The following is a 461,373-nucleotide window of genomic DNA, read 5'->3' on the forward strand; positions in this document are numbered from 1 at the left end:
TAGTATATGGGTAATTAATTCTACTGGCATAATCCATGAACTTCGCTGGATACGATGCAAATAGTGACCTAAATTAATGAGGGAAATAACATAAGCTTGAAATCCAGCTAGGATGACTAATAAATATGTGGGAATCAAGATTAGTGTAATTACCCAAATTGATGGAATATTGCGAATGTCATCAATCAGATGAATGACATCCGTTAATAGGTAAGGAGCATTGGGTAGAAAAGCATAGAACACTAAAAATACTGGCCACCAAACTAAGGATGGTTTTTGTCTCCCACGAAATAACCAAATACTTAGAACTAAGGGGATAAATGCTAAAAATAAGTTCCATGTCATCCATCTGATATTTATTTGTAATACCTGGATAACTTTCACTATTAATTCTATTACTTCTGCTTTCATGATTACAGGTTCACTCGCTTTATTTGTTTGGGTTGCAGTACTTGTTTAATTTGTTTCCCAAAGTGTCTAATTGCTTACCAGCTGCTTCTGCTGTAGTTAAGGATGACTCTATTCCCCTTTTAGCGTACCTAATTTTTTCTTGTCCAGATGGGGAGTTTAATGTTTTCTTTGCTTCACTAAGAGATTTAGCAGCTTTACCAATGTAATGGCTAAGACCAGCAAAATTTTGGCCCAGGTCACTCTGGAATTTTTGCAGTTGTGGATCGGTTAGGTGCAATTTTTTAATTGCTTTACTCGTGTTTCCCAAGTCTTGCGCTAGTTTTAAACTGGTTGCAATTTGAGAACCCTTACTTTGATCAATCATCATACTACCCTCACTCACAGCTTCTAATAATTGTTGACACTGGGAGACTTTACTCTGAGTACAACCGGTGACGAGAAAACCTATATATAGACAAAGGCATGCCATACTCTTACGCATAATTTATAGGGATAAAATAGTTTTTATCTGTTTCTTCTTCTGCTTCTCTCACCAACCTACCGGTAAACCCAAGTCATCTAGAGTTTTACCATCTGCTAACAGGGGTTGAATTGGACGGTCTATTTGAATTTTACCATCTGTTAGCACTAACGCACGTTGGGTGACTTTACCCAACCAGTTTAAGTCATGGGAAGCAATTAACAGAACCTGTATGGGCAATTTTAATAGGACTTGGGCTAAATGTCTTCTCCATGCAGGATCTAGTCCGGTGGTTGGTTCGTCTAAAATCAAGATTTCTGGCTCTAAAGCTAATACTGATGCAATTGCAGCTAAACGTCTTTGACCTCCAGATAGTTCATGATGGGAACGATGGGCATATTTTTCTAAACCAAAATCAGCTAGTAGTTGTCTGGCCTTTTCTTTAGCTACCACTGGTGCAACACCATAGTTTAGCGGTCCAAAGGTAATATCTTCTAATACTGTTGGCATAAACAGTTGATCATTGGCATCCTGAAAGACAAATCCAATTTGTTTACGTATTTTTGCTACAGTATTTGGCTCCACAGGAATCCCATTGATGGTAATTGTGCCACTCTGAGGATACTTTAACCCAATTAGGTTTTCTAAAAGAGTGCTTTTCCCTGAACCAGTAGCACCAATTAAAGCCACGCGATCGCCTGTTTTTAATTTAAATGAAATATTTTTTAAGATTGTACACTTATTTGTATAAGCATACACTAGACTTTTCACTTCCAGGACAAGGGTCTCAGGAAACAAGTGGGTTATGGAAGAATAGGAGGTTAAGGATGTCAAAACTTATTACTTTAATATGAACTAACAGTGATATAACTAGCAATAACAATTACTAAAATAATTGTCAAAAGTTCTTGTGGTTTAGGTTGGGAATCCATGGGAAGTTGACCGTTGTAACCACGGGTAATCATAGCAGCATAAACTCGCTCTGCTCTTTCTAAAGTCCTTAAATACAAAGCACCAATCATAGCCGCACTAGCATAACGTAACCATCCCCTAGTACCACTTAAACCACGCAGTTGGGCACCGCGCTGCATCCGGTGAATTTCGGCCAGCAGAATTTCTAGGTATTGTCCTGCTAGGAGTAAATTTTCTTTTAATACTAGAGGAATGGGTAATCCTTTGAGCGCAATGCCAAAACTGTGGGGTGGTAGGGTAAGTAAAAAGCTGTTCATCACTATTAAACAAATCAGAGAACGAACTAATAAAAAACTGGCCTTTTCCCACCCTAGGGGTAATGCTACCAAACACAGGAAAATTAATTCCCCACCCAGTAAACTACCCAGTTTGACTATCTCTACCCCTAATATCACCAACCATACTAGGGCGATCGCTCCATAAATGTATAATTGCAGCCAACTGTGATACTTTAAAAAAGCAGTTCCGATCACTACAATTAGGGACAGTTGTAAACGTAATGGCAAGGATATTTTAAGCATTCTTAGGTCTAATCACCTTAGCAATCCCAAAGGCTACGGCAAAGCAAGCTGTCGCACCTAATAAACCAGTAATACTTGTACCAATTTGCCCTAACCCGTCAATTTCATAGTCAGCAAAGGGGGTGGGTACAACAATTCTTACTTCTTGGGCTAAGTTAATAAATCCTAAATTCTCCGCCGCTTTTTCTAGGCCATCTGGCCATGCAGAAGCAAACAAGGATATAACTCCAGCAATCAACAAAATGCTCACCACCGGTACCAACCAACCCCCGAATTTCTCTTCCTCTCCCGGTAGTAAATCTGGACGGGATCTGGCTAAATACGCTAGTACACCCCCGGTAATTAATCCTTCCCCTATACCAATTAGAATATGTATACCCGTCATTGTAGGTAAGACTAAATTCACCGGTGCTGTCCCAGAAATCGCTAACTCAATAGCACAGGCGATCGCTGATACTACTACACTAATTCCTGCTGCTATACCTGCTGCTAGGGGTAAACGTTGTACAGAACCACCCAGCAAACGCTGTAAAGTCTGGGTCAATATCCATGATACCCAAACCCCAATTACTCCTAAGTTTAAAATGTTAGCTCCTAAAGCAGTAATTCCACCATCAGCAAATAACACAGCTTGAATAATCAAAACCGTTGCTAAACACAAAATTCCCGCCCAAGGACTGCCTAAAATTATTGCTCCTAATGCAGCACCTGAAAGGTGTCCACTCGTACCTCCAGCTACGGGAAAATTTACCATCTGCGCAGCAAATATAAAGGCTGTGGTTAGTCCTAATAAGGGAGCTCGACGTACTCCAAAGGCAGTTTGCGATCGCCTGAATGATATAAATAATGCAGCTACACTGGCTAAACTAGTAGTTGTTGCTACCGGTACTGAAATAAATCCATCTGGTATATGCATAAAAAACCCCGGATTTTTGTTTTTTGATACTAAGTTAAGCAATACTGGGCAATACAATTACAAACTCAATAGATATCAAAAGAGACATCAAATTTACAGGAAACTATATTTTGCTTATTTTCACAATGCCATATAGGAGGATATTTTGACAGAATTTTAGGATATTTTTAGAATGTTTCCAAACAGGAACAATTGCCACCTGAAACTTTCACATCAAACCATAAATATTTGTAAATATTTATAATAAGTTTTATCCTGAGTTAGGGGTAATTCTTGATATCCCGTGGGTTTGGTATTAAACTCAACCTACGAGTCCACTCGCGATCTCCCATAGGGAGTGCTTCAAACAATAACAAAAAATTATATTTCGCGGTAAGAAAGATAAGTTTTTTTATGGTTAAAGGGGTGGAAATGTGGTAGTATAGAGATTGAATAATGGGGTGTGGGAATTTTTAAAAAATTTGCACATATTTCCATTATCACTGTATCACGTCCAAAGGTAAATAGTCAACCCCCATGGGGAAAAAAATCGGTGCGCCGGTGTAATGTAGGTTGGGTCGAGAAAACCTAACCTAGGAAAATCTCGTGGGTCTAACCATGAGTTAGACTACTTGTGCTATAATTTCGGAGGAAGAGGCCTTCAGCCACCTATGCAACCAATGATTTACCAAGTATGTAATGTCTGAAAAACCTGACTGGAGTAAGAGTACAATTTGGAACCGGCGCAGGCTATTACAAATGGGTCTGGCTGGTGGAGGGCTTATTAGTGCCTCTGTTATTTTACGGATGGTCAATAGCCATAATAACACTGTTAAAATTCCTCCTATGGAAATGACAGAATCCCAAGAGGCCACCAAACCAATACAGGTGTTGCGAAACTTTGATTATGGAACTCTCAAGCGAGAAAATGGCAGAAATATTCGGGAATTTGAGTTAATAGCAGGTACTTCCACAATTCACTTGAACAGTTTGGTATCCTACAACATTTGGGATTTAAATGGTAGGATTCCCGGACCAACCCTCAGAGCTAAAGCAGGGGAGAGAATCCGAGTCTTATTTCTCAATCAAGCTGGCCATTCCCATTCTTTGCATTTTCACGGGATACATCCAGCACAGATGGATGGTGTACTCCCTATTAGCAATGGTAAAGCAACCATATATGAATTTGATGCTGAACCCTATGGAGTTCATTTATATCACTGTCATGTTGAACCAGTTACTCGTCACATTGCCAAAGGATTATATGGGATGTTAATTGTTGATCCACCCAACTCACGTCCTAATGCAGATGAGATTGTTTTAATAATGTCTGGATATGACATCAATGATGACAATAAAAATGAATATTATTCATTCAATGGACTGCCCCATTATTACATGCACCATCCTATTCAGATTTATCAAAATCAATTAATTAGAGCCTACGTTTTAAACATTATAGAATTTGAGCCTGCTGTCACCTTTCATCTACATGCCAACTTTTTTGATGTTTATCCCTTGGGGATGACCATGACTCCCACTTACAAAACAGATGTTGTGACCATGGGTGTTGCAGAAAGGCATATTTTAGAATTTAGGTTTCGTTATCCAGGTAAGTATATGTTCCATCCCCACCAGGACATCATTGCTGAAAACGGCTGTATGGGTCAATTGGAAGTGATTCCTGAATCAAACTAGGTTTATCACTCCTAAAACTTCTTATTTCAGTGTTGTCCCATAACTAACTATTGACAAATATTATCATTTGATCTCAAAATATCATCAACAATACTAGGAATAGTTTTCAACTGTATCAATCAAGAACATCAGTAAATTTTTTATCTGGGATGAAAATGATCAAACATCGGTATCTAATCTTATCCATAGTAGCTTGTCTAGTTGTGTGTCTAAGTTCCTGCGGTAGTCAACCACCTGCGGGGACCAGTGTTACACCAGCAACACAGACAACCAGTGATATGAGTCACACTGGTAAAGGCAAAATTAATATTAATAATGCCATTTTATCGGAATTGGACAAATTGGAAGGGAAATTAGGAGTTCCCGCTTTATCCAACAAAATTCAAGCTAGTCGTCCCTATGGTTCAACAGCGGATTTGGTAAGTAAAAAAGTAATTACACAGGAACAGTTTGAGCAAATTAAAGATCTGGTCACCGTGGAGGAAGTGGTGCTTACCGGAGAAGCCAAAGATATAGACTACATGACAAAATTGGCATTAATGAAAGGACATCTTTTGGTAGCAGAGGAACTGTTGAAAGAGAACCAACCAAAACAGGCCCAACCCCATATCGGACATCCAGTAGAAGAGATTTATGTTGACATAGAAGAACAACTTAACGAGCGGAAGGTCAAACAGTTTAAAGAGGATTTAGTGAAGTTGACCGAACTAGTTAAATTCCGTCCTCAAGATGACAAGGTGGCAACCAATCTAACCGTAGCTATGTCAGACATAGACACTGCAATTACAGCTTTACCCAATGAACAACGCTTACAACCCAAGTTCATATTACAAGTGATTAGGGGACTGCTAGATGCAGCAACAGCAGAATATCAAGCAGCGGTAGCTAAAAACAAAATCACCGCCCCCATAGAGTATCAAGATTCCCGTGGTTTCGTCATCTACTCCCATGAACTATATCAGGGTGTTTCCCCACAAATGGCAACAGTGAATCCGGAAGCACAAAAAGCCATAGATACAGCTCTAACTGAACTGCTACAAGTTTGGCCTTCTGCTATCCCACCTAATCAGATAGTGAAAACTCCCGAGCAAGTGAGCTCACTGGTTAAAACCATAGAAGAAAATGCCAAATTTTTCACTATGATGTAATCTGTAAGCTAGTTTAGCCAGGAAAAACCATCTAGAATAAGGAATTAAGTGAAAAAAAGAGGGAAAAAGTTAGCAACTTCATCCAGATAGTTCAGTTAAAAACCGTATAACTGCTCACTCAAGTCCTGACAAATTTTCATTTTTCTTATCTCTACAACCAATGCGCGAACTAGATCACCCAAAGACAATTGACATTCTCAACACCATCATGGAATTTGAACTAGCTGGAGTAGTGCGCTACACCCATTATTCCTTGATGGTCACTGGACCAAATCGCTTGCCAATAGTTGCTTTTTTTAAAGCTCAAGCCAGCGAATCTCTAGTGCATGCACAACAAGTAGGAGAAATTTTAACCGGTTTAGATGGACATCCGACTCTCAGAATTGCTCCCATGGAAGAAACCTTCAAGCATAGCGTCAAGGATATCTTGCAAGAAAGTTTAATCCATGAAGGAAAAGCACTGGATATGTACAAATCACTTCTAAAGAATGTTACTGATGCTAGTATTTATTTAGAAGAGTTTGCCCGGAACATGATTGGACAGGAAGAGATGCATAATCTCGAACTCAAAAAGATGCTCCGAGACTTCAGTTAATAGAATAAAGATACCCAATAAGTTGGGTATCTTTAATATCCATGAAAACCTTATTAATTAAATTAATTGACAATGAATTTTAGTGTTGCTCTACCTACATTTGTGATTACCCTACGGGAAGGCGTAGAAGCTGCTTTAGTAGTTGGTATTGTCCTAGCCTTATTAAATAAGTCCAAACAATCTCAATTGAATATTTGGGTTTATGCGGGCGTGGTAGTTGGTATTATTGTGAGTGGTTTAATCGGTATTTTATTTACCGGACTAATTAAATTTTTAGGATCTGTTAATCCGGAATACACCAGTATAGTTGAACCGATTTTGGAGGGAATATTTAGCATACTAGCTATCATCATGCTCAGTTGGATGCTAATTTGGATGACCCAACAGGCTAAATTTCTCAAATCACAAGTTGAGGTAGCGGTCAAACAGGCTTTAACTAAAAACAACAATGCTGGTTTAGGAATTTTCAGTTTAGTACTAATTGCCGTAGTCCGTGAAGGTTTTGAGACAGTTTTATTTATAGCTGCTAATTTTCAACAAGGGTTGTTGCCAACCATGGGAGCAATTGGCGGTTTAGCAACAGCAGCAGGAATTGGGGTTTTGTTGTTTAAACTGGGTGTAAGAATTAACATTGGGAGATTTTTCCAAGTCATGGGAATTTTATTAGTTTTAATAGTTGGGGGACTATTAGTTTCTGGACTGGGACATTTTGATGATGCAATTGCTAGTTTAGCTCTTAGTAGTCGTGCATCAGAAAATCTTTGTTTTTACTATGAACACTTTACCAAAATCCATTCTTGCATTTTGGGTCCATTAGTTTGGAACTCCAGTTCAATATTACCCGATGAAAAATTTCCGGGAATTATTTTCAAATCCTTATTTGGTTATACGGATAAGCTCTACTTAGTACAAGGAATGGGATACTTACTGTTGTTAACTACTGTTGGTGGTTTATATTTTCGTAGTTTGAACACCAGAAATAATCGACCTAGAAAAAATACCCTAACCACTCAAGAATAGGTATTATTCCAGTTCATCTTCTTTAGTTACCATCCTTAAATCATCAGGAGTATTGCAGTTAAACAATATATGTGGTGTTGATAGGGGTAGAGTAGCAACTGGATATAGTTTGAGCCACCCTTGAAAAGAACGCCCTCCTTGATTAATAAAATCCAAAAGTAGGGGTAAACAACTAGTGCGATAGAAACCGCAAAGAGGTTCCCAACCATAATCGTTTTTCGCTAACCAGGCAATATTTTGCGGTTGTATGTTGTCTAATTCCCGCACCCAGTCATGGAACACTGGAATTTGCAAATTTGGCAAATCACAAGCTAATAACAAAACCCATTCTGTGACTATTTTTTCCATTCCCCTAGCCAAACCCACTAGGGGACCTTGGGTATGATTTGGGTCTTCTGGAATAAATTCACATCCTGGTAAATATAGATCTTCATATCTTTCCACCCAGGGTGTGACCACATATATCTTGTTAGTACAACTTTTAGCCACATGATAGACCTTTTCTAACAAAGGGACTCCCCCAATGGGAATTAGAGCTTTGTCTTTGCCCATTCTAGAACTTTTACCACCCGCCAAAATTATGCCACTCAATTCTGTCATAGGTCATAGTGTAGTAAATCTAGTTTTTAAAAACTGGATTCGTCTGAGTTTATAGCTTGAGCTAAAAATTCCATTGCTTGGGTCTTAGTCTTAATTTTACCATCCAGAGTAGCAATCAATAAATGATCTAAAATATGCTTGAAAATTGGACCTGGTTTGTAACCCATTTTTTTTAAGTCATCTCCCTTTAATAAAGGTTGAACATGCACTAAATCCCTCCAATAATACCAGATTTTTCTTCTAATCTCTCGGGAACTTTTTACAGCTATCAACATTAAAGTTCCGGAGTCATATTTTTGTAGTAGGTTAAATATTGCACTGGCTAATTCACAATTTGGCAACTCTCTATTTATTTCTACCTGTGCTGCTCCCAGCTTCTTGAGTCTATTTACACTGCTGTCTGATAATTGTAAGTTTTCTGCCACCTTACTTCCATACTCTGGTTCTAAGCTGCTAATTAATATCTCTAACCGTATTAACCAAGTAGGTGGTAATTGTTGAGTTGGTTGTTGAGCAGGTGGCCAAAATCTGTATTGAATTGTCAACAGTTTTTCCAATAAAACCAATTCTCGCAAGATGCCATGATTTAACCTACAGGTATAATGAATACATTGTAAAGCTCCTAACTGATCTAATAACTTTAAAGCTGATTGCCAATAGGGCGCTTGTAAAATAAGTTTTAATTCCGCTTTTAATCGAGTATGCAAAGCTGGTGTTTTGATATTTTCTTGCACTGTTCTATCATAAACACCACTATTAATGGCATACTGAATGTACTCAGCAGTTCGCTGTTCAATGGCAAAACCAAACCTGATGGCAAACCGCACTCCTCGATAAATCCGGGTGGGATCTTCAATAAAACTATTGGGGTGCAAAACTCTAATTCTTCGGGATTTTACATCTATTAATCCACCAAAAAAATCTAGTAATTCACCACTGTGGGGAGATGTTAATCTTAGTGCCATGGCATTAATTGTAAAGTCTCTTCTATATAGATCTTGCCGAATGGAACTGGCTTCTACTTCTGGGTTTGCTGCAGGATAAGGATAAAATTCTGTTCTAGCTGTGGCAATATCTACCCATAAACAATCTAATTCTGGATCTTTATGCCACAATAACGCCGCAGTTTGAAATGCTCCATGAATTTCTAAACGGCTATTTTGATAAATTTGCTGTAGTTCTCTGGCTAATTCTACTCCAGCTCCCACGTCTGCACTTTGATGAAACCCATCTACCACTAGGTCAATATCATGGAGCATTAATTGGTTACTTTGATCATTCGCTAATAGCAAATCCCTAACCGCCCCACCAACTAGATAAAGATGCCAACCTCTTGCTTGTGCTGCTTGGGATGCTCTAGTTAATAATTGCCAAAGTTGGGGAGCAAGTCGATGTTCTAATTCCAGGTTTAACTGGATTGAATGTAATTGTAAATCTAATGGCAAATTTTTAACTTCTAGTCGGTGCAGTTGTCTGATAACGTCCGTTCTAGTTACAATACCCACTAAATTACCATTTTCTAAAACTGGCAATCTGCCAATGTCATAAGTTACCATCAAGGACTCGATTTGTGGTAATTCGGTATGGGGTGTAATGGTTTTTAAATCCGTGGTCATATACCCTTTAACTGGTGCATGACCAAAACCATGATGTAGGGCAATATCCAGGTCTCTTCGCGAAATAATACCTACTAATTTATCTTGGCTATTGACCACAGATAACCCAGAATGTCCATAACGTAATAATATTCTTTGAGCTTGGGCAATTGTGGTTTCTGGTCTGATAGTCCTCACAGGAGAAGACATTAAATCTCTGGCTATGGGTGGTTGGGGAATTTGCGATTTTAGCCCAGCTAATAGGTTTTCTAAAACTATGGCTGAACTGGTGTTTTTAACATTCAAGCATGCTGCTTGAGAGTGCCCACCACCATCAAATGGGGTAAATAATATATTTAGGTTAGTATGGGGAATTTGGGTTCTACCAATTACTATTAGTCTGAATTCGACATCATTATATGTATATTCATGGGCTAAAAGTAAGGCATCAATTTCTGTCAACTGCATCAGTTGCGCTGCTAAACCTGATAGCCCAGGAACAAAATTATCTGTTTTCAGGGTCATCCAACCAATGGTGTACCCCCTCCAGCACAAATATTCTAGTCTTTGTAAACATTCGCCTAATAATCTTTGAATTTCCGGTGATAATCCAGGATCTCTATAGGTGGCAATTACTCCTAGATTTGCTCCCCTGTCCATTAACCAAGCTAACGCTACTGCGTCTCTCGCTGTGGACTGACCATAGGTTAGGGAACCTGTATCTACATGAATGCCTAAAGCCATTACTGTAGCTTGAGCAGCATTAATAAGTGTATTCTCTTTAATTAATTCTTCTACTATTAGGGTGGTTGTTGCACCTACTTCGCTAATATATAAACTAGTGGCAATAATGTCACTTTCTTGATTGATATGATGATCGTAAACTGTAATTTCTACCAGATTGGCTAGGTCTAACCATGCTTGGGCTTTACCCAGACGATTGCGCTGTTGGGTATCTACTATAATTAAGGAACGAATATGCTCAGAGTTGACAGAACGTTTTTCAATTAGGGAATACTCATCTCGATATAGAGACAGAAAGTCTCTTACCGGTGGATGGGCTCCTCCAGTTAATACTATTTTACTACCTGGTTTAAGACAAGTTAATCCCACTGCCGCCCCTAAAGCGTCAAAATCAGCAGTTGTGTGACAAAGAATTATTTCCATAACGGGGGGAACTGTCTTCCCAATATAAGGGATTTATTTGATGATAAAATTATGTAACTCTGTCTATGATAACGCGACAGTCCGTTTACAAGTCATGATTTCGGTGTATTGGGAAAAGTAAAATGACCATAGTATTCCAATTTGCTTTAGTATCTTTGGTTTTGTTCTCTTTCGTCCTGGTGGTAGGTGTTCCTGTTGCTTACGCAACCCCTCAAAACTGGGTTGATTCCAAAAAGCTCCTTTGGCTCGGTTCCGGAATTTGGATTGCTTTAGTCCTTTTGGTTGGTGTATTAAACTTCTTTGTGGTTTAAATAACAATTACCAATGGGCAAAAAACCATAATCTAAAGATTAGAGGAGCAGATAGTTATTAACTTAACTGTTTATACTTATCCACTCTTCTATCTTTTTACCATAAGTCACAGTTAAACAAATTTAATCCTTTATATTTACTTAAAGAGGCAATAATGGCAGTTTTTGAGGGAACATTTACTCAAGCGGAAGCTTTAAAGTTTGCTCTGGTTATTGGTCGCTTCAATGACCTCGTGACTGTAAAGCTGTTGGAAGGATGTCAAGACTGTCTAAAGCGTCATGGGATAAATCCTGACCCCCAAGGGAATCAAGTAGATTACGTTTGGGTTCCCGGTAGTTTTGAAATTCCCACAGTGGCGCGTCAGTTAGCACTTTCTCAACGTTATGATGCAATAATATGTCTAGGTGCTGTAATCAAGGGACAAACACCTCATTTTGACTATGTATCTGCTGAAGTATCTAAGGGAATTGCTGCAGCCAGTTTTCAAACTGGTGTGCCAGTGATTTTTGGGATTTTGACTACAGATACCATGCAACAAGCGTTGGAAAGAGCAGGGATTAAAAGTAATCACGGTTGGAATTATGCCATGGATGCCATAGAAATGGCTAGTTTGATGCGCCAATTGCGCCCCAATCTGGCAAAATCAGTCCAATCCTAAATTCCTTTCACCAGAGACAAAAAAATTATTGGATTATTATTTAAGAATTTTTTAAACATAGGGGTTGACAATCTACCAAAAATCTGAGATATTAGTATTGTGCTGGACATGCGGGTATAGCTCAGTGGTAGAGCGCAACCTTGCCAAGGTTGATGTCGCGCGTTCGAATCGCGTTACCCGCTCTTAAAAAAACATCATCAAAAAATCTCACCAACTCAATCTTGGTAAAATATGGCGGTTTTGATTTTAGTGAGAATATATTAGAGGAGGGGTGAATCTCAGAATTTTGGAGTTTAATAACGGTCTCCTAAAATTATGTTGTTTTTAACCCAAAATGAATTCACCCCCTCAACCTCGCTACAGATATTTACACTCGTCGTGCCACCTCAGAAACTAGAAAAAATAGACCTAGATGCGGATCATGTTTGTCCCTGTAGGCATCGGGGCCGCCTAGTCCCCATTACTCTAACGGATGCTTTCGGATGCGATCGCTGTCAACAAATATTTGTTGTAGAAGGTAATGGTTATGTACTAGAGCAGCTCTGTACTAATTACCCCTATAAGCGAACTTGGTCTTGGACCGGGAGAAAATGGAACCCAATGCAACCCAAGTTAGGGAAAAATCAGTTCCCCATGGTTTTAGCCATGATCTTGTTATTCGCGATTATTGGGCTACCATTAGTATTTCGATTTACCAATGGTTCAGGTATGATTATTTGGGCAACTATTGTGGTATTGTTAGCCACTCTACCTGCAATTATTGCCTGGTTCAATTATAGACCTTGATTTTATTGTTAATACATGAACATTGCCAAACGTGCTTATCATGCTGCCATCAAATTAGGTACAACTAAAGGTGCGGAACGGAGTCGCGCTGTTTTGGCAATGGCCAGGGCACTAAAATGCTCCTTTGATGATATTCTGGAAGCCAATACCCTTGATTTGGAAACAAGTAGGGAAATGGCAGTCCCAGAAATAATCCTGGACTGGCTTAAACTTACCCCTAGTCGCTTGCAAGCAACCGTGGATCTTCTTGAGCGACTGGGGGAACTATCCGATCCCCTGCGACGGGTGAGAACCGCTGATTATCAACAGGAAGATTCTCAAAGTTATACCCAGCTTATGCCCTTGGGTGTAATTGGTTTTATTTATGAGGCTTTACCGGAATTGGGGGCCATCGCCGCCGGTTTTTGTCTGAAAACTGGTAATAGCCTCATTCTCAAGGGAAGCACGGAAGCTAGTCATTCCAATAGAGCGATCGCAGAAATTCTCCAAACGGCGATTTTAGACACGGGTCTACCTAGTGGTTGTGTAGAATTGATTACGGCAGAGCATGGTACTTCTATCAGGGATTTAGTGACGCAAGAAGACTATTTAAGTTTGGTTATTCCCTATGGACGTTCCAGCTTGATTCAACAAGTAGTTAGACAAGCAACCTGTCCCGTATTAAAATCAGCTATGGGGAATTGTTACCTTTACTGGTCTTTAAATGGGAGTTTAGAAATGGTACGATGGATGGTTTTAGACAGTCATGAAAGCGAACCGGACCCAGTAAATGCTATTGAAAAGGTTTTAATCCACCGTCAGTCCTTACCATCCTCCCTATCTGCACTGTGGAACAGTCTAAAAGACAGGGGTTTTCAACTCAAGGGAGATGCGGAACTAGTACAAGCTTTTCCCCAACTCCAGTTGGTGCAAGATGAGGAATGGGGAACTCCATATTTAAATAAGACCATCGCTTTCAAATTGGTAGATACCTTAGATAGTGCGATCGCCTGGATTAATCAATATAGTAGTAGTCACGCGGATGCCATAGCCACAGAGTCTTACCAAGAAAGTAGACAATTTGCCTTAGGTGTTAACAGTGCATCTACATATATCAATGCTTCTCCTAGATTTGCTCGTAATTCTTCCAGAGGAGATGCGGTGTTTTTGGGAATGTCAAATCAAAGAGGTCACAGGAGAGGTTTCATTAGTTTAGAAACCTTGACCACTGTGAAACATATTATTCAGGGGAACGGGAGATTTTAGAGTCAGGAGGGTTATCCCCTCCTTCTGTTTTAGACGTATGAATCTAAAGGTAAACAAGAACAGACAAAATTGCGATCGCCAAAAGCAGCATCTATCCTACCTACGCTCGGCCAAAACTTAAATTGACGAGTCCAATCTGTAGGGTAAGCAGCTTGTTCGCGGGAGTAACAGTGGTTCCAATCACCAACAATCAAACTTTGTATAGTGTGGGGGGCGTTTTTCAAGGGATTATCTTCCAGATCCATAATACCAGACTCAAGGTGCAAAATTTCCTGACGAATGGCAATTAATGCATCACAAAAACGGTCCAACTCAGCTTTCGACTCACTTTCCGTAGGTTCAACCATGATGGTTCCTGCTACTGGCCAAGAGACGGTAGGAGCGTGAAAACCATAGTCCATCAGGCGTTTAGCAATATCATCCACCTCAATGTTTGCTGATTTTTTTACTCCTCGCAGGTCTAAAATACATTCATGGGCGACAAAACCATGTTTACCCTTATATAAAACAGGGTAAAAGGATTCCAATCGCTTGGCAATGTAGTTAGCATTCAAAATAGCGATTTTGGTTGCTTGAGTTAGGCCATCTGCACCCATCATAGCTATATACATCCAGGAAATAACCAAGATACTGGCACTTCCCCAGGGTGCAGCAGAAACCGCACCGTGGTCACTATCTAATTTAACCACAGAATGGCCTGGTAGAAACTCCACCAGATGGGGAGCAACACCAATGGGACCCATTCCTGGACCACCACCCCCATGGGGAATACAAAAGGTTTTGTGTAGGTTCAAATGACAAACATCTGCACCCAAATCACCGGGACGACAAATACCCACCTGGGCATTCATATTAGCTCCATCCATATACACCTGTCCACCATGTTGGTGAATTAGGGCACAGATTTCCTGTATAGTTTCTTCAAACACCCCATGGGTTGATGGATAGGTAATCATTAAAGCGGCGATTTCACGACTATATTTTTGTACCTTGGTGTTTAAATCTGCCAAATCGATATTACCACATTCATCACAAGCGACAGCTACCACCTTCATACCACACATAACTGCACTTGCGGGATTTGTGCCATGAGCAGATTGGGGAATTAAACAGATATTGCGATGTCCTTCTTGTCTACTTTGATGATATTCACGAATGACTAATAGTCCCGCGTATTCTCCTTGGGAACCAGCATTAGGTTGTAAAGATATAGCCGCGAAACCGGTGATTTCTGCTAACCATGTTGCTAATTGTTGAAAGAGGATTTGATAACCTCTGGTTTGGGTAATTGGTGCAAAGGGGTGAATTTTACTGAATTCCGCCCAACTAACAGGAATCATCTCCGAAGTAGCATTTAACTTCATAGTACAGGAACCTAGGGCAATCATAGAAGTTGTCAATGATAAATCCTTGGCTTCCAACTGATGTAAATAGCGCAGTAATTCAGTTTCAGAATGGTAACTATTAAAGATGGGATGGGTAAGATAGGGACTAGTGCGAATTTGACCCAGATAGGAATTAGTCTCCCTAATTTCTTCAATTTTGAAGGGGAAACCATACCCATCACTTATTCCCTTGGCAAAGGCGAAAATCTGCCACAAATCTATCACATCTGTAAAGGTTGTAGTTTCATCCAAGGAAATTCCTATATTCCCATCATCAAAAACTCGCAAATTGATGTTTCTCTCATCTGCAGCTATGAGGAGTGTTTGCAAACTGCTATTTCCTAACCCCACACGCAGGGTGTCAAAGAAGTTCCTATTCAGGACTTCATAACCTAACTTTTCCAGTCCTGCGGCTAAATCCTTAGTCAGTTGATGAATATTTTCCGCAATCTTTCTCAGTCCGCTTGGTCCATGATAAACTGCGTACATACTCGCCATTACAGCCAAGAGCACCTGAGCCGTACAAATATTGCTAGTAGCCTTATCGCGACGAATATGTTGTTCACGGGTTTGTAAAGCCAAACGATAGGCCAGCTTACCGTGAACATCTTTGGACACACCCACAATTCGCCCTGGAACTGACCGTTTATACTCCTCCTTAGTAGCAAAATAAGCCGCATGAGGTCCACCAAAACCCAAAGGAATACCGAATCTCTGGGTGCTACCGATGGCAATATCTGCTCCCAATTCTCCCGGTGATGTCAATAAAGTCAAACTCAATGGATCTGCTGCTATGGTCACCAATGCACCCTGAGCATGGGACTGGGCTATAAACTGACGATAGTCATGGATTTTACCATCTGTTGCTGGATATTGGAGAATGGCCCCAAAAATTGGTTGGGTAAAATCAAAGGTTTGATGATCTCCAATAATGATTTTAATTCCCAAAGGTTTAGCTCGGGTTTGGATCACATCAATGGTTTGAGGGTGACAGGTGCTGGAAACAAAATAGATAGAGGATTTGTTTTTGCACACACCATAACTCATGCTCATGGCTTCTGCTGCTGCTGTTGCTTCATCTAATAGAGAAGCATTAGCAATTTCCAATCCAGTTAAATCAATGATCATGGTTTGGAAGTTTAATAGTGCTTCCAAACGTCCCTGGGCAATTTCTGGTTGGTAAGGAGTGTATGCTGTATACCAACCGGGATTTTCTAAGATGTTCCTTTGAATCACTGGGGGAGTAATACAGTCATAATACCCCATACCAATGTAAGAGCGGTAGATTTGATTTTTATTGGCTATTTGTTTGAGTTTAGCCAGTGCTGTATGTTCAGTTTGTGCAGCTGGTAGGTTCAACTCCTGAAAAAAGCGAATTGAGCTGGGTACTGTTTGCTCAATTAATTCCTCTAAGCTAGATAGACCCAAGGAGTTTAGCATCTCCTGGATATCACCTGCTTTCGGTCCAATGTGTCTACTGACAAACTCTCCCAGTGGAGGGGTAGTTTCAGTCAAAATCTGACGATAAGTGGGATTGGCTACCACAAATTATGCTCCCAATGCTATGGTTTAATATATTCTAATGATTTTGAAATATTAGGGAAGAGGGAGGTTCATTTTCTTCTGAGCATGTCAATTGATTTTCTACTAATAAATCATCATGAGCGAACTGGAGCGTTATTACACACTATTAGATTTAGAGCCTGGTGCAACCATAGAAGAGATTAACCAAGCTTACAAAGATTTAGTTTTTGTTTGGCATCCCGATCGCCTACCTAAGGATAATCACCGCTTACAGAAAAAAGCCCATGATAAGATCAAGGCCTTAAATCAAGCACGGGAAAAATTACGCTCCTTTCAAGACCAGTCTCAACCTGGACATAATTCTGAGCCACCTACATCCAAAAAGTCCCCTTACCCACCACCACAGACTAACTATTACCGACCAAATCAACCCCCTCCCCAAAATCCGGATCTAAGTGGTAGAGATTTTAGCCATGCTAACCTCAGCAATAAGGACCTATCAGGTAGAAATCTTAGCTATGCCAATTTAAGTGGATCTAATCTTAGTGATACTTTTATGCACAAGGTTAATCTTAGAGGTGCAAATCTATCAGGAGCTAATTTATTCCGAGCCAACTTACTATTGGCAGATTTAAGAGAGGCAAACTTACGTGCAGCCAATTTAATAGGTGCAGATCTCAGCGGTGCAGATCTGCGAGGTGCTGACCTAACTGGTGCTAGAATGCGCTCAGGGGAGCGTCTCCTGGTCAAGCTAGTGGGTGCAAACCTTACAGGAGCCATTATGCCTGATGGTGCAATTTATGGTTAAATAGAAAAGAGTATCCTGTATAACGGAAATTGTGCTTTTCATTTACATATCATGCTAAATCCTATTCCTAAAAAGTATCAGCCACGGGTAGTAAAAATAAGCACGCTGCCAGTAACCGCAAGGTTGGCATGAGCAAGGTAAGGTTAAGTATTTTTTGGTGTGTAAATGGTTATGAATGTAGCAATTATTGGTTGTGGGTATGTTGGTTATGCGGTTGCTAAGTTTTGGCGGCAAAATCCGAATTTTAGGATTACTGTAACTACTACCAGTGAGCATAAAGTCTCAACCCTACAAGAAGTAGCAGATGCAGTTGAAGTGACTATGGGTGATGACCAAGTCGTTTTAAATAGGGTTTTAAAAAATCAAGACATGGTTCTACTAACTGTGGGTGCTAAAAGTAGTAGCAGTTATGAAAAAACCTATTTGGAAACTGCCAAAACAGTAACCTCTTTAATAAAATACCATCCTAAAATTAAACAATTAATTTACACAAGTAGTTATGCGATTTATGGTGATAGAAATGGTGTGTGGGTAGATGAGGAGACACCACCAGCTCCACCCAATTTGAACGGTCAGATTCTTGGCAAAACCGAAGAAATTTTACTAGGAGCAACAACGGAGAATCTGCGCGTTTGTATTTTGCGATTGGGGGGAATTTATGGGCCAGGAAGAGAACTGGTTAAAATATTTGGCAGAACAGCTGGCACAACCCGTGAGGGAAATGGCGAGGAAATAACCAACTGGGTACATTTGGATGATATTGTGGGAGTTGTAGAATTTGCCCGTTGGCAACGGTTACAAGGGATTTATAATTTAGTAGACGACAGTCATTTTACCAGTCGAGAACTCATTGATGGTGTTTTAAAAACTCATAATTTGCCAAATGTAATATGGGATCCTAGCCACAAAAGTACTCGTCATTATAATACCTGGGTTTCTAACCAAAAACTCAAGGATACGGGTTATCAATTTATTCACCCCCACATTGTTTTCTAAAAGACGAATATGATATTAGAACCAATACAGGTCATAGGTGGTGGACTTGCGGGCACAGAAGCAGCATGGCAAATAGCTCAAGCAGGAGTACCCGTGATTCTACACGAGATGCGTCCCCTACGCTTTAGTCCCGCCCACCATACGGAAAACTTAGCTGAACTAGTGTGTAGTAATTCCTTTGGAGCTATGGCAAGCGATCGCGCAGCTGGATTACTGCATGAAGAACTGCGAAAACTTGATTCTATAGTTATTAGCAAAGCGGACGAACATGCAGTGCCAGCGGGTGGTGCTTTAGCGGTAGACAGGGGAAAATTTGGAGAGGATCTGACCCAAACCCTAGCCAATCATCCTTTGATTGATTTACGACGAGGGGAGGTAAAGGAAGTTCCTGGGGGGATAGTGGTTTTAGCCTCAGGACCACTAACCAGTCCCCAATTGTCCGCTGATATTCAACAATTCACAGGATTAGAATATCTCAACTTCTTCGATGCTGCTAGTCCCATAATAGTAGGGGATTCAATTAATAGAGATATTGCCTTTATGGCTTCCCGTTATGACAAAGGTGAGGCGGCCTATTTAAATTGTCCCATGAGTAAACAGCAGTATTTAGAATTTCGGGAAGCACTTTGCCAAGCGGAACAAACAGAATTAAAGGACTTTGAAAGAGAAACGGCGAAGTTTTTTGAAGCCTGTTTACCCATAGAAGAAATGGCACAAAGAGGGGAGGACACCATGCGATATGGTCCCCTGAAACCGGTGGGTTTAACAGATGGAAGAACAGGAGAGCGTAACTACGCAGTAGTGCAGTTACGACAAGAAGATAAAGCTGGGCAACTATGGAATATGGTAGGGTTTCAAACCAATTTACGTTGGGGGGAGCAAAAACGGGTGTTTAGAATGATTCCCGGTTTGGAAAACGCTGAGTTTGTTAGATTGGGAGTAATGCACCGGAACACTTTTTTAAACGCGCCCCAGTTGATTTTGCCCACCCTACAATTTAAACAACGACATACCCTACTAGCAGCAGGACAATTAATTGGTACGGAGGGTTATACCGCTGCATCTGCTGGTGGTTGGTTAGCAGGGACTAATGCGGCAAGAATTGCCCTGGGGAAGGAACCTCTCACTCTACCGAACACCACAATGATGGGATCTTTATTTGAGTTTATTAGTGGTGCAGCACCCAAGCATTTTCAACCCATGCCACCCAATTTTGGCATAGTTCCAGATTTGGGGGTTAAAATCAAGAGCAAACCAGAAAAATACGGGCGTTATCGAGATAGATCATTGGCGAATTTAGACCAGTGGAAGTCCCAATATTTTTCTTCTTTGAGTAGGAATCTTAACAATTCTTAATAAATTATTGGTGAAATAATTCCAGCTAACCAGCAAAACCGTGTTATAATGGTGTCATACTCTTGGGAGTATGAGGGCGCGTGGCTCAGTGGATAGAGCAACAGATTCCGGTTCTGTGGGTCGGGGGTTCAAATCCCTCCGCGCTCGTTCAATTCATGCTTCATGTAAATTCCCAGGTTATTTGAATCTACAAACTTTTAAAATTTGAACACCGTGCGATCTCCCGCAGGGAGTACTTAGCAATCACCTGTTCTAATCTTGATAAAGACATTTGAGCCCCCTTTGTAGGTTGAGTTTAATACGAAACCCACAGGATATAGCCAACCTAGGAAAATCTATTGCTACGTCTAGAAATTCGTAATTTTGGTTAAGCTTATTCAAAGCAAGCCACATTTTCAGCTAGGGATACCCGGTCTAGGTTTCTAGTTAACCAGGACCAGTTGAAGCGGAAAAGCGAAGCATATTGATGGTGATACAGAGGAATCTATGATAGCATCTACATCCATAGGTTCAACTCTAACTAAAAGAATCACTGTGGTAAATAATATCAAAATTCCCCAACTTCCCCTATTATCAGCAACCGGACTTTGTAAGAGTTTTGGAGGGATCCAAGCTGTAAAAAATGCCAATATCGAAGTCAATCAGGGTAGTATTACCGGACTCATTGGCCCTAATGGTGCTGGTAAAACAACACTCTTTAATTTACTGTCCAACTTCATCCATCCAGATCAAGGGAGAGTAATTTTTAACGGGGAACCAATTCATAACTTACAACCCTTTCAAATCGCTCAACAAGGTTTAACTCGCACCTTTCAAGTCGCTAAAACCCTCTCCCGTTTATCAGTCCTAGAAAATATGTTGTTAGCAGCACAAAAACAAACAGGTGAGAATTTTTGGCAGGTGCAATTCCAACATCATATGGTCCTCAAACAAGAAAAACAAATCACTCAAAGAGCAATGTCTTTATTGACATCCGTCGGTTTAGCACACAAGGCCCATGATTATGCGGGTAGTTTATCCGGTGGACAGCGAAAATTATTAGAAATGGGAAGAGCATTAATGACAAACCCTAAACTAATACTATTAGATGAACCTGCAGCTGGAGTAAATCCTAAACTAATAGATGATATATGCGATCGCATTATTAAGTGGAATAGGGAAGAAGAATTAACTTTTTTAATTATTGAACATAATATGGATGTAATCATGTCCCTATGTGACCGTGTGTGGGTATTAGCAGAGGGTCGGAATTTGGCAGTTGGTACTCCTGCAGAAATTCAGACCAACCCCCAGGTTTTGGAAGCATACTTGGGCTAGAAGCTGAAAGAAAATTTCTACCCAGATATTAACAAATCTACTAGAATGTCCATATAGTAAAATGTAGTGTACATTATTGTTGAGTTCAATGAAGAAATCAATTTTGAACAAGAACTTGTGCAAGACATGATAGACTTGATTCAAGTGTTTTACAGTCGCCTTTATGGCGCTGGAAGTCACAAAAACAAAAAGTTGATTGAGGAGCAGTTAATGAGGTGAAATAATGCTACTCAGTTTTAAAACGGAATTAAAACCCAATAACAAACAGGTGACTCTATTCCGTCAACATTGCGGAGTAGCTAGACATGCTTACAACTTTGGTAACGCTGTGATTATGGAAGCCTGGAAGGCTAGACAAACAGATAAATCAATCAAAATCCCTACTGCGATAGATCTCCATAAGCGTTTAGTGGCAGAAGTAAAACCTAATAATCCTTGGTACTATGAATCCTCTAAAGCAACTCCTCAACAGGCCTTAGCTGAGGTTCGTACAGCTTGGGAGCGATATTTCAAAAAAGTCTCTATGGAACCTCACTTTAAGAAAAAAGGCAAGTCTCACGACTCTTTTTACTTAGAGCAAGGAACTAAAGCAAAACCAGGTATCCGTAATGATGGCAAGAGGGTCAAACTGCCTAAAATAGGCTGGGTGCGATTACATGAAGCGTTACCTGTTAGAGCGTTTCACAATTGTGTGATTAGTCGTCAAGCCGACCGCTGGTTTATTGCTTTTAAGTGCGAAATCGAAAAACCAGCAGTACCTTTAGATCATCCATTAGTGGGTGTTGATATTGGCATTAAAGAATTAGCAGTAACCAGCGATGGGAAGGTTTATTCTAATCCCAAGGCACACCGAAAAATGAACAAGAAACTGAAGCGTCAACAGCGATCTGTTAGTCGCAAAGTCAAAGGTTCTAAGAATCGAGCTAAGGCTATTTCTAAACTGGCTAAAACTCACGCTAAAGTGTCAAATATTCGCAAAGATGCCATTCATAAACTCACTTATGATCTCGCTAAAAACCACAGCGTTATCAAAATTGAAGAATTGAGTATCAAAGCATTTTTGAAGAATCACAAACTAGCTGGTGCAATTGCGGATTGTGGAATGTACGAATTCAAGCGCCAATTAGAGTATAAAACTGAGAAGTTTTCTAGTCAATTAGTGTTAGTTGACCGCATGTTTCCCAGTTCTCAAATTTGCTCAAACTGTGGTAAGCACCGCCACAAAATGCCGCTAAAAGAACGAGTTTACGTTTGTCCTGAATGTGGACACACCCAAGACAGAGATCGCGGCAAAAAATCTAGAGCGATGGTTTGAAGGAATTCAGATTCCGATTCGTTCGGATCAAACGGTAAGCTCTACCGAGATAGCTTGTGGAGTAGACAAACCTCTCAAGAATAATCTTGAGACTACGATGAAACAGGAAGTAGGTTCTAAGGTCCAGATCTGTAAAGGTCTGGGTAGCTTTGGGTAGATCCTATAGAGCGGTAATTAGGACTTGCGAAGAAAAAACTAAATCTGTATTCTTTGATTCCTAATCGGGTGGAATTGAAAGTTAAAATAACAAAAACCTGTCAAATTGTTATTTAACCCTGGAAAGTTGACAACACATATAACCGAAAACAAAACCCTGTTCCCAGCTTCGATTTTTCGACTGGACAACGGTTTGACATTTATTCATCAGGAGATAGCAGCTACCCCCGTGGTCGTAGCGGACGTGTGGGTGCGTGCAGGATCAACTTCAGAATCAGAGCCCTTGTTTGGCATGGCACACTTTTTAGAACACATGATTTTTAAGGGCACAGCTAGTTTGGGTCCGGGGGAGTTTGACTATAACATCGAGCGTATGGGTGGAGTCAGCAATGCAGCTACTAGCCACGACTATACCCATTACTATCTTGCCATAGCTAACCACTATTTAGCAGATACTCTTCCTCACTTGGGAGAACTGTTACTAAATGCAGCTATTTTTGAAGATGAATTTATGCGTGAAAGGGATGTGGTTTTGGAGGAAATTCGTAGTTGTGCGGATGATCCTGATGCTATAGGATTTGAAGCACTACTAAAAACTGTCTACGAAAACCACCCTTACGGAAGACCCATTTTGGGAACAAAAAAGGAATTAATGGAAAATTCACCGGAAGCGATGCGGTGTTTTCATCGTCGTCATTACCAACCGGAAAATATGACTGTGGTCATAGTGGGAGGGATAGAAAGGGATACCGCATGGGAAATTGTCAATAAAACATTTAAAAATTTTAAAAACCAGGATGATTTTCCCACATCTAATCAACTAGCACCACCCCAAATTAGGGATGTTAAAAGGCAAGAATTAATATTACCTAGAATAGAGCAAGCGCGTTTAATTATGGCTTGGAATTTACCCGGAATGGACGAACTGGCCATAGCAAATGCTTTAGAAATACTATCAGTCATTTTGGGACAGGGAAGAACTTCTCGTTTAGTCAATGATTTAAGGGAAGAGAAACAACTAGTACAGGGGATCTGCACTAATTTTTCAGTGCAAAAAGACTCTAGTTTGCTCACAATTACCGCTTACTTAGAACCTGAATATCTGGATAGAGTAGAGAATCTGATTTTGGAACATTTACATAGGTTGCAAATTCATGGTGTCACCGAGCAAGAACTTAAACGAACCCAAAGATCTCTTTGCAATGACTATGCGTTTAACACGGAAACGCCAAATCAATTAGCATCCCTTTATGGCTACTATAACACAGTTGCCAAGGCCCAATTGTCTGTTGCTTATCCGGAGCAGATTCAGTCCTTCAATACCAAAAAACTGCAAAAAGTGGCTCAAAATTATCTTTCGCTACAAGACTATGCAGTTACTATCATGAAACCGTATTAACGAGTAAGAATGCAAAACAGAAACAATATAGATGATTGTAAATTTTCCATCCATCGTACAACACTAGCAAATGGTATAGTGTTATTGATAGCTGAAAACCCCACAGCAGATATTATAGCAGCCAAAATTTTTGTTCGTGCTGGTAGCTGTTATGAAAATCCAGAAAAAGCAGGGTTGGCAAATTTATTATCAGCAGTGATGACCAAAGGTTGTGATGGTTTTTCCAGTCTAGAAATCGCTGAAAAAGTTGAATCCGTAGGTGCAAACTTAAGCATAGATGCAAGTACAGATTACTTTTTGCTCTCTTTAAAAACAGTGAGTGCTGATTTTGCAGAAATTTTAGCTCTGTCGGGTTTATTGTTGAAATCGCCCACATTTCCCGAAAAACAAATAGAACTGGAAAAGCGATTAGCAATACAGGATGTTCGTTCTCAAAAAGAACAACCTTTTAACCTAGCTTTTCAAGAGATCCGCGAAGCAATGTACCAAAATCATCCCTATGCTAGGTCAGTTCTAGGTACAGAAGCAAGCATCCATAGCATTAACTATAAAGACTTGGTTGAATTCCATCAAAACCATTTTCGTCCAGACAATATAGTTATCAGTATTGCTGGGAGGGTGACAGCCAAAACTGCCATAGAAATGGTCACAGAGGTTTTTGGCGATTGGCCACTACCAAACACAGCAAGACATGTACTTGATTTACCCAAAATTTCTATTGCTCCCAAATCTTGTGTTCAACCCTTAAATACGCAGCAGTCAATAATTATGCTGGGTTATATGGGGAGTTCTATAAATTCTCCCGCATACCCCGTCCTCAAATTGTTATCCACATACCTGGGAAATGGACTTTCTAGCCGTCTGTTTGTAGAATTGCGAGAAAAAAGAGGTTTAGCCTACGAAATCTCAGCTATTTATTCTACTAGACCATATCCAGCATCATTTATAGTGTATATGGGTACTGCACCAGAGAATACTAGCAGAGCAATTAAAGAGTTGGGTCAGGAAGTAGAAAGACTTTCTCAGACTGAACTTTCCCCAGAAGAATTACAAACCGCGAAAAATAAAATTTTAGGACACTACGCCCTGGGGAAACAAACCAATGGACAAATTGCCCACATATATGGGTGGTATGAAATTTTGGGATTAGGCATTGAATTCGACCATGAGTTTCCTCAGCTAATTAATCAGGTCAGTCCTGAATTAGCTATGACCGTAGCCAATAGTTATTTAAAAACACCCTACCTATCTTTGGTTGGCCCTGGGGAAGCGATTACATTAATTGACTAACTACCGCATGAGATAAAATGGTGATGTCAAATTCTTGAGCTAAATCCTTTAGTAAGTTTTACTGGATCAGTTTCTAACCCAATCAATTGTATGCGACATAACTTGAGCAACTCGACTAATTGGATCGCCCACATCAGCAAGGTTCACCACTGGCCATTACTGATTTTAACCCCTTTGGTTGCGATGGGTAGCAACATGTTGTCTATGGCATACAGGCCAATTCCCCAGGTTACTCGTCACCAAGGTATGGAAATTGCCCAGGTAACTGGAGTTGGTAGTATCAACCGTCCCATGCTAAAAATTGGTAGTCAGGGTGAATCAGTATCAGAATTGCAAGCAACACTGGCACTTTTGGGTTTCTATTCAGGACCTGTGGATGGGGTTTATCGAGACTCCACAGCCAAAGCAGTTTCTCAGTTCAAGCAAGTAGTTGGTCTTGCTCCTGATGGTATTGTGGATACCATAACCTGGCAGAAACTTTTCCCCAGTGTGTCAAATATTGGCACCACTACCCCCCGTAATAACCCTGAGAATAGACAACCTACCACAAGAAATGGTGGAGAAGGTAACAGTAACAACAATATAACAGGGAAAACTACTCAGCCTCGACAAGTTGTTACTAAGCCACCCACCCGACCAATCATGGTTTTTAAACCCACTCCTGTTAGTCAGCGAAATCCTAAAATTCAGTATACCCCAGCTGGGTGGCCCATTTTGCGTTTGGGCAATACTGGTGCGGAAGTGACAAAATTACAAAGACTGCTCCGAGCTTTAGGATTTTTCCCTTCCCCTATAGATGGTAAGTTTAGTGTCGCTCTTGAGAGAGCAGTTAAAGCAGCTCAACTCCGTTATGGTTTGACTGCAGATGGTGTAGCAGGTCAACAGACTTGGGAGGTTTTTATCCAACGATTACCTAGACTACCTTGATTTTTGGTGTAGAATTTGGGAAGTTGCGATCGCTCATCATCCTATAACTAGCATGAAACACCTTTTACTAACTTGGATCGGCACAGCATTAGCACTGTTAGTTACATCTAAATTTGTTCCTGGCTTTACGATTACTAGTCCGGTAGCTGCGCTAATCGCGGCGGTCATTATCGCACTTGTCAATGCTATTGTTCGTCCAATTTTGAATATTCTGGCATTCCCAGTTACTTTTCTCACTTTTGGATTATTCAGTTTTGTTATTAATGCTTTATGTCTTTTGTTAGCTAGTAAGATAGCTGCTACTTCTGGTTTTCGGATTGATGGTTTTGTGCCTGCTCTTGTAGGGTCTATTGTTTTGTCAATTGCTTCCACACTAATTAACTACTTTATGCGATTAATCGTTTAGTCTTGGGGAGCAGGAGAGAATTTCAAGCTCTTGTAGCAACAGCTATGGTAATAGCTCCTTGGTCTGGTAAACGGAAAATTTCTTTGGGAACTAACAACTTGGCTCTGGAATTGTTTTGAGCAGCACAAAGAAGAGCTGCTGCTTCTGCTATGCTTGGTGTTCCCATAATTTTGGTAATTATTTCACTGGGATTGGGAACACTGATACTTGATAGGGTGGTTGAGCTAAAGGTTTGTAATCTGAAATTGTTTTTTAAGCAAAATTCGACTAGTCCCAGCTCTGACGCTTTACTTTCAATAGTGGCTATCCGGTCTATAGTCCGAGGATCTATCCTGTACTTTTGGCACACTTTGTTGAGTCCCAGCTCAATCAACAGACAGGAAACCCCCTTTTGACAACCAATACCTACCCAGACCTGCTGCAATATAAAACCTTAATTATTTTTACATAATCGCCCAAATACCTTATGAAATAAGGAAATATCAAACTTGGTGAGGATAAAATTCAGCACAATGTCTGTTTTGTGACATCAAAACTGATAAAACCAATACGGTCACTCCAGCACAAGACTTGTATAGTAAATATATATAGCACAGTAGGGAACATCAGGGCGAAAACACTACAAAGGTAAATTAAGTCTTCAGGTTTACCAGTAAATGGGTTTGGAACTCTTTCCTTGCTGGGGGTGCTGTGGTTAGCAAGAGTGAAGCGGTGTAACTATGACTTGTTTTAAAAACTAGAATCTCCGCTCCTCCAGTTTAGAGAGTGTTTACTATTTTTCTACCCTTGTGGGCTTTTTCGTCTTGATGTTTCATCTTCCTATATTCCCACCGTAACCAGTTCTCAACACTTGCGGTGGGATTTTATTATTTAGGGGTTTGGTCAAAAAGTTTTTCTGTGGACTGAATATTGCTCCTATGTTCTGTTGGGGGATGCACATTTCGTTCCATAAATTTGTCCTATAGAATAGTCTTTTTGTCAAGTGTTTGGAGGCGATATATGAGATAGTAATATGAGATATGAGTAATTGATAAGCTGAGGTAATACCATTTTTATAACTTCTTTGTTATTTTGTATTTAGCGGGACAGTTATTCGACATAAGGTGAGTTTGAATGGCAATTAGTTAGGGGGTTTTACTGCTAAGCTGTTATCCGGGATATTGTGGCTAAATTAAAATTTTAACCATCTTATCTAGAATGACCAGAGCAGCATTACATAACAATATTCCCTAAGGATTTCCATGGTAATAAACCAAATAAATCTTGTTAGTTCCAGGAGAAGAGGATATAAAACTATGACCACGACAGATACCCAATCTATAATTTTTGCCACCTTGGTTGACCATAGACTAAATGGTAAAAAATCAAGACATAAATTGGATTTACTTAAGCCCATACGTCAATGGCTAGATGACATAGAAATTAAAAATTCTCAAGTTGCACGTTTGATAGCTAAATTGATTCCTGCCCAATGTCCTTTTGAGCGAGACATTACATTGTTTAATCGCAAAATCGGTCACATTCCACCTCTGTGTAAACTCAATCCGCTGTATGATCAATTTGTGGGGTTGCGGTTTCGCGCTTTGTGTTACTTGGCTGATGAATGTGGGGAAGATATTGGGTTTTACTGCTAAACTAAATATGAGGAAGGGAAATAGGTAAATCAATTAATGCTGTTACATCTAAGCACATGGCTAGAAGTTGAAAAATATCTAGAAAGTTCCTCGGGGATTATTATTCCTATTGGTTCTACAGAGCAACATGGACCAACGGGTTTAATTGGCACTGACGCAGTATGCGCCGAGTTCATATCCCATGGTGTGGGGGAAGCAACACAAGCTATGGTGGGACCTACCATTAATATTGGTATGGCATTACATCATACTGCTTTTCCCGGTACTATCAGTTTACGACCTAGCACACTAATTTTAGTAGTCAAGGATTATCTAACTAGTTTAGCAAAAGCAGGTTTTAGCAAGTTTTATTTTATTAATGGACATGGCGGCAATATTGCCACTTTAAAAGCAGCTTTTTCCGAAACCTATGCTTATTTGGAAGATATGCAAACAAAAAACTTCCAGAAAGTGCAGTGTCAACTGGGTAATTGGTTTATGTGTAGTTCCGTATGCAAGTTGGCAAAAGAGTTGTATGGAGATAAAGAGGGTTCCCATGCTACTCCCAGTGAGGTAGCACTAACCCAATATATTTATCCCCAAGCAATTAAACAGTCTTTTCTTGCACCGGATGTTGCAGGTGGTCACAGAATTTACGGACCTAGGGATTTTCGTTTACGTTATCCCGATGGCCGTATGGGTTCCCATCCCCACTTAGCTACTCCTGAACATGGCAAGCAGTTTTATCATTTGGCCGTGGAGGAGTTAAGTGCATCATATTCCAAGTTCCTTGACCAAGATTAATTCACCTCATTAAGTCTTGATTAGGCCTGGGCATTGCCCTCTGCTCGTGCAGCTTGTTTGACAGCAGCAGCAACAGCACTAGCAACCCGGTTATCAAACACAGAGGGAATAATATATTCTCGGTTTAAATCTGAGGTATTCACTAAAGAGGCGATCGCCTTAGCAGCTTCTAAGCACATGTTACTAGTAATAACTCTAGAACGACAGTCTAAAGCCCCGCGAAATACTCCAGGAAAGGCGAGAACATTATTAATTTGATTGGGATAATCACTGCGTCCTGTGGCCATGACCGCAACGTTTTTAGGCGCTAATTCCGGTTGAATTTCCGGTATAGGATTAGCCATAGCGAAAACGATAGCATCTTTGGTCATAGACTTGACCATTTCCGGTGTTAAAACGCCAGGTTTACTCAAACCAATAAACACGTCTGCACCCTGGGTAGCGCCAACTAGGGTTCCTTGAGCTTTAACTGCGAATTCCAGTTTTTCTGGGTTTAAGTCCGTACGATTAGTAGATATGATTCCCTGAGAGTCACACATCCAGATTTGTTCTGCACCAGCTTTGCGCAGTAAGCGGGCCACGGCTATTCCTGCAGCGCCAGCACCATTAATCACGATTCGAATTTGATTAATAGACTTATTAACTAATTTTAGAGCATTTAGTAAAGCAGCTAAAGTTACAATAGCAGTACCGTTTTGGTCATCATGAAAAATAGGAATGTCTAATTCCGATTGCAGTCTCCGTTCAATTTCAAAACATCGAGGTGCGGCGATATCCTCCAAATTAACACCGCCAAATACGGGAGCAATATTTTTAACCGCTCTAATAATTTCCTCAGTATCTTGGGTGTCTAAACAAATAGGAAAAGCATCTATACTAGCAAACTCCTTGAATAACATTGCTTTACCCTCCATTACTGGTAAAGCAGCTTGAGGACCGAGATTACCCAACCCTAGGACTGCACTACCATCGGTGACAATAGCAACAGTATTTTGTTTAATAGTCAAACGGTAAACTTCCTCAGGTTTTTGAGCGATCGCCTGACAAATTCTCCCCACCCCTGGAGTGTAGGCCATAGCCAAGTCAGAAACAGTTTTGAGGGGGATTCTACTAGCAATACTGATTTTTCCACCTTCATGTAAATTAAAAGTTCGGTCATAGACATTAATTATCTGGATATCTGCCAGTTCTTTGATCGAATTGACAATCGTTTCACCATGTTCACCACTTGCTGCATCTACAGTAATATCACGTATGGAGTCATGTCTAGTTTGTTCAATTAAATCTATTTGTCCAATATTACCGCCAGTCAGGGCGATCGCCTGGGTAACAGATGCTAACATTCCCACCCGGTTGGGAATTTTGAGACGTAGGGTTACACTGAAACTGGAATTAGGGGTCAGGTTTGTCATGGTATTGCCAGAGGTTTCCAAGTTGAGACTTTAGATTTGATTTTGACATATATTTAGCTGTGTATTCTGGGATTTGGGTGCAAGGTCTGTAGAATTTCGCTTTCTATTGTCCCCAACTCGTCTAGTCTTTTTATCACCTCCTCTCTGTTAAAATATGTATCTGCTAGTATCCAATAAGTACCAAAGTGCCTGGCTTCTGAATCCATTAAGTCCCGATAGAATTTAGCCAGTTCTGGTTCTGGACAGTTAGCTGCTAATAAACCCAATCTCTCATGACTGCGAGCTTCTATTAAACCTGTTACTAGTAAATTGTCTAAAAAATGCTCTGGCTCTTTTCTTCTCACTTCCGCTTTTAATCTTGCTCCGTATGGTGGTGGTGACAGGGGAGCTAGAGGAATATTCTTCCGTTCTAACCATTGGTTAACTAGTTCAAAATGTTCTATTTCTTCTTTTGCTATCCGCGTTAGTTCCTTTACTAGCTTAGCTAGGGAAGGATAACGAAACATAAAATTCAAGGCTACTCCTGCTGCTTTACGTTCACAGTGGGAATGATCAAGTAGAATCACGTCTAAATTAGAGATGGACTGTTCTACCCAAGCACTAGTAGTAGGTTGTTTGAGTGCATTAATAACTGGCAATGGTGAACTTAACACTGTTGTTAATTAGTATTATAGTGTGTATGTGATTAGAACAGGGATAACGGTTTTAGTAGCCTCTAATTTTGTCGATTTACCAGAGTTGCACTGGCCTGATCTACTGGCATTAATATCACCTGGTTAATATTAACATGAGCAGGTCTAGTGGCACAGAAAAATATTACATCTGCTACATCTTGAGCAGTTAGTGGTTTTATTCCTTCATAAACTTTCTTGGCTCTTTCCCGATCTCCATGAAATCGCACCTGACTAAATTCCGTTTCCACCATCCCAGGATCAATTGAGGTTACCTTTATAGGAGTTCCTAATAAATCCAATTTTAGACCCTCAGAAATAGCTTTTACTGCTGCTTTACTTCCACAATAAACATTCCCTCCAGGATAGGTTTGATGACCAGCGATAGAACCAATATTTATAATATGACCACTACCCCGGTCTACCATACCCGGTAAGACATAACGGGTTAAGTATAGTAACCCCTTGATATTAGTATCAATCATTTCTTCCCAATCTTCAATATCACCTAAATGTAACTTATCCAATCCCCTACTTAACCCAGCATTATTAATCAAAATATCAACTTCTGACCATGGTGAAGGTAAGCTACCAATTGCCAGTTTCACCGCTGCTCTGTCTCTCACATCTAATTGCAGCAAATGGGTTTCTGTTTTATATAATTCATATAGCTGCTGTGCTTGACATTCTAGATTTTCCAGTCTTCTTGCAGCTAAAATTAGTCTGTAATTTTCTCGCCCAAACACTGTAGCACAAGCAGCACCTATACCACTACTTGCACCTGTAATTAATATGGTTTTGTCCCTAATTTTGGTCATATTTAGTCATATTGTAGAATTTAAATTACAGTTTCAAACCTTAAATGTATCATAGTCAAATCCACCAGTCAACCCCCAACTTACTTTCTAGGAAGTAGGTATCAGCTTCCTCAAACCCCGTTAACCAGTCTCGTAACTGTGAAATAAATTTCACGGCATTTATTGTGGGAAATGCTCAGATTTTGGGCAGTCGAGCGATCGCATGTAATGGATACAAACTCCCTTGCGATCGCTTTTTTGAGGTAATTTAATTTTATTCATCATCTCAATTTTCGGTATGTTATAAAACACAACAGTGATAATCTTCATACTGATATAAAAAATGACATATTTTGTACTATTGATAATCTAGTAATTCTGAAAGTAATATGAGTTTAGATAGTTAATGTCAAAGTATGCAAATCTAGATTAGCAGTATCAAAAAGAACATTCAGCAGGGCAATTCTTCAGAATTTTATTAATGTTTTTAATAAAGATAAATAGATATAAATGTTAATTAAACCCCATAAACCCCAAATTCAAACTCCAGAAAAATTACCGTTTTTAAAAAAATTATGTTGGCAAAGAGAAGATATAAAAAATCTTACTCCTTTAGAAATGCTAAGAATATATGAGCGAGGGTGGCATTACCGGGGAGTTTTAGGCAACTTGAGCCATACAGAAGCCTTATTTGTGGAACAGTTAGCTCAATATTATCATTCATGGTTAGGAACGAAAATGTTTGAGAGGGAATTTCATCAAAAAATTTTAAATGTTCTTCACCAATTAAACACTAATTTTTTATTAGAGTGTGGTGCATATTTTGGCGGTGGAACTCTAGTTAGTTTAAATCATGGCCAATATAGATTAAGCAAGGACATAGATTTTCTCTGTTCCACTGGTACTGGCTACCGATTACTGCGACAAAAAATAGCTGAAAATCAATATAATGCACTTTTTAAAAATCAAAATAATCTCAACTTACCCGGGGAAATTACAGCTGACCAGTACGGAATAAGATTTGCCATTATTGTTGATGAAACCCTGATTAAATTTGAAATAATTATGGAAGGACGTATGGAATTAGGAGAAGCAGACTATCCTAGTTGGTCACCCGTACCATGCTTAAATCAAATTGACAGTTTTGCAGAAAAACTTTTAGCCAATTCTGACAGGTGGAATGACTCCTCAGTAGAGTCGAGAGATTTAATTGATTTGGCTATTCAAAGGCTCAGTTCTCCCATTCCTCAAGCAGCTATTGAGAAAGCTCAATCAGCTTATCCTGTAATTGAACCTTTAAAAAAAGCGATATCTTTTTTCCAAAATCACCCCAATTATCGAGACAAATGTTTTACGGCTTTGGGAATTTCTGAACCCAGTAAAATTATTGATGGTATTGATTTAATGGCGGCTGATTTCAATTTAAAAAACACACCTAGAACGTTTAGGGAGTCTCAAGAAGACTGGGAATGACAATTAACCCTTTTGTTCGAATTCAGACATGACCGCAGTATTCCAGACCATCCCAGCCAAAGCAAATAATGATTTATGTTGTTTTAATGTGTGTATACTATCTAGATAGGGAGAAACGAACTCTTACAAAATTTCCGACATTTTGGGATGTCCCTTGGGTTTTATCAGCTATTTCATATAAATAATTCCTGTTGTTGAAAATTAGATTCTGCCATACGACTATTAGCTAGATTAACATAATCAGGATTGATTTCAATTCCTAAATAATGACGATTTAAATTTTTAGCTGCTAAACAAGTTGTACCACTACCACAAAAAGGATCAAGGACAAAATCTCCTTCTTTGCTTAATAACTTAATAAGTTCCTGAATAATATATAGAGGATAAACTGCTGGATGATGATTATTTTTAGTTACTTCTACCGAACTTTCTATAATATCCTTTTTCATGGCATTTCCTAAAATTCTAATAATCGTAAATCCATTATTTTTGATTTGGTTATTTCTACCTCCATCTTGACCACCATAAGCCAACTTATGCACGCCATTTATTTTCATCCTAAATCCTTCAATGTCGCCATTATGCACTGCTGAAATTGCCTCATTTAATGCTTTAATGGCATTTGCTTTTTGTTCTGCACTCAAGTCAGAATTTTTAATTAATTCCAGGTATTTTTTACCTAATTTATCTGATGGTTTAGTTTTGGCTGTTTTATTGAATGTATGTAAATGTTGTAAATAATTGTCTAGATTAAAATAGTAATCTTTAGATTTAGCAAATATGAAAAAAGGTTCTGTAGCTTGTAGTAACTTTTTTTTATCCTGACGTGGTGTAGGGTTAAGTTTTGACCAAGTAATCTGATTAATCAAAAAAATATTATTATTTTCAGTAGCTTGAATAGCAAATTTATAAGGTATGAGGGATAAACTTCCATTAATATATTTATCTCCCAAATTAAAAACTATTGCTCCTGTGCTTTTCAAAACTCTTACACATTCTTGAAAAACAGTTAGTATATTGTTTAAATATTCTGCTTCTGTGGGTTCATTACCGATTTCTAAATCACCATTTCCATAATTACGCTGCTGAAAATATGGAGGTGAGGTAATAATTAAATCAAAAGTATCATTTTCTATTTGTTTAAGAACAGATAAGTTATCACCAAAGATAATTTTATTTTTAAAGGGTGATATTTCTTGTAATGGCATATTTATGAGCAAACGACGTTCATTGAATTTGTAATTTGTACAGTATACAATATTCGGGTCTTTTGGATCACATAATACCAAAAATTATTTTTATTTTAATAATCTATTAGTTCAACCGTTAGAAGTGCTGAAAGCTTCTAACATTGCTTACCGTCACTTCTGAAGTCTCCATATTGAACTCAACAATATAGACTACATTTTATTATGTGGATATTACGAGAGATTTGTTAATATCTGGGTAGAAATTTCCTTTCAGCTTTTAGCCCTCAATAACACGCACATAAATAGCCCGTACATTTTGCCTATCTAAAGTCATTGACAGATTACCAACTTGAATCACAAGTCGCAATACCTGTTCCTTCTTATGAAGGTCAAGACATCCTCCTTCATAGTGGTCAAAGAGACTATACTCACTCTGTCGCAATACCTGTTCCTTCTTATGAAGGTCAAGACTGTCTGACTTGGGTCTCTTTGTTAACCCAGACACACACGTCGCAATACCTGTTCCTTCTTATGAAGGTCAAGACTTGAGATATAGTGTGTTCTAGAATTTTCCCCACATTTTCGTCGCAATACCTGTTCCTTCTTATGAAGGTCAAGACTGCTATCACAGCCGCTTTCGAAGCTTGGTTGGAAGCGTCGCAATACCTGTTCCTTCTTATGAAGGTCAAGACCCCTCCATTTTAACCCCTTACCCTGACTGGTGTCTAGACCCACTTTGCGAAGGTCAGCAAAATTTCTCTGTTTTTCACCCCCACTACCCTCAAAATAATGGCTGAAACCTTTACGCCACAAGGCTGCGAGGTTCCCAACGAAATAATAGGCATTCCAGCGTTTTTTTCTGACCTTCGCACTTTCTTCGCTAATTACTGATTTTTCTGTCTTTATTTTTATCATTATTCTTTCTTATTACTTAAATATTTATATCAATTTTTTCTCTAAATATCCCAATAATATAACACATTTATGGGTAAATAATTCCCTAAAAATTATGTATATTTTATTTTTATCGTAAATCCGATACCGTAGATTAGCGTTTGTAAAGCGTTTATAATGTATTTCATCACTTGCATAAAAACTTGTACTTCAGATTAAATTTTATAAAGCATAATACCAAATCTCATAACTCCACCTAATTATTAATTAGAATCATCCCCACGAAAAGCGATCGCATTTATATGGATAGAAAATTTCGTGCGATCGCTCTGTTGAAGTAATTTAATTTTATTCATCATTCCAATTTTAGGTATGTCGTAAAATACAACAACGAAGCGCATAACTCCACCCAATGAATTAGAATCATCAGCTGGAACTACCAAAATCTAAATTGTTACAAAAATCGGATAAGAGAGTCAGTTTCCCTCACGGGAAAATCTGAACTTGTTGATGGTGGATTGGGAGTGCTTCGCAATCGCGAGATCGCTATTTTTAAAAACGGAAATTTATCTCCAGATCGCCCAATTGGTTTGGAACCTTTTACCCATAAATTAGGTGTTGGGTTTTCTCAACCTAACCTAGGAAAAGCGGTATCACAAAGCAGTTTAAAATTGCCAACGAATTTGACCATTAATGTAATTATCGCTGACATTTTGTTTACCCAGTAGGGTTTCATAACCTAAACCAACAGATAAATTATTCACAATGAGTAAATGGCTCCTGCAGAAGTTAATTTATTAATAGCAGTGGTCAAATTGGTTACAGAAATAATAGGATTTGGTGGAGCATTTAAGTAATCATTTCCACCAGCCCAAATCACATATAATCTGTTACTATCAAGACGGGGAGTTTTTGCCAAAACTTGATCAATTTCTGTTTGTAATCCAGGTAAAGGAAAGGGTAAGAATCCAGGGGGAAATTTCAAATTTTCTGCATTTTCTGTACCGGTTTGTGCACCCCCAAAAGCAAAATTACTAATATTATTGGTAAAACGAGGATCATCATTAAAATATTCTACCCAGACCTGACCATTAGAAAACCTTCCTTGAGAAGGATATAAATTATTAGGAGGGAAGAATCCATTAGTGGCTTTAAAAGCATTACCATTGTCTGACAAACTATCGCCAAAGACCGTTAAACCTTTGATTTCTTCAGCGGAAACTTGTCCAGTAATCAAAGTAGAAATAGATAAAATACTCAGAACTAAAATTTGTTTTTTCATGGTGTGTTAATTTGAAGACTATCAAAACAACAATTTTTTAGGTATATGTTACTTTTGCAGTAATTTCAAATTGAAATTGTAGCTTATAGTACAGTTTAAAATAGAAAATGGGTATACGTCCAGCACTTCACCTCTAAACAAGCGATCGCACTTATATAAGGAGTCGGTTATTAAACTCAACCTGCGTTATAAAATTGCTGCAATGCACTGAAAAAACAAAGTGGATTAACATGACTTATGAAGCTCACTCAAGACCATGACTGGGAACCTACCCTGCTACAAGAAGTCCACAGTCGCAATACCTATTCCTTCTAGCAAAATTTCTCTGTTTTTCACCTCCACTACCCTCAAAATAATGGCTGAAACCTTTACGCCACAAGGCTGCAGCGATCGCTATTCCTTGTAGGGAGGCACAATTATTTGTAGGATGGGTCGAGTAACCAGACCCGGTGTTGGGTTTCATGCTTCAACCCAACCTACGTTCATCTTATATTTAATTCTACTGACCCACTTAAATTAGTGTAAACCACTATCAAGTTTATCTAAAACAAAATGATTTCCACTCTCAAAGTGACCAAAGATTCTTTTGGCATCCTGGTCTGACCAAGCGTCTATTTCATGGGTGGAGGGAGGACGGGGATTTCCTTTGAGTGCTTTTAAGTCAAGGGATGATACATTATATTTACCTCCTGATTCTAAATTCTTTGCTAACTGGTCTATTCTCTCGTTAATTAATATTAATCTATCCGCTGATATTCCCCTCAGACTATCCTCAAACTTAGGTCCATAACTTACCTTTTCGCTGGGTGAAGGATGCAATTTCTCCCCATAAATCTCTTTCTTTGTCCTTCCCCACACCAAATCTCCCCAGGGAGATAAATAAACTTCACCTCCTACCCTCATTAATAGGGTTTCTGGTACTCCAATAACGTCAGTAGTTTTCATTTCATTTGCTAGTCTACGAAAAACTTTAAGATGGTCACGTACGCTGTCTTCTACTACCATTTTCACTGGTAATCTTGGTATGCGCAACAGGTCTTTGGCTGTTTCAAAGATATAAATTGTCTCATCTGCATAAAATGTGGCTAGGGTTTGTAAAAATCCCTGCACACTCTTGAATCCCCCAGTTAAGTTAAATATAATCTTATATTGAGATTTTCTATAACCAGGTATGGTTTTTTCAAAAAACTTTACTATATCTGATAAGGCAATTTGAAAGGAATCAATATCTTTTGTTTGCAGATCCGTCTGTCGGTTTTTATCAACTATAAAACCTTTTTCTCTTAACCATTGTTCTACTAAGGTTGCTGTCTGTTCCCCTAACCAGGTGTCAGTACAAAGCAAATAGTGAGTGTCTGCTTTCTTCTCTAACTTACCATTATAAAGTTTAATAATGCCATTTAGCTCCGCTGACATCTTACCTGCTAACTCAAGATCAGCAAATGCTAGTTTTTCTTCTACTCTCTTGGCAAGCGATCGCAGTTTCAGGCTATCTTCTAGAGGTATGTCTTCAATGTGTTTTGCGTTAGCATGTTTACTGACTAAACCTCTTTCTTCTTGAGCTGCTTGATTGGTCAATAAACTTGTGCCACAGGGTGAGAAAACAAATAAAGGATTTTCCATGATCAAGGTTTCTGGTTACAAGGGATAATTTTATAGTTTGAGGGATAGGGGAGGTAAGTAGGGAGGTACAATTTGTAGGATGGGTTAGCTGTAGGGTAACCCATGGGGGTGTTGGGTTTCATACTTCAACCCAACCTACGTTTATCTTATATTTAATTCGACTCACTCACTTAAACAAGTTTGTTAAGAAAGGGTATCAGCAATGGTCTTTAACTCAAGTATAATCTGAGCTGCTGTTGTTTCTAAACTTTCTGCTTTTTGAGGACTCTTGTTCATACCCACATGGGCAATATCATTGCGAATTTGGGTTAACTTACCCCATTCTAGGGAAAACAAATTAAAATCAGGTAGTTTTTCAAATTCATCATCCCAAGGGGAAATTAATGTTATTTCTTTGCCACGAAGTTTAATTTGTCCATTATTGAGCGCATTCTCTACCTGTTTTCGCTGGTCTTTATTTAGTGGATCCTGTTCACCCAATCGATATGCTAAAACGGAAACTAGCCATTCCCTTGCTAAAGTCATAGCTTGCACAACTTGATGTCTTTTTATATACCAATCTATTAGTTGAAATTGTAATCTCAGTCCTTGAGCTAAATTTCCACTATTAGTGGGATTTTCTAGGGCAAATTGTCCATATTCCTGGGTTAATTTTTGGGAAATCAGTCCAAAAGGTTTAGCTCTTTTATCAAAACTACTCTCTGCTTTTTTGATAATTTCCTCTAATTTTGTGGTTTCTTCTAAAATTTCTACAGGACGCACAAGAGCTATAGCCAGAGAAATTTGATTAATGATGTCAGCAGTCTTTTTAAATTCTCCAGCTAGAGGTCGTAGGGTTGGATCATCTCTTTTTTCATTGTTAGAAATGGCATTTTTTAACAGCTCTGCTAAGGGGGAACCATCACCCACTTTGACAAATCTATCTGCGGCGGCAAGCCAGTCTAATAAGCTGAGCATGGGCAGTAAATCATAGGTGGGGGTGTCTGCACCTTGGGCATTAGGGTCAAAGGCTCCATATAACACACCTTCAATTTGTACTTGTTTTACTGTACGTAGGTAGCTAATAGCTAATAAGGCAATAACTGGAATGGAACGGAAACTATGGGTAAGGTCAAAAATAACGCGATCGCCCTCGTTTAAACAATTAGTAATTTTATCAAAAATTAACCAACTATCATCCAAAGAATTACTCTCGGGAATATCAAAAACAGGCTCTAATTTAACGGATTTATTAGCTAGTTGTTCTTGTAATCCTTGCCAATTAGATATGGTTCCGTTTCTGGGAATTTTAGTGGCTACGGTGGGTGTTAATAATACATACAATGTATCAGGTTGATAAAATTCAACCAGGGCTTCTTGAAAAAATTTAGTCCTTACTGCTTGACTAGTGGTGGGATGGATATAATTGGTCTCAATGTAATTATTAAAACCAAGAAAGGAAATAATTTTCATGTGTTTGCAAGATTATTTACTAGTGTTGTGAAATGTTGTTTGATTTACATGTTAAGTAGGGAGGCACAATTTGTAGGATGGGTCGAGTAACCAGACCCATGGGGGTGTTGGGTTTCATGCTTCAACCCAACCTACGTTGACTTATATTTAATTCCATTTACCCACCTAATACTGAGGATATTAACGTACTAATAAACTATACAGGCCAAATGCGGGTAAAGCCTTGGCTCCCTAAAGTACCATTCACTGTTGGGTCAAAACTAGTGATGACACAACTGTTTTCCTTTTCCCTCACCGCATAGAGAGAAGGTCTGTTAGTGGAACCACACCATTGAGGTTTATTTCTATTACTTGTGGCACACACCCCATGGACTATCTGCTTCCACGTCTCGGTGTCTTTACTCTCCCACACACTGTCAATACAACCTGGTTCTCCCTTTCTATTTATCGTTATGCTCAGTTGTGTGCCTAAATCCCTAATATCTTCCTGCAATCTACGTAACAGCTGGGATAACTCCATTTCTCCACTTTCTGTTTGGGTAACAAATTCACTGCCACGAAAAACGTTATTGCGCATTTCATGGGGTGGTCTTCTCCATCCTGGTCCTATCCCCCCTAATCTCTGGGCCAGTTCTAACAATCTATCTACTAATCCCCTACACTCTTGGTTACATTTAACTCCTATTTGCCAATCCTGATTTACCACCGCGCTCAGTATATTACTGTAGTCACTATTATTTCCCCGGTTCCCTGCGCCTATTTCCCTACCCGCAAACATTCTATAACTCACTAGATTCAGTTGCGCTGGTGACCCAAATCCACCAAATATATAGGTGGTTAAGTTCTCTGCATCCGGTCTGGAAAATTCCCTTAACGCTAATCGCAAAAACCAACCCCGCAGGGTGGCTCTTAATACCTGGGGAGACCACCTATACTTCCCTGTTATGTTCATTCTCCGGTTGTGTGCTTGTATCCCCGGTTTTGCCCCCCGCACCCTTAATTGCCAATCACCTTGGCTTATTCTCTCCACTAATCTCCCAAATCCAGAGTTTTTCCCTCTCCCTATTCCTTCCTCCTCTAAAGTCTCTTTTAATCTATTTTTTAACCATCCCCTTTCGTCTTGTCTTATTTCCTGTCGGGTATTCACTACTATGCTTAAAAGAGTTGGTTGCAATGAAGGAGGTTCCTTGGGTGAGGCTTGCCATTGCACGCTTAAAGCCCTTACGTTCTCCCCATATACTTGCCATGATTGCTGGCCATTCAGGGGATAGGGTTCCACATTGTCCAGAGGTACACTCTCAAATCTAATCTCCCTATAGCGCCATCCACTTCTATCCTCTTGCACAAGTCTTTGCCAAAATTGCTGTTCCTCACCCCCCATTTGAGACCACACCTTTCTAATTCTGCTCAGTAATGACCCCCGCAGGCTAGATCCAGGTATACAAGGATATCCCCCTATTTGTGCAGGCAAAATCATTCCCTCGCTTAGACTTCCTCCCCCTACTTGTATGGGAGTTAAAATTTGCACCCTGAGAATGGGGTTAGATTTTTGTGGCGTGTATGAATTATTCACATACCAGGCTTGGCGCACCTCCCTATTTTCCGGTGGTCCTTCTATTATGTCCGTGGTTTGGGGTGTCCAGCCTTTTTCTTCTTCTGTATCTACTCTGTACCATTTGGGTAATTCTGTTGGTAAGGACATAGTTTTATCTCAGTGTTTTTTATAGTTAGTTGAATTGATTATTACTTTGCATTACTTTGCAGTGTTTCTTTTAGACGCATTGTCCAAAATTGGATTGTATCTGCTATTTCTAGCAGCATTTCTGTAACTAATATTTGTTGGTTGAAATTCAGCTGGGCATATCTAGCTTGAAAATCTTCTGTCTTCATATTAGCCCTTATTCCCAATTCAGAACCCACCACTTGACATAAAGTTACCCTGGCTACCCCCCAGGCAAAATAGCGCCGTTGCTCATCTGTTCCCCCCACACCATCCGGTAATTCACCACCAATTAGTTTGGGTGACCGAGAAAGGGCCCAAAACCTCTCAACACCCCAACTGGAAACATATTCACCTATACCACTGGCTTTTCCTTGCCATTTTTCTATGGCGCTCAAATCAGTAGCCCCTTTCCTTAATTCTGCTAACACTTTTTGGTCTAGGTCATAGAATGATGTTGTCATCTGTACTCCCACCTACGCTGATTAGTTAATATTGTCGATAATTATGCGCCCGTAGCCAACTCCCCATAGTCCTCCCAGGTGATGTTCTCTATGGAGGAAACTTTCCCATCTTTCTGTTTGTTGTTGGCGACTGTGCCATGAAACCACAAAACTCGCTCCCGGTGGTATGCCTTCTACGGAAAACAGGTTGTCTACCAAACTACCGTCTTTATCCGCATTTTCCTTCAAGCTAACTCGCGGTTGGCGTACCATGCCCATATCTACTAAGGTATTAATAGATTCATTTTTCAGGATTAGTAGTCGCTTCCTATGGGCTTGTAGTTCGGGGGGTAAGGGCAATTTACTTGGATCTAAGTAAGCGATATTAGATAGCTTTAACCATCGTAAATACACTGTTTTTTTATCTAATTCTGGTTCGGTGACAAGTAAATTGTCTGGTAAAGGAGGAATTTCTGTCCCCGTGAGATCCGCAAATCTGTTTAACCAGTCAGGAAAGCTTACCCACCAGTTACCATATCCCAATACATGAACAGGCCACCAAACCGGCCATCCCCATCCCAAGGAAATATTACCTGGTGATACAGCACTTGTATCTCCCCCAAACCATTCTCCTACAAAAGGCTGAAACTCCTTTTCCTTTTCCGCGTGTTCCCTGAGCGCACCTCGCAAAGAACTACCTGGTATAACTGGTGTTCTATCCGGTAGGCGAAAAATAGGATTGTTATTACCCCGGTTTTCACTGTCTGCTCCTCCTATGTGGACGGGCTCTCTACATACTATCCAAATGTTTCCTGCTTTCATATTAGATTCTCTTTAAATAACCACAAATGTCCATATCCCCACACATGACGATTAAATGGATCCAGGAGGGGACCACTTTTGGTGATGGGGGCTTTATGCCACCGGTAAATGGCTCCTGCTGGTGTGAGCCACTCACCGGGGGTTAATTTTCTTTCTGGTGTGAGCTTGTGGGAAACTGTTTTCCAGGTCTGCCAGGGTTCCCCTTGTTGGGCTAGGTAAGCTACGGGTGGATGCTGGTCTGGGTAAGGATGGGAGGTTTTAGTTGTTCCATTACTCCACAAAGCACTTGTTAATAATACAGCACCGTCCGCATCTGGTATTTCTGCTCCTAAAAATTCCCAGCTTTCGGTTTCTAGGTTCTCTAAGGGTACGGTCACAATAGGAGTAGCTCCTGCTCCTAGGGTTCCGTATTTTTGCGGTTCCCCTTTCCCTATGACTTTTATCACTATTGACCACTTGCTGGCCATTAAGATAGTTTTTTCAGCGTATAATCCTCCCTCTTCTACTACCTGAAAGTCTTCCCGTCGGTTATGACTCAGGGTTAGAGTTTGCCAAGGAAGCGGTTGAACTTCTACCTGGTTTAAAAATCCCTGTTCCCACAACTGACGAAAATCCTGACTTTTGATGAGATATTTTCCTCCTAGTTGTTCAATTTCTATGTCTGGGGTTGTCTGGTGATGTAGTTGCCACTTTTCTTGCCAATACATACGATATAAATCTAATACCTTTGTGTTCTGTCTTGATGGTAGTCTATGGGTATAAACACCTTGTGGAACTGGCAAGTAGAGATTTTTTTCGTGTAACCAAAAAGGTCCCCACATTTGGGTGGTTTTGGGTAGATTAAGAGCTGCAGCTAGTTGGTTACCATTGGGTGGCCAACGACACCCTACCAGCCCACTGTTTTGCCCTACTGGGGTCAAATTTCCTAGGGTTATGGTGCCTGTGGGTGTGATACTATACCAAGTCATAAGCCATCCTCCCTAAATCTTCTCATCCAAAGGTCGCGGTTTTGTTCCTGTCTGGCTAAAAACACTCGCAGGGCTACCCAATTAGTCCACCATTCCCATTCGCTTAAAAAAGTATCATGTTCAGATTGTGGGCGTACTTGGTTCCAAGAGAGGTTTAAACCTACACTTTGCCATAGGGTTTCTAGGGCGGTTTCTGCCAGGGCTAGATTGGGTTGTTTCATGCGGACAGGTTCCATATATTGCAATAGTTTCTCCCATCTATTTAGTTGGTTATCTGACTGCACCAAGTTGTTTCCCATCAGTATATCCCACAGGAACCAAGGGCAGATCCACTCTATAATCTGATTACTATTGAACAACACCCTTACACAAACCCGGTTTCTGCCCTGGGATTTAGCTTTTTTATAGGCTTCATTGAGATGACTATGCCATAATGCCTGGGGTATACGTCTTTGGGCAATGACTACTCCTAAACTAAAGGTCATTATTTCACTAGGAACGGGATAAACAGACTCCTGATACTTGACCCAACCCGGTACTGGTGGCTCCAACATAGAAGTGAGGGCAGTGGTTCTACCAGACCATAAGCGATATAAATCACTGGTCATCTCCACAGCTTGGGGTAAAGGGCCCAAGAGGAGGAAGTCATCTCCTCCAGCGAATATAACCTTACCAGGGTACTGTTCTTCTACCAGGGGATACAACAGCTTGTTCCAGTGACTAAAGAGAACAGATAGATCCAGAACATGGGGTAGGTCTAATTGGCGATGGGTATGATTAGGAATTTGGGCGGGGACTAGGTTGAGATGGTAATCTTCAATTTGCTGGGGTGTGGGATGCCACTTTTGCCAGAGTAAATTTTCCCGTTCATACTGACTACCAGAGAGCCACTTACCAATGTGGTCTCCGTCACCCCGCCATCCCACGTGCCATTGAATTGGCGTAGTCCATTGGTCTAGGTTGAAATCTTTCCAGTCTTGTTCGACCCCTTCTAGGTCTTGATCCAGACTCCAGTTTTCTAGATTGCGTCGTTCCAACACCTCGGGATGAATATATCCGGGGTGAGATCTATCTATTAAGGGTAAACCCCAGCGTCTAGGTTCTAACCCAAAGTATTCCGCTGCATCTTGTAGCCTATTATTCCAAGGAATAGATTGGCCTAGTAGGGGAACCCAAGCAGCTGCAACTGCGGTTTGTTCAGGAAAATTGCCCCAGGGACACGCGGGAGGAATATGACCCCACCGCATCTCCAGAGCTTTTTGAATATAGTCGGGTAGGGATGCCAAGCGTTTAATCAGCTCTATGCTATTTAGTTTTTCCCGAGAGCTGAAAAGAGCAGAATGGTGTCGAAGGAGACCTGCCCACCAGTGATCGAGTTCGGAGGGGGGTATACCCCAGGTGCCATTTCTGTCGATGGGTAACAACCCGGGATGCCAGACGGAAAGGGAGCCAGCGGTAGGACTAGTTACTCCACTCCACCAGGTTCCTTGCCATTGGCGACTGAGTTTTTGCTTTTCTAGCTCATCGTGAATTTGTTTATTCACCTGAGTAATACTCAGGGGTGGGTCTTGGGTAATGGGTGCGCAGGTATAATAAACAGACCATAAAAACCCATGGTCACGGTGAATCACTTGCCATCCGACACCATCTAATAGTCTTTTTTTTTCGGTGCGCTCTTGCTCAACAACAACTCTTTCAATATTTTTAATGAGTAAAGACCATTCTTGGAGTAAAAGGTGTTTGATATTTTCTAACCAGTTTTGGGCTCCTTCATCAGTAGTACAGGGAACCACACCAGTCATAACATTCGGTAACTCAGGGCGCCAAAAAGATTGGGGGTCTGGAGAAACACCAGTATTCATCCATCGTAGGAGGGGAGAACTTCTGTAGAGAGGTAAAAGAACAGAACCCCCCTGTTTTTCCCAATGATAGATAGTAGCCGTTGCCAGGTAATGACACAACCAAGATGCCACAGCCCAATCTCTTAACCGTTGACCCGCACCGAGGAAGGACTGGACTGGTCCAAAGACCAGAGTGCCCAGGAAATGATGGGGAGAGATTTCTGGAGGTAGCTGTTCAAAGGCATAGTTACTAGCGCCACCCCCCCAGGGGTATTTACTTCTGAGGCGGTCTGTATCTTGCCATTCTCCGGTAACTGGATGGATGGCGAAACCAGGATTTTCAGTGGTTAGGTTAGGGTCTGGGTATAGTTGCTGCTGTAGTGGCAGGAATTGGATGGGTTGTGGTTCGATGAATACCAATTGTTTTAGATCCCCCTTTGGTTATTTGTAATGATAGGTTGGGGTTGGCTGCTGTTCGACAATTTCTGGATATAGCTAGACATTCCTTTCTGTTTGGGTACTTTTTTAGGCATAACTGTAACCGTCTTTGCGATGAATAGGCTTTTCGATGTTTAATTTGGTCGGTTTGACCAGTCCTTAGTAATGTGTTCCTCGACAATGAAAAACAGGCTTGTCATGGTAGTTCAGAGGGCTTTCTAAGATGTCTCGCCTTTTGTTGAAGTTACCGACAGAGCTACAAACTGGAGTTAATTTGTAGGTGTCGTGACCTGTCTTTCGTAGCCAACCTTACCTGATGGTAGGTAACTCTTTTTTATGGCGGAGTCATGCACGCTCACCCCACCTACCCAGATTGTTAAGATCTGGGCAGGTTTGAGTAGACATTAATGAGCGGTTGTCGTTATCTATAATATTAACCTGGTAATAAAAACTTTGTCCCCTATCTATGGGAATAGTTACATCTATCTTTAGATAGATATTTGGGTAAGATAGGGATTTGGGTAGGTATTTTACGACATTTTATCTAACCTAAAAACTTTTATGCGAGTAATGAAATATCCCAGTCAATGTAGTACCTAATAGGGGGTGAGAATGAAGTGGTCTCAAAAAAATAAAATATACATAAGTTTTAGGGAATTATTTTCCTGTAAATGTGTTATAATAGTGGCACAAATGGGGAAAAATCGGTATAAATATTTCAGTAATAGCAAAGGATAATGATAAAAATAAAGACAGAAAAATCAGTAATTAACGAAGAAAGTGCGAAGGTCAAGAAAAAACGCTGGAATGCCTATTATTTCGTTGGGAACCTCGCAGCCTTGTGGTGTAAGGGTTTCAGCCATTATTTTGAGGGTAGTGGGGGTGAAAAACAGAGAAATTTTGCTGACCTTCGCAAAGTGGGTCTAGACACCAGTCAGGGTAAGGTGTTAAAATGGAGGGGTCTTGACCTTCATAAGAAGGAATAGGTATTGCGACTTCTTTCTCTCGAATCATAGGTTATACTTCTATGATGTCTTGACCTTCATAAGAAGGAATAGGTATTGCGACTAACTCTCTCTATCTAACGCAGACATCCCACGTTTCGTGTCTTGACCTTCATAAGAAGGAATAGGTATTGCGACCTATAGAGGTATTCGGACAAGAATACCAAGCCAAAACCTGTCTTGACCTTCATAAGAAGGAATAGGTATTGCGACAATCAAGATGACGCTATGTGTGTGTAATTCTTGTGGTCTTGACCTTCATAAGAAGGAATAGGTATTGCGACCAGTATTGCCTCCCATGTGTAGTATTTACAGTCGTGGCAGTCTTGACCTTCATAAGAAGGAATAGGTATTGCGACTATTAGTACCAGAGATCTGGTAGACTAACTACAGATAGGTCTTGACCTTCATAAGAAGGAATAGGTATTGCGACAATTTCTAATTCGGTTTGAGTTAGGATTGCTTCTTTAGTCTTGACCTTCATAAGAAGGAATAGGTATTGCGACTCCACCTCTTTCCTAAGAAGGCTTGAGAAAACGAGGTCGTCTTGACCTTCATAAGAAGGAATAGGTATTGCGACATAGTAGAAGATAAGTTTTCTCTAAAAGGTTTAACTTGTCTTGACCTTCATAAGAAGGAATAGGTATTGCGACGTCCCCGTCCTCAAGTTGAGGAAATGCCTGATCCAGCAGTCTTGACCTTCATAAGAAGGAATAGGTATTGCGACAAGCTCTTCTGCGCTCCATCCTAGAACCAGTAGTTCGTGTCTTGACCTTCATAAGAAGGAATAGGTATTGCGACTACAACCTGCTATAACAGCAGACTACCTAGTAACCGAAGTCTTGACCTTCATAAGAAGGAATAGGTATTGCGACTCCTGGTAGGTGGTAAACGTTCCGATGAACTTGTCATGTCTTGACCTTCATAAGAAGGAATAGGTATTGCGACGACATCAAAGTCAGCCTTAAGGCTGACCTCAATATTAGTCTTGACCTTCATAAGAAGGAATAGGTATTGCGACCCAAAAATAGTTTAAAGCTTGATAGTTGCCAGTAAGTCTTGACCTTCATAAGAAGGAATAGGTATTGCGACCAAATCAATGCTGCATATGAACTGCTAACCAAGTAGGAAGTCTTGACCTTCATAAGAAGGAATAGGTATTGCGACAACTGGAACGGTTTTAAATATGGTGTCGCATTAAGATTAAGTCTTGACCTTCATAAGAAGGAATAGGTATTGCGACTTTATTTTAAAACCCGCCACTAGAGCGGGTTCTTAGTCTTGACCTTCATAAGAAGGAATAGGTATTGCGACTACTGAGGGATACAGAATTGAAAGTGAGTTTGAAACCCAAAATCCCAACATTGACTTAGTATTAAAACCTCTCAACCCAGAAGAAGAAGGATTTTATGACATAGACACTTTAAAACAATGGTTAACCAACCCTAGCAAACAAGATGGTTATGATCTCGTTGAAGTAGATACATTATTATTAGGTGATTTAGTCAAAGCAAATGTAGTCAAAACATGGAATAAACCTGAAAATATCAAAGATTGGTATCCTGCAGGTTTACAAGGAGTCACAGTCAATGGTGATATATATGGTGTTCCCCATTTATTATGTGGACATTTTATTATTTCTCGGAATGACAAAGTAGCTAAAACCAAATCCGTAGAAAAATTGTTGAATATCTTAACAGCAATAACTCCGGATACACCTAATTTAACAGGAGATTTAATAGGTAGTTGGAACTTACCAGCTCTGTATTTAGATGGGTGGGCGGATACCTATGGAACAAAACAAATTAATGCTGCTTTATCCACCACTTTAAATCCAAAGGTGATCACATCTTTCAGAAAATTTGCTCAAAATTGTCAAGTGGGAGATGTTAACCCCTGCTTTGATAAATATAGCGATTTAGATAGTGGTGCAGCAGCATTTGTTAATAATGAAGTTGATGCTTTTTTTGGTTATTCAGAAAGACTCAATTATATTCTGAAAAATAGCAGCAATTCTGATGTACAATTAAGTTCTCTACCCTTATCTGAAGGCAGTAATCCTTTATTATTTGCTGATGCTTTGGTGTTGCGAAAAGACTGTGATCAGACTTGTGAAAATGCTGATGCTTATCCTAATTCTGGGTTTGCTGAAATTCGTAAAACTTTGAAAAAGGCAATTCTTCAAGAGTTGCAATCATCGTCATAATATAGCAGGAGTAAGTGGGTCAGTATACTTGGGACCAAGTTGTCAATAAAAATACTATGACTGCGCTGATGGCTAGGACACCTTGAATCAAGTTTCCCACGAGCGTTCCCACAGTGATTCCAATACCAGCTTTCACCGCAGGCCATAATCTTCTTTGGTAAAGAAACTCACCCACAATTGCTCCTAATAGAGGTCCAAATAGAATACCTAGTAATGGTCCACCAAAAGGTAAAGCAGGTAATAATCCGAAAAATCCCATTAATAAACCCACAAATGCGCCAATTTGTCCCCACTTACTAGCACCCGCTTGTTTCGCACCAATATAACCAGCAAGGAAATCAACTCCTGTACTTAGAAGTAAAACAATGATTGTCACAATCAGAGGAATTTTAATAGCAGCAAAGGAGTTACTCACAATTCCCCAGATGATAATAGATATTAAAATCAAACTACTTCCAGGGATAGCTGGAACTACAGCACCAATAATTCCCAGGAACATTACAGCAACTAAGAGTAGATAGATAACTTGCATAATTATTGCTAGTGGGGACTGCGCCCAGTTTCATTAAAAAACGATGGTAACATAAGTGTAACCCATGGGGGTGTTGGGTTTCATGCTTCAACCCAACCTACTTTTATCTTATATTTGATTCCACTGACCTACTTATTGCTAGTGGGGACTGCGCCCAGTTTCATTAAAAAATGATGATAACATAAGTGTAATCCATGGGGGTGTTGGGTTTCATGCTTCAACCCAACCTACTTTTATCTTATATTTGATTCCACTGACCTACTTATTGCTAGTGGGGACTGCGCCCAGTTTCATTAAAAAATGATGATAACATAAGTGCAATCCATGGGGGTGTTGGGTTTCATGCTTCAACCCAACCTACTTTTATCTTATATTTGATTCCACTGACCTACTTATTGCTAGTGGGGACTGCGCCCAGTTTCATTAAAAAACGATGGTAACATAAGTGCAATCCATGGGGGTGTTGGGTTTCATGCTTCAACCCAACCTACTTTTATCTTATATTTGATTCCACTGACCTACTTATTGCTAGTGGGGACTGCGCCCAGTTTCATTAAAAAATGATGATAACATAAGTGTAATCCATGGGGGTGTTGGGTTTCATGCTTCAACCCAACCTACTTTTATCTTATATTTGATTCCACTGACCTACTTATTGCTAGTGGGGACTGCGCCCAGTTTCATTAAAAAACGATGGTAACATAAGTGTAACCCATGGGGGTGTTGGGTTTCATGCTTCAACCCAACCTACTTTTATCTTATATTTGATTCCACTGACCTACTTATTGCTAGTGGGGACTGCGCCCAGTTTCATTAAAAAATGATGATAACATAAGTGTAATCCATGGGGATGTTGGGTTTCATGCTTCAACCCAACCTACTTTTATCTTATATTTGATTCCACTGACCTACTTATTGCTAGTGGGGACTGCGCCCAGTTTCATTAAAAAATGATGATAACATAAGTGTAATCCATGGGGGTGTTGGGTTTCATGCTTCAACCCAACCTACTTTTATCTTATATTTGATTCCACTGACCTACTTATTGCTAGTGGGGACTGCGCCCAGTTTCATTAAAAAATGATGATAACATAAGTGTAATCCATGGGGGTGTTGGGTTTCATGCTTCAACCCAACCTACTTTTATCTTATATTTGATTCCACTGACCTACTTATTGCTAGTGGGGACTGCGCCCAGTTTCATTAAAAAATGATGATAACATAAGTGTAATCCATGGGGATGTTGGGTTTCATGCTTCAACCCAACCTACTTTTATCTTATATTTGATTCCACTGACCTACTTATTGCTAGTGGGGACTGCGCCCAGTTTCATTAAAAAATGATGATAACATAAGTGTAATCCATGGGGGTGTTGGGTTTCATGCTTCAACCCAACCTACTTTTATCTTATATTTGATTCCACTGACCTACTTATTGCTAGTGGGGACTGCGCCCAGTTTCATTAAAAAATGATGATAACATAAGTGTAATCCATGGGGGTGTTGGGTTTCATGCTTCAACCCAACCTACTTTTATCTTATATTTGATTCCACTGACCTACTTATTGCTAGTGGGGACTGCGCCCAGTTTCATTAAAAAATGATGATAACATAAGTGTAATCCATGGGGGTGTTGGGTTTCATGCTTCAACCCAACCTACTTTTATCTTATATTTGATTCCACTGACCTACTTATTGCTAGTGGGGACTGCGCCCAGTTTCATTAAAAAACGATGGTAACATAAGTGCAATCCATGGGGGTGTTGGGTTTCATGCTTCAACCCAACCTACTTTTATCTTATATTTGATTCCACTGACCTACTTATTGCTAGTGGGGACTGCGCCCAGTTTCATTAAAAAACGATGGTAACATAAGTGCAATCCATGGGGGTGTTGGGTTTCATGCTTCAACCCAACCTACTTTTATCTTATATTTGATTCCACTGACCTACTTATTGCTAGTGGGGACTGCGCCCAGTTTCATTAAAAAATGATGATAACATAAGTGTAATCCATGGGGATGTTGGGTTTCATGCTTCAACCCAACCTACTTTTATCTTATATTTGATTCCACTGACCTACTTATTGCTAGTGGGGACTGCGCCCAGTTTCATTAAAAAATGATGATAACATAAGTGTAATCCATGGAGGTGTTGGGTTTCATGCTTCAACTCAACCTACCTTCTACCCTTTTTAAAAACCAACACAAAACCAAAAACAAGTGCTAAAATTGGGTTAATTTATATTTTATAGGAGTAATTTTCATGGTAGCTACTACTGCTAAAAAGATGACTTTTGAAGAATTTCTTAATTATGATGATGGGACAGATTATTTATATGAATTGGAAAATGGGGAAATAATTCTTATGCCTTTTGAAAGTGAAATCAATCGGCGCATAGCGGTGTTTTTATTAATCTATTTTTCTCAATTAGGTATTCCCTATTACCGCTTGAGTATGAAAACGGAAATAGCGGTAAATAGTCGCATGGTGGGGGTGCGTGTTCCTGATTTGGTGGTATTTTCTGAAGAGTTGGCACAGGTGATGCAAAATGCTACACGCTCTCTAATTTTAATGGATATGCCACCCCCTTTATTGGTAGTTGAAGTGGTAAGTCCTAATCAAGAAAAGCGAGATTATCGTTACAAGCGTTCTGAGTATGCAGCGCGAGGTATTAATGAATATTGGATTGTTGATCCAATGGGGCAAAAAGTGACTGTTTTGGAGTGGGTGGAAGGTTTGTATGAGGAGCGGGTTTTTATGGATGATGAAGTGATTTGTTCCCCCTTATTTGCCGAGGTCAAGTTAACTGTAAATGAGATTTTAAGATGAGCCAGGATAACTTGATTTAAGATGATAATGTTGGGTTGAGAAAACCCAACCTACGTTAGACTTGACGTATAAGGTGAAATAATTGCAGATGATTATAAATATAATCCCAGCACTATTCCCAAAGTTATTGACGTTCAATTTCTATAAACTTAAACTTAAAACCATTTTCTTCTAATTTTTCTTCTTTGGTTAATTTGCCAAAATTGCTAAATTCAGGAAAATGTATATCACCTTCAAAATTCCCTTCCACAATGGTCAAATATAGCTTGTTCGCAAATTCCATAGCCTGGGTATAAATTTGTTCTCCACCAGCAATAAATATCTCTTCTGTTTCACTCATTTTGGTCCATTTAATTGCTTCCCCCAAAGAATGAAAAACTACACATCCTGGCGCTTGATAGTCAGTGTTTTTAGTTACAATAATATTAGTACGATTTGGTAATGGATGATTGAAGGTGGCATAGGTTTTACGACCCATAATTACAGGATGTCGCCAGGTAGTTTCTTTAAAATAACGTCCATCACTAGGAATATCCCAGGGAATACCCCCGCGAATGTGTTCGTTTTTGGAATCAGATAAAATACGATCTTGGGAAATGGCAGCTATGAGACTAATAAGAGTCATAACGGATGATATTCCTTGCTAAAGGTTAACTGTTTATTCGCTCTACATACCGTTTGAACAAAAGTTCCAGAAGGTGATTTTTGAATTCTCGATCATCACTAAACTGCTTATAGAAATTAAAATTAGTTTCTATCATATCCTGCATCAGGTCATTGGTGAGGTTATCGAAAACAAGTCTTATGTTTTCAGGAGTGTTCACTTTGAAGCTTAATTTCAAGGGATTACTTTCGTCTAGTTTATCTTCTAATTGCTTAATAAATACCCGTTCATTGTCAGTGAAATCAGTGCCAAATTGCTGATTGATTTCTTGAATGATTTTTGAAAGAGGTTCTATGTTCTCTGTGGATGGTTTACTTGCTCCTATGGAATAATTACCTCTTGTTTCTCTCACTCCTCTTTCTAGTTCAATTTTGCCTTTATGGGTCTTTTGGATGCGGTAAGATTTTAATTCGATGTTTGTCTGCACTTCCAGGGGAAGGGTATGGGTTTTAATAGGTAGCTTACGGATTAGGTGGCGAAAAAATTCATAGAATTTTTCTAGCTCCCCGTCTGGAATAGGTAATAGTTGGGATATAAAAGCATATAATCGGATGAAATCTTGAAGCTGACCCCGAAAGTTAAATTGCTCTTCTACTGTAGCTTCTTTATATTGCTCTACTACGGGTGCTAAAACAGTGTATAATTTATCCTGTGTCCCCTGTTTTCCATAATAAATCTCGGCAAAAGAATCTACCTCCTTTTGTCCATAAAAACCGTAGTCACCAAGTTGGGACTGAAGGTCATAAAGCTGGTTGGGATCAGTAGACTCACTTAGAATTGTGCGATCGTAATACTCTTCAAAAGCCTTCTTTATCTCCGATGCTTCGTTGGCAAAGTCTAGTACGATTGTTCCCAATTTATTGGGATGTGTTCGGTTCAGGCGCGAAAGGGTCTGCACCGCGTTTACTCCACTCAATTTCTTATCCACATACATTGCTACTAGTAGTGGCTGATCAAAACCAGTCTGGAATTTATTAGCCACTACCAAAAAGTGATAGGAAGGTTGGTTAAAGGTTTCTGCGGTTGCATTGTCGGCAATATGTATACCCGAAGACCTGGAGTTCATATTGGTCTCAGTAAATTCTCCACCATCCTTGACTGTTCCCGTAAAAGCGACTAGGGACTGATAGGGATAGCCATTTTGGCGAATATACTCATCTAATTCTTGCTTGTAACGTACTGCATGTAGCCTGGAACGGGTAACAATCATGGCTTTGGCTTTGCCATCAATTTGGTGGGCAACTTTCTCATGAAAATGCTCCATAATAATCGCCACCTTCTGATTAATTGTGTGTGGGTGCAATTCGACAAAGTTTCGCAGTAGGGATACGGCTTTTTTCCGATCATAATTTGGATCGGTTTCAATAGTTTTGAGAAGATTAAAATATGTGTTATAGGTAGTATAGTTTTCCAGTACATCTAAAATAAAACCCTCCTCAATGGCTTGGCGCATAGAGTAGAGGCTAAAGGGAGCAAAGCTACCATCGGGTTGTTTTGTGCCAAATAACTCCAGGGTTTTGGCCTTGGGGGTCGCAGTGAAAGCAAAGTAGCTCAGGTTAGGAATTCTCCCGCGTTTTTTCGCCTCAGCAACAATACGATCTTCTAAATCCTCTTCTTCCTTACTTTCTTCCGCTTCTGCTGCTTCTAGGCTTGTGGCACTTAATACAGATTTGAGCTTTTTGGTACTTTCCCCAGTTTGGGAGGAGTGGGCCTCATCTACAATTACTGCAAATCGCTTCCCCGTGAGGGACTGGATCTGGTCAACGATAACTGGGAATTTTTGCAAGGTGGTGACAATGATTTTTTTTCCTAATTCCAGGGCCTCTTTGAGTTGGTGGGAGGTCTTGTCAATATTCTCAACCAATCCGGGAGTGTCTTCAAACTGACGGATGGTTCGTTGTAATTGGCGATCCAAGACCCGGCGATCGGTAATGACGATGATGGAATCAAACACCAGCTGATCTTGGGAGTTATGAAGGCTAGAAAGTCCGTGAGCAAGCCAGGCAATGGAATTACTTTTACCACTCCCGGCGCTGTGTTGGATGAGGTAGGATTTTCCCGGGCCTTGGGACTTGGCATCCTCTAACAAACGACGTACTGTATCAAGTTGGTGATAGCGGGGGAAGATGAGTTTCTTTTTCCCTGTTTTCCTCCCCTTGTCGTCTTCTCCTTCAACCAGAGTGATAAAGTTCTGGATGAGATCTAGGACACTATTTTTTTGCCAGGTTTTTTCCCATAGGTAAGCGGTGCTGAAACTAAGGGTGGAGGGTGGGTTTCCCGCTCCTCCACAGTTCCCCTGGTTGAAGGGTAGGAAATGGGTTTTATCACCCTGAAGGTGGGTGGTCATATAGACCAGATCTGGGTCTATGGCAAAGTGGGAGAGACAAACGCCAAGGGTAAAGAGTGGTTCTTTGGGATCCCGGTCGGTGCGGTACTGTTTGATAGCATGTTCCACGTTTTGACCTTTAAAGGGGTTTTTTAGCTCAGCGGTGAAGAGGGGTAGTCCATTGAGGAAGAGGACCAGATCCAGGCTTTTGGTGGGCGTTTTCTGGCTATAGTGGAGTTGTCTGGCAACAGTAAATAAATTAGCCTGATAGAGTTTTTGGGTTTCTTGATTGAGTCTGGTATTGGGTTGGAAGTAGGCAAGTTGAAAACGGCAGCCATTGGCTTTGATACCTTTGCGGAGGACTTCTAAGGTGCCTCGGTTTTTGATGACTTCGGCCAGGCGTTTTAGGAGTTTGTTATCCGCGTCATCACCATATTGGGTTGTAAATTTCTGCCACTCTTTTGGTTGGGTGACTTGGATGAAGTTAAGCACATCCTGGGGGATGAGGGAGAGGGCGGGGTGGTAATCGCTGGAGGTGCGGCGCTGGTAACCGTTTTGCAGGAGGCTTGTTTCGATGGTGTTTTCAAGGTTTTTTTCTGAGGTGTCGATCATTTGGGATTTAATTTTTTGATATTTTTTCAGGTGTATTGGGGTTGTATTAATTGGGTGATGGAGTTAGATTCTCTCTTATATCAATTTTACCTGTGACAGCAGCTGAGATGAGTGCTGTTCGGTATTCTTTGAGTTTGTCAATACTGATGCGGGTCTTGGTGACTAGGGTGTCGATTTTGGCAGTTTCTCTATCTAGGAATTGGGCGATCGCTTGTTGTTCAGTGAGGGGGGGACTAGCAACGGGGATTTCTCTGACTTTTTCAACCGTAAAATGGGCGATAGTAGCCTTATTGCATAGCAAATCAATGTATCCAATCGATTTAATGAAAAACAGCCAATAATATAGGAATGGATTTGAATATCGTTCCCTGTTTCTAATTCGATGAACAGCATTTTGAATGTAGCAATTGTCTATTTCTCCCCTCCAAATAGCGGTTCGACCAACATCACCTCCTTCACTTACAACCAGATCTCCTGCTTTTAACTCGTACAAACTTTTCTCATAAGGAGAGAAGTACATTTCCTTTAAGTCTGCTAAATTAACACCTTCCCAGGAAATATTAGCAGCACGTAGATAAGGTTCTAAGCTATCTTCTGAAGACGATGGCGAGGATTGCAGCATTTTTCCTAAACAAGTTTTGTATCCGTACTTTAACCGTATAAGATTCCAACCCTCCGGAATTTTCCCCAACCACTCAATCCCAGAATCCTTCATCGGAGCATCAGGATTTAGTCCCTTAGTGACCGCATGGCTAATCAGTGCGGTGCGCTTCTCCTTGAGAAGTTCGATTAATCGCTCCTTCTTGGCAATCAAGGTGTCTATTTTGACAGTTTCTCTATCTAAAAATCGGGCGATCGCTTGTTGTTGAATAAGTCCTGTCCAAGGGAGTAGTTGATTATGTGCAAACTCTCGACTTAATCCTGGAACACCAGTATCCTGAGAACTCTTATCAAGCTCTAGTAGTGACAAAACATAAAACAACCATTTTAAGCATATACTTGAATTGACAGTTCTTGCATCGATAAAATATGTCGTATCTATAGCAAATACACAGCTTTCAGAATATGTAATTTTGCCACATGAACCTTTTCTTCCTATAATAATACAGGGCGCAAATGTATTAGGAGCCAGAGCCCTCTGAATTCCAACTAATCCATTTGATCCATAGACCGGAATATCACCAAGTCCCTTGGTATCACCTGATAATGAATCACCATACGTAAGACGTGATATATACTTAAGTCTCTTCACCTCCCAATGTTCTGGAATTTTCCCCAACCACTCAACCCCAGAATCCTTATACGCTGGATACCGCTTCCATCCCCTCTCCTGCTTAATCTCTACCTCACTCATCCTGCTACCTCCCGCAACATTTCCAGTATATCCCCTTCAATTGCCTTAATTTCCGCTTCAATCTCCTCTAACGCCCGTGGGGGCTCATACTTATAAAAATACCGGTTGAAATTAATTTCATAGCCCACCTTGCCAATCTCTCCATCCTTAACATCCCGCACGCTCTCGCTAATCCACGCATCAGATACATGGGGGGCCACTTCCCGCTGAAAATACTCCCTAATATCCTCCTTGAGTGGCACATTCTCAGTATCTCTTAACTCAGAATCAGCTTCAGGATGTCCCTGCTTATCCTCACAAACCTTCCCGGTGTCGTCTCGCTCAGAAAGTGCAGCAAGAATTGCCTTGTAAACCGGCGCTCCTATCGTTAATCCTTGGGACTTTATCGCTTTCTTTAACACCTTCTCAAATTGGTCACGATCTTTATACAATGTATCTGGTAAGTTATAAAGCATGTCCAAAATTAGCCTCTGCTGCTCCCTGCCAGCCTGTTCCTCAGTTGCCTTTACCTCGGCGCTCTTTTTCTTGCTTACCGCCAAACTAATAAATCCAGGTTGCTCCTTAATCTTTACTATGCGCTCCGGTGATGCCTGAAAGTTTAATCGCAGGGGACGCTCAACAGTAATTTTACGATAACCAAAATCTTGAGTGTCAAAAATCTTGCTGACTTCTGAAGACTCAAAACTCTGGAAAATTCTGGTTATCTCCTCAATATACTGGGAACTGACCTCCCGTCGCTTACTCCCTAAACTCTTCCGCATCGGTATCCAAAACTCAGAGGCGTTAATGAGTTGCACCTTCCCTTTTCTCTCAGGAGACTTGTGGTTGGTTAGAACCCAGATGTATGTGGCAATACCCGTGTTATAAAAAAGCTGCTCGGGCAAAGCTGCGATCGCTTCTAACCAGTCATTCTCCAAAATCCACCGCCGAATCTCGCTCTCGCCACTTCCCGCATCTCCGGTAAACAATGGCGAACCATTCATCACTATGGCCACGCGACTTCCACCCTGCTCAACCGGTTTCATACGTGAGAGCATGTGCTGCAAAAATAGGAGTTGACCATCACTTATGCGTGGTGTTCCTGCTGAAAAACGACCACCTGGTTTTTGCGCTTCCGCTTCCACTGCATCTTTGTCCCGCTTCCAATCTTTTCCGTAGGGTGGATTGGCCAGGAGATAGTCAAAGGTTCTGTCGCTGTGCTGATCATGGGAAAGAGTACTGCCAAATTTAATATTTTCAGCATCTTTGCCATCTATGCTCTTCATATACAGATCGGATTTGCACACCGCAAAGGTTTCCGGATTCACTTCCTGTCCAAAAAGAAATACTTGAGCTTTGGAATTGAGTTCGAGGATGCGATCTTTGGCAATAGTCAGCATTCCTCCTGAACCGCAGCAAGGATCGCAAACTGTGCGGTTAATGTATTCCTGGCTCAATTGGGCTTTATCCTGAGCGAAGATGAGGTTGACCATCAACTGGATAACCTCCCTCGGTGTGAAGTGTTCTCCCGGATTTTCATCCAGGGCCTCATTGAATTTACGGATTAGCTCCTCAAATATATATCCCATCTCCAGATTAGAAACTTTGTCCGGATGTAGGTCTATATTCTTAAACCGCTCAGTAACCAAAAATAGCAGCTCCGACTGTTCTAGCTTATCAATGGTGTTGGGAAAGTCAAATTTCTCCAACACTTCGCGCATATTGGCACTAAAGCTGTTAATGTATAGTTTCAAATTAGCAGCAAGGTGCTTGGGATCATCTAGCAGCTTCTGAAAGTCGTAGGGGGCGCTGTTGTAGAAAGCAAAGCCCGATTTCTTGCACAGGAAGGAGTCCAGGTTATCTAGTTTGTTTTTGTAATGGTTGTAGGCTTCTAAGACCTCCACTTTGGTTGGTTGAAGTACGCAGTCGAGGCGACGTAACACGGTAAAAGGCAGAATAACATCTTGATACTTGCCACGCTTAAAGGTATCCCGGATAAGATCGGCGATACTCCAAATGAAATTGACCTTTTCTCCAAAATTTTGCATAATAATACTTGTATTTATAGATCAGGATTTTATATTTTCTCTGGGTCAATCCCAAGGGAACGTAGATAAGCAGCTAGTTTTTCTTTTTGTTGGCGCTCCTGTTCTTTAGCTTCTCGTTCCTGTTCTTTAGCCATGCGTTCCTGAGATGCGATCGCTTCCGCTAGCTCTTTAGCTTCTCGTTCCTGTTCTTTAGCCATGCGTTCCTGAGATGCGATCGCTTCTGCTCGCTCTTTAGCTTCTCGTTCCTGTTCTTTAGCGAGACGCTCTTGAGATGCGATAGTTTCTGCTTGCTCTTTAGCCAGACGCTCACGAATAGCGATAACTTCCGCTTGTTCCGCAAGCTCATTTCCTGTCAATAAGAGATTCCCCTTATTATCCCACCATCTTAACCACGGTGTGGGTGGTTTCTGGTTGTCATACAGTATTCCCAACTCTATACCCATCTCCGGTATGGCATAGTGTCCTCGCATATTCGCCTTTATTTCTTTGTATCTTTTTCTCTCTAAATGATATACCTCTAGTGTACCCTTAAAACCATTAAATATGGCATAATATGGTATCTTTACCGCTTGTTCATACACCCAAAACTTCCCCGCTTTTTTTAGTTTCCCGGTTTCTGGATCTATTTCATCCCCTTCTGGTGGAGGGGAACTGTCTTTTTCTTCCTTTCCATTTTTAGACGCGAATTCTATCACTATGAAGGGAGGTACTTTTTCCTTCCATAGCACATATGACCTTCTCAATTGCCCATTTAGTCTGGATGGCACTCCGGGAACATAGAACCAGTCTGGTGCTTCTACCCCTTTTTCTGGAGGTTCTGTGAATCGCCAATATATGCCACTATCCTGTCCTATACAGTAGTCTCCGTTGGGATGGATTTTTTTCAGTAATGGTTCAATTGATGTGGTTAATATTATGCTTTGTGGGTGTTCTTGGAAATTTTTCACAAAATCGTCATCGGAGTCCGGTAACTGGGTATGGTCTGGTAGGTCCAGGGGTTCCTCAGGGAGGGTTACATTTTGGGTGGTGGTTGAAGATTGGGGCACGGTAAGAGGGGGTACGGGGTTCATTTTTGCCCTCAGCTAGGGGGATTTAACCTAATTTTAGCAACTGTTTTTGGTTTCGTGTTGTTTTTTTTGACCGGGGAAATATCTGATAGTTTGGAACCCAACCCGCATTATATTTAGCATAAGGATTTTATATTTTCTCTGGGTCAATCCCAAGAGAACGTAGATAAGCAGCTAGTTTTTCTTTTTGTTGGCGCTCCTGAGATGCGATCGCTTCTGCTCGCTCTTTAGCTTCTCGTTCCTGTTCTTTAGCGAGACGCTCTTGAGATGCGATATTTTCTGCTTGCTCTCTAGCCAGACGCTCTTGAGATGCGATCGCTTCCGCTTGTTCCGCAAGCTCATTTCCTGTCAATAAGAGATTCCCCTTATTATCCCACCATCTTAACCACGGTGTGGGTGGTTTCTGGTTGTCATACAGTATTCCCAACTCTATACCCATCTCCGGTATGGCATAGTGTCCTCGCCTATTCGCCTTTATTTCTTTGTATCTTTTTCTCTCTAAATGATATACCTCTAGTGTACCCTTAAAACCATTAAATATGGCATAATATGGTATCTTTACCGCTTGTTCATACACCCAAAACTTCCCCGCTTTTTTTGGTTTCCCGGTTTCTGGATCTATTTCATCCCCTTCTGGTGGAGGGGAACTGTCTTTTTCCTCCTTTCCATTTTTAGACGCGAATTCTATCACTATGAAGGGAGGTACTTTTTCCTTCCATAGCACATATGACCTTCTCAATTGCCCATTTAGCCTGGATGGCACTCCGGGAACATAGAACCAGTCTGGTGCTTCTACCCCTTTTTCTGGAGGTTCTGTGAATCGCCAATATATGCCACTATCCTGTCCTATACAATAATCTCCGTTGGGATGGATTTTTTTCAGTAATAGTTCAATTGATGTGGTTAATATTATGCTTTGTGGGTGTTCTTGGAAATTTTTCACAAAATCGTCATTGGAGTCCGGTAACTGGGTATGGTCTGGTAGGTCGAGGGGTTCCTCAGGGAGGGTTACATTTTGGGTGGTAGTTGAAGATTGGGACACACGGGGTACGGGGTTCATTTTTGCCCTTCAGCTAGGGGGATTTAACCTAATTTTAGCAACTTTTTTTGGTTTCGTGTTGTTTTTTTTGACCGGGGAAATATCTGATAGTTTAGAACCCAACCCGCATTATATTTAGCATAAGGATTTTATATTTTCTCTGGGTCAATCCCAAGAGAACGTAGATAAGCAGCTAGTTTTTCTTTTTGTTGGCGCTCCTGAGATGCGATAGTTTCTGCTTGCTCTCTAGCTTCTCGTTCCTGTTCTTTAGCCATGCGTTCTTGAGATGCGATATTTTCTGCTTGCTCTCTAGCCAGACGCTCTTGAGATGCGATATTTTCTGCTTGCTCTTTAGCCAGACGCTCACGAATAGCGATAACTTCCGCTTGTTCCGCAAGCTCATTTCCTGTCAATAAGAGATTCCCCTTATTATCCCACCATCTTAACCACGGTGTGGGTGGTTTCTGGTTGTCATACAGTATTCCCAACTCTATACCCATCTCCGGTATGGCATAGTGTCCTCGCCTATTCGCCTTTATTTCTTTGTATCTTTTTCTCTCTAAATGATATACCTCTAGTGTACCCTTAAAACCATTAAATATGGCATAATATGGTATCTTCACCGCTTGTTCGTACACCCAAAACTTCCCCGCTTTTTTTGGTTTCCCGGTTTCTGGATCTATTTCATCCCCTTCTGGTGGAGGGGAACTGTCTTTTTCCTCCTTTCCATTTTTAGACGCGAATTCTATCACTATGAAGGGAGGTACTTTTTCCTTCCATAGCACATATGACCTTCTCAATTGCCCATTTAGTCTGGATGGCACTCCGGGAACATAGAACCAGTCTGGTGCTTCTACCCCTTTTTCTGGAGGATCTGTGAATCGCCAATATATGCCACTATCCTGTCCTATACAATAATCTCCGTTGGGATGGATTTTTTTCAGTAATGGTTCAATTGATGTGGTTAATATTATGCTTTGTGGGTGTTCTTGGAAATTTTTCACAAAATCGTCATCGGAGTCCGGTAACTGGGTATGGTCTGGTAGGTCGAGGGGTTCCTCAGGGAGGGTTACATTTTGGGTGGTAGTTGAAGATTGGGACACACGGGGTACGGGGTTCATTTTTGCCCTTCAGCTAGGGGGATTTAACCTAATTTTAGCAACTGTTTTTGGTTTCGTGTTGTTTTTTTTGACCGGGGAAATATCTGATAGTTTAGAACCCAACCCGCATTATATTTAGCATAAGGATTTTATATTTTCTCTGGGTCAATCCCAAGAGAACGTAGATAAGCAGCTAGTTTTTCTTTTTGTTGGCGCTCCTGTTCTTTAGCCAGACGCTCTTGAGATGCGATCGCTTCTGCTCGCTCTTTAGCTTCTCGTTCCTTTTCTTTAGCCATGCGTTCTTGAGATGCGATCGCTTCTGCTCGCTCTTTAGCTTCTCGTTCCTTTTCTTTAGCCAGACGCTCACGAATAGCGATCGCTTCCGCTTGTTCCGCAAGCTCATTTCCTGTCAATAAGAGATTCCCCTTATTATCCCACCATCTTAACCACGGTGTGGGTGGTTTCTGGTTGTCATACAGTATTCCCAATTCTATACCCATCTCCGGTATGGCATAGTGTCCTCGCCTATTCGCCTTTATTTCTTTGTATCTTTTTCTCTCTAAATGATATACCTCTAGTGTACCCTTAAAACCATTAAATATGGCATAATATGGTATCTTTACCGCTTGTTCATACACCCAAAACTTCCCCGCTTTTTTTAGTTTCCCGGTTTCTGGATCTATTTCATCCCCTTCTGGTGGAGGGGAACTGTCTTTTTCCTCCTTTCCATTTTTAGACGCGAATTCTATCACTATGAAGGGAGGTACTTTTTCCTTCCATAGCACATATGACCTTCTCAATTGCCCATTTAGCCTGGATGGCACTCCGGGAACATAGAACCAGTCTGGTGCTTCTACCCCTTTTTCTGGAGGATCTGTGAATCGCCAATATATGCCACTATCCTGTCCTATACAATAGTCTCCGTTGGGATGGATTTTTTTCAGTAATGGTTCAATTGATGTGGTTAATATTATGCTTTGTGGGTGTTCTTGGAAATTTTTCACAAAATCGTCATCGGAGTCCGGTAACTGGGTATGGTCTGGTAGGTCGAAAGTTTCCCTAGGGGGGGTTACATTTTGGGTGGTAGTTGAAGATTGGGACACACGGGGTACGGGGTTCATTTTTGCCCTTCAGCTAGGGGGATTTAACCTAATTTTAGCAACTTTTTTTGGTTTCGTGTTGTTTTTTTTGACCGGGGAAATATCTGATAGTTTAGAACCCAACCCGCATTATATTTAGCATAAGGATTTTATATTTTCTCTGGGTCAATCCCAAGAGAACGTAGATAAGCAGCTAGTTTTTCTTTTTGTTGGCGCTCCTGAGATGCGATAGTTTCTGCTTGCTCTCTAGCCAGACGCTCTTGAGATGCGATCGCTTCTGCTCGCTCTTTAGCCAGACGCTCACGAATAGCGATAACTTCCGCTTGTTCCGCAAGCTCATTTCCTGTCAATAAGAGATTCCCCTTATTATCCCACCATCTTAACCACGGTGTGGGTGGTTTCTGGTTGTCATACAGTATTCCCAACTCTATACCCATCTCCGGTATGGCATAGTGTCCTCGCCTATTCGCCTTTATTTCTTTGTATCTTTTTCTCTCTAAATGATATACCTCTAGTGTACCCTTAAAACCATTAAATATGGCATAATATGGTATCTTCACCGCTTGTTCGTACACCCAAAACTTCCCCGCTTTTTTTGGTTTCCCGGTTTCTGGATCTATTTCATCCCCTTCTGGTGGAGGGGAACTGTCTTTTTCCTCCTTTCCATTTTTAGACGCGAATTCTATCACTATGAAGGGAGGTACTTTTTCCTTCCATAGCACATATGACCTTCTCAATTGCCCATTTAGTCTGGATGGCACTCCGGGAACATAGAACCAGTCTGGTGCTTCTACCCCTTTTTCTGGAGGTTCTGTGAATCGCCAATATATGCCACTATCCTGTCCTATACAATAGTCTCCGTTGGGATGGATTTTTTTCAGTAATGGTTCAATTGATGTGGTTAATATTATGCTTTGTGGGTGTTCTTGGAAATTTTTCACAAAATCGTCATCGGAGTCCGGTAACTGGGTATGGTCTGGTAGGTCGAGGGGTTCCTCAGGGAGGGTTACATTTTGGGTGGTAGTTGAAGATTGGGACACACGGGGTACGGGGTTCATTTTTGCCCTTCAGCTAGGGGGATTTAACCTAATTTTAGCAACTGTTTTTGGTTTCGTGTTGTTTTTTTTGACCGGGGAAATATCTGATAGTTTAGAACCCAACCCGCATTATATTTAGCATAAGGATTTTATATTTTCTCTGGGTCAATCCCAAGAGAACGTAGATAAGCAGCTAGTTTTTCTTTTTGTTGGCGCTCCTGTTCTTTAGCCAGACGCTCTTGAGATGCGATCGCTTCTGCTCGCTCTTTAGCTTCTCGTTCCTTTTCTTTAGCCATGCGTTCTTGAGATGCGATAGTTTCTGCTCGCTCTTTAGCCATGCGTTCTTGAGATGCGATCGCTTCCGCTTGTTCCGCAAGCTCATTTCCTGTCAATAAGAGATTCCCCTTATTATCCCACCATCTTAACCACGGTGTGGGTGGTTTCTGGTTGTCATACAGTATTCCCAATTCTATGCCCATCTCCGGTATGGCATAGTGTCCTCGCCTATTCGCCTTTATTTCTTTGTATCTTTTTCTCTCTAAATGATATACCTCTAGTGTACCCTTAAACCCAACCGACGGAAAGCTGGTGGTGTTAAGAGCTTCAGGATTTTATATTTTCTCTGGGTCAATGCCAAGGGAGCGTAGATAAGCAGCTAGTTTTTCTTTTTGTTGGCGTTCCTGTTCTTTAGCTTCTCGTTCCTGTTCTTTAGCCAGACGCTCACGAATAGCGATCGCTTCCGCTTGTTCTGCACGCTCATTTCCTGTCAATAACAAGTCCCCCTTATTATCCCACCATCTTAACCACGGTGTGGGTGGTTTCTGGTTGTCATACAGTATTCCCAACTCTATACCCATCTCCGGTATGGCATAGTGTCCTCGCCTATTCGCCTTTATTTCTTTGTATCTTTTTCTCTCTAAATGATATACCTCTAGTGTACCCTTAAAACCATTAAATATGGCATAATATGGTATCTTTACCGCTTGTTCATACACCCAAAACTTCCCCGCTTTTTTTAGTTTCCCAGTTTCTGGATCTATTTCATCCCCTTCTGGTGGAGGGGAACTGTCTTTTTCCTCCTTTCCATTTTTAGACGCAAATTCTATCACTATGAAGGGAGGTACTTTTTCCTTCCATAGCACATATGACCTTCTCAATTGCCCATTTAGCCTGGATGGTACTCCGGGAACATAGAACCAGTCTGGTGCTTCTACCCCTTTTTCTGGAGGTTCTGTGAATCGCCAATATATGCCACTATCCTGTCCTATACAATAGTCTCCGTTGGGATGGATTTTTTTCAGTAATAGTTCAATTGATGTGGTTAATATTATGCTTTGTGGGTGTTCTTGGAAATTTTTCACAAAATCGTCATTGGAGTCCGGTAACTGGGTATGGTCTGGTAGGTCGAGGGGTTCCTCAGGGAGGGTTACATTTTGGGTGGTAGTTGAAGGTTGGGACACGGTTGGTAAGAGGGGGTTTTCCCCTCAGCTCAGGGGGATTTAACCTAATTTTAGCAACTTTTTTTGGTTTCCTAATCAGGCGATCTCATTGATCTTCGGGGGTTGGGTTGAGAAAACCCAGCCTACAAAGGGCGCTCAAATGTCTTTATCAAGATTAGAACGGGCGATTGCGAAGCACTCCCTACGGGAGATTGCACGGTGTTCAGATTTTAAAAGCTATATATTAATTTTTCTAATCTTTCTGAATCGCATAGCATAAGCTACCAATAAACCATGCTGAATGCTGAGGACTTTTGGCAATTTCCGATTGCATAGTTTCCGTTCTAACTTTTAGGGCGGTAAAAAATTCTTGTAAATTATAGGTTTTGGAACCGTCTTCCTCTCCGGTTCTGGTTTGCCAATCCCATTCTTTCCACCAATTGGGAACCGCTAAGGAAGGAGTATTTAGATCAAACTGTAAGTTATAAATACCCGGTTCAGATAATTTATCAGGTTGGATAACTGCTGCAAGTTTGGCTTGATTTTCTTTGGGCAGAATTTGCCAATCTTTTAATTCTATGGCTGAAATTATTTCTGAATTGCTATCTACCTCTACAAACTTACGATTAAACCTATCTAACTTTTTACCTTTTATCTGGGCTTGAATCATACTTAGATCTACCAGTAAACTATATTCTGAATGGAGTAAATTCACTGTATAGTTAATAGTTGAACTCTGCTTTAAGGAAGAATTCAATTTTAGCATTTCCTGGTTGCTCTTGCTAACCGTAACCCCCTCCTTGGCTAGGGCAAAAACTTCAGTAATCCCCTGTGGTAAAGATATGGGTGTCCCATCTAAAACGGAGATTTTATCCAATACATGATCAGGATGAAAGATCATTAAGTTACTGTTATCACTATTTAATAAATCTTGGTTTGTATTGTATTTTTTGAGCTGACTAAAGTAGTGCTTAATATCCCCATAGGGTCCGATAAATAATACATAAAATGGACGAAACTTTGCTGGTTCTTGACCTGTACTATAGTTAAAACTTCTTGGATTGTTACCTTCTAAATAAATCTTACCATCAAATTCACTTTTAATAGCCCAAATTCCTACCGCATAATCCCGATTATCAATATTATAATAAGTGTCATTAATTACTTTATTTAGCTTGGTTACGTCTCCACTATTTTGCTGCAAATCAGTAATAATCACAGTCATTTTTTTCTGCTCCTTTTCTGGGGGAACAATGGCAGCATCTATGGGACTGGAAACTTCTGGAAACTGGTTACTACTGCCATCGTAAAATACGGAACTAATTCCAGAATTGTAGTATTCACTACTAGTAATCTTTTGCATGGGACTACCAATTCGATAATATTCAACTGGTAATTTATCACTTAACTCAAATACATTTCTGATAGATCTAAGAGTCTTAACATAATTGGTTTCTCCGCCCTTCACATATCCTAACATGGAACCACTACCATCTAGGTAAATGCTCACACTGAGATTATTTGATTTACTAGTATTAGTATTTTCCACAGGAGTATGGGCAAGTTCGCATTTTAACTTTTCTTCTTTGTTACAAGCCACTATAAAAAGACTAAGTAACAACATAATTAAGCCTTTACGGAAATATACTTTATGTATCATTTCTAACTCCTATTTGTCAAAACTATTTTATTACTAATTCCGTCAGCAATATTATTACTGATTATAAAATAATATTAAGTAACTTTACCACCAGTTGTATTGCAAATCTTAGAGTAGTATGTTAGCATAAGGAAAAATAACCATACTGAGTTTCAACCAAACGAGAACGGGAATATTACAAAAAATAGGGGGGGTTAATGAAGCCGAGGGAGGTGATCAGAATTATTGTACTCACCACAATTGGTGGCATGGCAATGTTTTTAGGGCAAAAGCTAGTTTATGAGAATCAAATTGTACCTATTCAACAAATACCAGTAGACGCTTGGCTGACTAGTAACTATAATACTGCCGCTATGGTCATGTTTCTTGCTTCTATTATTCCAACATTAATTTGGTATATATCAGCAGCTAGGAGTCGATTTAATGATGGATCTGCTACACGTCGATGGAGATTACTGTGGTGGTTATTGGGAATAATACCAATGGTGACCATTGTAGTCGCGGTTTTTTACATTAATCGGAGTAGCGAAGCCCAACTTTCACTGATTTTCTTTTTTCTGCTGGATGCCATCTGGCTATACTGGTTACCAACAGCAACCAGCTCCCCAGAAGGGGTAAAATATATTCCACCATTGGCCTTTTTGTTACGTTATAAACTACTGGGAGACTTCATAGACTAATGGAGGACCTCATAAACTAATGGGAGACTGAGGATAGATGTCAAATTATATAATTGGAATTGGTGGTACTGGGGCTAAATCCATTGAAGCAATAATTCAATTAACCTCCATTGGGCTTTTTGGGGAACAATCCCTAAGGTTATTGTTTGTGGATACTGATGAAACCAATGGAAATGTTAACAGGGCTTTAAAGAGTTTAGACATATATAATAAATGTTATAAACTCGGTTTACAAGGTAAACACCCGTGGATGAAAACAGCGATTGAATCCTTTTCACGTCCATGGTCACCATTTGATGATATTGACAATGTTGCCAACAAAAACTTGGCAGTTATTTTTAAATACAATCTGATTAAACAAAATGAACCAGCCCTGGGTAACTTGTTTGATGTACTTTATACATCAAAAGAGCGAGAAGCCAGCTTGGATGTGGGTTTTAGGGGAAGACCCAATATTGGGGCGGCGGTGATGAGCCAGGTGATAAGCCAGGTAAAAATGGATACTAATGATAATGATTTTTGGGGAAATCTGATGCGGCAAATTCAACAGGATGCTGGAGGAGGAAAGCGACCAAAAATCTTTTTATGTGGTTCAATTTTTGGGGGAACAGGAGCTTCAGGACTGCCAACCATTGGCAGATTAATTCATAGTGAATTAGAAACACTAGGAATTAGGGAGAAAGTGGATTTAGGTTGTCTATTTGTCTTGCCTTATTTCAGCTTTACGCCTGAAGAGAATGGGGAGGAAGTTTACGCCCGTTCCGAACAGTTTCTTTTAAACACAGAAGCAGCACTCCGTTATTATGGCAGTCGACCTCAAGAATTTGATGTAGTCTATTTATTGGGTAATCAACAATTATCCCCAGTTAAGAACTTTAGCATAGGTAGAAACACTCAATGTAATGATCCTCATTTTATTGAACTTTATGCTGCACTAGCTGGGAGAGAATTTTTATTAACCCCCCCAGCGGCGGAAAAAAAAGTGGTGTTAATGAACCGAGAAAATCAAGGAACCCTAACCTGGGAAGATATTCCAGACATGCAAAAAGTAAAAGCAGAAATGGTGAAAGCCACCCGTTTTGCCTTTGCTTGGTTATCTAATATTGCCCCAGAATTAAAAAAAGCTAGGGACTTAGGCGAAAAGAAATTCAGAATTCGTGTTGGTACGAGTTGGTTTGTGAAATTCTTCCCAGCTCCTAAAGGTATTTCTGGGGGAGGTAACAGTTTAAGCGTTGATTTTAATGATGCCGAACAACAAGAAGCAATGGAAAAAATTACCGATTGGTGTGAGGACTATTTGCGCTGGTTAGGGGATATTCATGAATCATCAGGGGAGAAGATCCAATTATTTCACAAGGAGTATATTAGAAGTCTGAAAGATGATAACTTGGCAAATCTAATATTTGAACAAGGTGACAGTCGGGGTCAAGATAAAAAATCTCAGGACACAATTCAGAAACTTAAAGAAAGTTTAAAACCCAAGGATATAGATCCTCCGAAATTGGGAACTATTGGTCTAGCTAAGTCCTTGTATCATGTTTGTAGATTAACAGACTGAAAATACTTGATTTAATATAATTCACAAGGTAGGTACTTTAGATATGGCACATTTGTTGTTACCCAAACTCAAAGATGATTGCGATGTGATCTCTGGAAATGCTGGTGTGTGGGATGCCCAAGCACCAACTACCTTTGATAAAGTTGCCACAAGTTTAGATTACAAGGCTCCAGGGGAAATCAAAAATATAAGTTCTGTGCCTACTATTTGGGCCCGTCCTTTATCAGTAGAAATGGCATTACATAATGATAGATATCCTATTAGGGAACAAATTATTGTCCAGTGGCAAGGAATGTTAACAGTTTTAGCTCTAGCTGAAGTGCGGGCATTTCCTATTAAGGCTCAACTTTTAGAATTGGGAGTTAAAAAAGATACAAATCCTTTCGCTCGTTCTCTATATAAGTTGTTACCAGACGACACAAATAGTATTTACCGGTTCAATAATGATAAAAATCCCTGGGAAGATTTATATATTTTCACCTGGAATAATCGCCCTGTAGGTATGACTTCTCCTAGCACTTTAGTTGTCCCATCAGAAGAAGGTATTTGGGATGGTTTACCTTGGTGGAATCAAATTAAAATGGGATTTGAACCTGTACATGGGTATTTGAATAGGACTGAAAAAGACCAGTTAGTCTTTTGGTTAAACAAGCTCATAGAGAAAATTAATGCCGATCATCATAATGGGAGACCGGGAGCAGTAAATATAATAATTGGACTGATAGATGGATTTATTAGAAGTTTGCCAGCACCATTAAGATTGGACTTTCAATTAACCGAAAAGGAAACATTTTTTGATGTTTCCTTGAACAGGGGAGCTTTAGGAGTACTAAATTTTCCGGTAAAAGTTCAACCAAGAGATTCTAATGTTCGTGTTGTTCCCAACATCCCGAAACCCAATATTAATCCCTTGTTAATCATCGATAGAGATATAGCTAACAGTTGGAATGAGCTACCCCAAAATATTTGGGTTCATGAAGGTAAAACCTTAGCCGCTCTGCACCCTGAGGATGTATCAATATGGAATAACGGTAGAAGAGTAGTTTGTCGAAAGTCAGAAGAGCTATTTTTACCCGAATTAAAATTTATCAAACAGGAGGAAATTTTGCCCGGTGCCCTACTTCCCGAAGGTGCCCAATCCCTAAAATTCAGAGGTCAGTCTATTACACCTTTAATTCCCATACATCCAATTTTATTTGATTACTTCACCCCAGAATATTTAGCCACCAAAATTGTTAGGTTTCAGCTCACTAAAAATGGCAGTGGCACAGCCCTGGTCAAAGTTACCTTAACCATACCCTTGAGTGGAATGGGGGAAGGCGGAATACCTCAAAATTTCTATGTTTCCAAAGAATATCCCCTTCTGGAGGAAAACGTCATTCCTGATGTTCCCATGTTAGAAATATGGCCTGATTTTCAGGTGCAGGGATGGAAAGAATACTACGGATTTTACTATGATGCGGGTGCATTACAAGGGGAACAGACCTTTCAAGTCAGTTTTCCCGGTGCCCAAAAAACCCATGGTTTTCAAGACACAAACGAGACTTATCAAGTAGTTAAATTAGACGAATTTCCATCTTTCATTGAGTGTAAAGACAAGTCTAGGAACATCATTGGTCTGATTTTCTTACCAACACCAAGAGCCATCAATCTAGTAGATAGATGGGTAATTGGTGTTGATTTTGGCACATCTTTCACTAATGTCTATGTCAATAAAAATGATGAAAATCATCCTGAACCTTTAGGTCTAGAAAATCTTCACCGTCAAGTTACAGATGTTACTAATGATACTAGATTACCAGTCCTATTTGAATTTTTCATTCCCGAAAGGTTTATCCCCGAGGATAAACCTTTCCCCCTTTCCACTGTATTGACAACCAGAGGTAAAACTAATGCTGGGGAAGACAGGAAAATTCCGATTTTTGACGGTCGTATCTATATCCCTAATTTCGCCAAAAGGTTTGCTCCCCAAGAACCATGGATAAAAACTAACCTGAAATGGACAACTACTAATCTTAGCGATAATCAGCTTTTTCTGAAACATTTAGCCTTGCACATTACAGCTTTAGCGATAAAGAATGGTGTAGGGGAGATTCAATGGTCTTTATCATTCCCCTCCGCCTTCTCTTCAAGAGAACAGGATCAATATTTTAGACAGTGGGGTTCATTAATTAGAGAATTAGCACAAGTCACGGGAATTGTCCATCATTATCCAAAAGAAGATGATCCTAATGCTCCTAATTATTTTAAGACCGAAAGTCTAGCAGTTGGACAATACTTTGCTGGCAAAGAAGAATATCATTTAGTTAGCAGTACCTGTATTGATATGGGTGGTGGGACTTCAGATATTTCTATTTGGCAAGATGATAAACTGCTACATCAGTGTTCTATTTTGTTAGCGGGTAGGGAGTTATTTTCCCAGTTTATAGCAATGAACCCCAACTTTTTGCAAAGATTAGATACAAATATCCAAGACATTAATGAGTGGGGTAAGCTCAAAGGTGCTGCTTTCTATGCTAAACTAGATGTTTGGATGCGGTTAGAAGCAGCCAATTGGCTAGAAAATAGAAGAGACAAATTTGAGGAAGATAGGGAATTTCAAGGACTTATCCGTCTGATGGCAATTGGCATTTCTGGGTTGTACTTCTACATAGGTCAAATTCTCTCTGTTTTGTCTCAAGAGCAAAAATATTCTGGAAATGAAATTACTTCAGTTTATATTGGTGGTAATGGCTCTCGTTTATTACATTGGTTAGCAGCAGGTGGTAAATTTAAGCCCCGTTCAGAAATCAATGGTTTGTTTAATAAAATGATGAGTATTGCCGCCAAATTGCCAGATGCAAAGCAACCCTTACGTCTGAGTCAAAATCCCAAGGATGAAGCTGCTTGTGGTTTGGTTTTACAGGAGAGAAGATTACAAGGGTTGGGTAAAAATGATAGAGATCTTATTGCTGGCGAGAAGTGTACTATTAATGGTCAGACTTTTGATTATCAAGACCGTTTGAATTTCAGGAGTTTCAGAAATGATATTAGTGAATATGAAATTACTTTTGATCAATTGAAGTTGTTTTTAGATGCTTTTCATACCAGTTTATATGAACTAGATATTGAGGGTATAAAACCATTGGAAAAATACCAGATTAAGGAAAATTCACATGACCCAGATCCGGACTACAATGCACAATTATGGCGTGAAACAAAAACAGAATTGAGGAACGATATTAATACTATCCGAGGTAGTATTGAAGATATTAGGCAAGAACCACCTTTTATAATCGCATTAAAAGCTCTTTTGAGGGTTCTCGGCAAAGAGTGGGCTGGAAAATTAATACTGTAGCTAGAAACCTAAAACCCTATTGATAAGGTCCTGATTTTATTGAGTTTCAGACGTATTTGGGAAAATTGGCAATAGTATTGAAATAAAACCAGGTATCATAAGTGGGCAATTTAGTTTGCCCACTCCTTTACCCAAAGGTTATCATTTATGTAATTTGGAGGTTTAAAGATGGAAGATTGTCCCCTATGTGGATATGAATATAATAGAAATACAGAAACAAGTGAGTTTTGTCCAAAATGTGGTTGGCATTTGTTTCTAGATCCATTACCCCATGATGTTGATTGCATGGAACCAGCACCAGTTGCAGCGCAAATACTAAACTGGGCTAGAACTACCTGGAAAAAATTAGAGTTGTTGGAAAAAAATTCACTTTTAGAACCAACAAATTATTCATTACTGGCCAAAAAAGTAGAGGAGATTCAGAATAATACTAGTAACTTACCAGAAATCTTGAGTATTTTACGGGAAATAAACGAAAAAATCCAAGGAAACTACTCTCTCAGTGATCAAACACAAATAGTATCAAATACACCTGGAGATTATAAGCAGGATGAACAAGTAAGTAACTATTCTCTCGGTGATCAAACACAAATAGTATCAAATACACCTGGAGATTATAAGCAAGATGAACAAGTAAGTAACTATGAAATTGATGACCCAGAAATAAATAGTTTGGTGGAGAATTATAATAATCACGGGGAATTTCCGGATAAGATAGATGTTTCCGAAACGGAAGAAAGCAGATCTCGTCGTTGTTCTGGTGGCAAAGATCCAACGGTTTTTGAGGCGAATTACAGGGGTAGGGGAGACTATTGGATTATTGCTGGTCAATATCTCGTGCTAAAACACAAGTACAAAATTAATCAGCATAGTTATAAAACTATATCAGTGTTATTTGATTGTCGGAATTATGATGGCAATGCTCATGCAAGTTTAGATGATATGATCTTAATTAAACCTGCTAAGGTTATCCCTATTCCTAATCAAGAAAAATGGCAATTACAAGACACTGGAATCTTACAGTTTAAAACCCAAACATAAAAATGACAAAACTTTATAAAAAAACTATGAATAAACTTATGAAGCAGCACTTTTACCTGACCCTCACATTATCTAGTATATTGCTCTTGGTTTCTCCCGTTCGTGCTGTAGATGATCTGGTGAAAGATCCACCACCAGGTAATGTAACTAATATTGCCATAGGTGTCAATCAGCAACAGAATATCCTAGAAAAATTTACAGGTCTAAAAAATGCGGTAAGATCCTTCAATCGGAATTTAAAGAATTTTGTTCAAGATAAAAAAGATACTGGAAATTTGAACTCTCGTGCGGTTATTGCCCAAATTAATGACCTGAAGCAAGAGATTCCTACCTTACCTCAAACTCCCCTCTTATCTCCCCCGGTTGCTAGGAGTAATGCTATCCTTAAAGAACTTGAGCGTGCTACCAAATACTTGGAAAAGGGATTAGAACCGAAAGGAGTAACTGGAATACAAAAATATTTGGGGTTTTTTGCCAAAAAAAAAGTAAACAAAAAATATTATGGAAACTTTGGCAAAACAACACAGGAAGAAATAGAGAAATTTACTAATGCAAAAATCCAACAGTTAGAAAAGGAGATTACAACCATTCAATCTTTGACTGGTAAAACTGGGATAAAATCAGTAGCAGTATTAAGTACTAACAGTATTAGTAATATCCCAAGTTCCTCCACTAAAGTGGATCCTAAGTTAAATAATAATGAACCCAATAATAATGCGAAAGAACTCGCAGCACTCAAAAGTAGATTAGATGGAATGGAGAAAACAGCAATAATCATAGGTTTGATATTTTTCATCGGTATTTTTGTTTGTATATATGTATTGTCTCAAATCATAGGAAATCCAGAAATGATCAAACGACTTAACAGACTTGATCAATCTAACAATAATAGTATGAAAAAGTTCAAAGATTTAGAAACCCAGTTAGGGGTGATAGGAGATAAGCAAAAAACTTTAATTGAGAAAATCAATAACTTAAGTAACTTAGATAGGTTTAATGGTGAGCAAGTTTCAATTCCCGAACCTCCTAAACTACCAGTAGATAAACGTTATCAATCACAGAAATTACCATTCACACCCAATAATTTGGAAAACCCTATTATTGTACTCTATAACAACAAGGCTAATGTGCTAATTGATAGAGCAATTCCAGTGTCGGAGGCTAAACTTACAGCTTATGAGCGTCGTCTGGGTCATTATACTCAACCTGTTTTAGAAGAAACTAAACGGGGTAATTATTGGGTTATCATCGAAGGTACTGTGAACTATCTTGTTCCTAAATTTGACATCAGAATTAATAGTCATAATTATAGTACTATATCTGTATTTTTTGAGTGTTTTAAATATGATCCCAAGAGCATAAATGATTTTAAGGATTTTAGACTGATTAGTCCAGCAATAGTTTCCTCAACCGGTGACAAATGGGAGTTAGTTGAACGGGGAGAGTTGGAATTTTAACCCATATTTCATACTTCAACCCAACCTACGTTCATATTATATTTAATTCCACCCACCCACTTATATATAAACCCAAACATAAAAATGACCAATATGGAACTAACTTATGAAGTACCGTTTGAAGTACCATTTTTACCTCACCCTCACATTATCTAGCATATTACTGTTGTTTCCCCATGTTCGTGCTGTGGATGATTGGGTGGAATATTTTGACCTAAAGCAGCGGATTTCTACTTTAAGTAGTAAGATTATTAATAGTAATACTCCAGCACCTGAATCCTTACCCACCAAGGTAGATCCTAAGCCAAATAATAATGCGAAGGAACTTGCGGAAATTAAAAGTAGATTAGATGAAATGGAAAAAGTCATAATAATGGTGGCTGTGCTATGTTGTGCTGGTATGTTTATTTGTTTATTTGTATTATTTCAAGTCACAGAAAATCCAAATTTGATTAAAGACTTTAACATAATTTATCGCTACCATAAGAGTAGTGTGATAAGACTCGATGCTTTGGAAAATCAATTACAGGTGGTGCTAGTTAGACAAAAAACCTTAACGGACACAATCAATAACTTAACTAACTCGGATAAGTCTGATGGTGAGCAAGTCTCCCCAATTCCTCAGCAAATCCCACAAGAAATTCCTCAACCTAAACCACCAACAGATCAACCATATCAAACACCAAAATTAGGACCCAATATTTTTGATAATCCTATAATAGCACTGTATAATGGCAAAGTTAAGTTGCTAGCTGATATGGTAATTAGAGTATCAGAGGTTAAACTTACAGCTCGTGACCGTCGTTCTGGTCGTTACACTAGGCCTGTTTTAGAAGAAAACAGACAGGGTAATTATTGGATTATCAATCAACGAAATATGATCTATCTTGTTCCTAAATTTAACATGAGAGTTACTAGTCGTAATTATGATGCTATATCTGTGTTTTTTGAATGTATTAAATATGATCCCAATAGTAGGAAAAGTTTTAAGTTGATTAATCCAGCAATCGTTTTCTTAAAGGGTAGTAAATGGGAGCTATTTCAACGGGGAGAGTTAGAATTTTAACCTATAATAATTTTAGCTGGTCTAATTAGTTTTAGTTACGTGGTAATTTAAATAACTGGAGTTGGAAAATGGTTAATTCAGATGATATCCTCGCTAGAATTCAAAAGATAGAAAGCTACCTATCTACAGCTGATGCAAGAAACAATGGCCCGGTCATGGTTACTGGTGCTTGTAATATGGAAAAAATTATTCCCGTAAATATCTCGGAAGAGGAAATAATAGAAGTTTATAATGAAGTACCCGGGGTTTTACTCAGAAACTCAATTGTTACACAGTTAACTGATGCAAGTTATCGGGATGGAGACCAGCCCATTATTTTACAACCCGATGACTATGGTAAGTATTGGTTAATTGTCTCGGATGAAGATAACATTTTTGTTATACCCTCTATTGAGGTTAAGTCTTATATTTATAGACTAAAAAGCATGGCTAAAGTATTTGATTTTCAGGGTGGTAGTCCTTCTACAGATAATCATTATTTATTAATTAAACCCGCAAGATTCCAGACTTTACCCAGTGGAAGGGAATGGAAAATGGAGGAAAAGGGGATTTTAGAGTTTACTAATCATGGTGGAAAAGATTCACTGGCTAAATCTTTGCACAAGTCTATACAGAATAATCAGACAAATACCAATTCGGAAATCTCGAAAATTCATCAGGAGTTAAATAAGATAAAATCTCAATTAGAACATATTTCTTCCCAGGGAGACTGGCAAGCTTCTATATCCGAAATAAGAGACAATCAAGCAAATACCAATTTGGAACTCATGAGAGCTAATCAACAATTAGACCGACAGTTAAATGAGATAAAATCTCAATTAGAACAAGTTACCCCCCAGGAAGATTGGCAATCTCTTATTTGGGAAATAAGAGATAATCAAGCAAATACCAATTTGGAACTCAGGAGAGCTAATCGACAGTTAGACCGTCAATTAAATGATATTAGCTCCCAACTGGAGCAGTTGAGATCCCAAGATATTAGACTCCAAATAGATTTACTCAGGGTACGCTTAGAATCTTTAGAGAGCAGGTCAAGTAGAGATTAACTAGAGTATTAAGTCTTCACGGATTAAAATGCCTATTGTATACTACTATGAAGACTTTTGATCCTGTCCACTCAACAATTTCTTCCATGAAACCACAACTCCTTGTTTATGTCCCACCCCATCCCTTAATTAAACACTGGTTGTCTGTAGCTCGTGAAGCAGCTACCCCTTCAGTGCTATTCCGCTCTGCTATTACCGAATTAGGAAGGTGGTTAACCTATGAAGCCACTAGAGAATGGCTACCTACTCAAGAAAGCGTAGTTCAAACACCTTTAGCTCCATGCCCAGCTACTTTTATCAATTCACAAGTACCCTTAGCAGTTGTCCCCGTTCTCCGTGGGGGATTGGGTTTATGGGAAGGAGCACAAACTGTGTTACCCTTAGCTAGTGTTTACCATTTGGGATTAACCCGAGATGAAAAAACCCTGGAGCCATCCTGTTATCTCAATAAGTTACCGGAAAAATTTGCCCCCGACACTAGGGTCTTAATTGTCGATCCTATATTGGCCACAGGAGGATCTATAATGGCAACAATGGCAGAATTGACACAAAGAGGTGTGGAACCAGCATTAACTCGAATTGTTTGTGTAATCGCGGCAAAACCTGCTTTGCAAAGACTAAATGCTACTTATCCTCAATTGGTCGTATACAGTGCCACTATTGATGAAAACCTAGATAACCAAGGATTCATTGTGCCGGGACTAGGAGATGCAGGCGATCGCATTTTTGGTACTTAAAAGCTACCATATTAGCTACTACTTATTGAAGGCGGTGAAAGTATGAGTCAGAAAGATGGGTTTGGCAGTGGTTTTCTACTGGGGACAATTGTTGGAGGTGTGGTGGGTGGCATTTTGGGTACTGTATTAGCATCGAGAAGGGAAACAGTAGAGACGGAGGATGGAGGTAACACGGATGATTTAGAAGTAGGTAAAAGTGGGACGAGAAGAAAACAGATGAAATCAGCAATTAGTCAAGATCTAGCCATGGAAACAGCAAGGCGGTCTCTAGAAGACAAAATTGCCCAGCTCAATGCTACAATTGATGATGTGCGAGAACAATTAAACAGTGTTAATAGTAGTTCCCCTACTTCTTCTCAATCCTCGTTCATTCAGGAATAATCACTTAAGGTAGAAAACTCCGCTAACTATGTATTTACTTTTCCAAACTTTAGCCTCCTTTGTGGAAATTTATAGCTACGTGCTAATTGTCAGGGTTCTGCTAACCTGGTTCCCACAAATTAACTGGTACAATCAGCCATTTGCTGCACTAAGTCAGGTTAGTGACCCCTATCTCAACCTATTCCGGAACATCATTCCTTCCCTGGGAGGTATTGATATTTCACCTATTTTGGCCTTCTTGGTACTCAATATAGTGTCTAGTTTATTGGAGAACCTTAGTCGTGCAACTTCTTTAGGGGGATTTTAGCCCAATATTGTCTGTAGTAGGTAATGCCAAACTTACACAGGCATAGATCTATTTTCGGATCATAGTGCTAAATCCTGATGCTTTAAACTGTTTCAACTTGAGTGGAGTTGGTTGATTAGCTGGTACGGAAATTCTTAACTCAAAATTACTGATACCGGGTGGTACTTGGGCAATTGACCCCAAGCGGGAGCGGTTTTGTAAGATGGGATCATTGTTCGCATCGTAGATTCTACCATATACGTCAGCATCATAAACAGTTTTGTAAGTGCCATTTTGTGCCTTACCTGTGATGATAAAACAGTTAGCGAATCTGGAACTACCACTAACCACAGCACCTTGAGCTAGGTCTGAAGGACAATCTTGATAGGATAAATCGAACAGTTTAATACTAGTTAATGCTAAAGCTGATGGAGTAATTATCAATCCAAGAAAACTAGTTAAACAAACAAAAAAGACTAGGATAACTGATCTTAAACGCATAAACACACCTTGTGTAAATCACCATTAAGTAGGGAGGCACAATTATTTGTACGTTCATCTTAGTACTTAATTCCACCCACCCACTTACTCACTCTTTAACTTTAGTGCTTCCGTGGTTGACACTCCCTCACCTTGAGAACCAAAATAGGATATGGTCAGAGCAGCTTCACCTCTGGTCACAGCTTTTTTAGGCTGAAATAGGGTTGTATATCCAAAAACCCTTCTAATATTTGATTGTTCCCCATTTTGAAAGTCAGCTAGGACTGCTCTAAGAGCTTTTGGGTCAATCTTTGCTGTATCCTGAAAGCCCCAGGTTTGCTTGACCGCTTCCGTACTAGCATTGGGGAGAGATTGACGAGTGTCTAAGGGAACTTTCCACATTAGGAGGTTTTCCCTGGTTAGAGGTGCATCGGGACGAAACAAGAGTTCCGTTGCATCTCCTGAGAGAGGACTGGCAATTAGTCCAGCTTCTGCTAAACCCTGAATAAAGGGAAAATCAACATCAGTGGGTGGAACATCTTTAAAGATGGGTTGGGAACCTGGGGATGGTAAACGGATTTTTTTAGCCTGCTTATTAGCATAGATCACATTGTTACCAGTTAGTAACCATCTAGCAAACTCTCGACGTGTAATTATTTTGTTGGGTTCCAGTTTTTGTGGTTGCCCAGAATAGTTTTTAGTCTGTTGATTATTCCCCAGCACTTTATTATCTATGGACAAAACTCCCAACTTGCCTAAATCCTCAATTGGTTTTCTCCATTCTAATGGTACTTGTGGTAAATCGGTAAATTCCAGAGGATGGAAATTTTGATTGTAGTCAATTTGCGCTGTAGATTGTTGAGTGGTGTTGGTTGAATCAGTTATGGTCGGGGATGGCTCAGGTTGAGACGTTATAGTGGCTCCTAAATCACTGTTGTTTAAGTTGTTATTCAACTGATATTCAATTGTTAATTCAGTGGAGCTTCCAGGTTGATTTGCACTGGTACTAGTGACCGTTGTAGGTTTAACAGTCACCTTTAATAATAGATCGGTTTTCCGAGCTTCAAAAATACCATCTCCATCACTTCCTGGCTTTTGTAAAATTTGCCAGTTCTCTGTTTGCAGTTTGCTAGCATAGAAACTGGCAATCATATTACTGGGATCAGAGCTTTCCCAGCGAGTTATAGTCAATTTTTGAGTTTGATCTGGCAAGTTAGCTAAATTTGTTGAGTCTTGTGACTTATTTTGTGCCAGTTCAACTTCTATTAACTTAGCATTAGAATATAAGGGAATTACTTTAGGAAAATCACTAGGTAAACCAACTACAGGTGTCGGGGATGTTTGTTGCTGCTGAGGAACACCAAAAAGTCCCGATCTCTCCTGTAGTCGGGAGTCCCCAGCCAAATTACGTTCCCAGTTTTTAGCACCGGGTGCGTTAGCACAGGCTGTTAAGGTAAACAGCGAAACAGCTATACTAATAAAAGTAGTAGAAAGTTTATAAATAACCACAGAAAATCACAAGTATGTTTAATATCAACTACTAGACTAGCATTCCTTAACCTCTCAAGTGGGTGGGTGGAATTAAATATAAGATGAACGTAGGTTGGGTTCAAGTATGAAACCCAACGCCCGCATGGGTTTAGTTCCTCAACCCATCCTACAAATAATTGTGCCTCCCTACTTACTCACACTGGGAAATTCCTAACTCTTTACAACCTGTCCCCAACCATAAGTTTTAACTTATGGAATTTATGGACATCTAGAGTGCTAAACTAGAGATGAACAAACTAGTCGAACTTAAACAATTCTGCCCAAGTAACTCAGTATTTTACTATTTCTCAGGCGTTGCCAGGTTGTTGCCAGTGCTGAAACAAGATTACATGGAAGTTTCCCAGGATCAGCCTATTCATTTTGAGGCTCCACTCCAACTGTTGCTCTTTGTTGATGGAAGACCCAAGTCTCGCCAACAAGTGCAACGAATATGCGCATACCTACAAGATCTCGAAGTAGACTATAGTTTTGATCTGCAAATCATTGATGTCGGACAGGAACCCTATTTAGCAGAACATTTCAGACTGGTTGCAACACCAGCTTTAGTCAAAATCCATCCAGAACCGCAACAAACTTTGGCTGGAAGTAATATCATTGCCCAATTACAAAATTGGTGGCCACGGTGGCAAACTGCCATAGATACATCCCTAGCTTTACAGAAAGACCTACACGAACTTCCAGAACCAGATATTTCTATGATTCATCCCCCATCTACTATACATTCTGTGGCCCTTTCTGCTGAGCTAATTAAGTTGTCAGACCAGATTTTTTACCTCAACCAGGAAAAAGCAAAACTTCAAGAACAGTTACAATTTAAGGAGCGTATCATAGCCATGCTAGCTCATGACCTTCGTAACCCTTTGACTGCTGCTGCCATAGCTATAGATACTCTTCAATCTAACTATAATCCAGATTTGGGTCAGTTTCAACGCCTAAAACCAAACATGACGGAAAATTTACTCAAACAGGCCCGTCATCAAACCCGGATTATTGATAGGATGATAGCCGATCTGTTGGAAATTGGACGCGAAAACGATAACGATTTTAACATAGCACCACAAAGGTTGGAATTGGGCAAACTCAGTTTTGAGGTACTAGAAGAATTACGAGATCGTTATGTTGGTAAGTCTCAAACAGTAGAGACCGATCTTCCGTGTGATCTGCCTTGTGTGTATGCAGACCCAGAAAGAATTCGTCAAGTTTTGATTAATCTCTTAGACAATGCCATTAAGTATACACCCAAAGAAGGGAAAATTAGTTTAGCAGGACTGCATCGGACAACACAAAAGGTACAATTTAGTATTGGTGATACGGGTCCTGGTATTCCCCATGAAAACCGAGATCACATTTTTGAAAATCATTTCCGTCTGGAACGAGATCAAGCAGCGGATGGTTATGGCATTGGTTTATCCCTATGTCAACGTATTATCCGCGCCCACTATGGTCAGATTTGGGTAGATTCTACCCCTAATGGTGGTGCTTGGTTTCATTTCACTTTACCAGTATATCCATCTTAATTCAGCTATTCTCAATCTTTCTAATCATTTCTTAACTATGCCACACCCATTAATGTATGAAGAGGAAAATTTTGTTGTTCTGGAAACTAACCAAGAAGAACAGTTTTTGACCAAGCTAGAATTGTTAGAAAAGTTGCAAAATACTTTAAGTCAAATGCCTATAGAACATATACCTTTAGATGTGAGAAAAATTGGATCCTTGGTAGAACAGGTGAACCATTTGATTGATACCACCTGCGAATTAGATTTGGGACCAGGGCGATATTTACAATGGTATGCTGTCAGATTAGAAAAGTAAAAGCGTCTTGATATCAGATTAATTAGAATGGTTTATAGTAATTAATTCCAATTCAATTTTATCTTCATTGGGCTGAGTGATTTTTACATGAACATTAGGTGCAAAATACTTAGTCATTTTCTCTTGTTTTTCCAACCATGTATCCAGAGGGATCAGGGGAGAGTCAAACTCTAGAATTAGACAATAAGCACCGTCAAGGGAAGTTTCTCGCAGACCAGTGACTACAGGGCGTTCTTCGTCCGTGGGATTTAAGCCTAGATAGTCAAGGGCCCTATCTAAATGGGCTTGTTGTCCGTAGCAAAATCTTGTAATATCTTTACGGATTTTATTTTGGGTAATAGTAGCTTGCTGCTTCCTGAGTTCCAATACCGACTCTGTGGTAGGTTCACTAAAGGGTATTGGTTGGAGTTCATTAGCTTTGAGTGCCAAACCACCTAATAACAGGGGAAATCCATAAAAAAACCCTACCAAATTCAAGGTCGCGTTATCCAACCCATAAGCTATAAAGCCCATAATGGTTAATATACTACCTACAGTTAAACCGAGTGTTCCCAAAGAGATTTTGCCGAACATGACTTTAGATGCTGACCATTTATTGATATTGGCAAGTATTCTACACTATCTGGGCACTATCTGGGATTTACCATATCTAGCTTTTTCAGGAAATCTGTAATAAGCTATAAATTTAACTAGTAGTATTTAAAAATAGGAGGAAAACTTATGGATCTGGAAACAATAAAGCAAAGAATCTCCCTAGTGCAAACCAAGCGCGAATACCTACTAGGTTTACTCGAACAGCCTAACTTGGGCACTCTTAGGGTTGATGTTAATCAAGCTTTAGAAGAGTTAGATGATCTCCTGGATGAGTTTAACCGTACCTTTTTGGATGAAAATACGAATTAAATTACCTACATAACGTAGAAATGGGGATACTATTTTTAGTTTATTTTAGCTTACTTGAACTTACTCTCAATTCTGTATAAGCGGCTTTGGGTAATTGTTTTGGCTCATGGACACAAGAATGGTTTGGGAGTTAGCTTCTGAACTGTTATCTTTGGGTGTTCTTTGAATGTAATTGCCATCGGGTTGTAAATCCCAAGCTTGACGATTATCTGCTAACATAATCCCGAGGATTTCTTGTAGATCTTTGGCAATTTCTTGGTCTCTAATTGGTGTAATAACCTCCACTCTCCGATCTAAATTGCGACGCATCCAGTCCGCACTCCCGATATATATTTCTTCCTGACCATTGTTGTGGAAGTAAAAAATGCGAGAATGTTCTAGAAATCGGCCAATAATGCTCATGATGCGAATATTATCACTAATGTCTTTCATTCCAGGTCTTAAACAGCATATACCTCTAACTATTAAGTCGATTTGCACCCCTGCACGGGAGGCGGTATATAGGGTGGCAATGATTTCAGGATCAACTAGCGCATTCATTTTGGCGACGATCCTTCCAGAGAATCCATTTTGTACGTTGGTAATTTCCCTGTGAATTAGTTCTAAAAAGCGGTTGCGCATATTCACCGGAGCAACTAATATCTCTCGATAGTTTTTTTGCAGAGAATAACCGGTTAAGAAGTTAAATACATCGGTCAGATCTGCACCCAGTTCTTCCCGACAACTAAACAATCCTAGGTCTGTGTATAGTCTGGCTGTTTTTGGGTTATAATTACCCGTGCCAATATGGACGTAACGACAGATTTTCTCTTTTTCTCTCCTGACTACTAGCACTATTTTACTATGGGTTTTCAAACCCGCTAATCCATAAACTACATGAACTCCAACTTTTTCTAATCGTCTGGCCCAGTAGATATTATTTTCTTCATCAAAACGGGCTTTTAACTCCACTAGAACTGACACTTGTTTACCATTTTCAGCCGCAGCAATTAAGGCATTTACTATGGGTGAATCCCCAGAAGTACGATACAATGTCATCTTAATCGCTAACACTTGAGGATCCCATGCTGCATGGGTAATAAATTGCTCTACTGTACCGGAAAATGATTGATAGGGATGATGGACTAATAAATCTTTTTCTCTAATTACAGAAAAGAAATCTTTTCCATCTTCTGTTTCTAAAACATCGGGATCTAAACAGGGTTCTTTTAACCGCTGTAACCGAGAAGGAATGACTGATTGACGTGGAGGATCTTTCAGTTCTGGCAATGGTAATCCCATAAAATACATTAGATCCCTCAAACCTAGTAAACCATTTACTTGGTAAACATCATTACCAGTCAATTCTAGGTCTTCTAATAACCGAGAACGTAAATTTTCCGGTGTTTGTGATTGAATTTCTAATCGAACCGGTGTCCCACCCATACGCCTTTTACGTAGTTCTTGTTCAATGGCTAGTAATAGGTCATCTGCTTCATCTTCTTCTAGTTCTAAGTCCGCATCTCGAGTTATCCGAAAAGGATGGCATTCTTGAATGTTCATCCCCGGAAATAATTGATCTAAATTATGGGCGATCGCCTGTTCTAAAGGTACACCAATCCAATGAATTGGTCTACCATTATGACTTGCTAGTTCGGAAGGTAAAGGGATAAATCTTGGTAGAACTTTCGGTACTTTCACCCGGGCAAAATATTCTTCTTCTGTCTCTGGATTTTTGACCACCACAGCCAAATTCAGGCTGAGATTAGAAATGTAAGGAAAGGGATGACTGGGATCCACTGCTAAGGGGGTGAGAACGGGAAATATTTGTTCTTTAAAATATTCATCCAGATACAACTTCTGTTGCTGATTCATATCTATATATTTGATAATATGAATACCTTGATTGGCTAACAAAGGTTGTAGTATTTCTTCAAACTGTTGGTTCTGTTTTGCCACTAATGGGTTTAATTGTAACCTGATATCATCTAGCTGTTGTTGTGGTGTGCGTCCATCAGGAGTGAGAAGGTCTACCTTTGCTTCTACTTGCTGTTTTAGTGCTGCAACACGCACCATAAAAAACTCATCCAGGTTAGAGCTGAAAATAGCTAGAAATTTGAGTCTCTCTAATAGTGGTGTGCGTTCATCGCATCCTTCATGTAGTACCCTGCTATTAAACTGTAACCAACTTAACTCTCTATTAATATAATATTCTGGGTCACTTAAATTAATTGGTTCGTCTAAACTGACAACTGGAAGATTGTTTTTTTTCAGCTTGGCCATAATTATTTATCACCTAGTAGATGTTGCTATTTCCTTGGTAGTTAATTAATCCAATTATAATGTTAAGCTTTGGTTAAGAAAAATTTAAGAACCCCTAATTATTTGTCTAAGTAGATGGGTGGAATTAAATATAAATTGTGCCTCCCTACTTAGTTAAGAGTCATTGTTAACTGCTTGTCATTATCCACTGTATATGTTTCAAGCTACTCGTCGTCGTCTTGCTCTTTGGTACACCGCTGTCACCGCTATTTTACTACTCTTGTTTGCCACTGGAGTGTATTGGTATGTCCGCAGCACATTAATCGAGAGAATTGATGATACTTTAAATCATGTGGTAGAGGTAGTAGAGCGTTCTTTAGTAATTCAAGACGTTAACTTGGAACCAAGTCAACTAAAATTAAGGCATCAAGGAGTTATAACACCTCAACAAGACACAATTAGTGTCAATATAGAAGCGAGCTTTCGCAATAATACGAGTACAAATGAAGACGATCATATTGATTTAGAATGGTTTACCCCTACCGGTGAGTTAAGGTGGTCGACCTTTTCCGAACCCTTACAAATTCCCATTCGTGGGAACACCAGTGAAACTGTGCGGGTGATGGGAGGATGGGGTAACTCAGAGCTATTACTGCGACAGGTGACCCATCGAGTGGAAATAGGAAGACATGTTTTAGGCTATTTGAGGGTCAGTCACCCCTGGTTTGAAGTCACTAAACCAAGTCGAAAGTTGGTTGTAGATCTAGGTTTGGGTATAGGATTAATGGTGATTTCTGTGGGCGCTAGTGGTTGGTTTTTGTCTGGAAAAGCGATGGAACCTGTGGGTGATTCCTATCAACGGTTGAAACAGTTTACTGCTGATGCTTCCCATGAGTTAAGAAGTCCTATAGCTCTGATTCAAACCAATGTCCAAGTTGCATTAGCTGATTTGGAATCGGAAAATTCTTACACTGCTCATGACTGTGAACATAATTATTCCCATTATCGTCAACAACTGCAGTTAGTTGAAAGATTAACTCAGCGTTTAGGCAGGTTGGTCAACGATTTGTTGTTTCTTGCTAGACAAGATAGTGGTATGAGTCATAACTTATTTTCACCCTGTCCCATGGATGCTCTGTTAATGGAAGTGGTGGAAGAACAAGAACTTGTAGCTACAGAAAAACAAGTTTCCCTTAGTTTAATCCTTGTGGATCCTCCGTTGGAAACTGACCCCATATTACGGGAAAACTGGTTCACTCTCATGGGAAACTGGGATCAACTAGGTAGGTTGTGCACTAATTTGATTAGTAACGCCCTACAATATACTCCCAGGGAAGGAAAAGTGCAAGTAGAATTGGCACGAGTTTTGACAATGCCTGGTCCTTGCTTACAAATTAAAGTGATTGATACGGGAGTAGGTATTCCTAGGGAATCCTTACCAAAACTATTCGATAGATTTTATCGCGTGGATCCAGCTCGCTCCCAACGAGACGCTACCACCGGATCGGGTTTAGGTTTAGCTATTGTCCATACCATTGTAGAACAACATCAAGGGGAAATTAAGGTTCACAGTATTCCTGGTCAGGGGACCACTTTTGTTGTTCATTTACCTCTGGGTAGTTAATTTTACTAATTTTTTTATTAATTTCTCCCATTTTCTAAGTAAATATCTCGAATATCAGGGTCCAATTTTTCTTCTAACATCTGGTAGCTCTGTTGTAATAAATCACTTACCTGTACTATGGAAATATTTTCTCCCTCTGCTTGTAAATAAGCAGCAATTCGGGTCTCACTCCAATGGAAGGTTTGCGCCATTAGCAAAACCACCCGTAGAACAGGTGGTAGTTTATCTAGTGCTTGCTGTAAATAGCACCAAAGCGGAGGTGAGGTTTCTTTTATAGAGTAGTGAATTGCTTCTGCTGGTGGTACACTGATTCGATTAATACAAAAGGCTGTCATGTTAATTAACCAGTTTTGCAAGCTTAATGTTTCTTTCTCGGTTATTGGTTGCTCCAGAGAAAGTTCTCTCATTTCATAGTATATCTGTTGCCAGGTCAGGGCAAATAAATAGTCTGCTTGAACGGGAGATTTCGCTGAGTGTTGAATCAGGGTGTAAACTATGGGATGATAACGAGCAAATATGGCTGTGAAATATCGACCACTATCCGGATAGCGCTGAAACAGATCCAGCAGTTCTTGATCGGTTTGCTCAAATAGGGATTTCACCAAGGGGTGATTGGTTTCGGGAAAGGAGGGAATTTGCACGGGGGTTTAAATGTCAGCTAAAGTTGGTTAGAGTATAAACTAGTAAGGAGATAGCGATATGCTAGTCTTTAGCAACAATACTAAAAACCTATTCACTATACAATCTAGATTTATTCATGGTTATAGTAGCTAATGTGATACCTTTTTTGCATATTCCAGTGACAATTGCCTCTTTTTTCCCCTCCCTACCCTTGGATAGTCTGTTTTCCACCCAGGGGATTATGATTATGCTATTGGCAGCTTATGCTGGTGCCATGTGGATGTTTCTCACCAGCGCCCCCAAGGTCTATACTGTAATGGTATCGGATTTAGAAATTGCCCGACAACTCTATGAAGGTTTGTTGGATTTGCCCGCTGCGGAAGTACCTCTACACTATTACTACAATTATGAACAAACTATAGGCGCTACAGCCATAGACCCGCTTTATATGTCTTCTGGCCCTAATTTCTCCCATAGGACTATTAGTAATGGCAATGATGGACTATGGTACCAGTTAAAGAAAAATACTCAACTACACGTTATTACTGGTGCAAGTTTAGGTAGTAAAAGTCAACAACGTCACGTTTGTTTTGACCGGGACTGTTTAGATTTAATTTTAATGCGGGTGGAAACTAGAGGGTTAAAGTTTAAGATTCGTAATCAAAGACCTTTGAACTTTTTGGTGAAAGATTACGAAGGAAGAATTATTGAAATGGCTGAGGTGACCAGTTAGATACAACATTTCAAATATTTAAAAAAAGTTGTTATGGGGTAAAAGACCTGTGATTGAGGCTGAGGTTCATTTGTCATTACATAATTTCCTGCGCTCCCAGGTGGGTTTTCCAACTTGGCCTCATCACTTAACGATGGCCAGGTTGGTAGCTAGGGCTTTTCGTTTGGGACGCAGTGCTTTAATTCAAGTTGGAGCTCTTTGTGGTTATCAAGGAAGATACCGAACAAGTTTTATTGCCTCAGCTTTAATGTGGCCTGGTCCAGTAATTATCGTAGCATTACCAGAAATTCAGCAAAGATTGGTCAAGATAGAAATACCTCTTCTTCAACAGTGGTTAGGAACAACGAAATCTATTAGAATAGGTGATGTTTGGCCCAATCCTTATTTTCAAGGGTTACTATTAACATCTCCTGAATCGTGGCTAAAAGAGCAGTTGAGTAATCAACACGTTGGTTTCCCCACCCATATTCCTACTATTATTGATGGTGTGGACGATTTAGAAGATTGGGTACGTAATCAGTTGACCCAAAACCTTGAACCCCAGGACTGGGATCAGCTCATGTGGGCTTGTCCCCAACAAGCGGATTTAATCCGGGAAGTGAGGGTAAAATTAACTCATGAATTGTTTCAGCATCCAGAAAATCCATACCACTGTTATCTAATTTGCCAACGGGAAATTGAAATTTTACAAACTCTGTTTTCCTCTTTAAATCCTGACCATCTCCCAGCTATATGGCGTAGTTTTCAGGCATGTTTCTACAACGCTATTAACAATTCCGTGGCACCTGTCGGTCTTACTTCTTCCCTTTTTTGGGCCACTGTTGCTCGTCGTCAAGGTCTATTTTATTTACATTGTGCACCCGTAGAATTAGCGACAAAATTGGCACCTATTTGGGAACGACAACCGGTGGTGTTAATTGGTAGTGCTTTGGAACCAGAAACGGAAGCACCCCTATTTCGTCAACGATTGGGTTTAGTAGATATAACTTGTTTGAAGTTTTCCAGTGAAAATCATGGTGAAGCTATTCAAATTTATGTACCTCATAAGTTACCTTTGCCCAATACACCGGAATTTCAAGCTTCATTTATTCATCAGGTCCGCACCCTGATATGTTTGAGTGCCACGGCTTTGGGTCTAACTGTAGTGTTAGTCGGTGACGTACCTCTCAAAAGTAGAGTAGCAGCCATTTTAGCTGCTGACTTCGGTTCACGAGTTCAAGTGGAAAAAACTTGTTTGGATGATAATGGCATTCTGGTCAGTGGTTGGGAATTTTGGCGATCGCACCAGAGTGTTTTGCCCGCACCCCAGTTATTGATTATTGCCACTCTACCCCTACCATCCCTAGAGAACCCTTTAGTAGCTGGTAGGGTAGCTTATTACAAGCGATCGCACCAGGACTGGTTTAGACTGTACCTGCTACCTACTGCGCTGAGTGAGTTACAACGGGCCCTGGCTCCCGTGAGAGAAAGCCAGGGGATAGTAGCCTTATTGGATAGTCGTGTGGTCAATCGCAGTTATGGATCCCAGATTCTTGCTTGTCTTAGCCCCCGAGCACGCTTAGACTATCTTGATCCCAGTCTTTTTTCTTCCCATACTCCAGAAAACTATTGATGAATTTGAGAGAAAATAAGTACCCTAATAGCAAACCTTAAATATACTAGTAAGTGAAACGAAATCAAACCTGAGATTACCTGAAATCAATTATTTGTTATGGGTGAAGCAAAACGTCGGAAGAACAGCATGGGGGAGAACTATGGACAAGAAACCCCCATATTGCCATGGGTTCCCATTACTAAGTCTCAAGCGGAACTTTTTGTGAAAATAACCACTCGGGGAGCATGGATTGGTATTGGAACTATGGTAGCTATATGGGTGACTATCCGTTTTATCGGACCCGCTTTTGGCTGGTGGCAAGTAGTAGCTTAGGTTAATGAATATAATTTAGTTTAAGCTGGCTGGAAATATCCTAAGTAGGAGCTGTAGTTAATCCAGGGAAAAAAAGAGAAATTAGGATATGGTTAAGAAATAATGCTAAATCCTATCAAAATTGCCTATGAAGGTGTAATATCCAACTATTGCCAATTTGACTAACGGGAGATTTAGGTTAGGCTAAAGCTAATTCCCTAGCAGTCCAACCAGGAAGGAATAAGGCTAAATATTAAACATCTACTCAAAACTGTTAAAAACAGACTACAATACCAAGGGATAGGAAAATCTAAAGAAAATATAAAACATTCTCAAATGACCGTGGTGTCTGGAGGAAAAAATGTTTCTGAGACTAGCATACGAACATAGACAATTTGTGCAAGAGTTGGTGATGAACTTACAAGCTCTGGCCATGGTTCTAGAACGCAAAGGTTATCCAGCTTCTTGCTACACTTGTGGGGATCAAATGAACAGTGCTTCATTTATGGTGGGTTTAGGGAATAATCACCTGATCCGTTTTCTGGTGTCTGACTATGGGATTACCTGGACCGAAATGAGAGATGACCGGGAATTGATGAAGTTAGAAGGAGCGGAAGCAATCCAGCAATTACAAGAACTAGCTAATCTGGTTAAACACTCTATAGAACCTTGTACAAATCAGAAAGCTCTAATTAGGAAGTAAGGAAGTTATTTTGTATAGATGAGCAACACAACATCAGGTCAAGGAACTTTACCACCAGCAAGTGCAATTGACAAGTTAAAAAAGGATGAAGTTGATACCTGGTTTGACTATCCCATCAGAGTACAACCTCATCATACGGATTATGCAGGATTAGTTTGGCATGGTACCTACTTAACTTGGATGGAGGAGGCACGAGTGGAGTGTTTACGCTCCTTTGGTGTTGACTATGCTGATTTAGTAGCTTTGGGGTGTGATCTACCAGTTGTAGAACTGTGTATACGCTATCATAAGTCACTACAATTAGGGAATATGGCCTTGGTCAAAACCCGCATGTTAGAAGTAACTGGTGTGCGAATCAACTGGGACTATAAAATTGTCTCCCTTGATAATCAGGAGTTGTGTGTAACTGCTCAAGTAAGTTTAGTAGCGTTAGATCGAGAAAGGGGTAAAATTATGCGTCAGCTACCCGCCACATTCCAGGAGGTGATCGCTAAAATTGCGGCATCTTATAAGTAGTTATAAGTTTAAGAAGGTTAAGACATTTGCCTACACCATTCGGGTAGAACTGGTGTAGGGGTATGGAACACAGTTAGCGGAAAGAAATAAATTGTGGTTGTATACTAAAATTTTCAGTGGCTTTAATTACTTCTTGTCTAGCCCAGCTATCTGCTGCCAGGATATCCTCTAAAGAGGGATGAGACTGGTTCTGATTTTGATGGCGATCGCACACCAATTCAATAGAGCGAGCAATATCCAAATAGGCAATTTTTTCTTCTAAAAATAGTGCTACAGCTTGTTCATTAGCTGCATTTAAAACAGCGGGCATGGATCCACCTGCTCTACCAGCGGAATAAGCCAAACCCATACAAGGGTACTTGTGATGGTCAGGTTCACGAAAAGTCAGAGTTCCGCATTTGACTAAATCTAATCTTTGCCAATCGGTGTAAATTCTTTCTGGCCAAGACAAAGCATAAAGTAAAGGTAGGCGCATATCTGGCCAACCCAACTGAGCTAAAACAGAAGTATCTTGTAACTCAATTAAAGAATGAATAATACTTTGGGGATGAATAACAATTTCGATGTCATTGTAGTCCATGCCAAATAAATAATGGGCCTCAATAACTTCCAACCCCTTATTCATCAAAGTTGCTGAATCCACAGTAATTTTTTTACCCATAGACCAGTTAGGATGTTTAAGAGCATCTGCAACCTTAACTGTGGGTAATTGTTCCACCGGCCAATCTCTAAAAGCTCCCCCAGAAGCGGTCAACAAAATCTTTTTTAAACCAGCTGGGGGTACACCTTGTAAGCATTGAAAAATAGCGGAATGTTCCGAATCAGCAGGTAATAACTTGACCCCGTGTTTTTGTACTAGGGGTAAAACCACTGGGCCACCAGCAATTAAAGTTTCTTTATTTGCTAGAGCAATATCTTTACCTGCTTCAATAGCAGCGATAGTGGGGAGTAAACCCGCACAACCGACGATTCCAGTAACTACCGTTTGGGAATCACCATAACGAGCGACTTCCACCACACCTGCTTCCCCGGATAGTAAAATAGGTTGGGGGTAGATATCTTTGATAGCTTCCTCCAGCTCCTGTAACTTATCAGCACAGGAGATAGCAGCTATTTGGGGACGAAACTGGCGGATTTGCGCTGCAAATAACTCTACATTACGTCCAGCAGCAAGACCAACTATGCGAAACTTGTCTGGATGCTCAGAAACGATATCTAAGGTCTGAGTACCAATAGAACCAGTAGAACCTAGAAGAGTTATGGCTTTCACAATGATTGAACAATTTACGGATACTCCTAATTGTGACACCACTGGGGATCAAGATGGGGGGATTCTTAGTGATTTTGGGTAAATTCTATAGCTGTTTCGTCCCCATCCATGAATGCGGAGGCTTTCATCCTTTGGTTTTCGGTAATAAATTCTTTAGTATTTGGTAATATCTAATATGTTTTGTTTAATTCTCTTGTTTAAATATGACCAAGGGGCAATTTGCGGGCTACAAACTAATCAATCACAAGCTGTTTAGTTACAAATTAGTTAGTAATTATCTCGTTAGGGATAATATATATTTTGCTGGAATTATATGGCTATTTACTCGGCTCCTGATTTGGGTAGGAATGTTGCTATTAGCCCCTAATTTACCAATGACGGATGAGAGCGTTTTTAATGCTTGGGACAGTGTACATTATCGGGCGATCGCCACTGAAGGTTACGAATTTTACCCTGATGGCAAACAACATAATTTAGCTTTTTTTCCCATGTTTCCCATAACCATTTGGGTTTTCATGAAGATAGGGTTACCTTTTGAAATAGCTGGGTTACTAATCAACAATTTGTCTTTTTTAGGAGCGGTTTACCTATTATATTTTTGGGTTAAAAAACATTGTGGTTTGAGGATAGCACAATGGACAACCATAGTCATTTGTTGTTGTCCCATGTCCATGTTTACGGGGGTAATTTACACAGAAGGATTATATTTATTGTTCAGCATTGGTTGTTTAAGAGCTTTTGATGAAGAAAAATATAGCTTAACTGCCTTTTGGGGAGCTATGGCAACTGCTACACGTCCTACAGGAATGGCTTTAATTCCTGCTTTATTGCTGACTGCTTGGAGACAAAGGCGGGGTAAAATAGCCTATTTTACCAGTTTGTTAACTGCTACTGGGTTAATATTATTTAGCATATATTGTGCGATTAATTTTCATGATCCCTTAGCCTTTATTGCTGCTCAAAAAGGATGGCGACCATCTCTTGGTTTTGATTGGCAAGGTTGGTTAAATATGTTGATGCAAATTATTTTGGGGAGAAATTGGAATTTTGGGTGGGTATGGAACGATGATGGAGGAATTAGGGATCCTTGGTATCCCGTATTTTTTGGTTTTATGGTTTATGGCACAGTCACTTTGTGGTGGCGGCAAAAATATTGGCATCCCTTCATGACATATTTGGTTTATACCACATTAGCAGTGTTATTGATTTTAGTGGATCAGAGGGTGATTAACAATTTGCTCAATGTTTTAATGGTGGTAGGTGGTAGTTATTTAGTGTGGCATTTTCGTCGCAAACTCACACCTGTCATGGTCATTTATAGTTTGTGTGGAGTCGGTTTATTATTAGCTTCTGGAGGAACCATATCTTTAAGTCGTCTAGCTTATGGTATTGTTCCTTTAAGCATTGCTATTGGTGCTTGGTTGTCCCGATTTCCCCGTCAAGCTTATTTGGTTGTGGGTTTGTTTGTGGTTTTACTCTTTAGGTTAGCTATAGGATTCGCTCAACATCATTGGGTGGGTTAAAGGAAATTAATTATGGATTCGAGCGAATATAAATCAAACATGAAATTTTTTTGGAATCTGCTGACCCAGAATAATACTGTATTTGCCAAAATTCTAACAGGGTTATTTTTTATAGTTGGACTACCTGCTATACTTCATCATGCTATGTGGCGTGATGAACTGAATGTTTGGTTGATTGTTAGGGAAAGTCAGTCCTTATTGGAATTATTTCGTCACATTCATTATGAGGGACATCCTTTTGTTTGGTATGTTTGTTTAGCGACTTTAAGACAATTTACAACTAATCCCGTAATCATGCAAGTATTTCACTTGTGTTTAGCCACATTGTCAGTCTATGTGTTTACCAGATATTCACCATTTAGTTATTTTCAAAAATTGTTATTTTGCTTAGGCTATATTCCTTTCTATGAATATTTACTAATCAGCAGAAATTATGCTATAGGACTATTACTAGTTTTTATATTTTGTAGTCTTTATTCTAGTCGTCAAGAGAGTTACCTTAAATTGGCAGTGGTTTTATTTTTTATGGCTAATGTTAACGCTTATTGTTTATTATTGGCAATAGCATTTAGTCTAACCTTGGTAATAGAATATATTTTTAGGCAATCTTTACATCTAAATCTTGTATCTAAAAAATATGATATAGTTGTAAGTGTTTTAATAATTTGCCTAGGTATTATTATCTCATTCCTGCAGCTGATTCCACCCCAAGATAGTAACTTAGCTGGAGGGTTATCCGGGTTTGTATTAAACTTTGACTTTAACCATTTAACTAAGACTTTAGTTAGATTATGGAATAGTTATATTATTGTTGTTTTAGCTAATGAATCTGAACAATTCAGTCTCGTTTTACTTTCTTTTTTGTCCATAATATTTTTTCTGGTTTTCAGCATTTCCTTCATAGTCAGACCAATTATTTTATTTCTTTACATAGTGGGAACAATGGAGATACTTATATTTACTTATGTTAAATTTTTAGGTAGCCCACGTCATTATGGACATTTATATATTTTATTAATTGCCTGTATGTGGCTTAGTAGTTATTATAATTCATTATTTTCCTTATCAAGCGTAACTGTTTTACCAAAAACAGTAGCTCAAGCAGCAAAACTGAAAAGGTCATATTATAACATAGCAATTATGGTAATTTTATATTGCCAAATGGTAGGGGGAATATTTGCTTTTAGTCGAGATATTATTATTCCTTTCTCATCTAGTAAGGAAGCATCTGCTTATATCAAAGACCAATATCAAGATAAATTAAATGATTTGTTTATTGTTGGTAGTAGAGATTATGCCATATCCCCAATTTCTGCATATATTAATCGTCAGATTTATTATCCGGAAATCTCGAACATGGGCAGTTTTGTTTTATTTACCACTCAAAGGAAAGAGATTAATCACATAGAAGTTTTGAGCCAAGTAAATCAAATATGCCAAAAACGATTAAATCCAGTACTTTTGATTTTAAATAGACCTTTGGAAATCAACCATGCTAAACTGAAGATTGATTTGATTCAGCAATTCACTAAAGGGTTTATTTATGATGAACGATATTATTTGTACTCTGTTACAAAACGGATTGTTGAGTAATATTTTTATTAAGCTACCCATAAACCTTGGGCAAATCTAATTGATGAAGTAATTAACATAATTGTGAACCAGAATATAATGAAGTAGTTTAGTTTAACATGACCGGATAAAAATATTCCCCAACATATTGCCAAAGAAACACAACCATAAGCGAATCTGTTAATGGACATTGTTCTCCCGGTAGCAAAAATAATAAATAAACTAAATATTCCATAAAATAGGATAGTCGGGGAAATTATTTGACGATAATGCCATAATAAATAAGCACCACCAAAAACTAGTAAAGAATTGAAAAATTCATCACCGGATAAAAGCCATAAAACTATAATTCCAGCAATCATACCATAGCTGAACTTGTAATTACCTGTCCGCTTAACTTTCCACCAACAATAATAAATTAAACCCACACCGAGAGCAAATATAAGAGGATAGATAATATCAACCAACCTACCTGATTTATAATTTGCCCAACCGAAAAACATTGGTAAAACTATTTTTAACCATAGGTAACCCAACTTTTCCTGTCCTTCTTGATTCCAGGCTTTTTGTACTAATAGAAATGCCAAGGGTTGATCAAACTTAATTTTTAAATAACCCATATAAAAAATTAAACCTAATCCAGTTAATAGGGCGGCGATATAAGCGGTTAATTTTCTTTTTTCTTGCCAACAAACAATTAAATATGTGGGAATTATAGCCAAAGAATTTAGTCTCGTTGCTGTTAATAACATTCCAAAAATAGACGACTTTAAAACATCTGGTTTCGTCCAGTAGGTTAGGGTCAAGGTGCTCAAGCATAAAAATAAACCTTCTGTATAGACTACACTACAATATAATGAAATCGGACAGAAAGATAAAAAGGCTATAGTCCATTTAGCTATATTTATGTCATGTTCTTTTGCTAAGTAGTGAAATAAAATAATTAGGGCAATTAGAAAAGCTGTATTACTAATTATAATTCCTGCTATTTTAGGGTCAAAACCCATAAGTTTACTGAGATATATCAGAGTGGGATATAAGGGAAAAAATGCCACATTGTAACCTTTTTGATCATTAGCAAATTGGTAACCATGTTCAACTATATTCAAATAAAATTTACAATCAAATCTAATAAAAACATCCCAGGAAAAAGTCGCCCTAATGTCTTTAACTGGTTGAGGTAATAATGGTGCTATTCCCAGCATTGATACCCAAATAATTATGCGACTTGATAACCAAATAAAGAGGGGAAAATAGGACTCATTCGCTTTGTTGACTAAATACTTCATCATAGTTTATTGGTAGGTGCACTTGGACTCGTTGGTGCAACTAATCTAAATCCTTGGGAGTCTCCTAGGACTTGACTATTTTTTAAGTTGATTTTATCTAAATCCTCTTCATTCACTAACAAATAAGAGTGAGGAGAAAACTTATCTACTAAATCCCCAAGAGAGGCGGGTATAATCTGACAATCACTATAGAAATCCAAACTGGGACGAGTATCAGGAAAAGAAGTATATATTTTTTGCCCTGCTGGAATATGTTGGCGAATTAAAGCTGCTACCGGTTGGACGGGGAATTTTTCATTCAATTCCCACACCCAAGATTGGGAAATCATCAGCAGTGTTAAAACCAAATACATTCCCCCAAATAAAACCAGGATAAATTGACGACTATGCTGAGAAATAAACCATGATGTGATAATCATACTGATTGTCAACACCACACTCATAATAATCAGTGGAACCTGGCGGTCAAATAAACTAAAATAAATACAACCCCCCACACCAGCAACTGATAAAAATATAAAAAATCCTATTAAAAATTTAATTGTTAATGGGGTTTTTAAAAACTTACTAATATTATCTTCCTCCCAGATATAACCTAAATTAACACCAACTGCCAAAGCTAAAAATGGATATATGGGCATGATATACCAAGGTAATTTGGTATTCATTAAGGAAACTACAGTGAAATAAATGACCGTACCAATAAATACTAAAGATCCCCAGGGGGTTTGACGGTTTTTCCAACTTAAATATAATCCTCCGGGGAAAAATAACAGCCAGGGAAAACCATATTTAATTATCTCCAGTAAATAATACCAAAGAGGGCCAGTATTACCCTCCACTGCTGTTCCTAGTCTATCAAAAGCCTGATCTTCAAAATGCACCTTGAGAAAGGTATCACCATAATGTTGCCATTGGGCTATATACCAACCTAAAGCAGGAAAATTCCCTAAAAATATCCCTATCCAAAAGTATGGGTTTCTCAAAAGATATAGTTGTTTGTTAGCAATGACAAATGTTCCACTAATTACCATAAATACCATTACCAACATACCCTTTGTCAGAGTAACTAACCCTAGACAAAATCCTATGCCAATGGCATATCTTTTATCATCTCTTGCTTTTAAAACACAGAATAAAAGCATTAGAAAAAAGGAAATCGCCATTCCGTCTAACATTGCCAGTCTACCATGACGTACCACTGGTAATAATGTTAAATAAACTAAGCTGGAAAATAAAGCTGGCGGGGTTTTTAAAAACACTAATCTCCCAATCAAGTAGATTAGGGGAACTCCTAAAGCAGTTAAAAATGATCCGGGAAATCTGGTTGTAAATTCTCCCACTCCCCCCAGGTGATAACAGATGGCTATTAACCATTGCATTAAAGGGGGTTTGAGCAAAAAAGGAGACCCCTGTAAGGTGGGATAAAACCAGTTACCAGTACGGTAAATTTCCCTGGCAACTATACCGTATGTTCCCTCATCCCAGTCTCTTAATGGTAGGTTCCCTAAACCTACTAGCCATAAGGTCAGTGAGAGGAATAATAATCCTAGCACTATCCATTTGTCACCCATTTCTATTTGAGATTGTTTTGGAAATTTTAACATGTAATTTAAGTAGATTATTCCATTGGATTAGTTGAAACTAGAAATTTCCGACAATTGGTAGAAACTTCATGATATTTGTAATTGTTTTTAAAGTTTTTAACTCTGGTATATCTGGTTGAAGTTTTTCCGCTGTGACTAGATTTTTTTCCGCTTGTCTTGGTTGAAAGTTATAGAGATGCACAAATCCCAAGTAAATCCAAGCATAGGGATTTTGGGAATCGTATTGAGTTATCTGAGTTAAGTTCTGCATTAACTCTGGTACTTGACGCTGGAGAAGTTGTGATAGGGCCAGGGTATACCGCCAATTTAGATTATTTGGTTCAGTTTGTAAATAATAATTGGCAGCAATTTTGATTTGCTTGAGGTAATCTTGGGTTGGATCATACTGGTTGAAGTTGTCTATCTGGATAAATAGGTTCTCTAACTTACCCTGCTGAAATTCCATTGCTAATTGGGACATGCGAGAAACTAAATCCAAAGGTGGGATTCTGTTTATTTTTTTGGGAGACCTGATATCCTTTTGAATGTTCACGGTATAATTGATATTATTTAAGGGTGTAATTTTTCCACTTTTTCTATCTACATAAAGTCCTGAAAGTTGATATTTTCCGGTTGGTAATGTTTGGGGAACAAAGGTGGATAGATTCTCCGTAACACGGAAAGTTCCCCCAGGATGACATTTTATCCCACAATATAAATTTCCCAGGGCAATTCCGTGATCATGATACCATGCTGATTTTCCATTTTGCCATTTTAGCAGTAACACGCCATTTTGTAACTTATCCCACGAACCGGTTATTTTATAGGTTATGGGGTTATTTTGATTGATAGCAAACTCATCGTTGAAAATGACTGTTTCTAGGTTAACTGGGTTCTGATCAGCTTGATCATAGCCCAGTTTCTCAACTACTATATGGGGATTTACTCGATGGTACAGTCGTAGTTTGTTTCCCTGGGGTAATAGCCAATCATTCTGCAGTTTTAAGTCGGGAGAAGACTCTACCAAAAATTTGAGTTGGCGTTTAGTTTCTCCCCTTTCTCCTGGTTCATCTGGTTCGTTGTCCTTAGTTACATACCAGGATAAATACTGTAAATCCTGATCCATTTGAGATAATTTCATCGTTAGTTTTCTTCCATATACCTGAAAGTCAGCTAAGGTCCCAAAATAATCCAGGGTAAATTCATTAACTTCTGCTGTTGAAACTGGTATTACTCCTAAGGTGGTTCTTAAATATGGTGTGGTTTGGTTGATTGTTGTAATTAGATCGCCCAGGGGATACTTTTTACTCTGGTCGCTGGGCAAATGTCTTCCACCCCAACTCTGAATCAGGGGGAGCGGAAACAAATTATTGATTAAAACAATACCCCCTAATCCTATAGTTAATAATCTCAATCTATCAAACCATATATTTTGAACTAAATTAAAGAAATAAGCAAGAATTATACTAATTACTGGAAAGCAAGGAAGAATAAATCTAATATCTTTATTTGTACCCAGAGAAGAAATTATATAGCTACTAATTATAAAAATAAGTAACCAATTTACGGATGCTTGATTAAAGGTTAACTTAGATAAGTTAGATAGGTTATTTATAGGATTTTTACCAACATGGTTAATATGGTTAAGGTCATGTTCATCAGTCTGTTTGGCGATTTGTTGAATAATAAACACCAAGAAAATACCAATGCTAATAAATAATATGGGATATCCCACACTTTCAGGGATGGTTTGGGGGTAATACATCCATCCAGCAATGGTGTTAACAGTGGGATCTCCTTCGTTTTTACCCACATTGTTAGCATTTAATGCGGAAGTGATAATGGTTAACCAATTTAATCTGTACCAAAATCCACAAATCAACCAAGCAACTAGCAAAGACAACCCTGCTTGAATCAATTTGGTGATTTTTTCAGCGATTTTTAATTTAGGAGCTTTCTCATTCCAAAGAAAACTAGTTAATGTCCAAACACCCGGAACAAAAAGAAAGATAAATCCTGTTGGTTTTGATAACATGATTAATCCTATTCCTATTCCCAAAATAACTGTTAAGATCCATGATACGAATCCAGTATGACGATCTTTCCACAATGTTAAAATCGTAAATGTAAAGATCACAACTGCTGTTAAACCATAATCTAGTAAATAATCTGTCCGCATGATTCCCAAAATGGGAAATAACAAGCAAAATATACTAGCTGTAATCCCAACTTTCCCATGGGGAAATAAATAATTCCCCAAATAATATACAGAAAATATAATTATAGCTGTATACAATAAATTTACTAAACTAGCTTGGTCATATCCCCTACCAAACAGTAAAAAAAATGGCACTGTACAAATATATATAAATGGAGCTCGGTAACTGGGCGTTAACTCCCACAAGGATAACCACCAATCACCTGAGAAAATATTTACATCCTGAAAGACTCGATAATGATGTAGTGCTGCTGTTAGGTGGGCACTTTGATCATAAGCAGGAATAGACTCGTCTAGTAAAAACCATGTTCTGTCTATAATCAATCCTATGAACCAAATTGAGAAAAGGATGATATAGTCCTTGTTAGCATTCAGATGCACCCGTCTCATTACTTACTTCCCAGTCAATAAATCAGCAACAATATTGTAGTAATCATCATTTTAATCTCACCGTGAATCATCCCATCTACTCCTTGGTTATCCCCATTTACAATGAAGAGGAAAATATTGAAGAAATGTACCGCCGTCTGAGCAATGTAATGGCCCAGTTGCAAGGCGAAGTTGAACTGATTTTAATAGATGATGGTAGTCGAGATCAGTCTTTGACCATGATTCGAAAACTACATCATCATGATAGTCGAGTTCGCTACTTGAGTCTAGCTAGAAATTTTGGTCATCAGATCGCGGTTACCGCAGGATTGAACTTTGTTCGGGGTCAAGCCATTATTGTTATGGATGCTGACCTGCAAGACCCACCTGAATTAATCCTTTCTATGATTGATAAATGGCATGAAGGATATCAGGTGGTTTATGCTCAACGCATATCCCGTCATCAAGAAACCTGGTTCAAACGTCTCACAGCATATCTATTTTATCGTCTTCTACAACGCCTAGCTAAAGTAAAAATTCCTGTAGATACAGGAGACTTTTGCTTAATGGATAAACAAGTCGTAGATATTCTTAATGGGATGCCAGAACGTAACCGCTATATTCGTGGTTTACGTGCTTGGGTAGGATTTAATCAAACATGTGTACTATTTGAGAGAAGTCCCCGCTATGCGGGAAAAGTTAAATATACCTTTAGCAAGTCCTTCTCCCTAGCAATTGATGGTATTATCTCATTTTCTACAGTTCCATTAAGAATCGCAACTTATCTGGGCATTATTTCAGCCATTGTTGCCTTAATTATGATATTCCTGGTTCTATATTGGCGAATCTTTGCTCCAGTTTCCCAACTAATCGGTTACAGTCTTATTACAATTGCTATATTTTTCCTGGGATCGGTACAGCTAATTTGTATCGGGATTCTGGGGGAATATATTGGTAGGATTTATGAGGAAGTTAAATCTCGTCCTTTGTATACCTTAAAAGAAACTGGTGGTTTTGACCCCCTAAATATCTAATTCAGTTTATATTAGCCCATAAACAATATTTGAGGATAATTCCTGTGTCACCTCAAGAATTTACTTTACTCCTGTTCTCTGTTCTCATTAGTGTTACCGGACAACTCCTCCTGAAAACAGGAGCCCTAAAACTGGGTAAGGTTCATGCGGGGAACTTTATTACTCATATTCTCAACATGATTACTGTCCCTGAACTATTGTTGGGACTTGCATGTTATGGTGTGGGAGCAATAGCATATATTTTACTGCTTACCCGCGTTAATCTCAGTATCGCTGGTCCTGCTGTCTCCGTGGGTTATATTTTTTCAGTACTGATAGGTCTTATGGTCTTTAAAGAATCTATGCCTCTTATCCGTATTTTAGGATTGGGTTTTATTGTCACGGGGGTCATATTATTGGTTAGACCTAATTGATATTGTTATTGGTAATTTTACGGATGGATAGATCAATTTCGTGAAGAAGAACAATAAGACGTAATCATCAAAGAAGGTAATGAAGGGTACAACTTCATAACCAGTTGTTATTACAAAATATAATTATCTAATTATCAACATTATGAATTTTATTTTAAACACTAAGGAGCTATGGAGTGGAAAATAAAAGGATATTTTTTTGTCCACAGGGAGTATTCGTTATATTACTGTGCTTAATTGGTGCTTTGGGAACTGGGTTAATGTTGTTTTTAAAAACCACTGCTTCTCCACCTCAAGATGATAATAATAATCCTCCCATAATTTCTTCTAAGTTTACCAATGGAAAATCTCTGGATAAGTTTAAGACTACCATGCTCACTACTTGGCACAAAGAAGCACAATCTAAGGGGATGATTCCCGACGTACCTTCCCAGTTCCAAGGAAAAGTTATTAAGTCAGCTACCCTACCTCCTAATAAAAAGGTTATAGCGCTTACCTTTGATGATGGTCCCTGGCCCAAAAGTACGGCCCAGGTCCTAGATATTCTCAACAAAAATGATATCAAGGGCACTTTCTTCGTAGTTGGAAAAAATGTCCAGCGTTATCCCGATTTAACTAGACGTATAGTTAATGAGGGTCATTCTATAGCTAACCACACTTGGCATCATTGGTATCACGCCATGAATCCTCAAGTCGCTGCATACGAGGTTGCAAGCACTACAGATATTATATTCAAAACTACAGGAGTGAAAACAGGACTGTTTCGTCCCCCCGGTGGTGCTATGACTAATGGGGTCGCTTCCTATGCTAAAAATAATCAATATGCTGTTATTATGTGGTCTTCCGATTCCATAGACTACTCTCGTCCCAATCCCAATAAAATTATTAGTAATATTTTTAAAACAGCAAAACCTGGAGGAGTTGTGCTAATGCATGATGGAGGAGGAGATCGCTCTCATACTGTTAAAGCCTTACCACAGATCATTAATAGTTTTCGCAAGCAGGGCTACAGTTTTGTCACTGTTCCACAATTGTTAGAAATGCAGGAGAAACCAAAACAGGTAGTTGCTAAGAAGAAATGAAGAGGGGGAATTTACCCTCTCCCATGACTTCTAACTAACTGCGGAACTCATTTCTTTGTTGGCCTTCTCCCCTTCTGCATTAGCTTCTAAGCTATCTGCTTCCGATGGCGGTACTACTTGCCAGAATTTAGGTAGGTATTCTTCCCATTTATTGAGAATTAATTGCGCTTTTTGAGATTCCGTGCGATCGCAGTGGGCTTTAATTAGGTCATACAACTGTTTTTTGCCTGCTTCGGTTACTAGGGGCTGAATTTTGACTATTGTCTTATTCACTAGATCAGGAAAGCTACCATCTTCGTCTAAGAAGTAGGCCAATCCTCCAGTCATTCCCGCACCAACGTTACGTCCTACTTTGCCCAAAACTACCACTACCCCACCTGTCATATACTCACAACAGTGGTCTCCCGCTCCTTCAATTACTGCTGTACCTTTGGAATTCCGTACTGCAAACCTTTCACCAGCTAAACCACTGGCAAATAAAGCTCCTCCAGTCGCACCATAAAGACAGGTGTTACCAACTATCACGTTTTTATCCGCATCATAGTTAGCTCCCGCTGGGGGTCTAATAATAATTTCCCCACCGTGCATCCCTTTACCTACATAATCATTAGCTTCCCCCTCCAGGGTTAGGGTTATCCCAGGTAAAATAAACGCTCCAAAACTCTGTCCCACACTACCTTGGAAATTTAAGTTTATCTGCCCTTCAAAACCAGAATCACCGTATTTAGATGCGATCGCACCTGCTAATCTTGAGCCTACGGTTCTATCGGTGTTTACGACTTTGTAGGTTTTGGTGACTGTAGCTTGATTTCTGATGGTTGTTTGAATATCCTCATCAGCCAAAATTCTGTTGTCTAGAACTTCTCCATTACTGTGAACTTCTTCGTGGGTTAACCAGGTACGATTGGATTTAGTATCTGGTAACTTAATTAAACAATCTAGATTCACAGATTGGGTTTTGGTTAACTGGACATGGGAACGTTTAGTTAATAGGTCTGCTCTACCAGTCAATTCGTTTAGGGAACGATATCCCAGTTTGGCCAGCAAGCTGCGCACCTCTTCCGCTATAAAATAGAAGAAATTTACCACATGTTCGGGAATACCCGTAAACCTTTGACGTAGTTCTTCTTTTTGGGTGGCTACACCCTTGGGACAGGTGTTTAAATGACACACCCGGGCCATAATACAACCCTCGGCAATCATTGCTATAGACCCAAAACCAAATTCTTCTGCACCCATTAAAGCAGCAACTACAACATCCCAACCACTTTTGATGCCACCATCAACCCTTAAAACTACGCGATCGCGCAGCCCATTATCCATCAGTACCCGATGCACTTCAGTTAATCCCAATTCCCACGGACTACCGGCGTGTTTAATAGAACTCAAGGGAGAAGCTCCAGTACCCCCATCATGACCAGAAATTTGAATAATATCAGCATTAGCTTTAGCCACACCTGCTGCAATTGTTCCAATACCAATTTCCGCCACTAATTTTACAGAAACCTGTGCTTTGGGATTAATTTGATGCAGGTCGAAAATCAACTGTGCTAAATCCTCAATGGAATAAATATCATGATGGGGGGGTGGAGAAATCAAGGTTACACCCGGTTTAGAACGTCGCAACATAGCAATGTAAGGACTGACTTTGGGACCGGGTAGCTGTCCACCTTCACCAGGTTTTGCACCCTGGGCAATTTTGATTTCTAACTGTTTAGCACTGGCTAAATATCCCGGTGTTACACCAAAACGACCAGAAGCTATCTGTTTAATGGCACTGGAAGCCGTGTCACCATTCCTCAAGCCATTTAAATGAGGCAAGGTTGGTGAATGCCCATTTTCATCCACATCCCTTAACACCCCATAACGCACTGGATCTTCCCCACCTTCCCCAGAATTCGACTTACCACCAATACGATTCATGGCAATGGCTAGATTTTCATGGGCTTCCCGTGATAATGCTCCTAAAGACATCCCACCAGTACAGAAACGTTTAGCAATATCACTGACACTTTCCACCTCTTCTAAATCTATCTTTGAGCGATCGCTATTAAAGTCCAATAAATCTCTCAAAGCGGTAGTTGGTCTGGTTTGTAAGTGCTGTTTATAAAGCTCATAATGGTTATACTGTTTACCATCCACAGCTTTATGTAAAGCTTTCACCAATTCTGGATTGTTACTATGATATTCTCCACCGGGGCGAAACTGAACAAATCCTAGGTTCTCCAACTTCTTCGTTGATAACTCGGGGAAGGCCTTACTGTGGAAAGAAAGCACCTCCTGAGCTAATTCCCCACAACTGATACCACCAATACGCGATGTAGTGCCTTTGAAACCTAACTTAATTAGATCCTCACCAATACCAATAGCTTCAAAAATTTGTGCTGCTTGATAACTAGAAAGCAGGGAAATTCCCATTTTAGAAAGGATCTTCAACAAACCGGACTCCACCGCTTGACGATAATTGGCAACTGCTTGCTCCAGGGAAATATCATTTAACTTACCCCGCTCTCGCAACTGCTGGGTTCTAGGATCAAGCCACCAATCACGCACCGTGTCCAAGGCCATATATGGACAAACCGCACCCGCACCGTAGCCCAACAAACAGGCAAAATGATGGGTACTCCAACACTGGGCGGTGTGCACCACCAAGGAGGTTTTCATTCTGATTCCCTGGCTAATTAAATAATGATGTACCGCACCCACAGCTAATAATGGTGGAATATAACTTAAATTGGCATTAATTCCTTTTTGACCATCCGGAGCAATCTTATCACTCAGGATTAGGATCTTTGCTCCTGCTCGCACAGACTCTGCTGCTTGTTTTTGCAAAGACTCCACAGCTACCTTTAATCCTTCCGGACCTCCATCAATAGCAAATAGGGTAGATATTTCAGCTGTACCAAATCCACACAACTTAATTGCTTCTAACTCCCCATCGGTCAAAACGGGTGAGTCTAATCTTAATCTTTGATCTCCCCCCGATTGAGGATCTAATAAATTTCCCCTTTCCCCTAGTTCCACTGTCAAAGACATCACCAATTTTTCCCGTAGGGGGTCAATGGGGGGGTTAGTCACCTGGGCAAAACGCTGCTTAAAATAATCGTAGAGCAAATGGGGTTTGGCGGATAAAACTGCTAGGGGAATATCGTCACCCATACTAAAAGTCGGTTCACCTCCAGTATTACCCATGACGTGAATAATCATTTCCACATCCTCACTTGTATAGCCAAATGCAATTTGGTTTTGCAACAGAGTTTCCCTATCTGGCACTTCCCAACTGACATGTCCATTACCTGTATGGTGACCATTCCCATTTGCACTGGATGGTAATAAATCCTTTAAGTCTTGACGATGTTTTTGCAACCAGTCTTTATATGGATGTAACTTAGCAATCCGCTGTTTAATTTCCCAGTTCTTTAACACCTCATTGCTAATCAAGTCCACCGCAATCATTTGTCCTGGACCCAGTCTACCCTTCTCCACAATACTTGCTTCGGGAAAATCCACCACACCCGCTTCTGAAGCGACCACAATATAATCATCATTGGTAATTACATAACGCGCTGGTCTCAGTCCATTCCTGTCTAAAGTCGCTCCTACACTTTTACCATCACTAAATACTATGAGAGCAGGTCCATCCCATGCTTCTTGCAGTCCACTGTAATATTCGTAGAAATCCACAATTTCTGGGTGGTCTTTTAAGGAAGGTTGATTTTTATATGCTTCTGGCACCATTATCATCAACGCCTCTAAAGGACTACGCCCAGAGCGTACTAATAACTCTAGGACGTTATCCAAATTTGCCGAATCACTACTATCTGAATTAACTAAGGGTTTATATTCTTCATCCCTACCCTGCCAAAGGGGATGGACTAGGGTAGATTCCCTCGCCCTCATCCAGTTAATATTGCCTAGTAGTGTATTAATTTCCCCATTGTGACCCAGCAACCGCATTGGTTGAGCTAAGGGCCATTTTGGCATAGTATTGGTACTAAAACGACGATGATATACAGCAAAGGCACATTTAAAGGCTGGATTTTTTAAGTCTTGATAAAAACTGCCCAAAACAGCTGAGCGTACCATACCCTTATAAACTATGGTGCGACTGGAAAGGGAGCAAACATAAAATTCCTCTTCCAGTTCTTTCAGCTTTTTTGCAGCTTTCATTATCCGACGGCGAACTATATACATTTCTCTCTCTAGTTCATCACCGGTTTTGTCTGAAGAACGGACAAGCACCTGTTCTATACGGGGCTGATTTTCCCGCGATTGTTTGCCTAAAACTTCGGGAGATACGGGCACCGTTCGCCAACCCAAAAGTTCTAAATTTTCTTCATTAATCACTTGGACAAATAGTTCTTTGGCCTTTTTGGCGGATTCTTCCCCTTGGGGTAAGAATATCATTCCCACAGCTATATTACCACCCTGGTCAACTTCCCATCCTTCCTCCGCTAATAATTGCCAGGGAATAGCTGTTAAAATCCCCGCTCCATCTCCTGAGTCTTGATCCGCACTACACCCTCCCCGATGCTCTAAACAGGTCAGTGCGTCTAACGCCTTGGTTAAAATTTCATGGTTGGCATAATTTTTCCTATGGGCAATAAACCCCACTCCACAAGCGTCTCGCTCTTCTACTAACCATCTTTGTCCCTGATAAATTTCCCTATTTTCTCTATCCAACATTGTCATATTTTGACCTTGATTTAATGATTGATCATTCATAATTCGGTTCTCGTTCTGTTAGTGGGTGGTGTTACCGGAGGTAATGGTAAATTCGTTGACAAAACATATCAATATTTATATTGATACAACTCTAACCCTATTTTGGCCATTTATGTGGTTATATTTATTCACCTATATTAATTCATACCTGATTTTCGTTAGTGCTTTGGGACAACAAGTTTCTTCCCTGCTGGTTGAAACCTGAGCCGGAATATTGTTTATCTAACATGAGGTTATGGTTCTTATAGGTTTATTCTGATGTTGAAAGCGAATCCTTTTTCCGTTTGACGGACCAGATGTAAGGATCTCAGTCGTCTGGGAAGACTATAGGGAACTGCCATATTACTATCGCACTCTCCTATATACTATACCCCCACATCCCCAACTATAACACCATAAAACACTTGAGCGTTACTATTGAGTATTCTTAAACCGCGTTTGGGATTCACTTTTGTTGCATTTCTGCTCGTTGCCAAATTAACCTCACACACTTATTTACGCAGGTGATATTGTAGTTGGCTCATTGAGATAACAATAAATATGTAACCCGAAAAGCCACACCTACAAGTTTGTACTTTGCTAGCTTAGTGAAGCCTAGTAGTTTACCGTATTTTTATTGCCTGTGGTCAAAAACTACAAGTAGCCATAATATATAATATCATCCTTTAGAGAAAAAATTTTTTCTCAACAATTTTTCCAAAAAATTTAGAGCTTATGGTATCAGTCACAGCCAATAAACAAATATCTTTATGCTTAGGTGCAATCTCAGTTTTGGCTACAACTATTTTTACCAGCCATGCTCAAGTTCCTCCGCCCAGGGGTTCTTCGGGTAATCAAATTACTCTCAATGGTAGTAAGTTGCCAGCATCTTGGATCCAATTACGGCAAGGTGACCAAATAATCACATATTTGAGTGATGCGGCTTTGAGCCAATTTGTAGGGGTGGATTTACTAAACACCACCAATCCGGAATTACAACCGGTTGATTGGTATTCCAACGTACCTGTAAGATCTCTAAAAGCCACAATTTTAGGGGGATATCGCTATTTGGAAATTTCCCCCCTGGCGGAAAAAAATAAGTGGCAAATTCAAACCAACGGTGCTAATTTGATGATTTCTACCCCTTCGGTAACAATCAATGATATCCGTCAGGGTAAGGGGTCTTGGGGAGACCGTTTGGTCATAGATATGGATTATGCTGCACCCTGGAAGGTAAGACCTGGTCAACCTATTAACTCAGGACCCATCGTTACCAATTCAGCACCGGGCCAAGCCCCTGTACAACCTAATCGGGAATGGATTATTAGTATAGATGGTAAAGCGACTGACGCACTGGTCAAAAAGTATCTGGCTACATCTAGTCCAAATCCCCTCATACGAAAAATTCAGATGACTAACCGGGTGAAAAATACACAGCAGACCAATATACATTTAAGTTTACCTCTTGCTTTATCTCCCCGCGTTACTACCCTTTCTAACCCTAACCGCTTGGTTATTGATGCGCGTCAGGATGCTTTGGTTCCTAGAGATATTACTTGGAGTAAAGGACTCCGTTGGCAACAAGGATTTATTAATCTCGGCAAAGACAGCTTTCCTGTAGTTTGGTTGGAAATTAATCGGAAAACATCAGGGTTAAATTTACAACCCATATTACCCAATCCTCAGACACAAACAGGCACAGCACCACTAACATTAACTGCACAACGCTACTCAGCTATGGCGGCAATTAATGGTGGTTACTTTAATCGTAATAATCAGCTACCATTAGGTGCAGTACGCCAAAATGACCAGTGGATTTCAGGACCTATACTCAATCGAGGTGCGATCGCATGGAATGATCAAGGGGAGTTTTATTTTGGTAGGTTGAGTTTAAACGAAACCCTAATTGTCAATCAGGATAATAAACAAACATCTCTCCCAGTTTTGTTTTTGAATAGTGGCTATGTACAAAATGGCATAGCTCGTTATACATTTGCTTGGGGACCTGACTATGTACCACTAACCAATAATGAAACTATCCTAACAGTTCAAAATGGTCAGATTACTAAACAATCCCCACCCAAGGGGGCCATTTCCATACCTCAGGATGGCTATTTACTGATCTTGCGGGGAACTGCTGTCAGCAAAGCTTCCCTTTTGAGTGTTGGCACAAAAGTAAATTTGGAAAGTTCCACCACACCTGGTGAGTTTAACACCTATCCCCACATTATTGGAGCAGGTCCCTTATTAATTCAAAATCAGCGAATTGTTGTTGATGCCAAAGCTGAAAAATTTAGTCAGGCTTTCATTAAGGAACGAGCAGTTCGTAGTGCTATATGCACTACGAACACTGACAATTTAATTCTTGCTGCAGTTAATAACCGTGTTGGTGGATGGGGACCAACATTAGAAGAACATGCCCAGATCATGCAAAAGATAGGTTGTACAAATGCCCTTAATCTAGATGGGGGTAGTTCTACAAGCTTATATCTAGGTGGACAATTACTGGACCGGTTCCCCAACACTGCTGCTCGTGTTCATAATGGCATTGGTGTTTTCTTAAAGTAAATGAATTGTGAAGAGTTAATGTGGAGCAGGGATTTTTTAGCTCCAGTAGACCACCATTAGGTAGGTTTTAATTTAATATTGTGATGTGAGATTAGTTTGGAGATTAATATGGCTCAATTGACAGAAAAACTTTCCCACAATGCACTTAGTCTGAGCACCACTGCTGACCATAAGGGAATCCTTGCTGGTGAATTACGTCCTTGGGGATCATTCACTGTTTTAGAGGAAGGAAGGGGCTATAAAATTAAACGTATTGAGGTTAAACCCGGACATCGTCTTAGTTTGCAAATGCACCACCACCGCAGCGAACACTGGATAGTCGTCTCTGGTACGGCTAAAGTTGTGTGTGGAGATCGGGAAATCCTCCTGAGTAATAATCAGTCCACATACGTGCCTCAATGCACAGTGCACCGCCTAGAAAATCCCGGTGTCATCCCCTTAATTTTAATAGAAGTCCAAAATGGAGAATATTTGGGGGAAGATGATATCATTCGTTACCAAGATGATTATGCTCGTGATCATCATTAAGAATGGTATGAATAAACCATTAACCACTTAAACCCTAATTAGCCATTTCCCTGCCATGATTAGCTTGAGTTCAGCAGCTACCAATGAAATTGGACGCTTAAAATCCAAACAGCAGCTCCATAGTTTATTCCGGGTGCGGGTCCAACCAGGTGGTTGTTCCGGGTGGTTATACCATATCTCCTTTGACCAGTTGATTAACCCAGAAGATCAAGTGTTTGACATTGACAACCTCCAACTGGTCATGGATCAGGAAACCATGAAGTACATCAACGGTTTAACCATTGATTATTCCGAAGACCTTATGGGTGGGGGTTTTCGTTTCCACAATCCCCTGGCCACCTCCACCTGTAGCTGCGGTAATTCCTTCTCCATGACATCTTAACCCACCGTTAATTACAAAAAAATAATTGACGGAAAAACCAAAAAAAAGTTATAATCAGGATTTGTTAAAATAAAAAATAGGCAGCTTAATGCGCTGTAACTCATGCCAACAATACAGCAGCTAATACGTAGTGAGCGCGAACTAGCGCGTCAGAAAACCAAGTCCCCTGCTCTGAAGCAATGTCCTCAACGTAGAGGAGTGTGTACCAGGGTATATACAACCACCCCCAAAAAGCCCAACTCAGCTCTGCGGAAAGTGGCAAGGGTGAGACTGACCTCCGGATTTGAGGTGACGGCTTATATTCCGGGAATTGGTCACAACTTGCAGGAACACTCGGTGGTGATGATTCGTGGTGGTCGGGTAAAAGATTTGCCTGGGGTCAGATACCACATTATCCGTGGCACCCTAGATACAGCTGGAGTGAAAGACCGGAAGCAAGGACGTTCCAAATATGGAACTAAACGCCCGAAAGAGACCAAAAAATAGGTTTTAGGCGATTAATTGTCTTTAGGATTAATCGCCCTAACTAACACCCTGTGTTGTGGAAGAAAGCCTTCTGTGTTTGATAGAGAGTGAAGATGTTCTGATAACATATAATCTCGTAGTTTCGTTACTAAAATTTCCAGTTTAAGGATGAAGTATGTCTCGTCGTGGTGTTAGTCAAAAGCGGCCAGTTCCGCCAGACTCAGTGTACAATAGCCGCCTTGTCAGTATGATAATGCGGCGGGTAATGCGTCATGGGAAAAAGTCTCTGGCCGCTAGGATAGTTTATGATGCCTTCAAAACAATTGAAGATAGAACAGGTGGTAGCCCCCTAGAGGTATTTGAGAGGGCAGTGCGTAATGCCACCCCTCTAGTAGAAGTAAAAGCTAGAAGGGTAGGTGGTGCAACCTATCAAGTACCCATGGAAGTCCGGGCGGACCGGGGAACAGCTTTAGCTCTAAGATGGTTGGTGCAATTTTCTAGATCGCGCCCAGGTCGCACCATGGCCAGTAGACTGGCCAATGAGCTAATGGACGCAGCCAACGAAACAGGAAGTGCCATTCGTAAGCGGGAAGAAACTCACCGCATGGCGGAAGCAAACAAAGCATTTGCACACTACCGTTATTAAGTGAGATATGCACCGATATATCCTCAGTTTGTGAGGAGTATATCGCTAGATTTCTGCCTAAGACGGTTTTCCGTAAAAGTATAGAATCTTAACAAAGAGTAATATACAAGATATCATGGCACTATAATTATAGGAGGTAAATGTGGCACGCACAAACCCGCTAGAGAAAGTACGCAACATCGGTATTGCGGCGCACATAGATGCGGGAAAAACTACAACAACAGAGAGAATACTATTTTACTCTGGGATAATTCATAAAATCGGCGAAGTTCATGAAGGAACAGCCGTAACCGACTGGATGGAGCAGGAAAGGGAAAGGGGAATTACCATTACCGCTGCTGCTATTAGTACCAGCTGGAAAGATCATCAAATTAACATTATTGACACTCCTGGTCACGTAGACTTCACCATAGAAGTGGAACGTTCCATGCGGGTGTTGGATGGGGTGATAGCCGTGTTCTGTTCTGTGGGTGGAGTTCAACCCCAGTCCGAGACCGTATGGCGTCAGGCGGATCGCTATAAAGTGCCTCGTATAGCTTTCATTAACAAGATGGATCGCACAGGAGCGAACTTCTACAAAGTGCATGAGCAAATGTGCGATCGCCTACGTGCTAATGCCATAGCCATCCAACTTCCCATAGGTAGCGAGAGCGAGTTCCAAGGTATTGTAGATTTGGTGCGGATGCGTGCATATATTTACACTAATGACCAAGGGACAGATATTCAAGAAACAGAAATTCCGGCTGAATTAGCAGAACAAGCGGCAGAGTATCGAGTAAAGCTGATTGAAGCAGTAGCGGAAACAGAAGATGCTCTGATGGAGAAGTATTTTGCGGGTGAAGATCTCACCGAAGCGGAAATTCGTAGTGCCCTGAGAAAGGGAACAGTGGCTGGAACAATTGTACCAGTGCTTTGTGGTTCAGCCTTCAAGAACAAAGGCGTACAGTTAATGTTGGATGCAGTGGTAGATTACCTACCAGCTCCAATAGACGTACCAGCGATTCAAGGTACACTACCCAACGGGGATACAGTAGAGCGGAGAGCTGAGGATAGCCAACCGCTATCAGCTTTAGCCTTCAAAATTATGGCAGATCCCTATGGAAGACTTACCTTTGTCCGGGTTTACTCTGGCGTGCTGAAGAAGGGTAGTTACGTACTTAATGCTACCAAAGGTAAGAAAGAACGTATTTCCAGACTGGTGGTACTAAAAGCGGATGAGCGTCAGGACGTAGAAGAACTGCGTGCTGGTGACCTAGGAGCAGCAGTAGGGTTAAAAGACACCTTGACGGGTGACACCCTATGTGATGAGGGATCCCCAGTAATTCTGGAATCCCTATTTATTCCCGAGCCGGTTATTTCCGTCGCAGTAGAGCCTAAGACCAAAAATGACATGGATAAGCTTTCCAAAGCTTTACAGGCTCTTTCAGAAGAGGATCCCACCTTCCGGGTTAGTGTGGACCCAGAAACCAATCAGACGGTAATTGCTGGCATGGGGGAACTACACCTAGAAATTCTGGTAGACCGGATGTTGAGGGAATTTAAGGTGGAAGCCAACGTGGGTGCACCCCAGGTAGCCTACCGAGAAACCATCCGCAAAGCTGTCAACAGAATTGAGGGCAAATTTATCCGTCAAAGTGGCGGTAAAGGTCAATATGGTCACGTAGTCATTGACTTGGAACCGGGTGAACCTGGGACTGGTTTTGAATTCGTCTCCAAAATAGTTGGTGGTGTGGTTCCCAAAGAATACATTGGACCATCGGAGCAGGGTATGAAAGAATGCTGCGAATCCGGTGTATTAGCTGGATATCCACTCATTGATGTGAAGGCTACCCTAATAGATGGTTCTTACCATGATGTAGACTCTTCAGAAATGGCCTTCAAAATTGCTGGGTCCATGGCTATGAAAGAAGCTGTGGCAAAGGCCTCACCTGTGCTCTTAGAACCCATGATGAAAGTTGAGGTAGAAGTACCTGAGAACTTCCTGGGTGATGTGATGGGGGATTTAAACTCTCGTCGCGGACAAATTGAGGGCATGGGTTCGGAGCAGGGACTGGCTAAGGTAACTGCTAAAGTACCCCTAGCGGAAATGTTTGGCTATGCTACAGATATCCGGTCTAAAACTCAAGGACGGGGTATTTTTTCCATGGAATTTAGCCATTACGATGAAGTACCTCGCAACGTGGCTGAGGCAATTATCGCAAAAAGCAAAGGGAACGCATAATTAAAAAAGGAGATATACATGGCACGCGCAAAGTTTGAAAGGAACAAACCTCACGTTAATATTGGTACTGTTGGCCACGTTGACCACGGTAAAACAACTTTAACAGCAGCTATTACCATGACCTTGGCTGCTTTGGGTCAAGCAGTGGCTAAAGGCTATGACCAAATTGATAATGCGCCCGAAGAAAAAGCTCGGGGTATTACCATCAATACTGCCCACGTTGAGTATGAAACAGAAAAACGTCACTACGCCCACGTAGATTGTCCAGGACACGCTGACTATGTGAAGAATATGATCACTGGTGCTGCACAAATGGATGGTGGTATTCTAGTAGTAGCTGCTACTGATGGACCTATGCCTCAAACCCGTGAACACATTCTTCTAGCAAAACAAGTGGGTGTTCCTAGCTTGGTTGTCTTCTTAAACAAAGAGGATATGATGGATGACCCCGAATTGTTGGAACTGGTAGAATTAGAACTGCGGGAATTATTGACCAGTTATGAATTTGATGGCGATAATATTCCCATTGTCAAGGGTTCTGGCTTGCAAGCTCTCCAAGCAATGACCGCTAATCCTAAGACTCAACGAGGCGAAAATCCTTGGGTAGATAAAATCTACGAACTGATGGATGCTGTAGATTCCTATATCCCCACCCCTGAGCGCGATATAGACAAACCCTTCTTGATGGCAGTAGAGGATGTGTTCTCTATTACTGGTCGTGGTACGGTCGCTACCGGTCGGATTGAACGTGGTAAGGTGAAGGTTGGTGATAACGTTGAATTAGTGGGTATTAGAGACACTCGAGCTACCACGGTGACCGGGATTGAAATGTTCAAGAAGAGTCTTGACGAAGGGATGGCTGGTGACAATGCGGGTGTGCTACTACGCGGTATTCAAAAAACCGACATTGAACGGGGTATGGTAATTGCTAAACCCGGTTCTATTACCCCCCACACCCAATTTGAAGGTGAGGTTTATGTTCTCACCGAAAAGGAAGGTGGTCGGAAAACCCCCTTCTTCCCTGGTTATCGTCCCCAGTTTTATGTACGGACAACCGATGTAACGGGCACTATTAAAACTTTTACTGCTGATGATGGCGGTGCGGCAGAAATGGTAATGCCTGGAGACCGGATTAAAATGACTGTGGAACTGATTAACCCTGTGGCCATTGAACAAGGTATGCGTTTTGCTATTCGTGAGGGTGGTCGGACTATCGGTGCGGGTGTGGTGTCGAAAATTCTAAAATAGAACTCACCTTTTTGCTCTGAAGAAAATGGAGCGGAGATGGTTACAATTCATCTCTGCTCTTTTTTCTTCCCTCAAGCTCTAAATCTAAAATTCACAGAACCAGGAAAACTAAAGATGGCAACTTTACAGCAGCAAAAGATCAGAATCCGCTTACAAGCTTTTGACCGACGTTTATTAGATACATCTTGCGAGAAGATTGTAGATACGGCCAACCGGACTAACGCCACAGCTATTGGACCTATTCCTTTACCCACAAAACGCAAAATATATTGCGTGCTGCGTTCTCCTCACGTAGACAAGGATTCCCGTGAACACTTTGAAACCCGTACCCATCGTCGCATTATTGATATTCATCAACCATCTTCTAAAACTATTGATGCCCTGATGAAGTTGGATTTACCATCCGGTGTGGACATTGAAGTTAAACTATAGCCAAAACGCTAAATAAAGCTTTGATGGGTCAAGAGTTGGCTTGACTCAAAAGGTGGAAAGGAGGGAAAGCAAAACCCCTTTTTTCCACTTTTATTTTTCCTGTTTCTGATACAATATTCTCAAATAATCTCAAGTACAAACTTTCACCCAGACTTGGGTGTAAAATATTAGTAACATACATAGCCTTTATAGTCTTAACAATATACTTTATCCCCTAACCCAAAATGACATCTTCCCCCAAAATTGCCGTCCGCGAACTACCCCTTTTCCCCCTACCAGAAGTGGTGCTTTTTCCCACTAGACCTTTGCCCCTGCATGTGTTCGAGTTTCGCTACCGAATTATGATGAATACTATTTTAGAGAGCGATCGCCGGTTTGGGGTGTTAATGGTAAATCCAATTAATGGTGCTATAGCCAATGTTGGGTGTTGTGCAGAAATAATTCATTATCAACGATTGGAAGATGGCAGAATGGAAATCCTAACTTTAGGACAACAAAGATTTCGGGTGCTCGAATATGTGAGAGAAAAACCCTATCGTGTAGGTTTAGTGGAGTGGATGGAAGAAAATCCACCAGCCTTGGATTTAAGACCTTTAGCTACGGAAGTGGAGCAGCTATTGCGGGATGTAGTTCGTCTCTCTTCCAAATTGACGGACAGGGATATTGAATTGCCAGAAGATTTGCCAGATTTACCACGGGAGCTATCTTATTGGATAGCTAGTAACCTATACGGTGTAGCCGATGAACAACAAGCATTGTTGGAATTACAGGATACCCAAGCCCGATTAAACAGGGAGGCGGAAATCTTGACATCTACTCGTAATCATCTGGCCGCACGTTCAGTCTTGAAAGATACCTTTGATGATATAAAGTAGTATGTCATGCAGGTGACGGTGGGCAATTTTTTGCATGTACCGTGGGAGGGATTTTTAGACCATCTTAGGGACTAAAAAGCCAAAACATATTATTTATGACCAAAAACCTCAATATATCAAAACTTTAATCGTTCTAACTCCAATTATTTAGGGTATAACATGAGAATATGTTTATCAAAAACTTTGGTTTTTGCCTTGGACACCTATTTTTATGGACATTCAGTTAATCAACATTGGTTTTGGCAACATAGTTTCTGCTAATCGGGTAATTGCCATTGTTAGTCCCGAATCAGCACCTATTAAGCGAATTATTGGCGATGCCAAAGATAGAGGACAATTAGTTGACGCCACCTATGGTCGTCGCACTAGGGCGGTAATTATCACTGATTCTAGCCATGTTATTCTCTCAGCAATTCAGCCAGAAACAGTGGCCAATCGTTTTGTTCTTTCCCGTGACCATCACACAGCTGACAATTGATAATAAGTCCCAAATTAGACAATGCAATTTTTACCTCTTATTTCCAGTGCTACTACCCGCCCCGGTAAGCTAATTGTTTTAACAGGTCCTAGTGGAGTTGGTAAGGGAACTTTAATGCAAAAACTTTTGGCACAACATCCTCAATTGTATTATTCAGTTTCTGCTACTACTCGCTCTCCTCGTCCGGGAGAAATTGATGGCAAAAGTTATTACTTTATCACCCCCAACAGCTTTCAAGAGTTAGTTGCTCAGGGGGAATTTTTGGAGTGGGCGGAATTTGCTGGTAATTATTATGGAACTCCTCGTGCTGCTGTTCTCCAGCAAATTAAGTTGGGAAGATCGGTGATTTTAGAAATTGAATTGGCCGGGGCCAGACAAATCAAAGCTTCTTACCCTGACGCCTTAAGCATTTTTATTTTGCCTCCTTCATTTCTAGAATTAGAAAACCGCATCCGAGCAAGAGGACAAGATTCGGATGAAGCCATCACTCGTCGTCTTAACCGGGCTAAGGAAGAAATTAAAGCCGCTTCAGAATTTGATATTCAAATTGTCAATGATGACTTCGCTACAACGTTAAATGAACTGGAAACTATTTTAAAAGCTATTTCAAGTTTTTCAGAGCTTTGAAACTAAGATATTCACTTTGTCTTTCACCACCACACCAGATTATGTATGATTATGGTGTGGGGGCGCAGAAATTATGGAAATTAACCAATTAAACCTTGGATAATTCCAGAGTTCAGGGTCAAGAAGAAAGCAACTACAGCACCACCAATACCACCAATTAAGAAAGCACTGGTGAAGTTATTCCAACTTTCTTTGGAATTAAATGCGTCTCCTGGAACTTTAGTCACTGTTACACTCGCTAGTGCTGGAGCAGGATTGCTATTAGCATACAGAGACAGACATGCGGTAAGAATGATAACTAAACCCACACTGCCCAATAATCCAGCTAAATTGGCATTGGCAGAATCACGTAGGGGACCTAACTTATCAAAAGGACCAAAAAGTAAGTAGCCATGTGCCATGCCCACTTCCAGTCCCCGTCTAAAAGGAGTTAATCCGGGTCTATAAGCAGGTAAGTTGCCAATAAACCACTTAACCAAAGGGGATGAGTTAATTGGGGTTTCCAAGTTTCCATCCTGGGGATTACCACCAGCTGCTCTTACGGTTTGCTGATTTCTGGGGTCACTGGGGAGATTTTTAGATTTATTTGCTGCTTGTGCCATGTTTTGTATTGCCTCAATATTGCTTCAACATTATGGTCGGTAAACAGTTGTCAAGGATAGGTTGAGATATGGTTAACTCTCCTAAATAGTACTGTTTACCGATCAAGACTATATTTCGGTCTAGCTGGCCTAGGGTAGGGGGTGGAACAGTAGGTCAGGGAAAAAGCGGTTAAATTCGATGAGAATACCCGCTGTGATAGTCAGCCAAATTGTGGCTGCTACGGGAGCTGTGGAAATAAACTTGATTAGGTAGGATGATTGATCGCTTTTATCAGCCATGGATTTAGTCTCCGAAAACAAGTGGATGGGAGCAGATGAACTAGCGAGGAGAAACGGTAATTTCCGAGTCCTTAGCAGTTAATTCACCAGAGAGAAATTCTTTAATCGCTGCTGCTGGCCAAGCAAACCCACTGGTGATAATGGGTAGTGCTAAACCCAGATCAATTTGGATCTCTTTTTGCTCGCTATCAGCTTCTTTTTTGATTGCTTGTAAGTAAGCACGGCCTACCCAACCAATCCAACCAGCAATGTAAAGGAAGAGAATACTAGGAATTAAAAAGTCCCCTGCACGATCTAAACGACCGTCAACAATTAGGTGGGGATAGCCCTCAGGACCACATAAAGCCTGTGAATATCGTTCAAACCGCTTTTTCCCAGATTCGGGATCAGCAGTGGTATTACGGGCATTTAGAGCCAGATCTTGAAAAGCGGGAGAGTCTTTACAAGGAACAAGGTTGGCGCCCAGGGCATGGGCCTGAGGGGCAAAATTGAACCAGAGACCAATCGCTAAAATCAAAGCAAACAATCGTCGCATGGAGTTGTTTCCCTTTGTTACAAAAAAGTAAGTTTTTTGACTTCTCCCCGCTTTAAATATACGGAGATTCATTAGAACCGTTTTTGTTCCACAAGCGTACTCTAATTGGCGCAGTCAAAAACGCCTTACTGACTCCATCTGGATCAACTCCAAATATTGTCGATACTTTTTTTCATGTTACCATGGTGTACAAAACGAAGCGGCCTGTACAGTGTGGGATTTGGATAACTAGCAAGTCATCATACTCTTGGCAGGGAATCGAGTAAAGTTGAAGTAAATAAAAGTTAAAGCTTCGCAACCAAAAGTTAAGATTTGACGACTTGGGGGTTTGGACCTCCATTCCCATTTTCTCGCACCTAGAACAATTTATGACAACTATATTAGCTATCGAAACCAGTTGTGATGAGACTGCTGTGGCTATCGTTAAAAATCGTTACGTGAAAAGCAGTGTCATAGCTTCCCAGATTCCTCTCCATCAGCGATATGGTGGAGTGGTTCCAGAGGTGGCTTCTAGACAACATTTAGAAACAATTAATCAGGTAATAGCACAGGCCCTAGATGACAGTTTGATGAGCTGGGGAGAAATTGACGGTGTGGCTGCTACTTGTGCCCCTGGACTGGTGGGAGCTTTATTAGTGGGTCTCACTGCTGGAAAAACTTTGGCTATGGTCCATGAAAAGCCTTTTTTGGGAGTTCACCACCTAGAAGGTCATATTTATGCTACCTATTTGGCTGAACCTGATTTGAATCCCCCCTTTCTTAGCTTACTTGTTTCCGGTGGACATACAAGCTTGATTTATGTTCAAGATTGTGGTATGTACGAAACTTTGGGACAAACTGTTGATGATGCTGCAGGTGAGGCCTTTGATAAGGTGGCTCGCTTATTGGGCTTAGCTTATCCCGGAGGCCCAATTATTGACCAGTTGGCACAAATGGGCAATCCCCATGCTTTCTCTTTGCCAGAAGGCAAAATTTCTTTGCCCCAAGGTGGTTATCACCCCTATAATTCTAGTTTTAGTGGTCTAAAAACAGCTGTGTTAAGGCTTGTACAACATTTTCAAAAAGATGATGAGAAAATACCTGTAGCAGACATTGCCGCCAGCTTTCAAGCAACTCTGGCTAAAGCTTTGACTAAAAGAGCGATCGCCTGTGCCTGTGACCATGGTATAAAAACAATTGCCATAGGTGGTGGTGTAGCAGCTAACAGCGGACTTAGACAACACTTACAAGCAGCTGCCAGAGAGCATAATCTGCGGGTTCTTTTCCCCCCCTTAAAATTTTGTACTGATAATGCTGCTATGATTGGTTGTGCTGCATCTGACCATCTGTCACGTGGTCACCAGTCTAATTGGACTTTAGGGGTTCACTCCCGACTACCTGTGACTCAGGTAATGGATTTATATAAAGTTTAACCAGTAATAATTGAAATAATATGTTTACTAACTCCATCCGGTTGCTCTAGCATGGCCAGATGGCCACAATTGGGAATTTCAATCACATTATCGCCAACATATTGAAAGAGCCAATGAAAGCTGGCCAAATGACGTACATACTTAGGTTCTATCACTTTATCATCAGCACCTGTTAAAAAGTAAACTGGCTGTTTTATCTGTGAAACTAACTGAGGCAAACTATTCACTTCCTCTTCAGTTGTGGAACTCATAAGTGTTCCTATAGCTGATTGAGGATCAGCGATGATAAAATCCATAATTCTTTGACGGGCCCAGTGCCGATCCAAAGGACGTGCCACATTAGTTCTAGTAAAAAACAAATCAATTAAGGGGAGTTGGTAAAGCCAACGAGGTCGGATTTGTAGAAACTTTTGACCCGTGGCACGGAACCGCTCAAAGGCCTCTTTCAAGTAAATTCCACCACCAGCATTAATACAAATTACACCTTGAACTAAGTTTGGCAATTGGAGTGCGGTTCTTAAAGCAATTGTACCTCCCCAGGAATGACCAATTAGCCAGACTCTAGAAATACTCAGTAATTCCAGGAGAGCAATTAAGTCCTGAGAATAGGCCCCAGTGGAATAGGGAGAATGGTCATGGGAGTTATGGGGTTGACCACAGGATTGGCATTGAGATTCCCCAAAACCCCGCAAATCGTACGACAGGCACTGAAAATCAAGGGAAAGACGAGAAATTAGCGGTTGCCAATAGCTACGACTATTTAGCCAACCGTGGATAAACACCAGAGTGTCAGGGTGGGAGGTAGGGACTGTTAATTCGTAGGCGTGTGGAACGCCAAGTATTTCTATTTTTGCCATACCTGGGGTTTCATAGAGGAAGTTAAATCAATTACACAATTACAGTCAACTGTCCTAGACTATTTTAACCTGTTCTAGAACCCAACTATAAAATCTGGAACTGGAAGGAACAGGAAGTGCTAAAGTTAAAAGTGTGTGGAAAATCTGATCCAGAATCACGATTACCCTTTCTAACCTCCTTATTATTCAACTTACCCCCTGTGGTTCTTGAACAGAGATTAAATGGTGCAAGCGTTTTTCTAGGTTAGTACGCACTGTCAAATATAAACAACTTATTCGTGTTACCCGAACCGCATTGGCATGGGTTTTTGGAAAACTTGGTTTACTAATTCCAACTCTGTAGCGACAACTAAAACCGGCACATTTGATGAGTATGCACGGGGAGATAAGCGTAATTCTAGCGTCAGTGGCGATAGTATTGTTTTCAGCACTGAACGAGATATTGATCTATACGAACTGGAAGAACTCTGTGATGCGGTTGGTTGGTCGCGTCGTCCCCTAAGAAAAGTGAAAAGAGCCATTGACCATAGTTTCCTCGTGGCCTCCATGTGGCAAATACGAGGGAGCAAAAAGCGGTTAATTGGTTTTGCTCGTGCTACGTCAGATCATGCTTTTAATGCCACTATTTGGGATGTGGTAGTTCATCCAGACTTCCAAAATCAAGGTTTGGGTAAGGCATTGATGAAATTTGTTCTCAAAAAACTCAGAAACGAGGAAATCAGTAATGTGACCCTTTTTGCTGATGCCCATGTGGTGGACTTCTACCGCACTATGGGGTTTATCCCAGACCCGGAGGGGATTAAGGGGATGTTCTGGTATCCTGAATGAGCCTAGGAAAGGGAAATGGAGGGCATGTAAAAGGTCGGGATGACAGGATTTGAACCTGCGGCATCCTGCTCCCAAAGCAGGCGCGCTACCAAGCTGCGCTACATCCCGATAAGTGGACTTTTATGTGGAGCGGAAGTTTTACGCACCATATAAAAACTAACTTATTTTTTTTGTTTTGTCAACAGCAACTGTACTTTTTTTGAAAGTTACTGGAAGTTGGGCATGGTGACCTCCACAATTTGTTAAACTTTCAATGGCATCGTTCCCAGATGTTTCAAACAAGATACGCTAATTCAAAACAAGGAGAATCACAGCAAATGGGCGGGGAAATTTTAAATGCAGGTATTTTGTCCTTCGGACTGATTTTCGCTGGTTGGGCTATAGGCGCCCTACTGCTGAAAATTCAGGGAGCAGGAGAATAGATTCAAAAAAATGGGTAACTCCTCACCTTAAGGTGGGGGATCCCCAACCACAAAAATGTGAAAAATGTAAAGTTTTATTTCCATACCTGAACTCTGTTAAAATTTTTATCACAAAACATAAAAATTTATAACGACCATAATGACATTACTAGTTGTTGGTGCTACTGGCACTCTTGGCAGACAAGTTGTTCGTCGTGCTGTAGATGAGGGTTACAAAGTCCGCTGTTTAGTAAGAAGTCTGAAAAAAGCAGCATTTCTGAAAGAGTGGGGCGCCGAACTGGTGAAAGGAGACCTGTGTTATCCAGAAACCTTATTGGGTGCTTTAGATGGTGTAACGCAGGTAATAGACGCTTCCACTTCTCGTGCTACAGATTCATTAACTATTAAACAAGTGGACTGGGAAGGTAAAGTAGCATTAGTTCAAGCTGCTAAGTCTGCTGGTATAGAGCGGTTTATTTTCTTCTCAATTTTGGATGCTGACAAATATCCTAAGGTTCCCCTAATGGAAATTAAGCGTTGTACAGAATTGTTCATAGTTGAGTCTGGTTTAAACTATACAATTTTAAGACTAGCTGGTTTTATGCAAGGGCTGATTGGTCAATATGGCATTCCTATTTTGGAAAATCAGCCAGTATGGGTCACTGGTGAGTCTTCACCAGTAGCTTATATGGATACTCAAGATATTGCTAAGTTTGCAATTCGCGCCCTGACTGTACCAGAAACTGAAAAACAAACCTTTCCTCTGGTGGGGACTCGTGCTTGGAGTGCAGAAGAAATAATTGATATTTGTGAGCGCCTGTCAGGAAAAGATGCCAAAATCACACGAATGCCCTTAGGTCTACTACGGGGCGTTCAGGGCCTGCTAAGATTTTTTCAGTGGGGGTGGAATGTGGCTGATAGACTGGCTTTTTCGGAAGTTCTAGCTAGTGGTAAACCTCTAAATGCTTCTATGGACGAAGTATACACAGTATTTGGACTAGATAAACAACAAACTACTACTGTAGAAATTTACTTACAAGAGTATTTTAGCAGGATTATGAAAAAGCTAAAAGAGTTAGACTACCAAAAAGCAAAAGAGAAGAAAAAAGACAAAAAAACCCCTTTCAAGCAGTCTACAAAAGTTAATAGTCAATAAAATTCCCAACCGGTGACTATATTATTCCAAAATGTGTCAGGATAACTAAATATCAAGCAGCGCCCAAACCTGGATGTTTTAATGTGCCAAAAGCAGGCATTATCTACAACGACGTAAAACCGATAGCGGGTCGAGTCGCTATCGAACTCCAAGACCAGCTGACCGCAGCTGGTTGGGATGTATGTATGACAGCAAGTATTGGTGGTATATTGGGCTACTCCAACCCCGATAGTCCCGTATGCCACACTCCCATATCAGGTCTTACACCTCCCGGATTTGACTCAGATATGAGGTTTGCAGTGGTATTAGGTGGAGATGGGACAGTTTTAGCAGCTTCCCGTCAAGTTGCTCCCTCTGGTGTACCATTGTTAACTGTCAATACAGGTCACATGGGGTTTTTGACGGAGACCTATCTGAATCAGCTGCCCACAGCTATGGAGCAGGTGATGGAGGGTCACTATGAAATCGAAGACCGGGCCATGCTGAATGTTCAAGTCTGGAGGGGGGACTCAGTTTTGTGGGAAGCGCTTTGTTTAAATGAAATGGTATTGCATCGAGAACCACTAACCTCGATGTGCCATTTTGAAATTGAAATAGGTCGTCATGCAGCTGTGGATATTGCCGCAGATGGTGTGATTGTTTCTACTCCCACAGGTTCAACAGCCTACTCCTTAAGTGCTGGCGGCCCGGTGATTGCCCCGGGTGTGCCCGTAATGCAGTTGGTTCCCATTTGTCCCCATTCTCTGGCTTCGAGAGCGTTAGTGTTTCCCGATCATGAACCAGTAAATATTTACCCGGTTAACATCCCTCGATTGGTAATGGTCGTTGATGGTAATGGTGGGTGTTTTGTTTTGTCCGAGGATCGGGTATATTTACGCCGCTCGGAATACAAGGCTAGGTTTATACGCTTACAACCACCGGAGTTTTTCCGAATTTTACGGGAGAAATTGGGTTGGGGACTACCCCATATTGCTAAACCCAGTTCGGTGGAGTTGCCATAACTTTTGATCATTATCCAGCAGTAAACCCTATCGGAAAAATCAATATGATGCCTTCTCATGGCTCCCGTGTTCTGGTGATTGAACCTGATGAAACTCTAGCTAGTCAATTGGGCTTTGATCTTCATCTTCAAGAGGCTGGATATGAGGCTATTATAGCTACTGATGCTAATAGCGGTTTGCATAAATGTCGAGATTTACAACCGGCTTTAATAGTTGTTGATAGAATGTTGCCAGGAGAGTCTGGATTATCTTTTTGTAAAAACCTCCGAGCCACTGGCAATACTAAGCCGGTTCTGATATTAATGGCCAGAGACGCCATGGATGACCGTGTGGCTTGCCTAGAGGCGGGTGCAGATGATTATATTCTTAAGCCTTACCGTTCCGAGGAATTTTCCAAGCTCATTCGTTTATATCTCAAACCAGATGTTGACAGTAGTGAACAGTTACGCTTTGGAGATTTAGTCCTAGATATTGGTACTCGTCGCGCTATCCATAACAATAAAGCCATTGATTTAACAATGAAGGAATTTGAACTATTAAAGTTCTTTATGGAACATCCCCGGGAAGTTTTAACCCGGGAACAAATTTTGGAAAATGTTTGGGGTTATGACTTTGTTGGTGAGTCCAATGTAATTGAAGTATACATTCGCTACTTACGATTGAAAATCGAAGAAAATGGACAAAAGCGTTTGATTCAAACAGTGCGAGGTGTGGGATATGTATTAAGAGAGTCCTAGGTAGAAAAAAATTTTGTTTAGCCTATTGCCAAAACAAAAAACTAGGTTATAATAGGAAAGTTGCCGAAGAAGGGCGGATGGCGAAACTGGTAGACGCACCACACTCAAAATGTGGCGACCTTGCGGTCATAGGAGTTCGATTCTCCTTCTGCCCATTAAAGAAAATAAAATATAGTCCCATCAAGGACAAGGTGCGCCGGAACAAACCAGCGTACCTTATCTAAAGAGTTTGGAGTGGTTTTATAGGGCAATAGCTGCTAGAACATCGCTAGCATGGGTGGAAGTGTTAACTGTGGTGTCAACATGAGCAATCTTGCCATTTGGATCTATGATATAAGTAACACGTTTAGCATAACCGCCGCCATCCACATCGTAAGCTTTTATTAAAGATTTATCAGTATCAGCTAACAGGGGAAAATTGAGCTTATATTTTGTGGTGAATGCTTGATGGGAAGTCACATCATCAGCACTTACTCCTAAAACTACTATATCTTTCCCTTGGTAGTCACTTTGGGCATCCCGAAAACTGCAAGCTTGTTTGGTGCATCCAGGAGTGTCATCTTTGGGATAAAAATATAGAACTACAGTTTTACCGGCAAAATCAGATAGTGACACTGTGTTGCCGTTTGTATCCTTGGTGGTAAATGCAGGTGCTGTTGTACCAACTGATAATGCCATACTTGATCTTTCCTGTGTGAGAATATGTTGATAGCAAGATTCAACCCCATTATATATCTTTTAAACACTATTATCAATCTTTAGGAAGGATTCTGGGACGTGAAACTTGTAAATCCGAGGCCCTTTGAAAGTCAAAACCAGCTCCATTTTCATCTCCCAATTCACGGCGAGCAAATCCTCGCTCATAGTATGCTGAGGCAAATTCAGGGGAGATCTCAATAGCTTGAGTGTAATCATCTATTGCTCCTTTGTAATCTCCCAATTCACGGCGAGCACCTCCCCGCTCATAGTAAGCTAAAAAAGCAGACTCAGGCTCAATCTTAATAGTTTGAGTGTAATCATCTATTGCTCCTTTGTAATCTCTCAATTTACGGCGAACACCTCCCCGATCGTAGTATGCTGAGGCGAATTCAGGAGAAATCTCAATAGCTTGAGTGTAATCATCTATTGCTCCTTTGTAATCTCCCAATTCACGGCGAGCACCTCCCCGCTCATAGTAAGCTAAAAAAGCAGACTCAGGCTCAATCTTAATAGCTTGAGTGTAATCATCTATTGCTCCTTTGTAATCTCCCAATTCACGGCGAGCACCTCCCCGCTCATAGTAGACTGAAGCAAGTTCAGGGGAAATCTCGATAGCTTGAGTGTAATCATCTATTGCTCCTTTGTAATCTCCCAATTCGCGGCGAGCAGCTCCCCGATTAATATAAAAACCATGATGGGGGTTGAGCAATATAGCTTGATCCATTACTTGTATTGCTTCTTGATACATTGTTAGACTAAGCAGGATATAAAACTTTTGACTATATAAACTAGTGTCCATTGATTGCAGTTTAATGGCTTGATTAATAGCTGCTAGGGCCATGCTGAGTCTTCCAAATTTTATGTTGAGTGCAGCTAACCTATTCCATGCTACAGAAAAATCAAATTTAGCTTTGACAGCTTGTTCAAATGCTCCTGTTGCTTCAGTATCGTTACCATTAGACTCCAGAGACAAACCCTTGCCATAATAGGCCAAATGAATAAATGCTGGCTTCCGTTCAATTGCGTTTTCAAAGGCTGTTACCGCCTCTTGATAGCGACCTAATAGCCACAATTGATTTCCCCTTTCTATCCACTCAATAGCACTAGCCTTTCCCATGGAAGCATTAACTAATACTATTGTTTTTCGAATAGACTCTATTTCCCATGATTTTAACTGTGGTGCTGGCGTATTTTCCACCCGCTCTGGTCGGGTATTCAATTGGGGCGCAATCCTTAAAAAGGTACTAATGGGAATGCCCAAATTATAACCCAATTGTACCCTATCATCTACACCTCCATCCTCTGTTGTCTCCTCCATCACAACTTGTCCTTCCGCTTTCCCATGAATACAAATGACCCTGCCCTGGCTATCCACCACTGGTCCCCCACTCATGCCTCTCTGACTAACACTTGTATATACTAGTTCGTACTCTTTTCCTAAATTGGCATCTTCTATTGTTGTATAGTCAATATCCTTTAATTCCTGCCCAGCACTTTTTAGTGCTAATAATCCGTTTTCCTTACTAAAAATTTGTCCAACTGTCAACCGGGGTGTTTGTCCCAGTTTTGGCTCTCCAACTGTGAATACATATTGGTGATTTTCTACAGCATAATTTGCTAGCGTTGCGACTGGATAGTTTTCCCCACTATTAAATTTTACTGTAGCTATATCTACCCCTTGTACCAATTTTATACCGCTATTGTCTAAGGGATATTTCTGTCCACTGGCAGTAACTAATGTATGATTTTTAGTTACGCAATGGTTATTGCTAGTCTTGTGAGGTATTTTGCAAAGCACGTGAGCGCTGGTTAGAACAGTGTAAGTATTTCCCTCCCGGGCAATTATCACTCCTGACCCATTATTGCCATCACCATCAATTCTGACTGTAAACTCCCTAACTTTACTTTCAATATTACTTAGCCATTCTGGTAATATTGGCATTTCTGGTACTGATCTATTTCTCCTGGGTACGGGTAGTCCATATCTTGCGAGAATTTCCGGTTTCAGCTGAGCCAATATTGAGCCAACAGGTATACCCCAACTGAGTTTCCTAAATTCTTTAATTTCCGACACTAGGGGTTTTTTCCCATCTGCATACACATAACCATTATTTAATATAGGAAAAGCAGACTTACCATGGATTCCTATCAGATCTCCCGTTGAGTTGATGATTGGACCCCCACTCATACCCTGTTGTGTAGCGCTGTCATACCCTATTTCATATCCTTGAACAAATGTCGGTTGAGAAACAATTTGTTTAATTGTTCCTGGAGAGAAGATTATTTTACTACTGTTGACAGAGTATCCCGATGCCATTACCGCCGTGTCTTGCTTAATTGCCGTATTCAGAATTTGTTTTGTTAAGCAGTATTTCCTATTAGGTGTAAATTCTAGAATAACCAAGTTTATCTTATCCAGTTGTTGCTGATCAGCAAGCTTATAATTGTATAGCGCACGCCCTTGGTGGACCCTGCCATCGTGAGTTTGAATACGAAGCGCAGCAGGTGTAATACCACTAATGACATCACCACTTGTCAGCACCAAATAGGAGCCACCTTCCTGGGCAATTAGAGTTCCTGAACCACCAGTGTTGTCTCCCATAACTCTGACTGTAATTCTTTGAGCTATGGTTTTTAATTGTTCTGGAGAGTAAAATTCCCCTTCCCGTTGCAATTCACAAGAAGATTCCCGTCCAGGAGTAGTTTTGGCAAGGGACTGGGGGGAACTGCTTAACACTAATGTCGGCAACAACAATAGTACCGGTAAACAACATGTCAAGTTTGTTTTCATCATACTTCCACTTCCTTATTCCTATCTATTGACTACATCTTGCCCACTAGGCATTTCCGGTTTGTTGCACTTATTTTATGAACAAGGCGTATTGAGTGATGTTGTTATGATGCACTTGACCTGATAATAATAACTCTACACCATTTGTGTAATGGATCTATTTTCCATTTCTTATGTCCCAGATTACCACCCCATCAGAATTTAGCCTAAGAGCCTGGGTGTAATCATCTATTGCTCCCTTGCTGTCTCCCAACTCTTTGCGAACAGATCCCCTGGCAGTGTAGGTATAGGCAACATTGGGATTCAGATCAAGGGCTTGAGTATAATCATCCATTGCCTCCCGCTTATCTCCTAAATTATTATGTATATCCCCCCTTATAACATAAAAAATAGCACGGGGATCAACTAGGATAGCCTGATCTATTGCCTGTATAGCTTCTTTGTACCTTTTCAAATTAGATAATAAATTACCCTTCAATCCGTAAAGATTAGGACTAATGGTCTGAGACTTAACTGAATTTTGATGAAATATAGCCTGACCAACATCCAACAATGCCTGATCTAAGTTTCCTAACTTCTGATTTGCTAAACTTAAAAAGTACCACCCAGGAACAAAATCGGGTTTAGCTTGAACAACTTGTTTGAAAACTTCCACTGCTTCAGTGTCGTTACCATTCCACCATAGGGACAATGCTTTACCATAATAGGCTAAATGAATAAAGGCTGGCCTCCGTTCAATTGCGTTTTCAAAAGCTGTTGCCGCTTCTTGATAGCGACCTAATAGCCACAATTGATTCCCCCTTTCTACCCACTCAATAGCACTAGCATTTCCCCTAGAGACATTTACTGATAGTATTGCCTTCCTAATAGACTCTACCTCCCATGATTTTAATTGTGGTGCTGGCGTATTTTCTACCCGGTCTACTCGGGTATTCAATTCGGGTGCAATCCTTAAAAAAGTGCTAATGGGAATACCCAGGCTATAACCTAATTGCACCCTGTTGCCTATACTAACACCTCCATCCTCTGTTGTCTCCTCCATCACAACTTGTCCCTCCGCTTTCCCGTGAATACCAATCACTCTACCCTGGCTATCTACCACTGCTCCCCCACTCATTCCCCCTAGAGTAATACTTGTATAAACAAGTTCGTATTCTTTACCTAAATTAGCGTCTTGTATTGTATAGTCAATACTTTTTAAGTTTTGACCAGTACTTGTTAGTGCTAATAATCCCTTCTCCCTGCTGAAAATTTGTCCAATTGTAAATCGCCAAGAGGGTGTTCGTCCCAGTTTTGGATATCCAACCGTGAATATGTATTGGTGATTTGCCACAGGATAATCTGCTAATGTTGCGACTGGATAGTTTTCCTCACTATTAAATTTTACTGTGGCTAAATCTACCCCTTTCCCTAATTTTATACTGCCATTGTCCAAGGGATATTCCCGTCCACTAGCAGCAATAACTGTATAATTTTCTTCTACACATTTATTCTTGTCCTCCTTGCTACGACTAATCTTTTGGGGTATTTTGCAAACCACGTGAGCACTGGTTAGAACAGTGTAAGTATTTCCCTCTCGGGCAATTATTACTCCTGATCCATTATTACCACCACCATCAATTCTAACTGTAAACTGCCTAACCTTACTTTCAATATTCCCCAGCCATTCTGGTAATATTGGTATCTCTGGTACTGATCTATTTCTACGTGGTATGGGTAGTCCATATCTTGAAAGAACTTCCGGTTTGAGCTGAGCCAATATTGAGCTAACAGGTATACCCCAACTGAGTTTCCTAAATTCTTCAATTTCTGACAGTGGGGGGGTTTTTCCGTCTGCATACACATAACCATTATTTAATATGGGAAAAGCAGACTTACCATGGATTCCTATTAGGTCTCCCGTTGAGTTGATGATTGGACCCCCGCCCATCCCCTGTTGTATAGTGCTGTCATACCCTATTTCATATCCTTGGGCAAATGTCGGTTGAGAAACAATTTGTTTAATTGTTCCTGGGGAGAAGATTATCTTACTACTGTTGACAGAATATCCCGATGCCAGTACCGCTGTGTCTTGTCTAATTTCCGTATTCACAATTTGTTTTGTTAAGCAGTATTTCCTATTGGATGTGAATTCTAGAATAACTAAGTTTATTTTATCTAGTTGCTGCTGTTCAGCGTTCTTATAATTGTATAACATACGCCCTTGGTGGATCCTACCATCGTGAGTTTGAATACGAAGTGCACTAGGTGTAGTACCACTAATGACATCATTACTTGTCAGCACCAAGTAGGAGTTACCCTCCTGAGCAATGAGCGTTCCTGAACCACCACTGTTGTCTGCTATAACTCTGACCGTAATTCTTTGAGCTATAGTTTTTAATTGTTCTGGAGAGTAAAATTCGCCTTCCCGTTCTAATTCACAAGAAGATTCCTGTTTAGGAGTAGTTTTGGCAAGGGACTGCGGGGAACTACTCAACACTAGTGTGGGCACCAAAAATAATATCGGTAAACAAGATGTCAAGTTCATTTCTAAGCTCTTCCTCTTATCTTAAATCATCCACAGTGATAATTGGTGCATTTTTTATATAATTGGTTACACTTAAATAAGTACTCGTTTCCGCTGATTGCATAATAGTGCCAGAGGTACTTCCTGTCATTATAGATATAAGAGATCCCAATACTTCCCAAGGGTTGCGTGTATACTCCATAGTGAATAGTTGATTCTCGCTATTACAACTACCCCCAAGGGTTGTCGCACAAACTATTGGATAGCCATTGGTGGTTCCCGCAGTTAAATACTGTAGACTCCCCATTTGGTAAGATTGCTCGAATCTGCTAGATACTACCCTGCAACGACTACTAGGATTCCATTGCTGACCAAATAATTTGGATTTCCAAGTAATAAATCTCACATAACCTTTACGTTCTGGAACCCAGGCTACAGTCATTGGTAATTTCGCCTTCATGACGGGATCAAACATTTCTTGGCACGAAAATGTGACTTCATCGGGAAAATTGACCTCATATCCTGACTGGCTGAATGCCGGATAAACATTTATATTTAATGTAGTTAAAGTCACCGCTAACCCGGAGAAAAACAATGATAGTTTCATAGACCACTCCAAAAAACACACAATTTTTACTCTTAACAACATAGCATATTACCGGATTCCTTACCACCCCATAGCTGCTACAACTAGGATAGATAATCCACATAAATAACATTTAACAGTGAGGAAGGAAAATGCACCATAGGAATTGTTTGGAAGTTCGCAATTTGCGAGTGGAATTTTCCGGGGATGGTGCCCAGGTACAAGCTATCGATGGCATTAGTTTTGATGTACCCCAAGGTCAAACCCTGGGAATAGTTGGTGAGTCCGGTAGTGGTAAATCAGTCACAGCTCTGGCAATTATGGGTTTATTGCCATACCCCGGTCGGGTAACTGGAGGACAAATTTTATTCCGCAATCAAAAAAATGCCCAACCGCTGGATTTATTAGCTCTACCGTCACGGGAAATCCAGCTTTACCGTGGTGGGGATATGGCAATGATTTTTCAAGAACCAATGACTTCCCTCAACCCGGTTTATAACATTGGTTTTCAATTAACAGAAGCAATTGAGCGCCATCAAAATGTCACCCTAGCTGAAGCTAAAAGAATTGCGATCGCCCGATTACAGGAAGTAAAGCTATTACCCAAGGATGAAAACATTAAACAGCAGTATTTAGAAAACTGGCATCAAACCCATCCCAAAACCCCACTACCCAATGATTATCAATTAGCACAGTTGGTGAAAGAGTATAAGATGGCAATGCTAGAACGCTACCCCCATGAGTTGTCAGGAGGTCAGTTGCAAAGAGTCATGATTGCCATGGGGATTTGTTGTAATCCATCTTTGTTAATTGCTGATGAACCAACAACCGCTTTGGATGTAACAGTGCAAGCGACAATTATGGAACTGATGAGAGAACTCCAAAAAAGTCGTAACATGGCTATGATTTTCATCAGTCATGATTTAGGACTAGTTGCTGAAATTGCCGATCAAGTAGCAGTGATGTATAAAGGTAAAATTGTCGAATGTGGTTTGGCATCACAAATTTTCACCCATCCCCAGCACCCATATACTAAAGGTTTAGTAGCTTGTCGTCCCACTCTTAACCAGCGACCACAAAAATTGCTGACGGTTTCTGACTACATGATAGTACAAAGATATCCCAATGGAGAGCTGATTATTAAGTCAAAAGAACCGAATATCCCTCGACAAATTACCCCAGCAGAAATTGAAACGCGAATAGATGATTTAACCAGAAAATCCCCACTTTTACAAATTCATAACCTCAAGGTGGGCTTTCCTGTTCGCGGTTTGTTGGGAGGTAACAAACGATATCATATAGCTGTGAATGGTGTTTCCTTTGATGTCTATCCAGGAGAAACTTTAGGTTTAGTGGGAGAATCGGGTTGCGGTAAAACTACTTTGGGTAGAACCCTGATCAGATTAATTCAACCCATGGCGGGAAAAATTATATTTGAAGGACAAAACATCACTAATTTTTCAGGAACTCAATTACAGACCCTGAGAAAACAGATGCAAATAATTTTTCAAAACCCTTTTAGTTCCCTCGACCCAAGAATGAAAATTGGTGAAGCAATTATGGAACCCTTGTTAATTCATTCCGTAGGGAAAACCAAACAACAGCGCCAGGAGATTGTTGTCCAACTTTTAGAACGAGTGGGATTAAGTGCAAATGATATGAATCGCTATCCCCATCAATTTTCTGGTGGTCAACGTCAGCGTATTTGTATAGCCCGTTCCTTGGCACTAAATCCTAAATTTATTATTTGCGATGAGTCGGTTTCCGCTCTCGATGTCTCCGTTCAAGCTCAGGTCTTAAATCTCTTGAAGGAATTACAACAGGAATTTCAATTAACTTATATTTTCATTTCCCATGATTTAAGTGTGGTTAAATTTATGAGCGATCGCATTTTGGTCATGAATGAAGGTAAAATTGTGGAGGTTGGTACGTCTGAGAGTATTTATCATCAACCTAGGGAAGAATACACAAAAAAACTAATAGCCGCCATTCCCCAAGGAAATATTAACTACTAGCAATTGAATTAAACTACTAACTTCCAACTAACCATCACCAAAATGCTGTAGATAATCAACTTAAGTGGACGTTGTGGAGTAATTTGGCAAAGTTTTGAACCCAGTACCACCCCTGGGACTGAACCTATCCATATTGGTAATACTAAACTCCAATCCACCGTTCCCAAGGTCAAGTGACCCAAGGATGTAAATATTAATAGGATTGCTGCTTGGGTAATATCTGTACCTACTAACTTTTGTGCATCTAAGCTAAACAAAGTAACCAATACCAATGCGAACATAGAACCAGATGAAACACTAGTCATACCGACACAGAATCCTAAAAAGACCCCGATTAACAAGGTTAAAAAACGACCTTGATCGGTTTTAACATTTAATTTAGGGGGTTCGGGAAAATTGACCTGGGGGAACAGTGTGATTATTACCATTTGTGCTAATGCTGTTAGTGTCACTATCAAAATCATTATTCCTAATAACTTCAATAAGAGACTATCCATCTCATACCCATTAGTTCTAAGTTGATGTAAAAGACCTACACCTACCAGCGATCCAGAAACACTACCCATGGCTAACCATTTAACCACTTCCATGTCTAGGGTTTTTTGTTGCCAATGTTTAACCCCACCCACTACCTTCATTAGCGTAGCAGCTACAACATCTGAACTGATAGCAATAGAAGGTGGAACTTGAAAAACGAAAATCAACATAGGAGTAACCAGGGATGCGCCTCCTACTCCCGTTAAACCCACAATGGTGCCAATAAAAAAGCTGAAAACTGGTAGCAGTAAGTAGTCCATCCTTCCCCTCATCTACATCAAAATAATAGTATATGGTGCATTAGTATCCTAACATACATCTTTCAAGTCCCAGTAAATAACTAAAACTCGATTGGATTACCGTATTTAATCACGATTAAACCTCGGATGTCAAGAGGTGAGAGGGATTATTTTCTTGTTTTTCCAAGTCTGGGTTGTGTGGATATTTCAGTGATGATTTTCCCCAGAAATGAAAATATAAACTACTCTTTTGGGTGATTAAAGTAATCAAGCAAAAACTATCAAAATAGTTAATTCCCCCCCAATCCCACCTTATTGAGTGTCTTAACAATCATCAAGAAATTGTTAAAAATATTGAAAAAGACTTGCACAATCAAAAAAAATAATATAGGATACCCTACAATACAGTGTAATTCATATATCCTAATAACAAGTTTTATTGTGATCAGGAAAAACAGTCTTGGTTTGTTGAATTTATCCAATTACTTTCCAACATAAACATATTCACCACTAATCAACAAGTATTAATAAACCGTGGAGGGGAATTTGAGTATATTGGCATTTTCTGTATTAGTTTGGGTGGGATCCTTTAGTGCTGGTTTAGTAGGTTCTTTAACCGGGTTGGGAGGGGGTGTTGTCATAGTTCCGCTATTAACTTCCGTTTTTGGGGTTGATATTCGTTACGCTATTGGTGCTTCCTTGGTTTCAGTTATTGCTACATCCTTAGGTTCAGCATCGACATATATTAGAAAGGGATTTACTAATATTCGACTAGGAATGTTTTTAGAGGTTGCTAGTACTATTGGTGCGGTTGTTGGTGCATCCATAGCTACCATTGTTTCAGTTAAATTCCTCACTATCGTTTTAGCATTTGTGCTAATTTATTCAGCATATTTATCCCAAAGACCAAAAACGGAATGTGTTGAGGTTGTCAAATCAGATCCCCTAGCTGAATACCTCCAATTAAATGGTACTTACCCCATAAATGATGGTGTAATGTCTTATCAAGTAAACTCCCTACCTGCTGGTTTTAGCATTATGTTACTAGCAGGAATTCTTTCTGGTTTACTAGGTATTGGGTCTGGAGCATTTAAAGTTTTAGCGATGGATCAAGCAATGGGTTTACCCTTTAAAGTTTCCACTACCACTAGCAATTTTATGATTGGTGTAACAGCAGCAGCTTCTGCTGGCATATATCTAAGTAGAGGATATATTGAGCCAGGCTTGTCTATGCCCGTACTGTTGGGAGTTTTACCGGGTGCTTTTTTAGGGGCCAGAATTTTAATTGGTGCCAAAACTCAAACCCTCAGAATTATCTTCAGTATCATCTTAGTATTGATGGCACTAAAAATGGTCTATAACGGTTTAACAGGGGGAGTATAATAACATGTATAAATTAAATTCTGGTTTTAGATGGACTTCATCAGCGGAAATAGAAATCGAATTAATGGGACTGGTTCTGATTCCAGAAGAAACTGATTCTGATATTGAACAATTAGAGCAACAGCAGCTGGATCAAAATAACAGTATAAATAATACTAACTTTTCTAGTGAAATTACTAGTTTTTGCCATCCAAATAAGTCGCAATCTGAACAACAACTAGAAAATATCCTGAGTAATTTACTCGGACATGGTGTATTAATTGCTAGCACTGTTGTGTTTGCGGGCGGGATGTTATATTTAATCCGTCATGGTTTTGAACCTGCTGAGTATCACAGATTCAGAGGTACACCGTCGCAGTTTTGTTCACCCATGGGTGTGATAAATGCTATTTTTTCCGGTAGTGGAAGGGGGATAATTCAACTAGGACTTCTAATCTTGATTTCTGTCCCTATTTTGCGCGTGGTTATTTCCTTTTTGGTTTTTATGTTCCAGAGAAAATTTACTTACGTGGTGATGACCTTACTGGTACTTGCTACTATTAGTTATAGTTTGGTAAGTGCTTCTTTGTAATATGGAGAAATACCTGCACTTTTCACCAGACCAGTGGCAGTTTTTTTACCTGTAGCAGCAGTCTGATTTTGAAACAGTACAAAAGCAGCAACAGCTATTAAAAAATAACCAAAATACTTCTGTAATTTTCTTCCATCAATGAACCCAGACAGATAACCACCAAAAAAGCTACCTAAACTAGCAGCAAGAATAAAACTACCTATTAAATTCCAATCCAAATTCACACGTCCCAAATAACCCAAAAAACCTGCCATTGCATTAGCTACTAAAATTAACAAAGAAGTACCAATGGCTTCTTTCATGGGTGTTTTACCTAAAATTACTAAAGCAGGAACAATGGCAAAACCGCCTCCAACCCCTATCAACCCAGTTAATGTTCCCACTCCCAACCCCTCGGTTAACAACCATAACCAGCAATACTTGCAAACTGGGGGTTGGTAAATATGCTCGTAAACATCATCTTGACAAATATCTTCATCCTGTGGTGGATAACCCCGATCTAAATCGAAAGATCTATCCTTTCTTGCTTGTAAATCCTTTTGGTATTTTACGGATGATTTATCTGGATTTTGCCTACTTCTTCTGATCATAAGGAATGCTGCTATCAACATCACAATTGCAAAAAGCAGCATTTGTAAATTGTCAGTAATAAATGGTAAACCTGCAATTTTAGCACCTAAAAAAGCACCTAACATGGTAGCGGAGCCAAAAATAAACGCCTTACGAAAATTGATATTTCGATTTTTCCAGTGAGGAATTAATCCAATCAAGCTGACCGTACCAACAATGATTAAGGTCATGGCAATTGCTGACTTGGTTGGCACCCCCATCACATACACTAAAACCGGTAGGGCTAAAACTGAACCACCACCACCTATTAACCCTAAGCTAATACCTATTCCAGTCGCCAAAATATGTCCTAAGATCCACATCATAGTTTCTTATACCCCACTTGCAATCCACCAATTTTTAAAAACAGACCCCCTGTAGGGAGTCTTAGTATTTTCAACCTCTTTGGTTATAGGGCAATTTCTTCAATAGCATAGCCATGGCACAAGTATTAGTTAACCCAGCAAATACCAAACCACTCCCTACAAAACCACTTAAAATTAAAAACCAAGGAGAAACCAAAACTCCTAAAACTGTCCCAGTAACTACCAAAGTTCCTGCCACTATTTGCACCTGTCTCATTATACTTATAGGAGCATTTTTATTCCTATTAGTTACATACCCTGACTTTTTCCAAGCACTAATTCCTCCCTCCAATTGACTGAAATCCCTAAATCCAAATTCTATTAATCTATGAGCAGCTTGTTGGGATCTATTTCCTGAATGGCAATAAATAACTATCTTTTTGCCAGTTAATAAGGATATTTTTTCTGGCTCCAATTTTGATAGAGGTAAAAGTTGAGAACCGGGAATATGCTCACCCATAAATTCTTCCTGCTCTCTCACATCTATCAAATGTACTCTTTGGCTTTCTAACAATTCTTTCACCTGTGAAGCATCTAATGCTTGTAATTCTTCTTTACCTGAAATCTCCATTTGCCTACTCCTGTTGCCATATTTACCAATTTATCCGGTCCACACCCTTAAACCGCCTTACCGCAAAGTTGATTCGCAGGAACTGCTGCCATCATTTTCTGAGGATTTGGCAACTTCAATTCATTCATTAGTTTGACAAATGTCTCCCGATTATATCCCTTAAACCGAGGGTTATATTTTCTTTCTTCACCGATAGTAGAAACTGTAAAACCTCTATAATCATGTCCTGGATAAACTTCTATTTCGTCCGGAAGTGTAAACAATTTTTCGGTGACAATGTCAAATAGAGTTTCCGCACTTCCACTTTGAAAATCAGTTCTCCCGCAACCTCTAATTAATAATGAATCCCCAGTAAACAACTTCTCTTGATTGACTAAAAAAGCTAAATGACTGTCCGTATGTCCCGGTGTCCCAATCGCTAAAACATTAATCTCCCCCAGGGTTAATATTTCCCCATCTTCCATCTGTTTGTCCGCACAACTGACGAAAGAATTAGCAGGTACAATCCCCAAACACCCTGTTCGCTCCCGCAGTTTGCCTGTACCTGTGATATGATCAGCATGAATATGAGTTTCTAAGCAATACTGTAATGTTAAACCTAGTTCCTCAATTACCTGTAAGTCCCTTTCTACTTGCTCCACCACAGGATCCACTAGCACGGCCGCTTTTGTCTGCTCGTCAGCAATTAAGTATGTATATGTGCTAGATTCTCTGTCAAAAAGTTGTCTAAATAACATATTCACCCTCGACTTTTACCCTCTGCCTACTTGATAATATAATCATATTACTATACAGTAGAATAGTCAAGTACAAATTTCAGAAATTCTCTAAAATTTTCCGAATTTTTTATGTCAGATATGTATCCAGAAGCTCTAATCCATGTTGCAGAATATTTCAAAGTGTTGTCGGAGGTAAGTCGATTACAGGTTTTGTGCTGTTTGAAGACAGGAGGAAAAAATGTCACCCAGGTAATAGCAGAAACCGGTCTAGGTCAAGCGAATGTGTCTAAACACCTGAAGATTCTGACCCAAGCAGGTATTGTAAAAAGAAGACCTGAAGGGGTGATGGTGATTTATGAGATTGTGGATCCCATATTGTTTCAACTGTGCGATTTAGTGTGCGATCGCTTGCAGGTTAGATTAGAAGAGCAGACCAGGGAGTTACAGGATCTTAGATTGTAAGAAACTCCCAGATACTTCGAGTTTTACTAGCTGAATTGCTCCTCCGTATCCAAATTAAATAACATTTGTAAAGTTCGCATACAGTTACGTCGGGCTTCTATGTCCTGTTGTGATCGTAATTGTACCATAGGGTCATGTAATATTTTATTAACTATTCCCCTAGTCAGGGCTTCAATTACTTCCTGATGTTTTTCGCCAAATTCCGAACCCAATCGGGAAAGAGCCTTTTGTAATTCTTGTTCGCGGATGTGTTCGATTTTATTTCTCAAAGAACTGATAGTAGAGACAGTTTCCAAACTGCGCCACCAGATATCAAAAGACTCCACCTCTTCGTCCAAGATTTTTTCAGCTTCTTGGGCCATTTTGCGACGACTTTCGTAGTTTTGAGCTACCACTGCTTTTAAGTCATCCACATTAAAAACCTGGACATTATTTAAACAATTTACATCCGAGTCCACATTGCGAGGTACGGAGATATCAAACAACATGAGAGAATGGTTAGGGTCTAAAACCATTTCTAATTTAGAGCGGTTGATAATTGGTTCTGTGGAGGAAGTGCTAGTAAAGACTAAATCACTATGAGAAATAACAGACATCATTTCTGGGAGGAGATGAATGTGAATAGTCACCTCTGGAAACTGTTTAGCCAGTTCTGCTGCTCGTTCCCGGGAGCGATTAACAATACTAATATGGGATGCGCCCTTAGAAATCAAATGTTGTACCAGTAGACGAGACATTTTTCCCGCACCCACAATTAGTACCCGGTATAGTTCTAAATTTTCTACCTTAATTTGTGCCAACTCTACAGCTGCTGAACTAATAGAGACCGCTCCAGTGCCAATACTCGTTTCAGAACGAACTCTTTTACCAGCAGTTAAAGCTTGTTTAAATAAACGATTTAAAATTGTTTTTACACCATTGTATTGCTGTCCCAGTTTGTGAGTATTTTTCACCTGAGCCAGAATTTGTCCTTCTCCAAGAACTAGACTATCCAAACCAGCAGCAACTCGCAGGATATGAGTTACAGCATCGGTATGGATGAGAGTAAACAGATGTTGACGTAAAGAACCTACAGGTAGTTTGCTATGCTCAGCGAGAAACTGTGTCACTTCCCGAACTCCCTGGGGGATATCGCTGCTGACAACATAAATTTCTAACCGGTTACAGGTACTGAGGATAGCCACCTCATCAATGTGAGGATAGTTGAGCAAGTGAGCGATCGCACTTTCGGTTTGGGGTTCAGGAATACTTAATTTTTCTCTTACTTCAACTGGGGCTGTTTTGTGACTTAACCCCACTACTGCAATATTCATCTTTAATTTCTTATGACTGGAGTAACGCTCTTGCTGTTTTTCGTAGTTATCATGGCAAAGGGTAACAGGTACACTTGCCAATTACCCTTTACCAGTTAGTTAACAAAAATTAGTGCAGTTGTACAACTTTAGGTTGTTCAAACATGTGAATAGTATCTACAAAGCGAGCAGTCTTAGACTGAGTAGAGATGACCAAACTTTGAGTTCTTGCACCACCGTGGAAGAACCGCACACCTTGCATCAAATTACCACTAGTAATACCACAAGCTGCAAACAAGACAGTTTGACCAGATGCCAATTCATGAGCATCATAAACTTTATCTGGTTCATTAATACCCATAGAGGAAAGTCTTTCTAAATTAGACTCCTTACTTTCGCCAATCAAACCAGTTTTAACCACTGCGGGGTCGTAAATTAACTGACCTTGGAAGTGACCACCCAGGGCGCGCATAGCAGCAGCAGAAATTACACCTTCAGGAGCTGCACCAATACCCATGAGAGCGTGGATATTAGTACCAGCAAAACCGCAAGACAAAGCTGCACCCACATCACCATCAGAGATCAATTGAACTCTTGCACCAGCTTCACGGATCTCCTTAATTAAATCATTGTGGCGCTCGCGCTTCATAACAACGACCACCAGTTCCTCAATAGATCGGCCCAAGCATTCAGACAGAATCTTAAGGTTTTCAGTAGCTGACTTATTGATATCAACCTTACCCTTAGCTGCTGGGGGTGCGGCCAACTTCTTCATATAGAAGTCAGGAGCAGCAAAGAGACCACCTCGTTCAGAAATTGCTAAAACTGCCATGGAACCTGGTTGTCCATAAGCTACCAGATTAGTACCTTCGCAGGGGTCAACAGCAATATCAATTTCCATTAACTCATCAGGGCTACAGGAGATAGCATTGTCTGGATTAGCACAAATTCCCACTTCTTCACCGATGTAAAGCATAGGCGCGTCATCACGTTCCCCCTCACCAATTACAATGCGACCGCGCATATAGATTTTATTCATCCGTTCGCGCATAGCTTCTACTGCTACCTGGTCAGCAGTGTTCTTTTCACCCTTACCCATCCACTTTGCAGAGGCGATCGCAGCTTGTTCGACAACCTCAATAATTTCTAAACCAATTGTATTTTCCACAGGTCTACCCTCTTAATTGCTGATCTTTAGCGACTTTTGCTATGGCTATTTCAGTCTATAAGTCTACCAAAGTCCGGTACTTCAATGAGAAATACTTTGGATAATCAGTTTGTTAAGTTTTACAACCAGGAGAAGACACCGGTCTATTTTCCTATACACAAAGGTAGAATTTTGTCAAGTAAACAAGGATAAGAAGTGGAAGGCAAAAATATGGAATCCAACTACCTATCACTGGTCAAATATCATCAGGGATGGATGAGTGAAGCTCTCAAACTAGCAAAGATTGCGGGTGATGCGGGGGAAGTACCTGTGGGATGTGTAATTGTGAATCCCCAGGGTGATTTAATTGGTCAGGGGGAAAATCGCAAACAACGAGATCAAGATCCTACCGCCCATGCAGAAATTATTGCCATTCGTTCAGCAGCAAGAACCTTACAAAATTGGCATCTAGATCAATGTACACTTTATGTCACCCTGGAGCCATGTCCTATGTGCGCTGGTGCTATCATTCACGCAAGATTACAGACTTTAGTCTACGCAGTAGACGATCCTAAAACTGGTGCCATTCGTACTGTTATTAACATCCCTGGTAGTCCTGCATCCAATCACCGTTTACAAGTTATTGGAGGTATGCTGGAATCCGCTTCCCGTGAACAATTACAGTCTTGGTTCATATATCAAAGATCCCAAAAAACTCAAAAATCTGCTTACGGATCAAATGGTAATAAGTCATAGACACAAGGTAAAACTGTCCAGATAGAAAAACAAAAATTACCCAAGAAAATTTACGGTGGAAATAATCCAGTTTGCGTCACATCCGCTAACTACTAACCACCATGAAGGAATCTCACTCTGCTTCTACCAGTTTCGCGGGTCAGTCTCCAAATATTTGCTTAGATCCTCCCTTTTCCCACACTAGGTCTTGGATTTCTCCCTGGTTAACTCCCTTGGCCTATTGGTTAGGATATAATTTGGTTATACCCTGGTTTTTTGGTCGTATTGATGTTGCAGGTCAACAACATATTCCCACCAAAGGTGCAGTGATTTTAGCACCTACACACCGTTCTCGTTGGGATCCCCTGCTTTTAGCTTATGCTGCGGGGCGTTATATCACCGGACGGGATCTGAGATTTATGGTGATGAGTAGTGAATGTCGAGGGATACAGGGTTGGTTTATTCTCAGTATGGGTGGTTTTGCTGTCAATCTTCAACGTCCTGGGATCAGATCTCTACGTCATGCTATAGATTTAATTTTAGGGGGAGAAATGTTAGTTATTTATCCTGAGGGTGGAATTTTTCGAGATGGTAAGATTCATCCCTTAAAATCCGGTATAGCTCGTTTGTCTATAAATGCTCAATCTCTAGATCCTAATTTAGATATCAAGATTATACCTGTTGCTATTAATTACGATCGACCCTACCCTAATTGGGGAACAAAAGTCAAAATTCGTATTGGTGAACCAGTTAAAGTTATGGACTATATGCATGGTTGTTTAAAACAGAATGCTAAATATTTAACTAGGGATTTAAGAAGTAAATTAGAAAAAGTTGGTGATTCCCAACCAGATTTCTCTTTAGGAACTAATTGTTTAACCAACTCCTAATCCCCATAACCAATCAGTAATTCCCAACCATTAAGTTTACCCATATCCTGGGGAGAACAGTCAACAACATGTAACTGCCAATTTCCCTTAGCTGATGAATTCAGCAGCTGTTTGAGAACTGGTTGGGAACTAACTGTATAGGTTTTTTCTAAACGGGTTTGTCTTCCTAAAGTGCGACTTTGCAATAACAAAGACTGACCGTTAGGGGGAATCAAATAAATTTCTAGATCTCCCAAAAAATCATGGCTAATATTCACGGCAATTCTAATATCATTAATAATAATATTTTGAGGGACCACAATTGTAGTTCTCACTCCTTGTTTTTGCCCATCGGGAATAGTAACCTGATTTTTATTTTCACCCCTGATCAATTTATTGGCAACCAATCCATTCCCTCGTAATTTTTGGGCTGCTCTTACTGCTTTAGCTGCATTCACCTTACCATAACCAAACCACAAGCAATGACCATTGCTATTATAAGTACCTCCCTGCAAACCCAATTGGGGATCTGGTTGTGGATCAACAATTTTATCAGTGGTTTCTTGTAAAATACGGTTGACTTGTTGAGCGGTTAAATCCGGATTGGCTGATAACATTAATGCTGCTACTCCAGCAACCACAGGGGTAGCACTAGAAGTTCCACCAAAATTATTAGTGAAGTTTCCAGGATTGTAACCCGCTTTCCCTATTTGATCTGTTGTCAACATTCCCAGGCCATCTATAGTTGTTGAAATAGTCGGTTGGGTGTAAACAAAACCACTTTCTTGAAACCACATTCCCGGAGGAGCATTATTACTAGGAGCGCAAACAGAAATATTCTCTCCCCAATTGCTGTAGGCGGCTTTTTTATTTAAACTTGTAGATGCAGAAACGGCAATTACATCGGGATGAATAGCAAAACCACTTAACCACTTGGTTTTGCCTTTTAACAGATCCTTAGGCCAATTCTTCTCGTCTATTGTACCACTAATGGGACGGTTAGCATTACCTGCTGCAAAAAGAATTACACATCCTTTTCCATTCCGTCCCTGGGTTGCAGCACGGGTAATTGCTGCTTTTTGGCGTAAAGATAAGGGAAAATAAACCGCAGATGCTCCCCAGCTACAGGAGATAACACTGGCATTGTATTTTAATGCCCAGTTGAATATGTCCTCAATTGATTCATCATCCAAATATCCAGTTGTACGAATTGGCATGAGGGCACAACCGGGGGCCACACCAACAATACCCTGTCCATTTTCTTCAGCAACTGCTAGTCCAGCACAAGCAGTACCATGACTAGTTTCTTGCTCTCCTGGTAGGGGTAAAAAGTCTTTTTCTTTCAAATCTCTGGGAGCAACAATTTTACCCACTCCTTGTAAATCTGGGTGGTTCAAATCAAAGGAGTCATCCACAACTGCGACTACCACTGAACGTATCCCACGAGTTATATCCCAAGCTTGCTCTACACAAATGTGTGAACTGATCGCCAGTTGATTTCCACCATTGTGATTGAGATACCACTGTTGAGGATAGAGAGAATCGCTGGGTCTGTAATGGGTTTCTTGTTGAATAAAAACGTTTGGTTCTGCTGCTAAGACTTCTGGCAGGATTTGTAGTTGGTTGGCAATTTTTAGAGGATTATGTGGGGAATGTTTGCTGACTAAAAATATAAAGGTATTGGGTAAATCAGCTATGGGTTGGTCTTCAGTTAGATTAAGTGAAGATGTTATAACACTAGTTTTATCATTATCTAACCCAGCAGCAAATTGAATTGTTATCTGATCACCCAAATAGACATAGGTGCTAGGGTTATCCTGCAATTGATAAACATGACTGGCAAAAACTACTCTTTGATCGGATCTAGCCTGGAACATAGACGCTTCTATCTGATCCGGTGCAACAGTGAACAATTCCAACTTAGCTCTGGGGATGGTACGCTGCCATTTTCCCCAGGAGATCCTAGATAATTCCTCCTTGCTTAGGTCAGCATGGAAACGAATGGTGAAGCGTTCCGTGGATTTTATGAGAATCAACTCTTCTCCTCCACGTTGTAAAACTACTGGTTGGTTATTGTTGATCATGTTCTTGATCATTAAATATTTTTGATAAAGATACTGGAAACTATGCTTAACTTAGTATGGTGGCCACCCTAGTATATATGAAGTTGGAGGAATTTTCCCATCAACCCCAAACTATTTGACTTTATGAACCTCAAAACTATTTACTTATTCTCAATAATATTTTTTGGTCTGTCCTTACCCGTCCAATCTCAGGTAGTCCAGTCACCAAATAAACCAGTACAAACTAAACCTAATGATAAGCAACCCAGTCCAACCCCAAGCAAGAGCGAAAATACCAATATATTAAGTATCACAGGGGGCGATCGCCTGATGAAGGAGGGACAGGAAGCGGTGTCTGGCAAAAACTATACTCTAGCGGTCAAAAAACTCCAGGAAGCGCGTCAAATATATAATCAGCTATCTACTTTTTACCAAGATTTAAATGCCAGTTTTTCTGGAATTGATTTTAGCATCTCTGATTCCCACCGCAAAAAGGCCCTAGAAACAGCCCAAAAACGAGATGAAGCAACTTATCAGTTAGCATTGGTACATCGTTCATTAAACCAACCTGATTTGGCCATACCTCTTTTAATTCAAGTCATTAAAAGTCAAAACCCTACCTGGGAACTAGGCAAAAAGGCTTATCAACAACTGTGGGAACTAGGTTTTGTCGACACACCTTATCCTGGAAAGACAGACAATCCAGGAAAGTAGCAGATTCTGGAATAACTGATAATAATTTAAAGAAGGATGTTTTTTCAGGAATAACAATGATAACTCCCCAACAGGTTGAACAAATGATTAAAGGAGAACTACCGGATGCACAAGTGCAAGTGCAAGACCTAACCGGTGGTGGAGACCACTATCAAGTAACAGTGGTTTCATCCCAGTTTGCGGGTAAAGGACTTGTACAACAACATCGGATAGTTTATGATGCTTTAAAACAAGCTATGTCAACCGAGGCGATTCACGCTTTGGCTTTGAAAACATCTGCTCCCTAGACTATTGACAATTAACACAACAAGGAATTAAAACCATGACAGTAGAAAACCCAACAGAAATTACAGCAACAATTGATAAATTAGTCAAAGAAAACAAAATAATGGTTTTCATGAAAGGAACTAAATTAATGCCTCAATGTGGTTTCTCTAATAATGTTGTACAAATTCTCAACACTTTAGGAGTCCCCTTTGAGACCTTTGATGTTCTTTCTGACTATAACGTTCGTCAAGGTATTAAGGAATATTCCAACTGGCCCACAATTCCCCAGGTTTACATTAATGGGGAATTTGTTGGTGGGTCTGATATTTTGATTGAACTATATCAAAAAGGTGAATTACAGCAAAAAGTTGAAGTAGCATTAGCTTCTTAAATATCCTCTTTAATCCCCCTTTTTAATCTAAGGGGGAACCCGTTGGCAAAGTTTTTATTGAGCCACCAAAAACAAATTACCAACATTGTAGATATCAATAACAGACCAGCTACAGCTCTAAAGGTAATTTGTGTGCCAAAAACTAGAGCTTCAACTGGTGCATTCGTCACATCTATACTAAAACTAAGATCAGCACTGGTAATAGTCGTAAAAGAGAATATGGCTCCCACCAGGGGAACTCCTACCGTTTGTCCTAAAATCCTGGATAAGGATAAAAAACCAGAAGCAATACCCAAGCTATGTGATTGAATCATCACAGGTAAAGCCAAATTGACGATATAAACATCTAGGGCAAAAATGAACACCCCAATTCCAATACCTAGAACTGTTAACCACCTGTGGGGATTTTGAACTTCTTCTTGCTGGGTGTAAATCGCTTTCATATTTTTGAGTGGGGTGTTTTTAAAAACCAAATTTTTTGTTTATTTGTTTAGGGTATGTCCAGGAGTTTTTCAGATCCTTGAATTTGACAACGGTCAATAATACTTGGTAAATCCTCCTGAATATCTATGGGTGTACCTCTTTTGGCCATTTCTTTCACTGCTTGTAAGATTTTGCTGACTAAATCTTTATTTTGTGCCAAATCTTGTCTACCAATGTGAATTAAAGCCTGTTCTACAGCAGTAGATCCAGATTGCATTCCCAATGCTATACCACTTTTCATTCCTAAAGTTTGGGGATCTAAACTCTGATACAAACTCTCATCTTTTACCACTGCTTTTACGTGAACACCCGCATAATGGGTGAAGGCATTTTTACCAGTTATTGGTCGATTGGGAGGAATTACAATGTGGGCATATTTACTAACAAAATCATATAAATCTCGCAGAAAATGGAGTTGCCATTTTTTTGCTTCTCCCATGTCAACTAAGTTAACCAATAATTCTGCCAAGTCCACAATTCCCGCTCTTTCTCCCAATCCCATAACTGCTGTATCAATCATATCTACCCCCGCTCTATAAGCATCTAAAGCATTGGTTAGCGCTAGGCCCTTGTCATTATGACAATGTACTTCTATTTGCGGGTATAAACCTTGATTGGCTAGTTCTTCTTTCAAGGTTTTTACCTGCACATAAATACTACGACTAGGATCAAAAGGTGTCGTATAACCTGTTGTATCAGCTATACTAACGATGTCCGCCCCCGCTTTAATCGCTGCAGTAGCTGCTTGAACAACATTTTCCATAGATGATCTAACTGTATCCTCCGGTGTGTATCTAATTAATAAATCGGGTTTTTGGGTTTTTGCATATTCAATTACTTCTACAATCTTCTCTATTGCTGCTGATAAACAAATGTTATAGTCTTGTTTCAATCGCTTTTGCGAAACACTGAAAAACACCCCCAAAAAGTCAACTCCGCAATCAATAGCTTTTTTGACAGCATCTATTTTGCACAGCGAATGAGCACCAATTTTAGCTTTAAGACCCTCCTTAACTATTTGTTGAATAGCCCAAGCAATTTCATTATCTACTGATGGATTACCCACCTCAATCACATCTACACCTATTTCATCTAATAACCGGGCAATTACTAACTTTTTTTCCGGAGAAAAATAAACCCCTGGTGTCTGCTCACCTTCTCTTAGCGTAGAATCCAGAATTTTAATCATATTATGTTTCTTTAATTCAGAAGAAAATGTTTGACTTTTTTAGCTATCTGCTCAGGAGAATTGTAGGTTGTATCTATCACTAAATTTCTTTCAGGAGCTAATTTTTTCAATGTGGCTTTTGTGCTAACAGGATCATAACTTTTTCGTTCTTCAATCATAATCTTTAAGCGATCGCGCAGAGCAGATGGTGAATATAGTCCCTGTTCTACCTGAGCCAAAATTGCTGCTGTCTCTTCCGATGAAAATAACTCTGATACTTCTGGTATTTCTAGATCTGCAAAGTTGTTATTTTTTCTCACTTCATGATCATGAATAATTTTCATAGGTTTAGCAACGTGATCAAATGAATCATTTCGCATCAGAAGTCTTTGTAATCGCACATATTCAGAAGCTTCCAGTAACACAAATTTAGCCTTGGGGAGAATTTCTACGGCGTACTTTATTTCATCTTTTCCTCGCAGTCCATCAAATATTATAGGAAAGCGTACTTGTAAAGGATGGATTTGTAATTGGCTCAAAACATGAACCATTCCTCCTGGAAATAGTTGTTTATAACGATGGGTATAATAGAAACGTGCTAGACGACAGGAAGGTTTAGCTTCTTCTACTTCATCCATTTTCATGATTGTCGGAATAATAAACTGATCAGTTAAAGCACGACGATTAGGGAGTAAAGTAAATGCTAGTCCTAAATCCCATAAACTGGCATTGACTGTACTTTTGCCCACACCAGTTAATCCTACCCAAATCAATAAGGGATGCTCAACTAATGGTCGCCAACCCTGAGAAGTCGAAAACCCAATTCCAATCCCAGGAACTAGTTCTACTAGTTCCACAGAACCTGTTTGAACCGGTTGTTCTTGATCTAACTGGTGCATGTTTATTCTGCTTTTTGTAATATGGGATGTTCAGATTTTTCGCAAGTTTTGGCAAAAAATATTCCTACCAAAACTATTACAAATGCTACTAAGTTTAAAGCACTCAAAGCCTCTGCAAAAATCAACTTAGCAAAAATTGCTGTGCAGGTTGGCTCAAGCAGCAAAAAAATAGCAATGAAACTAGAGGAAAACTGCTTGAGTTGGTGAACTAAAACACATTGTCCAAAACACTGGCAAATAATAGCAAGGGCTAAAATAATTAGCCAACTATCTAAAGAACAAGGGAAAAATTTATCCTCTGTCAACCAAACAAAGGGAATAAGAATCAAAGCACCAATGGCACATCGCCAACAAAGCAGCCTTACAGCTGAAAATTTAGAACGTAAATGCTCTAAAATCAACAAATTGAGAGCATAAAAAATTGCTGCAAGCAGACCTAAACCATCACCAATTAAATGCTCTATTCCAATTTTAAAATCTCCAATTCCAATTAAAGAGGCTCCAATTAATGCTAGAAACATACCCAATATAAACTGAGTCTGGAATCTTTGCCGAAAAAACAACCATCCCTGTAAACAGGTAAAAATAGGAGATAAATTTCGCATTAATGTGGAATTTGCAACACTGGTTTGAGTTAACGACAATGCCCAAAAAATAACAGAAGCTGTTCCTATTATTCCCACTAGTACTAGTAATAGGACTTCACTTTTTTCCGGTACTCGCTGATCATGCTGTTGCTCGGGAGATTGAATAATTGATATACTTATCCAATGCCAAACCCTTAAAACAATTGCTGCAATCCAAAGACGATTAAAAACAGTTGCTACTGGACCAATTTCTCGTTCACTCAATTTAATAAAAATAGCCGCACAGGAAAGTGCAATCAAAGCAATAAATAAGGATAAAAAACTTCCTTTAGAAGGGGGAATATATTCTTCAGTAATACTTGCTAACACCCGTTTTCTCCTTGACAGGCGATCGCCTATTTAGTTAAGGTACCTGACACTAAAATTCCCCTTAGCTCAGTCGTGCTAAAGGGGATTAAAACAGTAGTTGAGTTATCAGTAGGAATAAAAACAGCTAGTAATAACCATGATAACGCTCAGGTTCTGGTTGCACCACCGCAAAGTTAGACCCATCATGTAAGTAGCGAATGGCCTCCTCCTCTAAGCGATGAATTAGATAGGGTTCAATAGCATTACTTTGTCGCAGAGCTGCTAGATATCCATCCAAGTACATCCGCATATCATCTTGATGGTAACCGCGATTCCATAATTCGACGAAGGCGTCCGTAAGTCTTTGGTAGTAGCGGATGGTTTGTGTGTCTTGAAGCATAACCGCTGATTTAATTTAGTGAGAATGGGAATTGTATATGATTTACAATCAAAATTGACACTCCACCATCTAAAGAGAGGCGGATTCTTTAAGACTTGCTTGAAAGGGATATTCAAGGGTCCCCCGCAGTGTTAAATAAACCCTCCAGCAGTTAACGACTTGATCATATCCTAAATTATAGTCAAGATTAAACATTTTTTCCCAGTTCCCAAAAGCAAAACTAAGATTAAAATTTCCCGCATTGCACCTAACAAATATCAGGGTGGGGATTGGTTGCAAAAGTTAAAATAAGATAAAATTAAAATTAGAATAAAATAAGATTTTGCCAAATTTCCAGGAGATTTAAATTTTTTGTGAGGTTTTGGGTGAGTAAATATAAAGATTAGGTCAACTCAAGTAACAAAAACTACAAAACATTCCGCCTGAGATTGTTAATTTGAAAATCATCGACGCTAAGGGGTCTTACAACTGTGGGATCGGTTTGTATTGAAATTATTGAGGGGAATCCTCATCTGAGATCTTTGCTGGGTTGGCACTTGCAACAGCTAGAATACAAAGTACATCAAGCCGCTAGTATCTATCAAGCAAGGGAAGTTTTTTTAACCCATCAGCCAACCTTGGTTATTCTGGATGCTGATTTGTCCGACAGTGACGGTGTGGAATTTTGCCGCTGGTTACATGGTCAGGATCAACCTTTAATCCTGATGTTATCTGCTCGTAATAATGAGACGGATATTGTAGCAGGGTTAAAAGCGGGAGCGGATGACTATTTAAGTAAACCCTTTGGTATGCAAGAATTTCTTGCACGAGTAGAATCTTTGATTCGCCGCAAACGTACGCCTACTGCACCAGCTCACTTAGATTATGGTAGTTTACAAATTGATTTAGTTCAACGTCGGGTGCGTCTGCAAGGGGAATTTGTAGATTTAACACCTCAGGAGTTTAGTCTACTTTATGTTTTAGCCCAAGCTGGTGGGTCACCTTTGAGTAGATCTGAGTTGCTACGTCGTGCTTGGCCAGATGCTATTGATAATCCCCGAACTATTGATACTCATGTTTTATCATTGCGGAAAAAGGTAGAACTGGACCCGCGCCAACCTAGTTTGATCCAAACTATTCGCAATGTGGGTTATAGATTTAACATGGAAATTTTAAAGGCAACTGTTCCACCTGTTTTACCAGCTCAAACTAGGTTAACAAGGGAAAGATTTACTGATAATCGTGCTACTTTAGCTACTCAGAGGGGGTGAGGTGTGCTTTACCATTCCTCTTCTGCTGGTGTCATGAGATTGGTCTTTATAGCGTTCCATTCCACTTGTGAGCTGGCTAGGTTGGTGACAATTTGACCTTGCTCAAGATGCAATAAACGATTACTAAACTCTTGGAAAATGTCAATTTGATAGGTGACCATCAAAACTGCGGTTTTTACATCTGGGCAAAGGTCAGAAATCCCTTCTGTGATTCTTTCTAGCAACCAGGAAGTCTCAACTGGGTCTAGAGCGGAAATGGGTTGGTCTAACAACAGAATTTTGGGCCGGGTGACAAGAGCGCGCACCAGGGCTACTAATTGCTGCTGACCCAGGGAAAGCTGTAATTCTGTCATTCCCATCCAAGTTTGGGGAATTTTTAGTCGCTCTCTCCAATATCCAATTCTTTCTTCAATTTCTCCCTGAGATATATTTCTTAATAATAAAGGATATGCTAGGGATTCCCTAACTGTCATCCCCAACAGTTTAGGTTCTTGTGCTACAAGAACTACCTGTTGACGCAGTTCTACCATGGGAATTCCAGGGTATTCTTGGTTATTTAAGTAAATTTTACCACTACTAGGATCCTCTAGTCGGTTCAGTAGTCTGAGCAGGGATGTTTTTCCAGATCCTGATTTACCTACGACTATTGTGCGATCGCCTGGAAAGATTTCCCAGGAGATATTTTGCAAGATTGGATACCCCATCATGTTTTTGGGCGATGGGGCTTTCAATTTTGCCCATAAACTAACTTGCTCCAGTTTGAGCAGGGGTGATAATTTTTCGGGAGCATCTTCCAGCATTAAATCAAACGGTTAAATCATAGAATTAGCTATGTTAATAGTCCAAGCATCTACCAATAATAGGATAATAGTACAAATCAATAAGATTAAATACATCCATGGCTGGGATAGAGGACGGACATCGGTGGTGTCTATACCTGTTTTTAACTGAACAAGTTTCACTAGGCGGTTAAATCCAGCAACGCGCATGGGCAACAAATAAGCTTTGCCTTCATCCGTGAGGAAATAATAAACCAAACCTCCCTGTCCTGTGGTGCGACATTTGAGACTTTTAATTTCAGACCAGGGTAAGGACCAGTCTTGACGTAACAGTTTAGGAACCCAAACAGGATAGGTGACTTGAATTTCTTGTTCGTTGACAATCACTCTTTGGGTAAGCACAGCATATAATGCCACTAATCCAATTATTATCCCTAACCATAATACTAGTGGTGTGACAGGTGCTTGTGTAACTTCCGCTAAAAATGGTAAAGGTAGTGTTAAGGCTATATAGAGTGTGAGGAGAGTAATTCTAATCAACGGAGAAAGGAAAAACGTGGTGCTTTCAGTCATAGATTTTCTGGGCCAGAATCCAGATGTGGGATTGAGGGCGGTATCATATCATATCATAAATCTAAAAAAAGCACTGGCCAAACCGGAAGGAATCTTCCAACTTTCGATAGAAATAATGCAGAAAATTCCAGTTGGTAGTCCCAGTTACAGCAATTGGGGATCATTGAGTGCTAAAGTTAAATATGTAATGTAAAATTGCGGCGTAATAAGCTCCTCAGCAGTTATGGCTCAAATATTAGATTCTCTACCACCAGAGCAATCGGGGAAAATCCTCTGCTGCTACATCAATGCTACGAGTAAAATCCAGGTAGCTCGTATCTCTAACGTTCCTAATTGGTATTTTGAAAGAGTTATCTTTCCCGGACAGCGACTTGTATTTGAAGCTCCTAAATATGCTCAAATGGAGATTCACACGGGAATGATGGCTAGTGCAATTCTCTCCGATACTATACCCTGCGATCGCCTAAGATTGACGGAAACAGATGAAGATGAGAATGATGGAAACCCGACACTAGCAGTAGATGTTGATAACAATCGTGATATTTCTAGCGAAGTTCATAAACAATTCGCATTGTTAGAAGCAAAAACGTTTGCGAGTTATTCAACTTCCTACAGTAAGGATTAAAGATTATTCCGCAACTAGTCCAATTGGCTCAATCATCACTGAGCATATCAATTAAACAGTTGTGCTTTTTTAACCCCCGATTAATATGTTGTGATTAGAAAAAAATATCCTTGTTAACCACAAAGGTGCTAATTTCAGCACCTTTTTTATGGAAATACACACTAAATGTTAGGATAATCGAGGCTGAAACTGTAAAAAAACCATAAACTACTAAATTTTACTCAACAAGACTTAATATGCACCTACCTTCTTTTTTATGGCTATGGAGAATAGCTGCCTGGTCCATGGGTCTAGCCATTTTCGTTTATACTATTCTAGCTATTACAGCTTACTGGTTATGGCAAGTCAGAACTAATGGTAGATCTCCCTTAGGCGTAGTTGTGCCAAAAGTCAATAATTTGGTAAAAACCCTTCATTATCTTCTTGGTATTACCCTAATATTTTTAGTATTATTACTGTTATTAATTGGTATAGTTGGTACATTAGGGCATTTTGGATCCCTAGGGCATTCTTCCCATTTATTTGCTGGATTAACCGTAGTCATACTGGTTCTGATTTCTGCTCTTAGTGCTACTCAAATTAGTCAGGGCAAATTTTGGGCCAGACCCTTACACATCACCCTCAATGCAATTTTGTTTTTCGGTTTTGCTTGGGTCTGTCTCACAGGTTGGAATGTGGTTCAAAAGTATTTATAATAGTAGGTGAATTGAGTTTTTAACCTCAAAAATCCCCGATAACTTGGCAAGATGGCAGTTAAAACAACCATGATGGCAAACCGAATACTCTATGTTCGTCTTCCCTGTAACCCCATCTTTCCTATTGGGGTAGTTTACCTTTGTGATCATGTTCACAAACAATTCCCTGACATTGAACAACGAATTTTTGACCTGGGAACAGTTCCACCCCTGGACTATGGTGCTGCGCTGGATAGATGTATAGACGAATTTCAACCCACACTATTAGTTTTTTCTTGGCGAGATATTCAAATATATGCTCCCGTGGGTGGTAGAGGTGGTAACCCTTTACAAAACGCTTTTGAATTTTACTATGCTAAAAATCCCTTAATCAAACTACGGGGAGCTTTGGGTGGGTTGCGCATCTTCATTGCCTATTATTTAGAACTTTGGCGAAACCTGGGTTTAATCCAGGGTGGGATGAAACGCGCCAAAAAATACCAGGCTCAAGCACGTGCAGTGGTTGGTGGTGGAGCAGTGAGTGTATTTTATGAACAGTTGGGGAAAAGTTTACCCAAGGGAACAATTGTTTCTGTGGGGGAAGGAGAAACCTTACTGACTAAATATCTCAAAGGAGAAGAATTCCGCGATGAACGCTGTTATGTGGTAGGGCAAAATACTCCCCGTCAACGGTTAATTCACGAACAACCAACCCCCTTAGAAAAAACCGCTTGTAACTACGACTATATCGAAACCGTTTGGACGGAATTCAACTATTATTTACAGGACAAAGATTTTTATATTGGAGTACAAACCAAGCGTGGTTGCCCCCATAACTGTTGCTACTGCGTATACACTGTAGTAGAAGGTAAACAAGTTCGTATTAACCCTGGTGATGAAGTGGTAGCTGAAATCAGACAGTTATATGAACGTGGGGTTCGTAACTTCTGGTTTACTGATGCCCAATTTATCCCTGCTCGTAAGTATATTGATGATGCCATAGAACTATTAGGGAAAATAGTTGATTCTGGTATGACGGATATCCATTGGGCCGCCTATATTAGAGCAGACAACTTAACACCTGAACTGTGTCAGTTGATGGCTAAAACTGGCATGAATTACTTTGAAATTGGTATTACTAGCGGTTCTCAGGAACTTGTACGCAAAATGCGTATGGGTTATAACTTGCGCACGGTTTTACAAAACTGCCGAGATCTAAAATCAGCGGGTTTTAATGATTTAGTTTCCGTCAACTACTCTTTCAATGTTATTGATGAAAGTTTTGAAACCATTCGTCAAACTATTGCCTATCATCGAGAGCTAGAAAGAATATTTGGCAGTGATAAGGTGGAACCGGCAATTTTCTTTATTGGATTGCAACCCCATACCCATCTAGAAGAATATGCGTTTAAAACTGGTGTCCTCAAACCAGGTTATAATCCTATGAGTTTAATGCCATGGACAGCTAAAAAACTTCTGTGGAACCCAGAACCACTAGGTTCCTTTTTTGGAGAAGTATGTTTACAGGCCTGGCGTCGTAATCCTAACGATTTCGGAAGAGAGGTAATGAACATCTTAGAAGAACGGTTAGGTTGTGCTGACTTGGAATCAGCATTGACAGCTCCCATGGAAAGGACTCAGCCACAACGTTTGGCTAGTGTATCTTAAAATCATTATCCCACCCCCCTCCTCTCATGTTAAAAGGTTCTATTCTCCAACAACTAGAAACCGTTTGCCGCCATAGTAACCGACCTATTCGGTATGGAGTGTATTATAAAAATACCTTGGTCTCTCTCTGTCACGCATTGGAAGACCATATCCTAGACAAGAGAGAGCGACCCATAGTAGTTACTTGTTTTCAACGCGGTAAATGGTATTTACAAGAAGCCAATAGATACAGGGAGATAGCAGCATGTAGTCAAGATGTTGTAATTATGGCTACTGATGATGCGGGTTTTGCAGCACATTCCACCAGTCAACTGCCAAACGTCAATTTGGTTGAGTTGAACACCACAGATCCCTTATCCCAAGAATGGCATTTAATTATTTTGGCCCCTAGCTACGCATCAATGGTTATTTGTCAAGAATTATCGGATGCGGATTATGGCATGCAGGGTTTGCCAAGTTCTGACCTGGAAAGGAAGTTTTATGGAATGTGGACCTTTGAGCCAGATTTAGTCCTCAAAACTACAGAACTCGCGATCGCCCATATAGAAAATTACAATCAGGAATTGGCACGCAAGCTCAATAGCCATAAAGAGATAATTGAGACGCAAATGGCTTCTTCTGAGGAGGTTGGGATAATTGTATCTCGTGTCATTGAGTACCTACAGAATAGTGAAAACACTGTTACATCTACCAAGGGGAAAAACTCCCTCAGTCGTAACTTAGTTTCTAATGAATTACAAGCTTTGTTACGAATGGCTCAATTGATAGAGATGAGAGATATTGAGAATCCCATGGCTGCGGTTCAGGTAGCAGGAATGGCAGAAGTTATGGCACAATTACTTGACCTTCCCCCATGGCAAATTAAAAGATTACGTCTAGCTGCTTTACTCCATCGTATATATAACCTGAAACAAAATAAAACCAATGGGGAAGTGCAGGTATTAGACATCATGCCAGAATTGCAGGACATAGCCCAAATAATTATCCATCAGAATGAGTGGTGGAATGGTAGTGGTGTTCCGGAGGGGTTGTCGGGGGAGGAAATACCTTTAGAGTCGAGAATTCTAGCTTTAGTAATGGAATTTCAACGGGAGATTAACCAACAGCACAAAAATCCACAAGGTATGGAGGATATATTTGCCCTCGCTTTGTCCAAGTGCAAACAGCAAGAGCACACTCGCTTTGACCCTGAACTAATAAATACCCTTAATTTATTAGTCCTAGGTTTACAACAGGGACTGGATCTACCTTGTATGACACCCAAATTTAGTAATAGTATGTGGTTAATTGATTCCCGACAGTCATGATTCAACCAATCTCAAATCTAAGAGCCAAAATGAACATAGAAACTCTAAAATCAGAAAAAACTAAACAACTACCAGGAGCAAATTTAGAAGACCAGGATCTGTCTGAATTTGACCTAACTGCTGTGAATTTAGCGGGTGCTAATTTAATGGGCGCTCATTTAGTCAGTGCTAATCTGGAGGGGTCACATCTTGAGGGAGCCAACTTAATGGGTGCAAGTTTGCAAGGAGCAGATTTGCGAGCAAACCTGACAGGAGCTAATCTAATGCAAGCAGATCTCACTGGTGCAGATCTGAGGGGGAGTAATTTACGAGGTGCAAATTTAATGGGCGCCACAGTTGCGGGAGCATCTTTAACCGCAGCTTTTCTCAGCGGTGCTAACCTGATGAGTGTTAACCTTCAGGGGGTTGACCTCCGGGGTGCTGATCTACGAGGTGCTAACCTCACCGGAGCAAATCTTAAAGGTGCTGATTTGAGTCGTGCAGACCTACAAGGAGCATTATTAAATCAAGCGAATCTAGAAGAGTCTGATTTAAGAGGAGCCAATTTAGCCGGAGCCAATTTAGCCGGAGCAAATTTACTTTGTGCTGAGCTAGAAGCAGCTAGTCTAAATGGAGCTAGTTTATATCAAGCTTGTTTATTGGGTACAATTCTAGAAACTTAACATGATTAACACAATGTCAGCAGAACTCCCCCGATTTGGGGGGATCATCATTATATTAAAAATATAGAACATGAGCAACTTTGCGGAATGGTTGACCGTTTTTGCGTACTTGGGATTGGCCCTGTTTATTATTTGGGCTATTTTTAAAAATCGGAATTAGATTTAGATTTAATGGAATTATGGAATAGTTTATTGTTTGTTTTGATTATTTGGCAAGTTTTTAAAAACCAAAATAACAGTCCTGATTCTGTTGTTTATCACTTGCTAAATGAGTTGTGCTACATATAAACTACTCAAGAGATTTTTGGAAGGAAAAATAAACATGACTCTGATTGATGGTCTAAAAAATGATGATAAAAGACAAATGCTAGTAGCTGACTGCATGAACCTATTGGAAACACGAGTTGCCAATATTGGAGGTATTTCTGGCATTGCTATTAAAGCTGGCTATGCTACTATTAAGGGAATAAGTCCCAAGTATTGTGCTGGGGCGGTTGAACGTCTTTTACCAGAATCTTTTGCTGCACTTGAACCATTATGGAATGAGGGATTAGAAACGGGAGATGCGGTAACCCACCTCACCCAAAATCGCTCTCGTACAGCAGATGCGATATTTAGTGTTACTGATATTCGTATTGAAAAAAGCACTAATTCTACCATCAAGGGTGTTTATGGCAAACTACGAGTGTCAGCCAAAAAGCATGTGGAAGAGGTAGTACCTGATTTAGCGCAGATTCTTGATAAGTACACCAAAAATTAGAAACGGAAATGGGGAAATGGGGTGGTTACAAGTTATCAACTTGGCTTTCAATTATTTTCTGAATATCAGGAGAAACAGTAGACAGAAAATCATATCCTGTTAATTCCTCTAACTTGTCAACACTAGTTCTAAAGAGTCTCCAATTATTATCCAGTTGTTCATCATTGGGAATATTGACAGCAATCACACGAGTGTTGGCATTCACATCTTGCAGTCCCAAACCAGGGCGATCTAAAACCACAATAATCTTCCAGGTGTATTGGGGAATTGTCACCAAATTTTTCAGTTTACCTTTGTCACCAGACCCACCAGCAATAATATAAAGTTGCTTTCCTTCCTCAGCTAATTTCATACTATAGTCCTCTAAATTACCCCAGGTATTACGATTGTTGTCGGGTGTTTGAGGAATAATATTAGTCATTAAAAAAGTGGCTGAATTGTCTTCCACGCTCTGAGTTCTGTCTGCTGATCTGGCAATGTGACCTCTATCGTATCCTGAACTGTTGTAAACATTTGGTTTTATACGTGGCCAACTATCAGGTAGGGTGTCATCAGGCCTAAAATTGTCTTGGCGTTTCGCATCTCCTAACCAGGATTTATCAAGTTGCCAAGCAACCCAGTTAGCACTACCATGACTCCGATTGTAGGACAATGCATATTGAGGTTTTATCATTAGGTAATTATCTGGATTGTCAAGACTGGATGTGGCATTACTGGGATTACCTAATAATAGGTGAATAGATGTCACACTGTTCTTTATTGTATCCGGTTTCGTTGGTAGAGATATTGCCTTTGCTGGTATACACGAAGTTAGTATAATAAGTGTTAAGTTAATCAACAGGCAAAAAGCAGCAAAAAAAATACGGTTCAGATTGGGCACTGATAGGAAATATAGTTTTTTCAATTCTTTCATGGTCTATAACCATTCCATTAATAGATTATAAGAAGATTACAAGAGTATTTAATCTATCTTGCTCGCATTTGATATGCTAACAGAGCCATACCTAACATTCCCACAATACCTTGAAAGGGATTATTATTAACACCTGTGACCCAATCGGGAACTACTCCTGAAGGTTGAACCAATGCACCCACATTAATAATATAGTATCCCCAAACCAATCCACTATGTAAACCCATGGGTAAACCTAATCTTCCTCTTTTCTTATGCTTTCCCCACACTTGAGTTAAGCCTAGTAATACTAAAGCTGGAAATTGCGGTAAGGTACTAACAATAGCTGATATTGGTCGAATGAAATGGGCAACGGCGAATAAAATGGCATTTATTGCCGTGGATAAACGGGAACCATAATCTCGGTTCAGCTCATCTAGCAACCAACCACGAAATAATAATTCTTCCGCAAAACCAACACCACTAGCAACTAGTAAACCTTCCAAAATGATTTGAACTATAAATACTTTTGGTGGTTGCCATAGGATCCAACCTAATAAACCTTGTACGCTAAATAGTAGTATAATGCTCAATATTCCTAGACTTAAACCCTGGCAGAAATCTACACCATTTAAACTAGATAGCTCTAAACCATAGTCAGTTAGTATTTTGTCTCTTTGATAAATTTTTTTCCCCCACAACCTAACCAAGAAAATGAACTCTCCATACAGCAAGACCATGGTGAAAATGCTTTCTAAATTGCCATCTTCCACCAATAAGTATATGGGTATGGCAAAAGGCAACCATAATACTAACAAACACAAAATAAAACAACCTACTCTCTGTGGAGCAGGTCTTTGGGAAATCCACAAAGCTATTTTGCTAGGTCTAAACATTTTAATATTATTTTCTATCACTAATCATCAGGTTCAATGGTGCTAGTAAGACCATAATTATTTAAACTTTCACAATAAAACTCGGCATGCTCTAAAGCACAGCTTATAACCAAAGCTAAACCATTACTGTGAGCTTCCATCATAATGGTAACAGCTTGAGGTTGGGTGAGACTGGGTATGGTGGAAAGGAGTACCTGAACAACATACTCCATGGAATTATAGTCGTCATTGTGCAGCAGAACGCGATAACGGGGCGCCAGCTTGCGGGTTGTGGAGGGTTTTTCAATGGTTTCGACTGACACTGCTCTTGAATGATTGTGGATTTACTACATTTGGAGGTTTGGCTTTGCCACCTATTATATTCTATGATTTTGGGTCTTTCAACATTTGATAGAATAAAAATAAATCGAGCAAAGGTAACTTTTATGGCAACCCTACTCAGTGAAAGTAAATCACAGACGGGACTAGTTATCTCATGGGAAGCGTTACCCGATGATTTTCAACTAGAGGATGAACCAGTGGACAATACAGCACAACCACTTTTAGCAGGTGCTTTGTGTGAAAGTTTAGAAATCAGTGGTTTTATTGAACCACAGATGTTAATAGCTTTTAATTTTGCTTTATGTGCCACATTAAATGCTCAATTTATCGCCAAAGCACCAGATTGGCTATATATACCTTCAGTTAAAGAAATATTGCCAGGACGCAAAAGCTATACACCCCATTTAGAAGGGGATATACCAGCTGTGGTTATGGAATTTTTGTCAGATAAAGAGGGCGGAGAATACTCATTTAAACGTACCTATCCGCCGGGAAAATGGTTTTTTTATGAACAGATATTACAAGTTCCTATTTATATAATTTTTGATCCAGATGGAGGGTTAATAGAATATTATCAACTGGAAAATGAACGTTACGAACTAAAGCAACCAGACGAAAATGGTCGTCATTGGATTAAGTCAATGGGACTATTTTTAGGAACTTGGCAAGGTACAAAAGAAGGCCGTACTGGCTATTGGTTGCGATGGTGGGATAAAACAGGTAATTTGTTACCTTGGTCCTTAGAACTGATTGAACAGGAACGTCAACGAGCAGAGCAGGAACGTCAACGAGCAGAACAGGAACGTCAACGAGCAGAACAGGAACGTCAACGAGCAGAGCAGGAACATCAACGAGCAGAACAGGAACATCAACGAGCAGAACAGGAACGTCAGGAAAAAGAAAGGTTAATAGCTTATTTGCGATCGCAAGGAGTTGATCCTAATAATTTACCTAATCATGCTGGGTAAATTAGCTCTTATTCAGCATATCTCTCATCCCTTGACGATCAACCTAACCCACCAGATTAGCGTACTGCTACGCAGTGACTTCGGTATTGCACTTAAACCTACAGCTTCAATAAATAGATGATAGAATAGAAATAAATCGAGCAAAGGTAACTTTTATGGCAACCCTACTCAGTGAAAGTAAATCACAGACGGGACTAGTTATCTCATGGGAAGCGTTACCCGATGATTTTCAACTAGAGGATGAACCAGTGGACAATACAGGACAACCACTTTTAGCAGGTGCTTTGTGTGAAAGTTTAGAAATCAGTGGTTTTATTGAACCACAGATGTTAATAGCTGTTAATTTTGCTTTATGTGCCACATTAAATGCTCAATTTATCGCCAAAGCACCAGATTGGCTATATATACCTTCAGTTAAAGAAATATTGCCAGGACGCAAAAGCTATACACCCCATTTAGAAGGGGATATACCAGCTGTGGTTATGGAATTTTTGTCAGATAAAGAGGGCGGAGAATACTCATTTAAACGTACCTATCCGCCGGGAAAATGGTTTTTTTATGAACAGATATTACAAGTTCCTATTTATATAATTTTTGATCCAGATGGAGGATTAATAGAATATTATCAACTGGAAAATGAACGTTACGAACTAAAGCAACCAGACGAAAATGGTCGTCATTGGATTAAGTCAATGGGACTATTTTTAGGAACTTGGCAAGGTACAAAAGAAGGCCGTACTGGCTATTGGTTGCGATGGTGGGATAAAACAGGTAATTTGTTACCTTGGTCCTTAGAACTGATTGAACAGGAACGTCAACGAGCAGAACAGGAACGTCAACGAGCAGAACAGGAACATCAACGAGCAGAACAGGAACGTCAACGAGCAGAGCAGGAACGTCAACGAGCAGAACAGGAACGTCAGGAAAAAGAAAGGTTAATAGCTTATTTGCGATCGCAAGGAGTTGATCCTAATAATTTACCTAATCATGCTGGGTAAATTAGCTCTTATTCAGCATATCTCTCATCCCTTGACGATCAACCTAACCCACCAGATTAGCGTACTGCTACGCAGTGACTTCGGTATTGCACTTAAACCTACAGCTTCAATAAATAGATGATAGAATAGAAATAAATCGAGCAAAGGTAACTTTTATGGCAACCCTACTCAGTGAAAGTAAATCACAGACGGGACTAGTTATCTCATGGGAAGCGTTACCCGATGATTTTCAACTAGAGGATGAACCAGTGGACAATACAGGACAACCACTTTTAGCAGGTGCTTTGTGTGAAAGTTTAGAAATCAGTGGTTTTATTGAACCACAGATGTTAATAGCTGTTAATTTTGCTTTATGTGCCACATTAAATGCTCAATTTATCGCCAAAGCACCAGATTGGCTATATATACCTTCAGTTAAAGAAATATTGCCAGGACGCAAAAGCTATACACCCCATTTAGAAGGGGATATACCAGCTGTGGTTATGGAATTTTTGTCAGATAAAGAGGGCGGAGAATATTCATTTAAACGTACCTATCCGCCGGGAAAATGGTTTTTTTATGAACAGATATTACAAGTTCCTATTTATATAATCTTTGATCCAGATGGAGGATTAATAGAATATTATCAACTGGAAAATGAACGTTACGAACTAAAGCAACCAGACGAAAATGGTCGTCATTGGATTAAGTCAATGGGACTATTTTTAGGAACTTGGCAAGGTACAAAAGAAGGCCGTACTGGCTATTGGTTGCGATGGTGGGATAAAACAGGTAATTTGTTACCTTGGTCCTTAGAACTGATTGAACAGGAACGTCAACGAGCAGAACAGGAACGTCAACGAGCAGAACAGGAACATCAACGAGCAGAGCAGGAACGTCAACGAGCAGAACAAGAACATCAACGAGCAGAACAGGAACGTCAACGAGCAGAACAAGAACATCAACGAGCAGAACAGGAACATCAGGAAAAAGAAAGGTTAATAGCTTATTTGCGATCGCAGGGAGTTGATCCTAATAATTTACCTAATCATGCTGGGTAAATTAGCTATGTAAATGTAGGTTAGGTTTCATACTTCAACTGACCCACTTAAATAGATGATAGAATAGAAATAAATCGAGCAAAGGTAACTTTTATGGCAACCCTACTCAGTGAAAGTAAATCACAGACGGGACTGGTTATCTCATGGGAAGCGTTACCCGATGATTTTCAACTAGAGGATGAACCAGTGGACAATACAGGACAACCACTTTTAGCAGGTGCTTTATGTGAAAGTTTAGAAATCAGTGGTTTTATTGAACCACAGATGTTAATAGCTGTTAATTTTGCTTTATGTGCCACATTAAATGCTCAATTTATTGCCAAAGCACCAGATTGGCTATATATACCTTCAGTTAAAGAAATATTGCCAGGACGCAAAAGCTATACACCCCATTTAGAAGGGGATATACCAGCTGTGGTTATGGAATTTTTGTCAGATAAAGAGGGCGGAGAATACTCATTTAAACGTACCTATCCGCCGGGAAAATGGTTTTTTTATGAACAGATATTACAAGTTCCTATTTATATAATTTTTGATCCAGATGGAGGATTAATAGAATATTATCAACTGGAAAATGAACGTTACGAACTAAAGCAACCAGACGAAAATGGTCGTCATTGGATTAAGTCAATGGGACTATTTTTAGGAACTTGGCAAGGTACAAAAGAAGGCCGTACTGGCTATTGGTTGCGATGGTGGGATAAAACAGGTAATTTGTTACCTTGGTCCTTAGAACTGATTGAACAGGAACGTCAACGAGCAGAGCAGGAACGTCAACGAGCAGAACAGGAACGTCAACGAGCAGAGCAGGAACATCAACGAGCAGAGCAGGAACGTCAGGAAAAAGAAAGGTTAATAGCTTATTTGCGATCGCAAGGAATTGATCCTCATAATTTACCTAATCATGCTGGGTAAATTAGCTATGTAAATGTAGCTCCTGTAGCATTGACTGCTCCCGCAATCAACGGTTAATAATTTAATAACCAATACTGGTAAATGAAAAGCTCCTCACCTGGTGCGGGGCTTTTTTTATGGCGTATTATTTGAGTAATGCCATGAGTTGAGGGTGTTGGGTGCTGGATCCCTTATGAGTTCACCTATAGAGATTCTAGAATAAAATCGGTAAGGTTATTTTTTAAAAACTCCTTCTCACCATGCCCAAACACTTTAACACTGCTGGACCATGTAAAGCTAATATCCACTATATGCTCTCCCCCACTGCTCGCCTACCGGATTTGAAAGCGCTAATTGATGGAGAAAATTACTTTATCATTCATGCACCGCGACAAGTAGGCAAAACCACGGCTATGATAGCTCTAGCTCAAGAATTGACTGATAGTGGGGAATACACCGCCATCATGCTCTCTGTGGAAGTAGGAGCAGGGTTTTCCCATAATCCCCAGCAAGCGGAGCAGGTTATTTTGGAAGAATGGAAACAGGCGATCAAATTTTACTTACCCAAAGAACTGCAACCATCCTATTGGCCAGAGCGTGGAGCAGACTCAGGAATAGGCAAAACTTTAAGTGAGTGGTCTGGCCAATCTCCAAGACCTCTTGTAATCTTTTTAGATGAAATAGATTCCCTAACAGATGAAGCTTTAATCTTTATTTTAAGACAATTACGTTCCGGTTTTCCCCGTCGTCCCCAGGGGTTTCCCCATTCGGTCGGATTAATTGGTATGCGGGATGTGCGGGACTATAAGGTTAAATCCGGTGGAAGTGAAAGACTTAATACCTCCAGTCCCTTCAATATCAAGGCTGAATCCTTAACTTTAAGTAATTTTACTTTATCAGAAGTGGAAGAACTTTACTTACAACATACGCAGGCTACGGGACAGGTGTTTACCACAGAAGGAATTCAACAGTCATTTTATTTAACCGATGGACAACCGTGGTTAGTCAACGCCCTAGCTCGTCAAGCTACCCAGGTTTTGGTGAAAGATCTAACCCAACCCATTACCGCTGAGGTGATTAACCAGGCTAAGGAAAATCTCATTCAGCGCCAGGATACCCATTTAGATAGTTTGGCAGAAAGATTACGGGAAGAGCGGGTCAAAACCATTATTGAACCAATTTTAGCAGGTGAAGATTTACCTGATGTACCCCAGGATGATATTCGTTATGTCCTGGATTTAGGACTGTGTCGAGACCGGGGACATGGCTTAGAAATTGCCAATCCAATTTATCAGGAAGTTCTACCTTTGGTGTTGAGTTACACAACCAGGGTTTCCATTGGAGTTATTGAACCTCGTTGGCTAAATGAACAGGGGGAACTATTACCCGATGAATTATTGGAAGCATTTCTGGAGTTTTGGCGACAACATGGGGAACCACTACTCAAAAGTGCGCCCTATCATGAGATTGCTCCCCATTTAGTGTTAATGGCATTTTTACATCGGGTGGTAAATGGTGGTGGTACGTTAGAACGGGAATATGCCATTGGTTCTGGAAGGATGGATATTTGTTTACGCTATGGCAAAGTGGTGATGGGCATAGAGTTAAAGGTGCGGAAAGAAAAGTTAGATCCGCTAACCCAGGGTTTGATTCAATTGGATAAATATCTGGATGGTTTAGGATTGGATACAGGTTGGTTAGTGATTTTCGATCGCCGTCCTGGATTACCACCCATGGGAGAGAGAATTAGTACGGAGGAAGCTATTAGTCCAGGGGGACGCACTATTACCGTTATTCGTAGTTAGGGCGATTGCGAAGCACTCCCTATGGGAGATCGCCATTGTTGTTTAAATCATTTATGTTGGGTTTCCTAGCGTCAACCCAACCTATAAACTTAAAAACTCGTCTATATACATATAAAATACTTACAGGAGGCGAAAACCCCCACCACATATAGGAAAATCCCTAATTGGCAAAATTATTAAAAATTTTGTAAAAACCCCTTTACAAAACTAAATATTTGTCTTAACATAAGTTCATAAGGTAGAAACACCTACCGGAACATACATAAATCTCTCGTAAAACCGCAATTATAAAACCATGACCACTGCCATTCAACAGCGCCAAAGCGCCAACGTATGGGATCGCTTCTGTGAGTTTATCACCAGCACCAACAACCGCCTTTACATTGGTTGGTTCGGGGTGTTAATGATCCCCACCCTTCTCGCAGCTACCACTTGCTTCATCATCGCTTTTATTGCTGCTCCCCCCGTAGACATCGACGGTATTCGCGAACCCGTAGCTGGTTCCTTGATGTATGGTAACAACATCATCTCCGGTGCTGTGGTTCCCTCCTCCAACGCCATTGGCTTGCACTTCTACCCCATTTGGGAAGCTGCATCCTTGGATGAATGGTTATACAACGGTGGTCCTTACCAACTAGTAATTTTCCACTTCTTGATTGGTGTAGCCTGCTACCTAGGTCGTGAATGGGAATTATCCTTCCGTTTAGGCATGCGTCCTTGGATTTGCGTAGCATTCTCCGCTCCCTTGGCAGCAGCTACCGCAGTATTCTTAATCTACCCCATCGGACAAGGTTCATTCTCTGATGGTATGCCCTTAGGTATCTCTGGAACCTTCAACTTCATGATTGTGTTCCAAGCAGAGCATAACATCCTCATGCACCCCTTCCACATGTTAGGAGTAGCAGGTGTATTTGGTGGTAGCTTGTTCAGCGCTATGCACGGTTCCTTGGTAACATCTTCCTTAGTAAGAGAAACAACTGAAACCGAGTCTCAGAACTATGGTTACAAGTTCGGACAAGAGGAAGAAACCTACAACATCGTAGCAGCACACGGTTACTTCGGTCGCTTGATATTCCAATATGCTTCATTCAACAACAGCCGTTCACTACACTTCTTCTTGGCAGCATGGCCAGTAGTGGGAATCTGGTTTACAGCACTGGGTGTAAGCACCATGGCATTCAACCTGAATGGATTCAACTTCAACCAATCCATCATTGATTCTCAAGGTCGTGTAATCGGTACATGGGCGGATGTAATTAACCGCGCTAACCTGGGTATGGAAGTAATGCACGAGCGTAACGCCCATAACTTCCCCTTAGACCTAGCTGCTGGTGAAGTAGCTCCTGTAGCGTTAACCGCCCCCGCAATCAACGGTTAATAATCAATACTGGTAAATGAAAAGCTCCTCACCTGGTGGGGGGCTTTTTTTATTGGTTTATTAGCCAATGTTGCTCTTTTGTGGGTAAGAAAAATCATGTATAATTTATCCCGATGATTTGGTTATAGATTTAAAACAATGAAAAGATTTCTCACCTTAGCCCTGATATTGACTTTATTTCTTGTTTCCTCTTTAAGCCTTAGCACTAGTGCTAGTTATGCTTATAGCCAGACTGATTTAGACAGACTTCAGGTCAAAATTTAGGAAAAATTGTATAGAATGTGATCTTACAGGTGCTAACCTCAGAAATGCTGACCTCGACAGTGCTAACCTTGACCGTGCTGACCTCACGGGTGCCGACCTCAGAAATGCTGCACTCAGAAACGCTGACCTCAGGCTTGCCAACCTCGACGATGCTGACCTTGAAGGTGCTGACCTCGAAGGTGCTAACCTCGAAGCTGCTCACCTCTGGCATGCTAGGCTTAGGTGTGCTGACCTCAAAGGTGCTAACCTCGTAGATGCTGACCTCGAAGGTGCTGACCTCGAAGGTGCTGACCTCGAAGGTGCTGACCTCGAAGCTGCTAACCTCACGGGTACTAACATCACGGGTGCTAACATCACATGCGATCGCACATTCTGATGATTTACGGTCAATTTACGCACCAAAGGGTCAACTCCCATTCCTGGGGGGTTGAGAACAATGGGGTATTGAGATCTCTGTCTTGGGTGTGTCCATATTCAAGACAAACTTAAACTAGTTCTTTTAGTCTTGACCTTCATAATTAAGGAATAGGTATATAAATGACGGAAAACGTTTTCCGTCATCTGACAATCCACTTATTCCAAGGGGATAGGAATGAAAGGGGCGATCGCATAATTCTCAAAGACCAAATCATTATTTTGTGGTCTGACTAAGTGGGTCGGTGGAATTAAATATAAGATGAACGTAGGTTGGGTTTCGTTACTCGACCCAACCTACAAAAGCTGGTTTCAATGAAGATCCCTTATGAGTTCGTCCATAGAACTTCTAGAATAAAATCGGTAAGGTTATTTTTTAAGGTTATTTTTTAAAAACTCCTTCTCACCATGCCCAAACACTTTAATACTGCTGGACCTTGCCAATCTGATATCCACTATATGCTCTCTTCCGCAGGGCGACTACCTCAATTGAAAGCATTAATTGATGGACGCAATTACTTTATCATTCACGCACCACGACAAGTGGGCAAAACCACTGCTATGATATCCTTAGCCCAACAATTAACTGATAGTGGGGAATATACAGCGTGAGTGGAATTAAACGCAAGATGAACGTAGGTTGGGTTGAGGAACGAAACCCAACGTCCCCATGGGCATCCTACAAATAATTGTGCCTCCCTACTTAAACCGAATTGGAGAAGCTTTGGGAATTAATTTCCAAAGCTGTGCAGTCGGTTTAAAACCTACTTGAGCTTTGATCTACGGAATTCATTCCCTGGCTCATCTATGGCTGAATAATAACATCAATTATTATCAATCCAAATAGATAAATTAACGATAAACAAATAGTAGAAAATGCGTTCCTGCTATGGGGACACCTACCAAAAGTTTTATATTGATAGTACCGGGAGAAAACAAAACATTGTGCAGCAAAAATATTAATCACTAATGCAGAAGAATAAAGATACAGCTCTGAAAAAGGGTAGATTAAAGTTATTAGATTAATCGTGCTAATACAAATTAGGTAATCCCTTGCTAACCTTGTTTGCACAAAGGCAAATATGGCAAACAGGAATGCATACCAAGAAAACATAAATGTAAATTTACGTTTGAGGTTTTCAGGTGCATTATCAAAAGTAGAAGTTCTTGCTGGAGAATAACATAATGTAGGTAACCAATCAACTAAAGGTTTTATAGGTTCTATATAACCTTTTTCTATCATTTCATCTAATACTTCAAACCTTCTTTGCATTTCTAGGCTGACGTTTTCAAAACTCATGGTAGTTATCTCCTAATATATACTGCTTCTGTGGATAAATTTTTAACCTATTTTGACAGTAAGTCAGGGAATGAAATCCCCAACTCACTTTCATTAGGGATTGCTTAATAGTTCTAAGTTTTTGATTAAACCATTTAACAATTCCATAAAACTAAGATTCCCTTGGGCCTCAAATAAACCAGAAGCCTTTCTTAAATCGCTAATAGCAGTTACTGGACTATTTAAAAGCATAAAGCAAAATCCACGAAACACATATACATAAGGGAAGTTAGAATCCATACCGATGAATGTGTCAAAATCAGTTTTAGCTGCTTGGATTCTACCTAGATTCATATAGGTTAATCCTCTAGCAAGATATAGACAAGGATTATTTGGTGATCCCTTTAAAGTCCTATTTAAATATCTGAGAGTTGCTTTGTCACTGTCAAAGTTCAAATTATTGAAACATTCAACCAATTTTATATTCCTAGGAATCGTGAATTCAGGAAACGCATTAGGTATCTCACTCACTCTTTGTGTCCCATACTCTTGGTTTTGAGCAAATGCTTTAGAGTTAATCCCTATGGTAGCCACAATCATCCCTACAGACACTAATCTTTTAATGTTCATTCTCATAACCTAAAATTTCATTAGTGTTATTAGGTATCTCCAACACATTTTTTCCAAAATTAGAAAATCCAGCTTGGTGTTAGAGATATCTAATGGTTATTCGCTTTTAAAACCCCACTTTTTTAGTCCTCAAACAAATATTAATCCTCAACTATATCCCTAAAGAAGGAGGTAGTAGCTTTTTCCCACCAGTTAAAACTATCCTCTAAATTTTTCCTGGATACACCATAATCTATGTTCACTACCATTTCCAAACAGGGATCCCCTTCTTCATCTAAATATCCCTTGCCATATCTTGTATCAGCATTCCATTTATTAATCTCAAGCAATGTTCTAGATATATTATCTTTCCTCCTTTCCCATCCCGCATAAAACAGTATATCATCGCAATCTTTACCGTCCACACATCCATAAAAGTAAATGATGTACTTGGTGTCTTTTATTGTCCCTGTAATCATTGGATCCCCTTGTCTATCCTTTCCTATAGATGCAGGGCCATATTGCTTGGCTATACTTAGTATTGTATATGGCATAGTGGCATCAAGCAGCCCAGAACCAGAGCTAGTTTGTGCCAAAACGGGCGATAATTTAGGAATAAAGCAATCAGTGGTTAAAATTCCAGATACAGCAAGAGCGCAAGCAATAAAATTACGGGTTATGTACCTATTCATCAGAATTACACCTCTTTCTTGACCTCTAAATGGACATATGAAGAACCAGGTCTATTTTTTTCAGTAATCAGCATTTTTTAGACATAAATACAAATAATTGCGTTTAATTACTATTAAATGCTTCCATTGATACCCCTCAACTACAGGCGATCGCATAATTCTCAAAGACCAAATCATTATTTCGTGGTCTGACTAAGTGGGTGGGTGGAATTAAATATAAGATGAACCTAGGTTGGGTTGAAGTATGAAACCCAACGCCCCCATCCTACAATTGTGCCTCCCGACCTACATAGAAATTGCGCGCGGGTCTATATCAGTATATAAGCCGAATTATGCGACCATGCGAATTTGTAAGTAAGTGGGTGGAATTAAATATAAGATGAAGGTAGGTTGGGTTGAAGCATGAAACCCAACACCCCCATGGGTATCGTTACTCGACCCATCCTACAAATAATTGTGCCTCTCTACTTACTGGCATTCCATAAGATTATAGTCAGACGGTAGTCCGAAAATCTCTGAAAAATTTTTAAAAATTTCCTTCAAAAGTTTTCTACTCAGATCTATATAAATTTAGAAGTCAAAAATCACTGGGAATAACCTAGGTGAAAAAAAGGACTTACCCGGCAAAAACCTGATTTGCAACCTGGCACTGTCTGGGAATCTAGCTGTTGAGTTAGATAAATCCGGTCTGACTCCGAAAATACGCCCGAATATTTTCGTCCAATTCTGCAAAATAGTCCTTCAAAAAGCGAAGAGCTAATAGAAGAAACCATGGGTGGGGAATAAACTCAAAAAAAAGTTGAGATTTTCAAAAAAACCACCCGCTAGAAACCGATAAGCTAATAGTTACCAGGAGATGTAAGAGATGAAGATTAAAGAAACATTAGTGAGCCTAATTCTCGTCGGTGGAGCTATGACTATAGGTTCCCAAGCCATAGCCGAAGATTTCTCCAGCATTAAAAATAGTTCCCCACTAAATGCATCATCTCAATTATGGCAAACTAATAACCCAGGGGTGAACAATTTCAATGGTTACGGGCAGTTCACACAACTCGGCTTATCCAGGTATACCCAAGATGGAATCCCATATAAGATACAAAACGTGCAGGTATCTTCAAGTGACGTTTGTGAATATATTAACATGGCAATTTCTGCCTTTGGTTCTGGTGATTTCCAAAAGGCAAAGATGATACTTGATGTGGTTGTTGAGCTTGACCCTAACACTAGTTATGCCTATGTTCTCCGAGGCTTATCATTCCTCATGCTAGAGAGTCCAAAATCTGCTCTGACCAACTTAGAAAAAGGTGTCAGCTTACTCATTCGAGAAGATGATTCAGAATCTCAATACCTAGCAGAGATGGTAAATAACCTAATTCCAATGGTTAAACTTCTTTACTCCTTATAGGTTCAGTCTAATAATTCTAGCCAAATCAATCAGTAAAAATTTGTGTCTTAAATTTGACTGAAGCTGAGTGATTGTGCTAAACTGGGCGGGATTATTCTCTTTGCAGAATAATTCTGCTCAATTATCCTAGTTTTGAGGGGAAACCATAGATAATGACACTTGAAGAATTCATTCAAATCCTTGCCGAACACCAGCTGTCAAAATATATCCGCAGTCAAGAAGCATTAATTAGAAGAGCCAAGCAAACAGGTAGAATGTCATACCAGGAGAGACTAATCTATATACGGCAAGCACAGGCAGCAATTCAAGATTTAAAGCAGATACTTTCCAATAGAAACATGTGTGAAAGATTGCTAGTCTACACTCAGAAGCAAAGCTCAGCTGACCAGGTAGAAACAATAGATTGGATTCTGAGGATGATAGAGTTATCTGATGGAATATACGGCAAAATTTCATTTAGCTCAGATAGCTCAGATATTTACCAAGAAGGTCTGCAAAGAACTAGAATCTGGTTCTTCGATAGATTTGTTGAGAACTATAATCCACAAGTATCATCCATTCTCACTTGGTTTAATAAAAATTTAGATTATAAATTTCGCGATCTAAGGAGAGAGAGAGAGAGAGAACCACAGAGTCTTGATGACACAACAAGAATCGGTCCCCCTCATATACCAAGTCCTGAAAACCGAAATTTTGTAGAGGAGATTGAAGCTATGCTTGAATCACTAGAAAATTGCCTAAACTCGCCAAATAGTAACTGTCCAAGATCCTGTATTCGCAACGCTCCTCATGCTAATTGCAATTCTGTAATTAGAAGCATCTTAAACTTATTATTAGCAGGAGAAGTGGAAAAATTGGGCCCAGTATGGGATACCTTATCCCGGAAATATGAAGTGTCTTCCTATTCTATGAAACAATTTATTAGGAAGGAATGCTTTACTTGCTTCAAGAGATTAACTGAGTGATATCTTAAACAGATATTTAGGTTTGAAAAAAGATAAATATCTACCAAATATCGAAACCGATGCCAAGCACAACAAGAATCTAAAAAGGTGAGGAAGGAATTAAGTATGACAAACTCAATTAGTATTGAATTAACCGATGAATACCGCCAACAGGCTTATGTATTTGCTCGAAAACAAAGAAACCAAAAGCGAGCAGAAGAAGTATATAGAAACACCCTAGTAGTTTTAGCTACTAAGAACTTTTTGGATATTTTAGGGATTAATAATGACTTATCCAAAGGCTTCTCCTGGAACTTTTTAGGACAGCAAATAGGTGATATTGCAGATTTATACTTACCAGATTTTAAGCAATCTATAGAATGCCGAGTTATCCGCAAGACAGAAAGCAAATGTCATATTCCCCAAGAGGTTCAATCAGATAGATTAGGATATCTATTCATAGAGTTAGACGACTCCTATGAAACGGCAGAAATTATAGGGTTTGTTCCTCAAGTTTCTGTTTCAGAATTACCAAGGAGTTATTTTCAAGGTCTTGACCTCTTTCTAGAACATTTGGATAAAGTTTCTGGCAAATCTCTAATTTCTATAGGGGAATTAATGGAAGGTTATTTTCAAGATTGGATGATTAACATTCAAACATTATTAGACAATATCCAATACTCAAATAGAGAACAATTTCGCTTGACATTCAAGAGTGTAGAAGATGAAAAAATCAGAGGAATTGAAGATGAAATTGAAGAAATAAAAGAAATAAAAGGTAAAATTGAAAAAATAGGAGATGATAATGAACTTTGGAAACAAGGCGAGAAGTTGTGGGAGTTATTGTCACGCGAGAAGTTGTGGAGTTTATTGTCACCAGAAGATCGCCAATATATCTATTGTCCTAAGATTGCTGCCAAAGACTTAACAGACTATGTCGACTATCCCGTGGCGTTAATGGTGGGAATCATGAAGAAACCCAATAGTCAGAAGTTATTAATTATGATTCGTGTTCTTCCTCTAGAGTCTCAACAATTACCAACCAATTTACTTCCCCAGGGAATAAAACTTACCATTACTGATCTATCAGACAACGAAATTATCAAAGTTGTGGAATCCCAGGAGGGGAACATTTTCATACAGTATAAATTCCTTGCAGATCTAGATGATAAGTTTAGTGTTGGTGTTGAGATAAATAACCGGAATTTTACACAAGAATTCCTAGTTTAGTCAACAATTCAAATCTCAGGATGATAAAACTCATAATCCTGAGATTTTAGCTATCCCTGGAGGTTAATACAATTGCTAAGTAGGGAGGCACAATTATTTATAGGATGGGTCGAGTAACGAGACCCGTGGGGGTGTTGGGTTTCATACTTCAACCCAACCTACGTTCATCTCATATTTAATTCCACCTACCTACTTAATACAATTGCTATAAGTGCAGCTATTATACGCTTGTATTAAGAAAATCAACATTTTTACTTAGAATTAGCCCGATTCTATTCTTTGCGCAGCTGTTTTAAAATCGTATTGCTCTTCTTTTATTACCAAGTCTATGTTTTTATGTTTTTCCTCCAACATTCTAGCTAACTCGTCCCAGGCTTCCTTTTCCTCAGAATGAACAGCTAAAGTTAATTCTATCTTCTTTTGACCTTTTACCTGTTGATTATACTCACTTGCTTGTATAAGATTAGAATTATATGCTATTAGTCCTAAAGTGAAAATCCCAACCATCAATGGGACTTGACCTGTTACAGAATATTTCTTCTGCCAAGAATTTAGCGATTTAGCGAAACAATTCAGTAATTGCATATTACCCCCCAAACACTTTATGCTTAATTAACTAGTTTTCTATTGTACTGAATGTAAATTAAATACCAACGGAGACAGTCCAAATTATACTAAAAATTATCAAGATAGATAGTTATCGTAATAATTTGTAACTATGATTACAAACTTAACCACAATCATCTGGAAATCCTAGATTAATCATTTACTCTCTTAAACTTATTTATACAACTTTTATCTAATTAAATTTAAACCCTGCAAAACTTTATTAAAAAATTACACACTAAGTAGGGAGGCAAAACTATTTGTAGCTACAGGACAAATATTTACTCCAGAAGCTATTCAACGTGCATATTATTTAACCGATGGACAACCATGGTTAGTCTCCCCCACGGACAGTCTCCAGGTGTCGGTTAATTCAAATAATCACGGTTAATTGGCGATCTCGCGAGTGCTTTGCAATCGCATTTATATCCCCTGGATTTGTTGGGTTTCGTTCCTTAACCCAACCTACATTCATCTTATATTTAAATTAAGAAGCGTATAAAAAAAGATTTTTAAAAAATTCCCTCAAAATCCTTCATTTTTAACCGATATATATTTAGGAGACAAAACCAGATAATCTTACCTGAGAAAGTTATCATGCTTAAATCTATTACTATTAATTTCACAAAAGAAGATCATGAGCAAGCGGAAAGTGCTGCTAAAAAGGAAATAAGCCAACCGAGGATAGAACAACAATACAGGAATATCCTAGCCCTCCTAGCAGGTAAAACTTTCCTCCATACGTTGGGTTTTGAAAGTAAATTAGACTCTAGTCTATTTGATAGTTCTCTAGAACCCGAATTTAGCAATTCTCAAAACTTATATTTACCCAATTTTAACAAGTTTTTACAATGTTACCCCATTAGTAGATGGCACGATAATTTTAATTTTGTCTTGCCAAATCATCCTCCCCAACTAGGACACTTATTTATTGAGATAGATACCCCTTATACAACAGCGGAAATCATAGGTTTTCTACCAAAAATAACTAGTTTTGAACTTAACCGCTCCACATTAAAACGTATTGATTTATTATTAGAAGATATAATTTTACATTCTGGTAAAATACCCACCGTTAAAACACCTGTTCTTAGAGATTGGCTAGATGGTTTATTTAAGGATTGGCATCAAGAACCGGAGCTATTGGAACGAATTAAATACCTCATAGACCTAATATCTGATGAGGATTGACTTGCTCCTTGTTCATTTTTTCATTAACTTTTACCCCGTTTGACTATCATTACTCAAATCACCCAAATCACCCAAATATAATTCCCCATGGCATCATTTACAGAAAAATGCTATAAACTGCGCTATCTCCTAGCGGAACAAAACTGGAAACAAGCAAATCAAGAAACAAAAAATATCATTTTTGGTATTATAAATGAAACAAAAGAAATACCTTTTTATCTCCAAAATATTAGTCAAATTTCCTCTCGAAATCTTCGTCTAATTGACAGATTATGGCTAAAATATAGCCAAGGTAAATTTGGTTTCTCCGTGCAACAAAAAATTTATCGTGAAATAGGAGGAACACAAGATTATGACTCGGAAAAGTGGGCTATTTTTATCGGTAAAGTAGGGTGGAATGAAAGTTTAGAAAATGAAAACAATGAAAATAATAATATAACTTTAGAAAATGTCCCAGAAGGTCACTTCCCCATGTTAATACCACAAAATGATTATCGGCCTTTTTTCTTTATTGTAATCATTCTCTCTAGCCCATTATTATCGTTTTTGGTTATGAAAATCTTCTCGAATCTATGGTTCTTTTTGACTGAATTTGGTATATGGGGTTTATTATTATGGGTGATTTTGTTTATTTTACTTAAAATTATTTGGATAACCGGTTGGGGGTACCTACAACTAAGGCTATCATTACATTATGTTCCAAAGTTTAACTACACATGCTCACAGATTATGTCCAGCATATTTGAGAGACTAAAAAGCTCTAACCTTTAACTACTTACCTGCTTACTATTTAAGTAGGTAGGTAGAATTAAATATAAGATGAACGTAGGTTGGGTTGAAGCATGAAACCCAACACCCGCAAGGGTTACGCTACCTCTAATCCATCTTACAAATAATTGTCCCTCCCTACTTAGTCAATTTTATCTCTAGTCTATTCAGTCAGTATTAAGTAAGCAAATTAATAATAACTAGGCATAATATATACACGATACAACCCAATAAATTGTATATAATTGTCAAATTTTCCTCAGTAAACTTGCTAATTTGTATTGTTTTCAGTTAAACTATTATTTCCATCTACTTACCTCACGTATAATCCTATGGCTATAAACATTGTATTACGAGTATTAAATGGCAACTTCTCAGAAGGATTTAATATAGATATCATTTATGATGGAAAAAAAGAATCAGAGCGTATTGTAGAGAATACAAATATACAAAATCTCTACATCACATGGCAAAATATTCTACATAGCTATACAACCCGTAAAATTTCTTCCATAGAAGTTCAGGACACTCATATAACTACAGAAAAATGGAGAACTGCCAAAACAAAGTTACAAACGGAGTACGAAAAATGGCTAAAAGATCAAAAGATTAGTAGTTTGATTGAAAAAATAATTTCTCCTACAGAACAAACTAAAACCTCCACTAAACAGAATCGAAAATTAGTTCGTATTCACCTAATTTTTTCACCAACCCTCAATCAAAGTAGCCAAAGGGATAACGATATTCTCCGCAGACTACCGTGGGGATCCTATTTCAACGATCATATTAAATCTGATATAGCTGATAATTACGATATAACCTTTATTCTATCAAAAGAACATACATCTAAACCTATTCATACTAACTTATTCAGTTCAAAACCGCCAAAAATCCTGGCTATTTTTGGTGGTCATCAAGGGGAACTAGCATCCAGTCAGTCTGACGAAGCCAATAAACTTCGGAAAATATGTGAACCTAATGGCGCAACAGTTATTCTTAAAAATGTTACAGAACAACAGGAATTTCATCAACTACTAATTAACGACAGCTACGATATTCTATTTTACTCGGGACATAGTAGCAGTAAAGACGGAGGCACAATCCAGTTTGAACAAGAAACCTCAATTATCCGAGATTTTAAGAATGATCTCAAGGAAGCAAAGAAAAAAGGGTTAAAAATAGCCCTGTTCAACTCCTGTGATGGACTAAAAATAGCAGACTTTTTAACAGAAGAGGTAGGCATACCAGCTGTAATAGTCATGAAAGAGCCAGTACCAGACGAATTTGCTCGAGAGTTTTTCGAAAGATTTCTATGCCGTTTTGTCCAGGAAAATAATTGCCTATCTATAGCAGTAGATCTAGCCAAAAACGACATTGCTTATAGAGAAAACAAAGACTTTCCAGGTGCTACATGGTTGCCTATAACCTGTTATTCAAATACACAGTCGGAGGAATTCACTTGGAGTAAAAAGAGACAAATATATATAAGTCGCCAAAACATCAAAATTCATAATTATTTTTATCACAGACAAAATGATGAATCCCAATGCCCCTATCAAGGACTATTTCACTTTGGACCACAAGAAGCCGAATTTTTCTTCGGTCGAGAAATCTTCATCGAACAATTGTACAATGCCACCCAAGAGGCCATACAAAATGCCACGCCCAATCCAGAAAAACGTAACATTATACCCCTAATAGGTGCATCTGGTAGTGGTAAATCCTCCCTAGTTCTAGCCGGATTAGTCCCCAGATTAGAGAAACAAGGAAACTGGCTATTTACTTATTTTCGACCAGGAGAAGATCCCTTCTATGCCCTAGCTACAGCTTTAGTACCACTTTATACTCCAGAATTAAATGCCACAGAGAAAATAGCCCAAGAGACCCTTCTTGCCAAGCTTTTAAAAGAAGAAGATCTACTGATATCCAAAGTTTTTCCGAAAATACAACAACAGAATCCTAACTTTCGAGTATTAATTATAGCAGATCAATTTGAAGAGATTTATACCTTGTGTCCAGACGAAGAAACTCGGCATAAATTCTTAGACTGTTTATTAAAAAGTTTTACCCCCAGTAGTCAGATAGTTTTGTTAATCACCATGCGTGCTGACTTTCTTTCCCATGCTCTTTCCTATAGACCCTTTGGAGATATTTTGCAAAAAACGGATATTAAAATCCTAGCTATGAATGAGCAAGAATTAACAGAAGTAATTACTGGACCAGCAGAAAGATTAGGAGTATCTTTTGAAGGGGGACTAGCAGCAACAATATTGAGCGATGTGAAACAGCAAACAGGAAACTTACCATTGCTAGAGTTTGCCCTAACCAAATTATGGGAGTCAACCCAAGGTGTAGAATTAACTCATAAGATTTATGAAGAAATAGGAAAAGTAGAGGGAGCATTGTCCCGATATGCAGATGACCAATATAACCAATTGAAACCAGAAGAAAAGGAAAAAGTCCAACGGATTTTTATTCAATTAGTACGCCCAGGTGAAGGAGCAGAAGATACAAGACGCATAGCAATGAAAGCCGAAATTGGGGAAGAAAATTGGTCATTAGTGAATAAAATAGCAGACACTAGACTAGTAGTAACTAGTACAAATACATCAGAGCAAGAAACAGTAGAGGTAGCACATGAAGCATTAATTCGTAACTGGGGGGAACTAAGGAATTGGATAGATAGCAACCGAGAATTTAGAGCTTGGCAAGAGAGATTAAGAGTTATAAGACAACAATGGGAATCAACAGAACGAGATACAGAATTATTGTTACGAGGAGGAATGCTGGTTCAAGCAGAAGAAAGATTGAAAGAGCGTCCAGAAGATTTAATTAACGAGCGAAAGTTTATAGAAGAGAGTATTCAAGAAAAAAATCGCATCTTACAGCAAGAAAAAGCAAGACAAAAGAGAGAAATGATGACTGCCTGGGGAATTACCGCAGGCTCCATAGTAGCAGTAGTAGTCAGTGTTGCTTTAGGGGTAACAGCAGTGCACCAAAAAAATCAAGCTGAAATTAATCAAGCCAAATATCTAGGTCAGGAGAGTTGGTCTCTGTTGAGACAAGATAAATGGTCAGAAGCGTTACCAATCGCTATAAAGGCTGGGGTAATTGTTCGTGATAAACCGGGTGAATTCTTATATATAAGTAGCTCTTTGCAACGTATACTGCAATCTGACTTTGAATATTCACTAAGATCAACTACTAGATCCGGGTTTACAAGTGTGACAATAAGCCCAGATGGCAAAACCTTGGTTTCTGCTAGTTCTGACAAAACCATAAAAATATGGGATATGGCTACGGGAAAGGGGAAACACACTCTCACTGGGCATCAAGAATCGGTTAATAGTGTGACAATAAGCCCAGATGGCAAAACCTTGGTTTCTGCTAGTTCTGACAATACCATAAAAATATGGGATATGGCTACGGGAAAGGGGAAACACACTCTCACTGGGCATCAATCCTCGGTTTATAGTGTGACAATAAGCCCAGATGGCAAAACCTTGGTTTCTGCTAGTGATGACAAAACCATAAAAATATGGGATATGGCTACGGGAAGGGAGAAACACACTCTCACTGGGCATCAAGACTCGGTTTATAGTGTGACAATAAGCCCAGATGGCAAAACCTTGGTTTCTGCTAGTTTAGACAAAACCATAAAAATATGGGATATGGCTACGGGAAGGGAGAAACACACTCTCACTGGGCATCAACACTCGGTTAATAGTGTGACAATAAGCCCAGATGGCAAAACCTTGGTTTCTGCTAGTTTAGACAAAACCATAAAAATATGGGATATGGCTACGGGAAGGGAGAAACACACTCTCACTGGGCATCAACACTCGGTTAATAGTGTGACAATAAGCCCAGATGGCAAAACCTTGGTTTCTGCTAGTTTAGACAAAACCATAAAAATATGGGATATGGCTACGGGAAGGGAGAAACACACTCTCACTGGGCATCAAGAATGGGTTAATAGTGTGACAATAAGCCCAGATGGCAAAACCTTGGTTTCTGCTAGTTCTGACAATACCATAAAAATATGGGATATGGCTACGGGAAGGGAGAAACACACTCTCACTGGGCATCAAGAATGGGTTAATAGTGTGACAATAAGCCCAGATGGCAAAACCTTGGTTTCTGCTAGTTCTGACAAAACCATAAAAATATGGGATATGGCTACGGGAAGGGAGAAACACACTCTCACTGGGCATCAAGACTCGGTTTATAGTGTGACAATAAGCCCAGATGGCAAAACCTTGGTTTCTGCTAGTTTAGACAAAACCATAAAAATATGGGATATGGCTACGGGAAGGGAGAAACACACTCTCACTGGGCATCAAGACTCGGTTAATAGTGTGACAATAAGCCCAGATGGCAAAACCTTGGTTTCTGCTAGTGATGACAACACCATAAAAATATGGGATATGGCTACGGGAAGGGAGAAACACACTCTCACTGGGCATCAATTCTGGGTTAATAGTGTGGCAATAAGCCCAGATGGCAAAACCTTGGTTTCTGCTAGTGATGACAACACCATAAAAATATGGGATATGGCTACGGGAAGGGAGAAACACACTCTCACTGGGCATCAATACGATGTTAGAAGTGTGACAATAAGCCCAGATGGCAAAACCTTGGTTTCTGCTAGTAGAGACAAAACCATAAAAATATGGGATATGGCTACGGGAAGGGAGAAACACACTCTCACTGGGCATCAAGACTCGGTTAATAGTGTGACAATAAGCCCAGATGGCAAAACCTTGGTTTCTGCTAGTGATGACAACACCATAAAAATATGGGATATAGCTAGGGGAAGGGAGAAAAATACTCTCACTGGGCATCTATCCGATGTTAGAAGTGTGACAATAAGCCCAGATGGCAAAACCTTGGTTTCTGCTAGTAGAGACGATACCATAAAAATATGGGATATAAGTGATATAAATGTGAAATCACTTCTTCAAAAGGTTTGCAATAGAGTTAGGAATTATCTCCGTCATGATAATCTAGTACCAGTAGAGGATAGGTACTTGTGTGATCAATAAAGCCTACTTCCTTAAAATCATTCCCCATGCTAAACACCCTCCGAGGAAACTGTCTCTGTTTTCCACCAAGTATTTCCACTCTATAGGATCTACCCAAAGCTACCCAGACATTAGGTAAAGTTAAGATATTTTGTGTACAGGAAGTGTAGTAGTATATGCAATAGAGTATATTAACACTGATACTGGAAAATACATAAAATATACGGTCAGGGATTTAACAGAAGTTAAAGCAAGATAAATACTAGTGGGTTGTCAATTTATCTAACTATCTAAAGGCAGGTTTAAATGAAGTTGATCTTAAGTTCTCAAAATGTCAACGAATATCTTATCAAGAGTAAGTTATGCGATCGCTCGGTAGAAAATCTGGAATTAAAACAGATTCAGGCTAAAAATTTTAATTTATTAGTAACTTTACCAGGGGGGAAAAAGTTGCTGGTAAAACAAGAACAATTTATTAATTTAGAAAAGGAAACGGTAGGCGAGTTTTTTGGGGAATGGCGAATCCCCAGCTTTCTGGAGAACTTTCCTGAATTAGACCATTGGCGTAGGTTTCTGCCAGAATTACTGCTCTACGATGCTGAGAACTCAATTTTAGTTTCTACTTATCTGGATAATTATCAGGATTTAGGAGAATTCTACTCTAAAAACAATGTCTTTCCTACTCAGGTTGCTGCTCAAATTGGCAGTTGTTTGGCGATAATTCACCGTGAAACCTGGAATAAAAGTATTTATAGAGAATTTTTTGCCCAAGAAGAATTTGCTGGAAAACCCAAGGTATCCCCACTATTACTAGATAGTTTGGAACGGATAGGGCCAGAAATTTTTGGACTGGCCCCCATGGGTGGATTAAAGTTTTTTGCGCTTTATCAACGATATGATAGCTTGGCAGAAGCAGTTAAGCTCTTAAGTAGAACTATTTCTCCTATTTGTCTAACTCACAATGACTTGAAGTTGAATAACATTCTTTTAAATCAAAATTGGAAAGATGTGAATGAAAATGTGGTCCGTTTGATAGATTGGGAAAGGTCTGATTGGGGAGATCCAGCATTTGATTTGGGAATGGCGATCGCCAGTTATCTGCAAATTTGGTTAGGTAGTTTGGTAATTAGTAATTCGCTCAGTATTGAAGAGTCTTTGCGACTAGCAACTACTCCACTAGAATTACTTCAGCCATCTATGGGGAGGTTAACGTTAGCTTATTTAGAAACTTTCCCAGAAATATTACAATACCGTCCTAATTTCTTAAAGCAAGTAGTCCAGGTAGCAGGGTTTTCTTTAATTACTGCAATTTTAGCAATGGTTCAGTATCAAAAAATTTTTAATAATACTGGAATTGCTATGCTTCAGGTAGCCAAGGCTTTGTTATGTCGTCCTGAATCATCAATGCCCACGATTTTTGGGAATACTGCTACTCAGTTAAATCAGATGAATTCTTCTGTTGTTGGCAAACTTTAATATCCTTGAGTATTTTGAAAAATTATGTCATTACTTAATTCTCAATCTCATCAATTAACTTCTGAAATTGGAACCCGGTTAAAGGAAGTTTTGTTAGATATTGTGGAAAATGTCGAAATTTCTGCTGATTTTTCGATTCGTCATCCTAACTATGAACCATGGGAAATGCCTACGGATATGTTGTCTCGCATTCAGGCTTTACCAAAGCATATACAAGAAAAGTATATAATATTACAATTGCGAGGTTTTCTTTACAGCATTTATTACAATGGGTCGATACAAAAATCACAAGCATTAGGTGATGGGAATAAGCATCAGCAATTAGATTTGGAGAATAATAGTTTTGCTGGTGTATCGATGGAATTTTATTTGCAGTTAGACAAAGCGAATAAAGGAGAGGGTTATTTTGATTCAGGTTGGTCTGTTTTGAGAGAGGAAACCGATGGCAGTGTGGCTGTAACTAAGGGTGGTTTGCGATTACATATCCAACGTGACAAGCATCTTCCAGAGTATGAAAAATCTGCAGTAGTGGGTGATGTTGTATCAATTTTGATGCCCAAGAATTTAGTGCAAAATGGCTTTTATATGGCAGTGGGTAATGCTGGTTTACAAAGAGAGGAAGCCATGGTGCGAATCTATTTTAATGTTACTCCTGAAGGTGCGGTGGCTGTGATGGCTGGGTTAACTGAAAAGTTAAATGAGATGGGCATTCCCTTTAGTTTTAAGACCTTATATAATTCAGCTGATTATCAACGATATGATTCTGGAGTGCTTTATTTCGGCAAACAAGATTATAAATTAGTAAGGCAAGTTGTGAGTGATGTTTACCAGCAGAATCAGTCTGTTTTTAAGCAAGAAACACCTTTGTTTACCCTTGAGTTAGCACCGGGTTTAGGCTTGGCAGAAGAACCAGACAAAAAGTTTGGCAGTGAGGAGAGTTTTGGCATGAATCGGTGTCAGATTATAGCCCATGGTTTATTGATGGCTTGGCAACAGGAGGACAATTCTGCGGTGGGTCGGATTAATGCTATTTCCGAGCAGTTTTCTGGGTTGGGGATTGATTGGCAGCGTCCCTATTTAAATGCTGATTCTGAGGATATTTATCAGAAATTAGAGTTGGCTGACTGATATTAGTCGCCTATACCGGAATCAAAGAGCGATTGGTTCATCCGTAGATTTTAGCCTCATTGAGTCATGGGGCTATTTTTTTGGCCCGCCACCACCCGAACACTGGAAAGAGAGATTCAAAAAAAAAGACATAATTGTATTAACTATATCTTGAAAAAGAAAGGTCGTTGATACGAAGGTATGGGGAAATGCGGACATAATCTAAATGAAGTTACATTGTTTAGTCAGTAAAAAGAGACATAATTGTGTTAGTTGGATGAATTTTAAAGTTGCTCAACCTCTTGTCATTTTTAGAGAGTTAGGAAATAGTAATAGTTGTAGGGAAAAGAACAAAGTAAATCTGACTACCTCAAAGTGAAACTTATTTCAAGGGGAAACAAAAATGGCTAATATTAGTATTTCCGACTTACGTCCTGCTGGTGTAGATTTTTTCTCTGATTCTGAAAATTATCTTAATGAAATTACAGAGTCAGAAATCAACTCTATAACAGGTGCTTCCAGACGACCTTTACCTTTGCGGCCAACAGTTTGTCCTCCCCGCAGGTAAGGTAAAAACAATAGAGAGGGAAGGGAAAAGAACAGCATAAATCTGATTACCTCAAGGTGAAACCTATTCCAATTCGTTTCGTAGGGGTTATATTAAATTTGGTTGTGCTTTTTTCATTTTCTGTTATGGAAGTGTGTGTTACAACAGATATCCCTCGATTTACTGACTAAAGAGCGATCGCTCTTTAGTCTAAACTCCAGTTAGAATACGTTGGCTAAAAAAGAGTATTAAAATATAGAAAATATAGAACCGATGTAGTAGAACTAATGATTTTGTCCTCTAGAATTATGCGATCGCCTGTGGTTGAGGGCGTAAAAATACGAGCATTTAATAATACTTAAATACGAAATTTGTACTTATTTTAAAAAAAAGCTGGTTACTCAAAAAAATAGACCTGTTTCATACTACATAGATTTAGAGGTCAAAAAAGAGGTGTAATTCTGATGAATAGCCATATAACCCTTATTTTTATTGCTTGCGCTCTTGGTGCATGTGGAATTTTAGCCACTGATTGCTTTATTCCTAAATTATCTTCTATTTTAGCACAAACTAGCTCTGGTTCCGGGATGGTTGATGCCACTATGCCATATACAATACTCAGTATAGCCAGTCGTAGGCTCTCCAAAATACTCTCCTACTAAGGCTAAGCGAGTATTATCCTATGAAATCGTCTGAAACTGATATTAATTTTCCCAATAACTCTGGTCGATTTCTCAGTCCCTTTCAGAGAAAACATCTAGAAAAAAACCTTAAACTAAACTTGTCCAAGCAGCATTTTCAGAGGATTAAAATTATGTTGCTTGCAGATCAGGGTAAAACCCAAACCCAAATTTGCCAAGAATTAGGTTGTTCCCATAGTACCGCACGCTATTGGATAAACGTTGCCAAGTCTGGTCAAGCTCATCAGTGGAACAGTAACTTAATTGGCAGACCCCAAATTGTAGATGATCGATGCTTAGACCGGTTGAGAGAGTTACTCTCTCAAAGCCCTAAAGAAGTAAAAGTGCCTAATCGTGATTTTACTTATAATGCTTCACAGTGGACAGCTAAAAAATTAAGTGAACACTTAGAAGCAGAAATGGGAATTAAAATAAGCGATCGCCATATTAACAGACTGCTCAAACAAATGGGCTTATCTACCAGACAAAAGTCAAAGAATAACCCTGAAAAAAACGATCCCCCACAATCAGAGACTAAAAACTTGAGTAACAAAAGCAGTATTGTGATTAGGGATCTTCCCTCATAGTTGGCGTTTTCTTAACTAATTAAAATTTTGACCCACTATTCATAGAAAAATGACTACCAAAGAACATCTATCTCGTCTAATCGGTGAATTTTTATCAGAAAAGGAGTTAGCCAGTTTACTTAGGGCGGCTGAATTAAAAAAACCTGAAAGAGGTCTGTTTTTGAAAAATATCTCAGCATCCGATGGCTTCTATATTTTGATTACTGGTAAAGTAAGACTGGTTAACAGTAGTCGAGACTTAATTACCACCCTAGAGCATGATCAACTATTTGGGGAATGTACTTTATTTCCTGAATCCAATTTTTTAGATTATGCTGTCACAGTTTCGACCGAAGTAGAGCTGTGTTATATTCCTGGTAAAGTTTTGCGCTCTATCATTCATAAAAATTACCGATTCAGAGATTATTTATACAATTTAGCTATAGCTAAAGATAATGAACAAAAAACCAAATTTTCCATCAATACTCAACCAGATTTATCTGGAAAGAAAAACCCCGAACACTTTGTTGAATCAGACACAACTACTTACAATCCAATACACAAGCAAAAAGTAAACAAGGCCTATTTCCCCAGCCCTGCTCAGCGAGTTACTCATTTATGGCAGCGTATTACTAAACGCTATCCTTTCTTTGAGCAACAAAGCGCTTCTGACTGTGGTGCAGCTTGTTTAGTGATGGTTGCCTGTTACTGGGGTAAAAAGTTTAGTGTCAACCGCATTAGAGATATTGCTAATGTAAATGCCAATGGAGCTTCCCTACGGGGATTATCCGCTGCTGCAGAAAGTATTGGATTTTCCACTAGACCAGTAAAAGCAAGAATTCACGAAAACGAAAAAGCAAGTATGAACGAATTGGGTAGACAATTACCCGCGATCGCTCACTGGGAAGGCAAACATTACATAGTAGTTTATGAGATCACTCCTAATACAGTAATTGTTGCTGACCCTGCTATTGGTCAACGTAGTTTAACTTACCAAGAATTTAGAGCGGGATGGCAAGGTTACACATTACTCCTAAAACCAACAGCTTTAATCAAGGAACTCAAAAATCAGACCACCCCATTCTGGCAGTTTTTTAATTTAGCTAGTCCTCATAGCCAAGTATTGGTGGAAGTATTTATTGCTTCCGTCGTAATTCAAATTTTCGGACTAATTACCCCATTATTTACCCAGCTACTTCTCGACCGGGTTGTTGTTCAAAGGAGTACATTAACTTTAACAGCTGTGGGATTAGGGTTAGTCATTTTTGGTTTATTTCGGGTTGCTTTAACCGGCTTGCGACAATATTTTCTTGACCATACTGCCAACAAAGTACATTTATCCATGATTGTGGGATTTATTACTCACACTTTCCGATTACCCCTGCAGTTTTTTGAGTTTCGCTACGTAGGGGATATCATGGCTAGAGTGCAGGAAAATCGGAAGATTGAGAGATTTCTAACAGGTGAAGCCCTATCTATTGTATTAGATTTACTCACCGTCTTTATCTATGTGGGGCTTATGTTTTGGTATAGCTGGAAGATGGCTTTACTAGCACTAGTTATTGTCCCACCCTTTTTCTTACTTGCTTTCATTGCTACTCCGTTCCTCCAAAAGATATCTCGAGAAATATTTTCAGCTGTAACCGAAGAAAGTGGTTATCTGATCCAATCTCTAACTGGCGTACGCACCGTCAAATCTCTAGCAATTGAGCAGGTGGTACGTTGGCGTTGGGAAGAGTTCCTCAACAAGTCAATTCGGAAAAACTTTTCCGGTCAGATTATTAGTAACCGACTCCAAGTATTTAGCTTAACCATCGAGTCTTTAGTAACTACTGGGTTACTTTGGTTTGGAGCTTGGTTAGTGATTAAAGGAGAATTAACTATCGGCCAGTTGGTAGCTTTTAATATGTTAATTGGCAATGTAATAAACCCTTTTCAGCGGTTAACAGTTCTATGGAATGAGTTTCAGGAGGTAATTATTGCAATAGAGCGAATTAATGATGTAATTGATACTGAACCGGAGGAAGATTTCCAATCTCAGTCTCGCTATTATTTGACAGATTTAAGAGGAGATATTATTTTTGACAAAGTCACATTTCGATACCATCCAGAGAGCGAAACGAATATTTTAGAGAATCTCAGTTTTGAAATCAAAGCTGGACAGACTGTAGCTTTGGTCGGGCGTTCTGGTTCAGGAAAAACCACAATTTCTAAGTTAGTTTTGGGGCTGTATCCCCCTACAGATGGGAAGATTTTAATTGATGGTCATGACATAAATAGCATTTCTTTACCTTCCTTGCGTCAAAGAGTCGGTGTTGTTGACCAGGATACTTTTTTATTTGGTGGCACAATTCGGGAAAACTTGACTCTAGCCCAACCTTCTGCAACTCAGGCGGAAATTATTGAAGCATCTCAAATAGCAGGTGCTGACGAATTTATTCAAAAATTACCCATGAGTTATGAAACCCAGATTGGTGAAGGTGGGGGGTTATTGTCTGGTGGTCAAAGGCAAAGATTAGCCATTGCTAGGGCTTTATTGGGTAATCCTCGTCTGTTAGTTTTTGATGAGGCAACTTCCCACTTGGATGTGGAGTCAGAGCGAATTATTCAGACTAATTTGAATAGAATTCTTAAAGACCGCACAACATTAATTATTGCCCATCGCCTATCTACTATTAGAAATGCTGATGTTATTTTAGTTTTAGATAGAGGAGTATTAATCGAGCAAGGAAACCACGAGCAGTTAATGGCAAAAAAAGGACATTACTACTATTTAAATCAGCAGCAAATTAATTAATTTTCCCTCTGGGATTGATGGTCATCTCTAAATGTTGAATAGCTTTGGGTAAGTAGGGAGGCACAATTATTTATAGGATGGGTCGAGTAACGAGACCCGTGTGGGCGTTGTGTTTCATACTTTAACCCAACCTACGTTCATCTTATATTTAATTCCACTCACCCACCTAGACTAAGTCGACAACTAAAACTCAACCTAGAACTTAACCTAGTAAATCTTGGAATAATTAAGGCCATGCCACAGTTTAATGATATTACCCAACACCAAAAGAACATCGACCAAAGTTTAGACACAAACTTAGTAAGTTTACCAGATGAATCTAGTCCTTTTATCGACCAAAATCTACCAGCAAACAACCTAAATTCTCCGGTAGATTCGTCTTTTGCCACAAATGAACTGTTGGACGCATTACCTCAGCGATGGACTCGAGGACTTTTCTATTTTTTAATCGCTTTTATGGCGATCGCCTTACCCTGGGGAATGTTGTCTAAGGTAGATGAAACGGGTACTGCTAGAGGAAGGTTAGAACCGCAAGGTGGTACAATTAAGCAAAAGCTAAATTTAACCCATACATCTGCTGCTCTTAATTCCCAAACAGCTAAAGTTGAAATACTAAAGGTTAAAGAAGGAAGCACTGTAAAAGCTGGGGATATTTTAATGGAACTGGACAGTCTCCCTATTCGTGACCGAATGACTCAACTGCAAATTCAACTACAAAGTCAAAAAAATCGGCTCAATGTACTAAAGGAACAAAAAAACCAGCTAGAGACTGAACTGCGTACTCAAGAACGGCAAAATCAGTCCCAACAATTAGAGAAACTATCTCAAGTAGAACAAGCACGACAAAACTTTCAGTCTCTTAAGATAACATACAATTTGCAAGAACAGGAAAAACTGACCCAAGTTGCTCAAGCCAAACAACAGTTAGAGGATAGCAACACAGCTTATGATTTAGCACAAATCCAGTTACAAAAAGCCTTGGGAGAAGTCGAACGTTACCAAGATCTTTTCCGTAAGGGTGTGGTAGCGCAAGTTCGGGTCGTTGAACAGGAAAGTATCGCCAATGAGAAGCAGATTATTTTAAAAAAAAGTCAAGCGGACATGAAGCAAGCAAATTTGCGATTAATTGAACAAAACAGGATTCATGAGAGAATTGTTAATCAAGGGAAAGCAGATATTAAGCAAGCAGAGTTGCGTTTAACCGAGCAAGAGAATAGTCTTCAAACCCTTACTCATGCTGGAGAAATATCCCTGTCTAAAATTCAAGAACAGCTAAAAAATTTGAATGGCCAAACTAACAGTCTCGAATCTGACCTGATGCAAACAGAGAAAGAAATTGATTCTTTGAAACTTGAGTTAAAGAAACGAGTTGTTACAGCCCAAGTAGACGGTACTATTTTTAATTTGGGGATTACTGGGGTAGGAGATGTGGTACAACAAGGAGCAATGATTGTAGAAATAGTGCCCCACACAGCGAATATTTTATTGAAAGCACAAATGGCAACTACAGAAAGTGGTTCATTACGTAAAGGAATGCCAGTTAAGATGAAGTTTGATGCTTATCCTTTTCAGGATAATGGGATAGTTAACGGAAGTTTAATCAAGATTTCCCCCACTACTAAAGTGCAAGAAACAGCTCAGGGGGCAATAGCAATTTATGAACTAGAAATTCAGTTAAATCAAACTTGTATTAATACTAGCAATCGCTGTATTCCCTTACGTTACGGACAGACAGCTACAGCTGAGGTGGTTGTACGTCAGCGTCGCGTTATTGATTTTATTATTGATCCATTTAAGAAGTTACAAAAAGGAGGTTTAGAATTTTAGAAAACTTTTAGCAATCTCTTGATTTTGTAGTTTTTTTAGGAAAAATAAATCATGTTGCAATCTACTACTATTACTGCTGAAGATATTCTCAAACAAGTTAAGCTATCTCTTCAAATACCCGATTTAATCCAGTCCATTCTTAGTCACCGAATTATTAGTGATGCAGCTACAGAAGCTGGGATAACTGTGGATAACGAGGAACTCCAGCAAGCAGCAGATACTATTAGAGCGCTTCAGAAACTTCATGGCGCACAAGAAACCTTTGCTTGGCTAGATAAACACCATCTATCTATAGATGATTTAGAAGAAATTGCCCACTTTACCATTATTTCCCAGAAGTTGACCACTCATCTATTTGCCGATAAAGTTGAGCCTTACTTTTATGAAAATCAATTAGATTATGCTGGGGTTGTGATGTATGAAGTGGTGTTAGAGGATGAAGATTTAGCCATGGAATTATTCTATTCTATTCAGGAAGAAGAAATCAGCTTTTATGATGTAGCTCACAAGTATATTGAAGATAAAGAATTACGCCGAAAAGGGGGATATCGAGGAATATTGTCCCGTAAAGATTTGAAGTCAGAGATTTCGGCTGCTGTTTTTGCAGCCACACCACCAGAGGTTCTTAAACCGATTGTGACTTCCAAGGGCATGCATTTGATTTTAGTGGAGGAAATTATTCAAGCAGAGTTAAATGATCAGTTGCGCTATCAAATTTGGTCAGAGTTATTTGGCGAGTGGGTAATAAATCAAAAGAACAAAATCACAGTAACTTATTTCTAACTGCAGTTTAAGTGGGTGGGTGGAATTAAACATAAATCGCTAACCCATCCTACAAATAATTTTGCCTCCCTACTTAGACTCAAGAGAAGAGCGATCGCTAAATAGTCAGTAAATCGAGGGACAGAAAAAAATCACCGGGACAAGCTCTTTTGGGATGAGTTAGATATAACCAATAAAAAAATAGGTATGTAATAATACTTGCCTTGACAAATATTGTTACACGCCTAATACTAAAAATAAGTAGTACTAAGTATCCAAAACCCTGGTACTAGTATTTCTTTTATCTAAACTAGGTGACTCCTTTTTCCTTTGCCTTCCCATACGTATATGATGAGGAATTACTACCAAAGTCCTTTTTCCTTTGCCTTCGCATACGCACATGATGAGGAATTACTACCAAAGTACTTACAAATATAACTAGAACTTGATTTTGTCGAACCTCCGTAAGTTTTAAGTTCGTCATCTGTCAAATCATTCAGATAATTTTCAGAATCAGAGAGACGTAAGTCAGTAGTGCGTAAGTCAGAAATAGTAATATTAGCCATTTTTGTTTCCCCTTGGAATAAGTTTCACTTTGAGGTAATCAGATTTATGCTGTTCTTTTCCCTACGACTATTACTATTTCCTAACTCTCCAACAATGACAAGAGGTTGAGCAACTTTAAAATTCATCTAACTGATACAATTATGTCTCTTTTTACTGACTAAACACTGTAACTTCATTGATTATGTCCGCATTTCCCCATAACATCGTATCAACCACCTTTGTTTTTCAGGATATAGTTAACACAATTATGTCTTTTTTTTTGATCTCTTTCCCCAGGGTTCAGGTGGTGGCGGGTCAAAAGCCCTATAACCATAAATAGACATCTCCGATAGCAATTGAGTTTACCCTTCTTTATACCTCATAACTTTTGTACATAATTGTTAAATTTTTGTAAGTAAACTTGCTAAGTTGTGTTGTTCTCGGTTAGACTTACATTTCAATCTACCTACCTCACTTATAATCCTATGGCTATAAACATTGTATTACGAGTATTAAATGGTAACTTCTCCGATGGTTTTACTACAGAGATCATGACTGATGGAGCAACGGAAACACTGTCTACTATAGAGAAGATAAAAATAAGAAAGAATATCAATATACCAAATTTCTATAGAAAATGGCAACGGATTTTGCACAGTTATACAACGCGTAAAATTTCTGATGTACCCAATCAAGAAACTAGTATAAATACAGAAGAGTGGAAACTTGCCAAAGCAAACATACAAGACGAGTACGAACAGTGGTTAGAAACCCAAAACATTAGTACTTTAATTAAGAACCTAATTAAGAACCTAATTGATAAGAACCTAATTGAAAGAAGAATTTCTTCACAAAATCGAGAATTAGTTCGTATTCACCTAAATTTTTCAGATAACCTCAATGAAAGTAGCCAACAAGATAATGATATTCTCCGCAGACTACCGTGGGGACATTATTTTAATACCCATATTAGTAATCACAATTATGATATAACTTTTATTTTATCAAAAGACCATACGAATAAACCTACTCATGCCAACTTATTCACTTCAAAAGCACCAAAAATCCTGGCTATTTTTGGTGGTCATCAAGGGGAACTAGCATCCAGTCAGTCTCATGAAGCCAATGAACTTCTGAAAATATGTGAACCTAATGGCGCAACAGTTATTCTTAAAAATGTTACAGAACAACGGGAATTTCATCAACTACTAATTAACGACAGCTACGATATTCTATTTTACTCGGGACATAGTAGCAGTAAAGATGGAGGCACAATCCAGTTTGAACAAGAAAACTCAATTATCCGAGATTTTAAGAGCGATCTCATCCAAGCAACTGAAAAAGGGTTAAAAATAGCCCTGTTCAACTCCTGTGATGGACTAAAAATAGCAGACTTTTTAACAAAAGAGGTAGGCATACCAGCTGTAATAGTCATGAAAGAGCCAGTACCAGACGAATTTGCTCGAGAGTTTTTCGAAAGATTTCTATGCCGTTTTGTCCAGGAAAATAATTGCCTATCTATAGCAGTAGATCTAGCCAAAAACGACATTGCTTATAGAGAAAACAAAGACTTTCCAGGTGCTACATGGTTGCCTATAATCTGTTATTCAAATACACAGTCGGAGGAATTCACTTGGAGTAAAAAGAGACAAGTATATATAAGTCGCCAAAACATCAAAATTCATAATTATTTCTATCACAGACAAAATGATAAATCCCAGTGCCCCTATCAAGGACTATTTCACTTTGGACCACAAGAAGCGGAATTTTTCTTCGGGCGAGAAATCTTTATTGAAGATTTGTATAATGCCATACAACAAAATAGTACGGAACAACCAAATATTATCCCCCTAATAGGTGCATCTGGCAGCGGTAAATCCTCCCTGGTTCTAGCTGGATTAGTCCCCAGATTAGAGAAACAAGGAAACTGGCTATTTACTTATTTTCGACCAGGAGAAGATCTCTTTCTTGCTTTATCTAGAGCTTTAGTACCACTTTATGCTCCAGAATTAAACGATACAGAAAAGATTGTGCAACCGAGGAATCTTGCTACCAATCTAGAACAGGAAATGCCTTTATCTGACGTTTTTACCCATATACAACAACGGAATTATAATCGTCGAGTATTAATTATAGCAGACCAATTTGAAGAGATTTATACCCTGTGTCGAGACGACAAAACTCGGCATAAATTCTTAGACTGTTTACTAAAAAGTTTTACCCCTAGTAGTCAGATATTTCTGTTAATCACCATGCGTGCTGACTTTCTTTCCCATGCTCTTTCCTATAGACCCTTTGGAGATATTTTGCGAAAAACAGATATTAAAATCCTAGCTATGAATGAGCAAGAATTAACAGAAGTAATTACTCGACCAGCAGAAAGATTAGGAGTATCTTTTGAAGGGGGACTAGCAGCAACAATATTGAGCGATGTGAAACAGCAAACAGGAAACTTACCATTGCTAGAGTTTGCCCTAACCAAATTATGGGAGTCAACCCAAGGTGTAGAATTAACTCATAAGATTTATGAAGAAATAGGAAAAGTAGAGGGAGCATTGTCCCGATATGCAGATGACCAATATAACCAATTGAGACCGGAAGAAAAGGAAAAAGTCCAACGGATTTTTATTCAATTAGTACGCCCAGGTGAAGGAGCAGAAGATACAAGACGCATAGCAATGAAAGCCGAAATTGGGGAAGAAAATTGGTCATTAGTGAATAAAATGGCAGACACTAGATTGGTGGTAACTAGTGCAAATACATCAGAGCAAGAAACAGTAGAAGTAGCACATGAAGCATTAATTCGTAACTGGGGGGAACTAAGGAATTGGATAGATAGCAACCGAGAATTTAGAGCTTGGCAAGAGAGATTAAGAGTTATAAGACAACAATGGGAATCAACAGAACGAGATACAGAATTATTGTTACGAGGAGGAATGCTGGTTCAAGCAGAAGAAAGATTGAAAGAGCGTCCAGAAGATTTAATTAACGAGCGAAAGTTTATAGAAGAGAGTATTCAAGAAAAAAATCGCATCTTACAGCAAGAAAAAGCAAAACAAAAGAGAGAAATGATGACTGCCTGGGGAATTACTGCAGGTTCCATAGTAGCAGTAGTAGTCAGTGTTGCTTTAGGGGTAACAGCAGTGCACCAAAAAAATCAAGCTGAAATTAATCAAGCCAGATATCTAGATCAGGAGAGTTGGTCTCTGTTGGCACAAGATAGATGGTCAGAAGCGTTACCAATCGCTATAAAGGCTGGGGTAATTGTTCGTGATAAACCGGGTGAATTCTTATATATAAGTAGCTCTTTGCAACGTATACTGCAATCTGACTTTGAATATTCACTAAGATCAACTACAACTGAATCCGGGTTTACAAGTGTGACAATAAGCCCAGATGGCAAAACCTTGGTTTCTGCTAGTTTAGACAAAACCATAAAAATATGGGATATGGCTACGGGAAGGGAGAAACACACTCTCACTGGGCATCAATCCTCGGTTAATAGTGTGACAATAAGCCCAGATGGCAAAACCTTGGTTTCTGCTAGTTATGACAATACCATAAAAATATGGGATATGGCTACGGGAAGGGAGAAACACACTCTCACTGGGCATCAATCCTCGGTTAATAGTGTGACAATAAGCCCAGATGGCAAAACCTTGGTTTCTGCTAGTTTAGACAATACCATAAAAATATGGGATATGGCTAGGGGAAGGGAGAAACACACTCTCACTGGGCATCTATTCGGGGTTAATAGTGTGACAATAAGCCCAGATGGCAAAACCTTGGTTTCTGCTAGTTTAGACAATACCATAAAAATATGGGATATGGCTAGGGGAAGGGAGAAACACACTCTCACTGGGCATCAATCCTCGGTTAATAGTGTGACAATAAGCCCAGATGGCAAAACCTTGGTTTCTGCTAGTTCTGACAAAACCATAAAAATATGGGATATGGCTACGGGAAGGGAGAAACACACTCTCACTGGGCATCAATCCTCGGTTAATAGTGTGACAATAAGCCCAGATGGCAAAACCTTGGTTTCTGCTAGTTATGACAATACCATAAAAATATGGGATATGGCTACGGGAAGGGAGAAACACACTGTCACTGGGCATCAATCCTCGGTTAATAGTGTGACAATAAGCCCAGATGGCAAAACCTTGGTTTCTGCTAGTTATGACAATACCATAAAAATATGGGATATAAGTGATATAAGTGATATAAATGTGAACTCACTTCTTCAAAAGGTTTGCAATAGAGTTAGGAATTATCTCCGTCATGATAATCTAGTACCAGTAGAGGATAGGTACTTGTGTGATCAATAAAGCCTGCTTCCTTAAACTTACCCCTGGGGTAGCACAAGCCGGAATTTTAGTCAGGGTTTCTACTTATGCTTTTAGTCTAAAGTCCGGATTTTAGTGCAAACTACGGACCAACCCGAGCAAGGTTGAGTTTTAATGCGTCTTTGAAGCAATTCCGAGTCAGGAGTTTTGCCCGTAAATCTGTGTTTCCGAGGCTTGCACCTCCAAAATTAGCATCAGTAAGAGTAGCATTGTAGAAACTTGTACCACCTATAGCAGCAAAGGTAATAGCAAGATTACGTAGCCAACTATCTCTTATATCTCCTTTCATAGTACGATTAACAACATAATATATCAGTATGTTCCAGGCTAATGCTAAACCTAATGCTAAGCTTCCAGAACCAGCAAAGACAAGAGCCCCGACTAGGGCTACGACCCCTATTAGTGCAACAGATCTGGCTCCGACTACGGCAAATGCAACAGCAAATGCTACGGATCCGACTACGGTAACAGATCCGACTACGACTAAAGGTACGATCACTATCAGGATAAATATTAATTCCAAAGCATTTTTAGCATACTCTAATGCAAGAGTTATTAAACCAATTAAAAATAGATTTGATAAAAGTAATAAGAAATAAACTATTATTAATAAAACTATTTGCCAGCGTTTTTGCAAACCTGCTTTTGCACCAATAAATTTTGCTCCTGTCAAATTAGCTTCTTTGAAATTTGTTCCTTTGATATCACATCTACTAAAATTTGCGCCTGATAGGTTTGCCCCTTTAAAACACTGCCCTCTCAGATTTTTTCCTTCAAAATATCTTTGCCCCATTTGGTATTGAACCAGTACATTGTTATACTTTTCTTTAATGGGGAGAGTAGGTTTGTATAAGAGTTCTGCTTTTGTGTATTTATCCTGAATACGATAAGTACTATGCAGATTTTTGATAATAATGGCGACATCAGGATGGTTTTCTCCCAAATACTGTTCTTTAAATAGAGCACGTTCGTAGAGAGGTTCTGCTTTTGCGTATTTACTTTGGTTATAATAAAAATTACCAAAGTCCTTGAGACTGGTTACGATATACGGATGATTTTCTCCCAAATACTGTTCTTTAAATAGAGCACGTTCGTAGAGAGGTTCTGCATCTTCGTATCTTCCCTGTACTTTATAAAGACCTGCCAGATTATGAAGACTACTTGCGACGTCAGGATGGTTTTCTCTCAATTGCTGTTTATCAATAGAGAGAACAAGTTCGTAGGCAGATTCTGCATCTTCGTATCTTCCCTGCGCTTGATAAAGACCCGCCAGATTGTGGAGACTGCTTGCCATATCAGGATGGTTTTTTCCCAACTCCTGTTCACAAATAGAGAGAGCGCGCTCGTAAAGAGATTCTGCATCTTGGAATTTTCCTTGCACTTGATAAAGACTTGCCAGATTGTTGAGACTGCTTACCAAAGAGGGATGGTTTTTTCCCAATTCCTGTTCCTTAATGGAAACTGAGCGGAGATAGAGAGGTTCTGCTTCTGTGTATCTTCTTTGCGCTTGATAAAGAGTTGCCAGATTGTTAAGACTGGTTGCCACAAAGGGATGGTTTTTTCCCAATTCCTGTTCCTTAATGGAAACTGAGCGGAGATAGAGAGGTTCTGCTTCTGTGTATCTTCTTTGCGCTTGATAAAGAGTTGCCAGATTGTTGAGACTGTTTGCCACAGAGGGATGGTTTTCTCCCAATCTCTTTTCGCTCACAGTTAAACATTGTTCTCTATAAGGAGCAGCTTGCTGATAAAATCCCTGTGCTTCATAAAAGCGACATAAACCAATAAAAGGCCAAATTAAATCCTCTTCCTCTAACCATTCATTCAACTCCTCTGCTGCGATTTTTAGGTGATCAATATACGGTTTTAATCGGGTAATATCTGCTAATGTCAAAGTCTCTTGAATATCTTTCGCAATAACAACCATTATCTTACAATAAGCCCGTTTAGCTTCCACTTTAAATACCGATTCCTCTAACTTTTTTTTTAAAAAATCCCGAATTAATGTATGTAATTCATACCAATTATTCCCTAAATCATTAACCAGATTCAGGTTTACCAAATTGTCAACAAACCACTCCTCTATATCATCAGGATGGTGATCACCTAACAAACCATTAATTAAGGATTGAGAAAAAGGAGCTAGGGCAAATAAACTCAGGTGCATAGCCAAATTTTGACTATTTTCATCCAGAGTTTCCCAGATTAAATCAAAATAGGGTTTAGATCCATTTTCTTTTGCCACCTGTTCTGCTACTTCTCGAATCTGAGGGTCATCTTTAACTAGGGTCGCTATAGCCTCAATAGTTTCAGGTAAAGGGGTTTGATTTTCACTAATCTCTTGTAATTGATTAATAATTTCAGGAGACTTAGCCGCAATCAAATCCCTCAACCGTGAGATTGCTCCATTTAAAGACAGTTCACCCACGCGGGCCAAGGCTTCAGTTAAAACAATTGTAACTATTCCAGCTAGGGTAAGGGGATCCATAAATTAAGACCTCAGCTTAAATACAGTTGGTAGTTACCATAATTATAACACCAAAATTGTTTTACCCATTTTGGTGTCATTCTAGAAATCACCAGTGCGACGTCTCGTAGGGAGTGGCGAACCACCCCCTACGGGCGATCGCGAAGCACTCGCACTAGCGAGATCCCATTTATGGGGGGTAGGTAAGGGGGGGTAAACTTTTGGCGAGGATGAAACCAAATCAAAAACAGAAGGGAACATCACCAGGACAAGCTCTTTTGGAAGGATTCCCATTATACAATCTAGCTGCACGACAGCTTATTTAAAAAAATCAATGGACTTAATTATTGCAATTTAACCAGAAATATCGAAATAATAAGTGCTTGTGCGACTGCACTACATCATAAAAATTCCTGAAAGAGGTTATCAAATGGTTCTGTATTTTTCCAGCGATAGGTGTTAAAATCTCGATAATCAACTGACAAAATTCGCCCATGACCTAGTTGTTCTGCCAGAATAACGAGAGAAGCATCGGCCAAATCCATCGGCAAATCTTGATATTTTTCTATCAGTTCTTCAATACACTGGCAATGATTTTGTTTCAGATCAAAGATTTGTAGTTTTCCTGTGGAAATTTTATTAATAAAGATTTTTGGAGCATCCACTCGTACTCTTTTTTGTAATAAATAGCAGGTCTCCGTAACGACGCACCAGGTTGTAATAAATTGCTGACTAGCTAAATCTTGAAATCTTTTTTTGGCGGCTATATGAACTGCATCTTGTTTATTAGCAAGAGCTAACCAAAAGCCTGTATCAACTATGATCATATTTTTGATTAAGTTCATTATCTATATAGTTTTTATAGTTTTTTGAGAGGTCTGTTTCAGCTTCTATACAACCGATAAAGTCTGACCAGTCTTGCAAGGAATTTTCTGAAGTTCTTTGTTGATTAAGAGGATAAGTAGGGAGGCACAATTATTTGTAGGATGGGTCGAGTAACGAGACCCCTCTTACTTCATCCGGATTGTAAACAGGTGATCGCGAAGCACTCCTTACGGGCGATCGCTCTAAAAAATACTTAACGAATAATGATAATACAACCTATCAAGTGCTTGATTTGTTTATCTTAAACCGCGACCCCCAACTTGTCGGGGGATGAATCGCGGAAGGTTTCAACTGTTACGCCACATAAAACTACGCAAATTCCACTTGTTCATAAATGTCGGTTATGTTTAGTTGTAATTTTAAAGACTGCATCGAGAAGGTTTCTGCGCCTTTTTCATATTCCGTAAGTAGCCATTGACCTTGACTGGTTTTGGTAAACTGTTCAATGTTAACGCTATATTGATCAACCAAAATATACTCTTGTAGTTCAGGAATGGAACGATAATGGGTGAACTTGGTGCCGCGATCATAGTCTTGAGTTGACTGGGATAAAACTTCTATAATCAGCAAAGGATTTGTAATCGTAGTTTTACCTTGATAGTAAACAGGATCGCCGCTAATCACCATTACATCAGGGTAAGTATATTGGTTGTAACGAGGTATCCAGAGCCTTACATCGCCAATGAAGACTCGATAGTGTTGACCTTTCAGAGCTACCTTTAGGGTAGTGCATAAATTAGTTACTATTTCATTGTGATTAGTGGTACCTCCAACCATGGCGACTATTTCTCCATTTCTGTACTCATGCTTATATTCCGCCTTTTCTTCTAGAGACAAATATTCTTCTGGAGTAGAAACTTTTTTAGGCTTATCCTCAGCTTTTTTCTGCTCAATGATACTAACTGTCATAACTTAATTCTCCAATTATTCCATTGCTTATAAGTAGAGATGCACAATTATTTGTAGGATGGGTTAGCGGTAGGGTAACCCATGGGGGTGCCAACCTACGTTAATCTTACTTACTATCGTACCCGGTAACCTTAGGTCACTGGATTTTTTCAACGGTTATGGTGCGATCACTTATTCAGCGAATTCCCTGCAGCAGCGCTTGCACTATCCCCTATAGATAAATAGGTAATCTCAAAAATATAGTTCAAAACTCCGAATAACCGCTCTAAGTTAGATATACTATATTCTTCAATATTTTTGACAAAATTATCTTCTTCTAATTTGCTAAATTCCCAAATTTTACCATTAGAAACAATACCGTATAATGTTTGATTTAGTTGATTATTCAGTTTTTGTGCGGCAATTAATTCAGCTAAACATTGTCCCCAACCTTCTTCAAAGTTATCTTTTTTGGCTTCTACTAATATTAAATAAGGAGATTCAAAAATCACTTTTCCTCTCGAAGATCTTTTGGCAACAACATAGTCAGGTATTCCTGATAATTTTTCGTCATAGTTTAGGGGTTGATGACTCCAAATCAATAAATTATCTCGGTACTTTTGCCATATTTCTGTTAGAATGGGGAAAATAATACCTTCGCAAATTGCATATTCTGAGTTAAAAACAACTCCTTCTTTTAGCAGTAATTTAAAGCGATTAATGAAATAAACATCTGGGGAGAATGATTTTTCTTGTACAAAGTTTTCTTCTAGATAATTTAAGGGAAAATCATCCAAAACTTGAGCAATATTTTTATATTGATTAAAAGACATAACTAATTTTATCCTTCTGAGTCGGGTTTCAACTTTTGTGAAGGTAACCAACCGAAATCAAGCATTTGCTCCAGAGTATAGGGACAGATCTCCGGAAATATTGTCGGTGATAACCCGGATTTTTTGATTGCCAGTTTCCGAGCTTTGTCGTAGTCTTTTGGTAGGATTGCCAAGAAGTGGTTATGAAGAACCCGGGACTCCAGCAGAGCATCAAGTTCCAACCGGAAGTTATCAATTTCTTTTTCCCAACCTTTACCTGACCAAGGGCGTTCGGTTTGCCAATGTTCGTACAGTAGTAAATGGATGAGGAGTCGCAACAAATAACTTTCCACTTTATAACGTTGCTCTCTTCCCAATGCGTCTATTTCCTCAATTAAATTCCCCCAGTCAATGGCACTGAAATCTTGCTGCTTGAGTTGTGCTAGGGTTAAGTCTAACCAAGCAGGATAGTCCTGTTCGTAAAGCGAGGCGAGGTTTGTTGTTTGAACCATGGGGTTATCCGTTTGTTCTAGCTTTACTTAAAATAGTATATAGTCATAGGCCATCTAATGTCAATCAGGCAAGATATACAATACACCTAGATAAAGTATTTTGATGCGATTGGTTGTGAATTAAGTCAATATGCTTAGCCTGATCAATCAATCGCTATTCCCAAAAATGGGTATTGAGCATGGTGTCAATAAGTAGGGAGGCACAATTATTTGTAGAATGGGTCGAGTAACGAGACCCATGGGGGTGTTGGGTTTCATGCTTCAACCCAACCTACGTTAATCTTATATTTAATTCCACTGACCGACTTATCAGTTCCAATAGTAACCGGTGGTGGTACATTAGAATGGGAATATGCCATTGGTTCTGGAAGGATGGATATTTGTTTACGCTATGGCAAGGCAGTAATGGGCATATAGTTAAAGGTGCGGAATGTGGGATGGAGAGATATCTTCGGTGGTAGAAGAATCAGAACTAACTTCTTCAACCAAAATAACGACTTCAACAGTTTGTCCTACAGTCAGATCTGGAGATTGAATTTCAATTCTATTTCCTGGTAGGACTTTTGCTGTGGTGTACAAAGTTGATTTGACCATTTTCAGCCCTTTGCTTATAATATTTGGCGCAAAATTAATTATAATCATCCGTAATGGAGTAGTTTGTTGGGTTTGGTATTAAACCCAACCTACGGTGAAATTCTTGCAGGAGCGCTTGTTAATCAACTTGCATTTTGGCAAAAACATCTATTAGGGAGCTTATAAAATCTGACTACATGACAGCTTAATGGTCAAAAAACCATAACATTTTATCCGATTTCTCCTCCAAATATTCCATTGTCCTGAGTATAGCCTTATTCTACATGGAGACTGGAACAGTGCTTTTGGGATACCCCTGAAAGCTTTGCGGGATAACCAGTCTTTCACCCAGAGGAAGGCTAAGAAATGATCCTATGGTTGTAGCAGCGATAATGAGTTTGGATAACTGATTCATGGTAATGTCCTGAATAAATAGTGAAAGGCTAAATTGAATAACTTTTAACGACAGAGAGTTTTTGCAAATTAACAGACAAGAAATTAGGTTGGAGTGAAGAAAACGTCCATATCACTCAACCTAAAAGAGATCGCTGACATTAGGCTATCTTGGTTAATTTATTCCTTGGTTAAACGAGTACCTGTGTCCAAATTTAGCAACCCATCTGGAATTATTTGATATTTTCTTTCACCAGATAATCCTGCTGAACTTCTCACTTTAACATAAACTAAATCTCCAGTACGTTTCCAAATACCTTCGATATTGGTAATTCTTGTACGCGGACGGGTGTAACCACTGTTAATGAAAGATGAACATTTTTCTAAAAAATCCCCACTGTCATAAAAGAACGAAATACAGTCTTGCTTTATTCCTACATCACTATCACTCTTAGTTGAATTATAAGCAGCAATTAATTTGGGACTAGAGGAAGGAGAATTTTGATTTTGAGTAGTACATTCTGCGGGAATTGCGTTTGCTGCTGCTCTAGGATTAGCTCCTATCGCTAGACCCAATAATGCACCAATTGCTGATCCAGTGCAGTATGCTGGTAAAGATTGCGCTTGAGCCATATTTATATTCCACCCGAGCATAGAAACCATAGCTGTTCCACCAATCAATAATTGATTAAACTTGTTCACAGTAATTTTTACCCCTGGTTTTTTAGTTTCTTGTTCATAATTAAAGCATGGATTTTGGAGAAGAATCAATAAGTTGAATTAATTTCTTAGTTATTTCTCACATAGCAGTATGCGGTTGAAAAAAAATCAAATAGATAAGCTAAATTCTAAGTGTATGAAAAAATTTTCAATCAACACCAGTCCACATTTAAACCAACTTAGCAAATTAACTATTTTTTTTCAGTAATAGATAAAAGCTCATAGCAGTAGCCAATATATTTGGTAGTAAAATACTAAACATTGGAATGTTTTCTGAAATTATTAAAGCATTTATAAATGCCTCAAATATTTTTGTTGAGCCAACAATTACTAAAGTAAAGCTAAAACTACTATACTTAATTCTTGGTCGTAAATTAATTCCTATAGATGTACCTAATAAGGCAAAAACAATGCAGGAAATAGGTATGTTAAATCGTTTGAATAGGTTAAATCTTAACTTGATTATTTTACTCATATCCCCTAATTTCTGTGCAACTAACAATCGTTGATGGACTTGGAAAATATTCATTTCTCTATCATCTAATTTTTCTATATCTAGTTGAAATTGCCGAGATATATTAGGTAAATCAATAATCAATTGTTCAAATTTAATTGCTTCACCATAGGAACCATCTCGGTTAATTACACTTTTTAAGCCATCGTAAAAACAAAAATATTTGTTTTTGTCATACAATGCAGCAAATTGAGAGTTTATAATTGCTTTTAATCCCTGGGAATCTGCAATTAATAAAGTAACATTTATCATTTTCCTATTGAACATTTTCTCTGCATAAAATAAGTATCTTAAATACTTGTTTTTATTTGATATTTTTTGCTCATTTATTGTTACTAATTCTTGATAAAGAATATCATCATTTTTCAGATTTTCTCGAGTGATATTCATCAATAATTCTAGGGTAATTGCAGCTTTATAGTTAGTAGCAGGAACAATAAAATCATTCACAAAAAATAATATTAATCCAATAATAACACTGAGTTTAATAACTGGATATAGCAATTTATATAAACTTACTCCACAGCTTTGTAAAGCGATAATCTCACTAGTATTTGATAATTTATTGTAGACTAATATTGTTGTCATTAAAATGGAAATTGGTACGGCGATAATAATAAATTCCGGTAATTTAAGAATATGCAAGTATATTAAGTCATCGAAAGATATTTGTTTGTTTAGAAGGAAGTTAAATTGCTCAAATGATATACCAATTGATTCGGTAACTACGGTAACAATAATAATATTAAATAATAAGATGGGAATAATTTCAGAAATTAAATATCGTTCTAGTAATGATAATTGAGGAACAATATCTACTTTTTTCATATTATGCTTATTTGAATTATTATCATCTCCGTTAAGTAGGGAGGCGCAATTATTTGTAGGATGGGTTGTCGTTGGGTTTCATACTTCAACCCAACCTACGTTCATCTTATATTTAATTCCACCAACCCACTTAAGCTGAAATTACACTTTTAACCCTCTTATCGGGGAAACAAAAAATCTAGTTCCCTCCGGTAGTCAATAGGAGAGTTTTAGAAATTTTGATATTTGGTATCACCTATTGATGAAATTAACTGCTTGACTTTGTGCTGCTCTTACTTCCCCTTGGCAAGTGTTATTTGCAGAAGAAAGACCAAATCTATTTATACATTCAGCTGCTCCATCTCTGGCTGCGGTAGTAATATCTGCAAGCGTTGTGTTTTTATCAATGGTTTGTACATAACCCAATGAGGGAACTGTAACAGTTAAAGTTTGAGGAGTTGTAGGAGTAGGTTGGACTGGGGTGACACTACCACCACCTTGAGTTGTACCACCACCAGTATTGCTAGATGTACTACCACCACCTTGAGTTGTACCACCACCAGTATTGCTAGATGTACCACCACCACCTTGAGTTGTACCACCACCAGTATTGCTAGATGTACCACCACCACCTTGAGTTGTACCACCACCAGTATTGCTAGATGTACCACCACCACAGGAAGTTAGCATCACAGCAGTGAGCACAACAGTTGTCGTACCCATCAATAATTGATTAAACTTGTTCATAGTAATTTTTACTCCTGGTTTATATTTTCGTTTATTGCTCATAATTAAAGCATTGATTTTTGGGAAGAATAGATAAATTGAATTAATTTCTTAATTAGTTCTGATATCACTGTAACTGTTGAAAAAAAATCAAGTGGATTAACTAAATTCCATAAGTGCATGAAAAAATTTTCAATCAAGACCACAAAAATGGAACAATTATAGATTTTTTCTCAAGAGGGTGTGCAATTGCAATTTAAGCGATGCTACTGTAGATGCGAGGCCTGCGGCGTAGCCATCGCCATAAGATGACACCACATATCAAGTATTTTAGGTATAGTTTGTTGGGTTTTCTCAACCCAACCTTGTATAATATATTTAGAAAAATTAATTTACATTCATCTTATTAAGAGGTGTAAAAATATGACTGAAACTAAATCTCATAAAGTGGTACGTCGAGGCAGATTATTTCCTGAAATTCAGTGGACAGAAGACAGGATCAATCTGTATAGAAGTGAGCTGGAAACTCATCATCAACGCTGTAGAGTGGTTTTTGAAAAATTGCAACCAGATTTGATCAAAAATCATTATAACTGGTTTATGGCAGTTGATTCAGAAAGTGGAGATTATTTCCTTGATAAAGATGAAGAAGTTGTTACTCAAATGTTTTTGCAAAAACATCCAACTGCTATACCCTTTATTTTTGTGATTAATGAAACTGGAGTAGCTGGTAGGATATGATTCTAGGCGATTTTGGAAGTGATGGGGAGATTTTTTTTGAAATTGATTTAATTACTGCTGATGATTTAGAATTACCAGTAACAGCAATGTTAGATACTGGTTTTACAGAGTTACTTGCTGTTAATTCTCAAGATTTAGAAGCATTAGGTTGGCGTTTTTTGCGGGAAAGACCACTCAAAACAGCGCAGGGAATCAAGACTTTTAGGATTTATTTAGGAAAGGTACGTATTGACGGAAGAGAGTTTGAAATTCCGGTTTATGGTGGTGAGGAAATTACAGAAATTTTACTTGGTAGTCAATGGTTGAAGATTATGCGATTAGTTGCGGATATGTCCGCAGATGTTTTAAGTTTGGAGATAGTTTGAGAAATCTATAGAGTTGTGTAATATCTTTTTACACACGGGTAGTTCCTTTAAAACTTGGGGATGAGAGATAAAATAATCACTTAGCCGATGACATCCCCGTGTAAGTAATTCATCTAGTGATTCTACGCGCCACAACCGAGCTGTTCCATCACTTGCACCGGAAGCGAGATATTTACCATCAGGACTAAAAGCTATAGTGCTGACACCCCTGCGATGTCCCCTGAATTCTCTAACCACATTCCCTTTCAAGTCCCAAAGTCGGATAGTCCTATCATTTGAACCAGTAGCGATAAGTTGACCATCAGGACTGAATACTACACTATTAACACTTCCTTCATGTCCTTTTAACTCTCTAATTAAATTACCTTTGAGATCCCAAATACGGGTTATACCATCTTCTGAAGCAGTAGCAAGAAGTTGATCATCTGGACTAAATGCTACACTACGAATATCCTTTTCGTGTCCTTTTAATTTTGTGACTATGTTACCATCAAGGTCTAAAACTACAGCAAGTACCAAATCTTTACCTTTAATACCTTCTAAACGACTAACTTCCCGCGATAAACCCATGGCTAAAAGCTGACTATTATGACTAAAATTTATAGTTAGAAAAATACTTTTTTTAAACTTAAACTGTTTTAGTAAATTTCCTTCAATATCCCAAAGTTTTACAGCATCACCTATGGGAACAGTCGCAATCAACTTTCCATTAGGACTTAAAACCATGTCATTAATATAGTCATCATAAGCCTGAAATTCCCTAATTAAACCACCTTGGTAATTCCAAATCCGGATTTTTTTATCCCGTGAGCTCGTAAATAAAAACTTACTATCTGGACTAAATGCTATACTCGTCACCCAATCTTGATGTCCTTCTAGTTTAACTATTAAATTACCTTGAAGATCCCAAACACGACCAGCTTGATTTTCCGAAGCAGTTGCAATTAAATTACCATCCCGGTTAAAGGTTATACTTCTAACATTAGGCCAATGTTCTTTAAATTCTCTTATAAAACTGCTCTGAAGATCCCACACACGAACAGTTTCATCATCTGAAGAACTAAAAATAGAAAGACCATCTAAACTAAAAGCTACACTTTTAACACTTTGCTCGTGTCCTTTAAATTTCTCTATTAAATTACCTTGAAGATCCCAAAGTCTAATGGTATTATCATCTGCACCACTGGCAATGAATTGACTATTAGGACTAAAAACTACGCTATTTACACCTTTTTGATGTCCTTTGAATTCTTCTATTAAATTGCCTTTAAGATCCCAAAGTCTAACTGTATTATCATTTCCACCACTGGCAATAAATTGACCATTGGGACTAAAAATTACACTTTTAACGCTTTGTTGATGTCCTTTAAATTCTTTGATTAAATTGCCATTAATATCCCACAGTCTAATGGTATTATCATCTGCACCACTAGCAATAAATCGACCATTGGGACTAAAAGCTACACTATTTATGCTTCCTTTATGTCCTTTAAATTCTCTGATTAAATTGCCATTAATATCCCACAGTCTAATGGTATTATTTCTCATTCCTATAGCCAAAAGTTTAGCATCAGGACTAAAAACTATACTTAAAATTGGAGTGAAAAAGAAACCATAATTATTCCTAAGAACTTCCTCAAAAACTTTAAACTCAGCTAATAATTTACCGTCAAAATCTAAAATTCTAGTAGTGTTATCTATGGCAACAGTCGCTAAAATCCGACCCTTTGAGCTAAAAGCTACTTCCCTAACACTATCTTTTCCAAACTCACTTTTTAATCTGGTTATTACATTACCTTTCAAATCAATAATAGCTGTTGTGTCGCCAAATGTAGAAATAAAAGCCAGGTGTTGATTATTAGGAATAACTACAAATTTATAAGTGTAAATAATGCCACCAAAACGATTTTTTTCACGGCTATAATCTAGGATATTATGTAAAGCATTTAAAGGACTGATGGCTGGATATTGATCTAAAGTGCTATTTCCAACTAATTGTTTTAACTGTTGTCCAGTTTTCATTGACTCAATTAAAAGTGCAATTTGATCTTCTGTATCTGATAAAAATCTGCGAATGATATTAGTTCCTTCCCGTTCTAATTGTGTTCCCTTAATGGCTACTTGTCGCAATTGTTCTGCTCTTTGTAAATTTATGACAGACTGTTCTAGTTTTTGACGATTCACTTCTAGCTTAATCTCAATTTTTCCTAACTCATCTCGATTTTTCTGATTTTGAGATTCCGCTTTTTGCTTTTGTTTTAAAATCACTTGACGCTCCTGTTCTAAAGCTGTTTTTTGTGCTTGAAATTCTTCAACCTGTTGTTCAGCTTTATTTCTATCTATTTCCAACTGTTTCAAATTACCTTGAACAACAAGTAATTGTTGATTTGCTTGTTTTGCACCTAACTCAATTTGACTACGTTCTTTACTCACGCGAGTTATCTGTCTTTCAATTCTATCTCGTTCTTGTTTTGTATTAATTAACTCCCGGTTTGCTTGATTAGCTTTTTGGGATTCTCTCTCAGCTTTACTAGCTTGGATAAATGCAAAAATTAATGTACCAGTTAATACTAATAAACTAATATTAACAGAAACAATTAATAACCTGCGGGCTTTTTGTTTTTCCTGTTCAGCTATCTTTCTATCTTGCTCTGCTTCTTGTTTAGCATCCTCTAAAATTTGTTTTGCTTCATTTTCTATTGCCAGTTGTTTGCCAAATTCGCGGGACTGTTCAGTTAATTTACTATCACTTAAAAATTCTTCGTCGTCTTTACTAATACTTTTATTCTGTTTCCAAGCTAAAGCGTGAATGAGAACTTCTCCATTTAATAGATAGGCTGAATTTTTACCGGAACTTAACCATAAATTAAAAGACTGATGATAGGGTCTTATACTATCCAACTGTTCTTGAACCCAATCTTGATTAAAAATTTCTTGATAAATAGGATTAAAAACTTCTAAACCTCCATTTCTTCTAACTACTAAGCCAGACAGTCTTAGTTCTGATTCAAATTCTTTTTCTTTACCCAAATCTTTACTAAGAAAAATTCCATGCTTGAGAATATATTGATAAATTTCTAATAATTTTCCCACTCGGTTCTCATTGGCAATCAATCTAGTTTTAATTTGATCAAAATGTTGATAGTCATGATAATTATTAATAAGTTGAGAATAGACAAGTTGCCGAATAGTTTCTTTTTCTTTTCCCTCAGATACTTTAATATCTAACTTAACTAGTAGGTCACACACAGTTTGAGTTAAAAAAGGTTGTCCCCCAGTCCAATATAAAACTTGTTTTAATGTTTCATTTTGGTTACTAGCTAATCCTTTTAATCCCTCAGCTAAAACTAAACTTTCATGAAACTCAAAGCCATTTAATTCCACAGCTTTACCGATATTAAAAGGACTCTCTACTGGATTTTTAATGAGGTCACTTGGAGTTGCTACTCCTAACAAGCAGAAAGTCAATCTTTGGTAATTTATATTTTGATTTCTCTGGTTATAAAAAAATCTGATCAATGCGAAAAAATTATCTCGAAATGATAAACCAAATGAGCAATCAATTTCATCTATGAAAATTACAATTTTCTTTTGAACTGACGTTAATAATTCATGGGAGACAAAATTATTTAACAATTGACTAGGTGATAGATATGATCTAGGTTCTATCCAACTACCTAAATCTATTTCTATTTTCTCTTCTAAAGCAATCGCATTCAACAGATTATAAATAAATGAAACATACCATTCCTGCTGAGTAACTTGAGTTCCAATACCTTGTAGGTCAATGTCAATACAAAAAAATCCTTCTTTTTTCAACTTATATTGAGTTTGATCTTTAATTGAAGATTTCCCCATCTGACGACTGTTAAATACATAGCAGTATTCCCCTTGCTTTAATAAATTAAATAATTCTGTATCTGCTGTTCTGATCACATAACTAGAACTATTTATTGGTAATGTTCCCCCAACTTTATAGAACGATGTAGCCATTTTTTTATCCCCCAGTAATAAATTTAAATAAATGTAGTAAAATATTCTCGGTACAATTGACATCTAGGTTCAACCTTGTTATCTTTTTTTGTGACCAAACCAATACTATATAGTTGGAATGTTTCTATTGGATCTAATTGAACTAGAGTAGAACTACTAATAACTTTTTTTAAACTTTCCGTCAGATGAGAATCACGAATGATTTTCAGTAATCTACCTAAATGATTACTATAAATTCCCTCATTGGTAGCAGCTTTATTTAAGATTTCTTTTAATGTCATTTCCTCATGACTGATATGATACATAGCTAACCGAACTAAGAAAGGATGTCCTCCTATTATTTTCTGTAAACTCTTCACCTGACTGAACTCCCATTTAAGCCCGTGCTTTAAAGATAAATTTTGAATTTCTTCCTCATTAAACTCTCTTAATGTTTGTGAGTAACCTAGATTGTACAATGAAGAGTAATTTAACTGAAACAAAGGATATCCATCAGTAGAATAGGCTAAAATAAATGCTAGTTTACGCCATATTTGATTATTTTTAGCATTTTCATGTCTGGTTCTTAGCCAAAGTAGAAAGTCTTGTAATTCTGGCTGAGGAAAAATTCTGTGTAGATTGTCAATGCCTAGTAAAATAATATTTTGACAACCAGGAAAAATATATTTGTCAAAAATATTAGTACAATTGACATTATTACCTAAAAATGGTTTCCACTGTATTTCTAAACAGTCATTAATATCTAATCCTAATTGGTTGCTGACGTTGGCACAAAACCATCTGTAAAACATATCTTTATTTAAAACTTTTTCATCAGCATCATCTAAGTTTATATAGACAACTTTTGCTTTTATAATTTTTATGTATTCATGGTGCAACAGTCGGTTTATTAGTGATGTTTTACCCATTTGAGCAGGAGCTTTAATGCGTAGTAAAATAGCTTCCTCTCCCACTTTTTTAATATAACTCTCACATTTTTCTTCTATGGGATGACGATATTCGTAATAAAGGGAGTTTGTCGCACCAGATGGAAATTGTGTGGTTTGTAATAGTTCAAATTGCTCTAAGGTCTCATATGAAACTAATTGGCGACGGTATTTAATAAATTGTTTTATTACTTCTTGTAAATCAATTAGTTCAAATTGTTCACAAATTTTTCTTAAATGATGGGACAAATTACTTTGATCCATTAATTTTTTTCCTGATTCTAAACCTTCTAGTATTGTGCGTTTGCTCCTAGGAAGTTTATCTCTTTCGCTACCACTATAAACTTTGTGGTCAAACCAAACCGTTACATCTCCCCTTATTGCTGTATTTGATTTGCCCTGCAAAATTCGATGTAAAATTCTCCTTTGAATTGGGGTCAATTCTTCCTCATAAATGCGTTCAAACAATTCGCGCTTCATCAATACCTCCAGTCAGTAAATTTGTCACAATTATATTAGTTTTCCATTCCTAACTGACATGCGATCGCTCTAAAAAATACTTGACCAATAATGATAATACAACTGATCAAGTGCTTTTAGGGATAGTTTGTCGGGTTTGGTATTAAACCCAACCTACGGTGAAATGCTTGCAGGAGCGCTTGTTAATCAACTTGCATTTTGGCAAAAACATCTATTAGGGTTTCCAACTGTTGTTCGGCCTTAAATACAGCCAAACCCCTAGCTGTAACCTTCCCAGGAGAATATACAAACCGATTTCTCATATTTTCCGTCAACCTCTGGGCCAATAAGTTCCAAGCGGGTTCTTCCATTGGTGTCTCCAATACTATATGTTGCTTATTCTCTGGTTTAATCCTACTAAAACCTAGATTTTTTGCCAGTTGTTTCAATTCCATAACTCTGAGCATTTGATTTGCTGGGGGGGGTACGATACCATATCTATCATTCCATTCTGCTGCTATTGCTCTTAATTCTTCCTTGGATTTGGCTGTCGCTACCGCACGATAGGCACTCATTTTTTGATCGATATCGGTAATGTAGGTTGCAGGAATAAATGCGGTCAGGTTCAAATCAATTTGGGTGTCATCAACTTTGGGTATTTCTTGACCCCTAATCTCCCTAATTGCTTCTTCTAACATTTCCATATATAAGTCAAATCCAATGGTATCCATTTGACCTGATTGTTCCGCACCTAATAAATTTCCTACCCCACGAATTTCCATATCCCGCATGGCTAACTGATAACCAGAACCTAGTTGGGTAAATTCCTGAATGGCTCTTAATCTTTGTCTAGCAGCATCGGATAGTTCTCTTTGTTTAGGATAAAATAACCAAGCATGGGCTTGAATTCCTGCTCTTCCTACTCTTCCCCTTAATTGATATAATTGGGAAAGTCCAAATCGGTGGGCATCTTCAATTAAAATGGTATTAACTCGCGGAATGTCTAATCCAGATTCAATAATTGTTGTACATACTAAAATGTCTGCTTCATGGTTACTAAAAGTTAACATGGTTGATTCTAGTTGACTTTCATCCATTTGACCATGGGCTATGACAAATCTACCACTGGGAATCATTTCCCTGAGTCTGGTTGTGGTTTCTTCTATACCCTCAACTCTGGGGACAACGTAAAACACTTGTCCACCTCTATCTAATTCCTGTCTAATGGCACTACTGACAATTTGGGGGTTTAATGGGGCTAAATGGGTTTGAATCGGTCTTCTGGTCGGAGGTGGAGTGGTAATTAAACTCATTTCTCTAATCCCAGATAGGGACATATATAAGGTTCTGGGAATGGGAGTTGCTGATAGGGTCAATACGTCTAGGTGTGTTTTTAAAGTTTTGATTTTTTCTTTTTGATTGACTCCAAATCTCTGCTCTTCATCAATTACTAATAATCCTAAGTCTTTAAATTGTACTCCTTTACCTAACAATTGATGAGTTCCCACAACTATGTCTAACTCACCGGTTAATAGTCGTTTTTGAATATTGCGCTTTTCTTCATGAGAACGGAAACGATTTAATAATCCTACATGAATAGGATAGGGTGCAAAACGTTCTTTTATGGTGTGATAATGTTGCTGGGTTAAAATGGTGGTGGGGGCTAAAAGTGCTACTTGTTTACCTGCGGTAACAGCTTTAAAAATTGCCCTAATTGCTACTTCTGTTTTACCAAAACCCACGTCGCCACAAACTAGACGATCCATGGGTCTGGGACTTTCCATATCTCTCTTCACATCTTGCACTGCTTTTAATTGATCTATGGTGGGTTGGTAAGGAAAGGAATCTTCCATTTCTTCTTGCCAAGGCATGTCTTGTGGATAGGAAAAACCCTCTTGTTGGGAACGAGCTGCATATAATTGTAGCAGATCAACTGCTAATTTTTTAATGGCTTTTTTGACTTTACTCTTGGTGTTATCCCAAGCTTTACCGGTCATTTTATGTAGTTGGGGTGGTCTATCTAAGTTGGTTCTGAATCTGGAGAGGGAACCTACTTGATCCGCTGCTACTCTTAACACGCCATCAGCATATTGAATGACTAAATAATCGCGTGTTTCGTCATTGATTGTCAAACTCTCTAATTTGACAAATTTGCCGATTCCATGGCTACGATGTACGACAAAATCACCCGCCCTTAATTTGTTAGGATCAACCTGTTTGGATGCTGCTTTACGTCGTTTACGCACGTAGCCAAAGTTAGCTAGGGCGTGTTGACCATAAAATTCCCGATCTGTAATAATTACTAAACGATAAGAAGGTAAAATTACTCCTTCTAATTCCGCTAAACCAGAATATTTAAGAGCAACTGGTGTTTGATTAATTTGCAGTTTATCAATGGCTTGATAATCTCGCGGATTAGGAATAAACTGAGCTGGACAATCATGTTCTTGTAATAGAGCAACTGAACGAGAGGGTTGGGCAGAAATAATCCAAACCGCAAATTTACGCTCTCTTTCTTGGCGGATAGTGTCTGCTAATTTCGCAAATTGGTGGGGGTGGATGGGTAAGGGTCTACCTGCTAAATTATAACTGGGAATAAAATCCTGAACACTGGTTTCCTGGACTGACTCTTTGTAGGTTATAGTACCACTGTTTTCTTCTGCTATTTCTGATAAATATAGGGTGCTAAAATTAGCAATTTTTCTTAAACATTCCTCAAAATTTATATGTATTTTCGGTAAGGTAATAGATAATTGATCATTGATTAGTAACCATTGCTCATCGGCATTTTCTATCCAGCGATCGCCATGGGCATGACATTGTTCAATTTCATCAATTGCTACTAAGGTATTTGCTGGTAAATAATCTAGAATTGACGCGGGTTGGTCAAAGGCAAAACCCAGAAATCTTCTACTACCTTCTAATCCTGAATTTTCTATTACTTCTGAATTTAAATCAAGTTGGGAACTGAATTGCCAAAATAGAGCATTATCTTTTAAAGCAGATAAAACAATTGGTGCAAAACTGGTGGGGGTCAAGGTAATTTGATTGATTTTGTCTAACGCTGAACGCTGGGTACTAGGGTCAAATTCACGGATTTTTTCAATGTCATCCCCAAACCATTCCAAACGCACCGGTAACTCACAAGCAACGGGAAATACATCCACAATGTCACCCCGTTTACTCCATTGACCTTCTGTTTCCACTAGGGAAACCCGCTCGTATCCCAAAGCAGTGATTTTTTCCCCAAATTGTTCTAAACTATATCCCATACCCTTTTGTAAGGTCAAACAGAAGGATTTAAATGTTTCCCGAGGTGGTAAGTGTGGTTGTAATGCTCCTATAGTGGTAATAATAGCCATACTCTTATGATCACTATTACTAACTAAATCCGCTAATACCTGCATTTGACCCCAACTTAACTCCGTTTCTGGATCAAAAGGTTGATAGGGAGAAGCTTCCGAGGTTGGGTAAAAGTGCACAGTATTCCATCCCATAGCTTCCAATTGGGCATAAAATCTGCCAGCTTCCTCTAGAGTGGCACAAATAACACACAGGTCACGATTCTCTTGACTAGCAAGCGCAGAAGCGATGAGATTTTTGGGTAGGCGAGAAATGCCATTTAAACCCAATTGCTGGTGTTTTTTGAGTTGATTGTTGAGTTCCGTGGTCAGGGGCGATCGCACCAAACTACGTACAATAGAAGAAAAAGTCATAGTTGTTGCTCAGGTGAGAAGTCAAAAAAAGTGAAAAAATATAGATTGTATCTATATACCAATTATTTTACGGAAATGGAAAATGGGTAATATGGGTAATAAATTGGTCGGAAGGAAAAATCATTTTTTCCCTCTTGCTATCTCTTTCTCCCTCATTCCCTCACTCCCATGTCTCCCATTACTGTGGAAATTCTCATTATTTTGGCACTGATTTTGGCTAACGGAATATTTTCCATGTCGGAAATGGCTATAGTGTCTGCTCGCAAAGCTAGATTACAGCAATTAGCCAATCAAGGAAGTCTTAATGCCCAGGCTGCTTTAGAGCTAGCAGAAGCTCCTAATCACTTCCTGTCCATTGTTCAAGTGGGAATCACACTGATTAATATTCTAAACGGTGTTTTCGGTGGTGCTACCATTGCCCAAAGATTGGAAAAATATGTTGAGTTAGTACCCTTTTTGTCAGATTATAGTCAGACCATTGCTTTTGGAGTGGTAGTTTTAGTCATTACCTATTTATCCTTAATTGTTGGTGAATTAGTACCAAAACGTTTAGCATTAAATAATCCGGAAAAAATAGCTGCTTTTATAGCTATTCCTATGAGAGCTTTAGCTAGTTTGGCTTCTCCTATAGTATACATGTTGAGTATATCAACAGAGACAGTATTACAAATTTTGGGTATTAGACCTTCGGAGGAACCCCAGGTTACGGAGGAGGAAATCAAGATTTTAATAGAACAAGGTACAGAAGCAGGAACTTTTGAAGCAGCGGAGCAGGATATGGTCGAAAGGGTATTTCGTCTAGGCGATCGCCCGGTGACTTTTTTCATGACTCCCCGTCCGGATATTGTCTGGTTAGACCTGGATGATTCACCGGAGGAAAATCGCCAGAAAATGTCTGCGAGTAATTACTCTCGTTACCCCGTATGTCAAGAAGGACTGGACAATGTTTTAGGGGTAATTCCGGTGACCGATTTACTTTCTAGGAGCTTACGCAATGAACCTTTTGATTTAACCATAGGATTACGTCAACCAGTTTTTGTGCCTGAAAGCACCAGAGGTTTAAAGGTTCTCGAATTATTTAAACAAACTGTCACTCATATTGCTTTAGTGGTAGATGAGTACGGAGTAATTCAAGGCTTAGTGACTCTAAATGACATTATGAGTGAAATTGTGGGTGATGTTCCTGCACAACCGGGACAGGAAGAACCTCAAGCAGTACAAAGGGAAGATGGTTCTTGGTTAGTGGATGGCATGTTACCCGTAGAAGAGTTTTTTGAACTTTTTGACGTGGAAGAATTGGAAATGGAAGCAAGAGGTAACTATCAAACTCTGGGTGGGTTAGTCATCACTAATTTAGGACGGATTCCTACCGCAGCAGACCATTTTGAATGGCAAGGAATGAGAATTGAAGTTATGGATATGGATGGCAATAGAGTTGACAAGGTTTTAGTCGTTCCCCAGACAAATTAGTCCGGAGGGTGATGGAGGAATTTAACTTTGAGATAATCGTTTTACCTCTTCACCCTTAAATATGGTATGAGCTTTAGATAACATTAGGGGAATTTTTTCCCGGTGGGGACTATTACCCAAACATTCTTGCAAATCCAATTCTTCTAATTTGTCAGCTCTGTTTCCTGGGAACCAATGGTCAGCATTGCCTAATAGGTTATAGCGCATTTTTCCGTATTCTACCATATCATAGGCCAGGGCTAAATTTAACAACCAGAGAATCAATTTAATGTTAATATTACCTGGGGTATTTTCCCAAACTGGTAAATTGGTATCCCAGGTTTTTACCCAATCTTCACCCAAGGTGTCTATGGCTGCTTTTTCTAATTTGGCAATAATTGGTGGTAAAATTTCATCAGCTCTGTCTAACAATTCTAAGGTTTTTAAATGTTCATCAAAATCACTTGGCTGTGCTGCTCCGATGCTGAGAGTATGAACTTGAGAATGGCTCAAACAAAACAAATCATTAAAGACCATGGGACTTAATGGTTGACAAAGTTCAACCAATTTTGGAGAAGGTTGATATAACATACCTCCTTTATTAGCAGGGCTGATAATAAACACACCCATATCTAACCTATTAGCAGCTTCTATGGCCGGCCAATTCCATTGATTTATATAGTACCAATGGAGATTGATATAGTCGAATTCATTACTGTTAACTGCTTGTAAAATTATTTCCAGAGGTGCGTGGGTAGAAAACCCAATAAATCTCACTTTACCTTGAGCTTGTAATTCTTTAGCTACCTGTAAGCAACCACCAATGCTATAGTCTAAAAGTTCTTGGTTGTTGATTCCATGCAACCCCAATAAATCAACATAGTCTAACTCTAGATAGGCCAGGGATTTGTCAAAGATTTGGCGAAATTCTTGGGGATCGGAACAGGGAGTTACTTTGGTTTGGACTATTAACTTTTCTCTGTCCAAATTGGGTAAAACTTGCCCCAATTGCATTTCAGAAGTGCCATAAAATCGGGCAGTTTCTAGGTGATTGATGCCCAAATCAACAGCTCGATAAATAATATTGGCTAAATTCTGTTGACTATCCACAGGTATTTCCTGGAGAGGAACATCTTGCCACTTAAACTGATAACGCATCCCCCCACAGGAAAATACTGGCATTTGTAAATTGGTGCGACCGAATCTTCTATATAGCATAAGTTGAGATTTATAACCTGAAACGATTTACTAAATTTACTCCCAGAAATTAGAGTTTAGAAATGTTGCTAAGTCCCATGAATAATTCCATTGGCTGGGAAAATTGACGGATTTATACTCATTGGTTACATTTTTCAGGGCACGTCGCCAAGCTTCCTGAAAGCTCTCATTCCATAAGGACTTAAGACTTGGTACTTGACTAATTAATATATCTAACTCTGTTCTTTGAGTTCTAATTGTCCGCTCCCAACCATGATAATCATAGGGAGAGTTAACATATAGTCGTTTAAGCAGGTGCTCTATTAAGACAATTAAACGACTTAATAATTCTCTTTTTTGTGAACTTCCCAAAGCTTCTACTTCCTGAATTAGATTGACAATGTCTAAGTCGTGAAAATTCCCAGCTTTGAGTTTAGCAACCGTATCCTCAACCCAGAGTAAAATATCTTGATCATAAAGGGATAATGTCATTATTTACTCTCCTAAATTGGTTAATTTCCCCATTTCCTAACCCCCATTTACATTTGTCGGACGGAGGGCTTACCATCAATTACTTCGCCAATTAATACCAAATCCACACAGTTGACAAAGATCCCATTTTCCAGAACACCAGGGATATTATTCAGGGTTTTTTCCAAATTTACTGGATCTTCAATGGTGTCAAATCTTACATCAACTACCATATTACCTTGATCTGTGATGACAGGACCGGCCTTTTTCACACCCATGCGTAATTCCGGATTTCCCCCCAGTTTCTTAATAGCGTTAATCACAGGGGTGATAGCCATAGGTATCACTTCCACGGGCACAGCAAAGGTAGAACCTAAATGGTCCACTAACTTACCACTGTCAACCACAACAATAAATTGACCCGCTAAATAGTCTACTACCTTTTCCCGCGTGTGTGCTGCACCACCACCCTTAATTAAGTTTTTATTAGGATCAACCTCATCAGCACCATCAATAGCGATGTCAATATGGTCAACAGCGTCTAAAGTGGTCAGAGGAACTCCATAGTGTTTTGCCAAAACTTCCGACTGGAAGGAAGTGGGGATACCAACAATATCCTTAAGCTCACCGGATTTCAGGCGATCGCCCAAAAACTGAATAGTGTAAGCAGTAGTTGATCCCGTACCTAAGCCGACAATAGAACCCGATTTTACCAGGGATGCGGCGGCTTTACCGACTTCTTGCTTCATCAACTTAACTGGGTCTGCTGATACGGACATTGCTAAACTCCCAAAAATTTCACCACATCAAAAATGCTCTCACAAACCGAATATACTACAAAATATGGTCATTTTATTTATCAACCTCCATTTACCCCCTCCGTTGATAGCTAACCAAAGTTATAGTTATAAGACAGCGTTTTTGTGCCTACATCAAGTAGGAAAATCAATTAATGCCAATAAGTAGAGAGGAAAAGCTCATAATATGCTTCTGAGTGAAATCACCCATCCAAACCAGTTACACGGGTTATCTATTCGCCAATTACAGGAAATAGCTAAACAAATTAGGGATAAACACTTACAAACTGTGGCTGCAAGTGGTGGACACTTAGGTCCCGGGTTAGGGGTTGTGGAGTTAACTTTGGGACTCTATCAGACACTAGATTTAGATCGGGATAAGGTAATTTGGGATGTGGGACATCAAGCTTATCCCCATAAGTTAATCACAGGGCGCTACCATGATTTCCATACCCTCAGACAAAAGGACGGGGTTGCTGGTTATCTCAAGCGTTGTGAGAGCCAATTTGACCATTTTGGTGCGGGACACGCTTCCACCAGTATTTCTGCTGCTCTGGGTATGGCTTTGGCTAGGGATATGAAGGGGGAGAAGTTCAAGGTAGCTGCGGTAATTGGTGATGGTGCTTTAACTGGGGGTATGGCTCTGGAGGCTATTAATCATGCTGGACACCTACCTAAGACTAATTTATTAGTGGTTCTTAATGACAATGAAATGTCTATTTCTCCCAATGTGGGCGCCATACCTCGTTATCTAAACAAAATGCGTCTGAGTCCCCCAGTACAGTTTATTGCTGACAATATTGAAGAACAACTCAAGAATATTCCTTTTGTTGGTGATGAATTAGAACGTGTAACGGAAGGAATGAAGCGATTGGCTATGTCTAAGGTGGGTGCAGTATTTGAAGAGCTGGGCTTTACCTACATGGGTCCGGTGGATGGTCACAATTTAGAGGAGCTGATTACTACCTTCCAACAAGCACATCAAATACCTGGTCCAGTTTTAGTTCATGTTGCGACTGTTAAGGGTAAGGGATATGAAGTAGCTGAAAAAGACCAGGTGGGTTATCATGCCCAAAATCCCTTCAATTTAGCTACTGGTAAAGCAATTCCTTCCAATAAGCCTAAACCCCCTGCGTATTCCAAGGTCTTTTCCCATACCTTGGTGAAATTAGCTGAACAAAACCCAAAAATTGTTGGCATTACAGCTGCAATGGCTACGGGTACTGGTCTAGATAAACTACAAGCTAAATTGCCTCACCAATATATTGATGTGGGTATTGCGGAACAACATGCTGTTACTCTAGCTGCTGGTTTGGCTTGTGAAGGTATGCGTCCTGTAGCAGCTATTTATTCAACGTTTCTACAACGTGCTTACGATCAAATTATCCATGATGTCTGTATTCAAAACTTACCCGTCTTTTTCTGTTTAGATAGGGCAGGTATTGTAGGAGCTGATGGTCCCACCCACCAAGGTATGTATGATATTGCTTATCTTCGCTGTATTCCCAATATGGTGTTAATGGCCCCCAAGGATGAAGCGGAACTACAAAGAATGGTGGTTACTGGTGTGGAATATACAAGTGGACCTATTGCTATGCGTTTTCCCCGAGGTAATGGTTATGGTGTTCCCCTAATGGAAGAGGGTTGGGAACCTTTAGAAATTGGCAAGGGAGAAATTCTCCGTCAGGGGGATGACCTGTTAATTGTGGGATACGGTACCATGGTTAATTCGGGAATGCAAGTTGCCCAAATTCTCAGGGAACATGGTATTGAAGCTAGTGTGATTAATGCGCGATTTGTCAAGCCTTTGGATATAGATTTAATTGTACCCCTAGCTGGAAAAATTGGTCGGGTCGTTACCTTGGAGGAAGGTTGTTTAATGGGTGGTTTTGGGTCTGCAGTAGCTGAAGCTTTGCTGGATGCTAATGTGGTTGTACCAGTGAAGAGAATTGGTATACCCGATGAATTAGTTGATCATGCTACTCCGGAGGAGTCTAAGGTTACTTTAGGTTTAACTAGTCAACAAATTGCTGATGATATTTTGCAAGCTTTTTTTAAAAAGCAGTTAGTTCCAGTTTAGAAATAGGAGCAGGTTTAAAACCTGCTCTTGTATTAACTACATTAACGATTTTGCCTTCATTACTGAACTTTTTCAGTTTTACCCAACTTTGTGAAACGGATTTCAATTCTTCTTCTTTTGGAATTACCCCTTTTATCTATGTCAGCTGGCAACCCATTTTCTAATAATAATTGTCCTGCAGAGTAGGTTCTAAACTTGAGTTTAGCAATTTCTCCTCCGGATTTTTTCAGTTCTTGAACAACAGCCAAAGCTCTCATAATTCCTAAGTCAGTATTAGAACCGGGACGTAATTGAGCAACAGGTAATTTGCCAAGATTAACTTTTTCCAAACTATAATCTAAATTGCTGTAGTTATTTTCTGTTGGTGAGTTAATACCACTAATTGGTTGTCCATCAGTATGACCAATTACTTCAATTACATCAATGGGATATTCTTTCGTGATTCTCAAAATTTCTGGTCTCAGTTCCCTGCGAATATACTTCTTGAAATCTGGCTTTAATTCAGCACGACCGGAATCAAATTTATACTCGGAAGTTTCATAAAGTTCAATGATTGGTGGTTTATCATGAGGTTTAGCTTCCTGCTGTGGTTTGTTAGATTCTGTAAATCCAAGAGCGATCAAGAAAAAGGAAGCAATGAAGACAAAAATCTCCGCTTGTTCCATATTACTTTTGATTTGCACTAACTTGTCCTCCGGTAAGAGCTAATTAAATTAAGTAAATTTTCCAGTTCCTCGATTAAAACTTTGCTATTATCCAAGTATCTAGACACATTTTTAGATGAGATTGCCACTTTTTCCATACTTTGGGATGCGAAATTTGTCTGTTCATTTAGGGATGCAAAACTGCTAGCGAAATAAGATATTTTTTCTCCGGATAAGATACTAGTAAAATAATTAATGGCACCTTCCATTTGAACATAGCATCTATTTTGGCTATCGACAAACCTTTGTTGAGAAGTTTCTAATTGATTATCTAGTTGATTATATAATTCCGAGTGTTTTGCAATCAATCTACTAAGTTGAGCTTCAATAGCATTCTCCATTTGCAGATAGTACCTATTCTGATTATCGATAAACCTTTGTTGAGAAGTTTCTAGTTGCTCGGATAATTCTGAGTGTTTTTGATAGTATCTACTCTGAGTATCAATGAATTTCTGTTGAGAAGTTTCTAGTTGCTCGGATAATTCTGAGTGTTTTTTATTCAATCTATTAAGTTGAAGTTCATAGGTATCCAGCATTCTTTCATAAGCTACTGCTACCCTTTGTAGATGATCTTGAAAAGATTCAGAAGCATTGCTTATTTCTTGGGCATATCTTCTGTGAATTACAGTCAAAGAATCTGCAAAATTTCTAAATTCTTGAGCAAGCTTTTCGGACTCATTAGTAATAGGATCTCCTGATTGTTCATGGAATTCATTTACCAATTCTCCACCCAAACACCAACCAACAATACTGGTAAATAGAGCATAACTTAAAGGAACCACAATTGTTTCTAATAAATTCTCAGGATCTAGTTGAAATAAAGCAGCACTAAATCCTATCAGGGTATGAAGATAACCAGATGTTTGCACTCTTAAACCAGCTGCAGCTCTATCCTTGGACTTTTGAATTCTAAACCCCATAATAGCCAAGATGAAAACATGTCCAACACCAAATACAAGTATTAATGGACTCAGCTCATTGTTCTGATTAAAATGGGCAATGAATGTCAACACTATTGACAAAACTATTCCGCCCAAATACCAGATTTTAAAGTTTCTCATTGAAGTCATAGTTGAGGTCATAATTGAAGTTTCAGTTAATTTCTAATTTTTGCTAGGAGGAAGCTGCTGAATAAATTTTTTCACGCTGGGAGATAAACTGGATCCATAGGAATTTAGGTACTTACCTAAGGATTTTTGTCCCCCAATTTGATCTATCACGGTAACTGCAATTAAGTCCACAATATCTTCGTGGTTTTCTAGATTAAAACAAACCCCACTAGAAAGCTGGGAAATCTCCCCAAAGGTTCTTTGTGTATCGGGATGATTGCCAACTACAAAGCTGAACACGGGTCTATTTAGTTTTCCTAGTTCAATTGCTTGACCTCGATAATCTTTATCCTCATGAGGAGGTGCATCCCCAATAAGAATAACTCTAGAAACATCAAATTCTTCAATAGCAACTTCTAATGCTTTTTCCACTGCTTCTGGGAAATCTCCACCACCATTACAACTAATTTTGTCCATGAAGGTTTTGAAGTATTCCACTGAGCTACTCCAATCACTCTGCTCAATAATTCTGTGATGATCACAGTAATCTCGATAAGCAACCCAAGATAGCTCCATCCTTCCCGCTTCTAAGATTCGACGGATTAATTCTTGAATACTCTCCAGGGTTTTATCCCACACGGGTTTCATGGAACCTGTTGCATCTACCAAACCCATAATCCGTATGGGTTTGGCATATTTTGCAATTAGCTGGTCATAGGTTCTCGGTTCCCGTGTAAGTGACTGTTTATCTCTAGTCTTGATGTGATCCAGAGAACTTTTAAAAGGATCTTGAGACATTTTAAGTAGTAGCAGATAATATGTCTCTTTTTATTCTAATCAATTTGAACACCTGTTAAGAAGTAAAGTATGTTAAGATTTGTTAAGACAGTTTCATCAAGAAGTAACCAGTATAAACTAGACTTTATAAATATTGAGCAATCTGACCACCACGATGAAAGGTAGCGTTATCAACAATCACCCACGTAGCAATAGATTTTTGTAGCATTGTAACTCATGGGAAGACCCACGAGTTAGCGAGGAAACTAATTAATCACAATATGTCTTACCAGGATACTCATAACCTCCCCAGGGTTACCAGTTGGCGTGAGATCACTCCAATCAGTTGCATTGGCATAACCAAGCACGTGTAGATAGTGAATCGTACTAATAACTGCCTTTTTCGAGCCAATCAATAGGTGTTTTAGCGGTTCCCGGTGACTAGCTTGTGGAACTACCCTAGGGTCAACCACTCTAGTGTCATCAATATTGCTGATAAAGTTTGTGGTGTGTGCCATAATTTATTTGCCTCAATGTTGGGGTGTAAGGTGATCAGAGGTTTCCGCCAAGAAATAGAGATCACCTTACTTTTTCCTAATTATAAAACTATTTGAATAGACATGCAAGTAGTTTATAGAAAATAATTAACAATTTTTATAAAGTTTTTCGACTTGTCAAGCATAAATGAAAATCAAGAATCTGGCACTCAGTCAGTTAGAGTAAAAGGAATGCGATTGCGAAGCACTCGCGAGATAGCTCTTTTTGTTTAAATGATTGACGTTGGGTTTCTCGATGTCAACCTAACCTACAAAAGGCGCTTAATCTTATCTATCTACATTCATGTATATATATATAGGAATAAATAATAAGAAAAAATTATATTTATGGGGGGATGAGATAAGTTTTTTTGTGGCCGAGGGGATAAAAATGTGGTATTATGAGGGTTAAGTATAATGGAGTGTGAGCAGTTGTAAAAAAAATGCACAGATTTCCATTATTAGGGTATCACGTCCAAGGGTCAATAGTCAACCCCCACCATTGAAAAAAATTGGTGCGCAGCAGATCTCCTCACCAAAAGCGCTTTTTGACCGTGATTTACAACACTGGCACTTTTCTATTAATTCTCCATAAAACACGCGCAAGAACCTTTTTTGTTACGAAACTTTACTTTGTCACACCATGTCCCTATTAATACTACTTATTCTCATTAAGCCCTTTAATCCCTGAATCAATTTTAGTTACTATGTACTACTTTCAGATCCTCTTTGATCTGTCACAGCTTAGGGTGCGGAATGTGGGTTCTATTGTATGGGGAGGAATGACAGTGCTTGATAATTCATACCGTCACTTCTAGTTAGGGCGATCGCACTTGGTAACTTCTTTCTTAGTAAGAGAAATAACTGAAAGCGAGTTTCAAAAATATTGTCACAAGTTCGGACAAGACGAGTACACTTACAACATCATAGCACCAGATGGTTACTGGTGAAGTAGCTCCTGTAGCATTGACTGCTCCTGACCTAGAGCAGATTCAATTTACTCGAACATCTTTTGTGATACGATAATAACAAGTGTTTATTTTTGTTGTCATCATGCAACCACCAAAAAGATCATTAACAAAAAGAGATAGAGAGAAGCAACTTCTTGAAGAGCTTGAAAAGCTTGTATTTTTTGGATCTGTTTTAGGAATTGTCGGTTTAGTTATTTTATATATTTATTTAGATGGTTTACTACAGCAGAATGAAAAGCCAAGCATACAAATATTGGAATTATGCAAATCACTAATTACCAACTTAATAAGTGTTCCATTTTTGTTTGTCTTGTCATACATGACATATCGTCGTATTCACTCCATTACCACTCAAGTTAATAACGAAACTCTCTCAGAAGTAATTGCAGAAGCGGTTGTTAAGAAGTTGATCAACCCCAATAATAATATAGAGATTCCCCAAATCTCTAAAATTCAAGACACATTATCTGGAATTCAAGAAACATTATCACCTTTAGACATAAATGAGATTGCTCTTTCACTTGAGAATGAACGCTATGGAGGAGTTAAGTGTGTTCTGAATCATTTGTATATTCAAGATTTAGAAAGGGAATTTAGTGAGTCAAGAAATATAGTGATAATGAATACATGGATTCCAAATCTTAGTGACTTGTCAGGATCACTAATAACTGCAATTAACAATGGATGCAAGACAAGAATTATGATTTTATACCCAAATTCAGGTATTTCAGCACTTAGATCGGAAGCTTTAGGGGATACAACAGATGGAGTTAAAACGTCGATATTGAATTGCTTAAATGATCTTAGGGGAATTCATAATAAAATTAGGCCTGAAAACAGAGATGGTCTCAAGATTAGGGTTTTTAACTCCTTACCATCAATTTCTGTGTACGGTACTGACAAGCATTATTTCGTAAGCTTCTTTATGCATGAGAAACTTGCAATTAGGTCACCACAGATGAAAGTTACTTCTCAAAATTCCCTACTGGGTCAATCGGTAGGAAAAGAAATCGATACAATATGGGGAATCGGGAAAGAATTTCGTGATATCAATGAATGGACAACTGAGTTAGAACGTATGGCAAAAGAATTTACAATACAGTAGCCAGAACAATTTTTCGCATTTATGAATGTTTGAAAAAATATCGCCGCTGCATATTTATGGGATCAATTGGTATTTGAAACTATCGAAAACCCGTTGAAAATTTGTTTAAATCATCCCATGATTGAGGAACACCATTATTAAATTTAACAATTAATTTGGAGACTTTATGATCGATTTTTCAGAACTAGACAGATTTGAGGACGAATTAATTTTAAAATTCAAGGGACATGACATTTTTCAAAACATTGAAAATATTCCACTCGATGATTTTTTGAATATCCTCATTCAAAGGAGATTCTTGTCATACGAAATAACAAGCTGTTATGATATTTCTATTGATGGGCTAACTGACAAAACAGCAATAAAAATTGCAAGGCAAATTGTAAGAGAAGAATATCCTGGAATCAATGGAAATGTTCCATCACATAGAGAGGATTTGATGCATGATTTGCTGGCTCTTGGAGCTAAGAAATCTAATATTCTAAAATCTATCCCTACACAAACAACTTCCGAAATAATTAAATCAACTAAAGAACTTATTGCAGATGCAGTAGCTTCTGAATCCGATCACAAAATTTTAACTATATTGCGTTTTTGGGGTGAGGTCTTAGTCTCAGTTGAATATGGTGAATTATGGAGTAGAATTGCATCAATCTTGGGAACCAATGCTGAGAATAAATCTCGATTCTACTATCCACATTTTTGCCATGACCACAGAGTAACTTTGGTTAGGGCATCATTAAGCTCTTGTACTCACTCAGGAAAGATAGGGTTAATTTTGAAGAATTTACTGAAATCAGACGAAGATAAGAGATCATTTATTGATTTGGAAGAGAATCTTTGTAGGATCAAGAGAAGTTTTTATGATCAGTTTATTGCAGTATAAAAATCACTTTGATCATATGTTTCTAAATAGCGACAGACCGGATGAAAGAAACAGGTATCATAGATATTTGTTCGGTTTAAGTAGGGAGGCACAATTACTTGTAGGATAGGTCGAGTAACGAGACCCATGGGGGTGTTGGGTTTCGCACTCCTCAACCCAACCTACGTTAATCTTATATTTAATTCCACTGACCCGCTTAGCACGAACGGTAGGGCAAACTTAACATAGAAAACGATAGTATAAAAATAATAAAAATAGAACCTATGGTTTCAAGAGTAACGGAGCAATTAAATTTACGAACAGGCGATCGCTTCATTCTGCTTTATGGCATAAACACCAGCGATAGATTCTGTTCTAACCAACTTATCTCTGAATTAATTTTAGTTATTATGTACTATTTTGGGATCCTCTTTGATCTGTCACAGCTTAGGGTGCGAAATGTGGGATAAATACTGAGCAATCTGACTACCACAATGAAAGGTAGGGTTATCAACAATCAACAGCAATAGATTTTCGTAGATTGGGCTTAAGTATGTCGATTTTCTAGGTAATCTTTTAATATTTCGTAAGCTTCATTAATTCTTTTCATCATGTTTACATCCCCACCCATGTCAGGGTGATGGTCTCTTGCACATTTGTTGCGTGCTGTTTTGAGTAATTTCATTGATATTGTTTCACGAGTTAAATTTAGTAACCTGAATGCTTGATCAAGAGATAATGTGTTGCTTGTATATGCAAAATCCTCTTTTCTTGAACTGTTAGTTTCTTGGTTACGATGCAAAACTTCATCAACAAACCCCTTGATTTCACTCGCTAAGGTTCCCAGTTCACCTAGTCCTTCGTTTATGGAAATTGATCCAATTTTCAGTTTCTGTTTAAGTTGTTCTACTTCTTCTAATAAATTCTCAATGACATTGATTATCTCTTGTGGTATTACAGCCATAGTACTTCTGAGTCTAAAGCAGTTTTGGTCAATTACTTCAGAAAAATACTGATAGTCCCTAAATTGTGATTTGTAGTCATTGAGTGAATTTGTCCATTGATCGAAAGTTGTGTCTGACAAAGTATGCCAAGATTTTAAACTTGAGTTGACTGTTTGAGAAAACTTTCTAAATGAGTCGAAAGGAATTTGCCCGGCAATTCTTTGTAGTTGGTGAATCAAAATTGCCAATTTCTCTATTCGACTTAGCAGGTTGATAAAACTCTCCAAATTATAATCAACATTTGCAGCAGTTTCTCTTAAATGTTGATATAAAGGCTCGGTACTAATTCCAGTATCCCAACAGTTAATATCAGCTTCATAGAGACCTAGTATGATCTCTTTAGTAAAGGTGGCTATTTTAGGGTTTTTAAAAACTTCATCAGGTGTTCTGCCAATATCATTGAGAAATCGCCGGAAGGCTGAAAAAGAATCTTGTTTCTCAATATAATAAAGTAAACGAGAGGGAAAGTAAGCTACATAAATATCATCCTCTTTTATTGATAAATTAAATACAGAAAATAAGATTTCTAGGACTTTTTTTTGCAAGGAATTTATTTCAGGTTGGGGATCCTCAAATAAAACTCCCTTGGTAAAAAGAATATTTTGGCCACGAGCATTGGCAAATGGATCTCTTACCTTCTTTTTATTGGGAGGCTTTGAGGATGGAGGTTCTGAACTACTTTCTGGGCCTTTGGTGGCAGTATATTCACTAACTTTTGGACGTTCTTTTTTTTCTGCAGGCGGTTTGTTTTTAAAAAGCAAGTTTTTAATTTTGGTCAACCACTTGGTCAAAGCATTGATCATTCGTTGCCACATTTGTTCAACTCCCAACTACATTCTTATTTTTTATGGCTTTCTGTTATGGGTTACTGGGGAATTAACCCTCCCTACTCTTCCACCCTATATCCTAGTTCTGCTAACCTTAACCGCGAATGTCGCCACTTTGGTTGGACTTTGACAAATAATTCCAAATGAACTTTACCAGCAATCAATTTTTGAATCTGTTGACGGGCCACAGTACCAATTGATTTTAACATTGTCCCCCCTTTACCAATTAATATCCCTTTTTGGGAGTCCCTTTCTACATTAATTGTGGCCACAACACGGGTAATTGTTGGGTTCTCTTCCACTAAATCAATGGCGATCGCCACTGAGTGAGGAACTTCTTCTCGGGTTAATAATAAAATCTGTTCCCGGATTAATTCCCCCATAATAAATCTTTCTGGTTGATCGGTGACTAAATCTGGTGGATAATATAATGGACCGGTTTCTAGTTGTTCAATTAATAAGTCTTCTAATTCTAATATTCCTTGGTTCTCTAAGGCTGAAAATTTAACAATTTGCCATTGGTTCTCTTGAGCTAATTCCCTATAACTTTCATCTATTTTCTCAGCTTCTGCTGGTTGTTGATCTATTTTATTAATACCCATAATAACTGGGATTTCACATTTGGTTAATAAGTCAGCAATAAAGCGATCGCCTCCTCCACAGACTGCTGTGCCATCTACCACAAACAACACCACATCCACCGATGTAATGGCGATTTTAGCATTTTGTACTAGCACCTCTCCCAAGGGATGATGGGGTTTATGAATCCCGGGGGTATCAACAAAAATCAACTGGGCTTTCTCCCTAGTTAAAATTCCCCTCAAGCGATTTCTAGTAGTTTGCGCTACTGGTGATGTGATAGCTATTTTTTGTCCTATTAACTGGTTCATTAAGGTTGACTTACCCACATTAGGACGACCAATAATGCCGATAAATCCAGACTTAAAGTTAGCGGGTGCTTGAGGAATAATAAATTCTTCGGCCATGGGGAAACTATAATTTGAATTTGATGGTTTATAATGGGTGAACTGTGTCTAAATTCATAAAGTTTGGAGGTTTTGAATGTCTCGTCGTTGCGAACTCACAGGTAAAAAGGCTAATAATGCCATGTCCGTTTCCCACTCTCACCGTCGTACCAGACGTTTACAGCAACCTAATTTGCAAACTAAGAGGGTTTGGTGGCCCGCTGGTAACCGTTGGGTAAAGTTGAAACTTTCTACCAAAGCAATTAAAACTCTTGATACCAAAGGTTTGGAAGCTATGGCCAAGGAAGCTGGTATTAATTTAAACACTTACTAAGTGGGATGAGGGAAAGGGGGACAAGGAACGGTTAGACTATTTCAGAGGTTTGGACTGCGGGTTGTTGCTGGGGTTGGAACATAAACAGGGAGTAAACCACATCCCTGCGAATATTCACCATCATGTCTAAGAACAACTCGTATCCCTCGCTCTTGTACTCAATAAGTGGATCTTTTTGTCCATAACCACGCAACCCTACAGATTCCCGTAGGGCATCCATCTGCTGTAAATGTTCCCGCCACAAGGTATCTATACGTTGTAAGATGAAAAATCTTTCTGCTTGTCGCATCAGACCAGGTTGAATTTGGTCTATTTCCGCTTCTTTCATATCATAGGCAATACGCGATTGTTCATGAAGGAAGGCCTTAATTTCCCCAACTCCCATATCCTCTAGCTGAGCAGGTTGCATATCTGCTAGTAAGTAAACAAACTCCTTGACTTTGCCCACTAACTTTTCTAAATCCCATTCTTCTGAGGGTAATTCTGGGTTGATATAATAGTCCACGATGTCATCCATGGTCTTTTCTGCATATTTGATCACCTGTTCTTTTAAATCTTCTCCTTCTAGAACTCGTCTACGTTCAGCATAAATAGCACGACGTTGATTATTCATGACTTCGTCATATTCAAACACTTGCTTACGAATGTCATAGTAATAAGTTTCTACCTTTTTCTGAGCACCTTCCAAACTGCGAGTTAATAAACCCGATTCAATGGGCATATCTTCCTCCACTTGGAACGCATTCATTAACCCAGCTACCCGATCTCCACCAAATATTCTCAGTAAATTATCTTCCAGACTGAGGAAAAATCTGGTTGTCCCCGGGTCACCTTGTCTACCCGATCTTCCTCTTAATTGGTTATCAATCCGCCGTGATTCATGCCTTTCTGTACCTATGACATGGAGTCCACCATTGTTTACTACTTCTACATGTTCAGCGTCAGTAAATTTTTCATATTCTTGTTTAATAGTCTGGTAAGCATCTCTTAACTTTTGCACTACTGCATCATCCGTAGGTGCTTTTTCAGCAGCTATAGCTACTTTATCTTCTGCTTCTAATTCCGATAAGGTGCGACTACCATAGGCATTAACTGCTACCTCAACCGCTTCCTTTAATAGTTTTTCAGTTACCTGGGATAACTCAGTGGGAAAAATCCCCCCAGATACGCGCCAAGTTTTGAGTTTTTTGCCGGGAACAAAACCCTGACCACTACCATTACTACCATTTCCACTAGGAAGTCCTGAAGCTCTTTGAATGGTGAATTGATCATCTTCTGGTCTCACAATCCTAGGCATAAAATATTCCCGTAACTTCAACCGAGCCATATATTCGGAGTTACCGCCTAAAATAATATCCGTGCCTCGTCCCGCCATATTAGTAGCTATGGTTACTGCACCCCTGCGTCCAGCTTGGGCAACAATTTCCGCTTCCCGTTCTACGTTTTCCGGTCTAGCATTGAGTAATTCGTGAGGAATACCCTTTTCTTGCAGTAATCTGCTCAACAGTTCGGATTTTTCCACACTAGTGGTTCCTACTAGTACCGGTCTGCCACCTTTGTGCATTTCTTCACATTCCCGTGCAATGGCTCCCCATTTACCCGATTCTGTTTTAAACACCATGTCGGATAGGTCTTGACGTTTTCTGGTGCGGTGGGTGGGAATAACACTTACTTCTAATTTATAAATCTTTTCAAATTCCGCTTCTTCCGTTTTGGCTGTTCCTGTCATTCCAGCTAATTTCGGATAAAGCAAAAATAGGTTCTGATAGGTAATGGTTGCCAAAGTTTGGGTTTCGGGTTGGATTTCCACTCTTTCTTTGGCTTCTATAGCTTGGTGCAAACCATCGCTCCATCTTCTTCCTGGTAGTACCCGACCAGTAAATTCGTCCACAATTACCACTTCCCCATTGCGCACGATATAATTCACGTCTTTGAGGAATAGTTCTTTCGCTTTAATGGCATTAAAGACAAAATGGGCCCAGGGATTTTCTGGATCAAATAAATCGGTTACGCCTAAAAGATTCTCGGCTTCAGCAAAACCATCGTCTGTTAAAAGAACGTTCCGCGCTTTTTCATCAACTTCGTAGTGCTCGTCTTTTTTAAGGGTAAATGCAATTTCTGCTGCTTGTAAGTATTTTTCTGTTGGTCTTTCTACTTGTCCAGAAATAATTAGGGGAGTTCGCGCTTCATCAATCAGAATGGAATCTACTTCGTCGATTACACAATAATTAAACGGACGTTGTACCACTTCTTCCATGGATGTGGCCATATTATCTCGCAGGTAGTCAAAACCTACTTCACTGTTGGTTACATAAGTAATGTCACAGTCGTAATTTTTTTTCCTTTCTATGGGAACCATGGTGGACTGAATCAGTCCCACACTCATTCCCAAGAAGCGGTGTATCTGACCCATCCATTCCGCATCTCGTCGAGCTAGATAATCATTTACAGTAACAACATGAACACCTTTATTACTTAAAGCATTTAAATAACTGGGTAAGGTAGCTACTAGGGTTTTACCTTCACCGGTTTTCATTTCTGCTATTTGTCCTGTGTGGAGAATTACTCCCCCTACCAGCTGAACATCAAAATGTCTTAACCCTAATACTCTGGAAGAAGCTTCTCTTACTACTGCAAAAGCTTCTGCTAGAATCTCATCTAAGCTTTCACCTTTGTTTAATCTTTGTTTAAACTCAGCAGTCTTCCCCCTTAACTCATCATCAGAGAGTAATTTAACATCTTCTTCTAAGAGATTAATTTCTGTAATGTAGTGTTGGTACTTTTTTAGTTTACGAGCGTTGGGATCGCCCAACAATAGTTTTAGCATGGCAAGTTATCAAATATTAAGTGTTAATTGTTGACTGATGAGTTTTGACAGGTGAGCTACTTAGTGTAGCCTTTACATTCTACCAGCAACATACTCCTATAGAGATTCTATCTCATAAACAAAATGTATGCTCCTGGAACTCATTAAATTAGGTAATATTATCGATTTCCAGCTGGTTAGGTCACGGGTTGAATACCGGTGAGTAGACCCATTATAAATCCTAGGACTACACTCCCGCCAAAAATGATTAACATTAGTATGAGTAACTGACGTTGAATTCGAGTATGTTTGGGCTTGGTCTTGAATAAGTTTGACACAATGATAAAACTCTACTATATCAAGTTGGAGATTCAGGAGAAGATGGCAATTACAGGTAGTCAAAAAATATTTCTGGCACTAATCTGAGTTCTCCTGATTTAAATTTACTAATTTCTACCCAGAGGGCGCGATGTTTTTTCTGGGGTGTTTCTGAAAAGGTGAGACTTTCTATTTGATAAAATCTGGGGTCAGCAAAGTCACATTGGTAAAGTTGAATGATTTCATGTCCCTGGTTACCATCAAAAATAAATAGGTTTTCTATACAACCTAAATAGCTAATATTGGTTAGTTCGGCTTGAATTTCTTCTTGAAATTCTCTCGCTAATGCCATTCGACTGCTTTCCCCGAATTCTATCCCTCCACCTAAAGCTCGATAAAATGTTGATTGCTTGGTTGGATCATATCCCTCGGAAACAAATATTCTTTCCCCATCTCTGATTAGGGCTAGAACTATAACACGAATCTCACCTGGTTTGTTCATCTTTCTTTTAGTTCTCGTAAATTGAGTAAGCACGCATCTCCTCATTCTCTACTGGCCAATCTTCGTTTTCTCCCCCAATATATAGGATTTCTATCACAATATACTCTTCATTTAACTGCAACAGTGCATTCAAAAGAATGTCTAATGCGATCGCATCGCTTGTGCCTAGGTCGAACCAGCATCTTCCCCATTCTCCCTCATATTCAAATTCCCCCATGTTGTGCATGAGAGCTACCATGGAACGACTATAACCTTCCCTATCATAATCTATGTAGTTTAGGTCTACACCAGTTTCTTGTATTTGCAAGTTCTCGGCGTTAAATCCTCCTAGTTTCCCTAAATAAAACCAGGAGTTAAAAACCTCTTCCACATATTGTTTTTCCTGCGGGGAGGGAATTGTCCCAAACTTAAACCAAATCCAGACATCAAAGGGGTTAAATTCTCGAAATTGAATGTGCATTTTAGTGGTTTCTTCAGTAGTTTCTTTAATCTCTAATTGCTTTTAAGTCTAGCTTGAGCCTGGCTACGCTCATACTCAATTTGTTTGACTAAACTAGAAGGAATTTGGGATTTCTTGGCTAGGGCTAAATCAAAATTGGCGATCGCCTGTTGAATCAAATTCTGGTCTTGTTCTCTTTTGGCTTGCTCATGAAGAATTTGAGCTTTGAGATAATAAATTTCTGGATTGTCACTAGTGCTATTTAAAGCTCGATTGACATATTCTAGGGCTTCCTGGTATTGTTGTAAATCTCGATATGCTAAAGCAATACCTCTATCTACCAAGTAACGAGGTGCGGCATTTTGTTGCCATTGTTCAATTGCCTGTTCTGGACTAGTAAAGGGTAAGTTTACCGCCAACATCAAGTTCATATACCCCCTAATTAAATTTAACTCAGGATCATTAGCATCAATAGCCTCTGCCTGGTCTAAATATTCATAGACCTTTTTTAACTGTAAAAAGGCCTGAGAAGCACCCTTCCAAACCCCTTGACGAGTGAGAGTTGTCGCTCCAATTAGAAAGTTGCCCACTCCAGTGTATAAATTACCACGCAAGGGATTAGTCGCAGTCAACTTTTCACCAGTTTCTAAAGTTTTTCGACTATACTTCTCCAAAGCAACCCAATCTTGATTAACATAGGACAGGGACGCTTTTAAAGCATAAACCAAGGGTTCCCCCGGTTCCTCGACCATGGCTTTTTTCAGATGATCTTCACCTGCTCCATAATTCCCCTGTTCAAAAATTGCTCTAAAAGCCGCTTCAGTGCGATCGCCAATTTTATGAGGTTGATTAACACGGAATGGGTCTCCTGCAAAGGCTGTATTAATGCTCAAACCAAGAGCTAGGGTAGCCATAGAAACCACCCGAACAAAGGATAAATTTCTGGTGGGAGTGAGGAAAGCAATTAAAAAACCTTTGGATATCATAATTTACAAAGTAGTTACAGCACTTAAACTCAAGTTATTTGTACGTAGGAGAAACAAAACACACTCAATAATATACAGAAAAGTCGGAGAAACTTTATTTCAATTACCTGGAACCTATCTTATCAAATGCTCTATCTTCAAAATCTAACTTATCACCCCACAGCTTGTCCCACTCCAATTCTCCAAGCTATTAATTTGGAACTACCACCTCAAAAACTAGGACTAGTAATTGGACCAAGTGGATCTGGTAAAAGTACCCTATTAGAGATTTTATCAGGACTTGCGGAACCCACTAGTGGTGGTATATTTTGGAGGGAACAAGAACTAGTCCCAGAACACCTGCAACAACTAGCGGGGATAGTATTTCAATTTCCAGAAAGACACTTTTGTGGGGGCACAATTTTGGAAGAGTTGCGTTTGGGTCATCCAGAACTAGGACTGGAGAGGGTCAAGAATGCATTAAAGGAGGTAGGACTAGAGAGTTTACCCTTATCTACATCGCCTAATGCTCTCAGTGGTGGACAACAAAGACGTTTAGCCCTGGCTGTACAGTTGATTCGCCAACCAAACCTATTACTACTAGATGAACCTACAGCAGGTCTGGATTGGTCAATGCGTCGTCAACTAGTGACTTTACTAGAGAGACTCAAGAAAAACTGGACAATACTGGTGGTCACCCATGACGCGGGGGACCTATTACCAATAGCAGATTGTTGTTGGAATCTCCACCATGGTATTTTGAGTCCTATTGCTCCCAGTTTAGAGTCAATAGCGAAGTAACTATGGTAAGTATGGATAGGGAAAGTGGCGGTACTTTACCGGAGATGGCAGAAATTTGGCAGGAAACATTAAATTGGCAACCCACAATTGAACAGGGGAATCAACTGCAAAAGCTGTACGATTTGATTGTACTTGCTAATCGTCAAATCAACTTAACTCGAATTACCGAACCCAAAGAATTCTGGGAAAAACATCTTTGGGATTCTTTAAGAGGAGTTGCACCACAGCAGCATTTTTTACCAGAATTGAATGCAGCTGGGTCAATAATTGACATTGGTAGCGGTGCGGGATTTCCTGGTCTACCAATTGGGATAGTTTTTCCTCATTACCAGGTAACTCTACTAGATTCTACTCGCAAGAAAGTTAACTTTATCAACAGTGCTATAGAAAAACTAACCCTGAGTAATGCAACAACAATTCTAGGAAGAGCGGAGGAAATTGGACAGCAAACCCCATACAGGGAGAAATATGATTTAGCAGTCATCCGCGCTGTAGCTAGTGCTCCCGTATGTAGTGAATATACTTTACCCTTAATCAAAAAAGGCGGTTTGGCAATCATTTATCGGGGAACCTGGACGCAGGAAGAAAATCAAAATTTAGAACACGCTGCCAATATTTTGGGAGCTAGGATAGAACTGATAGATAGATTTACCACTCCCCTGACTAAAAGTGTTCGTCACTGTGTATATTTAAAGAAGGTGCTACACACACCCATAAGCTTTCCCCGTCCTGTGGGTGTACCCATCCAAAATCCATTATGTTAAATAAACCCCCGACAAGTCGGGGGAGCGTTAACTAAGGATCTACCCAACGACCATCACCTTTAATTAAATTAATTAATTCTTCCACCCCTTGGTCCTCTGGAACCTTTTTAATCTCCTCTCTACCTCTATACAAAGAGATAAAACCAGGATTTTTACCAACATATCCATAGTCCGCATCGGCCATTTCCCCCGGACCGTTGACAATACAACCCATAACAGCAATATCTAACCCGGTTAAATGTTTCGTTGCTTCCCGAACTTTATGTAACACCTCCTCTAGGTTAAATAAAGTCCTACCACAGGAAGGACAAGCAACGTACTCAACCATTGTTTTCCGCAAACCAAGAGCTTGAAGAATGCTGTAACAAACAGGAATCTCCTTTTCCGGTGATTCTGTTAAAGACACGCGAATGGTATCACCAATACCATCTGCTAACAAGGTGGCAATCCCCGCAGTGGATTTAATTCTGCCATATTCTCCATCTCCTGCTTCCGTCACACCCAAATGTAAGGGATAATCCATACCCAAATCATCCATCCGTTTAGCCATGAGTCGGTATGCAGCTACCATCACTGGAACCCGCGATGCTTTCATGGAAATAACAATGTTGTAAAAATTTAGAGATTCACAAATACGGATAAATTCTAAAGCTGATTCTACCATACCCTCGGGCGTATCACCATAGGTAAATAACATTCTTTCTGCTAGGGAACCATGGTTAACTCCAATACGCATGGCTTTACCTTGGTCTCGCAGTGACACTACTAGTGGAGCTAGGGTCTCACGAATTTTCTCCCCTATTTCATCGAACTCGGTTTTTGTATATTCAGTGCGATTGCTGTTCGGTTTCTCAAATACATATAACCCAGGATTAATCCGAACTTTCTCGATATGTTGGGCTACCTCCAAAGCAATTTTCATTCCGTTGTGGTGGACATCAGCTACAATGGGAACATCCCTGTAAGTTTGTTGTAACTTTTGTTTGATTTCCGCTAATGCTTTGGCATGGGCCATACTGGGAACAGTTACTCTAACTATTTCGCAGCCAATTTCATGGAGACGACGAATAGCGCTGACAGAGCCATCAATATCTAAGGTGTCTTCATTAATCATTGACTGTACTACCACGGGGTAACCACCACCGATAGTCACATCTCCTACCTTAACAGGGCGGGTTTTACGACGTTTAATAGTGGTGTCAAAGGTGGGTTGGCTGGTGATAATATTACCAGTCTCAAGGGATGGTAGGGTTTGCATAGCCTCAACAAGTAGATTCTGTAGCTACCATACCAGATTCTTAGGACTGTTAGCTACATGCCACTTTTTATCACTTAAACAGTTCTAGGGAACCTTGATAACCGGTCACAATTCGTGCTCCATCTTTCAGAATGTGAACTTCTATTTGATCGCTGGCCCAGGTGATCTTATCATTAAACTCTGGGTTGAACACATAGACTTTTTGGTTCCGGGAGGATACGGGGGAGGTGGGGGAGTTAATGGCTAAGGAATCTACAAACGGACCGTCAATTAAAATGTCCAGTTCTCCTAATAATTCCCGAGAACCGGGGGGTGCTGATTCCGATTGTAATTCCTGGAGGGTAAAACCGCTGAAGGACATTACATTTAAACCCCTAGCTTTGAGTTTTCTTGCCAAAATCGCTAGGGACTTGGCCTGCAGAAATGGTTCTCCTCCCGAAAAAGTAACTCCTGTATTTTCAGAATTTCTCAGGATATCTTCCGCTAGGTCATCAATAGCAACTAACTTGTTAACTTCAAAACTCCAAGACTGGGGATTAAAACAACTGGAACAGTGGCGAGGACAACCCTGCATCCATACCACAGCTCGACGACCAGGTCCGTTAACCTCGGATTTATCAACATACCCCATGATGTTTAGATACCCGTTGGGAATTTCTTTCATGGGAGATATTATCACTAATTCGTTTAAAGCTGCTGTCATTTTATTACTCCTTCTCCCTAAGTATAAAATGCTTTGAGTTAATCATCTTTCTTCCCTCCCCGAGATCCCCGCTCTCTTAGGTGGGTTGTTGACAATTTTTGGTGAATAATCATATCTTAAACTAAAGTCCTATAAATTGCAACGCCTTCAAGAGAAGACCCAGGATTTCGTAGGTTGGATTGAGGAACGAAACCCAACATTTGGGGCTAGAAGCTGAAAGAAAATTTCTACCCAGATATTGACAAATCTACCGGAATGTCCATATACTAAAATGTAGTGTATATTATTGTTGAGTTCAATGAAGAAATCAATTTTGAAGCAAAACCTTTTATATATACAAACATAGATTTTCGTAGGGCGATCGCTCGATAATTACAGCAACTCCTAGACTTATATATAAATGAGAAATAATAAGAAAAAATTATACTTATGAGCGGTTGTGATAAGTTTTTTTATGGTTGAGGGGCGTAGAAATGTGGTATTGTAATAGTTAAGAATAATGGAGTGGCGACATTTTTAAAAAAACTGCACAGATTTCCATTATCAGAGTATCATTGCCAAGAGTCAATAGTCAACCCCCCTCATTGAAAAAAATCGGTGCGCGGCAGATCTCCTCATCAAAAGCGCTTTTTGACTTTGATTTACAAGTCACAATAAATATAGGTTAAGCAGTATCGTGATTGAGAGTGATTTGCAATTGCAGGGAGGTTTCGTTCCTCAACCAATCCTACAAATAATTGTGCCTCCCTACTTAGTTGAACCTACACTTTAAATTTAGCTTTGTTGTTTTTTATTGGTGAAAATTCTATAATATAACCATCTGGTAAACTCTTTGATGGGGAAGAGCAGGTAGGTTAGGGGGTTGACAGTAACAATAATGTTTCTAAAGTCCCGTTGAGCTAAAAACACAATTCCCTTTGCTACCTGGGTTGATGACATGACTCCATAGGGATTAAGTTGACTTTTAAATGGACCTAATATTAGTTTCCTAATTACACAGACTCCATTTAGGCGTTTTAGGGTAACTAAATCTCCTAATGCTCTTTTACTCAGTTCATAAAGAGGACTTAATGCAGGTGAAACTTCAGCTTCCGAAGTGTTCACCCAAATTTCCTTGGTTGCTTTAGCATGGGGTCCAGTAACAGTCTCGGAAAATATATCTATTAACCGCAGTGCAGAAAATGTGTTAATTTCATAGGAATTATTCATAGCTCCGGAAGTGCGATCGCCATAAACATTAATGCCATGGTTGATAATTAAAATATCAACTTTTTCTAAGTTGGCTTTTAGTTCTATTTCGTTGCCCAATTGCCAGGGGATGACTTTGATTCCAGAGTGGTTTGGGATATTTTCTGGGTTAGTTGTTAAGGCTACAACTTTGGCATTTTGTTTAATTAATTGAGTGGTTAGTGCTTTTCCTAAACTTCCGGAAGCTCCGGTGATAGCAATGGTTTTACCTTTAAGAGAAAGTCCCGTTCCCAACACTTTATCTACCAGGGAAAATACTCCACTATAATAGGCGTTGACATCGTCAAAATGGTGTCGCCAATGATAGGTTCTATTCACAAACCAAACGGAAGGAATTGTTGCTAATGGTCCGGGTAAATGATTATAATCTGTGTCTATTGTGCCTTGAAAGTAGCGCAAAGATGCACCGTATAAAAAGGTAATGGAGTAGGCCACACCTAACCACAAACCCCACTGTTTTGTCAAGAGAGCGACGAAGGTTAATAAAACCACCAGTATTATAGATTCCACAATGTCATGATATAATTGGGACTCTATGTAGGCTTTTTGAGAAGCAATAGTCAGGTCTCGACGATATGCTGCGTGGTGCTTATTATGCCATTTTGACAACCAGGTGACTTGATGACACAAAGCATGATAAACATCCCGGAGAATTTCAGCCAGTAATAGGGAGAAAAACCCCCAGGTGATAAACTGTAAACCGGTGTTTACTAATATCCAATCAATCTCTATGCTTTGAATTAAAATCATTTTCCTTTAGCACTGTACATTTATTTTTACTATTTTTACATTATCCACAGATTCTATGGATTTGGGTGGTAATCTCTACCGGAACCAAATTTCCAACCATCTATCCATCGATGAATATAGTATTGTTGACTGTTCGGTAAGTTATTAATTATTTTGCCTAGTGCTGGTATGGAGCTGAAAGAAAATAAAAGGCTAAAAATCAGCAGGTTTATATAGTGACCTATCCAATCTATCAAACTGAAAAGACCAACTTGGGGAATAATCTTAGCTATTAACAAGGGATGGTTTATACCCGTTTTCCACAAGGTTTGACTCAAGGCTGAAAATTGCACTATATCTTGTAAAAAAGGTTTTAAAACCGGAGTACCTAATTTTGCCATTTCCCTAAATACTACGGACAGCAGTTGATTAATTTGATCCGGTGGGATTTGCTGATTTGTTCTTACACTCATGGCTTTTTGAAACAACCAGGTCACACTTAAACTAGGTTGGTAGGGCTGTAATAATTTTAAGGAGGAAGCCCATAATTCATTAGTTTGTAATGCTTCCTCAATCCCCACGGTTAATCGCTCTAAATGACGAATCATGGCACCAAATCCACCAAAACTCAGGGGTGACTGATTACCACTGCTATCTCCCACGGGTAAAATGTAATTCCAAGGGGTTTGCAAGGGACTTTCACGGTAACTAGGAAAAAAACCAAACAACACCCTTTTAAAAGTTAATTTATCAATTTCTACCTTTTGGTATTCTGGTAATAAGCGAAAATATTCACCAATTAATTCTTCTAGGCTTAACCGCTGGGATGCTGGGTCAATATAGGTAAATAAATAAGTGGTTCTACCATCCCGTGCGGGGAAAGCTTCCCAAAAGTATTGACATTGATTTTGTAGGGTAGTAAAGGATAGCAATAAATCCCCTGAGTCATTGCTGGTAAATCCCTCTGCACAACTTCCCACTACTAAACATATTGCATCTGGTTTTTTACCCCCACGTGCTTGTTTACTAATAGGTGAAAGGTGTCCCATAGCATCTAGTAGTAATCTACCTGAAAATTGGTTATTGACCATTATGCCATTTGAATGGACCACCGCGTTGTTAAATGGGGTATTCTCTAGTAATGTTCCTCCTGCAACTAGAAACCGGTTCTTGAGAGTTTTGAGTAGATAAACCGGATCTACCCCAATATTGAGTACATCCTCCACCCAAATTTCCCCACTACCAGCAAAACCTACCCGTGCTGGGTTATAGGTAGTGACAATGGTTGTTGCTAATTCCTCCTGTGTCAATAGGTCTAATTTTATTAATACTGACAATTCCTGACGAGAAATATTCCATTCTTGTTCTCTTCCCTGTAAAACCCCTTTTTCTAGCAGTGCTACTCGCACTCCCCGTACTGCTAGGGCACTACCAATTAAAATTCCTAATGTCCCACCACAAATTATTACATCCCAGTCTATAGATTCTAACGGGGTTGATTCCTGTTTAACTACTTCCGTAAAGGTTTGGTTATCGGTTTTTAGGGATGTTAAAGTTTTATCGCTGCGCCGTAGGTTCTCTAATATGTTTCCTGGCAGTTGGGAGAGAATTTTTTCTGTTATAGTCATGTCCTAGCAAGTTCTATTCTTTTCCAAGTCAATTCTCCTGTATTTTGATCCTCAAACCAACGGAGTAAATTGGCCTGTACACCCGCACCAATGGTGGGTAGATTAATTGCCTTTCTGGGCCCATCCGTAGCTAAAAAGATTCCAGTTTCAATGTCGCAAATTTGCCACTGCACTAGCTTTTGTACTCCTTTTAGTAAGGAAAATGTGGTTCCCGATAAGGTTCCATCCGCTAATCTAGCTGTACCATTTTTTACTGTAATTTTTCGACTATCCCAGGGATATTCTCCATCTGGTAGTCCTAGTGGTGCTAAAGCATCACTGACTAGAAATAGTCCTTTGCTAGCACGTAATAAAATTTCTAACATGGGCGGCACAATGTGTTGTCCATCGGCGATAAAGCTACTCATCACATGGGGATGATTTATAGCAGCACCCAATAGACCTGGTTCTCGGTGGTGTAGAGGTGGCATGGCATTAAACGCATGGGTCACCATAGTAGCACCTGATCTAAAAGCTTCTTCTGCTTGTGCTGCTGTAGCTAGGGAATGTCCTAAACTCACGGTTATTCCTAAAGATCTCAGATAGGGTATGACTTCCCCAGTGGAGTCTAATTCAGGAGCTAGGGTGATGACCTTCACCAGGGAAGCATAATTCCCTAATACCCGATTAACCTCACTCATGGTCAGGGGGAGTAAATATTCTGCTGGATGGGCCCCCCGTTTACCATAGTTTAAAAAGGGACCTTCTAAATGGACTCCCAGAATTTTTGCCCCGGATTTTTGCTCATAATTGGCTATGAGGTCTAGGGAACGATGTATATTTTCTATGGAGGTTGTCACTAAAGTGGGTAAATAAGCATCCACCCCCTGTTCCCACAAAAAATTTGATATTTCTTCCAGTCTGTGGATGTTTCTATCTGTCAAGTCGGGGAATGCTAAACCCAAACCCCCATTGATTTGCAGATCCACACCACCCAATGAGACCCAATCACCTGCTAAATCCAGAACCCGCAAGTTCTCCCTGGTTTGTCTTTGACACAGCTGGGTCATGGGTAAGATTTCTTCGATGTTCCCCCGCTCGTTCACCCAGATCATCTGTAAACCTTGATAACCGGGTACTTTTGCATTGATAATATCGGTGTTGCAAATTATCCGCTCTGCTGTTGTTGTGGTCATCACCCTGTCCAGATAAATCTACTATCTCATTTTAGATGGAAATCTTGACAATTACTCCCCTAAGTCCCAGTTTCTAACCTAAATTTTCAGTCATTAATTTTTAGTTATTATGAGTCTTGAAGTTGGCATTATCATGGGTAGTGATTCTGATCTCCCTACCATGAAAGAGGCGATCGCCATTTGTGAGGAATTTTCCGTTATCTACGAGGTAGCTATTGTTTCTGCCCATCGCACTCCTCGGCGTATGGTGGAATATGCTGAAACAGCTCATATCAGGGGATTAAAGGTAATTATTGCCGGAGCTGGTGGTGCGGCACATTTGCCAGGCATGGTAGCATCTTTAACTCCACTACCAGTAATTGGGGTTCCTGTACCTACGCGTAATTTACAGGGAGTAGATTCTTTATACTCTATAGTGCAAATGCCAGCGGGCATACCTGTAGCCACGGTAGCTATAGGTGGTGCCAAGAATGCTGGTCTTTTGGCAGTGCAGATTCTCGCTACTTATAAACCAGAGTTGTTAGTTAAGGTTCAAGCTTATCGTCAGTCTTTATCGGATATGGTTATGGAGAAACAAAATAGATTAACACAGTTAGGTTATCAACAGTATTTTTGACGCTCCCATCGCTAAAAGCGAGGGATTCCCTTGATGAAAATACATCATTGTCAAGTCAAGTAGTCAACCCCCCAATGGAAAATTTCTGGCGCGTAATACATATTAGGGTTGGTGGAATATTTGAGGGGGGTTGTCTATCCATAGGGAATATGAGATGTTGATGGAATGTTTGAGGGGAGGTGAAAAAATGCGATCGCCTTTATGAACGGGGTTGTCTATCCGAATATCAAATATTGGTGGTTGAAAAAAGACCTTATATGGGCACAAAGATTCTCATTATGAAAATATATCATTGTCAAGTCAAGCAGTCAACCCCCACAATGAAAAATTTTTTGTGCGTAATACATAGGGTTGGTGGAATATTTGAGGGGAGGTGAAAAAATGCGATCGCCTTTATGAAGGGGGTTGTCGATCCGAATATCAAATATTGGTGGTTGAAAAAAGACCTTATATGGGCACACAGATTCCCATGATGAAAATATATCATTGTCAAGTCAAGTAGTCAACCCCCCAATGAAAAATTTTCTGGCGCGTAATACAGGGTTGGTGGAATATTTGAGGGGAGGTGAAAAAATGCGATCGCTCTTATGAATGAGGTTGTCTATCCAGGAAGGAATATGAGATGTTGATGGAATATTCGGAGGGGGGACTAAAAAATGCGATCGCCTTTATGAAGGGGGTTGTCTATCCGAATATCAAATATTGGTGGTTGAAAAAAGACCTTATATGGGCACACAGATTCTCATTATGAAAATATATCATTGTCAAGTCAAGTAGTCAACCCCCCAATGAAAAATTTTCTGGCGCGTAATACAGGGTTGGTGGAATATTCGGAGGGGGGTTTAGAAAATGCGATCGCCTTTATGAAGGGGATTGTCTATCCGAATATCAAATATTGGTGGTTGAAAAAAGACCTTATATGGAATATGGACACACAGATTTCCATGATGAAAATATATCATTGTCAAGTCAAGTAGTCAACCCCCCAATGGAAAATTTTTTGTGCGTAATACATAGGGTTGGTGGAATATTCGGAGGTGGGGTTTAGAAAATGCGATCGCCTTTATGAATGAGGTTGTCTATCCGAATATCAAATATTGGTGGTTAAAAAAAGACCTTATATGGGCACACAGATTCCCATGATGAAAATATATCATTGTCAAGTCAAGTAGTCAACCCCCCAATGGAAAATTTTCTGGCGCGTAATACAGGGTTGGTGGAATATTCGGAGGTGGGGTTTAGAAAATGCGATCGCCTTTATGAATGAGGTTGTCTATCCGAATATCAAATATTGGTGGTTAAAAAAAGACCTTATATGGGCACACAGATTCCCATGATGAAAATATATCATTGTCAAGTCAAGTAGTCAACCCCCCAATGGAAAATTTTCTGGCGCGTAATACAGGGTTGGTGGAATATTCGGAGGGGGGACTAAAAAATGCGATCGCCTTTATGAATGAGGTTGTCTATCCGAATATCAAATATTGGTGGTTAAAAAAAGACCTTATATGGGCACACAGATTCCCATGATGAAAATATATCATTGTCAAGTCAAGTAGTCAACCCCCCAATGGAAAATTTTTTGTGCGTAATACATATACAGGGTTGGTGGAATATTCGGAGGGGGGATTAAAAAATGCGATCGCCTTTATGAAGGGGATTGTCTATCCGAATATCAAATATTGGTGGTTGAAAAAAGACCTTATATGGGCACACAGATTCTCATTATGAAAATATATCATTGTCAAGTCAAGTAGTCAACCCCCCCAATGGAAAATTTTTTGGAGACTAATATATATATAGGGTTGGTGGAATATTCGGAGGGGGGACTAAAAAATGCGATCGCTCTTATGAACTGGTTGTCGATCCAGGAATATGAGATGTTGATGGAATATTCAGAGGGGGGATTAAAAAATGCGATCGCCTTTATGAAGGGGGTTGTCTATCCGAATATCAAATATTGGTGGTTGAAAAAAGACCTTATATGGGCACACAGATTTCCATGATGAAAATATATCATTGTCAAGTCAAGTAGTCAACCCCCCAATGAAAAATTTTCTGGCGCGTAATACATATATAGGGTTGGTGGAATATTCGGAGGGGGGATTAAAAAATGCGATCGCCCTTATGAAGGGGATTGTCTATCCGAATATCAAATATTGGTGGTTGAAAAAAGACCTTATATGGGCACACAGATTTCCATGATGAAAATATATCATTGTCAAGTCAAGTAGTCAACCCCCCAATGGAAAATTTTTTGTGCGTAATACATATATAGGGTTGGTGGAATATTCGGAGGTGGGGTTTAGAAAATGCGATCGCCTTTATGAAGGGGATTGTCTATCCGAATATCAAATATTGGTGGTTAAAAAAAGACCTTATATGAGCACACAGATTTCCATGATGAAAATATATCATTGTCAAGTCAAGTAGTCAACTCCCCAATGGAAAATTTTTTGTGCGTAATACATATATAGGGTTGGTGGAATATTCGGAGGTGGGGTTTAGAAAATGCGATCGCCTTTATGAAGGGGATTGTCTATCCGAATATCAAATATTGGTGGTTAAAAAAAGACCTTATATGAGCACACAGATTTCCATGATGAAAATATATCATTGTCAAGTCAAGTAGTCAACTCCCCAATGGAAAATTTTTGGAGACTAATATATATATAGGGTTGATGGAATATTCGGAGGGGGGATTAAAAAATGCGATCGCCTTTATGAAGGGGGTTGTCTATCCGAATATCAAATATTGGTGGTTGAAAAAAGACCTTATATGGGCACACAGATTTCCATTATGAAAATATATCATTGTCAAGTCAAGCAGTCAACCCCCACAATGAAAAATTTTTTGTGCGTAATACATAGGGTTGGTGGAATATTTGAGGGGAGGTGAAAAAATGCGATCGCCTTTATGAATGAGGTTGTCGATCCGAATATCAAATATTGGTGGTTAAAAAAAGACCTTATATGGGCACACAGATTCCCATTATGAAAATATATCATTGTCAAGTCAAGTAGTCAACCCCCCAATGGAAAATTTTCTGGCGCGTAATACATAGGGTTCGTGGAATATTTGAGGGGAGGTGAAAAAATGCGATCGCCTTTATGAATGAGGTTGTCTATCCGAATATCAAATATTGGTGGTTAAAAAAAGACCTTATATGGGCACACAGATTCCCATTATGAAAATATATCATTGTCAAGTCAAGTAGTCAACCCCCCAATGGAAAATTTTCTGGCGCGTAATACATAGGGTTCGTGGAATATTTGAGGGGAGGTGAAAAAATGCGATCGCCTTTATGAATGGGGTTGTCGATCCGAATATCAAATATTGGTGGTTGAAAAAAGACCTTATATGGGCACACAGACTCTCATGATGAGAATATATCATTGTCAAGTCAAGTAGTCAACTCCCCAATGAAAAATTTTCTGGCGCGTAATACAGGGTTGATGGAATATTCGGAGGGGGGATTAAAAAATGCGATCGCCTTTATGAAGGGGGTTGTCGATCCGAATATCAAATATTGGTGGTTGAAAAAAGACTTTATATGAGCACACAGATTCCCATGATGAAAATATATCATTGTCAAGTCAAGTAGTCAACCCCCCAATGGAAAATTTTTTGTGCGTAATACATAGGGTTGGTGGAATATTCGGAGGTGGGGTTTAGAAAATGCGATCGCCTTTATGAAGGGGATTGTCTATCCGAATATCAAATATTGGTGGTTAAAAAAAGACTTTATATGGGCACACAGATTCCCATGATGAAAATATATCATTGTCAAGTCAAGTAGTCAACCCCCCAATGAAAAATTTTCTGGCGCGTAATACAGGGTTGGTGGAATATTCGGAGGGGGGATTAAAAAATGCGATCGCCTTTATGAACGAGGTTGTCTATCCATAGGTAATATGAGACGTTGGTGAAATATTTGGGGGGGTTTAGAAAATGCGATCGCCCTTATGAGGGGGGTTGTCTATCCATAGGTAATATGAGACGTTGGTGAAATATTTGAGGGGAGGTTAGAAAATGCGATCGCCCTTATGAAGGGGGTTGTCTATCCGAATATCAAATATTGGTGGTTGAAAAAAGACCTTATATGGGCACACAGACTACCATGATGAAAATATATCATTATCAAGTCAAGCAGTCAACTCCCCAATGAAAAATTTTTGGAGACTAATATATATATAGGGTTGGTGAAATATTTGAGGGGAGGTTAAAAAATGCGATCGCCCTTATGAAGGGGGTTGTCGATTTGACTATTATACCTTATTTTCCAAAAACTCTATTGTTAAGTTCAATGAAGAAATCAGTTTTGAACAAGAAATTGTACTATAATACGCTTGATTCAAGTGTTTTCCATTCGTCTTTATGGCGCTGGAAGTCACAAAAAGAAAAAGTTGATTGAGGGTATAGCAGTTGATGAGGTGAAATAATGCTATTGGGTAACTCACTTATGATCTCGCTAAAAACCACAGCGTTATCAAAATTGAGGACTTGAGTATCAAAGCATTTTTAACGAGTTTACGTTTGTCCTGAATGTGGACACACCGAAAACAGAGATCGCGGCAAAAAATCTAGAACGATGGTTTGAAGGAATTCAGATTCTGATTCGTTCGGATCAAACGGTAAGCTCTACCGAGATAGCTTGTGGAGTAGACAAACCTCTCAAGAATCATCTTGAGACTACGATGAAACAGGAAGTAGGTTCTAAAGTCCAGAACTGTAAAGGTCTGAGTGGCTTTGGGTAGATCCTATAGAGCGGTAGTCTAGATAGATGTGAATTTATCACCTGGTTTGACAAATTATTTTTATGACCTCAGTTTCTAGCCCTTCACGCACCATTCGTATTGGTTCTCGCAAAAGTGAACTTGCTCTAGTGCAAACCTATTGGGTGCAAGAGCAACTACAGAAAAGCTATCCAGATATTGATTTTCAAGTTCATACCATGTCCACCCAGGGGGATAAGATCCTGGATGTAGCATTGGCCAAAATTGGTGATAAGGGTTTATTTACCAAAGAACTGGAACTGGGAATGATTAATCAGGAAATCGATTTTGCTGTTCACTCTCTCAAGGATTTGCCCACCAACTTGCCAGAAGGTTTGACCTTAGCAGCAATCACAGAACGAGAAAACCCAGCTGATGCAGTGGTATTCCACCAAAACCACCTGGGACAAACCCTGGCCACCCTACCTCCAGGATCGGTAATTGGTACTTCCTCCCTGAGAAGACTGGCACAGTTGCGCCATAAATTCCCCCATTTTACCTTTAAGGATGTACGAGGTAATCTCAACACTCGTATGACCAAACTTGATGCAGGTGAATATGATGCTCTAATTCTAGCTGTTGCTGGTCTAGAAAGACTCAATATGCACCATCGTATTCATGAAATTTTACCCCCGGATATTTCCCTTCATGCGGTTGGTCAAGGCGCTTTGGGCATAGAATGTCGAGAAAATGACCTGGAACTAATTACCATTCTGAAAGCAATTGAACATCCACAAACACGCGATCGCTGTTTAGCTGAACGTTCTTTCTTGCGCTCTTTAGAAGGAGGTTGTCAAGTTCCCATTGGTGTAAACACAGAAATCGACGGAGAAACCCTCACCCTAACGGGAATTGTTGCCAGTGTGAATGGTGAAAACCTAGTAAAAAATACAATTACCGGTGCTGCTACTGATGCGGAAAAATTAGGTACCCAGTTAGCAAATATTCTCAGGGAACAGGGAGCAACGGAAATTCTGGAGGAAATATTCACTCAAATTCAACGTGGGTCTTAAAGACTGGTTGAGAACCTTTCATAGGAGAATAGAAACAGAGCTATAAATAGCCATTCCCTATCTATCGTTCCTGTTAAGATGAGAAAAAATGCTTACTTTTCTCTTATTAACCCTCCATGATTAAACAATCACCAATCACCAAATAATTATGCGAATTCTATTTGTAGCAGCAGAGGCTGCCCCCATTGCTAAAGCGGGAGGTATGGGAGATGTTGTAGGTGCATTACCAAAATTCCTTAGACAAATGGGACATGATGTAAGGATCTTCCTACCTTACTACGGCTTTTTACCCGACAAGATGGAAATTCCCAAAGATCCTGTATGGAAGGGCTTTGCCATGTTTCAAGACTTTTCTGTTTATGAAACTCTTCTGCCAGGAACAGATGTTCCCTTATATCTATTTGGACATCCATCTTTTTTGCCTCGGCGTATTTACTCAGGGGAAGATGAAGACTGGAGGTTCACCCTATTTGCTAATGGAGCTGCGGAGTTTGCCTGGAATTACTGGAAACCGGAAATAATTCACTGTCATGATTGGCACACAGGCATGATTCCTGTGTGGATGCACCAAGATCCTGATATCACCACGGTTTTCACCATTCATAACCTAGCTTACCAGGGTCCATGGCGGTGGTATTTAGAGAAAATTACTTGGTGTCCTTGGTATATGGAAGGACATAATACCATGGCCGCAGCAGTTCAGTATGCTGATAGAGTTAATACGGTTTCGCCAACTTATGCAGAGCAAATCAAAACCGCTGCCTATGGTGAACAAATAGAGGGTTTGTTATCTTTTATCAGTGGTAAATTATCAGGGATTATCAATGGTATAGACACGGAACTGTATAATCCAGCCAGTGATAAATATATAACTCAAACCTTTAATGCCAATACCTTAGACAAACGCAAGGCTAATAAAATTGCCCTGCAAGAGGAAATGGGTTTGGAGGTCAACTCCAATGCCTTTTTAATGGGTATGGTCAGTAGACTGGTGGAGCAAAAGGGTTTAGATTTAATCATCCAAATGCTTGACCGGTTCCTAGCTTACACGGATGCTCAATTTATACTCTTAGGAACAGGCGATCGCTATTACGAAACTCAAATGTGGCAGTTAGCATCCCGGTATCCTGGACGTATAGCAACCTACTTGCTTTACAATGAAGCTCTTTCTCGTCGTATTTATGCAGGAACTGATACTTTTCTCATGCCCAGTCGTTTTGAGCCTTGTGGTATTAGTCAAATGATGGCTTTGCGCTATGGTTCAGTTCCCATTGTGCGGCGCACAGGAGGACTGGTTGACACCGTAACCCATCATGATCCTGTAAATCAAACAGGTACGGGGTATTGTTTTGACCGCTATGAACCCTTAGATCTGTTTACTTGTATGATTCGTGCCTGGGAAGGTTTTCGTTACAAACCCCAATGGCAAGAACTACAAAAACGTGGTATGAGTCAAAACTTTAGTTGGTATGAATCCGCCAAAAAGTATGAAGACCTATATCGTTCTATTTATGGTTTACCACCACTGGAATTGGAACTGAGAGCAGCTTAGGCAAATTGAATAGAGATTGTTAATTTTTCCCAGCTCCGACTTTGGCACGGAAGTGCTTCCGTTTCAGCCAAATATGCCGAAAGTAGGTTGTACAGTAGTTAATGTAGTTCAAAAACCAAGGTTTAGCGATGTTAACTTCATCAGAAACTCCTATAATTGCGGCCGTAATATTAGTCGCTTTCGGTATTTTGGCTTGGGGCTTTTACCGTTCTAGACCCTTTGGCAAGCTGGGTATTCTGGCTTGGTTGCAATCTGTTGTCTTAATGGCTCCGTGGTTAGTTTTCTTTGGTCTGTTTGCGGTTGGAATCTATATCAATATAGCAGGTGTGCTGTTATTACTGGTTATTTCAACAAGTATATATATCTTCTTAGGTTGGCAGTTACGGAAAGCTGGTCAAGATGTGATTCTCAAAACAAAGGCCACAGAAAGAATTGCCAACGAAACTTCACCAGGAGTAGGTCAGACAGAAAATGGCGGTCCACCAGTGGTCAAACTAGAGCCCATAACCATCCCAGAAGAAGATTTAAACACCATCAAGGGGATTTTTGGCATTGATACATTCTTTGCCACGGAAACCATTCCCTATCAGGAAGGAGTAGTTTTTAAAGGTAACCTACGGGGTGATGCACAAGAAGTTCATAAGCGACTGACTAAAAATTTAGCGGGACAATTAGGAGACAAATACCGTCTTTTTTTAGTAGAGAACACGGATGGTAAACCCGTAGTAATCATTTTACCCAGTCGCAGCGATCCACGACCCATGCAGTTAGGACAAAAGGTATTTGCCGTAATTTTATTACTGGCAACCATTGCTACCAGTTTAGAAACTGGGGGTTTGCTGTTGAATTTTGACTTATTTACCACCCCATCACGCATTACGGAAGCTCTACCCATAGCTCTGGGAATATTGGCAATTTTGGTAGCTCATGAACTGGGACATTGGTTATTTGCCAAAAAACATCAAGTTCAACTGACCTGGCCTTTTTTCTTACCAGCGGTGCAAATTGGCTCCTTTGGAGCAATTACTCGCTTTCAGTCGCTCCTACCCGACCGTAAGGCTTTATTTGACATTGCTTTAGCAGGTCCTGGTTTTGGTGGTCTAGTGTCCCTGGTGATGTTGGTGACCGGGTTATTACTTTCCCACCCTGGGAGTTTATTTCAACTACCCAATAAATTCTTCCAGGGTTCAATTCTAGTGGGTAGTTTAGCACGAGTGATTTTAGGGTCCACCCTACAAGCACCCATAGTTAATATTCATCCTCTAGTGATTATTGGTTGGTTAGGACTGGTCATCACAGCTTTAAACCTAATGCCAGCAGGACAACTGGATGGGGGGCGTATTGTTCAGGCAATTTATGGACGTAAAACCGCACGGACAACCACAATTGCTACCCTAGTGGTTTTAGCCTTGGTTTCTTTAGGTAATACCATGGCCTTTTATTGGGCAATTGTGATTTTCTTTTTGCAACGGGATGGGGAACGTCCCAGTTTAAATGAAATTACCGAACCTGATGATGCAAGAGCAGCTTTAGGTCTTTTGGCTTTGTTTTTAATGATTAGTACCCTCTTACCCCTTACCCCTGCTCTAGCTGGAAAATTGGGAATAGGCTAGTAATTTAGAGCTTTCAAGACACCCGACCCCCAAGTCGGGTGTTCCTTTGAACAGTTCTGGGAAATAGTTTTTGAAAACTAGCTTGTCGTTTAGCAACTGTTTCTTGACTCATGTTCCATAGGGTTTCATAAAAGAAGAAAGCAACCCCGGCAAAATTGCGATCGCGTGTTTTTTCTACTTGGGTGGCAATTTGCTCCATAGGGACAGAACGATTTTTCAAACCGGTTAAAATCCCTATGCTCACAGGTATATGTTTTTGGGCAGCTTTTACTTCTGGGTATTCTAATTCACTGATGAAAACCTTTAAATCATCCCTATATACTTGTAATACTAGTTCTTCTATTAATCCCATGCGTTCCCATTTTTGCCAGTCTGCTAAATAATATTCGTAGGAAAATCTTTGGGGATTGGGCGCCACAGAAACTAGACAGTTCTTTTTGTTGGCTTTAATGGCAAAAAAGACTCGCTTCATAAAGTCAGTAATTTTATCTGCTCTCCACTTTACCCATTCCGGATCTTGGAAATTTTCAGACGGTGGTTTCCCTTGGTGTTCCTGTTTGTATAACCCTACAGTATAGGAGTCATATCCCAGTTCCGCAGGCAATCCAAAATGATCGTCAAACTGAATACCGTCAATGTCATAATTTCTGACGATTTCTACAATTAGATTCTCAATAAATCTTTGCACCTCGGGATGAAATGGATTTAACCACACTCGGTCATGTATTCCTTCTTTTACGATTTTAGTACCGTCCCTGCGGGTAGTAATCCATTCTGGTCTTGCTTGGGCTAGTAGGGAATCAGCAGGAGCCATAAACCCAAATTCAAACCAAGGAATAACTGTTAGACCTTGTTTATGTCCTTGAGTAGTTATTTCCTTCAGTATATCTCGGTTTTTTAATCCCGGTGTAGGGTCTAAGGATTGACCAATTACCCCCCTGGCTATTTGGCTGGGATAAAGTGTATAACCCCAATTCCAGACCGTGGGGTAGACTGTATTAAAATTTAACTTTCCCAGGGTTTTGAGTGATTTTTTTAGCCGCTCCCTGGCAAATAAAACATCACTGTCAATATTGGTTAACCACACACCTCTTGACTCCGATATTTGCAGTGTTCCCAACCTTTTTTCTTGGGAAACAACCATTTCCGTTCTAAAAATTAAGGATGATATCAATACTATCATCATGCTAATGCTAAAGATAACCACCAGTAATCCTGATTTTAGCTGCTTATTCACATTACACCTACTAAAAAATAAATAAAATAAATAATAAAGTAAAAAAATCAGTTAAATTTTCCGGATGAGCCAAAAATTCCAGGTTTATTGTTACACCTAATTATATAGGCGTTATGAATATCAAGCTCGACAAATATACCCCCAGCAGTCTGGCCTCTTTATTTATCCTTCTGATGGAGGGGGGAATAACACCAAATCAAATTATGTCTGGTATTGTTCTTCTTGCTACCCAGAGCCATGAATTAGAAGGCACTATGTTTTCCACTGAGTGTTTACATTTTCTGATGAAAGCCATACCAATGGATACAACCGCACCAGGGGTCACTGAATTTATTTTATCTTTTGCAAATGAGTCTATTAACATTGGTATGTTATTGGACGCTTTTGCTTTTGCTTGTCAAAAGCAAGGTTCACGCAATATTGCCAGTTTAGTTAGCTTAACTTATCAGAGGTTAGAAGCTGATAGAGTTATCTCTCAATTAATCAATGATTAATGATTAACTATAGTGAGTCCTTGAGAAACAATGGTAGTCCAAAAAACAGGTTACGGTTGTGCAGCAGAGATTGTATGTTTGTTTTTACACAAGCATATTTCCCAAAAGTTTGAGTTCCAGGGGTTGGGTACCATCCTTCCCCTAGAAGGCTAACCTTTTTTATTGGTTATATTTCCATTAGACCGGTGGCACGAAAATTTTGTGTGCCAATTTGCCAAAACCATGGAACAACTGGACTTAGGTTGAGGAAAGGTCTTGAGATTGCATAGGTTAAGGGGGTGTCAAGAAACGCCCCCATTCTTGCTCAATACTGGAAATTAGCAAGTTGGCGATGATATAATGGATAATGTTTGTGGAACTTCTAAATATAAAATATTTGTTAGTATTAGCCAATCTCAATGAATAAAAGACTCAAGATAATTGTTTTAGATGATGATCCCACAGGTTCCCAAACGGTTCACAGTTGTCTGCTGCTAATGCAATGGGATGTGGAAACTCTCCGTTTAGGTCTCCAGGATCATGCCCCTATTTTCTTTGTTTTGACCAACACGCGCTCCCTTACCCCAGAAGCAGCGGATAAAACCACTCGAGAAGTGTGTCATAACCTCAAAATTGCCCTAGCAGAAGAAAATGTGGCAGATTTTCTGGTAGTAAGTCGTTCCGACTCCACCTTGCGTGGTCATTATCCCATAGAAACGGATGTGATAGCTGAGGAACTTGGACCCTTTGATGCCCATTTTCTGATTCCGGCATTTTTTGAAGGTGGTAGAATCACTCGTGATGCTATCCATTACCTAATTGTTGATGGTATTCCCACCCCCGTACATGAAACGGAATTTGCCCGTGATTCAGTATTTGGTTACAATTACAGTTATCTACCTAAATATGTTGAGGAAAAAACTCAAGGGCGCATACCGGAAAGTGCAGTCACCAAATTTACCCTGGAAGATATGCGTCAGGGGAGTTTGAGTAGATTATTAACACTACACAATAATCAGTGTGGAGTAGTTGATGGAGAAACCCAGGAGGACCTTAGCATGTTTGCGAGGGATATATTAACCGCCGCTACTCAGGGAAAACGCTTTTTGTTCCGTTCTGCTGCTAGTATATTAACCGCTTTAGCCAATTTACCTCCCCAACCCATCGCCCCAGAAAATATGGCTAGGTACGTGCGCGGTGGTAAGCCAGGAGCAGTAATTGTAGGATCCCACGTGAAAAAAACCACCCAACAATTGGAGTCATTGTTAAAAATTCCTCAAACGGTGGGAATAGAAGTGAATGTGGCCAAACTCCTCTATGAATCTGGGGAACTTTTAAAAGAAATTCTGGAGCAGGTAGAACAGGTACATCATGCAGACAAAATACCAGTGGTCTTCACCAGTCGTCAAGAATTGACTTTTCCAGATGTTAAAACCAGGTTAGACTTTGGACTTAGGGTTTCAGCTTTGTTAATGGATATCGTCCGGGGACTACCCAGGGACATAGGATTTCTTATCAGTAAAGGAGGTATAACTTCTAACGATGTGTTGAGTACGGGACTTGCCCTGACCTCCGCTAGGTTATTGGGTCAAATCTTGCCCGGGTGCTCCATGGTCATTACCCCATCTGATCATCCTCATTTCCCCAATCTACCGCTGGTTTTATTTCCAGGTAATGTAGGTAATGTGGATGGATTAGCTACAATTTGTCAACGACTAACCATTACTAATCCAGCCAAGTAATTGGGAATTTGGGATGGATACTTGGTAGTTAGCAGTGCAAAAATCGGGAAAAACTATGAATTATCATGTTCGCAAGTCGGTAGCAAATTTGGAACTAGAGTCAGGTCATGTTATGAACAATATAGAGGTTAGTCCCCCAGAGAAGACTGAGTTGGATGAGAACGGTCTTCCATCGGACTCGCTTAACTACAGTATTAATCACAATATAAACCACAATGTTCAAGTCCAGATAAAAACAGAGGATGGTAAAATACTATTAATCTTGCCCACTGAATCCCAAGCACCAGCTACCACGTTTACCTGGTCAGAAATTTGGCAACAAATCCAACAGCGTCTTAAAGGGAGCGATCGCCTGCGTCAGCCTCATAGTGTATTGCATTTGGTGGCAAAAGATCGTTTGTTAGACAGTAGACAATTGCAGCAGCTGAAAGACACCTTAAATGACCTGGAACTAGAATTGAAACTAGTAGTTACCAGCAGGAGACAAACGGCGATCGCTGCTTGTACTATAGGGTGTTCTGTTGAGCAGACGAAAATACAGACATCCTTTGGTAGTGAGACTCAGGAAAATCCGAAAGCCCTAGCAGATGCTTTGTATTTAGAAACAACTATTAGATCTGGGGGTGAAATTCGCCATCCTGGAACGGTAGTTATTTTGGGAGACATCAATCCTGGTGGTATTGTAATTGCGGAGGGAGATATTATGGTGTGGGGGCGTTTACGAGGGGTGGCCCATGCTGGTGCGGGGGGAAACAGAGAATCTTTAATCATGGCTTTGCAAATGGAGCCAACTCAAATCAGAATTGCCGATGCATTGGCTAGGTCTCCGGAAAAGTCACTAACTAGCTTTTTCCCAGAGGTTGCATACATTACTAATAATGGTATTCGTATTACTAAAGCCACTAGCTTTTCCAGGAATCAGCTAGGTAAAATATAGCTTTAGCCAAAAAGGTAAGTAGAAGGGTGATGGGCCCAGTGTCAGGCGTTTTATTTCACCTCCCCTTACATATCAAAAACCTTAGGATTAATCCAAGAGTTACCCACCCATTTAGCCTAATATATTGTTTAATATTTAGCTTAGTGTTTAACCTAAATATTGACCGCTGTTGCTGCCTAACTTAATTAGATCTGTTGTTATCATGACTCGTATTATTGTAACTACCTCCGGTAAAGGAGGAGTGGGTAAAACCACAGTTTCCGCAAATCTAGGCATGGCCCTGGCCAAAACTGGGCGCAAGGTAGCCCTGGTGGATGCGGATTTTGGACTGAGAAATTTGGACTTGTTATTAGGACTGGAAAACCGTATCGTTTACACCTCCTTGGAAGTTTTGGGGGGAGAATGTCGTCTAGAGCAAGCTCTGGTTAAAGATAAACGACAACCAAATTTGGTGTTACTCCCAGCGGCCCAAAATCGCACTAAAGATGCTGTTACACCAGAGCAAATGAAATTGCTAGTCGATGAACTGGCACGAAAATACGAGTATGTGTTGATAGACAGTCCAGCTGGGATTGAAATGGGGTTCAAAAATGCTATCAATGCTGCTCGGGAAGCTCTCATTGTCACTACACCGGAGATTTCTTCTGTTCGTGATGCTGACCGAGTGGTGGGACTACTAGAAGCACAAGATATTAAAAAAATTCATTTAATAGTCAACCGGATTAGACCAGCAATGGTGAGAGCTAATGATATGATGTCAGTGGAGGATGTACAAGAAATTCTTGCTATTCCCCTAATTGGAGTTATTCCTGATGACGAACGTGTGATAGTGTCCACCAACAAGGGGGAACCCTTGGTGTTGTCAGAAACACCCTCTATGGCCGCTGTAGCATTTGAGAACATTGCCCGCAGATTAGAAGGGGGAACGGTGGAATTTATCGATCTTGATTCGAGTAATGACAACCTCCTGTTACGCTTGCGTAAGTTGTTGTGGAAATAGACTCAACTAAGACTAAAGCGTAAGGCATTTACCAATCTTTTTAAATCAGGGGCTAAAAAAACAGGAAAATCCTTTTTAGACTAATGGAGGTTTGACCCGTTACTTTGGCAAGGATCTTGTTAGACATAAATTATTTTTCAATGTTTTGTTTTTTTCCATTCTCGGCAAGTACTAACAATGATTGTTGAACTTTTAGAAAAACTTTTTGTTCGCACACCCGACACCAGTCGCAACCAAGTGAAGCGTCGGTTACAAGTGGTTATCGCCCATGACCGTGCCAGCATAGATCCCCAGACCCTAGATAAAATGCGTCAGGAAATCCTGGAGGTTGTCTGTAAATATGTAGAAATTGATACTACAGGCTCCGAGTTTTCTTTAGAAAGTGATCAACGCACCACTGCTCTGATAGCCAACTTACCTATTCGAAGAGTAAAGGGGCTTACATCGGAATTGGCCATCAGTGATAGTTCTGCAGGGAGCTAGTGGCCACCTGCAATGGGGCGGTCCAGAAAACCCAGACCTGACCACCTGCTACTCAGCAATCACTAGTTCCGTGCTACCTTTTGACCGTTTCCGGGTTAAGGCATTGTAAACCATGATACCAATAGCCTTAATCAGATTCCCTTCCAATTCTTGGAACATTTTCATGTTGATGCCAAAAGCTGCATTGGCTTCCTCTACAATGCGATCGCCTGTTTCATTGTCAATGGGCATGGCGTCCAAATTTTGTCTATATTTAGTTTTAAATGACTTCTCATCGCTAATATCTGCAAATTCATAAAAACTAGTACCTTCACCTGCTGTGAGGTTCATTGCGGTTACAGCAATGTTTTTGAGAATTTGTCCACCGGACAGATCTCCTAAATAACGGGTGTAGGAGTGTGCAACTAATAATTCTGGTGCGGTGGCGGAAATTTCTCGAATACGTTTTACGTATGCTTCACCAGCAGAGGATAATTGAATCTGCTCTCGCCAGTTATAACCATAGTAGTAGGCTAAATCCTGTTCTAAACTGCGCTTGCGGTTCAGTTCTGGAAAATAAATTTTGCCCACAACCGGGTGGGTTTTATGTTTTTCCATTTCCTCTTCCATTGCTGAGTAAATGAAATAAAAGTTAGCAACTAACTTGCGATATGAGTTTTTTTCTACAACTCCTTTGAGAAAACACTTGACAAAACCTACGTTTTCTGCCATGGTGTGTGCTTTTTTGGTTCCTACTCGTAACTTGGAGGCTAAATTACTGCTCATGTTAAATTTCTCTACTTTAAAAAGTCAACTGTTGGGGTTTTTACAACAAATTGTCAAAAATCCCACTAAAAAGTTACATTAAAACTTTATGATGAGAATTTATATTAAAATTCGTTAAGTTGGAAATGCCGTAAAATACTTTATACTCAGTACTCCGGTTAGGAGAAACAATTGTGGGATGAATATTAAGTTGTTATAGTGTAATCAAAATTCTGCTGATTTTTGGTGATGGTGTGGAGTGTTAAAAATGGTTTCTTCTATGAATCGGACTCAAAGCTTGGTGTCAAAAGAATTGAAAACGGAAAGTAGTTTTGCTCTGAACCTCATACCTTTACCTGCAACACCTTTATTTGGCACAGATGGTATTCGGGGCAAGGTAGGGGAGATATTAAGCGCACCTCTGGCTTTACAAATAGGTTTTTGGGCGGGTACGGTTCTGCGGGATCACGCTGTGGATGATGGACCGATTATTCTTGGTCAAGATTCCAGAAATTCCAGTGATATGCTGGCCATGGCTTTGAGTGCAGGTTTAACTGCTGCAGGTTTAGAAGTTTGGTACTTAGGTTTATGCCCCACGCCTTGTGTAGCTTATCTGACTAACACTACCTCCGCCATTGGTGGGGTGATGATTTCTGCTAGTCACAATCCACCAGAAGACAATGGTATTAAGATTTTCGGTCCCGACGGCACAAAATTACCCAGGGAATTACAAGTCGCAATAGAATTGGGACTGGGTGGTAAAACTACACTTAGTAGTAGTGCTAAACAATGGGGTAAACACTACCTGAGAGCAGATCTAATCGGAAATTACGGTAAAGCACTGCAACATCCACTACAAAATCAGGTAAATCTTTCAGGAATGAAGATAGTTTTAGATGTGGCCTGGGGAGCTGCTGTGGGAATAGCACCAACCATATTTACCCAGATGGGAGCTGACGTAATTTGTTTACATAACCAACCGGATGGCGATCGCATTAATGTGAATTGTGGTTCTACCCATTTGGACATTTTAGCGGATGCTGTAAAAGAATATGGAGCGCATATAGGATTTGCCTTTGATGGGGATGCGGATCGGGTATTAGCTGTAGACAATTTAGGTAGACAGGTTAATGGGGACTATATTTTGTACCTTTGGGGTTGTCAGTTGCAGGGGGAAGGAAAATTGCCAGACAACCTAATTATTTCCACAGTCATGGCTAACCTAGGATTTGAAAGAGCGTGGAAACAACAAGGTGGTAAATTAATTCGCACAGCAGTTGGTGACCAATATGTGCAAGCGGAAATGCTAAAAAGAGGGGGAATGTTAGGAGGGGAGCAGTCTGGACATATTCTTTGTCGTCATTATGGTATGACCGGGGATGGACTATTGACAGCATTGCACTTAGCCTCCATAGTCAAAATAGGGGGAGTTTCTCTAGCACAGATGGTAGATGAGAGTTTTCAAACCTATCCCCAAGTGTTACAAAATGTCCGCGTGGAGGATAGGGAAAAACGCCTGGGATGGGAAAAATGCCAAGCTATACAACAGGCGATCGCTCTTGCTGAAGTAGGGATGGGAGATAGTGGGAGAATATTGATTCGTGCATCTGGTACAGAACCGGTTATTAGAGTGATGGTAGAGGCCAAGGATAGGGAATTGGTTAACTACTGGACAGGGGAACTAGTTGCACAAGTGCAGAAGCACTTAGGTTAAGACCATATCAAGTAAGGGGTCATAGACGTTACTACTTAGCGGATATTAAACGCATCACTTCTAGAGACTCGCATTACAATCAATGATGCAAGAGTCTCTAGTGATGACCAAAAAGAAGATCTAATTAGAAGCTTTCAGCACTTCTAACGGTTGGCAGTTCCTAACCCCCCTTTTAGGATTGGGGGGACTGCCAATGTCAAATTCTTTTCTCTAGTTTTATTTTAGGCGTGTGTAAATGTTATTTAAAATAATCCTACGGAAAAATTTGATGCAAACCCTAATTAGAAGTAAAATATGACAGTTGTATTATATGTCTGAATGTGATTGAGCGTTATACCTTGCCCGAAATGGGCAATCTGTGGAGTGAATCCTATAAGTTACAAACCTGGCTACAAGTGGAAATTGCTGTGTGTGAAGCTCAGGGCGAACTGGGTTATATTCCCCTAGCAGCGGTGGATGAAATTAAGGCTAAAGCCAAGTTCGATCCTAAGCGAGTACTAGAAATTGAAGCAGAAGTTCGCCATGACATGATTGCTTTTCTCACTAATGTAAATGAATATGTAGGTGATGCAGGGCGTTATATTCATCTGGGCTTAACTAGCTCGGATGTCTTGGATACAGCATTAGCACTACAGTTAGTCGCTAGTTTGGATCTATTATGTCAAAAGGTGGAAAATCTCATCCAGGCAATTCGCATTAAGGCTCATGAACATCGTTATACTGTAATGATTGGGCGATCGCATGGGATTCACGCGGAACCAATTACCTTTGGATTTAAATTAGCTGGTTGGTTAGCTGAGGTTCTCCGACATCAGGAGCGGTTACAATTACTCAGGAAAAATGTTGCGGTGGGTAAAATATCGGGAGCGGTGGGAACCTATGCTAACATAGAACCACGTGTAGAGGCGATCGCCTGTGCAAAACTGGGACTCAAACCTGATACTGCTTCCACCCAAGTAATTTCTCGGGATATTCATGCTGAGTTTGTACAACAACTAGCTCTTTTAGCAGCTTCCATAGAACGCTTTGCCGTAGAAATTCGCAATTTACAAAAAACTGATGTTTTGGAGGTGGAAGAATACTTCTCCAAGGGACAAAAAGGCTCCAGTGCCATGCCACACAAACGCAATCCCATTCGTTCCGAAAGACTAACTGGTATGGCTAGACTAGTCAGAAGTCATGCGGGTGCAGCATTAGAAAACGTAGCTTTATGGCATGAAAGAGACATTTCTCACAGTTCTGTGGAGCGGGTGATGCTTCCTGACGCTTGTATATTAACTGACTTTATGCTCCATGAAATCATTGATTTAATCACTAATCTTTTGGTGTATCCACAAAACATGGCAAGAAACCTTAACTGCTATGGTGGAGTAGTGTTTAGTCAAAGAGTTTTACTGGCCTTAATAGACAAAGGAACTAGGCGAGAAGAAGCCTATGCCATAGTTCAACAAAATGCCCACATAGCGTGGAACAACCCGGAAGGTAACTTCCGTCACCTCATTACCCAAGATTTGCGTGTCCGAGAAAAATTATCTGACTCGGAAATAGATTGCTGCTTTGACGCAAAGCAGCACTTAAAGTATTTAGACCAAGTGTATGAGCGATTAGGTATCTAGTTCATGTTGATAGGGTTGGGCAGGCCTTCTGGCTCAGTTGGGTTATAGCTTGAGCCAGAACACCTTAGAAAGGGTTGATGGGTAAAAAAGTTAGGTAGGGCTTGCTCCCATCCTACAAGAGTCCTATGGCGTGAAGTAAACCCCTACCGGTAATTATTTCAATAATTAGAGCTATAAAACCTAACATGGCAATTCTACCATTCCATACCTCAGCACTGGTTGTCAATCCCCATTCCCAACGCTCTTGAGGGTACATTTTTACCTTTTTCCTCATTTGGGTAACTTGAGATAATTTTAGACTGGGCTTTTCCAAAGCATCAACCACCAATTGGGCCAAGGCTTCAATAAACAGTGGATGAGTATTAGGTGCAGCTGCACGTCTAAAATTCTCAATACCTGCTTCATGAGCTATTTCCCGATACTCAATATCTATCTCCTGCAGGGTTTCTATGTGTTCAGACACAAAACTAATGGGTACAACCACCAAATCTCTGACCCCTTTAGCTCCTAACTCTCTGAGTGCATCTTCCGTATATGGCTGCAACCACTCCACAGGACCAACACGACTTTGATAAGCCAAAGTATAGTTGTTTGTACTGTTAAGAGTTCGCATAATTAAGTCTGTACACTCTTCAATTTCTTGCTGATAGGGATCACCAGCTTCCACAACATAACTTTTGGGTACGCCATGGGCACTAAAAAAGATATGCACTTTCTCCGGATGGGGAAATTGATGTAGCTGGTCATTAATTAGCTCCACCATGGCATTTAAATAGCCCGGTTGCTTATACCATGAAGCAATAACCGTATATTCTGGTGGCTGAAGTTGGGGATTTTCTTGCCAGAGTTTTTCCAATAGTCGGAAACTAGAACCACTGGTACTAATGGAAAATTGGGGATATAATGGCAAAATTACCAGCTTTTCAATTTTATCCTTCCCTATTTGGGCGATCGCCTCTTCTGTGTAGGGATGCCAATAACGCATCCCCATGTAGACTGTAGCTGACTTACCCATACCATGGAGTTGAAGTTTTAAAGCCTCTCCCTGTTCTTCAGTAATGCGTCTAAGTGGTGAACCGCCACCAATTTGCCGATAGTTGGCCTGAGAAGTTTTTGTGCGTCTCGTGGCAATAAACCATGCCAATGGCTTTTGCATCCAACGAAATGGTAGGCGAATAATTTCGGGATCTGAAAATAGGTTATACAAGAATGGCCCGACATCTTCCAGTTTGTCAGGTCCACCAAGATTGAGTAATAATACGCCTACACGACTCATAGCAGTTACTTGCCCCCAATCCTTACTTTTTTTATTATTAATAAATATAAAGCTTAACGCTCAGGAAAGATTTCAATGGCGACAATTTTTAGGGATTTGAGTTATCGTTACCAGTGGCTATATGATAGCATATCTAGTGTAGCTGCGTTAACCGTGGGTGGGGAGCAGCGTTTTCGTCAACTGGCTCTTCAAGGTTTAACAATAAACCCTGACACTCGGATTTTAGATCTATGTTGTGGTAGTGGTCAAGCCACTGCATTTTTAGTCAAGTTATCACACCATGTTACCGGATTAGACGCTTCCCCCATATCATTACAAAGAGCGAAAAATAACGTGCCAGATGCTACATATATAGAGGCATGGGCAGAAGATATGCCTTTTGAGGACAATACTTTTGATGTGGTACACACCAGTGCTGCTTTACACGAGATGGAACTTGAGCAACGGAGGAAAATTATCCAAGAGGTAAACAGGGTATTAAAACCAGGAGGAATTTTCACTTTGGTAGACTTTCATCCTCCCACTAATCCCCTATTTTGGCCGGGTTTATCATTATTCTTTTGGTTATTTGAAACTTCAACAGCTTGGGAGTGGATCAAAACAGATGTAGTCGGGTTACTAAAGGAAAATGGTTTTGATGTGGGCCGACCAGTATTATATGCTGGAGGTAGCCTACAGGTTGTCAAAGGGGTTTTAGGCAGTTCTAAATTGTAGAAAATTGGTCTAAAGCCAAGTTGCTTTCGTTAATTAGTCAATATAAGTATTGTGGGAACAGACCTATGAGTGTTAACGCCGAATTTAAAGTTTCTGCTCCACCGTTCCGTTGGGATGAATCGGGGGGTATTCGTAAGGAGAATTAATATGAATGTAGGACGGGTTTCGTTCCTCAACCCATCCTACAAATAATTGTGCCTCCCTACTTATACGGCGTTGTATAATTATGAATTACACAGGTGGGATAACCTCTAATTAAACATTTATTGGTTGCTTGGCATGCAAAGGTTTATAACTTGTTTGCTCTTCATCTAAAACATGTTTGATAATTTCCTTACCAGTGATTAGTCTAGCTCTGCGACTGCGAGTAAAATAGCTCCACATCCACTGAATCATCACAACCAACTTGTTATCAAACTCAATTAAGAAGTATATATGAATAAACAACCAAAACAACCAAGCCAAGAAACCCCTAATTTTAATAAATCCCAGATCTACAACTGCCGAGTGTTGTCCAATCATAGCCAAACTACCCCTGTCCACATAGTTAAATGATGGAGTAACTTCTCCTAAAAGACGGTTTTTGATTAGCTTAGCTACATATTCTCCCTCTTGCATAGCTACAGGTGCAACACCAGGTAAAGGTTTGCCGCTTTGATGACAGAAGTTAGCTAAATCGCCAACAACAAAGATATTTGGGTATCCTTTAATACTTAAATCTGGTTCAACCATAATACGACCAGCGCGGTCACATTCAGCTTGAGTTCTTGCCATTAAGACCTTACCCATAGGTGAAGCACTCACACCAGCTGCCCACAATACGGTTCTAGTGGCAATTGTTTTTACCTCCTCACCCTGTTTAACAGTAACAATATCATCTTCAATATTAGTTACTAAAGTTTTGGTTTGTACTTCCACGCCTAACTCCGCCAAAGAATCTGCCGCTGTTTGGGAAAGTTCCGGTGCAAAGGGAGGAAGAACCCTATCTAAACCTTCCAATAGTAGAACCCGAGTTTCCGAGGTATCAATATTGCGGAAATCCTCCTTGAGGGTTTTTCTAGCCAATTCAGCAATAGCTCCAGCCAATTCCACACCGGTGGGACCACCACCAACCACCACAAAAGTTAACAAAGCCCGCCGTTTAGCTGCATCAGTTTCCTTTTCTGCTGCTTCAAAGGCGGTAAAAATCCGTCGGCGCATTTCTATAGCATCCTCCAGGGTTTTTAACCCGGGTGCAAACTCCTCCCAGTTATCCTTACCAAAATAAGAATGCTTTGCGCCAGTAGCTACAATCAGTGTGTGGTATGGAACTGCTTCACCTCCCACCATCACCGTCTGATCTTCAGGGTTAATATCATTTACTTCCCCCAATAAAACCGTAGTATTCTTGTTCTTACTCAGGATGGAACGCAAAGGAGAAGAAATATCCGCAGGGGATAAAGCACCCGTAGCCACCTGGTAAAGCAAAGGTTGAAACAAATGGAAGTTTCGCCTATCTATCAGCGTTACATTCACATTAGTTTTAGCTAATGCTTTAGCCGCATATAGTCCGCCAAAACCACCACCTACGATTACCACATGATGGGGTGGGGTATTGCTAGAGGAGTCAACCATAACAATTATTTTCCTTATATTACTGCTGCTGTAACTATTCTTAACATTTTTGTATCAAAGTTGTCACAAACATTTCTGTTAATTATGAACTTTTGAAGGAAAAAGTATGGCATCCGGAATGATTATTGCCCATAGATAGGTTAACTGGTGGGGCAAATTGAGGTATGATGATAAACCGACAATTTATTTACCACTTTGATAAACAGGAGATGCTTTCATGGCGCGTATGTACTATGATGAGGATGCCAACTTAGACTTTTTAGCGGGAAAAACCGTGGCCATTATTGGTTATGGTTCCCAAGGTCATGCCCACGCGCTAAACTTAAAAGATAGTGGTGTAAATGTCATTGTAGGTTTGTATCCTGGTAGCAAATCAATTGCAAAAGCTGAAGCAGCTGGGTTAACCGTAAAAAATGTGGCTGATGCTGCTAAAGCTGCTGACTTAATCATGATATTATTACCTGATGAAGTACAAAAGACAATTTACACAAATGAAATCCTGCCCAACTTAGAAGCGGGAAATATTTTAGCCTTTGCTCACGGATTCAATATTCATTTTGGGCAGATTGTTCCTCCAGGGGATGTGGATGTAATTATGGTTGCGCCTAAGGGTCCTGGTCATCTAGTTCGTCGTACCTACGAACAAGGACAAGGAGTTCCAGCCTTATTTGCCGTATATCAAAATGCTACAGGTAAAGCACGAGACCGAGCTATGGCCTATGCTAAAGGTATTGGTGGTACTCGAGCGGGTGTATTAGAAACCACATTCCGGGAAGAAACCGAAACGGATTTATTTGGGGAACAAGCAGTATTGTGTGGTGGTTTAAGTGCATTAATTAAAGCTGGTTTTGAAACCCTAATTGAAGCTGGTTATCAACCAGAGCTAGCTTATTTTGAGTGTTTACATGAGGTTAAACTAATCGTTGACTTAGTTGTTGAGGGTGGTTTAGCAACTATGCGTGATAGTATTTCTAACACCGCCGAATATGGAGACTATACTCGTGGTCCCCGGGTTGTAACTGCTCAAACCAAGGCTGAAATGAAAAAGATTCTCAGTGAAATTCAATCTGGACAGTTTGCACGGGAATTTGTTCTAGAAAACCAAGCTGGCAAACCTGGTTTTACAGCTATGCGTCGTCAGGAAGCTGAACATCCCATTGAGGAAGTTGGCAAGGATTTACGTGCCATGTTTAGTTGGTTGAAGAAAGCTTAATTATATAGCTTTAGCCAGAACGCTATAGACAGGGTTGATGGGTAAAAAGCTAGATAAGCGTTCTGGCTCACCCCCATTACAGGTAGCCACTTAACTTAGTCTTTGTTTTAACCATAGGGCTAATAGAGGTAGTGCTAATTGATAACCCTGTTGGGCGCTATAAATTAAACCCTTAGTCTGTAGTCCCGTTAGGGCACCTTGCAAAGTTCCCCCTCGAGAAAGTCCATGTTTTTGGATATATTCTTTACTTTGAGGTTTATCTGTGGGATCTATGGCCAAACATTCTAAAAGGTGAATCTGATTACCAGGTAGTAACATCAATAAAGATTCATAAGTTATGGATAAATCTCTCAGCATTGCTTCTATTACTTGTCTGACCTTCTCTTCCCCGATTAATCCTTGTTCATGTTGTAAACTTGATAGTCTACGAATTAATGCCATCGCATCACCAATACTCCCTTGAACCGCATCCAAAAAGATGGTTAGTGCTTGAGAATGGCGATCAAATTTAAGATTTTGTTTTTCCAAAATTTCTCTTGCCCAAACTGCCATAACATCTCTTTCTAAAGGAGCTAATTCAATTTTTTCCATTGGATATTTGTCCTCATCTTGATGATGGCTTGTTTCGGCAATTGTCGCTAATATAACATAACTCACATCCGGATGACTATTAATTTCTTTTCTCAAGGTAGATTCCCACATATTATGGCGATCCCAAGAACGAATATGGGGAAAACTTTGCAAAATTAATACCACTCTTCGATTTAAATCGTTGGCTATATTTTGCAACAAGTCCAATAACATAACAAATGCCTGCCACAGTTTTTTATCATTGAGACCATGAGATAATTTGAGCCTAGTTTCTGTATTAAAAATAAACAATTCTCTACCATTTTGCTCCACCCATGTCTCAATTTTGTTCACCTCCCAATTATGATTAATTGTTTCTGTGAACAATTGCAGTAGTCTCTCTCCATCGATCGCACGAATACAGTCTATTTCTAATATTAGGGCACCTACCTCTTGAGCTGCAATCTTAACCAATGTTCTTCTACCACTACCAGGTACTCCCGTAATTAATAAGTCCCTATCATGTAAAAGTATGTTTGTAATACGCTCAAACTCGTGAGAACGACCTATTAATTGTAATGGAGTAGATAAATCAAAGTTAATAGATTTCTCCTCCGTAGTTGTTGGCATTGTTAAAAACATAACTTATTTACTATCATTACCATAATTATTACTGAACTTGAGCAGGTAGACAGCACTAAAAAATCGTGCTACTAATAGTATAACACTTTAAAATTACAAAAACCAATTTTCCAGACTAAATCCCCAAAAGGTCTTGATCTGGGAGCTAGAGCGCCTAGGTTAATGAACAATGATTAACAAAATAATAAGCGTTCTAAGAACTACACAACTATAAACAAGGTTCATCCTGGGATATATGTTTGTTGATAGTTGTTAATGGTTTTCAATGAAGCAAAGTATAAACCTATGATACTAGAAGCATGTGTATTAGCGACAATATTATTGGGGTTTTTTGGCATAATTCTGAAAAAGAACCTAGTGATGAAAATAATTTCCATGGATGTGATGAGTACAGGGGTAATAGCCTTTTATGTGTTTATCGCATCTAAAACAGGTTTATTTACTCCCATTCTTGGGGAAATAAAAAAAGGTAATTATGCTGATCCTGTTCCCCAAGCAGTTATTTTAACAGCAATAGTTATTGGCTTTTCAATTCAAGCTTTGATGCTGGTAGGAGTAATGAAACTAGCTGGAGATAATCCCACCTTAGAAATTGATGAAATCGAGAAGAATAATACGCCATAAATTTAACATGGATTGAAAAGATGAACACTATAACAACGATTTGGGTAGGTATCCCATTTTTTCTAGGATTTATGGTTTTTTTGTTGCCACCACTTAACAGACACCTGGCATTTTTAGGGACATTAGTTAGTGCTGTCTATAGTATGGAGCTATTAATCAAACAACCAGAAATTCAACTTAATTTATTGAACAGTTTTGGTGTCACCTTAGTAGCTGACCAGTTAAGTGGCTACTTCATTTTAACCAACGCCTTAGTGACAATGGCAGTAGTTTTATACTGCTGGAAAAGTGATAAAAATGCCTTTTTCTATGCCCAAGTTTTACTAGTTCATGGTAGTTTGAATGCTGCTTTCATTTGTGCAGACTTTATCAGTTTGTATGTGGCATTAGAAGTAAGTGGAATAGCCGCATTCCTATTGATAGCATATAGTAGGAGCGATCGCTCAATTTGGGTAGGTTTGCGCTATCTATTTGTTAGTAACATTTCCATGTTATTTTATCTAGTAGGAGCTGTATTAATTTACCAAAAAAGTTCATCTTTTAGTTTTGCGGGACTAGAGAATGCACCACCAGAAGCCATAGCATTAATTTTTTTAGGACTGTTAGTTAAAGCGGGGATTTTTGTCTCTGGTTTGTGGTTACCCCTAACCCATTCTGAATCGGAAACACCAGTTTCTGCAATGCTTTCAGGTATTGTGGTCAAGGCTAGCGTTTTACCTCTATTACGTTGTGCCGAAGTGGCCGAAAATATTGGTCATATTGTGGTAATTTTTGGCGTAGCCACAGCTTTAATGGGTGTATCCTATGCAATTTTAGAGAAGGATACAAAAAGGATGTTAGCCTTTCATACTATATCCCAATTAGGATTTATTTTAGCAGCACCGGGGGTGGGAGGATTTTACGCTCTAACCCATGGATTAGTTAAGTCCTCATTATTTTTAATTGCTGGTTCCCTACCAACGCGTAACTTTAAGGAACTGCAATCCAAGCCAATTAATACAGCAATTTGGATCCCTTTATTTATTGCCAGTTTATCGATTTCTGGATTTCCCTTACTAGCTGGGTTCGCTGCCAAAGTTTTGACCCTTAAAAACATTACATCTTGGCAATTTGTTGCCATGAATATTGCAGCGGTAGGTACGGCAATTTCTTTTGCCAAATTTATATTTCTCCCCCATAGATTAGGAGATAAACAAGACACTGTGACAGCTGTAAAACCTGGATTTTGGGTAGCGATCGCAGTGTTGATTACGGGTTTATTGATTGCCAATATTGCCTATTTAAGAGCTTATAATCTTGAAGATATAATCAAAGCCATTGTTACTATGATAGTGGGTTGGTTGGCATATCATTTAATAGTGCAGAAATTAGCACCAAAACTGGTGGCATATCTACCCCGCGCAGTGGAGAAATTTGAGCATTTAATAGGTGTTATGAGTTTGACCCTAATCTTATTATTTTGGATGGCATTATCATGATTGGACATTTGATACTGAGATTGACAATTTGGTTTTTGCTCACCGCTGATTTTAGCACTATCAATATTATTATTGGGGTGGCTATCGCATTTTTACTACCTAGAGGTTACAGTTCCAGAGCAAAATTTACAGAATGGTTAAGAGTATTTGGTCAAGTAATAGTTGCCATTGTTGTAGCTTTTAAAGAAGCATTTGAGATTATCTTGTTTCCCCATTATCGAGAAGAAATTATCAGAGAAAATGTGAAACATAAACATTCCTATTTACTGATATTCATGGATATATTCCTGATTACGTTCACACCTAAAACCATTGTTTTTAATCATAATGAACAGGGATTTTATGAAGTGCATCAAATTCAACCTGGGGGTAAAAAATAACCATGTATTTACAAATTGTTTTAGTAGCAATGATTGCCGGTTTGTTAATTCCCATTTACGAGGTATGGAAAACAGATAATACCTGGCAGTTAATGTTGGCTTTAGGGAGCATTTCCAGTAAAGTATCAATCATAATTTTAGTGGTTTCTGTTTTACGAGATGACTGGATGATTGGGGTGGTAGGAGCAATTATCTTGAGCTTGGGAAATGCAGGATTTATGTTACTAGCACATATTATTAAGAGGTTAAACGATGGATATTCTTAGTTATGGTTTGATGGCAATTGGCATTCTCTTCTGGTTTTGGGGAACCTCCCATTTAGTTAGCAATAAATCCGTATTATTCAAATTACATGGACTTTCTGTAGCTGATACATTAGGTTCAATGTTGATCATACTTGCCATTTTATTGATAATTCCCAGTAAGTGGCCACTATTAGTTTTAGCAATTATTTCCTTGGCAATTTGGAACACTATGTTGGGTTATGTAATTGCCCATTGCTCAACTGAAGATATAACCCCAGAGGTGGAAAATGAATGATTCTTATCTGTATATAATTGTTGCTTTGTTACCCCTAACTGCGGGTTTGTTGGTTACCCAAGTTAACCCCTATCATGGATTAATTTTACGGGGAGTTTTAGGGGCGATCGCCGCTTTGGTAGATGCAGTCTTAGGGGCGGCTGATGTAGCTTTAACAGAGGCATTAATGGGTACCATGTTATCTGTAACTTTGTATGCCATAGCAGTACGTTCTTCTTTGGTTTTACGTTTAGGGGTAATGGAAAATGAATTAATAGTAGAAAATCAAGATGGGGGGATTGAAAAACTAATAGAGGATTTTCGCCGGGTTTTCAGTAAACATTATATGAGACTGGAAGTTGTGACCTACAACAATCAACAAGCTCTCCGAAATGCCTTAATTTCTAAAGAGGTTCATGCTACCTGTTTCCCCACCTTATTTAGGGATGAGCCAACAAAAACTGAAAACCAGAATTATCAAACAGAAGTTAGAGTTCACCGTGTTTATAACATCATTGAGAGTGAAATCCTGCCAAGAAATACAGGGTTAAAAAATTTAGAATATGTTGATATTTTAGTACCGGAGGAAAAACACCCATGAAAATGAGATTAGTTTATATTCTAGCTGGGATAGCATTGTTTTTAAAAATGTTATTCCTCTCCGATGTGGCGTCTAACTTATCTGGAATGTCAACTATAAAAGACACCATGTCCAATATAGTTCCAGCGGGTATTTCCATCACGGAAAAAGTAGTTGCTGAAAGTGGGGTTGTGAATGCAGTGTCGGGAATTATTTTTAGGAATCGCCTTTACGATACGATTTTTGAGGTTATTGTATTCACAATTGCCATTTTAGGATGTAATTTTTTACTAGCCAGTGAAAATCCATCTTGTACTATTTATCAGTTCAAAGATAGAGCATCTATCACCCTAGCTCGTTTGGGAGCAACCATTGCAGCATTAGTGGGTATAGAATTAGCAATTAGAGGACATCTAAGTCCTGGGGGGGGATTTGCTGCAGGTGTTGCAGGTGGAACAGCAATAGGTTTAGTGGCAATTACTTCATCTTATCAATGGATGGAGGATATTTATCAGCGGTATCGTGCAGCTATATGGGAAAAGATTTCAGTTTTGATTTTTATCGTGTTATCAGTGGTTACCTTATCGGGATTTGAGTTACCTCATGGAGAACTGGGGAAATTATTTAGTGGTGGGATCCTACCCATATTAAATATTATTGTTGCACTGAAAGTGGCGTTGGGATCTTGGGCAGCAGTTTTGATTTTTATTCGTTATCGAGGTTTATTATAGTTGTTAATTAACTTTAACTTGTTGTTTAAAGCTAACCTACGAGGCGATGCGATCGCACTAAACATGTATGCTGGAAATTCCTGGGACAGTTCTCAATTAAGTTCAGATGTCCCTGGGAAATTCTAAGCAATTCCTGTTCCAATCCTAGCATTTCGCTGGGTCTAGGTTAACAGGAGGAATTATATCCCAAAACCAGGAGTATTCGGGGGGTAAATTCTATTACAGTATTCTTTCAACTACGTCTTGAAGGGAATAAGGACAGTCTTGTGGCATATCTATTTCAGCCTCTTTCATTGCGTCTAATCGGGCAGTAGGATACATTTTGTTTACCCACTCTTGACAAAAATAGCGTTTTAGGCTAGGACTATCCTCCAAATATAAATCAAGATTCTTTCTCTCCCTTTCAATGGTAATTTGCCAACTTCGAGAGCGTTTTTCAGGTTGGTGGTCCCATTTAAGTAAGTGATGGAGAATTAGACGAACACTACTCAATAATCTATCTCTCTCTCGTTTAGACAAGTCTCTAATTTCCTCTACCAGATTATCTATATCTAGATCTTCAAAACGTTTGGCAGCAATTAGGTCGGCCATCCTTTCCGACCATAGGGCAAAATCTTGTTCATATAGGGATGCTTGAGACTTCATCTGGAGATCCAAGATTGGTGACAAGAATATTTTGCCATACTTTAGAACCTAGAGTTCACTTCTTTGGTGAAAAATTCCCCTTCCCTGAGAATCAGGATAGAATTAATTAAGCACTTATTTAGTCGTTCATCTAATCGTTAATCTAACTATGTCCTCTGGTATCGCTGTCGAAAAGAAAAAGTTAACAAAACCTCCCTTGAAACTTCATTACTTAGGTGACCGGGTTCTCCGTCAACCTGCTAAACGGATCACTAAAATAGATGATGAACTTCGTCAACTGATCCGAGATATGCTCCAAACTATGTACAGCGAAGATGGTATTGGTTTGGCCGCACCTCAGGTGGGAGTTAATAAACAGTTAGTTGTTATTGACTGTAACCCTGATAAGCCGGAAATACCCCCATTGGTATTGATTAATCCTGTAATTAAACAAGTTAGTAGTGAGCTTTGTGTTGCTCAAGAAGGGTGTTTAAGCATCCCCAAAGTTTTTTTGGAGGTCAAACGCCCAAAAATTGTAGAAATTGCCTATAAAGATGAATATGGCCGTCCTCAGACCCTAAAAGCTGATAATTTGTTGGCAAGATGTATTTTACACGAGATGGATCACCTCAATGGTGTGGTATTTGTTGATCGTGTGGAAAATTCTCTCAGTTTGACGGAGGAACTGTCTAAAAATGGTTTCTCTCATCAAGCTGTTAAACCATTAGTCGAGGTGATCTAGCTGTGTATTTAACTCCCAAAAGTGGCCTGTTTTTAGGTGGTTCCTGTATAACAGCGATTGCTGCTGTTGGTTCGGTATTTGAACTCAGTTATGGCCAACCTAATTTTGGTTTCCAAACTACTGCTATTATCTTGGCTATCAGTATTCCTGTGACTATCTTGTTATTTGTTGCTGCGGTTAAGGACGCACGAGCGAATATTAAATAGAGGTGGCGAGTAATCTCCCTGTCTATGGAAAATCGCAGGGTGCTGCAATGGCTAAACCCAGTAAGGTGTTATATTCCTCAACGTGAATGGAATAAGCACCAAATCTGGCCAGGTGGGGATTCATTATTTGTGCGTCAAACACAAGAAATTTCCTCTCCCGCAGTCTTTCTACTAGTTTAACCATGGCTACTTTGGATCCTTCAGGGATGTGATAAAACATGGACTCACCAATAAAAGCACCACCGATGACAATTCCTAGAATCCCCCCTGCTAATTGATCACCTTGCCAGGTTTCAAAACTGTAAGCATAACCAGCTTGATACAATAACCAGTAGATTTGTTGCAGTTGGGGGGAAATCCAGGTAGTTTCCCGATTGGCACACCCCCTAACTACTCCCATAAAATCCCGGTTGATCTTGACTGTGAATCTCTGTTGATTGAGAGCCCTTTGTAAGGACCTAGGATAGCGGAATCTTTCATCTAGGGGAATTAGGGTGTGTTCCTTACTTCTATACCATCTAAGTTGATTATACTCATCGGCCATGAGAAAATATCCTTGAGCATAACCTTGAATAATAATATTAACATCATAAGTATCATCAGTATCACGTTTCATCGTTTTTTAAAAACACCAGAATTCAAATGAACCAACCTATTTCTCCTATTACTTTACCACCTGCAGAAAATCCCCAAATCGAGGGGGAATGGTTACAAAAACGACTTCTACAGTGGTTGGATACGGAATTCCTCCCGGAAGTGGTTAATCAGAAAATTGCCCAGCGCGCAGCCCAGATTTTTGTTAGACAACGTATGGAGGGGGAAAATGATTTGGGTTCCTTGGTGATTGCTATTGTGACCGAAATGCAGTCTTTTGATTTTTCTAAAAGCTTTTATGGGGAATTTGCGATCGCCAACGCAGTTAGTGATCTGTTATTGGATAGTTTAGGGATTGACCGTTGTTGTGGGTACTAACGGGTAACTATTATTTGAGTATGACAGTAAGCAAACCGGTGAACTACCGAACCCAGTCTATGGATACTTCGTTCGCAGCTGAACAAGTACAGTTTAGACTTTGGCGAAACATGAGTTCAGGTGAAAAAGAATCTCTATTTAAACGAATAACAAAACGCGGTTCTATATTAGCATTAGCGGGAATTAAAAGCCAATTTCCCAATGCTTCACAAGATATAATCAGAGAATACTATATTAGAAAGCGATTGGGAGATAAGTGGGCTGATTTATTATCAGGTTTAAAATATGAGAGAGATTTAATGATAGAGGATCCAATTTGGTTAGCACTGGAGTTAGCATCTATCTTGAGTTCATTGGATATCATTTATTATGTGGGAGGATCAGTTGCTAGTTCTCTCCAGGGGGAGGTGAGACTCACCCAGGATTTGGATGTAATCGCCAACATTGAAAATAGTCAAATTCAGCCACTAATTAGGGCCATGACAGATCAATTCTATATCAGCTATACTGCTGTGGAAGAAGCTGTGAATGGAAAGACTTTATCATTTAATGTCATCCATTTAACTACCACGGAAAAAGCTGACATTTTTGTGATGAAAGAGGATGAATTTTCCCTTTCTCAAATGTCTCGTCGTGTGCTACACCTTCCGGATGGGGATAGGACTAAATCTTTCTATATCTGTACACCGGAAGATACAATCCTACAAAAACTGCTCTGGTTTCGGATGGCTAACAGCGAATCTCAAAAACAGTGGCGAGATATTTTAGGTGTCTTAAAACTCCAAAAGGAACTTCTCGACTTTGACTATCTTGGAGAATGGGGGAAAAAATTAAATTTAACAGACCTACTTCTACAAGCTCTAAGAGAATCTGGGAATGGATAGCCACCCAAACTATTACAGCATCTCATTCCTCCTTTTGTGTATTCTCTTTAGATTGAAAAGTCTGTTCCATGACATTTTGAATTGTTTGTAGATCGGGTTTTTTACCACCCATTAAATCTCCAAAATAAACACAAGCAGCTTCACCCAAAGACCAGGTATAAGCACCCGCCCAAGATGCTGCAATTACAGTGCCAAAACCGGGGATAAATTTAATTAATTCTCTTCCTATAGCTTGAGCCAAAAAACCACCTGTAATTGTACTAACAATTCCACCTGCTTGGGAAGGGGTCAAAGTTTGACCATATAATTTGCCCAAAAGTCCAACCATGGAAACTTGTAAAGCTGTTAAAACTGGCATAGTAGTGAAGGGTAAAGGTACTGCTGCTAAAGTAGTGGCCATAATGGAAAAAGGTAAAATATATCTTCTAGCGGTATCACGATAAATATTGCCTAATTTATCTCCCGCTTGTTCATCTAACAACTGATAAATTGTCTTAGCTTCTGCTTCTGGTAAAAGACTGGTTAAACTATCTCGAAATGCTTCTAGTCCATAAAAAACTGGACTATAACCATCTTCCTCTAAGGTAAAATCTACCAGAGTTGCTCGGTCATATAACCCGGAAAAGTTAGCTTTAATTTCATCAAATGCTCGATTAATTTCTGCAAAATTTGGTGGATAATCAGGGTGATTTTTCATATCCGGTGGATAGATTTCATGTAAACATGTTACTGCCAATAAACAGGGAATATGTGTATACTGCTGACGTAATTTTTGGGCAATATTTCGTAGGGTATCGGTGGCAAAGTCGTTGATTTTTACAGTTAGTATGAAAACTCTTGCTCGCTTGGTTCCAGTATTTAAATCCTTAATTATCTCTTGAATAATAACCTCTGTATCTTTGTCAGTATCGCCCAAACCTACTGTGTCTGTAAAGATAATTAATGGTAAATCATTATTAGGATAGATATATCTTTCTGTATTTTGAGTGTGGGGACGAAAACCCTGACCAATAATCTCTGGAGACACACCTGTAAAACCCCTAACAATTGAACTTTTACCAGTTTGTGGTTTCCCAAGTAATAAAGCTTCTGTAGTGGGTAATTGACTAGTAACTGTGGCCAAAATTTCTGCCACTTGACTATCATTAATACTAAACCATTGTTGTACACTTTGTTTCCCTTTCTCTACAGCACGGGAAACTAATGTTTGCCAATAATTGACCGGGTTAACATCTGATTTAGTTTCGGACTGATTCGACTCAGCAAAATTTAATTCTTTTATCACTTCACCAACTGACTGGTAACGTTCACGGACAGATGCTGTCATTTTATCCAAAATTCTTCCCAGTTGGTCAGTGACAGAATTAGTACCTAGATGGTTACGCCATAAAAATTTTTCTGTTGTGGTATCATAAAAGCTAGTAGGGTCAACATTAGTAACCAAGTACATACAAGTTACACCCAGACTATATATATCACTACTAAATGTGGCTTGACCTCTAATTTGTTCCGGAGCGCAATATTCCATGGAACCAATAACTGTACCCTCCTTCATTTCAGCTTGTCCATCCACCACTTTAGCTGCACCAAAATCTACTAAGAAAAGTTTACTGTCCATAGCACGACGAATTATATTTTCTGGCTTAATGTCACGATGAATAACCTGCTTTTCATGGACAAATGCTAGAATATTTAACAACTCTATTAATAGTTCCCTTATCTGGGTGGTGGAGAACACTCCTTTTTTCTGGAGTTCTACCTCCAAAGTATCACCTTCTATATACTCTTGAACTAAATACTGACGATTATCCTCAGAGTGGGTAAAATAATCGAACAGTTCTGGGATTTGGGGATGTTGGCCCAACTCCTCTAATTGTCTTGCTTCTTGATTAAATAGACGGGATGCTTTGTCAATAGTATCTGTTCCTTGAGCTTGGGGTAAAAATTGTTTAATGACACATAAAGGTTGGGAGGGTTTTCCCGTATCTGTTGCTAAAAATGTGCGTCCAAACCCTCCCTGTCCCAGAATTTTTCTGGGAATGAATCTTTCTCGCAGGATTAATTTGCTACCACATTTTTGGCAGTATTTACAATTGTCTGGATTGTAATTTAAGCAGTGCGGATTTAGACAGCAGATTGTATTCATCTTACTCACGCCCATATGAATTTTAAGTTGGTAGGATTCTTGTCAGTAATATAACGAGTATAATACAAGATGGTAATAAAATATGGTTTGATGATAGCGTAGCGTTGGGTTTCATACTTCAACCCAACCTACGTCTATCTTATATTTAATTCCACCCACCCACTTAGTGTCAACTAATCAAAGATATACAGAAACAATCACAATTAAATGAATTTGTTTTCACAAATGTTTGTAATTTACAGAATCTTCATTTTTGATCCATTAAAACTTGATATTAATTACTCATAAAAAAACCAGCATGACCAGTAATAACAACAACTATTCAGAATCCTCCGGACTGGGAGTATTTTCTATTAGCAAATCAGGAGATTTGACGACAGATCTCAATACTTCCTTCCCTATTAATGTTTCTCCTGAACCCCTAGCAGAGCAACCCATATTACCTACCACACCACCATTAGGTGAACTGCCAAAAATACCTATTAGCGCTAATCCTAATCCCAATCCCTATTTAACCAGCGCCGCTATTGTTCCCGATTTCAATGGTGACGGTAAAACAGATAAAATGTGGGTGAATGTACAAACAGGTGAAATTTTTGTTCGTCTGATGGATGGTACAAGAATCGTAGAACAAGCTTCCTTAGGTCAGTACGATCTAAAAACTTGGAGTTATAAAACCGCTGATTTTAACAGCGATAATAAAACAGACTTCTTGTTGCGCAATGAGACCACAGGTGAAAACCTAGTGGTGTTGATGGATGGCACAAAAGTTGCCAGTTTCCTAATGTTGGATAGGGTAGATCCAGGTTGGAAAGCGGAAATTGGCGATTTTAATGGTGACCGTAAAACCGACATTTTCTGGCGCAATACCACTACTGGTCAAAATGCAATTTGGGAAATGAATGGTACTAAGGTTGTAAATGCTACTATGTTGGAATCAAGGGATGTGGCCCTAACAGCTACCATAGTTGATTTTGACGGTAATGGTAAAAGTGATATTTTTTGGCGTGATAGTTTAACTGGTGCCAATAGTGCTTGGTTTATGAATGGTACTGAAGTCACTAACTATGATTTGCAAGCTCAGGATGGCGCCTGGACTACCACTCTAGGAGACTTTAACGGTGATTTAAAAACAGATATTTTGTGGCGTAATAACACCACTGGTGAAAACAAAATTTGGACAATGAATGGTGTTTTTATCACTGAAGGAGTTGTCAACACTTTAGGTCAGGGTTGGACTGCTAATATCGGTGATTTTAATGGTGATGGTAGAACGGACATTTTCTGGCATAATAGTTCTACCGGAGAAAATACCGCTTGGTTAATGAATGGTACTAGTATTCAGTCTGAGGCCTTTTTACCCAGCAATCCCCCCGGTTTAACAGCTTCTCTTGGTGATTTTAATGGGGATGGTAAAACCGATATTTACTGGAGAGACCAACAAACTGGTGCAGATAAAATCTGGAACATGAATGGTACTATAGCTACTGAAACTCCTGTTGCTGAACTCGATAGGTTGACTCCAGAATGGTACACCGCATAGGTTAGAGGTTTGACGTAACAATACATTCTGGAAAAGGGCGATCGCTTGATCGCCACTTTCCATTGACATGGTTAAGCCAAAGCTATGTTACAATGTGTAGTTAATTACCATCTAACTCCCGGAGAAAATTAGACAGTAACTGCTTACCAGCTATGGTTAACACACTCTCTGGGTGAAATTGCACACCTTGGATGTGAGGATAATTCTTGTGTCGCACTCCCATGACTGTTCCATCTTCTACCCAAGCAGTAATTTCTAATATGTCGGGACAGGTTTCACGCTCAATGACTAAACTATGATATCTTGTAGCGGTAATAGGACTTTCTAATCCTTCAAATACTCCCACACTGTTGTGCATTACTGGAGACGTTTTGCCATGCATTAATTCTGTTGCTGCAACAACTTTACCCCCAAATACTTTGCCAATACTTTGATGACCTAAACAAACACCCAAAATTGGCAAGCTGGAACCCAATTTTTCAATTACATCCAGGGAAATCCCCGCGTCTTCGGGACGACCAGGACCAGGAGAAATCACCACGCCATGAGGTTTTAATTCTCTAATTTCCTCCACTGTAATTTTATCGTTACGAAAAACTTTTACATCCGCAGCAGTAGGAAATTCTACTGCTAGCTCCCCCAAATACTGCACCAAGTTGTATGTAAAACTATCGTAATTATCAATGACTATAATCACAATTCGCACCTACAAGTATTAATTAAAAAGACTAATTAGAATAACTAATTACAAACACTAACTACCATTCTGATGAGAGTATAGTTGTGATTAAACGTAGCAAAGGAGGAAGCAATAGTGTAACTGCTACTATTAGTGATACCATGGCTGAGATAAGCACAGCACCAGCAGCACAGTCTTTAGCCACTTTCGCCAATTCATGATAGGTCTGCTTAACAGTTAAATCCACCAGGGACTCAATGGCTGTATTAACTAACTCCAAAGTTAAAACTAAACCACTTGTAATACTGATTATGGCTATTTCTACCGGTTTAAGATGCAGAAAAATACTCAAACCAATCACAAAAGCACAAGCAGCTACATGAATCCGAAAGTTACGCTGGGTCTGAAAACCATAGCTGATGCCAGCCCAAGCGTATTTAAAGCTGGCAAGTAAGTTAGAAGCTATTTGCCAAGAAAACTCCCTTTCCGAAGATACAATTTTTGGTAAGCGCTTTGGTGGTGTTGGTGGTATTGAAGTCTTGGGGAACATAGGATGTTGGAGATTCAAAAATTAAGTGTAATCAGAATGAGTGGGAGGAGACTGAACACATTCTAAGGGACTAATTTAAATTTGTCATAACTTTAAACAATTTGTGACAGAATTACTATCAATATGGCCATAATAGTCGGATGGAAGGAGATTTTAAATCGTGTTTAAACTGGTTTGAGCGGCGAAGAACCTACTCCTGTTCGTTATAATCTCTACTTAAATATTACTAACAATACCAACTGATTTTAGCAGCATTGATTGTTTGTTTAACATCTCTATCAAACTTTTCTCATCAGGATGATCCCAGCCCAAAAGATGCAATAAACCATGGGCACTCAACCAAGCTAACTCTGTAGTTAAACTATGTTCCCGCTCCTCAGCTTGACTAATGGCGGTATCTATAGATATGACAATGTCACCCAAATATAAGGGTTGACTGGCTAGCATTTCCTCGGTGTAGGGGAAATTATTCTCCAGTGCAGCAAAAGCCAAAACATCTGTTGGTTGGTCTTTCTGACGATATTGGGCATTCAATTCTTGAATTTGGGCATTATTGGTTAACTGCAATCCGATTTCATAACTCAAAGCCCGTGGTAGTTCGACCGCAAGCAGGGTCAACCACTGGCTAAACCATATATGCCATCTATCTTCTGATACTTGATTAGTCAAGTTCAAGTCGTAACTATTTTCAACAAATAACTCAATTTGTAATTGAGTCTGTACTTGGGTTTGGGAGGACACAGAATTTCCTTTATTTAGCGAGTGAGGTATGCCAGACCGACCAAAACAGCTAACAATCCCATGGTAGTTAGTCCGAAATGTTTGAGGGAGGTGCCACCTTTTCTGACCATGTTTCGCATTGCCAGCTTCACATAACTAGGTTTTGATTCGTTTACAGGGGTGTTACTCATAATCTCTGTGCGGTTGTCCTCTAACTGTAAATATTTGAAATACCTGAACTTCAAATTTATCTACCATTATCTAGCTCATTTTCTCCCTTGTCAACTTTACTTGTTCGTTCTTGTTTAATTAGCTCTAATTTAAATATGACCTTGCCAGCGCTTAATGGGTATACAATCAATGTCCAATTGATCCAAAGCACGAGCAACCACAAAATCTACTAAATCGTCTATGCTCTTAGGATTATGATACCAAGCAGGGATGGCGGGGACAACCCTAACCCCTGTTTCAGCTAGGGTAGTTAAATTCCGCAGGTGAATCAAGCTAAAGGGTGTTTCTCTGGGCACAATTACCAGTTTGCGCCCTTCCTTAACTTGTACATCTGCTGCTCTTTCTAGCAAATCGGAACTTAAACCTACCGCTAGTTTCGCTACTGTACTCATGCTACAAGGAATAATAATCATCCCTAAGCTCCTAAAAGAACCACTAGCAATACCAGCACCTACATCGCTCCAGGGATGACAACGTAATTTACCCATGGAGGTGACACCAGCTTGCGATCGCCAGAATTGCTCCTGAGCAATCGGTTCCGGAGGCATACGGATGTTTTGCTCTGCTTGCCAAACTGTATAAGTAGATTTAGAGGCAACTAGTTCTATACTATAATCGGATTCTAACAGAAACTTGAGGGCGCGCACAGCATAAATCAAACCAGATGCTCCAGATACTCCTATAATTAGGGGTCTGCTATGATTGCTGTCATTGTTAGTTTTATCAATGTGATTAGACACGAAGGTTCTCAAAAAAATTAGTAGGTAACATTGGGTAAGGTTAATAAATGTCAAAAGGCATTAGGAAAAGATGTGTCTTAAACCCCTAGCCTTTTAACTGTAATCCACAATAGTTAGTCCATATCAAAGGATGGGTTTTGACCAGATGAGTAGATATTTGATCTGTCATCATTAGTCATGGTTGTTTCCGAACCGTTAATTTTACCATCTGCTCCAGTGGTGACTAAATCAATTTGTTGTCGATAATAGTCTACACTTTTGACTTGTACAAAGACCTGATCTCCTAAGCGATAGGAAGCGCGATTTTTCCTACCAAATAGAGCTTGTTGTCGAGCACGATATTCATACCAATCATCCTTGAGAGAACTAACGTGAACCAATCCCTCTACCCGTAAAGGGGTGGCTAAATGAGAACCAACTTCCTCGGTTGGGGGAACTTCTATCTCCACAAAAAAACCGTAGGATTGAACCCCAGTGATCACACCAGGAAAAATTTGGTTAATCTGCTGTTTCATCACCTGTGCTTTTTGTAGTCCAGCTAGATCAGTTTCAGCATCATAAACTTGTTTCTCTCTCTCATTAATCTGGACAAGAATTCTGTTTAAATCTGTTTGTAGCTCTTGTTGTACTTCCGGAGGTAAAACATTCCAGTTAATTTCTTGATGAGAAGAAGAATGACGTAGATTAACCCGCTCCTTGACACGACTATTACGGCGATCGCGCCCATACTCAAGAACAGCATGATATACTCTTTGCATAACTAGGTCTGGATAGCGCCGTAAAGGGGAGCTAAAGTGTATATACGCTGGCAGTGCTAATCCAAAGTGAGGTGCTTTAACAGTACTATAAACAGCAGGTTTTAGAGTATCCTGTAGTAAGTAAGTCAAAACCTGTTCTGAGGGGGATTCAGCAAAAACACCAGTTAAATGTTGATAATCCACAGATTGAATTTCCAACTCGGGGTCTATGATTAATTCCACGCCCAAATTAACTGCTAGTTTTAGCATTTCCTGAACATCTTGAGAATCGGGAGATCCCTGAACACGCCAAAGTGCTGGAACATCCAAAGCACTCAGGTGTTGAGCCATTAACTGATTAACCATGAGGATTAACTCCCTCAAAACTGATCCCAGTGGTGAATCGTCGGGAATAATTGCCCCCATACTACCTTCATCATGGTAAGGATTGTAACCCAGTGGTAGATTCAGCTCTAAGCAACCACGAGATAAACGGTCTTTCTTGATGATTTGAGCCAAAGATGTTAAATCATTTAACATCTCTATCACCCGGGTTAACTCTGATGACTCACCTGCAAGGAACGACTGGGCCTGTTCATGGGTAATACTTGTATCAACATTGACTACACTCGGTTGAATTTCCCACTCTGTAATCTGTCCCTTCTCAATATCAATATTGATGATAAAAGACAAAGCCAGGCGATCGCTACCGGGTAGTAAAGAACAGCACTCTGCCACTGTATGAGGTAGCATGGGCAAGATGAGATTGCCAAGGTGAATAGTTTTTCCCCGTTTCAGTGCTTCCCGATCCAAGATTTCATCTGGGTGGATATAGACAGATAAATCTGTAATGTGAACCATTAATTGCCAAGTGGTGACAGAATGCTTCTCCAGACTAAAAGCATTTTCCACCACTCCATCCCCATCTACCCCCTCTATGGCCAGAGTAAATACACTCCTTAAATCCAGACGCTCGCGCAAATTAGCCTTGAGGAGATTTTTTGGTAACCTAGCTGCTGCATCTAATACATTTTCTGCAAAATTCCTGGATAGGTCGTGTTTGCATGTAACTAAATCTATATCAGCAGCAGCTTCAGCATCCGTACCGAGAATTTGTACAACCCGACCCAGGGGGGGATATTGTGCCAATGGATAGCGGATCACCTCCACATGTGCCAGATGATCGATAGCGTCTTGCAAATTAATTCCATTGCTCACCAATTTCAATTCAAACAGCAATCGGTCATCTAAAGGTACCGCACGGAAACCACCTTCCACTTGCTTAATCCGTGCCAATAAAGTGTGATTAGATCGCTCTAAAATCAACTTTACCTCACCTTCAGGAGAACGACGACGACTTCCCTCCTTGAGGATGCGAACTAATACGCGGTCTCCATTCCAAGCGTGACTAAGATGACTTTCCCGAATGTAAATATCCTCTGCACCTTCAGGATCCTGGATAGCAAAACAAAATCCCTTACTGGAGCAGCGCAGCTTTGCTTCTATCAGCCCCTCCTCTGATACACGGCGATACTTACCCCGGTCTTTAACTAAAAGTCCAACTTTTTCGAGCACCTCCAAAGCAATATGAAGTTTTTCCAAACTATCCTCATCTTCACAACCCAATTTTTTTTCCAGAACCTTCCTAGCTACCAATTTGTCATCGGTAAAATTGGCAAGGAGTGTAGCGATTGAAAATTCCATGCAGTGAACTGGCCTTTGGTCAAAACATCATTTTTCTTTATATCCTCACAGTCTACACATATTGCCAACGATTTACCCGTTCCCTTAGACTCTCGTAAACATATGAATCTGAGTTTTAACCAAGAGAAACTGCCGATTTACCCAATTATTTGTAAAATTGGTGACAATCAGGTTAGCAACTGAATGAGCAATGAGAGCGAACCCTATCTTCATTATTGTAGATTTAGAGCACACCCGCAGAAAATACTCCTAGACATTTTAGTTGAGGTAATCACCATAGCATTATTAAAGGTATCACTGGTAATCGGATCTAAATTTCCATTATTGAGATTCTGGAGGATTGGATGATGGGGATCGGGTTTTTCAGTCCCAAATGCCCAGACTTGACCACCCAATCATCCACAGTTTATACTAGGGCCAGGGGGCGACTACCAGCTGCATGTCGGTCAATTACTTGGTCAATAAGTCCATATTCCCTGGCCTCTTGGGGAGACATGAAAAAATCCCGCTCCGTATCTTCAGCTATTCGGTCAAATGGCTGACCAGTATGTTCAGCCAAATATTCGTTTAGCTTGCGTTTGTGATATAGAATTTCTCGGGCTTGAATTTCTATATCTGTCGCTTGTCCCTGAGCACCGCCTAATGGCTGGTGAATCATGATGCGCGAGTGAGGTAAACTCATACGTTTACCTTTAGTACCTGCACTCAATAAAAAGGCCCCCATACTAGCAGCCAGCCCTGTACAAATAGTACACACATCAGGGCGGATGTTCTTCATAGTATCAAAAATCCCCATTCCTGCTGTCACTGAACCACCGGGAGAGTTGATATACATATAAATATCTTTCTCCGGGTCTTCAGAGTCTAAAAACAGCAGTTGGGCCACTATTAGATTAGCTAAACTGCTATCCACCTGTTGCCCTAAAAAAACTATCCGTTCGCGCAGCAGACGTGAATAGATATCAAAGGCGCGTTCGCCCCGACCCGATTGTTCAATAACGATAGGAATCATGAGGTTATTTGTAGCTATTTGCCCTTTATTTTATCCGAGGTTCGAGAGAATGGACTGGATTGATAGCCTATATCTCATATTTCAAGCGGAACTTTTAATGGCACTTTTGGTCTGGGTTAGAGCAGACCTGAATATCATAACATGTCATCGGGTAAATCCCAATTAAAGGTGTATTCAGATTAGTGGTTCAATTAATCAGATTAAAAATGCTACTTATCAAGTGGGAGGAGTGTTATGCTACAAAGACTCATACAGGCAGTTTTCATTACTTTTCTACTTTACTTAGTTGTCATTCTCAATCTAACTCATCAAACTCCCCCTAAACCCATACTACCAGTGTCAGACATTTCTTTGTTATAGTTGTGCCAAAATGCGCGTTTTTTCTGAGAAGATATTTTGGTAAACTGTTGACACGAACAGACGGAGGTGCAAAACTTTGGGCATAGAATTACGCAGTTACGTATTTCTAGACAACTTACAACCGCAACATGCGGCATATATGGGAACAGTGGCCCAAGGTTTTTTACCTCTACCGGGTGACACTTCCATCTGGATTGAAATTTCACCCGGTATTGAAATCAATAAAATTACTGATGTTGCCTTAAAATCTGCTTCTGTGCGTCCGGGATGGCAAATAGTAGAAAGACTATATGGAATGTTGGAACTACATTCTGGGTCCCAGGGGGAAACAAGAGCAGCAGGACAAGCGGTTTTGGACTTATTAGGAGTCAAAAAAGAGGACTGTCTCAAACCACGAGTCATTTCCAGTCAAATTATTCGCAACATTGATGCTTATCAAACCCAGCTGATCAACCGTAGTCGTCGTGGACAACTGTTATTAGCTGGACAAACCCTCTACGTTTTAGAAGTTGAACCTGCTGCTTATGCAGCATTAGCTGCTAATGAAGCGGAAAAAGCTGCTGCGATTAATATTCTAGAAGTTTTACCAGTGGGTAGTTTTGGCAGACTTTATCTAGGGGGAACAGAACGAGATATTTTAGCTGGTGCTGCTGGAGCTTTAGCAGCTATTGAAAATGTTCCCGGTCGTGCTCCCCAAGGCCATCGTAAAGAATAGTGACAGGATAATTAAAATGGCAATTGAAACACATCTTACCCTACTTAAAGCAGGTGCTGTTACCTGGTTAGATTGGAGAGGGCGAAACCCAGAACTTCAAGTTGATTTGAGTACCTCTAATTTAAGGGGGGAGAATTTTCGCGGTGCTAATTTCCAAAATGTCAATTTAAATCAGGTGGACTTTAGCCATGCTTTGCTGGTAAGAGCAGACTTTCAAAATGCCAATTTAAGTGCTGCCAATCTAAATAGCGCTAAATTAGTTCAGGCAAATCTTAGAAAAGCTAATTTAAGTGTCGCTAACCTGCAGAATGCTAATTTAATGCGTGCAAACTTAGATGAAGCAGTCCTAATTGGAGCAGATCTAAAGAGTTCAAACCTACAGGATGCAGTAGTTACCAGTGCTAACTTAATTGGAACTGACTTTTACTGTGCTAATTTAAATGGTGTTGATTTAGCTTATAGTAAACTTATACGCAGTAATCTGAGTTTTGCCAATTTAATCGGAGCAAATTTAATTGGTAGTAATTTACAAGACTGTAATTTGTATGAAGCTGAAATTATAAGTAGTTACTTATATGACACAAATTTATCCAGAGCTAATTTAAGCAGATCCCATTTGGGAAGTTCCTATTTATGTCGCGCCAATTTCATGGAAGCTAATTTAACTAGCGCTGATCTAACAGGTGCTAATTTAAAAGATGCTAATTTAGCTGGTGCCAATCTTCAGGGAGCGAATCTTAGATGTGCTAATTTAACAGGTGCTAATTTAACAGGTGCCAATTTGCAAAACGCCATTTTACCTCCCGTTTTTATTTGTAATTGAGGGTAAAGATATACTTGATGGTTCAATGGATAATGGAGTGAGAGTTGTCCACAGCTATAGTACTGGAAACAACTGTTTTTGTTCTGGGGAAATGATATTGCTAGATTACCCAGTTCACCACAAGTGTAGATTCTGAAAATGAAGCCCAAACCCATAAATTCTAATTATACCAGAAAGCCAAGAATATTTAACCAACCAGACCGTTTCATCGAAGGTTGGTACTGGGTGCTACCTTCCCATAAGCTATTAGTTGGTGAGGTAAAACCTATCACTATTTTGGGGAAAGAATTGGTAATCTATCGTGGAGAAGATGAACTGGTAGTTATCTTTGATGCTTACTGTCCACACATGGGTGCTCATCTTGGGGAAGGTAAGGTGAAAGGTAATGAACTACGTTGTTTTTTACATCACTGGCAATATGATCAACAGGGTTTTTGTACCAAGATTCCCTGTTTGGATGAAAGCATAGATATTACGGCCACTAAATCTATTAAAGCTAGAAATTGGCCTACCGAGGAAAAATATGGTTTGATTTGGGTATGGACAGGAGAAAATCCTCAACAATCCTTACCTTTTATTCCGGAGTGGGAAGTTGCAGAACTAGATATAGCCTTTGGTGGTAAGTTTATCATCCATTGTCATCCTCATATTGTGATGGTTAATCTTATTGATGCTCAGCATTTTTACAATATTCATCGACCAGTATCCGCATCTAGTTTTCAAAAACAAGAACTGAATGAGAATGCAATTATTTTCAGGTACAATCAGCAGTGTAATAACTATAATTCTAATTCTCCAAGTAAAATTCTCCGATTTTTGCTTAATCCACCCATCAGCTATCATCTTTGTTATTGGTATGGGAGCACGCTGATAGTCAGGGTAGAAATTAGGTTTTTACATTTTCAGGTTAACTGTCACATTCTTTATGCACTACGTTTAATAGAATCAGGAAGGACCACGGGAATAAGAATTTTTATCGGTAAAAAACGTCCAGGTATCATTGGTCATATATATGGCAAATTCCTTCTGTGGTTGAGTAAAATCGCGATTAACGCCATTAACTATATGCCAAGTCAACACAGTATACTTTTTCCCAAACCGGGGAAAAATAATCGTAAAAATATTCAGTTTAACTTACAACATCCCCTAGCACTAGATCAACCAATTATAGAATTTATTAATCATTTAGAGAGACAAAAACCTCTCAAATGGGGAACATGGAGCTGGGAAAGGTTAAGAGACAACCAACAAATGGAGTCAGAAAAACCTCAAAACCTCCAAAAATGGCGTGATGACTTAGCTAATGATTGATTATAGATAGATTGATGATAATTTCTGGTGAACAAGCTGCAACAATAAAAATGAAGTGGTTTGGCCACTTCATCAATTCCCAGGTAGAACCTTAGTATCCAGTATAGCGGTGACCAAAATTGGAAATCGTATAAAATCCAACAAAACGTAAAATTATTTTCTCATTTTCTCGATGACAGATTTTTACCCACCAAATCTGTTTTCAGCTCTAGTAGATTAAGCCCCGATTTTACCATGATAAATTAATGCTTATTCTAAACATTACCATAAATCCCAAAATAATATGATGTTATAAGTCAATTATAAATCTATGCACCCACATATATAAATTTATTGATTTTAATTCAAAACTGAAACTTGAAAACTGAAAACTGATAAAAAATTGGGTCGGAATTTGCACAAAATTCTCTCTTACTAGGACCTATGCAAATTTGTCAAAATCCCAATTGTTCTAACCCGTTCAACCCTAACCACAGTAGATTTTGCATCGTTTGCGGACATGATAAATTTGGTGAAATCCTCAGAAACCGCTACCGTGTTTTGCGGTTATTGGGTGAGGGAGGTTTCAGCAAGACTTATGCTGCAGAGGATGTGGATAGACTAGACGCACCCTGTGTAATTAAACAATTTTTTCCCCAGGTTCAAGGAACTGTTGAACGTGCTAAAGCAGCAGAATTCTTTAAGGAGGAGGCTTATCGCTTATATGAATTAGGAGAAAATCATTCTCAAATTCCCCGGTTACTAGCTTACTTTGAACAGGGATCAAGTTTGTATTTAGTTCAGGAATTTATCATTGGTAAAACTCTATTAGAAGAGGTGAAAGAACGGCCTTATTCTGAAGCTCAAATACGTCAACTGTTATTGGATTTATTACCCGTTCTCGATTTTATTCACCACAAAAATGTTATCCATCGGGATATCAAACCTGAAAATATTATTCGTCGTAGTTTGGACAATAAACTTGTGTTAATTGATTTTGGCGGTGCTAAACAAGTTACTCAAACCAGTATGGCTAGACAAGCAACAGCTATATACACTTTAGGCTATGCACCAACGGAACAAATGGCAGGTTTTGCTTGTCACAGTAGCGATCTATATGCTTTAGGTGTAACTTGTATACGTCTATTGACCCAATGTTTACCCGTACAAAATAGTTATCAACTTAAAGATCCTCTTTATGACCCCATGAGAGCAAAATGGTTATGGCAAGAATTTTTACACAGTAGAGGTGTTATAATTAGTCGGCAATTAATATATATTTTAGACCGTTTACTACAACATTTTGCCCAGGATAGATATCAGTCAGCAATGGAAGTTTTATATGATCTACAAAATGATTTTCCTGTAAATTCAGAAGAATCAAAAATTAACTTGGGTACTCCTATTATAGAAGTAGCAACCACCCAGCAAAAACTTGTTGTGAATGTGCCACGCTTAGAAATCTTCGAGTTTCAGACCATGATATCCCATCAGGAAAATGATGAAGCTAAGCATGAAAGAAGGATAGGAAAATTCTTTACAGAAGAACTAAATAAACATCTCTATTTAGAAATGGTATTAGTTCCCGGTGGTAGTTTTTTAATGGGTTCACCAGAATTTGAAGGTAATGGGGATGAACATCCCCAACATCAGGTAATTGTTGAACCATTTTATATGGCTAAATATCCCATTACCCAAGCACAATGGAAAGCAGTAGCAACATTACCAAAGGTCACCCAAAATCTAAACCCCAATCCTAGCAGGTTTAAGGGGGTCAATTTACCTGTAGAAAATGTCTCTTGGTACGAAGCAGTGGAATTTTGTTTACGTTTATCATTAACCACTGCTAGAAATTATCGTTTACCAAGTGAAGCAGAATGGGAATATGCTTGTCGTGCGGGAACTACTACTGCTTTTTACTTCGGTGAAAATATTACTCCAGACTTAATCAATTGTAATGTTAGTCAATCTTATATAGCGGATTTTGGCAGAAACTTCACTCCACAAATTACAGAGGTTGGTAACCTGAACTTAGCAAATGCTTTCGGATTGTATGATATGCACGGTCTAGTTTGGGAATGGTGTGCTGACCCCTGGCATAATAATTACCATGGCGCTCCTAGGGATGGTAGTGTTTGGGATACAAATGGTGATATTAATCGTCGGGTATTGCGTGGAGGCGCTTGGAATTTTAGTGCAGAACTTTGCCGTAGCGCCAGTCGCAGTTGGAATGAAGCAGAGGGTGGTTTAAGAATGTCCGGTTTTCGCGTGGTTCTTTCCTTTTACGGGTGAGCTTGAAATTTGTTCAAGATTCTGGATGTTTTTCAGTTCTATACCCTGAACAGTACGTTTGATTAACCCGGTTAATACATTACCCGGTCCTATTTCTATTACTTTCTCAATCCCAGATTGTGGTAGTTGTAAGGAAATTTCTCGCCACCTGACTGAACCTGTCATTTGTTGAATTAAACGTTCCTTCAAAACCTGCGGGTTGGTGCGGGGAATTGGGTCAACGTTGGAAGATACGGGAATTATTGCCGTCTCAAAAGCTATATCATCTAATATTGCTTGAAATTCCTGGGATGGACCCTTCATTAATGGCGAATGAAATGCACCAGAAACTTTTAGGGCAACTGCTCGTTTTGCCTTTACCTGTGACATTACAGCTTCTACTGCTGTTGGTGTACCTGAAACTACAACCTGCGCTAGACTATTATCATTCGCTAAAACAACATTGGGGGTTTTGGCAATCACTTCTTCTAATTGCTGTCTGTCAAAATTGAGTAATGCTGCCATCATTCCCCCAGCTGCATTATCCATGATTTCCCCGCGTCGTTTGACCAGTTGCAATCCCGTTGACCAATCAAACACACCAGCTACATACAGGGCGATATATTCTCCCAAACTATGACCAGCAACTAAGTCTGGTTCTTGCCCTCTTTCTCTTAACAGGTCTGCCATAATACTTTCAACTACATACAAACAGGGTTGAGTGTAAACTGTTTGTGATAATTTCGCCTCGTCACCCTGACAGATTTCATCTACGGACCACCCCAAGATGTTTCTGGCCTGGTCGAATTTGGCTTTGGCAGATTCTATACCTAGTAGATCTATTCCCATATTTAAGGACTGAGAACCTTGTCCGGGAAATACCCATGCAGTTTTAGTCATTTGATATTTGGTTGCTGATAATTGGTCATTACAGTTGATCGTTAATTATTTACCCCATTGGAAAATTGCTGCACCCCAACTCAACCCTGCTCCGAAACCGGATGTAACGATTATATCATTGGATTGGATTTTTCCCTGGCGCACTGCTTCGTCTAACGCCAGGGGAATAGAAGCAGCAGAGGTATTGCCATAATTAGCAACGTTGCTAATTACTTTATGGTCAGGTATGTTAAGTCTTTGCGCAACAGCGTTGATAATCCGCTGGTTAGCTTGGTGCAAGATCAACCAATCTATTCTCTCTACGGTCAAATTAGCACTAAATAAGGCTTTGTCTATCACTTCTGGCACTTTTTGCACAGCAAAACGATAAACCTCTTTACCGTTCATTGTGATGGGTTCATAACTACCTATAGGAGTATGAATATTTGGTTTGAGCTCTTGGGTCTTACCCTGGTAACTCAAATTCAGGTAGTGGTTTTGTGTACCATCACTTTTGAGGGCAAATCCTAATAGGCGATCGCTGTTATTAGCTTGCAATACCACTGCCCCTGCTCCATCACCAAACAAGATGCAGGTACGACGATCTTGCCAGTCTACCCAACGAGAGAGGACATCTGCACCTATTAGAAGTACATTTTGGTAGACTCCTGTTCTTATGTATTGGCCCGCAGTCACCAGTCCAAAGACGAATCCAGAACAAGCTGCAGTTAAATCAAAGGCCACCGCCTTAACGGCACCTATTTCAGCCTGTACTTGACAAGCACTGCCAAATAAATCATCCGGAGTGGAGGTTGCCAACAGAATTAAATCTATATCTTCTGGTTTAATCCCAGCTGCTGCTATTGCCTGTTGACTAGCATCAGTAGCTAAGGTAGTTAATGATTCTGGAGGTAGTGCCAACTGCCGTTGACAAATACCTGTTCTTGTGGTAATCCAATCATCGGAAGTTTCCACCAGTTGAGTAAGCAACTGGTTATCTAGGGTAGTTTTTGCTATAGCTGACCCACTACCCGTAATTGCCATACCTTGTAGGAATAAATTTTGCACTCCTAATCTCCGTTGTCATTTATTCACGGTGAAACCACCGTCATTTGGGTTGAGCGAGTTTGGTAGAGGTGGAGATTTTCTGCAAAAACATCAGGAAGCAGTTAGAACTGAGCTAACCGCTTCTAGAAAGCTATGCGGATAGGCTTAACAACCTCAACTTCATCCAGAATTCCTACTGGGGTTCACCCTGTAGAACTTCGTATTTGGACTGTAGTCTTTCTAGCACTTGATTATCTACAGCTTCTTTAGCCATGCGAATGGCGCTAAAAATGGAGGGTGCTTGGGAACTACCATGGCCAATGAAACAAATTCCATTGACCCCTAATAGTAAAGCTCCCCCGTGTTCAGCATGGTCCATGCGCTGCTTAACTCGCTTGAGGTTAGGTTTTAAAATTGCTGTGCCAATTTGTCCTCTAATACCTTGGGGTAGTTCTTCCCGCAGTATTTGTAAAATTACACCCCCTACCGCCTCCGCAAATTTCAACAACACATTACCGACAAATCCATCACAGACAATCACATCAAATTCACCGGACAATACATCACGTCCTTCTGCATTCCCACTAAAGTTAATTTGAGTGTTTTCCCGTAATAACTCGTGAGCACGCACGGCAGCTTCATTGCCTTTGTTGTCCTCTTCACCGATATTTAATAATCCCACTTTTGGTTCACTGATTCCCAGCACGTATTGGCTATAAATCGAACCCATCACCGCAAACTGTTCTAAAAATTTGGGGCGACAGTCTACATTAGCACCAACATCAAGTATTAATACTGGTTTACCTGCTTTTATAGTGGGAAATACTGTACCAATAGCGGGGCGATCAATGCCCGGTAACCTACCTAGTCGCAATAAGGCTGATGCCATTGCTGCTCCAGAATGACCAGCAGAGAATATGGCATCGGCTTGATTGTTTTTAACTAAGTCCATTGCTACATTGACAGAAGCTCCACGCTTTCTACGAACAGCATTTAAAGGTTCTTCGTCCATGCCAATTGTCTCCCGGGCTGGGACAATTTCTATTCCTAACCTATTGCTTTTGAGGGGTATGACAGCTTCAATTTGTTGGGGATCACCTACTAGCAAGATGTGAACATCCAATTCTTCTTTCGCTCGCAGTGCGCCAGCAACAATTTCGGCGGGTGCGTAGTCCCCCCCCATAGCGTCAATCGCGATTCTTACACCAGTCGTTCCCATTGCTCCTAGCTCAAAGAGACCTTATAAATTTTATCAGATTGTCACAGTTAAGAGTTCAAAATTATTAACTGGAACTGAGTGGTTTAGCAATTATCTCCACAATTTGATTCCACCTGGCTTTTTCAAACAATGATTCTACACAAACCTGAGCTACTTTTCTTCTGGAAATGCTACCTTCAAATAAGGTATCAGGACCCTGCATAATAACTTCATCAGAGTTATCATCATTTTTTAATCCTCCAGGTCGCACAATTGTATAAGTTATTCCGCTTTTTCTAATAAACTCTTCGGCTTGTTTTTTCCAAACTAAAATTAACCAGAATAGGTTTAAGGGATGAAATAACTGGGAAACGCATAGGGAAGAAACTAGGACAAAATGTTGAATTTTTCTATCTTGAGCTGCTTTGACTAGGTTTTTTGTCCCCTGGAAATCTACCTGATAGGGACCAGTCGGGTCAAAACTCGGTCTAGCACCAGTTGCACATAAAACTACTGTGCTGTCACCTAAAGCAGCAACCAGGGTTTCAGGTTGCAAAATATCCCCCACAATTAATTCAACTTGGGAAGGAAGAAGATTTCGAGCTTTTTGCTCGTCTCTCACTAGCGCTCGCACGGGAATATTTCTGGACACTAGCTCTTCTACTATCCGCTGACCTGTTTGACCTGTTGCACCTGCTACAAATGCTTTCATAATTAAGGTTATCCTAAGAAACAATATGTTTGTTGGTTTCGTTATTTATTCTAGGGAATCTATGGGTAGGATGACATAATGACATAACAGTTATATACGCACAACTATTTTGTAGATGTTTTTTCCATATTTTTATGAAAATTGGATCTTTGTTATGAGCAAGCTACCTCGGCTTGAAAATCATGATTGATACGCAATATACAAAAACTTTGGACTATAGAGAAAACGGAATTATGGTAGCAAATAATTGGGAATTTCAGTCTTTAGAATTGGGAGTAGATGAGCTTGATTCTTCTTTGTCAAATCCTATATCTCATCTTATTACTGAGGACGCATTAACAGAAAACTATGAAGCATTTCCTAGTAAATTCTATAGTCATCATCGAGAGTTTATGGAAATGCAAGCATCTAGTGAACAGGTGATGGAATATTTTAACTGTCATTCAGCATGGTTTATACGTTGTGCCCAACCTATGGTAGTTCATCCCCTGGGGGAGAATGGTTATACATTGGTAATTGGTAGATTTGGTGCTTTTGGTTATGAAGTAGAGCCAAAAATAGGTTTGGAATTGTTAGTCCCCGGAAAAAATCAATGTCAAATCCGCTCCATTCCCATCCCCAACTACCAATCTCCCGGTTACCACATTAACTATAATGCCCATATGCAACTCATTGAAAATACACCAGGTATTACCAGAGTGGAATGGCAATTGGATTTAACTGTTTGTTTACAATTCCCCAAGTTTATCAGACGCTTACCAAGTTCCCTCGTACAGTCCACAGGCGATCGCCTGTTAAATCAAGTCGTCCGTCAGGTGTCTCGGCGCTTGACTCGTAAAGTACAAGAAGACTTTCATGGGAAAAAGTAAGAGTTGAGCAGGCGTTCTAGCTCAGCTACATGTAGGGAGAGGAGTCACTCTCCCCAATATTAAAACTATTCTAAGCTTGACTAATAATTTTGAGAACAATTTCTACACCGGACACAGCTTGCCAAATAAAAAGTCCCAAAATCCCAAAATTCAATAGAATATGTGTGGCCCGGGCCCAATTGGCTCCTTTTTGCATAAATGGAGCTAGTGCGGCAGAAAAGGCAATTAAACCGGTCATGCCTAAACCAGCTAGGAGATGAGGCCCAACAAATAACTTACCATTGTTAATATAGGTAACCGCCATTCCCCCAATAGAACCCACCACCATCAACGCTAGGAGTACAGAGCCAATTTTGTGGTGCTTATCGCTATATTTACCCTTAATTAGTTGTTTCTTCTCTTCTCCCTGGGCATTTCTGGTACGCTGTACTTGTAACCCTAAGTAAGCTGCATATAATGACAGCGCTAACAATATCCACATGATTGCAGGATGGAAAAATTGCAAACCGAATTTTACGTCTGGAGTAAGTTCTAAACTCATGGTCTATTTACCTAAAGTATTAAATCTTTATAAAACTTAGCATAAATTACGGCAAACACGGCAAAAACTGATTTCCTTGGGTTATTGATGATAAAAATTCATTAATTATAACAGCGTTACTAGTTGTATTTACTGAAAGTGAGGTTAATGAGATGAATGATTTGCTTATAGCGGCAAAAAATGGTAATGTTCAGCAGGTTCGTCAATTACTGGGATCCGGATTTCCAGTAGATACAGGCGATCGCCATGGTACGACAGCATTAATGTTTGCTGCTAATTTTGGCTACACAGAGATTGTAAGTTGCCTATTGGAGTTTGGGGCTGATATTGATTTACCCAGGAAACTCTATGGTTTAACAGCATTAATGTTAGCTGCTGCACATAATCAAGTTGACGTGGTAAAATTGCTAATATCTCAAGGAGCAAATACAAATGCAGTCAATGAAGATGGAAGTACGGCATTAATGATAGCAGTAGAAAAAGGTCACACTGAGACCGTACAAAATCTGTTAAAATATGGAGCAAATCCAAAAATTGTAGACCAACATAATGAGGATGCATTTAAGCTGGCAATTAGGCAAAATAATACGGCTATATTGAATATTCTCCTAAAAAACAGTGAAATTAAGGGTGAAATTGAAAGCCTGTTAATTATGGGAGCGGATAATGGTCAGTTAGACATAGTGAAAACATTTTTATTGTATGGTGTTAACCCCAACCTAGAGAATAGTGATGGAACTACAGCACTACTAGCTGCTGCTGCTGGCGGACATACTGAAATTGTGCAAGTTTTGTTAGATGGGGGTGCAGAAATTAATCACCAGGATCAAGAAGGTGAAACAGCTATGCACTTTAGCGTTGTCGAAAACCACCTAGAGACAGTGCAAACCCTAGTAAATAGGGGTGCTAACCTAGAAATCAGAAACAATTTGGGAGACACACCCCTAATTTTAGCAGCATTTCAAGGGTATCAAGAAATAGTTAGGGTTCTACTCGCTGCAGGAGCAGATGGGGGCAAAAAGAATTTGGGGGAATTCCCCTTGACCTTGGCAGCATTCCAAGGACATACTGAAACGGTCAAGGTTTTATTGGAAAGTGGGGTTAATATCAATGTTATAGCTGAAGATGGCAACAGTGCCCTAGTTAAAGCTATAATTGGTAACCATCCAGAAATTTTTGAACTACTCCTGACAAAAGGAGCAAATGTGAACCTACAAGACCCAGCAGGTGTAACACCCCTAATGTATGCCACTGCACAAGGATATACCCAAGCGGTGAATATACTAATTCAAGCTGGAGCGAATGTAAACATAAAAAATCAGGGTGGGTACACAGCCTTAATGATTGCCAAATCTAACAATTATGCGAAGACAAGTAATTTATTAATACAAGCAGGTGCGAAGGAGTAGAATGAATATTCTAGATGCCAAGGGGCGGCTATTTGGTAAAATTAACCTTCTAGATCTAAGTGCAGCACTAGTAATATTGCTAGTGATAATTGGCATTTTTATATTTCCTGGGACTTCCGGTTCTGTAGCTCAGATAGGTACAAAAACAGTTCCCATAGAAGTAGACCTAATAGTAAGAGGTTTAAATGTCCGAGATAGTCAGCAACTGTTTAAACAGGGATTTACCAAAGGTGGTAAGACGAATGTGATTATTCGGAACCAACCCTACGGACAAATCGGGATTAAATCCATTGAAGAGTTAAAGAGAACCCTATTAGTACCCCAACCAGATGGTTCAATTAAAGAAATGCCAGACCCAAGAAGTAATAATTTTAGTACGGATTTTCTACTAACTTTGGAAGGTAAAGCACAAGTTACGGACAATGGGCCAGTGTTGGGGAACAGTAAAGTAAAAATTGGCATGCCCTTTGAACTGGAAGGGTTTAACTACAACTTTAACGCCTCCGTGATTGATATTCGCCTCAAAGATGGTAAGTAACCTTGATTAATTGTCCATATATATGAAGTAATGTTACAAAGCGTTTCCATTTTAATGGCTTTTTGAGATTAGAGCTTGAAATAAGAACTCTGGCAAAGCCAGCATTCGGCGCCAGCGCCAAGGTTCTTGATATAAACGATAAAGCCATTCCAAATTATTATTTGCCAACCATTGGGGTGCACGAGTTTTGCCACCAGACCAAATATCAAAACTACCGCCCACCCCAATCCAAATCGCCTGAGGGCACAGGGTACGGTTTTTAGCGATCCATAGTTCTTGACGGGGAACTCCTAAGCCCACAAAAATGACTTGAGGTTGTAACTCGGTTAGGGTCTCCTGTAGTGTTTTTTCAGTTTCTGGGGAATGATATCCAGAGTGAGTACCGACAAAATTCAAATTAGGAACTTGTTGTTGCCAAAAATCCACAGCTTTAGCTGCTACTCCTGGAGATCCGCCATAAAAAAATACCCTTGTAGATGGTGCTTTTCTACCCAGTTCTTGGAGTAGACCTTCTGCTAATTCAATACCAGGAAAACGCTTTACTTGCTGTTTGAGTATGAAACGTAAATACAATACCACTCCTGCGCCATCTGGGATAACGAGGTCAGCGTTTTCAATAACCATAGACAAACTTGGGTTCCGTCTAGCTTGCATAGTCATTTCCGCATTGAGAGTTACCACATGGGTTCCTCTACCCTGTTGGAGACACTCTACTAACCAATGGGGGTAATTTTCCACCACATGAACCGGTAACCCCAAAACGGAAAATTTTTCAGGTGACTGATAGGTTAACATCGTATTTTAAATTAGACTAAACTAGGCTCACACCAAACTTTACACTAGCTTATCAAATTTTTCGGAAACTTTTGACGGTTTTATTCCCAAAAGGCTGGGAGTTTTTTCCTATCCTGACCTCCACTTTTTCAGCCCAGTAGTATGGTTAACTATGACAATGATGTGCAAAAACCTAAATTAATGGTGGTAGATGATGAACCGGACAACCTAGACCTGGTGTATCGCACTTTCTGGCGTGATTTTGAGGTTTATAAAGCTAACAGCGCCAATCATGCTTGGACTATCCTGGATCAGGTGGGAGAAATGTCAGTGATTATTTCTGACCAAAGAATGCCAGATATGAAGGGTACAGAATTTCTTAGTCAAATTGTTGAACGTTTTCCTGATACCATTCGGATTCTTCTTACTGCTTATACTGATGTTGAAGATTTAGTAGATGCAATTAACTCAGGTCGAGTATTCAAATATATTACCAAACCATGGAAACCCCAACAACTTAGAGCATTAGTTGAACAGGGAAGGGATACTTACAATTTATTAAAAACTCGCACGAGAGAGTTACGTCAGGCTTTAAAAAGAGAGTCTTTATTTAATGCTATTACTAAGGTACTTAGGGATTCCCATAGTTATACAAGTACCCTTGATAAAATAGTAGCTACAATTGGAGAGACATTTGCAGCTAGTAGTTGTTTGCTAAGGTTAGTAGAAGGTGATATCCTAAAAACATCTATATTTTTGTACTGTGACTTTGATTGTCTAACGCCTGACTTACCTAAGGAGTCATTAAGCTTAATTCAAAAAATTATATTGGGAAAAAAATATCAAGTAGTTCAATATACAGATAAGGTCAATCATGCTCATTATTTAATAGTTCCCTTTTCTTATCAGGACGATTTGTTAGCGGTGATGACCCTGTGTAAATGCACTATGGAAACACCCTGGGAGCAGGACGATATGGAACTGATTGGAGATGTAGCCAAACAAGCATCCCTGGCCCTTTACCAGGCCAAGCTTGACCAAAGCTTAAAAGAGAAACAAGAACAGACTCGCCAAGAACTGCAAGTAGCACGTCAAATTCAAAACAATCTGCTGCGTCAAACTTTACCAAAAATTGACGGGTTGAAAATACAGGCGTGCTGTTACCCCGCACGAGAAGTGGGGGGAGATTTTTTTGAGGTGTTTCTCCATCCATCTGGTGAACTGTGGTTAGCAGTAGGTGATGTTTCGGGTAAGGGTGTACCTGCAGCTTTATTTATGGCTAGTGCTATTTCTCTTTTGCGTCGTGAATTATCTCAGGAATCACCACCACCGCCAAATATTGTCTTGCAAAATCTCAACTATGCTCTAGCTGAAGACCTGATCAGTGTAAATTATTTGATTACTCTTGTCATTGCTAAATATAATAAAACTACTCGAGAATTCATATATGCTAATGCTGGACACATTTATCCCCTATTATGGTCATACCCAGCTTCTTTAGCCCAACCTCAATATCTCACAACCCGCACTGTACCTCTGGGGATTTTCCCTGAGCTGTCATCACAGTCTGGTAGATTAATTCTCGCTCCAAAAGACACCCTTCTACTTCTTAGCGACGGTATTACGGAAGCAAAAGTAACAATAAGCCCCAAATCACTAATTAAAAATAACAGTGGCACTCAGGCACTAACTTGGTCTATACTAAATCAAGAAGGTATTTGGCAACTTATACGGGAACAACCTCAACCTCTGTCTCTTGAACAGCTAATCGCTCGAATTCAAAGCGATAATCCTGTTCAAGAAGATGATCAGACCATTCTCTCTCTGGAAATTTTGTAAACGATGAAAAGTGAACTTTATGTACCCAGTGATTTAAGTTTTGTCAACACGGTTGAAAACTGGTTGTTGGCATACTTAAAACAACATTTGAGGAATTCTCTGGATTGGTCAAACCAATCTATTCGTTTACGGCTTGCACTAGTTGAAGCATATTCAAATGCAGTTCGTCATGCTCATAAAGATAAACCAAATGTGCCAATTCTATTGCGTCTGGAACTGACAGATCAGAAACTAGCTATTGAAGTTTGGGACTATGGACATGGTTTTGACATAACCACCTACTTCCCTCCCCATCCTGAACAAAAACAAGAAGGTGGCTATGGTTGGCTGATTATGAATCGGTTGATGGATAAGGTTGAATATCATTTACAGGTCAATGGTGCTAACTGTCTCAAGCTGGAAACGACCATTCCTTTATAGGGCGGTTTACTAAATCCTATTTACATCTTCAGCATAGCTATAAATCTCAATCCCCAAGTTTTGTGCTACTGACAAAGCTCTTGGGTCTACCATGGGAGAAATTACTAATTTGCGATCAACTCTTCTTTGATGATGTTTTTCATAAAATGCTACTTTCCGATCAAAGATATACATTCCTGCTTTGTCAATCGAGGATTTAATTTCACATAAAATTACCAAACCATTTTTGATAATCACATCTATTTCCACCTGGTCTGGTCTGCCAAAAACCTCTCCTTCATTGTCGAAATCAAGGAAGTTCAACACTTCCACGCCAAAAGAATCTTTTAAAATTCCTTTTAGTCCATTTCTGAAGCTTGCTTCCGATGATAAACCCCATCGCGAACCTAGGGAACCAACTGTACTTTCATGTTTCCGGTTCATTTGTTTAATTTCTTCTAAAATTCCCAGATTGTGGCGATTTTGCTCTTCCCATTTACGATTTTGCTCTTCCTGGTAAGACTGCAATTGTGCCATGATTTCACGATTGTGGCGATTTTGCTCTTCCTGGTAAGACTGCAATTGTGCCATGATTTCACGATTGTGGCGATTTTGCTCTTCCCATTTACGATTCTGCTCTTCCTGATAAGACTGCAATTGTGCCAGAGTCTGGTCGAATTTACTATCCGCGTCTTGTCTTCCAATATAATATTGCGACATGGAACCTAAAATCAAATTCTTGATCACAGGGTCTTCCACAATTAGTTGTTCCATTTGTTGTCTAATGAGAGTACTAATTTCCGCTTGGTTCACTGTTTTTCATCCTTGCTTAGGAACAACTCCATTATACTCCAAACTTTAGACTAGGGTTTTTCGCTATCTGTTATCTGTTGTATAATCAAACTACCTAACTCCTGTGTCCACATGTCCTCTTTAACTAGCTTAAGTACTCATACCATTAAAGAAAAAGCCTATAAATTAGGATTCCATAAAGTTGGTGTCGCAGTTGTATTGGGGGTGGAGAGTAAAGAAAAGGAAAGGTTGAGGAAATGGATAAGTCTGGGTTATCATGCTGACATGGATTGGATGACCAATCCAAAACGGGAAGATATAAAATTACTCATGCCAGAAGTGCGATCGCTCGTTTGTGTAGCGATAAACTATTATACACCCCATTCCCGTCCCCTGGGGGGAGAGTATGGGAAGATATCCCGTTATGGGTGGGGGAGAGATTATCATAGAATTCTGCATAAAAAGCTCAAACAATTAGCCACCTGGTTAGAATCACAGGGTGAGGGTATAAAAGCCAGATATTATGCGGATACAGGACCCATACAGGACAAAGTTTGGGCTGAGAAAGCGGGTATTGGCTGGATTGCCAAAAACGGTAATGTGATTACTAGGGAATATGGTTCCTGGGTATTTTTAGGTGAAGTATTAACTAATCTAGAATTAGAGGGAGATACTCCAGCTACCCAACACTGCGGTACTTGTAACAGATGTATAGAAGCTTGTCCAACACAAGCAATTACCCAGCCATTTGTTGTAGATGCCAATAAATGTATTGCCTATCATACTATTGAAAATAGAGGAGAAACCCTGCCAATAAACATAGAAAGAAATTTACAAGGATGGGTTGCTGGTTGTGATATTTGTCAAGATGTTTGTCCTTGGAATCAGCGGTTTTCCCAGGTAACAGATGTGGTAGATTTTCATCCCTATCCTGGAAATTTAGCACCCAAGCTGTTAGAATTATCGGAGATCACTGATGAGCAATGGAATGAAAAATTTACTGCATCAGCTTTGAGACGGATTAAACCAAAAATGTTACGTAGAAATGCCCGTGCTAATCTTACCACATTGAAACTAAATAATGACTCAAAAAGTAATCATCTTTGACTTTGATGGCACAATTGCAGATACATTAGACGCTTTGGTAACAATTGCTAATCGTCTAGCCCGGGAGTTTGGCTATATGCAAATATCTGCTAAGGAATTAAAACTATTAAGAAATTTAACTGCTAGACAAATTATTAAGTATTCAGGTGTATCCCTATTTAAAATACCCTTTTTAGTTAAAAGAGTGAAAGGAGAATTAAAAAATAAAATCAAGGATTTACAACCCATACCAGAAATTCCTGAAGCACTAAGAGAGCTAAGTAATCAGGGATATAAATTAGGGATTATTACCTCTAATGCACAAGAGAATGTCCATGAATTTCTCAAGTGTCATCAGTTGGACAATCTATTTGAATTTGTTCATTCGGGGGTAACAATTTTTGGTAAGAATACTATCATGAGTAGTGTAATTAAACAAAGACAAATTAAGCCCCAGACTGTCATTTATGTAGGTGATGAAACCAGAGACATAGAAGCAGCTAAAAAAGCCAATGTGCAAGTTATAGCAGTTACTTGGGGGTTTAATTCTCCTGAAGCACTAGCTAGGGAAAATCCTGACTTTTTGATTGATCATCCCAGGGAACTGCTGGAAGCGATTAATCATTCATTTGCTGAACCTAGTCCAAATTAAAAGCATGAGGTTATAGAATCTACCAGGGAATTATTGAGGAATTACAAATTTTTTGTGTGACATTTCATAGCATACCTAATATAGAATTTTGATAATTATTTTTGTGGGCAATCCACATCAGAGTTTATGTCTAAAAAAGCTGTATTATCCTACGTTGTAGATCGCAAAACAGGTGAATGGAGAGCACTGAGCGGTTGTAGCTCCTCCCCTTCAAGAATTCCTGGTTCTCAACTCTACGATACACAGAGGTTTAGCGAAGAAGAACTACCACCACAGGTGGATCTCCGTCCCTTTATGACCCCTGTAGAAAATCAAGCAGGTGCCAACAGTTGTACAGCCAATGCAGTTTTTAATGAAGTTATAGCAGAGTATGACTACGAAACCATTGATAGCCTTTTTTAGACTATAGTTTTTAAAAACTGGTGGCATGGTGAAATTCAATCATTAATACAAACACTGAAATTATGGAAAAATTCAGCGTGAGGAAAAAATGAACAACTTCACCATTCCTAAATTTAAGACTCATTCCTAGAAACAGGACGGCTAAAAACGGGGGAAAGATAAGCCACCAACAGACCTATCAAAAAGGCAGAAATATTGCGGACCAAGGGAACCCAATCACTGGTACGGGTAATCACAGGAGCAATACCAAAAGCAATAAACAAAATTCCCCACAACGGTGAAAAAATTAACGCCCATTGCCAAGCAAACACTTGTTTATCATTGCGAGGTTGGGCTGCAAATCCGCAAATTATCCCGCCAATAGCTGAGGTAATGAGGGTAAGTATCCATTGCTCTTTGGGTAATCCGGGAACCACATTACAACCCCCCTGAGCTAAACAACCTTTCACCGAATTTAGTGCTTGTAAAATAGCCTGATCTTCACCATTCTCCCTCACAAAATAGAGATTGCCAAAACGAGTTTGTAATTCAATCCAAAATGTACGCGGTAAGAGCTCATAAACTGCATCTCCCACACTAAAACTCAGAATGTTACCACCACGTGCATCTGCAACTAGGAGAATACTTTTATCATCTAGTCCCCAGTATTTAATTACTGCTCTCCCTGGAGTCCGGTCATATTGAGTCAATACCCGCAACTTCCAGCCAGTATCTACCTCAAACTGCTCTAATTCTTTTACTAACTTTTCTTCCTGTGGATCGGGTAAAGTTTTGGCTAGGTCAACTACTGGGGTAAAGGTATCAGGTAGCAAATCGGGATTTTCGTATGCTAGAGCTAATGGTGAGTTCATCACCCAAATAGATGCAGCAAATACAAAAACTGCAATGGATACTAGAATTTTTTGACAAAAGGAATGCTGCATAGACTTTTCTATACGAGTATTAAAGGTGAGGGTAAACAACTGCTATTTTTAGGTTACGGGAAAAGTGATATTTCTTTACAATTGTTTACTTTACCGCTCTATAGGATCTACCCAAAGCTACTCAGACCTTTACAGTTCTGGACTTTAGAACCTACTTCCTGTTTCATCGTAGTCTCAAGAATCATCTTGAGAGGTTTGTCTACTCCACAAGCTATCTCGGTAGAGCTTACCGTTTGATCCGAACGAATCGGAATATGAATTCCTTCAAACCATCGTTAAAAATGCTTTGATACTCAATTCTTCAATTTTGATAACGCTTTGGTTTTTAGCGATATCATAAGTGAGTTTATGAGTGGCATCTTTGCGGATGTTTGACACTTTAGCATGAGTTTTAGCCAGTTTAGAAGTAGCCTTAGCTCGATTCTTAGAACCAAAGTTGTAAGCATGTCTAGCTACTCCGCAATGTTGACGGAATAGAGTCACCTGTTTGTTAAAAGACCACTGGAAAACACTTGAATCAACTCTATCATGTCCTGTACAAGTTCTTGTTCAAAACTGATTTCTTCTGATGATTTGTTAACAATCACCACCTCAGTTTCAAGCTCCTCATAACTAGAGACTCTTGCATAATTGATTGTAATGGGAGTCTCTAGCTTGTCTAAGTCTCTGGGAGTGATGCGTTTAATATCCGCTAAGTAGAAACGTTTTTGACCCTAAATAATCAAAAACCAAATATTCTCGAAAATTGTTGGTAGGTACAGCTATTGAGGTCATGATTTAGTGCGGATTCCCTGTAAGCTCCGTTTATTGGATGGTGGATTGGTAAAGGTTTTCCAAGCAGTTCTCACACCAACTAGTAGACTGCGAGTGCCAATTTCCACATTCTCAGCTTGTTTTTTAGCAGTGTTTAAACCTTGATCTACTTGTCTAACTACTTGACCCGCACTTTTAATTCCATCACTGACATCTCCAGTTAAATCCGTGATGTCTAAACTCGTATTGCGGATAGCTTTTAGTGTAGGGGGTAACTCCCTAGAAAGAGTATCAAAGAACTTTTCAGCACTACGAGAAGCTCGTGCTAATTCTTGCACAGCGGGTATGGCCACTACTAATACCACACTCAGACTAGTAGCTACTAATAGTAAAGATAGTCCCAGCCAAAATAGAGGATCAATCACGGTGACACTAGAATTTATAGACTTTCTGGATTTTGGTTGAGATGGTCTGGATTTTCATCAGCATTATGAGATTTTACTCTGTTTAATGACTCTCTTTCCCTTTGTGTAGCTTCCACTCCTGATGCGATCGCATCTCGCAACCTATCTAAGGTGTCATCCCAGTTTCTAACCACACTAGCTGAGAGTTTATCTGTTTGGATTTGCACACTGGTGGATATATCCTCTGCCAATTCTGGTAAAGCATCCGCAGATTTTTTCAAGAGCTTACGGGTTTCTTTGCCCGTACGGGGTGCAACAAGCAAGCCTGCTAAAGCTCCAATTGTAGCTCCCAGCATTACACCACCAATAAATATTCCGGAACGATTATTAGACATAATAAGACATTTTAATTCTTTATAACAGAAATTTGCGAAAAACTCCCAGTCTTGAGCTAGGGATAGGAACAGTATAATTCTTTTGCGGTTGAATGGGCTATTTTTGTACTTTCTGGGCTAATAATCTCCAACCAGAGGTGGTAAGAAGTTTCAACAGTTGAAAGGTTTGCCAAGCCTGTTGAAGTTGCTGTTTTAGCATTTGCTGCTTTTGTCTCCAATGATAAATTTGTTCTCGTTCTCCATTAATATTATCCCCTATTGTGGCTAGAACCCCATAAATAGCTGATTCCTTACTTTCTAGATTATTGGCTATTATTGTCAACTTGTGTTTAAGTTGCCACATTTGCCACGCTAGGTATACTAGCATCAGTGAAATCACGATATTAGTCAGGAAAACTATGACTATGGTTACCATGGTGCTGTGGTTAGTGTTTTTGCTGTTTAGGTACTGAAAACTCAACAATTAATGTACCACAGTTCACAGTTTTATTGACAAATCTACAAGAGTTATTAATAATTTGATCAGTCCTAAATTGGTGGAGTTGGAGGGGTTGTGCGTGACGATCTGAAGAGTCTGCGAATCACATATAAAGAATTGCAAGACCTAACTAACTTACCCGTAGATAATCAACTCCCCATTATAACCGATTCCCTGTACCAGTTGGGGAAGTTATTACTGGTAAAAGTCCAGGGTTCTGAGGGAGCTACAGCGGTTTTTATTAGTTCTTCCATTCTAATTTTTACATATTTGCTTTTCGATTGGTTAGTTAAAGAATTAGTAGTTTGGATTACTTTACCATCGTGGATATTACTTATTTTAACCCTGGGTTGCCTAAGTGTTGTTAGCCAAGGGGTGTTATATTTGTGGTGGAAGTACAAAACCCACTTCCTCAAGAAGAACATGACCAGCTCCCTAAAGGTCTTATTAAATGACGTTTCCAGATATAATTCTGTTATTCATGCCATAGATATTAATGATCAAATAGAAGCAGCAGGTAATCCAGCAGTGGGTATACAAAACAGAGATAAAGTGATTAGATCTTTAAAATTCACCAAGTTAGATTTAGTCAGAGCATTGAAAACAGAAAGAATTTTACGAGAGAATAAAGCGTTTATCTTAACTAATTCGGATCTGTTTACCCATGATTTATCCAGTTTAAGCACTATGGCAGTTAGCGAAAAGGCAGCAGAACACGACCGGTTGCTAAATGAAGCATTACAAATCGCTATGGATATTAAGCAAGAAATGAAAAAACTACAAGACTAGTCTAAAAATTTTTATCTCTCCCCCGCAATAGAAGGTTATTGATATGGAATGGAAAGAAATAAGAGGTAATTGGGTAATTGTTCCCCGTCACCCCATTGGAATCATTCATTTTTTGGGAGGTGCATTTGTCGCTAGTGCACCCCATTTGACCTACCGTTGGTTATTAGAGCAGTTTGCTAACAAAGGTTACGTCATAATTGCTACACCATTTGTTAATGGACTAGATCACCGGGCGATCGCCCAATCAGTTCTACTGAACTTTGAAAGGACTTTGGAACGTCTACATTATTATGGGGAATTACATAAATTATACTTACCAATTTATGGAGTTGGACACAGCATGGGTTGTAAGCTGCAATTACTGATTGGCAGTCTTTTTGAAGTGGAGCGAGCGGGTAACATTCTGATTTCCTTTAATAACTACACTGCTAAAGATGCTATTCCTCTAGTGGAGCAACTAAATTCTACCTTCATGAGTGATTTAATGATTGAATTTAGTCCCACACCCACAGAAACTAATCAAATTATCGAAGAATCCTATCAGATTAGACGCAACCTATTAATCAAATTCCACAATGACAATTTAGATCAATCAGCAGAGTTAACGAAAATTTTAAAAAACCGTTTTTCTCAAATGGTTACCGTAAAAACTCTCTCCGGAAACCACACAACTCCTTTAGGTCAAGACATTAAATGGCAATCAGGAAATTCCTTTACTCCCCTAGATGCTATAGCCCAGTGGTTTAAACAAGAGGTTTATAGAGATTTACACCAGCTGCAAAAAGTAATGCTATTCTGGCTTAACCCTCTAGAGTCTTTATCGGATTAACATAAATAGCTCAAGTTTTTATCAGCTTTTCATTCTAGATTCCTAATTTGTGGACATAATGTAAGTGGGTGGGTGGAATTAAATATAAGATGAACGTAGGTTGGGCTGAAGTATGAAACCCAACGCCCGCATGGGTTTCGTTCCTCAACCCATCCTACAAATAATTGTGCCTCCCTACTTAAATAGAATACTGATGATATAAATCTTCTAAACCTTATGTTCCAAATTTTAGTAATTGATGATGATTCTTCAATCCAAATCCTTCTCAAAAGGATCTTAGAAAAACAGCATTATCAAGTTATCACAACCAGTAATGGGAGAGAGGGAATTTTACAAGCTGTTGCTTCTCCTCCTGCTCTGATTATTTGTGATTGGATGATGCCTGAATTAAGTGGTTTAGAGGTCTGTAATTTTATTAAAAATCACCCAAATTTATCCAGTACATTTTTTATTTTATTAACATCCTTAGATTCAGTATCAGATCGGGTTAAAGGACTAGACTCAGGAGCAGATGATTTTATCTCGAAACCCATTGAACAAAATGAACTACAAGCTAGAGTTAGAGCTGGACTACGTCTACATCAGTTAAATCGAGATTTACAAACCCAAAAGCTATTGTTAGAAACCGAGCTGTCAGAAGCTACAGACTACGTCAAGTCTCTTTTACCACTACCTATTAATCAACCACTGAATATTGATTATATGTTCTTACCTTCTCGAAAATTAGGAGGAGATTGTTTTGATTATTATTGGTTAGATAGTGACCACCTGGTAATTTATCTATTGGATGCTGTTGGTCATGGACTTAGGGCCACTCTCCCCGCAATTTCCGTGTTAAATTTACTTCGTTCTCGGGCACTTAAAGGAGTAAATTATTATCAACCTAGTCAGGTATTATCAGCTTTAAATGATGCTTTTCAAACTGATGATAAAACCGAGAAGTACTTCACAATTTGGTATGGTGTATATAACCATGTAAATCGACAATTAACCTATGCTAGTGCAGGACATCCACCAGCAGTTTTACTGTCACCAAAATCTCCTAATGTTCATATAACCCTTCTCAAAACTCCGGGTATGCCCATCGGTATGTTTTGCCAAGCTAAATATGTGGATGAAATTTTTCAAATTGGAGAATTAAGTAGTCTTTATATTTTCAGTGACGGAGCTTATGAAATTACTAATTTTGATGGAATTCTTTGGAGTTTAGAGCAGTTTGTTCAGTTATTAGTTAGGTCGCAAAATCTACCTAACTCCCAACTTGAATATGTAATAAAATATTTGGTTAATTTAAACTCCAAAGAAACTTTTGATGATGACCTAGCCATCATCCAGATTAAATTTGATTAGGTCTTATTCACCAATTCTCGATGAAAGTCATCCTGGGTAGCAAATATTTCAAATATCTCATCGATACTGGTTAATTCAAATATCATTCTTACTTGTTCATTCAGGGAACAGAGTACCATTTTAATGCCCGCTTTTTGTAAATTTTTAAAGGCCAACACCAGATATCCTAAACCGCGACTGTCTAGAAAAGTAATATGTTGACAATCAATTAAAACCACTTCGGCTTTAGTCTCTACAATTTTGGCAATATTTCTCTGAAATTCTAATGCATTTTGGGAATTTAAATTTTTCGTAAGGGTGAGAGTTTGTACTTGCTTACTCATAATTACTTTGTATTTACTCTATTTGATATTAATTTGGCTGTTTTCTCTCCAGTATATAACAACCAAGAAAATTCGATATGCTAATTCAATATCATTTATTAGATTTATTAGATATTAAAGGATCAACCTTGCCAAGAACCAGATTTACCACCCGTTTTACTCACTAAACCTATAGATTGGATTTGGATAGACTTTTCTAAAGCTTTAGTCATGTCGTATAAAGTCAAAGCAGCTACAGAAACAGCCATGAGAGCTTCCATCTCCACACCGGTTTCTGACTTGGTTTTAACTGTGGCGTAAATTTCATACCCGGGTAGTTTTTCATCCGGTCTAATCTCCACTGTGACCTTTTGCAAAGGTAAGGGATGACAAAGAGGAATTAAGTTTGGGGTCTGTTTAGCAGCCATAATGCCAGCTATCCTAACGGTAGCTAATACATCCCCTTTCGGTGCATTTCCCGCTTCAATCGCAGCCAGAGTTTCTGGTAACATCCGCACCCTGGCCATGGCGATCGCCTCCCTAATCGTGGGGATTTTTCCTGATATGTCAACCATTTGCACCTCTCCCTGGGTAGTGAGATGAGAAAGATCAGAAGATTTTGGCAAAAACTCTTGCATAATTTCCAAAGGGTATGCTAATATAATATTCGTTGACTAAGGGCGTGTAGCTCAGTGGACTAGAGCACGTGGCTACGGACCACGGTGTCGGGGGTTCGAATCCCTCCTCGCCCGTTTTGGGTACCAACCATCCCCACTTCCAGGATAACCGACCACGATGGTCGGTTATCCTTTTAGTATCCACTTTGAGGAATGTGGTCTATTTCCGCATATCCACTAAAAATTAACTTTTGACCTTGGGTTTCTAAACGATTTAACCGCATTTTTACCCCATCTAAATCAAACCGGTCTAGGTCCACCATCCCGTCTAAAATCGTGACCAGAGCTGCGCCTAATCTTTGAGAAATGTCTCGCTGCTCATCTGGTACCTCATCCAATTGGAATCTGGCATCTTTAAAAGAAACCCGTCTTCGTTTTTCAATACTTATACTAACTGTCATATTTAATGGTATAAGTTCGCCATTGTTAATGTCAGCTTTAGCTATAAGATGTAAGCGATTTTCAGGTAATAACTGTATTTTAATTTCAGGAAAGGAAACCGGTTGACCGTTAGATATTTCCATTAAAGCTGGTTCAGAAAGGTTTATTAAACGCTTTTTCACCAATTCAGCCTTAAAAGCATGATTGATACCTGATTCCAATAATACTACCTGTGCCACAGCTTGTGTGGGTTGTTTTAGCTTAAGTTTGCCACTTAAAACCGAGCTAAAGTCAATAGACACAGCATCAGTTTCAAAACACATTTCCTCTATAGCGAAGTCTCTACGGATAACTAGGCCCTGTCCACTCATCTTAAAGCTATCAATACTCCCCTGCAAAAGTTTGCTGGAAGGATAGCAACGCACAAGGACTTCTACTGACTCGCTCTGGGTAAATAAGTGGCGAATCGTTTGACTGGCAACTGTATTGAGCATTCGCTCTCCCCAGTCGCTACCTTTGGGATCTGTTAAACCAGCAAGTCCGCTTAACATTAGATTCTGGGTCTCTAGAAGTTCTTTATATTTTTGTAACAAATTGTGAAGAATTATGCAAGAGATCCCCGGATTATTAATCAAAAATTCGAGTGGAGAAGGATAAAGATTGATTATTTACTAGTACTTAGCCTCATCTATTTTTAAAAACCTGTTCGCACTAATGCTAGTTAGAACTCCCACTATTAACCATCCAATGCTCAAACCAAACACTTCACTTAAAAATGAACTTTTACGAGTTAAAATACCAATTATAGATCCAATAGTAAAGCCTAGTATACAGTTAATAGCATTCACAAACACCCATGACCATTTTTGGGGAATTGATGGGGGAATAGCTAAACAGGACTGTGACAATCCAATAATTAAACCACCAATACCAGAATCAATTATACTAATTAAAACACGATTGTACAAATTGTGTGAAGATAAAACAAACCAGCCTATTGTACCAATACCCATGATTGTAATTAGTACCCATCCTAAAACTGTTGATATAATCCAATTTAAGGGAGGAATAGTTCTTCTTAGAATATAGCTTTGGGGAATAGCGATTGCTAACCCACCAATAGCCGCATCTACAACTTCCAAGTCAGATTTTTCACCGACTTCAATTACTAGCAAACTGAGGAGGAAACTAGCTATGGTTGTAAAACTCCATATTGATATAAAACAGAGATCTGCAAATTTGTGACTCTTAGGTGGAAGTGGTTCGATCATTTTGATTATGCAGTGAGAGATTGTTGGCTGAAATTTTTCATTGTATTTTCCTGAAGAAAACAGGTCTAACAGCTGGATATTCGAGGATTTTTAAAAAAGTTCTGCGTCTTTGTTGAGGTGATTCAGGAGAGATATACCCCCAGAGACTTTCCCAGTAAAAAAAAGAAAAACCCAAAAACTGACTATCTCGTACAATTTGTACTTTTTGTTTAACACTGTGAATATTAACAGGACTGGTTAGAGTACCTGAAGAAATACCAATACTTACAGGAATTTTTTTCAAAGCTGATTGAACCGCAGGTTTTTGAATTTCGGAAATAAAAGATCGATTATCATCTCGATAGACCTGCAAAACTAACTCATCGACTAAATTTTGCTCGACCCAATTTTGCCAGTCTTGTAGATAGTATTTATAGGCATAATCCTGGGAATTAGGTGAAACAGATATTTTAGCTTGAGGCTTAAACTTCTTCACCTCTCCGCGAATTCTTGTCAATAAACCAGTGATTTTATTTGCCCGCCAACTCATCCACTCAGAATTGAAAGGGTCTGAAGGAGGAATTTTGCCCAGATGTTCCTTTTGGTATAGCTTAACTGTAAATGGATCATAACCAAATTGCACAGGCATTCCAAAATGATCGTCCACTTGAATACCATCTACATCATAATTTTTAACCACTTCTAAAATTAAATCTAAAATAAAATTTTGCACTTGAGGATGTAAGGGGTTTAACCATAATTGTTGATTAAAAATGCTAGAACTGTCAATATCTTCTCGCAGATTGGCATTTAAATAATTTACGCCTTGTTGAGCATTAGTTAACCATTCTGGATGCAATTTGGCTAAGTTGGAATTGGGTGGAGTCATGAATCCATATTCAAACCAGGGAATTACAGTTAAATTCTTCTTTTTTCCCAGTTTAACTATTTTTGTTAAAACATCAGCTCCTCCATGCATAAAATTTAAGAATGGCTCGGTAATATCACCTGTCACCGATTGGGCAACTTGACTTTTGTAGAAAGTGTAGCCTCGGTTCCAAACCACAGGGTAAATAGTGTTAAAATTCAGTTCTGCTAACTGATTAATAGCTCGTTCTATACCCCAGGGAACAAAAAGTACTCCACTGGCCACATTGGTTAACCAAACTCCTCGTATTTCTGTTAATACGAGATTATTTGTTGTTTTTAAATGGATGGAAGTCGAAGCAACAGAAGACACAATAACACTGAATAAAAAACCTAGAGAAATGAACAAGTTGAACAAACGACTGACCATGATATCATTATCTTATCATCTCATGAAATTACTATGGTAACCTATGTGCGGGTGTGTTGATTTAAAAATAAGATTAATTTATAAAAAAGATTAATTTGTTAATACTCAATTTTTACTTTGCACTAACATCTATCTCCCCAACTCTATCCGTATAAGTATGGCAGTAGTTAAATATTTACCACAGATTTCAGTAGCTAACTTACGAGTATTCTTTTTACCTTAAACCAATTAAATATCTATCTTAGGATAGATGTGACGGGATAATCTAACTTGCTATGGTCATTGCTGAAACTTGCGCAAAAGTCTAGTCTTAACTTTTGCACGAGATACAAAAGCCCCCATAAAGATTAGCATTAAGTGTTAAGACTATTAGAGTTGTTTAGGAACTAATAAGTATGGCTTCAAAAAAACAAGCATTACAAAGAACTTATGCTCAGACCAGACTGCTATTGGCATTATGGGATTTAGGAGCGGGAGAGCAGAAGGTAACCAAAGGTCAATTGGGCAAGCGGATAGTCTCTAAAGGTCAGAGAATGATTGACTATCAGCAAATAATAGAACATTTGGAAGCAGATGGTGCTATTACCACCACAAAGAAAGGTGCGACGGTTAGTTATACAATCACCACACCTACAGGCGTTAATACTTTACGTAATGGACTTTCTAATAAGGAATTTAAATTTGATAAGAACGTTGGTGCTTGGGTTGCTAATGCTTTATTGCTTTTACTACGTCAATCCCACCCAGCACCATCAACACCGGAAATAAAAGCTAGTGAATCTACCAATAGCAAGCTTATTGTTTCCTATGAGGAATTTAAATCCGTATTATTAGAAGTTTATAGTCTTCTGGATAATCAATACAATTTTGACAACTTAGTTCCAATTTATAGACTGAGAAGGGAAATAGGAAAAAGAGTGGAGAGGGGAAAGTTCAATCAGTGGTTAGTAGAAATGCAAGCTGATGATATTTTACAGCTCATTTCCGGGGAAATACCAGATTTCACTGCTGATAAACAGGAAGACAGTATCCTTATTCCTGGAACTCAACTGCGGTCTTACGCTAAACGGTTAGTTTAAAATGCTTCCAACTCAATCTAACTCAATACAAGACCTTTATTTTTCTCATTGAAGTTTCCTATTGCTTAAATATAACAGTTACAATGACAAACACACCGAGTTCGCCCATAGAATCCGTCAATGCTGCTATTAATAGTCACAATCCTTTTATCAACGCGGGCATTGTTAAAGAACAGAATATTTGGGGCAAAGGATTTCCTGATGTGACAACATTAAACCAGCATGCTTTTAAAAAGATATTTGAAGCGATTGAGTTTGTTCGTCAGACAAAACATAGCCAAGATAAAATAACTTCTATTGCCATTACCGCAGGCCAAGGGGTTGGTAAAACTCATCTTTTGAGTCGAGTTCGTCATCAATTAGAAAAAGAGGGAGGTGCTTTATTTGTTTATGCAAGTGCTAATAATTATACTGATTTAAATTTAGTAAAGTATCAATTTCAACAAACCCTAGCAGATAGTTTGAGCAAAACTGGTAGTCAAGGAGTAATGCAATGGCAAGAAGTTGCCACAGCTATGGCTAATGAAAATAGGGAGATTACTAAACCTGCTGCAGAATTAATAAAAAACTTTGATAAAACCTATAAGAAGAAGCAAGGAACTAATCAAGACTTAATGAGTGTTCTGCAAAGAATGGTAATGAAAAATAGACCCGATGCAGATCCCTATATTCTTCGTGCTATCCTGTGGACACTGTCAGAAACGCAAGCTCCATTTGCCATTAGATGGCTATCTGGTGAAGAGTTATCTGAAGCAAATGCTCATGAGTTGGGACTACCTAATCCTAATAGAACTAATCAGGAGAGAGAAGCAGAAGCTCTGAAAAATATCCAACAAGTTCTCAATTTAGTCAGCCATTATAACTCAGTTGTCATTTGTTTTGATGAAGTAGATGTCCAAAACAACTCAACAGAAGATGGGTATCCCACAGAAAGCGTGATTGCCACTTTTGTAAAAATTCTTCATGACACCCTAGAAAACTCAGACTTGGGAAAAGGAGTAGTTATAATTACGGTAATGTTACCAATAACATGGCGCGACAAGGTCAATTCCATCCCAGGTGGTACACCCGACCGAATTTCTAAGTTTACTCGACGAAAACCTATAGAGTTAGAACCTCTCAAGACAAACTCCATATTGGATATAGTTGCTATATGGCTTAAGGAATATTATACCTCAAAAAATTTAATTCCCCCCCATATATTTTATCCATTTTCAGAAAGCCAACTTAAAGAATATGGTAAAAATAAACCAACTGTTAGAGAGACCTTACAATGGTGCGCCAACAATTTTCGTGTACAAGAAGAACAGCTTCCTCAAGATCCTGCTTCTAGATTTGAACTGGCATTTGCTAGGGAAATGGCTACTGATATTAAAGATTATTCCGAGGATAGCGACCTGATTGCAGAAGCTCTGTATTTTGGATTTACCACTTTAAAAGGACAGGTTCTAGAACAAGTAATGATAGAAGAAATTATTGATGATGTGCAACCAAAGAGCAAAAATAAGAATTTTATCAGGTTCAAAATTGTTGGACATGAGAACGGAAAACTGGTAAAAATTGGTGTAGCAGTTGTTCAAGATACTCTTTTCACATTAAATGCTTGCTTGAAGCGTTTAAATGATTATGAAACATTTGGTTTGACTCGTGGCTGTTTGGTTCGTTCTTATTCTAAGATAGAACAAATGAAGAAAAAATCAGAGTCCTATAAGTTACTCAATGAATTGATATCCGAAAAAGGAGGAGAAAATGTAGATCTAATCGACAATCAAATTCGACCACTCATAGCAATATTGCATATTTATCAAAAGCGAGAAAATTACCAACTAACTGAACAGGAGATTTTTGATATTATTCGCCAAAACAAAATTACCTTTGATAATCTCTTATTGAGAGAAATTCTCAGTGACCCATCTGGAACCATGATTGAGGTCAGTGATGAAGACATTATAGAGGAATTGTTCTCTAATTCCGATATAAATGAAGCAGAAAAAGAAGATGACTTAGCTGATCTTTTCGGTTAAAATTGCTTAGTATTAATGAATTATGAGTAAATCTATCTTAATTTATAATGCCCTGTGCTTACCAGATATTGATATTGAACACCTAATACAAGGACGAATTATTAGTGTTATACCACAGAAGTTACTAATGGCTAGTGGACAGGCTTTTGCTTTGTTTCCAGCTAGTCTGAATGGGATTCCTGATATTAGAAAACCAGATTCTCAAGAAGTTTTAATAAAATGCTGGGCTAGATGTCAAGGTTGTCAAATTATTGATAAAACCGGTCCTTTAGATATTCTAGCTCAGTTAACCATACGGGAACCAGAATTTTTTCGGCAAATACTAGAAAAACGTCCCCATTTTTTTCTAGCTCATTTACGGGTTTACTATTTAGATACATTTGTGAAAGTTAAAACATTCCCCAACATTGAGCAAAAGCTGGGAAAATTCATACCTTTAGATAATATATATACGTCAGAAAATCAACCTGTATTAGATGATTATGTGTTTCTTCAACGTCAGAAACAACTAGAAAATCGCCAACCTTCTTTATACCCTCAAATAGAAAAGCTAGATAGTCTTTTATCATCCTTCATGAAAAGTAACCCAGAATTTCCTGTCTACCAGCAATTACAACAGGAAATTAGAGAATTTCTAGGATGGAGTACTGTTAAACAGAAAAAGACTGCAAATTCTCATTTAGATTGGATCAAAAGTATTTCCTTTTTAGCAGATAGAAGTATAGAACTAGAAGAGAGGAAAAGTAACTATCAAGCAGGTACAGACTTTGAGAATATTTGTCGGCGAGGTTTAGAATTTTTGGGATTTAGAGTAGAAAATAGCTATAAAGGAGGGGTAGGAGGTTTAGATTTATATTGTTCTGAGCCTTTCTCCTTAGTCTGTGAATGTAAGTCCGGTAAAAGTATTCCAGACCGTGCAGTAGAAGAATTAGATAGAATAGCTAAAAGACACTTACAAGAAAATTATTTACAAGCAGTACGTTTAATTATTGGACCCGGTGATCCTACTAAACAGTTACAACAATCCTTGATCAAATCTGCCAAAATTTCTAAAACCAGTATTATTAAAGCTATGACACTGCAAAAATTAGTGCAATTAAAAGCTGTATATCCAGGTGCAGTAAATCTCGTAGAATTAAAAGAATATTTAGAACCTGGTCAAATAGATGATGGAATTGATGAATATATAAAAAAAGTAGAGAAGGAGATCAAGATACGGTCCCATCTTGTGAAACTAGTCAAGGAGTACTTGCGCAATTCAGGACTAGAATTCACAGTAGTAGGTAATTTACATGGTGCTTACTTTGGTACACCTTCATCAGTCCCATTAAAACTCGAAGATATGCACGAGATATTGATAGAACTATCATCGCCTTTGACGGGCTATTTGGGCAGAAAAAAAGGCGCAGATTGGAAAAATGATCAGTTTTATTATCTCCGTGATCTAACTATACCATAATACCATAATTTGGATAATAGAGTTGTTGAGATTCTCGGAAGGGAATCAAGGTAAATTGTTCCATATACCTCACTCCCCGGGAATAGTTTAGTCAGGGCGATCGCCATTTTTGCTCCGTTCTTCTTAACTGTGATAGAAATCATCCAATCTGATTTCTTTCCAAATTTCGGAAACCTGCCAACCGGTATTACCAACAGAATAAACTATGGGATTATCTCGCAGGGGAATGTAATTGATGTAAGAACTATCGGTTTCAATTAGGCCTGCTTCCGGAAGTAGGTCTTCCAAATTATCTGTAATATCGGGTTCAGAACTTTCTTCCTGCACCTCCGTGTTATTGAGCTGTTCCAGAAGCAACTTTTCAGATTTTTTGATTAGTCTCATATTTGATTGATCTATGGTCATAGGTAATTTCAGCATCATTCCTGATTGTAGTCTGGCAAAATGGGGAAACAGTTAGGAAATAATATCTCCTACCTTAAAAGTTTTCCCAGTCACAGTTACTGTATCATCAACTAGTAATTTTCTCCCCCGTCGAGTTTCAATCATATCATTAACTTTCACCTCACCATTAACAATCATGATTTTAGCTTGACCACCAGTGGAGACAATGCCTAGAAATTTTAAAAACTGATCGAGTTTAATCATGTTTAAAACCTTTCTATGTGAGGCGAAAGTTGTGAAGAAAATTGTACACTTGAAGATGCTTTTGCACCTTCTCCACAGGTACGCGGTGTGGGAAAAATTTTCCCTGGATTAGCTAAGCTCTGAGGGTTAAAAACCTCCCTTACCCATTGCATAGTTTCTAGGTCTATATTACTAAACATATCTGGCATATAGCACTTCTTGTCAGCGCCTATACCATGTTCTCCAGAGATGCTACCACCAACTTTCACACATAACTTGAGAATTTCTCCTCCCACTTCTTCCACTTTTTCTAATTCTCCTGGTATGGAATTATCAAATAAAATCAGGGGATGTAAATTACCATCTCCTGCATGAAAAACATTGGCTATTTTATAACCATATTTTTGGCTTAAAGCCTCAATTTCTGTGAGAACATAAGGTAGTTGGGTGCGAGGAATAACCCCGTCTTGAACGTAATAATCTGGGCTGACATGACCTGCTGCAGCAAAAGCAGCTTTTCTACCTTTCCACAATTTTAATCTCGTTTCTAGGTCCGATGCAGCTGTGATGTTACGCGCTCCATTCTTCAAACAAATATCTGTCACCTTTTGTTTATTGGCACTAACTTCTACTGCTAATCCATCCAACTCCACTAATAAAATTGCCGCTGCGTCACGGGGGTAGCAATTAGTAGCTACCACATCTTCTACAGCATTAATACTAATGTTATCCATCATTTCCATGCCACCGGGAATTATGCCCGCACTAACTATATCAGACACACTAGCTGCAGCAGCTTCTACACTGGTGAAGTCCGCTAGTAATACACAAATTGATTCGGCAGTTTTGAGGATTTTCAGGGTAATTTCCGTAGCAATGCCTAAAGTTCCTTCTGAACCCACAAACACTCCCGTTAAATCGTAACCGGGCATTTCCGGAATCTGTCCGCCAATATCAGTAATTGACCCATCAGGAAGAACTATTTTTAAACCCAACACATGGTTAGTAGTTACACCATATTTTAAACAGTGTACACCCCCAGAATTCTCTGCAATATTGCCACCAATAGAGCAGATAATTTGACTGGAAGGATCTGGAGCAAAGTAAAAACCCGCACCACTAACCGCCTGGGTTACCCAACTGTTGATAATTCCGGGTTGGACGATAACACGTTGGTTCTCTAAATCTATCTTGAGAATTTGCCGCATTAGAGAAGTGACAATTAATACTGAATTCTCTAATGGCAAGGCCCCACCAGACAACCCTGTTCCCGAACCTCTGGCAATAAAGGGTATGGAATATCGGTTACAAATCTTTACTACTGCTGCTACCTGTTCAGTGGTGCGGGGTAAAACTGCCAACGCTGGTCTTTGACGATAACTGGTTAAGCCGTCACATTCGTAGGTTATTAGTTCTTCTTTCCGTTGAACTACACCTTTTTCACCTAGTACGGCTATGAATTCTTTAATAATTGGTTTCCAATCTATTTCTTTTTTATCTTGAGTTTTATCTTGGATCAGCATAGTTTCTTTTATTGGTAGCACCATTTTCTCACATTATATTTGCCATGGGGATCTGTTGGGTATCTTTAATATTTCCTCTCCTGGGGTTCAAACATATTTACCACTACTGGCATATACTCTATTTTAATCTCTAAGGGTGAATAATAAGCCATACTATGTTTTAAAAATTGATGATCATTTCGACTCGGAAAGTCTTCTCTAAAATGAGCACCTCTGCTTTCTTGACGTTTAAATGCTGATCCTAATATGGTTTTACCAACCACCATTAAGCTCTTTAACTCCATAGCCTCCACCAATTCCGTATTCCAACACTTACCTTTATCATCTAAGTATATCTGATGGGACCTAGCTTCAATTTCTTCCATCCTTTCTAATCCTTCCCTCATTAGTTCTGCAGTTCTAAATACTCCACAAAAATCTGTCATTGTGTCCTGAAGTTGTTCACGAATTTGATTGATGCGATATTTTCCCGGTTGTGCTAATAAACTCTCAATCTCTTCCTCTGTCGCTCTTATATAATTTTGTTCATCTATAACTGGTAGTTTACGGTTTTGTACATATTCCGCCAGTTTCGCTCCCGTGCGTCTGCCATAAACTACACATTCCAATAGAGAGTTACTACCTAAACGATTGGCACCGTGAACCGATACACAGGCAGTTTCTCCAGCAGCAAAAAAGCCCTCAACTAACTCACTACCATTTCGTCGCACTTGTCCATCTGTGTTCACCGGTATACCACCCATACAATAATGAATGGTGGGACGCACTGGCATGGGTTGGGTGACCGCATCCACCCCTACCAACCTATGGGCCTCTTCCCAACAAAAAGGTACTCTACTCATGATTTTTTCCCTTCCTAGATGTCGTAAATCTAAATAAACAAAGGGACCACCGGCACTACCGTCTAAATTAGCACCTCTACTTGCGCGAATTTCGTAGGCGATCGCCCTGGATGTAATATCACGAGGTGCCAGCTCCATGCGGCTAGGAGCATAGTTCACCATAAAACGGTCGCCTTGGGCATTAATTAAATAGGCACCTTCTCCTCGAACAGCCTCGGAGATCAGCACTCCCACTGGATATAGACCGGTGGGATGAAATTGGACAAACTCCATATCTTCCAAAGGTAGTCCAGCTAATGCGGTCATTGCCAAACCATCACCCGTAGAGGCATAATCATTTGAAGTAGTATTGTAAACACGACCATAGCCACCGGTAGCAAACATAATTGCCTTGGCGCGTATAACAGCAATTTTACTATCTAGTAAGTGGAACATAACTAAACCCTTGGCTTCATTATCTTCCATAATCAGTCTAGTCACATACCACTCTTGATATATTTGTACCCCATAGCGGCGCAAATTACTAACCAACTCATGGAGAATGGCATGACCGGTTTTATCAGCTGCGTAACAGGTGCGATTATGAGAATGTCCACCAAAAGCCCTTTGAGCAATTCTCCCATCTGGTAAACGAGAAAATAACACTCCCAGATGTTCCAAATCAATCACCACATCTGGCGCTTCTTGAGTGAGAATGGCCACAGCATCCTGGTCTGCTAAGTAATCTGAACCCTTGACCGTATCAAAGGCGTGCGCTTGCCAACTGTCTTGAGTATCCACATTTTTCAGGGAAGCAGCCATTCCCCCCTGAGCAGCTACTGAGTGAGAACGAATAGGATGGGTTTTAGCCACCAGTGCTACCTTTAAGCTAGGGTCGGTTCTGGCAATTTCTAATGCTGCTCGACATCCAGCTAAACCACCACCAACAATAACTACATCATGTTCTATCATCGTCATTAACTCCCAATTGGAAAAAAATACCCTGTTTGGGAACAGGGATGTTATTTTCAGTCGTCATTAGACTTGTAAGCACCACCCATATTTTACTGATTTCAACTGGTGGCTTGAATCGGTTTTTGCACCGGAACACCATCCGCTGTCGCTTGTGTTTTTGTTTCCAACTCGACAGCGTTTAGCTCTATATGGTTTAATAGAGTGGTGACAAAAGCAAACAACAGAAAAGGGAGAGTAAAAACAACCACAAGTCCTACCGCAGCCAAAGCATATACAGGCCTTCTGGCGCCAAGCAATGCTAAAGCCGAAGCTAGACTAAGTGTAATTGTGATTAACCAAGCAACAATCTGACCGTAGATATCACCAAATGTGAGGGTACAAACAAAGCGATAGTTTTGAATATTATTCTTATTCATCATTGCCTCGCGTCTATCCTATAGGTTCTACCTTAAAATCATGATTGCTCTAAGATTAATTTCTCAATATTTTTCTAAAGTTTGTAATATCACTTAACATTTACTGTCAATAACCCACCGCCGAAGCGGGGGTCTCCAGGAGGGAAAAAATGAACCGCCATATCTGAAAACCAACTCACAACTGTGTAGTTTAAAATTAGCAAAGTAAAAATACAACGTTTAATCTAAGATCCTTGTCTTAGACGAATTTTAATTTATCAGACAAATTGAAACACTTATGAGCGCAACTAATTCACGGCGAATTATTATCGGGGATGTGCACGGTCACTATCAAGGTCTAATGATGCTAATGGAAAAAATAGCACCTAACTCAGGGGATCAGGTATATTTCCTGGGAGACTTAATAGACCGAGGTCCACAAAGTGCTCAGGTGGTTAAGTTTGTTAAAGAAAATAATTATCCCTGTCTCCTAGGTAATCATGAGGAAATGCTTCTGAACGTGATGATTCATCAGTACACATCAAATAAGGCTGTACAATCATGGTTATATAGCGGGGGACAAGCTACCATGGCCAGTTATAGATCGGCAAGAATACCCCAAGAAGATTTAGACTGGTTTAGCAGTTTACCTACATATCTTGATTTGGGAGATATTTTGTTAGCCCATGCGGGGGTTAATCCAAATAAGTCTTTATCTGAGCAAACAGGAGGAGATCTATGCTGGATTAGAGAGGAATTTCATAGCATGGAAACGCCTTACTTTACAAACAAACTAATTATTACGGGACACACAATCACCTTTACCTTGCCAGGAATGAGACCTGGAGAGTTAGCACAAGGTCAAGGGTGGCTAGATATTGACACTGGTGTGTATCATCCCCGCAGTGGGTGGTTGACCGGACTGGATATAACTAACAAGCTAGTTTACCAGGTGAATGTTTTTAAAAACAGCACTCGCTGTTTACCCATGGAAAAAGCGGTAAGCAAAATCAATCCACAAGAAATTAAACTCAGTGGTCGTTATAAACAAGTTAGCTAAAGCTATCGGAATAGTACTTGCAGATTGCTTCTGTAACTGGCACTGTCTAATCCGTAATTAGAATTAATTTGTGGAAATTGATTGATTTGTTGTTGTAACCGATCAATTCTGTCCCCAGTTGCAGGGTGGGTACTCAAAAAAGTAGGTATGGAACCCTGTGACTGAAGCTTTCTCATGAAAGAAACTGCTGCTCTGGGTGAGTAGCCACTGCGTGTCAAAATTCTTAATCCCCTAGCGTCAGCATCAAACTCATCCTTGCGACTTCTAGGACGATTTAAGGCTAGGTCTACACCAATAGCTACAGCTTGACTACGATCCAAACCAGTTACACTGGCTACTCCACTAGCAATAGCCCTTTGTTTCATTTGCTCGATTAAATGTTTGCCCTCAATATGACCCATTTCGTGTCCAATCACACTAGCTAACTCAGCTTCATTATCAGCAGCTTTTAATAATCCAGTATGAATATAGACAAAACCACCTAAAGTAGCAAAAGCATTAATCTGTTCATCCTCCACAACTTGAAAGGTATAGGGAATATTGGGGCGGTTAGCATTAAGTACCAACCTTCTACCCACCTGAGACACATAGTTAGTTAGTTGCTGATTACGAGAAATTCGCACTTCTTGACCTACCTGGTCATTCATCTGTCTTCCCAGTTCCACTTCTTGATTAGTGGATAAATTAGACAGTTGTAGTATTTGCGCACCCTGAAGTAAGAGAGGCAATAGATCAATGGCGCGACTAGGCAGGGACGTACTCAAACACAGACTTAGAGCAACAATGGATGAAATTACAGGGTAGATCCAGCGACGTTGCCATAAACGGTAAGTTGGCAAAAACCTATTCCAGTTCATGATGAAGTTACTACCATTTTTTATAGGGTAAGAATTTGCCATTCATGGTTACTTTTACCCGGTCACCTTTCTCATCTTCTACCTTCTCGATGTCAAGGGTAAAGTCAATGGCGCTCATGATACCATCCCCAAACTTCTCATGAATTATTTCTTTTATAGGATAACCATAGACTTGAATAATTTCATAGAAGCGATAAATTAAAGGATCCGTGGGCACAACAGGGCCTAAACCTTTACTGGGAAAAGAGGTTAAAGCAGCGACTATATCCTGACCTAGACCTAAAATGTCGGCGATTTTGGTTGCTTCCTCCACACTGGTGCTGTTTTGACCATAAAACAAAGAGGCAATCCAAACCTCATCTCTTCCTATTAACCTTTCTAGATCCGCAAAGCTCAACCCCTTAGCTTTCTTGGCTGCTAGTAATTCTGCTGTGAAGGATGGCAATCCAACTGTCATAATTCTTTTGGTTTGTAATGTTTACCTTAGGATAACCTACAATTGATACTTCTTCCACCTGCTTTCAAGCCAAGGTTTCTGGACAATAGCCTAAACCTCTAACAAACTGTTGTCTAAACGCCTCAATTTCCTCTTTTTCTGAACCACCATGGGAGACAATAGCTATTTGGTAGCGTTGCATTACTTCTATGGGACTTTGTCCTGCTTCTAAACTCCAAAATGCCATTTGTAATCTCATAGGTGGTTCATATCTAATCCCTAGCTCATTACAAAAAGCTCGAAAATCACCATCTTCTTGAGTAGAAATTGCCTCCTTTAATTTAATCCTGATTACCCAACCATCAATTTGATGAATTACGGTGATAAAGGAAACTGGCATTTGTGGTCGATTGTAGAGGTGCTGAACAACTCTTAAGGTGAGACTGGCATTGCCTAGATAATATAAGTATTCCATCATGGTATTTGGGATCAAATCCAATCCTACACTCATAATTTTCTTTCCACAAGGATAATTCTTTCTAGGGTAAAAATCCCCATTTTTATATGGGGAGGTTTACCCAAATTTATGGCTTTGCAAAATACGCTTATTCAAAGGTTAATAGGAAGTGCTAAGAATGATAAAGATTTGTTTTGTCTATGCTTGTTTATAAATGGCTACGGCTATAGTTTTTTTTTACAGTAGCGACCACCTCGTGTGTATTATTATGAGTAATAGGTAAGATAAATATAAAGCTCTAATAAACAAGCAACATTGTTACAATCTGAAGTGGCAATTTCATTAGTTCTCTATTAACAGAAGTTAACACAATGCACTACCTAACAGATCCTGCAGAAATCTACCAGCAAATTTCTCAGCTCGCTAAATGCAAAAATCTGTGGTTAGATACGGAAATCGCTGATTGGAATACTCCGTACCCAAGGTTATCACTGATTCAGGTATTGGCTAACCCCACGGACTTAACCGGTGAGTTTGCTTATATTTTTGATGTCTTAGATAAACCTGATGTTTCCACATATTTTATTAACCAAATTATGATTGATGCCCAGATTCAAAAGGTATTTCATAATGCAGATTTTGATTTGAAATATTTAGGTAAAAGCTTAGCTAAAAACGTTACCTGCACTTTTAAATTAGCTAAAAAAATTACACATAGAGTTTTACAAACTACCAACTTAAAACTTAAAACTTTAGCCGTTGAAATGTGTCACTTTTGTGATGTGGATAAGGAAGGAGGAACTAGTGATTGGGGAAAACGCCCTCTGTGTGAAAAACAACTAAAGTATGCTGCTATGGATACGGTGTACCTCGCTGCTGTTCATCGTCGGTTACTGGAAATATCCGATCCTGATGCTGTGAATAGTATTTTTAATAATAATTTTGATAATACCACCCCCACTATCCTTCATGATATGGCAAACCCTGAATCAGAAAATTCTTCTTTGACTCCTACCAAACTAAGATTGGCTTTTGAGTGTCCTCGGATATTTTATCTGAATCATCGTTTTAATGATAAATCTTTGTTTATTCCGGAAGGTTTGATTGGTAGTATTGGTAATGTTTTTCATAAATTGGCAGATGACTTTATCGATTTGTTGGTGAATGATCCGAAATTTACAACTCTATTTAATTTATATCCTACTGAAATAAATTTGCAGGAGCTGGTGTTAGCAATTCAGCAGTCATTTTATGAAATTGTCTTTTTTCCCTATTCCCAGACCCAGGAAGAGAGTAAGTCTTTAGCGTTACATCAAGTTTGGCTAGGATTAACAGGATTAATTAAAAAGTTCACTGAATTATTGATTAGCAATCGAAATTATTGCCATACCAGGGAACTTATTGCTAATACTTTTATTAGGGAGGATCGGGTTTTAGAACATGATTTTAACTTACCAAATGGTAAAAGACAACTGATAAGAGGTAAATGTGATTGTTTGGTATTTGATTTTGCAACCAGCCGGTTTTCTGTGATAGAGTTTAAAACTTATCAACCAATAGATACATCAGCACAAGTGGCTCAAGTCGCCCTCTATAGCTATATGTTATCTGAGAGGAAAAAAGTACCTGTTAATGTTGCTGTTTATTGCGTTCTACCTGAATTTAAGGAGTATAAATATACTGCCGAAGAGTTAGGAGATAATATTCACCAAGTCATACCTCATAAATTATTACAGATGCAAAATTGGTTGACTTGGGAACCTCCTCAACCCAATCCACCTCCTATGACATCCCAGTCCCATTTATGTCAAATTTGTCCTGAAAAACAAAAGTGTCAGACTTTTTTTGCTCCCAAATTTGACAACTATTTTAACAATTATCAAATTAATAACCGGGAGTTTAATCATCAGGATTCCCCAAATATTGAGGGTGAGAATTCCGACCAGACAAATAAAACCCAGAAAAATAATCCCTTTAATCCCGATCAAATTGGGTTCGATTTGGTCAAGACTTTGGAATCCTTTGGTATTGGTGTGGAGTACCAAGGTGCTATATTAGGGCCGGCATTTGTAAGAGTGAAACTAAAACCTCATTTGGGTATTAAGGTGAATTCTTTATTGAAATTATCTGATGATTTACGGGTGCAATTAGGATTGGAGCGTCCACCTCTAATTGCATCCCAAACTGGCTATGTCAGTGTTGATGTACCCCGCAAAGATCGACAAATTGCCAGGTTTGAAGATTATATACAAAAGAATTTTTTATCTCCAACTGCTAAGTTAAAAATTGCCTTTGGAGTGAATATTGATGGGAAGTTAGTAGAAGCTGATTTGTCCGATCCTAATACCTGTCATTTTTTAGTTGGTGGAACCACAGGAAGTGGCAAAAGTGAGTTTTTAAGATCCCTGCTGCTGAGTTTGCTCTATCGACATTCTCCTGAACACTTGAAAATTGTTTTGGTAGATCCTAAAAGAGTCACTTTTCCTGAGTTTGAAGCAATTCCCTGGTTATATTCACCAGTCGTAAAAGATAGCGATCGCGCCATAAAGTTAATGAGTGAGTTAGTAACAGAAATGGAATCCCGATACCAAAAATTTGAGCTGGCTAAATGCGCCAACATAACAGCGTATAATCAAAATTGTGCCCAGGTTTTGCCACGTATAGTTTGTATATTTGATGAATATGCAGATTTCATGGTAAACAAAGAGATACGGACTGCTTTAGAGCAGAGTATCAAACGTTTAGGAGCAATGGCCAGAGCAGCGGGAATACATTTAATTATTGCCACCCAGCGTCCAGAAGCTACTGTGGTTACTCCTATCATTCGCTCCAACCTTCCTGGGAGAATTGCCCTGCGCACCTCAAGTGCTGCGGACTCCCAGATTATTCTGGGGGGAAAGATATCACAAGCAGCGGATTTATTGGGTAAGGGGGATTTGGTCTATCTAGTTGGGTCGGAATTACAAAGAATCCAGAGTTTATTCGCTGAAAAAATCCAGTTTCCCTGACCATTCATTATCCATTTAAACCTTTAAACAGAAAATTATGAATACCTGGCTAAAAAAATATCCTTTAATGACGCTGATTACTCTCTCCCTTTTATGTATTAATATGGAATCAGCGGTTTCCATTTCATCCTCCATGGGAATTGTTGTTCAAGCTAACCGACCAATAGCGTTGGATTGGTTAAACAAGGGGTTAAAAGCTATTGCAGAGGGCAAAGTACAAGATGCAATTATAGCTTTTCGTCAAGCAGCACAATTAGATCCGACCCTAGCCCCTGCTCACTATAACCTAGGTTTAGCACTGCGACAAACAGGTAAATTACAACCAGCAGCGGACGCATTTTATCAGGCCACCCAAGCCGATCCCCAATTTGCATCAGCTTTTGCTAATTTAGGCGCTGCATTGTTAGAGGGAAATAATTTACCATTGGCAATTGATTATTTAAAAACTGCTTTACAATTAGACCCAAAGTTGGGTTTTGCTCACTATAATTTAGGACTAGTAAGACAACTGCAAAAAGATTGGCAACAGGCGATCGCCTCTTTTAAACAGGCAATGATATATAGTCCAAATTCTGCAGAGCCAGTTTACCACTTGGGGAATTGCTATTTACAAGAAGGGAAATTAGAATTGGCAAAATCAACATTTATGAAGGCTATAAGTTTAAATTCTAATTATACAGAGGCTCATTATAATTTGGGTTTAATTTTGTTCGAGCAAGGGCAACTAAAAGATTCATTGTCAGCATTTAGAAAAGCTGCTCAGACAAATTATAATTATCCCAATGCTTATTATGGAGCGGGATTAGTATTTGTACAACTTAAACAATATGAACAAGCAATAAAAGTAATAAAATATGCAAGAGATATATACCAAAAACAAGGGAATATGGCATGGGCAAATAATGCGCAGGAACTGTTGACACAAATACGAAATATTAGGAGATAATTGCCCAGCTGAGTTTACCAGTAAATTTCCCAATTCCTAATTACCAATGAACCATCATACACCCTGATGTCAAGGGACAAATTATAGATAGAATAAAGAAGAGGCTAGTTTTTAAAAACAGAGTATTTGTTATCAGCATACTAGCTAAGTACCACCAAAATGTTAAAATCATGAAAAAACGATTCAAGAGTAGATTTTTATTTGCTGGTCGCTGGTTAGATAGACAAATAATAGTCAGGAATATGGAAGCTTTTCAAGATCTGATTGTCATGGTATTATGTTTAGCTTTATTTGCAGTTATGTTAATCCAATTATGGGGTATAATTATTGCTATTACTAAATTCATAGGCTATAAGGAATTGACCTCAAAAATACTATTTGTATTAATCCTAGTAGAATTATTTAGACTACTAATAGTTTATCTACAGGAGCATAGTATTTCTGTAGGTGTAGCTGTGGAAGTAGCCATAGTTTCCGTATTGAGAGAAGTGGTGGTGCATGGTGCCCTAGATATTTCAGGAGTCCAAACAGCAGCAATTTGTGGTTTATTATTTATTCTAGGTGGACTGCTTCTGGTTTGTGCTAAAACTCCTCACATGGACTGCATAAGTGCAAATACCAAATATTGTCCCCTTGTGGGTGAAGAAAACCAGCAAGTGCTAAATAGGTGTGGATTCGATTATTTAGAAGAGGAAGATGAAAATTTGAACAATAACATCATTTAGAAGTCTTCTATCTAAAGGTAGTATAATTGGGTATTATTTTTCCTCTGTTGGAGAGATGCAACCCAGGAAAAAATTAAGTATTTATGGAGTAAATGCACTCAGCAAAAGGAATCAAAACTGATGACTACTACTAAGACAAAAATCCAAGAACCAATTAGCAATTTAGAATACGATTTTATCACCGTCTTACACAATAAAGCTGCAGCGGTCCAAGCTTATGAACAATATATTAAAGATGCACAAGAGGTAAATTCCCAACCCTGCGTGGAACTATTTGAAAAGTTACGTCAATCAGAAATTGATGAAGCTCATGAAATTCGTCAGCATCTGCAACAGGTAATGGTAAAGGGAAAAATGTAGGTTTTTAAAAACATACCTTACCTCAATCGCTCCCTATCGGTGTCAGACACCAATAGGGAGATTGCGTTATTGTAATAACTGTTCCATTTGATGCTGACTCCATAACTTTTGGTATAGTCCAGGTTGTTCTACCAAATCCGAGTGTTTACCAATTTGCACAATTTCACCCTTTTCCATAACCATAATCCTATCAGCACTAGCAGCAGCAGCAAGTTGATGGGTGATGAAAATTACAGTTTTCCGTTTTTTACCCTGGGAAAGGTTTTGCAGAATCTGGGTAGCTGTTTCATTATCCACACTAGAAAGAGCATCATCTAAAATTAATACCGGAGCATCAACTAACATGGCTCTAGCTAAAGCAGTACGTTGTCTTTGACCTCCTGATAGGGTGATTCCTCTTTCACCTACCAGCGTCTCATATTGTTGGGGAAAGTTATTAATTTCTCCTGCTATGTGAACTAGGTTAGCAACACTTTCCACTCTTTCTTGTTCAAACCTCCCCCTAAGTCTATTCTTGGCTAAATTGGCAGCACTGCCTAATTCTTCTTGTTCAGTTACAAGGTCACCATAGAAGATATTATTCCTAATACTAGTGCTGAACAAAAAACTATCCTGTGGTACATAGGCAATTGCAGCTCGCAAATCATTTAATGATATTTTTGTAATATCCCAACCATCCAAGAATAATTGTCCTTCTTCAATGTCTAGTAACCTAGGTAAAGCATTGGCTAGAGTTGATTTCCCAGAGCCAATTGCTCCTACAACTGCGATCATTTCCCCTGGGTTAATATTAAAGTTAACGCCTGTCAACGCAGGAATCGGACTACCTGGATAGGTATAACTAAAATTATTAGCTGTGATTGCTCCCTTAACCTTATTGATATCTAAGGAAATTGCCTGTGGTGCATCTTGAATTTGAGGAGTGACACTGAAAATAGATTCCAGTCTATCAATGCTAACTTCGCCCCTTTGGTAAGTAGTAATTGTAAAACCTAGTAGCGCAGTAGGAAAAACTAATCGTTCCACATAAATCAGTAGAGCTAAAAAATCTCCCACAGCTAAATTCCCGGAAGATATGCGCATTGTCCCTAACCAAATAATGATCAGAGAACTGATATTTGCTAGTCCACCAATCATGGGGAACAGGGTGCTTCTAGTTTTAGCCAGTGTTAAATTCGCCTTTAGTAAAGCCTGGTTTTTATTTTGGAAGGCTCGACGTTCATTTTCCTCCTGAGCATAGATTTTAATTAATGAAATCCCGCTCATATCCTCCTGAATTAATTCACTTATATCCGAAAGTTTTTCCTGTACTGCTGCTTGTTCTTGACGGAGGCGATCGCTAAAAGTATGTACTAAAAATAACATTACCGGATAAACAACCAAAGCTGCTAGGGTCAACTCTATGTTAATCGACAGCATGATTGGTATGGTCATAGAATAGGCAAATACAGTATTCACCAGGCTTAATACTGCAAACCCCAGAAGTCGGCGGATGTTTTCCACATCACTAGTGGTGCGAGTAATCAAATCCCCAGGAGGGTTAATAGTAAAGTAAGCGGGTTCTAGCTTGAGTAAATGTTCAAAAATACGTTGTTTTAGTTCAAATTCTACCTGACGACCAACACCAAAAATCCAGATGCGGGAGGCCATACGCATCATCCACATGGCGGAACTGAGCAGAATAATAACTACCGCATAATATATAATTTGCTTAAAACTAAAAGTAGTAGATAAGGTAGCAACACCAGAGCGAATAAGCAGAGGTATATAAACTCCTAAGCCATTGACAGACAACAGAGCAATAATGCCCAATAATGTTTCTTTCCAATGGGGACGCAAGTAGTTACCAAGTTGAGCAAGTCTTCGAGATTTCACCATTATTTTTATCTTTAATACCTATAGTTTTATCACCATATAAGTGGGGGCGGGGGAGTTTACCAGGTAGAGAGAACTCTACTAACTAAGCAAGTGTCTCCCAAATAACTCCCCGGTTCCACAGCAGTGTCAAACCTGCCAACTCTTTGATCTTTGCAGATTAAGAGCGTCCACGCAAGAAAACATAAATTTGATTCAGATAACTTTCCCAAACTTGGGTGGTGAGTTGTAGAGTTTCCGCACTTGGCACAAAATCTTCTACCCTGAGTCCTCTATTACTAATTGCTTGAGGGGTTTGTAACAAATAGGATGGGATGTTAACACTAGCACTATTTAACATACCACCGCTCACCACATCAGATGTAATATTGCTGCTTATCCCTGGTGGCAAAGACGCTACTAGTACAGGAGGAGGTAGCATAGTAGCAATAGGAGTTCTGACTAAAAAGTAGGCAATAGCAGGGGTACTAGAAAATAGTAAAATAGCTAGTGACCATCCTAACAGATATCCTCCAGGTTTTTCTATACCACCTCCCTTGATTTTTTGAGCAGCGATAATTAACAGCAAAGCTGATGCTCCCAATGGTTTGAGGGGAAAAGAAATAAATCGCCACAGAGAAGCAACTACAGGTTCACCTGGGTTGAAAAATGCCAAAGCCAACACTGAAATTATTAGCCCCACCACAATTCTACCAACAAAGTTAACCGTGGGGTAGAATTTTTGGAACAGGGAGTAGGCAATAACCCCAATTAATAGCCATAGTAAAACCCGGCTTAATAATTGAAACATAAATAAATCAACTCTCTATTTTTTTGTACAGCTAGTCTGGAGAATTACATATAGCATTAGCCCAGGATAGTGGCCCAGGTGGCCAGAAAATTCATCTCAGAGTCAAAAGCTTAAATAACTTTTTACTCCCAAATCCAAACTTTTGCCACAAATGGGTTTATTTTACCGTCAAACCGTAATTTCCCAGCTACCCATAAACTTACTTAAATGCAGCACAAATCACAAATTAGGAGCAAATTATGTCCATTTTCCCAACTTCAAAACCCACAGTTCTGGTCACAGGTGGAGCAGGTTATATAGGTTCCCATGCGGTCAAAGCCCTATTACAAGATGGTTATCATGTCCTTATTCTGGATAATTTGGTCTATGGTCACCGGGATCTAGTCGAACAGGTATTACAGGTAGAACTCATTCAAGGAGATATACAAGATATCCCCCTCTTAAATTCCATATTTCAACGGTATAAAGTGGAAGTTGTTATGCATTTCTCAGCATACGCCTACGTAGGTGAGTCAGTTACTGATCCAGCCAAGTATTATCGTAATAATGTGGTAGCAACTTTAAGTCTTTTAGAAGCCATGCTGGGAGCTGGTGTTGACAAATTTGTTTTTTCTTCCACCTGTGCCACCTACGGAGTCCCCCAGTTTATTCCCCTGACGGAAGAACATCCCCAGCATCCGATTAATCCCTATGGAGCTACTAAACTTATGGTAGAGCGGATACTCTCGGACTTTGATGTTGCATACGGGTTAAAATACGTATCTTTCCGTTATTTTAACGCCGCTGGTGCTGATCCTAGTGGAATGTTGGGGGAGGACCATAACCCAGAAACCCATTTAATCCCACTAGTATTGCAAACCGCCTTGGGTAAAAGGTCTTCAATTTCAATTTTTGGTACTGATTATCCCACTCCCGATGGCACTTGTATTCGTGATTATATTCACGTCACTGACCTAGCAACTGCCCATATTTTGGGTCTGGAATACCTGCTGCAGGGGGGTACTAGCACAGTTTTTAACTTGGGTAATGGCAACGGTTTTTCCGTCAGAGAAGTTATTGCTGCTGCAAAGGAAGTTACAGGTAACAATATATCCATTACTGAGTGCGATCGCCGTCCTGGAGATCCGCCCATTCTCATTGGTAGCAGTGAGAAAGCCAGGAAAATACTAGGTTGGCAACCGGTATACCCTGATATCAAAGAGATAGTTTCCCATGCTTGGAAGTGGCATCAGAAAAGACATGGGTAGGATTAAGTGTTAACTGATTACAGCAATGCATTCAATTTCTACTAATACATCCTTAGGCAAACGAGAAACCTGTACACAGGCGCGTGCGGGAGCAGAGTCGGTTGAAAAATAGCGAGCATAAACCGCATTCATAGCGGCAAAATCTTGCATATCAGACAAAAACACACTGGTTTTCACCACATCGTTAAAGGTGGCACCTGCTTGAGCGAGAATAGCCTCAAGATTGGTCATTACCTGTTCCGTTTGTTTAGTGATATCAGTGGTATGAACCACATCTCCTAAAACTGGGTCTATGGCTATTTGTCCAGCTACGAACACCATCTTCCCAGTAGCTACAATGGCTTGATTATAAGGACCAACTGGTGCGGGTGCTTTCTCAGTACGAATAACTTGACGGGTCATAAAAATATCTTTTGCTGGATCTCCCATAATATACGTGATTACCTCAAACCAGTCAACACAATTCCTAGCAACTATCTGTGCTTCTCTCAATATACAAGCTTGGGCTGAGAAAACCCAACCCCCGAAGATAAATGAGATCGCCTGATTACGAAACCAAAAAAAGTTGCTAAAATTAGGTTAAATCCCCCTGAGCTGAGGGGAAAACCCCCTCTTACCAACCGTGTCCCAACCTTCAACTACCACCCAAAATGTAACCCCCCCTAGGGAACCTTTCAACCTACCAGACCATACCCAGTTACCGGACTCCGATGACGATTTTGTGAAAAATTTCCAAGAACACCCGCAAAGCATAATATTAACCACATCAATTGAACCATTACTGAAAAAAATCCATCCCAACGGAGATTATTGTATAGGACAGGATAGTGGCATATATTGGCGATTCACAGAACCTCCAGAAAAAGGGGTAGAAGCACCAGACTGGTTCTATGTTCCCGGAGTGCCATCCAGATTAAATGGGCAATTGAGAAGGTCATACGTACTATGGAAGGAAAAAGTACCTCCCTTCATAGTGATAGAATTCGCGTCTAAAAATGGAAAGGAAGAAAAAGACAGTTCCCCTCCACCAGAAGGGGATGAAATAGATCCAGAAACCGGGAAACCAAAAAAAGCGGGGAAGTTTTGGGTGTACGAACAAGCGGTAAAGATACCATATTATGCCATATTTAATGGTTTTAAGGGTACACTAGAGGTATATCATTTAGAGAGAAAAAGATACAAAGAAATAAAGGCGAATAGGCGAGGACACTATGCCATACCGGAGATGGGTATAGAATTGGGAATACTGTATGACAACCAGAAACCACCCACACCGTGGTTAAGATGGTGGGATAATGAGGGGAATCTCTTATTGACAGGAAATGAGCTTGCGGAACAAGCGGAAGCGATCGCTATTCGTGAGCGTCTGGCTAAAGAGCGAGCAGAAACTATCGCGTCTCAAGAGCGTCTAGCTAAAGAGCGAGCAGAAACTATCGCGTCTCAAGAGCGTCTGGCTAGAGAGCAAGCAGAAACTACCGCATCTCAAGAGCGTCTGGCTAAAGAGCGAGCAGAAAATATCGCATCTCAAGAGCGTCTGGCTAGAGAGCAAGCAGAAAATATCGCATATCAAGAGCGTCTGGCTAAAGAACAAGAACGCCAACAAAAAGAACAGGAACGCCAACAAAAAGAAAAACTAGCTGCTTATCTACGCTCCCTTGGCATTGACCCAGAGAAAATATAAAATCCTGAAGCTTTTAACACCACCAGCTTTCCGTAGGTTGAGTTTAATAGAGCTGTTGGGAAATAAAAGGATATTTTTGGATGACAGAACTTCCCCCATCCTGATTGAATTTATGCTGCATCTAAATAGAAGTTCCATAGTCCTGCAGTGACCAACATCAAGTGATCATCAAAATCGGTCACACGATTCCTGTACACAGAATGTACACAGTTATATCTCTTAATTCCAGAATGAGCGTGCTCACACACAACTCGCTGACGACTAAGTTCTCGATTCTCCTCCTTTTGCTCCTGTGTTAACTCCTTACCTTTCGGTTTCTTGTGTGGTAGATGGACCAAATTCTTTCTGCAACCCCTGAAAACCCAAATCTCCCTCTATTACCACTTCATCAGGAATGTATTGCACGATCTCTGATTCCTCGAGTAACCTTTTGTCATGCACTTTACCTGCTCTGGTTTTCGTCAGAATAATCACTCGTTTCTCCCTTGTGCTGACTGTAATCTGCTTGCACGTATGCCGCTTTTTCTTGCCAGAGTAATACTCCTTTTGGCGTTCTCGGTTTTGAGGACGTTGCACTGGACGTTCCGTACCATCCACAATCACCTCTTTCACACCTGGAAACCGTTTTTGTGAATTCTGCCATGCTCCTGAGTTTGCGTGCTGGCAAAACTTGCTTTTCTCCTAAAGTGGTTTCTAGCACCCACAGCAGTCGATGCACCCAATCGTGAGCACAGGAGCGGTCAAAGTTGAACAACACACTCAGCAAGTCAAACGTCGGATAACATTTGCAGTACAGTAAGATATAAAATAGTTTCTCCAGTTCTCAATGTGGGCTTGCGTCCGCCCCCGGGCGCACGTTTACGGTTTGCTAAGGAGTTGAACACGGTGCGTTAATATGTATCAGCAAACTGAGATAACAGCTCGTTGAATGCTTGACGGTTGAGTCCAGTCATTGCTCGTAGCAGTCGCTCTTGATTCAGGATGCGGTCTAAGTCCAACATTGATATCACCCTACTTGTCTGCTTGACTATTATACCTTATTTTCCAACAACTCTATTTATATAGAGCATAATTTTAAGCAGCACGCGGGTAATGCTGATTCAAAAACTTGTTTTTTTATCAAGTCTTCTATTCTCTTACTATAATCACTCTGGAGGAACCTGTTTTCCTAAAAGTTATCTGTGTCCATTTGTTACATAGCAGCAGGACTCCTAACACGTCCCACATTCTTATCTCCTTTTATGGGATTCTCAGGCGATCGCACTTTAGTTTATTCTCAATGGTAGGCGCGATCGCACTTCTCAAGGAAAAACAGTTGAATCTGTTTTTATTAATTGGCGTGCGATGGCAGTTCAGCATTTTCTAAGAGGAATATTGTTGAATCTATATTTGGTAACAAGTAATGAGACTTGTATTTGAATGCCTACTATTTTTTATAAAAGTAAATAAATGAAGAAGTTTTTTGTATGTAATTATATTGCCATACAGGCAGTTAGTTATGTCTTTTCATGGGAAAATAGTAAATCTATTAGTTTATAATAAAGTAAATGTATTTATAGGAAAGTAGTGAGAAAAGTATATTATATACTGTAGAAGCTATAAGGATAAAAGAAATGACATTATGAATAGTAATAAGATGAGTGAAGGAGGAGATAGATACAGAGAATAAAAAATACAGAAGAAGTACGGATAGAGGATAAGAGGGAGTGAAAGTAAAATAATATCAATTTATCAGTTATTCATTTGGGAGGTTTTTTTATTGTCTACTATCACTGTTTTGTCTAATCCTTCTACTACATCTACTAAAGAAGATGCTATCACTAATGCTATAAATCAATGGTTATATGGTAAATCTAATCACTCTAAAAGAAATTATACTAGAGTTATTCGTAGTTACATATCTTATTTAGGTGATACTCATATAGCTAATTCTACAGCTCCTCATTTTAGAGATTACCAGGAATATCTCTATCAATCTGGTAAAACTATTAATACTATTAACACTTACACCAATATAATAAAATCCTTCTTTACTTTTCTTAGGGATGAAAGTGTACTTCCAACTAATATCACTCATCGTGTTAAATCTCCTAAGCCTGTCTCTGCTTTACGTGAAAGAATTTTAACTCGAGCAGAAGTAGATGCTATGATTACATTAGAAACTAATATACGTAATCAACTTATCTTAAAGCTATTATTCTTTTGTGGACTTAGAGTTGGTGAATCAACTATACTTCTCTGGGGAGATATTAAAGATAATGGTTCTACTGCTTATGTTCATATTACTGGTAAAGGTAACAAACAACGCACTTTAATTATTCCTCCTTTACTATGGGCATCTTTAAAGTCGCATAAAACTACTAATTGGTGCTGTGTTATGTAAGCAATCAACAATTAATTCACAAACATCATTAAGTGTTGATATTTCATTCTTTTTCATATCCCTAATTCCTCAAGCATTTTCTAACGATTCCCCTTTCAAATAACGTTCCAGTGCATCCGTCACCAAGTTATTAAGATTTACCCCCCGTTGTTGAGCAAATAACGCCGCTTGACGATGAAGTTGGCTACCTACACGCACATTAAAACTGCCCTTAAATGGCTTCTCAGGCTCAATACCTTTTTCTTCACAAAGAGCCAAATAATCATCAATTGCTTCCTCAAAACTAGCCCTGAGACTAGCCACATCTTCCCCTTCAAAACTAATTAAACTGCGGATATATTCCACCTGTCCGTAGAAGATTTTATCATCATCACTATAGTGAATAGACCCGAAATAATCCTTGTATTGCATCATGTTATTCATAGCAATTCTTCCTCTTGGAGAATCTCGATAATCTGTTCAATCTGATATCGTTTGAGAATATTTTGAGGATGGGGTTTGTGTAACGTAATAATCACTCCCGCATCATTGAGAAAACGCCGCCGAGAACCTCCCGTTTTACCTGTGCTGACTTCCTCAAACCCAAACCCCGAAAGCAAGCTGAGTAACTCCTCCCAGGTGAAATCCTTGGGAATGCTAAGAAACCGCTTAATTAATTTCTCCCTGCGGGTCATGAGAACTCCCGACTGCTTACTTCCATTATCTGTCCTCAACGATTTTTTGCAACTAAAATTAAAATTAGTTACATTATCACATTAAACCGATTACCGATTTTAAATACCCAACTCCTCAATTGACAAATTCTTTCTGCAACCCCTGAAAACCCAAATCTCCCTCTATTACCACTTCATCAGGAATGTATTGCACGATCTCTGATTCCTCGAGTAACCTTTTGTCATGCACTTTACCTGCTCTGGTTTTCGTCAGAATAATCACTCGTTTCTCCCTTGTGCTGACTGTAATCTGCTTGCACGTATGCCGCTTTTTCTTGCCAGAGTAATACTCCTTTTGGCGTTCTCGGTTTTGAGGACGTTGCACTGGACGTTCCGTACCATCCACAATCACCTCTTTCACACCTGGAAACCGTTTTTGTGAATTCTGCCATGCTCCTGAGTTTGCGTGCTGGCAAAACTTGCTTTTCTCCTAAAGTGGTTTCTAGCACCCACAGCAGTCGATGCACCCAATCGTGAGCACAGGAGCGGTCAAAGTTGAACAACACACTCAGCAAGTCAAACGTCGGATAACATTTGCAGTACAGTAAGATATAAAATAGTTTCTCGAGTTCTCAATGTGGGCTTGCGTCCGCCCCCGGGCGCACGTTTACGGTTTGCTAAGGAGTTGAACACGGTGCGTTAATATGTATCAGCAAACTGAGATAACAGCTCGTTGAATGCTTGACGGTTGAGTCTAGTCATTGCTCGTAGCAGTCGCTCTTGATTCAGGATGCGGTCTAAGTCCAACATTGATATCACCCTACTTGTCTGCTTGACTATTATACCTTATTTTCCAACAACTCTATTTATATAGAGCATAATTTTAAGCAGCACGCGGGTAATGCTGATTCAAAAACTTGTTTTTTTATCAAGTCTTCTATTCTCTTACTATAATCACTCTGGAGGAACCTGTTTTCCTAAAAGTTATCTGTGTCCATTTGTTACATAGTAGCAGGACTCCTAACACGTCCCACATTCTTATCTCCTTTTATGGGATTCTCAGGCGATCGCACTTTAGTTTATTCTCAATGGTAGGCGCGATCGCACTTCTCAAGGAAAAACAGTTGAATCTGTTTTTATTAATTGGCGTGCGATGGCAGTTCAGCATTTTCTAAGAGGAATATTGTTGAATCTATATTTGGTAACAAGTAATGAGACTTGTATTTGAATGCCTACTATTTTTTATAAAAGTAAATAAATGAAGAAGTTTTTTGTATGTAATTATATTGCCATACAGGCAGTTAGTTATGTCTTTTCATGGGAAAATAGTAAATCTATAAGTTTATAATAAAGTAAATGTATTTATAGGAAAGTAGTGAGAAAAGTATATTATATACTGTAGAAGCTATAAGGATAAAAGAAATGACATTATGAATAGTAATAAGATGAGTGAAGGAGGAGATAGATACAGAGAATAAAAAATACAGAAAAAGTACGGATAGAGGATAAGAGGGACTGAATGTAAAATAACGTCAATTATCAGTTATTCATTTGGGAGGTTTTTTTATTGTCTACTATCACTGTTTTGTCTAATCCTTCTACTACATCTACTAAAGAAGATGCTATCACTAATGCTATAAATCAATGGTTATATGGTAAGTCTAATCGCTCTAAAAGAAATTATACTAGAGTTATTCGTAGTTACATATCTTATTTAGGTGATATTCATATAGCTAATTCTACAGCTGCTCATTTTAGAGATTACCAGGAATATCTCTATCAATCTGGTAAAACTATTAATACTATTAACACTTACACCAATATAATAAAATCCTTCTTTACTTTTCTTAGAGATGAAAGTGTACTTCCAGTTCGCACTGCTTCTAAAAGAATTGGTATCAGCGCCAGTCCCCATTGGCTCCGCCACACTCATGCTAGCTTGGCTTTACAAAATGGTGCTGATATTAATCAAGTTTCTACATCTTTAGGTCATTCTTCTGTTGCTACTACAACTAAATATCTACATGCCCGCCCTAATGATTGTACTAGTCTTTATTTATAGATACTTAAATGAAAGAGGGAAGATTATCTTCCCTCTTTTTTATTTGTCTTAACACTTAGTTCTCTTATGAAAGTTAAAGTTTGCGAATTTACTTATCTGCACTAAATATACTCAATTCGCAATACCTATTCCTTCTTTCGAAGGTCAAGACAATCATAAGATTAAGTCACAAGATTTTAGACAATGGCAGTCGCAATACCTATTCCTTCTTGCGAAGGTCAAGACTTTACTGAATTTTTGAAAAAAATTTTTAGTTATAACATTGGGAGTGTAATGCGATCTCCCGTAGGGAGTGCTTCGCGATCGCCCATTGGGAGTGCTTAGCAATCGCTCTTTTAATTTAAGACAATCTCATATTGTAACATAACTAGTAAAACACATATTGTGTGTTCAATTCCATCCCCCCACAGCAAAACCAGTCAGTTTTCAACTGACTTGAGCTTTGAGACCGGGAATTGATTCCCGGTCTCCCCCACGGACAGTCTCAAGGTTGCTAGTCTTCGCGATCTCCTGTATGGATTGTAATGCGATCTCGCAAGTGCAAGTGCTTCGCAATCCCCCTCCAAATATCCCAAAACCCTTGAAATAACTGATTTATCCTTTGACGGAAAACGGTTACCGTCAAAGTTTTACCAAACAGGAACCGAACATGAAACGTGCCTAGAGGAGAGCGATCTCCCACGGGGAGTGCTTCGCAATCGCCCGTCAGGGGTGTAATGCGATCTCCCGTAGAGAGTGCTTCGCAATCGCCCATTCCCACTTCCATTCCCACAAGCTTTGATAGAATAAAAATAAATCGAGCAAAGGTAACTTTTATGGCAACCCTACTCAGTGAAAGTAAATCACAGACGGGACTGGTTATCTCATGGGAAGCGTTACCCGATGATTTTCAACTAGAGGATGAACCAGTGGACAATATAGGACAACCACTTTTAGCAGGTGCTTTATGTGAAAGTTTAGAAATCAGTGGTTTTATTCAACCACAGATGTTAATTGCTGCTAATTTTGCTTTATGTGCCACATTAAATGCTCAATTTATCGCTAAAGCACCAGATTGGCTATATATACCTTCAGTTAAAGAAATATTGCCAGGACGCAAAAGCTATACACCCCATTTAGAAGGGGATATACCGGCTTTGGTTATGGAATTTTTGTCAGATAAAGAAGGCGGAGAATACTCATTTAAACGTACCTATCCGCCAGGAAAATGGTTTTTTTATGAACAGATTTTGCAAGTTCCTATTTATATCATTTTTGATCCAGATGGAGGATTATTAGAATATTATCAACTGGAAGATGAACGTTATGAATTAAAGCAACCAGACGAAAATGGTCTTCATTGGATTAAGTCAATGGGACTATTTTTAGGAACTTGGCAAGGTACAAAAGAAGGACGTACTGGCTATTGGTTGCGATGGTGGGATAAAACAGGTAATTTGTTACCTTGGGCTTTAGAACTGATTGAACAGGAACGCCAACGAGCAGAGCAGGAACGCCAACGAGCAGAACAGGAACGTCAGGAAAAAGAAAGGTTAATAGCTTACTTGCGATCGCAAGGAGTTGACCCTAATAGTTTACCTAATCATGCCAAGTAAATTGGCTATGTAAATGTAGGCGGAACTTATCTAACATTTTGTCATCCCATTCATTAGGAACAGATACAAGAGAGTTGTTGAAAAATAAGGGATAATAATCAAGCAGACAAGTAGGGTGATATTAATGAAGTTGCGGGGAATTATTAAATGCGATCTCCCAAAGGGAGTGCTTTGCAATCGCATTTATATCCCGTTTTCTCAACCCAATCGACAAAACCAGTCGGTTTTCAACCGACTTGCGCTGTCGGGTAAGGGTTGGACATCACTATCCTTCCCTCCCCTAAGAACCGGACTTGACGGTTTCCCATCATCCGGCTCAAGCCTTACTTCAAGCCTTTCAACTTGGGTTTTGAGTGTACCTGTTTATGACACGCTGAGTGCAAATGCTTCAGGTTTTCTATGTCGTCCAGACCACCTTTTGCAACAGGTACTATGTGGTGGGTTTCGATTCCATCTCCATTGAGTAGTGGTTCACCGCAGATGGGACATTTCCAGTTTTGGATTTTGGCTACCTCATAATATTTCGAGCCTTTATCCCAATGTGATTTCCCTTTCTTTTGGTGACGTTTATTCCAATATTCTTTTAGATTTGGGTCGTCTGGGGACACACTACCCTTAACTTTTATATGGCGCTCAATTGGTGTCTTATCTATTGGATAGACCGATATCAACGATATCTTCCCACGGCGTTCCCTTTTACAAACGAACCTCCACTGATTGCCTTTTATTGATTTAAAGTAGCGGTCTTTAATCCACTTTTTGCTCTTCTGTGGGTGCCTCCGCTTTGCCCACCTCCAAAGGTATTGCCATACTCTATGAGAGATGTAATCAAAGATTTCTTTACTAACTACACCTTTGTAATAGTTAGCAAACCCTCTGAGAATCGGATTGAGTTTATTTATGACTACCTCTTGCTCTCGACCGTTTAGACTTTTGACTTCCATCCCTAGCCTCTTACAGAGAGCTAACACTTTCTTTTTCGAGGGTTTGATAAGGAGTTTGCCATCATAGTGCTTGAGGTTGAAGCCAAGGAAATCGAACCCATCTACCATTGACGTGATTAGCGTCTTCTCAGAACTGAGTTCAAGACCCTTTTCTCTCAACCATTGCTGTATCTGGTTTCGTGCCTTTTTGAGACTTTCTTTGTCTCTAGCTGTGACTATGAAATCATCAGCATATCTCACCACACCAAGTTTTGGATTGGTAGATTTTATAAAAAATTCTAATCCATGTAATCCTATATTAGCTAGTAAGGGCGATATTACCCCTCCTTGTGGTGTGCCTCGTTCTGAAGGGTTTATTTTCCCTTGGAATATGAAACCAGCTTTTAGCCATTCTTTTATCAGTTCTTTCTTAGGAAAGTCACCAATATTTTGTAGAATGGTTTCATGGGCAATGTTATCAAAGAAGCCTTTGATATCGGCTTCTAGAACCCAGTTGTCTCTGCCACTTTTCAATCTTATGAAGGAATGTGCTATGGCATCTTGACAACTTCTACCTGGTCTGAATCCATAAGAATGTTCTTCAAACACGGCTTCCCATTCAGGTTCTAGTGCGTTTTTGACTACTGTTTGCATGACTCTGTCCCTTATAGTTGGGATACCAAGGGGACGTTTCTTGCCGTTTGGTTTTGGAATCATTACCCGTCTTGTAGGACTAGGTGCGACCTCATTCCATTCAAGTATAAGTTTCACTCTTTCTCCTGGGGTGTTTATTATCTCCTTGTCTATCCCAGATGTTTTCTTGCCACGATTGGTCTGAGTGATTTGTCTTACTGCAAACAGTAGGTTTGCGTGGCTTCGTAACATAAGCTTTTGCAAGCTCCTTAGCTTGCGAAAGTTACCAAGTTGTCTAGCACGAAAGATTCTTTGCCTTAGATTTCGAACAGCTTTCATTATCCGTCGCCAATTGATTTGGCTCCAGTTCTCAAGCTGTTTCCTCTGTCCGTTTACTAACATAAGAGTGTTTGTATCTAACTTGTTATTGGATTTGATTTCTTTTTCAATTTGTCTTTCGTATAAGACCCAGGTGAATTCTGCTATTCCTTTCGGTCAGAGGCAAATCTTGAACCCCTATTTGGAGCATTACCTCCAACATTCGCTTTCTCACCCATCCTGTACCCTCCAAGGAGTTCCGTCATTGTTACCTTTGACCTACTGGAGTTATCGACATTCTCCAGACCTTGTAGGGCTTGCCCTGTTGGTCCTTCTGTTGTTACACTCTTCCTTGGGTGCTATCTATCCTGCGGCGGTTTTATTATTCACAGGTTTAGGCAATCTCAAAGCACCTAAACTACACCGCTTATGTCCTATCAGTCTAATTTGGACATTCTTCCCATAACGCAGTTTTATCGATAATTCACGTGGTTCACCTTTGGAAGAATTCCCTCTAGCTCCTAACCGGTTTTAGACTACTAGTTTTGGCTACATTTGTGGTCTGCATTCCGTCCTTATCCATTACTGTACTGGGACGTGACCGGACTCTTAACAGAGTCTTTTACACGAGAGCAAGGGCTGTGAATCCCCTGGGGGAGTAGGCTCCCCGTAACAGAAAGACCCTTTTCAGGTCGCACTTGAGACCGGGAATTGATTCCCGGTCTCCCCCACGGACGGTCTCCAGGTTGCTAGTCCTTCGCGATCTCCTGTATGGATTGTAATGCGATCTCGCAAGTGCAAGTGCTTCGCAATCCCCCTCCAAATATCCCTACCCCCTTGAAATAACTGATTCATCCTTTGACGGAAAACGTTTACCGTCAATCTTTTACCAACCGGGAACCGAACATGAAACGTGCCTAGAGGAGAGCGATCTCCCACGGGGAGTGCTTCGCAATCGCCCGTCAGGGGTGTAATGCGATCTCCCGTAGGGAGTGCTTCGCAATCGCCCATTCCCACTTCCATTCCCACAAGCTTTGATAGAATAAAAATAAATCGAGCAAAGGTAACTTTTATGGCAACCCTACTCAGTGAAAGTAAATCACAGACGGGACTGGTTATCTCATGGGAAGCGTTACCCGATGATTTTCAACTAGAGGATGAACCAGTGGACAATATAGGACAACCACTTTTAGCAGGTGCTTTATGTGAAAGTTTAGAAATCAGTGGTTTTATTCAACCACAGATGTTAATTGCTGCTAATTTTGCTTTATGTGCCACATTAAATGCTCAATTTATCGCTAAAGCACCAGATTGGCTATATATACCTTCAGTTAAAGAAATATTGTCAGGACGCAAAAGCTATACACCCCATTTAGAAGGGGATATACCGGCTTTGGTTATGGAATTTTTGTCAGATAAAGAAGGCGGAGAATACTCATTTAAACGTACCTATCCGCCAGGAAAATGGTTTTTTTATGAACAGATTTTGCAAGTTCCTATTTATATCATTTTTGATCCAGATGGAGGATTATTAGAATATTATCAACTGGAAGATGAACGTTATGAATTAAAGCAACCAGACGAAAATGGTCTTCATTGGATTAAGTCAATGGGACTATTTTTAGGAACTTGGCAAGGTACAAAAGAAGGACGTACTGGCTATTGGTTGCGATGGTGGGATAAAACAGGTAATTTGTTACCTTGGGCTTTAGAACTGATTGAACAGGAACGCCAACGAGCAGAACAGGAACGTCAGGAAAAAGAAAGGTTAATAGCTTACTTGCGATCGCAAGGAGTTGACCCTAATAGTTTACCTAATCATGCCAAGTAAATTGGCTATGTAAATGTAGGCGGAACTTATCTAACATTTTGTCATCCCATTCATTAGGAACAGATACAAGAGAGTTGTTGAAAAATAAGGGATAATAATCAAGCAGACAAGTAGGGTGATATTAATGAAGTTGCGGGGAATTATTAAATGCGATCTCCCAAAGGGAGTGCTTTGCAATCACATTTATATCCCGTTTTCTCAACCCAATCGACAAAACCAGTCGGTTTTCAACCGACTTGCGCTTTGAGACCGGGAATTGATTCCCGGTCTCCCCCACAGACAGTCTCCAGGTTGCGAGTCCTTCGCGATCTCCCAAAGGGAGTGCTGCGCAATCACCCGTAGGGTGTGCTTCGCAATCACCCGTAGGGTGTGCTTCGCAATCTCCCATAGAGAGTGCTTCGCAATCCCCCTCCAAATATCCCTACCCCCTTGAAATAACTGATTCATCCTTTGACGGTAAACGTTTTCCGTCAATCTTTTACCAACCGGGAACGGAACATGAAACGTGCCTAGAGGAGAGCGTGCCTTGCGATCGCCCGTCGGGGGTGTAATGCAATCTCCCCTCAACACATTCAGATTTTTCCCTTGAGAAGGAACCAGGGGGATTCCTGAATGTGATGACTCGTAGGGAATGCAATGCGATCTCCCGTAGGGAGTGCTTCGCAATCGCCCATCTCCAGTTTTAGGTTTTTCCATTCAGAAGGGAGGTGGGGGAATTTCTAATTGCGATCTCCCGTAGGGAGTGCTTCGCAATCGTCTGTCTCCATGTTCAAATTTTTCCCTTGAGAAGGAACCGGGGGGATTCCTGAATGCGAGATCCCGTAGGGAGTGCTTCGCGATCGCCTATAAAAAGTACAATGCGATCTCACCTCTTACATAAAGTATTGCACTGAGATTTGGACAAAAAGCGATCGCCTTTCACCTCCTTGCTTAAATTAGTCAAAGAGCTGGCAAATAGACGGGAACTTATTAATTGCTCTGCTGCATAAGCGGTAGCTATTTCTGATAGCGCTGTATCTACCTCCCTTCTGGTTCTTTCCCCTTTTTTGGCAATGAACTTCAGTATGGCCTCTTTTATCGCTGTAATGCTTGTTATTTCACTGTCCTCCCTTAAACTACTCGCGATCGCCTTTAGTTCATCCTGGGGGAGGATAAAACCCAGGTCTTTAGCTACAGTAGATATGGTTTGCTTTTCTGCTAAGGTAATTTCCTTATTTTGTGGTAGCTCTGGAGGCTCGTCTAGAGTGATTACATGGTCTCCTAAAGGAGGTATAGGTACAGGTACTAACTCACTCTGAAACAAGTTTTCCAGACGCTTCTGGTTTTCTTTTTCTGATAGAGAAGAATTCCAATTATCGCGTATTTGTCTGGAGGTAATACGTATACCTCGTCTTTGTAGATTAATTTGCACTCGTTTGATAGCGCTAGCAGTGAGAATCAACGTTTTTTCCTCCCTGACTTATAAATCAAAGCACTCAACATAATCAATCCTGAAATGTCGCGGGAATAATGATTGGTTTGATCAAAAGGTAGACTCAGCTTTTAAGCTTCTCCGGTCTGAAGACACGGAGATTTCTGAAGAGTCCATAAACGAACTTTCTGAGGCTGGCTTAAACAGCCTCTACTGATTCCGCTAAGATCAATTCCTAGCATCACCGCTACTTTTTTCAAAATATTAGCAGCACCATTACAGTCCGCATTAATTTTGAACCCATCAGAAGTTTCATATACTCCACGACTAACTCGTTTCCCGCTTGCTTCCCACCCTTCGGGTTTTTCACCGAATTTAGGTATATTGTCGCAATCAAAAAACGATGATTGAGAAGTGTATGATTCTTCTGTTTCAATAAAATCTATTCCGTATTGTTTACATAATTGAGCAATACGGTCTTTTAATCTTGCTGTGGGAATTTGGACAAACTTCTGATTGTTTTTAGACCCCAAATCAATACTATCTTTTTGTCCTTTATTCCATCCAAAAACAATAGCACCAATCTTATTTTCAATACAGTGGTTAACGACTATTCTTGCAGCTTTGTTAACTGCATCACGCATTTGTCGGTTTCTTTTTTCGGTAATAGCAGCTAATCTGTTAGACCAAAAACCTTGCGGTTTATCACTTTTAAGTTTAGCTACTGATTTGTTGTACCACTGATTTAAACTTTTTAAATGAAGTCCATCAACAATAAATGATGTTCCCAGATTAGAAACACAAGTTAACCAGTTATTTAACCCGTGGTCAATCCCTAAAACATTATTTCTATCAACATCAGATTTTATTTCATCTACCTGATAGACAAATTCTGCATAAAATTGTCTATTTCTAGGTAAAATACGTACTTGATTGATTTGAAGTCAAGGTTAGATGGCATTGGTAGACAAAAAGAATCTATCCCAAACCATGCCTTAACTTTTGTTCCCAAAGGAAACTTAATCATCCCATCAATTAACTTTAATGACCTGCCCGTAAAAGTAGCTACAGTCATAACACTTTTACAGTAATTAGGTAATTTTGGTTTTTGGGAAACTTCGCCCTTTTTTGCAGCTTTTACTAGCTCAATGTACGATTTAAAGGATTCAGCTACACTGGTTAGTATTTGTTGAGAAGTATCAGAATACAATGCCTGATAATGAACGTTTTTCTGATAAGTTCCTAGTTGTTTATGCAAATCTGCTCTACTAGGAATATAACCAGTTTTAAAGTACATCTGCCTAGAATAGTAAACGCCACAATTTGTCAGCTTTTTAGCTTCTGTGCAGAGGTACTCCAATATGGCTGTTATTGATTTATCGGACTTGATAAGAACTTGTTGGCATCCGTACATTGTTCGACCTTCAATGTTTGTTGATTTCAAAAGTATAGTTGAGATATGATTTACTTGTCAATAGCAGCCACGAAACAATATGAAGACAACACTGGAATACAGAATAAGAAATCACTCAAAAGGTAATGCAGTAGTGCATCTTGTATGGATACCTAAACGCCGAAAAAAGGTATTATCTGGAGAGATAGCTAAATGCCTTCGACAGATAATTTACGAACTAGCCAAAGAAAAAGACTGGGATATCCTCTCTCTTGAGGTTGCACCATGTTCATTTATTTGTAGAACATCAACCAGATGTTGCTATAAATCAAGTGGTTAAAGCTTTTAAAGGACGGTCATCTTGCTTGTTAAGACGAAAATTTCCTGAATTACTTAAACTTCCTAGCCTATGGACTAATAGTTATTTTTATTCCACTGCTGGACAGGTTTCAGCAGATGTTATTAAAAGGTATATTGAAGATCCGCATCACGGTTAAATATCAAGGCGAATAAATTCGCCGTTGGCACTTCCTGTCTAAAGCCAAGTGGCTTCCGTGCCTTTCGGCGATTTTCTTGTGATGCAAAGGAAATGATATTCAAATACACTAAAGTCATTATACACCATAGATACCTTATAGTGTCAATGGTCTGTTGAAAATTTAAGGATTGGGTGATACTATCTGGTTGTTAAGTGATTCTGGTACTTTGAGTGATGGAAGAAAAAGAGCTAGTCCCTATTCGATTCTTTCTTTCTAAGGAGGAAAAATTAGAGTTTAGAAAGATTTGCTTAGAAGAAAACACAACCATGAAAGACAAAGTAAGAGAAATAGTATGTGATTATGTGGAAACTCAAAAGGAGGAGAAAAAGAAAAAATAAATAAATTCCCTAGCAGGGACTCTACCCGGGCGGATAAAAATTCCTTGATTCCAATTAGCTGTATGTTTTATTACAGAAAATGATTTAGTAAGGCTATTAGCTATATTTAGTTCTTACTATAGATCCTCATAACTTATACAGGGTGATAAGTGGTCGTGCAAAATAAATTTCGCAGTTCGGGGAGGGAACTGATAATTGAAAAGACCTAATAGATAGCCCTTAGAGAAATTATTTCTTCAATGAATATGTAAAATTAAATTTGCCTGGGTACTTATCTCTAGTATTGATAAATAAACTCAATTGAGAGTATTTCTGGTATCTGGTAATCGTAGCAATTTATATCACCAATTCAGCGTAAATACAAATACTAATTCAGGTAATATCAAGTTTAAATAAATAAACTTGTGACACTTGCAACTTTATTAGAGAGCATGTATAATAAAAACAGTAAAACCACCGGACATTGTCTCTATTTTCTCAGAACGGGACTTCCATGACTGTGGATTATCCCCTAAAAGGGGGTTTCCTAAAAGGGGGCTTGTATGACTATATTACACAATTTTTCCTATTCGTGTCAACCTAGTTCACAAAATTTTTCTCAACCCAAAGACAAGATAAACAACCGGTGTGAAACAACTGATAATTTAGATAAGAGCGAACTTAAAGAGCAAACCTTTAGCTTTTTAACGCGCCTTGGTTTTACACTAGGAAGAGAACTCTGGATAAAAACTTCTAAACGCCAGGTGTTCAGGGCAGTAGTGGGGAAGGGGGAATTAGAAGTATTTCCCCAAAGGAAGGTAAGCAAGGTAGAGGATCCTAAAGGTGGTTCTGTGTGGCGGGATGTTGGTAGATCCTATGGATGGGAGTTCCTATACCAGCTTTCTCAAGAAACTTCCTTATTCTTCTTGCCCAACCATCCTCAAGGTGGGATTGGCAAGGGACACTGCACCAATTTCTCTAATCTTTTCTTTGAGGTAGATGACCTCCCCCTAGACCAACAGTTCCAATAATCCAACCCCCGAAGATCAATGAGATCGCCTGATTACGAAACCAAAAAAAGTTGCTAAAATTAGGTTAAATCCCCCTGAGCTGAGGGGAAAACCCCCTCTTACCAACCGTGTCCCAACCTTCAACTACCACCCAAAATGTAACCCCCCCTAGGGAACCTTTCAACCTACCAGACCATACCCAGTTACCGGACTCCGATGACGATTTTGTGAAAAATTTCCAAGAACACCCGCAAAGCATAATATTAACCACATCAATTGAACCATTACTGAAAAAAATCCATCCCAACGGAGATTATTGTATAGGGCAGGATAGTGGCATATATTGGCGATTCACAGAACCTCCAGAAAAAGGGGTAGAAGCACCAGACTGGTTCTATGTTCCCGGAGTGCCATCCAGATTAAATGGGCAATTGAGAAGGTCATACGTACTATGGAAGGAAAAAGTACCTCCCTTCATAGTGATAGAATTCGCGTCTAAAAATGGAAAGGAAGAAAAAGACAGTTCCCCTCCACCAGAAGGGGATGAAATAGATCCAGAAACCGGGAAACCAAAAAAAGCGGGGAAGTTTTGGGTGTATGAACAAGCGGTAAAGATACCATATTATGCCATATTTAATGGTTTTAAGGGTACACTAGAGGTATATCATTTAGAGAGAAAAAGATACAAAGAAATAAAGGCGAATAGGCGAGGACACTATGCCATACCGGAGATGGGTATAGAATTGGGAATACTGTATGACAACCAGAAACCACCCACACCGTGGTTAAGATGGTGGGATAATAGGGGGAATCTCTTATTGACAGGAAATGAGCTTGCGGAACAAGCGGAAGTTATCGCTATTCGTGAGCGTCTGGCTAAAGAGCGAGCAGAAACTATCGCGTCTCAAGAGCGTCTCTCTAGAGAGCGAGCAGAAACTATCGCGTCTCAAGAGCGTCTCGCTAGAGAGCAAGCAGAAACTATCGCATCTCAAGAGCGTCTCGCTAAAGAACAGGAACGAGAAGCTAAAGAGCGAGCAGAAACTATCGCATCCCAAGAGCGTCTCGCTAAAGAACAGGAACGCCAACAAAAAGAACAGGAACGCCAACAAAAAGAAAAACTAGCTGCTTATCTACGCTCCCTTGGCATTGACCCAGAGAAAATATAAAATCCTGAAGCTTTTAACACCACCAGCTTTCCGTAGGTTGAGTTTAATAATCCAACCCCCGAAGATCAATGAGATCGCCTGATTACGAAACCAAAAAAAGTTGCTAAAATTAGGTTAAATCCCCCTGAGCTGAGGGGAAAACCCCCTCTTACCAACCGTGTCCCAACCTTCAACTACCACCCAAAATGTAACCCCCCCTAGGGAACCTTTCAACCTACCAGACCATACCCAGTTACCGGACTCCGATGACGATTTTGTGAAAAATTTCCAAGAACACCCGCAAAGCATAATATTAACCACATCAATTGAACCATTACTGAAAAAAATCCATCCCAACGGAGACTATTGTATAGGACAGGATAGTGGCATATATTGGCGATTCACAGAACCTCCAGAAAAAGGGGTAGAAGCACCAGACTGGTTCTATGTTCCCGGAGTGCCATCCAGATTAAATGGGCAATTGAGAAGGTCATACGTACTATGGAAGGAAAAAGTACCTCCCTTCATAGTGATAGAATTCGCGTCTAAAAATGGAAAGGAAGAAAAAGACAGTTCCCCTCCACCAGAAGGGGATGAAATAGATCCAGAAACCGGGAAACCAAAAAAAGCGGGGAAGTTTTGGGTGTATGAACAAGCGGTAAAGATACCATATTATGCCATATTTAATGGTTTTAAGGGTACACTAGAGGTATATCATTTAGAGAGAAAAAGATACAAAGAAATAAAGGCGAATAGGCGAGGACACTATGCCATACCGGAGATGGGTATAGAATTGGGAATACTGTATGACAACCAGAAACCACCCACACCGTGGTTAAGATGGTGGGATAATAGGGGGAATCTCTTATTGACAGGAAATGAGCTTGCGGAACAAGCGGAAGTTATCGCTATTCGTGAGCGTCTGGCTAAAGAGCGAGCAGAAACTATCGCGTCTCAAGAGCGTCTCTCTAGAGAGCGAGCAGAAACTATCGCATCCCAAGAGCGTCTCGCTAGAGAGCAAGCAGAAACTATCGCATCTCAAGAGCGTCTCGCTAAAGAACAGGAACGAGAAGCTAAAGAGCGAGCAGAAACTATCGCATCCCAAGAGCGTCTCGCTAAAGAACAGGAACGCCAACAAAAAGAACAAGAACGCCAACAAAAAGAACAAGAACGCCAACAAAAAGAACAGGAACGCCAACAAAAAGAAAAACTAGCTGCTTATCTACGCTCCCTTGGCATTGACCCAGAGAAAATATAAAATCCTGAAGCTTTTAACACCACCAGCTTTCCGTAGGTTGAGTTTAATAATCCAACCACCGAAGATCAATGAGATCGCCTGATTACGAAACCAAAAAAAGTTGCTAAAATTTAGGTTAAATCCCCCTAAGCTGAGGGGAAAACCCCCTCTTACCAACCGTGTCCCAACCTTCAACTACCACCCAAAATGTAACCCCCCCTAGGGAACCTTTCAACCTACCAGACCATACCCAGTTACCGGACTCCGATGACGATTTTGTGAAAAATTTCCAAGAACACCCGCAAAGCATAATATTAACCACATCAATTGAACCATTACTGAAAAAAATCCATCCCAACGGAGATTATTGTATAGGACAGGATAGTGGCATATATTGGCGATTCACAGAACCTCCAGAAAAAGGGGTAGAAGCACCAGACTGGTTCTATGTTCCCGGAGTGCCATCCAGATTAAATGGGCAATTGAGAAGGTCATACGTACTATGGAAGGAAAAAGTACCTCCCTTCATAGTGATAGAATTCGCGTCTAAAAATGGAAAGGAAGAAAAAGACAGTTCCCCTCCACCAGAAGGGGATGAAATAGATCCAGAAACCGGGAAACCAAAAAAAGCGGGGAAGTTTTGGGTGTACGAACAAGCGGTAAAGATACCATATTATGCCATATTTAATGGTTTTAAGGGTACACTAGAGGTATATCATTTAGAGAGAAAAAGATACAAAGAAATAAAGGCGAATAGGCGAGGACACTATGCCATACCGGAGATGGGTATAGAATTGGGAATACTGTATGACAACCAGAAACCACCCACACCGTGGTTAAGATGGTGGGATAATAAGGGGAATCTCTTATTGACAGGAAATGAGCTTGCGGAACAAGCGGAAGTTATCGCTATTCGTGAGCGTCTGGCTAAAGAGCGAGCAGAAACTATCGCGTCTCAAGAGCGTCTGGCTAGAGAGCAAGCAGAAACTACCGCATCTCAAGAGCGTCTGGCTAAAGAGCGAGCAGAAAATATCGCATCTCAAGAGCGTCTGGCTAGAGAGCGAGCAGAAAATATCGCATCTCAAGAGCGTCTGGCTAAAGAACAAGAACGCCAACAAAAAGAACAGGAACGCCAACAAAAAGAACAAGAACGCCAACAAAAAGAAAAACTAGCTGCTTATCTACGCTCCCTTGGCATTGACCCAGAGAAAATATAAAATCCTGAAGCTTTTAACACCACCAGCTTTCCGTAGGTTGAGTTTAATAATCCAACCACCGAAGATCAATGAGATCGCCTGATTACGAAACCAAAAAAAGTTGCTAAAATTAGGTTAAATCCCCCTGAGCTGAGGGGAAAACCCCCTCTTACCAACCGTGTCCCAACCTTCAACTACCACCCAAAATGTAACCCCCCCTAGGGAACCTTTCAACCTACCAGACCATACCCAGTTACCGGACTCCGATGACGATTTTGTGAAAAATTTCCAAGAACACCCGCAAAGCATAATATTAACCACATCAATTGAACCATTACTGAAAAAAATCCATCCCAACGGAGACTATTGTATAGGACAGGATAGTGGCATATATTGGCGATTCACAGAACCTCCAGAAAAAGGGGTAGAAGCACCAGACTGGTTCTATGTTCCCGGAGTGCCATCCAGATTAAATGGGCAATTGAGAAGGTCATACGTACTATGGAAGGAAAAATTACCTCCCTTCATAGTGATAGAATTCGCGTCTAAAAATGGAAAGGAAGAAAAAGACAGTTCCCCTCCACCAGAAGGGGATGAAATAGATCCAGAAACCGGGAAACCAAAAAAAGCGGGGAAGTTTTGGGTGTATGAACAAGCGGTAAAGATACCATATTATGCCATATTTAATGGTTTTAAGGGTACACTAGAGGTATATCATTTAGAGAGAAAAAGATACAAAGAAATAAAGGCGAATAGGCGAGGACACTATGCCATACCAGAGATGGGTATAGAATTGGGAATACTGTATGACAACCAGAAACCACCCACACCGTGGTTAAGATGGTGGGATAATGAGGGGAATCTCTTATTGACAGGAAATGAGCTTGCGGAACAAGCGGAAGCGATCGCTATTCGTGAGCGTCTGGCTAAAGAGCGAGCAGAAACTATCGCGTCTCAAGAGCGTCTCTCTAGAGAGCGAGCAGAAACTATCGCGTTTCAAGAGCGTCTCGCTAGAGAGCAAGCAGAAACTATCGCATCTCAAGAGCGTCTCGCTAAAGAACAGGAACGAGAAGCTAAAGAGCGAGCAGAAACTATCGCATCCCAAGAGCGTCTCGCTAAAGAACAGGAACGCCAACAAAAAGAACAAGAACGCCAACAAAAAGAACAGGAACGCCAACAAAAAGAAAAACTAGCTGCTTATCTACGCTCCCTTGGCATTGACCCAGAGAAAATATAAAATCCTGAAGCTTTTAACACCACCAGCTTTCCGTAGGTTGAGTTTAATAATCCAACCACCGAAGATCAATGAGATCGCCTGATTACGAAACCAAAAAAAGTTGCTAAAATTAGGTTAAATCCCCCTGAGCTGAGGGGAAAACCCCCTCTTACCAACCGTGTCCCAACCTTCAACTACCACCCAAAATGTAACCCCCCCTAGGGAACCTTTCAACCTACCAGACCATACCCAGTTACCGGACTCCGATGACGATTTTGTGAAAAATTTCCAAGAACACCCGCAAAGCATAATATTAACCACATCAATTGAACCATTACTGAAAAAAATCCATCCCAATGGAGATTATTGTATAGGGCAGGATAGTGGCATATATTGGCGGTTCACAGAACCTCCAGAAAAAGGGGTAGAAGCACCAGACTGGTTCTATGTTCCCGGAGTGCCATCCAGATTAAATGGGCAATTGAGAAGGTCATATGTGCTATGGAAGGAAAAAGTACCTCCCTTCATAGTGATAGAATTCGCGTCTAAAAATGGAAAGGAGGAAAAAGACAGTTCCCCTCCACCAGAAGGGGATGAAATAGATCCAGAAACCGGGAAACCAAAAAAAGCGGGGAAGTTTTGGGTGTATGAACAAGCGGTAAAGATACCATATTATGCCATATTTAATGGTTTTAAGGGTACACTAGAGGTATATCATTTAGAGAGAAAAAGATACAAAGAAATAAAGGCGAATAGGCGAGGACACTATGCCATACCAGAGATGGGTATAGAATTGGGAATACTGTATGACAACCAGAAACCACCCACACCGTGGTTAAGATGGTGGGATAATAAGGGGAATCTCTTATTGACAGGAAATGAGCTTGCGGAACAAGCGGAAGTTATCGCTATTCGTGAGCGTCTGGCTAGAGAGCAAGCAGAAACTATCGCATCTCAAGAGCGTCTCGCTAAAGAGCGAGCAGAAACTATCGCATATCAAGAGCGTCTCGCTAAAGAGCGAGCAGAAACTATCGCATATCAAGAGCGTCTCGCTAAAGAACAGGAACGCCAACAAAAAGAAAAACTAGCTGCTTATCTACGCTCCCTTGGCATTGACCCGGAGAAAATATAAAACAATATAAATAAAATATAATGTTCGATTGATGCGATCGCCCTCTCTTAAAAACGAGCGATCGCCTGAAAGACTGGGTAACTTAACTGAAGTTTTTCACTTACAGGTAAGTCAGGTATATACTCCTCAACCTGCGTAACCTCCCAGTCACCAGTTCTACAATGTGTACTTGCACCTGAAAATTGAGGATCTATACATTCCTCAGTTCTATGAAACTCTTTTAGTCTGTAACCAGGATTGGGAATTGATTTTTTAGAGCCGTCATAATGTTCAGCGAGAATGTTAGTACAAGCTCCACTGTGAGCTAATAGCATCTTCTCTCCAGTTTTCTAGTTGTCCTTTCTCAGCTTTAAAACTGCAACAGTTTGGGAACGACAAAATCGGGCAACATCTCAATAAACTAGAGTGAGTCTAATTAACCTTTAGCAAAAGACTTAATGGACATGATATAACAATTATGGGTAAGATGTCACATAACTAAAAAACCCTAAATATAGTTTTTAAAAACTTCCACCGTTGCCATTCCAGTTTTTTGCCAACTAAATTCACTTGCTCGCTTAATCCCCAATTTTGAAAGCTGTTTTCTACAATCAGAATCATAAATAATAGTTGTCATTGCTGTGGCTATTTCCTGTGGATCATAGGGATTAATTAGAATAGCCGCATCTCCTGTTACTTCTGGGAGAGAAGAAATATTAGAAGTAATAACAGGAGTACCACAGGCCATGGCTTCCAATACGGGTAACCCAAAACCTTCCCATAAACTGGGAAAGACTAAAGCCAGGGCTTGATTAATAATAATTGGTAATTCTTTATATGGTAAGTAATTAAGAAATTTAACTAAATGATCTATTCCCAATGTTTGAATTTGGGTTTGTAACAAGGGAGTGTAACGTTTATCTGTAGGGCCAACTAACCAGAGTTCATAATCATTTCTATGGGGTATGGTGGAGAATGCAACGATTAGACGCCGAAGATTTTTATATGGATGCTGACGACCAATATATAAAAAATAGTTACGAGTTGGGAGGTTAAGAAACTGGAAGTGGGAAGAGTCACAAGCTAAAGGAATAGGTGTTATTTTGCTACCGGGTACTTGATGAAATTCCATGATATCATCAGCAGTAGCTTGAGAATTACAAATAATATGTTGAGCTTGCTTAAAAACCTGGGGAGTATAGTAACGGTGATAGAGAGTCAGGGGAGAAAAGGGTTGAGGAAAACGTAGGGGTATCATGTCATGTCCCATGACAATGGAGTGACATTTAGTATAGATAGGTGCTTCAGGAATGGGGGAGAAGAGAAGTTGCGATTTCAGCTGGTGATAGATTTTTGGCAGTTGCCATTGGGTCCAAATTACACGGTTTAAATGTCCTTTTATTCCCTGTGCAGGGGTGAGATTAGGGGGAACAGGGTAACAGTTAAAATTGGGGTAGTTTTTAGGTGTGAGCAGGGTCGGTTGGAGTGTTTTTAAATAGGGAATGAGGTTTAGAGCATAGTTACTAATACCAGTTGGCTGGGGGAGAATAACCGATAGGTTGATCAGTAATTGGGATGAATTTGGACGTGTGTTCATTCTGGAATTGATGACCTGTGTAAATAGTATACATATACTAACTTAAATTTTGATGGTCCTAAATTATTAGTATAAGATTGCCAATTCAGTTTTTTCTTGCTATCATTTGTAGTCGCAGTAATCATTACTTAGGTTTCAAGACTAGGATAATAATTTGCCAACAATAAGGATTGGATGTTATTGTAAATTTATATAAGAAACTTATCAAAAGATAGATTCGCAAAGTCAATCTTTCCCACAGAGGACGATGTTTTTGGTAGTAGTACAATTGGCTGCGTCTATATTCTACGGCCATTGGATTGGCGAGCTTACTTGTCGAATATCCTCGAATATGAATTAGAGATATTTTAGGGGTATATAAGATTTGATATCCTATATTTTTAGCCCTTTGACATAAATCAGACTCTTCAAAGTACATGAAAAATTTTTCGTCAAAACCACCTAATGTCCGAAACAAGTCCCCGCGAATAAAAAATGCTGCTCCAACAACAATATCTACTTCCTGTATCTCTTGAAAATTATTTTCTAGTAGAGCTAATTTGGTTCGAGATTCGGCATATCTGTGTAACTTTCTAGCTTCCAACTCACCTTTAATACTAATTTTAGGTGAAAACGAGATTTGAAACCTACCGTCTGGGAACAAAAGTTTAGGCCCAATAATTCCCACAGTTGGATTTTTTTCCATTAGGTCCACCAAATGGGGAAGAATATTACTGGTGATTATAGTATCGGTATTCAATAAAAATAGGAATTCACCCTTAGCTACCTTTGCTCCAGCATTGTTTCCAGCTCCAAAACCAACATTTTTTGTTAGTTTTATCAGCTGGACATTGGGAAATTTATTTTCAATAATGTCTATGCTGTTGTCTTGAGAAGCGTTATCCACTACTATAACTTCGCAATTATACCCAGGAACAAATTTGTTGATGGATTTTAAACAATCCACTAAAACATCTGCTCCATTATAATTGACTAGGATAATTGATACAGTTATGCTCATCACTTTGGGATTTATTTTCTAGGTAAAATACTCAAATTTATAGGTCCTGTATTACATTATCCTATTCAAATCTAACATAATTGATTTCTTACTAGTTAATTTATGTATTTGCCAATAAATCTTAAGTAACCTCAAAAATGTTGTTATTGCTGCTCTGGCTAAGTTAATAATACTAGTATTCACCAAAACGTAGCCTGATCCTGTGAAAAAATAGACCTTTCTGGCTAGATTAAATTGCCAAACTTCTGTTTGGTAACAGCTAACAAGAGCTAAATCAAATGACTTATGAAAGCAAGACAGAAGCCACATATAACTGGTGTATAATAAACTTTTGTTTTTGTTAAAAACAGTAAATCTTTCCTTATCAATTAATGAGTTTATTTGATCCAAAATTTGAGACTCAAACTGATCTTGATAAAGACTAGCTTGGACTGTAACCCTTAAATTATTGTCAAGTACTTCCTCTATTGATAATTGTTTATATGGTAGAGGTGCTGGCATCCTACCCTTGATACCAGAAATAAAATCATCTAGTCCCATTAAGTGAGTGCTAACCCAGAAAAAACGACCTGTTATAGAATAGTAGATTAACTTTGGAAGCAAAACCCTGATTCTCTTCAATAAAAGATCCGGAAAGTATTTTTGCCAACAGTAACACAAATTCCGCTCATCATAATAACTAATCCAGGGACGCTGCTTAAAATCGGGTGAGGAATGCCAAACAATAGATGACGGATTAACTACAACTGACCAGCCAACTTTTTTCGCTCTCAAACACCACTCGGTGTCGTCAAAATGCAAGAAGTAGTCTTCAAATACTCCTATCTGCTGAATAACTTCTTTACGAACTAGTAAGGATGCAGCAGAACAGAAGTCAACATCAATATAACCAGTTTGGGAATTTAAATGACTTAAATTATTAATAGCTGATTCAATAGTGTTATCGCTAAAGTTTCCTTTGACATGTGCTTTTTTATAGTATATGAACATACCTAGGTCTTGAATAATGTTCGGTTGATCTAACTTCCTTATTTGAGACCCAACTAAACCAATATCAGGGTAATAGTTCAAGGTATCTACCAAATTAAGCAAAGATTGGGTATCCAATCTAACATCATTATCTAGCAACCAAACATAGTCGTATTCTAATTCTTTTACGTAGTCCATACCATAAGAAAAACCTCCAGAACCTCCCAAATTATCGCCTGTTTGCAGAACCTTAACAAAGGAGTAGTATTTGTTTAAATGTGTTTCTGTACCATCACTTGAATTATTGTCAACAACGAAAACATTAATACTTATTTCATTCAAATCTAGCTTCTTTATATCCTCTATCAAAAAAGAAACATCCCTTATTTTATTCCAGGTGACGACAATGATGGCTACTTGCTTGATACTCATGGTTTAGAAATGCAATAAATGTAAACGTGATATATGTCTAGTTATTCAATTCACACATGCAATTAGTATAATTTACTAATTCTATTTTCAAACACCGTTAAAGCAGCAGCAACGACTTGATCCATATTGTAATATTGATATTGTGCTAGTCTCCCAACAAATGTTACTGTTTGCAGTTTGTCAGCTTCATCTTTATACTTTTGAAACAACTCACGGTTTTCCGGACGGGGCACAGGATAGTAGGGATCCCCTTCAGATTGTGGGAATTCATAGTAAATTGTGGTTTTACTGTGTTTTTGTCCAGTTATATGTTTGGATTCAACTATGCGAGTAAAATCATAATCGTTAGGATAGTTCACAACAGCTACTGGCTGAAAATATTCAATATCGTGAGTTTCAAATTGAAACTTCAGTGACCTATAAGGCAATCTACCAAATTTGTAGTCAAAAAACTGATCAATAGGGCCAGTGTATATTAGGTGGTCAAATTTTAGCCATTTCTCAACTTCTTGAAAACTGGTATTGAGCATGAATTTAATATTAGGATTGTCTAACATCCTTTCAAACATCTTTGTATAGCCATCGACAGGCATCATTTGATACTTATCACTAAAATATCTATTATCCTTATTGGTTCTGACTGGAATACGCGCACATACTGAAGCATCCAATTCGTGAGGCCAAAGATTCCACTGTTTATAGGTGTAATTCTTGAAGAACCTTTCATATAAGTCAGTTCCTACTTTACCAACTACAGCTTGTTCTGAGTTTTCAATCCTGTCGTATCTCTCTCTGATTTGTTCATAAAAATCTGATAGTTGCTGACTGTTAAAATTAAATCCATACAGCTTGTTAATGGTATTCAGGTTGATAGGAATTGGATAAAGTTCGCCATCAACCCTTGCTAAAACTTCATGTTGATAAACTCGCCATTCTGTAAACCGAGAAAGGTAGTCAATGATTTTTTTGCTATTCGTATGAAATATATGCGACCCGTATCGATGAATTAAAATACCCGCTTTATCATAGCAATCGTAAGCGTTACCACCAATGTGACTCCGTGTATCTATAACTAGTACTTTTTTGTCTAAATGTGTAGCTATGCAGTTAGCTAAAGTACAACCGGCAAAACCAGCTCCAACAATTAAAAAGTCAAACATACTACTTAGCATTATTTTTCAAAATTGTTTTTTAAGCTCTAAATACTCTTCCCAAAAGGACTGACTCGTAAACTTACCAAGCGTGGTCTTGTAAAGCTTAGCCAACCTCCCATATTTTAACAGCATTAAGATTCCTAAGTAAATGCTGTGGAATAGGATTCTAAAGAAACGAGTTCTGGAAAATTGAACTGCAAAACTCTCTTGGGTTTCTATGTTGTAGTATATTATTGTCTTTGCCCTGAAAACATTTAGAGGTTTGCTACCATATGAACTTACTACTTTATATCCCTTATCAGTCAGGTTTCTATCATCCCAGAAAAATGAACGAGGTAGTATATGACCGTTTAGGGTGAAAACTCTCCAAATCCTGTGTAATAAGTTTTCATTTTCATTAATACTCTCCATATACTTTTTCATTATAAATGGACTGACGCCATTTTTATTCCTCCTTGTTTTTTCAGCACATAATGAAAGCTTACTATGGTTTTGTTGGGGATTTTGAGAAAATAAATTTTCAGGACCACACAAAAAATCTGAAGCAGCTTGCAAAACATATTCTGCTGTCTCATATCTGTAACAAAAAAGATGTCTAATTGTTGGAAGTAAGAACCAACTAAGATGGGAAAAAATGCTAGCATTTTTTTCGTAGTATAGACTGTTGAAAATTAACCCATTTCTTATATTGTAGTACTCTGTGACTGGACTCTGCTTATTTTCAAATTGTTCATGCCAAACGCATATTCCATTTAATGCAATAATTTTGTTGTTTATTCTTTTACTAAATTCAACATCGTCAAGTCTTATAAAAAATGGATAGGGAAGTCCAATCTTTTTAATACTGTCAACAGGAAAACAATATAACCACCAGGCATTGTACTCACAATATTCCTCTATTTCATTAAACAATATATTTTCCAAAACAGTTAAGTCAAGGTTATATTTTACAGGTGTACAACCTCTAAGTTTGTTCCAGTATCCACCTCTTTCATGCTGGATGTGTTTTTTATCTAGTCTTAGCATATCACCACCAACACAAATATCATCTTGATTGATCACACTAAGAAAATTCGACAATCTCAAAATTACTTCTGGATCGAATAGCACATCATCATCCATCAGTAGAATGTGCGAAAATCCCCTATGATGATTTGCTACTTCTATCATTCCCCTTGCAAAACCACCACTCCCTCCCGCGTTTTTATTAGGAATTATCTCAATCAATGGATTATCAAAGGAACTTAAGGTTTTCCCATTATCAATAACAAAAATTTTTAACTTATCTCGATATTCGTCTCTGCTTAACAAATTTTTTTCTAGTAGATCAATGTTCTTGCGAACATAGGTTTCTCTTTTGTATGTACATATTACTATCCCTAGTCTTATATCTTTTATCTCTTGTACATACGAGTAAAAAAAGCCTCCCTCCATCTGGCAATTATTACTCAATGCTTGTACTTCGATATATATCATCCCATTGTAGGGATATATATCGAAGTTTTCCAAGACAATTGGAGAGTCAAAGTGCGCATTCTTGACAGTTTTCTGCATTACTATAGTGCGCGACTGAACAAATGAATCTACACTGTAAATGTGTATATTGAAAGATCCCTGTAGAGAAAGACAAACACCAATATTTGTAATAGAAGTGTAGCTTTTCCACTTATTTGCAAAAAAACCGTTAAAGTATGTGTTAAAGCTAACTACGGTGTCCTTTTTTATCCCTAGAGTTCGATTTTGGTAGTCAAATAGCACTCCATCATCCCCTCTGAAAAACAACTCCTCCACGGTACAAATGTCTAGCTTGGGAAAAATAATATTTTGAATGTTAATTTTCTTTTTTTCCGAAGACGCTGTATAAAAATTTGATTCTTTTGATTCTACCTGTTTAGTCATGATCATTTTTGTCTAAGGGGGGTGTATGTTTTATCTATACCATTCAATTGATCTGATCGGAACTATCTTATATCTATAACGATTTCTGTTCCTCATTTAAAAATTAATTGACTATTTAGTCTTCATACCATATGGGATAACATCATGACAGGATATTTGGTAACATCTAAAATACTACACTATAAACCGTAAACACGACACCATCATAAATGTAATTTTGATTACTCTAAGCTGACACCCATTTGCGTTAAACAACTGTGTCCTATAGCAAATCCATAAATTGATGACGCCACAGATGAAAACAAGTCCATCCAAATGACAAAATAATCATTCCACTCAACAATGCTCCCCATATCAACCCTAAATCTGGAGGTGACCCCGACAATGTAATCTGGCGCAAGCTCTCAATAATTGGTGATAGGGGATTTAAACCAAGAAAAGGTCTAACCTGTGGTGGCACAATAGCTGCTGGATAAAACACGGGGCTACTGATCCAAAGCACAAACACAACTAACTCATAAAAGTAGTGTAAGTCCCTAAAAAAAACATACAACGTACTAACTAAAAATCCAACTCCCATACAGACTAATACTAGTGCAAATAAAGGGAACACCATTGCTAACACATTGACTACATTCCTGGTATTAAGCAGAGTCATCACTGCTAATAAAGGAAAGGTTCCAACGGAAAACTGGAATATGTTCGAAGCTACCATAGAAACCGGGAAAACACTCACAGGCAAACGGATTTTATTTAACAGTGATGAGTTCTCTACTACGCTAAAAAGACACTGAGTTGTAGATGCTGAGAAGAAATTTATCACCACCAGTCCCGTAAATGCCGCCAGCACATAATTCGTAATGGAATTATTGTAGTAGGAAGAAAAAGTAGCACCGAAAATGGCTGTGTATAGACTTGTCATGATTAATGGGTTTAGCAATGACCAATAAACACCCAAAATCGAACCCCGATATCTTACCTTCAAAGTCCGCACCACCAAAACATATAGAATTTCCCAAAAGCGTTGCAATTGCAAGCTCAGATTGGGTTTGGGTTGTTTTTCTCTTATAGATATGGTCATAGTCTAAAACCAGTGCAGATGAAATACAGATACCGATGGGTACTGTACCATAATTTTTTCGTTAAGTCAACACAAAATTTTAACTAGACAGGGCAATCGCACATTAAAATTAACAATCTAAGATACATTCTATCAAACAATCCAACCTAGCTGCTATGACCCCAAAGGAAGTCGTCTACCCTCTTGCAAATACTACTTAATAAGTCCGGACTATTAATATTAAAGTATTCCAAATTCGAGGACTGTCTAAACCAAGTTCGCTGACGCTTGGCAAATTGCCTGGTGTGTAAAACAATTAAATCTGTTGCCGCTTCTAAACTAATCTCCCCAGATAAATACCGCTTAATCTCTGCGTATCCTAATGTATTTAATAAAGGTAAGTTCACACCATATTTTTCACACAGAAACTCCACCTCCTCAACCAAACCATCCTTAATCATTTGTTTGGTCCTCCCATAAATTCTCAAATCCAAAACATCTGGTTCACAGTCCAAATAAAGTTGTAAAATTGGGTAGGTGGGTGGTCTCTCTCCCTGCTGTTCAGACATAGGAGAACCTGTGACATAATACACTTCTAACGCCCTTAAAGTCCTCACCAAATCATGGCAGTGAATTCTTCTGGCAGCAACTGCATCAACCTGTTGCAAAATCTGATAAAGTTGATGTTGACCTAATGACTCCAATTGGGAGCGCAATTGGGGATGTGGACATACCTTGGGAATTTTCATGCCCTGGACAATAGCCCGAATATATAAACCTGTACCACCAACTAAAAATAATGGTGAAACTGGCAAATTATCAATTAACCGTTGGGCTTGTTCTTGATAATCTGCTACTGTCAAGGTTTCTGTTGGTTCACATATATCTATGAGATAATGGGGCACTAACCCCCGTTCTTCCTCCGTTGGCTTGGCTGTTCCAATATTAAATTCACGGTACACCTGACGGGAATCAGCACCCAGAATGACACAACCAAGTCTTTGTGCTAAACTCACCCCCAGTCCAGATTTCCCCGTTGCTGTTGCACCACAAATCACTATGAGTTTAACAGCCCTATCTAACCTAATTGATTGACCCATTTACCTCAACCCCATCTCTCATATAAATTTACCACTAAACAGTGCTAAACACGGCACCAAGGCTTTAGTGCTATAATTCTGGGGTAATTTTACTTTTTTAACTTCTTAGCGAATTAACGCCCTTTAGATCAGGAGAATTTTCATGACGAGCAGTTACAGTGCCGATCAGATTCAAGTTCTGGAAGGTCTGGAAGCCGTCCGCAAACGACCGGGTATGTATATTGGCTCTACCGGACCGCGAGGACTGCACCATCTAGTTTATGAGGTAGTTGATAACTCTGTTGATGAGGCCTTAGCGGGTTACTGTACCCATGTAGATGTGGAACTCAATGCTGATGGTTCCTGTACGGTGACGGATAATGGTCGGGGTATTCCCACTGATATTCACCCCAAAACCGGTAAGTCTGCTTTGGAAACCGTGCTAACTGTACTACACGCCGGTGGTAAATTTGGAGGCGGTGGTTACAAGGTTTCTGGAGGTTTACATGGTGTGGGTGTGTCCGTAGTTAATGCTTTATCAGAAGTAGTAGATATTACGGTTTGGCGAGAGCATAAGGTTCATACTCAACGTTATGAACGAGGTGCACCTACAACTGAATTGCAGGTAGAACCAGACCAACAGTCCCGTACCGGCACATCCGTAAAGTTTAAGCCAGATGTCCAAATTTTTACTACTGGTATTGAATTTGATTATATTACTCTGGCCGGTCGTCTCCGAGAATTGGCCTATCTCAATGCGGGGGTGAAAATTACTTTCACCGATCATCGTTTGGAACTCCTGAAAACCGATACCCCTAAAGTAGAAAGCTATGAGTATAAGGGAGGTATTAAGGAATATGTGGCCTACATGAATCGAGATAAGCAGGCTTTACATGAGGAAATTATCTACGTCCAAGGTGAGCGCAATAACGTTCAAGTAGAGGTGGCTTTACAATGGTGCACAGATGCTTATACTGATAATGTTTTAGGTTTTGCTAACAATATTCGCACTATTGATGGTGGTACTCATTTAGAAGGTTTAAAGACTGTTCTGACAAGAACTTTGAATTCTATCGCCCGCAAACGCAATAAAATTAAGGAGAATGAATCCAATCTCAGTGGGGAACATGTGAGGGAAGGTTTAACCGCAGTTATTTCCGTGAAGGTTCCTGATCCGGAGTTTGAGGGACAAACCAAAACCAAGTTGGGTAATACGGAAGTGCGTGGCATTGTGGATTCTCTGGTGGGAGAAGTGCTGACGGAATATCTAGAATTTCACCCTGGTATTGCTGACTCTATTTTGGATAAGGCTATCCAGGCTTTTAAAGCCGCAGAAGCAGCTAGACATGCAAGGGAGCTGGTTCGGAGAAAGTCTGTTTTGGAATCTTCCCCTTTACCAGGTAAATTAGCTGATTGCAGTTCCCGCGACCCTGCTGAGTCGGAAATATTTATTGTGGAAGGGGATAGTGCGGGTGGTTGTTTTGTGGGGAATACTTTAGTTTCCCTCACGGATGGACGTAATCTTACTTTTACGGATTTGATAGCTGAACAAGCAGCAGGTAAACAAAACTATTGTTATACCATACAGGAAAATGGTGAGATAGGCACAGGAAAAATTCTTCATGTTCGCAGGACCAAAACCAATGCTCCAGTGGTCAGGGTAACTTTGGATAATGACCAGGTTTTGATTTGCACTCCTGACCATTTATTTATGTTGCGGGATGGAAATTACCAAGCTGCGGGTTTGCTCACTCCAGAGGATTCCTTAATGCCCTATTATGACCAGTCTCTACCTACTGTGATGCGGAGCTCTGTGGTTACCTATAATCACCGGGTGGTAAATGTGGAAAGTCTCACGGAAAAATTCGATGTTTATGATCTAGAGGTTCCCCATACCCATAACTTTGCTTTAACAGCAGGAGTTTTTGTCCATAATAGTGCCAAACAAGGACGCGATCGCCGGACTCAGGCAATTTTGCCTCTACGGGGTAAAATTTTAAATATAGAAAAAACCGATGATGCGAAAATTTATAAAAATAATGAGGTACAATCATTAATTACGGCCTTAGGCCTAGGGGTGAAAGGTGAAGAATTTGACGCTTCACAATTACGGTATCATCGAGTGGTAATCATGACGGACGCGGATGTGGATGGGGCGCACATTCGTACATTGCTGCTCACATTTTTCTATAGATACCAAAGATCACTAATTGAACAGGGGTTCATCTACATTGCTTGCCCACCACTGTACAAAGTAGAGAGAGGAAAGAATTATCATTACTGTTACAGCGATCGAGAACTACAACAACACATCAGTACATTGCCTGGAAACGCTAATTATACGATTCAGCGTTTTAAAGGTTTGGGTGAAATGATGCCAGAACAACTGTGGACTACCACCATGAACCCTGAAACCAGAACCCTGAAACAGGTAGAAATAGAGGATGCAGCAGAAGCTGACAGAATATTCACCATATTAATGGGCGATCGGGTTGCTCCTAGGAGAGAGTTTATCGAAACTTATGGTTCTAAGCTAAACCTAACGGATTTAGATATCTAGTTCTCCAGAGAAAGATAGCAACAGAAAGAAATATCCTCCTATACAATAGGAACAGTTTGTCAAGCTGCATAGGGTTGAAATTTCCACATTGCGCTAATGTGTTAATAAGGCTGAAAAAAAATGAACTCAAGACCTGTGACCTCACCTCTCCCCGTAAGGGTGGGTGACCCAGAACGCCCGTCTAGCTCAACCCCGTGGGCATTCTGGCTAAGTCTGGAATTTTGGTTCTAATAATTCTGACCTTTATCTCCTTTCATTTTAATTAGAATGCCACTGATAAACCAAAAAGTTTTCAACAAGATTTAATGGTGTGACTACTGGGTTTGATAAAGGTGGCCTTCCATGAGGAAATGAGTTCATGGTGAATACACAAAAAGAGTGCAATTTCTGTGAAAGAGGTTACAATTGAAAAAGAGTTGACAAATAAATCTGTCGCCAGCCATACCCATGAGGTGGGGACGGAAAAAGTCAACTGGGAATTGTGTGTGGATAATGACGAGAATCAGGAGTGTTACTGAACTATCTTCAGTAAAACATCCGTGGATCCGTCAAAAGTTAAAATAATGCCTCCACAAAAGGCAAAAAAGTCAACGAAAACCCCTTGGGTATTTAACTCCATAAATTGATTCTGCAAGGAGCATGAGGAACGCGGCATGAACCAGGCTAACAACGTACTCGATAGCATTTATCAGCCTGAGCTAGAAATGATAAATCCGCCCGAGATAGAAGAAGAACTCTTATTAATCGAGGAGGAAGAGGACTTACTGCTAGTTGATGACGGGGATATTGATGATTTTTTAGAGCCTCAGACTGATGAGGACGACGCAAAGTCTGGAAAAGCCGCTAAATCGCGTCGTCGCACACAGACTAAGAAGAAGCCATTTACTGAGGACTCAATTCGTCTTTACCTGCAAGAGATTGGTCGAATTAGATTACTACGGGCAGATGAAGAAATTGAGTTGGCACGAAAAATAGCTGATTTGCTGGAGCTAGAAAGAGTTAGAGATGATTTATACGAACAGCTAGAAAGGGAACCGGAATTTAGAGAATGGGCTGAGGCGGTAAAATTGCCATTACCAACCTTCCGCTATCGTCTTCACGTGGGGCGCAGGGCGAAGGATAAAATGGTACAATCCAACCTACGGTTAGTGGTTTCCATTGCCAAAAAATATATGAATCGGGGCCTGTCATTCCAGGACTTAATTCAGGAGGGAAGTCTAGGTCTGATCCGGGCCGCCGAAAAATTTGACCATGAAAAGGGCTATAAGTTTTCTACTTATGCGACTTGGTGGATCCGTCAAGCAATTACAAGGGCAATAGCTGATCAGTCTCGAACCATTCGTTTACCCGTTCACCTTTACGAAACTATATCACGGATTAAGAAAACTACCAAACTTTTATCTCAAGAAATGGGACGCAAACCCACGGAGGAAGAGATTGCGACCCGCATGGAAATGACCATTGAAAAACTGAGGTTTATTGCCAAATCAGCTCAATTGCCTATTTCTTTGGAAACACCTATTGGTAAGGAGGAGGATTCCCGTTTAGGAGATTTTATTGAATCTGATGGTGAAACACCTGAGGATCAGGTTTCTAAAAGTCTTCTTAGGGAAGACCTGGAAAGAGTTTTAGATAGTTTGGGTCCCCGAGAAAGGGATGTTTTGAGACTGCGCTATGGTTTGGATGATGGTCGGATGAAAACCCTGGAGGAAATCGGTCAGATTTTTAATGTCACCCGGGAAAGGATTCGACAAATCGAGGCCAAGGCTCTGCGGAAACTGCGTCATCCCAATCGGAACAGTGTTCTCAAGGAGTATATTCGTTAGATTAGGGATGGGGGATATTTTTCCCTCCCTTTTGATTCTTTGGGGATGGAGGTTAAAACTTCCATTCCCGGCGAAAATGTAAAAAACTCTGCAAAAACTCTTGTAACAGGTGGTTTTTGTACAACTTATGTTTACTCCATTCCCTAGCAGTTTGGGTGAGAATTTCCGAGCAGCTGGGATGAGCAACTGCTAAATTTTCTAGGTCCTCAATTTTCAGGTTTTGAGATATTGCTAGGGCGATTAAGTTGATTATTTCTTCTGCTTCTTGACCAAATATACTACAGCCTAAAATTTTGCCGTTTTCTAAAACAATTAGTTTGCAAATACCTGTGGTCTCATTCTTAATTTGACCTGCTGTTGTGGTCTTAAAGTAGTTTTTAAAAACTAGAACTTGATTTTTATTATATGTTTTTTTGGCCTGTAATTCGGTGATTCCTACCTGTGCTACCATGGGTTGGGTAGATATTATCCAAGGAATGGCAGTGTAGTTGACCCGATGTTTGGGAAAAAATAGGGCGTTTTTCACAGCTATTTTTGCCTCATATTTGGCAATGTTCTCCATATCATAACCACCTATAATATCTCCACAGGCATAAATATTGGGATTGGTGGTTTGTAGTTTGTCGTTGGTGATCAGGCGATCGCCTGAGGATTTAATTCTCGGACTGGCTAAGTTCAAGTTCTCTATTTTTGGTTGTTGGTGATTAGCTATTAAAATTTCCTCAGTTTCTATAGCTTGGTCTTTTAGTTGTACCCATTTTTGACCTTTAATTTTTCTGGTCTGGGTGACCGTTTGTTCTCGGAAAATATTTACCCCGTCAGCTTCTAGTTGGGCGATGAGTAATTCAACTATTTCTGGCTCTAGATAGGATAAAACCGTGGGATGGTTGAGGACTAAATCTATATGGCAACCTAAATGAGCTAGGGTTTGAGCGATTTCTATACTTTGGGGTAAACCACCAAGAATTACCCAGTGTTTAGGTAGATTGGTGCTGACTAGGTACTGCCAAATATTGGTGAGGGTAACATAACCAGTGGTGGCAAGATTTTCTATGTGGGGAATTTTAGTCACCGAACCACAGGCCAGTAAGTATCTACTCCCCCTTAAAGTTCGACCTTGAACTCTAAAACTGGGTTTTCTAGAATTGGCAAACTCCCCCCTACCAATAATTATATCTACTCCCTGAGTAGCTAAATTGTCCAGGGAATTTATTAAGTTAAACTGGGACTCCATACCTTGGGCATAAAATATTGCCCGCTGGTAAGAAGAAATTAAACATCTTTCTGGCTGTTGCAGTTGCTTTAGTACTTCCGTACTAGGAAGTTGATCGGCATAAATGCCCAAACCCATCATTTCCAAGTACTGATAAGAGATTCTACTCAGTTCCCTCAATGGGTAAACATAGTTTAGTTGGTAAGTAGGTTGGGACTTTACTAAAGCTACTTTCGCATGTAGTTGAGCTGCATATAAAGCAGCTTCATATCCCGCCATACTATCACCAATGATTATTATATCATAGTCCAGTTTCATAGATGATTTTGCGTTATGGATTCCAGAGCAGTAATTAAACCTTGATTATCTGGTATGGAGCGCACAGCAACACGAAAATAGCGATCGCCTAGTTCCTTAAAACTCAAACAGTCACGAATGAGGATTTGATGTTTTACTAGTAGCTGTTCTTGTAACCAAGAAGCGGAAATTTGGGACTCTACCAATAAATAGTTAACAGCACCCGGCAAAGGTTTAAGAGCAGGTAAACTAGATAAACCTTGTACAAGTTGATTTCTGGCTTGAGGTAACCAGGTCCAGGTTTGATGTTGAAATTCCTGATCTTGAAGTGCAGCTACAGCAGCACATACGGCCAAATTGTTTACGGGCCAGGGATCTCGCCAAGACTGCCATTTTTGTAGCAGGTCAGGTGCAGCTATAGCATAGCCTAATCTCAACCCTGGCAAACTGTAGAACTTAGTCAGCGATCGCAATATGACCAAATTCCTATACTCCTGAACTAACCCTATCAAACTTTGATCCTGTTCGGGGGTGAGAAAATCCATAAACGCTTCATCTACTACCACCAGGGCAAAATCCTGTAAGTAAGGTAAAATCTCCTCCCGTAAAAATAACCTACCCGTGGGGTTGTGGGGATTATTCAGCAACAATCCATATTCTCCTGATCCAGAAACACACACACCAGAAGATAAAAAGGGGGGTAACCCCCTCTCCCAACTTAAATCCATAGGAAACTCCAACACTTTGGCATTATAGGCCGCCAGGGTGCGGTAATAATCGCCAAAAGCCGGAGTTACTAATATAGTTGCTCTTAGTTGTGCCAGTTCCCTACCCAGTAAGGTTAGTAATTCAGCCGAACCATTACCCGGTAAAATCCACTCCGGTGGTAGTTCATGGAAACGACCCAGAGCCAGTTTCAGCTCCATGTAATCTGGGTCGGGATAATGTTTTAGACTAGCCAATTGGGAGGCGATCGCATGAATTACGGTTTTAGGCGGTCCCAAGGGGCTAATACTAGCAGAAAAGTCCACAATAGCCTCTGGGGGACAGCCAGCTAATGCCGCCGCCCAAGCTAGATTTCCCCCATGTGCTTTGTGTCGCATCAAAACTGCACTTCCTAGAACTGAAACTACTCTTTTGGGGGTGCTACTTTTTCTCTAAATAGTTTCCCAGCGGAGAAAGCAGGAACCTTGGTAGCTGGGATTTCCATTTTTTCATTAGTTTTAGGGTTACGACCTTCACGAGCTTTACGATCCCGTGATTCAAAAGAACCAAAACCAACCAAAGTAACCTTATCACCCGAAGCAACCGCTTCAATAATAGTGTCAATAGCAGCACTGAGGACAGCATCCGCTTGTTTTTTGGTCACACTGGCTTTTTCGGCCACTGCATCTACTAATTCACCTTTGTTCATATCAAACTCCTTGAGGTTTACTTGAGATTTGCTGCAAGATGAAATCTGGTCGCATCTTTACGGAAATCTCTGTCGGTAGAATTACAAAAATCGTTCGTTAAGAGTATTTACACTCCGAACCCCTGTACATCAGATCAGCTCGACTTTTCAATGAATTATTCTAATGTCTTGTAGCCAAAAGTGGGTAGGTGAAAGCATTAATTTATATAGATTTCAGATTTTATTATCTTTTTTCCTCCATTGTTACTCTAAAAACCAGCATTTTTTGAGCATAAGTACTCACCAAAAGGCAAGATAAAAGCTGGTTCACGACTAGTTTTAAATTGTTTAATAGTAGCTGCAGCCCCAAAACGTTAATACCTGGCAACACGTTAAATTATTGAACTCCCACAAATCCCCAATCGGGACGTAATTTAGCTGCTTGACGTAAATACACGTGGTGTATGGGGGAAGAAGCGGGTAAATAGGCATGAATTAAAAACCTTATACAGCGCTGCAAACTTCCTTCCACATACATTTGTTGAACATCTAGCATGGCCACACTATCCCATAAAGGACGACTGCGGGCGATCGCTGCTGGAAAGATAGCATCCAAGTCACGGGTAACAGAGAAAGTGACACTCAAAATTTCCGTAGGTCGCAGTTGATTACGGTCTTCTAACTCATTAAGTAATTCCGTTACTGCTTCTGTAATTGCCACTATACTATTTTCCCCAACAGTTGTCGCGCCACGAATTGCCCGCATTTGCCATTCCACTTCCAAGTTCCTCCTTTTCTAGTTGTCAGTTATTACTATCAGCGGTCAGTCGTCAGTTGCCAATTTTTACGACTGACCATTGACGAATGACATAACCTTCTAGGGTCTATATAACCACAGTGGTAACCCACTTGTAGACATTTCAAACTCCAGCCAATCAATTCCAGATCTAATACTTGATTTGGGATAGCGACTACCTGGTAGAACTCGACTTAATAATGGTTTCCGCTCTTCTAAGGTATAGCAGGGAGTTTTTTGGGGATCAAGTCCTACCAATTCGGTGGTCCAACGTCGAGCATCTTCCTCTGTTCCTAAACGGTCTACAACTCCCAAGTTTAAGGCCTGCTCTCCTGTAAAAATACGTCCGTCAGCGAAGGTCTTAACAGTTTCTATAGGCAAGGCACGCGCCCGAGCTACTGTTTGAATAAATTGCTGATAACTGACATCAATCAGTTCTTGCAGGATATTTTCCTCTGGTTGGGTCAGTTCTCTATCAAAGGATAAAATGTCTTTGTATGGCCCAGACTTAATTACTTTAAAAGACACACCAACTTTTTCCAACAAGCGTTCTAGATTGTTTCCCCGTAGAATTACACCTATACTACCTGTAATTGTACCTGGATTGGCCATAATATGCTCCGCCCCCATGCCTATATAGACACCACCTGAAGCCGATATATTGCCAAAACTGGCGACGATTTTGGTTTTTTTGCCCAGTTCCTTGAGGGCACCATATATCTCCTGGGAATCCCCTACCGTACCACCAGGACTGTCAATACGTAACAACAGGGCAGGGAATTTCCTCTCTTCTACAGTTTTTATGGCTTCCAATACTCGCTTTCTTGTGCCACTGGCGATCGCACCGGTAATTTCAATGCGAGCGATTTGTTTACGAAACTTGGGTTTAAACGGCCAGATCATGAGTAATCTAATCTCTTATTTATATTTCTAATATATCAAACAAAAAATAACCATTAATTAACCTGGAGTTTACCATACAGTTGATTTGTTTGCTTTTTGTGGTTGGTATATAGGAAAATGGCACGAGGTAAATTATTTTTTGTTTTCAGCGAAGGTATGAAGAATCAGTATGGATATTAAACAATTATTTATAGCTGGTGGCGTGGTCATGTGGCCACTGCTATTGTCTTCCATAATTGCCGTAGGACTAATTATTGAGCGTATTTGGTTTTGGTCAAAAATTACCAGGCGACAGGAAAGAGTAGTTAAATACGTATTGAATCTATATCGTCAAAATAACTTAGTTAATGCCATTGATATTCTGCAAAAGAATGCTGATTTACCCATAGCCCGGATCTTTTTGACTGCTTTAGAACTAGAAGAACCTAACCCGGAGGAATTTCGTTTGGCCTTGGAAACTGAAGCTCAGGCGGAAATACCCCTATTAAAACGATTCACCACAGTTTTTGACACCATTATTGCCTTGGCCCCCCTACTAGGATTATTGGGAACCGTACTGGGACTGATTAATTCCTTTGCTTCTCTAAATCTTGGCAATGTGGGAGGGAGTCAAACAGCGGGTGTTACCGGTGGTATTAGCGAGGCCTTAGTTTCTACTGCTACAGGTCTCATTGTAGCCATTTCCACTCTCTTATTTGCCAATTCCTTTCGAGGTCTTTACCAAAGGCAAATAGCCTTAATACAAGAATACGGGGGACAACTAGAACTATTATACCGTCGTCGTTATGAACGGGGAGATAAATCCTATGCGTCTACCAGATGAACCGGATATACCAGCACAAATTAATATTGTGCCCATGATTGATGTTATATTCGCAATCTTGACTTTTTTTATCATGTCATCTTTATACTTGACCCGTTTCAATAGCTTACCAGTGAATTTGCCGCAAGCGGGAACAACCCAAGCTGGTCCCCCTCCCCAAATAACGGTGACAATTGATGCCCAGGGACAGATTTTTTTGAATCAACAAAAAATTAATTTAGAGCAGTTGCCAGAAGAAGTAAAATCACAAAGAAAACCATCACAGCCATTAATTGTAGTAATTAATGCAGACAAATCCGTTAACCATGGGCAGGTAGTAGGGGTAATGGATCAAATAAGACAAGTGGAAGGAGTGAAATTGGCCATAGCGACCAAGAAATAGGAGGAGAGATTTTCTCCAAAGGAAATTCTTGGCAAATGATGAATTTAGAGCAAAGATGGGATCGTTAAGTGCTAACCTAAAAGATGATATTGCTTGATCTTGTGGTCTTTGAAGACCAACTTGACCAAAAATAGCTTCATTTATTAGGCGCAGCATGGTCACCACCGCAGAAAAAACAAACATAGGTTACATTACCCAAGTAATTGGTCCGGTTGTAGACGTTAAATACCCTGGCGGTAAACTCCCCCAAATCTACAACGCTTTGACCATTAAAGGCACTAACGAAGCTGGACAGGAAATCAACCTCACCGTTGAAGTACAGCAACTTTTAGGCGATAACCAAGTCCGAGCTGTGGCTATGAGTACCACTGATGGTTTGGTTCGTGGGTTGGAAGTTGTGGATACGGGCGCACCTATCAGTGTGCCTGTAGGTAAGGCTACTTTAGGACGTATTTTCAACGTTTTAGGCGAACCTGTAGACAATCAAGGTCCTGTCAACAATGAGGAAACCTTACCCATTCACCGTGAATCCCCTAAACTCACAGATCTGGAAACTAAACCTTCTGTGTTTGAAACCGGTATCAAGGTTGTAGACCTGTTAACCCCCTACAGACGTGGTGGTAAAATCGGTCTATTTGGCGGAGCTGGTGTTGGTAAAACCGTGATCATGATGGAGTTGATTAACAACATCGCTACTCAACATGGTGGTGTGTCCGTATTCGCGGGTGTAGGTGAACGCACCCGCGAAGGTAATGACCTCTATAACGAAATGATCGAATCCGGGGTAATCAATAAAGAAAACCTCAATGAGTCTAAAATTGCCCTAGTTTATGGGCAAATGAATGAACCACCTGGAGCTAGAATGCGGGTTGGTTTGTCTGGCTTAACTATGGCAGAATACTTCCGGGATGTAAATAAACAAGACGTACTGTTATTTGTTGATAACATTTTCCGGTTCGTACAAGCTGGTTCTGAAGTATCCGCTCTCCTGGGACGTATGCCCTCCGCTGTGGGATATCAACCTACCTTGGGTACTGACGTGGGCGCTTTACAGGAACGTATCACCTCCACCACCGAAGGATCTATTACCTCTATTCAGGCTGTGTATGTACCTGCGGATGACTTAACCGATCCCGCACCTGCTACTACCTTCGCTCACTTGGATGGTACAACAGTATTATCCCGTGGTTTGGCTGCTAAAGGTATTTATCCAGCAGTGGATCCCCTGGGTTCTACTTCTACAATGTTACAGCCCAGTATTGTTGGTAAAGAGCATTATGACATTGCTCGCTCCGTACAGGCTACATTACAACGCTATAAAGAGTTACAAGATATTATTGCTATCTTAGGTTTAGATGAATTGTCTGAAGACGACCGTCTAACCGTAGCACGTGCTCGTAAGATTGAGCGGTTCTTGTCTCAACCATTCTTTGTAGCTGAAGTATTTACTGGATCCCCCGGTAAGTATGTGAAGTTGGAAGACACCATAAAAGGGTTCCAAAAAATTCTGGCCGGTGAGTTGGATGACCTACCAGAACAAGCTTTTTACATGGTGGGTGATATCAACGAAGCGATCGCCAAGGCTCAAAAACTGAAGGGTTAGTCATTGTCACTAGTCACTAGTTCTTGAGACTAGTGACTGACAAATTGGAAATAATCAAGGAAAACAGACAGATGACATTAACCATTCGTGTAATTTCCCCAGATAAAACCGTCTGGGATGGTCCTGCTGATGAGGTAATTCTCCCTAGCACTACTGGTCAGTTAGGTGTGTTAAGTGGTCATGCTCCCATGTTGACCGCATTGGACATAGGTGTAATGCGTGTAAGGGCAGAAAAAAATGCCAGCTGGCAGTCCATAGCTCTTGGAGGTGGTTTTGCGGAAGTTGAAGAAGATGAAGTAACCATTCTGGTGAATGGGGCTCAACGTGGTGAGTCTATTAATTTAGAGGAAGCTCGTTCAGAATTTAACGCAGCCCAGACCAAAATAAACCAGGTTCCAGCAGGAGATAGGCAAGCCCAAATACAGGCTACGGCAGCATTAAAACGGGCCCGAGCTCGTTTCCAAGCTGCTGGTGGTATGGTATGAGGCTAAAATAAATAACAGACTGCATGGTGGTAGTAACCATCATGCAGGTTGAATTGGCGGGGGGAGCAATCAAGTGCTACCAGTGAAAGCAACTTCGGGAAACTTTAACTGTGCTTCAGACATGGGGCGGTTTTTACCTTCTTCCTGCCAATAATTAATTACCTCTGTGGCCTTGTTCAGTAATTCCACGCGATCAGGATCACTGATCCAGTGCTTGGATTCCAACTCCTTCTTGAGTTCTTCCCAAGCATCATTACGGGGCCAGAAGAAATATTTAGTCAGGGGACTAGTACCTTTACCGACAACTTGATCCACTGCTAAGGCTACATTATCATCTAACCAGAGAATTTTTAAGATAAATTTGGTCAATCGTACCTCCGGGGAAAATCCGGCTATAACTTGCTATGGTTTGCAATCCCTCATTCTAATCTAAAACTTGACGGGAAGTAAAGAGTTAAAATCAATGGAAAATTTCTCGTTTTTGTGAACTCTTGGTTTGGGTTTGGTTGGGACTAAAAATCTGTCTCACCAGGTCAGCCAATTGCTCAGCACTATCGACAACAGCTATAGCTTGAGCTCTATGACTCATTTCCTGTAAGATTTTTGGCGACTTTAATAGTTCTAAAACTTGGTTTTGTAAGGTTTTTGCCGTCAGTTTTGATTGTTGAAAAGTTAAAGCAGCACCCGCCTTGGTAAAAACAGCAGCATTGTAGGATTGATGGTCTTCCGCTGCAAAGGGATAGGGAATTAAAATAGCAGGAGTACCACAGACTGCCAACTCGGCTAAACTCCCAGCTCCAGAACGACTAATGGCTAGATTAGCTCGACCCAACAAACCTGCCATATTATCATAAAAGGGAAAAACTATGTATTGGGGGTGTTGTAAACTTTTAGCATCAGGATCCTTATCTCCCGTTAAGTGGACAACATAAGCTCCCGCATTGCACCAAGCAATTACTGCTTGTCTAACCAATTGATTGACCGCTACTGCTCCCTGACTACCCCCAAAAACTACAATTAAGGGTGCTTCGTCCGGTATGGGTAACTCTAGTGGAGAACTGATTTTTCGATTTAAAAACTGCGATCGCACGGGGGTGCCAACATACACAGTTTTAGCATTGGGTAAATATTTGGTAGTTACGTCAAATCCTATAGCCACTCTAGTGCAATAGGAACCAAAAAATCGGGTCACCTTTCCAGGTAGAGCATTGGACTCATGAAAAATAACTGGTAAACCCAAAGAACGAGCTGCAATAATAGCTGGACTGGCAATATAGCCACCTGTGGTGAATACTCCTTGAAACCGACCTTGATGAAGAATCTGTCTCACCCGAAAAATGGACCGGACCAGTTTCCAGATGACAGTTAAAGAAGCTAAACTCAGACCCTTCTGAAAACCTTCCACTGGGATAGTATGTAGGGGGTATTGGTTTGGCACTAGCTCGGTTTCCAGTCTATTGGGTACTCCTAACCATTCGATATCATATTCTGTCAATTTCTCGGCCAGGGCGATCGCCGGAAATAAATGTCCACCCGTACCACTAGCAGCTACTAATAGTTTTAACCTTCCGTTTACCATAGTAATACCGTTATGTCGTTTATTCCTCAGATTGTTTTGTAGTTACTGCATTTTTTTGATTGCGTCCTATAATAGGATCTTACAATGGGATACAACGCAGCTGGCAATATATCCTGTTATTTACCGTTATTTAACACAGAATTTTCCCATCCTACGGGGGATCAGAAATTCCTGAGCTTGTGTAGAGAACTTAGTAAACTCTTATTAGTAGTAGCTTTTGTTAGCCACTATTAACTAAATTCACTAAACTTATTTGAACTTGTTGATTTATTCATGCAGCCAAACCAAAAACTACTCTTTAGTATTTCTCTGCTGTCACTCTTGTTGAGTCTGGATAGAGGGAGTTGTGCATACGCACAAACAGTAACTCCAGATAATGCACCCCCCCAACTGAAAAAGCTGATTGCTCAAATTGATGCTGCTTCCAGTCGTGGTGACATCAAGGGAGTCATGGGATTTTATAGTTCTAAATTTACCCATGGGGATGGATTAACCAGACAAGCTATGGAGGAGTCTTTAAAATCCTTTTGGCAAAGATATCCAAAATTGAGCTATGAGACAAAATTACGATCCTGGAAGTCAAACGGTAAGACTATCATTGCGGAAACTGTAACCCGGATTACGGGCCAGTCCTCCGACAGGACGAGCCCTCTTGCCATAAATGCGGCTATCACTTCAAGACAGCAGATTACAGGTGCACAAATTACCCATCAAGAAATTTTGTCAGAACGAACTCAAATGACATCGGGGAAAAAACCTCCCCAGGTGGAATTTAGGTTACCACAACAAGTGAAAGTGGGTGAGAAATATACTTTTGATGCTATTGTGAAGGAACCATTAGGTAATGACTTCCTCTTGGGAACTGCTATGGAAGAAACTATCAAACCTAACAAGTATCTTAATCCTACACCAATAAACTTGGAATTACTTAGTACGGGGGGGTTATTTAAAATTGGCACTGCTCCCTTACAACCAGTAAACCAATGGATTTCCGCCGTCATTGTTCGCGATGAAGGTGTTACCATGATTACTCAAAGGCTGAAAGTGGTTAGGAATTAGTTGGTTAAATACCATCGGGATTCCAGTTTGCCAAAGTTGTGTATTTATTACTTACTAAATCCAGGGGTTGAATTGCACCATTAGAGCTGGAAACTCGAAACCAATAAACCGGACTGGTGGTGCTGTCAGGGTGATTTTCTAACACTTTGATGGTGTAGAATGGTTGATTAGTTTTTGGATAGCTGCTAACAACTACACCCACATCAATAGCTCCTTGGGAAAGGGTTTTAATCTCCTTGGCTTTCCGTTGTACTTGTGGTAAATTCCAAACAGATTTGACCGCTTTTTGCTTATTGATCTTCACTATAGGTCTGACAACCTTTATAGAACTCGGTCTGGTTGTTACCACTTTAGCTACCTGTACAGATGGGCGACTCAATGAACTTTTCACTTGATTTTGACCCATGAGGTAGCTGATTGAGCATGCTCCTGATAATGCTAGTAACCCTAGAAAAACCACATGGTAGTACCTAAATTGTTCCTGGAGGTAGTAGGTTAATAGCTGCTTGGGGTAAACTTTAAACATGTTTCCACACCTTGATTTTATAGTTTTCGCCTGGCTACATGCATATAATATCAGAGGTGGTGCAACTGAATATTTTTTGTTTCCATCCAAATATCTGGTCTTGACAAAGATCCCCAGTTGTGCAAAGTTGCCAGACAATCTTTAAATTTGATTTAATATATATATTTAGCTCTTGACCTGAGTATGATAATTGTTTTTGACATTGATGGTGTAATTCGGGATGTGAGTGGTTCTTACCGCCGTGCTTTGGCAGATACAGTAGAATATTTTACTAACTATGCCTATCGTCCTACGGTCACGGATATTGACGACCTCAAATCTGAGGGCATATGGAACAATGATTGGGAGGGTTCCCAAGAGTTGATTTACCGTTACTTTGTTAGTCAGGGTTACCAAAGGGAAGAGTTACAATTAGATTATGAGGGCATTGTTGCCTATTTTCAATCCCGTTATCGCGGTACTGACACAGAAAACTGGAATGGTTATATTTGTGATGAACCCCTATTATTAGAACCAACCTATTTAGAGTCCCTGACCCAGGCAAATATCAGCTGGGGATTTTTTAGTGGTGCAACTCGTGGATCTGCTAGTTATGTGTTGGAGCGGCGCTTAGGTTTAAAATCTCCGGTTTTAATCGCCATGGAAGATGCACCTGGTAAACCTGACCCTACAGGACTTTTTGCTACTATTAATCTTTTAGAAATTGCTAAACAAGACCAACACAAAAAACAACCGGTTATATATGTGGGGGATACAGTAGCGGATATGCACACTGTAGCCAAAGCCAAAATTTTGGACAGTTCTCGAACCTGGGTAGCTGTGGGGGTTTTACCACCCCATGTTCAGGAAACCCCATCCCGCAGAGATGCTTATCAGAAAATTATGCTGCAAGCAGGTGCAAATATATTGTTGACTAATGTTCAGGAGTTGACACCATCAAAAACCGCTGAATTAGTAAATATAGTAAATATTTGAAGATGAATCAACCAATAGTTTGGGTCAACGGAGACTGTTTAAGTCCCCATAGTCCTGCTTTCAAGAAATATCCTGGTAGTCCAGCAATTTGGGTCTGGGATGATGCTTTAATTGCAGAATGGCAACTCAGCTTAAAAAGAATAACTTTCATTTATGAATGTCTAATAGAGTTACCAGTGGAAATTCGCCGAGGAGATATAGCACAGGAAGTGATTAGATTTGCTAGAGAAAACAATACTGGTTTAGTTATCACCACCAAGAGTCCTAGTCCCAAATTTGCACAAATTTGTGATCTGATTCGCCCCCATTTAGATTTGGAAGTATTAGCAGTGGAACCATTTTTTGATTATGATGGTTTTATTGACCTGAAAAGATTTTCCCGTTATTGGAAAGTGGCTGAAAAATATGTTTTTAGATCTAATCAAGATGGTTGAATAATTATAGCCAAGCTTATAAACAAAACTAGGAAGATGTTTAGACTAACCAAGGACACCCAAGATTTACTTACTGACCTGATTTCTCGCTATAAAGATCAGGTTGACTACTTAATGATTCGACTAGAAGAAGCAGAGGGAACAGATATCTTGTTGCGTGGTGATAAAGTAGAAACTCTTAGCGAGGGCGTTTCCATGGGTGCCCATGTTCGGGCTTGTCATAAAGGGGGTTGGGGTTTAACTAGCTTCAACCACATTGCCGATATTGAAGAACGCATCCAAGAAGCTATCTCCGCAGCACGCACAGTGGGAGATGAACAAACCATTCTCGCTCCTATCCCTGTTATTCGATCCACTTCCAAACTGGGCATAACTGGTATTGACCCATCCACGGTTTCTTTAAAAAAGAAAAAACAATTATGCGATCGCTACCGGGAAATACTAAAGGGCGTTGATTCTCGGATCACGACCACATCCGTTCGTTACAACGATAGTAGTCAGAAAGTAATAATTGCCACTTCTGAAGGAACCCTGATAGAGCAGTCATGGGTAGATATGGAAATGAGATTTGCTGCCACAGCCAGGAATGGGGACACAGTACAAACTGGGAGGGAAACAGTAGGTTCACGTAAAGATTATGATGACTTAGTCAATTTAGATACTATAGTACAAGGAGCTGCCCAAAGAGCCGTCACGGCCTTATCCCTACCACCAGTCAAAGGTAACACCTACACCGTAGTTATTGATCCCATATTAACAGGATTATTTGTGCATGAAGCCTTCGGTCATCTTTCAGAAGCGGACATGGCCTATGAGAATCCGGATTTACTGGAAGTGATGACCTTGGGGAGACGTTTTGGTCCAGAGGAACTGCAAATTTTTGATGGTGCAGCAGATCCAGGTCATCGGGGTAGTTATTTGTACGATGATGAGGGGACACCGGCCACAACCACCCAATTAATTGAAGATGGGGTGTTAGTAGGAAGGTTACACTCCCGTGAAACTGCGGGTAAATTGGGAGAAAAGCCCACAGGTAATGCTCGTTGTTTAGATTATCATTTTTCCCCTATTGTGAGGATGACCAACACTTGGATAGGAAGGGGTAAAACACCAGTGGCGGATTTATTTACAGATATAAAAGAAGGAGTATATGCACGTAATTGGTTAGGGGGAATGACCAATGGAGAGATGTTTACCTTTAGTGCGGGTGAAGCATGGATGATTAGAAATGGTACAATAGGGGAACCGGTAAAAGATGTAACCTTATCCGGCAATGTTTTTCAGACTTTAGCAGATATAGAGGGAATTGGGGATGATTTTCACTGGGATGAATCCGGGGGATGTGGTAAAGGGGGACAGAATGGGTTACCTGTGGGTTGTGGTGGACCCAGTTTAAGGATTAGAAATGTGGTTGTGGGGGGAGAAAGTTAGAGTGATATTTGATATGGTAGTATGATGGGTAGTAGGGAAGTATAGTAAAAGTTGGTTAAGCATGTGAGTCATACTACTAAAGAACTGCGTAATTTCATTATTTTTTGGCTAGGACAATCTGTATCAGAGATTGGGAATCGTTTAACAGGATTTGGGTTAGGAATCTGGGTCTATCAAAATACTCATGAGGTTGCCGGATTAAGCTTAGTTGTTTTTTTTACAACCCTGCCTGGGGTATTAATCACCCCTTTTGTTGGTGCATTAGTAGACAGATGGAATCGCAAATGGACCATAATCTTTAGTGACCTAGCTGCAGCTACTGTAACGCTAACGCTTATAGTGCTTCTACTAACAAACAATTTACAGGTTTGGCATACCTACATAACGGCATTTTGCACTTCAGTGTGCGGTTCTTTTCAAATGATTGCCAAAGGTGCAGCTTTGCCAATGATGGTTAAGAAACACCAGATAGGGAGAGCAAATGGGTTAATTCACTTTAGTACAGCTTTGGGACAACTAACGGCACCAATTTTAGCGGGAATACTCCTCGCTAGTATACAAATCCAGGGGTTACTGATGGTTGACTTATGTTCCTATTTTGTGGGACTACTTACTCTTTTGATTATTGATATTCCTCAACCGGAACCCATAATTGAATCAAATCAGAGTGTGAGAGTTAATACGATTATTCACGATATTGCTTATGGTTGGAATGCCGTTGTCGAGAATAATACTTTATTAATTTTGCTAGCATTCATGAGCATTCATTTCTTAGTAGATGGTATGACAACGGTTTTGATAAACCCTCTAGTTTTATCATTTTCTTCCACTCAGAGTTTTAGTGTTATTATGTCAATAGCTGCTTGTGGAATGGTAGGTGGTAGTTTAAGCATGACCCTTTGGGGAGGAGGTAAAAAACATACTTCTACTCTGTTTACTTTTACGGCATTAAATGGTGTAGGATTGGTAATTGCGGGATTTTCCCCTTCTATTCCCATTATTGCACTTGGTCTTTTTATATCATTTTTCTCATTACCAATTACTCTTAGCACCAATAGCACGATTTGGCAGTCTAGTGTTAATGGCAATATTCAAGGTCGTGTTCTTTCTTTATTTAACACAGTAATAGGGTTAGCATTAGCTATTGGTAATCTAACTGCTAGTCCTTTGAGCGACGATTTGTTTGAACCGATGTTATTAGAAGGTGGTTTACTATCTACTAGTATGGGGTCAATTATAGGGACTGGTGAAGGAAGGGGGATTGGACTTTTGATAATTATGGCGGGAATGATACTATTTTTTCTCTCTATTATCTTATATATCCATTTAAAGCAGAAAGATAAAAATTTAAGGACCAACAATGAGTTTAGCATTTCCGCTAAGGAAGTTGTGAAAGATTCATAAGCGTTTTTTACTCAGCAAGTTCTAATTGGCGAATTCTAGGATGTTGGGAAGCAATGATGGCAGTTGTTGTAATGAAGCAACCAACTATTACAAACAAAAGTCCAGTACCACGACCAGGACCAGTACCTATTAACTGGCCTATAAATGCTTTTGACCAAGTGCCATCAAATCCCATTAATGGTTCAAATACATAGTCAGATAGGGGTGCGGCAACTATGGATGCTAAAGGTGTTGCAGCGCTTGAAATTGCACCAGTTAGAGCAAAGACTCTTCCCTGTAAGTTTTCAGCAACTCTTGTTTGGAAGAGAATTTGAATCATGCCATTAATGAAGGGGGTATTAAAGAAAAATAGTATGGTGCCAATATACATTTGCAGTAACGAGGGACGTGAACCGCCAATGGCTATAGCCATTCCGCTCAATGACATAGCTATCAGAATTGTGGTAATTAAGTTTTGCCATTGGTATTTCCAACTACTCATCAATAGGGATCCCAAAATCATACCAATACCACTAAGAAACACGATTTTTCCCAGTTCAGATGGGGTAGTTAGACTCAGAGCCAAAGGATAAAATAGTACAGTCACGAAGCCAATTGAAAATTGATAAACTGTCAAAATAATCACAAGACTTGTTAGTCCAGGACATTTGATCAAATAAGTCCAACCATCCGTAACGTCTCGCCATAAAACATGCCATAAAAAGGATATACTTGGTTGGTAATTGTTTTCCTCAGTCCGATGGATTTTCTCACCAAACTTGACTGATATCAGAGTGGTTAGGGCAATTAATAATCCTAGAAAATCAATTGTTAAAATCCCTTGTAGATGGATTACATCCAAAATTGCACCTGCAATTAAAGGTCCGACAATCTGCTGAATCCCCATAGATAGTTGTACCATCCCGCTGGCTCTTGATAGTTCTTCTGCGGGAACCAAAGAGGTAATGGCGGCTTTATACGCAGGGTTACTGAATGTGCCAATTATGGAGGCAAAAATGTTGATTAAATAAATTTGCCAGATTTCTATCTGACCAATAGTCGCAATAATCAACAAACTTAGAGTCAGTACTCCTATAATAATGTGAGCAATAATCATTGTCATGCGTCGATCCCATTTATCCACCAAGGTTCCTGCTACAGGGGAAATAATGATCGGTGGTATGGTGCAAGTTAGCATGAGTAAGGCGAACTGTGTGGCTGAACCTGTTTGCCTAAATACAGATATATTGAGAGCAAAACTGGTCATAGAGATACCAATCAGGTAAAATAGTTGTCCCAGCCAAATTATTCTGAAAATAAACATGTTGAAATAAACGCAGTGAATTTTGCTCGAATACTGTTATGATGGTTGTCTATTATCGGGTATGAGGATATTTTTGCCCTTTCACCGTTTTAGGGGATGGTGAGGTACACCTCTTTTGTAATTTACCAGTGGGAGAACTGCTATACAAGTTTTATGAGTGTAAACCACTAAACTAGTATAACTCAATAACTCAAAAATAACCCATTCAAATGAGTAAATTTAAACCACAAGCAGTGTCACAGTTTTGGGCGATCGCCAAACTTTATTGGTTAGAAGGTGAAAAACGACCTGCAATCGTTCTACTTCTGCTAATGGGTATTTTGCTATTAGGTAACACCCAAGTTAAGGTCTTTTTAAATGGTATTCAAGGAGACTTAATTTCTGCCTTGTCATCTCGCGACAGTAACAGATTTTGGCAAGGTATAGGAGTTGCTTTTTTAGGCATTATTCTGTTTGGATGTTTAAACTCTGCCTATGGTTATCTGCGAGAGATGATAAATATATATTGGCGCAGATGGTTAACAGCTCATTTTCTTGGTGAATATTTTCGGGATCGTGCTTTTTATGAGTTGAACAATTTTGATAAAGAGATTGATAACCCAGATCAACGCATTTCTGAAGACATTACCAATTTTTGTCAACAATCGGTTCAATTTTTAGTCAACTGTCTGGAGTCAATTTTTGTAGTAGTTGCTTTTAGTTTTATTCTGTGGTCAATTTCGCCAAATCTAGTTTTAGTCTTAATTATTTATTCCCTACTAGCCTATACAATTACTATAGCTTTTTATGGCAAGAAATTAACTAGGCTAAACATTGAGCAGCTAAGAAAAGAGGCAGATTTTCGTTTCAGTTTAATTCGCATCCGAGAAAATTCTGAATCCATAGCCTTTTACAATGGAATTTTGCCAGAATCAAGGAAAGTTAAAGAGATATTTAACCTGGCATTTAAAAATTTTCAGAAACTAATTCTTTGGTCAGAAATATACCTAAATATTTTTAAATATCAATTTGGTTATCTTCCCTGGATTATTCCGGCATTAATTTTGGGTCAACAAGTGCTATCAGGTGATATTGAAGTGGGGAAGGTTACAGAAGCTGGAGGTGCCTTTGGCCAGGTAGCATTCTCAGTCAATTTGATTATGTATCAATTTGAGAAATTTACAAAATTTGCCGCAGCAATTAATCGCTTGTATGTCTTTCATGAATATTTCCAAAGTCCAAAAAAAACAAATCCTGACAGAAATCAAATTCGCATCACCAAAGATAATTATTTAGGTTTTAGAAATCTAACTTTATACACTCCTAACTACGAAAAAATCCTGTTTGAAAATTTTTCCTTGGAACTTCAACCCAATCAAAGCCTTTTGATTATGGGGGATAGTGGTTGTGGAAAAAGTTCTTTGTTGCGAGCATTAGCGGGATTATGGAAATCAGGAAGCGGCGAAATTGTCCGTCCTGAACTATCAGAAATTTTATTTTTGCCTCAGCGTCCTTACATGATTTTAGGCACTCTCAGAGAACAGCTAATTTATCCATATAACCACACTGATATTAGTGATGAAGAACTTTATCAAGTAGTTGAAAAAGTTGGTTTATCCTACCTGATAGAAAGATTTGGAGGTTTAAATAGAGAGCAAGATTGGAGTGAAATTCTTTCCCTGGGGGAACAGCAAAGATTAGCCTTTGGCAGACTTTTAGTTGCCAAACCCAAATATGTTATTTTAGACGAAGCTACCAGTGCTTTAGATTTAAAAAATGAAGAAAAGTTGTACAATTTTTTGATAAGTATGAATACAACCTTTGTTAGTGTTGGACATCGACCCACCCTAAAAAAATTCCATCAAGTAGTTATTAACATGTCAGGAGATTCCCCATGAGTCGTGTAATGTTCTTCAATGTTTCAGCACCGGGCCATATCATCCCAACTTTTGGACTGGTTAAAGAATTAATTAACAGAGGCGAAGAGGTAATTTACTATGAAGTACCTAGCTTTGAAGGAGAAATATTATCCTTTGGTGCCAAGTTTCGCCCTTATCCAACCCTAAATCCTGAAACAGCGCCACCTGCAGAAAATGAAATGTCTTTAGTTCCCTCGTTAATCTGGTGTGCCCATCAGATGCTCCCAGAATTAATAGAGTCTGTGAGTAAAGAGAAACCAGATTATATTATTCATGATTCCCTATGTCTTTGGGGGAGATTATTGGGGCAAATTCTCAATATTCCCGCCATAAATTCTATCTCTACAGCTGCTTTTACCCCCCAAACATTTTATGAATGTCCGTGGTTGAGAAAAAAACTGCCCTTTTTTTTAAAACAAGCTGCAGAGGGTATGAAATATTATCGAAAATACCAAAAAGAATTGCGGTTAACCTATGGACTGCCACCAATTAAGTTTGTAGATACATTTACCAATATTGAACCGTTAAACTTATGTTACTTGCCAGTAGAACTGCAACCCTATCACTATAAGTTTAATCAGTTTAGTCAGCAATTTCATTTCGTTGGACCTTGTAACCTTATAAGGGGTATCGAATTTGATTTTCCTTTGGAAAAACTACAAAAGGACAAGGTAATTCTTATTTCTTTTGGCACTGCTCACGATCCAGGAGTGAGATTCTATCAGAACTGTATTCAGGCATTTGGTAATATTGATGCTCAAGTAGTAATGATATTAAGTCCTACCATAGATGTAAGTGTTTTGGGGGATATTCCCGAAAACTTTATCATCAGACCCAATGGCACGGTTCCTCAATTAAAAATTTTAGAACGTGCCAGTTTGTTTATTATGCACGGAGCAGCTGGTGGCACAAGAGAAGCTATTTCCTATTCAGTACCGATGATTGCAGTACCACAAACCTATGAGCAGGAAATTATTTCTCGTCGTATTGAGGAGCAGGGTGCAGGAATTATGATGTTTTTAAAAGACAGTACGGTAGAAAATCTACGACAAACTGCACAGCAACTTTTAACTAATAATTCTTTTAGAGTTAATCTTCGTCGATTGGGCGATGCCTGTCATGCTGCTGGTGGAGTTAAAAGGGCAGTGGATGAAATTTGGCATTACATGACAAGCAAGCTATAACTCCCAATTAAAAATTGTCTGCTATTGTCTGCTCATGATTGATTTCTAGTTCCAGCGGCTAACATTTTTGGTAAAAATCTCTTTCAAAATATCAGTTATTGTGTAACTTAGCTCCCAACGAGGATAATGATTTTTAAATTTTTGAACATCACTAATCCACCAAATGTGGTCGCCTATGCGGTTCACTTCTATGTATTGCCAGTTCAGCTTTTTGTCAGTAATTGCTTGGCAGTGCTGAACCGCTTCCAACATTGAGCAATTACTAAAACGACTTCCACCTATGTTGTATACTTCACCAACTCGCGGGTTTTGGTAAAAATGGTAAAAAGCATTTACTAAATCGTAGCTGTGGATATTATCACGAACCTGCTTGCCTTTGTAGCCAAGTATCTGATAAGGTTCGCCGGTCATTGTACATTTCATCAGGTAAGATAAAAAGCCGTGTAGTTGAGTACCAGAGTGGCTTGGTCCTGTCAAACATCCCCCTCGAAATGCAACGGTCTTCATGTTGAAATAGCGTCCATATTCCTGCACTAGTACGTCCGCCGCTAACTTTGAAGCTCCAAACAAAGAGTGCATAGAATGATCTATACTCATGTTTTCATCAATTCCTTGGTAGTACGGATGGGTTTGGTTAATTTCCCAGCGCAGTTCTTCTTCTAGTAACGGTAAGCGATTCGGAGTATCTCCATAGACTTTGTTGGTCGAGCAAAAGATAAAGACCGCATCCGGAGAGTATTGCCGCATGTTTTCTAATAAAACTAAAGTGCCATTGGCATTGACGGAAAAGTCGGTATAGGGATCTTTAGCCGCCCAATCGTGGGATGGTTGAGCCGCAGTGTGAATGATCAAACCAATATCTGTACCATAGGTTTTAAAGATGTTGGATATGCTTTCGGAAGCCCGAATATCAACGTTATGGTGAATGTATTGATCACCATATTCCTCTAAAAGGCGATCACGATTCCATTCGGTTGAAGCACCTTCTCCAAAGAAAAAAGAGCGCATATTGTTATCAATGCCAACCACGCTAAATCCACGCTTGCAGAAAAATCGAACTGATTCAGAACCAATTAATCCAGCTGAACCTGTTACTAAAACGATCGTCATGATTATTATCCCTCTAAATGTATCAGACACTGTTACATTACATTTCATCGAGCCACCCAATCGGCGATCGCCTTAAAATTTATCGCATTATACCGCTCTTTCACTCCCAGGAACTATCATGAAATTAAACCAGAATAAAAATGAGGAAGCTCTATGCCCTTACAGTTAACCATTACCTACCCTGATACCTTTCCTGATGCTTTAGGTAGCACCAAAGAGCAATTTGAGCAGGAGGCTAAATGGGCAATGGCAATCAAACTTTTTGAAATGAAGCGGATTTCATCTGGTATGGCTGCTAGTTTATTAGGGGTAAACAGAACTACCTTTATAATGAAACTTGCTGATTACAATATTCCGCTTATTGACCTAACAGAAGAAGAATTATTATCTGATTTAGCAAATGCCTAAAACCGAGAAAATCGTCATCAACACATCTCCCTTAATTGCCCTAGTTGCTGCTTGGGGTGATTTAACTATTTTATCATCATTATATGAAGAAATATTTGTCACTTTTGAAGTCTGTCAGGAAATTCTTCAAGGTGGGTCAGTAAACTTTGCCGTTTCTGAATTTAACCGTGCTAGTTGGCTAAATAAGCAAAGAATTCCTTTGACCATCACCCCCTTTCTCCTCAATTATTTGGATTTAGGGTAAGCATCCGTCATCCAGTTCGCTCTCGATAATAACCTAAAAGGGGATATTCCCGAAAACTTTATCATCAGACCCAATGGCACGGTTCCTCAATTAAAAATTTTAGAACGTGCCAGTTTGTTTATTATGCACGGAGCAGCTGGTGGCACAAGAGAAGCTATTTCCGGAGATGTCTAATGAATGGGGTGAAAAAATGTTAGATAAGTTTCGCTATCGTCAAGCTTGTATGTGTCAACAAATCAGTTATGTTCATTGGATGGAAGATATTATGAGATGTTGGCATTTTCACCTTTGATAGGAGTACTATCAATATTTCTGATATTATCCCTGTGCAGTAGCAACTACAACCATATCAATCAAATGCAATTTCTTTAATGTTTCATTTTGATTTACCTGGTTCTCAAGTTCCAATATTTCCTCCACACTCTCAATTGGTTTAATTGGTCTATATAGTCGAGCTTGAATTTGCGGATATTCAATATATGTACCAACTTCCATAGTTTTATGTGTATAAAACTCAGAGTGGTAGGCTTCCCATTTATTCACAGCAAATAGAGGTGTTGTAGGTAGTTCATAATCTGCTGGTTTGGACTTAAATTCCTCTGGAAATGTGTGCTGTAATTCGGGATTAAAAGGGTTACTTAGGATAGTTTGTAACAGTTCAAAAGGCATGTATCTAATTCCTAGTCCCGCAGCTGGACCATTTTCACAAATTTGGGCAAATTCCGAGCGTTCAATCATAACGTGATGATGATTAAACTCTTTAGTGTCCCCCACGTGATAGAGAACAGGAGATTTACAAGCAAATATCACTAAAGAACCGTTGGGTTTCAAAAAATTATAAAAAGCAGCAATACTTTCCTGGATAACACTCAAAGAAATATGTTCAAAAATGTGGGAACAAACAATCATGTCAAAAGGCCCATACTGAGCAATGTCTGGACTTTGCATGACATCATTTACAAGATAGACTTTCTCACTTTTGAGAGGTGATGTATGGGCTGATTTAAGCAAATTATTGTATTCCTCAGTGAGCCAAAAACTGTCATCTTTTAATTTTTCTAATAGTTCGTGGTGATTATTCAGTAGACATTGAGCAACTATGGAGGCGTGCAGAAATCTACGCTGGTCAGGTTCGACTAAAACAATCTTTTTAGCAGTCCAAAAACGTGGTAGTAATCTCCCTAAACCACATCCAGCATCCAGAATAACCGCATCAGGAGTAATCAAGTCCTGAACGTTATTACCCCAAACTTCCTGATCTCTAGCTTTCCAAGCTTGATGAGCAATATCTGTGACCCACTGGTATGGATCCACACTTTCATAGACTGTGGAAGTAATTTGCTCCATAATCTCCATAATAATGTACCTAAATAAAACTCCAAGAAAACTTTGCCTAGTATACCACATGAAACCTAAGTCGCACTAAATGTATCAGGTATTCTATATACTGTCGCCAAGTCACTTTGCTTGCTCCTTCTTGACGTTCCTGAAACACATAGCCAACCTCAATAATATGGTTAATCTCACCTCGCCCCAGGACTTCAATTAAAATCTTATAGCCCAAAGGACTCATTAATTTCTGTGCGATCGCCTTTCGACGCACTAAGAAATAACCACTCATCGGATCGGAAACCCGACTGACGATATCAGGCAAAATCAGCAGTCCTAAAAATTGCGCTCCCCGTGACAAAAACCGCCTATGCCATTGCCAATCACTGGTTCCACCTCCAGTTATATTACGACTGGCCACGGCAATATCTGCTTCTTGATCCATCGCTTTCAATAACTTGAGTAATACTTCTGGTGGATGCTGTAAATCACCATCAATTACTCCTAGTATTTCCCCTTGAGCTATCTGCCAACCTCTAATTACTGCTGTAGATAGGCCTCGTTCTCCCTGACGACGTATCACCCGCAGACGGGGGTAATCTTTGGTTAGTTCCTGAGCAATTTCCCAGGTGCGATCATAGCTATCATCATCCACCACAATCAATTCGTAATTATCTACTAAGGCCTCATTGAGCAAATCACTCAAGAGATGGACCACTGCCAAAATGTTTTTGCTTTCGTTATAGGTCGGGATAACCAATGACAAATAAACTGGCTTAACTGATGATGAAACTTCCGACAATGCGGTAATTTCTAGGCTTCCAGAAGGGGCTAATACTAGGTCCTTACTGCTATTATTGGTCATGATTCTTTTTTCTCCATCACCTGCCAATTAAACCTCATGTTCATACCAAAATTCCAGGAAATCACACAAATGATGGCTATCAATTTGGCTAGATAAGCATTTATAGCAAACTTATAAACCAAAAAGTTCACAATTAAACTATTGAGAATTAAACCCAACAAACAAATTAGGTTAAACTTAAAAAACCTTTGTAATCTGTGACTGTTGTCTAAAACTAAATTTTCTTTCTGAACTACGTCACCAAATGTCCAAATATCATTCCAGAAGAAATTATTAATGATTGCTAATTCGGTTGATAGCATCGAACTAGGAGTTAGGTTTAAACCTAATAGGCTATGTAGAAAATAAAAACCTCCTAGATCCACTATTACACCGCTAAAACCCACCAACGCAAAACGAATTAACCGACTAATAAATATTCCGTACCGACTTAAGCTAATTTTATTTATCATACTGTTGATTTACTAACTTTTATTTAATATTGCTCTAAACCTTCTTCTCAAATCTCCATAAACCTCCTACAGTTACTGAGTGATTAGTGGTAATTTTTTGTATTGTTTTCATACAATAGTTTTGATTATCCTTTAGTTTACGAAATAAATGACTATTGTTATCTACAAAAAAAATCTGATTATAATTCTCCGGAATTACTAAAGGTTCAACATCTTTATTCGTTAGCAGAGAAATTCCTGGGGAATAATGAGTCAAAGCTAATATTCCTCCCAAATGTACAGCAGCATTATTTATTACCAATAAAGGTGAGTCTGCTTCGTTAATAGCCTGAATTGTTTCCATGATAAATGTGCTACCTGATTGCGTCCACGAATTTTGGGACTGAAAGAATTTGACATCAGAAACTAGTCCGGAAAAAATAAGTAATACCATCATTAATTGGGCTATTTTTCTCCGCCAAGTCTTTTCTTGTAAAATTGGAAAGGCAAAACTTAAAATATATGCTATGGCAATTTCTAAACAGATATACAAGGGCAATTCATATCGTACTTGTATGGAACGAGATCCACCCAAAATTATATCATATAAGATCAATAATATACTAGGAAATCCCCCTAGACAAAAAAGAAAAAGATAAGTTTCATTTTTAATATCCTTACAAAAACAAAATATGAGATAGCTTATTAAAAATAAGCCGAAGATCAGGGAAATAAGAGTATAGTACAAAGCCCCTTCATCAGAAAAATAACTAAAGAATCCTAATGGTTTAGCCAAACCAAGATCAAAAAATGTCCTAGTAACTCGAACAAGAAAAACGGCAATTAACTCTAAGGGACTATCCGTATATCTGACACCGTAGCCAGAAGTTAATGATACTCCTGTATCAAGATGATTTATGAATACAATTAGCCAAGGTAAAAATATCAACAAAGCTATGATTGTATAAATTATATAGTTAATCAAGGTTTTGGTAAGACGAAACTGTTGTTGAATAATCACATAAATTCCGTGAGATATGATCATCAAACCTGTTAATAAGTGGGTATATAGTCCCAGAATCAAGGTTAGGCTATACAAAACCCAGCTGAGTGTATTTTCTTTTCTGATGGATCTCAATAAAGCAGTACTGGATATGAGAATTTCTACCATCCATAAAGCATATTGGCGAGCCTCTTGAGCAAAATATAGCTGTAAGGGAGAAACAGCAATTAATGCCATTGCTATCCATGCCACAATTCCAGACTCAAACAACTCTAAACATATCCAAAATACACCCGGAAATATTAACAAACTAATAATTGCCGATAAACTCCTTATTCCCGTGGGGGAATCACCAAATATCTGGGCCCATAGTCTGACCATAATGTAGTACAATGGGGGATGTTGGGGGTCTGAGGTGATTAAATAATTAACTGTATCACTTACATGCTTTTCTGGACTTATGTGTTGATACTTTTGAAAGTTATTGATAGGAATTATGCCTTCATGTTCAGAAAGTTCCTTTTGTAACTCAACTAATGTGTGTCCAGAAATTGCTACAGATGTCCAGTTTTCGTCACAGCAGTAAATTTTTTTGTCTAAACTTACCCAGCGACAGAAAATACTTATTCCTATTAGAACTACTACTGCGATTTTTAACCAAGTTGGCGTTTTTGTTTTTAATTCTAAATTTGGCATTTGTCCTAATTTCCTAACGACTTTCAACCGTTTGTTTGTGGTTCTCCCGAAAATTTTGGTTCATACATTAAATTTTGCCTTTAAATAAAGATCGAAAAAACCAGTATGGTTCTAACATCAACCCGAATAAAAACCTGGCTATCTGGTGTTTTTTGGGCAACCAAGAAGTGGTCATGTGATGTATAGTATAAGTCTCTGGGTTAACGTGACTCTTGAAGATTTTACCATTAAGTTCCATGGGTGCACCTGGCTCAAAAATATATCCTGGACAGACTAGAACATTAGAATTTTGATCAAATTTACCCCCAACCACGCAGTCGTTAAGCATAATTGGTCCAGTACTATGTCCAACATAAAGTGGCATTATTTTATGGTCTGAGTTATGTTGACGGTTTTTTAATTCCTCAAACACTTTCAACCACAGAGGATGCTTGGGAATACTACCCATAATTGCATTACTAAAACCTACCAACTTGGATAGAATAAGCTCGAAATCTGCCAATAAATTATCCAGTGGTTTTATACTTTCTACATCCATATCTAAGTAAAACCCACCATAGTGATAGAGTATGAAATAACGTATGGCATCACGACGCTGAATATCATGAGGATAAGCATCAAATACTGGTAGGAACCAGGGATAATTATCTGTCATAAATCCTCTAGCTTTGCGTTCATCCCAAAATTGGTATTCCCAATGGGGATGATTTTGTAAAACTGTTTGTTGATAACGTCGATATTTTTCCGGTACTGCTGCTGCTCCTAGAAAAAAAATTTGATGGATAATCTGGGGAATTTTACTCATTTCATTCTAAGTAATTTAGTTTTTTTGTTTAATAGATTTTTTAGTCATATTTAAGCAGATTTTTACTCAATGCCAATGACCTAATTAGTTAAGGAGTGTTTACTAATGTAGCCATGATTTCCGTGACCAAATTTTCCACTTCAGGTTCTTTTAACATAGTTTGATGTTCACCCATAACGCGACAAACTTGGACTTTTTGAGTGGTTAACTTTTGCCATCCAACAGTGGGGTCATTGGGAAATTTGGCTGCTAGGGAGGGAGTTCTAAATAGTGTAATATTAGACCTAGTCACAGGTGGTTGATAGACTAGACTGGCCCGTAAATTAGCCTTATAAACCTTAATGAGACGAGCAATTAAACTATTTCCCGAGTTGGGTGGGATCAGATTATGTTGTTCTAATGTTTGTGCAACATAGTCTAACTGGGAATCTTGATCCAAACTAGAAATTGTCTGATAATTGATAGTCACATTTTTATTAAAAAATAATGCTATTTGCTCCACCATAAAACAAATAATTCCTGCATTATCCTCCAAAGAAGCTATAGTTTCATCCGTTGGCATAGGTGGATGGGTATCTATAATCAATACGCGCTCAATTTGTTCTCCCATAGCTTCCAATTGACTAGCCATGGCAAAGGCAATTAATCCCCCTAAAGAATGTCCACCTAATAAGTAAGGTCCATGGGGCTGTATTTCTCGAATGGTATGAATGTAGGTATTTGCCATTTCTTCAATGCTTTCTAAGGGTGATTGTTTACCATCTAATCCAGGTGACTGAATAGCATAGATGGGCAGTTTTTTACCCATACCTACAGCCAATTTTTCAGCTAGAACCGAATAGGATAAACCATAACCTCCTGCTTGGTGGACTAAAAATAAAGGTAGCAAATCGCCTTGAGTTTGCAGAGGAATTAGAATATCTGAATGATTGCTTGCTTTTTGGTGATCTTGGTCTAACAATAGGGCAATTTTCTCTATAGTCCCCTCTCTAAATAGAGAAACCACAGGTAAATTACATTTTAACTTTTGCTCAATAGCAGCTATCAATCTGATGGCTAAAAGAGAATGACCACCTAAATCAAAAAAGTTTTCAGTTACACTTATTGGACTGACTTGGAGAATTTCCTCCCATATTTCTACTAGTTTATATTCTAAAAGTGTGCGAGGGGAAACATGTTGATGAGCATCAAAATTCCTGTTTATATTCAACCCAGCCAATAGCTTCCTATCAATCTTCCCATTTGGTGTCATGGGTAGATGGTCTAAAACTATAAAACTGTTAGGTATCATATAATCGGGTAACTTTTCTTTGAGGAAATCACGTAACACACCCGAAGAGGTAAATTGCTTTTCTGTGCTTACATAATAAGCAATTAAACTGTTAGTGGCAGATGAGTCTCCAGAAATAACTACAACTGCATTCAGCACATTGGGATGTTGAGTCAATACAGCTTCAATTTCTCCCAGTTCAATGCGGAAACCGCGTATTTTAACTTGGTGGTCAATGCGTCCTATAAATTCAATGTTTCCATCGGGAAGGTAACGAACTAAGTCTCCTGTTTTATAAAGACGTGAATCTGGATTATCGCTAAAGGGATGAGCAATAAACTTATCTCTAGTTAATTGCGGAAGTTGGCAATAACCACGTGCTAGTCCCATACCACCAATGTATAGTTCACCTGGAACCCCAATGGGAACTGGTTGTAAGTGAGCATCAAGAACATAAGTTTGTGTATTAGCGATGGGACGACCAATGGGAAGCATATTTTGTTTAATATAGTGATTGTTTTCTTTTGTGAAGCTTAAAAAAGTAGCATCAATACAGGCTTCCGTAGGTCCATAGAGGTTGTGAAAGTTAACATTTAGTTTGCTCAATAAATTTTCTACCATAGCTACTGGTAAAGCTTCACCCCCACAGAAGATATGTGTTAAGGAATGACAATTTTCTATCTCCCCATATTCTAGGAACATTTGTAGTAAGGAAGGAACCATTTGTAGAACTGTTACTTGTTGCTCACAAATTAATTTCAACAGGTAAGAAACATCCTTGTGTCCATCTTTTTCGGCAATTATTAACTGTCCACCTGTTAGTAGAGGTGCATAAAATTCCCATACAGAAGCATCGAAACTAAAAGGTGTTTTTTGTAATACTTTTTCCCTTTCCCCAAAACTAAAGGTTTTTTGCATCCACAACATGTGATTACAAATAGCACTATGGCTTATCATCACTCCTTTGGGTTGACCAGTCGAGCCAGATGTGTAGATAAGATATGCAAGATTTTCTACTACTAAATTAGTAGAGGGATTATGTGTATCCTCTTGAGCAATAACTTGCCATTCCTTATCTAGGCAAATGATTTGGTGCGGAGGTAAAATATCTAGAGTTGTGACCTGGTTTTCTTGTGTTAATAATAGAGAAATTCCAGCATCTACTAACATAAAGTCAAGACGTTCCCGGGGATAATTGGAATCCATGGGAACATAAGCACCACCAGCTTTTAAAATTCCCAGTAAACCAATTACCATTTCTAATGAACGCTCCATACAAATTCCTACCAATACATCTGGTCGGACACCACGGGATTGTAAATAATGGGCCAATTGATTAGCTCTTTGATTTAATTGAAAATAGGTAAGACTTTGATTTTTAAAAACTACAGCTACATTATTAGGTGTTTTCTCTACTTGTAATTCAAACAATTGATGCAGGCACTTATTTTGTTGATACAAAGGGTACTCAAATTGCGTTTGATTCCATTGAAAGAGTAGTTGATTTTTCTCGTGGCTAGTAAGTACAGGTAAATGAGTAATTGGTTTTTGTGGTTCAGCAATAATACCCTTTAATAGAGTTTCAAAATGACCGATCATTCTATTAATTGTTTCTAGTGCAAATAAATCTGTCCTATATTCCCATGTTCCATCAATTCCCTGTTCAGTTTCCGTCATTAACAAGGTCAAATCAAACTTCGCTAATCTTTGTTCCAATCTCCAAGGAGCTAGTTGTAAGTTAGGTAGTTCCAACTTATTCATAGGTGCATTTTGCCAGACGAACATTACCTGAAATAATGGATGCTGACTGAGATTTCTTTGTGGATTTATTTCCTCTACTATCTTTTCAAAGGGTACATCTTGATGAGCATAAGCTTGTAGAGTTTCTTCCTTAGTTCTAGAGAGTAAGTTGATAAAATTAGGATTACCACTCAAGTTATTTCTGATGACCAAAGTATTGACAAAAAAACCGATTAAATCTTCGGTCTGCTTACGATTACGGTTAGCAATTGGCGTACCAATTAATAAGTCTTCTTGTCCTGAATAGCGCATAAGCAAAATGCTAAATACCACCAACAAACCCATGAATAAAGTGGCACCTTGAGATTCGCATAGTTTTTTAAATTCTTGAGTGGTTTGTTGATCAACTGCAAAGTTTACAGCACTACCTTGATAACTCGGAATTGGGGAACGAGGGTAATCTGTCGGTAGTTCTAAAATTTGATTTGCACCTGTTAGTTTTTGTTTCCAGTAAGCTAGTTGTATAGGTAGTTGTGTTTTCTGAAAAACTTCCCGTTGCCAATTGGCAAAATCTCCATACTGTATGGATAGAGGGGGTATAGATGGGATATTTCTTTGACAGATGGCCGTGTAGAACAAGGATAACTCTTTAACCATGACTCCCAAAGACCAACCATCAGCGATAATATGGTGTATGACCAACAACAAAACACTAATATTGTCAGATAATTGATAGAGATGGATACGTAGTAATGGGAGCTGTTTAAGATTAAAGGGAGTAATAACCACTTCTTGTATTGACCTTCTCAATGTTTCTTGTTGGGTTTGAAAGTCTAAACAACTGAGATTTGTTATGGTTAATTTTAATTCCAACCAGTCATGAACTGTCTGAATTGGGGATCCTTGCAGATTATCGAAAGTTGTGCGCAACACCTCATGACGTTGAATAATATTTTGCCAGCTTTCTCGTAGTGCATCTACATTTAAATCTCCTTCTAAATGAAAAGCTACTGATATATTATACGCGGCATTTTCTTTTTCTAATAGATCTAAAAACCAGAGTCGAGATTGGGAGAAAGAAAGGGGTAAATTTTCTCGGTTAGAAACAGGAATAATATCTTCTGGGCCTGTTTTAGTAGTATTTACATTAATTAAACAGTCAATTTCGTCTCCTAACCGAGCAATGGTTGAATATTCAAAAATTGACCGTAAAGGTAAGGCTACATTAAATTCCTCCCTAATACGAGACACCAATTTAGTTGCTAAAAGTGAATGTCCTCCCAAATGGAAGAAATCCTCCGTAACGCCAATCTTATCAATTCCTAAAACATCCATCCATAGTTGAGATAGTTTCTGTTCCGTAGGAGTTTTAGGTAACACCAGGGATTGTTGATTAATTGTTAAATCCCGATCTGGTATGGGTAGGGCACGTCTGTCCAGCTTACCACTGGGGGTAAGAGGGAAATTTTCTAAAATCATAAAGGCCGAGGGACACATATATTCTGGTAATTTCTCCTCTAACCTTTGCTTCAATTGAGAAATTAGGAATTTGGTAAATCTACTTTGGAGGGGATCAATCCAATATGGGTGATCATCTCGATCCAATGAATCACTTAAATCATTGATAATTGGCATTGATGGTACCATGAATTTTTTGTGGCTCACAGGATAAAAACATACATCAAAACAATCTACCTTTCCCGGTGAATAACTAATACTTACTTCCGAACCAATTTCTTGAGCAATAGCATAAAAATCTGCTGGATTGAACCCTTTTGGCTCATGAATGTTATTGAGCGCAGTTCTTAATTCACCAATGGTTTTTTGTTCATTTTCGTGGCTGTTTTTTAACATCCATTGGTAAATGGCAGCATCTTTACTTAGCCGACCATTAGGTACACTATGCCAACCGATAGATCTCATTTCAATAACTTGCTGTTTTAAATCGGTCAATTGTAAATTGTCAGTCTCCCAATCTCGCCAGATAATTTCTGGTGGTTGTTCTGTTGATATACCTAACTTATGTAAGATCACATCATAACGGTATTTAGTCAGCTCATTTTCATTATTTTCCGACTTAATTTGAATTTCTACAGCTGTTAAGTCAGGAAATGATTTTCTTAAATCAGTGAAGAAATGTGGAGCAATAATTAATTCGTTCTCTTTTTTTGCAATGCGTCTAACCTGAGTTTTAAATGTTTCACAATCAGTGTTGTCATTAGCCTGAAAATAAGCAACGCTAGCGTAGAAATAATTTGACAGTGACAAATTTCGATTATCACCAATAAATAAACTTCCTCCGGTTTTTAATAATTGCCAAACACTTTTAATGACCTGTTGCAAATACTCAATTGATGGAAAATATTGCGCAACAGAGTTAATAACAACAGTGTCAAAATAACCAGTGGGAATTTCTGAAAAATCAATTGCTTCCCTAGTTAGTAGGTTGACGTTTTTTAGAGAGCGGTTTTTAACAATAGTATCCAGGCGATTAATTGCAGCTTGGGAAAAATCCGTTCCCCAGTAAGATTCTACTTGGGGAGCAATATTTAATAAAATCATACCCGTACCGCAACCAATTTCCAAAACTTTCCTAGGCTTGAGGGATTGTATTCTCAGTAGAGTACTGTTGAGCCATTGGCGCATTTCAACCCCAGGAATGGGCTGATTATTATAGCTGCTATTCCAACCAATAATATTAAAGTCTTCTTCAGTTTCCCCTGAGGTTATATTATAGGTATCATTAAAGGTATATTGCCATTCCTGAGTTTGTTCTTGTGTTAAGGTTTCAGTATTAGCAATTTGATTTATAGGAATTATGTAAGCATCCAACCTCACATCTTCTTTGCTTTCCTCTCTGGCAATTACCAGGGCATCTCTTACTTCTGGGTGACTTTTAATAACTGCTTCAATTTCACCTAATTCTATGCGAAAACCGCGAATCTTAACCTGATGATCATTGCGTCCTATATATTCAATGTTTCCATTATCCAGAAAACGGGCTAAATCACCGGTTTTATAGAGACGTACCGATGTGAGATCATTGGTGGCAAATGGGTTGGGAATCATCCGTTCTGCTGTTAGTTGAGGACGGTGAAAATAACCACGAGTAACACCTGCACCACCCACATACATTTCTCCTACAACACCTATGGGAACAGGTTGCAGATGACGATCTAAAATATATAAAGAAAGGTCAGGAATTTGTTTACCAATTAAACTGCCTGATCCTTTTTTGACATCCTTAAAAGTAAGGGGAAGGTAGGTTACATGAACTGTAGTCTCCGTAATTCCGTACATATTTACAAGTAGTGGAAACTGATCATCGTGCCTTTCAAACCAGGGTTCTAAACTAGCTAAATCCAATGCTTCACCACCAAAAATCACATACCGTAATTCTAATTCTCCCTCTCGACAGAGTGTGGATTCTGCCTGGATTAGTTGCTGAAAAGCTGAGGGGGTTTGATTTAAAACCGTAACTTTTTCTTCGCACAATAAGTTATAGAATTCCTCCGGTGATCGACTGATTAGATAGGGGACGATCACTAAAACACCACCATAGAATAATGCCCCCCAAATTTCCCAAACTGAGAAATCAAAAGCACAGGAGTGAAAGAGTGTCCAAACATCCTTGGCGTTAAATTTAAACCACTTCTCAGTCGATAACATTAACCGCACCACATGACGATGGGTAACCACAACTCCTTTGGGTTTTCCCGTGGAACCAGAGGTATAAATAATGTAAGCAGCGTTATCGGGAAGAATTAATACTTCCGGTTCTGTTGTTACCTCTTGAGTGAATTCAGACTTGTATTTATCAATAAATATAGTAAGTATGTTATTATTGGTAAAATCAAATGGTATTTGAGCTTCAAATTCGCTGTGGGTTAGCAGAACTCTAATTTGACTATCTTCCAACATATAGGTTATACGATCCCTTGGATAGTTGGGGTCAAAGGGAACGTAAACACCTCCAGCTTTCAAAATTGCGATAATCCCTATGACCAAATCCAATGACCGAGATAACCATAGTCCCACTCTTGCTTCCGGTTTTACTCCAACACGCATTAAATAGTGTGCTAATTGGTTGGCACGATAATTTACTTCTGAATATGTCAGTCTTTCTTGCCCAAATATTAGTGCGGTTTGCTGAGGACGCAATTTGGCCTGCTCAGTAAATATATCATGCAAACAGAAATGCACGGGAAAAGTTTGTGCAGGTTGAGACGGTGCCAAAACAGCTATTTCTTCTGAGAGCAAAAAAGGTAAGCGACTAACTGGTATCTCGGGTTGAGCAAGTACGCTCTCTAACAGTTGACAAAAATGACGGGCAAGCCTTTCTACAGTTTCTCTTTTCAACAAATCAATGTTGTACGATACAGCTCCATTTAAAGTGTCTTCCGTTTCGGTAATGAACAGTTCTAAGTCAAAACGTGCTGCTTCCTGAGTTGCTAATATGCAAACTTCCAAATCACCAGTACCAAACTGCGGTTTAGGTGCGTTCAATAGGGTAAAAGCAATCTGAAACAAAGGATTTCTACTGGTGTCCCTTGGTAAATTCAATTTTTCGACTAAAGTTTCAAAGGGAATTTCTTTATGCTCAAAAGCAGATAAAATTGTTTTCTTTACGGTTTTTAATAAGGAATTAAAGTTAGGTTCATCGGCTAAGTTAGTACGAATTACTAACATATTGACGAAAAAACCAATTAGGTTTTCTGAGTCCGATGGACGGTTAGCAATCGAAGTTCCTACGGCTATATCTTCCTGTCCAGTATACCGAGAAAGTAAAGTTTGGAATACAGCCATCAGAAACATAAATAAGGTTGCACCCTCTTTTACGATAAAGTTGCGGATCCTATTGGTTGTTTCTTTTGATATCTCAAATTTAATTAAGCCTCCGCGAAATGTTTGTAATCGCGGTCTGGGAAAATCCAAGGGGAACTGTAAAGTTGGCAATTGGGCTAGTTGTTTTTCCCAATAGGTCAGGCTTTTTTCTAAAATATTAGAATTCTGGAAATTTTCTTTTTGCCACAGGGCATAATCTGTATATTGGAATTTTAATTCTGGTAATCCTATTGGAGTTTTGGAAATTTCTGCCTGATAAAGCATAGCAATTTCTTCCAGAATTATGCCAACGGACCAAGCATCAGCAATAATATGATGTAGGTTAATACTAAGAATATGTTGTTTTGACTCAATTTTAAACAGTTGGGCACGGATCAGGGGACCTGTTTGCAGGTTGAACTGATGATCACTTTCATGACGAGCAATTTCAGCTATTATTTCTGGTATTTTATCCTCACTCCTATCATTGCTCCAATCTTCCAGTCTTAATTCAGTTGCACTATTAGCATGGATTTTCTGCCAAGGCTCTCCATCAACATCCATAAATGTAGTTCGCAGGCTTTCATGACGTTGTTGTAACTGCTTGAATGCAACCCGTAAAGCTGTTATATTTAGTGTTCCTTTCAGATCAAAAATAGAACAAATGTTATAAGCTGAGGATGTAGGTTCTAATTCATAGAGAAACCATAGTCGTCTTTGTTGAAAAGAAGTGGGCGCTTCCGTGGATCCTACACGGGGAACTACTTCCTTGATTTCTAGTTCAATTCCTTCTTCTTCCAATAGCAATCCCAATAGATCTATATCATCCGCTTGTGAAAAGTTTGTCATATTAACTCTGTCTATATTTGCCTGTTGGCTGTCAATAAAATGAATCCCACAAAACAGTCTCACATAATGCCAATTGTGTCAATAGTTTTCCAAAAATTCACCTGAAAAACTTAAAAAAAAGAATGATAAGTTTTTATTATAGTTTGCAACATAAGCTTTGTATTATCTTATCGCTGTTAGATCTTGTTTTAGTTGAAGATACTATTAATGGCGGGTTTATCGCTGATCTAACCCTATGCAATCAAGCTGTTAACTCTAAAAAATTTAATTTTTCTTTATTACAGGAACTAAATTTGTGAACCAGATATTACCATTATCAATAAATCAAAAAGAAATCTATGTTGATCAAATCATGTCCCCAAATAGTTGTCATATGCACATAGGCGCAACTGTGACTGTTCGTGGGATTTTTGATCGGGAAATTCTTAATTACGCGATGAGCAAAACAATTGATTGCCATCCAGGACTAAAAACAAGAATTTATGAAGTTGATGGCGAACCTTTCCAAACTATCGCAAGTCATACAAGTAATCATATTCCCTTTATTGACTTTTCTGGTCATGACAACAGTGATGAACAGGCTGAAAATTACATAAACCAGGAATTCATCAAACCCCTTACTTTTGGTGAAAATGCTACCTTAGCTGACTTTCAGTTGATTAAGGTTTGTGATGATAAGCATATAGTTTACGCTAAGTATCATCATGTTATTACGGACGGTTGGGGAGCAGCAATATTCTTTCGGGAAGTTATTAAAACTTATAATCAAATCCTCCAAGAGGGTAGGGAAGATCAAGAAACAAGAGACTGGGTAATCACAGAATATATAGAGGAGGAAACAAAGTATTTAGCATCGGATATTTTTATGCGGGATCGGCATTATTGGCAACAACGGCTCAATAATCTATCCCCGATGATTTTTCACCCTATCAAACAACCACAAGAACTTGATGGAAAAAGGCATTCTATTTACATTCCTCGTCACCAGTATGATCAAGTTGATGAGCTTTGTAAAAATGTTAAATCAAATGTGTTTCATTTTATTTTAAGCTTAATTGCTATTTACGTAAGTAAACATTATCTAAAAAATGATGTAGTTGTAGGTTTATCTTTATTGAATCGCAGTAAAAATATTTTTAAAGATGCCATTGGAATGTTTGTGAGTACCATTCCCTTTAGGCTAGAAGTCGAGCAAGAAGACACAATTCATCAATTATTAGACAAGATTCGTTACTCATTGCGTCAGGACTATCGCCATCAAAAGTTTCCTGTAGCGGAAATGAAACAGCTTTCTGGGTTAAAAGCTACCAGCAAGCAGCATTTATTTGAGGTTTTTCTTTCTTACGAAAGGCACGACTATGCTGACAATTTTCTTGGTACAAAAACTACATGTGTTCCTCTTTATAGTCAGCAACAAAAAGTCCCCTTAATTATTTACGTGCGAGAATATGAAAAAACTGACGATGTAAAAATAGACTTTGACTATAACCTTTCTTATTTAGATGGGGAAGCAGTTGGGGAGATAGTAAGAAGTTTTGAAACATTGTTTACCCAAGCTGCTACTAATTTGGAAATTTCGATTGGCGATCTTGCCATTTGTGATTCAGAAACTATAAACATAAGCCAACCGGACTCTCCATCAACAAAATTCTTTGCCGATGATACAGAAACACTGGTTTCTGCTTTTGAAAAGGTCGTTTCTCAATACCCACAAAATCTAGCAGTTCAATTTGATGGAGAACTTTATAAAAAGTTTCTTAGCTACACAGAATTAAATGATCAAGCCAATCGATTGGCCAATTACTTAATTAGTCAGGGGGTAAAACCAGGATCACGGGTGGGGATTTGTTTGGAGCGTTCTGAACAGATAATAGTTGCAATTTTGGCTATCATAAAAACTGGATCAGCTTATGTTCCCATTGATCCCCATGCTCCCAGTGTACGTCGCCAATTCATTGTGCAAGATAGTGGCATGACAACACTAATTACAGAAACATCCCTAATAGCAGAATTAGTCACTGAAAATATCAGTACCCTTACCATCGAATCAATCAATTTAGCACTTGCTAAACAGGCAAATACATTACCAATAATTAGTATTAAGCCGGATTTTCCTGCTTATATTATTTACACTAGTGGGTCTACGGGAACTCCCAAGGGTTGTGTTGTTACTCACAAAAATGCTATTCGTCTAATGCGTGCTACAGAACCTTGGTTTGGATTTAATGAAAAAGATATTTGGACTCTATTTCATTCCTTTGCTTTTGATTTTTCCGTATGGGAATTATGGGGTGCCTTACTATACGGTGGCAAGGTAATTGTCGTACCTTTCTGGTTAAGCAGAAATCCTGAAAAATTCCGAGAATTTCTCAGCACCGAAAAGGTAACAGTGCTCAATCAGACACCTTCAGCTTTTTACCAGTTGATTCACGCAGATCAAAGTAGCGTACAGGATATATATCTACGCTATATAATGTTTGGTGGCGAAGCTTTAAATATACAAAGCCTACAACCCTGGTTGGAAAGGTATGGGGATAAAAAACCCTACTTGATCAACATGTATGGTATTACAGAAACTACCGTTCATGTTACCTATCGTCCTATTACCCGTCAGGATTTAAAAGTTAGGGGAAGTTTTATAGGTAAGGAAATCGCCGATCTTCATATATATCTCTTGGATGAGAAATTATCACCTGTAGCTGATGGAATTCCCGGAGAAATTTATGTAGGTGGTGCGGGAGTAACTAATGGTTATTTGAATCGTCCTGCTTTAACAGCAGAAAGGTTTTTGCCCAATCCCTTTGGGAGTGGAAGAATGTACCGTAGCGGTGATTTGGCCAAGAGATTACCTAATGGGGATTTAGAGTATTTGGGCAGAATAGACCAACAAGTCAAAATTCGCGGATTCCGCATTGAGTTAGGAGAAATTCAAGCAGCTTTAATATCTCATTATCAAGTACGGGAAGCAGTAGTTATTACGGATGAATGGGAGGAAGAAAAGCGTTTAGTTGCTTATTATGTCACAGATGAGTCTTCACCGACTGCTCATGAATTGCGTCAATACCTGAAAAATAAGTTGCCAGATTATATGATTCCCGCAGCTTATGTTAAGCTAGAGGTTCTTCCCTTGAATGTCAATGGCAAGGTTGATATTAAGGCCTTACCCATGCCAGATTGGAATTTGTTAAGGGTAGAGGAAGACTACATCGCTCCTCGCAATCTGGATGAAGAAATATTGTGTACAATAGTGGCAGAAATTCTTGGCTTGCAAAAGGTTGGCATTGATGATAATTTCTTTGAGATAGGTGGGGATTCTATTTTGGCTTTACAAGTGGTTGCTAGGGCCAAAAATGCGGGTTTTTTAATCTCTGCTGGAGAACTATATGAGTTAGCAACGGTTCGTTATTTGGCTACCAAGAAAGCTATAATTACATCTGGGGATGGGGTTAAGAAACTTCCTAACATAGGTTCTGCTCTGGTCTCTGATGCTGATAAACTGCTTTTACCACAAGATGTGGGAGATGCTTATCCCCTCTCTAGTTTACAGAGTGGAATGCTATATCATAGTGAATTAGATCCTGATTCGGCAATTTTTCATCAGATTTTCACTTTTGATCTGCAAATAGGTTATTCAGAATTGGCTTGGAAGCAAGCAATTGCCGATATTTGTTCAGCTAATCCGGTGTTAAGGACTTCCTTCCACTGGACAGGATATAGTCAACCACTGCAAATGGTGCATGAACAGGTGGAATTACCTTTAAGTGTTGTTGATTTGCGGGGTTGTGATAATGCTAATGAACAAATTAGGGAATGGATTGAGTTAGAAAAGAATCACAATTTTGATATTACTCAAGCACCCCTTTTCCGCTTGCAAATTCACAGAGTTTCTGATCTGAAACTGAGTTTTAGTTTTAGTTTTCATCATGTTATCCTGGATGGTTGGAGTGTGGCAACTTTATTAACACAATTATTAAGGCGTTATGTGGAATATTTGGCCACAGAAAATTTGCCACCACTACCAGTAACCCAAATTAGTTACAAGGATTTTATTGCCCAGGAACAAAACGTAATTACTAATCATACAGTACGTGAATTCTGGTTACAACATCTCAGGAATTTACAAGTCACTTTCCTGCCACGCTTAAGTACAAATACGGCAAAAACTACAGCAGCAAGTCATCAAAAACGTCAGCTCAAACGTATGTCTGTTCTTGTTGATACAAAATTAGCAGAAAAGCTGCGTCAAATTACTAAAAATCTCGGTGTTCCTTTAAAGACATCTTTGCTAGCCTTGCATCTGCGGGTTCTTTCCTTTATCACTGGACAAAAGCAGGTAGTTACAGGTAATGTCATTAATGCTAGACCGGAAACTAGTGGTAGCGAAAACTTACTTGGCTTGTTTGTTAATACTATACCTTTCCGCTTAGAATTACCGCAAGGTAACTGGTTAGACTTGGTGCGAGCAGTTTTCCGCTTGGAAACGGAAATTCTTCCCCATCGTACATTCCCACTCGCTGAAATTCAACGGGTTCTGGATCAGCGCCCTCTGTTTGACGTGGGGTTTAACTATGTTCATTTCCATGTTTATGAAGGACTGCTCAATTTGCCACAAATTCAGGTTGAAAATGTGGATATTTTTGAGGAAACAGATTTCCCCTTCTTAACGGAATTTTGTTTAGTACCTGGAAGTGCAGCGCTACAGCTGAATTTGATCTACGACACCCAACAATTTGCAGACACACAAGTTGACCAGTATGCCAACTATTACCAAGCTGCTATGTTTGATATGGTTACCAATCCCCAAACACCATATCACAGGCGATCGCTCATTTCTAGCCAAGAGCGCCAACACCTGATTCAAAGTGCTAATCAAAATCTGAAAGACTTTGTATCTTCCCAAACTCTGGTTTCTGCTTTTAACCAAATTGTTGCCAAACATGCTAATAAAACAGCCCTAGTCTATCAACAAACCAGTCTCAGTTTTGGAGAATTGGAAATCCAAGCCAATCGTCTGGCCCATTATCTACAAGCCAAGGGGATAGGACCGGAAACACTGGTAGGCCTATGTTTAGAGCGTTCTGAACAATTAATTATTAGCATATTGGGCATTTTGAAAGCTGGTGGTGCTTATGTTCCTATTGATCCGGCTTATCCTAGCGATCGCCTGGAATTTCTCTTCCGAGATAGTGGAATTATGCTTTTAATTACTCAAAGATCAGTGATTTCCCAACTACCAGAATGTGGAGCTGAAATGATTATTCTGGAGGATATTGCTGAAGAAATAGAGCAGGAGAATTCCCAAGCTCCAGAAGTTAACATACTGCCGCAAAATGCAGCCTATGTAATTTATACTAGCGGTTCCACAGGTCAACCCAAGGGTTGTATAGTCACCCATGCTAACGTAATACGTTTGTTTAACAGCACTGAAACCTGGTTTAACTTTGATAGTGAAGATATCTGGACTTTGTTTCATTCCTATGCTTTCGATTTCTCCGTGTGGGAAATGTGGGGTGGTTTATTATATGGTGGTCAAGTTGTAGTTGTTCCCCATTGGACAGTGCGCTCACCCAAGGAGTTTTTGCAAATGCTGGCAACACACAGAGTTACAGTATTGAATCAAACACCTTCAGCATTCAAACAACTTATTTCCGTTGTCCGCCAAAAGCCAGAAAAATTATCCTTACGCTATGTGATTTTTGGTGGTGAAGCCCTGGAATTAGCCGACCTACAACCCTGGATTGACTTATATGGTCATACCCAACCAGAGTTGATTAACATGTATGGTATTACAGAAACCACCGTACACGTCACCTATAGACCAATTACCCAGAAAGACATTATCAATAATCTTAACCATCGTCCCAGTGTCATTGGTCAGTCAATTCCCGATTTAGAGCTTTATATCTTGGATGAGAATTTAGATCCCACACCCACAGGAGTTACAGGAGAAATTTATATTGGCGGTGCAGGGGTGACGAGGGGATACCTTCAACAACCAGGACTCACCGCACAAAGATTTATTCCCCATGCTCATAGACCTGGTAGTCGGTTATATCGTAGTGGAGACCTAGCTAGATATTTACCCGATGGAGAAATTCAATATCTCGGACGTGCTGACCAACAAATTAAAATACGTGGATTCCGGATTGAACTGGAAGAGATTCAATTAGTAATCACTAGCCATCCTGATGTCAAACAAGCACTAGTAGTATGCCAGAAGTCTCCCACCGGTGAGAATCGCATAGTTGCTTACGTGATATTTAGTGGTGTGGCACAACCCCAAAATGACCTAGGAAAGTTTTTAAAAACTAAACTGCCTGATTATATGGTTCCATCAGTTTTTGTGCCAATAGAGACCATACCTTTAACTATCAATGGCAAAGTTGATTATGCTGCACTGCCAGTACATAATTGGAACTCAATCAAAAAGGATTACATTGCTCCCAGGAATGACCGCGAGGCAACTATTTGCTCCTTGATGGCATCACTGTTAAAATTAGAACGAGTGGGGGTGGATGATGATTTCTTTGAGATTGGTGGAGACTCTCTGTTAGTCACCCAGTTAGCTATTAGTTTGCGTCAAACATATGACACAGAATTTCCCTTACCGGAGCTATTTACTCATCGCACCCCGGGAGAAATTGCACTTTTAGTAGGAGATGAATCACCTGCACTACCAGAAATAGAAATCCCCAAAGCGTCGCGCACACGCCGTTCCGTCACCTTAACTGATGATGGCATCCTGTCTAAATATTAATTACCTTTACTGGGGCGACCACCTACCCAAAACTAAAAGTTTTGGGTAGAATTGGGCAGATATTTACTGAAATGAAACTAAGTATTAACTTTCTCCATTGCCTGTCTTAGACTTAAAGGACGCATGTCAGTCCAAACCTCCTCAATATAGGCTAAACATTCTGCTTTATTTCCCTCTTTACCTGCTGCACGCCAACCTAATGGTACTTCTTTCCATTTAGGCCAAATGGAATATTGTTCCTCATGGTTGACTACTACCAAATAAATTGTACTATCGCTTTGCTCGTTGTTATACATTTTACCGTCTTCTAGTATCTATTAACCACTCACATTTTACAGAATTTTTCCTGTCTTAATTTTTTGGCTAAAATCTGGCTCCTCCATCCACATCTATAACACTGGCAGTAAAATAGTCACACTCAATAATAAAACGCACTGCTTGCCAGATTTCATAAGGTTCAGCAATACGTTTCAAGGGTATGCTTCCGGTCATATCAGCTAAAGCTGTGGGTGATACTCGGCTCAAAATAGGAGTATTTGTTAGTCCAGGAGCTACACCTGCTACTCGAAAACCGAAGGGAGCTAATTCTAAAGCCCAGGTGCGTGTATCTGCATCCAGCCCTGCTTTTGATGCGCTATAATTGGATTGTCCAGGGTTTCCTGATCTAGTTACAGAAGAAATATTGACGATCAGTGCTGGAGAAACATTTTGCTCGATAGCTACAGCAGCAAACTCCCGGGCCATGAAAAAAGCACCCGTCAAATTTACATCAATCACTCGCTTCCATTGTGCTGTTGGTAATTTTCTGAGCCAGCCATCCTCATCTTGTGTAACTAATAGACCATCTCTAAGAATGCCTGCATTATTGATAAGGGTATTAGGATAACCGATTTTTTCACAAGCAGCAAAGATAAATTCTTTAACATTTGATTCATTTGCTACATCCAATTGTAAGACATAGATCTTACCAGGTAATTCTTTGGCCTCTAACTCCAGGCTTTTTAGCCCTTCCATATCTACATCTCCACCAACCACTGTAGCACCTGCACTGGCTAGTTCTAGAGCAATGCAGCGTCCGATCCCACTAGCAGCACCAGTTACTAAGCTCTTAGTATCTTCCAATTTCATTCCCAGATTCCTTAGGGTCTTTGTTTTAAAACTACCTCAAAAATTATAGTTGACTTTTTAAGACACAATGTGGTACTTGTACTTCTAGCAAGAGATAAAACCGTAACCTAGTTCATATGTTTTTCAATCCTGCAATTTTCCCATTTACTTCTGCTTTGGAGGCAAGTTGGCCTGATATCCGTAAAGAACTGGAGCAATTACAGCCAGCAGACTTCATAGATTGGCCCGAGAGGAATATCTACAACCATGGTTGGGGGGTACTAGGACTATACGCTTTTGGACAAAGGTTAGAAGAGAACTGCAGGCTTTGTCCAAAAACGGCTGGAGTTGTGGAAAATATACCTGGCATGATAACAGCTGGATTCTCTTCTTTAGCTCCAGGGACTTATATAGGTCCCCATTTTGGCGTGAGCAAAGCAGTTCTTCGCTGTCATCTGGGTGTGGTTGTACCTGATAACAATTGTGCTATCAGAGTGGATAAGGAAACTAAAAATTGGCAGGAGGGGAAATGCTTAGTTTTTGACGATACTTACGAACATGAAGCCTGGAATAGATCTAATAAAACGCGGATTGTGTTATTGGTAGACTTTATGAGAAGCAACCCCACTTCCGAAGAACTAGTGACAGGCGATCAGAATGTTGACCATGACTATTGGATAAATATCCTTAGACAAAAGGATGTAAATTTAAAGTAAGTAAGTCGGCGGGGAAATTTATAACTACGTAGCGAAAGGTTAAAAAAGGCAAGAGTTGTTAAATTTAATAGGTTTTGTACTATTAAGTGGTCGTGCAAAATAAATTTCGCAGTTCAGGGAGGGAACTGATAACTGAAAAGACCTAACAGATAACCCTTACAGAAATTATTTCTTCAATGAATATGTAAAATTAAATTTGCCTGGGTACTTATTCCAAGGGTTTTGGGCTACACCATTAAACTATTCCTTTAGATTAATTGTCAAAAAACCACAACATTCTCCCCGATTTCTACACCAAATCTCCCCTAAATCTTCACCAGTTCTTCGATATTATCTTAAGGGAAGCGACTACTCCTTTCTAATTGTAACGAATACTAATCACTTAAACCATGGAAGTTTACGTATTGCCCCTGTCTGTAAGTCAAAAACAATTTTGGTACCGGGAAATAATGTTTACGGGCAATACGGCCTATCATATTCCCATAGGGTTAAATTTATTGGGTGACCTAGACTTTACTCTTCTAGAGAAATGTTTTCGCTACATTATCAATCGTCACGAAATTCTCAGAACCACTTTTGCGCTAGAAAATGGTGAACCTGTACAGTTGGTTCGTAGTGAACAACAGTTTCATTTACAACATAGGACCCTAGAATTGCCCCCGGAAAAATGGTCTGATTATGACCGATTACTAACCATTAAAAAAATCTTAGAGGACGAATCTCGTCAGTTGTTTGATCTAATTAAAGGTCCATTGTTGAGAGCAACGCTCTATAAAATATCAAATAAAGAACATATCCTTTTAGTCAATCTTCACCACATCATTAGTGATGGTTGGTCTTTGGGTATATTCATTCAGGAATTAACTCAGTTGTATGTTTCCAGGGCAGAAATTTCATTACCCGAACTACCAATTCAATATGGAGATTACGCCGAGTGGCAAGAGACCTATTTACAAACACAAAGAATTCAAGATCAATTAGCATATTGGCAAAAGAAATTAGCCTTACCATTACCGATTCTAGATTTACCGTCAGATAAAAATCGTCCCGCCTTACAGACCTTTAGTGGTGCAGTATTGCGTAAAACCCTACCCAGGGATTTAATAGATTCCTTAGAAGCTGTGGCCGCAAAAGAGGGGGTTACATTCTTTATGGTCACATTGGCGGTGTATCAAATTCTCTTGTTTCGTTACTCTGGACAAACGGATATTATCATTGGTACTCCTTGTGCTAATCGCAACAGGGGTGAATTGAAAAATTTGATTGGTTGTTTTATCAACACCCTACCCATAGTTTGCAGTTTAACGGGTCAACTTTCTTTTAAACAGGTGTTGCAACAAGTGGCCTCAACCTGTGTGGAGGCTTTTGCTAATCAAGAAGTTCCATTGGAAATAATAATTGATAAACTGAATATCACAAGGGATCCTGCCCACTCCCAGGTTTTTCAGAGTCTTTTCGCTCTACAGAATGCACCGATTGAAGAAATTAAGTTACCTGGGTTGACGGTTCAACCTGTATATTTAGATAACGGGGGAGCCAAATTTGATCTTAGTTTAATGCTAGAACCCACATTTGAAAAAGGATGGATAGCCGCATTAGAGTATAATACAGATTTATTTACAGCCCATACAGCCGAGGATATATTAAGACATTATGAGCAACTTTTAAGTGCAGTTATTGGGAACCTCGACACTAAAATTGATACTTTACCTTGGCTAAATACAGAAGAAAGAAGAGAACTGTTGTCTTTTGGATCTAGTGCCAGTGATCAAGAAGTTGAAGCGACAAATTTAGTTGATGTTTTTAGTCATATAGTAAACACTTATGGGGAAAAAGTTGCTCTAATTGAATCAGAAAGGACATTAACTTATCAGAAATTAAATCAGATATCAAACCAGTTGGCAAGTCACCTAATCGAAAAAGGAGTAGGCGCAGAAACCAGAGTAGGAATTTTCCAAGAACGTAGTCTGGAATTAGTAGCTTCCATCCTAGCAGTTTTAAAATGTGGTGCAACTTATGTTCCCTTAGATCCCCAATATCCAGCAGAGAGACTCAACTTCATAGCCCAAGATAGTGGTATTAGGTTGGTAATTACCACGGAACCCTTAAGAGCAAAAATTCCCGGGGAAATACCAGAACTTTTGTTAATTGACACCATGAAACCTACCAACCAATTGGTGCATCCAATCTCGAAGATTTTCCCGGAACAAGCAGCCTATATTATCTACACCAGTGGTTCCACAGGAAAACCAAAAGGCTGTTTAGTTACTCATAAAAATGTCCTCCGATTAATGAGAAACACTCAAAAATGGTTTGAGTTTAATGAGAAAGATGTATGGACAATGTTTCACTCATTTGCCTTTGATTTTTCAGTGTGGGAAATGTGGGGAGCATTATTGTATGGTGGTAAATTAGTAATAGTTCCCTATCTTGAAAGTCGTTCTCCCCATGATTTTAGACAGCTTTTAGCAACCCAACAGGTAACCATTCTCAATCAGACCCCTTCAGCTTTTCGTCAACTGATCAGAGCTGATCAAGAATTCACCCATCCTTTGAATAATTTGAGGGCAATTATTTTTGGTGGAGAAGCATTAGAACTGCAAAGTCTTAAACCTTGGATTGAACGTTATGGTGATAGTCATCCCAGGCTGATTAACATGTATGGAATCACGGAAACTACGGTTCACGTTACTTATCGTCAAATTTTGGCAGAAGACATTTTAGAAAACCGTGGTAGTGTAATTGGTATACCTATTCCTGATTTGTGTCTATACATACTAGACAGATATTTTGAACCGGTACCTTATGGAGTTGCTGGGGAAATTTATGTAGGAGGAATGGGTGTGTCAAGAGGATATCTAAACCGCCCTTCTTTGACAGCAGAAAGATTTATTCCCAACCCTATCAGTCAAAAACCGGGGGCTAGATTGTATCGTACCGGAGATTTGGCCAGAAGATTGAGAAATGGTGATATTGAATATTTGGGACGTTGTGACTCCCAAGTGAAAATACGTGGGTTTAGAATTGAATTGGCGGAAATTGAAGCAGCTATAAATAAATTAACCCAAGTATCTGAATCTGTGGTCACTGTCCACTCAACCTCAGATCAAGACCGGAGATTAGTAGCCTATATTGTCCTGAGAAGTATAAATAATAATGAAATTGATAGAAATGAATTAAGGAAAGCTCTAAAGGAGAGTTTACCTGATTATATGGTTCCAGCAGCTTTTGTATTTTTAGATGCCATACCTTTGACCAATCAAGGCAAAATTAACCGTGGAGCTTTACCCTTACCCGATTGGGATCAGTCAACCACAAAAAGGAGTTTTATCCCTCCTGAAACTGATGCACAAAAGGCGTTATGTCACATTTGGCAACGGGTTTTAGGTATAGAAGAGATTGGCATTGAGGATAACTTCTTTGACTTGGGTGGTGACTCCATTTTAGCGTTGCGGGTGATCACAGAAATGCGTTCCCAAGGTTGGATATTAACCCCTAAGCAAATTTTCGAACAACAAACTGTCCAGAGATTGGCCCTGGCAATACAAGAACAAACCGATCTGCAAAGTTTTGCCGCAGCTGAAAATAATAATATACCCACAGGTGAAGTTCCCCTGAGTCCAATCCAACAGTGGTTTTTTGATCTCAAACTTTCTAATCCCCATCATTGGAATCAAACCTTGTTACTACAGGTAGATCCTTCTTTGCAGGTGACCCAAGTAGCAACAGCAATCAAGGTGGTTTTTGCCTACCACGATAATTTCCGACTTAGGTTTCAAAAGGAGTCGCAAGGTTGGCGGCAATTTTATGTAGAGAAGGATCAAGATGATGGATTTCCTTGGGAGGTAGTTGATCTGGACTTAAAAAGTGAAATTGAGCAAAATTCAATCATGAAGGAGGTCAGGGAAAAAAGTGAGAAATCGCTAAATTTGACCGAGGGACCAGTTTACATGGTAAAGTGGTTCAATCTGGGAGCGAATCGCCCGTCACAATTATTGATTGTCATCCATCACTTGATTATTGATGGTGTGTCTTGGAGGATTTTGCTACAAGATTTAGTTGACGTAATTGGTGGCAATAAACTGTCTTTTAAGACTACCTCGTGGCAAAAATGGTGTGAGTTCATACATGGCTACGTCAACTCCTATAATATTCAGAGTGAAAAGTTGTTTTGGCAAAACACCCTGGCTAGGAAAACGGCAAAACTACCATTAGATTTTCCCGAGTCCCTAGCTGAAAATCTAGAGTATTCTGTGAGCACAGTTAGTTGCCAATTGACAGCAAAAGAAACTCTAACTTTGCTGACTACAGCTAATAAAACCTACCGGACTAACCCTCAGGAATTATTAATTGCTGCTCTGGGAAAAACTCTGGCAGACATAACCCAAAATTCCTACGTCCAAATTATGCTAGAGGGTCATGGTAGAGAGGAATTATCTTCAGATTTAGATGTTACCCGTACTCTGGGTTGGTTTACTACTCTCTACCCCGTGAGTTTGGATTTGCCAAAAGGTGATTCTCAAACGGAAGCTATTAGAGAAATTATTAAAAGTGTCAAAGAACAATTGCGTGCTGTTCCCCAACGTGGGTTTGGTTATGGAATTTTAAAATATCTTGATCAGGAAACAAAACCGTTGTTAGCATCAGCAGTTGAAATCAGCTTTAATTATCTTGGTCAAGTGAGAAACGAGGGTGGTGCTAGACATAAATTTTTTACCCTATTAAATTCTCAAGGATTACCTACCAGAGATCCCCAAGCTACACGTCCCCACATCATTGATGTTAATGCTATTGTTGTGGAAGGAGAATTGCGTATTGACTGGTTATATAGTTCTAATTTGCACCAAGCATCAACTATTAATCGCTGGGTGTCTGATTTCAAGAGTAATCTCCTAAAAGTCGTGAACTTCTGTACAGAGGTGGGTGTGGGTGAGTACACACCTACAGACTTTACCCTTGCGCAACTTAACCAGTCAAAATTGGATATTTTGCAAAATCAATATCCCCATTTAGAAGATATTTATCCCCTTTCTCCTTTGCAGCAGGGAATGCTGTTCCATGCCATCTATGAACCAGATCAAGGAATTTATTTTGAGCAAGTAACTGGGAAGATAATTGGTAAATTGGATGTTGATAAATTTGCCTATGCTTGGCAAGTCATTGTAGACAGACACCCAGTTTTACGTACTTGTTTTGTTTGGGAAGAGCAAGATCAACCCCTGCAAATTGTCAACAAGGGAACTGGATTTTCACTGATTTATAAGGAGTGGCGCGACCTATCCCCTGCACAACAGATAGAGAAAATGGGCGAATACTTAGTGAAAGATAAGGAGCAGGGATTTAATCTCAATGATAGTCCTCTGATGCGATTTACTCTTATTTGTCTGGACGATTCCACATGGCAATGGTTGTGGAGTCATCATCATATTATTCTTGATGGTTGGTCATTACCAGTTATTTTTAAAGAGGTACTAAGCGTATACCAATCAGCTACTGAAAGAGTTCCCCACTCCTTGCTACCTGTTCCTCCCTACCGACATTATATCCAATGGCTAACAGGTCGTGATCAACTAAGGGCTAAACAATTTTGGCAAAAATATTTGGTAGGGATTTCTACTGGTACTCGTTTAGCCTGGGAAATTCCTGACCTAGAAAATAATTCCAGTGCATATCGAGAGGTAGAATTACGATTAGATGACTTAGAATTTGATCTAGTGCAAAAAATGGCCCAGAGTCAAAGGTTAACGCTAAATACAATTGTTCAGGGTGCTTGGGCAATGTGCTTACAAAAGCATGGTGCAGGTGAAGATGTGATGTTTGGTGTAACTGTTGCTGGTAGACCGCCAGAATTATCGAACATGGAAAATATGGTGGGACTTTTCATCAATACTTTGCCAATGCGAGTGAAAATTGACCCTAGTCTATCCCTTGCTGATTGGTTGCAAAATATTCAACAGCAACATTTGGAAATGCGGGAGTATGAATATAGCAAATTGGCTGATATCCAAAAAGATTTGAATCTAGCAGGTTTAGCTTTGTTTGAAAGTCTGCTGGTGTTTGAGAATTATCCTGTTGACCAAAATTTAAAGAAACAGTTACCGGATTTCAGGGTTGATGACATTCAATTCTATGAAAGAACTAATTACCCGTTAACTGTGGGTGTCATTCCTGATCAGGGGTTGTTGTTAAAGCTAAACTATCAAACAAAGTTTTTGTCAGGTAATGCTGCAGAAAATTTGATATTACGTTTTCGTAATATCATCGTCAATATGACATTAAAACCAGAACAAACACTAGCGCAAGTTCTTGCTTTGTCAATTTCTGAACGGGAAGGATTAATCAATGCTTCTGAGAGTAATATTATAATAGAGGGAGGGTTTAAAACTGCCCATCAGTTATTTGAGTCCTATGCTGATCTCCAACCTGATTCCATTGCTGTGGTTTGTGATGAGTATAGCATTACCTATGGTGAGCTGGAAAACCGTGCTAACAATCTAGCGACTCAACTGGTAGATACTGGCATTGCTTATGAGTCCATAGTTGGGTTGTATTTTGACCCTGGTATTGAGTATATTATTTCCCTATTGGCAGTATTAAAAGTTGGTGGAGCATTTTTACCTTTGGATCGTAGTTATCCTGATCATAGGCTAAGATTTATTATAGAAAATAGTCAAGTATCAGTAATATTGACTAACAACATCATAGGATTGCCATTACAAGAAAATCTCCAAGTCTTAAATATTAGGAATTTGGAATCAAAGGGGAATCATCCCAGGTTGAATTTAAAGGTGAGACCGGAAAATTTGGCTTATGTAATTTATACATCTGGGTCTACTGGTAATCCAAAAGGTGTTTTAGTTACCCACTCTGGAATTCAAAACCTGGTGCAATGTCAGACAATGAGTTTTGGTGTCACAGCAAAAAGTCGTGTCTATCAATTTGCTGCTTTGAATTTTGACTCTGCTATAGCGGAGATTTTTATGTCCTTGGGTAGTGGGGCTGTGTTATATATACAATCCCAGGCACATCGTTCTCCTGGTTCCGAACTGTGGCAGAAATTAACAAACTGGGAAATTACCCATGTCACCCTTCCTCCATCGTTAGTAGCATCAATTGATACCCAAGACTTGCCTCGATTACAGACCTTGATTTTGGCTGGAGAAGCTGTTTCTGGAGATTTGCTACGGCGCTGGGGTAGAGGGCAACGGAGATGTTTTAATGCTTATGGACCCACAGAGGCAACAGTGTGTGCCAGTTTAATAGACTGTACCCACTTGCTTGGGGAACCAAGTATTGGCAAAGGAATCCCCAATGTGGAAATTTACCTTCTGGACTCATTTTTAGAGCCAGTTGTTCCCGGTGTGATCGGTGAAATTTATATCGGGGGCATTGGTTTAGCACGTGGTTATTTACAACGCCCTGGTTTGACAGCAGCTTTATTTATTCCCCATCCCTTTACCAAAACACCAGGATCTAGGCTTTATAAAACTGGCGATCGCGCTGTTTATGATCCAGAAGGTAACATTCGCTTTATAGGGCGTTATGATAATCAAGTTAAAATTAACGGTTATCGTATAGAGTTAGGAGAGATAGAAGCGGCTTTAACTAAACACGAGGCTGTAGAGAGTGCATTAGCTGTACTGCGGACAGATTTAATAGGACGTAATCGTATTCTGGGATACGCTTTGATAAAACCAGTGGAGGGTAGGGAACAACCAAATGATTTAAAAGAACACCTGGCCAAAATATTACCTGATTATATGATTCCGGGTGCGGTCATAGTGGTAGATGAATGGCCCCTAACTCCCAATGGTAAAATAGACCGCCAGAGGTTAGCAACACCCGATTTTTCAAGTACGGAAGTCATACCCAAAACGGATATAGAACAAATATTCGCCCAAATTTGGATAGAATTACTGGGACTAGAAACCGTTAATCCGCAGGATAATTTCTTTGAAATGGGGGGAGACTCAATTATCAGCTTACAAATGGTAACTCGCGCTCGTGCAGCAGGGTGGGAAATTAGCCCCAAAGATATTTTCGAGGGACAAACCCTTTCCCGCATAGCCACCAGGGCTAAATTGATGGAAACGCAAACGGAAATTGTTGAGCCTTTAACTGGGTTTATTCCCCTTTCCCCCATTCAGAATTGGTTTTTTGCCCAAAACTTTCTCCATCCCCATCACTGGAATCAGTCTGTGGCCTTGACTTGCAAACAACCCGTAAACACGGATGCATTAGTAGTAGCCCTACATACCTTGGTATCTCATCACGATATTTTCCGCATTGGGTTTGCCGAAAATGAAGGGGAATGGCAACAGTTCTATGTGGGTGAGGCCAAAAGTCCCAATGTGAAAATTATAGATTTTAGCCATTATTTACCAACTACCCACCTGGCATTTTTAAATTCAGCATTAGAAACAGAACATAGCAGTTTTAAACTTGACAGACCGCCATTAATAAGAATTCTCTGCGGTAGAAACTTGAATAATTATGGTGACGTGCTGTTTATATTTGCTCATCATTTAATTATAGATGCGGTGTCATGGCGTATTTTGCTAGAAGACTTAAATCAGGCCTACCAACAAACTATAGATCAACTAGACCAACTACAACAACCTAATTCCCCCCTTTCTCTACCTGTAAAAACAGCATCCTATAGGTCATGGACTACACACTTACACAGCTTGGCATCCTCCAAAATGACTCAAGATACTCCATTCTGGAAGGATATTCTGAATGCTGTAATTACTCCCCTACCTGTGGATAAGTCAGGCAATAATTCTGTGGATAGCACGGCAATTATATCCACTTACCTTACTGCAGAACAAACCGTAACACTGATAAAACAAGCGACTGTTACCTATCACGCTAGCGTGCAGGAAATTATGTTAGCTGCATTATTAAATACCCTCATCAGTATATACAAATCGGATCAGTGGCTGATTGACTTAGAAGGACATGGTAGGGAAGACATAGGCCATAACTTGGATCTTTCTAGAACAGTGGGGTGGTTTACCTGTCTTTATCCTATCTTGCTTAAACAACCAACCAATCCAGACAATCATGAAATTCTCCTCAAAGAGATTAAAAACCAATTACGAACGATTCCTCACCATGGAATTAGTTTTGGGTTACTACGTTATCTCAACCTAAATCAGCCTTTAAAAGAGAGTAAAAATGCTGATATTAGTTTTAATTATCTAGGTAGCCTGGACAGTCCATTAGGGGATAATCATAACTTTAGTGTCAGTGATGCTCCCGTAGGAGCAGGCGTATTTGCCTTACAACAGCGTACCCATATTTTAGCTATCAATGCCAAAATACAGGATAAGATTTTGCAAGTTGAATGGTCTTATAGTAGGAATATACATTATGATCAAACTATCGAGAATATAGCGAAAACATATTTACAAAGTTTAGGTTTGTATCTCACTAATTCCGATTCGGCTAACTCGTCATTTTATAGTGCTTCTGATTTCCAATTGGTGGATTTATCAGAAAGCGAACTTGGAGAGCTTCTAGAGGATTTAGAATGATTAAAACCTCCTGTAGATAAATAAAAAGCCCATTTAAATAAATCAAAAAAAGGTAAAATTTCATGGCTGGACTCAAAGACAAAATCGAAGATATTTTCCCCCTGACACCATTACAAAAGGGACTTTTATTTCACACCATATATGAACCAGAATCGGGAGTATATTTTGAACAATTACATTGTAGATTAGAAGGGGATGTTTCTACAGTTGCAGTGCGTCAAGCTTGGCAGACTTTGGTAGATCGTCATGCCATTTTACGAACTGCAATCGTTACTAAAGGGCAAAGTGAACCTGTACAAGTTGTATTTCGTCACCTAAAATTTAATATAGAAGAGGAAGACTGGAGGGGACTAAGCGATGACGTACAAAAACACCGCCTGCAAGATTTTTTAGAAGCAGATAAACGCAAAGGATTTGTTCTGAATCGTCCCCCATTGATGCGAGTTACCTTAATTCGTTTTAGGGAAGATGTATGGTATTTGGTATGGAGTCATCACCATATAATTTTAGATGGGTGGTCTTGGCCCATCTTGCTTAAGGAATTCCTCACCTTACACAAAGCAGCTAAAGAAAATATAGAAGTCGCCCTACCAAATAGACGTCCATACGGAGACTTTATAGCTTGGTTAAAACGGAAAGATTTGCAAGAGAGCAAAATTTTTTGGCAGCAATACATGTCAGGGTTTGAAAGTGCTACACCCTTACTAATGACCTCAAAAAGCAGAGTAAATCCTAAATTCAAAGGTGGTGAAATCACCAAACAATTATCACCAGAAATAACAGATTTATTAGGGAGATTAGCACGAAATTGTAGCGTTACCCTAAATACCGTAATTCAGGGAGCTTGGGCAATATTGCTCAACCGTTACAGTCGCAGTAATGATGTTGTGTATGGAATTACAGTTGCTGGTAGACCTCCGGAAATTCCCGGGGTAGAACAAATGATTGGGCCATTCATCAATACTTTACCATTCCGGGTTGCCATATCAGGAGATCAAACTCTGAATACTTGGTTACAAAATTTACAATTCCAGGCAGCTTCAATGCGTCAATTTGAACACACAAGTTTATCAGATATTCGCGCATGGAGTGATATTCCCGCAGGAAGTGAGATGTTTGAAACCCTGCTAGCTTTTGAGAATTTCCCCGTTGATAAGTTATTAAAAATTAGTGATTTTGGTTTAAATGTAGCAGAGTCCCATTTCTTAGAGACCACTCATTATCCTATTACCTTAGTTGTCATTCCCAGTGATACAATTGCTATTAAACTAAGTTATAATACGAATCGTTTTAGTGACACAACCATGAAATTATTGCTAGACCAGTTTAGCAATTTATTATTAAACATGGCGAATCATCCTCAATCGTTATTGCAAGACATATCCTTGTTGAGTCACCAAGAAAAGCAACAGATAAAAAACAAAAGAGAACAAACTAATTCTTCATATACTACTATTAATGAGATGTTTGCTGAGACTGCCAGTAAATATCCAGAACGTATAGCTTTAACCTATGAAAATCAAACACTGACATACCGAGAATTAGAAGAACGATCTAATGCCATAGCTCGCCATTTAAAATCTCTGGGAATCGGTAGTGAGAAACGAGTGGTAATTTGTTTAGACCGGACTCCCGAATTAATCATTTCCATGTTAGGTGTGGTGAAAGCAGGGGGTATATATGTTCCAGTAGATCCGAGTTACCCCCGTGACAGGATTGAATTTACCATTACAGACTGTGGTGCAGAAGTAATTATCACCACAACTAACACCAGCCAAGAATTGCCAAATGGTATTACCCGAGTTTGTTTAGATGTTGAAGATGCAGCTTATTTAAAAACAAGTGCTGAACCTATAGACACAGACAATGTAACCCCGAATTCAGGGGCTTATATTATTTATACATCTGGCTCAACAGGTAAGCCAAAAGGGGTATTGGTCACTCACAAGAATCTGACCCGGCTATTTAAAAGTACAGAGCATTGGTTTAAATTTAATCAACAAGATGTTTGGACTTTCTTCCATTCTTTTGCCTTTGACTTTTCTGTATGGGAAATATGGGGAGCTTTGCTATATGGTGGTAGATTGGTAATTGTTCCCTATTGCGTAAGTCGGGATCCCCAAACTTTTCTGAGATTATTAGAGGAGCAGAAAGTTACAGTTCTCAATCAAACTCCCTCAGCTTTTGCCCAGTTGTTAGCAGTTGCAGACTCAAATTGTAATCTTGACAATTTACGTTATGTAATTTTCGGTGGTGAGGCCCTAAATTTGGGGAGTTTATCTCCTTGGTTTGAAAAATATGGAGACAATCAAACGCGGTTGGTTAACATGTATGGGATTACAGAAACAACAGTTCATGTAACCTATAGACCAATTAGCAAACAAGATATAGACAACTTATCTGGTAGTTTAATTGGTGAACCAATTCCGGATTTAGATATTTACATTCTGGATGCTGATGGCAACCTGCTACCAACAGGGGTAATTGGGGAAATGTATATTGGTGGAGCGGGAGTTGCCCATAGTTACTTGAACCGTCCAGAATTAACAGCAGAAAGATTTATAGAGGCCAGATTTAGACCGAATTGCCGTCTCTATCGCACAGGGGATCTGGGTCGATTCCTTCCTAATGGGGATTTAGAATATTTAGGACGCATAGATTACCAAGTGAAAATCCGGGGTTTCCGGATTGAAATTGGGGAGATTGAAAATGTCCTGGCTGAGATTTCTGATGTTCATGAAAATATTGTCCTGGTTACAACTGACATAGAAACAGGTGAGAATCGGTTAATTGCCTATTTAGTTTGCTCTCCTGAAAAACAACCGACTATCAAAGATATCCGCGATCATCTACAACGGTCTTTACCTGACTACATGATCCCTTCCCAGGTTGTTTATCTGGATAAGTTTCCCCTAACTGCTAACGGTAAGATAGATAGAAAATCTTTACCTATTCCCGAGATGAAAAGGGAAAATATAGGGATTGAATTTGCTGCACCAGAGACAGAAATTGAGCGGAAGTTGGCATCCATTTGGCAGCAAGTTTTAGGAGTTGAGAGAGTTGGTAGATTTGATAATTATTTTGTTTTAGGTGGGGATTCAATCCGTAGTATTCGAGTTTGTTCTCTAGCCCAAGCAGCAGGTTTCAACCTGAAGATTGAGCATATATTTACCCATCCCATTCTAGCAGATCTAGCAACGGATTTGGAAACAACCTTACAACCACTATCTGGTGGAAAAAAACAGGATTATTATCAGGAACCATTTGGTTTAATTGCTACTGAAGATAGAGAGAAACTCACCAATATAGCCGATGATGCTTATCCGTTGGCACAATTACAAGCAGGAATGTGGTTTCACACTGAATATTCCCAAACTTCTACAACTTATCAAGATCTTTTTAGCTTCCGCATTCGCATACCTTTTAATCTACAAGTTTGGGAACAGGCTTATAGTCAGATGTTTACCAGACATCCAGTGCTGAGGACGGCATTTTTTCTGGGAGAATTTAGTCAACCTTTACAAGCAATTATTAAAGATGTATCGGGAAGGGTTATTTTTAAAAACCTCACTAATTTATCCCCATCTGCACAAGATGATTATCTTAGAGTCTTTATTGAGGGAGAACAACAAAGTCGTTTTAATTACAAAAATCCACCATTAATTCGGTTTTTTATTCATCAGTTAAGTGAGGATGTAGTTGAGGCTACCTTAGTGTTCCATCATGCCATTATGGACGGTTGGAGTTTGGCGCAATTTTTAACTGACTTAACAGGTTTATACTTACACTTAATGGGTAGAGGTGTCCCCAGTTTATCACCTCAAACCGGTTTGGAATATTCCCAGTTTATTGCCTTGGAACAAGAAGCTTTACAAGATAAAAAACAAAGGGAATTTTGGCAACAACAGCTAGAAGATATTCCCTTGACTAAATTGCCTCGCTTACCAAGAAAAAACCTTCCCAAAATGCACCCCACCATTGGAAAAGTTGATATCACCTTATCACAGACAACTTCCCAAGGTTTAAAAGATGTGGCTCACCAATTAGGCGTACCGTTGAGAACTGTATTGTTGGCAATACATTTACACATTCTGTCTGTGTTTTCAGGAGATGAAGAAATAGTGACAGGATTAGTTAGTAATGGTAGACCTGACACAACAGATGGCGACCAAGTTTTGGGTCTATTCTTAAATACCTTACCATTACGGTTACGACTACCTCATGGTTCTTGGGTAGATTTGATTAAGGCAACATGGTTAGCTGAACAAGCATTAGTAGCAAATCGTCGATTTCCTCTACCAGAAGTGCAAAGACTAAATGGTGGTCTTCCCCTATATGAAACATCCTTGAATTTCATTCATTTTCATGTTTACCAAGGATTATTAAATTGGCGTGAGGTAGAGTTATTAAAATCAACATCTTTTGAAGAAACCAATATCCCCTTTGCGGTTACTTGGAACCAGGAAGTTGCATCGGCTAATATAAGCCTGAATATTGCCTATAGCCATGCTGAATTTACTCAAGACCAAGTTGATAATATTGCTAATTACTATCAGCTTTGCTCAGAACTGGTGAGTGAAAACTGTGTGGGAAATAGGGAATTTTCATTAGCGCCACAGGAATTTATTTATGAGAAACAACTATCAACTTCTCGTCCAACAATTACACCAGTTCATCAAATTGTTGCTCAACAAGCAGCAGTCAGGCCCAAAGAGATAGCAGTTATTTGTGAGGGGGAAGGTTGGACATACGAGCAGTTAAATCAAAAAGCTAATCAGCTGGCACATTTCTTGCAGTCCCAAGGTATAACCCAAGAAAAACCTGTGGGTATTTGTTTGGAACGTTCCCTAGATATGGTTTGTGCCATGTTGGGAGTAATGAAAGCAGGTGGTTGTTATGTTCCCATAGATCCTCATTACCCTAGTGCCCGCATCCAATCCATGTTAGAAGATGGGAACCTTGATTTGCTTCTGACTCGTTCAGATTTAAAAGTCAATTACCACCAAAATTCCCAGAAAACCATTTTTGTTGACACTCAACACCGAGAAATTGAGGAGCATTCTCAGGAAAATTTAAATGTCTCCGTCTTTCCTGATAATATTGCCTACATTATTTTTACTTCCGGATCTACTGGTAAGGCCAAGGGAGTAGCCATTTCCCATGGAGCTTTAGTATCCCATCAAACTTGGTTTGTAGACAAGTTCAGTGTAACTAATGCTGATATAGTCCTGCAAAAAACCCCCTTCAGTTTTGACGCTTCCGTTTGGGAATTTTGGACACCATTGATGGTAGGTGGAAAACTGGTCATGGCTAAACCAGGAGGACACCAAGATCCAGCATACTTGGTAAAAACTATACAACAAGAAAAAGTCACCTTGTTCCAATTAGTACCCAGTTTGCTGGAAGTAGTTTTGGGTGAGCCTGAACTAGAGCATTGTGGCAGTTTGAGGTTGGTATTTAGTGGTGGTGAGGTTCTCAAAAACAGAGTTTGGCAGAAGTTTCAGGAAAAATTACCTATTCCTCTAATTAATCTTTATGGTCCGACGGAAACTACAATTGACGTTACCTTCCACAACTGTCAGGAAAATGACAATATTGCCAATCTTGACCAGATTCCCTTGGGTCAACCAGTTACCAATGTGAAATTATATATTCTCAACTCCTTACTCCAACCTGTACCCATAGGAACACCAGGGAATATCTTCGTGTCAGGATCCCAAGTGGCGCGTGGTTATTGGCACGCACCAGGAATGACTGCGGAAAGATTTTTACCCGATCCTTTTGTCCCAGGACAGAGAATGTATGATACAGGAGATCGTGCTCGTTATTTACCGGGTGGTAATATAGAGTTTCTCGGACGTATAGATCAACAAATAAAAGTACGCGGGTTCCGCATTGAAACTAGTGAAATTGTTGCCGCACTAGAGGCACAGTCTTGGGTAAATCGTGCATTAGTTAAAGTAATTTCTGGTTCCCAAATTTCCAGTTCCGACAGATTAAATTATCTGGTAGCTTACGTACAACCTCGGTTAAATACACCGAACAATTGGCAAAAAATTCTGCGCCTGGAATTGGTACAGATTTTACCGGAATATATGATTCCTAACTTATTTATTAGTATTGATAGTTGGCCATTGTTACCCAATGGAAAAATTGATATTAATTCTTTACCTGATCCACAAGTTGTAGAAACAACAGTATCTCAAGAATATGTTCCCCCCGAAAGCGAAACTGAAAAAATATTAACTAAACTCTGGCAACAGGTGTTAAGATTACCTCGTTTGGGTACTCGTGAAAACTTCTTTGAGTTGGGTGGTGATTCAATTATCGGGCTACAAATTATTGCCAAAGCCAGAGACTTGGGTATTTATTTCACGGCCCAAGATCTGTTCAAATACCCTACGGTAGCCGATTTAGCAAATCATGTAAGGAAAGAAGATAACTTTTCTCAACTGCCAACTGTTGAAACAGGAGAAATTCCGTTAACCCCTATTCAAGAATGGTTTTTTAAGCAATCCCTACCACATCCCCATTATTGGAATCAAGCAGTTTTGTTGGATGTAAAAGCACAGATTACTACTGGAGATTTACAAAAAGCTGTTAATCAAATAATGGGCAAACATCCCGCTTTCAAATTAAAATTCCGTCAAACGGAAAAGGGATGGATACAAGAATTGGATAATGATAGTCAGCATTTAAATGTGGACGTTGTTGATCTAACGGATATTCCAGAAATTGAATTATCTACCCACCTCCAAACCCTAGCTACACAGTTTCAGGGACAATTGAACCTGGAAACTGGGAAGTTATTCCGTGTAGTTTATTTTCAAACAGCAGCAACTACACCTGATAAAATACTATTAATTATTCATCACCTCATCGTTGATGGTGTGTCTTGGCGTGTAATTTTACAGGATCTGGTTGGGAGTATGAGAAATGTTACTCAAGATCAATCCCTATCTTCCTTTCAAGCAAAGCCAAGTGTGAGTTTTCCCCAGTGGAGTCGTTATCTACGCAACATGAGCCATATTACTTGGGAAGTAGATCTGGAATTTTGGCAGAAACAAGCAGTCCGTGACTTTACTCTACCCCTAGATTTTCCTGAAAAAATAGCAGATAACAAAGAAAATTCAGCTGCTCAAGTTGAGTTTGCTCTCACAGAAACAGAAACTAATAAAATGTTGTTGGAAATTTCCCGTACCCGTAAAGTGAGCATTCAAGAAATCTTACTTACAGCACTCGCAACAACACTGAGAGAGTGGACTGGGAGATCGGAAATAGTTATTGCTTTAGAAACCCATGGTCGAGGAAGTAGTTTAGATCTGGATATATCTGACTCTGTCGGGTGGTTTACTTCCCTTTTTCCCTTTAGAATAACAACTGTAAATTCCAATGTCTTAGATAACTTGTCGGGTCTTAAAGAACAGCTAAATGGAATACCTAATAATGGTTTATCCTACGGTATTCTCAGTCAAAAACCAGAACATGGGGAAATTTTGCCTCCCATCCCCCAAGGAATTATCTTTAACTATTTGGGACAGTTTGATGAGCAAATTCCAGCTGATGCACCTTTCACACCCGCAACACAAGATTCGGGGATTTCTCGACATCCTGAAAATCAACGTACCTTCCAATTGGAAATAACTGGTCTCATTGTGAATAGGAAACTGGAAATACGTTTTGGTTTTAGCACCAACTTACACCGGGAACAAACTATTCGTAATTTGCTGCATACCTATCAACAATGTTTACGTAACTTGTTAATGGGTAGCGAACAAAAACTTGTCCGTTGGAATCCCGAAGATTTTCCCTTGGCTAATTTAAATCAGGAACAATTAAATATTGCTGTTAGTGGAATAAGTGATTTGCAAGACATCTATCCTCTTGCACCAGTTCAAGAGGGTATTATTTTTCATGCTAACTATGAAATTGAAAAAGACATTTATCTACAACAAGTAACAGGCAAAATCACGGGAGACTTAAATGTGGAAATATTTAAGTCAGCTTGGGAAAACTGCATTAATCATCATTCTATCCTGCGCACATCCTACATTTGGCAGTCCCTTCCCCGTCCTTTAGCTAGAGTACATAGCAGCGTGAATTTGCCTTTTGTTTATCAAGATTGGTGCGGTACTGATGACTGGGAGCAAAAATGGTCAGATTTATTAATGGAAGATCGTCAACAGGGTTTGTCAACTGAAAGGGCACCCTTGATGAGGTTAATTTTGGTAAAAACTGACAAGGCAAAATGGCGATTTTGTTGGACACACCATCACGTATTAATAGATGGGTGGTCCTTGCCATTAGTTTTTCAACATGTTATTTCCTTTTACCAAGCAGAGCAAAAGCATCAATTTTTGAAGTGGCCACCAGTCCCTAATTATCGGGATTTTATTGTCTGGTTAAATCAAAAGCCAATTGAGCAAGCAGAGGTTTTTTGGCGCGATCAATTAGCGGGTTTAGACTCTGTAACTAAAATAGGATTAACCAGCAATCCATTAGATAATGGAGAAGATTATCAGGTTGTACAAACTACTCTACAACCGGAAGTTTATGCCCAGCTCAAAAACTATGCAAATAAACACCTGGTTACTGTCAGTACCTTAATAAATGCAGCCTGGGCAATTTTAATCAGCAAATATAGCGGTAGTAATGAAGTTATATTTGGTGTGACAGTTTCCGGAAGACCTACGGAATTATCTGGTTTTGAACAGATGGTGGGTTTATTTATTAATACTCTACCCTTACGTCTCAAATGTGAGCCAGACAAACTAGTAGGAACATGGTTAAAAGAATTAAGCGATCGCATTTTATCTATTAGTGAACACTCCTATAGTTCTTTGGTGGATATACAAGGTTGGAGTAACATAAATAGAGGTGAATCACTATTTGAGTCCATCGTGGTGTATGAAAACTACCCTGTAGGTGAAAAAATACGCAACCATAATGATGATTTAATAATTAGCGATGTAGAATCACTAGAAAAAAATCATTACCCCATAAGTCTTTACGCGTTACCAGGAAAAGATTTAACCTTAAAAATTGCCTTCCAAAAAATAGGAACCACCAAGGAGCGGCAACAATTATTACAACATGTTACAGATATATTAAACACCTTGGCGACCAAATCACCGAGATTTCTTGGCGAGATATGTTTACCCACCTTCCCACTCATACCTATTAAGCATCAACCACCAGTTGCGACTCTAGCGGATCTGTTTAACCAACAGGTGTCAGAGAATGCTAAGTCCCCTGCAATTCTTGAAGGTGAAAAATGGTTAACTTATGGCGAATTGAATGATCAAGCCAATAAAATTGCCCAAGCACTAGTAGAGTTAGGGGTCACGCAAGAAACATTAGTGGGGGTGTGCGTGGATCGCCATGCAGGTTTAGTAACCGCACTGTTAGGAATTATAAAAGCTGGAGCTGCATACTTACCAATAGATCCAGCTTTGCCAATAAATCGCCTGGAATGGATAATTAATGATAGCCAAGCAACAATAATACTAACTGAATCTTCTATTGTTTCTCGATTGCCTAAATCTTCTGCTAGGGTATTGTTATTAGAACCAATACTACAAGAAGAAATAGCCGTCTTCTTTCAACCAAGACCATTAGATTTAGCCAGCATAGCCTACATCATTTATACATCTGGGTCTACGGGTAGACCCAAGGGAGTACAAATTGAGCACCAATCCTTGGTTAATTGCCTCTTGAGCTTTCAAAATCAGCTACAACTAGGTAGTACAGACACACTAGTTGCCGTTACAACAATCTCCTTTGACATCGCAGGATTAGAACTATTGTTGCCCTTAATTAGTGGAGCAAAATTAGTTATTGCTAACCAAGAAACAGCCCAGGATGGATTTAAACTGACTGATTTGCTAGAGCGAAGCCAAGCTACAATTATGCAGGCAACTCCCACCACTTGGAAACTGCTATTAACAGCGGGTTGGCAACCCAAGAATCAGTTTTGTGCCCTGTGTGGGGGAGAAGCTATACCACGCGAATTAGCAAATTTGCTTTTGCAATTGAATATAAACCTCTGGAATGTTTATGGTCCCACAGAAACCACAATTTGGTCAAGCGTTAAACAACTGGAAAGGTCCAAAGATGTAATTTCTATTGGTCGAGAAATTGCCAACACATCTTTATACATTCTAGACAATGGTTTGAACCTACTACCGGAAGGAATTGTGGGAGAATTGTATATTGGTGGTCTAGGACTAGCGAGAGGTTATAGAAACAACCCCACACTCACATCAACAAAATTTATTCCCGATCCCTTTGCCCAAGAGCCAGGATCGCGTTTATACCGTACTGGAGACCTAGCTCGACGGTTATCAAATGGGGAAATTGAGTTTTTAAGCAGAATAGACTACCAAGTGAAAATACGTGGTTATCGCATTGAGCTGGGAGAAATTGAGACCATTTTATCCAGCCATCCCGCTATTACTCAGGCTATTGTCCAAGCAATTGGTGACACTCCCGCTGACCAACGATTAGTTGCTTATGTGGTCCCCACAACCCAACCGCCAACAATAGAAGATCTTCGCTTATACTTACAAAAGTATTTGCCTGAATATATGATACCTTCAGCTTGGGTATTTATTGATCAAGTTCCTCTTACTGACAACAATAAGATTGATCGTCGCGCCTTACCTATGCCAAATTACAAAAGGGAACATAGAGATTGGTTACCACCTAGAAACGCTATTGAAGAGGTACTAGTACTTATGTGGCAAGAATTATTGAAGGTAGAGAAAGTGGGTGTGCAAGACAACTTCTTCCATTTAGGGGGACATTCTTTATTAGTAGGGCAATTTCATGGATACATCAAAAAGGTGTTTGGGATTGACTTGGCATTAAGAGAACTCTTTGATGCGGTAACTATTGAGAAAATAGCACTTCTCCTAATTGAGAAAGAAACCAAGTTGGGTAACACTGAAAAAATTGCTAAGGCCTTTTTACGAATTAAATCTATGACACCGGAAGAGAAAGCTAACCTCCTACAAAATTCAAAGTTGAAAAAACCGAACTAAAAAACCTAAAAATCTTAAAGGTCTCAAAAACATGGAAAAAATACTTATCACTGCTCCATCAGGACCCATCGGATCGAATATCGATCAGTCCAAACACCCTCTATTTAGTGCTTCTAAACTAGCAGCTGATATTATGGTCCAGGAATATGGTCGATATTTTGGTTTAAAAACCTGTTGTTTGCAGGGTGTCCGCTGAACCAAATTCAATCATTATGGTAAGAATTTTAGTACCTCTAACCTAGTCTAAATTATGCGTTATTTTGATGAGTACTGTGAAGTACACTTAGATCCAGATATTGCACCCTATAATTGGGTATTTAGAACAAAAGAAAAAATCCGCATTAGATTTGGTGTTCACCTATCTAAACATCCAGACCTGGGACAGGTGGTCTGCGAGTTAAATGATGGTCAGGGATATTCTGATTTAGACCGGATAATAGCAAAAACAGAAGGTTTCACTGAAAATGGCTTCCAGATGTTTTCAGTGACCCTTCCACCCCTTGGTAATGGTGGGGGATGTAAGTATAGACTGGGTTATATAGATATTAATGGTAAGGAACATACTAGTAAAAGATCGCAAATTTTGTTAGTTTGCGATGAAGCACCCCGTTCCCTAACAGAAATTTCATCTGTATTTTTGGGACTGGTGAATAATCACCATGTTTACGGACCAGAACCATCCATATCCATGACACCTAGTCCCAAGGACTGGAGTTCTCGCTTGTTCTATTCTATACTAATTGACAGATTTGCCCGTAGCAAACATATAGTTCGTAGTCCTTTAAGTTTAGTAAAATACGATCTTTCCTGTCCCCATTCTAGTCATGGTGGTACAATAAAAGGTATAACTGAGCATCTAGAATACTTAAAATCCCTAGGCGTAGGAGTAATTATTATTAGTCCCATATATGTCAATGCTCCTGATGGTTACCATGGTTATCATCCCATTCATCTATTAATGGTTGATCCCCGTTTAGGTACACTTCAATGTTTACGTCAAATGGTTAAAAAAGCCCATGAATTAAATATTGCCGTTATTTTAGATGTAGTTAATAATCACATCGCTGACAGCATCAATTGGCCAGAATACGGTGGTCCACCAGGAGGAGAATTTAAATATGTGCAGGGTGATGAGTTGGCAGTTATGCCTTTTCCCGTGGAAACAAGGAATACCTCACTCTTTCATGGACCAGAATACACCGATATGGTTAACCAAAGACTATTCGGTTTTTTAGAAGACTGGCGTACGGAGACAAATTATGTTCGCGAATTACTACTACAACATTTAAAATACTGGATTGCTGAGACGGATATTGATGGCTTCCGCTATGATGCTGCGCGTCACATTGGTTTAGATTTTTGGCAACCTTGCGTAGAAGAAATATCAAGATATGCCCACATCCTAGGAAAAAAGGAATTTGTGCAAATAGCTGAGCATGCAGGTAGTACCCACGAACAAGTACTAGAGTACAACCCAGCCAAGTTCTCTGGTTTGATTGACTATCCCACTTACTATGATGTTAAGCAGTCTTTTGGAGATGGTAATTGGCTTTCTGGTCTCACAGACTATTTTTGTGGTTTTCTGCAGCCATCACATTCCTACTATGCAGGTTGGCAAAATAATATTATGTTCTTAGAAAATCAGGACACAAATAGAGTTTTCCATGAGTTTTTAAATCGCACTCATAGCCGGGATCAAGCACGTATTCGCCTACATTTTGCTCTAGCTTGTTTAATATTAGGTCCACAAATACCCTTTATTTACCAAGGAACAGAGCAAGAGTTTGACGGTGCATTAGGTTTGTTTCATGATGAAGAAAAATCAAGTTATATTGGTCATGATTGCTATGTGCGGGAAGATATGTTTGATAATCCCAGTTGCACTTGGAAATTTGGGGTAATCAACCGCAAGACCTTTCAACCTTACAATAGAAACCACCCCACCTTTTTACTAATTCAAAAACTTGCCCACATTCGCTGGCAATACAAATTGATTATAAATGGCACACGCACCTTATTATATGAAAATCACAGTGTATTATGCTTACTTATTCACCATCCCCTTGAGAAATACAGTCTTCTAGCTGCTATGAATATGGGATCTAGAGATATATATAATCATTCTTTTAAAGCTCCTGATGATCATGGTGATTTTCCCGAACCTAATATACTATTTGGAACATCTGGTGGGTCAATCCAAATAGTACCAGGAGAAATTAGTCTGCAACTTCCAGCATTTGCATTCGTTTTAGCTCAAGTTTAGTGGAACCTAGCTATGCTCAGATCCACTTGGCGCAACAGAGATTCTAGATCAGAAGAATTATCTAAAACAACATCCGCACGAGCAACTTTCTCCTCTAATGGTAATTGACTGTTAATTCTTGCCATTGCTTGTACTTCCGTTAAATCATTGCGACTCATTAGTCGTTGTTTTTGTATTTCACCTTGACAATAAACAACCCAAATTTCATTAACTAGATTCTCTAAACCCGCTTCAAATAAAAGGGGAATCACCAAAACTAAGGTGTCATGCGGTGACTCCTCAATAGTTTTTAAAAAACAATTCCTGACATAAGGATGAATCAAATTTTCCACCCAGGAGCGTTCAGGGGATTGATTAAAAATAATTTCTGCCAATTTTTTCCGATTTAAATTACCATCTGTAAGCAAAATTTCTTTGCCATAACGTTGAGTAATCTGACTAAGAATGACCGAACTCTCGGACACTGCATCTCTGGCGTAAATATCTGCATCTAAAATGGGTAACCCGTATACACTTGCTAAATAATTAGCCACGGTACTTTTGCCCGTAGCAATGCCTCCTGTTAAACCAATTAACCTTTTTGTCATGGAACTTGATCATAGCCAAAAGTATGTGTAATGCTCCCATACTACCACAAAAGATTTGGTGCTACAACCAAATCTAATTACGACAAACTTGATTGACCACATTACCATTTCTATCTACTAAGTCTATGACTAAAGGCATTTTTCCAAAAGCGTGAGTAGAACAACTTAAACAGGGGTCAAATGCCCTGATACCAGCTTCGACCCGGTTTAACATTCCCTCTTGAACTTGACTACCCTGGATAAAATGACGAGCAATTTGAGCAACTGTACGGTTCATTGCCAGATTATTTTGACCAGTAGCAATAATCAAATTCACCTTCTGCATTAAACCATTTTCATCAATACGATAATGATGGAATAAGGTTCCCCTTGGTGCTTCACTTACCCCCACTGCTTCCAATCGGTTAATTCCAGCAGCAGCTCGCAGACGGGTTGACAAAATATCAGGGTCATCCAATAAAATTTCTATGTGTTCAATAGAAGCCAAAATTTCAATTAACCGCGCATAATGATAAAAGAAAGAAGATTTCACAGTTCCACTACCATAACTGCGAAATTCCCGTAGTTCCTGATCTGCTAATGGAGTGCCAATTTGACTACAAATATTCAATCTAGCTAGAGGTCCAACCCGATACATTCCACTATCTAAACGGCAATGATCTTTGCCATCGGGATAACCTAAAGGACGATAATAGGGAGATTTCAAATAGGAGTCTTCTTGCACTGCTTCACCGATAAATTCATGATAATTATCCGCGTCTAATTTATCAGCAACAATATTTCCCCCACTGTCTACAAAACGTAAATGACCATCGTAGGTCTCCCACAAACCTTGAGCAGTTACTAATCCCATAAATAAACTGGGAAAATTGCCAAAGGTTTGGGCTTCTTTTTGATAGTTGTCTAGCAAGTTTTTAAATAAACCTATAGCATTAAGAACCGTAGCTTTAGCTTCGGGAATGCGGTTTTGTATGTGGGTACGATTTTCCGATGTGAGAGGGTCACTAACACCACCAGGGACGGCCCAAGCGGGATGGATTTTTTTGCCCCCTAATAATTCAATAATTTCTTGTCCAAATTGTCGTAATCGAATTCCACCCCTAGCTAATTCCGGATCGATGCCAATTAAACCAAAAATATTTCGTTTGGTTGGTTCACTATCCATACCTAATAATAAATCTGGGGCACTGAGGTGAAAGAAACTCAATGCATGGGATTGAATTATTTGTCCTAGATTCATTAGACGACGTAATTTTGTTGCCACTTCCGGAATAGTGACAGACAAGATTTTATCGCCCGTTTTTGCCGATGCTAATAAATGACTTACCGGACAAATTCCACAAATTCTAGCTGTAATTCCAGGCATTTCTGGAAAAGGACGACCAACACAAAACTTTTCAAACCCACGAAATTCTGTTACGTGAAACCGTGCATCATATACATGACCTTCATCGTCTAGGTAAATGCTAATTTTGGCGTGTCCTTCAATGCGGGTAACAGGATCAATAACTATTTTTTTCATGATTTTTTTGACAACCTGGTTTTATAAATCGTACATTCTACTTTCTGGAAACTCATCACAAAATTCTTCAAATGCTGTTTTTGCAGGTTTCTCAACTCTTTGATGGGCAATTTCAGCTTGCATTTCTTCTATTACATCCCAAGCAGCTGCACATTCGGGTGAGTTAATACCTTTAGTACTACAAACAATTCGCGCTTTTCTGATTTCATCTTGTAATTGCTGTTCCAAAAGAATTGTATGGGGTTTTTCTAGGGTGACACTTCCTACCAAAATATCTGTCAATGAGATTATTCCCATTAATTGACCACTAATCACTGGAGCATGGTGGACATTATATTGAGCAAATAATTTGGCTACATATTCTAAACCCAGTTCCGGATTAACCACTATACAAGGTTTCGTCATTATTTCATAAACACGGACTTTATTTGTTTCTTTGCCATAAGCTATAACTTTATAAATGATGTCGCTTTCCGTGACTATTCCGTAAGCATCTTGTCCATGACGACGATCCACTATTAATGCTCGCCAATCTCTAGCTTTCATTAAATCAACAGCTTCTTTTACGGTAGCAGAACTGCGAATTGTCGCCACATCTTTGGTCATGACATCTGCTGCTTTTAACATTCTCTACCTCCTGAGTTAAGTTGATTCATCTCGATTTATTTAGGTTATCCAAATTTAATCATTTCTCTCCCTACCATGGGGGGTGTTTCTCCTCTTAATAATGGTTCTAGTGCTGCTTTGATTCTTGTAGCTGAAGGTGGACAACCTGGTAAATAAATATCAACATCAACTATGTTATGAACTGGAACAACTCGATCAATTAAAGGTGGTACAATTCCTGGTGAGTGGGGAATCTTTTGATTTACATCTGCTCCTTCTATATAGGCTAATTGTAAACTTACATTGGCAGTCCCTGTTAGATTGCGCATGGAGGTCACATTACCTGTAACTGCGCAGTCTCCAAAGGAAATAATGGTTTTTGTCCTCTGTCTAATTTTGTGGATTATCTCCAAATGTTCTTCATTGGCGATCGCTCCTTCTACTAATACCACATCCACCCCTTCTGGATATTCTTTAATATCAGCAATAGGGCTATAAACTACATCTACCTGAGTGGCTAAATCTATTAACCATTCATCTAGGTCTAAAAATGACATGTGACATCCAGAACATCCACCTAACCATACGGTTGCTAATTTGATCTTATCCATAATTTTTAACTGATAATATGTAAGATGCTAACCACTAAAAGTTCCATTGTTGTTTCTCTCGCGCTGTGACCAAGAATTCTATTTTACCGCGATCATGTTTCATTTCTTCCACACTTACACCCTTAGTAAACAAAGCTCCAGTGGGACAAGCATTGACACATTTACCACAGGAAGTACAGGTGAGAGAAGTTCCCCAGGGTTGATTTAAATCCGTAATCAGATGGGAATTTGTTCCCCTACCCGCCATATCCCAAGTGTGGGCACCTTCAATTTCATCACATACCCGCACACAGCGAGTACATAAAACGCAGCGATTGTGGTCTATGCCAAATCTCTCATGGGAAGTATCAACACTCCGCTGAGGAAACTGATAAGCTAATCGCACGTGATCCATGCCCATTTCTATGGCTAAATCCTGTAATTCACAATTACCATTAGCTACACATACAGAACAGGTGTGATTTCCTTCTGCAAATAGCATTTCAGTAATTGTTCTTCTATACCTTTGCAGGCGATCGCTTTTAGTTGTGACTTCCATCCCCTCAGAAACCTTGGTCACACAAGCAGGTAGAAGTTTATTCATCCCAGCAATTTCTACTAAACATAGACGACAAGCACCCACATCTCCCACACCATCTAAATGACAAAGTGTGGGAATATGTATACCTGACTCCTGTGCTGCTTCTAATAAGGTATTATGCTCGTGAGCGCTGACCATTTGCCCATCAATTGTCAAAGTCTTTACTGTCATAATTGTCTGATAATTGATTTGTTTTCTATCGATTAATTAAAGCTAAATATTCTTCTTTGAAATAGCGCAAGGTGCTAAAAACAGGATTGGGTGCAGACTGACCTAACCCACATAAACTGGTGTGTTTCACCATATCGCACAATTCTTCCAACAGATGTAAATCATTTTGTGTTCCCTTTCCCTTACTAATCTTGGTTAATAAATCATGGAGTTGCACCGTTCCCACCCTACAGGGAATACATTTACCACAGGACTCATCCATGCAAAATTCCATAAAGAATCGTGCCACATCTACCATATTAGTAGTTTGATCCATGACAATCATTCCCCCAGAACCCATCATAGAACCCAAAGCAGACAAGGATTCATAATCTACCGGTGTGGTAAATGCTGATGCTGGTATACACCCTCCCGATGGTCCACCTGTTTGTACCGCTTTGGCCATACCCCCGTCAGGAATACCACCGCCCATTTGTTCCACAATCTCCCCTAGGGTTGTCCCCATGGGAACTTCAATTAAACCTGTATTGCGGATTTTACCTGCTAGGGCAAAAACCTTTGTCCCTTTACTTTTCTCTGTGCCAATACCAGCAAACCATTCCGCACCATTTCTGATAATAGGAGCAATATTAGCAAAAGTTTCCACGTTATTAATTAATGTAGGGTAACCCCATAAACCTGATTCAGCGGGGTATGGGGGACGAGGATGGGGAACACCGCGTTTACCTTCAATTGAAGCCATTAATGCGGTTTCTTCACCACAAACATAAGCACCTGCACCAATGCGAATTTCGATTTTAAAATCAAAAGGTGATTCAAAAATATTTGTTCCCAATACCCCTAACCTTTGTGCTTGACGAATAGCAGTCTCTAGACGTTTAATCGCAATGGGGTATTCCGCTCTGACATAAATATAACCTTGATTAGCACCAATGGAATAAGCAGCGATCGCCATTCCTTCTAAAACTCGATGGGGATCACTTTCTAACACACTACGATCCATAAATGCGCCTGGATCTCCCTCATCCGCATTGCAAATTACAAATTTTTTTGCCCCTGATGATTTAGCTACCGTTCCCCATTTTAAACCCGTGGGATATCCAGCACCACCTCTTCCCCTTAATCCACTTTTAGTAATAACTTCTACTACTTCTGTGGGTTTCATTTCTCGCAGCACTTGGTAGAGAGCTTGATAACCATTAGCTGCAATATAAGATTGAATTCTTTCTGGATCTACCCGACCACTATTTTCTAAAACAATAGGCAATTGTTTAGTAAAAAACGGGTGCTGTAAGTCTTGCTGCTTTAAAGTTGTATTTTTTCCCTTGATAGAATCAATTACTTTTGGTACATCCTGGGGCGTTACTTGTTGATAAAGTGTAATTTTATGACTTTTATTCTCATCTATCTCCACTAAGGGACCCTGACAACAAAGGCGCATACAACCCACACCTACCACTTCCACCTGCTGTTCCAAACCTGCTGCTTTAAGCGATGTCAATAAATTTTCCTTCACTGTTTGGGAACCAGAAGACAAACAACCTGCAGCCGTGCAACAGCGAATTTGTATAGGTTTAGTCTGAGAATTTTCTGCCCTAGCAATCTCTAATAATTCATGTAGTTCCATGTTGCCATTCCCCCACTTTTTTACAGACTGATTGTGCAGTTTGATTACCTAAAACCTCACCATCAAACACCACTGCTGGTGCAATACCACAAGCACCTAAACATCTAGCAGTCATCAAGGAAATTTCTCCGTCTGGTGTGGTATCTCCCGCTTTAATTTGGATGAATGTTTCCAGGGTGGTTAAAATTCCTTGGGCACCTTTCACATAACAAGCTGTACCTGTACAAACTACACAATTATGTTTACCTTTTGGTGCCAAGGAAAATAAATGGTAAAATGTTGCTACTCCATATACCCGACTAGGTGGCAATTTTAACTCACGGGCGATATACAGCAGTAAATCTAATTCTAAATACCCAAATAATTCCGTTGCTCGATGGAGAATTTCAATCAGTGCATCCTGTTGATATTGACAGCGTTTGATGGCTGTATCCAACATTCTCAAACGTTTGTCCCCACGCTCAACATGATTGACGCGAACTGGAACTGTGGTTTTCATGATTTCTTATCAGGATGGTGGACAATATGCACAGAACAGGGTGCATGGTGCAACACATAATTACTTACGCTACCCATAAAAAACTCGGTGATTTTAGAAACTCCTCGTCTCCCAATGACGATTAAATCCGCACCCCACGCCCCAGCGACTTGACAAATCACCTTACCCGGATTTCCCACATTCTGGGAAAACTCGGTTTTAATGTTTTCTGTATTTGCCCGCGCACAAAAACCTTGCAACATTTCTAAACCTTCTTCTTTATAGGCTTCCAATTTCTTCAAATAAATTCCCATGCTTTCATCAGTCCAAGCTGGATAGTAATCAATTTGAGAAAACATCATGGTATCCGGAATGCCATCCTCCTCTGGTGATAGAACATGTATTAGCATTAACTGAGCTGATGTCAATTTTGCTAAGTTGAGTGCTTGTTGAAATACTTCCTCACCTGTGTTAGAAAGGTCTAACCCCACCAAAATTTTACTAAGCATTGATGCCTCCATTGTAACTTACTAACCATTACAAACTACCCCTTTATGTCATTCCAGTTCCTATTTGTAAGAACATGTAGGTTTCCTTTATAATTCTTAGCATTTATCTTTACAATTCGTTAATTTTTAACTCCTAGCTTGGGATCTAGGTCTACACTTATGGTTGTAGCTAAAGAATGTGAGGAACTTGTGAGGAAATTATGGTTAAGGGAATAAACATTTTAACCATCCATGACTGTAAATGTTCCAAGATCTAGATCAAGCCATTTGGTGATGATTCTACCTTTTCTGTACTTCTTAGTTATTATGCCCATTTTTAGTCAGTTTGCTCTATATCTAAAAGTTGATATCTGTCCCTTATTTCTTGTCCAGCTTTAATAATTAGGTTGATAATTTTCACATGTTTACTTCCATAGCTATACATAGCTGAAAATTCTCTACTAAATTTTAGACATTAACTCTATCGTAGGTGAATTTATTCTGATTATTTCTAATTCCAATGTTTAAAGGAGATTTTTAACATGAAGATTTTAGTAGTTGAGGATGATGAACTAATTGCATATACCCTGACTAATTTTCTCACAGAACAGAATTATGCTGTAGAATTAGCAAATGATGGTAAGACTGCTTGGGATTTAGTAGAAACTTATGAGTATGACCTGATACTACTAGACATTGTTTTACCAAAACTCGATGGAATTAGCTTATGTAAAAAAATTCGTTCTAGTGGTCGGCGAGTGCCAATTTTATTATTGACAGGGCGTGATAGTTCTCACGATAAAGCTATTGGTTTAGATGCTGGTGCGGATGATTATGTAGTCAAACCCTGTGATGAAGAAGAATTGGTAGCTCGTGTAAGAGCATTATTAAGACGTGGCGGTGTTAATTCCCAGCCTGTATTAGAGTGGAGAGGTTTGCGATTAGACCCTAGTAGTTGTGAAGTTACATATCAACAAGACCAACTTTCACTCACCCCAAAAGAATATGCTCTACTAGAACTTCTGATGCGAAATAATCGTCGAGTATTTAGCTGTGGAATGATTTTAGATCATCTTTGGTCTTATGAAGACACACCGGGGGAAGACGCTGTGCGGACTCATATTAAGGGTTTAAGAATGAAGTTAAAAGCAGTGGGCGCACCTCATGATTTAGTAGAAACAGTTTATGGTATTGGATATCGTCTAAAGCCACAAGAAAATGACCATAATCACCATGAGGAACTAAAAGAAAGTAGATCCAACCATGAATTAAATCATCAATCAAAAAATGAGCGGACAATTGAGAAACTTGAAGAAATTTGGCAACGATTTCGCGGTAGGATAGAAGAGCAAATTTCCCTTATAGAAACAGCTGCACAAAATATTGCCCGTACCCAAGGAACTTTTAATTTAGAGCTATTAATACGAGCAACTAGAGAAGCACACACTTTAGCAGGTTCTCTGGGTACATTTGGCTTACCTTATGCTTCAGAATTGGCAAAAAAAATTGAGAATTTCTTCCAATCTTCTGCTAATTTAACAGTAGCAGAAATGATTAATGTACAACCTAAATTACAAAGTTGGGTCAAATCACTAAGGCGAGAAATTGATAAGAAAAATCAGCAAATTACCGCTCCTGATAATAGTCAAAAACAACCGGAATTATTCCCTGAAAGAAACATCGATAATGAAATCACACCAACAGTGAACAAAACTAAAATATTAGTGGTAGATGATGATTTAAAAACTTTAGATTTATTACAGTTACTGTTGACTCCTTGGGGACTAGAAATAATTACCCTTAATCATCCTGGAAAGTTTTGGGAAACTTGGGAAAAAATTCAGCCTGACATGTTAATATTAGACATTGAAATGCCTAGTATGAGCGGTATTGAATTATGTAAAATGATTCGCAATCATGATCAAGGTAGGGAAGTACCGATTTTGTTTTTGACAGTTCATAGCGATGCAGAAATTGTCAATCAGGTATTTAGTGTAGGAGCTGATGATTTTGTTAATAAACCAATTATTGTGTCCGAGCTAGTCAATCGTATTCTGAATCGCTTGGAAAGAGTGAGATTGCTGAAAATTATGGAGTGTAATCGATATGAAAAGACCAATCAAATTAACGAGAATAACAAATTTATTGTTGAAACCTATCATAACTTAGTAGAAGTTTATCCAGAGGCAATTCTCATTGTTAGTCAAGATGACTTAGTTTTCGTTAACAGTGCTGCAGTGAGACTACTGCGAGTTAATTCAGTAGAGGAACTATTAGGTAAGAAATTTCTAGAATTTGTCCATCCACAACACAGGGAAGAAATTGAAGAAAATCTCAAATCTCTGAAAACAAGTCAAACATTGATTCCCTTGCATGAAGTTAAATTTTTACAAGCGGATGGGAAAATAATTTACGTAGAAATGGTTGGTGCATTTCTCAACTACCAAAATCAACCAGCAGCACAAATTGTCGCCCGTGATATTACCAGACGTAAGCAGACAGAATTAGCATTGCACAAAACTAAAGATGAACTAGAACTGAGGGTTAATGAACGTACAGCTGAGTTAATTAATGTCAATCGCCAATTGCAATCACAACTGGATGAACAAAAACGTACTCAAGACGCTTTGAGGATTTCAGAAAATCGGTTTGAAGCCATTTTAAGTATTGCCGATGATGCAATTATTTCCATTGATAGTAATCAACAGATTACCTTATTTAATCAAGGTGCAGAAAAAATTTTTGGTTATTCTGCTGGGGAAGTTTTAGGACAAAAACTAGATTTATTATTACCCACACGCTTTGCTCAGGAACATCGTAATCACGTATATAAATTTGGCAAATCTTCTGCTCATGCTCGCAGAATGGGAGAAAGACAAGAAATATTTGGTTGTCGTAAAGATGGGTCAGAATTTCCTGCAGAAGCTTCAATTTCTAAATTAGATCTTGGTCAAGAATCTGTGTACACCGTCATCTTGCGAGATATAACTGAGCGCAAGCAAGTGGAAAAAATGAAGGATGAATTTGTCTCTGTTGTTAGTCATGAGTTGCGGACTCCTTTAACATCCATTCATGGTTCTTTAGGAATGTTGACCAGTGGGTTACTCTCTAGTACTTCAGAACAAGGTAAACGTTTGCTGCAAATTGCCACCGATAGTACGGAGCGATTAGTTAGATTAATTAATGATATTCTGGATATTGAACGCATTGAGTCGGGTAAGGTCAAAATGGAACGGGAAAATTGTGATTTGCGAGATTTGATCAACTCAGCTATCAATATCATGCAACCTTTAGCGGATAAAGCAGGTGTGACTTTATCTATTCATAACTCTAATAGTTCATCTATTCAATTATGGGCAGATCCAGATCGGATAATTCAAACTTTAACTAATTTATTCAGTAATGCCATTAAGTTTTCAGAACCAGGATCCACGGTTTATTTGATGACCGAATTACAAAAAGACCAGGTGTTGGTAACTGTGCAAGATACTGGAAGAGGTATACCAGAAGATAAATTAGAGAGTATTTTTGAGCGGTTTCAACAGGTGGACTCTTCTGATTCTCGCAATCATGATGGTACTGGCTTGGGTCTGGCAATTTGTAAGAGTATTGTTCAGCAACATGGTGGCAAGATTTGGGTCAAAAGTATCTTGGACGAAGGTAGCAGTTTTTATTTTACTTTGCCAATTTTAACTGTTTATGATAGAGCTAATTTACAGGGGTTGGTCACCGATCAATCAGACTATGAAACATCCCTAATTACTGATGCTAATTCTCCTTTAGTGTTGGTTTGTGATGATGATCCAATCACTCGCCAGGAATTAGAAAATCTCCTACTACAAGGGGGATATCGGGTACTTACAGTAGCTAGTGGTGACCAGGCGATCGCTCAAGCAGTTATTCAACATCCAGATGTGATTTTACTAGATTTAGTTATGCCAGGAATGAATGGTTGGGAAACCATGGCTGGATTGAAAAAGTGTTCGGACACTAAAGATATACCAATTGTCATTTGTAGTGTTTATAAATCGAGTCAAAATAATTCCAACTATCAACAAGATGCCAATTATAAAGGTGTCAAGTTTGCTGATTGGTTAAGTAAACCAGTGGAAGAAACTGACCTGTTCAACTCTTTAAGGAAAGTTGTATTTGAACCCTCAAGAAAGCTGAAGATATTAATTATTGAAGATGATCATGACCTCGCAGATCTTTTGGCAACCTTGTTCGGTAGACATGACATTGAAACCTTCATTGCCAAAACTGGTAGGGAAGCAATTCATCTGAGTCAAAAGGTTAATCCTGACCTACTAATTCTGGATTTGATCCTCCCGGAAGCTGATGGTTTTACGGTTGTTGATTGGTTGAAACAACATGATCAACTGTTTAGTGTCCCCGTGGTTGTCTATTCTGCAAAAGACCTGGACGATTCAGAACGTCATCGGTTAAAATTGGGACATACGGAGTTTTTTACCAAGGGGAGGGTCACCACTCAGGAGTTTGAGCAAAGAGTTATGGACCTGTTACAGAGAATTACAACTAAGCAATAACCAGGGTTAGGTCATAGATTATGAAAAGGCGCATCTTAGTGGTTGATAATGAGCAGTATATTCAAGAAGTGGCTAAGATTTGTTTAGAAACCGTTGCAGGTTGGGAGGTGCTAACAGCTAGTTCGGGTAAGGAGGGAATCTTGCAAGCTGAGAATCATCAACCAGATGCAATTCTATTAGATGTGATGATGCCTGATATGGACGGATTATCTGCTTTTAAAAAATTACAAGCCAATCCAGCAACCCAAACAATTCCGGTCATTTTGTTAACCGCAAAAATCCAAGCTGCTGATCGTCGTCGTTATTCCCAGTTAGGTATTAAAAGTGCGATCGCTAAACCCTTTAATCCTTTAGAATTAGCTCACCAAGTTGCAGCGGAGTTAGACTGGAATTTGGAATGTAACAAGACTAAATGAATTGTGAGGACTACTAATGGGGACTATTAAGTATGATTGCTAATCGTAACACTTATATTACTTCAGAATCATATCTAAAACTAGAAGAACATAGTCAGGTTAAACATGAGTATATTGATGGAAACATTTACGCCATGGCGGGTGCCCTAGATGTTCATGTTACCATTGCTCTTAATCTTGCATCTATTCTTCGAAATCATCTTAGGGGTTCTGGTTGTCGAGTATATATTACGGATATGAAAGCTAGAATCGAATCGTTAAACAGATTTTACTATCCTGATATTATGGTGACTTGCGATTCTCGTGACCAAGAAACAGCAGCTTATAAAAGATTCCCATGTTTAATTATTGAAGTTTTATCTGACTCTACGGAATTATTTGATAGAGGTGACAAATTTGCTGACTATCAAACTTTACCCACTTTACAAGAATACATTTTAATTAGTTCTAAAAAACCGCGAGTTGAGTGTTTCCGCAGGAATGATCAAGGACTTTGGACTTTACAATACTATACAGGTGAAGAAACATCATTTTTCTTCCCCACTATTCAATTCCAGGCAAAAATGACTGAACTTTATGAAGATGTCAACTTTCAGTAAAACTATAAAAAACTATAATTAGGGGAGCTATTAATTATGATTGCTAATCCTAACACTTATATTACTCCAGAAGCATATCTAAAACTAGAAGAAAATAGTCAGGTTAAACATGAGTATATTAATGGAAATATTTACGTTATGGCCGGTGCCCTGGATGTTCATGTAACCATAGCTGGAAATATATTCATTCTGCTGCGTAATCATCTTAGGGGTTCTGGTTGTCGAGTATATATTACGGATATGAAAGCTAGAATCGAATCGTTAAACAGATTTTACTATCCTGATATTATGGTGACTTGCGATTCTCGTGACCAAGAAACAGCAGCTTATAAAAGATTCCCATGTTTAATTATTGAAGTTTTATCTGACTCTACTGAATTATTTGATAGAGGTGACAAATTTGCTGACTATCAAACTTTACCCACTTTACAAGAATACATTTTAATTAGTTCTAAAAAACCGCGAGTTGAGTGTTTCCGCAGGAATGATCAAGGACTTTGGACTTTACAATACTATACAGGTGAAGAAACATCATTTTCCTTCCCCACTATTCAATTCCAGGCAAAAATGACTGAACTTTATGAAGATGTCAACTTTCATTAAGTAGGGAGGTACAATTATTTGTAGAATGGATTAACCCATGGGGGTGTTGGGTTTCATACTTCAACCCAACCTACGTTGATCTTAATATTTAATTCCACTCACCCACTTAATCTAAATATAATAGCCTAAAATTTCACAAACTTCCTGGTCACTAGTTTGAGAAAAATCCTCATACCACAATCCAATTGCTGAAAAAAACTCAGGAGTCTGTAAACACACTACCTCATCTACCTCCGACTCCAATTCCCTATAGGTACTTGCTGATGCTACAGGAATTGCTACCACAATTTTGCTGGGCTTTTGCTGTTTGAGAACAGCAATAGCTGCTCTTATAGTCGCACCGGTAGCAATACCATCATCTACTAAAATGACTGTTTTGTTTTCAACCTTAATTGGTGGAGCATTTCCTCGATAGGTTTGTTCCCGTCGCTTTAGCTCTTCCAACTCCTGAGACACAACCTTTTCAATCACATCTCTATCTATCCCCAAGGTAGCAATTATATCATGATTGAATACCCTAACCCCCCCAGCACCAATAGCACCCATAGCTAATTCTTTTTGTCCGGGCACACCAATCTTTCTGACGATACAAACATCTAGGGGAGCATTCACAGCTTTGGCAATTTCCCAACCTACGGGCACACCACCACGGGGTAGTGCTAATACTAGTAGATTTTCGTGGTTGGCGTAATCTATTAGACTTTCCCCTAACATCTTTCCAGCTTGAATACGATTATGAAATTTCATCAGCATCAACTCCTACTACTAGGTATATCTGGGGGGTATATCTGGGGTTATATCTGGGAGTCTATGTGGGTCTGACAATTTCCCACCCTTGAAAGTTGTGGAAAGTTGTTGTTTCCCTCAAAAATGATTAGTATGGCTAATATATCTCTAACCTTCTCACATAAAAACCACAGGGAGTGTAGATTTTAGATCTATCCCAAGGAGTAATTACTATGTTGCATAAAATTTTAGTTGCTTTAGAAAATCCGGATCAAAGCCAAAATATATTTGAGCAAGCTCTATTTTTGGCTCAAGTGAGCAGTTCTGAAATCATGCTACTTCATGTTCTGTCTCCCCTAGAAGATCCCTACCTCAACCCCATATTTCTTCAACCGGAAACCATCTACCCCTCCCTGTATGGAGAAACTATGAACAAGTATATGCAGGCCTGGGATGAACATAAGCAAGAACGACTCAAATGGATCCAATCCCTCATGGAAACTGCCATTGGTAGGGGGGTAAAGGCTGAAATGCTCCAAACCGTCGGGGATCCAGGTCGTGTCATCTGTGAACAAGCCATAAGCTGGTCTGCTGACCTAATTATTGTGGGACGCAGGGGAAGAAGGGGAATCAGTGAGGTGGTTTTGGGTAGTGTGAGCAACTATGTTCTACATCATGCTCCCTGCTCAGTCCTCACTATCCAAGGTGCAATTCCTGGTTGATTTTTTGACTCTCCTGTTTTTTTAATTTTTTTTTAATTTTTCCCACCCCATCAATGTGATAAGTGAACAATTGGGCTATATCTACTGGGGAGGAAAATTTTATGAAAACTTTAGTTAAAGTAAGCAACAAAAATTAGCCTAAAGGTTTGGTTTGGATAATATTGAAATAAAGACCCCCCTGATTTATGAGTGCTAACTACCAAAATATCACATAACAAGCTACCAAACATCCCAATTTAAAACTAGAGGTATCAATGAGTTTCGCAAATAACAAAAAAACAAACGAATATAAGGAATTAAAAGAAAAACCACATTGGCAAGGGACAACGGTCACACCAGCTACAAAAACTACCACCAGAGCTAGGGATACTAAATCCCAGGAAACAGCTCAGGGAGCAGACATGAGTGATGATCTCAATCGTGGTAGGGTGGCTATTTTTATCGACGGTCTCAATCTATTTCATGCTGCTCTTCAAATAGGCATTGAAATAGACTATGTTAAATTATTGTGTCGTTTAACTCAAACTTCTAGACTATTAAGAGCTTTTTTCTACACTGGGGTTGATACTAGCAAGGAGAAACAACAGGGGTTTTTATTGTGGATGCGTCGCAATGGTTATCGAGTAGTAACCAAGGATATAATTGCACTTACGGAAAGTGGTAAAAAACCCAATCTCAATGTGGAAATTGCTGTGGATATGATTACCTTAGCTCCTTATTATGATACGGCTGTACTAGTTAGTGGGGATGGGGATCTAGCCTACGCTGTTAATGCTGTCACCAGTTTAGGATCGCGGGTAGAAGTTATAGGTCTGCAAACTATGACTAGCGATAGTCTCATTGATGTGGCAGATTATTTTATTGATTTTGATAGCATTAAACAATACATCCAGAAAGACTCCCAATTTGGTTACAATTATCGTTCTTCGCCCACTTCTCATCTTTGATGGAGATTTTAACGCCTGATATTAGTTCAGGGCTATTGACTGTGTCCAAATATAGTGTATAATATTGTAGGTGGGCTTATATGTTCGCGACTTTAGTAAACTAGGCGTGGAGCGGTGCATAAAAGCTATAGCCACCTGCAGCAACCTGGCCTTTTACCCATTAAACCTGTGTTTACAACGTTTTGGCTCAAGCTATATAAGTACAATACATGGAGACTGTGATACACGACTTGACCAATCAATTACAATTAACATTAGTAATTACCTACACCCTAATGGGTGGCTATTTTTTTGCCAATTGGTTTACATTCTCTCACCGTCACCCCGCATCAACTCCGGAAGAGAAGTTCTTATCACTAATTATATCCTTAGTGACCACTGTTTTCTGGCCTATGATTATTCCCATATCTTGTGTAAAAATTTTCAAAACCCGTCAACTGCGATCAGATACGGTTATTCCTCTACTTTTAGTACTGTTGGGTTTGACGATCTCTTATATCAGTTGTCAGTTGTTGAAATTAATATATTTACCTACTTAGCGCCGGATGGGTAACAAGAGACCTTACACCAAACTACTCCACAAATAAATCCGTAGAGTAGTTTGTTGATCTATTGCATGCCAGTGGGAAAAATTCCCGGTTTGACCGCAATATTAATAGTTTGTCCATTACGACGCAAGTCCAGACGTAAATTTCCTCCCACTTGGGCCACTTCTACAGCTTTCTGTACAGCAGAGCTGTCGGTGATCACTTCACCATTTAGCCTAACAATAACATCTCCAATGCGTATTCCAGCTTTCGCTGCAGGTGAATTGGGAACAACCCTAATGATTAATACTCCCTGATTTTCACTCACGGTCAACCCGCTATTAGGATCGGAATTGATTCTTTGTCTTAAATCTGGGGTGATGGAAACCATCTGAATTCCTAAATAGGGATGTTGAGCTTTACCCGTGGTTATTATTTGATTAGAAATACGTTGTGCCGTATTAATGGGAATTGAAAATCCTAATCCTTGTGCACCCTGAATAATAGCCGTGTTTATACCAATCACTTCTCCTCGGGCATTTAGCAATGGACCACCGGAATTACCTGGATTAATTGCAGCATCAGTTTGAATAAATTCGACCCGCTTATCGGGAACCCCCACTTGATTACTGGATCTACCAGTGGCACTAATAATACCTGTTGTTACTGTATTATCTAGTCCTAAGGGATTACCAATGGCGATCGCCCATTGTCCTGGTTGTAACTGTTCCGAGTTACCTAGGGTAACTGCTGGTAGATTTTTAGCCTCAATCTTCACCACCGCCACATCCGTGAGTTGGTCTGCTCCTAATACCCTACCTTCAAAGGTTCTTCCATCTTTGAGGGTGACACTTACCCTATCTGCACCCTCTACCACATGAGCATTAGTGAGAATACGACCATCATTACTAATGATAAAACCTGAACCAGCGCCCCGTTCTACCCTATTTTCCCTGCGTGGTATTCTAGAACCGAAAAAGCGTCGTAGATCCTCAAATTCGTCTGGTGCTTGAGTTCTCACCGTGCGAGAAGAGTTAATTCTGACTACGGAGGGACCAACCTTCCGAACCACCTCAGTCACAAAATTACTGTCCATATTTCCTGGTAGTGGTGCAGCGTGAACACTCTCCACCCCAAGTTTGGATGCACTCTTGGTCAAAGCTTCCTGGTTATTTGTTAGATAACTACCTGTAACAGTAATCCCCGAACCTAATAATATTAGGGATAGGGAGGTCAACCCTTGTTTCCAATATTTCCAGAGTGAATTATTGCTGTTTATAGTTAAAGTATTATCTGCTTGTTGTTTTCCCTTAGACATTTTCCGATCTCAAAATATAGGCCATTACTACTAATGTAGATATTTTTGGCTGGATTTTGTTCCCATATCCAGCTAACATCAACCAGATAATGTAAATTTTTGATAAATTTTTAGAAAATCTGTTAAGATAGTAACGATTTAGATTTACAGTAACTTTACCTAGGGGGGTTTTTGAAAAGACTAATTCTGTTGGTTTTAGCAGTAGCCACCGTCAGTGGAGGAGTTGCTACCTATACTTTCAATCATTCTACCAACGCCAGTAGTGCTACGAGTGGGGAAGTGGAGGAAACTTTGCCCACTCCCACTTTGGTAACAGCATTGGGGAGATTGGAACCGGAAACACCAGTGATTAAATTGTCTGCACCCCTAGCACTAGATGGGGACAGGGTGAAAAAAATCCTCCTTCAAGAGGGCGATGGGGTCAAAGCAGGTCAGGTAATTGCCATATTAGATTCCCAGGATAAATTACAAAGTGCCGTTGAAAGGGCGCAAAAACAAGTAAAAGTTGCTCAAGCTAAATTGAAGCAAATTCAATCAGGTGCTAAACCGGGAGAGATTCAGTCACAAAAAGCGAATG

General features: G+C 39.4%; 402 protein-coding genes, 5 tRNA genes, 11 pseudogenes and 2 CRISPR repeat arrays (2 of these 420 cut by a window edge). Of the genes and pseudogenes, 219 read left to right on the plus strand and 199 right to left on the minus strand.

All coding sequences use genetic code 11. The annotated features are described in order from the left end of the window. The 5 genes in view from IAR63_RS14665 to IAR63_RS14685 are tightly spaced (at most 48 nt apart) and all read right to left on the minus strand, a layout consistent with a single transcriptional unit that may run on beyond the window. Positions 1 to 411 carry the 5' portion of a DUF1361 domain-containing protein gene (locus IAR63_RS14665; protein ID WP_187705780.1) on the minus strand. It extends 249 nt beyond the left edge of the window, so the window shows 411 of its 660 coding nt (coding positions 1-411); its start codon is at positions 409 to 411; the stop codon falls past the left edge of the window. 19 nt (positions 412 to 430) lie between these two features. Further along, positions 431 to 892 (minus strand): hypothetical protein, encoded by a 462-nt coding sequence (locus tag IAR63_RS14670; RefSeq protein ID WP_072149048.1) that lies wholly within the window; start codon positions 890 to 892, stop codon positions 431 to 433. 48 nt (positions 893 to 940) lie between these two features. Further along, complete coding sequence (locus IAR63_RS14675; RefSeq protein WP_187705781.1) at positions 941 to 1,705, minus strand: energy-coupling factor ABC transporter ATP-binding protein; 765 nt, start codon at positions 1,703 to 1,705, stop codon at positions 941 to 943. Positions 1,706 to 1,716: 11 nt separating this feature from the next. After that, positions 1,717 to 2,364 carry an energy-coupling factor transporter transmembrane component T family protein gene (locus tag IAR63_RS14680; protein WP_187705782.1) on the minus strand — a complete coding sequence of 216 codons (648 nt, stop codon included), beginning with the start codon at positions 2,362 to 2,364 and terminating at the stop codon, positions 1,717 to 1,719. After that, complete coding sequence (locus IAR63_RS14685; protein ID WP_187705783.1) at positions 2,357 to 3,280, minus strand: energy-coupling factor ABC transporter permease; 924 nt, start codon at positions 3,278 to 3,280, stop codon at positions 2,357 to 2,359. The genes IAR63_RS14680 and IAR63_RS14685 overlap by 8 nt, the downstream gene beginning before the upstream one ends. Positions 3,281 to 3,958: 678 nt before the next feature. Here IAR63_RS14685 and IAR63_RS14690 point away from each other — a divergent pair. From IAR63_RS14690 to IAR63_RS14705, 4 genes are all read left to right on the plus strand, one after another. Then, positions 3,959 to 4,957, plus strand: coding sequence for a multicopper oxidase domain-containing protein (locus IAR63_RS14690; protein ID WP_187705784.1), 999 nt, complete (start codon positions 3,959 to 3,961; stop codon positions 4,955 to 4,957). Positions 4,958 to 5,112: 155 nt separating this feature from the next. After that, positions 5,113 to 6,105 carry a ComEA family DNA-binding protein gene (locus IAR63_RS14695; protein ID WP_187705785.1) on the plus strand — a complete coding sequence of 331 codons (993 nt, stop codon included), beginning with the start codon at positions 5,113 to 5,115 and terminating at the stop codon, positions 6,103 to 6,105. A 160-nt stretch (positions 6,106 to 6,265) separates the two neighbouring features. Further along, positions 6,266 to 6,700: a ferritin-like domain-containing protein gene (locus IAR63_RS14700; RefSeq protein ID WP_115539240.1), complete on the plus strand. Its 435-nt coding sequence runs from the start codon at positions 6,266 to 6,268 to the stop codon at positions 6,698 to 6,700. Between the two features lie 72 nt (positions 6,701 to 6,772). Next, positions 6,773 to 7,720, plus strand: a complete 948-nt coding sequence (locus IAR63_RS14705) for an FTR1 family iron permease (RefSeq protein ID WP_187705786.1) — start codon at positions 6,773 to 6,775, stop codon at positions 7,718 to 7,720. A gap of 3 nt (positions 7,721 to 7,723) precedes the next feature. Here the strand turns inward: IAR63_RS14705 and IAR63_RS14710 are convergent, their stop codons facing one another. Both IAR63_RS14710 and IAR63_RS14715 read right to left on the minus strand, forming a co-directional pair. Beyond that, the gene (locus IAR63_RS14710; protein ID WP_187705787.1) at positions 7,724 to 8,320 is read right to left on the minus strand and encodes a molybdenum cofactor guanylyltransferase; all 597 of its coding nucleotides are present in this window, start codon (positions 8,318 to 8,320) and stop codon (positions 7,724 to 7,726) included. Between the two features lie 26 nt (positions 8,321 to 8,346). Continuing rightward, positions 8,347 to 11,082: a CBS domain-containing protein gene (locus IAR63_RS14715; protein ID WP_187705788.1), complete on the minus strand. Its 2,736-nt coding sequence runs from the start codon at positions 11,080 to 11,082 to the stop codon at positions 8,347 to 8,349. A gap of 122 nt (positions 11,083 to 11,204) precedes the next feature. On the opposite strand from IAR63_RS14715, the gene psbZ reads away from it, so the two are divergent. The 5 genes from psbZ (at position 11,205) to IAR63_RS14740 (ending at position 14,083) form a co-directional block, all read left to right on the plus strand. Next, a complete protein-coding gene (gene psbZ, locus IAR63_RS14720; RefSeq protein WP_006279055.1) occupies positions 11,205 to 11,393 on the plus strand; it encodes a photosystem II reaction center protein PsbZ in 189 nt (62 codons plus the stop codon). 155 nt (positions 11,394 to 11,548) lie between these two features. Further along, positions 11,549 to 12,052: a 6,7-dimethyl-8-ribityllumazine synthase gene (ribH, locus tag IAR63_RS14725; RefSeq protein ID WP_096543931.1), complete on the plus strand. Its 504-nt coding sequence runs from the start codon at positions 11,549 to 11,551 to the stop codon at positions 12,050 to 12,052. A 110-nt stretch (positions 12,053 to 12,162) separates the two neighbouring features. Then, positions 12,163 to 12,234, plus strand: a tRNA-Gly gene (locus IAR63_RS14730). 196 nt (positions 12,235 to 12,430) lie between these two features. Beyond that, entirely contained in the window at positions 12,431 to 12,838 is a 408-nt protein-coding gene (locus tag IAR63_RS14735; RefSeq protein ID WP_187705789.1) for a hypothetical protein, read from the plus strand. A 15-nt stretch (positions 12,839 to 12,853) separates the two neighbouring features. Then, positions 12,854 to 14,083 carry a glutamate-5-semialdehyde dehydrogenase gene (locus IAR63_RS14740; protein ID WP_187705790.1) on the plus strand — a complete coding sequence of 410 codons (1,230 nt, stop codon included), beginning with the start codon at positions 12,854 to 12,856 and terminating at the stop codon, positions 14,081 to 14,083. 29 nt (positions 14,084 to 14,112) lie between these two features. Here the strand turns inward: IAR63_RS14740 and gcvP are convergent, their stop codons facing one another. Next, complete coding sequence (gcvP, locus tag IAR63_RS14745; RefSeq protein WP_187705791.1) at positions 14,113 to 17,013, minus strand: aminomethyl-transferring glycine dehydrogenase; 2,901 nt, start codon at positions 17,011 to 17,013, stop codon at positions 14,113 to 14,115. Positions 17,014 to 17,128: 115 nt separating this feature from the next. Here gcvP and IAR63_RS14750 point away from each other — a divergent pair, with 115 nt between their 5' ends. From IAR63_RS14750 to IAR63_RS14800, 11 genes and pseudogenes are all read left to right on the plus strand, one after another. Then, positions 17,129 to 17,800 (plus strand): pentapeptide repeat-containing protein, encoded by a 672-nt coding sequence (locus IAR63_RS14750; protein WP_187705792.1) that lies wholly within the window; start codon positions 17,129 to 17,131, stop codon positions 17,798 to 17,800. Between the two features lie 171 nt (positions 17,801 to 17,971). Further along, positions 17,972 to 18,796, plus strand: coding sequence for an NAD-dependent epimerase/dehydratase family protein (locus IAR63_RS14755; RefSeq protein WP_187705793.1), 825 nt, complete (start codon positions 17,972 to 17,974; stop codon positions 18,794 to 18,796). A gap of 9 nt (positions 18,797 to 18,805) precedes the next feature. Continuing rightward, entirely contained in the window at positions 18,806 to 20,152 is a 1,347-nt protein-coding gene (gene trmFO / locus IAR63_RS14760; protein WP_187705794.1) for an FADH(2)-oxidizing methylenetetrahydrofolate--tRNA-(uracil(54)-C(5))-methyltransferase TrmFO, read from the plus strand. 74 nt (positions 20,153 to 20,226) lie between these two features. After that, positions 20,227 to 20,299 (plus strand) — tRNA-Arg (locus tag IAR63_RS14765). 387 nt (positions 20,300 to 20,686) lie between these two features. Then, the gene (locus IAR63_RS14770; RefSeq protein WP_187707487.1) at positions 20,687 to 21,469 is read left to right on the plus strand and encodes an ABC transporter ATP-binding protein; all 783 of its coding nucleotides are present in this window, start codon (positions 20,687 to 20,689) and stop codon (positions 21,467 to 21,469) included. Between the two features lie 66 nt (positions 21,470 to 21,535). Beyond that, positions 21,536 to 21,688 (plus strand): annotated as a pseudogene (locus IAR63_RS14775) (IS607 family transposase); the annotation flags it as partial. A 4-nt stretch (positions 21,689 to 21,692) separates the two neighbouring features. Beyond that, positions 21,693 to 22,784 carry an RNA-guided endonuclease InsQ/TnpB family protein gene (locus IAR63_RS14780; protein ID WP_223007666.1) on the plus strand — a complete coding sequence of 364 codons (1,092 nt, stop codon included), beginning with the start codon at positions 21,693 to 21,695 and terminating at the stop codon, positions 22,782 to 22,784. Between the two features lie 313 nt (positions 22,785 to 23,097). After that, positions 23,098 to 24,339 carry a M16 family metallopeptidase gene (locus tag IAR63_RS14785; protein WP_187707488.1) on the plus strand — a complete coding sequence of 414 codons (1,242 nt, stop codon included), beginning with the start codon at positions 23,098 to 23,100 and terminating at the stop codon, positions 24,337 to 24,339. Positions 24,340 to 24,348: 9 nt separating this feature from the next. After that, positions 24,349 to 25,629: a M16 family metallopeptidase gene (locus IAR63_RS14790; RefSeq protein ID WP_187705795.1), complete on the plus strand. Its 1,281-nt coding sequence runs from the start codon at positions 24,349 to 24,351 to the stop codon at positions 25,627 to 25,629. A 195-nt stretch (positions 25,630 to 25,824) separates the two neighbouring features. After that, positions 25,825 to 26,556, plus strand: coding sequence for a peptidoglycan-binding domain-containing protein (locus tag IAR63_RS14795; RefSeq protein ID WP_187705796.1), 732 nt, complete (start codon positions 25,825 to 25,827; stop codon positions 26,554 to 26,556). A 52-nt stretch (positions 26,557 to 26,608) separates the two neighbouring features. After that, positions 26,609 to 26,962 (plus strand): phage holin family protein, encoded by a 354-nt coding sequence (locus tag IAR63_RS14800; protein WP_096544981.1) that lies wholly within the window; start codon positions 26,609 to 26,611, stop codon positions 26,960 to 26,962. A gap of 22 nt (positions 26,963 to 26,984) precedes the next feature. Here the strand turns inward: IAR63_RS14800 and IAR63_RS14805 are convergent, their stop codons facing one another. Beyond that, complete coding sequence (locus IAR63_RS14805; RefSeq protein WP_187705797.1) at positions 26,985 to 27,386, minus strand: cobalamin biosynthesis protein; 402 nt, start codon at positions 27,384 to 27,386, stop codon at positions 26,985 to 26,987. 871 nt (positions 27,387 to 28,257) lie between these two features. On the opposite strand from IAR63_RS14805, the gene IAR63_RS14810 reads away from it, so the two are divergent. After that, positions 28,258 to 28,596, plus strand: a complete 339-nt coding sequence (locus tag IAR63_RS14810; protein WP_187705798.1) for a Mo-dependent nitrogenase C-terminal domain-containing protein — start codon at positions 28,258 to 28,260, stop codon at positions 28,594 to 28,596. Positions 28,597 to 28,632: 36 nt separating this feature from the next. Beyond that, the gene (locus tag IAR63_RS14815; protein WP_187705799.1) at positions 28,633 to 29,379 is read left to right on the plus strand and encodes a creatininase family protein; all 747 of its coding nucleotides are present in this window, start codon (positions 28,633 to 28,635) and stop codon (positions 29,377 to 29,379) included. A gap of 20 nt (positions 29,380 to 29,399) precedes the next feature. Here the strand turns inward: IAR63_RS14815 and IAR63_RS14820 are convergent, their stop codons facing one another. From IAR63_RS14820 to IAR63_RS14830, 3 genes are all read right to left on the minus strand, one after another. Then, entirely contained in the window at positions 29,400 to 30,791 is a 1,392-nt protein-coding gene (locus IAR63_RS14820) for a malic enzyme-like NAD(P)-binding protein (RefSeq protein WP_187705800.1), read from the minus strand. 53 nt (positions 30,792 to 30,844) lie between these two features. Next, the gene (locus tag IAR63_RS14825; protein WP_187705801.1) at positions 30,845 to 31,444 is read right to left on the minus strand and encodes a MiaE family protein; all 600 of its coding nucleotides are present in this window, start codon (positions 31,442 to 31,444) and stop codon (positions 30,845 to 30,847) included. Positions 31,445 to 31,506: 62 nt separating this feature from the next. Continuing rightward, a complete protein-coding gene (locus IAR63_RS14830; RefSeq protein ID WP_187705802.1) occupies positions 31,507 to 32,280 on the minus strand; it encodes an SDR family oxidoreductase in 774 nt (257 codons plus the stop codon). Between the two features lie 489 nt (positions 32,281 to 32,769). Here IAR63_RS14830 and IAR63_RS14835 point away from each other — a divergent pair, with 489 nt between their 5' ends. Continuing rightward, a complete protein-coding gene (locus tag IAR63_RS14835; RefSeq protein ID WP_187705803.1) occupies positions 32,770 to 33,732 on the plus strand; it encodes a nucleotidyl transferase AbiEii/AbiGii toxin family protein in 963 nt (320 codons plus the stop codon). Between the two features lie 173 nt (positions 33,733 to 33,905). Here IAR63_RS14835 and IAR63_RS14840 read toward each other — a convergent pair whose 3' ends face one another. From IAR63_RS14840 to IAR63_RS14890, 11 genes are all read right to left on the minus strand, one after another. After that, entirely contained in the window at positions 33,906 to 34,940 is a 1,035-nt protein-coding gene (locus IAR63_RS14840; RefSeq protein ID WP_187705804.1) for a DNA-methyltransferase, read from the minus strand. Between the two features lie 342 nt (positions 34,941 to 35,282). Then, positions 35,283 to 35,614: direct repeats of the CRISPR family, unit length 36 nt; unit sequence GTCGCAATACCTGTTCCTTCTTATGAAGGTCAAGAC. 465 nt (positions 35,615 to 36,079) lie between these two features. Beyond that, positions 36,080 to 36,217 carry a hypothetical protein gene (locus tag IAR63_RS14845; RefSeq protein WP_187705805.1) on the minus strand — a complete coding sequence of 46 codons (138 nt, stop codon included), beginning with the start codon at positions 36,215 to 36,217 and terminating at the stop codon, positions 36,080 to 36,082. A 359-nt stretch (positions 36,218 to 36,576) separates the two neighbouring features. Next, a complete protein-coding gene (locus tag IAR63_RS14850) occupies positions 36,577 to 37,098 on the minus strand; it encodes an SGNH/GDSL hydrolase family protein (protein ID WP_187705806.1) in 522 nt (173 codons plus the stop codon). 268 nt (positions 37,099 to 37,366) lie between these two features. Next, complete coding sequence (locus tag IAR63_RS14855; protein WP_181407008.1) at positions 37,367 to 37,561, minus strand: hypothetical protein; 195 nt, start codon at positions 37,559 to 37,561, stop codon at positions 37,367 to 37,369. A 53-nt stretch (positions 37,562 to 37,614) separates the two neighbouring features. Then, positions 37,615 to 38,721, minus strand: a complete 1,107-nt coding sequence (locus IAR63_RS14860) for a putative CRISPR-associated protein (RefSeq protein WP_187705807.1) — start codon at positions 38,719 to 38,721, stop codon at positions 37,615 to 37,617. Between the two features lie 183 nt (positions 38,722 to 38,904). Next, positions 38,905 to 40,173, minus strand: coding sequence for a TIGR02221 family CRISPR-associated protein (gene csx2, locus IAR63_RS14865; protein WP_187705808.1), 1,269 nt, complete (start codon positions 40,171 to 40,173; stop codon positions 38,905 to 38,907). A 196-nt stretch (positions 40,174 to 40,369) separates the two neighbouring features. Continuing rightward, entirely contained in the window at positions 40,370 to 41,875 is a 1,506-nt protein-coding gene (locus IAR63_RS14870) for an RAMP superfamily CRISPR-associated protein (protein ID WP_187705809.1), read from the minus strand. Between the two features lie 41 nt (positions 41,876 to 41,916). Further along, the gene (locus IAR63_RS14875; RefSeq protein WP_057177044.1) at positions 41,917 to 42,357 is read right to left on the minus strand and encodes a hypothetical protein; all 441 of its coding nucleotides are present in this window, start codon (positions 42,355 to 42,357) and stop codon (positions 41,917 to 41,919) included. Positions 42,358 to 42,378: 21 nt separating this feature from the next. Beyond that, complete coding sequence (locus IAR63_RS14880; protein ID WP_071242325.1) at positions 42,379 to 43,158, minus strand: RAMP superfamily CRISPR-associated protein; 780 nt, start codon at positions 43,156 to 43,158, stop codon at positions 42,379 to 42,381. Then, a complete protein-coding gene (locus IAR63_RS14885; protein ID WP_187705810.1) occupies positions 43,155 to 44,126 on the minus strand; it encodes a hypothetical protein in 972 nt (323 codons plus the stop codon). Before IAR63_RS14885 ends, IAR63_RS14880 begins: the two co-directional genes overlap by 4 nt. Continuing rightward, positions 44,123 to 46,387, minus strand: coding sequence for a Cas10/Cmr2 second palm domain-containing protein (locus tag IAR63_RS14890; RefSeq protein ID WP_187705811.1), 2,265 nt, complete (start codon positions 46,385 to 46,387; stop codon positions 44,123 to 44,125). The genes IAR63_RS14885 and IAR63_RS14890 overlap by 4 nt, the downstream gene beginning before the upstream one ends. A gap of 978 nt (positions 46,388 to 47,365) precedes the next feature. Next, positions 47,366 to 48,723: a CRISPR direct-repeat array (repeat unit 36 nt; unit sequence GTCTTGACCTTCATAAGAAGGAATAGGTATTGCGAC). A 100-nt stretch (positions 48,724 to 48,823) separates the two neighbouring features. On the opposite strand from IAR63_RS14890, the gene IAR63_RS14895 reads away from it, so the two are divergent. Continuing rightward, the gene (locus IAR63_RS14895) at positions 48,824 to 49,615 is read left to right on the plus strand and encodes an extracellular solute-binding protein (protein ID WP_328701256.1); all 792 of its coding nucleotides are present in this window, start codon (positions 48,824 to 48,826) and stop codon (positions 49,613 to 49,615) included. A gap of 19 nt (positions 49,616 to 49,634) precedes the next feature. On the opposite strand, the gene IAR63_RS14900 is transcribed toward IAR63_RS14895, so the two are convergent. Next, positions 49,635 to 50,147: a DUF456 domain-containing protein gene (locus IAR63_RS14900; RefSeq protein WP_006277555.1), complete on the minus strand. Its 513-nt coding sequence runs from the start codon at positions 50,145 to 50,147 to the stop codon at positions 49,635 to 49,637. Positions 50,148 to 52,411: 2,264 nt separating this feature from the next. Between IAR63_RS14900 and IAR63_RS14905 the strand changes: the two genes are divergently transcribed. Continuing rightward, complete coding sequence (locus IAR63_RS14905) at positions 52,412 to 52,978, plus strand: Uma2 family endonuclease (protein WP_096547023.1); 567 nt, start codon at positions 52,412 to 52,414, stop codon at positions 52,976 to 52,978. A 124-nt stretch (positions 52,979 to 53,102) separates the two neighbouring features. Here the strand turns inward: IAR63_RS14905 and IAR63_RS14910 are convergent, their stop codons facing one another. The 12 genes from IAR63_RS14910 to IAR63_RS14965 all read right to left on the minus strand — a co-directional run bounded on the left by IAR63_RS14910 (position 53,103) and on the right by IAR63_RS14965 (position 68,403). Continuing rightward, positions 53,103 to 53,603, minus strand: a complete 501-nt coding sequence (locus tag IAR63_RS14910) for a dihydrofolate reductase (RefSeq protein ID WP_187705812.1) — start codon at positions 53,601 to 53,603, stop codon at positions 53,103 to 53,105. Between the two features lie 25 nt (positions 53,604 to 53,628). Beyond that, positions 53,629 to 56,580 carry a type I restriction endonuclease subunit R gene (locus IAR63_RS14915; protein WP_187705813.1) on the minus strand — a complete coding sequence of 984 codons (2,952 nt, stop codon included), beginning with the start codon at positions 56,578 to 56,580 and terminating at the stop codon, positions 53,629 to 53,631. A 46-nt stretch (positions 56,581 to 56,626) separates the two neighbouring features. After that, positions 56,627 to 57,550 carry a restriction endonuclease subunit S gene (locus tag IAR63_RS14920; protein WP_187705814.1) on the minus strand — a complete coding sequence of 308 codons (924 nt, stop codon included), beginning with the start codon at positions 57,548 to 57,550 and terminating at the stop codon, positions 56,627 to 56,629. A gap of 380 nt (positions 57,551 to 57,930) precedes the next feature. Continuing rightward, positions 57,931 to 59,961, minus strand: a complete 2,031-nt coding sequence (locus IAR63_RS14925) for a type I restriction-modification system subunit M (RefSeq protein ID WP_187705815.1) — start codon at positions 59,959 to 59,961, stop codon at positions 57,931 to 57,933. Between the two features lie 29 nt (positions 59,962 to 59,990). Beyond that, positions 59,991 to 61,031: a Uma2 family endonuclease gene (locus IAR63_RS14930; RefSeq protein ID WP_187705816.1), complete on the minus strand. Its 1,041-nt coding sequence runs from the start codon at positions 61,029 to 61,031 to the stop codon at positions 59,991 to 59,993. A 127-nt stretch (positions 61,032 to 61,158) separates the two neighbouring features. Next, positions 61,159 to 62,088 carry a Uma2 family endonuclease gene (locus IAR63_RS14935; protein WP_187705817.1) on the minus strand — a complete coding sequence of 310 codons (930 nt, stop codon included), beginning with the start codon at positions 62,086 to 62,088 and terminating at the stop codon, positions 61,159 to 61,161. A gap of 128 nt (positions 62,089 to 62,216) precedes the next feature. Beyond that, positions 62,217 to 63,188, minus strand: coding sequence for a Uma2 family endonuclease (locus IAR63_RS14940; RefSeq protein WP_187705818.1), 972 nt, complete (start codon positions 63,186 to 63,188; stop codon positions 62,217 to 62,219). 128 nt (positions 63,189 to 63,316) lie between these two features. Then, a complete protein-coding gene (locus tag IAR63_RS14945; protein WP_187705819.1) occupies positions 63,317 to 64,288 on the minus strand; it encodes a Uma2 family endonuclease in 972 nt (323 codons plus the stop codon). A gap of 128 nt (positions 64,289 to 64,416) precedes the next feature. Further along, entirely contained in the window at positions 64,417 to 65,325 is a 909-nt protein-coding gene (locus IAR63_RS14950) for a Uma2 family endonuclease (protein WP_187705820.1), read from the minus strand. Between the two features lie 128 nt (positions 65,326 to 65,453). After that, positions 65,454 to 65,783 (minus strand): hypothetical protein, encoded by a 330-nt coding sequence (locus tag IAR63_RS14955; RefSeq protein ID WP_187705821.1) that lies wholly within the window; start codon positions 65,781 to 65,783, stop codon positions 65,454 to 65,456. 132 nt (positions 65,784 to 65,915) lie between these two features. Then, positions 65,916 to 66,764, minus strand: coding sequence for a Uma2 family endonuclease (locus tag IAR63_RS14960; protein ID WP_187705822.1), 849 nt, complete (start codon positions 66,762 to 66,764; stop codon positions 65,916 to 65,918). Positions 66,765 to 66,996: 232 nt separating this feature from the next. Next, positions 66,997 to 68,403, minus strand: coding sequence for a hypothetical protein (locus IAR63_RS14965; protein WP_187705823.1), 1,407 nt, complete (start codon positions 68,401 to 68,403; stop codon positions 66,997 to 66,999). A 197-nt stretch (positions 68,404 to 68,600) separates the two neighbouring features. Between IAR63_RS14965 and IAR63_RS14970 the strand changes: the two genes are divergently transcribed. The 10 genes from IAR63_RS14970 (at position 68,601) to IAR63_RS15015 (ending at position 80,013) form a co-directional block, all read left to right on the plus strand. Further along, on the plus strand, positions 68,601 to 69,083 hold the full coding sequence (locus tag IAR63_RS14970) for a hypothetical protein (RefSeq protein WP_187705824.1): 483 nt from the start codon (positions 68,601 to 68,603) through the stop codon (positions 69,081 to 69,083). 37 nt (positions 69,084 to 69,120) lie between these two features. Next, on the plus strand, positions 69,121 to 70,641 hold the full coding sequence (locus tag IAR63_RS14975; protein ID WP_187705825.1) for an FtsZ/tubulin family protein: 1,521 nt from the start codon (positions 69,121 to 69,123) through the stop codon (positions 70,639 to 70,641). Between the two features lie 43 nt (positions 70,642 to 70,684). Next, the gene (locus tag IAR63_RS14980) at positions 70,685 to 73,978 is read left to right on the plus strand and encodes a cell division protein FtsA (RefSeq protein WP_187705826.1); all 3,294 of its coding nucleotides are present in this window, start codon (positions 70,685 to 70,687) and stop codon (positions 73,976 to 73,978) included. A gap of 168 nt (positions 73,979 to 74,146) precedes the next feature. After that, on the plus strand, positions 74,147 to 75,019 hold the full coding sequence (locus tag IAR63_RS14985) for a zinc ribbon domain-containing protein (protein ID WP_141302879.1): 873 nt from the start codon (positions 74,147 to 74,149) through the stop codon (positions 75,017 to 75,019). A gap of 26 nt (positions 75,020 to 75,045) precedes the next feature. Further along, a complete protein-coding gene (locus tag IAR63_RS14990) occupies positions 75,046 to 76,476 on the plus strand; it encodes a hypothetical protein (RefSeq protein ID WP_187705827.1) in 1,431 nt (476 codons plus the stop codon). A gap of 106 nt (positions 76,477 to 76,582) precedes the next feature. Continuing rightward, positions 76,583 to 77,542, plus strand: a complete 960-nt coding sequence (locus IAR63_RS14995) for a hypothetical protein (protein ID WP_115538199.1) — start codon at positions 76,583 to 76,585, stop codon at positions 77,540 to 77,542. Positions 77,543 to 77,610: 68 nt separating this feature from the next. Beyond that, complete coding sequence (locus tag IAR63_RS15000; protein ID WP_181406979.1) at positions 77,611 to 78,588, plus strand: hypothetical protein; 978 nt, start codon at positions 77,611 to 77,613, stop codon at positions 78,586 to 78,588. Positions 78,589 to 78,674: 86 nt separating this feature from the next. Then, positions 78,675 to 79,325 (plus strand): uracil phosphoribosyltransferase, encoded by a 651-nt coding sequence (gene upp, locus IAR63_RS15005; protein WP_187705828.1) that lies wholly within the window; start codon positions 78,675 to 78,677, stop codon positions 79,323 to 79,325. Positions 79,326 to 79,367: 42 nt separating this feature from the next. Further along, positions 79,368 to 79,706 carry a ssl2009 family thylakoid membrane protein gene (locus tag IAR63_RS15010; RefSeq protein WP_187705829.1) on the plus strand — a complete coding sequence of 113 codons (339 nt, stop codon included), beginning with the start codon at positions 79,368 to 79,370 and terminating at the stop codon, positions 79,704 to 79,706. A gap of 28 nt (positions 79,707 to 79,734) precedes the next feature. Further along, positions 79,735 to 80,013: a YggT family protein gene (locus tag IAR63_RS15015; RefSeq protein ID WP_006275964.1), complete on the plus strand. Its 279-nt coding sequence runs from the start codon at positions 79,735 to 79,737 to the stop codon at positions 80,011 to 80,013. 48 nt (positions 80,014 to 80,061) lie between these two features. Here the strand turns inward: IAR63_RS15015 and IAR63_RS15020 are convergent, their stop codons facing one another. Both IAR63_RS15020 and IAR63_RS15025 read right to left on the minus strand, forming a co-directional pair. Further along, positions 80,062 to 80,493: a hypothetical protein gene (locus IAR63_RS15020; RefSeq protein ID WP_187705830.1), complete on the minus strand. Its 432-nt coding sequence runs from the start codon at positions 80,491 to 80,493 to the stop codon at positions 80,062 to 80,064. A gap of 84 nt (positions 80,494 to 80,577) precedes the next feature. After that, positions 80,578 to 81,981 carry an S-layer homology domain-containing protein gene (locus IAR63_RS15025; RefSeq protein WP_187705831.1) on the minus strand — a complete coding sequence of 468 codons (1,404 nt, stop codon included), beginning with the start codon at positions 81,979 to 81,981 and terminating at the stop codon, positions 80,578 to 80,580. A 353-nt stretch (positions 81,982 to 82,334) separates the two neighbouring features. Here IAR63_RS15025 and IAR63_RS15030 point away from each other — a divergent pair, with 353 nt between their 5' ends. Together IAR63_RS15030 and IAR63_RS15035 are read left to right on the plus strand one after the other, a co-directional pair. Next, positions 82,335 to 83,540 carry a histidine kinase gene (locus IAR63_RS15030; RefSeq protein ID WP_187707490.1) on the plus strand — a complete coding sequence of 402 codons (1,206 nt, stop codon included), beginning with the start codon at positions 82,335 to 82,337 and terminating at the stop codon, positions 83,538 to 83,540. Positions 83,541 to 83,577: 37 nt separating this feature from the next. Further along, positions 83,578 to 83,838 (plus strand): CRR7 family NDH-1 assembly protein, encoded by a 261-nt coding sequence (locus IAR63_RS15035; RefSeq protein WP_187705832.1) that lies wholly within the window; start codon positions 83,578 to 83,580, stop codon positions 83,836 to 83,838. An 18-nt stretch (positions 83,839 to 83,856) separates the two neighbouring features. Here the strand turns inward: IAR63_RS15035 and IAR63_RS15040 are convergent, their stop codons facing one another. After that, positions 83,857 to 84,411 (minus strand): DUF2854 domain-containing protein, encoded by a 555-nt coding sequence (locus IAR63_RS15040; protein ID WP_096547198.1) that lies wholly within the window; start codon positions 84,409 to 84,411, stop codon positions 83,857 to 83,859. 147 nt (positions 84,412 to 84,558) lie between these two features. Here IAR63_RS15040 and IAR63_RS15045 point away from each other — a divergent pair, with 147 nt between their 5' ends. Then, positions 84,559 to 84,741, plus strand: coding sequence for a hypothetical protein (locus IAR63_RS15045; RefSeq protein ID WP_187705833.1), 183 nt, complete (start codon positions 84,559 to 84,561; stop codon positions 84,739 to 84,741). Positions 84,742 to 84,807: 66 nt separating this feature from the next. On the opposite strand, the gene ppk1 is transcribed toward IAR63_RS15045, so the two are convergent. Then, positions 84,808 to 87,003 (minus strand): polyphosphate kinase 1, encoded by a 2,196-nt coding sequence (ppk1, locus tag IAR63_RS15050; protein WP_187705834.1) that lies wholly within the window; start codon positions 87,001 to 87,003, stop codon positions 84,808 to 84,810. A gap of 193 nt (positions 87,004 to 87,196) precedes the next feature. Here ppk1 and IAR63_RS15055 point away from each other — a divergent pair, with 193 nt between their 5' ends. Further along, complete coding sequence (locus tag IAR63_RS15055; RefSeq protein WP_187705835.1) at positions 87,197 to 88,606, plus strand: sensor histidine kinase; 1,410 nt, start codon at positions 87,197 to 87,199, stop codon at positions 88,604 to 88,606. Between the two features lie 17 nt (positions 88,607 to 88,623). Here the strand turns inward: IAR63_RS15055 and IAR63_RS15060 are convergent, their stop codons facing one another. Next, entirely contained in the window at positions 88,624 to 89,247 is a 624-nt protein-coding gene (locus IAR63_RS15060) for an RNA polymerase sigma factor (protein WP_187705836.1), read from the minus strand. A 116-nt stretch (positions 89,248 to 89,363) separates the two neighbouring features. Between IAR63_RS15060 and IAR63_RS15065 the strand changes: the two genes are divergently transcribed. From IAR63_RS15065 to IAR63_RS15085, 5 genes are all read left to right on the plus strand, one after another. Beyond that, positions 89,364 to 89,960 (plus strand): glyoxalase-like domain protein, encoded by a 597-nt coding sequence (locus IAR63_RS15065; protein ID WP_187705837.1) that lies wholly within the window; start codon positions 89,364 to 89,366, stop codon positions 89,958 to 89,960. A gap of 49 nt (positions 89,961 to 90,009) precedes the next feature. Beyond that, positions 90,010 to 91,572: a helicase C-terminal domain-containing protein gene (locus tag IAR63_RS15070; RefSeq protein ID WP_187705838.1), complete on the plus strand. Its 1,563-nt coding sequence runs from the start codon at positions 90,010 to 90,012 to the stop codon at positions 91,570 to 91,572. A 99-nt stretch (positions 91,573 to 91,671) separates the two neighbouring features. Next, positions 91,672 to 91,887, plus strand: a complete 216-nt coding sequence (locus tag IAR63_RS15075; RefSeq protein WP_096547210.1) for a DUF2839 domain-containing protein — start codon at positions 91,672 to 91,674, stop codon at positions 91,885 to 91,887. Positions 91,888 to 92,227: 340 nt separating this feature from the next. After that, a complete protein-coding gene (locus IAR63_RS15080; RefSeq protein ID WP_096547212.1) occupies positions 92,228 to 92,569 on the plus strand; it encodes a DUF1815 family protein in 342 nt (113 codons plus the stop codon). Positions 92,570 to 92,587: 18 nt separating this feature from the next. Continuing rightward, the gene (locus IAR63_RS15085; protein WP_187705839.1) at positions 92,588 to 93,085 is read left to right on the plus strand and encodes an acyl-CoA thioesterase; all 498 of its coding nucleotides are present in this window, start codon (positions 92,588 to 92,590) and stop codon (positions 93,083 to 93,085) included. 73 nt (positions 93,086 to 93,158) lie between these two features. On the opposite strand, the gene dxr is transcribed toward IAR63_RS15085, so the two are convergent. Further along, positions 93,159 to 94,355 (minus strand): 1-deoxy-D-xylulose-5-phosphate reductoisomerase, encoded by a 1,197-nt coding sequence (gene dxr / locus IAR63_RS15090; RefSeq protein ID WP_187705840.1) that lies wholly within the window; start codon positions 94,353 to 94,355, stop codon positions 93,159 to 93,161. A 203-nt stretch (positions 94,356 to 94,558) separates the two neighbouring features. Here dxr and IAR63_RS15095 point away from each other — a divergent pair, with 203 nt between their 5' ends. Then, positions 94,559 to 95,878 carry a mannosyltransferase family protein gene (locus IAR63_RS15095; protein WP_187705841.1) on the plus strand — a complete coding sequence of 440 codons (1,320 nt, stop codon included), beginning with the start codon at positions 94,559 to 94,561 and terminating at the stop codon, positions 95,876 to 95,878. A gap of 12 nt (positions 95,879 to 95,890) precedes the next feature. After that, positions 95,891 to 97,471, plus strand: coding sequence for a hypothetical protein (locus tag IAR63_RS15100; RefSeq protein WP_235678289.1), 1,581 nt, complete (start codon positions 95,891 to 95,893; stop codon positions 97,469 to 97,471). A gap of 8 nt (positions 97,472 to 97,479) precedes the next feature. Here IAR63_RS15100 and IAR63_RS15105 read toward each other — a convergent pair whose 3' ends face one another. From IAR63_RS15105 to IAR63_RS15115, 3 genes are read right to left on the minus strand one after another with little or no spacing between them, the layout of a single operon-like run. After that, complete coding sequence (locus tag IAR63_RS15105) at positions 97,480 to 98,742, minus strand: hypothetical protein (RefSeq protein WP_187705842.1); 1,263 nt, start codon at positions 98,740 to 98,742, stop codon at positions 97,480 to 97,482. Continuing rightward, complete coding sequence (locus IAR63_RS15110) at positions 98,739 to 100,346, minus strand: ArnT family glycosyltransferase (RefSeq protein WP_235678290.1); 1,608 nt, start codon at positions 100,344 to 100,346, stop codon at positions 98,739 to 98,741. Before IAR63_RS15110 ends, IAR63_RS15105 begins: the two co-directional genes overlap by 4 nt. A gap of 37 nt (positions 100,347 to 100,383) precedes the next feature. Next, positions 100,384 to 102,933 carry a glycosyltransferase family 39 protein gene (locus IAR63_RS15115; RefSeq protein ID WP_187705843.1) on the minus strand — a complete coding sequence of 850 codons (2,550 nt, stop codon included), beginning with the start codon at positions 102,931 to 102,933 and terminating at the stop codon, positions 100,384 to 100,386. 62 nt (positions 102,934 to 102,995) lie between these two features. Here IAR63_RS15115 and IAR63_RS15120 point away from each other — a divergent pair, with 62 nt between their 5' ends. From IAR63_RS15120 to IAR63_RS15130, 3 genes are all read left to right on the plus strand, one after another. Continuing rightward, entirely contained in the window at positions 102,996 to 103,946 is a 951-nt protein-coding gene (locus tag IAR63_RS15120) for a glycosyltransferase family 2 protein (protein WP_187705844.1), read from the plus strand. Between the two features lie 44 nt (positions 103,947 to 103,990). Beyond that, the gene (locus IAR63_RS15125; RefSeq protein WP_187705845.1) at positions 103,991 to 104,359 is read left to right on the plus strand and encodes a DMT family transporter; all 369 of its coding nucleotides are present in this window, start codon (positions 103,991 to 103,993) and stop codon (positions 104,357 to 104,359) included. 176 nt (positions 104,360 to 104,535) lie between these two features. Further along, positions 104,536 to 105,441 carry a polysaccharide deacetylase family protein gene (locus IAR63_RS15130; RefSeq protein WP_187705846.1) on the plus strand — a complete coding sequence of 302 codons (906 nt, stop codon included), beginning with the start codon at positions 104,536 to 104,538 and terminating at the stop codon, positions 105,439 to 105,441. 30 nt (positions 105,442 to 105,471) lie between these two features. On the opposite strand, the gene IAR63_RS15135 is transcribed toward IAR63_RS15130, so the two are convergent. Beyond that, complete coding sequence (locus tag IAR63_RS15135; RefSeq protein ID WP_187705847.1) at positions 105,472 to 110,166, minus strand: glutamate synthase-related protein; 4,695 nt, start codon at positions 110,164 to 110,166, stop codon at positions 105,472 to 105,474. A gap of 714 nt (positions 110,167 to 110,880) precedes the next feature. Between IAR63_RS15135 and IAR63_RS15140 the strand changes: the two genes are divergently transcribed. The 11 genes from IAR63_RS15140 to gmk all read left to right on the plus strand — a co-directional run bounded on the left by IAR63_RS15140 (position 110,881) and on the right by gmk (position 120,615). Then, the gene (locus tag IAR63_RS15140; protein ID WP_187705848.1) at positions 110,881 to 112,713 is read left to right on the plus strand and encodes a phosphodiester glycosidase family protein; all 1,833 of its coding nucleotides are present in this window, start codon (positions 110,881 to 110,883) and stop codon (positions 112,711 to 112,713) included. Positions 112,714 to 112,821: 108 nt separating this feature from the next. Further along, positions 112,822 to 113,241 carry a cupin domain-containing protein gene (locus tag IAR63_RS15145; RefSeq protein WP_187705849.1) on the plus strand — a complete coding sequence of 140 codons (420 nt, stop codon included), beginning with the start codon at positions 112,822 to 112,824 and terminating at the stop codon, positions 113,239 to 113,241. A 55-nt stretch (positions 113,242 to 113,296) separates the two neighbouring features. Next, a complete protein-coding gene (locus tag IAR63_RS15150) occupies positions 113,297 to 113,623 on the plus strand; it encodes a HesB/IscA family protein (protein ID WP_187705850.1) in 327 nt (108 codons plus the stop codon). Positions 113,624 to 113,725: 102 nt separating this feature from the next. After that, positions 113,726 to 114,109, plus strand: a complete 384-nt coding sequence (rpsL, locus tag IAR63_RS15155; protein ID WP_013190146.1) for a 30S ribosomal protein S12 — start codon at positions 113,726 to 113,728, stop codon at positions 114,107 to 114,109. Between the two features lie 154 nt (positions 114,110 to 114,263). Continuing rightward, positions 114,264 to 114,734 (plus strand): 30S ribosomal protein S7, encoded by a 471-nt coding sequence (gene rpsG / locus IAR63_RS15160; RefSeq protein WP_187705851.1) that lies wholly within the window; start codon positions 114,264 to 114,266, stop codon positions 114,732 to 114,734. Between the two features lie 142 nt (positions 114,735 to 114,876). Further along, complete coding sequence (gene fusA, locus IAR63_RS15165) at positions 114,877 to 116,955, plus strand: elongation factor G (protein ID WP_006275997.1); 2,079 nt, start codon at positions 114,877 to 114,879, stop codon at positions 116,953 to 116,955. Positions 116,956 to 116,973: 18 nt separating this feature from the next. Next, complete coding sequence (gene tuf, locus IAR63_RS15170) at positions 116,974 to 118,203, plus strand: elongation factor Tu (protein WP_141302906.1); 1,230 nt, start codon at positions 116,974 to 116,976, stop codon at positions 118,201 to 118,203. A 114-nt stretch (positions 118,204 to 118,317) separates the two neighbouring features. After that, positions 118,318 to 118,635 (plus strand): 30S ribosomal protein S10, encoded by a 318-nt coding sequence (rpsJ, locus tag IAR63_RS15175; protein WP_009341974.1) that lies wholly within the window; start codon positions 118,318 to 118,320, stop codon positions 118,633 to 118,635. Between the two features lie 224 nt (positions 118,636 to 118,859). Continuing rightward, positions 118,860 to 119,510 (plus strand): LON peptidase substrate-binding domain-containing protein, encoded by a 651-nt coding sequence (locus IAR63_RS15180; RefSeq protein WP_096545979.1) that lies wholly within the window; start codon positions 118,860 to 118,862, stop codon positions 119,508 to 119,510. A 211-nt stretch (positions 119,511 to 119,721) separates the two neighbouring features. Beyond that, positions 119,722 to 119,988, plus strand: coding sequence for an extracellular matrix/biofilm regulator RemA (gene remA, locus IAR63_RS15185; protein ID WP_006276001.1), 267 nt, complete (start codon positions 119,722 to 119,724; stop codon positions 119,986 to 119,988). A gap of 21 nt (positions 119,989 to 120,009) precedes the next feature. Next, positions 120,010 to 120,615 (plus strand): guanylate kinase, encoded by a 606-nt coding sequence (gene gmk, locus IAR63_RS15190; RefSeq protein ID WP_187705852.1) that lies wholly within the window; start codon positions 120,010 to 120,012, stop codon positions 120,613 to 120,615. An 80-nt stretch (positions 120,616 to 120,695) separates the two neighbouring features. Here the strand turns inward: gmk and IAR63_RS15195 are convergent, their stop codons facing one another. From IAR63_RS15195 to IAR63_RS15205, 3 genes are all read right to left on the minus strand, one after another. Then, on the minus strand, positions 120,696 to 121,217 hold the full coding sequence (locus IAR63_RS15195) for a photosystem I reaction center subunit XI (RefSeq protein WP_006276003.1): 522 nt from the start codon (positions 121,215 to 121,217) through the stop codon (positions 120,696 to 120,698). 129 nt (positions 121,218 to 121,346) lie between these two features. Further along, positions 121,347 to 121,496 carry a photosystem I reaction center subunit IX gene (gene psaJ / locus IAR63_RS15200; protein ID WP_006276004.1) on the minus strand — a complete coding sequence of 50 codons (150 nt, stop codon included), beginning with the start codon at positions 121,494 to 121,496 and terminating at the stop codon, positions 121,347 to 121,349. A gap of 40 nt (positions 121,497 to 121,536) precedes the next feature. Further along, complete coding sequence (locus tag IAR63_RS15205) at positions 121,537 to 122,031, minus strand: Photosystem I reaction center subunit III (RefSeq protein ID WP_187705853.1); 495 nt, start codon at positions 122,029 to 122,031, stop codon at positions 121,537 to 121,539. Between the two features lie 368 nt (positions 122,032 to 122,399). Between IAR63_RS15205 and tsaD the strand changes: the two genes are divergently transcribed. Further along, entirely contained in the window at positions 122,400 to 123,443 is a 1,044-nt protein-coding gene (gene tsaD, locus IAR63_RS15210) for a tRNA (adenosine(37)-N6)-threonylcarbamoyltransferase complex transferase subunit TsaD (RefSeq protein ID WP_187705854.1), read from the plus strand. Here the strand turns inward: tsaD and IAR63_RS15215 are convergent. Then, positions 123,440 to 124,300, minus strand: a complete 861-nt coding sequence (locus IAR63_RS15215) for an alpha/beta fold hydrolase (protein ID WP_187705855.1) — start codon at positions 124,298 to 124,300, stop codon at positions 123,440 to 123,442. The two genes, tsaD and IAR63_RS15215, sit on opposite strands and share 4 nt — an antisense overlap. A 300-nt stretch (positions 124,301 to 124,600) precedes the next feature. Here IAR63_RS15215 and IAR63_RS15220 point away from each other — a divergent pair, with 300 nt between their 5' ends. Then, positions 124,601 to 125,128, plus strand: a complete 528-nt coding sequence (locus tag IAR63_RS15220) for a GNAT family N-acetyltransferase (protein WP_187705856.1) — start codon at positions 124,601 to 124,603, stop codon at positions 125,126 to 125,128. Between the two features lie 34 nt (positions 125,129 to 125,162). Here IAR63_RS15220 and IAR63_RS15225 read toward each other — a convergent pair. Next, positions 125,163 to 125,236, minus strand: a tRNA-Pro gene (locus IAR63_RS15225). Positions 125,237 to 125,445: 209 nt separating this feature from the next. On the opposite strand from IAR63_RS15225, the gene petM reads away from it, so the two are divergent. The 5 genes from petM (at position 125,446) to IAR63_RS15250 (ending at position 128,578) form a co-directional block, all read left to right on the plus strand. After that, the gene (gene petM / locus IAR63_RS15230) at positions 125,446 to 125,550 is read left to right on the plus strand and encodes a cytochrome b6-f complex subunit PetM (RefSeq protein WP_040008135.1); all 105 of its coding nucleotides are present in this window, start codon (positions 125,446 to 125,448) and stop codon (positions 125,548 to 125,550) included. Positions 125,551 to 125,689: 139 nt separating this feature from the next. Then, positions 125,690 to 126,685, plus strand: a complete 996-nt coding sequence (locus IAR63_RS15235) for an SDR family oxidoreductase (protein WP_187705857.1) — start codon at positions 125,690 to 125,692, stop codon at positions 126,683 to 126,685. 83 nt (positions 126,686 to 126,768) lie between these two features. Then, positions 126,769 to 127,686 carry an NAD(+) kinase gene (locus tag IAR63_RS15240; RefSeq protein ID WP_096545994.1) on the plus strand — a complete coding sequence of 306 codons (918 nt, stop codon included), beginning with the start codon at positions 126,769 to 126,771 and terminating at the stop codon, positions 127,684 to 127,686. A gap of 44 nt (positions 127,687 to 127,730) precedes the next feature. After that, the gene (gene nblR, locus IAR63_RS15245) at positions 127,731 to 128,423 is read left to right on the plus strand and encodes a response regulator transcription factor NblR (RefSeq protein ID WP_187705858.1); all 693 of its coding nucleotides are present in this window, start codon (positions 127,731 to 127,733) and stop codon (positions 128,421 to 128,423) included. 71 nt (positions 128,424 to 128,494) lie between these two features. Continuing rightward, positions 128,495 to 128,578, plus strand: a tRNA-Leu gene (locus IAR63_RS15250). 85 nt (positions 128,579 to 128,663) lie between these two features. Here IAR63_RS15250 and IAR63_RS15255 read toward each other — a convergent pair. The 4 genes from IAR63_RS15255 to IAR63_RS15270 form a co-directional block, all read right to left on the minus strand. Then, positions 128,664 to 129,101 carry a peroxiredoxin gene (locus IAR63_RS15255; protein ID WP_187705859.1) on the minus strand — a complete coding sequence of 146 codons (438 nt, stop codon included), beginning with the start codon at positions 129,099 to 129,101 and terminating at the stop codon, positions 128,664 to 128,666. A 73-nt stretch (positions 129,102 to 129,174) separates the two neighbouring features. Next, entirely contained in the window at positions 129,175 to 131,916 is a 2,742-nt protein-coding gene (locus IAR63_RS15260) for a tetratricopeptide repeat protein (protein ID WP_187705860.1), read from the minus strand. A gap of 154 nt (positions 131,917 to 132,070) precedes the next feature. Next, positions 132,071 to 134,440, minus strand: coding sequence for a tetratricopeptide repeat-containing S1 family peptidase (locus tag IAR63_RS15265; RefSeq protein WP_187705861.1), 2,370 nt, complete (start codon positions 134,438 to 134,440; stop codon positions 132,071 to 132,073). A gap of 16 nt (positions 134,441 to 134,456) precedes the next feature. After that, positions 134,457 to 135,026 (minus strand): COP23 domain-containing protein, encoded by a 570-nt coding sequence (locus IAR63_RS15270; RefSeq protein WP_187705862.1) that lies wholly within the window; start codon positions 135,024 to 135,026, stop codon positions 134,457 to 134,459. A gap of 131 nt (positions 135,027 to 135,157) precedes the next feature. Here IAR63_RS15270 and IAR63_RS15275 point away from each other — a divergent pair, with 131 nt between their 5' ends. Beyond that, the gene (locus tag IAR63_RS15275) at positions 135,158 to 137,020 is read left to right on the plus strand and encodes an ABC transporter ATP-binding protein (RefSeq protein ID WP_187705863.1); all 1,863 of its coding nucleotides are present in this window, start codon (positions 135,158 to 135,160) and stop codon (positions 137,018 to 137,020) included. 8 nt (positions 137,021 to 137,028) lie between these two features. Here the strand turns inward: IAR63_RS15275 and IAR63_RS15280 are convergent, their stop codons facing one another. Next, positions 137,029 to 137,817 carry a sulfite exporter TauE/SafE family protein gene (locus IAR63_RS15280; RefSeq protein WP_057179062.1) on the minus strand — a complete coding sequence of 263 codons (789 nt, stop codon included), beginning with the start codon at positions 137,815 to 137,817 and terminating at the stop codon, positions 137,029 to 137,031. A gap of 525 nt (positions 137,818 to 138,342) precedes the next feature. Between IAR63_RS15280 and IAR63_RS15285 the strand changes: the two genes are divergently transcribed. Both IAR63_RS15285 and IAR63_RS15290 read left to right on the plus strand, forming a co-directional pair. Continuing rightward, positions 138,343 to 139,179 (plus strand): sulfite exporter TauE/SafE family protein, encoded by an 837-nt coding sequence (locus IAR63_RS15285; protein WP_057179069.1) that lies wholly within the window; start codon positions 138,343 to 138,345, stop codon positions 139,177 to 139,179. 4 nt (positions 139,180 to 139,183) lie between these two features. After that, on the plus strand, positions 139,184 to 139,750 hold the full coding sequence (locus IAR63_RS15290; RefSeq protein WP_057179063.1) for a DUF1634 domain-containing protein: 567 nt from the start codon (positions 139,184 to 139,186) through the stop codon (positions 139,748 to 139,750). Here IAR63_RS15290 and IAR63_RS15295 read toward each other — a convergent pair. The 3 genes from IAR63_RS15295 to IAR63_RS15305 form a co-directional block, all read right to left on the minus strand. Next, positions 139,723 to 140,685, minus strand: coding sequence for a sulfite exporter TauE/SafE family protein (locus IAR63_RS15295; RefSeq protein WP_235678291.1), 963 nt, complete (start codon positions 140,683 to 140,685; stop codon positions 139,723 to 139,725). The two genes, IAR63_RS15290 and IAR63_RS15295, sit on opposite strands and share 28 nt — an antisense overlap. Before the next feature lie 70 nt (positions 140,686 to 140,755). Then, the gene (locus IAR63_RS15300; RefSeq protein WP_187705864.1) at positions 140,756 to 141,295 is read right to left on the minus strand and encodes a rhodanese-like domain-containing protein; all 540 of its coding nucleotides are present in this window, start codon (positions 141,293 to 141,295) and stop codon (positions 140,756 to 140,758) included. Positions 141,296 to 141,342: 47 nt separating this feature from the next. Next, positions 141,343 to 142,032 (minus strand): MBL fold metallo-hydrolase, encoded by a 690-nt coding sequence (locus IAR63_RS15305; RefSeq protein ID WP_187705865.1) that lies wholly within the window; start codon positions 142,030 to 142,032, stop codon positions 141,343 to 141,345. 111 nt (positions 142,033 to 142,143) lie between these two features. Between IAR63_RS15305 and IAR63_RS15310 the strand changes: the two genes are divergently transcribed. Further along, positions 142,144 to 142,476 (plus strand): ArsR/SmtB family transcription factor, encoded by a 333-nt coding sequence (locus IAR63_RS15310; RefSeq protein WP_115539296.1) that lies wholly within the window; start codon positions 142,144 to 142,146, stop codon positions 142,474 to 142,476. 26 nt (positions 142,477 to 142,502) lie between these two features. Here IAR63_RS15310 and IAR63_RS15315 read toward each other — a convergent pair whose 3' ends face one another. Both IAR63_RS15315 and glpX read right to left on the minus strand, forming a co-directional pair. Further along, positions 142,503 to 143,789, minus strand: coding sequence for a glutamyl-tRNA reductase (locus tag IAR63_RS15315; protein ID WP_187705866.1), 1,287 nt, complete (start codon positions 143,787 to 143,789; stop codon positions 142,503 to 142,505). Positions 143,790 to 143,898: 109 nt separating this feature from the next. Then, the gene (gene glpX / locus IAR63_RS15320) at positions 143,899 to 144,936 is read right to left on the minus strand and encodes a class II fructose-bisphosphatase (RefSeq protein WP_187705867.1); all 1,038 of its coding nucleotides are present in this window, start codon (positions 144,934 to 144,936) and stop codon (positions 143,899 to 143,901) included. A gap of 255 nt (positions 144,937 to 145,191) precedes the next feature. Between glpX and tadA the strand changes: the two genes are divergently transcribed. Further along, positions 145,192 to 145,671: a tRNA adenosine(34) deaminase TadA gene (tadA, locus tag IAR63_RS15325; protein WP_187707493.1), complete on the plus strand. Its 480-nt coding sequence runs from the start codon at positions 145,192 to 145,194 to the stop codon at positions 145,669 to 145,671. 101 nt (positions 145,672 to 145,772) lie between these two features. Then, positions 145,773 to 146,540: a lysophospholipid acyltransferase family protein gene (locus IAR63_RS15330; RefSeq protein WP_187705868.1), complete on the plus strand. Its 768-nt coding sequence runs from the start codon at positions 145,773 to 145,775 to the stop codon at positions 146,538 to 146,540. Here IAR63_RS15330 and IAR63_RS15335 read toward each other — a convergent pair. Further along, positions 146,537 to 148,603 (minus strand): S8 family serine peptidase, encoded by a 2,067-nt coding sequence (locus tag IAR63_RS15335; protein ID WP_235678292.1) that lies wholly within the window; start codon positions 148,601 to 148,603, stop codon positions 146,537 to 146,539. The two genes, IAR63_RS15330 and IAR63_RS15335, sit on opposite strands and share 4 nt — an antisense overlap. 123 nt (positions 148,604 to 148,726) lie before the next feature. On the opposite strand from IAR63_RS15335, the gene IAR63_RS15340 reads away from it, so the two are divergent. Genes IAR63_RS15340 through grxD form a run of 3 tightly spaced genes read left to right on the plus strand, consistent with a single transcriptional unit; the run spans position 148,727 to position 149,954 of the window. Continuing rightward, positions 148,727 to 149,296 carry a tetratricopeptide repeat protein gene (locus tag IAR63_RS15340; protein ID WP_187705870.1) on the plus strand — a complete coding sequence of 190 codons (570 nt, stop codon included), beginning with the start codon at positions 148,727 to 148,729 and terminating at the stop codon, positions 149,294 to 149,296. A 56-nt stretch (positions 149,297 to 149,352) separates the two neighbouring features. Beyond that, positions 149,353 to 149,583: a BolA family protein gene (locus IAR63_RS15345; protein WP_006276026.1), complete on the plus strand. Its 231-nt coding sequence runs from the start codon at positions 149,353 to 149,355 to the stop codon at positions 149,581 to 149,583. A 35-nt stretch (positions 149,584 to 149,618) separates the two neighbouring features. Then, a complete protein-coding gene (gene grxD / locus IAR63_RS15350; RefSeq protein ID WP_006276027.1) occupies positions 149,619 to 149,954 on the plus strand; it encodes a Grx4 family monothiol glutaredoxin in 336 nt (111 codons plus the stop codon). Here the strand turns inward: grxD and IAR63_RS18515 are convergent. The 5 genes from IAR63_RS18515 to IAR63_RS15375 form a co-directional block, all read right to left on the minus strand. After that, positions 149,951 to 150,397, minus strand: a complete 447-nt coding sequence (locus IAR63_RS18515) for an MFS transporter (protein WP_235678293.1) — start codon at positions 150,395 to 150,397, stop codon at positions 149,951 to 149,953. The two genes, grxD and IAR63_RS18515, sit on opposite strands and share 4 nt — an antisense overlap. A 47-nt stretch (positions 150,398 to 150,444) precedes the next feature. Beyond that, positions 150,445 to 151,626 carry a homocitrate synthase/isopropylmalate synthase family protein gene (locus tag IAR63_RS15360; RefSeq protein WP_187705871.1) on the minus strand — a complete coding sequence of 394 codons (1,182 nt, stop codon included), beginning with the start codon at positions 151,624 to 151,626 and terminating at the stop codon, positions 150,445 to 150,447. An 11-nt stretch (positions 151,627 to 151,637) separates the two neighbouring features. Next, positions 151,638 to 152,504 (minus strand): hypothetical protein, encoded by an 867-nt coding sequence (locus IAR63_RS15365; protein ID WP_187705872.1) that lies wholly within the window; start codon positions 152,502 to 152,504, stop codon positions 151,638 to 151,640. A gap of 2 nt (positions 152,505 to 152,506) precedes the next feature. Continuing rightward, the gene (locus IAR63_RS15370) at positions 152,507 to 153,460 is read right to left on the minus strand and encodes a DMT family transporter (protein ID WP_187705873.1); all 954 of its coding nucleotides are present in this window, start codon (positions 153,458 to 153,460) and stop codon (positions 152,507 to 152,509) included. 124 nt (positions 153,461 to 153,584) lie between these two features. Further along, positions 153,585 to 153,839, minus strand: a complete 255-nt coding sequence (locus tag IAR63_RS15375) for a DUF6761 family protein (protein WP_057177957.1) — start codon at positions 153,837 to 153,839, stop codon at positions 153,585 to 153,587. A gap of 470 nt (positions 153,840 to 154,309) precedes the next feature. Between IAR63_RS15375 and IAR63_RS15380 the strand changes: the two genes are divergently transcribed. Next, positions 154,310 to 155,089 (plus strand): response regulator transcription factor, encoded by a 780-nt coding sequence (locus IAR63_RS15380; RefSeq protein ID WP_187705874.1) that lies wholly within the window; start codon positions 154,310 to 154,312, stop codon positions 155,087 to 155,089. 8 nt (positions 155,090 to 155,097) lie between these two features. On the opposite strand, the gene IAR63_RS15385 is transcribed toward IAR63_RS15380, so the two are convergent. Further along, positions 155,098 to 155,889, minus strand: a complete 792-nt coding sequence (locus IAR63_RS15385; RefSeq protein WP_187705875.1) for an ATP-binding cassette domain-containing protein — start codon at positions 155,887 to 155,889, stop codon at positions 155,098 to 155,100. A gap of 12 nt (positions 155,890 to 155,901) precedes the next feature. Beyond that, on the minus strand, positions 155,902 to 156,441 hold the full coding sequence (locus IAR63_RS15390; RefSeq protein ID WP_096544596.1) for a hypothetical protein: 540 nt from the start codon (positions 156,439 to 156,441) through the stop codon (positions 155,902 to 155,904). Between the two features lie 223 nt (positions 156,442 to 156,664). Here IAR63_RS15390 and IAR63_RS15395 point away from each other — a divergent pair, with 223 nt between their 5' ends. From IAR63_RS15395 to IAR63_RS15420, 6 genes are all read left to right on the plus strand, one after another. Further along, positions 156,665 to 157,066, plus strand: coding sequence for a DUF1830 domain-containing protein (locus tag IAR63_RS15395; RefSeq protein WP_096544600.1), 402 nt, complete (start codon positions 156,665 to 156,667; stop codon positions 157,064 to 157,066). Between the two features lie 236 nt (positions 157,067 to 157,302). Further along, positions 157,303 to 157,761: a DUF4079 domain-containing protein gene (locus IAR63_RS15400; RefSeq protein WP_096544602.1), complete on the plus strand. Its 459-nt coding sequence runs from the start codon at positions 157,303 to 157,305 to the stop codon at positions 157,759 to 157,761. A 51-nt stretch (positions 157,762 to 157,812) separates the two neighbouring features. After that, entirely contained in the window at positions 157,813 to 159,408 is a 1,596-nt protein-coding gene (locus tag IAR63_RS15405; RefSeq protein ID WP_187705876.1) for a photosystem II high light acclimation radical SAM protein, read from the plus strand. Positions 159,409 to 159,434: 26 nt separating this feature from the next. After that, a complete protein-coding gene (locus IAR63_RS15410; RefSeq protein ID WP_187705877.1) occupies positions 159,435 to 160,715 on the plus strand; it encodes a DICT sensory domain-containing protein in 1,281 nt (426 codons plus the stop codon). Positions 160,716 to 160,744: 29 nt separating this feature from the next. Further along, on the plus strand, positions 160,745 to 161,377 hold the full coding sequence (locus IAR63_RS15415; RefSeq protein ID WP_187705878.1) for a pentapeptide repeat-containing protein: 633 nt from the start codon (positions 160,745 to 160,747) through the stop codon (positions 161,375 to 161,377). A gap of 322 nt (positions 161,378 to 161,699) precedes the next feature. Next, entirely contained in the window at positions 161,700 to 162,137 is a 438-nt protein-coding gene (locus tag IAR63_RS15420) for a DUF6918 family protein (RefSeq protein WP_187705879.1), read from the plus strand. A 25-nt stretch (positions 162,138 to 162,162) separates the two neighbouring features. Here IAR63_RS15420 and IAR63_RS15425 read toward each other — a convergent pair whose 3' ends face one another. Genes IAR63_RS15425 through clpS form a run of 3 tightly spaced genes read right to left on the minus strand, consistent with a single transcriptional unit; the run spans position 162,163 to position 164,227 of the window. Further along, entirely contained in the window at positions 162,163 to 163,050 is an 888-nt protein-coding gene (locus IAR63_RS15425; RefSeq protein ID WP_187705880.1) for a DNA/RNA non-specific endonuclease, read from the minus strand. A 53-nt stretch (positions 163,051 to 163,103) separates the two neighbouring features. Beyond that, positions 163,104 to 163,925 carry a CPBP family intramembrane glutamic endopeptidase gene (locus tag IAR63_RS15430; protein ID WP_187705881.1) on the minus strand — a complete coding sequence of 274 codons (822 nt, stop codon included), beginning with the start codon at positions 163,923 to 163,925 and terminating at the stop codon, positions 163,104 to 163,106. A gap of 20 nt (positions 163,926 to 163,945) precedes the next feature. Continuing rightward, entirely contained in the window at positions 163,946 to 164,227 is a 282-nt protein-coding gene (gene clpS / locus IAR63_RS15435; RefSeq protein WP_187705882.1) for an ATP-dependent Clp protease adapter ClpS, read from the minus strand. A gap of 123 nt (positions 164,228 to 164,350) precedes the next feature. On the opposite strand from clpS, the gene IAR63_RS15440 reads away from it, so the two are divergent. The 9 genes and pseudogenes from IAR63_RS15440 to IAR63_RS15475 form a co-directional block, all read left to right on the plus strand. Then, entirely contained in the window at positions 164,351 to 165,214 is an 864-nt protein-coding gene (locus IAR63_RS15440) for a Uma2 family endonuclease (protein WP_187705883.1), read from the plus strand. 155 nt (positions 165,215 to 165,369) lie between these two features. Then, entirely contained in the window at positions 165,370 to 166,212 is an 843-nt protein-coding gene (locus IAR63_RS15445; protein ID WP_187705884.1) for a Uma2 family endonuclease, read from the plus strand. Positions 166,213 to 166,367: 155 nt separating this feature from the next. Then, positions 166,368 to 167,252 carry a Uma2 family endonuclease gene (locus IAR63_RS15450; RefSeq protein WP_187705885.1) on the plus strand — a complete coding sequence of 295 codons (885 nt, stop codon included), beginning with the start codon at positions 166,368 to 166,370 and terminating at the stop codon, positions 167,250 to 167,252. A gap of 93 nt (positions 167,253 to 167,345) precedes the next feature. After that, positions 167,346 to 168,167 (plus strand): Uma2 family endonuclease, encoded by an 822-nt coding sequence (locus tag IAR63_RS15455; RefSeq protein ID WP_187705886.1) that lies wholly within the window; start codon positions 167,346 to 167,348, stop codon positions 168,165 to 168,167. 239 nt (positions 168,168 to 168,406) lie between these two features. After that, positions 168,407 to 169,951, plus strand: coding sequence for an AAA-like domain-containing protein (locus tag IAR63_RS15460; RefSeq protein ID WP_187705887.1), 1,545 nt, complete (start codon positions 168,407 to 168,409; stop codon positions 169,949 to 169,951). A gap of 295 nt (positions 169,952 to 170,246) precedes the next feature. Beyond that, positions 170,247 to 171,329: a photosystem II q(b) protein gene (gene psbA, locus IAR63_RS15465; protein WP_006277031.1), complete on the plus strand. Its 1,083-nt coding sequence runs from the start codon at positions 170,247 to 170,249 to the stop codon at positions 171,327 to 171,329. A gap of 138 nt (positions 171,330 to 171,467) precedes the next feature. Further along, positions 171,468 to 171,593, plus strand: coding sequence for a hypothetical protein (locus IAR63_RS18665; protein ID WP_268905673.1), 126 nt, complete (start codon positions 171,468 to 171,470; stop codon positions 171,591 to 171,593). Between the two features lie 10 nt (positions 171,594 to 171,603). Further along, positions 171,604 to 171,969 carry a pentapeptide repeat-containing protein gene (locus IAR63_RS15470; RefSeq protein WP_235678406.1) on the plus strand — a complete coding sequence of 122 codons (366 nt, stop codon included), beginning with the start codon at positions 171,604 to 171,606 and terminating at the stop codon, positions 171,967 to 171,969. 446 nt (positions 171,970 to 172,415) lie between these two features. Continuing rightward, a pseudogene (locus IAR63_RS15475) lies at positions 172,416 to 172,616 on the plus strand (ATP-binding protein); the annotation flags it as partial. Positions 172,617 to 172,812: 196 nt separating this feature from the next. Here IAR63_RS15475 and IAR63_RS15480 read toward each other — a convergent pair. The 3 genes from IAR63_RS15480 to IAR63_RS15490 form a co-directional block, all read right to left on the minus strand. Then, positions 172,813 to 173,307 (minus strand): hypothetical protein, encoded by a 495-nt coding sequence (locus IAR63_RS15480; RefSeq protein WP_057177385.1) that lies wholly within the window; start codon positions 173,305 to 173,307, stop codon positions 172,813 to 172,815. A 93-nt stretch (positions 173,308 to 173,400) separates the two neighbouring features. After that, the gene (locus tag IAR63_RS15485) at positions 173,401 to 173,916 is read right to left on the minus strand and encodes a tetratricopeptide repeat protein (RefSeq protein WP_152980398.1); all 516 of its coding nucleotides are present in this window, start codon (positions 173,914 to 173,916) and stop codon (positions 173,401 to 173,403) included. Positions 173,917 to 174,056: 140 nt separating this feature from the next. After that, on the minus strand, positions 174,057 to 174,587 hold the full coding sequence (locus tag IAR63_RS15490; protein WP_057177387.1) for a YbjN domain-containing protein: 531 nt from the start codon (positions 174,585 to 174,587) through the stop codon (positions 174,057 to 174,059). 865 nt (positions 174,588 to 175,452) lie between these two features. Here IAR63_RS15490 and IAR63_RS15495 point away from each other — a divergent pair. From IAR63_RS15495 to IAR63_RS15505, 3 genes are all read left to right on the plus strand, one after another. Then, on the plus strand, positions 175,453 to 175,992 hold the full coding sequence (locus IAR63_RS15495) for a tetratricopeptide repeat protein (protein ID WP_187705889.1): 540 nt from the start codon (positions 175,453 to 175,455) through the stop codon (positions 175,990 to 175,992). A 152-nt stretch (positions 175,993 to 176,144) separates the two neighbouring features. Next, positions 176,145 to 176,957: a hypothetical protein gene (locus tag IAR63_RS15500; RefSeq protein ID WP_187705890.1), complete on the plus strand. Its 813-nt coding sequence runs from the start codon at positions 176,145 to 176,147 to the stop codon at positions 176,955 to 176,957. 105 nt (positions 176,958 to 177,062) lie between these two features. Further along, positions 177,063 to 178,166, plus strand: a complete 1,104-nt coding sequence (locus tag IAR63_RS15505; protein WP_187705891.1) for a DUF1822 family protein — start codon at positions 177,063 to 177,065, stop codon at positions 178,164 to 178,166. A gap of 261 nt (positions 178,167 to 178,427) precedes the next feature. Here IAR63_RS15505 and IAR63_RS15510 read toward each other — a convergent pair whose 3' ends face one another. Next, complete coding sequence (locus tag IAR63_RS15510) at positions 178,428 to 178,751, minus strand: hypothetical protein (RefSeq protein WP_187705892.1); 324 nt, start codon at positions 178,749 to 178,751, stop codon at positions 178,428 to 178,430. 244 nt (positions 178,752 to 178,995) lie between these two features. Between IAR63_RS15510 and IAR63_RS18825 the strand changes: the two are divergent. The 11 genes and pseudogenes from IAR63_RS18825 to IAR63_RS15560 form a co-directional block, all read left to right on the plus strand. Further along, a pseudogene (locus IAR63_RS18825) lies at positions 178,996 to 179,115 on the plus strand (ATP-binding protein); the annotation flags it as partial. Between the two features lie 254 nt (positions 179,116 to 179,369). Next, a complete protein-coding gene (locus IAR63_RS15515; RefSeq protein WP_187705893.1) occupies positions 179,370 to 179,963 on the plus strand; it encodes a DUF1822 family protein in 594 nt (197 codons plus the stop codon). A gap of 87 nt (positions 179,964 to 180,050) precedes the next feature. Beyond that, on the plus strand, positions 180,051 to 180,734 hold the full coding sequence (locus IAR63_RS15520) for a GUN4 domain-containing protein (protein WP_057177398.1): 684 nt from the start codon (positions 180,051 to 180,053) through the stop codon (positions 180,732 to 180,734). Between the two features lie 329 nt (positions 180,735 to 181,063). Beyond that, positions 181,064 to 185,776 (plus strand): nSTAND1 domain-containing NTPase, encoded by a 4,713-nt coding sequence (locus IAR63_RS15525; RefSeq protein ID WP_187705894.1) that lies wholly within the window; start codon positions 181,064 to 181,066, stop codon positions 185,774 to 185,776. A gap of 285 nt (positions 185,777 to 186,061) precedes the next feature. Further along, a complete protein-coding gene (locus IAR63_RS15530) occupies positions 186,062 to 187,231 on the plus strand; it encodes a phosphotransferase (protein ID WP_057178058.1) in 1,170 nt (389 codons plus the stop codon). A gap of 24 nt (positions 187,232 to 187,255) precedes the next feature. Next, the gene (locus IAR63_RS15535) at positions 187,256 to 188,359 is read left to right on the plus strand and encodes a T3SS effector HopA1 family protein (RefSeq protein ID WP_057178057.1); all 1,104 of its coding nucleotides are present in this window, start codon (positions 187,256 to 187,258) and stop codon (positions 188,357 to 188,359) included. 1,340 nt (positions 188,360 to 189,699) lie between these two features. Continuing rightward, positions 189,700 to 190,152 carry a helix-turn-helix domain-containing protein gene (locus tag IAR63_RS15540; protein ID WP_235528963.1) on the plus strand — a complete coding sequence of 151 codons (453 nt, stop codon included), beginning with the start codon at positions 189,700 to 189,702 and terminating at the stop codon, positions 190,150 to 190,152. Between the two features lie 49 nt (positions 190,153 to 190,201). After that, positions 190,202 to 192,928 carry a peptidase domain-containing ABC transporter gene (locus IAR63_RS15545; RefSeq protein ID WP_187705895.1) on the plus strand — a complete coding sequence of 909 codons (2,727 nt, stop codon included), beginning with the start codon at positions 190,202 to 190,204 and terminating at the stop codon, positions 192,926 to 192,928. Positions 192,929 to 193,162: 234 nt separating this feature from the next. Beyond that, on the plus strand, positions 193,163 to 194,755 hold the full coding sequence (locus IAR63_RS15550) for a beta-barrel domain-containing protein (protein WP_057178053.1): 1,593 nt from the start codon (positions 193,163 to 193,165) through the stop codon (positions 194,753 to 194,755). A 51-nt stretch (positions 194,756 to 194,806) separates the two neighbouring features. Then, positions 194,807 to 195,538 (plus strand): peptidylprolyl isomerase, encoded by a 732-nt coding sequence (locus IAR63_RS15555; RefSeq protein ID WP_057178052.1) that lies wholly within the window; start codon positions 194,807 to 194,809, stop codon positions 195,536 to 195,538. Positions 195,539 to 196,548: 1,010 nt separating this feature from the next. Next, positions 196,549 to 200,391: an nSTAND1 domain-containing NTPase gene (locus IAR63_RS15560; protein WP_187705896.1), complete on the plus strand. Its 3,843-nt coding sequence runs from the start codon at positions 196,549 to 196,551 to the stop codon at positions 200,389 to 200,391. A gap of 100 nt (positions 200,392 to 200,491) precedes the next feature. On the opposite strand, the gene IAR63_RS15565 is transcribed toward IAR63_RS15560, so the two are convergent. The 9 genes from IAR63_RS15565 to IAR63_RS15605 all read right to left on the minus strand — a co-directional run bounded on the left by IAR63_RS15565 (position 200,492) and on the right by IAR63_RS15605 (position 209,724). Continuing rightward, positions 200,492 to 202,894 (minus strand): tetratricopeptide repeat protein, encoded by a 2,403-nt coding sequence (locus tag IAR63_RS15565; RefSeq protein WP_187705897.1) that lies wholly within the window; start codon positions 202,892 to 202,894, stop codon positions 200,492 to 200,494. A 380-nt stretch (positions 202,895 to 203,274) separates the two neighbouring features. Continuing rightward, entirely contained in the window at positions 203,275 to 203,700 is a 426-nt protein-coding gene (locus tag IAR63_RS15570; protein ID WP_187705898.1) for a type II toxin-antitoxin system VapC family toxin, read from the minus strand. Positions 203,701 to 204,067: 367 nt separating this feature from the next. Next, a complete protein-coding gene (locus tag IAR63_RS15575) occupies positions 204,068 to 204,667 on the minus strand; it encodes a Uma2 family endonuclease (RefSeq protein WP_096547520.1) in 600 nt (199 codons plus the stop codon). A 167-nt stretch (positions 204,668 to 204,834) separates the two neighbouring features. Further along, positions 204,835 to 205,479, minus strand: coding sequence for a hypothetical protein (locus IAR63_RS15580; RefSeq protein ID WP_006277497.1), 645 nt, complete (start codon positions 205,477 to 205,479; stop codon positions 204,835 to 204,837). Between the two features lie 8 nt (positions 205,480 to 205,487). Further along, positions 205,488 to 205,970 carry a DUF29 domain-containing protein gene (locus IAR63_RS15585; protein WP_057178328.1) on the minus strand — a complete coding sequence of 161 codons (483 nt, stop codon included), beginning with the start codon at positions 205,968 to 205,970 and terminating at the stop codon, positions 205,488 to 205,490. A 417-nt stretch (positions 205,971 to 206,387) separates the two neighbouring features. After that, complete coding sequence (locus IAR63_RS15590; RefSeq protein ID WP_177169564.1) at positions 206,388 to 206,564, minus strand: hypothetical protein; 177 nt, start codon at positions 206,562 to 206,564, stop codon at positions 206,388 to 206,390. Positions 206,565 to 207,116: 552 nt separating this feature from the next. Then, positions 207,117 to 207,638 (minus strand): hypothetical protein, encoded by a 522-nt coding sequence (locus IAR63_RS15595; protein ID WP_187705899.1) that lies wholly within the window; start codon positions 207,636 to 207,638, stop codon positions 207,117 to 207,119. A gap of 205 nt (positions 207,639 to 207,843) precedes the next feature. Continuing rightward, positions 207,844 to 208,998, minus strand: a complete 1,155-nt coding sequence (locus IAR63_RS15600) for an LptF/LptG family permease (protein WP_071242608.1) — start codon at positions 208,996 to 208,998, stop codon at positions 207,844 to 207,846. Between the two features lie 231 nt (positions 208,999 to 209,229). Beyond that, complete coding sequence (locus tag IAR63_RS15605; protein ID WP_187705900.1) at positions 209,230 to 209,724, minus strand: hypothetical protein; 495 nt, start codon at positions 209,722 to 209,724, stop codon at positions 209,230 to 209,232. A gap of 402 nt (positions 209,725 to 210,126) precedes the next feature. Here IAR63_RS15605 and IAR63_RS15610 point away from each other — a divergent pair, with 402 nt between their 5' ends. Together IAR63_RS15610 and IAR63_RS15615 are read left to right on the plus strand one after the other, a co-directional pair. After that, the gene (locus IAR63_RS15610; RefSeq protein WP_057177366.1) at positions 210,127 to 210,444 is read left to right on the plus strand and encodes a hypothetical protein; all 318 of its coding nucleotides are present in this window, start codon (positions 210,127 to 210,129) and stop codon (positions 210,442 to 210,444) included. After that, a complete protein-coding gene (locus IAR63_RS15615) occupies positions 210,441 to 210,809 on the plus strand; it encodes an aspartyl protease (protein WP_187705901.1) in 369 nt (122 codons plus the stop codon). Before IAR63_RS15610 ends, IAR63_RS15615 begins: the two co-directional genes overlap by 4 nt. On the opposite strand, the gene IAR63_RS15620 is transcribed toward IAR63_RS15615, so the two are convergent. From IAR63_RS15620 to mfd, 3 genes are all read right to left on the minus strand, one after another. Further along, entirely contained in the window at positions 210,789 to 214,802 is a 4,014-nt protein-coding gene (locus IAR63_RS15620) for a WD40 domain-containing protein (RefSeq protein ID WP_187705902.1), read from the minus strand. The genes IAR63_RS15615 and IAR63_RS15620 overlap by 21 nt on opposite strands. 23 nt (positions 214,803 to 214,825) lie before the next feature. Beyond that, the gene (locus IAR63_RS15625) at positions 214,826 to 216,196 is read right to left on the minus strand and encodes an AAA-like domain-containing protein (RefSeq protein ID WP_187705903.1); all 1,371 of its coding nucleotides are present in this window, start codon (positions 216,194 to 216,196) and stop codon (positions 214,826 to 214,828) included. A 194-nt stretch (positions 216,197 to 216,390) separates the two neighbouring features. Continuing rightward, positions 216,391 to 219,903, minus strand: coding sequence for a transcription-repair coupling factor (mfd, locus tag IAR63_RS15630; RefSeq protein ID WP_187705904.1), 3,513 nt, complete (start codon positions 219,901 to 219,903; stop codon positions 216,391 to 216,393). A 168-nt stretch (positions 219,904 to 220,071) separates the two neighbouring features. On the opposite strand from mfd, the gene IAR63_RS15635 reads away from it, so the two are divergent. After that, positions 220,072 to 221,373 carry a hemolysin family protein gene (locus tag IAR63_RS15635; protein ID WP_096544119.1) on the plus strand — a complete coding sequence of 434 codons (1,302 nt, stop codon included), beginning with the start codon at positions 220,072 to 220,074 and terminating at the stop codon, positions 221,371 to 221,373. 21 nt (positions 221,374 to 221,394) lie between these two features. Here IAR63_RS15635 and IAR63_RS15640 read toward each other — a convergent pair whose 3' ends face one another. The 3 genes from IAR63_RS15640 to rpiA are packed head-to-tail and all read right to left on the minus strand — an operon-like array spanning position 221,395 to position 223,799. Then, entirely contained in the window at positions 221,395 to 222,570 is a 1,176-nt protein-coding gene (locus IAR63_RS15640; protein WP_187705905.1) for an aldo/keto reductase, read from the minus strand. Positions 222,571 to 222,606: 36 nt separating this feature from the next. Further along, positions 222,607 to 223,041 carry a DUF29 domain-containing protein gene (locus IAR63_RS15645; protein ID WP_187705906.1) on the minus strand — a complete coding sequence of 145 codons (435 nt, stop codon included), beginning with the start codon at positions 223,039 to 223,041 and terminating at the stop codon, positions 222,607 to 222,609. Between the two features lie 47 nt (positions 223,042 to 223,088). Further along, positions 223,089 to 223,799: a ribose-5-phosphate isomerase RpiA gene (gene rpiA, locus IAR63_RS15650; RefSeq protein ID WP_187705907.1), complete on the minus strand. Its 711-nt coding sequence runs from the start codon at positions 223,797 to 223,799 to the stop codon at positions 223,089 to 223,091. Positions 223,800 to 224,004: 205 nt separating this feature from the next. On the opposite strand from rpiA, the gene dxs reads away from it, so the two are divergent. Beyond that, complete coding sequence (dxs, locus tag IAR63_RS15655; protein ID WP_187705908.1) at positions 224,005 to 225,897, plus strand: 1-deoxy-D-xylulose-5-phosphate synthase; 1,893 nt, start codon at positions 224,005 to 224,007, stop codon at positions 225,895 to 225,897. Between the two features lie 59 nt (positions 225,898 to 225,956). On the opposite strand, the gene IAR63_RS15660 is transcribed toward dxs, so the two are convergent. From IAR63_RS15660 to IAR63_RS15675, 4 genes are all read right to left on the minus strand, one after another. Then, entirely contained in the window at positions 225,957 to 226,580 is a 624-nt protein-coding gene (locus tag IAR63_RS15660) for an OmpA/MotB family protein (RefSeq protein ID WP_057177358.1), read from the minus strand. Beyond that, positions 226,580 to 227,683 (minus strand): hypothetical protein, encoded by a 1,104-nt coding sequence (locus IAR63_RS15665; protein WP_187705909.1) that lies wholly within the window; start codon positions 227,681 to 227,683, stop codon positions 226,580 to 226,582. Before IAR63_RS15665 ends, IAR63_RS15660 begins: the two co-directional genes overlap by 1 nt. A gap of 21 nt (positions 227,684 to 227,704) precedes the next feature. Continuing rightward, positions 227,705 to 228,448 carry a vWA domain-containing protein gene (locus IAR63_RS15670; RefSeq protein ID WP_187705910.1) on the minus strand — a complete coding sequence of 248 codons (744 nt, stop codon included), beginning with the start codon at positions 228,446 to 228,448 and terminating at the stop codon, positions 227,705 to 227,707. Positions 228,449 to 228,693: 245 nt separating this feature from the next. Further along, the gene (locus IAR63_RS15675) at positions 228,694 to 228,945 is read right to left on the minus strand and encodes a hypothetical protein (protein ID WP_096545136.1); all 252 of its coding nucleotides are present in this window, start codon (positions 228,943 to 228,945) and stop codon (positions 228,694 to 228,696) included. 851 nt (positions 228,946 to 229,796) lie between these two features. On the opposite strand from IAR63_RS15675, the pseudogene IAR63_RS18520 reads away from it, so the two are divergent. The 3 genes and pseudogenes from IAR63_RS18520 to IAR63_RS15685 all read left to right on the plus strand — a co-directional run. Further along, positions 229,797 to 229,910 (plus strand): annotated as a pseudogene (locus tag IAR63_RS18520) (photosystem II q(b) protein); the annotation flags it as partial. Positions 229,911 to 230,016: 106 nt separating this feature from the next. Continuing rightward, a complete protein-coding gene (locus IAR63_RS15680; protein ID WP_187705911.1) occupies positions 230,017 to 231,039 on the plus strand; it encodes a hypothetical protein in 1,023 nt (340 codons plus the stop codon). A 166-nt stretch (positions 231,040 to 231,205) separates the two neighbouring features. After that, a complete protein-coding gene (locus IAR63_RS15685) occupies positions 231,206 to 231,925 on the plus strand; it encodes a hypothetical protein (RefSeq protein WP_096545304.1) in 720 nt (239 codons plus the stop codon). A gap of 526 nt (positions 231,926 to 232,451) precedes the next feature. Here IAR63_RS15685 and IAR63_RS15690 read toward each other — a convergent pair. Both IAR63_RS15690 and era read right to left on the minus strand, forming a co-directional pair. After that, positions 232,452 to 233,723, minus strand: coding sequence for a J domain-containing protein (locus IAR63_RS15690; RefSeq protein ID WP_187705912.1), 1,272 nt, complete (start codon positions 233,721 to 233,723; stop codon positions 232,452 to 232,454). Between the two features lie 71 nt (positions 233,724 to 233,794). Continuing rightward, positions 233,795 to 234,721, minus strand: a complete 927-nt coding sequence (era, locus tag IAR63_RS15695; protein WP_187705913.1) for a GTPase Era — start codon at positions 234,719 to 234,721, stop codon at positions 233,795 to 233,797. A gap of 76 nt (positions 234,722 to 234,797) precedes the next feature. Here era and rpmB point away from each other — a divergent pair, with 76 nt between their 5' ends. Continuing rightward, positions 234,798 to 235,034 carry a 50S ribosomal protein L28 gene (gene rpmB / locus IAR63_RS15700; RefSeq protein WP_006277509.1) on the plus strand — a complete coding sequence of 79 codons (237 nt, stop codon included), beginning with the start codon at positions 234,798 to 234,800 and terminating at the stop codon, positions 235,032 to 235,034. Between the two features lie 31 nt (positions 235,035 to 235,065). On the opposite strand, the gene secA is transcribed toward rpmB, so the two are convergent. The 4 genes from secA to IAR63_RS15720 all read right to left on the minus strand — a co-directional run bounded on the left by secA (position 235,066) and on the right by IAR63_RS15720 (position 240,085). Then, positions 235,066 to 237,861, minus strand: a complete 2,796-nt coding sequence (gene secA, locus IAR63_RS15705) for a preprotein translocase subunit SecA (RefSeq protein ID WP_187705914.1) — start codon at positions 237,859 to 237,861, stop codon at positions 235,066 to 235,068. Positions 237,862 to 238,228: 367 nt separating this feature from the next. Further along, positions 238,229 to 238,660, minus strand: a complete 432-nt coding sequence (locus IAR63_RS15710; protein WP_057177352.1) for an NUDIX hydrolase — start codon at positions 238,658 to 238,660, stop codon at positions 238,229 to 238,231. Positions 238,661 to 238,667: 7 nt separating this feature from the next. Beyond that, positions 238,668 to 239,120 (minus strand): DUF3531 family protein, encoded by a 453-nt coding sequence (locus IAR63_RS15715; protein WP_187705915.1) that lies wholly within the window; start codon positions 239,118 to 239,120, stop codon positions 238,668 to 238,670. A 32-nt stretch (positions 239,121 to 239,152) separates the two neighbouring features. Further along, positions 239,153 to 240,085: a Sll0314/Alr1548 family TPR repeat-containing protein gene (locus tag IAR63_RS15720; protein ID WP_187705916.1), complete on the minus strand. Its 933-nt coding sequence runs from the start codon at positions 240,083 to 240,085 to the stop codon at positions 239,153 to 239,155. A gap of 126 nt (positions 240,086 to 240,211) precedes the next feature. Between IAR63_RS15720 and IAR63_RS15725 the strand changes: the two genes are divergently transcribed. Together IAR63_RS15725 and rsmG are read left to right on the plus strand one after the other, a co-directional pair. Continuing rightward, positions 240,212 to 240,865, plus strand: coding sequence for an ABC transporter ATP-binding protein (locus IAR63_RS15725; protein WP_187705917.1), 654 nt, complete (start codon positions 240,212 to 240,214; stop codon positions 240,863 to 240,865). A gap of 11 nt (positions 240,866 to 240,876) precedes the next feature. Further along, positions 240,877 to 241,629 (plus strand): 16S rRNA (guanine(527)-N(7))-methyltransferase RsmG, encoded by a 753-nt coding sequence (rsmG, locus tag IAR63_RS15730; protein WP_187707494.1) that lies wholly within the window; start codon positions 240,877 to 240,879, stop codon positions 241,627 to 241,629. Positions 241,630 to 241,660: 31 nt separating this feature from the next. Here rsmG and ispG read toward each other — a convergent pair whose 3' ends face one another. From ispG to nagA, 5 genes are all read right to left on the minus strand, one after another. Further along, positions 241,661 to 242,887: a (E)-4-hydroxy-3-methylbut-2-enyl-diphosphate synthase gene (gene ispG / locus IAR63_RS15735; protein WP_187705918.1), complete on the minus strand. Its 1,227-nt coding sequence runs from the start codon at positions 242,885 to 242,887 to the stop codon at positions 241,661 to 241,663. 70 nt (positions 242,888 to 242,957) lie between these two features. Next, positions 242,958 to 243,590 carry a 4Fe-4S single cluster domain-containing protein gene (locus tag IAR63_RS15740; RefSeq protein ID WP_187705919.1) on the minus strand — a complete coding sequence of 211 codons (633 nt, stop codon included), beginning with the start codon at positions 243,588 to 243,590 and terminating at the stop codon, positions 242,958 to 242,960. Between the two features lie 774 nt (positions 243,591 to 244,364). Then, positions 244,365 to 245,588, minus strand: coding sequence for a bifunctional sterol desaturase/short chain dehydrogenase (locus IAR63_RS15745; RefSeq protein WP_187705920.1), 1,224 nt, complete (start codon positions 245,586 to 245,588; stop codon positions 244,365 to 244,367). 53 nt (positions 245,589 to 245,641) lie between these two features. After that, entirely contained in the window at positions 245,642 to 247,195 is a 1,554-nt protein-coding gene (locus IAR63_RS15750) for an FAD-binding oxidoreductase (RefSeq protein WP_187705921.1), read from the minus strand. Then, complete coding sequence (gene nagA / locus IAR63_RS15755) at positions 247,192 to 248,370, minus strand: N-acetylglucosamine-6-phosphate deacetylase (protein WP_187705922.1); 1,179 nt, start codon at positions 248,368 to 248,370, stop codon at positions 247,192 to 247,194. The genes IAR63_RS15750 and nagA overlap by 4 nt, the downstream gene beginning before the upstream one ends. 109 nt (positions 248,371 to 248,479) lie before the next feature. On the opposite strand from nagA, the gene purE reads away from it, so the two are divergent. From purE to IAR63_RS15805, 12 genes are all read left to right on the plus strand, one after another. Beyond that, complete coding sequence (gene purE, locus IAR63_RS15760; protein ID WP_187705923.1) at positions 248,480 to 248,986, plus strand: 5-(carboxyamino)imidazole ribonucleotide mutase; 507 nt, start codon at positions 248,480 to 248,482, stop codon at positions 248,984 to 248,986. Positions 248,987 to 249,608: 622 nt separating this feature from the next. Then, positions 249,609 to 249,737, plus strand: a complete 129-nt coding sequence (locus tag IAR63_RS18670) for a hypothetical protein (RefSeq protein WP_268905674.1) — start codon at positions 249,609 to 249,611, stop codon at positions 249,735 to 249,737. Positions 249,738 to 249,774: 37 nt separating this feature from the next. Continuing rightward, entirely contained in the window at positions 249,775 to 249,963 is a 189-nt protein-coding gene (locus IAR63_RS15765; protein WP_187705924.1) for a hypothetical protein, read from the plus strand. 400 nt (positions 249,964 to 250,363) lie between these two features. After that, entirely contained in the window at positions 250,364 to 250,516 is a 153-nt protein-coding gene (locus IAR63_RS15770) for a hypothetical protein (RefSeq protein WP_187705925.1), read from the plus strand. Between the two features lie 54 nt (positions 250,517 to 250,570). Beyond that, entirely contained in the window at positions 250,571 to 250,717 is a 147-nt protein-coding gene (locus IAR63_RS15775; RefSeq protein ID WP_187705926.1) for a hypothetical protein, read from the plus strand. A gap of 38 nt (positions 250,718 to 250,755) precedes the next feature. Then, on the plus strand, positions 250,756 to 250,992 hold the full coding sequence (locus IAR63_RS15780; RefSeq protein WP_187705927.1) for a hypothetical protein: 237 nt from the start codon (positions 250,756 to 250,758) through the stop codon (positions 250,990 to 250,992). A 40-nt stretch (positions 250,993 to 251,032) separates the two neighbouring features. Continuing rightward, the gene (locus IAR63_RS15785; protein WP_187705928.1) at positions 251,033 to 251,191 is read left to right on the plus strand and encodes a hypothetical protein; all 159 of its coding nucleotides are present in this window, start codon (positions 251,033 to 251,035) and stop codon (positions 251,189 to 251,191) included. Positions 251,192 to 252,409: 1,218 nt separating this feature from the next. Next, positions 252,410 to 252,544 (plus strand): hypothetical protein, encoded by a 135-nt coding sequence (locus IAR63_RS18675; RefSeq protein WP_268905675.1) that lies wholly within the window; start codon positions 252,410 to 252,412, stop codon positions 252,542 to 252,544. A gap of 990 nt (positions 252,545 to 253,534) precedes the next feature. After that, a complete protein-coding gene (locus IAR63_RS15790; protein WP_235678294.1) occupies positions 253,535 to 253,744 on the plus strand; it encodes a hypothetical protein in 210 nt (69 codons plus the stop codon). A gap of 62 nt (positions 253,745 to 253,806) precedes the next feature. Continuing rightward, entirely contained in the window at positions 253,807 to 254,775 is a 969-nt protein-coding gene (gene hemC, locus IAR63_RS15795; RefSeq protein ID WP_187705929.1) for a hydroxymethylbilane synthase, read from the plus strand. A gap of 148 nt (positions 254,776 to 254,923) precedes the next feature. After that, complete coding sequence (gene glgA / locus IAR63_RS15800) at positions 254,924 to 256,327, plus strand: glycogen synthase GlgA (RefSeq protein WP_187705930.1); 1,404 nt, start codon at positions 254,924 to 254,926, stop codon at positions 256,325 to 256,327. Between the two features lie 128 nt (positions 256,328 to 256,455). Further along, positions 256,456 to 257,940 (plus strand): site-2 protease family protein, encoded by a 1,485-nt coding sequence (locus IAR63_RS15805; RefSeq protein WP_187705931.1) that lies wholly within the window; start codon positions 256,456 to 256,458, stop codon positions 257,938 to 257,940. A gap of 13 nt (positions 257,941 to 257,953) precedes the next feature. Here the strand turns inward: IAR63_RS15805 and IAR63_RS15810 are convergent, their stop codons facing one another. Beyond that, complete coding sequence (locus IAR63_RS15810; RefSeq protein WP_235678407.1) at positions 257,954 to 259,084, minus strand: glycoside hydrolase family 10-like protein; 1,131 nt, start codon at positions 259,082 to 259,084, stop codon at positions 257,954 to 257,956. 206 nt (positions 259,085 to 259,290) lie between these two features. Between IAR63_RS15810 and IAR63_RS15815 the strand changes: the two genes are divergently transcribed. The 5 genes from IAR63_RS15815 to minE all read left to right on the plus strand — a co-directional run bounded on the left by IAR63_RS15815 (position 259,291) and on the right by minE (position 263,812). Beyond that, positions 259,291 to 259,671 (plus strand): hypothetical protein, encoded by a 381-nt coding sequence (locus tag IAR63_RS15815; protein ID WP_187705933.1) that lies wholly within the window; start codon positions 259,291 to 259,293, stop codon positions 259,669 to 259,671. 398 nt (positions 259,672 to 260,069) lie between these two features. Further along, positions 260,070 to 261,392: a four-carbon acid sugar kinase family protein gene (locus tag IAR63_RS15820; RefSeq protein ID WP_187705934.1), complete on the plus strand. Its 1,323-nt coding sequence runs from the start codon at positions 260,070 to 260,072 to the stop codon at positions 261,390 to 261,392. 55 nt (positions 261,393 to 261,447) lie between these two features. After that, positions 261,448 to 262,329: a septum site-determining protein MinC gene (gene minC, locus IAR63_RS15825; RefSeq protein ID WP_187705935.1), complete on the plus strand. Its 882-nt coding sequence runs from the start codon at positions 261,448 to 261,450 to the stop codon at positions 262,327 to 262,329. A 202-nt stretch (positions 262,330 to 262,531) separates the two neighbouring features. Then, positions 262,532 to 263,329, plus strand: coding sequence for a septum site-determining protein MinD (gene minD / locus IAR63_RS15830; protein WP_187705936.1), 798 nt, complete (start codon positions 262,532 to 262,534; stop codon positions 263,327 to 263,329). A 177-nt stretch (positions 263,330 to 263,506) separates the two neighbouring features. Beyond that, complete coding sequence (gene minE, locus IAR63_RS15835; protein ID WP_187705937.1) at positions 263,507 to 263,812, plus strand: cell division topological specificity factor MinE; 306 nt, start codon at positions 263,507 to 263,509, stop codon at positions 263,810 to 263,812. Positions 263,813 to 263,860: 48 nt separating this feature from the next. Here minE and IAR63_RS15840 read toward each other — a convergent pair whose 3' ends face one another. Further along, positions 263,861 to 264,577, minus strand: coding sequence for a biliverdin-producing heme oxygenase (locus tag IAR63_RS15840; protein ID WP_187705938.1), 717 nt, complete (start codon positions 264,575 to 264,577; stop codon positions 263,861 to 263,863). A gap of 247 nt (positions 264,578 to 264,824) precedes the next feature. On the opposite strand from IAR63_RS15840, the gene glmM reads away from it, so the two are divergent. The 3 genes and pseudogenes from glmM (at position 264,825) to purB (ending at position 267,886) form a co-directional block, all read left to right on the plus strand. Then, positions 264,825 to 266,270 (plus strand): phosphoglucosamine mutase, encoded by a 1,446-nt coding sequence (gene glmM, locus IAR63_RS15845; RefSeq protein WP_187705939.1) that lies wholly within the window; start codon positions 264,825 to 264,827, stop codon positions 266,268 to 266,270. A 17-nt stretch (positions 266,271 to 266,287) separates the two neighbouring features. After that, positions 266,288 to 266,436: pseudogene (locus IAR63_RS18890) on the plus strand (IS607 family transposase); the annotation flags it as partial. A gap of 154 nt (positions 266,437 to 266,590) precedes the next feature. After that, entirely contained in the window at positions 266,591 to 267,886 is a 1,296-nt protein-coding gene (gene purB / locus IAR63_RS15850; RefSeq protein WP_006277977.1) for an adenylosuccinate lyase, read from the plus strand. A gap of 112 nt (positions 267,887 to 267,998) precedes the next feature. Here purB and hemH read toward each other — a convergent pair whose 3' ends face one another. Next, positions 267,999 to 269,162, minus strand: coding sequence for a ferrochelatase (hemH, locus tag IAR63_RS15855; protein WP_187705940.1), 1,164 nt, complete (start codon positions 269,160 to 269,162; stop codon positions 267,999 to 268,001). A 75-nt stretch (positions 269,163 to 269,237) separates the two neighbouring features. On the opposite strand from hemH, the gene IAR63_RS15860 reads away from it, so the two are divergent. Continuing rightward, a complete protein-coding gene (locus tag IAR63_RS15860) occupies positions 269,238 to 269,876 on the plus strand; it encodes a class I SAM-dependent methyltransferase (RefSeq protein WP_187705941.1) in 639 nt (212 codons plus the stop codon). A 255-nt stretch (positions 269,877 to 270,131) separates the two neighbouring features. Here the strand turns inward: IAR63_RS15860 and IAR63_RS15865 are convergent, their stop codons facing one another. Beyond that, a complete protein-coding gene (locus tag IAR63_RS15865; protein ID WP_187705942.1) occupies positions 270,132 to 271,490 on the minus strand; it encodes an NAD(P)/FAD-dependent oxidoreductase in 1,359 nt (452 codons plus the stop codon). Positions 271,491 to 271,707: 217 nt separating this feature from the next. Here IAR63_RS15865 and ilvC point away from each other — a divergent pair, with 217 nt between their 5' ends. After that, complete coding sequence (ilvC, locus tag IAR63_RS15870) at positions 271,708 to 272,703, plus strand: ketol-acid reductoisomerase (RefSeq protein ID WP_006277981.1); 996 nt, start codon at positions 271,708 to 271,710, stop codon at positions 272,701 to 272,703. A gap of 90 nt (positions 272,704 to 272,793) precedes the next feature. Here the strand turns inward: ilvC and IAR63_RS15875 are convergent, their stop codons facing one another. Next, a complete protein-coding gene (locus tag IAR63_RS15875) occupies positions 272,794 to 273,915 on the minus strand; it encodes an ATP-binding protein (RefSeq protein WP_187705943.1) in 1,122 nt (373 codons plus the stop codon). A gap of 288 nt (positions 273,916 to 274,203) precedes the next feature. Here IAR63_RS15875 and IAR63_RS15880 point away from each other — a divergent pair, with 288 nt between their 5' ends. The 7 genes from IAR63_RS15880 to IAR63_RS15910 are packed head-to-tail and all read left to right on the plus strand — an operon-like array spanning position 274,204 to position 278,227. Next, positions 274,204 to 274,539, plus strand: coding sequence for an NADH-quinone oxidoreductase subunit K (locus tag IAR63_RS15880; protein ID WP_187707495.1), 336 nt, complete (start codon positions 274,204 to 274,206; stop codon positions 274,537 to 274,539). A gap of 20 nt (positions 274,540 to 274,559) precedes the next feature. Continuing rightward, positions 274,560 to 276,017 (plus strand): cation:proton antiporter, encoded by a 1,458-nt coding sequence (locus IAR63_RS15885; RefSeq protein WP_187705944.1) that lies wholly within the window; start codon positions 274,560 to 274,562, stop codon positions 276,015 to 276,017. Continuing rightward, the gene (locus IAR63_RS15890; RefSeq protein WP_057177327.1) at positions 276,014 to 276,397 is read left to right on the plus strand and encodes a Na+/H+ antiporter subunit E; all 384 of its coding nucleotides are present in this window, start codon (positions 276,014 to 276,016) and stop codon (positions 276,395 to 276,397) included. The genes IAR63_RS15885 and IAR63_RS15890 overlap by 4 nt, the downstream gene beginning before the upstream one ends. A gap of 2 nt (positions 276,398 to 276,399) precedes the next feature. After that, entirely contained in the window at positions 276,400 to 276,663 is a 264-nt protein-coding gene (locus tag IAR63_RS15895) for a hypothetical protein (protein ID WP_006277986.1), read from the plus strand. Then, positions 276,650 to 276,937: a monovalent cation/H(+) antiporter subunit G gene (locus IAR63_RS15900; protein WP_187705945.1), complete on the plus strand. Its 288-nt coding sequence runs from the start codon at positions 276,650 to 276,652 to the stop codon at positions 276,935 to 276,937. The genes IAR63_RS15895 and IAR63_RS15900 overlap by 14 nt, the downstream gene beginning before the upstream one ends. After that, positions 276,930 to 277,517: a DUF4040 domain-containing protein gene (locus IAR63_RS15905; RefSeq protein WP_096545941.1), complete on the plus strand. Its 588-nt coding sequence runs from the start codon at positions 276,930 to 276,932 to the stop codon at positions 277,515 to 277,517. The genes IAR63_RS15900 and IAR63_RS15905 overlap by 8 nt, the downstream gene beginning before the upstream one ends. Before the next feature lie 2 nt (positions 277,518 to 277,519). Then, on the plus strand, positions 277,520 to 278,227 hold the full coding sequence (locus tag IAR63_RS15910) for a Na(+)/H(+) antiporter subunit B (protein ID WP_115539430.1): 708 nt from the start codon (positions 277,520 to 277,522) through the stop codon (positions 278,225 to 278,227). Positions 278,228 to 278,446: 219 nt separating this feature from the next. Here the strand turns inward: IAR63_RS15910 and IAR63_RS15915 are convergent, their stop codons facing one another. After that, positions 278,447 to 278,872, minus strand: a complete 426-nt coding sequence (locus IAR63_RS15915) for a DUF29 domain-containing protein (protein ID WP_187705946.1) — start codon at positions 278,870 to 278,872, stop codon at positions 278,447 to 278,449. Between the two features lie 148 nt (positions 278,873 to 279,020). Here IAR63_RS15915 and def point away from each other — a divergent pair, with 148 nt between their 5' ends. Next, positions 279,021 to 279,593: a peptide deformylase gene (def, locus tag IAR63_RS15920; protein ID WP_187705947.1), complete on the plus strand. Its 573-nt coding sequence runs from the start codon at positions 279,021 to 279,023 to the stop codon at positions 279,591 to 279,593. Between the two features lie 2 nt (positions 279,594 to 279,595). Next, the gene (locus IAR63_RS15925) at positions 279,596 to 279,799 is read left to right on the plus strand and encodes a hypothetical protein (protein ID WP_009341948.1); all 204 of its coding nucleotides are present in this window, start codon (positions 279,596 to 279,598) and stop codon (positions 279,797 to 279,799) included. A 22-nt stretch (positions 279,800 to 279,821) separates the two neighbouring features. On the opposite strand, the gene aat is transcribed toward IAR63_RS15925, so the two are convergent. Beyond that, positions 279,822 to 280,415 carry a leucyl/phenylalanyl-tRNA--protein transferase gene (aat, locus tag IAR63_RS15930; RefSeq protein ID WP_096545937.1) on the minus strand — a complete coding sequence of 198 codons (594 nt, stop codon included), beginning with the start codon at positions 280,413 to 280,415 and terminating at the stop codon, positions 279,822 to 279,824. 26 nt (positions 280,416 to 280,441) lie between these two features. Here aat and IAR63_RS15935 point away from each other — a divergent pair, with 26 nt between their 5' ends. Further along, entirely contained in the window at positions 280,442 to 280,771 is a 330-nt protein-coding gene (locus IAR63_RS15935; protein WP_006276054.1) for a hypothetical protein, read from the plus strand. Between the two features lie 59 nt (positions 280,772 to 280,830). Beyond that, complete coding sequence (locus IAR63_RS15940; protein ID WP_235678295.1) at positions 280,831 to 281,655, plus strand: hypothetical protein; 825 nt, start codon at positions 280,831 to 280,833, stop codon at positions 281,653 to 281,655. A gap of 22 nt (positions 281,656 to 281,677) precedes the next feature. Here IAR63_RS15940 and IAR63_RS18530 read toward each other — a convergent pair whose 3' ends face one another. Together IAR63_RS18530 and IAR63_RS18535 are read right to left on the minus strand one after the other, a co-directional pair. Then, complete coding sequence (locus IAR63_RS18530) at positions 281,678 to 282,982, minus strand: YcjF family protein (protein ID WP_235678408.1); 1,305 nt, start codon at positions 282,980 to 282,982, stop codon at positions 281,678 to 281,680. 129 nt (positions 282,983 to 283,111) lie between these two features. Further along, positions 283,112 to 283,816: pseudogene (locus IAR63_RS18535) on the minus strand (protein kinase domain-containing protein); the annotation flags it as partial. A gap of 283 nt (positions 283,817 to 284,099) precedes the next feature. On the opposite strand from IAR63_RS18535, the gene IAR63_RS15950 reads away from it, so the two are divergent. Next, positions 284,100 to 285,344: an FG-GAP repeat domain-containing protein gene (locus IAR63_RS15950; RefSeq protein ID WP_187705950.1), complete on the plus strand. Its 1,245-nt coding sequence runs from the start codon at positions 284,100 to 284,102 to the stop codon at positions 285,342 to 285,344. Positions 285,345 to 285,444: 100 nt separating this feature from the next. Here IAR63_RS15950 and IAR63_RS15955 read toward each other — a convergent pair whose 3' ends face one another. The 7 genes from IAR63_RS15955 to clpP form a co-directional block, all read right to left on the minus strand. Continuing rightward, positions 285,445 to 286,041 (minus strand): anthranilate synthase component II, encoded by a 597-nt coding sequence (locus IAR63_RS15955; RefSeq protein ID WP_187705951.1) that lies wholly within the window; start codon positions 286,039 to 286,041, stop codon positions 285,445 to 285,447. Between the two features lie 61 nt (positions 286,042 to 286,102). Continuing rightward, positions 286,103 to 286,573, minus strand: a complete 471-nt coding sequence (locus tag IAR63_RS15960) for a diacylglycerol kinase family protein (protein WP_187705952.1) — start codon at positions 286,571 to 286,573, stop codon at positions 286,103 to 286,105. 216 nt (positions 286,574 to 286,789) lie between these two features. Continuing rightward, positions 286,790 to 287,314, minus strand: coding sequence for an rRNA maturation RNase YbeY (gene ybeY / locus IAR63_RS15965; RefSeq protein WP_187705953.1), 525 nt, complete (start codon positions 287,312 to 287,314; stop codon positions 286,790 to 286,792). A 14-nt stretch (positions 287,315 to 287,328) separates the two neighbouring features. Beyond that, complete coding sequence (locus IAR63_RS15970) at positions 287,329 to 287,484, minus strand: DUF3285 domain-containing protein (protein WP_072149056.1); 156 nt, start codon at positions 287,482 to 287,484, stop codon at positions 287,329 to 287,331. A 129-nt stretch (positions 287,485 to 287,613) separates the two neighbouring features. Next, complete coding sequence (locus IAR63_RS15975; RefSeq protein WP_187705954.1) at positions 287,614 to 288,264, minus strand: flavin prenyltransferase UbiX; 651 nt, start codon at positions 288,262 to 288,264, stop codon at positions 287,614 to 287,616. Positions 288,265 to 288,377: 113 nt separating this feature from the next. Continuing rightward, the gene (locus IAR63_RS15980; RefSeq protein ID WP_187705955.1) at positions 288,378 to 290,705 is read right to left on the minus strand and encodes a ribonuclease R family protein; all 2,328 of its coding nucleotides are present in this window, start codon (positions 290,703 to 290,705) and stop codon (positions 288,378 to 288,380) included. A 406-nt stretch (positions 290,706 to 291,111) separates the two neighbouring features. Further along, the gene (clpP, locus tag IAR63_RS15985; protein ID WP_187705956.1) at positions 291,112 to 291,717 is read right to left on the minus strand and encodes an ATP-dependent Clp endopeptidase proteolytic subunit ClpP; all 606 of its coding nucleotides are present in this window, start codon (positions 291,715 to 291,717) and stop codon (positions 291,112 to 291,114) included. Between the two features lie 436 nt (positions 291,718 to 292,153). On the opposite strand from clpP, the gene IAR63_RS15990 reads away from it, so the two are divergent. The 4 genes from IAR63_RS15990 to IAR63_RS16005 all read left to right on the plus strand — a co-directional run bounded on the left by IAR63_RS15990 (position 292,154) and on the right by IAR63_RS16005 (position 297,197). Next, a complete protein-coding gene (locus IAR63_RS15990) occupies positions 292,154 to 292,792 on the plus strand; it encodes a beta-carboxysome protein CcmP (protein WP_006276064.1) in 639 nt (212 codons plus the stop codon). 16 nt (positions 292,793 to 292,808) lie between these two features. After that, positions 292,809 to 293,615 (plus strand): pentapeptide repeat-containing protein, encoded by an 807-nt coding sequence (locus IAR63_RS15995; protein ID WP_187705957.1) that lies wholly within the window; start codon positions 292,809 to 292,811, stop codon positions 293,613 to 293,615. 138 nt (positions 293,616 to 293,753) lie between these two features. Continuing rightward, positions 293,754 to 294,926, plus strand: a complete 1,173-nt coding sequence (locus IAR63_RS16000) for an aromatic ring-hydroxylating dioxygenase subunit alpha (RefSeq protein ID WP_187705958.1) — start codon at positions 293,754 to 293,756, stop codon at positions 294,924 to 294,926. 423 nt (positions 294,927 to 295,349) lie between these two features. Next, positions 295,350 to 297,197, plus strand: a complete 1,848-nt coding sequence (locus IAR63_RS16005; RefSeq protein ID WP_187705959.1) for a bifunctional serine/threonine-protein kinase/formylglycine-generating enzyme family protein — start codon at positions 295,350 to 295,352, stop codon at positions 297,195 to 297,197. Here the strand turns inward: IAR63_RS16005 and fabD are convergent. The 4 genes from fabD to IAR63_RS16025 form a co-directional block, all read right to left on the minus strand. Continuing rightward, positions 297,153 to 298,076: an ACP S-malonyltransferase gene (gene fabD, locus IAR63_RS16010; RefSeq protein WP_187705960.1), complete on the minus strand. Its 924-nt coding sequence runs from the start codon at positions 298,074 to 298,076 to the stop codon at positions 297,153 to 297,155. The two genes, IAR63_RS16005 and fabD, sit on opposite strands and share 45 nt — an antisense overlap. Before the next feature lie 45 nt (positions 298,077 to 298,121). Next, positions 298,122 to 299,123, minus strand: a complete 1,002-nt coding sequence (locus tag IAR63_RS16015) for a beta-ketoacyl-ACP synthase III (RefSeq protein ID WP_096545909.1) — start codon at positions 299,121 to 299,123, stop codon at positions 298,122 to 298,124. A 172-nt stretch (positions 299,124 to 299,295) separates the two neighbouring features. Then, on the minus strand, positions 299,296 to 300,321 hold the full coding sequence (plsX, locus tag IAR63_RS16020; protein ID WP_187705961.1) for a phosphate acyltransferase PlsX: 1,026 nt from the start codon (positions 300,319 to 300,321) through the stop codon (positions 299,296 to 299,298). A 64-nt stretch (positions 300,322 to 300,385) separates the two neighbouring features. Then, on the minus strand, positions 300,386 to 301,012 hold the full coding sequence (locus IAR63_RS16025; RefSeq protein WP_187705962.1) for an SDR family oxidoreductase: 627 nt from the start codon (positions 301,010 to 301,012) through the stop codon (positions 300,386 to 300,388). A gap of 182 nt (positions 301,013 to 301,194) precedes the next feature. On the opposite strand from IAR63_RS16025, the gene IAR63_RS16030 reads away from it, so the two are divergent. Continuing rightward, positions 301,195 to 301,881 carry a DUF1997 domain-containing protein gene (locus tag IAR63_RS16030; protein WP_187705963.1) on the plus strand — a complete coding sequence of 229 codons (687 nt, stop codon included), beginning with the start codon at positions 301,195 to 301,197 and terminating at the stop codon, positions 301,879 to 301,881. A gap of 70 nt (positions 301,882 to 301,951) precedes the next feature. Here IAR63_RS16030 and IAR63_RS16035 read toward each other — a convergent pair whose 3' ends face one another. Beyond that, positions 301,952 to 302,422, minus strand: a complete 471-nt coding sequence (locus IAR63_RS16035; RefSeq protein WP_187705964.1) for a DUF4079 domain-containing protein — start codon at positions 302,420 to 302,422, stop codon at positions 301,952 to 301,954. Between the two features lie 152 nt (positions 302,423 to 302,574). On the opposite strand from IAR63_RS16035, the gene IAR63_RS16040 reads away from it, so the two are divergent. Both IAR63_RS16040 and IAR63_RS16045 read left to right on the plus strand, forming a co-directional pair. After that, positions 302,575 to 303,831 carry an ankyrin repeat domain-containing protein gene (locus IAR63_RS16040; protein WP_187705965.1) on the plus strand — a complete coding sequence of 419 codons (1,257 nt, stop codon included), beginning with the start codon at positions 302,575 to 302,577 and terminating at the stop codon, positions 303,829 to 303,831. 1 nt (position 303,832) lies between these two features. Then, positions 303,833 to 304,369 carry a DUF4330 domain-containing protein gene (locus tag IAR63_RS16045; RefSeq protein WP_187705966.1) on the plus strand — a complete coding sequence of 179 codons (537 nt, stop codon included), beginning with the start codon at positions 303,833 to 303,835 and terminating at the stop codon, positions 304,367 to 304,369. 51 nt (positions 304,370 to 304,420) lie between these two features. Here IAR63_RS16045 and IAR63_RS16050 read toward each other — a convergent pair whose 3' ends face one another. Continuing rightward, a complete protein-coding gene (locus tag IAR63_RS16050; RefSeq protein ID WP_187705967.1) occupies positions 304,421 to 305,164 on the minus strand; it encodes a WecB/TagA/CpsF family glycosyltransferase in 744 nt (247 codons plus the stop codon). 141 nt (positions 305,165 to 305,305) lie between these two features. Between IAR63_RS16050 and IAR63_RS16055 the strand changes: the two genes are divergently transcribed. Together IAR63_RS16055 and IAR63_RS16060 are read left to right on the plus strand one after the other, a co-directional pair. Next, a complete protein-coding gene (locus tag IAR63_RS16055) occupies positions 305,306 to 306,982 on the plus strand; it encodes a SpoIIE family protein phosphatase (protein ID WP_187705968.1) in 1,677 nt (558 codons plus the stop codon). A 3-nt stretch (positions 306,983 to 306,985) separates the two neighbouring features. Continuing rightward, complete coding sequence (locus IAR63_RS16060; protein ID WP_187705969.1) at positions 306,986 to 307,402, plus strand: ATP-binding protein; 417 nt, start codon at positions 306,986 to 306,988, stop codon at positions 307,400 to 307,402. Positions 307,403 to 307,411: 9 nt separating this feature from the next. On the opposite strand, the gene IAR63_RS16065 is transcribed toward IAR63_RS16060, so the two are convergent. Next, a complete protein-coding gene (locus IAR63_RS16065) occupies positions 307,412 to 308,194 on the minus strand; it encodes a PD-(D/E)XK nuclease family protein (RefSeq protein ID WP_115539396.1) in 783 nt (260 codons plus the stop codon). Positions 308,195 to 308,305: 111 nt separating this feature from the next. On the opposite strand from IAR63_RS16065, the gene queG reads away from it, so the two are divergent. The 3 genes from queG (at position 308,306) to IAR63_RS16080 (ending at position 310,313) form a co-directional block, all read left to right on the plus strand. Next, positions 308,306 to 309,280, plus strand: coding sequence for a tRNA epoxyqueuosine(34) reductase QueG (gene queG, locus IAR63_RS16070; RefSeq protein WP_057176979.1), 975 nt, complete (start codon positions 308,306 to 308,308; stop codon positions 309,278 to 309,280). Next, positions 309,255 to 309,911 (plus strand): HAD-IA family hydrolase, encoded by a 657-nt coding sequence (locus IAR63_RS16075; protein ID WP_057176978.1) that lies wholly within the window; start codon positions 309,255 to 309,257, stop codon positions 309,909 to 309,911. Before queG ends, IAR63_RS16075 begins: the two co-directional genes overlap by 26 nt. Before the next feature lie 126 nt (positions 309,912 to 310,037). Then, positions 310,038 to 310,313 carry a hypothetical protein gene (locus IAR63_RS16080; RefSeq protein WP_187705970.1) on the plus strand — a complete coding sequence of 92 codons (276 nt, stop codon included), beginning with the start codon at positions 310,038 to 310,040 and terminating at the stop codon, positions 310,311 to 310,313. Between the two features lie 113 nt (positions 310,314 to 310,426). Here the strand turns inward: IAR63_RS16080 and IAR63_RS16085 are convergent, their stop codons facing one another. The 6 genes and pseudogenes from IAR63_RS16085 to IAR63_RS16110 form a co-directional block, all read right to left on the minus strand. After that, on the minus strand, positions 310,427 to 311,236 hold the full coding sequence (locus IAR63_RS16085) for a TPM domain-containing protein (protein WP_096545875.1): 810 nt from the start codon (positions 311,234 to 311,236) through the stop codon (positions 310,427 to 310,429). Between the two features lie 264 nt (positions 311,237 to 311,500). Then, positions 311,501 to 311,719 (minus strand): transposase, encoded by a 219-nt coding sequence (locus IAR63_RS16095; protein ID WP_235678296.1) that lies wholly within the window; start codon positions 311,717 to 311,719, stop codon positions 311,501 to 311,503. Continuing rightward, positions 311,716 to 311,949, minus strand: a pseudogene (locus tag IAR63_RS18895) (hypothetical protein); the annotation flags it as partial. The pseudogene IAR63_RS18895 and the gene IAR63_RS16095, both read right to left, overlap by 4 nt. A 57-nt stretch (positions 311,950 to 312,006) precedes the next feature. Beyond that, positions 312,007 to 312,414, minus strand: coding sequence for a hypothetical protein (locus tag IAR63_RS16100; protein WP_187705971.1), 408 nt, complete (start codon positions 312,412 to 312,414; stop codon positions 312,007 to 312,009). A gap of 14 nt (positions 312,415 to 312,428) precedes the next feature. Next, a complete protein-coding gene (locus IAR63_RS16105) occupies positions 312,429 to 312,788 on the minus strand; it encodes a YtxH domain-containing protein (RefSeq protein WP_187705972.1) in 360 nt (119 codons plus the stop codon). A gap of 97 nt (positions 312,789 to 312,885) precedes the next feature. Further along, on the minus strand, positions 312,886 to 313,203 hold the full coding sequence (locus IAR63_RS16110) for a hypothetical protein (protein ID WP_187705973.1): 318 nt from the start codon (positions 313,201 to 313,203) through the stop codon (positions 312,886 to 312,888). 138 nt (positions 313,204 to 313,341) lie between these two features. On the opposite strand from IAR63_RS16110, the gene IAR63_RS16115 reads away from it, so the two are divergent. From IAR63_RS16115 to IAR63_RS16125, 3 genes are all read left to right on the plus strand, one after another. Continuing rightward, positions 313,342 to 314,055 (plus strand): hypothetical protein, encoded by a 714-nt coding sequence (locus IAR63_RS16115; RefSeq protein ID WP_187705974.1) that lies wholly within the window; start codon positions 313,342 to 313,344, stop codon positions 314,053 to 314,055. Between the two features lie 43 nt (positions 314,056 to 314,098). Further along, complete coding sequence (locus tag IAR63_RS16120; RefSeq protein WP_187705975.1) at positions 314,099 to 314,884, plus strand: DUF1350 family protein; 786 nt, start codon at positions 314,099 to 314,101, stop codon at positions 314,882 to 314,884. Between the two features lie 216 nt (positions 314,885 to 315,100). Continuing rightward, a complete protein-coding gene (locus IAR63_RS16125) occupies positions 315,101 to 316,234 on the plus strand; it encodes a PP2C family protein-serine/threonine phosphatase (RefSeq protein WP_187705976.1) in 1,134 nt (377 codons plus the stop codon). Here the strand turns inward: IAR63_RS16125 and IAR63_RS16130 are convergent. Together IAR63_RS16130 and moaC are read right to left on the minus strand one after the other, a co-directional pair. Beyond that, on the minus strand, positions 316,231 to 316,557 hold the full coding sequence (locus IAR63_RS16130; protein WP_187705977.1) for an STAS domain-containing protein: 327 nt from the start codon (positions 316,555 to 316,557) through the stop codon (positions 316,231 to 316,233). The two genes, IAR63_RS16125 and IAR63_RS16130, sit on opposite strands and share 4 nt — an antisense overlap. Positions 316,558 to 316,679: 122 nt before the next feature. Beyond that, positions 316,680 to 317,174 carry a cyclic pyranopterin monophosphate synthase MoaC gene (moaC, locus tag IAR63_RS16135; RefSeq protein ID WP_187705978.1) on the minus strand — a complete coding sequence of 165 codons (495 nt, stop codon included), beginning with the start codon at positions 317,172 to 317,174 and terminating at the stop codon, positions 316,680 to 316,682. A 40-nt stretch (positions 317,175 to 317,214) separates the two neighbouring features. Between moaC and IAR63_RS16140 the strand changes: the two genes are divergently transcribed. Further along, positions 317,215 to 317,288: transfer RNA gene (locus IAR63_RS16140), tRNA-Arg, on the plus strand. 59 nt (positions 317,289 to 317,347) lie between these two features. On the opposite strand, the gene IAR63_RS16145 is transcribed toward IAR63_RS16140, so the two are convergent. The 3 genes from IAR63_RS16145 to IAR63_RS16155 form a co-directional block, all read right to left on the minus strand. Continuing rightward, positions 317,348 to 318,145: an LmeA family phospholipid-binding protein gene (locus IAR63_RS16145; RefSeq protein ID WP_187705979.1), complete on the minus strand. Its 798-nt coding sequence runs from the start codon at positions 318,143 to 318,145 to the stop codon at positions 317,348 to 317,350. A 120-nt stretch (positions 318,146 to 318,265) separates the two neighbouring features. Continuing rightward, positions 318,266 to 318,865, minus strand: coding sequence for a hypothetical protein (locus tag IAR63_RS16150; protein ID WP_187705980.1), 600 nt, complete (start codon positions 318,863 to 318,865; stop codon positions 318,266 to 318,268). Between the two features lie 37 nt (positions 318,866 to 318,902). Then, on the minus strand, positions 318,903 to 320,141 hold the full coding sequence (locus IAR63_RS16155) for a glycoside hydrolase family 10-like protein (RefSeq protein ID WP_187705981.1): 1,239 nt from the start codon (positions 320,139 to 320,141) through the stop codon (positions 318,903 to 318,905). 395 nt (positions 320,142 to 320,536) lie between these two features. Between IAR63_RS16155 and IAR63_RS16160 the strand changes: the two genes are divergently transcribed. The 3 genes from IAR63_RS16160 (at position 320,537) to IAR63_RS16170 (ending at position 324,703) form a co-directional block, all read left to right on the plus strand. Further along, a complete protein-coding gene (locus tag IAR63_RS16160; RefSeq protein WP_187705982.1) occupies positions 320,537 to 321,220 on the plus strand; it encodes a hypothetical protein in 684 nt (227 codons plus the stop codon). 83 nt (positions 321,221 to 321,303) lie between these two features. Further along, on the plus strand, positions 321,304 to 323,244 hold the full coding sequence (locus tag IAR63_RS16165; protein WP_187705983.1) for a P-loop NTPase fold protein: 1,941 nt from the start codon (positions 321,304 to 321,306) through the stop codon (positions 323,242 to 323,244). A gap of 22 nt (positions 323,245 to 323,266) precedes the next feature. Then, on the plus strand, positions 323,267 to 324,703 hold the full coding sequence (locus IAR63_RS16170) for a DUF1802 family protein (RefSeq protein WP_187705984.1): 1,437 nt from the start codon (positions 323,267 to 323,269) through the stop codon (positions 324,701 to 324,703). A 123-nt stretch (positions 324,704 to 324,826) separates the two neighbouring features. Here IAR63_RS16170 and IAR63_RS16175 read toward each other — a convergent pair whose 3' ends face one another. From IAR63_RS16175 to IAR63_RS16195, 5 genes are all read right to left on the minus strand, one after another. Then, a complete protein-coding gene (locus tag IAR63_RS16175) occupies positions 324,827 to 325,087 on the minus strand; it encodes a hypothetical protein (RefSeq protein WP_187707496.1) in 261 nt (86 codons plus the stop codon). Between the two features lie 72 nt (positions 325,088 to 325,159). Further along, positions 325,160 to 325,351, minus strand: coding sequence for an RNA-binding S4 domain-containing protein (locus IAR63_RS16180; RefSeq protein WP_187705985.1), 192 nt, complete (start codon positions 325,349 to 325,351; stop codon positions 325,160 to 325,162). Positions 325,352 to 325,353: 2 nt separating this feature from the next. Further along, positions 325,354 to 326,853 (minus strand): glycolate oxidase subunit GlcD, encoded by a 1,500-nt coding sequence (gene glcD, locus IAR63_RS16185; RefSeq protein ID WP_187705986.1) that lies wholly within the window; start codon positions 326,851 to 326,853, stop codon positions 325,354 to 325,356. Between the two features lie 65 nt (positions 326,854 to 326,918). Next, complete coding sequence (locus tag IAR63_RS16190) at positions 326,919 to 328,646, minus strand: succinate dehydrogenase/fumarate reductase flavoprotein subunit (protein ID WP_187707497.1); 1,728 nt, start codon at positions 328,644 to 328,646, stop codon at positions 326,919 to 326,921. Positions 328,647 to 328,747: 101 nt separating this feature from the next. Beyond that, on the minus strand, positions 328,748 to 329,065 hold the full coding sequence (locus tag IAR63_RS16195; RefSeq protein WP_187707498.1) for a hypothetical protein: 318 nt from the start codon (positions 329,063 to 329,065) through the stop codon (positions 328,748 to 328,750). 277 nt (positions 329,066 to 329,342) lie between these two features. Between IAR63_RS16195 and IAR63_RS16200 the strand changes: the two genes are divergently transcribed. Next, positions 329,343 to 330,104, plus strand: coding sequence for a metallophosphoesterase family protein (locus IAR63_RS16200; RefSeq protein WP_187705987.1), 762 nt, complete (start codon positions 329,343 to 329,345; stop codon positions 330,102 to 330,104). Positions 330,105 to 330,106: 2 nt separating this feature from the next. Here IAR63_RS16200 and IAR63_RS16205 read toward each other — a convergent pair whose 3' ends face one another. From IAR63_RS16205 to IAR63_RS16215, 3 genes are all read right to left on the minus strand, one after another. Then, the gene (locus tag IAR63_RS16205) at positions 330,107 to 331,003 is read right to left on the minus strand and encodes a M48 family metallopeptidase (RefSeq protein WP_407927141.1); all 897 of its coding nucleotides are present in this window, start codon (positions 331,001 to 331,003) and stop codon (positions 330,107 to 330,109) included. After that, on the minus strand, positions 330,972 to 331,418 hold the full coding sequence (gene cynS, locus IAR63_RS16210) for a cyanase (protein WP_187705988.1): 447 nt from the start codon (positions 331,416 to 331,418) through the stop codon (positions 330,972 to 330,974). Before cynS ends, IAR63_RS16205 begins: the two co-directional genes overlap by 32 nt. Positions 331,419 to 331,482: 64 nt before the next feature. Continuing rightward, on the minus strand, positions 331,483 to 331,872 hold the full coding sequence (locus IAR63_RS16215) for a hypothetical protein (protein WP_187707500.1): 390 nt from the start codon (positions 331,870 to 331,872) through the stop codon (positions 331,483 to 331,485). 353 nt (positions 331,873 to 332,225) lie between these two features. Between IAR63_RS16215 and IAR63_RS16220 the strand changes: the two genes are divergently transcribed. The 4 genes from IAR63_RS16220 (at position 332,226) to IAR63_RS16235 (ending at position 336,893) form a co-directional block, all read left to right on the plus strand. Next, a complete protein-coding gene (locus tag IAR63_RS16220) occupies positions 332,226 to 334,862 on the plus strand; it encodes a DNA translocase FtsK (protein ID WP_187705989.1) in 2,637 nt (878 codons plus the stop codon). Between the two features lie 37 nt (positions 334,863 to 334,899). Then, on the plus strand, positions 334,900 to 335,808 hold the full coding sequence (locus IAR63_RS16225; RefSeq protein WP_187705990.1) for a tetratricopeptide repeat protein: 909 nt from the start codon (positions 334,900 to 334,902) through the stop codon (positions 335,806 to 335,808). A 170-nt stretch (positions 335,809 to 335,978) separates the two neighbouring features. Next, complete coding sequence (locus tag IAR63_RS16230; RefSeq protein ID WP_187705991.1) at positions 335,979 to 336,533, plus strand: phosphate-starvation-inducible PsiE family protein; 555 nt, start codon at positions 335,979 to 335,981, stop codon at positions 336,531 to 336,533. 120 nt (positions 336,534 to 336,653) lie between these two features. Further along, positions 336,654 to 336,893: a hypothetical protein gene (locus IAR63_RS16235; RefSeq protein ID WP_006276919.1), complete on the plus strand. Its 240-nt coding sequence runs from the start codon at positions 336,654 to 336,656 to the stop codon at positions 336,891 to 336,893. A 66-nt stretch (positions 336,894 to 336,959) separates the two neighbouring features. On the opposite strand, the gene IAR63_RS16240 is transcribed toward IAR63_RS16235, so the two are convergent. Together IAR63_RS16240 and fraI are read right to left on the minus strand one after the other, a co-directional pair. Continuing rightward, entirely contained in the window at positions 336,960 to 338,771 is a 1,812-nt protein-coding gene (locus IAR63_RS16240) for an ABC transporter ATP-binding protein (protein ID WP_187705992.1), read from the minus strand. Positions 338,772 to 338,928: 157 nt separating this feature from the next. Then, entirely contained in the window at positions 338,929 to 339,558 is a 630-nt protein-coding gene (fraI, locus tag IAR63_RS16245) for a septal nanopore formation protein FraI (protein WP_187705993.1), read from the minus strand. 239 nt (positions 339,559 to 339,797) lie between these two features. Between fraI and galE the strand changes: the two genes are divergently transcribed. Next, positions 339,798 to 340,805: a UDP-glucose 4-epimerase GalE gene (gene galE / locus IAR63_RS16250; protein ID WP_187705994.1), complete on the plus strand. Its 1,008-nt coding sequence runs from the start codon at positions 339,798 to 339,800 to the stop codon at positions 340,803 to 340,805. A 9-nt stretch (positions 340,806 to 340,814) separates the two neighbouring features. Here galE and IAR63_RS16255 read toward each other — a convergent pair whose 3' ends face one another. Beyond that, positions 340,815 to 341,234 (minus strand): Rid family detoxifying hydrolase, encoded by a 420-nt coding sequence (locus IAR63_RS16255; RefSeq protein ID WP_235678297.1) that lies wholly within the window; start codon positions 341,232 to 341,234, stop codon positions 340,815 to 340,817. Positions 341,235 to 341,427: 193 nt separating this feature from the next. On the opposite strand from IAR63_RS16255, the pseudogene IAR63_RS16260 reads away from it, so the two are divergent. Beyond that, a pseudogene (locus IAR63_RS16260) lies at positions 341,428 to 342,228 on the plus strand (Uma2 family endonuclease); the annotation flags it as partial. A 368-nt stretch (positions 342,229 to 342,596) separates the two neighbouring features. On the opposite strand, the gene IAR63_RS18540 reads toward IAR63_RS16260, so the two are convergent. Together IAR63_RS18540 and IAR63_RS18545 are read right to left on the minus strand one after the other, a co-directional pair. Then, entirely contained in the window at positions 342,597 to 342,824 is a 228-nt protein-coding gene (locus tag IAR63_RS18540; RefSeq protein ID WP_197704935.1) for a transposase family protein, read from the minus strand. Further along, complete coding sequence (locus IAR63_RS18545; protein WP_231922665.1) at positions 342,790 to 343,098, minus strand: transposase family protein; 309 nt, start codon at positions 343,096 to 343,098, stop codon at positions 342,790 to 342,792. The genes IAR63_RS18540 and IAR63_RS18545 overlap by 35 nt, the downstream gene beginning before the upstream one ends. Before the next feature lie 1,147 nt (positions 343,099 to 344,245). Here IAR63_RS18545 and IAR63_RS16270 point away from each other — a divergent pair. Beyond that, positions 344,246 to 344,869, plus strand: coding sequence for a tyrosine-type recombinase/integrase (locus IAR63_RS16270; protein WP_187705995.1), 624 nt, complete (start codon positions 344,246 to 344,248; stop codon positions 344,867 to 344,869). 69 nt (positions 344,870 to 344,938) lie between these two features. Here the strand turns inward: IAR63_RS16270 and IAR63_RS16275 are convergent, their stop codons facing one another. The 3 genes from IAR63_RS16275 to IAR63_RS18555 form a co-directional block, all read right to left on the minus strand. Then, positions 344,939 to 345,292, minus strand: coding sequence for a type II toxin-antitoxin system HicB family antitoxin (locus IAR63_RS16275; protein ID WP_181884020.1), 354 nt, complete (start codon positions 345,290 to 345,292; stop codon positions 344,939 to 344,941). After that, positions 345,289 to 345,582 (minus strand): type II toxin-antitoxin system HicA family toxin, encoded by a 294-nt coding sequence (locus IAR63_RS16280; RefSeq protein ID WP_220272382.1) that lies wholly within the window; start codon positions 345,580 to 345,582, stop codon positions 345,289 to 345,291. Before IAR63_RS16280 ends, IAR63_RS16275 begins: the two co-directional genes overlap by 4 nt. Before the next feature lie 76 nt (positions 345,583 to 345,658). After that, positions 345,659 to 345,943, minus strand: a complete 285-nt coding sequence (locus IAR63_RS18555; protein ID WP_231922615.1) for a transposase family protein — start codon at positions 345,941 to 345,943, stop codon at positions 345,659 to 345,661. Positions 345,944 to 347,089: 1,146 nt separating this feature from the next. Here IAR63_RS18555 and IAR63_RS18565 point away from each other — a divergent pair. Continuing rightward, complete coding sequence (locus IAR63_RS18565; protein ID WP_235678298.1) at positions 347,090 to 347,584, plus strand: site-specific integrase; 495 nt, start codon at positions 347,090 to 347,092, stop codon at positions 347,582 to 347,584. 183 nt (positions 347,585 to 347,767) lie between these two features. After that, positions 347,768 to 347,908, plus strand: coding sequence for a hypothetical protein (locus IAR63_RS16295; RefSeq protein WP_187705996.1), 141 nt, complete (start codon positions 347,768 to 347,770; stop codon positions 347,906 to 347,908). A gap of 169 nt (positions 347,909 to 348,077) precedes the next feature. Here the strand turns inward: IAR63_RS16295 and IAR63_RS16300 are convergent, their stop codons facing one another. Continuing rightward, complete coding sequence (locus tag IAR63_RS16300) at positions 348,078 to 348,338, minus strand: hypothetical protein (protein ID WP_235678299.1); 261 nt, start codon at positions 348,336 to 348,338, stop codon at positions 348,078 to 348,080. 61 nt (positions 348,339 to 348,399) lie between these two features. On the opposite strand from IAR63_RS16300, the gene IAR63_RS16305 reads away from it, so the two are divergent. Further along, a complete protein-coding gene (locus tag IAR63_RS16305) occupies positions 348,400 to 349,179 on the plus strand; it encodes a Uma2 family endonuclease (RefSeq protein WP_187705997.1) in 780 nt (259 codons plus the stop codon). A 323-nt stretch (positions 349,180 to 349,502) separates the two neighbouring features. Here the strand turns inward: IAR63_RS16305 and ltrA are convergent, their stop codons facing one another. After that, positions 349,503 to 351,137 (minus strand): group II intron reverse transcriptase/maturase, encoded by a 1,635-nt coding sequence (ltrA, locus tag IAR63_RS16310; RefSeq protein ID WP_187705998.1) that lies wholly within the window; start codon positions 351,135 to 351,137, stop codon positions 349,503 to 349,505. Between the two features lie 603 nt (positions 351,138 to 351,740). Then, positions 351,741 to 352,064: a hypothetical protein gene (locus tag IAR63_RS16315; protein ID WP_187707512.1), complete on the minus strand. Its 324-nt coding sequence runs from the start codon at positions 352,062 to 352,064 to the stop codon at positions 351,741 to 351,743. Between the two features lie 61 nt (positions 352,065 to 352,125). On the opposite strand from IAR63_RS16315, the gene IAR63_RS16320 reads away from it, so the two are divergent. Beyond that, the gene (locus IAR63_RS16320) at positions 352,126 to 352,884 is read left to right on the plus strand and encodes a Uma2 family endonuclease (protein WP_187705999.1); all 759 of its coding nucleotides are present in this window, start codon (positions 352,126 to 352,128) and stop codon (positions 352,882 to 352,884) included. A 198-nt stretch (positions 352,885 to 353,082) separates the two neighbouring features. Here the strand turns inward: IAR63_RS16320 and IAR63_RS18570 are convergent, their stop codons facing one another. The 4 genes from IAR63_RS18570 to IAR63_RS18730 all read right to left on the minus strand — a co-directional run bounded on the left by IAR63_RS18570 (position 353,083) and on the right by IAR63_RS18730 (position 355,592). Beyond that, entirely contained in the window at positions 353,083 to 353,580 is a 498-nt protein-coding gene (locus IAR63_RS18570; protein ID WP_235678300.1) for a hypothetical protein, read from the minus strand. A 169-nt stretch (positions 353,581 to 353,749) separates the two neighbouring features. Beyond that, positions 353,750 to 354,325, minus strand: a complete 576-nt coding sequence (locus tag IAR63_RS16330; protein WP_187706000.1) for a hypothetical protein — start codon at positions 354,323 to 354,325, stop codon at positions 353,750 to 353,752. Between the two features lie 101 nt (positions 354,326 to 354,426). Beyond that, positions 354,427 to 355,233 (minus strand): RNA-guided endonuclease InsQ/TnpB family protein, encoded by an 807-nt coding sequence (locus IAR63_RS18725; RefSeq protein WP_328701257.1) that lies wholly within the window; start codon positions 355,231 to 355,233, stop codon positions 354,427 to 354,429. Beyond that, positions 355,170 to 355,592, minus strand: coding sequence for a hypothetical protein (locus tag IAR63_RS18730; protein WP_328701197.1), 423 nt, complete (start codon positions 355,590 to 355,592; stop codon positions 355,170 to 355,172). Before IAR63_RS18730 ends, IAR63_RS18725 begins: the two co-directional genes overlap by 64 nt. Before the next feature lie 196 nt (positions 355,593 to 355,788). On the opposite strand from IAR63_RS18730, the pseudogene tnpA reads away from it, so the two are divergent. The 8 genes and pseudogenes from tnpA to IAR63_RS16375 all read left to right on the plus strand — a co-directional run bounded on the left by tnpA (position 355,789) and on the right by IAR63_RS16375 (position 363,480). Continuing rightward, positions 355,789 to 356,185: pseudogene (gene tnpA, locus IAR63_RS16340) on the plus strand (IS200/IS605 family transposase). Between the two features lie 215 nt (positions 356,186 to 356,400). Continuing rightward, positions 356,401 to 356,565: a hypothetical protein gene (locus IAR63_RS16345; protein ID WP_187706001.1), complete on the plus strand. Its 165-nt coding sequence runs from the start codon at positions 356,401 to 356,403 to the stop codon at positions 356,563 to 356,565. Positions 356,566 to 357,107: 542 nt separating this feature from the next. Continuing rightward, complete coding sequence (locus IAR63_RS16350; protein ID WP_187706002.1) at positions 357,108 to 357,575, plus strand: hypothetical protein; 468 nt, start codon at positions 357,108 to 357,110, stop codon at positions 357,573 to 357,575. A 107-nt stretch (positions 357,576 to 357,682) separates the two neighbouring features. After that, entirely contained in the window at positions 357,683 to 358,720 is a 1,038-nt protein-coding gene (locus IAR63_RS16355; protein ID WP_187706003.1) for a Uma2 family endonuclease, read from the plus strand. 157 nt (positions 358,721 to 358,877) lie between these two features. Further along, positions 358,878 to 359,957 carry a Uma2 family endonuclease gene (locus IAR63_RS16360; protein ID WP_187706004.1) on the plus strand — a complete coding sequence of 360 codons (1,080 nt, stop codon included), beginning with the start codon at positions 358,878 to 358,880 and terminating at the stop codon, positions 359,955 to 359,957. 158 nt (positions 359,958 to 360,115) lie between these two features. Next, positions 360,116 to 360,898, plus strand: a pseudogene (locus IAR63_RS16365) (Uma2 family endonuclease); the annotation flags it as partial. A gap of 412 nt (positions 360,899 to 361,310) precedes the next feature. After that, complete coding sequence (locus IAR63_RS16370; RefSeq protein WP_187706006.1) at positions 361,311 to 362,369, plus strand: Uma2 family endonuclease; 1,059 nt, start codon at positions 361,311 to 361,313, stop codon at positions 362,367 to 362,369. A 157-nt stretch (positions 362,370 to 362,526) separates the two neighbouring features. Beyond that, on the plus strand, positions 362,527 to 363,480 hold the full coding sequence (locus IAR63_RS16375; protein ID WP_187706007.1) for a Uma2 family endonuclease: 954 nt from the start codon (positions 362,527 to 362,529) through the stop codon (positions 363,478 to 363,480). 47 nt (positions 363,481 to 363,527) lie between these two features. Here the strand turns inward: IAR63_RS16375 and IAR63_RS16380 are convergent, their stop codons facing one another. From IAR63_RS16380 to miaA, 8 genes are all read right to left on the minus strand, one after another. Next, complete coding sequence (locus IAR63_RS16380; RefSeq protein ID WP_187706008.1) at positions 363,528 to 363,794, minus strand: hypothetical protein; 267 nt, start codon at positions 363,792 to 363,794, stop codon at positions 363,528 to 363,530. Between the two features lie 173 nt (positions 363,795 to 363,967). Further along, positions 363,968 to 365,056 (minus strand): glycosyltransferase family 4 protein, encoded by a 1,089-nt coding sequence (locus IAR63_RS16385; protein WP_187706009.1) that lies wholly within the window; start codon positions 365,054 to 365,056, stop codon positions 363,968 to 363,970. A gap of 124 nt (positions 365,057 to 365,180) precedes the next feature. Beyond that, positions 365,181 to 366,056, minus strand: coding sequence for a glycosyltransferase family 2 protein (locus tag IAR63_RS16390; protein WP_057178246.1), 876 nt, complete (start codon positions 366,054 to 366,056; stop codon positions 365,181 to 365,183). Between the two features lie 51 nt (positions 366,057 to 366,107). Continuing rightward, the gene (locus IAR63_RS16395) at positions 366,108 to 367,457 is read right to left on the minus strand and encodes a glycosyltransferase family 2 protein (RefSeq protein WP_187706010.1); all 1,350 of its coding nucleotides are present in this window, start codon (positions 367,455 to 367,457) and stop codon (positions 366,108 to 366,110) included. 62 nt (positions 367,458 to 367,519) lie between these two features. Then, the gene (glf, locus tag IAR63_RS16400) at positions 367,520 to 368,629 is read right to left on the minus strand and encodes a UDP-galactopyranose mutase (RefSeq protein ID WP_187706011.1); all 1,110 of its coding nucleotides are present in this window, start codon (positions 368,627 to 368,629) and stop codon (positions 367,520 to 367,522) included. A gap of 6 nt (positions 368,630 to 368,635) precedes the next feature. Continuing rightward, positions 368,636 to 370,510 (minus strand): glycosyltransferase, encoded by a 1,875-nt coding sequence (locus tag IAR63_RS16405; protein WP_187706012.1) that lies wholly within the window; start codon positions 370,508 to 370,510, stop codon positions 368,636 to 368,638. Between the two features lie 262 nt (positions 370,511 to 370,772). Continuing rightward, on the minus strand, positions 370,773 to 371,591 hold the full coding sequence (locus IAR63_RS16410; RefSeq protein ID WP_057178243.1) for an ABC transporter permease: 819 nt from the start codon (positions 371,589 to 371,591) through the stop codon (positions 370,773 to 370,775). A gap of 146 nt (positions 371,592 to 371,737) precedes the next feature. Further along, positions 371,738 to 372,670: a tRNA (adenosine(37)-N6)-dimethylallyltransferase MiaA gene (miaA, locus tag IAR63_RS16415; protein ID WP_187706013.1), complete on the minus strand. Its 933-nt coding sequence runs from the start codon at positions 372,668 to 372,670 to the stop codon at positions 371,738 to 371,740. A 142-nt stretch (positions 372,671 to 372,812) separates the two neighbouring features. On the opposite strand from miaA, the gene gyrB reads away from it, so the two are divergent. Further along, positions 372,813 to 375,209 (plus strand): DNA topoisomerase (ATP-hydrolyzing) subunit B, encoded by a 2,397-nt coding sequence (gene gyrB, locus IAR63_RS16420; RefSeq protein WP_187706014.1) that lies wholly within the window; start codon positions 372,813 to 372,815, stop codon positions 375,207 to 375,209. Positions 375,210 to 375,862: 653 nt separating this feature from the next. Beyond that, positions 375,863 to 377,035 (plus strand): RNA polymerase sigma factor RpoD, encoded by a 1,173-nt coding sequence (gene rpoD / locus IAR63_RS16425; RefSeq protein WP_009342633.1) that lies wholly within the window; start codon positions 375,863 to 375,865, stop codon positions 377,033 to 377,035. Between the two features lie 52 nt (positions 377,036 to 377,087). Here the strand turns inward: rpoD and IAR63_RS16430 are convergent, their stop codons facing one another. From IAR63_RS16430 to sppA, 5 genes are all read right to left on the minus strand, one after another. After that, positions 377,088 to 378,566: a dihydrolipoyl dehydrogenase family protein gene (locus IAR63_RS16430; protein WP_187706015.1), complete on the minus strand. Its 1,479-nt coding sequence runs from the start codon at positions 378,564 to 378,566 to the stop codon at positions 377,088 to 377,090. Continuing rightward, positions 378,563 to 379,648 carry a threonine-phosphate decarboxylase CobD gene (gene cobD / locus IAR63_RS16435; RefSeq protein ID WP_187706016.1) on the minus strand — a complete coding sequence of 362 codons (1,086 nt, stop codon included), beginning with the start codon at positions 379,646 to 379,648 and terminating at the stop codon, positions 378,563 to 378,565. Before cobD ends, IAR63_RS16430 begins: the two co-directional genes overlap by 4 nt. 26 nt (positions 379,649 to 379,674) lie before the next feature. Then, positions 379,675 to 379,959 (minus strand): HU family DNA-binding protein, encoded by a 285-nt coding sequence (locus IAR63_RS16440; RefSeq protein WP_187706017.1) that lies wholly within the window; start codon positions 379,957 to 379,959, stop codon positions 379,675 to 379,677. A gap of 376 nt (positions 379,960 to 380,335) precedes the next feature. After that, positions 380,336 to 380,716, minus strand: coding sequence for a chorismate mutase (gene aroH / locus IAR63_RS16445; protein ID WP_057178238.1), 381 nt, complete (start codon positions 380,714 to 380,716; stop codon positions 380,336 to 380,338). A gap of 99 nt (positions 380,717 to 380,815) precedes the next feature. Further along, the gene (gene sppA, locus IAR63_RS16450) at positions 380,816 to 381,637 is read right to left on the minus strand and encodes a signal peptide peptidase SppA (protein WP_187706018.1); all 822 of its coding nucleotides are present in this window, start codon (positions 381,635 to 381,637) and stop codon (positions 380,816 to 380,818) included. A gap of 169 nt (positions 381,638 to 381,806) precedes the next feature. Between sppA and IAR63_RS16455 the strand changes: the two genes are divergently transcribed. The 4 genes from IAR63_RS16455 to atpC all read left to right on the plus strand — a co-directional run bounded on the left by IAR63_RS16455 (position 381,807) and on the right by atpC (position 384,930). Beyond that, positions 381,807 to 382,460 carry a MotA/TolQ/ExbB proton channel family protein gene (locus IAR63_RS16455; protein WP_187706019.1) on the plus strand — a complete coding sequence of 218 codons (654 nt, stop codon included), beginning with the start codon at positions 381,807 to 381,809 and terminating at the stop codon, positions 382,458 to 382,460. Further along, positions 382,444 to 382,842: an ExbD/TolR family protein gene (locus tag IAR63_RS16460; protein WP_006276708.1), complete on the plus strand. Its 399-nt coding sequence runs from the start codon at positions 382,444 to 382,446 to the stop codon at positions 382,840 to 382,842. Before IAR63_RS16455 ends, IAR63_RS16460 begins: the two co-directional genes overlap by 17 nt. A 154-nt stretch (positions 382,843 to 382,996) precedes the next feature. Beyond that, a complete protein-coding gene (gene atpD / locus IAR63_RS16465; RefSeq protein ID WP_061547079.1) occupies positions 382,997 to 384,445 on the plus strand; it encodes a F0F1 ATP synthase subunit beta in 1,449 nt (482 codons plus the stop codon). Between the two features lie 71 nt (positions 384,446 to 384,516). Then, the gene (gene atpC / locus IAR63_RS16470) at positions 384,517 to 384,930 is read left to right on the plus strand and encodes an ATP synthase F1 subunit epsilon (RefSeq protein ID WP_096546234.1); all 414 of its coding nucleotides are present in this window, start codon (positions 384,517 to 384,519) and stop codon (positions 384,928 to 384,930) included. Positions 384,931 to 384,999: 69 nt separating this feature from the next. Here the strand turns inward: atpC and IAR63_RS16475 are convergent, their stop codons facing one another. Then, positions 385,000 to 385,299: a 30S ribosomal protein PSRP-3 gene (locus tag IAR63_RS16475; RefSeq protein ID WP_006276705.1), complete on the minus strand. Its 300-nt coding sequence runs from the start codon at positions 385,297 to 385,299 to the stop codon at positions 385,000 to 385,002. Between the two features lie 91 nt (positions 385,300 to 385,390). Further along, the gene (gene murG / locus IAR63_RS16480; RefSeq protein ID WP_187706020.1) at positions 385,391 to 386,509 is read right to left on the minus strand and encodes an undecaprenyldiphospho-muramoylpentapeptide beta-N-acetylglucosaminyltransferase; all 1,119 of its coding nucleotides are present in this window, start codon (positions 386,507 to 386,509) and stop codon (positions 385,391 to 385,393) included. 273 nt (positions 386,510 to 386,782) lie between these two features. Between murG and IAR63_RS16485 the strand changes: the two genes are divergently transcribed. After that, positions 386,783 to 387,568, plus strand: coding sequence for a Cif family virulence factor (locus tag IAR63_RS16485; RefSeq protein WP_187706021.1), 786 nt, complete (start codon positions 386,783 to 386,785; stop codon positions 387,566 to 387,568). A 4-nt stretch (positions 387,569 to 387,572) separates the two neighbouring features. Here the strand turns inward: IAR63_RS16485 and IAR63_RS16490 are convergent, their stop codons facing one another. Next, positions 387,573 to 388,094: a hypothetical protein gene (locus tag IAR63_RS16490; protein WP_187706022.1), complete on the minus strand. Its 522-nt coding sequence runs from the start codon at positions 388,092 to 388,094 to the stop codon at positions 387,573 to 387,575. A gap of 183 nt (positions 388,095 to 388,277) precedes the next feature. On the opposite strand from IAR63_RS16490, the gene IAR63_RS16495 reads away from it, so the two are divergent. From IAR63_RS16495 to IAR63_RS16510, 4 genes are all read left to right on the plus strand, one after another. Continuing rightward, positions 388,278 to 389,069 (plus strand): TIGR01548 family HAD-type hydrolase, encoded by a 792-nt coding sequence (locus IAR63_RS16495; protein WP_187706023.1) that lies wholly within the window; start codon positions 388,278 to 388,280, stop codon positions 389,067 to 389,069. A gap of 2 nt (positions 389,070 to 389,071) precedes the next feature. Next, positions 389,072 to 389,503 carry a hypothetical protein gene (locus IAR63_RS16500; protein WP_096546226.1) on the plus strand — a complete coding sequence of 144 codons (432 nt, stop codon included), beginning with the start codon at positions 389,072 to 389,074 and terminating at the stop codon, positions 389,501 to 389,503. Positions 389,504 to 389,539: 36 nt separating this feature from the next. After that, a complete protein-coding gene (locus tag IAR63_RS16505) occupies positions 389,540 to 390,934 on the plus strand; it encodes a TldD/PmbA family protein (RefSeq protein ID WP_187706024.1) in 1,395 nt (464 codons plus the stop codon). A gap of 63 nt (positions 390,935 to 390,997) precedes the next feature. Then, complete coding sequence (locus IAR63_RS16510; protein WP_235678301.1) at positions 390,998 to 392,338, plus strand: MFS transporter; 1,341 nt, start codon at positions 390,998 to 391,000, stop codon at positions 392,336 to 392,338. Positions 392,339 to 392,345: 7 nt separating this feature from the next. On the opposite strand, the gene IAR63_RS16515 is transcribed toward IAR63_RS16510, so the two are convergent. Next, on the minus strand, positions 392,346 to 393,584 hold the full coding sequence (locus IAR63_RS16515) for an MFS transporter (RefSeq protein WP_235678302.1): 1,239 nt from the start codon (positions 393,582 to 393,584) through the stop codon (positions 392,346 to 392,348). 266 nt (positions 393,585 to 393,850) lie between these two features. Here IAR63_RS16515 and IAR63_RS16520 point away from each other — a divergent pair, with 266 nt between their 5' ends. Both IAR63_RS16520 and IAR63_RS16525 read left to right on the plus strand, forming a co-directional pair. Next, a complete protein-coding gene (locus IAR63_RS16520) occupies positions 393,851 to 395,518 on the plus strand; it encodes an ABC transporter ATP-binding protein/permease (RefSeq protein WP_096546220.1) in 1,668 nt (555 codons plus the stop codon). Further along, entirely contained in the window at positions 395,515 to 396,723 is a 1,209-nt protein-coding gene (locus IAR63_RS16525) for a macrolide family glycosyltransferase (protein WP_057178225.1), read from the plus strand. Before IAR63_RS16520 ends, IAR63_RS16525 begins: the two co-directional genes overlap by 4 nt. Positions 396,724 to 396,768: 45 nt before the next feature. Here IAR63_RS16525 and IAR63_RS16530 read toward each other — a convergent pair whose 3' ends face one another. Further along, positions 396,769 to 397,833, minus strand: coding sequence for an NAD-dependent epimerase/dehydratase family protein (locus IAR63_RS16530; RefSeq protein ID WP_187706027.1), 1,065 nt, complete (start codon positions 397,831 to 397,833; stop codon positions 396,769 to 396,771). 153 nt (positions 397,834 to 397,986) lie between these two features. Between IAR63_RS16530 and IAR63_RS16535 the strand changes: the two genes are divergently transcribed. The 3 genes from IAR63_RS16535 (at position 397,987) to IAR63_RS18830 (ending at position 398,777) form a co-directional block, all read left to right on the plus strand. After that, complete coding sequence (locus IAR63_RS16535; RefSeq protein ID WP_006276693.1) at positions 397,987 to 398,241, plus strand: UPF0175 family protein; 255 nt, start codon at positions 397,987 to 397,989, stop codon at positions 398,239 to 398,241. Further along, positions 398,234 to 398,485 carry a PIN domain-containing protein gene (locus tag IAR63_RS16540; protein WP_096546214.1) on the plus strand — a complete coding sequence of 84 codons (252 nt, stop codon included), beginning with the start codon at positions 398,234 to 398,236 and terminating at the stop codon, positions 398,483 to 398,485. The genes IAR63_RS16535 and IAR63_RS16540 overlap by 8 nt, the downstream gene beginning before the upstream one ends. A gap of 106 nt (positions 398,486 to 398,591) precedes the next feature. Continuing rightward, positions 398,592 to 398,777: a hypothetical protein gene (locus tag IAR63_RS18830; protein WP_074404747.1), complete on the plus strand. Its 186-nt coding sequence runs from the start codon at positions 398,592 to 398,594 to the stop codon at positions 398,775 to 398,777. Between the two features lie 26 nt (positions 398,778 to 398,803). Here the strand turns inward: IAR63_RS18830 and IAR63_RS16550 are convergent, their stop codons facing one another. From IAR63_RS16550 to IAR63_RS16575, 6 genes are all read right to left on the minus strand, one after another. After that, positions 398,804 to 399,841, minus strand: a complete 1,038-nt coding sequence (locus IAR63_RS16550) for a class I SAM-dependent methyltransferase (protein WP_235678303.1) — start codon at positions 399,839 to 399,841, stop codon at positions 398,804 to 398,806. Between the two features lie 37 nt (positions 399,842 to 399,878). Next, complete coding sequence (locus tag IAR63_RS16555) at positions 399,879 to 400,679, minus strand: polyprenol monophosphomannose synthase (protein ID WP_057178222.1); 801 nt, start codon at positions 400,677 to 400,679, stop codon at positions 399,879 to 399,881. After that, positions 400,676 to 401,131 carry a GtrA family protein gene (locus IAR63_RS16560; protein WP_006276688.1) on the minus strand — a complete coding sequence of 152 codons (456 nt, stop codon included), beginning with the start codon at positions 401,129 to 401,131 and terminating at the stop codon, positions 400,676 to 400,678. Before IAR63_RS16560 ends, IAR63_RS16555 begins: the two co-directional genes overlap by 4 nt. A 34-nt stretch (positions 401,132 to 401,165) precedes the next feature. Then, positions 401,166 to 402,809, minus strand: a complete 1,644-nt coding sequence (locus tag IAR63_RS16565) for a glycosyltransferase family 39 protein (protein ID WP_187706028.1) — start codon at positions 402,807 to 402,809, stop codon at positions 401,166 to 401,168. 67 nt (positions 402,810 to 402,876) lie between these two features. Then, positions 402,877 to 403,614 carry a glycosyltransferase family 32 protein gene (locus IAR63_RS16570; RefSeq protein ID WP_187706029.1) on the minus strand — a complete coding sequence of 246 codons (738 nt, stop codon included), beginning with the start codon at positions 403,612 to 403,614 and terminating at the stop codon, positions 402,877 to 402,879. An 88-nt stretch (positions 403,615 to 403,702) separates the two neighbouring features. Then, positions 403,703 to 412,297 (minus strand): non-ribosomal peptide synthetase, encoded by an 8,595-nt coding sequence (locus IAR63_RS16575; protein WP_187706030.1) that lies wholly within the window; start codon positions 412,295 to 412,297, stop codon positions 403,703 to 403,705. Between the two features lie 295 nt (positions 412,298 to 412,592). Here IAR63_RS16575 and IAR63_RS16580 point away from each other — a divergent pair, with 295 nt between their 5' ends. Continuing rightward, positions 412,593 to 419,054, plus strand: a complete 6,462-nt coding sequence (locus IAR63_RS16580; protein ID WP_187706031.1) for a non-ribosomal peptide synthetase — start codon at positions 412,593 to 412,595, stop codon at positions 419,052 to 419,054. Between the two features lie 77 nt (positions 419,055 to 419,131). On the opposite strand, the gene IAR63_RS16585 is transcribed toward IAR63_RS16580, so the two are convergent. Continuing rightward, on the minus strand, positions 419,132 to 419,350 hold the full coding sequence (locus tag IAR63_RS16585) for an MbtH family protein (RefSeq protein WP_006276683.1): 219 nt from the start codon (positions 419,348 to 419,350) through the stop codon (positions 419,132 to 419,134). 67 nt (positions 419,351 to 419,417) lie between these two features. Further along, positions 419,418 to 420,182, minus strand: a complete 765-nt coding sequence (locus tag IAR63_RS16590; protein WP_006276682.1) for an SDR family oxidoreductase — start codon at positions 420,180 to 420,182, stop codon at positions 419,418 to 419,420. Positions 420,183 to 420,298: 116 nt separating this feature from the next. Here IAR63_RS16590 and IAR63_RS16595 point away from each other — a divergent pair, with 116 nt between their 5' ends. The 5 genes and pseudogenes from IAR63_RS16595 to IAR63_RS16610 all read left to right on the plus strand — a co-directional run bounded on the left by IAR63_RS16595 (position 420,299) and on the right by IAR63_RS16610 (position 443,721). Then, positions 420,299 to 420,877: an aspartyl/asparaginyl beta-hydroxylase domain-containing protein gene (locus IAR63_RS16595; RefSeq protein ID WP_057178217.1), complete on the plus strand. Its 579-nt coding sequence runs from the start codon at positions 420,299 to 420,301 to the stop codon at positions 420,875 to 420,877. 389 nt (positions 420,878 to 421,266) lie between these two features. Then, on the plus strand, positions 421,267 to 430,416 hold the full coding sequence (locus tag IAR63_RS16600) for a non-ribosomal peptide synthetase (RefSeq protein WP_187706032.1): 9,150 nt from the start codon (positions 421,267 to 421,269) through the stop codon (positions 430,414 to 430,416). Between the two features lie 62 nt (positions 430,417 to 430,478). After that, a complete protein-coding gene (locus tag IAR63_RS16605; RefSeq protein ID WP_187706033.1) occupies positions 430,479 to 441,458 on the plus strand; it encodes a non-ribosomal peptide synthetase in 10,980 nt (3,659 codons plus the stop codon). A gap of 79 nt (positions 441,459 to 441,537) precedes the next feature. Beyond that, a pseudogene (locus tag IAR63_RS18580) lies at positions 441,538 to 441,645 on the plus strand (NAD-dependent epimerase/dehydratase family protein); the annotation flags it as partial. Positions 441,646 to 441,708: 63 nt separating this feature from the next. Continuing rightward, positions 441,709 to 443,721, plus strand: a complete 2,013-nt coding sequence (locus IAR63_RS16610) for an alpha-amylase family glycosyl hydrolase (protein ID WP_187706034.1) — start codon at positions 441,709 to 441,711, stop codon at positions 443,719 to 443,721. Here IAR63_RS16610 and coaE read toward each other — a convergent pair. The 8 genes from coaE to IAR63_RS16650 all read right to left on the minus strand — a co-directional run bounded on the left by coaE (position 443,718) and on the right by IAR63_RS16650 (position 450,412). Then, positions 443,718 to 444,308, minus strand: a complete 591-nt coding sequence (gene coaE / locus IAR63_RS16615; protein ID WP_115538537.1) for a dephospho-CoA kinase — start codon at positions 444,306 to 444,308, stop codon at positions 443,718 to 443,720. The genes IAR63_RS16610 and coaE overlap by 4 nt on opposite strands. A gap of 73 nt (positions 444,309 to 444,381) precedes the next feature. After that, the gene (locus IAR63_RS16620; RefSeq protein WP_187706035.1) at positions 444,382 to 445,830 is read right to left on the minus strand and encodes a Ni/Fe hydrogenase subunit alpha; all 1,449 of its coding nucleotides are present in this window, start codon (positions 445,828 to 445,830) and stop codon (positions 444,382 to 444,384) included. A gap of 21 nt (positions 445,831 to 445,851) precedes the next feature. Then, positions 445,852 to 446,457, minus strand: coding sequence for a CBS domain-containing protein (locus IAR63_RS16625; RefSeq protein WP_187706036.1), 606 nt, complete (start codon positions 446,455 to 446,457; stop codon positions 445,852 to 445,854). 44 nt (positions 446,458 to 446,501) lie between these two features. Next, positions 446,502 to 447,047 (minus strand): NADH-quinone oxidoreductase subunit B family protein, encoded by a 546-nt coding sequence (locus IAR63_RS16630; RefSeq protein ID WP_187706037.1) that lies wholly within the window; start codon positions 447,045 to 447,047, stop codon positions 446,502 to 446,504. A gap of 34 nt (positions 447,048 to 447,081) precedes the next feature. Continuing rightward, entirely contained in the window at positions 447,082 to 447,798 is a 717-nt protein-coding gene (gene hoxU / locus IAR63_RS16635) for a bidirectional hydrogenase complex protein HoxU (RefSeq protein WP_057178211.1), read from the minus strand. A 25-nt stretch (positions 447,799 to 447,823) separates the two neighbouring features. Further along, positions 447,824 to 449,425, minus strand: coding sequence for a NuoF family protein (locus IAR63_RS16640; RefSeq protein WP_187706038.1), 1,602 nt, complete (start codon positions 449,423 to 449,425; stop codon positions 447,824 to 447,826). After that, positions 449,412 to 449,924, minus strand: coding sequence for a bidirectional hydrogenase complex protein HoxE (gene hoxE / locus IAR63_RS16645; RefSeq protein WP_096546192.1), 513 nt, complete (start codon positions 449,922 to 449,924; stop codon positions 449,412 to 449,414). The genes IAR63_RS16640 and hoxE overlap by 14 nt, the downstream gene beginning before the upstream one ends. Continuing rightward, entirely contained in the window at positions 449,921 to 450,412 is a 492-nt protein-coding gene (locus IAR63_RS16650; protein WP_096546190.1) for a universal stress protein, read from the minus strand. Before IAR63_RS16650 ends, hoxE begins: the two co-directional genes overlap by 4 nt. Positions 450,413 to 450,933: 521 nt before the next feature. Between IAR63_RS16650 and IAR63_RS16655 the strand changes: the two genes are divergently transcribed. From IAR63_RS16655 to IAR63_RS16670, 4 genes are read left to right on the plus strand one after another with little or no spacing between them, the layout of a single operon-like run. Further along, a complete protein-coding gene (locus IAR63_RS16655; protein ID WP_187706039.1) occupies positions 450,934 to 454,938 on the plus strand; it encodes a response regulator in 4,005 nt (1,334 codons plus the stop codon). Between the two features lie 20 nt (positions 454,939 to 454,958). Next, the gene (locus IAR63_RS16660) at positions 454,959 to 455,354 is read left to right on the plus strand and encodes a response regulator (protein WP_057178206.1); all 396 of its coding nucleotides are present in this window, start codon (positions 454,959 to 454,961) and stop codon (positions 455,352 to 455,354) included. Positions 455,355 to 455,386: 32 nt separating this feature from the next. Continuing rightward, a complete protein-coding gene (locus IAR63_RS16665) occupies positions 455,387 to 455,953 on the plus strand; it encodes a Uma2 family endonuclease (protein WP_057178205.1) in 567 nt (188 codons plus the stop codon). Positions 455,954 to 455,989: 36 nt separating this feature from the next. Then, entirely contained in the window at positions 455,990 to 456,556 is a 567-nt protein-coding gene (locus IAR63_RS16670; protein ID WP_187706040.1) for a Uma2 family endonuclease, read from the plus strand. A 111-nt stretch (positions 456,557 to 456,667) separates the two neighbouring features. On the opposite strand, the gene IAR63_RS16675 is transcribed toward IAR63_RS16670, so the two are convergent. After that, positions 456,668 to 457,309, minus strand: coding sequence for a phosphoribosyltransferase (locus tag IAR63_RS16675; RefSeq protein WP_057178203.1), 642 nt, complete (start codon positions 457,307 to 457,309; stop codon positions 456,668 to 456,670). A 206-nt stretch (positions 457,310 to 457,515) separates the two neighbouring features. Between IAR63_RS16675 and IAR63_RS16680 the strand changes: the two genes are divergently transcribed. The 3 genes from IAR63_RS16680 (at position 457,516) to IAR63_RS16690 (ending at position 459,490) form a co-directional block, all read left to right on the plus strand. Then, positions 457,516 to 458,004: a universal stress protein gene (locus tag IAR63_RS16680; RefSeq protein ID WP_187706041.1), complete on the plus strand. Its 489-nt coding sequence runs from the start codon at positions 457,516 to 457,518 to the stop codon at positions 458,002 to 458,004. Positions 458,005 to 458,258: 254 nt separating this feature from the next. Then, entirely contained in the window at positions 458,259 to 458,951 is a 693-nt protein-coding gene (locus IAR63_RS16685) for a LabA-like NYN domain-containing protein (protein ID WP_187706042.1), read from the plus strand. Between the two features lie 209 nt (positions 458,952 to 459,160). Continuing rightward, positions 459,161 to 459,490, plus strand: coding sequence for a hypothetical protein (locus IAR63_RS16690; RefSeq protein ID WP_057178202.1), 330 nt, complete (start codon positions 459,161 to 459,163; stop codon positions 459,488 to 459,490). A 70-nt stretch (positions 459,491 to 459,560) separates the two neighbouring features. On the opposite strand, the gene IAR63_RS16695 is transcribed toward IAR63_RS16690, so the two are convergent. Further along, on the minus strand, positions 459,561 to 460,796 hold the full coding sequence (locus IAR63_RS16695; protein ID WP_187706043.1) for an HhoA/HhoB/HtrA family serine endopeptidase: 1,236 nt from the start codon (positions 460,794 to 460,796) through the stop codon (positions 459,561 to 459,563). Positions 460,797 to 460,967: 171 nt separating this feature from the next. On the opposite strand from IAR63_RS16695, the gene IAR63_RS16700 reads away from it, so the two are divergent. Next, positions 460,968 to 461,373 carry the start of an ABC exporter membrane fusion protein gene (locus IAR63_RS16700; protein WP_115538530.1) on the plus strand. It continues 854 nt past the right edge of the window, so only the first 406 of its 1,260 coding nucleotides appear in the window; its start codon is at positions 460,968 to 460,970; its stop codon lies off the right edge, out of view.

The sequence above is a fragment of the Cylindrospermopsis curvispora GIHE-G1 genome (assembly GCF_014489415.1).
Lineage (GTDB): Bacteria > Cyanobacteriota > Cyanobacteriia > Cyanobacteriales > Nostocaceae > Raphidiopsis > Raphidiopsis curvispora_A.

What these genes read in the sequence shown, in the direction of transcription:
- IAR63_RS14670 (WP_072149048.1), bottom strand. Translation starts at nt 892, where the DNA reads ATGCGTAAGAGTATGGCATGCCTTTGTCTATATATAGGTTTTCTCGTC.
- IAR63_RS14680 (WP_187705782.1), bottom strand. Translation starts at nt 2,364, where the DNA reads ATGCTTAAAATATCCTTGCCATTACGTTTACAACTGTCCCTAATTGTA.
- IAR63_RS14685 (WP_187705783.1), bottom strand. Translation starts at nt 3,280, where the DNA reads ATGCATATACCAGATGGATTTATTTCAGTACCGGTAGCAACAACTACT.
- IAR63_RS14690 (WP_187705784.1), top strand. Translation starts at nt 3,959, where the DNA reads ATGTCTGAAAAACCTGACTGGAGTAAGAGTACAATTTGGAACCGGCGC.
- IAR63_RS14695 (WP_187705785.1), top strand. Translation starts at nt 5,113, where the DNA reads ATGATCAAACATCGGTATCTAATCTTATCCATAGTAGCTTGTCTAGTT.
- IAR63_RS14700 (WP_115539240.1), top strand. Translation starts at nt 6,266, where the DNA reads ATGCGCGAACTAGATCACCCAAAGACAATTGACATTCTCAACACCATC.
- IAR63_RS14705 (WP_187705786.1), top strand. Translation starts at nt 6,773, where the DNA reads ATGAATTTTAGTGTTGCTCTACCTACATTTGTGATTACCCTACGGGAA.
- IAR63_RS14710 (WP_187705787.1), bottom strand. Translation starts at nt 8,320, where the DNA reads ATGACAGAATTGAGTGGCATAATTTTGGCGGGTGGTAAAAGTTCTAGA.
- IAR63_RS14715 (WP_187705788.1), bottom strand. Translation starts at nt 11,082, where the DNA reads ATGGAAATAATTCTTTGTCACACAACTGCTGATTTTGACGCTTTAGGG.
- psbZ (WP_006279055.1), top strand. Translation starts at nt 11,205, where the DNA reads ATGACCATAGTATTCCAATTTGCTTTAGTATCTTTGGTTTTGTTCTCT.
- ribH (WP_096543931.1), top strand. Translation starts at nt 11,549, where the DNA reads ATGGCAGTTTTTGAGGGAACATTTACTCAAGCGGAAGCTTTAAAGTTT.
- IAR63_RS14740 (WP_187705790.1), top strand. Translation starts at nt 12,854, where the DNA reads ATGAACATTGCCAAACGTGCTTATCATGCTGCCATCAAATTAGGTACA.
- IAR63_RS14750 (WP_187705792.1), top strand. Translation starts at nt 17,129, where the DNA reads ATGAGCGAACTGGAGCGTTATTACACACTATTAGATTTAGAGCCTGGT.
- IAR63_RS14755 (WP_187705793.1), top strand. Translation starts at nt 17,972, where the DNA reads ATGAATGTAGCAATTATTGGTTGTGGGTATGTTGGTTATGCGGTTGCT.
- trmFO (WP_187705794.1), top strand. Translation starts at nt 18,806, where the DNA reads ATGATATTAGAACCAATACAGGTCATAGGTGGTGGACTTGCGGGCACA.
- IAR63_RS14780 (WP_223007666.1), top strand. Translation starts at nt 21,693, where the DNA reads ATGCTACTCAGTTTTAAAACGGAATTAAAACCCAATAACAAACAGGTG.
- IAR63_RS14790 (WP_187705795.1), top strand. Translation starts at nt 24,349, where the DNA reads ATGCAAAACAGAAACAATATAGATGATTGTAAATTTTCCATCCATCGT.
- IAR63_RS14795 (WP_187705796.1), top strand. Translation starts at nt 25,825, where the DNA reads ATGTTGTCTATGGCATACAGGCCAATTCCCCAGGTTACTCGTCACCAA.
- IAR63_RS14800 (WP_096544981.1), top strand. Translation starts at nt 26,609, where the DNA reads ATGAAACACCTTTTACTAACTTGGATCGGCACAGCATTAGCACTGTTA.
- IAR63_RS14810 (WP_187705798.1), top strand. Translation starts at nt 28,258, where the DNA reads ATGACCACGACAGATACCCAATCTATAATTTTTGCCACCTTGGTTGAC.
- IAR63_RS14815 (WP_187705799.1), top strand. Translation starts at nt 28,633, where the DNA reads ATGCTGTTACATCTAAGCACATGGCTAGAAGTTGAAAAATATCTAGAA.
- IAR63_RS14820 (WP_187705800.1), bottom strand. Translation starts at nt 30,791, where the DNA reads ATGACAAACCTGACCCCTAATTCCAGTTTCAGTGTAACCCTACGTCTC.
- IAR63_RS14830 (WP_187705802.1), bottom strand. Translation starts at nt 32,280, where the DNA reads ATGACCAAAATTAGGGACAAAACCATATTAATTACAGGTGCAAGTAGT.
- IAR63_RS14835 (WP_187705803.1), top strand. Translation starts at nt 32,770, where the DNA reads ATGTTAATTAAACCCCATAAACCCCAAATTCAAACTCCAGAAAAATTA.
- IAR63_RS14840 (WP_187705804.1), bottom strand. Translation starts at nt 34,940, where the DNA reads ATGCCATTACAAGAAATATCACCCTTTAAAAATAAAATTATCTTTGGT.
- IAR63_RS14845 (WP_187705805.1), bottom strand. Translation starts at nt 36,217, where the DNA reads ATGCGCTTCGTTGTTGTATTTTACGACATACCTAAAATTGGAATGATG.
- IAR63_RS14850 (WP_187705806.1), bottom strand. Translation starts at nt 37,098, where the DNA reads ATGAAAAAACAAATTTTAGTTCTGAGTATTTTATCTATTTCTACTTTG.
- IAR63_RS14855 (WP_181407008.1), bottom strand. Translation starts at nt 37,561, where the DNA reads ATGAAACCCAACACCGGGTCTGGTTACTCGACCCATCCTACAAATAAT.
- IAR63_RS14860 (WP_187705807.1), bottom strand. Translation starts at nt 38,721, where the DNA reads ATGGAAAATCCTTTATTTGTTTTCTCACCCTGTGGCACAAGTTTATTG.
- csx2 (WP_187705808.1), bottom strand. Translation starts at nt 40,173, where the DNA reads ATGAAAATTATTTCCTTTCTTGGTTTTAATAATTACATTGAGACCAAT.
- IAR63_RS14870 (WP_187705809.1), bottom strand. Translation starts at nt 41,875, where the DNA reads ATGTCCTTACCAACAGAATTACCCAAATGGTACAGAGTAGATACAGAA.
- IAR63_RS14875 (WP_057177044.1), bottom strand. Translation starts at nt 42,357, where the DNA reads ATGACAACATCATTCTATGACCTAGACCAAAAAGTGTTAGCAGAATTA.
- IAR63_RS14880 (WP_071242325.1), bottom strand. Translation starts at nt 43,158, where the DNA reads ATGAAAGCAGGAAACATTTGGATAGTATGTAGAGAGCCCGTCCACATA.
- IAR63_RS14885 (WP_187705810.1), bottom strand. Translation starts at nt 44,126, where the DNA reads ATGACTTGGTATAGTATCACACCCACAGGCACCATAACCCTAGGAAAT.
- IAR63_RS14900 (WP_006277555.1), bottom strand. Translation starts at nt 50,147, where the DNA reads ATGCAAGTTATCTATCTACTCTTAGTTGCTGTAATGTTCCTGGGAATT.
- IAR63_RS14905 (WP_096547023.1), top strand. Translation starts at nt 52,412, where the DNA reads ATGGTAGCTACTACTGCTAAAAAGATGACTTTTGAAGAATTTCTTAAT.
- IAR63_RS14910 (WP_187705812.1), bottom strand. Translation starts at nt 53,603, where the DNA reads ATGACTCTTATTAGTCTCATAGCTGCCATTTCCCAAGATCGTATTTTA.
- IAR63_RS14915 (WP_187705813.1), bottom strand. Translation starts at nt 56,580, where the DNA reads ATGATCGACACCTCAGAAAAAAACCTTGAAAACACCATCGAAACAAGC.
- IAR63_RS14925 (WP_187705815.1), bottom strand. Translation starts at nt 59,961, where the DNA reads ATGCAAAATTTTGGAGAAAAGGTCAATTTCATTTGGAGTATCGCCGAT.
- IAR63_RS14930 (WP_187705816.1), bottom strand. Translation starts at nt 61,031, where the DNA reads ATGAACCCCGTACCCCCTCTTACCGTGCCCCAATCTTCAACCACCACC.
- IAR63_RS14935 (WP_187705817.1), bottom strand. Translation starts at nt 62,088, where the DNA reads ATGAACCCCGTACCCCGTGTGTCCCAATCTTCAACTACCACCCAAAAT.
- IAR63_RS14940 (WP_187705818.1), bottom strand. Translation starts at nt 63,188, where the DNA reads ATGAACCCCGTACCCCGTGTGTCCCAATCTTCAACTACCACCCAAAAT.
- IAR63_RS14945 (WP_187705819.1), bottom strand. Translation starts at nt 64,288, where the DNA reads ATGAACCCCGTACCCCGTGTGTCCCAATCTTCAACTACCACCCAAAAT.
- IAR63_RS14950 (WP_187705820.1), bottom strand. Translation starts at nt 65,325, where the DNA reads ATGAACCCCGTACCCCGTGTGTCCCAATCTTCAACTACCACCCAAAAT.
- IAR63_RS14955 (WP_187705821.1), bottom strand. Translation starts at nt 65,783, where the DNA reads ATGGGCATAGAATTGGGAATACTGTATGACAACCAGAAACCACCCACA.
- IAR63_RS14965 (WP_187705823.1), bottom strand. Translation starts at nt 68,403, where the DNA reads ATGATACATAAAGTATATTTCCGTAAAGGCTTAATTATGTTGTTACTT.
- IAR63_RS14970 (WP_187705824.1), top strand. Translation starts at nt 68,601, where the DNA reads ATGAAGCCGAGGGAGGTGATCAGAATTATTGTACTCACCACAATTGGT.
- IAR63_RS14975 (WP_187705825.1), top strand. Translation starts at nt 69,121, where the DNA reads ATGTCAAATTATATAATTGGAATTGGTGGTACTGGGGCTAAATCCATT.
- IAR63_RS14980 (WP_187705826.1), top strand. Translation starts at nt 70,685, where the DNA reads ATGGCACATTTGTTGTTACCCAAACTCAAAGATGATTGCGATGTGATC.
- IAR63_RS14985 (WP_141302879.1), top strand. Translation starts at nt 74,147, where the DNA reads ATGGAAGATTGTCCCCTATGTGGATATGAATATAATAGAAATACAGAA.
- IAR63_RS14990 (WP_187705827.1), top strand. Translation starts at nt 75,046, where the DNA reads ATGAATAAACTTATGAAGCAGCACTTTTACCTGACCCTCACATTATCT.
- IAR63_RS14995 (WP_115538199.1), top strand. Translation starts at nt 76,583, where the DNA reads ATGAAGTACCGTTTGAAGTACCATTTTTACCTCACCCTCACATTATCT.
- IAR63_RS15000 (WP_181406979.1), top strand. Translation starts at nt 77,611, where the DNA reads ATGGTTAATTCAGATGATATCCTCGCTAGAATTCAAAAGATAGAAAGC.
- upp (WP_187705828.1), top strand. Translation starts at nt 78,675, where the DNA reads ATGAAACCACAACTCCTTGTTTATGTCCCACCCCATCCCTTAATTAAA.
- IAR63_RS15010 (WP_187705829.1), top strand. Translation starts at nt 79,368, where the DNA reads ATGAGTCAGAAAGATGGGTTTGGCAGTGGTTTTCTACTGGGGACAATT.
- IAR63_RS15015 (WP_006275964.1), top strand. Translation starts at nt 79,735, where the DNA reads ATGTATTTACTTTTCCAAACTTTAGCCTCCTTTGTGGAAATTTATAGC.
- IAR63_RS15020 (WP_187705830.1), bottom strand. Translation starts at nt 80,493, where the DNA reads ATGCGTTTAAGATCAGTTATCCTAGTCTTTTTTGTTTGTTTAACTAGT.
- IAR63_RS15035 (WP_187705832.1), top strand. Translation starts at nt 83,578, where the DNA reads ATGCCACACCCATTAATGTATGAAGAGGAAAATTTTGTTGTTCTGGAA.
- IAR63_RS15040 (WP_096547198.1), bottom strand. Translation starts at nt 84,411, where the DNA reads ATGTTCGGCAAAATCTCTTTGGGAACACTCGGTTTAACTGTAGGTAGT.
- IAR63_RS15045 (WP_187705833.1), top strand. Translation starts at nt 84,559, where the DNA reads ATGGATCTGGAAACAATAAAGCAAAGAATCTCCCTAGTGCAAACCAAG.
- ppk1 (WP_187705834.1), bottom strand. Translation starts at nt 87,003, where the DNA reads ATGGCCAAGCTGAAAAAAAACAATCTTCCAGTTGTCAGTTTAGACGAA.
- IAR63_RS15055 (WP_187705835.1), top strand. Translation starts at nt 87,197, where the DNA reads ATGTTTCAAGCTACTCGTCGTCGTCTTGCTCTTTGGTACACCGCTGTC.
- IAR63_RS15065 (WP_187705837.1), top strand. Translation starts at nt 89,364, where the DNA reads ATGGTTATAGTAGCTAATGTGATACCTTTTTTGCATATTCCAGTGACA.
- IAR63_RS15075 (WP_096547210.1), top strand. Translation starts at nt 91,672, where the DNA reads ATGGGTGAAGCAAAACGTCGGAAGAACAGCATGGGGGAGAACTATGGA.
- IAR63_RS15080 (WP_096547212.1), top strand. Translation starts at nt 92,228, where the DNA reads ATGTTTCTGAGACTAGCATACGAACATAGACAATTTGTGCAAGAGTTG.
- IAR63_RS15085 (WP_187705839.1), top strand. Translation starts at nt 92,588, where the DNA reads ATGAGCAACACAACATCAGGTCAAGGAACTTTACCACCAGCAAGTGCA.
- IAR63_RS15095 (WP_187705841.1), top strand. Translation starts at nt 94,559, where the DNA reads ATGACCAAGGGGCAATTTGCGGGCTACAAACTAATCAATCACAAGCTG.
- IAR63_RS15100 (WP_235678289.1), top strand. Translation starts at nt 95,891, where the DNA reads ATGGATTCGAGCGAATATAAATCAAACATGAAATTTTTTTGGAATCTG.
- IAR63_RS15105 (WP_187705842.1), bottom strand. Translation starts at nt 98,742, where the DNA reads ATGATGAAGTATTTAGTCAACAAAGCGAATGAGTCCTATTTTCCCCTC.
- IAR63_RS15110 (WP_235678290.1), bottom strand. Translation starts at nt 100,346, where the DNA reads ATGTTAAAATTTCCAAAACAATCTCAAATAGAAATGGGTGACAAATGG.
- IAR63_RS15115 (WP_187705843.1), bottom strand. Translation starts at nt 102,933, where the DNA reads ATGAGACGGGTGCATCTGAATGCTAACAAGGACTATATCATCCTTTTC.
- IAR63_RS15135 (WP_187705847.1), bottom strand. Translation starts at nt 110,166, where the DNA reads ATGAATGATCAATCATTAAATCAAGGTCAAAATATGACAATGTTGGAT.
- IAR63_RS15140 (WP_187705848.1), top strand. Translation starts at nt 110,881, where the DNA reads ATGGTATCAGTCACAGCCAATAAACAAATATCTTTATGCTTAGGTGCA.
- IAR63_RS15145 (WP_187705849.1), top strand. Translation starts at nt 112,822, where the DNA reads ATGGCTCAATTGACAGAAAAACTTTCCCACAATGCACTTAGTCTGAGC.
- IAR63_RS15150 (WP_187705850.1), top strand. Translation starts at nt 113,297, where the DNA reads ATGATTAGCTTGAGTTCAGCAGCTACCAATGAAATTGGACGCTTAAAA.
- rpsL (WP_013190146.1), top strand. Translation starts at nt 113,726, where the DNA reads ATGCCAACAATACAGCAGCTAATACGTAGTGAGCGCGAACTAGCGCGT.
- rpsG (WP_187705851.1), top strand. Translation starts at nt 114,264, where the DNA reads ATGTCTCGTCGTGGTGTTAGTCAAAAGCGGCCAGTTCCGCCAGACTCA.
- tuf (WP_141302906.1), top strand. Translation starts at nt 116,974, where the DNA reads ATGGCACGCGCAAAGTTTGAAAGGAACAAACCTCACGTTAATATTGGT.
- rpsJ (WP_009341974.1), top strand. Translation starts at nt 118,318, where the DNA reads ATGGCAACTTTACAGCAGCAAAAGATCAGAATCCGCTTACAAGCTTTT.
- IAR63_RS15180 (WP_096545979.1), top strand. Translation starts at nt 118,860, where the DNA reads ATGACATCTTCCCCCAAAATTGCCGTCCGCGAACTACCCCTTTTCCCC.
- remA (WP_006276001.1), top strand. Translation starts at nt 119,722, where the DNA reads ATGGACATTCAGTTAATCAACATTGGTTTTGGCAACATAGTTTCTGCT.
- gmk (WP_187705852.1), top strand. Translation starts at nt 120,010, where the DNA reads ATGCAATTTTTACCTCTTATTTCCAGTGCTACTACCCGCCCCGGTAAG.
- IAR63_RS15195 (WP_006276003.1), bottom strand. Translation starts at nt 121,217, where the DNA reads ATGGCACAAGCAGCAAATAAATCTAAAAATCTCCCCAGTGACCCCAGA.
- psaJ (WP_006276004.1), bottom strand. Translation starts at nt 121,496, where the DNA reads ATGGCTGATAAAAGCGATCAATCATCCTACCTAATCAAGTTTATTTCC.
- IAR63_RS15205 (WP_187705853.1), bottom strand. Translation starts at nt 122,031, where the DNA reads ATGCGACGATTGTTTGCTTTGATTTTAGCGATTGGTCTCTGGTTCAAT.
- tsaD (WP_187705854.1), top strand. Translation starts at nt 122,400, where the DNA reads ATGACAACTATATTAGCTATCGAAACCAGTTGTGATGAGACTGCTGTG.
- IAR63_RS15215 (WP_187705855.1), bottom strand. Translation starts at nt 124,300, where the DNA reads ATGGCAAAAATAGAAATACTTGGCGTTCCACACGCCTACGAATTAACA.
- IAR63_RS15220 (WP_187705856.1), top strand. Translation starts at nt 124,601, where the DNA reads ATGGGTTTTTGGAAAACTTGGTTTACTAATTCCAACTCTGTAGCGACA.
- petM (WP_040008135.1), top strand. Translation starts at nt 125,446, where the DNA reads ATGGGCGGGGAAATTTTAAATGCAGGTATTTTGTCCTTCGGACTGATT.
- IAR63_RS15235 (WP_187705857.1), top strand. Translation starts at nt 125,690, where the DNA reads ATGACATTACTAGTTGTTGGTGCTACTGGCACTCTTGGCAGACAAGTT.
- nblR (WP_187705858.1), top strand. Translation starts at nt 127,731, where the DNA reads ATGATGCCTTCTCATGGCTCCCGTGTTCTGGTGATTGAACCTGATGAA.
- IAR63_RS15255 (WP_187705859.1), bottom strand. Translation starts at nt 129,101, where the DNA reads ATGGCATTATCAGTTGGTACAACAGCACCTGCATTTACCACCAAGGAT.
- IAR63_RS15260 (WP_187705860.1), bottom strand. Translation starts at nt 131,916, where the DNA reads ATGATGAAAACAAACTTGACATGTTGTTTACCGGTACTATTGTTGTTG.
- IAR63_RS15265 (WP_187705861.1), bottom strand. Translation starts at nt 134,440, where the DNA reads ATGAACTTGACATCTTGTTTACCGATATTATTTTTGGTGCCCACACTA.
- IAR63_RS15270 (WP_187705862.1), bottom strand. Translation starts at nt 135,026, where the DNA reads ATGAAACTATCATTGTTTTTCTCCGGGTTAGCGGTGACTTTAACTACA.
- IAR63_RS15275 (WP_187705863.1), top strand. Translation starts at nt 135,158, where the DNA reads ATGCACCATAGGAATTGTTTGGAAGTTCGCAATTTGCGAGTGGAATTT.
- IAR63_RS15280 (WP_057179062.1), bottom strand. Translation starts at nt 137,817, where the DNA reads ATGGACTACTTACTGCTACCAGTTTTCAGCTTTTTTATTGGCACCATT.
- IAR63_RS15290 (WP_057179063.1), top strand. Translation starts at nt 139,184, where the DNA reads ATGTATAAATTAAATTCTGGTTTTAGATGGACTTCATCAGCGGAAATA.
- IAR63_RS15295 (WP_235678291.1), bottom strand. Translation starts at nt 140,685, where the DNA reads ATGATGTGGATCTTAGGACATATTTTGGCGACTGGAATAGGTATTAGC.
- IAR63_RS15300 (WP_187705864.1), bottom strand. Translation starts at nt 141,295, where the DNA reads ATGGAGATTTCAGGTAAAGAAGAATTACAAGCATTAGATGCTTCACAG.
- IAR63_RS15305 (WP_187705865.1), bottom strand. Translation starts at nt 142,032, where the DNA reads ATGTTATTTAGACAACTTTTTGACAGAGAATCTAGCACATATACATAC.
- IAR63_RS15310 (WP_115539296.1), top strand. Translation starts at nt 142,144, where the DNA reads ATGTCAGATATGTATCCAGAAGCTCTAATCCATGTTGCAGAATATTTC.
- IAR63_RS15315 (WP_187705866.1), bottom strand. Translation starts at nt 143,789, where the DNA reads ATGAATATTGCAGTAGTGGGGTTAAGTCACAAAACAGCCCCAGTTGAA.
- tadA (WP_187707493.1), top strand. Translation starts at nt 145,192, where the DNA reads ATGAGTGAAGCTCTCAAACTAGCAAAGATTGCGGGTGATGCGGGGGAA.
- IAR63_RS15330 (WP_187705868.1), top strand. Translation starts at nt 145,773, where the DNA reads ATGAAGGAATCTCACTCTGCTTCTACCAGTTTCGCGGGTCAGTCTCCA.
- IAR63_RS15335 (WP_235678292.1), bottom strand. Translation starts at nt 148,603, where the DNA reads ATGATCAACAATAACCAACCAGTAGTTTTACAACGTGGAGGAGAAGAG.
- IAR63_RS15340 (WP_187705870.1), top strand. Translation starts at nt 148,727, where the DNA reads ATGAACCTCAAAACTATTTACTTATTCTCAATAATATTTTTTGGTCTG.
- IAR63_RS15345 (WP_006276026.1), top strand. Translation starts at nt 149,353, where the DNA reads ATGATAACTCCCCAACAGGTTGAACAAATGATTAAAGGAGAACTACCG.
- grxD (WP_006276027.1), top strand. Translation starts at nt 149,619, where the DNA reads ATGACAGTAGAAAACCCAACAGAAATTACAGCAACAATTGATAAATTA.
- IAR63_RS18515 (WP_235678293.1), bottom strand. Translation starts at nt 150,397, where the DNA reads ATGAAAGCGATTTACACCCAGCAAGAAGAAGTTCAAAATCCCCACAGG.
- IAR63_RS15360 (WP_187705871.1), bottom strand. Translation starts at nt 151,626, where the DNA reads ATGATTAAAATTCTGGATTCTACGCTAAGAGAAGGTGAGCAGACACCA.
- IAR63_RS15365 (WP_187705872.1), bottom strand. Translation starts at nt 152,504, where the DNA reads ATGCACCAGTTAGATCAAGAACAACCGGTTCAAACAGGTTCTGTGGAA.
- IAR63_RS15375 (WP_057177957.1), bottom strand. Translation starts at nt 153,839, where the DNA reads ATGCTTCAAGACACACAAACCATCCGCTACTACCAAAGACTTACGGAC.
- IAR63_RS15385 (WP_187705875.1), bottom strand. Translation starts at nt 155,889, where the DNA reads ATGCTGGAAGATGCTCCCGAAAAATTATCACCCCTGCTCAAACTGGAG.
- IAR63_RS15390 (WP_096544596.1), bottom strand. Translation starts at nt 156,441, where the DNA reads ATGACTGAAAGCACCACGTTTTTCCTTTCTCCGTTGATTAGAATTACT.
- IAR63_RS15395 (WP_096544600.1), top strand. Translation starts at nt 156,665, where the DNA reads ATGGCTCAAATATTAGATTCTCTACCACCAGAGCAATCGGGGAAAATC.
- IAR63_RS15400 (WP_096544602.1), top strand. Translation starts at nt 157,303, where the DNA reads ATGCACCTACCTTCTTTTTTATGGCTATGGAGAATAGCTGCCTGGTCC.
- IAR63_RS15405 (WP_187705876.1), top strand. Translation starts at nt 157,813, where the DNA reads ATGGCAGTTAAAACAACCATGATGGCAAACCGAATACTCTATGTTCGT.
- IAR63_RS15410 (WP_187705877.1), top strand. Translation starts at nt 159,435, where the DNA reads ATGTTAAAAGGTTCTATTCTCCAACAACTAGAAACCGTTTGCCGCCAT.
- IAR63_RS15415 (WP_187705878.1), top strand. Translation starts at nt 160,745, where the DNA reads ATGAACATAGAAACTCTAAAATCAGAAAAAACTAAACAACTACCAGGA.
- IAR63_RS15420 (WP_187705879.1), top strand. Translation starts at nt 161,700, where the DNA reads ATGACTCTGATTGATGGTCTAAAAAATGATGATAAAAGACAAATGCTA.
- IAR63_RS15425 (WP_187705880.1), bottom strand. Translation starts at nt 163,050, where the DNA reads ATGAAAGAATTGAAAAAACTATATTTCCTATCAGTGCCCAATCTGAAC.
- IAR63_RS15430 (WP_187705881.1), bottom strand. Translation starts at nt 163,925, where the DNA reads ATGTTTAGACCTAGCAAAATAGCTTTGTGGATTTCCCAAAGACCTGCT.
- IAR63_RS15440 (WP_187705883.1), top strand. Translation starts at nt 164,351, where the DNA reads ATGGCAACCCTACTCAGTGAAAGTAAATCACAGACGGGACTAGTTATC.
- IAR63_RS15445 (WP_187705884.1), top strand. Translation starts at nt 165,370, where the DNA reads ATGGCAACCCTACTCAGTGAAAGTAAATCACAGACGGGACTAGTTATC.
- IAR63_RS15450 (WP_187705885.1), top strand. Translation starts at nt 166,368, where the DNA reads ATGGCAACCCTACTCAGTGAAAGTAAATCACAGACGGGACTAGTTATC.
- IAR63_RS15455 (WP_187705886.1), top strand. Translation starts at nt 167,346, where the DNA reads ATGGCAACCCTACTCAGTGAAAGTAAATCACAGACGGGACTGGTTATC.
- IAR63_RS15460 (WP_187705887.1), top strand. Translation starts at nt 168,407, where the DNA reads ATGCCCAAACACTTTAACACTGCTGGACCATGTAAAGCTAATATCCAC.
- psbA (WP_006277031.1), top strand. Translation starts at nt 170,247, where the DNA reads ATGACCACTGCCATTCAACAGCGCCAAAGCGCCAACGTATGGGATCGC.
- IAR63_RS18665 (WP_268905673.1), top strand. Translation starts at nt 171,468, where the DNA reads ATGAAAAGATTTCTCACCTTAGCCCTGATATTGACTTTATTTCTTGTT.
- IAR63_RS15480 (WP_057177385.1), bottom strand. Translation starts at nt 173,307, where the DNA reads ATGAGTTTTGAAAACGTCAGCCTAGAAATGCAAAGAAGGTTTGAAGTA.
- IAR63_RS15485 (WP_152980398.1), bottom strand. Translation starts at nt 173,916, where the DNA reads ATGAACATTAAAAGATTAGTGTCTGTAGGGATGATTGTGGCTACCATA.
- IAR63_RS15490 (WP_057177387.1), bottom strand. Translation starts at nt 174,587, where the DNA reads ATGAATAGGTACATAACCCGTAATTTTATTGCTTGCGCTCTTGCTGTA.
- IAR63_RS15495 (WP_187705889.1), top strand. Translation starts at nt 175,453, where the DNA reads ATGAAGATTAAAGAAACATTAGTGAGCCTAATTCTCGTCGGTGGAGCT.
- IAR63_RS15500 (WP_187705890.1), top strand. Translation starts at nt 176,145, where the DNA reads ATGACACTTGAAGAATTCATTCAAATCCTTGCCGAACACCAGCTGTCA.
- IAR63_RS15505 (WP_187705891.1), top strand. Translation starts at nt 177,063, where the DNA reads ATGACAAACTCAATTAGTATTGAATTAACCGATGAATACCGCCAACAG.
- IAR63_RS15510 (WP_187705892.1), bottom strand. Translation starts at nt 178,751, where the DNA reads ATGCAATTACTGAATTGTTTCGCTAAATCGCTAAATTCTTGGCAGAAG.
- IAR63_RS15515 (WP_187705893.1), top strand. Translation starts at nt 179,370, where the DNA reads ATGCTTAAATCTATTACTATTAATTTCACAAAAGAAGATCATGAGCAA.
- IAR63_RS15520 (WP_057177398.1), top strand. Translation starts at nt 180,051, where the DNA reads ATGGCATCATTTACAGAAAAATGCTATAAACTGCGCTATCTCCTAGCG.
- IAR63_RS15525 (WP_187705894.1), top strand. Translation starts at nt 181,064, where the DNA reads ATGGCTATAAACATTGTATTACGAGTATTAAATGGCAACTTCTCAGAA.
- IAR63_RS15530 (WP_057178058.1), top strand. Translation starts at nt 186,062, where the DNA reads ATGAAGTTGATCTTAAGTTCTCAAAATGTCAACGAATATCTTATCAAG.
- IAR63_RS15535 (WP_057178057.1), top strand. Translation starts at nt 187,256, where the DNA reads ATGTCATTACTTAATTCTCAATCTCATCAATTAACTTCTGAAATTGGA.
- IAR63_RS15540 (WP_235528963.1), top strand. Translation starts at nt 189,700, where the DNA reads ATGTTGCTTGCAGATCAGGGTAAAACCCAAACCCAAATTTGCCAAGAA.
- IAR63_RS15545 (WP_187705895.1), top strand. Translation starts at nt 190,202, where the DNA reads ATGACTACCAAAGAACATCTATCTCGTCTAATCGGTGAATTTTTATCA.
- IAR63_RS15550 (WP_057178053.1), top strand. Translation starts at nt 193,163, where the DNA reads ATGCCACAGTTTAATGATATTACCCAACACCAAAAGAACATCGACCAA.
- IAR63_RS15555 (WP_057178052.1), top strand. Translation starts at nt 194,807, where the DNA reads ATGTTGCAATCTACTACTATTACTGCTGAAGATATTCTCAAACAAGTT.
- IAR63_RS15560 (WP_187705896.1), top strand. Translation starts at nt 196,549, where the DNA reads ATGGCTATAAACATTGTATTACGAGTATTAAATGGTAACTTCTCCGAT.
- IAR63_RS15565 (WP_187705897.1), bottom strand. Translation starts at nt 202,894, where the DNA reads ATGGATCCCCTTACCCTAGCTGGAATAGTTACAATTGTTTTAACTGAA.
- IAR63_RS15570 (WP_187705898.1), bottom strand. Translation starts at nt 203,700, where the DNA reads ATGATCATAGTTGATACAGGCTTTTGGTTAGCTCTTGCTAATAAACAA.
- IAR63_RS15575 (WP_096547520.1), bottom strand. Translation starts at nt 204,667, where the DNA reads ATGACAGTTAGTATCATTGAGCAGAAAAAAGCTGAGGATAAGCCTAAA.
- IAR63_RS15580 (WP_006277497.1), bottom strand. Translation starts at nt 205,479, where the DNA reads ATGTCTTTTAATCAATATAAAAATATTGCTCAAGTTTTGGATGATTTT.
- IAR63_RS15585 (WP_057178328.1), bottom strand. Translation starts at nt 205,970, where the DNA reads ATGGTTCAAACAACAAACCTCGCCTCGCTTTACGAACAGGACTATCCT.
- IAR63_RS15590 (WP_177169564.1), bottom strand. Translation starts at nt 206,564, where the DNA reads ATGGTCAAATCAACTTTGTACACCACAGCAAAAGTCCTACCAGGAAAT.
- IAR63_RS15600 (WP_071242608.1), bottom strand. Translation starts at nt 208,998, where the DNA reads ATGAAAAAAGTAGATATTGTTCCTCAATTATCATTACTAGAACGATAT.
- IAR63_RS15605 (WP_187705900.1), bottom strand. Translation starts at nt 209,724, where the DNA reads ATGAACAAGTTTAATCAATTATTGATGGGTACGACAACTGTTGTGCTC.
- IAR63_RS15610 (WP_057177366.1), top strand. Translation starts at nt 210,127, where the DNA reads ATGACTGAAACTAAATCTCATAAAGTGGTACGTCGAGGCAGATTATTT.
- IAR63_RS15615 (WP_187705901.1), top strand. Translation starts at nt 210,441, where the DNA reads ATGATTCTAGGCGATTTTGGAAGTGATGGGGAGATTTTTTTTGAAATT.
- IAR63_RS15620 (WP_187705902.1), bottom strand. Translation starts at nt 214,802, where the DNA reads ATGGCTACATCGTTCTATAAAGTTGGGGGAACATTACCAATAAATAGT.
- mfd (WP_187705904.1), bottom strand. Translation starts at nt 219,903, where the DNA reads ATGACTTTTTCTTCTATTGTACGTAGTTTGGTGCGATCGCCCCTGACC.
- IAR63_RS15635 (WP_096544119.1), top strand. Translation starts at nt 220,072, where the DNA reads ATGTCTCCCATTACTGTGGAAATTCTCATTATTTTGGCACTGATTTTG.
- IAR63_RS15640 (WP_187705905.1), bottom strand. Translation starts at nt 222,570, where the DNA reads ATGCTATATAGAAGATTCGGTCGCACCAATTTACAAATGCCAGTATTT.
- IAR63_RS15645 (WP_187705906.1), bottom strand. Translation starts at nt 223,041, where the DNA reads ATGACATTATCCCTTTATGATCAAGATATTTTACTCTGGGTTGAGGAT.
- rpiA (WP_187705907.1), bottom strand. Translation starts at nt 223,799, where the DNA reads ATGTCCGTATCAGCAGACCCAGTTAAGTTGATGAAGCAAGAAGTCGGT.
- dxs (WP_187705908.1), top strand. Translation starts at nt 224,005, where the DNA reads ATGCTTCTGAGTGAAATCACCCATCCAAACCAGTTACACGGGTTATCT.
- IAR63_RS15665 (WP_187705909.1), bottom strand. Translation starts at nt 227,683, where the DNA reads ATGACCTCAACTATGACTTCAATGAGAAACTTTAAAATCTGGTATTTG.
- IAR63_RS15670 (WP_187705910.1), bottom strand. Translation starts at nt 228,448, where the DNA reads ATGTCTCAAGATCCTTTTAAAAGTTCTCTGGATCACATCAAGACTAGA.
- IAR63_RS15675 (WP_096545136.1), bottom strand. Translation starts at nt 228,945, where the DNA reads ATGGCACACACCACAAACTTTATCAGCAATATTGATGACACTAGAGTG.
- IAR63_RS15680 (WP_187705911.1), top strand. Translation starts at nt 230,017, where the DNA reads ATGCAACCACCAAAAAGATCATTAACAAAAAGAGATAGAGAGAAGCAA.
- IAR63_RS15685 (WP_096545304.1), top strand. Translation starts at nt 231,206, where the DNA reads ATGATCGATTTTTCAGAACTAGACAGATTTGAGGACGAATTAATTTTA.
- IAR63_RS15690 (WP_187705912.1), bottom strand. Translation starts at nt 233,723, where the DNA reads ATGTGGCAACGAATGATCAATGCTTTGACCAAGTGGTTGACCAAAATT.
- era (WP_187705913.1), bottom strand. Translation starts at nt 234,721, where the DNA reads ATGGCCGAAGAATTTATTATTCCTCAAGCACCCGCTAACTTTAAGTCT.
- rpmB (WP_006277509.1), top strand. Translation starts at nt 234,798, where the DNA reads ATGTCTCGTCGTTGCGAACTCACAGGTAAAAAGGCTAATAATGCCATG.
- secA (WP_187705914.1), bottom strand. Translation starts at nt 237,861, where the DNA reads ATGCTAAAACTATTGTTGGGCGATCCCAACGCTCGTAAACTAAAAAAG.
- IAR63_RS15710 (WP_057177352.1), bottom strand. Translation starts at nt 238,660, where the DNA reads ATGAACAAACCAGGTGAGATTCGTGTTATAGTTCTAGCCCTAATCAGA.
- IAR63_RS15715 (WP_187705915.1), bottom strand. Translation starts at nt 239,120, where the DNA reads ATGCACATTCAATTTCGAGAATTTAACCCCTTTGATGTCTGGATTTGG.
- IAR63_RS15720 (WP_187705916.1), bottom strand. Translation starts at nt 240,085, where the DNA reads ATGATATCCAAAGGTTTTTTAATTGCTTTCCTCACTCCCACCAGAAAT.
- IAR63_RS15725 (WP_187705917.1), top strand. Translation starts at nt 240,212, where the DNA reads ATGCTCTATCTTCAAAATCTAACTTATCACCCCACAGCTTGTCCCACT.
- rsmG (WP_187707494.1), top strand. Translation starts at nt 240,877, where the DNA reads ATGGATAGGGAAAGTGGCGGTACTTTACCGGAGATGGCAGAAATTTGG.
- ispG (WP_187705918.1), bottom strand. Translation starts at nt 242,887, where the DNA reads ATGCAAACCCTACCATCCCTTGAGACTGGTAATATTATCACCAGCCAA.
- IAR63_RS15740 (WP_187705919.1), bottom strand. Translation starts at nt 243,590, where the DNA reads ATGACAGCAGCTTTAAACGAATTAGTGATAATATCTCCCATGAAAGAA.
- IAR63_RS15745 (WP_187705920.1), bottom strand. Translation starts at nt 245,588, where the DNA reads ATGATTTTAATTCAAAGCATAGAGATTGATTGGATATTAGTAAACACC.
- IAR63_RS15750 (WP_187705921.1), bottom strand. Translation starts at nt 247,195, where the DNA reads ATGACTATAACAGAAAAAATTCTCTCCCAACTGCCAGGAAACATATTA.
- nagA (WP_187705922.1), bottom strand. Translation starts at nt 248,370, where the DNA reads ATGACCACAACAACAGCAGAGCGGATAATTTGCAACACCGATATTATC.
- purE (WP_187705923.1), top strand. Translation starts at nt 248,480, where the DNA reads ATGAGTCTTGAAGTTGGCATTATCATGGGTAGTGATTCTGATCTCCCT.
- IAR63_RS18670 (WP_268905674.1), top strand. Translation starts at nt 249,609, where the DNA reads ATGTTGATGGAATATTCGGAGGGGGGACTAAAAAATGCGATCGCCTTT.
- IAR63_RS15765 (WP_187705924.1), top strand. Translation starts at nt 249,775, where the DNA reads ATGAAAAATTTTCTGGCGCGTAATACAGGGTTGGTGGAATATTCGGAG.
- IAR63_RS15770 (WP_187705925.1), top strand. Translation starts at nt 250,364, where the DNA reads ATGGAAAATTTTCTGGCGCGTAATACAGGGTTGGTGGAATATTCGGAG.
- IAR63_RS15780 (WP_187705927.1), top strand. Translation starts at nt 250,756, where the DNA reads ATGGAAAATTTTTTGGAGACTAATATATATATAGGGTTGGTGGAATAT.
- IAR63_RS15785 (WP_187705928.1), top strand. Translation starts at nt 251,033, where the DNA reads ATGAAAAATTTTCTGGCGCGTAATACATATATAGGGTTGGTGGAATAT.
- IAR63_RS18675 (WP_268905675.1), top strand. Translation starts at nt 252,410, where the DNA reads ATGAAAAATTTTCTGGCGCGTAATACAGGGTTGATGGAATATTCGGAG.
- hemC (WP_187705929.1), top strand. Translation starts at nt 253,807, where the DNA reads ATGACCTCAGTTTCTAGCCCTTCACGCACCATTCGTATTGGTTCTCGC.
- glgA (WP_187705930.1), top strand. Translation starts at nt 254,924, where the DNA reads ATGCGAATTCTATTTGTAGCAGCAGAGGCTGCCCCCATTGCTAAAGCG.
- IAR63_RS15805 (WP_187705931.1), top strand. Translation starts at nt 256,456, where the DNA reads ATGTTAACTTCATCAGAAACTCCTATAATTGCGGCCGTAATATTAGTC.
- IAR63_RS15810 (WP_235678407.1), bottom strand. Translation starts at nt 259,084, where the DNA reads ATGGTTGTTTCCCAAGAAAAAAGGTTGGGAACACTGCAAATATCGGAG.
- IAR63_RS15815 (WP_187705933.1), top strand. Translation starts at nt 259,291, where the DNA reads ATGAATATCAAGCTCGACAAATATACCCCCAGCAGTCTGGCCTCTTTA.
- IAR63_RS15820 (WP_187705934.1), top strand. Translation starts at nt 260,070, where the DNA reads ATGAATAAAAGACTCAAGATAATTGTTTTAGATGATGATCCCACAGGT.
- minC (WP_187705935.1), top strand. Translation starts at nt 261,448, where the DNA reads ATGAATTATCATGTTCGCAAGTCGGTAGCAAATTTGGAACTAGAGTCA.
- minD (WP_187705936.1), top strand. Translation starts at nt 262,532, where the DNA reads ATGACTCGTATTATTGTAACTACCTCCGGTAAAGGAGGAGTGGGTAAA.
- minE (WP_187705937.1), top strand. Translation starts at nt 263,507, where the DNA reads ATGATTGTTGAACTTTTAGAAAAACTTTTTGTTCGCACACCCGACACC.
- IAR63_RS15840 (WP_187705938.1), bottom strand. Translation starts at nt 264,577, where the DNA reads ATGAGCAGTAATTTAGCCTCCAAGTTACGAGTAGGAACCAAAAAAGCA.
- glmM (WP_187705939.1), top strand. Translation starts at nt 264,825, where the DNA reads ATGGTTTCTTCTATGAATCGGACTCAAAGCTTGGTGTCAAAAGAATTG.
- hemH (WP_187705940.1), bottom strand. Translation starts at nt 269,162, where the DNA reads ATGAGTCGTGTAGGCGTATTATTACTCAATCTTGGTGGACCTGACAAA.
- IAR63_RS15860 (WP_187705941.1), top strand. Translation starts at nt 269,238, where the DNA reads ATGGCGACAATTTTTAGGGATTTGAGTTATCGTTACCAGTGGCTATAT.
- IAR63_RS15865 (WP_187705942.1), bottom strand. Translation starts at nt 271,490, where the DNA reads ATGGTTGACTCCTCTAGCAATACCCCACCCCATCATGTGGTAATCGTA.
- ilvC (WP_006277981.1), top strand. Translation starts at nt 271,708, where the DNA reads ATGGCGCGTATGTACTATGATGAGGATGCCAACTTAGACTTTTTAGCG.
- IAR63_RS15875 (WP_187705943.1), bottom strand. Translation starts at nt 273,915, where the DNA reads ATGTTTTTAACAATGCCAACAACTACGGAGGAGAAATCTATTAACTTT.
- IAR63_RS15885 (WP_187705944.1), top strand. Translation starts at nt 274,560, where the DNA reads ATGAACACTATAACAACGATTTGGGTAGGTATCCCATTTTTTCTAGGA.
- IAR63_RS15890 (WP_057177327.1), top strand. Translation starts at nt 276,014, where the DNA reads ATGATTGGACATTTGATACTGAGATTGACAATTTGGTTTTTGCTCACC.
- IAR63_RS15895 (WP_006277986.1), top strand. Translation starts at nt 276,400, where the DNA reads ATGTATTTACAAATTGTTTTAGTAGCAATGATTGCCGGTTTGTTAATT.
- IAR63_RS15900 (WP_187705945.1), top strand. Translation starts at nt 276,650, where the DNA reads ATGGATATTCTTAGTTATGGTTTGATGGCAATTGGCATTCTCTTCTGG.
- IAR63_RS15905 (WP_096545941.1), top strand. Translation starts at nt 276,930, where the DNA reads ATGAATGATTCTTATCTGTATATAATTGTTGCTTTGTTACCCCTAACT.
- IAR63_RS15910 (WP_115539430.1), top strand. Translation starts at nt 277,520, where the DNA reads ATGAGATTAGTTTATATTCTAGCTGGGATAGCATTGTTTTTAAAAATG.
- IAR63_RS15915 (WP_187705946.1), bottom strand. Translation starts at nt 278,872, where the DNA reads ATGAAGTCTCAAGCATCCCTATATGAACAAGATTTTGCCCTATGGTCG.
- def (WP_187705947.1), top strand. Translation starts at nt 279,021, where the DNA reads ATGTCCTCTGGTATCGCTGTCGAAAAGAAAAAGTTAACAAAACCTCCC.
- aat (WP_096545937.1), bottom strand. Translation starts at nt 280,415, where the DNA reads ATGAAACGTGATACTGATGATACTTATGATGTTAATATTATTATTCAA.
- IAR63_RS15935 (WP_006276054.1), top strand. Translation starts at nt 280,442, where the DNA reads ATGAACCAACCTATTTCTCCTATTACTTTACCACCTGCAGAAAATCCC.
- IAR63_RS15940 (WP_235678295.1), top strand. Translation starts at nt 280,831, where the DNA reads ATGGATACTTCGTTCGCAGCTGAACAAGTACAGTTTAGACTTTGGCGA.
- IAR63_RS18530 (WP_235678408.1), bottom strand. Translation starts at nt 282,982, where the DNA reads ATGACAGCATCTGTCCGTGAACGTTACCAGTCAGTTGGTGAAGTGATA.
- IAR63_RS15950 (WP_187705950.1), top strand. Translation starts at nt 284,100, where the DNA reads ATGACCAGTAATAACAACAACTATTCAGAATCCTCCGGACTGGGAGTA.
- IAR63_RS15960 (WP_187705952.1), bottom strand. Translation starts at nt 286,573, where the DNA reads ATGTTCCCCAAGACTTCAATACCACCAACACCACCAAAGCGCTTACCA.
- IAR63_RS15970 (WP_072149056.1), bottom strand. Translation starts at nt 287,484, where the DNA reads ATGAGTAACACCCCTGTAAACGAATCAAAACCTAGTTATGTGAAGCTG.
- IAR63_RS15980 (WP_187705955.1), bottom strand. Translation starts at nt 290,705, where the DNA reads ATGGAATTTTCAATCGCTACACTCCTTGCCAATTTTACCGATGACAAA.
- clpP (WP_187705956.1), bottom strand. Translation starts at nt 291,717, where the DNA reads ATGATTCCTATCGTTATTGAACAATCGGGTCGGGGCGAACGCGCCTTT.
- IAR63_RS15995 (WP_187705957.1), top strand. Translation starts at nt 292,809, where the DNA reads ATGGCAATTGAAACACATCTTACCCTACTTAAAGCAGGTGCTGTTACC.
- IAR63_RS16000 (WP_187705958.1), top strand. Translation starts at nt 293,754, where the DNA reads ATGAAGCCCAAACCCATAAATTCTAATTATACCAGAAAGCCAAGAATA.
- IAR63_RS16005 (WP_187705959.1), top strand. Translation starts at nt 295,350, where the DNA reads ATGCAAATTTGTCAAAATCCCAATTGTTCTAACCCGTTCAACCCTAAC.
- fabD (WP_187705960.1), bottom strand. Translation starts at nt 298,076, where the DNA reads ATGACTAAAACTGCATGGGTATTTCCCGGACAAGGTTCTCAGTCCTTA.
- plsX (WP_187705961.1), bottom strand. Translation starts at nt 300,321, where the DNA reads ATGGGAACGACTGGTGTAAGAATCGCGATTGACGCTATGGGGGGGGAC.
- IAR63_RS16025 (WP_187705962.1), bottom strand. Translation starts at nt 301,012, where the DNA reads ATGAAAGCATTTGTAGCAGGTGCAACAGGTCAAACAGGTCAGCGGATA.
- IAR63_RS16030 (WP_187705963.1), top strand. Translation starts at nt 301,195, where the DNA reads ATGATTGATACGCAATATACAAAAACTTTGGACTATAGAGAAAACGGA.
- IAR63_RS16035 (WP_187705964.1), bottom strand. Translation starts at nt 302,422, where the DNA reads ATGAGTTTAGAACTTACTCCAGACGTAAAATTCGGTTTGCAATTTTTC.
- IAR63_RS16040 (WP_187705965.1), top strand. Translation starts at nt 302,575, where the DNA reads ATGAATGATTTGCTTATAGCGGCAAAAAATGGTAATGTTCAGCAGGTT.
- IAR63_RS16045 (WP_187705966.1), top strand. Translation starts at nt 303,833, where the DNA reads ATGAATATTCTAGATGCCAAGGGGCGGCTATTTGGTAAAATTAACCTT.
- IAR63_RS16050 (WP_187705967.1), bottom strand. Translation starts at nt 305,164, where the DNA reads ATGTTAACCTATCAGTCACCTGAAAAATTTTCCGTTTTGGGGTTACCG.
- IAR63_RS16055 (WP_187705968.1), top strand. Translation starts at nt 305,306, where the DNA reads ATGGTTAACTATGACAATGATGTGCAAAAACCTAAATTAATGGTGGTA.
- IAR63_RS16060 (WP_187705969.1), top strand. Translation starts at nt 306,986, where the DNA reads ATGAAAAGTGAACTTTATGTACCCAGTGATTTAAGTTTTGTCAACACG.
- queG (WP_057176979.1), top strand. Translation starts at nt 308,306, where the DNA reads ATGTCCTCTTTAACTAGCTTAAGTACTCATACCATTAAAGAAAAAGCC.
- IAR63_RS16075 (WP_057176978.1), top strand. Translation starts at nt 309,255, where the DNA reads ATGACTCAAAAAGTAATCATCTTTGACTTTGATGGCACAATTGCAGAT.
- IAR63_RS16080 (WP_187705970.1), top strand. Translation starts at nt 310,038, where the DNA reads ATGTCTAAAAAAGCTGTATTATCCTACGTTGTAGATCGCAAAACAGGT.
- IAR63_RS16085 (WP_096545875.1), bottom strand. Translation starts at nt 311,236, where the DNA reads ATGCAGCATTCCTTTTGTCAAAAAATTCTAGTATCCATTGCAGTTTTT.
- IAR63_RS16105 (WP_187705972.1), bottom strand. Translation starts at nt 312,788, where the DNA reads ATGTCTAATAATCGTTCCGGAATATTTATTGGTGGTGTAATGCTGGGA.
- IAR63_RS16110 (WP_187705973.1), bottom strand. Translation starts at nt 313,203, where the DNA reads ATGGTAACCATAGTCATAGTTTTCCTGACTAATATCGTGATTTCACTG.
- IAR63_RS16120 (WP_187705975.1), top strand. Translation starts at nt 314,099, where the DNA reads ATGGAATGGAAAGAAATAAGAGGTAATTGGGTAATTGTTCCCCGTCAC.
- IAR63_RS16125 (WP_187705976.1), top strand. Translation starts at nt 315,101, where the DNA reads ATGTTCCAAATTTTAGTAATTGATGATGATTCTTCAATCCAAATCCTT.
- IAR63_RS16130 (WP_187705977.1), bottom strand. Translation starts at nt 316,557, where the DNA reads ATGAGTAAGCAAGTACAAACTCTCACCCTTACGAAAAATTTAAATTCC.
- moaC (WP_187705978.1), bottom strand. Translation starts at nt 317,174, where the DNA reads ATGCAAGAGTTTTTGCCAAAATCTTCTGATCTTTCTCATCTCACTACC.
- IAR63_RS16145 (WP_187705979.1), bottom strand. Translation starts at nt 318,145, where the DNA reads ATGTTAAGCGGACTTGCTGGTTTAACAGATCCCAAAGGTAGCGACTGG.
- IAR63_RS16150 (WP_187705980.1), bottom strand. Translation starts at nt 318,865, where the DNA reads ATGATCGAACCACTTCCACCTAAGAGTCACAAATTTGCAGATCTCTGT.
- IAR63_RS16155 (WP_187705981.1), bottom strand. Translation starts at nt 320,141, where the DNA reads ATGGTCAGTCGTTTGTTCAACTTGTTCATTTCTCTAGGTTTTTTATTC.
- IAR63_RS16160 (WP_187705982.1), top strand. Translation starts at nt 320,537, where the DNA reads ATGGCTTCAAAAAAACAAGCATTACAAAGAACTTATGCTCAGACCAGA.
- IAR63_RS16165 (WP_187705983.1), top strand. Translation starts at nt 321,304, where the DNA reads ATGACAAACACACCGAGTTCGCCCATAGAATCCGTCAATGCTGCTATT.
- IAR63_RS16170 (WP_187705984.1), top strand. Translation starts at nt 323,267, where the DNA reads ATGAGTAAATCTATCTTAATTTATAATGCCCTGTGCTTACCAGATATT.
- IAR63_RS16175 (WP_187707496.1), bottom strand. Translation starts at nt 325,087, where the DNA reads ATGAGACTAATCAAAAAATCTGAAAAGTTGCTTCTGGAACAGCTCAAT.
- IAR63_RS16180 (WP_187705985.1), bottom strand. Translation starts at nt 325,351, where the DNA reads ATGATTAAACTCGATCAGTTTTTAAAATTTCTAGGCATTGTCTCCACT.
- glcD (WP_187705986.1), bottom strand. Translation starts at nt 326,853, where the DNA reads ATGCTGATCCAAGATAAAACTCAAGATAAAAAAGAAATAGATTGGAAA.
- IAR63_RS16190 (WP_187707497.1), bottom strand. Translation starts at nt 328,646, where the DNA reads ATGATAGAACATGATGTAGTTATTGTTGGTGGTGGTTTAGCTGGATGT.
- IAR63_RS16195 (WP_187707498.1), bottom strand. Translation starts at nt 329,065, where the DNA reads ATGAATAAGAATAATATTCAAAACTATCGCTTTGTTTGTACCCTCACA.
- IAR63_RS16200 (WP_187705987.1), top strand. Translation starts at nt 329,343, where the DNA reads ATGAGCGCAACTAATTCACGGCGAATTATTATCGGGGATGTGCACGGT.
- IAR63_RS16205 (WP_407927141.1), bottom strand. Translation starts at nt 331,003, where the DNA reads ATGGCAAATTCTTACCCTATAAAAAATGGTAGTAACTTCATCATGAAC.
- cynS (WP_187705988.1), bottom strand. Translation starts at nt 331,418, where the DNA reads ATGACAGTTGGATTGCCATCCTTCACAGCAGAATTACTAGCAGCCAAG.
- IAR63_RS16215 (WP_187707500.1), bottom strand. Translation starts at nt 331,872, where the DNA reads ATGGAATACTTATATTATCTAGGCAATGCCAGTCTCACCTTAAGAGTT.
- IAR63_RS16220 (WP_187705989.1), top strand. Translation starts at nt 332,226, where the DNA reads ATGCACTACCTAACAGATCCTGCAGAAATCTACCAGCAAATTTCTCAG.
- IAR63_RS16225 (WP_187705990.1), top strand. Translation starts at nt 334,900, where the DNA reads ATGAATACCTGGCTAAAAAAATATCCTTTAATGACGCTGATTACTCTC.
- IAR63_RS16230 (WP_187705991.1), top strand. Translation starts at nt 335,979, where the DNA reads ATGAAAAAACGATTCAAGAGTAGATTTTTATTTGCTGGTCGCTGGTTA.
- IAR63_RS16235 (WP_006276919.1), top strand. Translation starts at nt 336,654, where the DNA reads ATGACTACTACTAAGACAAAAATCCAAGAACCAATTAGCAATTTAGAA.
- IAR63_RS16240 (WP_187705992.1), bottom strand. Translation starts at nt 338,771, where the DNA reads ATGGTGAAATCTCGAAGACTTGCTCAACTTGGTAACTACTTGCGTCCC.
- fraI (WP_187705993.1), bottom strand. Translation starts at nt 339,558, where the DNA reads ATGTTTCAATTATTAAGCCGGGTTTTACTATGGCTATTAATTGGGGTT.
- galE (WP_187705994.1), top strand. Translation starts at nt 339,798, where the DNA reads ATGTCCATTTTCCCAACTTCAAAACCCACAGTTCTGGTCACAGGTGGA.
- IAR63_RS16255 (WP_235678297.1), bottom strand. Translation starts at nt 341,234, where the DNA reads ATGGGAGATCCAGCAAAAGATATTTTTATGACCCGTCAAGTTATTCGT.
- IAR63_RS16275 (WP_181884020.1), bottom strand. Translation starts at nt 345,292, where the DNA reads ATGAATAACATGATGCAATACAAGGATTATTTCGGGTCTATTCACTAT.
- IAR63_RS16295 (WP_187705996.1), top strand. Translation starts at nt 347,768, where the DNA reads ATGGCAGTCGCAATACCTATTCCTTCTTGCGAAGGTCAAGACTTTACT.
- IAR63_RS16300 (WP_235678299.1), bottom strand. Translation starts at nt 348,338, where the DNA reads ATGGGCGATTGCGAAGCACTCTCTACGGGAGATCGCATTACACCCCTG.
- IAR63_RS16305 (WP_187705997.1), top strand. Translation starts at nt 348,400, where the DNA reads ATGGCAACCCTACTCAGTGAAAGTAAATCACAGACGGGACTGGTTATC.
- ltrA (WP_187705998.1), bottom strand. Translation starts at nt 351,137, where the DNA reads ATGTTAGTAAACGGACAGAGGAAACAGCTTGAGAACTGGAGCCAAATC.
- IAR63_RS16315 (WP_187707512.1), bottom strand. Translation starts at nt 352,064, where the DNA reads ATGGGCGATTGCGAAGCACTCCCTACGGGAGATCGCATTACACCCCTG.
- IAR63_RS16320 (WP_187705999.1), top strand. Translation starts at nt 352,126, where the DNA reads ATGGCAACCCTACTCAGTGAAAGTAAATCACAGACGGGACTGGTTATC.
- IAR63_RS18570 (WP_235678300.1), bottom strand. Translation starts at nt 353,580, where the DNA reads ATGGAAAAACCTAAAACTGGAGATGGGCGATTGCGAAGCACTCCCTAC.
- IAR63_RS18730 (WP_328701197.1), bottom strand. Translation starts at nt 355,592, where the DNA reads ATGTACTTTAAAACTGGTTATATTCCTAGTAGAGCAGATTTGCATAAA.
- IAR63_RS16345 (WP_187706001.1), top strand. Translation starts at nt 356,401, where the DNA reads ATGGAAGAAAAAGAGCTAGTCCCTATTCGATTCTTTCTTTCTAAGGAG.
- IAR63_RS16350 (WP_187706002.1), top strand. Translation starts at nt 357,108, where the DNA reads ATGACTATATTACACAATTTTTCCTATTCGTGTCAACCTAGTTCACAA.
- IAR63_RS16380 (WP_187706008.1), bottom strand. Translation starts at nt 363,794, where the DNA reads ATGCTATTAGCTCACAGTGGAGCTTGTACTAACATTCTCGCTGAACAT.
- IAR63_RS16385 (WP_187706009.1), bottom strand. Translation starts at nt 365,056, where the DNA reads ATGAACACACGTCCAAATTCATCCCAATTACTGATCAACCTATCGGTT.
- IAR63_RS16390 (WP_057178246.1), bottom strand. Translation starts at nt 366,056, where the DNA reads ATGAGCATAACTGTATCAATTATCCTAGTCAATTATAATGGAGCAGAT.
- IAR63_RS16395 (WP_187706010.1), bottom strand. Translation starts at nt 367,457, where the DNA reads ATGAGTATCAAGCAAGTAGCCATCATTGTCGTCACCTGGAATAAAATA.
- glf (WP_187706011.1), bottom strand. Translation starts at nt 368,629, where the DNA reads ATGCTAAGTAGTATGTTTGACTTTTTAATTGTTGGAGCTGGTTTTGCC.
- IAR63_RS16405 (WP_187706012.1), bottom strand. Translation starts at nt 370,510, where the DNA reads ATGACTAAACAGGTAGAATCAAAAGAATCAAATTTTTATACAGCGTCT.
- IAR63_RS16410 (WP_057178243.1), bottom strand. Translation starts at nt 371,591, where the DNA reads ATGACCATATCTATAAGAGAAAAACAACCCAAACCCAATCTGAGCTTG.
- miaA (WP_187706013.1), bottom strand. Translation starts at nt 372,670, where the DNA reads ATGGGTCAATCAATTAGGTTAGATAGGGCTGTTAAACTCATAGTGATT.
- gyrB (WP_187706014.1), top strand. Translation starts at nt 372,813, where the DNA reads ATGACGAGCAGTTACAGTGCCGATCAGATTCAAGTTCTGGAAGGTCTG.
- rpoD (WP_009342633.1), top strand. Translation starts at nt 375,863, where the DNA reads ATGAACCAGGCTAACAACGTACTCGATAGCATTTATCAGCCTGAGCTA.
- IAR63_RS16430 (WP_187706015.1), bottom strand. Translation starts at nt 378,566, where the DNA reads ATGAAACTGGACTATGATATAATAATCATTGGTGATAGTATGGCGGGA.
- cobD (WP_187706016.1), bottom strand. Translation starts at nt 379,648, where the DNA reads ATGCGACACAAAGCACATGGGGGAAATCTAGCTTGGGCGGCGGCATTA.
- IAR63_RS16440 (WP_187706017.1), bottom strand. Translation starts at nt 379,959, where the DNA reads ATGAACAAAGGTGAATTAGTAGATGCAGTGGCCGAAAAAGCCAGTGTG.
- sppA (WP_187706018.1), bottom strand. Translation starts at nt 381,637, where the DNA reads ATGATCTGGCCGTTTAAACCCAAGTTTCGTAAACAAATCGCTCGCATT.
- IAR63_RS16455 (WP_187706019.1), top strand. Translation starts at nt 381,807, where the DNA reads ATGGATATTAAACAATTATTTATAGCTGGTGGCGTGGTCATGTGGCCA.
- IAR63_RS16460 (WP_006276708.1), top strand. Translation starts at nt 382,444, where the DNA reads ATGCGTCTACCAGATGAACCGGATATACCAGCACAAATTAATATTGTG.
- atpD (WP_061547079.1), top strand. Translation starts at nt 382,997, where the DNA reads ATGGTCACCACCGCAGAAAAAACAAACATAGGTTACATTACCCAAGTA.
- atpC (WP_096546234.1), top strand. Translation starts at nt 384,517, where the DNA reads ATGACATTAACCATTCGTGTAATTTCCCCAGATAAAACCGTCTGGGAT.
- murG (WP_187706020.1), bottom strand. Translation starts at nt 386,509, where the DNA reads ATGGTAAACGGAAGGTTAAAACTATTAGTAGCTGCTAGTGGTACGGGT.
- IAR63_RS16485 (WP_187706021.1), top strand. Translation starts at nt 386,783, where the DNA reads ATGCAGCCAAACCAAAAACTACTCTTTAGTATTTCTCTGCTGTCACTC.
- IAR63_RS16490 (WP_187706022.1), bottom strand. Translation starts at nt 388,094, where the DNA reads ATGTTTAAAGTTTACCCCAAGCAGCTATTAACCTACTACCTCCAGGAA.
- IAR63_RS16495 (WP_187706023.1), top strand. Translation starts at nt 388,278, where the DNA reads ATGATAATTGTTTTTGACATTGATGGTGTAATTCGGGATGTGAGTGGT.
- IAR63_RS16500 (WP_096546226.1), top strand. Translation starts at nt 389,072, where the DNA reads ATGAATCAACCAATAGTTTGGGTCAACGGAGACTGTTTAAGTCCCCAT.
- IAR63_RS16505 (WP_187706024.1), top strand. Translation starts at nt 389,540, where the DNA reads ATGTTTAGACTAACCAAGGACACCCAAGATTTACTTACTGACCTGATT.
- IAR63_RS16515 (WP_235678302.1), bottom strand. Translation starts at nt 393,584, where the DNA reads ATGACCAGTTTTGCTCTCAATATATCTGTATTTAGGCAAACAGGTTCA.
- IAR63_RS16520 (WP_096546220.1), top strand. Translation starts at nt 393,851, where the DNA reads ATGAGTAAATTTAAACCACAAGCAGTGTCACAGTTTTGGGCGATCGCC.
- IAR63_RS16525 (WP_057178225.1), top strand. Translation starts at nt 395,515, where the DNA reads ATGAGTCGTGTAATGTTCTTCAATGTTTCAGCACCGGGCCATATCATC.
- IAR63_RS16530 (WP_187706027.1), bottom strand. Translation starts at nt 397,833, where the DNA reads ATGACGATCGTTTTAGTAACAGGTTCAGCTGGATTAATTGGTTCTGAA.
- IAR63_RS16535 (WP_006276693.1), top strand. Translation starts at nt 397,987, where the DNA reads ATGCCCTTACAGTTAACCATTACCTACCCTGATACCTTTCCTGATGCT.
- IAR63_RS16540 (WP_096546214.1), top strand. Translation starts at nt 398,234, where the DNA reads ATGCCTAAAACCGAGAAAATCGTCATCAACACATCTCCCTTAATTGCC.
- IAR63_RS16550 (WP_235678303.1), bottom strand. Translation starts at nt 399,841, where the DNA reads ATGGAGATTATGGAGCAAATTACTTCCACAGTCTATGAAAGTGTGGAT.
- IAR63_RS16555 (WP_057178222.1), bottom strand. Translation starts at nt 400,679, where the DNA reads ATGACCAATAATAGCAGTAAGGACCTAGTATTAGCCCCTTCTGGAAGC.
- IAR63_RS16560 (WP_006276688.1), bottom strand. Translation starts at nt 401,131, where the DNA reads ATGATAAATAAAATTAGCTTAAGTCGGTACGGAATATTTATTAGTCGG.
- IAR63_RS16565 (WP_187706028.1), bottom strand. Translation starts at nt 402,809, where the DNA reads ATGCCAAATTTAGAATTAAAAACAAAAACGCCAACTTGGTTAAAAATC.
- IAR63_RS16570 (WP_187706029.1), bottom strand. Translation starts at nt 403,614, where the DNA reads ATGAGTAAAATTCCCCAGATTATCCATCAAATTTTTTTTCTAGGAGCA.
- IAR63_RS16575 (WP_187706030.1), bottom strand. Translation starts at nt 412,297, where the DNA reads ATGACAAACTTTTCACAAGCGGATGATATAGATCTATTGGGATTGCTA.
- IAR63_RS16585 (WP_006276683.1), bottom strand. Translation starts at nt 419,350, where the DNA reads ATGTATAACAACGAGCAAAGCGATAGTACAATTTATTTGGTAGTAGTC.
- IAR63_RS16590 (WP_006276682.1), bottom strand. Translation starts at nt 420,182, where the DNA reads ATGAAATTGGAAGATACTAAGAGCTTAGTAACTGGTGCTGCTAGTGGG.
- IAR63_RS16595 (WP_057178217.1), top strand. Translation starts at nt 420,299, where the DNA reads ATGTTTTTCAATCCTGCAATTTTCCCATTTACTTCTGCTTTGGAGGCA.
- IAR63_RS16600 (WP_187706032.1), top strand. Translation starts at nt 421,267, where the DNA reads ATGGAAGTTTACGTATTGCCCCTGTCTGTAAGTCAAAAACAATTTTGG.
- IAR63_RS16605 (WP_187706033.1), top strand. Translation starts at nt 430,479, where the DNA reads ATGGCTGGACTCAAAGACAAAATCGAAGATATTTTCCCCCTGACACCA.
- IAR63_RS16610 (WP_187706034.1), top strand. Translation starts at nt 441,709, where the DNA reads ATGCGTTATTTTGATGAGTACTGTGAAGTACACTTAGATCCAGATATT.
- coaE (WP_115538537.1), bottom strand. Translation starts at nt 444,308, where the DNA reads ATGACAAAAAGGTTAATTGGTTTAACAGGAGGCATTGCTACGGGCAAA.
- IAR63_RS16620 (WP_187706035.1), bottom strand. Translation starts at nt 445,830, where the DNA reads ATGAAAAAAATAGTTATTGATCCTGTTACCCGCATTGAAGGACACGCC.
- IAR63_RS16625 (WP_187706036.1), bottom strand. Translation starts at nt 446,457, where the DNA reads ATGTTAAAAGCAGCAGATGTCATGACCAAAGATGTGGCGACAATTCGC.
- IAR63_RS16630 (WP_187706037.1), bottom strand. Translation starts at nt 447,047, where the DNA reads ATGGATAAGATCAAATTAGCAACCGTATGGTTAGGTGGATGTTCTGGA.
- hoxU (WP_057178211.1), bottom strand. Translation starts at nt 447,798, where the DNA reads ATGACAGTAAAGACTTTGACAATTGATGGGCAAATGGTCAGCGCTCAC.
- IAR63_RS16640 (WP_187706038.1), bottom strand. Translation starts at nt 449,425, where the DNA reads ATGGAACTACATGAATTATTAGAGATTGCTAGGGCAGAAAATTCTCAG.
- hoxE (WP_096546192.1), bottom strand. Translation starts at nt 449,924, where the DNA reads ATGAAAACCACAGTTCCAGTTCGCGTCAATCATGTTGAGCGTGGGGAC.
- IAR63_RS16650 (WP_096546190.1), bottom strand. Translation starts at nt 450,412, where the DNA reads ATGCTTAGTAAAATTTTGGTGGGGTTAGACCTTTCTAACACAGGTGAG.
- IAR63_RS16655 (WP_187706039.1), top strand. Translation starts at nt 450,934, where the DNA reads ATGAAGATTTTAGTAGTTGAGGATGATGAACTAATTGCATATACCCTG.
- IAR63_RS16660 (WP_057178206.1), top strand. Translation starts at nt 454,959, where the DNA reads ATGAAAAGGCGCATCTTAGTGGTTGATAATGAGCAGTATATTCAAGAA.
- IAR63_RS16665 (WP_057178205.1), top strand. Translation starts at nt 455,387, where the DNA reads ATGATTGCTAATCGTAACACTTATATTACTTCAGAATCATATCTAAAA.
- IAR63_RS16670 (WP_187706040.1), top strand. Translation starts at nt 455,990, where the DNA reads ATGATTGCTAATCCTAACACTTATATTACTCCAGAAGCATATCTAAAA.
- IAR63_RS16675 (WP_057178203.1), bottom strand. Translation starts at nt 457,309, where the DNA reads ATGCTGATGAAATTTCATAATCGTATTCAAGCTGGAAAGATGTTAGGG.
- IAR63_RS16680 (WP_187706041.1), top strand. Translation starts at nt 457,516, where the DNA reads ATGTTGCATAAAATTTTAGTTGCTTTAGAAAATCCGGATCAAAGCCAA.
- IAR63_RS16685 (WP_187706042.1), top strand. Translation starts at nt 458,259, where the DNA reads ATGAGTTTCGCAAATAACAAAAAAACAAACGAATATAAGGAATTAAAA.
- IAR63_RS16690 (WP_057178202.1), top strand. Translation starts at nt 459,161, where the DNA reads ATGGAGACTGTGATACACGACTTGACCAATCAATTACAATTAACATTA.
- IAR63_RS16695 (WP_187706043.1), bottom strand. Translation starts at nt 460,796, where the DNA reads ATGTCTAAGGGAAAACAACAAGCAGATAATACTTTAACTATAAACAGC.